This window comes from Bradyrhizobium elkanii USDA 76 (assembly GCF_023278185.1).
Taxonomy (GTDB): domain Bacteria; phylum Pseudomonadota; class Alphaproteobacteria; order Rhizobiales; family Xanthobacteraceae; genus Bradyrhizobium; species Bradyrhizobium elkanii.
In genome coordinates this window covers 7404304-7861724 of record NZ_CP066356.1, presented here as the reverse complement: position 1 = coordinate 7861724, position 457421 = coordinate 7404304, and the positions used below count along the sequence as shown (strand labels likewise).

General features: G+C 61.7%; 409 protein-coding genes, 2 tRNA genes, 10 pseudogenes and 2 riboswitches (2 of these 423 only partly in view). Of the genes and pseudogenes, 234 read left to right on the top strand and 187 right to left on the bottom strand.

The window, feature by feature from the left end; genetic code table 11:
- Window positions 1-227 carry the 5' portion of a cytochrome c-550 CycA gene (cycA, locus tag JEY66_RS37220; RefSeq protein ID WP_018269764.1) on the bottom strand. Its footprint begins 166 nt before the window's first position, so only the first 227 of its 393 coding nucleotides appear in the window; its start codon is at window positions 225-227; its stop codon lies beyond the left edge, outside the window.
- 235 nt (window positions 228-462) lie between these two features.
- On the opposite strand from cycA, the gene JEY66_RS37215 reads away from it, so the two are divergent.
- Window positions 463-1956, top strand: a complete 1494-nt coding sequence (locus JEY66_RS37215; protein ID WP_018269765.1) for an FAD-linked oxidase C-terminal domain-containing protein — start codon at window positions 463-465, stop codon at window positions 1954-1956.
- Here the strand turns inward: JEY66_RS37215 and JEY66_RS37210 are convergent.
- The gene (locus JEY66_RS37210) at window positions 1953-2366 is read right to left on the bottom strand and encodes a hypothetical protein (RefSeq protein WP_018269766.1); all 414 of its coding nucleotides are present in this window, start codon (window positions 2364-2366) and stop codon (window positions 1953-1955) included. The two genes, JEY66_RS37215 and JEY66_RS37210, sit on opposite strands and share 4 nt — an antisense overlap.
- A 319-nt stretch (window positions 2367-2685) precedes the next feature.
- On the opposite strand from JEY66_RS37210, the gene JEY66_RS37205 reads away from it, so the two are divergent.
- Entirely contained in the window at window positions 2686-3858 is a 1173-nt protein-coding gene (locus JEY66_RS37205; RefSeq protein WP_240537200.1) for an acyltransferase family protein, read from the top strand.
- A gap of 145 nt (window positions 3859-4003) precedes the next feature.
- Window positions 4004-5146, top strand: a complete 1143-nt coding sequence (locus JEY66_RS37200; RefSeq protein WP_016844921.1) for an acyltransferase family protein — start codon at window positions 4004-4006, stop codon at window positions 5144-5146.
- Between the two features lie 52 nt (window positions 5147-5198).
- Here JEY66_RS37200 and JEY66_RS37195 read toward each other — a convergent pair whose 3' ends face one another.
- Window positions 5199-5684: a putative quinol monooxygenase gene (locus JEY66_RS37195; RefSeq protein WP_240537198.1), complete on the bottom strand. Its 486-nt coding sequence runs from the start codon at window positions 5682-5684 to the stop codon at window positions 5199-5201.
- Window positions 5685-5848: 164 nt separating this feature from the next.
- Here JEY66_RS37195 and JEY66_RS37190 point away from each other — a divergent pair, with 164 nt between their 5' ends.
- The 5 genes from JEY66_RS37190 (at window position 5849) to JEY66_RS37170 (ending at window position 11178) form a co-directional block, all read left to right on the top strand.
- A complete protein-coding gene (locus tag JEY66_RS37190; protein WP_370143845.1) occupies window positions 5849-6565 on the top strand; it encodes an ArsR/SmtB family transcription factor in 717 nt (238 codons plus the stop codon).
- Window positions 6566-6597: 32 nt separating this feature from the next.
- The gene (locus JEY66_RS37185) at window positions 6598-7833 is read left to right on the top strand and encodes an FAD-binding protein (RefSeq protein WP_018269767.1); all 1236 of its coding nucleotides are present in this window, start codon (window positions 6598-6600) and stop codon (window positions 7831-7833) included.
- A complete protein-coding gene (glcF, locus tag JEY66_RS37180; protein WP_018269768.1) occupies window positions 7830-9146 on the top strand; it encodes a glycolate oxidase subunit GlcF in 1317 nt (438 codons plus the stop codon). Before JEY66_RS37185 ends, glcF begins: the two co-directional genes overlap by 4 nt.
- A 214-nt stretch (window positions 9147-9360) precedes the next feature.
- Complete coding sequence (locus JEY66_RS37175; RefSeq protein WP_016844927.1) at window positions 9361-9789, top strand: hypothetical protein; 429 nt, start codon at window positions 9361-9363, stop codon at window positions 9787-9789.
- Window positions 9790-10182: 393 nt separating this feature from the next.
- Entirely contained in the window at window positions 10183-11178 is a 996-nt protein-coding gene (locus JEY66_RS37170; RefSeq protein ID WP_026192245.1) for a TorF family putative porin, read from the top strand.
- Between the two features lie 198 nt (window positions 11179-11376).
- Here the strand turns inward: JEY66_RS37170 and JEY66_RS37165 are convergent, their stop codons facing one another.
- Window positions 11377-13122 carry an ABC transporter ATP-binding protein/permease gene (locus JEY66_RS37165; RefSeq protein ID WP_016844929.1) on the bottom strand — a complete coding sequence of 582 codons (1746 nt, stop codon included), beginning with the start codon at window positions 13120-13122 and terminating at the stop codon, window positions 11377-11379.
- Between the two features lie 311 nt (window positions 13123-13433).
- Here JEY66_RS37165 and JEY66_RS37160 point away from each other — a divergent pair, with 311 nt between their 5' ends.
- Window positions 13434-15104 (top strand): L-lactate permease, encoded by a 1671-nt coding sequence (locus JEY66_RS37160; RefSeq protein WP_018269770.1) that lies wholly within the window; start codon window positions 13434-13436, stop codon window positions 15102-15104.
- A gap of 156 nt (window positions 15105-15260) precedes the next feature.
- On the top strand, window positions 15261-15677 hold the full coding sequence (locus JEY66_RS37155; protein WP_026192246.1) for an META domain-containing protein: 417 nt from the start codon (window positions 15261-15263) through the stop codon (window positions 15675-15677).
- A gap of 64 nt (window positions 15678-15741) precedes the next feature.
- Here the strand turns inward: JEY66_RS37155 and JEY66_RS37150 are convergent, their stop codons facing one another.
- On the bottom strand, window positions 15742-16419 hold the full coding sequence (locus JEY66_RS37150; protein ID WP_018269772.1) for a hypothetical protein: 678 nt from the start codon (window positions 16417-16419) through the stop codon (window positions 15742-15744).
- 206 nt (window positions 16420-16625) lie between these two features.
- Between JEY66_RS37150 and JEY66_RS37145 the strand changes: the two genes are divergently transcribed.
- Both JEY66_RS37145 and JEY66_RS37140 read left to right on the top strand, forming a co-directional pair.
- Entirely contained in the window at window positions 16626-17264 is a 639-nt protein-coding gene (locus tag JEY66_RS37145; RefSeq protein ID WP_080650421.1) for a bifunctional transcriptional activator/DNA repair enzyme AdaA, read from the top strand.
- On the top strand, window positions 17221-17688 hold the full coding sequence (locus JEY66_RS37140) for a PaaI family thioesterase (protein ID WP_018269774.1): 468 nt from the start codon (window positions 17221-17223) through the stop codon (window positions 17686-17688). Before JEY66_RS37145 ends, JEY66_RS37140 begins: the two co-directional genes overlap by 44 nt.
- Before the next feature lie 202 nt (window positions 17689-17890).
- On the opposite strand, the gene JEY66_RS37135 is transcribed toward JEY66_RS37140, so the two are convergent.
- On the bottom strand, window positions 17891-18424 hold the full coding sequence (locus tag JEY66_RS37135; protein WP_018269775.1) for an ester cyclase: 534 nt from the start codon (window positions 18422-18424) through the stop codon (window positions 17891-17893).
- A gap of 248 nt (window positions 18425-18672) precedes the next feature.
- Here JEY66_RS37135 and JEY66_RS37130 point away from each other — a divergent pair, with 248 nt between their 5' ends.
- On the top strand, window positions 18673-18870 hold the full coding sequence (locus JEY66_RS37130) for a hypothetical protein (RefSeq protein WP_018269777.1): 198 nt from the start codon (window positions 18673-18675) through the stop codon (window positions 18868-18870).
- Between the two features lie 18 nt (window positions 18871-18888).
- Here JEY66_RS37130 and JEY66_RS37125 read toward each other — a convergent pair whose 3' ends face one another.
- Entirely contained in the window at window positions 18889-20088 is a 1200-nt protein-coding gene (locus tag JEY66_RS37125) for a hypothetical protein (RefSeq protein WP_018269778.1), read from the bottom strand.
- 108 nt (window positions 20089-20196) lie between these two features.
- Window positions 20197-20673, bottom strand: a complete 477-nt coding sequence (locus JEY66_RS37120; RefSeq protein WP_016844938.1) for a MarR family winged helix-turn-helix transcriptional regulator — start codon at window positions 20671-20673, stop codon at window positions 20197-20199.
- 98 nt (window positions 20674-20771) lie between these two features.
- On the opposite strand from JEY66_RS37120, the gene JEY66_RS37115 reads away from it, so the two are divergent.
- Complete coding sequence (locus JEY66_RS37115) at window positions 20772-21140, top strand: antibiotic biosynthesis monooxygenase family protein (RefSeq protein WP_016844939.1); 369 nt, start codon at window positions 20772-20774, stop codon at window positions 21138-21140.
- A 31-nt stretch (window positions 21141-21171) separates the two neighbouring features.
- Here JEY66_RS37115 and JEY66_RS37110 read toward each other — a convergent pair whose 3' ends face one another.
- From JEY66_RS37110 to JEY66_RS37100, 3 genes are all read right to left on the bottom strand, one after another.
- Window positions 21172-21462: a hypothetical protein gene (locus tag JEY66_RS37110; RefSeq protein WP_016844940.1), complete on the bottom strand. Its 291-nt coding sequence runs from the start codon at window positions 21460-21462 to the stop codon at window positions 21172-21174.
- Window positions 21463-21555: 93 nt separating this feature from the next.
- Window positions 21556-23202 carry a chaperonin GroEL gene (gene groL, locus JEY66_RS37105; protein ID WP_018269779.1) on the bottom strand — a complete coding sequence of 549 codons (1647 nt, stop codon included), beginning with the start codon at window positions 23200-23202 and terminating at the stop codon, window positions 21556-21558.
- A 181-nt stretch (window positions 23203-23383) separates the two neighbouring features.
- Entirely contained in the window at window positions 23384-23680 is a 297-nt protein-coding gene (locus JEY66_RS37100; protein ID WP_018269780.1) for a co-chaperone GroES, read from the bottom strand.
- A 317-nt stretch (window positions 23681-23997) separates the two neighbouring features.
- Here JEY66_RS37100 and JEY66_RS37095 point away from each other — a divergent pair, with 317 nt between their 5' ends.
- Window positions 23998-24516, top strand: a complete 519-nt coding sequence (locus JEY66_RS37095) for a hypothetical protein (RefSeq protein ID WP_026192247.1) — start codon at window positions 23998-24000, stop codon at window positions 24514-24516.
- Window positions 24517-24773: 257 nt separating this feature from the next.
- Here JEY66_RS37095 and JEY66_RS37090 read toward each other — a convergent pair whose 3' ends face one another.
- Window positions 24774-25037 (bottom strand): hypothetical protein, encoded by a 264-nt coding sequence (locus tag JEY66_RS37090; protein WP_026192248.1) that lies wholly within the window; start codon window positions 25035-25037, stop codon window positions 24774-24776.
- Window positions 25038-25288: 251 nt separating this feature from the next.
- Entirely contained in the window at window positions 25289-26065 is a 777-nt protein-coding gene (locus tag JEY66_RS37085; RefSeq protein WP_016844946.1) for a protein phosphatase CheZ, read from the bottom strand.
- Window positions 26066-26374: 309 nt separating this feature from the next.
- On the opposite strand from JEY66_RS37085, the gene JEY66_RS37080 reads away from it, so the two are divergent.
- A complete protein-coding gene (locus tag JEY66_RS37080; protein WP_026192249.1) occupies window positions 26375-27181 on the top strand; it encodes a L,D-transpeptidase in 807 nt (268 codons plus the stop codon).
- A gap of 213 nt (window positions 27182-27394) precedes the next feature.
- Here the strand turns inward: JEY66_RS37080 and JEY66_RS37075 are convergent, their stop codons facing one another.
- The 6 genes from JEY66_RS37075 to JEY66_RS37050 all read right to left on the bottom strand — a co-directional run bounded on the left by JEY66_RS37075 (window position 27395) and on the right by JEY66_RS37050 (window position 33764).
- Window positions 27395-28243, bottom strand: a complete 849-nt coding sequence (locus tag JEY66_RS37075) for a DUF2076 domain-containing protein (protein ID WP_026192250.1) — start codon at window positions 28241-28243, stop codon at window positions 27395-27397.
- Between the two features lie 187 nt (window positions 28244-28430).
- Window positions 28431-29273: a ChbG/HpnK family deacetylase gene (locus tag JEY66_RS37070; RefSeq protein ID WP_018269782.1), complete on the bottom strand. Its 843-nt coding sequence runs from the start codon at window positions 29271-29273 to the stop codon at window positions 28431-28433.
- On the bottom strand, window positions 29270-30316 hold the full coding sequence (locus JEY66_RS37065; protein WP_018269783.1) for a glycosyltransferase family 2 protein: 1047 nt from the start codon (window positions 30314-30316) through the stop codon (window positions 29270-29272). Before JEY66_RS37065 ends, JEY66_RS37070 begins: the two co-directional genes overlap by 4 nt.
- A 141-nt stretch (window positions 30317-30457) precedes the next feature.
- Window positions 30458-31435 carry an ATP phosphoribosyltransferase gene (hisG, locus tag JEY66_RS37060; protein WP_016848035.1) on the bottom strand — a complete coding sequence of 326 codons (978 nt, stop codon included), beginning with the start codon at window positions 31433-31435 and terminating at the stop codon, window positions 30458-30460.
- A complete protein-coding gene (locus tag JEY66_RS37055) occupies window positions 31432-32601 on the bottom strand; it encodes an ATP phosphoribosyltransferase regulatory subunit (protein WP_026192251.1) in 1170 nt (389 codons plus the stop codon). The genes hisG and JEY66_RS37055 overlap by 4 nt, the downstream gene beginning before the upstream one ends.
- Window positions 32602-32966: 365 nt before the next feature.
- Window positions 32967-33764: a 16S rRNA (uracil(1498)-N(3))-methyltransferase gene (locus tag JEY66_RS37050; RefSeq protein ID WP_018269784.1), complete on the bottom strand. Its 798-nt coding sequence runs from the start codon at window positions 33762-33764 to the stop codon at window positions 32967-32969.
- Between the two features lie 455 nt (window positions 33765-34219).
- Here JEY66_RS37050 and JEY66_RS37045 point away from each other — a divergent pair, with 455 nt between their 5' ends.
- On the top strand, window positions 34220-34951 hold the full coding sequence (locus tag JEY66_RS37045; protein WP_016848031.1) for a hypothetical protein: 732 nt from the start codon (window positions 34220-34222) through the stop codon (window positions 34949-34951).
- 10 nt (window positions 34952-34961) lie between these two features.
- Window positions 34962-35894, top strand: coding sequence for a 4-hydroxybenzoate octaprenyltransferase (gene ubiA / locus JEY66_RS37040; RefSeq protein ID WP_018269785.1), 933 nt, complete (start codon window positions 34962-34964; stop codon window positions 35892-35894).
- Window positions 35895-36132: 238 nt separating this feature from the next.
- On the opposite strand, the gene JEY66_RS37035 is transcribed toward ubiA, so the two are convergent.
- Complete coding sequence (locus JEY66_RS37035; RefSeq protein ID WP_026192252.1) at window positions 36133-36657, bottom strand: DUF6101 family protein; 525 nt, start codon at window positions 36655-36657, stop codon at window positions 36133-36135.
- Between the two features lie 275 nt (window positions 36658-36932).
- On the opposite strand from JEY66_RS37035, the gene JEY66_RS37030 reads away from it, so the two are divergent.
- From JEY66_RS37030 to lpxK, 6 genes are all read left to right on the top strand, one after another.
- Entirely contained in the window at window positions 36933-38321 is a 1389-nt protein-coding gene (locus tag JEY66_RS37030; protein WP_018269786.1) for a TldD/PmbA family protein, read from the top strand.
- Entirely contained in the window at window positions 38308-39117 is an 810-nt protein-coding gene (locus tag JEY66_RS37025; RefSeq protein WP_016848024.1) for a 3'(2'),5'-bisphosphate nucleotidase CysQ, read from the top strand. The genes JEY66_RS37030 and JEY66_RS37025 overlap by 14 nt, the downstream gene beginning before the upstream one ends.
- A 130-nt stretch (window positions 39118-39247) precedes the next feature.
- Entirely contained in the window at window positions 39248-39496 is a 249-nt protein-coding gene (locus JEY66_RS37020; protein WP_016848023.1) for a DUF4170 domain-containing protein, read from the top strand.
- Window positions 39493-40206 carry a lysophospholipid acyltransferase family protein gene (locus JEY66_RS37015; protein WP_016848022.1) on the top strand — a complete coding sequence of 238 codons (714 nt, stop codon included), beginning with the start codon at window positions 39493-39495 and terminating at the stop codon, window positions 40204-40206. Before JEY66_RS37020 ends, JEY66_RS37015 begins: the two co-directional genes overlap by 4 nt.
- Window positions 40169-41503, top strand: a complete 1335-nt coding sequence (locus JEY66_RS37010) for a 3-deoxy-D-manno-octulosonic acid transferase (protein WP_041482614.1) — start codon at window positions 40169-40171, stop codon at window positions 41501-41503. The genes JEY66_RS37015 and JEY66_RS37010 overlap by 38 nt, the downstream gene beginning before the upstream one ends.
- Entirely contained in the window at window positions 41496-42518 is a 1023-nt protein-coding gene (gene lpxK, locus JEY66_RS37005; RefSeq protein WP_018269788.1) for a tetraacyldisaccharide 4'-kinase, read from the top strand. Before JEY66_RS37010 ends, lpxK begins: the two co-directional genes overlap by 8 nt.
- Window positions 42519-42532: 14 nt before the next feature.
- Here lpxK and JEY66_RS37000 read toward each other — a convergent pair whose 3' ends face one another.
- Window positions 42533-42760 carry a DUF2093 domain-containing protein gene (locus JEY66_RS37000; protein ID WP_016848019.1) on the bottom strand — a complete coding sequence of 76 codons (228 nt, stop codon included), beginning with the start codon at window positions 42758-42760 and terminating at the stop codon, window positions 42533-42535.
- A 186-nt stretch (window positions 42761-42946) separates the two neighbouring features.
- On the opposite strand from JEY66_RS37000, the gene JEY66_RS36995 reads away from it, so the two are divergent.
- The gene (locus JEY66_RS36995) at window positions 42947-43777 is read left to right on the top strand and encodes a dienelactone hydrolase family protein (protein ID WP_018269789.1); all 831 of its coding nucleotides are present in this window, start codon (window positions 42947-42949) and stop codon (window positions 43775-43777) included.
- 57 nt (window positions 43778-43834) lie between these two features.
- Here the strand turns inward: JEY66_RS36995 and xseA are convergent, their stop codons facing one another.
- Window positions 43835-45457 (bottom strand): exodeoxyribonuclease VII large subunit, encoded by a 1623-nt coding sequence (gene xseA / locus JEY66_RS36990; protein ID WP_018269790.1) that lies wholly within the window; start codon window positions 45455-45457, stop codon window positions 43835-43837.
- A gap of 165 nt (window positions 45458-45622) precedes the next feature.
- On the opposite strand from xseA, the gene purD reads away from it, so the two are divergent.
- A complete protein-coding gene (purD, locus tag JEY66_RS36985; protein ID WP_016848017.1) occupies window positions 45623-46900 on the top strand; it encodes a phosphoribosylamine--glycine ligase in 1278 nt (425 codons plus the stop codon).
- Window positions 46901-46946: 46 nt separating this feature from the next.
- Window positions 46947-48272, top strand: coding sequence for an adenylate/guanylate cyclase domain-containing protein (locus JEY66_RS36980; protein WP_016848016.1), 1326 nt, complete (start codon window positions 46947-46949; stop codon window positions 48270-48272).
- A 138-nt stretch (window positions 48273-48410) separates the two neighbouring features.
- Here the strand turns inward: JEY66_RS36980 and JEY66_RS36975 are convergent, their stop codons facing one another.
- A complete protein-coding gene (locus JEY66_RS36975) occupies window positions 48411-49643 on the bottom strand; it encodes an acyl-CoA dehydrogenase family protein (protein WP_016848015.1) in 1233 nt (410 codons plus the stop codon).
- Window positions 49644-49765: 122 nt separating this feature from the next.
- Here JEY66_RS36975 and JEY66_RS36970 point away from each other — a divergent pair, with 122 nt between their 5' ends.
- Window positions 49766-50671, top strand: coding sequence for an alpha/beta fold hydrolase (locus JEY66_RS36970; RefSeq protein ID WP_016848014.1), 906 nt, complete (start codon window positions 49766-49768; stop codon window positions 50669-50671).
- Between the two features lie 229 nt (window positions 50672-50900).
- Here the strand turns inward: JEY66_RS36970 and JEY66_RS36965 are convergent, their stop codons facing one another.
- The gene (locus JEY66_RS36965) at window positions 50901-51359 is read right to left on the bottom strand and encodes a nucleoside deaminase (RefSeq protein WP_038376809.1); all 459 of its coding nucleotides are present in this window, start codon (window positions 51357-51359) and stop codon (window positions 50901-50903) included.
- Between the two features lie 128 nt (window positions 51360-51487).
- Here JEY66_RS36965 and JEY66_RS36960 point away from each other — a divergent pair, with 128 nt between their 5' ends.
- The 3 genes from JEY66_RS36960 (at window position 51488) to JEY66_RS36950 (ending at window position 55342) form a co-directional block, all read left to right on the top strand.
- On the top strand, window positions 51488-53563 hold the full coding sequence (locus tag JEY66_RS36960; protein WP_018269791.1) for a pseudouridine synthase: 2076 nt from the start codon (window positions 51488-51490) through the stop codon (window positions 53561-53563).
- A 6-nt stretch (window positions 53564-53569) separates the two neighbouring features.
- On the top strand, window positions 53570-54133 hold the full coding sequence (rsmD, locus tag JEY66_RS36955; RefSeq protein WP_016848010.1) for a 16S rRNA (guanine(966)-N(2))-methyltransferase RsmD: 564 nt from the start codon (window positions 53570-53572) through the stop codon (window positions 54131-54133).
- 174 nt (window positions 54134-54307) lie between these two features.
- On the top strand, window positions 54308-55342 hold the full coding sequence (locus JEY66_RS36950) for an IS110 family RNA-guided transposase (RefSeq protein WP_026192254.1): 1035 nt from the start codon (window positions 54308-54310) through the stop codon (window positions 55340-55342).
- Between the two features lie 340 nt (window positions 55343-55682).
- Here JEY66_RS36950 and mutL read toward each other — a convergent pair whose 3' ends face one another.
- Window positions 55683-57494 carry a DNA mismatch repair endonuclease MutL gene (mutL, locus tag JEY66_RS36945; RefSeq protein WP_018269793.1) on the bottom strand — a complete coding sequence of 604 codons (1812 nt, stop codon included), beginning with the start codon at window positions 57492-57494 and terminating at the stop codon, window positions 55683-55685.
- A 232-nt stretch (window positions 57495-57726) separates the two neighbouring features.
- On the opposite strand from mutL, the gene JEY66_RS36940 reads away from it, so the two are divergent.
- Window positions 57727-58047, top strand: coding sequence for a ribbon-helix-helix domain-containing protein (locus JEY66_RS36940; protein ID WP_016848007.1), 321 nt, complete (start codon window positions 57727-57729; stop codon window positions 58045-58047).
- 102 nt (window positions 58048-58149) lie between these two features.
- Here the strand turns inward: JEY66_RS36940 and JEY66_RS36935 are convergent, their stop codons facing one another.
- The 4 genes from JEY66_RS36935 to JEY66_RS36920 form a co-directional block, all read right to left on the bottom strand.
- The gene (locus tag JEY66_RS36935) at window positions 58150-59718 is read right to left on the bottom strand and encodes a GMC family oxidoreductase (protein WP_016848006.1); all 1569 of its coding nucleotides are present in this window, start codon (window positions 59716-59718) and stop codon (window positions 58150-58152) included.
- Between the two features lie 18 nt (window positions 59719-59736).
- The gene (locus JEY66_RS36930) at window positions 59737-60285 is read right to left on the bottom strand and encodes a hypothetical protein (RefSeq protein WP_018269794.1); all 549 of its coding nucleotides are present in this window, start codon (window positions 60283-60285) and stop codon (window positions 59737-59739) included.
- A gap of 111 nt (window positions 60286-60396) precedes the next feature.
- Window positions 60397-60792, bottom strand: coding sequence for a VOC family protein (locus tag JEY66_RS36925; RefSeq protein ID WP_016844454.1), 396 nt, complete (start codon window positions 60790-60792; stop codon window positions 60397-60399).
- Window positions 60793-61113 carry a c-type cytochrome gene (locus JEY66_RS36920; RefSeq protein ID WP_026192255.1) on the bottom strand — a complete coding sequence of 107 codons (321 nt, stop codon included), beginning with the start codon at window positions 61111-61113 and terminating at the stop codon, window positions 60793-60795.
- Window positions 61114-61502: 389 nt separating this feature from the next.
- Between JEY66_RS36920 and JEY66_RS36915 the strand changes: the two genes are divergently transcribed.
- Entirely contained in the window at window positions 61503-61811 is a 309-nt protein-coding gene (locus tag JEY66_RS36915) for a hypothetical protein (RefSeq protein ID WP_016844456.1), read from the top strand.
- A gap of 180 nt (window positions 61812-61991) precedes the next feature.
- On the opposite strand, the gene arfB is transcribed toward JEY66_RS36915, so the two are convergent.
- The 8 genes from arfB to JEY66_RS36875 form a co-directional block, all read right to left on the bottom strand.
- On the bottom strand, window positions 61992-62411 hold the full coding sequence (gene arfB / locus JEY66_RS36910) for an alternative ribosome rescue aminoacyl-tRNA hydrolase ArfB (protein ID WP_026192256.1): 420 nt from the start codon (window positions 62409-62411) through the stop codon (window positions 61992-61994).
- 330 nt (window positions 62412-62741) lie between these two features.
- Window positions 62742-64106: a M16 family metallopeptidase gene (locus JEY66_RS36905; protein WP_016844459.1), complete on the bottom strand. Its 1365-nt coding sequence runs from the start codon at window positions 64104-64106 to the stop codon at window positions 62742-62744.
- On the bottom strand, window positions 64103-65494 hold the full coding sequence (locus JEY66_RS36900) for a M16 family metallopeptidase (protein ID WP_016844460.1): 1392 nt from the start codon (window positions 65492-65494) through the stop codon (window positions 64103-64105). The genes JEY66_RS36905 and JEY66_RS36900 overlap by 4 nt, the downstream gene beginning before the upstream one ends.
- 151 nt (window positions 65495-65645) lie before the next feature.
- Window positions 65646-66377, bottom strand: a complete 732-nt coding sequence (locus tag JEY66_RS36895) for a hypothetical protein (RefSeq protein ID WP_018269796.1) — start codon at window positions 66375-66377, stop codon at window positions 65646-65648.
- A 101-nt stretch (window positions 66378-66478) separates the two neighbouring features.
- Window positions 66479-66976 carry a signal peptidase II gene (lspA, locus tag JEY66_RS36890; protein WP_026192258.1) on the bottom strand — a complete coding sequence of 166 codons (498 nt, stop codon included), beginning with the start codon at window positions 66974-66976 and terminating at the stop codon, window positions 66479-66481.
- Window positions 66977-67123: 147 nt separating this feature from the next.
- A complete protein-coding gene (gene ileS, locus JEY66_RS36885; protein ID WP_016844464.1) occupies window positions 67124-70138 on the bottom strand; it encodes an isoleucine--tRNA ligase in 3015 nt (1004 codons plus the stop codon).
- A 209-nt stretch (window positions 70139-70347) separates the two neighbouring features.
- Window positions 70348-70899, bottom strand: a complete 552-nt coding sequence (locus JEY66_RS36880; RefSeq protein WP_026192259.1) for a sugar O-acetyltransferase — start codon at window positions 70897-70899, stop codon at window positions 70348-70350.
- Window positions 70896-71867, bottom strand: coding sequence for a bifunctional riboflavin kinase/FAD synthetase (locus JEY66_RS36875; protein WP_016844466.1), 972 nt, complete (start codon window positions 71865-71867; stop codon window positions 70896-70898). The genes JEY66_RS36880 and JEY66_RS36875 overlap by 4 nt, the downstream gene beginning before the upstream one ends.
- A 211-nt stretch (window positions 71868-72078) precedes the next feature.
- On the opposite strand from JEY66_RS36875, the gene JEY66_RS36870 reads away from it, so the two are divergent.
- Window positions 72079-72474, top strand: coding sequence for a response regulator (locus tag JEY66_RS36870; RefSeq protein WP_016844467.1), 396 nt, complete (start codon window positions 72079-72081; stop codon window positions 72472-72474).
- 348 nt (window positions 72475-72822) lie between these two features.
- Here the strand turns inward: JEY66_RS36870 and JEY66_RS36865 are convergent, their stop codons facing one another.
- The 7 genes from JEY66_RS36865 to uvrC all read right to left on the bottom strand — a co-directional run bounded on the left by JEY66_RS36865 (window position 72823) and on the right by uvrC (window position 79942).
- Entirely contained in the window at window positions 72823-73677 is an 855-nt protein-coding gene (locus JEY66_RS36865; RefSeq protein ID WP_016844468.1) for a TIGR01459 family HAD-type hydrolase, read from the bottom strand.
- A gap of 15 nt (window positions 73678-73692) precedes the next feature.
- Window positions 73693-75105 carry an EAL domain-containing protein gene (locus JEY66_RS36860; RefSeq protein WP_018269799.1) on the bottom strand — a complete coding sequence of 471 codons (1413 nt, stop codon included), beginning with the start codon at window positions 75103-75105 and terminating at the stop codon, window positions 73693-73695.
- A 164-nt stretch (window positions 75106-75269) separates the two neighbouring features.
- Window positions 75270-76253 (bottom strand): 50S ribosomal protein L3 N(5)-glutamine methyltransferase, encoded by a 984-nt coding sequence (gene prmB, locus JEY66_RS36855; RefSeq protein WP_016844471.1) that lies wholly within the window; start codon window positions 76251-76253, stop codon window positions 75270-75272.
- Window positions 76253-76720 (bottom strand): molybdenum cofactor biosynthesis protein MoaE, encoded by a 468-nt coding sequence (locus tag JEY66_RS36850; protein WP_016844472.1) that lies wholly within the window; start codon window positions 76718-76720, stop codon window positions 76253-76255. The genes prmB and JEY66_RS36850 overlap by 1 nt, the downstream gene beginning before the upstream one ends.
- 66 nt (window positions 76721-76786) lie before the next feature.
- Window positions 76787-77038 (bottom strand): molybdopterin converting factor subunit 1, encoded by a 252-nt coding sequence (gene moaD, locus JEY66_RS36845; protein ID WP_016844473.1) that lies wholly within the window; start codon window positions 77036-77038, stop codon window positions 76787-76789.
- On the bottom strand, window positions 77035-77649 hold the full coding sequence (gene pgsA, locus JEY66_RS36840) for a CDP-diacylglycerol--glycerol-3-phosphate 3-phosphatidyltransferase (RefSeq protein ID WP_016844474.1): 615 nt from the start codon (window positions 77647-77649) through the stop codon (window positions 77035-77037). Before pgsA ends, moaD begins: the two co-directional genes overlap by 4 nt.
- A gap of 193 nt (window positions 77650-77842) precedes the next feature.
- Window positions 77843-79942, bottom strand: a complete 2100-nt coding sequence (gene uvrC, locus JEY66_RS36835; protein WP_016844475.1) for an excinuclease ABC subunit UvrC — start codon at window positions 79940-79942, stop codon at window positions 77843-77845.
- A gap of 265 nt (window positions 79943-80207) precedes the next feature.
- On the opposite strand from uvrC, the gene JEY66_RS36830 reads away from it, so the two are divergent.
- Window positions 80208-80831, top strand: a complete 624-nt coding sequence (locus JEY66_RS36830) for an outer membrane protein (protein ID WP_016844476.1) — start codon at window positions 80208-80210, stop codon at window positions 80829-80831.
- A gap of 21 nt (window positions 80832-80852) precedes the next feature.
- Here JEY66_RS36830 and JEY66_RS36825 read toward each other — a convergent pair whose 3' ends face one another.
- From JEY66_RS36825 to JEY66_RS36805, 5 genes are all read right to left on the bottom strand, one after another.
- Window positions 80853-81050, bottom strand: a complete 198-nt coding sequence (locus JEY66_RS36825; protein WP_018269800.1) for a hypothetical protein — start codon at window positions 81048-81050, stop codon at window positions 80853-80855.
- 53 nt (window positions 81051-81103) lie between these two features.
- Window positions 81104-81316, bottom strand: a complete 213-nt coding sequence (locus tag JEY66_RS36820) for a cold-shock protein (RefSeq protein WP_016844477.1) — start codon at window positions 81314-81316, stop codon at window positions 81104-81106.
- Window positions 81317-81578: 262 nt separating this feature from the next.
- Window positions 81579-82439, bottom strand: a complete 861-nt coding sequence (locus JEY66_RS36815; RefSeq protein ID WP_016844478.1) for a 23S rRNA (adenine(2030)-N(6))-methyltransferase RlmJ — start codon at window positions 82437-82439, stop codon at window positions 81579-81581.
- A 234-nt stretch (window positions 82440-82673) separates the two neighbouring features.
- On the bottom strand, window positions 82674-83360 hold the full coding sequence (locus JEY66_RS36810; RefSeq protein ID WP_050994216.1) for a ribonuclease T2 family protein: 687 nt from the start codon (window positions 83358-83360) through the stop codon (window positions 82674-82676).
- A 113-nt stretch (window positions 83361-83473) separates the two neighbouring features.
- A complete protein-coding gene (locus JEY66_RS36805; protein ID WP_016844480.1) occupies window positions 83474-83950 on the bottom strand; it encodes a hypothetical protein in 477 nt (158 codons plus the stop codon).
- 165 nt (window positions 83951-84115) lie between these two features.
- On the opposite strand from JEY66_RS36805, the gene JEY66_RS36800 reads away from it, so the two are divergent.
- From JEY66_RS36800 to JEY66_RS36790, 3 genes are all read left to right on the top strand, one after another.
- On the top strand, window positions 84116-84415 hold the full coding sequence (locus JEY66_RS36800; RefSeq protein ID WP_026192261.1) for a hypothetical protein: 300 nt from the start codon (window positions 84116-84118) through the stop codon (window positions 84413-84415).
- Window positions 84416-84458: 43 nt separating this feature from the next.
- Window positions 84459-84989: a DUF3617 domain-containing protein gene (locus JEY66_RS36795; RefSeq protein WP_018269802.1), complete on the top strand. Its 531-nt coding sequence runs from the start codon at window positions 84459-84461 to the stop codon at window positions 84987-84989.
- A gap of 718 nt (window positions 84990-85707) precedes the next feature.
- Complete coding sequence (locus tag JEY66_RS36790) at window positions 85708-88008, top strand: TonB-dependent siderophore receptor (protein ID WP_016844483.1); 2301 nt, start codon at window positions 85708-85710, stop codon at window positions 88006-88008.
- Window position 88009: 1 nt separating this feature from the next.
- On the opposite strand, the gene JEY66_RS36785 is transcribed toward JEY66_RS36790, so the two are convergent.
- The 3 genes from JEY66_RS36785 to JEY66_RS36775 all read right to left on the bottom strand — a co-directional run bounded on the left by JEY66_RS36785 (window position 88010) and on the right by JEY66_RS36775 (window position 90778).
- The gene (locus JEY66_RS36785) at window positions 88010-89395 is read right to left on the bottom strand and encodes an ATP-binding protein (RefSeq protein ID WP_016844484.1); all 1386 of its coding nucleotides are present in this window, start codon (window positions 89393-89395) and stop codon (window positions 88010-88012) included.
- 110 nt (window positions 89396-89505) lie between these two features.
- The gene (locus tag JEY66_RS36780) at window positions 89506-90210 is read right to left on the bottom strand and encodes a response regulator (protein WP_038377300.1); all 705 of its coding nucleotides are present in this window, start codon (window positions 90208-90210) and stop codon (window positions 89506-89508) included.
- A 19-nt stretch (window positions 90211-90229) separates the two neighbouring features.
- A complete protein-coding gene (locus JEY66_RS36775) occupies window positions 90230-90778 on the bottom strand; it encodes a MarR family winged helix-turn-helix transcriptional regulator (RefSeq protein WP_038375766.1) in 549 nt (182 codons plus the stop codon).
- 330 nt (window positions 90779-91108) lie between these two features.
- On the opposite strand from JEY66_RS36775, the gene JEY66_RS36770 reads away from it, so the two are divergent.
- The 4 genes from JEY66_RS36770 to JEY66_RS36755 all read left to right on the top strand — a co-directional run bounded on the left by JEY66_RS36770 (window position 91109) and on the right by JEY66_RS36755 (window position 94734).
- On the top strand, window positions 91109-92188 hold the full coding sequence (locus JEY66_RS36770; RefSeq protein WP_018269805.1) for a branched-chain amino acid aminotransferase: 1080 nt from the start codon (window positions 91109-91111) through the stop codon (window positions 92186-92188).
- Between the two features lie 143 nt (window positions 92189-92331).
- Window positions 92332-93825, top strand: coding sequence for a histidine--tRNA ligase (gene hisS / locus JEY66_RS36765; RefSeq protein WP_016844488.1), 1494 nt, complete (start codon window positions 92332-92334; stop codon window positions 93823-93825).
- A 119-nt stretch (window positions 93826-93944) separates the two neighbouring features.
- Window positions 93945-94148: a tautomerase family protein gene (locus tag JEY66_RS36760; protein ID WP_018269806.1), complete on the top strand. Its 204-nt coding sequence runs from the start codon at window positions 93945-93947 to the stop codon at window positions 94146-94148.
- 175 nt (window positions 94149-94323) lie between these two features.
- On the top strand, window positions 94324-94734 hold the full coding sequence (locus JEY66_RS36755) for a thioesterase family protein (RefSeq protein ID WP_016844490.1): 411 nt from the start codon (window positions 94324-94326) through the stop codon (window positions 94732-94734).
- A 95-nt stretch (window positions 94735-94829) separates the two neighbouring features.
- Here JEY66_RS36755 and proC read toward each other — a convergent pair whose 3' ends face one another.
- Window positions 94830-95705 carry a pyrroline-5-carboxylate reductase gene (proC, locus tag JEY66_RS36750; protein WP_018269807.1) on the bottom strand — a complete coding sequence of 292 codons (876 nt, stop codon included), beginning with the start codon at window positions 95703-95705 and terminating at the stop codon, window positions 94830-94832.
- 131 nt (window positions 95706-95836) lie between these two features.
- Window positions 95837-96337, bottom strand: coding sequence for a type III secretion system chaperone family protein (locus JEY66_RS36745; RefSeq protein ID WP_016844492.1), 501 nt, complete (start codon window positions 96335-96337; stop codon window positions 95837-95839).
- A 440-nt stretch (window positions 96338-96777) separates the two neighbouring features.
- Window positions 96778-96932, top strand: a riboswitch (FMN riboswitch).
- Window positions 96933-97010: 78 nt separating this feature from the next.
- On the opposite strand from JEY66_RS36745, the gene JEY66_RS36740 reads away from it, so the two are divergent.
- Both JEY66_RS36740 and JEY66_RS36735 read left to right on the top strand, forming a co-directional pair.
- Window positions 97011-97592, top strand: coding sequence for a 6,7-dimethyl-8-ribityllumazine synthase (locus JEY66_RS36740; RefSeq protein WP_016844493.1), 582 nt, complete (start codon window positions 97011-97013; stop codon window positions 97590-97592).
- A 103-nt stretch (window positions 97593-97695) separates the two neighbouring features.
- Window positions 97696-98502 (top strand): SDR family NAD(P)-dependent oxidoreductase, encoded by an 807-nt coding sequence (locus JEY66_RS36735; protein ID WP_016844494.1) that lies wholly within the window; start codon window positions 97696-97698, stop codon window positions 98500-98502.
- Window positions 98503-98770: 268 nt separating this feature from the next.
- Here JEY66_RS36735 and JEY66_RS36730 read toward each other — a convergent pair whose 3' ends face one another.
- The 7 genes from JEY66_RS36730 to JEY66_RS36700 form a co-directional block, all read right to left on the bottom strand.
- Window positions 98771-99724: a ribose-phosphate pyrophosphokinase gene (locus tag JEY66_RS36730; protein ID WP_026192263.1), complete on the bottom strand. Its 954-nt coding sequence runs from the start codon at window positions 99722-99724 to the stop codon at window positions 98771-98773.
- Window positions 99725-99904: 180 nt separating this feature from the next.
- A complete protein-coding gene (locus JEY66_RS36725; RefSeq protein WP_016844496.1) occupies window positions 99905-100513 on the bottom strand; it encodes a hypothetical protein in 609 nt (202 codons plus the stop codon).
- A gap of 102 nt (window positions 100514-100615) precedes the next feature.
- Window positions 100616-101548, bottom strand: a complete 933-nt coding sequence (locus JEY66_RS36720) for a MerR family transcriptional regulator (RefSeq protein WP_016844497.1) — start codon at window positions 101546-101548, stop codon at window positions 100616-100618.
- Window positions 101549-101683: 135 nt separating this feature from the next.
- Window positions 101684-102451 carry a peptidoglycan editing factor PgeF gene (gene pgeF, locus JEY66_RS36715; protein WP_016844498.1) on the bottom strand — a complete coding sequence of 256 codons (768 nt, stop codon included), beginning with the start codon at window positions 102449-102451 and terminating at the stop codon, window positions 101684-101686.
- Window positions 102448-103506 carry a class I SAM-dependent methyltransferase gene (locus tag JEY66_RS36710; protein ID WP_050999499.1) on the bottom strand — a complete coding sequence of 353 codons (1059 nt, stop codon included), beginning with the start codon at window positions 103504-103506 and terminating at the stop codon, window positions 102448-102450. Before JEY66_RS36710 ends, pgeF begins: the two co-directional genes overlap by 4 nt.
- A 99-nt stretch (window positions 103507-103605) precedes the next feature.
- Window positions 103606-104448, bottom strand: coding sequence for a prolipoprotein diacylglyceryl transferase (lgt, locus tag JEY66_RS36705; protein WP_018269810.1), 843 nt, complete (start codon window positions 104446-104448; stop codon window positions 103606-103608).
- Window positions 104449-104463: 15 nt separating this feature from the next.
- Complete coding sequence (locus tag JEY66_RS36700; RefSeq protein WP_018269811.1) at window positions 104464-105198, bottom strand: dienelactone hydrolase family protein; 735 nt, start codon at window positions 105196-105198, stop codon at window positions 104464-104466.
- 178 nt (window positions 105199-105376) lie between these two features.
- On the opposite strand from JEY66_RS36700, the gene JEY66_RS36695 reads away from it, so the two are divergent.
- The 4 genes from JEY66_RS36695 (at window position 105377) to ychF (ending at window position 108512) form a co-directional block, all read left to right on the top strand.
- Window positions 105377-105637, top strand: a complete 261-nt coding sequence (locus JEY66_RS36695; RefSeq protein ID WP_016844503.1) for an accessory factor UbiK family protein — start codon at window positions 105377-105379, stop codon at window positions 105635-105637.
- A gap of 262 nt (window positions 105638-105899) precedes the next feature.
- Window positions 105900-106622: a 50S ribosomal protein L25/general stress protein Ctc gene (locus JEY66_RS36690; RefSeq protein ID WP_018269812.1), complete on the top strand. Its 723-nt coding sequence runs from the start codon at window positions 105900-105902 to the stop codon at window positions 106620-106622.
- A gap of 55 nt (window positions 106623-106677) precedes the next feature.
- Complete coding sequence (pth, locus tag JEY66_RS36685) at window positions 106678-107292, top strand: aminoacyl-tRNA hydrolase (protein ID WP_018269813.1); 615 nt, start codon at window positions 106678-106680, stop codon at window positions 107290-107292.
- A gap of 122 nt (window positions 107293-107414) precedes the next feature.
- Window positions 107415-108512, top strand: a complete 1098-nt coding sequence (ychF, locus tag JEY66_RS36680) for a redox-regulated ATPase YchF (RefSeq protein ID WP_018269814.1) — start codon at window positions 107415-107417, stop codon at window positions 108510-108512.
- A gap of 204 nt (window positions 108513-108716) precedes the next feature.
- Here the strand turns inward: ychF and JEY66_RS36675 are convergent, their stop codons facing one another.
- Window positions 108717-108992 (bottom strand): metal-sensitive transcriptional regulator, encoded by a 276-nt coding sequence (locus JEY66_RS36675; RefSeq protein ID WP_018269815.1) that lies wholly within the window; start codon window positions 108990-108992, stop codon window positions 108717-108719.
- A gap of 65 nt (window positions 108993-109057) precedes the next feature.
- On the opposite strand from JEY66_RS36675, the gene JEY66_RS36670 reads away from it, so the two are divergent.
- On the top strand, window positions 109058-111451 hold the full coding sequence (locus tag JEY66_RS36670; protein WP_016845091.1) for a heavy metal translocating P-type ATPase: 2394 nt from the start codon (window positions 109058-109060) through the stop codon (window positions 111449-111451).
- Between the two features lie 224 nt (window positions 111452-111675).
- Here JEY66_RS36670 and dapA read toward each other — a convergent pair whose 3' ends face one another.
- The 3 genes from dapA to trxB all read right to left on the bottom strand — a co-directional run bounded on the left by dapA (window position 111676) and on the right by trxB (window position 115008).
- Entirely contained in the window at window positions 111676-112590 is a 915-nt protein-coding gene (gene dapA, locus JEY66_RS36665) for a 4-hydroxy-tetrahydrodipicolinate synthase (RefSeq protein WP_016845092.1), read from the bottom strand.
- 529 nt (window positions 112591-113119) lie between these two features.
- Window positions 113120-114040, bottom strand: coding sequence for a LysR family transcriptional regulator (locus JEY66_RS36660; RefSeq protein WP_026192264.1), 921 nt, complete (start codon window positions 114038-114040; stop codon window positions 113120-113122).
- Window positions 114041-114042: 2 nt separating this feature from the next.
- Entirely contained in the window at window positions 114043-115008 is a 966-nt protein-coding gene (gene trxB, locus JEY66_RS36655; protein WP_016845094.1) for a thioredoxin-disulfide reductase, read from the bottom strand.
- 283 nt (window positions 115009-115291) lie between these two features.
- On the opposite strand from trxB, the gene JEY66_RS36650 reads away from it, so the two are divergent.
- Complete coding sequence (locus JEY66_RS36650) at window positions 115292-115771, top strand: Lrp/AsnC family transcriptional regulator (protein ID WP_016845095.1); 480 nt, start codon at window positions 115292-115294, stop codon at window positions 115769-115771.
- Window positions 115772-115909: 138 nt separating this feature from the next.
- Here the strand turns inward: JEY66_RS36650 and JEY66_RS36645 are convergent, their stop codons facing one another.
- From JEY66_RS36645 to JEY66_RS36625, 5 genes are all read right to left on the bottom strand, one after another.
- Window positions 115910-116305, bottom strand: a complete 396-nt coding sequence (locus tag JEY66_RS36645; protein WP_016845096.1) for a DoxX family protein — start codon at window positions 116303-116305, stop codon at window positions 115910-115912.
- A 353-nt stretch (window positions 116306-116658) separates the two neighbouring features.
- Window positions 116659-117132: a transcription elongation factor GreA gene (gene greA, locus JEY66_RS36640; RefSeq protein ID WP_018269816.1), complete on the bottom strand. Its 474-nt coding sequence runs from the start codon at window positions 117130-117132 to the stop codon at window positions 116659-116661.
- A gap of 197 nt (window positions 117133-117329) precedes the next feature.
- Window positions 117330-120794: a carbamoyl-phosphate synthase large subunit gene (gene carB, locus JEY66_RS36635; RefSeq protein ID WP_018269817.1), complete on the bottom strand. Its 3465-nt coding sequence runs from the start codon at window positions 120792-120794 to the stop codon at window positions 117330-117332.
- Window positions 120795-121117: 323 nt separating this feature from the next.
- Window positions 121118-121193: transfer RNA gene (locus tag JEY66_RS36630), tRNA-OTHER, on the bottom strand.
- Window positions 121194-121270: 77 nt separating this feature from the next.
- Window positions 121271-121960 carry a class I SAM-dependent methyltransferase gene (locus tag JEY66_RS36625; protein WP_016840682.1) on the bottom strand — a complete coding sequence of 230 codons (690 nt, stop codon included), beginning with the start codon at window positions 121958-121960 and terminating at the stop codon, window positions 121271-121273.
- 123 nt (window positions 121961-122083) lie between these two features.
- On the opposite strand from JEY66_RS36625, the gene JEY66_RS36620 reads away from it, so the two are divergent.
- A complete protein-coding gene (locus tag JEY66_RS36620; protein ID WP_018269818.1) occupies window positions 122084-122611 on the top strand; it encodes a Dps family protein in 528 nt (175 codons plus the stop codon).
- A 73-nt stretch (window positions 122612-122684) separates the two neighbouring features.
- On the opposite strand, the gene JEY66_RS36615 is transcribed toward JEY66_RS36620, so the two are convergent.
- From JEY66_RS36615 to JEY66_RS36605, 3 genes are all read right to left on the bottom strand, one after another.
- Entirely contained in the window at window positions 122685-125900 is a 3216-nt protein-coding gene (locus JEY66_RS36615) for an efflux RND transporter permease subunit (protein WP_018269819.1), read from the bottom strand.
- On the bottom strand, window positions 125897-126886 hold the full coding sequence (locus tag JEY66_RS36610) for an efflux RND transporter periplasmic adaptor subunit (protein ID WP_026192265.1): 990 nt from the start codon (window positions 126884-126886) through the stop codon (window positions 125897-125899). The genes JEY66_RS36615 and JEY66_RS36610 overlap by 4 nt, the downstream gene beginning before the upstream one ends.
- Before the next feature lie 121 nt (window positions 126887-127007).
- Entirely contained in the window at window positions 127008-127328 is a 321-nt protein-coding gene (locus JEY66_RS36605; protein WP_016840685.1) for an ArsR/SmtB family transcription factor, read from the bottom strand.
- An 88-nt stretch (window positions 127329-127416) separates the two neighbouring features.
- Here JEY66_RS36605 and JEY66_RS36600 point away from each other — a divergent pair, with 88 nt between their 5' ends.
- Genes JEY66_RS36600 through JEY66_RS36580 form a run of 5 tightly spaced genes read left to right on the top strand, consistent with a single transcriptional unit; the run spans window position 127417 to window position 129223 of the window.
- On the top strand, window positions 127417-127611 hold the full coding sequence (locus JEY66_RS36600; protein ID WP_016840686.1) for a hypothetical protein: 195 nt from the start codon (window positions 127417-127419) through the stop codon (window positions 127609-127611).
- Window positions 127608-128051 (top strand): thioredoxin family protein, encoded by a 444-nt coding sequence (locus JEY66_RS36595; protein ID WP_026192266.1) that lies wholly within the window; start codon window positions 127608-127610, stop codon window positions 128049-128051. Before JEY66_RS36600 ends, JEY66_RS36595 begins: the two co-directional genes overlap by 4 nt.
- Window positions 128052-128076: 25 nt before the next feature.
- A complete protein-coding gene (locus tag JEY66_RS36590) occupies window positions 128077-128280 on the top strand; it encodes a YgaP family membrane protein (protein WP_016840688.1) in 204 nt (67 codons plus the stop codon).
- Between the two features lie 55 nt (window positions 128281-128335).
- A complete protein-coding gene (locus tag JEY66_RS36585) occupies window positions 128336-128725 on the top strand; it encodes a DUF302 domain-containing protein (RefSeq protein WP_016840689.1) in 390 nt (129 codons plus the stop codon).
- A 27-nt stretch (window positions 128726-128752) separates the two neighbouring features.
- Complete coding sequence (locus JEY66_RS36580; protein ID WP_016840690.1) at window positions 128753-129223, top strand: DUF6789 family protein; 471 nt, start codon at window positions 128753-128755, stop codon at window positions 129221-129223.
- Between the two features lie 10 nt (window positions 129224-129233).
- Here JEY66_RS36580 and JEY66_RS36575 read toward each other — a convergent pair whose 3' ends face one another.
- The 3 genes from JEY66_RS36575 to carA form a co-directional block, all read right to left on the bottom strand.
- A complete protein-coding gene (locus tag JEY66_RS36575; protein WP_016840691.1) occupies window positions 129234-129758 on the bottom strand; it encodes a cupin domain-containing protein in 525 nt (174 codons plus the stop codon).
- Window positions 129759-129856: 98 nt separating this feature from the next.
- Window positions 129857-130354 carry a PaaI family thioesterase gene (locus JEY66_RS36570; protein ID WP_016840692.1) on the bottom strand — a complete coding sequence of 166 codons (498 nt, stop codon included), beginning with the start codon at window positions 130352-130354 and terminating at the stop codon, window positions 129857-129859.
- Window positions 130355-130500: 146 nt separating this feature from the next.
- Complete coding sequence (gene carA, locus JEY66_RS36565; RefSeq protein WP_018269820.1) at window positions 130501-131694, bottom strand: glutamine-hydrolyzing carbamoyl-phosphate synthase small subunit; 1194 nt, start codon at window positions 131692-131694, stop codon at window positions 130501-130503.
- Between the two features lie 160 nt (window positions 131695-131854).
- On the opposite strand from carA, the gene JEY66_RS36560 reads away from it, so the two are divergent.
- The 5 genes from JEY66_RS36560 (at window position 131855) to JEY66_RS36540 (ending at window position 137117) form a co-directional block, all read left to right on the top strand.
- Window positions 131855-132556 carry an alpha/beta fold hydrolase gene (locus JEY66_RS36560; RefSeq protein ID WP_016840695.1) on the top strand — a complete coding sequence of 234 codons (702 nt, stop codon included), beginning with the start codon at window positions 131855-131857 and terminating at the stop codon, window positions 132554-132556.
- Window positions 132557-132614: 58 nt separating this feature from the next.
- Entirely contained in the window at window positions 132615-133070 is a 456-nt protein-coding gene (locus JEY66_RS36555) for a GatB/YqeY domain-containing protein (RefSeq protein WP_018269821.1), read from the top strand.
- Between the two features lie 119 nt (window positions 133071-133189).
- A complete protein-coding gene (gene folE / locus JEY66_RS36550; RefSeq protein WP_016840697.1) occupies window positions 133190-133807 on the top strand; it encodes a GTP cyclohydrolase I FolE in 618 nt (205 codons plus the stop codon).
- Between the two features lie 27 nt (window positions 133808-133834).
- Window positions 133835-135355, top strand: a complete 1521-nt coding sequence (locus JEY66_RS36545; RefSeq protein ID WP_018269822.1) for an FAD-dependent oxidoreductase — start codon at window positions 133835-133837, stop codon at window positions 135353-135355.
- A 151-nt stretch (window positions 135356-135506) separates the two neighbouring features.
- Window positions 135507-137117, top strand: coding sequence for an acyl-CoA synthetase (locus JEY66_RS36540; RefSeq protein ID WP_016840700.1), 1611 nt, complete (start codon window positions 135507-135509; stop codon window positions 137115-137117).
- Between the two features lie 161 nt (window positions 137118-137278).
- Here JEY66_RS36540 and JEY66_RS36535 read toward each other — a convergent pair whose 3' ends face one another.
- Genes JEY66_RS36535 through JEY66_RS36520 form a run of 4 tightly spaced genes read right to left on the bottom strand, consistent with a single transcriptional unit; the run spans window position 137279 to window position 139058 of the window.
- Entirely contained in the window at window positions 137279-137794 is a 516-nt protein-coding gene (locus JEY66_RS36535) for an SRPBCC family protein (RefSeq protein ID WP_016843327.1), read from the bottom strand.
- A 32-nt stretch (window positions 137795-137826) separates the two neighbouring features.
- Window positions 137827-138294, bottom strand: a complete 468-nt coding sequence (locus JEY66_RS36530) for an SRPBCC family protein (RefSeq protein WP_016843328.1) — start codon at window positions 138292-138294, stop codon at window positions 137827-137829.
- Window positions 138287-138751, bottom strand: coding sequence for an SRPBCC family protein (locus tag JEY66_RS36525; RefSeq protein ID WP_016843329.1), 465 nt, complete (start codon window positions 138749-138751; stop codon window positions 138287-138289). Before JEY66_RS36525 ends, JEY66_RS36530 begins: the two co-directional genes overlap by 8 nt.
- Window positions 138744-139058 carry an ArsR/SmtB family transcription factor gene (locus JEY66_RS36520; protein ID WP_016843330.1) on the bottom strand — a complete coding sequence of 105 codons (315 nt, stop codon included), beginning with the start codon at window positions 139056-139058 and terminating at the stop codon, window positions 138744-138746. Before JEY66_RS36520 ends, JEY66_RS36525 begins: the two co-directional genes overlap by 8 nt.
- 120 nt (window positions 139059-139178) lie before the next feature.
- Between JEY66_RS36520 and JEY66_RS36515 the strand changes: the two genes are divergently transcribed.
- From JEY66_RS36515 to JEY66_RS36495, 5 genes and pseudogenes are all read left to right on the top strand, one after another.
- A complete protein-coding gene (locus JEY66_RS36515; protein WP_026192267.1) occupies window positions 139179-140618 on the top strand; it encodes an LVIVD repeat-containing protein in 1440 nt (479 codons plus the stop codon).
- Between the two features lie 7 nt (window positions 140619-140625).
- Window positions 140626-141159 (top strand): hypothetical protein, encoded by a 534-nt coding sequence (locus JEY66_RS36510; RefSeq protein ID WP_018269824.1) that lies wholly within the window; start codon window positions 140626-140628, stop codon window positions 141157-141159.
- Window positions 141160-141379: 220 nt separating this feature from the next.
- Complete coding sequence (locus JEY66_RS36505; protein WP_018269825.1) at window positions 141380-141997, top strand: LysE family translocator; 618 nt, start codon at window positions 141380-141382, stop codon at window positions 141995-141997.
- Window positions 141998-142210: 213 nt separating this feature from the next.
- Window positions 142211-142561: pseudogene (locus JEY66_RS36500) on the top strand (adenylate/guanylate cyclase domain-containing protein); the annotation flags it as partial.
- Between the two features lie 135 nt (window positions 142562-142696).
- A complete protein-coding gene (locus JEY66_RS36495) occupies window positions 142697-143932 on the top strand; it encodes a tetratricopeptide repeat protein (RefSeq protein WP_240537193.1) in 1236 nt (411 codons plus the stop codon).
- Window positions 143933-143997: 65 nt separating this feature from the next.
- On the opposite strand, the gene JEY66_RS36490 is transcribed toward JEY66_RS36495, so the two are convergent.
- From JEY66_RS36490 to JEY66_RS36480, 3 genes are read right to left on the bottom strand one after another with little or no spacing between them, the layout of a single operon-like run.
- Complete coding sequence (locus JEY66_RS36490) at window positions 143998-144921, bottom strand: FAD binding domain-containing protein (protein ID WP_018269826.1); 924 nt, start codon at window positions 144919-144921, stop codon at window positions 143998-144000.
- Entirely contained in the window at window positions 144918-147599 is a 2682-nt protein-coding gene (locus JEY66_RS36485) for a molybdopterin-dependent oxidoreductase (RefSeq protein WP_018269827.1), read from the bottom strand. The genes JEY66_RS36490 and JEY66_RS36485 overlap by 4 nt, the downstream gene beginning before the upstream one ends.
- A complete protein-coding gene (locus JEY66_RS36480; protein WP_016839695.1) occupies window positions 147596-148270 on the bottom strand; it encodes a TetR/AcrR family transcriptional regulator in 675 nt (224 codons plus the stop codon). Before JEY66_RS36480 ends, JEY66_RS36485 begins: the two co-directional genes overlap by 4 nt.
- A gap of 194 nt (window positions 148271-148464) precedes the next feature.
- On the opposite strand from JEY66_RS36480, the gene JEY66_RS36475 reads away from it, so the two are divergent.
- Together JEY66_RS36475 and JEY66_RS36470 are read left to right on the top strand one after the other, a co-directional pair.
- Window positions 148465-148698 (top strand): DUF6894 family protein, encoded by a 234-nt coding sequence (locus JEY66_RS36475; protein ID WP_026192268.1) that lies wholly within the window; start codon window positions 148465-148467, stop codon window positions 148696-148698.
- Between the two features lie 9 nt (window positions 148699-148707).
- Complete coding sequence (locus tag JEY66_RS36470) at window positions 148708-148887, top strand: hypothetical protein (protein WP_016839693.1); 180 nt, start codon at window positions 148708-148710, stop codon at window positions 148885-148887.
- Window positions 148888-148899: 12 nt separating this feature from the next.
- On the opposite strand, the gene JEY66_RS36465 is transcribed toward JEY66_RS36470, so the two are convergent.
- Window positions 148900-149832: a helix-turn-helix domain-containing protein gene (locus JEY66_RS36465; protein ID WP_016839692.1), complete on the bottom strand. Its 933-nt coding sequence runs from the start codon at window positions 149830-149832 to the stop codon at window positions 148900-148902.
- Window positions 149833-150200: 368 nt separating this feature from the next.
- Here JEY66_RS36465 and JEY66_RS36460 point away from each other — a divergent pair, with 368 nt between their 5' ends.
- The 6 genes from JEY66_RS36460 to JEY66_RS36435 all read left to right on the top strand — a co-directional run bounded on the left by JEY66_RS36460 (window position 150201) and on the right by JEY66_RS36435 (window position 156835).
- Complete coding sequence (locus JEY66_RS36460; protein ID WP_018269829.1) at window positions 150201-151151, top strand: helix-turn-helix transcriptional regulator; 951 nt, start codon at window positions 150201-150203, stop codon at window positions 151149-151151.
- Between the two features lie 129 nt (window positions 151152-151280).
- Window positions 151281-151562 (top strand): hypothetical protein, encoded by a 282-nt coding sequence (locus JEY66_RS36455; protein WP_016839690.1) that lies wholly within the window; start codon window positions 151281-151283, stop codon window positions 151560-151562.
- Window positions 151563-151665: 103 nt separating this feature from the next.
- On the top strand, window positions 151666-152871 hold the full coding sequence (locus JEY66_RS36450; protein WP_016839689.1) for an NAD(P)/FAD-dependent oxidoreductase: 1206 nt from the start codon (window positions 151666-151668) through the stop codon (window positions 152869-152871).
- Between the two features lie 336 nt (window positions 152872-153207).
- Complete coding sequence (locus JEY66_RS36445; RefSeq protein ID WP_016839688.1) at window positions 153208-155472, top strand: TonB-dependent siderophore receptor; 2265 nt, start codon at window positions 153208-153210, stop codon at window positions 155470-155472.
- Between the two features lie 48 nt (window positions 155473-155520).
- Complete coding sequence (locus tag JEY66_RS36440) at window positions 155521-156645, top strand: PepSY-associated TM helix domain-containing protein (RefSeq protein WP_050994010.1); 1125 nt, start codon at window positions 155521-155523, stop codon at window positions 156643-156645.
- A 7-nt stretch (window positions 156646-156652) separates the two neighbouring features.
- Complete coding sequence (locus tag JEY66_RS36435) at window positions 156653-156835, top strand: hypothetical protein (protein ID WP_016839685.1); 183 nt, start codon at window positions 156653-156655, stop codon at window positions 156833-156835.
- A 184-nt stretch (window positions 156836-157019) separates the two neighbouring features.
- Here JEY66_RS36435 and JEY66_RS36430 read toward each other — a convergent pair whose 3' ends face one another.
- Window positions 157020-158759, bottom strand: a complete 1740-nt coding sequence (locus tag JEY66_RS36430) for an adenylate/guanylate cyclase domain-containing protein (RefSeq protein WP_240537190.1) — start codon at window positions 158757-158759, stop codon at window positions 157020-157022.
- A 128-nt stretch (window positions 158760-158887) separates the two neighbouring features.
- Window positions 158888-159685, bottom strand: a complete 798-nt coding sequence (locus tag JEY66_RS36425) for an N-formylglutamate amidohydrolase (RefSeq protein WP_016839683.1) — start codon at window positions 159683-159685, stop codon at window positions 158888-158890.
- A 104-nt stretch (window positions 159686-159789) separates the two neighbouring features.
- Between JEY66_RS36425 and JEY66_RS36420 the strand changes: the two genes are divergently transcribed.
- The 3 genes from JEY66_RS36420 to JEY66_RS36410 all read left to right on the top strand — a co-directional run bounded on the left by JEY66_RS36420 (window position 159790) and on the right by JEY66_RS36410 (window position 162086).
- Window positions 159790-160689: a transglutaminase family protein gene (locus JEY66_RS36420; RefSeq protein ID WP_016839682.1), complete on the top strand. Its 900-nt coding sequence runs from the start codon at window positions 159790-159792 to the stop codon at window positions 160687-160689.
- A gap of 2 nt (window positions 160690-160691) precedes the next feature.
- The gene (locus tag JEY66_RS36415; RefSeq protein ID WP_016839681.1) at window positions 160692-161504 is read left to right on the top strand and encodes a transglutaminase-like domain-containing protein; all 813 of its coding nucleotides are present in this window, start codon (window positions 160692-160694) and stop codon (window positions 161502-161504) included.
- Between the two features lie 183 nt (window positions 161505-161687).
- On the top strand, window positions 161688-162086 hold the full coding sequence (locus tag JEY66_RS36410) for a gamma-glutamylcyclotransferase family protein (RefSeq protein WP_016839680.1): 399 nt from the start codon (window positions 161688-161690) through the stop codon (window positions 162084-162086).
- Window positions 162087-162091: 5 nt separating this feature from the next.
- On the opposite strand, the gene JEY66_RS36405 is transcribed toward JEY66_RS36410, so the two are convergent.
- Entirely contained in the window at window positions 162092-162646 is a 555-nt protein-coding gene (locus tag JEY66_RS36405) for a chlorite dismutase family protein (RefSeq protein ID WP_016839679.1), read from the bottom strand.
- A 210-nt stretch (window positions 162647-162856) separates the two neighbouring features.
- Here JEY66_RS36405 and dnaG point away from each other — a divergent pair, with 210 nt between their 5' ends.
- Both dnaG and rpoD read left to right on the top strand, forming a co-directional pair.
- On the top strand, window positions 162857-164890 hold the full coding sequence (dnaG, locus tag JEY66_RS36400; RefSeq protein WP_016839678.1) for a DNA primase: 2034 nt from the start codon (window positions 162857-162859) through the stop codon (window positions 164888-164890).
- A gap of 253 nt (window positions 164891-165143) precedes the next feature.
- Window positions 165144-167276 (top strand): RNA polymerase sigma factor RpoD, encoded by a 2133-nt coding sequence (rpoD, locus tag JEY66_RS36395; RefSeq protein WP_018269832.1) that lies wholly within the window; start codon window positions 165144-165146, stop codon window positions 167274-167276.
- 311 nt (window positions 167277-167587) lie between these two features.
- Here rpoD and JEY66_RS36390 read toward each other — a convergent pair whose 3' ends face one another.
- Together JEY66_RS36390 and JEY66_RS36385 are read right to left on the bottom strand one after the other, a co-directional pair.
- The gene (locus JEY66_RS36390) at window positions 167588-167824 is read right to left on the bottom strand and encodes a hypothetical protein (RefSeq protein ID WP_026192271.1); all 237 of its coding nucleotides are present in this window, start codon (window positions 167822-167824) and stop codon (window positions 167588-167590) included.
- A 170-nt stretch (window positions 167825-167994) separates the two neighbouring features.
- A pseudogene (locus JEY66_RS36385) lies at window positions 167995-170315 on the bottom strand (CHAT domain-containing protein).
- A 988-nt stretch (window positions 170316-171303) separates the two neighbouring features.
- On the opposite strand from JEY66_RS36385, the gene JEY66_RS36380 reads away from it, so the two are divergent.
- From JEY66_RS36380 to JEY66_RS36370, 3 genes are all read left to right on the top strand, one after another.
- Window positions 171304-171714, top strand: a complete 411-nt coding sequence (locus JEY66_RS36380) for an ester cyclase (RefSeq protein WP_018269836.1) — start codon at window positions 171304-171306, stop codon at window positions 171712-171714.
- Window positions 171715-171875: 161 nt separating this feature from the next.
- Window positions 171876-172682: a lytic murein transglycosylase gene (locus tag JEY66_RS36375; protein ID WP_026192272.1), complete on the top strand. Its 807-nt coding sequence runs from the start codon at window positions 171876-171878 to the stop codon at window positions 172680-172682.
- Window positions 172683-172798: 116 nt separating this feature from the next.
- Entirely contained in the window at window positions 172799-173647 is an 849-nt protein-coding gene (locus JEY66_RS36370; RefSeq protein ID WP_018269838.1) for an FRG domain-containing protein, read from the top strand.
- A 101-nt stretch (window positions 173648-173748) separates the two neighbouring features.
- Here JEY66_RS36370 and JEY66_RS36365 read toward each other — a convergent pair whose 3' ends face one another.
- Window positions 173749-174690, bottom strand: coding sequence for an IS110 family transposase (locus JEY66_RS36365; RefSeq protein ID WP_018269839.1), 942 nt, complete (start codon window positions 174688-174690; stop codon window positions 173749-173751).
- Between the two features lie 500 nt (window positions 174691-175190).
- Window positions 175191-176060: an SDR family NAD(P)-dependent oxidoreductase gene (locus tag JEY66_RS36360; RefSeq protein ID WP_018269840.1), complete on the bottom strand. Its 870-nt coding sequence runs from the start codon at window positions 176058-176060 to the stop codon at window positions 175191-175193.
- Between the two features lie 161 nt (window positions 176061-176221).
- Here JEY66_RS36360 and JEY66_RS36355 point away from each other — a divergent pair, with 161 nt between their 5' ends.
- The 7 genes from JEY66_RS36355 to JEY66_RS36325 all read left to right on the top strand — a co-directional run bounded on the left by JEY66_RS36355 (window position 176222) and on the right by JEY66_RS36325 (window position 183852).
- The gene (locus tag JEY66_RS36355; protein ID WP_018269841.1) at window positions 176222-176626 is read left to right on the top strand and encodes a response regulator; all 405 of its coding nucleotides are present in this window, start codon (window positions 176222-176224) and stop codon (window positions 176624-176626) included.
- Between the two features lie 116 nt (window positions 176627-176742).
- Window positions 176743-177354: a LysE family translocator gene (locus JEY66_RS36350; RefSeq protein ID WP_018269842.1), complete on the top strand. Its 612-nt coding sequence runs from the start codon at window positions 176743-176745 to the stop codon at window positions 177352-177354.
- A gap of 687 nt (window positions 177355-178041) precedes the next feature.
- Complete coding sequence (locus JEY66_RS36345) at window positions 178042-179253, top strand: GGDEF domain-containing protein (RefSeq protein ID WP_018269844.1); 1212 nt, start codon at window positions 178042-178044, stop codon at window positions 179251-179253.
- Between the two features lie 40 nt (window positions 179254-179293).
- Window positions 179294-179914, top strand: coding sequence for a peptidoglycan recognition protein family protein (locus JEY66_RS36340; protein ID WP_018269845.1), 621 nt, complete (start codon window positions 179294-179296; stop codon window positions 179912-179914).
- Window positions 179915-180397: 483 nt separating this feature from the next.
- A complete protein-coding gene (locus tag JEY66_RS36335; protein WP_085964781.1) occupies window positions 180398-181156 on the top strand; it encodes a L,D-transpeptidase in 759 nt (252 codons plus the stop codon).
- 328 nt (window positions 181157-181484) lie between these two features.
- Window positions 181485-182819, top strand: coding sequence for an arylsulfatase (locus JEY66_RS36330; RefSeq protein ID WP_018269847.1), 1335 nt, complete (start codon window positions 181485-181487; stop codon window positions 182817-182819).
- Between the two features lie 31 nt (window positions 182820-182850).
- Window positions 182851-183852, top strand: coding sequence for a SphA family protein (locus tag JEY66_RS36325; protein WP_018269848.1), 1002 nt, complete (start codon window positions 182851-182853; stop codon window positions 183850-183852).
- A gap of 368 nt (window positions 183853-184220) precedes the next feature.
- Here the strand turns inward: JEY66_RS36325 and JEY66_RS36320 are convergent, their stop codons facing one another.
- Window positions 184221-184628 (bottom strand): hypothetical protein, encoded by a 408-nt coding sequence (locus JEY66_RS36320; protein WP_026192274.1) that lies wholly within the window; start codon window positions 184626-184628, stop codon window positions 184221-184223.
- 645 nt (window positions 184629-185273) lie between these two features.
- Here JEY66_RS36320 and JEY66_RS36315 point away from each other — a divergent pair.
- Entirely contained in the window at window positions 185274-186200 is a 927-nt protein-coding gene (locus JEY66_RS36315) for a formylglycine-generating enzyme family protein (protein ID WP_026192275.1), read from the top strand.
- A 124-nt stretch (window positions 186201-186324) separates the two neighbouring features.
- Window positions 186325-188001 (top strand): arylsulfatase, encoded by a 1677-nt coding sequence (locus JEY66_RS36310; protein WP_370146002.1) that lies wholly within the window; start codon window positions 186325-186327, stop codon window positions 187999-188001.
- A 377-nt stretch (window positions 188002-188378) separates the two neighbouring features.
- Here JEY66_RS36310 and rpoH read toward each other — a convergent pair whose 3' ends face one another.
- A complete protein-coding gene (gene rpoH, locus JEY66_RS36305) occupies window positions 188379-189275 on the bottom strand; it encodes an RNA polymerase sigma factor RpoH (RefSeq protein WP_024581019.1) in 897 nt (298 codons plus the stop codon).
- Window positions 189276-189491: 216 nt separating this feature from the next.
- Complete coding sequence (locus JEY66_RS36300) at window positions 189492-190511, bottom strand: RluA family pseudouridine synthase (protein ID WP_018269853.1); 1020 nt, start codon at window positions 190509-190511, stop codon at window positions 189492-189494.
- A gap of 21 nt (window positions 190512-190532) precedes the next feature.
- Here JEY66_RS36300 and JEY66_RS36295 point away from each other — a divergent pair, with 21 nt between their 5' ends.
- From JEY66_RS36295 to JEY66_RS36285, 3 genes are all read left to right on the top strand, one after another.
- On the top strand, window positions 190533-190868 hold the full coding sequence (locus tag JEY66_RS36295; RefSeq protein WP_018269854.1) for a hypothetical protein: 336 nt from the start codon (window positions 190533-190535) through the stop codon (window positions 190866-190868).
- A gap of 138 nt (window positions 190869-191006) precedes the next feature.
- Complete coding sequence (locus JEY66_RS36290) at window positions 191007-191654, top strand: QcrA and Rieske domain-containing protein (protein ID WP_016844868.1); 648 nt, start codon at window positions 191007-191009, stop codon at window positions 191652-191654.
- Window positions 191655-191721: 67 nt separating this feature from the next.
- Window positions 191722-193452: a methanol/ethanol family PQQ-dependent dehydrogenase gene (locus JEY66_RS36285; RefSeq protein WP_016844869.1), complete on the top strand. Its 1731-nt coding sequence runs from the start codon at window positions 191722-191724 to the stop codon at window positions 193450-193452.
- A gap of 131 nt (window positions 193453-193583) precedes the next feature.
- Here JEY66_RS36285 and JEY66_RS36280 read toward each other — a convergent pair whose 3' ends face one another.
- Genes JEY66_RS36280 through JEY66_RS36270 form a run of 3 tightly spaced genes read right to left on the bottom strand, consistent with a single transcriptional unit; the run spans window position 193584 to window position 196692 of the window.
- Window positions 193584-193856: a hypothetical protein gene (locus JEY66_RS36280; protein WP_016844870.1), complete on the bottom strand. Its 273-nt coding sequence runs from the start codon at window positions 193854-193856 to the stop codon at window positions 193584-193586.
- A gap of 54 nt (window positions 193857-193910) precedes the next feature.
- The gene (locus JEY66_RS36275; protein WP_018269855.1) at window positions 193911-196238 is read right to left on the bottom strand and encodes a xanthine dehydrogenase family protein molybdopterin-binding subunit; all 2328 of its coding nucleotides are present in this window, start codon (window positions 196236-196238) and stop codon (window positions 193911-193913) included.
- 1 nt (window position 196239) lies between these two features.
- Window positions 196240-196692, bottom strand: coding sequence for a (2Fe-2S)-binding protein (locus tag JEY66_RS36270; protein ID WP_016844872.1), 453 nt, complete (start codon window positions 196690-196692; stop codon window positions 196240-196242).
- Between the two features lie 587 nt (window positions 196693-197279).
- Between JEY66_RS36270 and JEY66_RS36265 the strand changes: the two genes are divergently transcribed.
- A tRNA-Glu gene (locus JEY66_RS36265) sits at window positions 197280-197354 on the top strand.
- 530 nt (window positions 197355-197884) lie between these two features.
- Here JEY66_RS36265 and JEY66_RS36260 read toward each other — a convergent pair.
- From JEY66_RS36260 to JEY66_RS36245, 4 genes are all read right to left on the bottom strand, one after another.
- Window positions 197885-199309, bottom strand: a complete 1425-nt coding sequence (locus JEY66_RS36260; RefSeq protein WP_018269856.1) for an amidohydrolase family protein — start codon at window positions 199307-199309, stop codon at window positions 197885-197887.
- A gap of 144 nt (window positions 199310-199453) precedes the next feature.
- Window positions 199454-201208 (bottom strand): phospholipase D-like domain-containing protein, encoded by a 1755-nt coding sequence (locus JEY66_RS36255; RefSeq protein ID WP_018269857.1) that lies wholly within the window; start codon window positions 201206-201208, stop codon window positions 199454-199456.
- Entirely contained in the window at window positions 201205-201957 is a 753-nt protein-coding gene (locus JEY66_RS36250) for a C-terminal helicase domain-containing protein (RefSeq protein ID WP_041482615.1), read from the bottom strand. The genes JEY66_RS36255 and JEY66_RS36250 overlap by 4 nt, the downstream gene beginning before the upstream one ends.
- A complete protein-coding gene (locus JEY66_RS36245; RefSeq protein ID WP_026192280.1) occupies window positions 201903-204740 on the bottom strand; it encodes an AAA domain-containing protein in 2838 nt (945 codons plus the stop codon). Before JEY66_RS36245 ends, JEY66_RS36250 begins: the two co-directional genes overlap by 55 nt.
- A gap of 188 nt (window positions 204741-204928) precedes the next feature.
- Here JEY66_RS36245 and JEY66_RS36240 point away from each other — a divergent pair, with 188 nt between their 5' ends.
- The 3 genes from JEY66_RS36240 to JEY66_RS36230 all read left to right on the top strand — a co-directional run bounded on the left by JEY66_RS36240 (window position 204929) and on the right by JEY66_RS36230 (window position 208038).
- A complete protein-coding gene (locus JEY66_RS36240) occupies window positions 204929-206554 on the top strand; it encodes a hypothetical protein (protein ID WP_018269858.1) in 1626 nt (541 codons plus the stop codon).
- A 114-nt stretch (window positions 206555-206668) separates the two neighbouring features.
- On the top strand, window positions 206669-207337 hold the full coding sequence (locus JEY66_RS36235) for a hypothetical protein (RefSeq protein ID WP_018269859.1): 669 nt from the start codon (window positions 206669-206671) through the stop codon (window positions 207335-207337).
- 5 nt (window positions 207338-207342) lie between these two features.
- Window positions 207343-208038 (top strand): hypothetical protein, encoded by a 696-nt coding sequence (locus JEY66_RS36230; protein ID WP_018269860.1) that lies wholly within the window; start codon window positions 207343-207345, stop codon window positions 208036-208038.
- Between the two features lie 200 nt (window positions 208039-208238).
- Here the strand turns inward: JEY66_RS36230 and JEY66_RS36225 are convergent, their stop codons facing one another.
- Genes JEY66_RS36225 through JEY66_RS36210 form a run of 4 tightly spaced genes read right to left on the bottom strand, consistent with a single transcriptional unit; the run spans window position 208239 to window position 210508 of the window.
- Window positions 208239-209174, bottom strand: a complete 936-nt coding sequence (locus JEY66_RS36225; RefSeq protein WP_018269861.1) for an ImmA/IrrE family metallo-endopeptidase — start codon at window positions 209172-209174, stop codon at window positions 208239-208241.
- Window positions 209171-209674 (bottom strand): helix-turn-helix domain-containing protein, encoded by a 504-nt coding sequence (locus tag JEY66_RS36220; protein ID WP_141381990.1) that lies wholly within the window; start codon window positions 209672-209674, stop codon window positions 209171-209173. Before JEY66_RS36220 ends, JEY66_RS36225 begins: the two co-directional genes overlap by 4 nt.
- Window positions 209664-210299: a GNAT family protein gene (locus JEY66_RS36215; protein ID WP_018269863.1), complete on the bottom strand. Its 636-nt coding sequence runs from the start codon at window positions 210297-210299 to the stop codon at window positions 209664-209666. The genes JEY66_RS36220 and JEY66_RS36215 overlap by 11 nt, the downstream gene beginning before the upstream one ends.
- Entirely contained in the window at window positions 210296-210508 is a 213-nt protein-coding gene (locus tag JEY66_RS36210; protein ID WP_026192281.1) for a ribbon-helix-helix protein, CopG family, read from the bottom strand. Before JEY66_RS36210 ends, JEY66_RS36215 begins: the two co-directional genes overlap by 4 nt.
- A 155-nt stretch (window positions 210509-210663) precedes the next feature.
- Between JEY66_RS36210 and JEY66_RS36205 the strand changes: the two genes are divergently transcribed.
- Genes JEY66_RS36205 through JEY66_RS36190 form a run of 4 tightly spaced genes read left to right on the top strand, consistent with a single transcriptional unit; the run spans window position 210664 to window position 214637 of the window.
- Window positions 210664-211629 carry a CBASS oligonucleotide cyclase gene (locus JEY66_RS36205; protein WP_026192282.1) on the top strand — a complete coding sequence of 322 codons (966 nt, stop codon included), beginning with the start codon at window positions 210664-210666 and terminating at the stop codon, window positions 211627-211629.
- An 8-nt stretch (window positions 211630-211637) separates the two neighbouring features.
- Window positions 211638-212153 carry an HORMA-1 domain-containing protein gene (locus JEY66_RS36200; protein WP_018269866.1) on the top strand — a complete coding sequence of 172 codons (516 nt, stop codon included), beginning with the start codon at window positions 211638-211640 and terminating at the stop codon, window positions 212151-212153.
- A complete protein-coding gene (locus JEY66_RS36195) occupies window positions 212153-213100 on the top strand; it encodes an AAA family ATPase (RefSeq protein ID WP_018269867.1) in 948 nt (315 codons plus the stop codon). The genes JEY66_RS36200 and JEY66_RS36195 overlap by 1 nt, the downstream gene beginning before the upstream one ends.
- 7 nt (window positions 213101-213107) lie before the next feature.
- Window positions 213108-214637 carry an SAVED domain-containing protein gene (locus JEY66_RS36190; protein ID WP_018269868.1) on the top strand — a complete coding sequence of 510 codons (1530 nt, stop codon included), beginning with the start codon at window positions 213108-213110 and terminating at the stop codon, window positions 214635-214637.
- Window positions 214638-215027: 390 nt separating this feature from the next.
- On the opposite strand, the gene JEY66_RS36185 is transcribed toward JEY66_RS36190, so the two are convergent.
- The 3 genes from JEY66_RS36185 to JEY66_RS36175 are packed head-to-tail and all read right to left on the bottom strand — an operon-like array spanning window position 215028 to window position 216648.
- Window positions 215028-215753, bottom strand: coding sequence for an SOS response-associated peptidase (locus JEY66_RS36185; RefSeq protein WP_018269869.1), 726 nt, complete (start codon window positions 215751-215753; stop codon window positions 215028-215030).
- A 3-nt stretch (window positions 215754-215756) separates the two neighbouring features.
- Window positions 215757-216206, bottom strand: a complete 450-nt coding sequence (locus JEY66_RS36180) for a hypothetical protein (protein ID WP_018269870.1) — start codon at window positions 216204-216206, stop codon at window positions 215757-215759.
- A gap of 46 nt (window positions 216207-216252) precedes the next feature.
- Entirely contained in the window at window positions 216253-216648 is a 396-nt protein-coding gene (locus tag JEY66_RS36175) for a hypothetical protein (RefSeq protein ID WP_174771015.1), read from the bottom strand.
- Between the two features lie 145 nt (window positions 216649-216793).
- On the opposite strand from JEY66_RS36175, the gene ku reads away from it, so the two are divergent.
- The 3 genes from ku to JEY66_RS36160 all read left to right on the top strand — a co-directional run bounded on the left by ku (window position 216794) and on the right by JEY66_RS36160 (window position 218755).
- Window positions 216794-217726, top strand: a complete 933-nt coding sequence (gene ku, locus JEY66_RS36170) for a non-homologous end joining protein Ku (protein ID WP_026192284.1) — start codon at window positions 216794-216796, stop codon at window positions 217724-217726.
- A gap of 64 nt (window positions 217727-217790) precedes the next feature.
- Window positions 217791-218294: an NUDIX hydrolase gene (locus JEY66_RS36165; protein WP_026192285.1), complete on the top strand. Its 504-nt coding sequence runs from the start codon at window positions 217791-217793 to the stop codon at window positions 218292-218294.
- Window positions 218291-218755, top strand: a complete 465-nt coding sequence (locus JEY66_RS36160) for a metallophosphoesterase family protein (protein ID WP_018269875.1) — start codon at window positions 218291-218293, stop codon at window positions 218753-218755. The genes JEY66_RS36165 and JEY66_RS36160 overlap by 4 nt, the downstream gene beginning before the upstream one ends.
- 84 nt (window positions 218756-218839) lie before the next feature.
- On the opposite strand, the gene ligD (JEY66_RS36155) is transcribed toward JEY66_RS36160, so the two are convergent.
- Window positions 218840-219787 (bottom strand): non-homologous end-joining DNA ligase, encoded by a 948-nt coding sequence (gene ligD, locus JEY66_RS36155; RefSeq protein ID WP_018269876.1) that lies wholly within the window; start codon window positions 219785-219787, stop codon window positions 218840-218842.
- Window positions 219788-219929: 142 nt separating this feature from the next.
- Between ligD (JEY66_RS36155) and JEY66_RS36150 the strand changes: the two genes are divergently transcribed.
- A complete protein-coding gene (locus JEY66_RS36150) occupies window positions 219930-220547 on the top strand; it encodes a hypothetical protein (protein WP_018269877.1) in 618 nt (205 codons plus the stop codon).
- Between the two features lie 226 nt (window positions 220548-220773).
- Here JEY66_RS36150 and ligD (JEY66_RS36145) read toward each other — a convergent pair whose 3' ends face one another.
- On the bottom strand, window positions 220774-221694 hold the full coding sequence (ligD, locus tag JEY66_RS36145) for a non-homologous end-joining DNA ligase (RefSeq protein ID WP_026192286.1): 921 nt from the start codon (window positions 221692-221694) through the stop codon (window positions 220774-220776).
- Window positions 221695-221799: 105 nt separating this feature from the next.
- Between ligD (JEY66_RS36145) and JEY66_RS36140 the strand changes: the two genes are divergently transcribed.
- Window positions 221800-221988, top strand: a complete 189-nt coding sequence (locus JEY66_RS36140; RefSeq protein WP_026192287.1) for a DUF3606 domain-containing protein — start codon at window positions 221800-221802, stop codon at window positions 221986-221988.
- A 26-nt stretch (window positions 221989-222014) separates the two neighbouring features.
- Here the strand turns inward: JEY66_RS36140 and JEY66_RS36135 are convergent, their stop codons facing one another.
- The 4 genes from JEY66_RS36135 to JEY66_RS36120 all read right to left on the bottom strand — a co-directional run bounded on the left by JEY66_RS36135 (window position 222015) and on the right by JEY66_RS36120 (window position 226051).
- Complete coding sequence (locus tag JEY66_RS36135) at window positions 222015-222293, bottom strand: hypothetical protein (protein ID WP_018269880.1); 279 nt, start codon at window positions 222291-222293, stop codon at window positions 222015-222017.
- A 649-nt stretch (window positions 222294-222942) separates the two neighbouring features.
- Window positions 222943-223320 (bottom strand): NUDIX hydrolase, encoded by a 378-nt coding sequence (locus JEY66_RS36130; RefSeq protein ID WP_016848005.1) that lies wholly within the window; start codon window positions 223318-223320, stop codon window positions 222943-222945.
- A gap of 1030 nt (window positions 223321-224350) precedes the next feature.
- A complete protein-coding gene (locus JEY66_RS36125) occupies window positions 224351-224905 on the bottom strand; it encodes a hypothetical protein (RefSeq protein WP_018269882.1) in 555 nt (184 codons plus the stop codon).
- A 924-nt stretch (window positions 224906-225829) separates the two neighbouring features.
- Window positions 225830-226051 (bottom strand): ATP dependent DNA ligase, encoded by a 222-nt coding sequence (locus JEY66_RS36120; protein WP_018269883.1) that lies wholly within the window; start codon window positions 226049-226051, stop codon window positions 225830-225832.
- Window positions 226052-226810: 759 nt separating this feature from the next.
- Between JEY66_RS36120 and JEY66_RS36115 the strand changes: the two genes are divergently transcribed.
- The 3 genes from JEY66_RS36115 (at window position 226811) to JEY66_RS36105 (ending at window position 233255) form a co-directional block, all read left to right on the top strand.
- On the top strand, window positions 226811-229912 hold the full coding sequence (locus JEY66_RS36115) for an efflux RND transporter permease subunit (protein WP_026192289.1): 3102 nt from the start codon (window positions 226811-226813) through the stop codon (window positions 229910-229912).
- Between the two features lie 576 nt (window positions 229913-230488).
- Window positions 230489-231379 carry a sulfite exporter TauE/SafE family protein gene (locus tag JEY66_RS36110; protein WP_016848000.1) on the top strand — a complete coding sequence of 297 codons (891 nt, stop codon included), beginning with the start codon at window positions 230489-230491 and terminating at the stop codon, window positions 231377-231379.
- Window positions 231380-232115: 736 nt separating this feature from the next.
- Window positions 232116-233255: an MFS transporter gene (locus JEY66_RS36105; RefSeq protein ID WP_026192290.1), complete on the top strand. Its 1140-nt coding sequence runs from the start codon at window positions 232116-232118 to the stop codon at window positions 233253-233255.
- 250 nt (window positions 233256-233505) lie between these two features.
- On the opposite strand, the gene fcl is transcribed toward JEY66_RS36105, so the two are convergent.
- Both fcl and gmd read right to left on the bottom strand, forming a co-directional pair.
- On the bottom strand, window positions 233506-234549 hold the full coding sequence (gene fcl, locus JEY66_RS36100) for a GDP-L-fucose synthase (RefSeq protein ID WP_018269886.1): 1044 nt from the start codon (window positions 234547-234549) through the stop codon (window positions 233506-233508).
- Window positions 234530-235615 (bottom strand): GDP-mannose 4,6-dehydratase, encoded by a 1086-nt coding sequence (gmd, locus tag JEY66_RS36095; RefSeq protein ID WP_018269887.1) that lies wholly within the window; start codon window positions 235613-235615, stop codon window positions 234530-234532. The genes fcl and gmd overlap by 20 nt, the downstream gene beginning before the upstream one ends.
- Window positions 235616-237091: 1476 nt before the next feature.
- On the opposite strand from gmd, the gene glmS reads away from it, so the two are divergent.
- The 4 genes from glmS to JEY66_RS36075 all read left to right on the top strand — a co-directional run bounded on the left by glmS (window position 237092) and on the right by JEY66_RS36075 (window position 242708).
- Window positions 237092-238918: a glutamine--fructose-6-phosphate transaminase (isomerizing) gene (gene glmS / locus JEY66_RS36090; protein ID WP_026192291.1), complete on the top strand. Its 1827-nt coding sequence runs from the start codon at window positions 237092-237094 to the stop codon at window positions 238916-238918.
- 402 nt (window positions 238919-239320) lie between these two features.
- Complete coding sequence (locus tag JEY66_RS36085; RefSeq protein WP_141381996.1) at window positions 239321-239581, top strand: hypothetical protein; 261 nt, start codon at window positions 239321-239323, stop codon at window positions 239579-239581.
- Window positions 239582-239785: 204 nt separating this feature from the next.
- Window positions 239786-240115: a transposase gene (locus JEY66_RS36080; RefSeq protein WP_018269890.1), complete on the top strand. Its 330-nt coding sequence runs from the start codon at window positions 239786-239788 to the stop codon at window positions 240113-240115.
- A 403-nt stretch (window positions 240116-240518) separates the two neighbouring features.
- Window positions 240519-242708 carry a hypothetical protein gene (locus JEY66_RS36075; RefSeq protein WP_018269891.1) on the top strand — a complete coding sequence of 730 codons (2190 nt, stop codon included), beginning with the start codon at window positions 240519-240521 and terminating at the stop codon, window positions 242706-242708.
- 325 nt (window positions 242709-243033) lie between these two features.
- Here JEY66_RS36075 and JEY66_RS36070 read toward each other — a convergent pair whose 3' ends face one another.
- The 4 genes from JEY66_RS36070 to JEY66_RS36055 all read right to left on the bottom strand — a co-directional run bounded on the left by JEY66_RS36070 (window position 243034) and on the right by JEY66_RS36055 (window position 248965).
- On the bottom strand, window positions 243034-243468 hold the full coding sequence (locus tag JEY66_RS36070; RefSeq protein WP_018269893.1) for a response regulator transcription factor: 435 nt from the start codon (window positions 243466-243468) through the stop codon (window positions 243034-243036).
- Window positions 243469-243514: 46 nt separating this feature from the next.
- Entirely contained in the window at window positions 243515-244192 is a 678-nt protein-coding gene (locus tag JEY66_RS36065; RefSeq protein WP_018269894.1) for a response regulator transcription factor, read from the bottom strand.
- On the bottom strand, window positions 244189-246861 hold the full coding sequence (locus JEY66_RS36060; RefSeq protein ID WP_018269895.1) for a PAS domain S-box protein: 2673 nt from the start codon (window positions 246859-246861) through the stop codon (window positions 244189-244191). Before JEY66_RS36060 ends, JEY66_RS36065 begins: the two co-directional genes overlap by 4 nt.
- A gap of 787 nt (window positions 246862-247648) precedes the next feature.
- Window positions 247649-248965 carry a dicarboxylate/amino acid:cation symporter gene (locus JEY66_RS36055; RefSeq protein WP_016839801.1) on the bottom strand — a complete coding sequence of 439 codons (1317 nt, stop codon included), beginning with the start codon at window positions 248963-248965 and terminating at the stop codon, window positions 247649-247651.
- Between the two features lie 954 nt (window positions 248966-249919).
- Here JEY66_RS36055 and JEY66_RS36050 point away from each other — a divergent pair.
- From JEY66_RS36050 to JEY66_RS35870, 37 genes and pseudogenes are all read left to right on the top strand, one after another.
- A pseudogene (locus tag JEY66_RS36050) lies at window positions 249920-250197 on the top strand (helix-turn-helix transcriptional regulator).
- 238 nt (window positions 250198-250435) lie between these two features.
- A complete protein-coding gene (locus JEY66_RS36045) occupies window positions 250436-251485 on the top strand; it encodes an aromatic ring-hydroxylating dioxygenase subunit alpha (protein WP_018269897.1) in 1050 nt (349 codons plus the stop codon).
- Window positions 251486-251488: 3 nt separating this feature from the next.
- Window positions 251489-252241 (top strand): GntR family transcriptional regulator, encoded by a 753-nt coding sequence (locus tag JEY66_RS36040; RefSeq protein WP_016839803.1) that lies wholly within the window; start codon window positions 251489-251491, stop codon window positions 252239-252241.
- Between the two features lie 11 nt (window positions 252242-252252).
- A pseudogene (locus tag JEY66_RS36035) lies at window positions 252253-253235 on the top strand (PDR/VanB family oxidoreductase).
- Between the two features lie 646 nt (window positions 253236-253881).
- Window positions 253882-254568: a molybdate ABC transporter permease subunit gene (locus JEY66_RS36030; protein ID WP_016846835.1), complete on the top strand. Its 687-nt coding sequence runs from the start codon at window positions 253882-253884 to the stop codon at window positions 254566-254568.
- 114 nt (window positions 254569-254682) lie between these two features.
- Window positions 254683-255946: pseudogene (locus tag JEY66_RS36025) on the top strand (serine hydrolase domain-containing protein).
- An 846-nt stretch (window positions 255947-256792) separates the two neighbouring features.
- Window positions 256793-257884, top strand: coding sequence for a hydrogenase small subunit (locus JEY66_RS36020; RefSeq protein WP_026192293.1), 1092 nt, complete (start codon window positions 256793-256795; stop codon window positions 257882-257884).
- A gap of 20 nt (window positions 257885-257904) precedes the next feature.
- Complete coding sequence (locus tag JEY66_RS36015; protein ID WP_026192294.1) at window positions 257905-259695, top strand: nickel-dependent hydrogenase large subunit; 1791 nt, start codon at window positions 257905-257907, stop codon at window positions 259693-259695.
- A gap of 4 nt (window positions 259696-259699) precedes the next feature.
- Window positions 259700-260419: a Ni/Fe-hydrogenase, b-type cytochrome subunit gene (gene cybH, locus JEY66_RS36010; protein WP_016846839.1), complete on the top strand. Its 720-nt coding sequence runs from the start codon at window positions 259700-259702 to the stop codon at window positions 260417-260419.
- An 11-nt stretch (window positions 260420-260430) separates the two neighbouring features.
- Window positions 260431-261012: a HyaD/HybD family hydrogenase maturation endopeptidase gene (locus JEY66_RS36005; protein WP_016846840.1), complete on the top strand. Its 582-nt coding sequence runs from the start codon at window positions 260431-260433 to the stop codon at window positions 261010-261012.
- A 16-nt stretch (window positions 261013-261028) separates the two neighbouring features.
- Window positions 261029-261319: a HypC/HybG/HupF family hydrogenase formation chaperone gene (locus JEY66_RS36000; protein ID WP_026192295.1), complete on the top strand. Its 291-nt coding sequence runs from the start codon at window positions 261029-261031 to the stop codon at window positions 261317-261319.
- Window positions 261320-261518: 199 nt separating this feature from the next.
- Window positions 261519-261965, top strand: coding sequence for a hypothetical protein (locus JEY66_RS35995; protein ID WP_016846842.1), 447 nt, complete (start codon window positions 261519-261521; stop codon window positions 261963-261965).
- Entirely contained in the window at window positions 261962-262825 is an 864-nt protein-coding gene (locus JEY66_RS35990) for a hydrogenase expression/formation protein (RefSeq protein ID WP_018269900.1), read from the top strand. Before JEY66_RS35995 ends, JEY66_RS35990 begins: the two co-directional genes overlap by 4 nt.
- A 322-nt stretch (window positions 262826-263147) precedes the next feature.
- Entirely contained in the window at window positions 263148-263543 is a 396-nt protein-coding gene (hybE, locus tag JEY66_RS35985) for a [NiFe]-hydrogenase assembly chaperone HybE (protein WP_157183413.1), read from the top strand.
- On the top strand, window positions 263540-264631 hold the full coding sequence (locus JEY66_RS35980) for a hypothetical protein (RefSeq protein WP_018269902.1): 1092 nt from the start codon (window positions 263540-263542) through the stop codon (window positions 264629-264631). The genes hybE and JEY66_RS35980 overlap by 4 nt, the downstream gene beginning before the upstream one ends.
- Window positions 264624-264965, top strand: a complete 342-nt coding sequence (gene hypA, locus JEY66_RS35975; protein ID WP_016846846.1) for a hydrogenase maturation nickel metallochaperone HypA — start codon at window positions 264624-264626, stop codon at window positions 264963-264965. Before JEY66_RS35980 ends, hypA begins: the two co-directional genes overlap by 8 nt.
- Complete coding sequence (gene hypB / locus JEY66_RS35970; protein WP_026192296.1) at window positions 264965-265924, top strand: hydrogenase nickel incorporation protein HypB; 960 nt, start codon at window positions 264965-264967, stop codon at window positions 265922-265924. The genes hypA and hypB overlap by 1 nt, the downstream gene beginning before the upstream one ends.
- Entirely contained in the window at window positions 265921-268179 is a 2259-nt protein-coding gene (gene hypF / locus JEY66_RS35965; RefSeq protein ID WP_016846850.1) for a carbamoyltransferase HypF, read from the top strand. Before hypB ends, hypF begins: the two co-directional genes overlap by 4 nt.
- 1 nt (window position 268180) lies before the next feature.
- On the top strand, window positions 268181-268417 hold the full coding sequence (locus tag JEY66_RS35960) for a HypC/HybG/HupF family hydrogenase formation chaperone (protein ID WP_075968855.1): 237 nt from the start codon (window positions 268181-268183) through the stop codon (window positions 268415-268417).
- The gene (gene hypD / locus JEY66_RS35955) at window positions 268414-269556 is read left to right on the top strand and encodes a hydrogenase formation protein HypD (protein WP_016846852.1); all 1143 of its coding nucleotides are present in this window, start codon (window positions 268414-268416) and stop codon (window positions 269554-269556) included. The genes JEY66_RS35960 and hypD overlap by 4 nt, the downstream gene beginning before the upstream one ends.
- Window positions 269553-270599: a hydrogenase expression/formation protein HypE gene (gene hypE, locus JEY66_RS35950; protein WP_016846853.1), complete on the top strand. Its 1047-nt coding sequence runs from the start codon at window positions 269553-269555 to the stop codon at window positions 270597-270599. Before hypD ends, hypE begins: the two co-directional genes overlap by 4 nt.
- Window positions 270600-270804: 205 nt before the next feature.
- Window positions 270805-271917 carry an alanine dehydrogenase gene (gene ald / locus JEY66_RS35945; protein ID WP_018269904.1) on the top strand — a complete coding sequence of 371 codons (1113 nt, stop codon included), beginning with the start codon at window positions 270805-270807 and terminating at the stop codon, window positions 271915-271917.
- A gap of 559 nt (window positions 271918-272476) precedes the next feature.
- Entirely contained in the window at window positions 272477-272671 is a 195-nt protein-coding gene (locus JEY66_RS35940; protein WP_075968854.1) for a 4Fe-4S binding protein, read from the top strand.
- Window positions 272672-272858: 187 nt separating this feature from the next.
- The gene (gene sufB, locus JEY66_RS35935; protein ID WP_018269905.1) at window positions 272859-274355 is read left to right on the top strand and encodes a Fe-S cluster assembly protein SufB; all 1497 of its coding nucleotides are present in this window, start codon (window positions 272859-272861) and stop codon (window positions 274353-274355) included.
- A gap of 70 nt (window positions 274356-274425) precedes the next feature.
- Window positions 274426-275178, top strand: coding sequence for a Fe-S cluster assembly ATPase SufC (sufC, locus tag JEY66_RS35930; protein ID WP_026192297.1), 753 nt, complete (start codon window positions 274426-274428; stop codon window positions 275176-275178).
- Window positions 275179-275197: 19 nt separating this feature from the next.
- Window positions 275198-276520: a Fe-S cluster assembly protein SufD gene (gene sufD / locus JEY66_RS35925; RefSeq protein ID WP_018269907.1), complete on the top strand. Its 1323-nt coding sequence runs from the start codon at window positions 275198-275200 to the stop codon at window positions 276518-276520.
- On the top strand, window positions 276517-277764 hold the full coding sequence (locus JEY66_RS35920) for a cysteine desulfurase (protein WP_018269908.1): 1248 nt from the start codon (window positions 276517-276519) through the stop codon (window positions 277762-277764). The genes sufD and JEY66_RS35920 overlap by 4 nt, the downstream gene beginning before the upstream one ends.
- Before the next feature lie 475 nt (window positions 277765-278239).
- Window positions 278240-279742 (top strand): nitrogenase molybdenum-iron protein alpha chain, encoded by a 1503-nt coding sequence (gene nifD / locus JEY66_RS35915; RefSeq protein ID WP_026192298.1) that lies wholly within the window; start codon window positions 278240-278242, stop codon window positions 279740-279742.
- An 87-nt stretch (window positions 279743-279829) separates the two neighbouring features.
- On the top strand, window positions 279830-281386 hold the full coding sequence (gene nifK / locus JEY66_RS35910; protein ID WP_018269909.1) for a nitrogenase molybdenum-iron protein subunit beta: 1557 nt from the start codon (window positions 279830-279832) through the stop codon (window positions 281384-281386).
- A 96-nt stretch (window positions 281387-281482) separates the two neighbouring features.
- The gene (gene nifE / locus JEY66_RS35905; RefSeq protein ID WP_018269910.1) at window positions 281483-283129 is read left to right on the top strand and encodes a nitrogenase iron-molybdenum cofactor biosynthesis protein NifE; all 1647 of its coding nucleotides are present in this window, start codon (window positions 281483-281485) and stop codon (window positions 283127-283129) included.
- A gap of 9 nt (window positions 283130-283138) precedes the next feature.
- Entirely contained in the window at window positions 283139-284539 is a 1401-nt protein-coding gene (gene nifN, locus JEY66_RS35900; RefSeq protein WP_026192299.1) for a nitrogenase iron-molybdenum cofactor biosynthesis protein NifN, read from the top strand.
- Window positions 284536-284931, top strand: a complete 396-nt coding sequence (gene nifX / locus JEY66_RS35895) for a nitrogen fixation protein NifX (protein WP_018269911.1) — start codon at window positions 284536-284538, stop codon at window positions 284929-284931. The genes nifN and nifX overlap by 4 nt, the downstream gene beginning before the upstream one ends.
- A gap of 6 nt (window positions 284932-284937) precedes the next feature.
- Window positions 284938-285408: a NifX-associated nitrogen fixation protein gene (locus JEY66_RS35890; RefSeq protein WP_018269912.1), complete on the top strand. Its 471-nt coding sequence runs from the start codon at window positions 284938-284940 to the stop codon at window positions 285406-285408.
- Window positions 285409-285416: 8 nt separating this feature from the next.
- Window positions 285417-285617 carry a CCE_0567 family metalloprotein gene (locus JEY66_RS35885; protein ID WP_016848159.1) on the top strand — a complete coding sequence of 67 codons (201 nt, stop codon included), beginning with the start codon at window positions 285417-285419 and terminating at the stop codon, window positions 285615-285617.
- A gap of 13 nt (window positions 285618-285630) precedes the next feature.
- The gene (gene fdxB / locus JEY66_RS35880) at window positions 285631-285930 is read left to right on the top strand and encodes a ferredoxin III, nif-specific (protein ID WP_018269913.1); all 300 of its coding nucleotides are present in this window, start codon (window positions 285631-285633) and stop codon (window positions 285928-285930) included.
- A 598-nt stretch (window positions 285931-286528) separates the two neighbouring features.
- Window positions 286529-287380 carry a hypothetical protein gene (locus JEY66_RS35875; protein ID WP_018269914.1) on the top strand — a complete coding sequence of 284 codons (852 nt, stop codon included), beginning with the start codon at window positions 286529-286531 and terminating at the stop codon, window positions 287378-287380.
- A 649-nt stretch (window positions 287381-288029) separates the two neighbouring features.
- Window positions 288030-288425 carry a Rieske (2Fe-2S) protein gene (locus JEY66_RS35870; protein ID WP_026192300.1) on the top strand — a complete coding sequence of 132 codons (396 nt, stop codon included), beginning with the start codon at window positions 288030-288032 and terminating at the stop codon, window positions 288423-288425.
- Between the two features lie 9 nt (window positions 288426-288434).
- On the opposite strand, the gene JEY66_RS35865 is transcribed toward JEY66_RS35870, so the two are convergent.
- Window positions 288435-289025, bottom strand: a complete 591-nt coding sequence (locus JEY66_RS35865; protein WP_016848163.1) for a hypothetical protein — start codon at window positions 289023-289025, stop codon at window positions 288435-288437.
- Window positions 289026-289301: 276 nt separating this feature from the next.
- On the opposite strand from JEY66_RS35865, the gene JEY66_RS35860 reads away from it, so the two are divergent.
- From JEY66_RS35860 to JEY66_RS35790, 14 genes are all read left to right on the top strand, one after another.
- Window positions 289302-289622 (top strand): HesB/IscA family protein, encoded by a 321-nt coding sequence (locus tag JEY66_RS35860; protein ID WP_018269916.1) that lies wholly within the window; start codon window positions 289302-289304, stop codon window positions 289620-289622.
- 19 nt (window positions 289623-289641) lie between these two features.
- Entirely contained in the window at window positions 289642-289920 is a 279-nt protein-coding gene (locus tag JEY66_RS35855) for a hypothetical protein (protein ID WP_026192301.1), read from the top strand.
- Window positions 289921-289938: 18 nt separating this feature from the next.
- Complete coding sequence (gene nifS / locus JEY66_RS35850) at window positions 289939-291132, top strand: cysteine desulfurase NifS (RefSeq protein WP_018269918.1); 1194 nt, start codon at window positions 289939-289941, stop codon at window positions 291130-291132.
- Window positions 291129-291353, top strand: a complete 225-nt coding sequence (nifT, locus tag JEY66_RS35845) for a putative nitrogen fixation protein NifT (protein ID WP_018269919.1) — start codon at window positions 291129-291131, stop codon at window positions 291351-291353. The genes nifS and nifT overlap by 4 nt, the downstream gene beginning before the upstream one ends.
- Entirely contained in the window at window positions 291350-292213 is an 864-nt protein-coding gene (locus JEY66_RS35840; RefSeq protein ID WP_018269920.1) for an SIR2 family NAD-dependent protein deacylase, read from the top strand. The genes nifT and JEY66_RS35840 overlap by 4 nt, the downstream gene beginning before the upstream one ends.
- Before the next feature lie 334 nt (window positions 292214-292547).
- Complete coding sequence (nifB, locus tag JEY66_RS35835; protein WP_018269921.1) at window positions 292548-294104, top strand: nitrogenase cofactor biosynthesis protein NifB; 1557 nt, start codon at window positions 292548-292550, stop codon at window positions 294102-294104.
- A gap of 8 nt (window positions 294105-294112) precedes the next feature.
- On the top strand, window positions 294113-294337 hold the full coding sequence (locus JEY66_RS35830) for a 4Fe-4S binding protein (protein ID WP_075968411.1): 225 nt from the start codon (window positions 294113-294115) through the stop codon (window positions 294335-294337).
- A gap of 517 nt (window positions 294338-294854) precedes the next feature.
- Window positions 294855-295175: a nitrogen fixation protein NifZ gene (locus tag JEY66_RS35825; RefSeq protein WP_026192302.1), complete on the top strand. Its 321-nt coding sequence runs from the start codon at window positions 294855-294857 to the stop codon at window positions 295173-295175.
- On the top strand, window positions 295172-295411 hold the full coding sequence (locus JEY66_RS35820) for a nitrogen fixation protein NifZ (RefSeq protein WP_016848172.1): 240 nt from the start codon (window positions 295172-295174) through the stop codon (window positions 295409-295411). Before JEY66_RS35825 ends, JEY66_RS35820 begins: the two co-directional genes overlap by 4 nt.
- A gap of 15 nt (window positions 295412-295426) precedes the next feature.
- Window positions 295427-295786 (top strand): DUF3024 domain-containing protein, encoded by a 360-nt coding sequence (locus JEY66_RS35815; protein ID WP_016848173.1) that lies wholly within the window; start codon window positions 295427-295429, stop codon window positions 295784-295786.
- A gap of 32 nt (window positions 295787-295818) precedes the next feature.
- Window positions 295819-296088, top strand: coding sequence for a hypothetical protein (locus JEY66_RS35810; RefSeq protein ID WP_016848174.1), 270 nt, complete (start codon window positions 295819-295821; stop codon window positions 296086-296088).
- A 44-nt stretch (window positions 296089-296132) separates the two neighbouring features.
- On the top strand, window positions 296133-297287 hold the full coding sequence (locus JEY66_RS35805; protein WP_018269923.1) for a DegT/DnrJ/EryC1/StrS family aminotransferase: 1155 nt from the start codon (window positions 296133-296135) through the stop codon (window positions 297285-297287).
- A gap of 475 nt (window positions 297288-297762) precedes the next feature.
- Window positions 297763-298221, top strand: a complete 459-nt coding sequence (locus JEY66_RS35795; RefSeq protein ID WP_016848177.1) for a Rieske (2Fe-2S) protein — start codon at window positions 297763-297765, stop codon at window positions 298219-298221.
- A gap of 961 nt (window positions 298222-299182) precedes the next feature.
- Complete coding sequence (locus JEY66_RS35790; protein WP_035632565.1) at window positions 299183-299530, top strand: (2Fe-2S) ferredoxin domain-containing protein; 348 nt, start codon at window positions 299183-299185, stop codon at window positions 299528-299530.
- A gap of 549 nt (window positions 299531-300079) precedes the next feature.
- Here the strand turns inward: JEY66_RS35790 and JEY66_RS35785 are convergent.
- Together JEY66_RS35785 and JEY66_RS35780 are read right to left on the bottom strand one after the other, a co-directional pair.
- The gene (locus tag JEY66_RS35785; protein ID WP_016848180.1) at window positions 300080-300823 is read right to left on the bottom strand and encodes an OmpW/AlkL family protein; all 744 of its coding nucleotides are present in this window, start codon (window positions 300821-300823) and stop codon (window positions 300080-300082) included.
- A 453-nt stretch (window positions 300824-301276) separates the two neighbouring features.
- Window positions 301277-301780, bottom strand: coding sequence for an ArsC/Spx/MgsR family protein (locus JEY66_RS35780; RefSeq protein ID WP_338075584.1), 504 nt, complete (start codon window positions 301778-301780; stop codon window positions 301277-301279).
- 709 nt (window positions 301781-302489) lie between these two features.
- On the opposite strand from JEY66_RS35780, the gene nifH reads away from it, so the two are divergent.
- The 7 genes from nifH to JEY66_RS35745 all read left to right on the top strand — a co-directional run bounded on the left by nifH (window position 302490) and on the right by JEY66_RS35745 (window position 310073).
- Window positions 302490-303374, top strand: coding sequence for a nitrogenase iron protein (gene nifH / locus JEY66_RS35775; RefSeq protein WP_026192307.1), 885 nt, complete (start codon window positions 302490-302492; stop codon window positions 303372-303374).
- Window positions 303375-303510: 136 nt separating this feature from the next.
- The gene (locus JEY66_RS35770; RefSeq protein ID WP_210291207.1) at window positions 303511-304224 is read left to right on the top strand and encodes a nitrogen fixation protein NifQ; all 714 of its coding nucleotides are present in this window, start codon (window positions 303511-303513) and stop codon (window positions 304222-304224) included.
- A 378-nt stretch (window positions 304225-304602) separates the two neighbouring features.
- Window positions 304603-305790 carry a homocitrate synthase gene (gene nifV, locus JEY66_RS35765; RefSeq protein WP_016848184.1) on the top strand — a complete coding sequence of 396 codons (1188 nt, stop codon included), beginning with the start codon at window positions 304603-304605 and terminating at the stop codon, window positions 305788-305790.
- Between the two features lie 191 nt (window positions 305791-305981).
- Window positions 305982-306323: a nitrogenase stabilizing/protective protein NifW gene (gene nifW / locus JEY66_RS35760; RefSeq protein WP_016848185.1), complete on the top strand. Its 342-nt coding sequence runs from the start codon at window positions 305982-305984 to the stop codon at window positions 306321-306323.
- Between the two features lie 986 nt (window positions 306324-307309).
- A complete protein-coding gene (locus JEY66_RS35755) occupies window positions 307310-308416 on the top strand; it encodes an electron transfer flavoprotein subunit alpha/FixB family protein (protein ID WP_016848186.1) in 1107 nt (368 codons plus the stop codon).
- Window positions 308417-308429: 13 nt separating this feature from the next.
- Complete coding sequence (locus JEY66_RS35750) at window positions 308430-309737, top strand: FAD-dependent oxidoreductase (protein ID WP_018269930.1); 1308 nt, start codon at window positions 308430-308432, stop codon at window positions 309735-309737.
- 39 nt (window positions 309738-309776) lie between these two features.
- On the top strand, window positions 309777-310073 hold the full coding sequence (locus JEY66_RS35745; RefSeq protein WP_016848188.1) for a ferredoxin family protein: 297 nt from the start codon (window positions 309777-309779) through the stop codon (window positions 310071-310073).
- A 233-nt stretch (window positions 310074-310306) separates the two neighbouring features.
- Here the strand turns inward: JEY66_RS35745 and ahpD are convergent, their stop codons facing one another.
- From ahpD to JEY66_RS35720, 5 genes are all read right to left on the bottom strand, one after another.
- Entirely contained in the window at window positions 310307-310855 is a 549-nt protein-coding gene (gene ahpD / locus JEY66_RS35740; protein WP_016848189.1) for an alkylhydroperoxidase, AhpD family, read from the bottom strand.
- 6 nt (window positions 310856-310861) lie between these two features.
- Window positions 310862-311416: a peroxiredoxin gene (locus JEY66_RS35735; protein ID WP_026192308.1), complete on the bottom strand. Its 555-nt coding sequence runs from the start codon at window positions 311414-311416 to the stop codon at window positions 310862-310864.
- A gap of 355 nt (window positions 311417-311771) precedes the next feature.
- Entirely contained in the window at window positions 311772-312449 is a 678-nt protein-coding gene (locus tag JEY66_RS35730; protein ID WP_018269931.1) for a DUF2478 domain-containing protein, read from the bottom strand.
- Window positions 312433-313629, bottom strand: a complete 1197-nt coding sequence (modC, locus tag JEY66_RS35725; RefSeq protein ID WP_080650312.1) for a molybdenum ABC transporter ATP-binding protein — start codon at window positions 313627-313629, stop codon at window positions 312433-312435. Before modC ends, JEY66_RS35730 begins: the two co-directional genes overlap by 17 nt.
- A 28-nt stretch (window positions 313630-313657) precedes the next feature.
- Window positions 313658-314140 carry a hypothetical protein gene (locus JEY66_RS35720; RefSeq protein ID WP_225161258.1) on the bottom strand — a complete coding sequence of 161 codons (483 nt, stop codon included), beginning with the start codon at window positions 314138-314140 and terminating at the stop codon, window positions 313658-313660.
- A gap of 1813 nt (window positions 314141-315953) precedes the next feature.
- Between JEY66_RS35720 and JEY66_RS35715 the strand changes: the two genes are divergently transcribed.
- The gene (locus JEY66_RS35715; protein ID WP_026192309.1) at window positions 315954-318281 is read left to right on the top strand and encodes a S9 family peptidase; all 2328 of its coding nucleotides are present in this window, start codon (window positions 315954-315956) and stop codon (window positions 318279-318281) included.
- 432 nt (window positions 318282-318713) lie between these two features.
- Here JEY66_RS35715 and JEY66_RS35710 read toward each other — a convergent pair whose 3' ends face one another.
- The 3 genes from JEY66_RS35710 to JEY66_RS35700 all read right to left on the bottom strand — a co-directional run bounded on the left by JEY66_RS35710 (window position 318714) and on the right by JEY66_RS35700 (window position 321603).
- Window positions 318714-319856 (bottom strand): cytochrome-c peroxidase, encoded by a 1143-nt coding sequence (locus tag JEY66_RS35710; protein WP_016848196.1) that lies wholly within the window; start codon window positions 319854-319856, stop codon window positions 318714-318716.
- Window positions 319857-320170: 314 nt separating this feature from the next.
- Window positions 320171-320515, bottom strand: coding sequence for a hypothetical protein (locus JEY66_RS35705; RefSeq protein ID WP_016848197.1), 345 nt, complete (start codon window positions 320513-320515; stop codon window positions 320171-320173).
- Window positions 320515-321603, bottom strand: coding sequence for an IS5 family transposase (locus JEY66_RS35700; RefSeq protein WP_026192311.1), 1089 nt, complete (start codon window positions 321601-321603; stop codon window positions 320515-320517). The genes JEY66_RS35705 and JEY66_RS35700 overlap by 1 nt, the downstream gene beginning before the upstream one ends.
- A gap of 1101 nt (window positions 321604-322704) precedes the next feature.
- On the opposite strand from JEY66_RS35700, the gene JEY66_RS35695 reads away from it, so the two are divergent.
- From JEY66_RS35695 to JEY66_RS35680, 4 genes are all read left to right on the top strand, one after another.
- The gene (locus JEY66_RS35695) at window positions 322705-323127 is read left to right on the top strand and encodes a hypothetical protein (RefSeq protein WP_155258682.1); all 423 of its coding nucleotides are present in this window, start codon (window positions 322705-322707) and stop codon (window positions 323125-323127) included.
- Between the two features lie 867 nt (window positions 323128-323994).
- Window positions 323995-325656, top strand: a complete 1662-nt coding sequence (locus JEY66_RS35690) for a hypothetical protein (protein ID WP_018269934.1) — start codon at window positions 323995-323997, stop codon at window positions 325654-325656.
- A 124-nt stretch (window positions 325657-325780) separates the two neighbouring features.
- A complete protein-coding gene (locus JEY66_RS35685; RefSeq protein ID WP_225161260.1) occupies window positions 325781-326026 on the top strand; it encodes a hypothetical protein in 246 nt (81 codons plus the stop codon).
- An 830-nt stretch (window positions 326027-326856) separates the two neighbouring features.
- Entirely contained in the window at window positions 326857-328689 is a 1833-nt protein-coding gene (locus tag JEY66_RS35680; RefSeq protein ID WP_016848203.1) for an NEL-type E3 ubiquitin ligase domain-containing protein, read from the top strand.
- Window positions 328690-328892: 203 nt separating this feature from the next.
- On the opposite strand, the gene JEY66_RS35675 is transcribed toward JEY66_RS35680, so the two are convergent.
- The 6 genes from JEY66_RS35675 to JEY66_RS35650 form a co-directional block, all read right to left on the bottom strand.
- The gene (locus JEY66_RS35675; protein WP_018269935.1) at window positions 328893-329648 is read right to left on the bottom strand and encodes a hypothetical protein; all 756 of its coding nucleotides are present in this window, start codon (window positions 329646-329648) and stop codon (window positions 328893-328895) included.
- Window positions 329649-329708: 60 nt separating this feature from the next.
- Window positions 329709-330458, bottom strand: coding sequence for a P-loop NTPase family protein (locus JEY66_RS35670; RefSeq protein WP_018269936.1), 750 nt, complete (start codon window positions 330456-330458; stop codon window positions 329709-329711).
- A 711-nt stretch (window positions 330459-331169) separates the two neighbouring features.
- A complete protein-coding gene (gene istB / locus JEY66_RS35665; RefSeq protein WP_018269937.1) occupies window positions 331170-331982 on the bottom strand; it encodes an IS21-like element helper ATPase IstB in 813 nt (270 codons plus the stop codon).
- A complete protein-coding gene (gene istA, locus JEY66_RS35660; RefSeq protein WP_026192312.1) occupies window positions 331979-333493 on the bottom strand; it encodes an IS21 family transposase in 1515 nt (504 codons plus the stop codon). The genes istB (JEY66_RS35665) and istA (JEY66_RS35660) overlap by 4 nt, the downstream gene beginning before the upstream one ends.
- Window positions 333494-334471: 978 nt before the next feature.
- Complete coding sequence (locus tag JEY66_RS35655; RefSeq protein WP_050994307.1) at window positions 334472-335917, bottom strand: M16 family metallopeptidase; 1446 nt, start codon at window positions 335915-335917, stop codon at window positions 334472-334474.
- Complete coding sequence (locus JEY66_RS35650) at window positions 335914-337182, bottom strand: M16 family metallopeptidase (protein WP_018269939.1); 1269 nt, start codon at window positions 337180-337182, stop codon at window positions 335914-335916. Before JEY66_RS35650 ends, JEY66_RS35655 begins: the two co-directional genes overlap by 4 nt.
- A 288-nt stretch (window positions 337183-337470) precedes the next feature.
- On the opposite strand from JEY66_RS35650, the gene JEY66_RS35645 reads away from it, so the two are divergent.
- Complete coding sequence (locus JEY66_RS35645; RefSeq protein ID WP_016847912.1) at window positions 337471-337635, top strand: hypothetical protein; 165 nt, start codon at window positions 337471-337473, stop codon at window positions 337633-337635.
- 59 nt (window positions 337636-337694) lie between these two features.
- Here the strand turns inward: JEY66_RS35645 and JEY66_RS35640 are convergent, their stop codons facing one another.
- On the bottom strand, window positions 337695-338405 hold the full coding sequence (locus JEY66_RS35640; RefSeq protein WP_240537185.1) for a hypothetical protein: 711 nt from the start codon (window positions 338403-338405) through the stop codon (window positions 337695-337697).
- A 746-nt stretch (window positions 338406-339151) separates the two neighbouring features.
- Between JEY66_RS35640 and JEY66_RS35635 the strand changes: the two genes are divergently transcribed.
- Window positions 339152-339472 carry a hypothetical protein gene (locus JEY66_RS35635; protein WP_018269940.1) on the top strand — a complete coding sequence of 107 codons (321 nt, stop codon included), beginning with the start codon at window positions 339152-339154 and terminating at the stop codon, window positions 339470-339472.
- Window positions 339473-339672: 200 nt separating this feature from the next.
- On the opposite strand, the gene JEY66_RS35630 is transcribed toward JEY66_RS35635, so the two are convergent.
- From JEY66_RS35630 to JEY66_RS35605, 6 genes are all read right to left on the bottom strand, one after another.
- The gene (locus JEY66_RS35630) at window positions 339673-340074 is read right to left on the bottom strand and encodes a tetratricopeptide repeat protein (RefSeq protein WP_225161263.1); all 402 of its coding nucleotides are present in this window, start codon (window positions 340072-340074) and stop codon (window positions 339673-339675) included.
- Between the two features lie 208 nt (window positions 340075-340282).
- Window positions 340283-342406 (bottom strand): type III secretion system export apparatus subunit SctV, encoded by a 2124-nt coding sequence (gene sctV / locus JEY66_RS35625; RefSeq protein ID WP_026192314.1) that lies wholly within the window; start codon window positions 342404-342406, stop codon window positions 340283-340285.
- 8 nt (window positions 342407-342414) lie between these two features.
- Window positions 342415-342840 carry a type III secretion apparatus assembly chaperone SctY gene (gene sctY / locus JEY66_RS35620; RefSeq protein WP_050994308.1) on the bottom strand — a complete coding sequence of 142 codons (426 nt, stop codon included), beginning with the start codon at window positions 342838-342840 and terminating at the stop codon, window positions 342415-342417.
- Window positions 342841-342842: 2 nt separating this feature from the next.
- Window positions 342843-343379 (bottom strand): hypothetical protein, encoded by a 537-nt coding sequence (locus JEY66_RS35615; protein ID WP_016847917.1) that lies wholly within the window; start codon window positions 343377-343379, stop codon window positions 342843-342845.
- A 33-nt stretch (window positions 343380-343412) separates the two neighbouring features.
- Window positions 343413-344303, bottom strand: a complete 891-nt coding sequence (locus JEY66_RS35610) for a SctD/MshK family protein (protein ID WP_026192316.1) — start codon at window positions 344301-344303, stop codon at window positions 343413-343415.
- A gap of 116 nt (window positions 344304-344419) precedes the next feature.
- Window positions 344420-344653: a hypothetical protein gene (locus JEY66_RS35605; RefSeq protein ID WP_075968406.1), complete on the bottom strand. Its 234-nt coding sequence runs from the start codon at window positions 344651-344653 to the stop codon at window positions 344420-344422.
- Between the two features lie 862 nt (window positions 344654-345515).
- On the opposite strand from JEY66_RS35605, the gene JEY66_RS35600 reads away from it, so the two are divergent.
- Complete coding sequence (locus JEY66_RS35600) at window positions 345516-345716, top strand: hypothetical protein (protein ID WP_125459153.1); 201 nt, start codon at window positions 345516-345518, stop codon at window positions 345714-345716.
- Window positions 345717-345880: 164 nt separating this feature from the next.
- On the opposite strand, the gene JEY66_RS35595 is transcribed toward JEY66_RS35600, so the two are convergent.
- Together JEY66_RS35595 and JEY66_RS45225 are read right to left on the bottom strand one after the other, a co-directional pair.
- A complete protein-coding gene (locus tag JEY66_RS35595) occupies window positions 345881-347569 on the bottom strand; it encodes an HrpF/NolX family T3SS translocon protein (RefSeq protein ID WP_026192317.1) in 1689 nt (562 codons plus the stop codon).
- A 1268-nt stretch (window positions 347570-348837) separates the two neighbouring features.
- Window positions 348838-349086, bottom strand: coding sequence for a hypothetical protein (locus JEY66_RS45225; protein ID WP_016847924.1), 249 nt, complete (start codon window positions 349084-349086; stop codon window positions 348838-348840).
- A 701-nt stretch (window positions 349087-349787) separates the two neighbouring features.
- On the opposite strand from JEY66_RS45225, the gene JEY66_RS35585 reads away from it, so the two are divergent.
- From JEY66_RS35585 to JEY66_RS35565, 5 genes are all read left to right on the top strand, one after another.
- A complete protein-coding gene (locus JEY66_RS35585) occupies window positions 349788-350720 on the top strand; it encodes a hypothetical protein (RefSeq protein WP_026192318.1) in 933 nt (310 codons plus the stop codon).
- Between the two features lie 401 nt (window positions 350721-351121).
- Window positions 351122-351337: riboswitch (cobalamin riboswitch) on the top strand.
- A 211-nt stretch (window positions 351338-351548) separates the two neighbouring features.
- Window positions 351549-353378, top strand: a complete 1830-nt coding sequence (locus JEY66_RS35580; RefSeq protein WP_225161267.1) for a ribonucleoside-diphosphate reductase subunit alpha — start codon at window positions 351549-351551, stop codon at window positions 353376-353378.
- Complete coding sequence (locus JEY66_RS35575) at window positions 353369-354442, top strand: ribonucleotide-diphosphate reductase subunit beta (protein ID WP_162136766.1); 1074 nt, start codon at window positions 353369-353371, stop codon at window positions 354440-354442. The genes JEY66_RS35580 and JEY66_RS35575 overlap by 10 nt, the downstream gene beginning before the upstream one ends.
- Before the next feature lie 96 nt (window positions 354443-354538).
- A complete protein-coding gene (locus JEY66_RS35570; RefSeq protein ID WP_155258801.1) occupies window positions 354539-354709 on the top strand; it encodes a hypothetical protein in 171 nt (56 codons plus the stop codon).
- Window positions 354710-356009: 1300 nt separating this feature from the next.
- On the top strand, window positions 356010-356765 hold the full coding sequence (locus JEY66_RS35565; protein ID WP_233475198.1) for a hypothetical protein: 756 nt from the start codon (window positions 356010-356012) through the stop codon (window positions 356763-356765).
- 613 nt (window positions 356766-357378) lie between these two features.
- On the opposite strand, the gene JEY66_RS35560 is transcribed toward JEY66_RS35565, so the two are convergent.
- Window positions 357379-358074 carry a hypothetical protein gene (locus JEY66_RS35560; RefSeq protein WP_026192322.1) on the bottom strand — a complete coding sequence of 232 codons (696 nt, stop codon included), beginning with the start codon at window positions 358072-358074 and terminating at the stop codon, window positions 357379-357381.
- Window positions 358075-358245: 171 nt separating this feature from the next.
- Here JEY66_RS35560 and JEY66_RS35555 point away from each other — a divergent pair, with 171 nt between their 5' ends.
- The 11 genes from JEY66_RS35555 to JEY66_RS35505 all read left to right on the top strand — a co-directional run bounded on the left by JEY66_RS35555 (window position 358246) and on the right by JEY66_RS35505 (window position 366685).
- The gene (locus JEY66_RS35555) at window positions 358246-358764 is read left to right on the top strand and encodes a nodulation protein NolB (RefSeq protein ID WP_233475196.1); all 519 of its coding nucleotides are present in this window, start codon (window positions 358246-358248) and stop codon (window positions 358762-358764) included.
- Window positions 358765-359640, top strand: a complete 876-nt coding sequence (gene sctJ / locus JEY66_RS35550) for a type III secretion system inner membrane ring lipoprotein SctJ (protein ID WP_016844756.1) — start codon at window positions 358765-358767, stop codon at window positions 359638-359640.
- Between the two features lie 23 nt (window positions 359641-359663).
- Window positions 359664-360284 (top strand): nodulation protein NolU, encoded by a 621-nt coding sequence (locus JEY66_RS35545; protein ID WP_276325804.1) that lies wholly within the window; start codon window positions 359664-359666, stop codon window positions 360282-360284.
- On the top strand, window positions 360281-360904 hold the full coding sequence (gene sctL / locus JEY66_RS35540) for a type III secretion system stator protein SctL (RefSeq protein WP_016844754.1): 624 nt from the start codon (window positions 360281-360283) through the stop codon (window positions 360902-360904). The genes JEY66_RS35545 and sctL overlap by 4 nt, the downstream gene beginning before the upstream one ends.
- On the top strand, window positions 360901-362256 hold the full coding sequence (gene sctN, locus JEY66_RS35535) for a type III secretion system ATPase SctN (RefSeq protein ID WP_026192326.1): 1356 nt from the start codon (window positions 360901-360903) through the stop codon (window positions 362254-362256). The genes sctL and sctN overlap by 4 nt, the downstream gene beginning before the upstream one ends.
- On the top strand, window positions 362232-362768 hold the full coding sequence (locus JEY66_RS35530; RefSeq protein ID WP_018269951.1) for a YscO family type III secretion system apparatus protein: 537 nt from the start codon (window positions 362232-362234) through the stop codon (window positions 362766-362768). Before sctN ends, JEY66_RS35530 begins: the two co-directional genes overlap by 25 nt.
- Window positions 362769-362881: 113 nt before the next feature.
- Complete coding sequence (sctQ, locus tag JEY66_RS35525) at window positions 362882-363883, top strand: type III secretion system cytoplasmic ring protein SctQ (protein ID WP_016844751.1); 1002 nt, start codon at window positions 362882-362884, stop codon at window positions 363881-363883.
- On the top strand, window positions 363876-364541 hold the full coding sequence (sctR, locus tag JEY66_RS35520) for a type III secretion system export apparatus subunit SctR (RefSeq protein WP_016844750.1): 666 nt from the start codon (window positions 363876-363878) through the stop codon (window positions 364539-364541). The genes sctQ and sctR overlap by 8 nt, the downstream gene beginning before the upstream one ends.
- A gap of 2 nt (window positions 364542-364543) precedes the next feature.
- Window positions 364544-364819, top strand: a complete 276-nt coding sequence (locus JEY66_RS35515; RefSeq protein WP_016844749.1) for an EscS/YscS/HrcS family type III secretion system export apparatus protein — start codon at window positions 364544-364546, stop codon at window positions 364817-364819.
- A 10-nt stretch (window positions 364820-364829) separates the two neighbouring features.
- Entirely contained in the window at window positions 364830-365651 is an 822-nt protein-coding gene (gene sctT / locus JEY66_RS35510) for a type III secretion system export apparatus subunit SctT (RefSeq protein ID WP_016844748.1), read from the top strand.
- Complete coding sequence (locus JEY66_RS35505; RefSeq protein WP_018269952.1) at window positions 365648-366685, top strand: EscU/YscU/HrcU family type III secretion system export apparatus switch protein; 1038 nt, start codon at window positions 365648-365650, stop codon at window positions 366683-366685. The genes sctT and JEY66_RS35505 overlap by 4 nt, the downstream gene beginning before the upstream one ends.
- Before the next feature lie 128 nt (window positions 366686-366813).
- On the opposite strand, the gene JEY66_RS35500 is transcribed toward JEY66_RS35505, so the two are convergent.
- The 4 genes from JEY66_RS35500 to JEY66_RS35485 are packed head-to-tail and all read right to left on the bottom strand — an operon-like array spanning window position 366814 to window position 370093.
- Window positions 366814-367479, bottom strand: a complete 666-nt coding sequence (locus JEY66_RS35500) for a CpaD family pilus assembly lipoprotein (RefSeq protein ID WP_016844747.1) — start codon at window positions 367477-367479, stop codon at window positions 366814-366816.
- Between the two features lie 10 nt (window positions 367480-367489).
- On the bottom strand, window positions 367490-368944 hold the full coding sequence (locus tag JEY66_RS35495) for a type II and III secretion system protein family protein (protein ID WP_016844746.1): 1455 nt from the start codon (window positions 368942-368944) through the stop codon (window positions 367490-367492).
- Between the two features lie 28 nt (window positions 368945-368972).
- Window positions 368973-369662: a response regulator gene (locus JEY66_RS35490; RefSeq protein ID WP_026192327.1), complete on the bottom strand. Its 690-nt coding sequence runs from the start codon at window positions 369660-369662 to the stop codon at window positions 368973-368975.
- Between the two features lie 41 nt (window positions 369663-369703).
- Window positions 369704-370093 carry a hypothetical protein gene (locus JEY66_RS35485; RefSeq protein ID WP_125459152.1) on the bottom strand — a complete coding sequence of 130 codons (390 nt, stop codon included), beginning with the start codon at window positions 370091-370093 and terminating at the stop codon, window positions 369704-369706.
- A gap of 895 nt (window positions 370094-370988) precedes the next feature.
- On the opposite strand from JEY66_RS35485, the gene JEY66_RS35480 reads away from it, so the two are divergent.
- Window positions 370989-371471 (top strand): hypothetical protein, encoded by a 483-nt coding sequence (locus tag JEY66_RS35480; protein WP_155258733.1) that lies wholly within the window; start codon window positions 370989-370991, stop codon window positions 371469-371471.
- 961 nt (window positions 371472-372432) lie between these two features.
- Window positions 372433-372816 carry a VirK family protein gene (locus JEY66_RS35475; RefSeq protein ID WP_225161277.1) on the top strand — a complete coding sequence of 128 codons (384 nt, stop codon included), beginning with the start codon at window positions 372433-372435 and terminating at the stop codon, window positions 372814-372816.
- Between the two features lie 360 nt (window positions 372817-373176).
- Here JEY66_RS35475 and JEY66_RS35470 read toward each other — a convergent pair whose 3' ends face one another.
- The 3 genes from JEY66_RS35470 to JEY66_RS35460 are packed head-to-tail and all read right to left on the bottom strand — an operon-like array spanning window position 373177 to window position 375195.
- Entirely contained in the window at window positions 373177-373935 is a 759-nt protein-coding gene (locus JEY66_RS35470; RefSeq protein ID WP_016844741.1) for a hypothetical protein, read from the bottom strand.
- Between the two features lie 40 nt (window positions 373936-373975).
- The gene (locus tag JEY66_RS35465) at window positions 373976-374629 is read right to left on the bottom strand and encodes a hypothetical protein (RefSeq protein WP_016844740.1); all 654 of its coding nucleotides are present in this window, start codon (window positions 374627-374629) and stop codon (window positions 373976-373978) included.
- Window positions 374620-375195, bottom strand: a complete 576-nt coding sequence (locus JEY66_RS35460) for a hypothetical protein (RefSeq protein ID WP_016844739.1) — start codon at window positions 375193-375195, stop codon at window positions 374620-374622. The genes JEY66_RS35465 and JEY66_RS35460 overlap by 10 nt, the downstream gene beginning before the upstream one ends.
- 810 nt (window positions 375196-376005) lie before the next feature.
- Here JEY66_RS35460 and JEY66_RS35455 point away from each other — a divergent pair.
- Window positions 376006-376695 carry a methyltransferase gene (locus JEY66_RS35455; RefSeq protein WP_016844738.1) on the top strand — a complete coding sequence of 230 codons (690 nt, stop codon included), beginning with the start codon at window positions 376006-376008 and terminating at the stop codon, window positions 376693-376695.
- A 139-nt stretch (window positions 376696-376834) separates the two neighbouring features.
- Window positions 376835-378118: an NAD(P)/FAD-dependent oxidoreductase gene (locus JEY66_RS35450; protein ID WP_016844737.1), complete on the top strand. Its 1284-nt coding sequence runs from the start codon at window positions 376835-376837 to the stop codon at window positions 378116-378118.
- A 135-nt stretch (window positions 378119-378253) separates the two neighbouring features.
- Here the strand turns inward: JEY66_RS35450 and JEY66_RS35445 are convergent, their stop codons facing one another.
- Window positions 378254-378784 (bottom strand): SPASM domain-containing protein, encoded by a 531-nt coding sequence (locus tag JEY66_RS35445; RefSeq protein WP_225161279.1) that lies wholly within the window; start codon window positions 378782-378784, stop codon window positions 378254-378256.
- A 1366-nt stretch (window positions 378785-380150) separates the two neighbouring features.
- Between JEY66_RS35445 and JEY66_RS35440 the strand changes: the two genes are divergently transcribed.
- The 3 genes from JEY66_RS35440 to JEY66_RS35430 all read left to right on the top strand — a co-directional run bounded on the left by JEY66_RS35440 (window position 380151) and on the right by JEY66_RS35430 (window position 384817).
- A complete protein-coding gene (locus tag JEY66_RS35440) occupies window positions 380151-381389 on the top strand; it encodes a cytochrome P450 (protein ID WP_026192328.1) in 1239 nt (412 codons plus the stop codon).
- Between the two features lie 237 nt (window positions 381390-381626).
- A complete protein-coding gene (locus tag JEY66_RS35435; RefSeq protein ID WP_240537172.1) occupies window positions 381627-381968 on the top strand; it encodes a hypothetical protein in 342 nt (113 codons plus the stop codon).
- A 629-nt stretch (window positions 381969-382597) separates the two neighbouring features.
- Window positions 382598-384817, top strand: coding sequence for a hypothetical protein (locus JEY66_RS35430; protein WP_026192329.1), 2220 nt, complete (start codon window positions 382598-382600; stop codon window positions 384815-384817).
- A 1178-nt stretch (window positions 384818-385995) separates the two neighbouring features.
- On the opposite strand, the pseudogene JEY66_RS45325 reads toward JEY66_RS35430, so the two are convergent.
- Window positions 385996-386109, bottom strand: a pseudogene (locus tag JEY66_RS45325) (hypothetical protein); the annotation flags it as partial.
- An 844-nt stretch (window positions 386110-386953) separates the two neighbouring features.
- Between JEY66_RS45325 and JEY66_RS35425 the strand changes: the two are divergent.
- Window positions 386954-387160, top strand: coding sequence for a hypothetical protein (locus JEY66_RS35425; protein ID WP_018269959.1), 207 nt, complete (start codon window positions 386954-386956; stop codon window positions 387158-387160).
- Between the two features lie 723 nt (window positions 387161-387883).
- Here the strand turns inward: JEY66_RS35425 and JEY66_RS35420 are convergent.
- The 4 genes and pseudogenes from JEY66_RS35420 to istA (JEY66_RS35405) all read right to left on the bottom strand — a co-directional run bounded on the left by JEY66_RS35420 (window position 387884) and on the right by istA (JEY66_RS35405) (window position 392187).
- Entirely contained in the window at window positions 387884-388765 is an 882-nt protein-coding gene (locus tag JEY66_RS35420) for a hypothetical protein (protein ID WP_125459151.1), read from the bottom strand.
- Window positions 388766-388883: 118 nt separating this feature from the next.
- Window positions 388884-389647, bottom strand: a pseudogene (locus JEY66_RS35415) (IS5 family transposase).
- 219 nt (window positions 389648-389866) lie between these two features.
- Entirely contained in the window at window positions 389867-390676 is an 810-nt protein-coding gene (gene istB, locus JEY66_RS35410) for an IS21-like element ISBj11 family helper ATPase IstB (RefSeq protein WP_016842034.1), read from the bottom strand.
- Window positions 390673-392187: an IS21-like element ISBj11 family transposase gene (gene istA / locus JEY66_RS35405; RefSeq protein ID WP_026191872.1), complete on the bottom strand. Its 1515-nt coding sequence runs from the start codon at window positions 392185-392187 to the stop codon at window positions 390673-390675. Before istA (JEY66_RS35405) ends, istB (JEY66_RS35410) begins: the two co-directional genes overlap by 4 nt.
- 448 nt (window positions 392188-392635) lie before the next feature.
- Between istA (JEY66_RS35405) and JEY66_RS35400 the strand changes: the two genes are divergently transcribed.
- The 3 genes from JEY66_RS35400 (at window position 392636) to JEY66_RS35390 (ending at window position 395241) form a co-directional block, all read left to right on the top strand.
- On the top strand, window positions 392636-394090 hold the full coding sequence (locus tag JEY66_RS35400) for an amidase family protein (RefSeq protein ID WP_018269962.1): 1455 nt from the start codon (window positions 392636-392638) through the stop codon (window positions 394088-394090).
- Between the two features lie 66 nt (window positions 394091-394156).
- Window positions 394157-394648, top strand: coding sequence for a DUF302 domain-containing protein (locus JEY66_RS35395; protein WP_016842784.1), 492 nt, complete (start codon window positions 394157-394159; stop codon window positions 394646-394648).
- Between the two features lie 20 nt (window positions 394649-394668).
- Window positions 394669-395241 carry a TetR/AcrR family transcriptional regulator gene (locus tag JEY66_RS35390; protein ID WP_026192331.1) on the top strand — a complete coding sequence of 191 codons (573 nt, stop codon included), beginning with the start codon at window positions 394669-394671 and terminating at the stop codon, window positions 395239-395241.
- 179 nt (window positions 395242-395420) lie between these two features.
- Here JEY66_RS35390 and JEY66_RS35385 read toward each other — a convergent pair whose 3' ends face one another.
- A complete protein-coding gene (locus tag JEY66_RS35385) occupies window positions 395421-396038 on the bottom strand; it encodes a hypothetical protein (protein ID WP_016846311.1) in 618 nt (205 codons plus the stop codon).
- A 542-nt stretch (window positions 396039-396580) separates the two neighbouring features.
- On the opposite strand from JEY66_RS35385, the gene JEY66_RS35380 reads away from it, so the two are divergent.
- The 3 genes from JEY66_RS35380 to tnpB all read left to right on the top strand — a co-directional run bounded on the left by JEY66_RS35380 (window position 396581) and on the right by tnpB (window position 399424).
- Window positions 396581-398245, top strand: a complete 1665-nt coding sequence (locus tag JEY66_RS35380; RefSeq protein ID WP_018269964.1) for an ABC transporter ATP-binding protein — start codon at window positions 396581-396583, stop codon at window positions 398243-398245.
- A 403-nt stretch (window positions 398246-398648) separates the two neighbouring features.
- Complete coding sequence (gene tnpA, locus JEY66_RS35375; protein WP_026192332.1) at window positions 398649-399122, top strand: IS66-like element accessory protein TnpA; 474 nt, start codon at window positions 398649-398651, stop codon at window positions 399120-399122.
- Window positions 399119-399424, top strand: coding sequence for an IS66 family insertion sequence element accessory protein TnpB (tnpB, locus tag JEY66_RS35370; protein ID WP_050999495.1), 306 nt, complete (start codon window positions 399119-399121; stop codon window positions 399422-399424). Before tnpA ends, tnpB begins: the two co-directional genes overlap by 4 nt.
- Here tnpB and JEY66_RS35365 read toward each other — a convergent pair.
- The 3 genes from JEY66_RS35365 to JEY66_RS35355 are packed head-to-tail and all read right to left on the bottom strand — an operon-like array spanning window position 399412 to window position 401829.
- Window positions 399412-399822 (bottom strand): hypothetical protein, encoded by a 411-nt coding sequence (locus JEY66_RS35365; RefSeq protein WP_233475739.1) that lies wholly within the window; start codon window positions 399820-399822, stop codon window positions 399412-399414. The genes tnpB and JEY66_RS35365 overlap by 13 nt on opposite strands.
- Window positions 399815-401503, bottom strand: coding sequence for a recombinase family protein (locus tag JEY66_RS35360; RefSeq protein WP_063710720.1), 1689 nt, complete (start codon window positions 401501-401503; stop codon window positions 399815-399817). The genes JEY66_RS35365 and JEY66_RS35360 overlap by 8 nt, the downstream gene beginning before the upstream one ends.
- Window positions 401500-401829, bottom strand: a complete 330-nt coding sequence (locus tag JEY66_RS35355; RefSeq protein ID WP_157183414.1) for a hypothetical protein — start codon at window positions 401827-401829, stop codon at window positions 401500-401502. The genes JEY66_RS35360 and JEY66_RS35355 overlap by 4 nt, the downstream gene beginning before the upstream one ends.
- Before the next feature lie 178 nt (window positions 401830-402007).
- On the opposite strand from JEY66_RS35355, the gene tnpC reads away from it, so the two are divergent.
- The 4 genes and pseudogenes from tnpC to JEY66_RS35335 all read left to right on the top strand — a co-directional run.
- Window positions 402008-403564 carry an IS66 family transposase gene (gene tnpC, locus JEY66_RS35350; RefSeq protein WP_018269968.1) on the top strand — a complete coding sequence of 519 codons (1557 nt, stop codon included), beginning with the start codon at window positions 402008-402010 and terminating at the stop codon, window positions 403562-403564.
- Complete coding sequence (locus JEY66_RS35345; protein ID WP_233475738.1) at window positions 403561-404190, top strand: UPF0149 family protein; 630 nt, start codon at window positions 403561-403563, stop codon at window positions 404188-404190. Before tnpC ends, JEY66_RS35345 begins: the two co-directional genes overlap by 4 nt.
- A 279-nt stretch (window positions 404191-404469) precedes the next feature.
- Entirely contained in the window at window positions 404470-406005 is a 1536-nt protein-coding gene (locus JEY66_RS35340; protein WP_026192333.1) for a S10 family peptidase, read from the top strand.
- 336 nt (window positions 406006-406341) lie between these two features.
- Window positions 406342-406530: pseudogene (locus JEY66_RS35335) on the top strand (carotenoid biosynthesis protein); the annotation flags it as partial.
- A gap of 778 nt (window positions 406531-407308) precedes the next feature.
- On the opposite strand, the gene JEY66_RS35330 reads toward JEY66_RS35335, so the two are convergent.
- A complete protein-coding gene (locus JEY66_RS35330) occupies window positions 407309-407569 on the bottom strand; it encodes a hypothetical protein (RefSeq protein ID WP_125459168.1) in 261 nt (86 codons plus the stop codon).
- A 1219-nt stretch (window positions 407570-408788) separates the two neighbouring features.
- Entirely contained in the window at window positions 408789-410096 is a 1308-nt protein-coding gene (locus JEY66_RS35325; protein WP_016846328.1) for an MFS transporter, read from the bottom strand.
- A 249-nt stretch (window positions 410097-410345) separates the two neighbouring features.
- Between JEY66_RS35325 and JEY66_RS35320 the strand changes: the two genes are divergently transcribed.
- Complete coding sequence (locus JEY66_RS35320; RefSeq protein WP_157183415.1) at window positions 410346-410732, top strand: hypothetical protein; 387 nt, start codon at window positions 410346-410348, stop codon at window positions 410730-410732.
- A 276-nt stretch (window positions 410733-411008) separates the two neighbouring features.
- The gene (locus JEY66_RS35315; protein ID WP_233475736.1) at window positions 411009-414422 is read left to right on the top strand and encodes an autotransporter outer membrane beta-barrel domain-containing protein; all 3414 of its coding nucleotides are present in this window, start codon (window positions 411009-411011) and stop codon (window positions 414420-414422) included.
- Here JEY66_RS35315 and JEY66_RS35310 read toward each other — a convergent pair.
- The 3 genes from JEY66_RS35310 to JEY66_RS35300 all read right to left on the bottom strand — a co-directional run bounded on the left by JEY66_RS35310 (window position 414406) and on the right by JEY66_RS35300 (window position 416263).
- On the bottom strand, window positions 414406-414738 hold the full coding sequence (locus JEY66_RS35310; RefSeq protein WP_016846332.1) for a hypothetical protein: 333 nt from the start codon (window positions 414736-414738) through the stop codon (window positions 414406-414408). The two genes, JEY66_RS35315 and JEY66_RS35310, sit on opposite strands and share 17 nt — an antisense overlap.
- An 851-nt stretch (window positions 414739-415589) precedes the next feature.
- Entirely contained in the window at window positions 415590-416012 is a 423-nt protein-coding gene (locus JEY66_RS35305; RefSeq protein WP_016846333.1) for a type II toxin-antitoxin system VapC family toxin, read from the bottom strand.
- Window positions 416009-416263, bottom strand: a complete 255-nt coding sequence (locus JEY66_RS35300; protein WP_016846334.1) for a FitA-like ribbon-helix-helix domain-containing protein — start codon at window positions 416261-416263, stop codon at window positions 416009-416011. Before JEY66_RS35300 ends, JEY66_RS35305 begins: the two co-directional genes overlap by 4 nt.
- A 609-nt stretch (window positions 416264-416872) precedes the next feature.
- Here JEY66_RS35300 and JEY66_RS35295 point away from each other — a divergent pair.
- Together JEY66_RS35295 and JEY66_RS35290 are read left to right on the top strand one after the other, a co-directional pair.
- Window positions 416873-417196, top strand: coding sequence for a protein NO VEIN domain-containing protein (locus tag JEY66_RS35295; RefSeq protein WP_240537168.1), 324 nt, complete (start codon window positions 416873-416875; stop codon window positions 417194-417196).
- Window positions 417197-417300: 104 nt separating this feature from the next.
- Window positions 417301-420264 (top strand): hypothetical protein, encoded by a 2964-nt coding sequence (locus tag JEY66_RS35290; RefSeq protein ID WP_129964842.1) that lies wholly within the window; start codon window positions 417301-417303, stop codon window positions 420262-420264.
- 26 nt (window positions 420265-420290) lie between these two features.
- Here the strand turns inward: JEY66_RS35290 and JEY66_RS35285 are convergent, their stop codons facing one another.
- The 5 genes and pseudogenes from JEY66_RS35285 to JEY66_RS35270 form a co-directional block, all read right to left on the bottom strand.
- Complete coding sequence (locus JEY66_RS35285; protein ID WP_018269974.1) at window positions 420291-422210, bottom strand: DUF7380 domain-containing protein; 1920 nt, start codon at window positions 422208-422210, stop codon at window positions 420291-420293.
- 142 nt (window positions 422211-422352) lie between these two features.
- Window positions 422353-422658, bottom strand: a pseudogene (locus JEY66_RS45580) (DUF4145 domain-containing protein); the annotation flags it as partial.
- A 66-nt stretch (window positions 422659-422724) separates the two neighbouring features.
- The gene (locus JEY66_RS35280; protein WP_197971330.1) at window positions 422725-423150 is read right to left on the bottom strand and encodes a DUF2130 domain-containing protein; all 426 of its coding nucleotides are present in this window, start codon (window positions 423148-423150) and stop codon (window positions 422725-422727) included.
- 103 nt (window positions 423151-423253) lie between these two features.
- Complete coding sequence (gene nodU / locus JEY66_RS35275) at window positions 423254-424912, bottom strand: nodulation protein NodU (RefSeq protein WP_080586240.1); 1659 nt, start codon at window positions 424910-424912, stop codon at window positions 423254-423256.
- A 298-nt stretch (window positions 424913-425210) separates the two neighbouring features.
- Window positions 425211-426665 carry a M20/M25/M40 family metallo-hydrolase gene (locus JEY66_RS35270; RefSeq protein ID WP_018269979.1) on the bottom strand — a complete coding sequence of 485 codons (1455 nt, stop codon included), beginning with the start codon at window positions 426663-426665 and terminating at the stop codon, window positions 425211-425213.
- Between the two features lie 477 nt (window positions 426666-427142).
- Here JEY66_RS35270 and JEY66_RS35265 point away from each other — a divergent pair, with 477 nt between their 5' ends.
- Genes JEY66_RS35265 through JEY66_RS35255 form a run of 3 tightly spaced genes read left to right on the top strand, consistent with a single transcriptional unit; the run spans window position 427143 to window position 430602 of the window.
- On the top strand, window positions 427143-427970 hold the full coding sequence (locus tag JEY66_RS35265) for an aspartate/glutamate racemase family protein (RefSeq protein WP_157183416.1): 828 nt from the start codon (window positions 427143-427145) through the stop codon (window positions 427968-427970).
- A complete protein-coding gene (locus JEY66_RS35260; protein WP_338028901.1) occupies window positions 427967-429310 on the top strand; it encodes a preATP grasp domain-containing protein in 1344 nt (447 codons plus the stop codon). The genes JEY66_RS35265 and JEY66_RS35260 overlap by 4 nt, the downstream gene beginning before the upstream one ends.
- A gap of 35 nt (window positions 429311-429345) precedes the next feature.
- A complete protein-coding gene (locus JEY66_RS35255) occupies window positions 429346-430602 on the top strand; it encodes a serine hydroxymethyltransferase (RefSeq protein WP_018269983.1) in 1257 nt (418 codons plus the stop codon).
- A gap of 80 nt (window positions 430603-430682) precedes the next feature.
- On the opposite strand, the gene JEY66_RS35250 is transcribed toward JEY66_RS35255, so the two are convergent.
- A complete protein-coding gene (locus tag JEY66_RS35250; protein WP_018269984.1) occupies window positions 430683-431540 on the bottom strand; it encodes a DMT family transporter in 858 nt (285 codons plus the stop codon).
- Between the two features lie 614 nt (window positions 431541-432154).
- Entirely contained in the window at window positions 432155-432952 is a 798-nt protein-coding gene (locus tag JEY66_RS35245; protein ID WP_026192335.1) for an IclR family transcriptional regulator, read from the bottom strand.
- A gap of 207 nt (window positions 432953-433159) precedes the next feature.
- Between JEY66_RS35245 and JEY66_RS35240 the strand changes: the two genes are divergently transcribed.
- From JEY66_RS35240 to JEY66_RS35195, 10 genes are all read left to right on the top strand, one after another.
- Window positions 433160-434320: an aminotransferase class V-fold PLP-dependent enzyme gene (locus JEY66_RS35240; RefSeq protein ID WP_080583579.1), complete on the top strand. Its 1161-nt coding sequence runs from the start codon at window positions 433160-433162 to the stop codon at window positions 434318-434320.
- 209 nt (window positions 434321-434529) lie between these two features.
- Window positions 434530-435321 carry an amino acid ABC transporter permease gene (locus JEY66_RS35235; protein WP_018269987.1) on the top strand — a complete coding sequence of 264 codons (792 nt, stop codon included), beginning with the start codon at window positions 434530-434532 and terminating at the stop codon, window positions 435319-435321.
- Window positions 435318-436013 (top strand): amino acid ABC transporter permease, encoded by a 696-nt coding sequence (locus JEY66_RS35230; protein WP_018269988.1) that lies wholly within the window; start codon window positions 435318-435320, stop codon window positions 436011-436013. The genes JEY66_RS35235 and JEY66_RS35230 overlap by 4 nt, the downstream gene beginning before the upstream one ends.
- A gap of 55 nt (window positions 436014-436068) precedes the next feature.
- Window positions 436069-436836 carry an amino acid ABC transporter ATP-binding protein gene (locus JEY66_RS35225; protein ID WP_018269989.1) on the top strand — a complete coding sequence of 256 codons (768 nt, stop codon included), beginning with the start codon at window positions 436069-436071 and terminating at the stop codon, window positions 436834-436836.
- 55 nt (window positions 436837-436891) lie between these two features.
- Window positions 436892-438316, top strand: coding sequence for an aspartate ammonia-lyase (locus JEY66_RS35220; protein ID WP_026192337.1), 1425 nt, complete (start codon window positions 436892-436894; stop codon window positions 438314-438316).
- A gap of 1092 nt (window positions 438317-439408) precedes the next feature.
- Entirely contained in the window at window positions 439409-440302 is an 894-nt protein-coding gene (locus JEY66_RS35215; protein WP_018269991.1) for an amino acid ABC transporter substrate-binding protein, read from the top strand.
- A gap of 158 nt (window positions 440303-440460) precedes the next feature.
- Window positions 440461-441783 carry an amidohydrolase family protein gene (locus tag JEY66_RS35210; protein ID WP_157183417.1) on the top strand — a complete coding sequence of 441 codons (1323 nt, stop codon included), beginning with the start codon at window positions 440461-440463 and terminating at the stop codon, window positions 441781-441783.
- Between the two features lie 265 nt (window positions 441784-442048).
- Window positions 442049-442540 carry an Lrp/AsnC family transcriptional regulator gene (locus JEY66_RS35205; protein WP_026192338.1) on the top strand — a complete coding sequence of 164 codons (492 nt, stop codon included), beginning with the start codon at window positions 442049-442051 and terminating at the stop codon, window positions 442538-442540.
- A 615-nt stretch (window positions 442541-443155) separates the two neighbouring features.
- Window positions 443156-443383 (top strand): hypothetical protein, encoded by a 228-nt coding sequence (locus JEY66_RS35200; RefSeq protein ID WP_141382073.1) that lies wholly within the window; start codon window positions 443156-443158, stop codon window positions 443381-443383.
- Between the two features lie 109 nt (window positions 443384-443492).
- Window positions 443493-444131: a hypothetical protein gene (locus JEY66_RS35195; RefSeq protein ID WP_018269995.1), complete on the top strand. Its 639-nt coding sequence runs from the start codon at window positions 443493-443495 to the stop codon at window positions 444129-444131.
- A gap of 6 nt (window positions 444132-444137) precedes the next feature.
- On the opposite strand, the gene JEY66_RS35190 is transcribed toward JEY66_RS35195, so the two are convergent.
- The 11 genes and pseudogenes from JEY66_RS35190 to JEY66_RS35140 form a co-directional block, all read right to left on the bottom strand.
- Window positions 444138-444317 (bottom strand): hypothetical protein, encoded by a 180-nt coding sequence (locus JEY66_RS35190; protein WP_141382075.1) that lies wholly within the window; start codon window positions 444315-444317, stop codon window positions 444138-444140.
- Window positions 444318-444442: 125 nt separating this feature from the next.
- Window positions 444443-444748, bottom strand: a complete 306-nt coding sequence (locus JEY66_RS35185; protein WP_129964851.1) for a hypothetical protein — start codon at window positions 444746-444748, stop codon at window positions 444443-444445.
- 33 nt (window positions 444749-444781) lie between these two features.
- Window positions 444782-446047 (bottom strand): IS256 family transposase, encoded by a 1266-nt coding sequence (locus tag JEY66_RS35180; protein WP_026191841.1) that lies wholly within the window; start codon window positions 446045-446047, stop codon window positions 444782-444784.
- A 931-nt stretch (window positions 446048-446978) separates the two neighbouring features.
- The gene (locus JEY66_RS35175; RefSeq protein WP_245287101.1) at window positions 446979-447596 is read right to left on the bottom strand and encodes a UPF0149 family protein; all 618 of its coding nucleotides are present in this window, start codon (window positions 447594-447596) and stop codon (window positions 446979-446981) included.
- Window positions 447593-447745 (bottom strand): annotated as a pseudogene (locus JEY66_RS35170) (transposase domain-containing protein); the annotation flags it as partial. The pseudogene JEY66_RS35170 and the gene JEY66_RS35175, both read right to left, overlap by 4 nt.
- 114 nt (window positions 447746-447859) lie before the next feature.
- Window positions 447860-448861 carry a tyrosine-type recombinase/integrase gene (locus JEY66_RS35165; RefSeq protein ID WP_018269999.1) on the bottom strand — a complete coding sequence of 334 codons (1002 nt, stop codon included), beginning with the start codon at window positions 448859-448861 and terminating at the stop codon, window positions 447860-447862.
- A complete protein-coding gene (locus JEY66_RS35160) occupies window positions 448858-449784 on the bottom strand; it encodes a tyrosine-type recombinase/integrase (RefSeq protein WP_018270000.1) in 927 nt (308 codons plus the stop codon). Before JEY66_RS35160 ends, JEY66_RS35165 begins: the two co-directional genes overlap by 4 nt.
- The gene (locus JEY66_RS35155; RefSeq protein ID WP_018270001.1) at window positions 449781-450815 is read right to left on the bottom strand and encodes a tyrosine-type recombinase/integrase; all 1035 of its coding nucleotides are present in this window, start codon (window positions 450813-450815) and stop codon (window positions 449781-449783) included. Before JEY66_RS35155 ends, JEY66_RS35160 begins: the two co-directional genes overlap by 4 nt.
- A gap of 1726 nt (window positions 450816-452541) precedes the next feature.
- A complete protein-coding gene (locus JEY66_RS35150) occupies window positions 452542-452907 on the bottom strand; it encodes a transposase (RefSeq protein ID WP_162136764.1) in 366 nt (121 codons plus the stop codon).
- Window positions 452904-453218: a helix-turn-helix domain-containing protein gene (locus JEY66_RS35145; protein ID WP_080586236.1), complete on the bottom strand. Its 315-nt coding sequence runs from the start codon at window positions 453216-453218 to the stop codon at window positions 452904-452906. Before JEY66_RS35145 ends, JEY66_RS35150 begins: the two co-directional genes overlap by 4 nt.
- Window positions 453219-453233: 15 nt before the next feature.
- Window positions 453234-453449 carry a hypothetical protein gene (locus tag JEY66_RS35140; protein WP_141382095.1) on the bottom strand — a complete coding sequence of 72 codons (216 nt, stop codon included), beginning with the start codon at window positions 453447-453449 and terminating at the stop codon, window positions 453234-453236.
- A 239-nt stretch (window positions 453450-453688) separates the two neighbouring features.
- On the opposite strand from JEY66_RS35140, the gene JEY66_RS35135 reads away from it, so the two are divergent.
- From JEY66_RS35135 to JEY66_RS35125, 3 genes are all read left to right on the top strand, one after another.
- A complete protein-coding gene (locus JEY66_RS35135; protein ID WP_050999493.1) occupies window positions 453689-454249 on the top strand; it encodes a GNAT family N-acetyltransferase in 561 nt (186 codons plus the stop codon).
- Between the two features lie 1374 nt (window positions 454250-455623).
- Window positions 455624-455791: a hypothetical protein gene (locus JEY66_RS35130; RefSeq protein WP_157183418.1), complete on the top strand. Its 168-nt coding sequence runs from the start codon at window positions 455624-455626 to the stop codon at window positions 455789-455791.
- A 591-nt stretch (window positions 455792-456382) separates the two neighbouring features.
- A protein-coding gene (locus JEY66_RS35125; RefSeq protein WP_016846346.1) for an NtaA/DmoA family FMN-dependent monooxygenase crosses the window boundary here: on the top strand, window positions 456383-457421 show its 5' portion. The gene runs 302 nt beyond the window's last position; only the first 1039 of its 1341 coding nucleotides appear in the window; its start codon is at window positions 456383-456385; the stop codon falls past the right edge of the window.

The following is a 457421-nucleotide window of genomic DNA, read 5'->3' as shown; positions in this document are numbered from 1 at the left end:
TTCTTGTTGGCATCGGAATAATTGTAGTCCGGCGCGGAGCCGGAATGGCGGCCGTCGAGGCCGTTGAGCTCGGGGCCGACCTTGTTCTTGGCGCCTTCGCCGATTGCGTGGCAGGCGAGGCATTTATTGAACGAGGTCTTGCCGGCGGCGGCATCCTGCGCCAGCGCGGAGGATGCAGAAGCCAGCGATGTGACGACCGCCAGCGCGCTCAAGGTCTTTAGGTTCATGGGGTTCTCTTCGTTTCGTCCCGGGAGGTAGTGATCGTTTGTGGCATGTCCGGCTTGGACAGGACAAGCCACGAAACTTTGACAGGTTTCGAGGCCGCCCGCTTGTCCGAGAGAGAACTCGCCATTGCGGGGTGGGGCAATCCGACCTTCGGCCGGTGCACTGAAACAGGTGCAGACGTGATTGATTTGTCGTAACAAATCGGCGAAGGGCAAAAGCCCAGCCGAGGGAACAACGATGTCCATCATGATGCCGGCGGCCGACCAGGCCGTCCTCGCTCGCCGTGCCGAAATCGCGGCCGCCTTGCGCGCAATCGTCCCGGGCGAGGGCGTGATCGACAGCGCCGCCGAGATGCTGGCCTATGAATCCGACGGCCTGACCGCCTATCGGCAGCCGCCGATGGTCGTGGTGCTGCCCGATACCACCGAGCAGGTGTCGAAGGTCCTCAAATATTGCCAGGGCCAGGGCATCAAGGTGGTGCCGCGCGGCTCCGGCACCTCGCTGTCCGGCGGCGCGCTGCCGCTTGCCGACGGCGTGCTGCTCGGGCTCGGCAAGTTCAAGCGGATTCGCGAGATCGACTTCGACAACCGCGTCGTGGTCACCGAGCCCGGCGTCACCAACCTCGCGATCAGCCAGGCGGTCGCGCATGCCGGCTTTTATTACGCGCCCGATCCGTCGTCGCAGATCGCCTGCTCGATCGGCGGCAATGTCGCGGAAAATTCCGGCGGCGTGCACTGCCTGAAATACGGCATGACCACCAACAACGTGCTCGGCTGCGAGATCGTGCTGATGAGTGGCGAGATCCTGCGCATCGGCGGCAAGTCGGCCGAGAATGCCGGCTATGATTTGATGGGAATCATCACCGGCTCGGAAGGGTTGCTCGGCGTCATCACCGAGATCACCGTGCGCATCCTGCAGAAGCCGGAGACGGCGCGTGCGCTGATGGTCGGCTTCGCCGAGGTCGAGGCGGCCGGCGAATGCGTCGCGCGGATCATCGGCGCCGGCATCATCCCGGGCGGCATGGAGATGATGGACAAGCCCGCGATCCACGCCGCGGAGGCGTTCGTTCACGCCGGCTATCCGCTCGACGTCGAGGCGCTGTTGATCATCGAGCTCGACGGCCCTCAGGTCGAGGTCGACGAGCTGATCAAGCGGGTCGAGGCGATCGCGCAAGGCTGCGGCTCGACCTCCTGCCAGATCTCGACCTCGGAGGCCGAGCGCAATCTGTTCTGGGCCGGCCGCAAGGCGGCGTTCCCGGCGGTCGGGCGGATCTCGCCGGACTACCTCTGCATGGACGGCACCATCCCGCGCGGCGCCTTGCCGAAGGCCCTGGCGCGGATCCGCGACCTCTCGGAGAAATACGGCCTCGGCGTCGCCAACGTGTTCCACGCCGGCGACGGCAATCTGCACCCCTTGATCCTCTACGATGCCAACAAGCCGGGCGAGATCGAGAAGGCGGAGGCGTTCGGCGCCGACATCCTGCGCTGCTGCGTCGAGCTCGGCGGCGTGCTCACCGGCGAGCACGGCGTCGGCATCGAGAAGCGCGACCTGATGCCGGACATGTTCACCGAGATCGACCTCAACCAGCAGCAGCGGCTGAAATGCGCTTTCGATGCCGAGGGCCTGCTCAACCCCGGCAAGGTGTTTCCGACCCTGCACCGCTGCGCCGAGCTCGGCCGTGTCCATGTCCACGCCGGCAAGCTGGCTTTCCCGGATATTCCGCGGTTCTAGTACCGTCTGAGCAGCCCCGACGCCGCGCCGCTCTCGCCATAGGCGGCGCAGGCCCCTTCCGGGTCTGTGATCAACGCCGCCCGGACCAGCTTGAAGGTCTTGCCGGCTGCTTCGGACACCTCGGGGCGGAATTTGCGCGGATCGTAGTCATTGCCGTCGTGAGCCTTGATGGCCGCGTCGAACGCATTGATCATGGCCATCGCGGCGTCGGGGCTGCCGAGAAGTCTGGCGCCCGTTTGAACGCCGCCGGCACCATTGGCCTCATAGCCGGTGCAGCGTTGTTCGAGCACCGCGGCTGCGGTTGCGAGCTGGTCGAGGAACGTCGCCTCGGCGTCGCTGAGCATGGCGGCGCGCGCCTGTCCTGACGCGATCATCGCGAGCAGCGCGATGGCTATCGGTTTGATGTGCATCGTGGTGGTTTCTCCTGGCGGAGCCGCGATCAAATCCACGGTTGCCGAATGACGATAACAAGTCTGCTTCCAGGGCATCAGGAGCCACGTCAGCTGTTGGCCCCGAGGCCAACATGCGTGAGCGTGCGCCCAGGGCCACCAACGCGCGAGGGCCGGTCGATACAATTCGACGGATCGCCCTAGCCAGCCGATAACCTTAACCGATCCTTGCGCGGTGGCCGCCATCGCGCGTCGCTGCAATTACAGCGCGGACCCATTTACACGGCCTTAGACTGTTGCTCGGTATTTTCCGCAGATGCATGTCTTCGGGAGCACATCGATGCCCAGCCTGGCCGATCAGCTGGCGCTTTCGCGCAATCGGCCCGCGGGTTTCGATTACATGCGGATCGCGCTGGCGGCGTCGATCATTGGCCTGCACAGCACGAACGTGACGCTCGGGCTCGGCCGCGCGCTGGAAATCCAGAGCACGCTGCGCATCGGCGTCGCGATGATCCTTGCGCTGTTCTTTGCCCTGAGCGGCTTCCTGGTGACCGCAAGCCTGCTCCGGTGCAAGAGCCTGATTTCCTTCCTCGGCCTGCGCGTGCTGCGGATCGGGCCGGCGCTCGCGGTCGAAACCACGCTGTCGGCAATCATCATCGGCTCGGTCTTCACCGAGCTGCCGTTGGCGCAATATGTCGCCGATCCGAAGTTCCACGCCTATTTCCTCAATATCGTCGGCGACATCCATTACGAGCTGCCGGGCGTATTCCTGCACAATCCGCTGCCGGACCTGGTGAACGCCCAGCTCTGGACCGTGCCGTACGAGCTGTGGTGCTACGTCATCCTGGCGTTGCTCGCCGTGCTCACGATTTGCTTCAACCGGGTGGCGTTCCTGGGGGTCATGGTGATCGCCCAGATCGGGCTCATCGGCTACGACATCTACCGCTGGGACGAGGTGCCGATCCAGCTTCGCCCGCACCTTCTGGTGTTCTGCTTCCTTGCCGGCGTCGGCTTCTACCTCTGGCGCGACAAGGTGCCGTTCAACCGCACCGTGTGCCTGCTGGCGCTGGTGCTGTGCGCCGCCGGCATGGCGACCGGGCGCGGCGACGCGCTGGCTCCCGTGCCCGCCGCCTATGTCGCGTGCTATCTCGGCCTGATGAACCCGCCGCGGAGCTGGATCGTCTCGTCAGGCGATTACTCCTACGGGCTCTATCTCTACGGCTTCGTCATCCAGCAATGCGTCGCCGCCTTCGGCCCGCCGGTCCAGCATTGGTATCTGAACCTCCTGATCAGCCTGCCGCTCGCCTTCGGCGTCGCTGTCGCGTCCTGGCATCTTGTCGAGAAACGCGCGCTCCGGCTCCGAGCCCAGGTCGAGAGCCTCGAGGCCGCGGTGTTGTCGCGGATCTCGATCGTCGGCTTCTGGCGCAAATCGCCCGAACAGGCCGAACGAGAGGCTGTCGTCCAGCCGGGGCCGATCAATCCAGTTCGACCGATTGTCCTTTCCGGCCGGTAACCCCTAACCATTGCTTGCAGCGAATCCGGTGGCGCGTCGCCTAGATTGCGTCCGTTCGCACATGCACGTCTTGCGTTTATATCTTGTTAGTTTGTTGCTGGATAGTTTCCGATGACGTAGTTGTCTCGAAATCGCAATGCAACCTATGTTCAGCCTGGCCGATCAGTTGGCTCTTTCTCGCTATCGGCCCACAGGCTTCGACTATCTGCGGATCGCGCTGGCCGCCACCATCATCTGCCTGCACAGTGCGAACGTCGTCTTTGGGCTCGACCGGGCGATGGAGATCTTGGGCCATATCCGCATCGGGTGCGCGATGGTCCTTGCGCTCTTCTTCGCCTTGAGCGGGTTTCTGGTGACGGCGAGTTTGCTGAGGTGCAAGAGCCTGATTTCATTTCTCGGCCTGCGCGTGCTTCGCATTGTGCCCGCGCTTGCGGTCGAGACGACACTCTCGGCCATCATCATCGGCCCGATCTTCACTGCGCTTCCCCTCGCGCAGTATTTCGCGGACCCGAAATTCTATGCCTATTTTCACAACATCGTCGGCGACATCCACTATGAGCTTCCGGGCGTGTTTCTGCACAATCCGGTACCTTTTGCGGTGAATGCGCAGCTTTGGACGGTCCCATATGAGCTGTGGTGCTACGTGATCCTGGCGCTGCTCGCCGTGACCACGATCTGCTTCAACAGGGTGCTGTACCTGGCGTTTCTGGTGTTCGCCCAGATCGGTTTCGCCTGCCACGATATCTACCATTCGGACCTACAATATCTTCACCTTCGTCCGCCGCTGCTGGTGTTCTGCTTCCTTGCAGGTGTCGGTTTCTTTCTCTGGCGCGACAAGGTGCCGTTCAACCGCACCGCGTTCCTGCTCGCGCTGACGCTTTGCGCGGCCGGGATGGCCACTGGATACACCGATGCGTTTATTGTTGGACCCGCCGCGTATGTCGCGTGCTATCTGGGGCTGATGAACCCGCGACGAAGCTGGATCGTGTCATCCGGCGACTACTCGTACGGGATGTATCTCTACGGAGTCGTCGTCCAGCAGTGCGTTGCGACGTTGGGCCCCCCGGTTCAGCATTGGTATCTGAACATCCTGATCAGCCTGCCGATCGCCTTCGGCGTCGCATTCGTGTCCTGGCATCTCGTCGAGAAGCATGCGCTTCGGTTCAGGACGCAGGTCGAACAGATCGAGGCGGCGGTGCTCTCCCGGATTTCGATCGCAGCCTTCCGGCGCAAATCGCCCGAGCGGATCGAGTTGGGACCGGCGCTCGGCAGCCGTGCGTCGGTTTGATATTGCACTGGGGGGAGGGCCTGCATCGCAAGCCCTCCCGTGGCGCCGTCACCTACAGCAGCGCGTATTGCGTCCGTTCGCGCTTGGCCAGTAGCGGCAGCGCCTGCTCCGCGATGTAGGTCTTGAAGTAGGCGCTCTCCGCATGCGCCTTGAACGCCGCTTCGTCCTGGAACAATTCGTAGAACAGGAATTGCGCCGGATTGTCCTTGCCGCGGCCGATCAGGAACAGCTTGGTGCCGGGGTCCTTCTGCGCCTCGGGCAGGAAGCCGTCGAGGATTTCCGCAACCTTGTCGGCCTGTCCCTCCTTGGCTTCCCATTGCGCCACAACCAGAAGGCCAGCGGTGTTGATTGCATCGCTGATGGTTCTCGTGCTCATCGCATAGTGCTTCATTGGCAGTCCTCCGTTGCTGTGCTCCGATCGAGCTTGCGATCCGGCCCAGGGCGATACGCCGGCGATCGCCATGATCGCTGCGAACCAGCCGACGGCCGATCGCCGGGTGAGCATCATCGTCGTGGTCGACACTTCCGAACGTTTCATGATCGCCTCCAGATGATTCGCGCCAACCGTCCTGCCGGCCGAACCGCAACGCGAGAGATAGTCGATCGTTCGGCGAACCCGGTTCGGTGATGGTCGAATTGTCGATGTCGTGAACATTTCGATCATGATCGAAGCGTTGCGGCGGCATGACGTGCGACAAACAGATGACTTCGATCGATGCGGAGCCGGCCATGCAGACCATCGCACCAGAGCTTGCCGAACTCGCCGGGCTGATCGCCGATCCCGGCCGCGCCAGCATCCTGTCGCGGCTGATGGACGGGCGCCCGCAGACTGCGAGCGAGCTGGCGCTGGTCGCGGGCGTGACGCCCCAGACCGCGAGCTGGCACCTTTCGCGGCTGGTCGAGCGCGCGCTGCTCAAGGTCGAGCGGCGTGGTCCGCGCCGCTTCTACCGGCTGGCCACGCCGCTGGTTGCGCAGATGCTCGAGGGCATGATGACGGTTGCCGCGATCGATCCGCATCCGTCCCGGCCACCGCCGCGCATCGATCCCGAGATGCGCCGGGCCCGGACCTGCTACGACCACCTTGCCGGCGAGCTCGGCGTCGCCGTCACCGATGCGATGCGGGACCGCGGCCACCTCAATCTGGACCAGGAGGCCGGCGAGCTGACTGCTTCCGGACGAGCATTTCTCGGCGATTTCGGCATCGACCTGCATGCGCCGGCGCGGGGGCGGCGGATCTTGTGCCGGCCCTGTCTCGACTGGAGCGAGCGGCGTCCGCATCTGGCCGGGCGGGCAGGGGCTGCGGTTGCCGACCTTGCGTTGCAACGGGACTGGATCCGGCGCCGGCCGCAGGGCCGCTCCGTCGAAATCACCGACGCCGGACTCCTCGCATTCAGAAATTTGTTCGGCGCGCGCATTTGATTTCGGAGCCGAATTTGGCTACCGGCTAGTCCGTGGATACGCTCAAGGTCAGAGACGCAAAAGACGTCGAGGAAGTGGTGCGCGCGGCGGTTGCCAGCGAGCAGCCGCTTGAGGTCATTGGACATGGCTCGAAGCGCGCCATCGGCCATCCGATGCCGACCAATGCGCTGCTCGACGTCTCGGCGCTGAATGCGGTCACCTCCTATGAGCCGAACGAACTGATCATCACCGTGCAGGTCGGCGCGCCGCTCGCCGACGTGCAATCCCTGATCGATGCCAAGAACCAGCAATTCGCCTTCGAGCCGATGGACATTTCGGTGCTGCTCGGCACCGCGGGCGCCGGCACGATCGGCGGCATGATCGGCGCCGGACTGGCCGGTCCCCGCCGCATCAAGGCCGGTGGTATCAGGGATCATCTGCTCGGGGCGCACGCGGTGTCGGGGTTCGGCGACAGCTTCAAGACCGGCGGGCGGGTGGTGAAGAACGTCACCGGCTACGACCTCTGCAAGCTGCTGACCGGCTCCTGGGGCACGCTCGCGGTCATGACCGAGGTGACGCTTAAGGTGATGCCGAAGCCGGAAGCCGAGCGGACGCTGGTGCTGCGCGGGCTCGACGACATCACCGCCAACAAGGCGATGACGGCGGCGCTGGGCTCGCCTTTCGACGTTTCCGGCGCGGCGCATCTGCCGGGTTCGGCGTTGCGGTCCGCGGGCGGTGCGCTCGCTGGCCTCGCCTCCGGCCAGCCGGTCACGCTGGTGCGTCTCGAGGGGATTTCGGCGTCGGCGGCACATCGGGCGGCCTCGCTGAGCCAGACGCTCTCGTCTTTTGGAGTGGTCGACAGCCTCGCCGACGATGCGTCGGCCGCAATCTGGAGCGCGCTGCGCGACGTGGTGCCGTTTGCGGCGAACGGCGCGCTCGGGGCCTGGCCGGTGTGGCGCATCGTTTGCCCGCCGGCCTCTGGCGGCGCGCTGGGCCAGGCGTTGTCGCGCGCCACCGGCGGCGACGTGGTCTACGACTGGGGCGGCGGGCTGATCTGGGCCGCGGTGCCGCCGGGCGCCGACGCCCAGGCCATGCTGGTCCGCGGCCAGGTCGAGGCGATCGGCGGACACGCCACTCTGATCCGCGCCACCGAGGATGTGCGCCGGGCGGTCGATGTGTTCCAGCCGCAGGCGGCCGGGCTTGCCGCGCTCGGTGAACGGGTCCGGGCGAGCTTCGATCCGAGGTCCGTCCTCAACCGCGGCCGGATGATGCGAGGCGGGGCTGCATGAAAACCGAGTTTTCCCTGGCGCAGCTCGCCGATCCCGACATCAAGGAAGCCGACAAGATCCTGCGCGCCTGCGTGCATTGCGGCTTCTGCACCGCGACCTGTCCGACCTATGTGCTGCTCGGCGACGAGCTCGATAGCCCGCGCGGGCGCATCTACCTGATCAAGGAGATGCTGGAGAAGGACAAGCCGCCGACGGCCGACGTGGTCAAGCATATCGACCGCTGCCTGTCGTGCCTCGCCTGCATGACCACCTGTCCGTCGGGCGTGAACTACATGCACCTCGTCGACCAGGCCCGGGTCCGGATCGAGCGGGATTACCAGAGACCGCTGACCGAGCGGCTGCTGCGGTCGGTGCTCGCCCTCGTGCTGCCGCGGCCGGGCCTGTTCCGGATCAGCATGATCCTGACCGGGCTCGTCCGTCCGTTCGCCGCATTGCTGCCGACGCCATCGGTCGGTGCGTCGAGCCCGGGTCTGCTGCGGCGGATCAAGGCGATGCTGGCGCTCGCGCCACGCGGCCTGCCGCAGCCGGGTCCGGCTGCCGGAACCGTGTTTGCGCCGATCGGCCGGCGGCGCGGCCGGGTCGCGCTGCTGCAGGGCTGCGCCCAGCAGGTGCTGGCGCCACGCATCAATCAGGCCGCGATCAATGTCCTGACCCGGCACGGCGTCGAGGTGGTGCTGGTCAAGGACGAGCAATGCTGCGGCGCGTTGACCCATCACATGGGACAGGACGGCGACGCGCTGGCGCGCGCGCGGGCCAACATCACAGTGTGGCAAAGGGAAGCGGACCAGAACGGGCTCGACGCCATCCTGGTGACGACTTCGGGCTGTGGGACAGTTGTCAAGGACTACGGCTACCTGCTGCGCGAGGACAAAACATTCGCGGAGCCGGCCAAGCGAATCTCGGCGCTGGCAAAAGATATCACCGAGTATCTCGCTGGCCTCGAACTCGCGCCTTCAACGCAGAAAGGCGACATCACCGTCGCCTATCACTCCGCTTGTTCGTTGCAGCATGGACAGAAAATCACTCAACTTCCGAAAGAATTGCTTTCCAAGAATGGATTCGTGGTGAAAGATGTGCCCGAGAGCCATTTGTGTTGCGGTTCGGCGGGGACCTACAACATTCTCCAGCCCGACATTGCGAGCAGATTGCGCGATCGCAAGGTCGCCAATATTGCGCTTGTCAAACCGGACATGATCGCTGCGGGCAATATTGGCTGCATGGTTCAGATTGCCGGCGGTACGTCAGTTCCTGTGGTGCACACGATTGAGCTTCTCGATTGGGCGACAGGAGGTCCCCGGCCAGGATTGAATTGATCGACTGCCACTCGAGCATGATCCGGACCTCAGCCTTGCCCTGACGCAACGTGAAGGACCGGCGCTTCCTTGCCACAGACGCGAAGCGATCGCGCGGCCATCATGCCCGACAAGCGAAGTGGAGAGTGCCTCTCCTCGAGGTGCAGCCAACGTCCGGCAAGCGATCACTTCAATACGCCCGGTGGACTCAGATAGCGGCAACAGGAGGACCACGATGGCGAAGTCGAAGAAGGCGAAGAAAAGCAAGAAGGCCAAAAAGGCCAAGAAGGTGGTAGCGGCGAAGAAGAGGTCCGCGAAGAAGTCGGCCAAGAAGGCTGCGAAGAAATCCGCCAGGAAGACTGCAAAGAAATCGGCGAAGAAGTCGGCCAAGAAAGCTGCAAAGAAAACGGCAAAGAAAGCTGCCAAGAAGGCTGCGCCGAAGAAGGCCGCCAAGAAAGCCGCGAAGAAAGCCGCTGCCAAGAAGAGCGCGCCGAAGAAGGCCGCTGCTCCGAAGAAGGCTGCCGCGCCGAAGCCGGCCGCCCCGGTCGCGGCATCCCCGGCGCCCGAGCCCGAGCCGCAGCCGGCTCCGAGCTGGGCCACACCGAGCCACGAACCGGCGCCGGGCTGGATTGCCGGGTCGGCCGACGGCGGCGAGCACCACTAAGCCGCCGCCGCATTGCCGAGGTTCAACTGACCGAAGCCGCAGCGCGCCACGCTGCGGCTTCTTCCGTAGGTACGGTGACGATCCGTGTTTTTGCGGGCACGGCGATTCGCCCCGATGCTCTCGCGCCGGGCCGATTGTTGCCGTTTCCCCGTCCGGATGACCCGTTCAACCGCTGCGGGAGCAGCAGTTTTGTGGTGCAAATGCAACACCCGCAAGTCAACATGCGGCAAGATGGCTAGAACGCCTAAAAAGGCGGCACATGCATGTCTTTTTGGCTTCACGGTACCGTGCACGAGCCTCAGATTGGCCACACGCGATTTAGTTGCAGTCCGTTATCGCGCGCCCTGGGGGCCACCGGAGCCGGGCTGTCTGGACAGGTAGATGGGGATCGTCATGAAGAAACTGGCTTTGTTAGCAACGGCGCTAGCAATGATTTCGAGCTCGGCAATGGCAGCTGACATGGCGGTGAAGGCCGTCAAGGCGCCGCCGCCGGCTCCGTTCGACCCGTGGGACATCGCCTTTGGTGCTGGCATCATGAGCGATTACATCTTCCGCGGCGTCACCCAGTCCAACCACAATCCGTCGGTCACCGCCTATTTCGAGCCGCGCTACAACGTCAGCAAGGACCTGCAGCTCTACGTCGGTACGTCGACCGAAAGCATCTCCTTCGCCAACCGCGCCGCGGCTGAAGTCGACGTCTACGGCGGTATCCGCCCGACCTTCGGCGCGTTTGCCTTCGACATCGGTGTCTGGGGTTACCTGTATCCGGGTGGAACCTGCTATTACGGCGGCGGTGCCGTGGCCGACTTCGCGGGCAATCCGCTGAGCGCAGAATGCCAGGCGAACACTCTGACCAATTTCAACGTGATGAAGAAGGACGTCTCGTTCTTCGAAGTCTACGGCAAGGCGACCTGGACCATCAACGACAACTGGGCGTTCACCATCAACGAGTACTACTCGCCGAATTTCCTCAACACCGGCGCCTGGGGCAACTACTCGTCGATCATCGGCAAGTACACCGCGCCCAGCACCGTGTTCGGTTCCAGCGGCGTCGGCATGTATGTGTCGGGTGAGTTCGGTCGGCAGTGGCTCGGCACCTCGGACAGCTTCTACGGCGTTCCGGCCTTCCCGAACGGAATCAAGTATGCCGACTACAACACCTGGAACATCGGCATCGGCTTCACCTACAAGGTGTTCACGCTCGATCTGCGCTACTCCGACACCGACATGTCGAAGGGTGATTGCAGCGCCTTCACCAGCGACTTTACCGCGGGCGGCAATACCAACGTGACCCCGATCAATCCGGGCGGCACGGGCTCCAACTGGTGCGGCGCGGCCGGTATCGCCAAGCTCTCGGTCGACCTGACCGCGATGTCCAACCTGAAGTAATCTCTCCTTCCGAGGATCGAGGGGCGGCAGAGCAATCTGCCGCCCCTTTTGTTTTGCGCGGCCTGCGGTGGCCGCGTCGCCGTCGAGCCGCTAAGGCATGAATGAACTTAGCTCGAGCCGCCGGAGTTCACCTCTCCCCGACGGGGGGAGAGGTGAACCGAGCCCACGGCCGGACCGCTTCAATCCAAATTCGCGCGCCTACGACGCGGCGACCTTGACCGCGTCGCGCAGGGTGAAGCGGTCGCCGTCGCGGACCAGCGTGACATTGCGCTGATGGAAGGCGTCGAGCGTCGAGCGGTGGCCGATCGAAACCACCGTGGTGCCGGGCAGCCTTTCGGCGATCAGCCTGTACAGCGCGGCTTCCGCCGGCTCATCGAGCGAGGCCGTCGCCTCGTCCAGGAACAGGAATTGCGGCGCATGCAGCAGCGCCCGCGCGATGCCGAGCCGCTGCTGCTCGCCGAGCGACAGCATCCGGTTCCAGTGCGCGTGTTCCTCGAGCCGCGCCGCAAGCTGCGGCAGTCCGACGGCGGTGAGGACGTCGCGGACCCGTCCGGCATCGAATTGCGCGGCCTCGCCGGGATAGACGACGGCGTCATGCAGCGAGCCGATCGGCAGATAGGGGCGTTGTGGCAGCATCATCAGGCTGGCATTGGCCGGGATCTCGACCGCGCCATCGCCGAACGGCCAGATGCCGGCGATTGCGCGGAACAGCGTCGACTTGCCGGCGCCGGAGGGGCCGGTCATCAGCGTGCCCTCGCCCTTGCGGAAGCCGAACCGGTCCGCGTTCAGCAGCGGCGTTCCGTCGGGCAGCCGCAGCACCAGATCCTGCAGGCTGACGGCGCCGCCGCCCGGCGTCGCGGTGACCTGAATTCGGTCGTCGCGCTTGGTGAGGTTTGACGCCGCCGCGATCCCTGCCTCGAATCCGTCGAGCCGGTTCACCACGGCCTGCCATTCGGCCAGTTGACGATAGATGGTGACGAAGTACGAGAACGCGCCCTGGACGTTCGAAAACGCCGATGCGGTCTGCATCATGCCGCCGAGCTGGATCTTTTGCGCAAAGTAGGCCGGCGCCACCAGCACATAGGGGAAGATCACCGAGGCCTGATTATAGCTCGCCGTGAACGCGGTGATCTTCTTGGTCCGGTTCATCAGGGCGATCCAGTTCTCCACCACGCGTCCGAAGCGAACGCGCAGGCGCTCGCGCTCGGCCTGTTCGCCCTGCAGCAGCGCGATCTGCTCGGAGTTCTCCCGCACGCGCACCAGGTTGAAGCGGAAATCGGCTTCATATTGCTGCTGCTTGAAATCGATGCCGACCAGCGGCCAGCCGATCAGATGGGTCAGCACGGTGCCGAGCGCCGAGTAGATCAGCGCGCACCAGACAAGGTAGCCGGGAATTGAATATTCCGTACCGAACAGATGCAGCGGCGCCTCATTGGAAAGGCCCCACAGGAGTGTGAGAAAGGACGCCAGCGTGACGACCGAGCTCAACAGGCCGAGGCCGAGCGTGAGCGTGCGATCGACGAACAGTTTGACGTCGTCGGTCATGCGCTGGTCGGGGTTGTCGGCAGCGTCGCCCTGGAGCTGCATCCGGTAGTGATTGGCCTGGCGGAGCCAGTCCCCCAGATAGTGCGTCGTCATCCATTGCCGCCAGCGGATCTGCAGCCATTGATTGAGGTAGAGCTGGTAGACCGCCAGCAGGATGAAGAAGGCGACCAGGACGGAGAAATAGATGATCTCGCTGACGAAGGAGTCCCAATTGCGTTCCTGCAGCGCGTTGTAGAAGCGGTTGTTCCACTGCGTGAGCAGGACGTTGATGCCGACGATCGCCAGTTCGATCGCGATGACCGCCGCAAGCAGCCCGCGGCCCGCCCATTTGTCCTCGGAGTTGAAATAAGGCGAGGCGATCCGCCACACCGTCGCGAGCGTCGAGCGAATGTTGTTCACAGATTATCGTCTCCGGGGAAGCGGCCGCAACGGCCTGAAGAATCGGGACAATCGCAGTGCACCTCGACTAAAGTCGTAGGTCTGGCATGCAAGCGTTGGCTTGTCCCGGCGATCGAGTCAACCCTAGCATGACGACAACGGCGAGGGGCGGGGGACCTTCGATTTTTCGCGAGGATGTGAGCGATCCTTACCGATCGTTCATTCGCGAGCCGGGGCTGCAGCTTTTCCGACGGACTCCCGCAATCGCACCAGTCGCGCCTGCCCCGCATGCAGGCCGGCGCGCTGCACAAAAATGTGGGAAGGATCCCGAGATGAACACCTGGAATCAAATCTACAACCCGCTGGGCAATGCGGCGCTGTCGACGGTCGCGGCCGCCATTCCCGTGGTCACGCTGCTGGTCCTGATCGCCAGCGGCAAGGTGAAGGCGCACATTGCCGCCATCATCGCCGTGATCGTGACCAACCTGATCACGATCTTCGTCTTCACCATGCCGGCCAACATGTCGATCCGCGCCACGCTGCTCGGCGTGATCACCGGGTTCTTCCCGATCGGCTGGATCGTGCTCAACGTCATCTTCCTCTACCAGGTCACGGTGAGGTGCGGGAAGTTCGAGCTGCTCAAGCGCGCGGTCGGCGGCGTCACCGAGGACCGGCGGTTGCAGCTGCTGTTGATCGCGTACTCGTTCGGCGCCTTCTTCGAGGGCGCGTCCGGATTCGGCACGCCGGTCGCGATCACCGGCGCGGTGCTGATCGGGCTCGGCTTCTCGCCGCTCGCCGCGTCCGGCCTGTCGCTGATCGCCAACACGGCACCCGTTGCCTACGGCGCGCTCGGCACGCCGATCCAGGGCCTCGCCTCGGTTACCGGGCTCGACCCCTACATCCTCGGCGCGATGGTCGGCCGGCAGCTGCCGCTGTTCTCGCTGATCGTGCCGTTCTGGGTGGTGTGGGCGTTTGCCGGCTGGCGCGGCATGAAGGAGGTGTGGCCGGCGATCCTGGTCACCGGCGTGTCGTTTGCAGTCCCGCAATTCGTGATCTCGAACTACATCAACCCCTGGATTGTCGACATCGGCGCCTCGCTGATCTCGATGGGCGCGCTGATCCTGTTCCTGAAGGTCTGGCAGCCGCGGCAGCTGTGGCTGTCGCCGGCGCTGCGCGGCCGCGATGAATCGGCGGCGACGATGGCCGCCGCACCGCCGCTCGACAAGACGCCGCTGACCCAGGGCGAAATGTGGAGTGCGCTGCTGCCGTGGATCATCGTCTGCATCCTGATGCTGATCTGGGGCAACGGTGCCTTCAAGGCTTGGGCGAACGCCAACTTCGTCTGGAACTATCCGGTCCCCGAGCTCGACAAGCTGATCTTCAAGGTGCCGCCGGTGGCCGCCAAGCCGACGCCGGAAGGCGCCGTGTTCGGCTTCACCTATCTGTCGTTCACCGGCACCGGCATGCTGATCGCCGCGATCATCTCGGGTCTGTTGATGGGCTTCTCGCCGCTCAAGCTGATCGCCGAGTATGGCCGCACCATCCGCATCTGTGCGATCTCGTTGATCACGATCTCGGCGATGCTGGCGATCGGCACGCTGACCCGGCTGTCCGGCGTCGACGCCACGCTCGGCCTCGCCTTCGCGGCGACCGGCGTGCTCTATCCCTTCTTCGGCACCTTGCTCGGCTGGCTGGGCGTGGCGCTGACCGGATCGGATACCGCATCGAACGTGCTGTTCGGCAACCTGCAGAAGATCACCTCCGAGCAGCTCGGCCTGTCGCCGATCCTGATGGCGGCGGCGAACTCCTCGGGCGGCGTGATGGGCAAGATGATCGACGCGCAATCGATCGTGGTCGCCTCGACCGCGACCAACTGGTACGGCCACGAGGGCTCGATCCTGCGCTATGTGTTCCTGCACTCGATCGTGCTGGCGTGTCTGGTCGGTCTGTTCGTGACCCTGCAGGCCTATGTCTATCCGTTCACGATGCTGGTGCTGAAATAGCGCCACGACGCGTCTGGCGAACCAGGAATCCCCGCGAGCGGACAGCTCGCGGGGATTTGCTTTTCAAGCACATTTTCCGGCGTTGCCAATCTGGCCAATCGCGTTCTGCTCCCATAGAAGGGGCCCGCAGTTACGCGTCGCATTTCGAGGATTGGCATGATTTCGATGAGGCGAGGTTTGAACGGCGGCATCGCTGCGTTGGCGCTGGTTGCCGCGGCTCTCGACGCGGGTCCGGCGCGGGCCCAGGAGGAGTTCCCGTTCGGCTTCGTGATGACGCTCGATGCCGCGCGCATGCCGGGCTCCAAGCGGATTCCCTCGATCGAGGTCGGCGACAATGGCGAGGTGATCCTCGAGCTGTGGTGCGACGGCGGCAAGGGCCAGTTTTCGGTGGCCGGCAACACCATCGTCTTCGTTCCCGGCGCGATGGAGAATCGCACCTGCACGCCGGAGCGGGCGCAAGCGGACAAGGATCTGCTGGCCGCGCTCGGCGACATGACGGGCTGGCGGCGGCACGGTGACGAGGTGACCTTCACCGGCAGCAAGTCGCTGCGTTTCGTGATCAACAGCAACTGACCAAAGCGTTTTCGAGCGAAGTGGACGCCGGTTCGCGTCAAGCAAGCGCGTCAAGACAAGACGCTCAGGGCGTTGCGATCAGTCCGCTTGCGGTGGCGACGATCCAGCGATTGCCCCAGCGCACGATGGAATCGACCCTTCCAAGGCCGGGGACGACGTCGCCGCGCGCGGCCATCTTGACGCCCTCGGGCCCCTCGAGCACGGCGGTGCCGTCGCGGACTTCGACCACCGACCATCCGGGGATCGTGCTCGGCCGCGTCTCCGGCGCCGCCGCCTGCGGCTGCTTCGGTCCCAATGCGGCGGCCTGTGCATTCAAGGTCGTCGGCGCGGCGCCCAAGGCGAGCGGACGCGGGCTTGCCGGCGCGGTCCTCGGAATGCTGCCGGTGACGACGGGGTCGGCGTTGGACGCGGCCCGGCGCGGGCCCTCGTTCTTTCGGCTCGGCGCCACCTCCGCAATGTGCGGGGCCGGCGCTTCCTTCTGGGCCACAGGCACCGGGGCGGGAGCCGCAAGGTCGTGCCAGTTGGCTCCGCCGGTCCATCCCAGCACGAAGCTTGCGGCCAGTGCCGTCGCCGCCAGTAGCGCGGTGCCGATGCGGTCGGCAAACGGCTCCCGCAGCAGCAGGGCGGCGTCGTGGTTCTCGCCGGTGACATCCCAGAGGTCCGCCGTCTGTGCCGGCGAATGACCCTCCGTCACATCTGTCGGCCAGATGCTCGCAGCGCTGATCGGCTCGCGGTCTTGCATGGCGTGACCTGTGTTCGATGGCGCGAAGCATGATCCTCGAAACTAAATCGAGCCTTAATTTTCGGTGACCGAACTGCGGCAGCACGAAGTCTTTTGGTCGCAGCCCCCGTAGATGCCCGGGTTTCTTCCGCATGCAGCGGTCGTTTCCGGACGTCGTCTCCGCAAAGCGGGTCGTCGCGGCGCGCGGGCGGGGCTATAGCGGTCGCATGCTCGATTTCGCCGCACAATATGCAGCCTTTCAGCGCCGCGACCCGGCGTGGGACGGCGTCGTGTTCGTCGCGGTCAAGACCACCGGCGTGTATTGCCGCCCGGTCTGCCGGGCGCGCACGCCGCTCGCCCGCAATGTGCGGTTCTATGGCAGTGCCGCGTCGGCCGAGCGTGCCGGCTTCCGGCCCTGCCTGCGCTGCCGTCCTGAGGCGGCGCCGTTCTGTCCGGCGTGGAAGGGCACCAGGACCACCGTCGAGCGCGCCCTGGCGCTGATCGAGGAAGGCGCGCTCGACCGCGGCAATGTCGAAACGTTGGCGGTGCGGCTCGGCGTCGGCGCGCGGCATCTGTCGCGTCTGTTCGCCGAGCATCTCGATGCCTCGCCGCTCCAGGTCGCGCTGTCGCTGCGCGTGCAGCGTGCCAAGCGCCTGATCGACGGCAGCGAGCTGCCGCTTGCGTTGGTGGCGCAGCGCGCCGGCTTCTCCAGCGCGCGGCGCATGAATGCCGCATTCGCAAAACTCTATGGCCGCTCTGCCGCGTCGTTGCGGCGCAAGCGGCCAGCCGTCACGATGCAACGAACCCCGATGGAGATCGGCAATGGCCAAGAGCTACGGCACCGTCAGTGCGGAACAGAAACTTGAAATGAGCGGCCTCGCATTCGTGCAGGGCCTCGCCAGCGGCGCATTGCCGCTCAATACCATCGCGCGGACACTCGGTTATGACGTCACTGAAGCCGAGCGCGGTCGCGTCGTCGTCACGCTGGTGCCGACCGACGCGCATCTCAATCCGGCGGGCACCGTGCATGGCGGCCTCACCGCGACGCTGCTCGACAGCTGCATGGGGCTTGCGGTGCAGTCGACGCTGGATGCCGGCACCAGCCAGACCACGCTCGAGTTCAAGATCTCGCTGGTGCGTCCGATCACGCCCGACACCGGCCTGATCAGAGCGGAAGGCAATGTGCTCAATTGCGGCCGCCGCATCGGTACCGCCGAAGGCAGGGTCACCGACGAGCAGGGCCGGCTGCTGGCCCACGGCACGACGACGTGCCTGATCTTCCCTTCTTGACGCGTACTGCCGTCGAGAGTGCCGGCATTGCGTCAGGAGATCCGATGCCGGCGCAGTAACATTGGAATGCCTCCAGCAAGCTTACGGCTTGGAGACTTTCAAGTTCACCGCACCGATCGATTGCGTTACCTGAACGCGCGCATCAAGCGCGTTCAGGTCGTGATGATGCGATCGTCGATGGAGCCACGCACTCCGGCCGTGCTCAGCGCGGCCCTTCCGGATATCCCGGCATGTTGTTCCAGCTGGCAGGCAACTCGCCGCCCGGCCGTCCCGCGCCGCGTTCGTGTTCGCGTTCGGGCAGGCGAATGAGGCCGAGCTGAAGCATGGCGGTGATCGCATCTTCCTGTCCGAGCTCCTCGGCGATCCGTCCGTCCTGCACGCGGAGCACGGTGGTGCCGGCGAACGTCATCTTGCGGCCGGAGGCCGCTGGCAGCGAGCCGAGCCGGAAGTCGCTGAAGGCAGGTCCGGTGTGCGTGCCGCCGCCTTCCCAGCGGCCGACGACGAGGTCGCCCTCCGCGATGAGATCGCCGACGCCCCAGAAATTGAGGTCCGGAAACGCTTCGCGAAATTCGGTCATGAACTTCATGACCGCGGCGCGGCCGCGCTTCGGCTCGTGCATCGGGTAGTGCACGACAATGTCTGCCGTGGCGAGCTCGTTGATGATGCGCGGATTCCAGGGGTTGCCCCAGAACTCCTTGAACCAGCGGCCGACGACGTTCTTGTTTTCCTCTGACATCTCTTCGTCTCCATTTGCGCGTTGCCGGTATCGCTTCCGGCGTTCTGTCGATGCGCGCAGTGAACATTTGGAGGCGTGTGTCGTGCCACCCGATTTCGGATCGGGCGCTCGGTCGGCGTGCGAGCGAGATTCCGCTGTGTCGATATGGCGCTTAGCACCGCTTCTCGATTGTCGTCGCGGAATCGGGAAGCGGGTGGTTCGCGGAACGCGAACGCGAGACCGTCTTCGCGATCACACGGGAGAACATCATGCGCAACTTCGATGCGATCGCCGCGCTGCGCGGCGACGGACTTCGTCCCGAACTGCGGGCGCTGCTCGATCGCGCTGCGGTCGAGCCTCGGTCTGAATTGTTCGTCAGAAGCGACGGGATGCTTCAGTCCGGTCCGGACGCCACCCCGAAGACGGTGCACGACAACGTCGTGCCGCTGAAGACGCGGGCGGCCTGAATCAGGAGAGCGGCGGCCTTACCGCCACACCGACTTGTCGGCGTCCCAGCGCTGGCCCTTGAGCTCCTTGATCAGCGCATCGATCGCGCCGTTGTCGTCCCTGGTCTCGCTGCCTTCCTCGTCGCTGCTGGAATCATCGGACAGATTGAGCCTGGGGCCGGCGCTGTCGTCCGATGTCGAGACGGTGGGGCTCGAGACCCACAGCATCAGCCGGTCAGAGCTTCCAGGCTTGTCGGGCGAGACCAGGGCAGTGACCTCGTAATTCTGGGTGAGGCCGAGTACCGGGTAAACCGTGCTGGGCCGCTTCAGCACCAGCTTGAGCTTGCCGGTGTTCGCGTTCCACGTCGCCGAGGCCGGCTTTGCGGCGAGCGTCTTCGCCAGCACGCCCGCGATCGCGGTTGCCAGCTTGTCACGGTTGAGCTTGTCGCCGTCGCGCCAGTCGGCGGCGGCAAAGCGGATGGTGCGGTCCATCTCGACGACGCCGCTGGTCCAGCCGGCAGCGGTCACGCCGGGCGCCGATTTTGCCTTGGCGAGCAGCGCGCCGGCGTGCTCGGGATCGACGGTGAGGTTGATGGTCTGCTCGCCGGAGCGCATCGCATCGCAGGTCACCGCGAGGCTGGAGGTGCCGACCTCGACGGCCTCGCCCTTCAGGCTCTTGAGGAAATCCGCCGCCGCATCGAGCTTCACCCGCACACCGATCGATTCCGGCGAAACGTCGGTGAAATCCTTCGGCTGCGGCGTGATGCCGTCCTCGGTGGCCTGGTTGTCCTGGAATTCCTTCTCGCTGAGATCGGAATTGTCCGTCGAGGCGACCTCGGTCACGGTCTGGCCGATCGTGATCTGGCCGCGAAACTCAAAACCGTCGCCGGTCTGCTTGCGGTTCAGCTTGACGGTGACCGGCTGCTTGTCGGCGACGCTCTGGGCGGTGCCGGAAAGCGTCTGGCCGCTGACGGTCAGGTTGGCGACGAAGCGGTCCTTGCGGTCGGAGCTCTTGTCGGCGGGATAGCAGACGTCGAGCACGGCCGCGGTCACGGTCTTGCCCTGGCGGGTTTCCTTCAGGACGACGTCGGCATTGCCGTCCATCAGGCCGTCGATCGAGGTGAAATAGCGCGTCTCGGGGCCACTGGCTGGCGCCGCTTTCGATTGCAGCTTCATCTGGGCGAGAGCAGGCGCCGATGTGACGGCAAGACCGAGCAGCAGGAGTGGGAGCGCGCGCATACGATAAGTCCTCGAAGGGCAGAATCGGTTCCGTCGTAACTAGCAAACCTCCATGTCATTGGCCAAAAAAGAAGGCCGCCTAACGGCGGCCTCGCGCCGCGATCGCGGTCATGTGCGTTCGTCAGGTTCCTCGCCGCTCTCCAGCCGGCCGCGCAGCACCGTCACGACCCGGCTCACGGTTTCGAGGTCCTTCATCGAGAGCCCGTCGGCGAGGCCGTTCACCCAGGGCAGCTGCAGGCGCATCGCCGCGTCGAAGCTTTGCCGCCCCTTGGCGGTCAGCACGACGAGTTGGGCGCGGCGGTGATGCGGGTTGGTCTCGAAGGCCACCAGCCCGTCCCGTTCGAGGTCGTTGACGATCCGCTGCACGTTCTGTCTGGCGGCGCCGAGGTCGCGCGCCAGCCACGCGACCGGTTGCGGGCGCTCGGCGGCGACGATGGCACCGAGGATCTGCCAGCGTGCGCTGGTCAGCCCGAGCCCGGCCACCAGCCGGTCGCCTGATGTGAACAGCAGGCTGTTGAGCCTGAACAGGTCGGGAATCAGGGTGCTCAGCGCTTCGCCCGCCGGCGTTCGTTTTGCATTCGGCATTTGTCACCATATGAACGTATTGACATTATGTTGTCAATTTTTGTACGTATCCATCATAACGGAATGACATCATAACACCATATCGAACGGAGCCAACCATGCCGCAGATGCGCCCCCTGGACCCCGCTTTCCCGATCGACCGCCAGCTCGCGGTCGATGCCACGAACGTCGTGCTCGTCAACCTCTTCACGCTCGATGCGGCCGACGAGGACGCGTTTCTCAAGGCCTGGCAGGACGACGCCGCCATCATGAAGCGGCAGCCGGGTTTCATCTCGACCCAGCTGCACCGCGCGATCGGCGAGAGCCCGGCCTATCTGAACTACGCGGTCTGGGAATCCACCGCCGCCTTCCGCGCCGCCTTCATGAACCCTGAGTTCAGGGCCAAGCTTTCGGCCTATCCGGCCTCGGCAGTGGCCTCGCCGCACCTGTTCCAGAAGGTGGCTATCCCGGGCGTGTGCGTCGCGTAACGGACTGTCAGGCCGTCGCGTCAAGGATCGGTCAGCTGTGCACCAGCATGCCAACCCCGAGTGTGGCAGCAGCGGCCAGAAACGATATGTCCAGAAATCGCAGCGGCGCTTTTGGACGATGGCCGGCAGAACCGGAAATGACGTAATAGAGCCCATAGCCCGCGGCGAGGACGACGAACGTCAGCGTTTGCCTGAGCCAGAACGTCAGAACGATCGCAAGATCGTCGATACTGTCCAGGGCATAGGCGCCGACCGCGAGCAACGCGCCGATCGCGTAGAACAGCGCGAGCGTTGACGTCAGCGATTTGGCGTCGCGGGACATGAAATGATCCTTGCATCCCGATCGTAATCAAACGGCAAAAAAGAAGGCCGCCCGGAGGCGGCCTTCGATTGCGATACGGATCGAGCGACGGGCTCAGAAGCCGCCCATGCCGCCCATTCCACCCATGCCGCCGCCGCCCGGCATCGCCGGCGCCGCATCCTTCGGCACTTCGGCGACCATCGCCTCGGTGGTCACCAAGAGGCCGGCGACCGACGAGGCGTCCTGCAAGGCGGTGCGCACCACCTTGGCGGGGTCGATGATGCCCTTGTCGACCATGTCGACATAGTCCTCGGTCTGGGCGTCGAAGCCGAAGGTCTCCGACTTGTTCTCGAGGATCTTGCCGACCACGATCGAGCCCTCGACACCGGCATTCTCCGAGATCTGGCGAACCGGAGCTTCGAGCGCCTTGAGCACGATGTTGATGCCGGCCTGGACGTCGGCATTGGGGTTGGTGAGACGGCCGACCGCCTTCTTGGCGCGCAGCAGCGCGACGCCGCCGCCCGGCACGATACCTTCCTGCACCGCGGCGCGGGTCGCGTTCAGCGCGTCCTCGACACGGTCCTTCTTCTCCTTGACCTCGACCTCGGTCGCGCCGCCGACCTTGATCACCGCAACGCCGCCGGCGAGCTTGGCGAGACGCTCCTGCAGCTTCTCACGGTCGTAGTCCGAGGTGGTCTCCTCGATCTGCGCCTTGATCTGGCCAACGCGGGCGTCGATGTCCTTCTTCTTGCCGGCGCCCTTGACGATCGTGGTGTTCTCCTTGTCGATCACGATCTTGCCGGCGCGGCCGAGCATGTTGATCGTGACGCTCTCGAGCTTCATGCCGAGGTCGTCGGAGATCAGCTGACCGCCGGTCAGGATCGCGATGTCCTCCAGCATCGCCTTGCGGCGATCGCCGAAGCCCGGCGCCTTGACGGCGGCGACCTTGAGCCCGCCGCGCAGGCGGTTGACCACCAGGGTCGCCAGCGCCTCGCCCTCGACGTCCTCGGCGAGGATCAAGAGCGGACGGCCCGACTGCACCACGGCTTCCAGCACCGGCAGCATGGACTGCAGGCCGGACAGCTTCTTCTCGTGCAGCAGGATGTAGGCATCCTCGAGCTCGGCGGTCATCTTCTCGGCGTTGGTGATGAAGTAGGGGCTGAGGTAGCCACGGTCGAACTTCATGCCCTCGACGATATCGACCTCGGTCTCGAGCGACTTGTTCTCCTCGACGGTGATCACGCCCTCGTTGCCGACCTTCTGCATCGCCTGCGCGATCATCTTGCCGATCGCGGCATCGCCATTGGCCGAGATGGTGCCGACCTGAGCGACTTCGGACGAGGAGGCGACCGGCTTGGCCCGCTTCTCGATGTCCTTGATCACGGCCGCGACCGCGGTGTCGATGCCGCGCTTCAGGTCCATCGGGTTCATGCCGGCGGCGACCGACTTGGCGCCCTCGCGGACGATGGCCTGCGCCAGCACGGTCGCGGTGGTGGTGCCGTCACCGGCGGTGTCGTTGGTCTTGGAAGCGACCTCGCGCAGCATCTGCGCGCCCATGTTCTCGAACTTGTCGTCGAGCTCGATCTCCTTGGCGACGGTGACGCCGTCCTTGGTGATGCGGGGAGCGCCGAAGCTCTTCTCGATGACGACGTTGCGGCCCTTCGGGCCGAGCGTCACCTTCACGGCGTTGGCGAGCACGTCGACACCGCGCAGCATGCGGTCGCGGGCCTCTCCGGCGAATTTTACGTCCTTGGCAGCCATTGATTTGAACTCCTGGAATGTCTGTGGATTGCTTGTCGCTCGTTTTTCTCGTCATTGCCGGGTTTGACCCGGCAATCCACCGCTTCAGAAGATTGATGGATGCCCGGGTCATCTAGCGCGAAGACGCGCTTCTGCCCGGGCATGACAGCGGAGGGCGCGGCGGCCCTCGGAGTCCAAGGCGTTACGCCAGCACGCCCATGATGTCGGACTCCTTCATGATCAGGAGTTCCTGGTTGTCGAGCTTGACCTCGGTGCCCGACCATTTGCCGAACAGCACGCGGTCGCCGACCTTGAGGTCGATCGGGATCAGCTTGCCGGCCTCGTCGCGGCCACCCGGGCCGACGGCGACGATCTCGCCCTGGGACGGCTTCTCCTTGGCCGAGTCCGGAATGATGATGCCGCCCTTGGACTTCTCCTCGGCATCGATACGCTTGACCACGACGCGGTCGTGCAGGGGGCGGAAGGTGGATTTAGCCATGACGTTCCCTCTTGGAGGCTCGGTTTCAGGTCCGGTTCATCGGGACCGGCGTTGGATGCCGGCCGGTCGGCGCTGGGCAGGACGCCCGGCGCTCTTAGCAATCGTGGTGCGAGAGTGCTAATTGTGGGCCGGGAAATATGGCTTGGCGCAGTTTCTGTCAAGCAAACGGGTTAAGGCCTTGGTGAGGCCAATATAGGATGGTGGACCAGAAACCAAATCGTAGCGATGACGTAATTTTGTCAGACGTCATTGCTCCGCCTTAAGTTTTACGCTTGGCTGCAGGACGGGTGCGGCCGGGACATAGTCGGGGGATGCATATGATCAGGTCATTCAACGCGCGATTGGTCGCACGGTTCGCGGCTGTTTCGGCGCTGACGACACTCTTGGGGGCGTGTGGCAGCATGAGCCTGCCGTCGTTGTCGTCGAACCCTGAGCCGGCGCCGGCCGAGCCGGGCGTAGCCCCTGAAATGCCCGCAAGCATTCGCGCCGACGAGATCGTCGGCCGCTGGGGTCTCGCCTCGTTCCAGAATCCCGCCGACCGCGCCCGCACCGAGGCCGCCGCGCGCGGCCAGTGCAAGCAGCCTTACGTGATCGGCGCCGGCCAGAACGGCGGCGTCATCATGCATCTGGCCGACCAGGCCACCCCGCAGGAACTGCGGCTGAAGGGTTCCCCGAGCGGCAAGAACTATATCGGCCCGCCAGGACCGACGCCCGGCGAGCAGGACCGCGAGATCGTCTCGTTCGACGGCCGCGTCATGATCACCCGCTTCGTCGACAAGGACGCCGGGGTCCGCTACGGCAACATGGTCTACGTCCGCTGCGCCCCGAGGGCGTAACGGCGGGACTTCGAGCCATCTGCCGACATAGCGCCGCACAGTCGGCAACCTCTCCCCCTGTGGGAGAGGTCGGATTGCATCGCCAGATGCAATCCGGGTGAGGGGTCTCTCTTCGCGAGTGATCCTCTCGCGATCCGCGTGTGCGGCGACGCCCATTCATCCGGCGCGCCATAGCGGATGCGAAGCATCGGCCCTCGACAGGACGGCGGCCGCGAGGTCGTCTCCCGTTTAAAAATGGTGACCCGCAAACAACTGTCTTACCGCCGCACGCCAACCCGATTGACGCCGCCATTCAAATTGCCGCCCGCATTGTGACGGACCGCGGCGCGCGCCACCGGACGAGGCCTGAGCACGACGCCCGCCCTCGCCACGCAACCCTGCGGGTAACCGACATACGTGCAGTAAACCACGGCCTTGGCCGGCGCTGGCGTGAGAGCGACAGCTGCAAACCCCAACATGAGGCTGGTCGCAATTCCCGCAGCCGTCACGGACTTGATCGAAAGAATGTTCGTCCGATGCATGGTGATCCTCCTCATCGCGGGCGAGACAAAAGATGGTGCGCCGCTTCGGGCGCGGCCCAAGGTATGAGCGGCAAGGCATGGATCGGATTGACGTAGATCAACGCCCGCGCGCGGCCGTACGTCTGTGAGTGAGGTCGGCGCAACGACAGCACGAGCATGGCGCTGTGTCTGGTGACCTCTACTGGGTGGGCTCGCTCAAACAAGAACGCCGGCCCGAAGGCCGGCGTTCTTTCGTCTCAATTCCAAAAACCTCAGTTGAACATCGCGTCGATGTCGTCCTGCGAGGCGTGGCCGGCGTCGCCGTCGAGCTTCGGGCCGTTGAGCAGGCGGGCATCGCCCTCGCGGGTGTCGACGATCGCCGGGACGTGCGACTTGATCGCGTCCACGCCGCCCCAGATGTTCATCATCTCGTTGATGTGCTGTTCGATGAACTTCATGGTCTGCATCACCTTGCTGATGCGCTGGCCGGTGAGGTCCTGGAAGTTGCAGGCCTCGAAGATCGAGACCACGCGCTCCTGAATATCTTCGCTGAGCCGCTTCTGCTGGTCGGGCGTGACGTTGTTCGCAAGCGCGGTCGCAGCCTGGTCGATCGCCTCCACCGCCTCGAGGATCTGCTGCGTGGCCTGTTCGGTGCCGCCGACCACGGCGCCGAGCTCGCCATTGACCTTGGCCATCTCCTCGCCGTTGAAGCTCTTGCCGTGCAGCACGGCGATCTCGCGCTTGGTGCGGCTGATCGCGTCGTGGATCAGGTCGAGCTCGACCTTGAGCTTCTCGCACTGTTCGACCTGCGCGCGGTAGGTCTCGAGCAGCGCGTGGGTCTCGGCGACTTCGCGGGCGACCGCGGCATCGACGCTGTCGCCGCTGCGCTGTGCCGGTGCCGCGGCCATCTGCGCGCGGATCGAGCGAAGCTCGGCCATGATCTCGCGATGCATCGGATTGAGATCGGCGCCGCCGGAAACCTCCGGCTCCGGCATCACAACCTCGCCCATCGCCTGCTCGACACGAAAACGCTTGCGCTTCACTGACATGATTTCATTCCCGCCCCTTCACTGAAGTCCGTTCTAGACAGAGCGGATTTAACGTCAGGTTCACGCCGGAACCGTTTGCGCGGATAGCGCGCAAGCGCGGCGATACCGGCGATTAACCATGTCGCCGCGCCGTTCACGCAAAATAAACGCTGTCAGGGAAAACCGCCCTGCATTGCCGACGTGGTGAATCGAAACGGCCGCTCCGTTTACCAAACCGATGCGGTTTTCATTGCTTATTGACCACGTGCAATGGCGCAAATTCGGCGCCTCGCGCATCACGTCACGACGAAACCAGTACAGAGTACGTCGATGTTCAGGAAAACCACGCTTGCGCTGCTCGCCGGCGCGTCTTCTCTTATTGCCGTTCCCCATCACGCCATGGCGATCGACGCGGCAGCGCCCGCCGGGCCCGCCGTCATCTATGCCAATCAGGGCGCTCCACAGCCGCCGATGCGCACCGCCTATGCGCAGCCGCAGCGCTCCAACATGGGCGGCGGCTTCATCGAATTCCTGTTCGGCGATGCGCCGTCGTCGCAGGGTTATTCGCCGCAGCCGATGTATCAGCAGCAGCCCGGCTATTACGGCAACCGTCAGCTGCCGCCGATGGATCCGCAGCAGCAGATGCTCCGGCAGCAGGAAGAGGCCGCGGGCGACCCGGCGCAGCGTCCGTTCGATCCGAGATACGAAAAGCAGCTGGTCGACTATTCCGGGAAGGAAGGCGCCGGCACCATCGTCGTCGATACGCCGAACAAGTTTCTCTATCTGGTGCAGGGCGACGGCCGTGCGCTGCGCTACGGAATCGGCGTCGGCCGGCCCGGCTTCACCTGGGCCGGCGTGAAGACGATCTCCGCCAAGAAGGAGTGGCCGGCCTGGACGCCGCCGCCGGAAATGCTGGCGCGCCGTCCCGACCTGCCGCGGCACATGGAAGGCGGCCCGGAAAATCCGCTCGGCGCCCGCGCGATGTATCTCGGCTCCTCGCTCTACCGCATCCACGGCTCCAACGAGCCCTGGACGATCGGCACCAACGTCTCGTCCGGCTGTATCCGGATGCGCAACGAGGACGTCATCGACCTCTACGGCCGCGTCAATGTCGGGGCCAGGGTCGTCGTGATGTGAGGTTGGTTTTGAAGCAGCTGCCCCAAAGATGGTGTCGTCCCGGCGAAAGCCGGGATCCATAACCACAGGCGGTTGTTACTGAGAGAAGCTGTAGCCCCAGCCGTGTCAAATCTTGCACGGTTGTGGTGATGGGTCCCGGCTTTCGCCGGGACGACAGAATCAAAACGGCCGCTCGATGGAGCGGCCGTTCGTGTTCAGGCGAAACGCATACGTTTACGCGTAGTTGCTGTCGTCGCCGTCGCCACCGCCATCGAAGCCGTCGTCGTCATTGTCGAAGTCGTCGGCGTCTTGATCATCGTCACTGTCCCGGTCGGCCTGCGCCTGGTCGAACGCGCCGGCGCGCGAGCCGCTGTCGCGGTTGGAGCCGACATCGTTGATCCCGGCGTCACGCGCCAAGTCGCTCGACGACTGGTCGCCGCCCCAAGGACGCGAATCGGAGCGCGACCCGCCGCCGAGGCTGCCGGAATCGGCCAGCGACTGGTGGCTGCCGCCACCCATCATGCCGCGGATGCTGGAGAGCAACAGTCCGCCGCCGACCACGCCGGCCGCCGCCGCAGCAGCAGTCCCGAGGAACGAGCCGCCACCGCCACCCGGCGCGCCGCCGAACGCCGGCGGTTGCGGGCCGCCATAGCCCTGGCCATAGGGTTGCGCCGGCTGGCCATAGCCGCCCGCCTGCTGCATCGCCTGGCCCGAGTTCCAGACCGGGCGGCCGCCCGGATCGCGGCCGCCCATGTCGGGCGCCCGCACCGGCGGCACCGAGCCATGCTGCTGGCCCTGTCCGCCGAAGATCGCGTCGCGCATCGAATCGAGGAAACCGCCGCCCTGCTGCTGGGCTCCCGGCTGCTGGCCGACCGCGGCCTCGAGTTCCTGGATCCGGTCATGGGCGCGCTTCAGCGCCTCGTCCTGAACCAGCGCGGTCTGCACCAGTGCGTAGACCGCATTCGGCGCGCTGCGCAGGCCCTGCATGATCGCGGACATGGCCTCGCCGTCGCGCGGGGCATTCTCCAGCTTGGCGAGCCGGTCGAAGAGATCGTCGATCAGTTGGCGTTCTTGCGGTGTCATGGCGTTCTCCATCGCGCCGATCGAATCGGCGCGTCCGGGATGTAGGACTGGGTTTGTGGCGCAAGGAGTGGGGGCCAGAATTAAATTTATGTATGCGACAATACGACCGGCGGTTTTTCGTGAACCTTAAAGCGTTTTCGAGCGAAGCCTGCCCCGCACTTGATGCGGGGGCGGGGTGGGGACCGGTTCAGGCCAGTGTAACTTTATTCAGGGCCAGCAGCGCGGGGAAATCGTCGCCTGCCAGATAGGCATGCTCGGTCTCGCGCTGCGTCGTCAGCGGATCGAGGCTCTTCAGCGTTTCGTCGACGAAACCGGGATGGCACATCACGAGCCCGTCCTCCGGCAGGCCGTCGAGGAAGCCCTGCATCAGCGCCGCGAAATCATTGCCGCGTGTAAAATCATAGGCGCCGGCGAAGGCCGGATTGAACCGCAGGCCCGCTCGCTGTGCCTTGATCCGGAATTGCGTGCTGAGCACGTTCAGCACCAGCGCCTTCGGCGCCGCCAGCTGGCGCGCCAGCGGGCCTTCGCGTCCGCACTGCCGCACCCAGGCATCGGGCGCGCGCTCCTTCACGGCGCGCAGGAAGCCGTCGCGCACCTGCGGGAACAGCTGCGCGTGCTGATGACCGTCGACGAAGTCGGGTGCGCGGCCGAACAGATCATGGAAGGCGTCGAGCTGCGCCAGCACCTCGGCATGGACCAGTTCGGCATCGAGCCGGTGCATCAGCCCGGCGCGCAGCAGCCGCGGGAAGGGCAGGAACATGTCGCCGTCGAGCGGGCGGAAATGCATCGTCAGCGGCCGGAACGGCGCGGTCAGCGTCACATGCAATCCGATCGCGCAGCGCGGGCTGTTCGCCACCGACGCCGTGAGCGCGGCAGCTGCATCGCGGCCGATCGCCGGCGTCACCGTCATCACCGACGTCGCATTGAGGCGGCCGCGCTCGATCAGATCGCGGATCGCGCGGTTGACGCCGTCGCTCAAGCCATAGTCGTCAGCACACAGCCAGATCCGGCGCGGCGTATCGGTGTTCATTCCGCGGCGGTCCGCTCGGAGGCATTTTGCGCCGCGCCGCCGTCGGCGTGCTTCTCGGTGTGCTCGGCGACGAAGTAGATCGGCCGCGCCTTCAGCTCGGAGAGGATCTTGCCGATATATTCGCCGACGATGCCGATCATGATCAGCTGCACGCCGCCGATCGTCATCATGCCGATCATCAGCGACGGATAGCCGGGAACCTGCTTGCCGGTCGTCAGCACTTCCCAGAGAATCGAGAGGCCGAACAGGAACGCCGCGCCGGCGAGCAGCGCGCCGAGCAGGCTGGCAAAGCGCAGCGGCGCCACCGAGAACGAGGTCAGGCCCTCGATCGACAGGCCGATCAGCCGGCCGGCATTGAAGGTGGTGACGCCGTGCGCGCGCGGCGCCGGCTCGTAGTCGACGCGGATCTGCCGGAAGCCGATCCAGCTGGCTAGGCCCTTGAAGAAGCGGTTGCGCTCCGGCAATTGCCGCAGGGCCGCGGCCGCGCGCGGCGACAGCAGGCGGAAGTCGCCGGCATCCTCCGGGATCTGCTGCCGGGCGCCCCAGTTGATCAGCGCGTAGAAGCCGCGCACGGCCAGCCGCCGCGCGGCCGATTCATTGTCGCGATGCGCCTTCGCCGTGTAGACCACGTCGTAGCCGTCATCGATCCAGTGTGCGACCAATTGCTCCACGAGCGTCGGCGGATGCTGGCCGTCGCCGTCCATGAACAGCACCGCGCCGCGGCGGGCGTGGTCGAGGCCGGCCATCAGCGCCGCCTCCTTGCCGAAATTGCGCGACAGCGACACCACCTGCAGGTCGAGCCCGTCGGCGGGCAGGCCGCGCGCGATCATCAACGTGTTGTCGGCGCTGCCGTCATCGACATAGATCACCTCGCAGGCGAGGCCATAGCGGGCGCGCAGCGTCCTGGCGAGGTTGATCAGCCGCTCATGCAACGCCGCAAGCCCGGCCGCCTCGTTATAGACGGGCACGACGATCGACAGACCCTGCCCGGCGGCGGTCTTGGCGGTCGTGGTCAGGCTGGAAACGTCAGAGCCCAGCATCATCGGTCAGGTTCCAGAACTAGAGCGTTTTCGAGCGAAATGGCCTTCCGCCTCGCACGAAGACACCGCGTCAAAACGAGAGATCCCTCGAACACAATATGGTACCGCAGGGTAGCTGTCGCCAACATGAACGGCGTGGCCGCCTCATTGTCGCAGGAACGCCTCGAGCCTGGCGAACAGCGGGTTCTCGCGGTCGAACACATAGTCCAGCGACACCACCGACACGGTTTCGGCGCCGTGCTCGCGCAGGAAGCTGCCGAGCGCGTAAAGCTTGCCCGGTGGGCAGTGCAGCGTAAGCATGCCCGACGATGTCGGGCCGCCGAACGGGGCGACCACGCCGAAACGGTTATGCGCCTCGGACAGCAGCGCATCGTTGCAGCCGGCGAAGCGGGTGCGGACCTCGCGATACTTGCTGGCGCGGGCGCGCGCCGCGATGTGGTCGAGGATGACGCGCGCGGTCTCGCGGGCTCCGGTCGACCAGTCGGCATCCCGCGACGCAACGAGGTTGGCCTGGCTGCGCAGCATCACGCCGTCGTCGAGCACCTTGAGCCCGTTGGCGGTGAGCGTCGCCCCTGTCGTCGTGATGTCGACGATCAGCTCGGCGGTGCCGGCGGCGGGCGCGCCCTCGGTGGCGCCGGCGCTTTCGACGATGCGGTAGTCGCCGACGCCGTGCCTGGCAAAGAAGCCGCGCGTCAGATTGATGTATTTGGTCGCCACCCGCATGCGGTGATTGTGCTGCTCGCGGAAGCCGCTTGCGACGTCGTCGAGATCGGCCATCGTGCGGACGTCGATCCAGGCCTGCGGCACCGCGACCACGACATTGGCATAGCCGAAGCCGAGGCCTTCGATCATCAGCACGCGCTTGTCGGCATCGGGAATGCTCTCGCGCACCAGGTCCTCGCCGGTGACGCCGAGATGCACCGAGCCGCGCGCCAGATTGGCCGCGATCTCGCTCGCCGAGAGATAGGCGATCTCGACATTGTCGACGCCGGCGATGGTGCCGCGATAGTCGCGGGCGCCGCCGGCCTTCGACAAGGTCAGCCCGGCGCGGGCGAAGAAGCTTTCGGCGTTTTCCTGCAGCCGCCCCTTGGAGGGCACGGCGACGACGAAGGGCGTGCTCATTGGGCGGCTCCGAAGGAGGAGGTGGCCTGGCCATGCCGGGTCATCGCCTCGATCCAGACCGAGAAGCCGACCGCGGGGATCGGGCTCGCCGAGCCGAGCTGCGTCATCAGTCCGTCATAGCGCCCGCCGGCGACCAGCGGCTCGGCGCCGTTGCCCTTGGCGTGCAGCTCGAATTCGAAGCCGGTGTAGTAGTCGAGGCCGCGGCCGAACGCAGTGGAGAACCGGGTCTTTCGGATGTCGATGCCGCGCGCGGCCATGAAGCCGATCCGGCTCTCGAGCTGGTCGATCGCGGCGGCAAGGTTGAGCTTGGCGTCGGAGGCCAGCGCGCGCAATTGCGCGACCGCGTCGTCGGGATCGCCTGCGATCGCCAGGAAGCGCTTGATGGTCGCGACCGCGTCACGCGGCAGCGCGCCGCCCTTCAGCGTCGATTGCTCGAGGAAACGGTCGGCGATCTCCGCCACCGTGCGGCCGCCGACATTGGTGGTGCCGGCGATCGACATCAGATCGGTGACCAGCGCCAGCGCCGCCTTGCGGTCGGAGCCGGCCAGCGCAGCGAGCACGCCCTCATATTCGTTGCGGCCCGGCGCGGTCTTGAGCGTCAGCTGCTCGATGTCGTCGGTCAGCGAGACCTTGCGGTTGAAGTCCTTGATCAGCCGGCGCCGCCACACCGGATAGAGGTCGAGCGCATCGATCAGCGCGTTGAACAGCGCGACGTCGCCGGTGCGGATCTCGACGTCCTTCAAGCCGAACGCGGTGGTCGCCTCCAGCGCCAGCGCCAGCATCTCGGCATCGGCCGCGGCGCGGTCCTGCCGCCCGAACGATTCGATGCCGGCCTGCAGGAACTGGCTCGGCGCACCGCCGCGATAGCGGAACACCGGACCGAGATAGCTGAAGCCGGCGGGCTGGCCCGCGCGCGGCGAGGCGAGGTAATCGCGCGCCACCGGGATCGTGAGGTCCGGGCGCAGGCAGAGCTCCTCGCCGCTCGGGTCCGTCGTCAGGTACAGGCTCTTGCGGATGTCCTCGCCGGAGAGGTCGAGGAACGGCTCGGCCGGCTGCAGGATCGCGGGCTCGGACCTCTGATAGCCGGCCTGCGCGAACGAGGCCAGCAGCGCATCCGCCCAGACGGCGGATCCGGCGGCGGATCGTGGTGCGGCAGCTTCGGTCATCTCGACGTCCAATTCGCTCCGAAATCGCGTTCCAGAGCGGGTTCCATGGGTGGTGTTTGTGGAGCCCTTAGCACGGTCGGCCCATGCTTTCGACAGGGATCGGCCAAGTGGCTTAATGATTGGGTTCGTTAACGATTTTGCGACGCCTTGGCTAGGGGCAGGGTACGCCGAAATCGCGCGTGATGCGAGCACGCCTCTCAGGCTCCCTCCCCCCTTGCGGGGGAGGGTTGGGGAGAGGGGTAAGCCCCGGGCTCCAGCGGTCGAGAGATCTACAGCTCCACGCAATCCAGCTCTTGTCACGCGAGCGTCGCAAGTGTGAATCGGTGCGAACCCGTCATGCGGCGGAGCAAGCGGCACCCCTCTCCCTAACCCTCCCCCGCAAGGGGGGAGGGAACCCTTCCGCCGGTGCGTCCATCACTATCTCCCCAATCCCCCAGTGCGGCCTGCACCAGCGCCAGCGCCGCGACGGCGGCGGTGTCGGCGCGCAGGATGCGCGGGCCGAGCGCGAGGCGGAGGATGGCGGGCTGGCGCAGCAGCAGCGTCCGCTCCTCCTCGGCGAAGCCGCCTTCCGGGCCGATCAGGACATCGATCCCGGCGTTCGCAGCCTGTGCGGTTTGCAGCGCCTGGATCGGATTGGCGACCTCGGCGGCCTCGTCGCAGAACACCAGCAGCCGCGCCGGATCGCGCCCCGCCAGGAAATTTTCGAGGGGGAGGGGATCGGCGACCTCGGCGAGCGAGATGATGCCGCATTGCTCGGCGGCCTCGACCACATTGGCGCGCATCCGCTCGCTATTGACCCGCGACACCTGGGTGAAGCGTGTCAGCACCGGCACGAGCCGCGCGGCGCCCATCTCGACGGCTTTCTGCACCATGTAATCGAGCCGCGCATGCTTCAGCGGCGCGAACACGCAAGCGACATCGGGCAAGCGGTCCTGCGCGCGGGTCTGCGCTGATACCGTCAGCATGTCGGCCCGCTTGCGGCCGGAAATCTCGGCGCGCCATTCGCCGTCGCGGCCGTTGAACACCAGCACGCTGTCGCCGGCGTTAAGCCGCAGCACGTTGCCGAGATAGTTGCTCTGGTCGCGTTCGAGCGGAACGGTTGCGCCGGCATCAAGCGGAGCATCGACAAACAGGCGGGGGCTGCGGAAATCGTGTTCAGGCATATCCGAGGCGGCTTCATTGCGGTGTGGCAGGTTTACCAAACTATGCGACACCGTAGTCCCGCGGGCTCGTCAGGAACTCGCCGGCCGGGTAGTAAGGAAGCGTCGATATATTGCTTCTGTCACCAAGTCATTTCTTCAGTCCAAGGGGCCGCTTGCACGCAGCCCCTTTTGCTTTTCGGTCGCCCGTGCGCGGCATCCGGCCGCTAATCCAAACCGAGGCCTTGCCGAAAATCGCGTTCAGGCAAATTTGATGGTCCGGTTTTACCGCCGTTCGTAGCCTAAAGGCTTAGAATCGGGGAACAATTTAATGTGGCCGGTGTGGCCCTACGCCGCGCTGTCGCCCAAATCGACGGGTTGTTAAGGCCTCGCAGGAATCGTAAAACGCCCCCAAAATTCGTTGCTTCGTTTTTGTTGCGCTGGGGTTGCCTGGACCTTTTGCCGGAGAAACACCCTCGATGATCCGCCGACTGATCGTGCTGACCGTTGCCGCGACCGCCCTGTCCATGGGGCAAGCCGCCGCGCAGAGCGCCTTTCCGGCCCCGTTGCCCAATCAGGCCGGTAAGGCCGGCACCGCGTCCGACCCCGCGTTTCCGCCGGTCAATGGTATGCGTCCAAGCCAGGCCGGAACCGCCTCGGATTCCGCATTCCCGCCGGTCAACGGCGCGCCGGCGGCCAGGGTCGGTGCCACGCCGTCGGCATTTCCGAGCAGTGGCGCGGCCCCCATCGCCGGTGGCGGGCTGTCGTCGCCGCCCCCGCCGGGTGCGGGTGGTGGTGCCGCCGACGCCTGCATGAAGAATTTCACTCCGCTGCGTGAGGATGCGGAGAAGCGCGGCAAGGCGATCAAGGCGGCGAGCGATCGCCACGCCAGCCCCCAGGAGGCCTGCAAGCTGATCGGCAATTACAGCCAGGCCGAGATCAAGATGATCAAATATGTCGACACCAACGCGCAGAAGTGCGGAATTCCGCCGCAGATCGCCGACCAGCTCAAGGCCGGACACAAGAATACCGAAGCGCTGCTGAAGAAGGTCTGCAATGTCGCGGAGCAGGCGGCGGCGCAGCCGCGTGGGCCTGCGGGGCCGACGTTGAGCGACGTGCTCGGCTCGTCCGCCTCGCTGCCGGAAGCGACGCCGACCAAGAAGGGCGGCAGCACCTTCGATACGCTGAACGGCAACGTCCTCACCCGTTGATGGATCACCCATGAGCGATGTCTCCACCCGCGTTGCCGACTCCACAGGCAACTGGGTGGATACCCATGCGCCGGTCTGGTCGCGGCCCTATCTGCGGCTTGCGCGCTACGACCGGCCGATCGGCTCCTGGCTGCTGTTGATGCCGTGCTGGTGGTCGGCGGCGCTTGCTGCCGGCGTCGCGCATGATGTGCGCTCGCTGCCGCTCGTGGTCCTGCTGTTCTTCATCGGCGCCTTCGTGATGCGCGGCGCCGGCTGCACCTGGAACGACATCACCGATCGCGATCTCGACGCCAAGGTCGAACGCACGCGGTCGCGGCCGATCCCCGCCGGGCAGGTCACGGTGACGCAGGCGGCGGTCTTCATGGTCCTGCAGGCGCTGATCGGCTTGCTCGTGCTGCTGCAGTTCAACCGCTTCGCTGTCATGACCGGCATCGCCTCGCTTCTGATCGTCGCGATCTACCCGTTCATGAAGCGGATCACCTGGTGGCCGCAGGTCGTGCTCGGCCTCGCCTTCTCCTACGGCGCGCTGATGGGATTTGCGGTGACGCTCGCGCGCATCGATCTGACCGCGATTGCGCTCTACGCCGGATCGATCGCCTGGGTGATCGCCTACGACACCATCTACGCCCATCAGGACGCCGAGGATGATGCGCTGATCGGCGTCAAATCCACCGCGCGCCTGTTCGGTGCCCGCACCCATCGTGCGCTCGTGATCTTCTATGGTCTCGCCGTGCTCCTGATCGGCGTGGCGTTCGCGCTCGCGGGCGCGCGCTGGCCGGCCTGGATCGGGCTAGCGGCGTTCGCGCTGCATCTCGCCTGGCAGGTCCGGCGGCTCGACATCAGCGATGGCGCGCTCTGCCTGCGCATCTTCAAGTCCAACCGCGACGCCGGCTTCATCCTGTTCGCGAGCCTGGTCGTCGACGCGGTGCTGCGCGCGGCGTGATTTCCACTCCTCGCGTAGTGACAGCGCGTGATGTGAATCGTGCCCGATCCTCACCGTCGTCCCGGCGCAGGCCGGGACCCATCACCACAAATGTCGATTGTTGTGCAACGCTGGAACGACGAGTCCCGCCAGCTACAGCTGCTGCGGCGTATGGGTCCCGGCCTGCGCCGGGACGACGATGGGGCGAGAGCCGTGCGCGAAGCTCCGTAGCTGCCGCGCCGAAGCGTGATTGGCAAGCTCAATCCCGCGCGATGATCTCGCGTTCGCCGCGATGCACGCTGGTGCCGTGCAGCCGGAAGCCGGCGCGGCGGCGGACCAGGAATTTCGGTCGCCGCGCGCGGATCGCGTTGCGGCGACGGCGGCGCGGGGAGGGCGTCCGCGGTGCCGGCTCGGTCAGTTGCGGGAGACGGAAGATGTCGCTCCACATCTGCCAGGCGGAGCTGATCTCCTCGGCATCCGAGCTGGAGCCGAGCGGAATGCTGAGCGCGGGATCGCGGTGAACCAGCACCAGCATCTGCGCGTCGTCGATCCCGCGCACCGCGACGCCGAGAAAGTCGCTGACGCGAACATTGACCGCCATCCGCATGCCGAGAACGGCACGGCGCAGCACGACGTGTTCGCGATGAAGCTCGACCTGCCGCATGCCGCCATCCGCGCGCGCATCCTGCGCGTGGAAGCTGAGCGGAAGGGAAAGAGGGTCGAGCCGCAATGCGCGGCTCGACCCGGCGGAATTGATTCCGCTTGTTGGTGTTTGACGCCTCAAAGCCTTGTCTCCCCGCCGGGATTATGTTCCCGGTCGATGGGTGAGAGCCTAGCCGAGCGATGTCCGTTCCCCCTTAAAAAGCCTGGTTAACCCCTCCTCACCTCGCGCCATGATTGACAAGAGGTTGGCCCGCATGATTGACGAAGCCTTGCCCCGATCACTCAAATCTTTGTTGCCTGCCGGCGCAAAGTGCTTGAAATCCCTGTGAAACCGGCACATCTGGTGGATCTGTCGACCTCGTTCCGGGCCCCCCCTCAATCCGCAGGAATTCGTTCGTGAACTCTTCACCATCTGCATCGCGACACGGCGATAGCTCCGATCTGTTCGACCAATCGGGCCTGAGCGACCTCGCGCAGCGCCTGGTCGATGCCGCAAAGCGCGCGGGCGCCGATGCGGCCGATGCCATTGCGGTGCGCGGCGTCTCGCAGGGCGTCGAGGTGCGCGACGGCCGCGTCGAGGAAACCGAACGCTCCGAAGGCGATGACGTCGGCCTGCGGGTGTTCGTCGGCCAGCGCCAGGCGGTGGTGTCGACCAATGACGTCAGCGGCGACGGGGTCGCCAAGCTTGCCGAGCGCGCGGTCGCGATGGCGCGCGTGGCGCCGGACGACAAATATGTCGGTCTGGCCGATCCGGCGCTCCACGCACACGATTTCCCCGATCTCGATCTGCTCGATCGCAAGGTTCCGAGCACGGCCGAACTGGAGCAGCGCGCGATCGAAGCGGAGGCTGCGGCGCTCGCGGTCAAGGGTGTCACCAAGTCCGGCGGCGCGTCGGCCTCGACCGGGATCGGCGGCATGGTGCTGGTGACGTCGACCGGCTTCCACGGTTCTTATCTGCGCTCCAGCCACGGCATCTCGACGACGGCGATTTCCGGTGAGGGCACCGGCATGGAGCGCGACTACGATTTCACCAGCGCGCCGCATGCCTCCGATCTCGATTCACCTGCTGCCGTTGGTCGCAAGGCCGGAGAGCGCGCGGTGGCGCGGGCCAATCCGCGCAAGGTCGAGACCTGCAAGGTGCCGGTGGTGTTCGATCCCAGGGTGGCCGGCTCGATCGTCGGCCATCTGGTCGGCGCCATCAACGGCGCCTCGATCGCGCGCAAGACCAGCTTCCTGAAGGACAAGCTCGGCGAGCAGCTGTTCTCCAAAGACATCCGCATCATCGACGATCCGTTGCGCGTGCGTGGGCTGCGCTCGCAGACCTTCGATGCCGAGGGCGTCAGGGTGAAGAAGACGGCGCTGATCGATGCGGGCGTGCTCACCACCTGGGTGCTGGATTCGGCGACCGCGCGCGAGCTCGGCCTCGTGACGACCGGGCATGCGCATCGCGGCGTATCGTCCTCGCCCTCGCCCGGAACGTATAATCTGCATCTCGAGCCGGGTGCGGTGACGCCGAGGGAGCTGATCTCCGACATCAAGCAGGGCTTCTATGTCACCGACCTGATCGGTTCCGGCGTCAACGGCGTGACCGGCGATTACAGCCGCGGCGCGTCCGGCTTCTGGATCGAGAACGGCGAGATCACCTATCCGGTCAGCGAAGTGACCATCGCCGGCCATCTGCTGCCGATGTTCAAGTCGCTGGTCGCCGCCGACGACCTGGAATTCCGCTACGGCGTCAACTCGCCGACGCTGCGCATCGAGGGCCTGACGCTTGGCGGACGCTGATACGGACGACTGGACCAAGGCGCGCGATGCCGCCTTGCTGACCAGATCGGTGCAGGAAGCGGGCCGGCTCGCATCGTCGCTGTTCCGCACCGAATTGAAGAACTGGATCAAGGGCGCCTCCTCGCCGGTCTCCGAGGCCGACATCGCGGTCAACGACCTGCTGGAGCAGCAGCTGCGTTCGGCAACGCCCGGCTACGGCTGGCTGTCGGAAGAGAGCGCCGACAACGACTCCCGGCTCGGCAAGCGCTTCACCTGGATCGTCGATCCGATCGACGGCACCCGCGCCTATCTCGCCGGCCGCGAGGACTGGTGCGTCAGTGTGGCGCTGGTTGAAAATGCATCTCCGGTGCTCGCGGCGGTGTATGCGCCGGTCAGCGAGGAATTCTTCTTCGCCGCCCGCGGACAGGGCGCCACCCTGAACGACGGCGCGGTGCATGCAACCGCAGGCACCGATTTCAATTTTCCGCGGATGGCGGGACCGAAGCCGCTGGTGCAGCGGCTCAGCCCGACGCCGGACGAGATCACGCTCTATCCGCGGATCGGATCGCTGGCGCTGCGCCTGTGCCGTGTAGCACAAGGTCGACTTGACGCGGCCTTTGCCGGCGGGCAAAGCCGCGACTGGGATCTTGCCGCCGCGAATTTGATCGTGCAGGAAGCGGGTGGTAAGATGACTGCGCTCTCGGGGGACGCGATTGAGTACAATCGCCGGGAGGTGACGCATGGGGTGCTGGTGGCAGCAGGACGCGAACGTCATGTACGCATTGTCGAGCATTTCCGCAGCCGTCCTTTGCCGTGAGGCCCCGCCGATCCGCGCCGCGTTTCCGATTGTGACGACCAGAGCTGCTGCGACAGCCTTGTGACGACCAGACTTGTGACGACCACGACTTCATTTGTTTGCCGGGCATCTCGTTAGGAAAACCACCATCATGTCAGACAATGCCCAGCCCCAGCTGCTTCACCTCGTGATCGGCGGCGAGTTGACCGATCTCGAGCACAACACCTTCAAGAACCTGGACGAAGTCGAGATCGTCGGCGTCTACCCGAACTATGCGACCGCCTATGCGGCCTGGAAGGCGAAGGCGCAGCAGACCGTGGACAACGCCCAGATGCGCTATTTCGTCGTTCATCTCCACCGGTTGCTCGATCCTGAGCAGGACACAAAGCACTCCCATTGAAACGACTTTTTCGCGATCTGCTGCGCAGCGGCTTCGTGCAGCGCGCGCTGGGTGTGCTTGCGGCCGAGTATCTGCGGCTGGTGTGGTACACCAACCGCTTCAGCTACCAGCCGCATGACGTGTACGGGATCGTCGAGCCCCTGATGCCGGCGATCTTCGTGTTCTGGCACGGCCAGCACTTCATGACGCCGTTCATCAAGACCAAGGAGAGCTACCGCGCCAAGGTGCTGATCTCCCGCCACCGCGATGGTGAATTCAACGCCCTCGCGGTGGAGCGGCTCGGCATCGGCACCATCAGAGGTTCCGGCGATCATTCCGGCGCGTTCCATCGCAAGGGCGGCGTCGGCGCCTTCCTGGAGATGGTTCGGGCGCTGGAAGACGGCTGCAACATGGCGACCACCGCCGACGTGCCGAAGCGGGCGCGGGTGGCGGGCCTCGGGGCCATCATGCTGGCGCGGGAGACCGGCCGGCCGATCGTCCCCTTTGCGATGGTCACCAGCCGATTCATCCGGTTGAAAAACTGGGATTCGACCACCATCAATTTGCCATTCGGGCGCGGCGCAGTGGTAGGTATTGAGCCGGTCTATGTGCCGCCCGACGCCGACGCCGCGACGATGGAAAAGCTTCGGCAGCACGTGGAGGAACTTCTCAACGAAGCGACCCGACGTGCCTATGCAGCAGTCGGGCGGCCGGAGGCAGCGCTTGGCTAGCTCGCTACCGATGACGTTGCGTGTGTACCGCAAGCTGTCGTCCGCGATGGTGCCGCTCGCGCCTGCCCTGATCAAGCGGCGGCTCAAGCTCGGCAAGGAAGATCCCGAACGCGTCGGCGAGCGGCGCGGCGTGAGCGCCGATACCAGGCCGCAGGGCCCGCTGGTGTGGATTCACGGCGCCAGCGTCGGCGAGGTGCTGGCGGCGGCCGGGCTGATCGAGCGGCTACGCGCGCTCAATCTGCGCATCCTGCTCACCTCGGGCACGGTGACCTCGGCCGCGATCGTCGCCAAGCGCTTTCCGCCCGACGTGATCCATCAATACGTGCCGTATGACTCGCCGCGTTATGTGACGCGTTTCCTTGATCACTGGCATCCGTCGCTGGCGCTGTTCATCGAATCCGATTTGTGGCCGAACCTGATCCTGTCGAGCGCCGCGCGGCGGCTTCCGATGGTGCTGATCAACGGGCGGATGTCGCAGCGCTCGTTCCCGCGCTGGCGCCGGGTCTCCAACACCATCGGCGCGCTGCTCGGCCGGTTCGACATCTGCCTCGCGCAGTCGAACACCGACGCCGAACGCTTTGCCGCGCTCGGCAGCCACAACGTCGTCGTCACCGGCAACCTCAAGCTCGACGTCGCGGCGCCGCCGGCCGATCCGGCCAAGCTGGAGCGGCTGATGTCGGTGACGCGCGGCCGCGCCATCGTGGTCGCCGCCTCGACCCATCCCGGCGAGGAAGAGATCCTGATCGAGGCGCACAAGTCGCTCGCCGGATTCTTCCCCGGCCTGCTCACAGTGATCGTGCCGCGGCACGCCGCGCGCGGCGAGGCGGTGGCGCGGCTGGTGACGGAGGCCGGCCTGCGCCCCGGCCTGCGCTCGCATGAGGACCTTCCGGTCGCGACGACGGATATCTATGTCGCCGACACGATGGGCGAACTCGGCCTGTTCTATCGCCTCGCGCCGATCGTGTTCATGGGCGGCTCGCTGGTCGCGCATGGTGGCCAGAATCCGATCGAGGCGATCAAGCTTGGCGCGGCGATCGTGCACGGCCCGCACGTGTTCAACTTCACCGATGTCTATGAGGCGCTCGATCGCGCCGGCGGCGCGCGCCGCGCCGATGATCGGGAAGCGCTGGTCAAGCAGCTCGGCCAGTTCCTTGCCGATTCCGCGGCCCGCGACACGTCGCTGGCGGCCTCCGAGCGCGTCGTCGAACAGCTCGGTGGCGCGCTGGAGCGCACGGTGACCGCTCTCGAGCCCTATCTGTTGCAGTTGCGGCTCGAGATGGGAGCCGCCAATGCGTGAGCCGGCCTTCTGGCACCGGCCGTCGTCTTGGACATCGCAACTGCTCCAACCGCTCGCCGCGCTTTACGGCGCGGTCGCCGCACGGCGGATGCGGCAATCCGGCGTCGATGCCGGCATTCCCGTGATCTGCGTCGGCAATTACCATGTCGGCGGCGCCGGCAAGACGCCGACGGTGCTGGCGCTGGCAAAATTGCTGCGCGAAATCGACGAGCGGCCGGTGGTGCTGAGCCGCGGCTATGGCGGCAGGCTCGGCGGCCCGGTCAAGGTCGATCGGGGCAGCCACACGGCGGCCGATGTCGGCGACGAGCCGCTGATGATGGCGGCGAGCTTGCCAGTCGTGGTGTCGCGCGACCGCGCCGCAGGCCTGGCGCTGGCGCGCGCGCAGGACGCCAGCGTGATCCTGATGGATGACGGCTTCCAGAATCCCTCGGTGGCGAAGGATGTCTGCCTGATCGTGATCGACGGCACGCGCGGCATTGGCAATGGCCGCGTGATTCCGGCCGGACCGTTGCGCGCGCCGCTGGTGCCGCAGCTGGAACGGACCGACGCGCTGATCGTGGTCGGCGAGGGGAGCGCGGCGCAAAGCATCGCGGCCGATCTGGCGTCCCGCGGCAAGCCGGTGCTGTCGGCGCATCTGAAGCCGGACCAGGCTTCGCTGGCGGCGCTGAGCGGAACGCGTGCGCTCGCCTTTGCCGGCATCGGCGATCCCGCGCGCTTCTTCAACACGTTGCGCGCAAGCGGCGTCGACGTCGTGCGCAGCAAGGCTTTCGCCGATCATCATGCCTTCACGAAGGAGGAGATCGAAGCGCTCGTTGCCGACGCGCGTGGCGACGCCCTGACGCCGGTGACGACGGAAAAGGATCTCGCGCGGTTGCGTGGTCCGGACGGGATGCCGGCCTGGGCACAGGCGATCGTGCCGTTCGCGGTGACGCTGCAATTCGATGATGGCGACGCGCTGCGGCGCCTGGTGGCCGATCAGCTGTTCAGGGCGCGGGACAGGAGGCTCTCCAAATGAACCCGGCCTTGAGCCTAGGCCTGCGGCTTGAGGACGCCGGGATGGTGGCGCTGCAGCACGGCGGTCGGGGTGGCGTAGGCTTCCTGCAGATCGACGCTCCAATACTTCAGCTCGTCGAGCGGAATCCGGACGTCGGTGATGGCACAGCGCACAAAGGTGCCGGGCGAGATCACGCGGAAATCGCCGTCGAGATATTGCACCTGCGCTTCGCCATGGCCCGAGGGACCGAACTTGTTCAGCACGATTGAACTCTCCGCCTTGCCTCCAACGAGGCCATCTGGATGTCGATGAAACCGTCTATCACAGATAGGGTGTCATGTCCGCCCGTTAAACCACCGACTTGTGATGATTTGGCGGCGGAGGCGCATGGTAGCCTTGCGGCCGTGGTCCGCTGTGTTTGCGACGCCATAACGAGCCGGCCGGATCGGATGCGCCTCAAGCCAGTTTTCATGCTCCTCGCCATGCTTGCCGCACCGGCCGCGGCCGCGGCGCCACTCCCGGCCCCGCATCAGGTCGAGATCCCCGAAGGCAACGTCACGCTGCACGCGCAGCTCTACCGGCCCGATGGCGACGGCCCGTTCCCGACCGTGATCGCGCTGCATGGCTGCGGCGGTCTCGCCGGCCGGTCCGAGCCGGTCCTGCCGCGCTATCGCGACTGGGCCGAGCAATTGCTGACGAGCGGCCATGCGGTGCTGCTGCCGGACAGCTACGGCTCGCGCGAGCTCGGTCCGCAGTGCCGCATCAGGGAGCATCAGGTCCAGACCCGCCGCGCGCGGGTCGCTGACATCAACGCGGCGCGGCAGTGGCTGGTGCAGCAGAAATGGGTGGCGAAGCGCCGCATCAGCCTGATCGGCTGGGGCAACGGCGCCGCCGCCCTGCTGTGGGCGGTGCGGCCGCAGTTGTGGTCGCGCAGCGTCGAGCCGGATTTTCGCTCGGCGGTCGCGTTCTATCCGGATTGCCGCGCCTCGTTCGGCCTCGGCTGGAGCGCGCGGGTGCCGACGCTGGTCCTGATCGGCGCGCGCGACGACGTGACATCGTCATCGGCCTGCCACCAGATGGTCGACGGCGCCCGCGGCCGCAGCGCGCTGGCGCGGATCGTGGTGTATCCCGAGGCCTACCACGACTTCGACCGACCCAACCTGCCGCTGCACGCGGTCGCGACCTCCGATGCCGAGATCGCCGAGCGCGGTCACATCGGCACCGATACCGGCGCGCGCAAGGACGCGCAGAAGCAAGTCGCGGAGTGGCTGTCGCGCTAAAGCATGATCCGGAAAAGTGCGCAGCGGTTTTCCGGAGAGATCATGCTCCAGAGAAAATCAGAACAAGCTGCCCTGATCGACCGGCTTGGTGACGCGCTTCGGCGCCGCGGGTTTCGCCTCACGGGGCTGAGGCTTCGGCTGGCTGTCGGGCGCTACCGTTGCCGGGGGCTGATCGGCATTCGCGGTGGCGGCGACGCGGCCATCGGCGAACTCGATCGACAGGCCGGCGTTCGGGCCGACCGCTGCCGCGGAATGCAGGGCGTGGCCGTGCGCATCGCGCACCAGCGCAAAGCCGCGCGCCAGCACGCCGCGATAGGACAGCGCCGACAGCAGTTGTCCGCTATGGGCGACACGTGCCTCGAGCCGTTGCATCGTCGTCACCAGCGCGCGCCGGGCGCGCTCGGCGAGGCGGTGGGTGCGCTCGAGATCGCGGGCGATGGCGTTGCGCTGGGCCTTGGCATTGGCAAGCTTCGAGGCCTTGAGCCGGATCTCGAGCCCGCTGAAGCGCTCGCGGCGGCGATGCAGCAGCGCGCGCGCCGACAGCGTGATGCGCTCGCCGGATGCGGTGAGCCGCTGCCGCGCATGCGCGACCTGGCCGCGCAGCACGCCGATGGTGAGGCGCGAACTGCTGGCGGCAAAGCGGCGGAAATGCGCGTGCGTATTGGCCTTCAGCCCGCGCGGCAAGCCTGCTGCGAGATGATCGAGCCGCTGCCGCGGGATCGCCAGCAGTTCATGCGCCGCGGGCAGCGCCCGCGCCGCGGCGCGCAGCTCGGTGCGGCGGGCCTCCTGGGCGCGCTGCCAGCACACCATGGTGCGGCGGGCGAGCGCCTGGACCTCGACGAACAGCTCGCTGCGCACCGGCACCGCCATTTCGGCGGCGGCGGTCGGCGTCGGCACGCGCTTGTCGGCGACGAAGTCGATCAGCGTGATGTCGGTCTCGTGGCCGACCGCCGAGATCAGCGGGATATGGCTCTCGGCCGCGGCGCGGACCACGATCTCCTCGTTGAACGACCAGAGGTCCTCCAGCGAGCCGCCGCCGCGCGCGACGATGAGCAGATCAGGCCGTGGAATCCGGCCGCCCTCCGGCAGCGCGTTGAAGCCGCGGATCGCGGCCGCGACCTGTTCGGCCGAGCCGTCGCCCTGCACCTTGACCGGCCAGACCAGGACGCGGCGGGGGAAGCGGTCCTCCAGCCGGTGCAGGATGTCGCGGATCACGGCGCCGGTGGGCGAGGTGACGACGCCGATCACCTCGGGCAGCCAGGGCAAAAGCTGCTTGCGGGCCTCGTCGAACAGGCCTTCGGCGGCGAGCTTCTTCTTGCGCTCCTCCATCAGCGCCATCAGCGCGCCGACGCCGGCCGGCTCCAGCGAATCGATGACGATCTGGTACTTCGAGGAGTTCGGGTAGGTGGTCAGCTTGCCGGTGGCGATGACCTCGAGCCCTTCCTGCGGCTTGAAGCGCATCCGGGCATGGGCGAACTTCCAGATCACGGCCTCGATCTTGGCGCTCTCGTCCTTCAGCGCGAAATAGCAGTGGCCGGAGGAATGCGGGCCGCGAAAGCCGGAAATCTCGCCGCGGACACGGACATGGCCGAAGCGGTCCTCCACCGTCCGCTTCAGGGCGGAGGAGAGTTCCGAGACGGTGAATTCAGGCGCGTTGACGAGATTCGGAGCAGCGGTCATCTGATCTATAGAATCGGGGTTTTCGACCCCGTGTGCAAGGTCCGGGCGCCGCGTTTCAGGCGTCGAATCACATATCCACATCTGATCGAACCGCGTGTTGCTGCGGTTCGGGAGCGTGCTAAACCGGACGAAATGGCGTTACAACCCCTCTGATCGGCGACACAGATGAACATCCTCCTGCTCGGTTCCGGTGGCCGCGAACATGCGCTGGCGTGGAAGATCGCCGCATCCCCGCTGGTGGCGAAACTCTGGTGCGCGCCGGGCAATGCCGGGATCGCGCGCGAGGCCGAATGCGTCGCGCTCGACGTCGCCGACCATGCTGCGGTGATCGAATTCTGCCGGGGCCATGCGGTCGATCTGGTGGTGGTCGGACCGGAGACGCCGCTCGCCGCCGGGATCGTCGACGACCTCGCCGCTGAAGGCATCAAGGCGTTCGGGCCGAGCCGGCAGGCCGCCCAGCTCGAGGGCTCGAAGGGTTTCACCAAGGACCTCTGCAGCGAGTTCGACATTCCGACCGGCGCCTATCGCCGCTTCGACAACGCGAAGGACGCGGTGGCCTATGTCCGCGCCCAGGGCGCGCCGATCGTGGTCAAGGCCGACGGGCTTGCCGCCGGCAAGGGCGTCGTGGTGGCACAGACGCTGCCCGAGGCCGAGGCCGCGATCGCGATGATGTTCGAGGGCGCGTTCGGCTCGGCCGGCGCCGAGGTCGTGATCGAGGAATTCCTCTCGGGCCGCGAGATCAGCTTCTTCGCGCTGTGCGACGGCGAGACCGCAATCCCGCTGGCCTCGGCGCAGGACCACAAGCGGGTGTTCGATCACGACAAGGGGCCGAACACCGGCGGCATGGGCGCCTATTCGCCGACGCCGTTCGTGACGGGCGAGGTGCACGACCAGATCATGGCGCGGATCATCCTGCCGACGGTTGCCGGGATGAAGAGCCGCGGCACGCCGTTCAAGGGCGTGCTCTATGCCGGCGTGATGCTGACCGCGCAGGGCCCAAAACTGTTCGAATACAATGTCCGCTTCGGCGATCCCGAGTGCCAGGTGCTGATGCTGCGGATGATGTCGGACATCGTGCCGGCGCTGCTCGCTTCCATCGACGGGCAACTGAAGAACTTCGATCTGCGCTGGTATCCGGACCCGGCGCTGACGGTGGTGATGGCGGCGAAGGGCTATCCCGGCGACTACATCAAGGGCGCGCGGATCGATGGCCTCGATGACGCCGCCAAGGTCGAGGGCGTCGAGATCTTCCACGCCGGCACGGTGGCCAAGGATGGCGCAATCATCGCCAATGGCGGGCGGGTGCTGAACGTCTGCGCGATGGGCAAGACGGTCACCGAGGCGCGCGACCGCGCCTATCAGGCTGTCGATCGGATCAAATGGCCGGACGGATTCTGCCGCCGCGACATCGCCTGGCAGGCGGTGGAGGCGGAGAAGGGTTGATCGATCCGGCCGCAGCGGCGACAATGGCGCGCCCGGGGGCCTTCGAATGACCGATTTCAGACTGCCCGAGACGCACTACGCGCAAAGCGCCGACGCGAGCATCGCCTATCAGGTGATGGGCGACGGTCCTGTCGACATCATCCTTGTCCCCGGCTTGTTCACGCATATCGAGTTCATGCACGAGATGCCCGGCTACACCGCCGTGCTGCGCCGCCTGTCGCGCTTCGCCCGGGTCGTGACCTTCGACAAACGCGGACAGGGATTGTCGGATCGGATGACCGGCGCGCCCTCGCTCGAGCAGCGCATGGACGACGTCCGGGCCATCATGGACGCCATCGGCTCCACGAAGGCAGTGTTGTTCGGCTTCTCCGAGGGCTGTCCGATGAGTGTGCTGTTTGCAGCGACCTACCCGGACCGCGTTTCGCATCTCGTTCTGCTTGGCAGTTTTGCCCGCTCGAAGGATCGCCTGCCGGACGATTTGTGGCAGCTGCGCTGCGACGAGATCGTGCAGAACTGGGGTTCTGGCGACACGGTCAAGACTGTCGCGCCGAGCCAGGCAGCGAATGCAGAAGTGATCGCGCAGATCGCGAAATTCGAGCGGCTGTCGAGCAGTCCGGGAGCGTTGCGGACGCTGCTGGTTCTCAATCGCGCGATCGACGTCACGACGATCCTGCCGATGCTCCAGACTCCGACGCTGGTCCTGCATCGGACCGGCGATGCCCGCGTTCCCGTGGCGCTCGGCCGTGCCGTCGCGGGCTCGATCCCCGGCGCGAAATACGTGGAATATCCGGGCTGCGATCACTACTATTGGGTCGGCGAGACCGAGGCGATGCTCGGCGATGTCGAGGAATTCGTCACCGGCCATCGCGATGGTGGTGATGCCGAGCTCGACCGTGTGCTTGCGACCGTGCTGTTCACTGACATCGTGGATTCCACTCGCAGTGCCGCGGCGATGGGTGACCATCGTTGGCGACGTCTGCTCGACGATCACGATCAACTCGCGCAGCAGATGGTCGGCCGCCATCGCGGCCATCTGGTGAAGAGCACTGGCGACGGCATTCTGGCGACCTTCGACGGTCCCGGCCGCGCCGTGCGCTGTGCGCTGGCGTTCGGCTCGGCCGCGCGGCAGATCGGCCTGCCGGTGCGAGCAGGCCTGCACACCGGCGAGATCGAGGTGAGGGGGGCGGATATCGGCGGCATAGCGGTACACGCCGCGGCGCGCGTGATGTCGCAATGCGGCTCGAACGAGGTGCTGGTGTCACGCGTGGTGACCGATCTGGTCGCGGGCGCCGGGTTGAAATTCGCCGAGCGCGGCGCGTTCGAGCTGAAGGGACTGCCCGGGACTTGGGAGCTGTTTGCGGCGAGCGGCTAGGTTCGGCCGCTGATCTCCGCTCGTCATGCGCGGGCTTGACCCGCGCATCCATCACCTTCGAGAGAATCTCTTTGCGCGATGGATTGCCGGGTCAAGCCCGGCAATGACCGAGTTGTGGGCGCTGCGCGCTGCCGCCGGTTACAGCAGATCCCCGCCCGCCGCTGACGCCGTGGTGCCGTGCTCGCGGAACGCCTTGATGACGTTCTTGCCGATCTTCCACTTGTGCACCTCGTCGGGGCCGTCGACCAGCCGCTGCGAGCGCACCTGGGTGTACCATTTCGCCAGCGGCGTATCCTGGCTGAAGCCGAGCGCGCCGTGGAGCTGGATCGCGGTGTCGATCACCTTGTGCACCATATGGGCGTGGAAGATCTTGGCGATCGAGTTCTCCTGGCGGATGTCGAGGCCCTTCTCGGCCTTGTAGGCGATGTGCAGCAGCATCAGCCGGCCGATATAGAGCTCGCTCGCGCAGTCGGCGAGCATGAACTGCACCGCCTGGCGGTCGGCCAGCAGCTGGCCGAAGGTCGAACGCTTGGTGACATGGGCTGCCGCCATGTCGAGCGCGCGCTGCGCCTTGGCAACGTTGTGCATGCCGTGGCGCAGCCGGCCATAGGCGAGGCGATGCTGCCCCATGTTGAAGCCGTTGCCTTCGCCGCCGAGCAGATTGTCGGCGGGCACCTTCAGATCCTTGATCTCGATCTCGGAGTGGCCGCCATGGATCACGTCGTCATGCGGTCCCTCGATCGCCATGTTGGCGACGTTGCGCTTGATGCGGTAGCCGGGGTTGGGCAGCTCGACGATGAAGGTCGAATACTGCTTGTGGCGCGGCGCGTTCGGATCGGTCTTCGCCATGACCAGCGCGAGATCGGCGACGCTCGCCGACGAGGAGAACCATTTCTCGCCGTTGAGGATGTAGTTCTCGTTGCCGTCCTTCACCGCCGTGGTCTGCATGCCGGTGGCGTCGGCGCCGGCGGCCTTTTCCGTCATCGAGAAGCAGATGCGTTTGTCGCCGTTCAGCAGGGGCTTGAGGAATTTTTCCTTCTGGTACTCGGTGCCGTGCGCCAGGATCGTCATCATCGAGGCGTCGTCCGGTCCCTGCGTGTTCATCGAGAGCGCGCCGAGCATGCTTTCGCCGAGCTCCATCTGCACCAGCGCGTTGGCGAGCGGGCCGAGCCCCATACCGCCATACTCCTTGGGCACGAACGGGCACCACAGACCCTGCGCGCGGGCCTTCTTCCGCAGCGGTCCCAGCACCTCGGCGAGCGGCTTGGTGTCGAGTTCCTTTTCCGCCGGAATGCACTCGTCGTGCACGAATTTGCGAACCTTCTCGCGGATCGCCTTGGCCTCGGCGGGGATTTCGAAGTCGATCGACATGGCACTTCCTCGTTTCATGTTGTTGTTGGCAGGACTTGAGGATGGCATAAACCTCGCCAAAGCCAGCGGCAACGCCGAACAAAGTTTGAAGCAGCGCGGCCGCGACAGGGAAGGAGCTACCGATGCCCGATCTCGCTGATCTTTTTCCCGGCTATGCGTCCAAATGGATCAACACCTCGCAGGGCCGCATCTTCGCCCGCGTCGGCGGCAAGGGCCCGCCCTTGCTGCTGCTGCACGGCTTCTCCTCGACGCACGTGATGTGGCACACGGTCGCGCCGAAGCTCGACGATGCATTCACGCTGATCATCGCCGACCTGCCGGGCTATGGCTGGTCCGATATGCCCGACAGCGACAAGGACCATACCCCCTACACCAAGCGGGCCTGGGCGAAGACCATGGTCGAGGTGATGGAGCAGCTTGGGCATGTGCATTTCGCGCTCGCCGGTCACGACCGCGGCGGCCGGGTGTCGTACCGCCTCGCGCTCGATCATCCCGGCCGGCTCTCGAAGCTTGCGGTGCTCGATATCGCGCCGACCTATGATTACTGGCAGAAGCTCAATCGCCTGTCGGCGCTGAAGATCTACCACTGGGCGTTCCTGGCGCAGCCCTATCCGCTGCCGGAGACGCTGATCTCCAACAATGGCGAATTCTTCCTCAAGGAGAAGATGGCGAGCCAGACCAGGAGCAAGACGCTGGAGGCGATCGATCCGCGCGCGCTCGCGCACTACCTTGCGCCATTCCGCGATCCCGCGCGCATCCATGCGATGTGCGAGGACTATCGCGCCGGCGCCTATGCCGACTACGAGATCGACAAGGCCGATGTTGACGCTGGCAGGAAGATCACGGTCCCGATGCTCGCATTGTGGGGCGATGCCGGCGTTGCCAGCGCGGCAACGACACCGCTCGACACCTGGAAGACCTGGGCCACCAATGTCAGCGGCGCGCCGGTGGCGTCGGGGCACTTCCTGCCCGAGGAAGCTCCGGACGCGACCGCGAAGCTGCTGCGGGAGTTTTTCCTGGCGGGGTGATGCGGCGCGCGCACCGTCATCCGAAGAGACCGTGAATGTATGACTCTCGATGACGCCATACACTCGATGTCGTCCCGGCGAACGCCGGGACCCAACCACCGAAGATCATTGTTGCACGACGCTGGGGCCGCAGCCTTCTGACAACTCAACCCTGTGGTTATGGGTCCCGGCTTTCGCCGGGACGACGAGGGGAGAGATTGCGCTTCGCTTCATCCGCGCTACTGATTCGTCACCGCCGCTCCCTGAAGAACTCGCGCAGCAGGCGCGCGGACTCGCTCTCGCCGACCGCGCCATAGACTTCCGGCACGTGGTGGCAGGTCGGCTGCGCGAAGAACCTCACGCCTGACTCGACCGCGCCGCCCTTGGGGTCGGCGGCGCCGTAATAGAGCCGGCGGACGCGGGCAAAGGAGATTGCGCCGGCGCACATGGTGCAGGGCTCCAGCGTCACGTAGAGGTCGCAATCGACCAGCCGCTCGGTGCCGATGGCCTCGGCGGCTTGCCGGATCGCGAGGATTTCCGCATGGGCCGTCGGATCGCGGTCGGTCAGGGTGCGGTTGCCGGCGGTGGCGATCACCTCGTAGCCCCGCACGATCACGCATCCGATCGGAACCTCGCCGGCTTTTCCGGCATTTTCCGCGGTTTTTAGCGCCAAATCCATGAAAGAAGGGGCAGACATGCCTCGTATCATCGGAAGAAACCTGCTAGTAGCGTCGCCTTCAGCAGAAGTGGATGCCGGTTTTGCGCCAGTCGCGCCCAGATGGCGCGCGTATCGCCGGTTGCCCTGCGCCCCAATTGAACCTCCAGGCGAGAACATTCATGCCCCGCGACAGCGACAAAAACAACGATTCCCCGCGCGGCCGGCGGGACCGGGGGGCGCCCGGGAAGGGGCGGCCCAGTGGCTCCCGCGGATCTGACAAGCCGTTCGGCAAGCGCAGCTTCGGCGGCAAGCCCGATCGCGGCAAGGGTGATCGCGACAAGCGCGCGTTCGGCGACAAGGGCGAGGGCCGCTCGTTCCGCCGCCGCGAGGACGGCGATGCGCCGCGCCGCGATTACGGCGACCGGCCGCACTTCAAGCGCGACGACCGCGGCGGCGAGGGTGGCGGAAAGCGCCCGTTCAAACCGCGCGGCGAGCGCCGCGACTTTGATGCGGGCGATCGTCCTCAGCGCGGTGGCGCGCGTTCGGAAGGTCGGTCATCCGACCGCAAGTTCGGCGAGAAGCGGTCCTATGGCGATCGCGAAAAGCGTCCCTACACGCCGCGTGGCGAGCGTGACGGCGAGAAGCGGACCTTTGCGCCGCGCGGCGAGCGCGCCGAGCGCAAATTCGACGACCGCAAGTTTTCGCGCGGCGATCGCGACAAGGGTTCATTCCGCGACAAGGGCGAAGGCCGCCCGTTCCGCCGCCGCGAGGACGGCGATGCGCCGCGCCGCGATTTCGGCGATCGGCCGCGCTTCAAGCGCGACCGCGACTTCGAGGGCCGCGACCGCAGCGACGAGAAGCCCTGGCAAAAGCGGGATCGCACGCCCCGCGAGGACTACAAGTCGCGCGACGATCGCGGCGGCGACGAGCGCCCGCGCTTTTCGCGGTCGCGCGACGATCGCAGTGGCGGCGACCGTCCGCGATTTTCCAGGTCCCGCGACGATCGTGAGCAGGGTGATCGTCCGAAGTTCGGTCGGCCGCGCTGGAGTCGCGACGAAGACGCCGGCGATCGCCGCGACAATCGCCGGCGCGAGCGGCCCGAAGGCCGCACCGACTGGCAGGAGCACCCGCGCAGCGAGGGCCGCTTCTCCGACCGGCCGCGCCGCGACAATGAGGACGACAGTAGGATCTTTGCGAAGCGCCCGGCCTTCGGCGGTCGCGGCGCCTATCGCGAACGCGCCTCCGACGACCGCCGCGAGCGTCCCGAGCCGAAGCCGAAGAAATCCGGCGAGCGCATTGCGAAGGTATTGGCGCGCGCCGGTCTTGCCTCGCGCCGCGATGCGGAGGAGATCGTCACCCAGGGCCGGGTCACGGTCAACGGACGCGTGATCAACTCGCCGGCGCTCGATATCACCGAGAACGATGTCGTGGCGGTCGACGGCAAGCCGTTGCCGCCGCGCGAGCGGACGCGGCTGTTCATGTATCACAAGCCGCGCGGGCTGATGACGACGCATGCCGATCCCGAGGGGCGGCCGACCGTGTTCGACAATCTGCCCGAGGGCTTGCCGCGGCTGATCTCGATCGGCCGGCTCGACTTCAACACCGAAGGCCTGTTGCTGCTGACCAATGACGGCGGCCTGGCGCGGACGCTGGAGCATCCGGACACCGGATGGCTGCGCCGTTACCGCGTGCGCGCGCATGGCGAAGTGACGCAGGGCCAGCTCGACCAGCTCAAGGGTGGCGTCGAGGTCGACGGCGTCAAATACGGGCCGATCGACGCGACGCTGGAACGCGACCAGAGCGCCAATGTGTGGGTGGTGTTCGCGATCCGCGAGGGCAAGAACCGCGAGGTCCGCAACGTGATGGCGCATCTCGGACTCGAGGTGAACCGCCTGATCCGGATTTCCTACGGCCCGTTCCAGCTCGGCGAGCTCGAAGAGGGCAAGGTCGAGGAGGTCAAGACGCGGGTGCTGCGCGAGCAGCTCGGCGAGAAGATCGCCAAGATCGCGGGTGCCGACTTCACGCGGCCGGAGCAGCGTCACGCCGCCGACGGCGACGATGTACCGGCGAGGAAGCCGAAGCCCAGCAAGCGCGAAACCATCAACGATCGCAAGGGCCGCCGCGTGCTGGTGCAGCGCACCGGCAGCGAGGAAGCCCGTGCCCGCAATGAGGATGAGGCCAGCGGCTACGGCCCGCCGCGCCGTCCCAAGCGCGGCTATCACGGCAAGCGCGACCTCAAGCCGCGGGACGAGTAACGGTCAATGCGCGTCGTCGGGGGCAGGCTGAAGGGCCGCAATCTCGCTTCGCCTGCGGGCCGCGAGATTCGTCCGACCGCGGACCGGCTGCGCGAGTCCGTGTTCAACATTCTGATCCACGCCTACGACAATCCGATTGAGGACGCGCGCGTGCTCGACCTGTTTGCCGGCACCGGTGCACTTGGCATCGAGGCGGTCTCGCGCGGCGCCAGGTTCACGCTGTTCGTCGACAATGGCGCCGAGGCGCGGGCGCTGCTGCGCAACAATGTCGAGTCGCTCGGCCTCGGCGGGACGACCAAGGTCTATCGGCGCGATGCGACCGATCTTGGACCGGCGCATCCGGTCGAGCCGTTCTCGCTGGTATTTCTCGATCCGCCCTATGGCAAGGGGCTCGCTGAGAAGGCGCTCGCCTCGCTGCGCGACGGCGGCTGGCTCGTGCCGGGCGCGCTGCTCGTGGTGGAAGAGGCAAAGGCCGCGGCGTTCGCGCCACCCGAGGGCTTCGAGGAGCTTGAGCGGCGGGCGTATGACGACACCGAGTTCGTGTTTTTGCGAGCTGTCGCCGCAATCTAGTGTGCCGTCCCTGCGAAAGCAGGGACCCATAACCACGAAACTGTGTTGTGAAGGCACGCTGGGGCCCCAGCCTCTCTCAAACGGGAGATCGGTGGTTGATGGGGTGGACGGCCCCCTACGGCATCAGTTGTGCCAGAATGAGGTTGTTGCAAATCTCAGACAAGGGAGCCGTCCGTGAGAGAGATTATCCGCATCGGTATGGATACGTCGAAGCATATTTTTGTGCTGCATGGGGTTGATGCAGCCGAGCAGGTTGTGTTGCGCAAGAAGCTGTCGCGGAAGCAGGTGCTGGACTTCTTCGCCAAGTTGCCGCCGACGGTGATCGGGATGGAGGCCTGCGGAGGCTCGCAGCATTGGGCGCGAGAGCTTGGCAAGCTCGGCCATGAGGTCAAGCTGATGGCCCCGCAACTGGTGAAGCCCTACGTGATGCGGAACAAGAACGACGGGCGGGATGCGGAAGGGCTGTGTGAAGCGATGGGCCGGCCGAGCATGCGCTTTGTGCCGGTCAAGACGGCCGAGCAACAGGCCGCGCTGATGCTGACGGGTATCCGCGATGGATTGATCGCCCGGCGCACCCAGCTTGGCAATACGATCCGTGGCCATGCGGCGGAGTTCGGCCTGATCGCAGCCAAAGGGGTCGACAAGGTCGAGCCGCTGCTGGCACGGATTGCGCAGGACGAGACGCTTCCCGCCCTGGCGCGCGAGTTGTTTGTCGTGCTGGGCCGCGAGTACGCCAGGCTCGAGGGCGAGCTTGGGGAGATCGAAGCCAAGCTGATGGCCTGGCACCGATCCGATGCCACGGGTCGGCGTCTGGCGCAGATCCCCTCGATCGGTCCAATCATTGCGACGATGCTGGTGATGAAGACGCCGGATCCGCTTGCCTTCCGTTCCGGCCGGCACTTTGCGGCTTGGCTCGGCCTCACACCTCAAGACCATTCCACCGGCGGCAAGACCAGGCTCGGCAAGATTACGCGGGCGGGCGACGAGGACTTGCGACGGCTGCTGGTGATCGGGGCCACGGCGGTGATCCAGCAGGCCAGGCGCGGGCGCGGTCATCACTCGCGCTGGCTGCTGGCCCTGATCCAGCGCAAGCCGCCGAAGCTTGCGGCCGTGGCGCTCGCCAACAAGGTGGCCCGCATCGCCTGGAAGCTGATGGCAACAGGTGAGAGCTACGATGTGGCACGGATGAATCCCATTCCGGCCACCTAACAGATTGGCCGGCCGGCGGGCTCGCTCGCCGGTCGACCCGGAGCTGCAGGAGCAGATGGAGCGATCGATCGAGCAACGATGCGAGACAATCCGTGGGACCCATCGGCCGTCAACAGGTCGCCTGGTTGTTTGGAACTCGCATCGCGCAACCCATCTTGGCCAGCGATCGACCCGATCGCACTCAACAGGCCGGACATATGGATGCAAGCGATCCGATCTCACCAAAAAGCTCTTGTGCCACGGGGGCCGTCCACATATGGGTCCCGGGTCGCGCGGAGCCTGTCATCGGGCGGCGCTTTGCGCCGACCCGTTGGCTTGCCCGGGACGACGGCGATAGAGACTACCTCCGCCCGAACAGCTTCTCGATATCGCTCAGCTTCAATTCGACATAGGTCGGGCGGCCGTGATTGCACTGGCCGGAGTTCGGCGTGTCTTCCATCTCGCGGAGCAGCGCGTTCATCTCTTCGGGCTTGAGGCGGCGGCCGGCGCGGACCGAGCCGTGGCAGGCCATGGTGGCGGCGACGTGCATCAGCCGGCGCTCCAGCGGCAGCGCCTCGTCCCACTCGGCCATGTGCTCGGCGAGGTCGCGCAACAGCCCAGCTGCGTTGGCCTTGCCGAGCAGCGAAGGCGTCTCGCGCACCGCGACGGCGCCGGGACCGAAGGATTCGATCGCAAGCCCGAACGACGCCAGCTCCTCGGCGCGGTCGAGCAGCTTCTCGACGGTCGCTTCATCGAGCTCGACGATCTCGGGGATCAAGAGGATCTGCCGCTGCACGCCGTTCTTCGCCAGCGAGGCCTTCAGCTTCTCATAGACGATGCGCTCATGGGCCGCGTGCTGGTCGACCACGATGAGGCCGTCGCGGGTCTGCGAGACGATGTAGGTCTCGTGGATCTGGGTGCGCGCGGCGCCGAGCGGCCGGTCGAGCAGGTCGGGCGCGGCCTCGAAGCGCACATCGGCGGTCGGTGCGCCGACGTCGAAGGCGGCCTGTCCGGGCTCGGCGAAGGCGGGCGCCGCCGCGCCGTCGAACGCGCGCATCGGACCAGCCGGATAGGACGGCGAGCCGCGCCAGTCCCAATTGCCCGGTCGCGGCGGCGTGAAGGCTGGCCGAAAGGCCGAGAGCGCGGCGCCGTCGGCGGTGTTGGCCGCGGTGCGCCTGCCTTCGCGCGCAAGGCCTTCCTTCAAGGCGTGCACGATCAGCGCGCGCACCAGGCCGGAATTGCGGAAACGCACCTCGGTCTTGGCCGGATGCACATTGGCATCGACCTCTTGCGGGTCGCAGGTCACGAACAGCGCCACGACAGGATGGCGGTCGCGCGGCAGGTAGTCCGAATAGGCCGCGCGCACCGCGCCGAGGATCAGCTTGTCGCGCACCGGGCGGCCGTTGACGAACAGATATTGCCCGAGCGCATTGGCGCGGGTTAGCGACGGCGCGGCGGCAAAGCCCTCGACCACGACGCCCTCGCGCTCGGCGCGCACCTCGATCGCACTGGCGCGAAAATCCGCGCCGAGGATATCGCCGAGCCGGGTCAGCCGGCCGGCGGCGCCGGGCAGCGCCGCGGCCCAGGTGACCGGCGCGCGCTCTTCGCCAGCCAGCGTGAAGGCGATGTCCGGGCGCGCCATGCCGAGGCGACGCACCACCTCGCGGATCGCCTCCGCCTCGGTGCGGTCGGTCTTGAGGAACTTCAGCCGCGCCGGCGTGGCATAGAAGAGCTCGTTGACCTCGACGCGGGTGCCCTGGCCGAGCGCGGCCGGCATGACCTCGGACTTCTCGCCGCCTTCGACCGACAACGACCAGGCATGCGGCTCGCTGGCATGACGCGTCGTGATGCCGAGCTTTGCGACCGCGCCGATCGAGGGCAGCGCCTCGCCGCGGAAGCCGAGCGTGCGGATGCGGAGCAGGTCTTCGTCGTCGAGCTTGGAGGTGGCGTGACGGTCGACCGCAAGCGCGAGGTCGGCGCGGGTCATGCCGCCGCCATCGTCGGTGATGCCGATTCGGCGCCGCCCGCCGCCATCGGTGAAAACGTCGATCCGGCTGGCGCCGGCGTCGATCGCGTTCTCGACCAGTTCCTTGACCACGCTCGCGGGGCGTTCCACCACTTCGCCGGCGGCGATGCGGTTGACGAGCTGTTCGGGAAGCTGGCGGACGGGCATGGATTGGACGTTCGGAGAGCGATTCGAGACTGGCCGTTACTATAAGTCGCCGCGCCGGCAAATGCATGGGACCGATATGGCGACCGGATGCGGGTTGGGGATGAGTCCGGCCTATCGCCTTGAAGACGCTTGGCTTCGGCGGCCGGCGCGTTACGCCCTACGTCCCGATTGTGGGGCCGCGCGCACAGGTATATCGTTTAGAAAAATTATAAGTTCTCGCCGGAGGAACGCCATGTGCCATCTTTTCGCGCATCAGCCGCAACGCGACTATGAATCGCAGACCCGATCGTTGCGGATCGACGGCCATTGCACCTCGATCCGGCTGGAAATGTCGTTCTGGGATACGCTGGAGGAGATCGCGGCCAAGGAAGGCATGACGCTGGCCAAGTTCCTCACCACCCTGCACAACGAGGTGCTCGATCATCACGGCGAGGTGAACAATTTCGCGTCGCTGCTGCGCTGCTCCTGCCTGATCTACCGCGCCAAGGCGAATGCGCCGGCGGTCGTTCCGGACTATCGCGGGGCGGCGGCGATCATGGATGCCGCGGAATAGCGTCAGCCGCAATCCATCGCGCAAAGAGAAAAGCGGCCTTGTCCTGTTGGGCAAGGCCGCTCCAGTGAGAGGGGAATTGTATTTTCTTGCTGGATCTCCTCGCTAAATCTCCTTGCGCTGCATCGCGCTGGCGATGTGGTCGGCCTGGCGGATCGCCAGCGACACGATCGTCAGCGTCGGGTTGCAGGCAGCACCGCTCGTGAACTGGCTGCCGTCGGAGACGAACAGGTTCTTGATGTCGTGGGTCTGGCCGAACTTGTTGACCACGCCGTCGCGCGGCTTCTCGCTCATCCGGTTGGTGCCCATGTTGTGGGTCGAGGGATAGGGCGGCGTCGGATAGGTGACGGTGGCGCCGACCGCCTCATAGACCGCGGAGCCCTGCTTGTAGGCGTGATCGCGCATCGCGACGTCGTTCGGATGATCGTCGAAATGCACGCTGGCGACCGGCATGCCGAACTTGTCCTTGATCTTCGGATCCAGCGTGACGCGGTTGGTCTCCTGCGGCATGTCCTCGCCGACCAGCCACATGCCGGCCATCCGCGGATAGCCCTCGATCGCGCTGGTGAAGCTGCGGCCCCAGGCGCCGGGATTGAGGAACGCGGCCATGAACGGCAGGCCGAGCGACAGGGTCTCCATCTCGTAGCCGCCGACGAAGCCGCGCTTCGGATCGTTCTTCGCCTCGTCGCGGATGATGCCGGCCATCGTGGTGCCGCGATACATGTGCACCGATTTCTCGAAGCTCGCATACACGCTGCCGGTCATGTGCCGCATGTAGTTGCGGCCGACCTGGCCGGATGAATTGGCGAGCCCGTCCGGGAACATGCTGGAGGCGCTGTTGAGCAGCAGTCGCGGGCTCTCGATCGAGTTGCCGGCGACCGCGACGACGCGGGCCTTCTGGCGCTGCGTGGCGCCGGTCGAATCGGCATAGACCACGCCGGTGACCTTGCCGGACGGGTCGTGCTCGATCTTGATCACCATGCTGCCGGGGCGCACTTCGAGATTGCCGGTGGCTTCGCCCTTCGGGATCTCGGTGTAGAGCGTCGACCATTTGGCGCCCGACTTGCAGCCCTGGAAGCAGAAGCCGATCTGCTGGCAGGAGCCGCGGCCGTCGCGCGGCTCGCTGTTGATCGCCATCCGCCCGGTGTGCACCTCCTTGTAGCCGAGCTTCCTGGCGCCGGCCTCCATCACCTTGAAATTGTTGTTGCCGGGCAATCCCGGGATGCCGTTGGTGCGGGTGACGCCCATCTTGTCCTCGGCCTTGGCGTACCACGGCTCCATCTCGGCGAGCGTGATCGGCCAGTCGATCAGGTTGGCGCCGGGAATGCCGCCATAGGCCGATTTGATCTTGAACTCGTGCTCGTCGAAGCGCAGCGAGGCGCCGGCCCAGTGCGTGGTCGAGCCGCCGACCGCCTTCACGATCCAGGCCGGCAGGCCCGGAAAGTCCTGATGGACGCGCCAGCTGCCCGATGTCGAGCGCGCGTCGGACCAGGCCAGCTGGGTAAAACTGTCCCATTCATCGTTGATGAAGTCCTGGTTCTCGATGCGCGGGCCGGCTTCCAGGATCACGACCTTGACGCCCTTCTGCGCCAGTTCATTGCCGAGCGTTCCGCCGCCGGCACCGGAGCCGACGATCACCACAACGCCGCTGTCATTCAGATCGAATTTTGCCATTGTTTCCTCCCGACCCGTTCAGACCTTCGGCAGCCAGTCGATATCGGCAAAGCCGCGCTTGATGTAGCCGCCATGCTCGGCGGAGGAGCCCTCGTAGCCGAACCGCGGCCACACCTCCTTGTTGTTGTAGATGGAGACGATGAGGTCGCCGCGGATCTTCTGGAAGAACGCGCTTTGCTCGATCTGTTGCAGCAGCGCGACGCGGTCGTTTTCCCAGGCGACCTGGACATAGGGCATCTTGTGGCGGTCGTTGGCCGCCTGATCGAGCCTCGTGACGCCGTCATTGATCAGCGACTTGACCGCCGGATCCTTCGCGGCCTTCTCATCATACGGCTTGACCGCTGCGATGTAGTAGCTGTCGCCGAGGAAATCGTGCGGATAGATGTCGCGCGCCATCTTCAGCAGCGTCTTCAGCGTGGCCGGCGTCAGCGTCGTGGCGCCTTCAGCCCACGCATCGGTGATGCCGAGCCCCGTCGAGGTCGCAATCGCGACTGCGGGTGCGGTAACGGCCGCGCCTTTGAGAAAGACACGCCGGTCATATTTGCTGCGTCGATCGATTTCTCTCATGGGTTCCTCCGTCAATTTTTATTTGTGCAATTGCCTTGTTGTCTGAGCATGCTCTTTTTGCTTGAGCATGATCCTGTCGGAAAGCCGGTCTCCACTTTTCCGGATCATGCTCTAGCCGAAGCGCCCGCCGCGCTGGATCACCTCGATCTTGTAGCCGTCGGGATCGGAGACGAAGAAGAAGCGCGCCAGCGTCTTGCCGTCATGCTTGAAGTCGCGCAGCGGCCCGGGCGACAGTTTCTCCTTTTCGAAGCGCGCGTGCTCGGCATCGACGTCATCGACGATGACGGCGAGATGGCCGTAGCCGTCGCCGAGCGTGTAGGGCTCCTTGCGATCGAAATTGACCGTGAGCTCGACCTCGAAGGGCGAGGAGGGATGGCGCAGATAGATCAGCGCGAAATCGGGAAATCTCAGATTGTCGGCGATCTCGAGGCCGAATGCGCGCTGGTAGAAGTCGAGCGCCTTTGCTTCGTCGAGCACGCGGATCATCGAATGCACGGGTTTCGCCATTCAGTTCAGCTCCTTCAGATAGGCGATGATCATGGCGCGGGTTTCCGGCTTGGCCTGCCGGTAGGCCATCACGGCGCCCGGGATCACCTCCTGCGGATTGCTCAGCCAGGCATCGAGCCTGGCGTCGTCCCAGACGAAATCGGCCTTGCTGAAGCCCGCGGAATACTTGAAGCCGTCGGCCTTGCCGGCGTGGCGGCCGACGATCCTGTAGAGCGACGGTCCCTGCCGGACGGCATCCGACATGTTGGTGGTGTGGCAGGTCGCGCATTGCTGCTTGAACAGCGTCGCCCCATCGGGCGGCTTGACGGCGGGCAAGGGCATCTGCGCGCCGGTCATTTGCACTGCAAGCATTGCGCTGCAAAATCCCAGCCCCAACGTCCACCTTGCGCGCAGCTTTGTCATCTACACCACCGCCTCTGTGCCGTGACTGTAGGAGGCTGAAATCCGCCGTTGGTAGTAGCGGGCTGTTTCACAGCAGAACAAAGCTGGGCGGCGATCTGGCGCGGAACCGGTGGTTGCCGCATATGCGGACGACAATTTCGCAAAATGACCGCGAAATCCCTGCACGATCACCACACGACGCAGCTTGCATCTCGCGTGCGCCGTTTGCGGAAAATGCAGTCTCGCGCGATGGGGTTCAGGGTCGGCGCTGCAAACGGCGCATGCCTGCGCCGCTCCTCCATCGTCAATTAAAATCCCAGGAGAAATGGATGACGTTTGCAAAAACCAGCGTGCTCGCCCTTGCCATCTCGGCCGCGATGGCCGGCCCGGTCCTGGCACAGGGGACGACTGCACCGGATACCCAGCTTCGCGGCGGTGCACAGGGCAGAGGTACCATGCAGCAGGGCGGCGGCATGTCCGGCAGCGGCGATGAGGAAATGACGGCGCAACCAGGCGCGCCGACGCAGAAGAGCGGTGCCACCGCCAAGTCGGGCAGCAGCAAGGGAACGGTCGGCAGCGGACGCACGGCACCGAAGTCGGGCGGTTCCGAGATGGCGCCTGCAACCAAGAAGTACTGAAGTACGAGAGCCTTCGCGGTTCTGATCAGTCAGAACCGAAGCTCAAGCTTCTTGTTCTGACGCGTTCCTTCGCGCGAACCGGCATCCGCTTCGCGCGAAAACGCGTCTGGTTACGCTGACCGGATCCCGGATGCAGCGCCGCGTGCGCTGCGTCCGGCGTTCCCTAAACGTCGACGTTCCCTAGTCGTCGAAACGGCGCGTGCCGCGTCCCGCCTTGATGTCGCTGCGGCGTTTCTTGCCCTCGAGCCGGCGCTGCTTGGAGCCGAGCGTCGGCTTGGTCGGCCGCCGCGGGGTCGGCCGCACCATCGCCTCCCTCAACATCTCGAGCAGCCGCTCGATCGCATCAGCGCGATTGCGTTCCTGGGTGCGAAAGCGGAAAGCGTGGATCACGATCACGCCGTCCTTGGTCATGCGGCTGCCGGCGAGCCGCGCCAGCCGCTGCGCGGCGTCCGCCGGCAATGCAATCTTGTTGGTATCGAAGCGAAGCTGCGCTGCGGTCGAGACCTTGTTGACATTCTGCCCGCCCGGACCGGAGGCGCGGACAAAGACGATCTCAATGTCGTTCTCGTCGATCGTAAGGTCGCGGGACACCCGCAGCATGACATCACCCATGGAGGGAAGAATCGGCAGGCCGCAGGATAGCGGGTTTGGCTTCGCTTGGGTGTGTTGATGCAGTGTTCGTTACGTCAGCGGTCCGAGCCCGCCGCTCACCCCTCTCCCCAACCCTCCCCCGCAAGGGGGGAGGGAGCCCTCACGCTTGCGCGTCCCTGACGATCGATGCAACAGCGCCAATCAAGCCTTAGCGTCAGTTGTGACTCGCTGTGAGGTGAGCACGCCTCTCCGGCTCCCTCCCCCCTTGCGGGGGAGGGTGGGGAGAGGGGTGGCCGCAGCGGTGGTGCGTGTCAAGCGGCGGACGCCCGCCGAAACGTGTCAGTTGGCCTTCGGCGGCGCCGACACCGGCTGCGCCGCGGCTTGCGGAGCGCGGCCGACGATTGCGGTGAGCAGGCCGTTGCCCCAGAGCCGCTTGGCGACCCGCTTGGCATCGTCGAGCGTCACCGCGTCGACGATGGCGTTGCGCTTCTCGATGTAATCGATCGGCAGCTTGTCGAGCTGGTATTGCAGCATCGCCTGCGCGAGCTTGGAGGAGGTGTCGAGCGCCAGCATCTGCGAGCCCTTCAGGTAGGACTTCGCCTCGTCGAGCTCCTGCTGCGTCGGACCTTCCTCAGCGATGCGGCGGACTTCCGCTTCGATCGCATCGACGGTCTCGCCGGCGCGGTCGGCGCGGGTGCCGGTGTTGCCGATGAACAGCGCGGAGTGATCCATCCAGACCAGCGCTTCATAGATCGAGTAGGCCAGCCCGCGCTTCTCGCGCACTTCCTTGTAGAGCCGCGACGACAGCCCGCCGCCGCCGAGAATGTGGTTCACCACATAGGCCGCCATGAAATCCGGGTCGTGCCTGGCGATGCCGGGGCCGCCGAAGGTGACGACGGTCTGCGGCACGTCGAGCGGGACGAAGGCGCGCTGCGGCGGCCTGGTCGCCACGACGTCGGGAACGGGCGTCAATTCGGCCTTCGCCGGCAGGCCGCCAAAGGTCTTGTCCAGCAGCTTGCCGAGCGTATCGGGATCGACGTCACCGACCACGGCAACGCGCAGCGTATCCTTGGCGATGATGCGGCGGGTGTAGTCCTTGAGATCCGGGATCTGGATGGTCGGCACGCTGTCGAGCGTGCCGGTGGCCGTTCTGGCATAGGGATGATCGCCGAATGCGAGCTCGAGGAACTTGCGGCCGGCGAGCGAGGACGGATTGGTCGATTCGCGGCGCAGATTGGCGATCACCTGGGCGCGGATGCGTTCGACGTCCTTCGGCTCGAAATGCGGCGAGGTCAGCGCCATCCGCAACAGGTCGTAGGCTTCGTCCTTGTTGTCCTTGAGCATGCGCAGTGAGCCGCGGAATTGATCGCGGTTCGACTGGAAGCCGAGCTCGATGGCGCGGCGCTCGAGCCGCTCATGATAGGTCTTGGAATCGAGATCGCCGGAGCCCTCGTCGAGCAGGTCGGCGACCAGATTGCCGACGCCGGGCTTGCCGGGCGGATCCTGGCTGGCGCCGCCGCTGAAGGAGTATTCCATTGCGATCAGCGGCACGGTCGCGTCCTGCACGAACCACGCCTCGATGCCGCCGGGCGATACCAGCCGCTGGATCTTGGCCGCGGCCTGCGAGGGCGCCGACGTCAGCGTCAGCAGCGCGGCGCAGGCGCCGCCGATCAGCGCCGCACGGCGGGTGAGGGAATAGATCACGAGCGCTTCTCCTCGCGTTTCGGCGCAGTATCCTTGATCAGATAGCCGGTCACCGACCGCTTCTTGTCGAGCCAGCTGGCGGCGGCAGTGCGCACCTGCTCGGCGGTGACGGCGCGAATGCGATCCGGCCAGCTGCGGATGTCCTCGATGCTGAGCCCGGTGGTCAGCGCGCCGCCATACCAGCGTGCCAGCGTCGCCTGGTTGTCCTGGGCGTAGATCGCCTCCGCGATGAGCTGGGTCTTGACCCGTTCGAGATCCTCGGCGCGCGCCGGGTTCTGCGCGAGGTCGGCGATCACCTTGTCGATCGCGTCCTCGATCTGCGCGAACTCGACGCCGGGTTTCGGCGTCACCGAGATCGAGAATTGCGACGGATCGAGCGAGGTGCCCTGGTAGCTGGCACCGGCCGAGATCGCGAGGCCCTTGTCGATCACCAGCGAGCGATAGAGATAGGAGTTGGCGCCGCCGCCCATCAACTGTGCGAGCACATCGAGCGCCTGGCTCTCGCCCGCCGCCGCCGTCGTCGCCGACGGCACCAGGTAATAGCGGCGCAGGCTCGGCTGTTCGACGCGCGGATCCGACAGCGTCACGGTGCGCGGCGCGGCAGGCGTCGGCTCTTGCGGCCGGACCCGCTTCTCGGGGATCGCATGCTGCGCCGGGATCGGGCCGAAATTCTTCTCGACCAGCGGGCGGACATCCTTGACGTCAACGTCGCCGGCGATGACCAGGATCGCGTTGTTCGGCGCGTAGAAGCGCCGGTAGAAGGCGAGCGCATCCTCGCGGTCGAGCTTCTCGATCTCCTGGTGCCAGCCGATCACCGGCCGGCCATAGGGATGGTTGAGATAGAGCGCGGCCATGATCTGCTCGGCCAGCCTTGCATCCGGGTTGTTGGCAACCCGCATGTTGAACTCCTCCAGCACGACGTCGCGCTCGGGCAGCACGTTCTCGTCCTTGAGGATCAGGCCGGTCATGCGGTCGGCCTCGAACTCCATCATGGTCGGCAGCTGCTCGCGCGGCACGCGCTGGAAGTAGCCGGTGTAGTCGACCGAGGTGAACGCGTTCTCATTGCCGCCGACGCGCAGCACGGTCTGCGAGAACTCGCCGGCCGGATGCTTGGCGGTGCCCTTGAACATCAGATGCTCGAGGAAATGCGCGAGGCCCGACTTGCCGGGCGTCTCGTCGGCCGAGCCGACCTTGTACCAGATCATCTGCGTGACCACCGGCGTGCGGTGGTCGGGGATCACCACGATCTGCAGGCCGTTATCGAGCGTGAAACTGGCGGGGCGTTCCGAGGTGACGGTGGTCTGGGCGCGGAGGCTGGCACCCGGCAGCGGGATGGTGGAAACAAATGCGGCAGCGAACAGGGTGATCGATCGGCGAGAGCGCATCATGGTCCTTATGAAAGCCCGGACCCACGGCCGGGGCGCGAAAGCAAGCCATCGTACACGGTCGTTGCCGTGCCCAAGGTCACGAAGCGGAGAGACACCCGCCGCCCCGCATTAAGCTTTGCTCATGTCAGCCTTCGCCCGCGGAGGCCAAGCGTCACTGCACCGGTTTTCCGGTCATGACGTCGTACTGGCCTTCCTTCGCCATCGGCGCCTGCGGGCCGGTGCCGTAGGCATAGCCCCCGGACGGTGTCTGGTAGCCCGGCGGCGGCTCGGTCAGGGATTCGCGCGTCGGCTCGCCCTTGAAGGGTTTGGACTCGCTGCTGTTCCCCTTGAACATGCCGAGCAGGCCGCCGGTGTAACCGAGCTGGCTCGGCATCAGCGATGGATTGGTGCTCACGCCGGGCTCCAGCGGCTCCTTGCGGCCATCGGTGGCGGTCTGCTGCTTGCGGCCGGCCTCGATCTCGGCCGGCGTCAACGCCACTGCCGACTGCCACGGCTCCTTCTTGACTTCCTTCTTGCGCGCCGCAATCGCAGCCTTGCGCGCCGCGATATCAGGGTCCTTCGGCCAGTTCGGCGCGTTGACCTGGGCGGTCGATGCCGGCGGGGGCAAATCGAGCTTCGGCGGCACCACCAGCGGCGAGCGCTCGCGGTAGTCGATGCCCTTGCTGGCCGCGCTCTTGGCGCCGAGCCCGGTCATCAGATTGTCGACGATCCGCTCTTCGAAGGTCAGGCCGTCGTCGCCGTCATCCTCATCGTCGCCGGCGCGCACCGGGCCGGCCGTCATGACAAGGCCGATCCCGGCTGCGACGAACGCCAGGCGCAGGCCGCGCATCAGCGGCAGCCGGGACGTCTCGATCAGGTAACCGCGGGCTTTGGTGTTGCGCATCGCGCCATTCCCATCTCAAATTTCGTCAAAGCGATCACTGGCTTAGGCACAGTTCCGCTTGACACAGGTGTCGACCGCTGACCGGCTCGTATCGGCCGGGATCAGGGCGCTTTTACGGCGGGGGTCCCCACCACAGAATCATACAATAGGGCTGCCACGCCAGCAACGATGGCTACGTCGGCGAGGTTGAAGATGTACCAATTGAAGGTTTTTCCCCCGATCTCGGCATGAAGCAGGGCAAAATCGACCACCGCGCCATAGGCGAAGCGGTCGATGCCGTTCCCGATGGCACCGCCGATGATCAGGCCGAGCGACACCGTCGCGAGCCAGGTCCGCGACCGCGCCATCCAGATCGCCAGCGCGATCACGGCCGCGGCCTTGATCACCATCAGCAGGATCTGGGCCGCCGGGGTCTCGCTCTGGAACCAGCCGAAACTGATCCCGGGATTCCAGGCGAGCACCAGGTCGAAGAACGGCGTCACGGTCACCGGGGCGTGGTGCGCGATGTCGAGGACGTGGAGCAGCCAGAGCTTGGAGGCCTGGTCGGCGATCAGGGTGATGATCGCCGTGATCACGCCGGTGCGGAGGGGAGGGGTCATCGGCTTGCCGCCAATGGCGTCGTCCCGGCGAAGGCCGGGACCCATACGCCGTGCCGGGTATTGTTTGAATGACTCGGGGTCATCAACCTTCGTCCATTCGAGACAGCAGTGGTTATGGGTCCCGGCTTTCGCCGGGACGACGGACAATTAGGAGATGCCCCCCAGCGCCTTCCATTCGCGCAGCGCTTGCGCATCGCGCGGCGAGACGTCGGGATATTCGCCGTCCTCGCCCACCGTCGGCAGGATCTTCCACGAACGGGCGCATTTGGTGCCGACCGCCTTCTCGACCACGACCGCAACGCCAGGCACGGTATCCAGGCGAAAGGCGTTCGCCGGCGCCTCGCCCTCGCGCACCTCGTAGTTCGAGGTGATGCAGACTTCGGCGAGATCGATGTCGAACAATGTGGCCAGCATCTGCCGGTCGGCGACGTAGATCACCGGCGATGCCTCGAGCGAGGAGCCGATGCGCTTGGCGGCGCGTTCGAGTTCGAGCGCACCGGTGACGACGCGGCGAACGTTGCGGATCGTCTCCCACTTCGCGGCAAGCGCGTCGTCGCGGAACTGCTCGAGACCTTCGGGGAACAACGTCAGATGCACCGAAGGCTCGGCGTTCGGCCGATACATCCGCCAGGCCTCGTCGGTGGTGAAGCTGAGGATCGGCGCCAGCCATTTCAGGATCGCGTCGCAGAGCAGATCGATCGTGGTCAGCGCCGCCTTGCGCGCCACCGAGGACGGCGGATCGCAATACAGCGTGTCCTTGCGGATGTCGAAGTAGAACGCCGACAGCTCGGAGTTCATGAACGCCGCGAGGCTTGCGACCACGGTCTTGTAGTCGAAGTCGGCATAGGCCTTGCGGATGGTCTCGGCGTGGCCGGCGAGCTCGTGCAGCATCAGCCGCTCGAGCTCGGGCATCTCGGCAAAGGCGACTTTCTCGCTCGGCTTGAAATGATGCAGCGTGCCGAGCATCCAGCGGATCGAGTTGCGCAGCTTGCGATAGGTCTCGATAGTGTTCTTGAGGATCTCCGGGCCGATGCGCTGGTCGTCGGCATAGTCGGTGGCGCACACCCAAAGGCGCAGGATATCCGCGCCGGAATCCTTGATCACCTTCTGCGGCTCGACCGTGTTGCCGAGCGACTTCGACATCTTGCGGCCGTTCTCGTCGAGCGTGAAGCCGTGGGTCAGCACGATGTCATACGGCGCGCGTCCGCGCGTGCCGGCGCTTTCCAGCAGCGACGAGTGGAACCAGCCGCGATGCTGGTCGCTGCCTTCGAGATACATCACGGTGTCGTTGCCGCCATCGACCTTGCGGACGATGTTGCCGAGCTGCGGGAAGTTCTGGCGGTCTTCCAGCACGAAGGCGTGCGTGGAGCCGGAATCGAACCAGACGTCGCAGATGTCGTCGACCTTCTTCCAGTTCTCGGACGCGCGTGACCCGAGGAAACGCTCGCGGGCGCCGTCCATGTACCAGGCGTCGGCGCCTTCCTCCATGAACGCCTCGGTGATGCGCTGGTTGACGACCTCGTCCTGCAGGATCTCGGCCGAACCGTCGCTGTTCTCGCGCACGAACACGGCGATCGGCACGCCCCAGGCGCGCTGGCGCGAGATCACCCAGTCGGGACGGTTGGCGATCATGCCGTTGATGCGGTTTTCGCCGGCCGGCGGCACCCATTGCGTGACCGAGATCGCGTGCAGCGCGCGGGCGCGCAGCGTGTCGCCCTTTTTCGCATGGCCGTTCTCGGCGATGGGCTTGTCCATCGCGATGAACCATTGCGGCGTGTTGCGGAAGATCACCGGCTTCTTGGAGCGCCAGGAGTGCGGATACTGGTGCTTGAGGCGGCCGCGCGCGAGCAGCTTGCCGGCCTCGATCAGCGCCTTGATCACGGCCTCGTTGGCGTCGCCCTTCTCGCCCTTGTCGTTGAGCACGCGTTTGCCGGTGAAGCCCGGCGCCTGCGCCGTGTAGGCGCCGTTCTCGTCGACCGTATACGGGATCGCCGTCGGGATGCCGCGCGCATCGAGCTCGCGGGTGTTGGCCGTCCAGACGTCGAAGTCCTCGCGGCCGTGGCTCGGCGCGGTGTGCACGAAGCCGGTGCCGGTGTCGTCGGTGACATGCTCGCCTTCGAGCAGCGGCACGATGAATTCGTAGCCGCCACCGAAGCCGCGCAGCGGATGAGCGCATTCGACCGCGTCCAGCGTGTCGCCGGGAATATCGCGGACCTTCTCATAGGACGTGACGCGCGCCTGCTTGAACACCTCGGCGGCAAGCGCGTCGGCCAGGATCAGGAGATCGCCGGTCTTCGCCCAATTGTCCGCCGGCGCATCCGTCACCTTGTAGAGGCCATAGGCGATCTTCGGCGAGAACGAGATGGCGCGGTTGCCGGGCAGCGTCCACGGCGTGGTGGTCCAGATCACGACCGAGGCATTGGCCAGCGCGCCATGCGCCGGCGAGGTGACCGGGAATTTCACCCACACCATGTCCGAGGTGTGGTCCTCGTATTCGACCTCGGCTTCGGCAAGCGCGGTCTTCTCGACCACGCTCCACATCACCGGCTTCGAGCCGCGATAGAGCGTGCCGTTGGCCGCGAACTTCATCAGCTCGCGGGCGATCTGGGCTTCGGCCGGATAGCTCATCGTCTGGTAGGGATGATCCCAGTCGCCGATGATGCCGAGCCGCTTGAACTCCTCGCGCTGCACGTTGATCCAGTGCGTCGCATAGGCACGGCATTCCCTACGGAACGCGACCATCGCCGCGGAGTGGCGGAAATCGGGCTTCTGCTTGCCCTTGGAGCGGTAGTTCTCCTCCTCGATCTTCCATTCGATCGGCAGGCCGTGGCAGTCCCAGCCCGGCACGTAGTTGGAGTCGAAGCCGAGCATCTGCTGGCTCTTGGTCACGACGTCCTTGAGGATCTTGTTCAGCGCGTGCCCGATATGGATGTTGCCGTTGGCGTAGGGCGGGCCGTCATGCAGCACGAATTTGGCACGGCCTTCGGCTGCCTGGCGGAGCTTGTCGTAGAGGCCGATCTCGTTCCAGTATTTCAGGATTTCCGGCTCGCGCTGGGGCAGGCCGGCGCGCATCGGGAATTCCGTCTGCGGCAGGTAAAGGGTCTTGGAATAGTCCCTAACGTCAGTCTTTTGGGCGTCGGTCTTTTGCGGCTTGTCGGACATGAAAGCTCTGATTTGGCAGGTGCGGGCGCGGATACGCGATCAATCGCGGGTGAAACGGCGAAGTCCCGGTCTTGCGCCGAGCCTTCAGGCTCAGGCGGAAGCCGGGCAGCTAATCCGTATGATGCGCCGCGAAAACATGGGGTTTCCATAGCAGCCGGACGGGGAAATCGCAAAGCCCCCGGTGGCCGGCGGCCCGCGCATGGCGCGGCTCAGGCCGGCCGTGCCCGGGCCGGATTTCCCGCCACGATCGCGCCGGGGGCGACGTTCCGTGTGACCACGCTGCCGGCCCCGACCAGGGCGCCGTCGCCGATCGTGACGCCGGGCAGGATGATGGCACCCCCGCCGATCCAGACGTCGCTGCCGATCCGGATCGGGCGGCCGAATTCCAGCCCGGCGCGGCGGGTTTCGGCATCGCGCGGGTGGTCGGCGGTATAGATCTGCACCGCGGGTCCGATCTGGGTCCGATCGCCGATCACGACCTCGACGACGTCGAGGATCACGCAATTGAAGTTGAGGAACACGCCGTCGCCGAGGCGGATATTGCTGCCGTAGTCGCAGAAGAACGGCGGGCGGATCACGGCATCCCTGCCGACCGTGCGGAAGCGCTCGCCGAGCAGCGCGTGCAACTCGGCCGCGGACGATGCACCCGAGGCGTTGTAGCGCGTCATCCAGTGTTCCGCCGCGGTATGGTCGGCGGCGAGCTCTGCATCGGGGCGATACAGTTCGCCCGCCAGCATTTTTTGCTTTTCAGTCCTGTTCAACCAATCACTCCGAGCTGCGGGAACGCGTCGGGCGCTGCGGCCAGCACCGCGCGCGCCTTGGCGCTGTCGTCATCCATCTGGCGTATCAACGCCTCGATGGTGTCGAATTTCAGCTCTTCGCGAATGAAACCGATGAATGCGACATCAAGGACCGCGTCATACAGATCGCCCTTGAAGTCGAACAGGAACGCCTCGAGCAGCGGCGCGCCGTTGTCGAAGGTCGGTCGGCGCCCGAAGCTTGCGACACCGTCGAACCGTTGCGAGCCCTTGCCGACCCGTACCGCGTAGATGCCGTGCTTCAGGCCGCAATGCTTGTCGAGGCGGATATTGGCGGTGGGGTAGCCGAGGTCGCGGCCGCGCTTCTCGCCGTGGATCACCTTGCCGGTGACGAACCACGGTCCGCCCAGCATCGTGGTCGCATCCGCGATCTCACCCTCGGCGAGCGCCATGCGGATGGCGCTGGAGGAAACCGGGCGTTCCTCGATGTCGACATGGGCCTGCACATCGACCTCGATGCCGAGCCGCGGCGCTTCGCTGACCAGGAGGCTCGGCGAGCCGACCCGGCCCTTGCCGAAATGGAAGTCGTAACCGACCGCGATCCCGCTGATGCCGAGCCGGCCGATCAGGTCGTGGTGAATGAAATCCTGTGCCGAGGTGCCGGCGCGCGCCTTGTCGAAGGTCATCACGACGGCACCGGCGAGCCCGGTGGCCGCGAGCAGCCGCAGCTTGTTGGTCTCGTCCGTGAGACGGAATTGCGGGGTGTTGGGGCTGAAGAAGCTGCGCGGATGCGGCTCGAAGGTCACGGCGAGCGCGGGCACGCCGTGTGCTCGGCCCATCGCAAGCGCCGCGCCGATCACGGCGCGGTGACCGAGATGGACGCCATCGAAATTGCCCATCGCGACCACGGCGCCTTTCGGAATGGCGCTTGCGGGGGTGTTGTCGCGGATAACGGTAAAGCCGGTGCTCATGAGTGTATTCTTCAAGGATTCTTAAGCATGATTGGTGCGGGCCGGACCGTGACGCGGCGGCGGTGTGGAAGTCAAGGTAGCGAAAATCGCGTCAAATCCGTAACAATCCGGATTCAGCCGGTTAACGCGCTGTTTAACGGCTGCTGTTAGTCGTTGGCGGAAAGCTGCGTTCGTGCAGAAGCCAAGTTGCGTTTGTGTTTTGGGGGGAAAGATGGCGGTTGATTTGTCCATGCCGGTTCTGGTGGTTGATGATTACAGCACCATGATCCGCATCATCCGGAATCTTCTCAAGCAGCTTGGATTCGAGAATATCGACGATGCCTCCGACGGCTCCGCAGCGCTGAACAAGATGCGCGGCAAGAAGTACGGCCTGGTGATTTCCGACTGGAACATGGAGCCGATGACCGGCTACGACCTGCTCAAGGAAGTCCGCGCCGATCCCAACCTCGCGACCACGCCCTTCATCATGATCACGGCGGAATCCAAGACCGAGAACGTGATCGCGGCCAAGAAGGCCGGCGTGAACAACTACATCGTCAAGCCGTTCAATGCGGCCACGCTGAAGACCAAGATCGAGGCGGTCTTCCCGGACATGGCGACGGCGTAACCGCCCGACATCGATTGCATCGACTGAATATCTTGTCATGCCCGGGCAGAAGTCGCGTCTTCGCGCTGGCTAGCTGCGTCCTCATCCTCACCTGTCATCGCCCGGTTCAACCGGGCGATCCAGTACGCCGCGGCCCCTCGGCTCAAGCACGACCGCCTCTGGAATACTGGATCACCCGCATGCGCGGGTGATGACACTGGATGGCGCTCGCACCATTTCGGAATATTAGAAATATATCCCTGAGTTGCCCGACGTGTCAAGTCCGCTGGTCGAACGTCGGCCGCCGCCGACTCCTTTGCATGGGGTTGTTTTCGATATTTTGGCGGCGCGCCGCTGCGGAGTTGCCCGCTACCACTTCAGCTCGCGCATCAGCGCGCGTGGCGGATGGCCGAACAATTCCTTGATCGAGGCCGCATCGAGCTGCTCGATGCCCTCGAACTGTTCGGAATGGATGCCGCGGGTGACGAACAAAAGATCGATGCCGAAGCCGTGGGCGCCGGTGAGATCGGTGCGCACGGAATCGCCGATCGCGAGCACGCGGCTGAGCTCGGTCGGACGCCCGCGGCGCTCGGTCGCCAGCGCCATGGCGCGCTCATAGACCGGCCGGTGCGGCTTGCCGTAGAAGATCACCTCGCCGCCGAGCTCGCGATAGAGTTCGGCGACCGCGCCGGCGCAATAGATCAGCCGGTCGCCGCGCTCGACCACGATATCGGGATTGGCGCAGACCAGCGTGAGCTTGCGCTCGAGCGCCTTCAGCAGCGTGTCGCGATAATCTTCGGCCGACTCGGTCTCGTCGTCGAACAGGCCGGTGCAGATGATGTAGTCGGCCTGCTCCAGCGGCACCAAGGTGGCGTCGAGGCCGCGGTGGATCGAGCTGTCGCGCTCCGGGCCGATCCAGAAGATCTTCTGGCCGGGATGATCAGAAACGAAATGGCGCGTCAGGTCGCCCGAGGAGACGATCGCATCATAGGTCTCGTCGGCGACGCCGAGCTTGCGCAGCTGTCGCTGCACGGAATCGGCCGGCCGCGGCGCGTTGGTGATCAGGATGACCGTGCCGCCCTGCTGGCGGAACGTATGCAGTGCCTCGCAGGCCTCGGGAAAGGACTCGAGCCCGTTGTGCACGACGCCCCAGATATCCGACAGCACCACATCGACGCCGCCGACGAGGTCGCGCAGCTGCTCCACGAAACGCAGTGAGGTCATGATGCGACTTGCCGGCTAATTTGGACCGAGGGCGCGGCGCGCCAGCGCGGCGCTGCCGGTTGCGCGCGGCGGAGCTGCGGGGCTGGAGACAGGGGCTGAAGTGCTGGCGCCATTAAGATCCTGGGGGTTGGGCTGCGGAGCCTCGGCGGTAGCAGATGCCCCCTCGGGCCGCAACGGCCGCGGCGGCGCGAACAGGAACCCCTGGCCGAACCGGACATCGTAGTCGAGCAGGTCGACCACCGAGCGTTCGCCCTCGATCCGTTCGGCGATCAGGTCGATGCCGTAGCGGCCGAGCAGGTCGGACAGATCGGAAGGATGGATATCGGTGGTCGCGATCTGCTTGGCGTCAAGCAGCAGCGCCGCCGGCACCTTGATGAAGCGGACGCCGCGGTCGGCGAGCTCGCGCGGCTCGAGGCGAAGGTCGCTGACATGGTCGATCGAGAACCGGTAGCCGCGCTGTGCCAGCGCCGCGAGATTCTCGCTCTCGGCCGGGCCGAGATTGCGGAAGGTCGCCTGCTTGAACTCGAGCACGAAGGACGGCGCCAGCGCGCGGTTGGCCTCGAGGAAGTCGAGACACTGGGTGAAATGCGCCGGGCTGGCGAGCGTTGCCGCCGAGACGTTGCAGAACACGCCGACATCCTTGCTGCGGATCATCAGGCGGCGCAGCACCTGGACGCAGCGAAGCATCACCATGTGATCGATGCGGCCGATCAGGCCGCCGGCCTCGGCCGCCTCGATGAAATCCTCGGCGGCCAGCACCTGGTCGCGCTCGTCGCGCAGCCGCGTCACCGCCTCGTAGTAGCGCACCTTGCGCTGCGGCAGCGTCACCATCGGCTGCAGGTAGATGTCGAGGCGGTTCTCGTCGACGGCCTGCTTGATCGCGCCGATCAGCTGGATCTGGCTGCGCGAGACCTCCGGCGGAGCTGCAGGTGTCGGCGGAGGCGCCACCACGACGGTCGGCGCCGGCGCAACGCGTTGCAGCACATCGTCGCGCGGGGAGGCGACCGGCTGCACCGCCGGAGCCGCCGCCAGCATATCCTCATGATGGGCGACGGATGCCGCAAGCTGCCGCACCAGTCCGCCGAGCTCGCTGATCTCGCCGGCCATGCCCTGCATCCGGTCGGCGCCGGTGGAGTTGGCCGAGGCGACGCGGCCTTCGACTGCGGCCAGCCGGCGGCCGAATTCGGCGACCTGGCGGGCAAGGTCGGCGGTGCCGCGCGACAGATCCGCGATCTGGCCGCCGACGTCGCTGCGGTCGCGCAGCCGCATCGAGACCGCGTTGTAGAGGATCAGGCAGGTGAGGGCGGTGAGCGCCACGATCGCCGATTCCGACCCGCTGATGCCCGCCACCGAATACAGCACGAAGCCGAGCGAGGCTGCGAGCAGCACCATGCAGATGGCGATGAAGATCGTCGAAATGCGAATCATGTCGCGCGCCCGCGCCCTCTGTCCGAACGTCCCCGGACCGCGACCTTAGCACCATTGTTGATTCGACGGGCCAGCGATCTTCGGAACCGGCTGGAACTGCACACGATTTTCGTTTCGCCCGGATCGGGCTCCGTAAATCGCCGGAGCCGGCGGCGGCACGCCGGTCAGAGGTCCGCGGCAGCGATCCAGAACACCTCGCCCTCGGAGTCCTCGGTGTCGAGCCAGAGCAGCGGCAGGTTCGGATAGGCGGCCTCCAGATTGTCGCGGCCGCGGCCGATCTCGCAGAGCAGCCCGCCCTGCGGGGTCAGATGTTGCTTCGCCTCATCGAGCAGGCGACGGACGATGTCGAGCCCGTCAGCGCCGCCGTCGAAGGCGATCTTCGGCTCGGCGCGGCACTCGCGCGGCAGCGCCGCCATGCCTTCGGCGTCGACATAGGGCGGGTTCGAGATGATGAGATCGTATCTGTTGCCGCCGAGCGGCTTGAACAGGTCGCCGCGATGCAGCGTCAGGCGATCGTCGAGGCCGTGGTCGGCGACGTTGCGCGCGGCGACCTCGAGCGCGTCCTTTGAAATATCGACGGCGTCGACCGCGGCATTGGGAAAATGCCGCGCCGCCAGGATCGCAAGGCAGCCGGAGCCGGTGCAGAGATCGAGCACGCGTTCGACCTCTTCGGGATCGCCGATCAGCGAGGTGCCATCCTCGTCGCCGCCGAAATGCGAATCCAGCAATTCGCCGATGAAGGAGCGCGGAACGATGGTGCGCTCGTCGACATAGAACGGCAGGCCGCGCATATAGACTTTGTTGACGAGATAGGCGGCCGGCTTCCGCGTCGCGATCCGGCGCTCGATCAGCTCGAGAATCTGCCGGCCTTCGGCCACGGTGACGCGTGCGGTGGCAAAATTCTCGAACTGGTCGGGATGAAGGTGCAGCGTCTCGCAGATCAGGAACGCGGCCTCGGCCACCGGATCGGTGGTGCCGTGCGCGAACACGAGCTTGGCCGCGTTGAAGCGGCTCACGGCATAGCGCAGGAAATCGAACAGGGTGTGCAGCTCGCCGGCGCCGACTTTCGGCGCCTTCTCAGCCGCTTTCCTGGGCGCTCTCGGCACGGCGGAGCCGCGCCTGGCCGGCACTTTGCTGTGCTTGGCCATCAGGATTTGGTCCAGCGCGCGGCGGCCGCGTCGTCGTGGTCCTGCGCCTCGATCCAGCTCGTGCCGCGCGCGCTTTCCTCGCGCTTCCAGAACGGTGCGTTGGTCTTCAGATAGTCCATCAGGAACTCGGCGGCCTCGAACGCGGCCTGGCGGTGCGCCGAGGCGGTCACGACCAGCACGATGTTCTCGCCCGGCGCGATGCGGCCGAAGCGATGGATGATGGTGAGGCCCTGCAACGGCCAGCGCGACAGCGCCTCTTCGGCGTGGCGTCCAATCTCTGCTTCCGCCATTTCAGGATAATGTTCGAGCGTCAGCGCGGCGATCGGCTCGCCCTGTTCGCTGCCGCGGCAGATGCCGCTGAAGCTGACGACCGCGCCGACATCGGTGCGGCCCTTGCTCAGGGCGGCGATCTCCTGCGCGACGTCGAAGTCGGCTTGCTGGATACGGATGGTCGCTGCGACGGTCATGATTACTTCTTTGTTTGACGCGTTTTCTTCACGCGAACCGGTATCCACTTCGCTCGAAACGCTATCTTAGCCGCCGGTCATCGGCGGAAAGAACGCGATCTCGCGGGCGCCGGAGATCGCCGCGTCCGATTTGACATGGGCGTGGTCGATCGCGGCGCGGATCACCGTCGGCTTCTCGAACGCATAAGCGTATGCATCGTCGCGCGCGGCAAGCCAGCCGATCAGGTCGCCGACGGTGCGCACGTCGGCCGGCGGCTCGACGATCTCTTCAGCCTTGCCGATGCGTTCACGCACCCAGGCGAAATATTTCAGCTTCATCCCTCATCCTCCTTGATGAGGTGATGGATGCCGGCACGGAAATAATCCCAGCCGGTGTAGATCGTGAAGATCGCCGACATCCACAGCAGCACGATGCCGATCAGGGTGGTGGCCGGGAAGACCTGCTCACCCGCCTCGCCGGCGATCAGGAAGCCGATCGCCACCAGCTGGATCGTCGTCTTCCATTTCGCCAGCTTGGTGACGGGAACGCTGACCCTGAGCCCTGCGAGATATTCGCGCAGGCCCGAGACCAGGATCTCGCGGCACAGAATCACGATCGCCGCCCACAGCGTCCAGCCATGGATCGAATTGTCGGCGGCCAGCATCAGAAGGCTGGAGGCGACCAGCAGCTTGTCGGCGATCGGATCGAGCATCCGGCCGAAGGCGGATTGCTGGTCCCACATCCGGGCATAATAGCCGTCGAGATAGTCGGTGATTCCCGCCGCAATGAACACGGCCAGCGCCACCCAGCGCAGCCACAACGGGCCGTCCAGGATCGATTGCCAGTAAACGCAGCCAATCACCACCGGGATCGCGGCGATCCGGGCGTAGGTCAGGATATTCGGGAGGGACATGGTCTTGGTCTGTCCCCGGGTCGTGGCGATGTTCATCCGTTCTACCAATACCGCTGAAGCGAGAAGGTCAACCGTGCGGACGCGTCAGGCGCGACCAGATTGCGCTGGATCGTCATAGCGCCTTAGCTCGTTGTTTAAGCATGATCTTTTCGGATAACTGCCTCACACTTTTCCGCATCATGCCCTAGATGCCCCGTCGCAGGCGACGCCCTGATGACTCGGCTTTGGTTTAACCCGGCTGGGCGTGGAAAAACTCGAAAATCTTGCGGGCGCTCTCGGCGCTGACGCCGGGAACCTTGCCGAGGTCGGCGATCGAGGCCCGCTCGATCTCCTTGAGCGTTCCGAAGTGGTGCAGCAAGGCACGCTTGCGGGACGGGCCGATGCCCGGGATCTCCTGCAGGCCGGCCTCGCGGATGTCCTTCTTGCGCAGCTTGCGGTGCGAGCCGATCACGAAGCGGTGGGCCTCGTCGCGCAGCCGCTGGATGAAATAGAGCACCGGGTCCCGCGGCTCCAGCTTGATGGCCTCGCGGTCGGGCATGAACAGGGTTTCGCGCCCTGCATCGCGCTCCGGACCCTTGGCCACCGCCATCAGCGAGACCTCGGTCAGCCCGAGATTCTGGAAAATCTCCCGGACCGCGTTGAGCTGGCCGCGGCCGCCGTCGATGATGACGAGGTCGGGCCATTGCGGGAACGAATCGTCATCCGCTTTCGTCCTGGCAGCGGCCTCGCCCTCCGGCGGTTTCAGCAATCGCTTGAAGCGGCGTTCCAGCACCTCGCGCATCATTCCGTAATCGTCGCCGGGCGTCAGCCCTTCCGACTTGATGTTGAACTTGCGGTACTGGTTCTTCATGAACCCGTCGGGGCCCGCCACGATCATCGCGCCGACCGCATTGGTGCCCTGGATATGGCTGTTGTCGTAGACCTCGATCCGCTTCGGTGTGTGCGGCAGGCCGAGCGTCGAGACCATGCCCTCCAGCAGCCGGCTTTGCGTCGCGGTATCGGCCAGCTTGCGGCCGAGCGCCTCGCGCGCGTTGGTGAGTGCGTGGCCGATCAGCTCCTTCTTCTCGCCGCGCTTCGGCACGGAGACCTCGACCTTGGATCCGGCCTTGACCGACAGCGCGTCGGCGAGCAGCGCGCTTTCCTCGATCTCGTGCGACAGCAGGATCAGCTTCGGCGGCGGCTTGTCGTCGTAGAATTGCGCGAGGAACGAGGACAGCACCTCCTCGGGCGTGAAGCTCTTCTCGGCCTTCGGGAAATAGGCGCGGTTGCCCCAGTTCTGGCCGGTGCGGAAGAAGAACACCTCGACGCAGGAATAGCCGCCCTCCTGGTGGATCGCGAACACATCGGCCTCTTCGACCGTGCGCGGATTGATGCCCTGCTGCGACTGGATCGCCGACAGCGCCGCGAGACGGTCGCGGTACAGCGCCGCGGTTTCGAACTCGAGCTCGCCGGAGGCCTTCTCCATCTCGGCCGCGAGCAGCTCCTTCACGGCGTGGCTGCGGCCGGAGAGGAATTCGGTGGCCTCGCGCACCAGTTCGCTATAGCCGGGGAAGTCGATCTCGCGCGTGCAGGGGCCGGCGCAGCGCTTGATCTGATAGAGCAGGCAGGGCCGGCTGCGGCTTTCGAAGAAGCCGTCGGTGCAGGAGCGGATCAGGAACGCGCGCTGCAGCGCCGTGATGGTGCGGTTGACCGCGCCGGCGTTGGCGAACGGGCCGAAATAGCGCCCGGGCCGCGACTGCGCGCCGCGATGCTTGAGGATCTGCGGCGCCCAATGGTCGCCGGTGATCAGAATGTAGGGAAACGACTTGTCGTCGCGCAGCTGCACATTGAAGCGCGGACGGAGCTGCTTGATCAGATTGGCTTCGAGCAGCAGCGCCTCGGTCTCGGTCATGGTCGAGACGATCTCGACCTGCGTGGTCGCCGCGATCATGCGCAGGATGCGCGCCGGCAGCGGCGCGTTGGCCCGCGCATAGGACGACAGCCGCTTTTTGACGTTCTTCGCCTTGCCGACATAGAGCACGTCGTTGGCGGCGTTGAGCATGCGGTAGACGCCGGGCGAGGTCGGGGCGAGGCGGACCGCGTTCTCGATCGCGGCATGCCCGATCGAGAGCGTGCCCTCGGCGACCGCCTCGGCGGCGTCCTCCGAAGCCTCGGGCAGGCGTGCCTCGTCCTCCTCCTCGGCGGCGGAGATTTCGGGATCGACGTCGCTGGTATCGAGCGCCAGATCGTCCTGCGGCAGGTCGGACTTTGAACCGCGCCGTGGCTTGGGGTCAGCCTTGGAGTCAACCTTGGGGGCCGGCGTCGGACGCTCGGGAGAATCGTGAACCATGGGCCGTAAACTAAGTGCTTGGGCGACCGGTCGCCAGCGCTGACGGCACCAACAAAAAGCACCTCGATTGCAGGAGGTTACCGGCCCCGGGCGGGCGCCGGGAGGGGTGCGTAACACCTTGTTAAGACTGATGAGCGGGCCGGTAACCGGGCTTAACAGCCCTTTAACTTAAAACTCTCGATAAACCTTAGCGAAAAAAGTGGAATTCCGTAACCACGCCGGCCCTGGCCGGCGGGCTGCGGCAGTTGCGTTCTGGAGAGTACCAATGACCCGGTTTGTTGCGCGTGCGCTGGCACTGATCGTCGCAGGCTGGACGACCTCGGCGGCGTCGGCCGACCTCAACTATGGATCGCCCTATACCGTCTATCAGCCGCTCAATGCCTATAGCTGGGCCGGCCCCTATCTTGGCGGCAATGTCGGCTATGGCTGGGGCTCGGTCGAGAACAACCCGACCAAGCCGTCCGGTTTCGTCGGCGGTGTGCAGGCCGGCTACAACTTCCAGAACGGCTCCCCCTGGGTGTTCGGTATCGAGGCCGATATCCAGGGCACCACGGCCGACGACCGGTTCGCGCCGTGGAAGTTCTCCAACCCGTGGTTCGGTACGGTGCGCGGCCGCGCCGGCTATGCGGTCAACAATGTGCTGTTCTACGCGACCGGCGGTCTCGCCTTCGGCGAACTGCGCGGCGAGACGTTCGGCATCACGGAGAGCCACACCAATGCGGGCTTCACCGTCGGTGCCGGCGCCGAAATGGGCTTTGCCCCGCACTGGAGCGCCAAGATCGAGTATCTCTACGTCGACCTTGCCAACAGCAACTTCACGATCACCGGTGGCGTGTCGAACGGCTACAGCTTCAGCCTGGTTCGCGCCGGCATCAACTATCACTTTTGAGAACAAGAAAAACGTCGACCATCAACTCCCGGCCGCGCCTTGCGCGGCCGGGTTTTTCTTTGTGTTGATGATCCCAACGTCGCGCATGGCGGCATGCACGCCGCGGCGTCCGCGAATCCAATCGGTGGGCCGCACGTGTGGGATATGCGGCACCGCCAGTCGCGTCCGCATCATGCAGGTGGTCATCCAGAGCACGCCAGCCGCGCGCTCGGCGGTCAACTCACACGCAACGCCTCATTCGGCGTTCATCACGAGCCGCGCAGCGCGAGCGCTCATGAGACCACCAGGTTGACCGCCTTCGGGCCCTTGCCCTTCTTGTCGGGCTCAACCTCGAACGTAATGCGTTGTCCTTCAGTCAGGTCCTTCAATCCTGCACGCTCGACAGCAGTGATGTGAACGAACACATCGCGGCCGCCATCATCAGGCTTGATGAAGCCGTAGCCACGCTCTCCGTTGAAGAACTTGACTGTCCCAGTCATGGCCATCGGGAAAACTCCTCCCCCGTATTGCTCCACCGCTACGCGCACGCCGCGTAGCGGTTGACCGACATTCGCTTGTCGGAAGCTTGGCCACCTGAACAGGCCGGCGTCACGCCGCCGGTCTGCCTGGATTTTATTTCGGCCTTGTCACTCCGCCGCAACCATTCGCGGAAGCGGAACGTAAAGCCAGTCGTAACAGGATGAGCATAATACGGTTCCGCGCAAATTGCCTATGCTCAAAATTGAACTTTTCAGTAGGAGCTGTCGATCAAGGTTTAGGCGTCTCGAGTCTGAAGCGCCCCGCACCGCCTTGACCGAGCGGCTTCTCGAGTTCGGGCAGGATGATCTTCAACTCATTCGCCAGCGTCCACGGCGGATTCACCAGCAAAAGCCCTGTGGAAACGAGGCCTGCGCCTGCTTCTTGCGGTGCCACACTGAATTCCAGACGCAGGCATTTGCCGGCGGGCCGACTCGCTGCTGCTGCGGCGGCCACGCTGCGCGCTAGCTCGTCGGTGGCTCTCCGGGTTTTTACGGGGTACCACAAAAGATACGTGCCGGTCGGCCACTTCACGAATGCTTCCGCGAAAGCACTGGCCAGCCGCTCGAACTCGTCCTTCGCTTCGAACGGCGGATCGATCAGCACGAGGCCGCGCCGCTCGTTCGGCGGCACGAATGCGGGCAGCGCCATCCAGCCGTCGAGATCGACGACGCGCGCTTGCGCGTCGCGTCGCAAGGCGTCGATCAGTTGTTTGCGCGCCGTCGGTTCGATCTCGCAGGCGGTGATGCGATCTTGCGGACGCAGCAGCGCCCGCGCGATCAGCGGCGAACCAGGATAGGCCTTAAGCTCGCCTTTCGGATTGAAGGCTCTGACGATGTCGAGATAGGGCGCGATCAGCGGCAATGCCTTGTCGGAGAGCCGCGCCTGCATCAGCCGCGCGATGCCGGTGAGCCATTCGCCGCCGCGCTGCGCTTCGCTCGACGTCAAATCATAAAGGCCGGCGCCGGCGTGGGTGTCGATGACGCGGAATGGCGCCGGCTTGTCCTGCAGATAGGTGAGCATGCGCACCAGCACGATGTGCTTGATGACGTCGGCAAAGCTGCCGGCATGAAAGGCGTGACGGTAGTTCATGTGATGATCGTGCTGCGCTCCCAAGGGGTGCGCATGTTGTACTCGTCATACCCGGGCTTGTCCCGGCCTTCGCTGAAGCTTCGGCGGGGTCAACATCCGAGCTCGGCGAAGCCTTGGCGTAGCCGGCTCCCGGGCGTCTGCGCCTTATCTGCTTGTTTCGCGATGGCGCAGGTGGCCGGGACGTTCTGCGCGACGACGCGCGGCACGGGCCTGCCGGCCATGACGCAGGGAGTTTCAGCCGCCGCGAACCGGTGGCATCAGCACCTGATCGCGGCGGCAGGCGCGGCGATCGATTTCCTCACAGGAGTGGAATTGCAGATCCTTGCTGAGGCAGATCCGCACCTCGCTGAGCCGCTTGCTGTCGCAGGTCACCGAGATCGCGGAGTTGCTGAGGCCCGGATTGACCTTGATGAACGCTGTCTCCAGCTCGTCGGGCGCGACCGTCTTCGGCTCCGACAATTGCAGGAATTCCTCGGGAATCTTGACCGTGGCGCGGGCCTTGCGGATGGCTTCGAAATAGGCGCGCTCGCCGAGACCGGAGCAGGTGCCGTGCTTGTCCCACTCGTTGTAGATCAGCCCGGGCGCCGGCATCAGGTCGAGCATCGAGCTCATGATGCTGCGGGCGAGTCGCGGCGAGGGCCGCTGGCAATATTCCGGGAAGCCCCGCTCATATTGCGGCCACAGGCCGTGCACCACGAAGGAGTAGGGCCGTCCGCCGCACTGCGCCTGCGTGCCGCGGCCGTTGTTGCCGCGCTCGCTCGCCGCCTCGCAGAACGAGGGCGACCACGACAGCGACAGCACATAGAAATCGAACTCACCGGGCGCATTCTGGCGGCGATCCTGGGCCGAGGCCCCAACCGCACTGCACAGAATAATGCCAACCGAAATCAAGAATCGGGAAATTGTGTCCAACCGAGGCATCAAACGCTCCCCTCACTGACCGCCCAGAGCCTAGCAGGCCGTGAGAACATTTCAAGAACAAAAAGCCGCCGTCCAAATGGCGGCGGCTCCTGCTTTGGCAGTCTGGTCGGAGATCAGGGCCGGGCGGCCTTGCAGGACGGGTTATAGGCCCAGTTGCGGTCGAGCCCCGCGACGCACCATTCGACGCCCTGATTGATGCTGGCAAAGCCGCCGTCCTCGATGATCGAATAGTGCACCTTGCGCACCTTGCCATCGCTCAGCATCGCCTCGCCGCTGCAATAGCGGCGCGGAATATTGTCGGACTGCCAGGGACGGAAGGCGGTTTCGTGAATCCCGTTGAAGCCGGTGATCACGAGCGGCGAATTCCAGAAGGTGGCTTCCTTCTCCTGGAATTGCGTGCTGATGACCGTCAGGGCCTTCTCGCACGGGGCCACATTGCCGTCATAGCGCGGGCCGGACAGCCAAAAGTTCATTTCGAGCGGATTGGCGGCCTGGGCCGTGCCCCCGAACGCCAGCGTGCCGACCACGAGTGCGGCGCCGAGGCCGAGCTTGCGGCCGAGTTTATTGCGGGAGCTGAACAGGTTGCGCATGGGAATCCACCCGATTATCCGATGCCGCGGACGGTGCCGCGAAGCCCCGGCAAGGTCAAGTGCAGCGCGGCAACACCTGCGGAGAAGTCCACTTTGGGGACCCGGCTCGTTCTTTTCACGGTCGCCGGCGCACTCTATGTTGGCCTCAGCGAAATGGAGTCTGCGATGCGAAGGAAATTGGCCGCGTGCCTGGTTGCCGTTTGCGGGATGCTGGCCGTTGTGCCGGCGCGGGCGGATTGGATGCAGCCGGTGCCGCCGTTCAAGGGCAACGATACCGGCGGTATCATCGCCTATACGCTGGCGACCCAGGCCGACGCCCGGCAGCTTGCCGTCGATCACTGCGCCTCCTACGGCAAGGTGGTCAAGTTCCTTGCGATGCAGAACTATCCGGGCGGCTACATCTCTTTCGCCTGTCGCTGGGTGCCCTATGGCGCAGCCCAGAGGCCGCTGCGCACGCTCTACTGAGCGCGCACCAGATCTTTCGATCGTTCAGCCGGGAGCCGACCGCATGACCCGACAGCTTGCCTTGCTTGGTTCGGCTGTGTGCCTTGTCCTGTCCGCTGGCGCCGCAAGCGCGGTCGACCTGCCGATCCGCAAGGCCGGTCTGTGGGAGATGAAGATGGTGCGCACCGGCGGGCCGATGCCGGAAATCACCATGCAGCACTGCACCGACGAGACCACCGACAAGGAGATGAGCGCGGCGGCCTCGCCGATGGCCAAGGAAGTCTGCTCCAAGCAGGATATCCAGAAGACCGCGACCGGCTATGTCAGCGACAGCGTCTGCAGCGTCGCCGGCATGACGATGCAGAGCCATGCCGAGATCGTCGGCGATTTCAATTCCGCCTACACGGTGAAGAGCACCTCGCATGCCGAGGGCGGCGCGGCCGGCTCGCGTGACACCACGATGACCATCGAGGCGAAATGGCTCGGCGCCTGCAAGAGCGACCAGAAGGCCGGTGACATCATCATGCCCGGCGGCATGAAGATGAACGTCAAGGACATGGAAAAGCTGAAGGGCCTCCTGCCCAAGCAGAAGTAGCGCGCAGCGCATTTCGGCCGTTGCCGCGCGAATGCATCGCCTCGCAGGCTGAGAGGCTGCGCCGCTTGCACCACCACTTCGAGTAACTCGCGACAAAATTGCAAAGCAATCTTGCGCTGAGGCGATGTGCAATCCATCCGATCCCTCCCGTCACCCCCAGGGCCATCGCATATGCCCCTTGGCGACCGCGCAAGTGCTTGGCCTCGTGGTTCGAGACGCGCCGCAAGCGGCGCTCCTCACCATGAGGGTCTACTATTGTGCCGCAGAACAAGACCTCATCCTGAGGAGCCCGCCGAAGGCGGGCGTCTCGAAGGATGGCCACGAGCACACCGCCACGAAATGCGATAGCCTTTGCCCGGGGATGACGGTTCACCGCGTTCGTGCGCTCCTTGGCGCGCGATGACGTCGACGGGATGCAACATCATTGAATGATCGCCGCCTGCGTCGTGTTCGAAACTCTCTGCGAGAGATAACGCGCATCGCATTCGTGGTGTCGAAAGCCTGACGCACCAACATGTCGTTTTGAACCGTTCCAGCGTTGCGCAACTTGAATCGTTCCAGTGTTTCGCATCGTGTGCGTTTCAATGGATTCTATTTTGCACGTGTGGAATTTCGTTCATCCCGCCGATAGTAGTCCGCCCCAATCGCTGCCCGCTTGGTGACAAACGCGCGGCTCGATCAAGATCAGTCTGGGCGCGTGGGGATTTGTTCGGTGGGAATGGCTTCGTTGCGGAGCAAGGGCGGCTTGCTTGCATCAACGGCTGCGATCAATGCAGCGTTTCTCGGTTCAGTCGTGCTTGTGCCAGTGGATGCAGACGTCGCCACCGCTCAGGTGCAGACCATTCCTCCGCAGAACAATGTCAGCGAGCTTCCCGCAGTGACGGTGGATGAGCCTGGCGCCGCAAAGAAGCGCGGTGCCGTCGTTTCGAGCCAGAACACCAGGGCTTCGCGCGCGGTCGCGGCGAACCGGCGCCGCAGTGCCGCGGCGCCCGCCCAGAGCCAGGCTCCGCGGTCGCAAGGCGCAGGTGGCGCGATCGGGACGACGACGGGTTACGTCGCGACCGCCAGCACTGCCGGCACCAAGACCAGCACAGCGCTGATCGAAACGCCGCAGTCGCTTTCGGTCGTCACGCAAAAGGAGCTAAGGGATCGCAACGTTCAGACGCTCAAGGACGCCGTCAGCTACACGCCCGGCGTGACGACGACGGCGTTCGGCTATGATCCAAGGTTCGACAGTTTCTACATCCGCGGCTTCGACGCGACCTATACGGGGATCTATCGCGACGGCCTGCGCCAGGGCGGCGGCAACTTCGCCATTCCCAAGATCGAGCCTTACGGTCTCGACAGCGTGTCGATCCTCCGTGGTCCCGCCTCGGGCCTCTATGGCCTCGGCTCTCCGGGAGGCATCGTGGATGTCACGACCAAGCGGCCGCCGTTGACGGCATTCGGTGAGGTGCAGCTGCAGGGCGGCACCTACGACCGTTACCAGGGCAGTTTCGATGTCGGTGGTCCGGTGCCCGGCAGCGATCAGCTGTACTACCGGCTGACCGGTCTGCTGCGCGACGCAAAGACCTGGTACCCGGGCAACGACGACGATCGCGCCTATATCGCGCCTGCCTTGACCTGGCGGCCGGACGCCGACACGTCCTTCACCATCCTGAGCGAATATCAAAAGAGCCGAACCGCCGCGAGCATCGGCGACTTCCGCACGCCTGACGGACAATTGACCAACATCTATTCGAATGATCCGGCGTTCAGCGCGATGGATCAGAAGCAATACCGCATCGGCTACGCGTTCGAGCATAATGTCGACGATGTGTGGACGGTGCGGCAGAACTTCCGCTTCTATCGGGTGGACGTCGACGCGAAATACACCCAGATCGATTCCATCGACGGCAGCACCAATCTCGCGTCGCGGTCGGCCTGGCGGATCCTGGACAGCTTCAACACGGTGACGCTCGACAATCAGGCCGAGGCCAAGTTCATGCTCGGCGCGATCAGGAACACGGCGCTGTTCGGCGTCGACTACGGCCACTCCTACTACAACGACAAGATCGGCTACGGGCCGGCGCCCGATCTCAATCTCCTGACCATGAACTACGGCGCCCAGGCGATCGCGACGCCGGCATTCTCGATCTTCAACAAGCAGTCGACCGACGAGGTCGGTGTCTATGCGCAGGAGCAGGCCAAGCTCGGCGGCTTCATTCTGACGCTCAACGGCCGCCAGAGCTGGGTGTCGCAGACGACGACCGCGGGTCTGGACGGCGTGCCGTCAACGCAGAAAGCGACCGCCTTCACCGGCCGTGCGGGCCTGAGTTACGTCTTCGACAACGGCATTGCGCCCTATGTCAGCTACGCGACGGCATTCGCCCCGCAGGTCGGCGTCGATGCATCCGGATTGCCGTTCAGGCCGACCACCGGCGAGCAGAAGGAAGTGGGCATCAAGTACCAGATGCGGCAGATTCCGGTGCTGTTGACCGCCGCGGTGTTCGACATCACGCAGGACAATGTGCTGCGCACCGATCCGAACAACATGGCGTTCCAGGCAGCCACCGGGCAGGTCGAATCCAAGGGCGTGGAACTCGAGGCGAAGCTGGCGCTCAAGCCGGGATTTGATCTCACCGCGGCCTACACCCATCTCAACGTCGTGATCACGCAGGGCAATCCCGATACGACCGGCAATGAGCTCTCCGGCATTCCGAGGAATTCCTTCGCCGCCTTCGGCAAGTACACGTTCCAGTCCGGCGTGCCCGTCGAAGGGCTCGGGCTTGGCCTCGGGGTCCGTTACATCGGCACGAACTTCGGCAACGACCAGAACACGTTCCAGAACGCAGCGACGACGTTGTTCGATGCGGTGATCGACTACGATCTCGGCAAGCTGGACCGGCGCTTCCTCGGCGCCACCATGCGCGTCAACGCGACCAATCTGTTCGACACGCACTACCAGACCTGCCAGTCCGGCTACTGTTATGCCGGCGAGCGGCGGCAGGTCATCGGCACCTTGTCCTACCGCTGGTAGGTTACACCGGCACCCGCACGACGGCGCGCAGGCCGCCCATCGGGCTTTCGCTGAGCATGATGTCGCCGCCATGCGAGCGGGCGATGTCGCGGGCGATCGCAAGCCCGAGCCCGGTGCCGCCTTCGTCCTGGTTGCGGGCGTCGTCGAGCCGCAGGAACGGCTTGAACACTTCCTCGCGCATGTCGGCGGGGATGCCCGGTCCGTCGTCGTCGACCGTGACGTTGAGATAGCGATGGTCGCGATGGCCGGTGATCGAGATCGTGTTGGCGTGGCGCGCCGCGTTGGAGACGAGGTTGGCGAGACAGCGCTTGAACGAGGCCGGCTTCACCGTGACAACGGGCAGGCCGTGGAACGCGACGGTTGCGGTGTGGCCGTGGCGTTCGGCGTCGCTGCGCAGTTCCTCCAGCGCCAACGCCATGTCGGTCGGCTGCGCGACCTCGCCGGAATCGCCGCGCGCGAAGGCGAGATAATCCTCCAGCATCATCGACATCTCGTCGACGTCCTTGCGCATCGCGTCGATCTCGGGGCCTTCGCCGATCAGGGCAAGCTCGAGCTTGAACCGGGTCAGGATGGTGCGCAGATCGTGCGACACGCCGGCGAGCATTGCGGTGCGCTGCTCGATCGAACGTTCGACGCGCGCCTTCATCTCGATGAAGGCCTGCGCCGCGCGCCGCACCTCGCGGGCACCGCGCGGCCGGAAGTTCGGCGCCTCGCGGCCCTTGCCGAAACTTTCGGCGGCGTCGGCGAGCCGCAGGATCGGCTTGATCTGGTTGCGCAGGAACAGCACGGCGACGATCAGGAGGATCGTCGAGGTGCCGAGCATCCAGAAGATGAAGATCTCCGAATTGGAGGCGTAGGCCGCGCTGCGCTGGGCGAAGATCCGCATCACCGAATCGTCGAGCTGCACCCGGATCTCGACCAAATTGGATTTGCCCACGGTGTCGATCCAGAACGGACGGCTGATCTGGCGGCCGAGCTGCACCGAAAGCGTCTGGTCGAGCAGCGAGAAGAACGGCTTCGGCCCCGGCGGCGGCATGTCGCCGGCGGGCAGGAAGTCGACCACCAGCTGCAGCTTCTGGGCGATGCGGCGAAGCTGCGCGCGGTCCTTGTCCTGCGGGTAGCTCTTGTAGACGTCGATCAGCGCGGCGATATCGGACACCACCGCGGCCGACAGCCGCCGCGTCACCGTGTTCCAGTGCCGCTCCATGAACACGAACGCCACCACGGTCTGCAGGATCACCATCGGCACGATCATGATCAGCAGCGCGCGGGCATAGAGGCCGGTCGGCATCCAGCTCTTGAACGCATTGCCCATCCAGCCGTTCGCCTTCGAGACGCGCTGCGAGGCGTTCTTGATCAGGGTCAGGCCGGAGTCGAGCGTGCTCATGCGGATGCTCTACAGCATGATCCGGAAAAGTGCGCAGCGGTTTTCCGGCAAGATCATGCTCAAATGAGGATCTGAAGCGCGATGACGATTCATCCCGGTCTCATCGCGCTTCAGGGCGAGGCCACCAGGCGATAGCCGATGCCGCGCACCGCCTGCAGGAACAGCGGATTGGCGGGATCGTGCTCGATCTTGCGGCGCAGGCGGTTGATCTGCACGTCGACCGCGCGTTCGTTGACGGTGCCGCCAGAGGTCAGCTCGGCGCGCGGCACGGTCTCGCCGGGCGCGCTGGCGAGGATGCGCAGCATCTCGCGCTCGCGATCGGTAAGATGGATGATCTCCTCGCCCTGACGCAGTTCGCTGCGCTCGATATGGAAAATGTAGGGGCCGAACGCGATCTGCTCGACGACTGCGACCTGCGGCGGCGCGGTGCGCTTGAGGATATTGCCGATCCGGAGCACCAGCTCGCGCGGCTCGAACGGCTTGGCGACATAATCGTCGGCGCCGATCTGCAGGCCCTCGATGCGGGCTTCCGCCTCGTGACGGGCGGTCAGCATGATGATCGGCACCGTCGAGGAGCTGCGGATGAAGCGGGCGAGGTCGAAGCCGTTCTCGCCGGGCATCATCACGTCGAGGATCAGCAGGTCGAAATGCAGCCCGAGCAGCTTGGCGCGCGCATCGGTGGCGCTCATCGCCGTCGTAACGCGATAGCCCTCGCCGGAAAGAAAGCGCGACAGCAGGTCGCGAATGCGGCGATCGTCGTCGACCAGGAGAAGATGCGGCGCGTCGTCGGCCGGCTCGACCGGCGCGCGCATCATGGTTGCAGCCTGCACCGCTTCACTCCCTCGTTTTTCTGCCGCCGCCGAAGATCGCTTCGAGCACCTTGTCGGGATCGTCGCGGTCGATCATCGCGCGGAGGAATTGGCGAACCGTCTCGACGCCGGCCGGATCGATGCCGGCGACCGCGCGGTTGATGCGGTCGGTCTGCAGCCCGGCGAGCTTGGCGACCAGCGCCTCGCCCTTCGGGGTGGCGTAGAGCAGGCGCTGCCGGCGGTCGTTGTTGCCGGTCTTCTGCACGATGTAGCCCTCGTCCAAGAGCTGCTTGAGCACGCGCCCGAGCGACTGCTTGGTGATGCGCAGGACGTCGAGCAGGTCGGCGACCTTCAGCCCTGGATAGCGGGTGACGAAGTGGATGACGCGGTGGTGGGCGCGGCCGAAGCCGAACGCCTCCAGCTCCTGGTCGGCATCGCCGACGAAGTCGCGGTAGGCGAAGAACAACAGCTCGATGATGTCCCAGCGCAGGTCGCGCGCCCCCGCCGCCGGAGCGTTGTCGTCTCCCTGCGAATCGGGCTTGGCAGCCATGCCTGAGAAATTTATGTCAGTCATATTGACGTATCTTGGGTTCAATGTTACAAAACTGCCTGTCATGACGAAACATTAGGTCGTTTTGTCCTCGACAGCGTTTAAGGCGGCCTGAACGAGCCTGTGAGGCGGTTTGGGCCGCAAATTGGACTACCGTGCGATTGTCGAGCGGCATTTCGGCAAACATACTGGACTTCAGCATTCCGCAAAAGCATGTCTAAACGGCATGTTGGCGATGGAAGCCGGCGGCGCGGCCGGCGGTGGTGAAGTTCGGGCCAGCCGAGCCTGATGGCTCCGGGGGAAACAGGCCGGCGCCGGGTATCGCGCCGGTTCCGACAGCGGAAAGCAAGAAAAATGACTTTGAAATTTGACATCCAGCCTTCGCCGAATCCGACGTCCGACAAGGATCGCGCGGCGAAGCTCGTGGACCCCGGCTTCGGCCGGGTCTTTACCGATCACATGGCGATCGTCCGCTACAGCCAGGGCAAGGGCTGGCACAGCGCCCGCGTCGAGGCCCGCGCGAGTTTTCCGCTCGATCCGGCCGGTGCGGTGCTGCACTACGCCCAGGAAATTTTCGAAGGCCTCAAGGCCTACAAGCGCGACGATGGCGGCGTGAACCTGTTTCGCCCCGACGCCAATGCCCGCCGCTTCCATGATTCGGCCGAGCGCATGGCGATGGCGCCGTTGCCCGAGGATCTGTTCATCGATGCGGTCGAGCAGCTGGTGCGGATCGATCGCGCCTGGATTCCGGGCGGCGAGGGCAGTCTCTATCTGCGGCCCTTCATGATCGCGAGCGAGATCTTCCTCGGCGTGAAGCCGTCGGCCGAATACATCTTCTCGGTCATCGCCTCGCCGGTCGGCTCCTATTTCAAGGGCGGCCCGGCGCCGGTGTCGATCTGGGTGTCGGAGAATTACACGCGCGCCGCCATCGGCGGCACCGGCGCCGTCAAGTGCGGCGGCAATTACGCCGCCAGCCTGCGCGCGCAGGCCGAGGCGATCGAACGGGGCTGCGACCAGGTCGTGTTCCTCGATGCGGTCGAGCGCCGCTACATCGAGGAGCTCGGCGGCATGAACGTGTTCTTCGCGTTCGACGACGGCTCGCTGCTGACGCCGCCGCTCGGCACCATCCTGCCCGGCATCACCCGCGACTCGATCATCGCGCTTGCCAAGGATGCCGGCACGCGTGTGCGCGAGGAGCCCTATACGATCCAGCAATGGCGCGCTGACGCCGCCAGCGGCAAGCTGAAAGAGGCGTTCGCCTGCGGCACCGCGGCCGTCATCTCGCCGATCGGCAAGGTGTGCTCGGCGAGCGGCGATTTCCAGATCAGCGGTGGCGTGGCCGGCCCGGTCGCCATGGGCCTGCGCAAGAAGCTGGTCGACATCCAGTACGGTCGCACCAACGACCCGCATAATTGGATCAGGAACGTCCAGTGACGGACGCAACGTCATTTCGGGGCGAGGCGCAGCATCGAACCCGGAATCTCGAGATTCCGGGTTCGCGTCGTTCGACGCGCCCCGGAATGACAGCGTAGCGGCACCGGTTGCCGCCTTGCGCGCCGGCTGGTAAACGGCCGCTCATGGCCGAGAAACCCAAAAAACCTCAGAAGCTGAAGGCGCGCCTGCCGCGCGGGCTGGAAGATCGTGGCCCGGCCGCGATTAATGCCACGCGGGCGATGGTCGAGAAGATCCGCGCCGTCTACGAGCTCTACGGCTTCGAGCCGGTGGAGACGCCGGCGATGGAATACACCGACGCGCTCGGCAAGTTCCTGCCCGACCAGGACCGGCCCAACGAGGGCGTGTTCTCGTTCCAGGACGATGACGAGCAGTGGATCTCGCTGCGCTACGACCTGACCGCGCCGCTGGCGCGCTATGTCGCGGAAAACTTCGACGCGTTGCCGAAGCCTTATCGGTCCTATCGGTTCGGCTACGTCTTCCGCAACGAGAAGCCCGGTCCCGGTCGCTTCCGCCAGTTCATGCAGTTCGACGCCGACACGGTCGGATCGGCGACGCCGGCGGCCGACGCCGAGATCTGCATGATGGCAGCCGACACGATGGAAGCGCTCGGCATTCCGCGCGGCTCCTATGTCGTGAAGGTGAACAACCGCAAGGTGCTCGACGGCGTGCTCGAGAGCATCGGACTGCGTGACGATTTCAGCCGGAAGCTGATTGTGCTGCGGGCGATCGACAAATTTGATCGATTGGGACCCGAAGGTGTCCGCGCCCTGCTTGGAGAGGGGCGCAAAGACGAGAGCGGTGACTTCACTAAAGGCGCGGGTTTGACGGCGGACGCAGCTGAGCGCGTTCTCAACTCAACGTGTCCACAGGAGGGCACGAATGCTGAGGTTATTGCCAATCTTAGGAAGCTGTCGGACACGGCGATAGGTGGCGAGGGGATCTCTGAACTAGAAGCGATCTCAAATCTTGTAACTACATCTGGTTACGAAGGTCGCATCCGCATCGATCCCACCGTCGTTCGCGGCCTCGAATATTACACCGGCCCCGTCTACGAGGTCGAGCTGCTGCTTGACACCAAGGACGAGAAGGGCCGCCCGGTGCGGTTCGGCTCGGTCGGCGGCGGCGGCCGCTATGACGGCTTGGTCTCGCGCTTCCGCGGCGAGCCGGTGCCGGCGACCGGCTTCTCGATCGGCGTATCGCGCCTGCAGGCCGCGCTGACGATGCTCGGCCAGCTCGATACGCAGGCGGAGTTCGGCCCCGTCGTCGTCACCGTGTTCGACCGTGACCGCGTCGCCGACTACCAGAAGATGGTCGCGCAGCTGCGCCAGGCCGGCATCCGCGCCGAGCTCTATCTCGGCAATCCGAAGAACATGGGCAATCAGCTCAAATATGCCGATCGCCGCAACTCGCCCTGCGTGATCATCCAGGGCTCGGACGAGAAGGCGCGCGGCGAGGTGCAGATCAAGGATCTGATCGAGGGCGCCAAGGCCGCCGCCGCGATCGCCTCCAACCAGGAATGGCGCGAAACGCGTCCGGCGCAGTTCTCCTGCGCAGAAGCCGATCTGGTCGCCAGGGTCCGCGAGGTCCTGGCGCGGCATGACGTGGCGTGGGGATAGCCATTCGCTTGTGACGTCATGCCCGGCCTTGTGCCGGGCATCCACCTCTTGTTTGATGCGCGGCGACGTGAATGGCCGGGACGAGCCCGGCCATGGCGATAACAAGAGGGAGAGCAACAATGCCTGAGATCACCGTGAGCATGGCCGCCGGCCGCACCGACGAGCAGAAGCTCGGCATGATGCGCGACATCACCCAAGCGCTGGTGAAGAATCTCGGCGTCGATGCCGACGCGGTCGTGATCCAGATCAACGAAGCGCCGCTGCATCACAAGATGAAGGGCGGCAAGTCGTTCGTCGAGCGCGCGGCTGCGGCGAAGAAGTAATTCACCTCTGTCGTCCCTGCCGAGTGCGCAATTGCGCACGGGAGCAGGGACCCACAACCACCGATGCCGGTGATTGGCGAAGGCTGTAGCCACAGCCTTCGACCAATTGATATTCGTGGTTATGGGTCCCGGGTCGCGCTTCGCTTGCCCGGGACGACATCTGTTTTGAGGCCACATGGACGCACGCGACTTCATCAGGATCGGCATGAGCGCCGAGCGCATGCTCGTGGTGCCGCCGGAGCGCACCGTCGGGCATTTCGTGGCGGGCATGCCGATGGTCTATGCGACGCCGATGATGATCCTCGAAATGGAGATGGCGTCGGGCGACGCCATCCGCGCCGCGCTGCGTCCTGGCTGGGTCACGGTCGGGACCGAGGTCGATATCCGTCATCTCGCCGCTGCCCTGGTCGGCGCCACCGTGCGGACCACCGCGAAGGTGGTCGCGGTCGAGCGCCGCGTGATCCGCTTCGAGGTCGAGGCTTTTGAGGGCACGCGCAAGCTCGGCGAAGGCCGCCACGCTCGCGGTTTGATCAATGTCGAGAGTTTTAACAAGCGGCTTGCCGGGATATCGGGCCAAGCGCAGTAGGCGGCCTGTGTTGTCGCGCGTCAATCCACTTGTTCGAACGTCATCCCGGCGCAAAGGCAAAGCCTTTGCGCGGGGGTGACGGGCTTGTCAGTGTGTTACTTCGCCAATTCCTTCGAGCGACGCGTTGCCGCGGCGATGGCGCGGGTCATCAGCGGCTGCATGCCGTCATTCGCCATCAGCACCTCGAGCGCCGCAGCGGTGGTGCCGCCGGGCGAGGTGACGTTCTGCCGCAGGGTCGCGGAGGGCAGATCCGAGCGATGCAGCAATTCGCCGGAGCCGGCGACGGTCGCGCGCGCCAGCGTGGTCGCGAGCTGCTCGGGCAGGCCGGCCGCAACGCCGGCACGCGCCAGCTCCTCGGCGAGCAGGAACACATAGGCCGGGCCCGAGCCGGAGACCGCGGTCACCGCGTCCATCAGGCTCTCATCGTCGACCCATTCGACGAGCCCGGTCGCTTTCAGCAGCGCATCGGTCATCGCGCGCTGCGCGGCGGTGACGCGCTTCGACGGTACCGCAACCGTGATGCCGCGGCCGATCGCTGCCGGCGTGTTCGGCATCGCGCGCACCACGGCGCCGCCGACAACCTCTTCCAGCGCTGACATGGTCGTGCCGGCCATGATCGAGACGACGAGCGTCGAGGGGCCGACGAAGGATTTCAGCGCGGCGCCGGCGTCGCGGAATGATTGCGGCTTCACCGCGACGACAAGGGTGTCGACCGTGCCGAGATCCTTCGCTTGCGGATTGAGCCGCACGCCCTTTGCGGCAAGCGCGGAAATCTCCGGTGAGAGATGCGGGTCGATCACCGCGACACGCGCGGGCGCGAGACCCTGCGCGAGCCAGCCGGTCAGCATGGCGCCGCCCATCTTGCCCGCGCCCGCAAGCGCGATGGTGCCGGTCGAATTTTTCAGTGCGCTGCTCGTGCTCACAGGCGTCTCCACAAACCCGGTGTCGTCCCGGCGAAGGCCGGGACCCATAACCACAGGCGGTTCTATTGAGACGAGCGATCAGCCACAAGCAGTTTTGCGTAAGCTCCATGGCCGCGGAGTATGGGTCCCGGCCTTCGCCGGGATGACACCGAACGAGTGGAAGCGCTGGAGCGAAACCGTTACGCCTCGCCCTCGGTGTCGAACATCGCCGCGGCCATCGCCTCGGCGGTCGACTTGCCGGCCCACACCACGAACTGGAACGCCGGATAGTAGCGCTCGCAGGCGTGGATCGCGTTGACCACCATGGCCTCGCACTGCGCGGTGGAGGCGGTGAGGCCGCCCGGCAGCACCAGCGCCTGACGGTGCATCACCATGCCGGTGTGGGTCCACAGGTCGAAATGGCCGACCCACAATTGTTCGTTGATCGCGGCGACCAGCCGCTGCACCTCGGCGCGGCGCGCCTGCGGCATCTTCATGTCGAAGGCGCAGGCGAGATGCAGCGCCTCGATCTCGCCCATCCAGGTGAACGAGAGCTGATAATCGATCCAGTCTCCCTTGGAGACGATCGTCACCTCGTCTTCGCCGGAACGCTCGAACGCCCAGTTGTTGTCGGTGGCGATATCCTCGACCACCGCAAGCGGGTTGTTCCGGGAATCGATAATGCTTTCGAGGAGGGACATGCCGTCTCGGACCTTGTTCTTATGATCGCTTGATACGCACACGGAAGCCGGCACTTGCGACATACTGCGTCGTGGCCGAGTGCAGTTCCTGATGCGGGCTTCCGGATGCCCCTGGACCTGACGCCGATGAAGTGATGTGATTTGCGGAATCCGCGCAACCGCACGCCGAGTCCGTCCACAGCCAAAGCGCGCATCGTCCACAGCTGATCTCCGCCACATCTGTGATTTTGAGAACAAATCGGAATCTAGGCGTTCGCGTAACGCTTTGTTAACCATTTGCCGGCGCTTCGCCGCGCCTGTGAATCAGTCGTCGGCCCTCACATCAACCTCGCAGAGCCGCAACGCGCTCATGGGGACATGCCGTTTCCCCATGCCAAAGGCCTTGCCCGGCTGTCGCGCTTTGGTCATATTTCGTCTCAGGCACGTCCATCCCGGGCGCGCCGAGTTCTCAGGGCGGGGTGAAAATCCCCACCGGCGGTAAGGGTGATGAGCCCAAGCCCGCGAGCGCCTTCCTTCCGCGAAGCCGGGGGAAGGGTCAGCAGATTCGGTGCAATTCCGAAGCCGACGGTTACAGTCCGGATGAAAGAGAACGGTTGCGGCAGCCAACGCGATTTTCGCGTGGGCTCGTGTCGTTGTCCGTGTGCCCTGATTCTGGTCCTGAAAGAGGAAAGCCATGAATCAGATGTTGCAAGACCAAGACGTTCAAGCTTCTCAAGTCCAAACCCCCCAGGCAGAAAACGCTCCCGATACGCCGGCAAATCCGCCGGCGCCGCAGCATCCGCACTTCGCAAAGCCGCAGCGCGTTGCCTTCGTGCAGTCGTCCTGGCATCGCGAGGTGGTGGAAGAGTGCCGCATCTCGTTCCTGAAGGAGATCGAGGCGCGTCACATCACCAATGTCGACGTGTTCGAGGTGCCGGGCTCGTTCGAGATCCCGCTGCACGCACAGCTGCTGGCAAAGACGCGCCGCTACACCGCGATCGTCGCGGCCGGGCTGGTCGTCGATGGCGGCATCTACCGCCACGAATTCGTCGCCGATACCGTGATCAAGGCGCTGATGGATGTGCAGTTGCGCACCGAGGTGCCGGTGTTCTCGGCGGTGCTGACGCCGCAGCAATTCCACGAGACCGAGGTGCATTACGAGTTCTTCCGCAAGCACTTCGTGATCAAGGGGATCGAGGTCGCGGAAGCCTGTGCCAACACGCTGCTCAGCCTCGAACGTCTGCGCGGCCAGGTCGCGGCGGGAATCCCTGGTTAGCATCGGCGGAAAAGCGATTCCGGCATGCGTGCCGGGATCGCTCTCGCCTGCGGCGCGTTCGGTTATGCTTGCGGCATAAAACCAAAACGCGCGGGAGGCGCCCATGACCGAACAACATTCCTCCGACTGGCTCGGCCTGTCGGGCCGCGTTGCCGTCGTCACCGGTGGAGGCGGCGGCATCGGCCGCGCCACCGCCGTCAGTTTCGCGCGGGCCGGCGCCAGGGTCGCCGCGCTCGATCACGACGAGCGCTCCCTTACGGAGACCAAGGCAACGCTTCGCGAGTTCGGCGACGGTCATCTCGTCGCGAGCTGCGATACGACCAGCGAGGACAATGTCGCGGCAGCCGCCGATGCCGTCGCGCGCACGCTTGGTTCATGCGACATTCTCGTCAACACCGCGGCGGTGCTGCGCCCGGGCGGGCTCGATACGCTCGCGCTCGCGGAATGGAATGCGGTGCTGGCGGTCAATCTCACCGGCTACTTCATCTGCGCGCAGGCGTTCGGCCGCCAGATGCGCAAGGCCGGACGCGGCAGCCTTATCCACGTCGCCTCGATCGCCGCCAGCAATGCGCAAGGGCAGAGCGGCGCCTACAGCGTCAGCAAGGCTGGCGTCGTGATGCTCTCGCAGCAACTCGCCGCGGAATGGGGGCCGCATGGCATCCGCAGCAATGTGGTGAGCCCCGGCCTTGTCGTGACGCCGATGAGCCAGGCCTTCTACGACACACCTGGCGTCACCGAGCGGCGCACCGCCGTGGTGCCGATGCGCCGGATCGGCGCACCGCAGGACATGGCGGACGCGACCCTGTTCCTGGCAAGCGATCGCTCGTCGTACGTCAATGGCGAGGAAATCATCGTCGATGGCGGCTACGCGCGGACCCTGATGAGCCACGTGCCGCGGCCGGGGTTCTAGAGCGTTTTCGAGCGAAGTGGATACCGGTTCGCGTGAAGAAAACGCGTCAAAACAAGAATCTGGAGCCCCGTTCCGATTCCATCGGAACGGGAAAAGCTCTAGCGGGTGGCTGCCGCAAACTCGGTGTCGTCCCGGCCTTGAGCCGGGACCCATAACCACCACACCAATGCGAATTGATTTACAACGCTGGAGCCACAGCCTTCGCAACAACAACAACGGCCTGTGGTTATGGATCCCCGCTTGCGCAGGGACGACGGCAAATATCGATTTAATCGAACAGGCTGGAGACCGACTCTTCCGCCGCGGTGCGGCCGATCGCTTCGGCGATCAGGCCGGCGATCGATATCTGGCGGATGTTCGGCGCCTTGTTGACGGCCTCGGTCGGCAGGATCGAGTCGGTGATGACCAGTTCCTTCAGCCGCGACGAGGCGATGCGCGCGGCGGCGCCGCCGGACAGCACGCCGTGGGTGATGTAGGCCGAGACCTCCTTGGCGCCGTGCGCGATCAGCGCCTCGGCGGCGTTCACCAGCGTGCCGCCGGAATCGACGATGTCGTCGACCAGGATGCAATTGTAGCCGGCGACGTCGCCGATCACGTTCATCACCTCGGATTCGCCCGGGCGCTCGCGGCGCTTGTCGACGATGGCGAGCGGGGTGTTGATGCGCTTGGCGAGCCCGCGTGCACGCGCCACACCGCCGACGTCGGGCGACACCACCATCACCTTGGCGAGGTCGAACTTCTCTCTGATGTCGCGCACCATCAGGGGCGCCGCGAAGAGATTGTCGGTCGGGATGTCGAAGAAGCCCTGGATCTGGCCGGCGTGCAGGTCGAGCGTCATGACGCGGTCGACGCCGGCGCGCGAGATCAGGTTGGCGACGAGCTTGGCCGAGATCGGCGTGCGCGAACCGGATTTCCGGTCCTGGCGGGCATAGCCGAAATAGGGCACCACCGCGGTGATGCGGCGCGCCGAGGCACGGCGCAGCGCGTCGGTGATGATCAGCAGTTCCATCAGATTGTCGTTGGCCGGATACGACGTCGACTGCAGGATGAACATGTCCGAGCCGCGGATGTTCTCCTGGATCTCGACGAAGATCTCCATGTCGGCGAAGCGCCGGACCACGGCCTTGGTCAGTTCGATGCCGAGTCCCTTGGCGATGTCCTGCGCCAGCGCAGGATTGGAGTTGCCGGCGACGAGTTTGATTGATCCGTTCTTTGCCGACATCGATGCTTCCCCCCGCGCCTTGCTGGATACGACGTTCAGCATCTCAAGTCCTTACAGAACCGGCGGGTTTTCGGTGCGCGAGGGAATATCAGGCAGGCGCCTCCGATGGCAACCCATTAGCCGGCTTTGGCCGCCGTTTTCCTGGGCAAAAAACGCATTTCCCCGGGAGATACCGGGGTTTTAGTCGGCGGAATAGCCGAGCGCCACGGTCTCGGGCGCGGCAGGGGCCGGGGCGCTTGCCACCGTGGGACCGCGCAGATCCGGTGCCGGGCTGTCCGCCGGGCCGCCATTGAGCATGCTGGAGAGGCCGCTGAAGCCGGCCTGGGCGATCTTGCGCAGCACCAGGTCGTCGGCGGCGGCCCAGGCGTCGCGGCCGGCCTTGCCGGCGGGCTCCTCGCCGGAGAGCCGCAGCGCGCGTTGCTGGTTGCTGTCGTAGACGTCCCACACCCACGAGATCATGGTGCGGCCGCGCACCACCTGCGCCGACAAATAGCTGCGCACGCGATAGGCGGCAGCGCCCTGGCGCGACACGATCGACAGGCTGCGCAGCTTGGACTCGCTGTCGAGCACGCCCACCATGCGGTCGAACACCTGGGGCGGCGGGCCGTCGATCGATTCGAACGCAACGGTCGCGCCGCTGCTTGCCGGCGTGGCCATGGCGTAGGAGTCGGCCACGTTGCCGCCGGCCGCGCAGCCGCCAAGCGCGCACGCGATCGCGAGCCACGTGCCTGCGATCGCGGCACGCGCGGCTGTCCCAGTTTGAAACTGGCGGTTCGACGCTTCCCTCATTGCGTCCTGCGATATCGTTAAAACGGCTTAACGTCTAGGGCAGGACGGCCACAGCACTTAACCGATCCGGGCGGCGCGCCACGAGGTTTCGGATTTCCCTGCTCAGTCAGAGAGATGGTGCCGCATGGCTGCGGTGATCCAGGCCCATTCGCGGTTCGGGCTCGCGTCCGGCGATTGCCCGCGCATGATGGCGACGAGCTCCCAGTAGCGCGCGGCCCGGGCGTCGTGCAGCGCATATTTGCCGCGAATCCAGTTGCGGAATTCCAGATCAGGTTTTCGCTTCAGCAATCGCGCCGATGTTTCCAGCCAGTCGCGCGCCAGCGCCTGGCCGGCCTCCGACGTTGGGCCGAGGTCGCGCGCGATAATCTCCCTGGCTCTCGCCAGCACGATTTCGTTGGCCGCTTGCCAGGCGGCGAGATCCAGCACGTGGTGATTCCAGACGTCCTCCGCGTTGGCGCGGATGTTGGCGACGAGGGAAGGGTCGCTGAGCATCTCCGAAAGCTCGATCCAGGCATCGCACTGCTCGGGCGTCGGCTCGTCGGGCAATTCGGGCACGCTGGTCTCGATCATCTGCCGGATCCATTTCCGGTCGATGTTGACGCCGTCGGACACTTTCTCGAAAAAGCGTTCGACGACGTTGCGGCGCTCGGTGCGGGATAGCTGCGTCATGGTCAAGAATCTCCTCAAGTCTGCTTCGGTGAGTTGCGGTGAACGCAACGCAGCCCGCAGGGCCGAGGCGACGCGGCGCTGGGCCGCGATCTCCGCTTCGAGCGTCTCGAGGCGAAGCCGCAGCGCCTCGACCAGCGAGAGCTGCTTGGTCAGGACCTCACGGATGGCGTCGAGACCGAGCCCCGCATCGCGCAGGCAGCGGATCAGGTCGAGGCGTACCAGTTCGCCGTCGGTGAAGACGCGATAGCCGCTCGCGGTGCGGCCGGCCGGCGGCAGCAACCCCTGGTCCGAATAGAAGCGGAGCTTGCGGACGGAAATTCCGCTGAGCCGCGCCGCCTCGCCGATGCTGTAGGTGCGTTGGGTCATGTGCCGCTTGTCCGGTCTCCAGCAGGTGGAGAGTCAAGCCGCTTGTCGCACAAAAATCGCCCGATTTTATTCTGACGCGTTTCCTCACCGCGAACCGGTATCCAATTCGCGGGAAAACGCCCTGGATGCCCGGCGTCAGCTTTCCAGCGCGATGGCGTGAACGAGCCGGCCGTAATCGGCTTCCTTGCGGTGCACGGAGCGGCGGTAGCTGAAGCAGCGCTCGTCGGAATAGGTGTCGATGCCGAGATCGTCGATCATCAGCACGCCGGCATTTTCCAGCCGCATGCGGATGAAGCCGGCAAGATCGAACATCGCGTGTCCGTCGCGTTCGGCGGGCATGAAGAACATGCCGTTCTCCGCATCGGCCTCGATGAAGCGTTCGACGAATTCGTTGCCGACCTCGTAGGACTCCTTGCGGATCAGCGGGCCGATGGCGGCGACGATGCCGCCGCGCTCGGCGCCGAGCTTCTCCATCGCGTCGATGGTCGATTCCAGCACGCCGGTCAGCGCGCCCTTCCAGCCGGCATGCGCCGCGCCGATCACCCGCGCATTGGGATCGACGAACAGGATCGGGCCGCAGTCGGCCGTCGTGACCGAAATCGCAAGGCCCTCGCTGCGGGTGACGAGCGCGTCCGCCTTCGGGCGCGCGGCGCCGTTCCATGGACCGGTCACGACCACGACGTCAGGCGAGTGAACCTGATGCACGCTGACGAGGTGATCGAGCGGCACGCCGAGCTGCTCCGCCATCCGCCGCCGGTTTTCCGCGACCTTGGCCGGATCGTCGCGCGAGCCGAGCCCGCCATTCAGCGCGGCATAGATGCCCTCCGACACGCCGCCCTCGCGCGAGAAGAAGGCATGGCGCAGGCCCGGAATGGCCGACAGCAGCGGTGATCCCAATGTCATTGTTCGGTCTCGTCAGGCTGATCGCTCAATCCGGCGATCGAGGTGAGGCGCGGGTCGGAGATGGCCATGACCTTGAACATCGAGCCCATCCCGCCGCGCCCGGAATCGGTCAGCCGCTTCAGCGCGCCGGCAATGTCGGCGGAGACTTCGGGGCTTGCTTTCGCCATCAGCCCGGCCGCACGGGCCTCGACGCCGAGGCGCTTGAGGAAGTCGCCCTGCGTCGCCGGTCCGTGGACGCGCGCGCCGACATCCTCGGCGGCCCGCCCCAGGGCCTGGAAATCGACATGCGCGGTCACATCGGCCTGTCCCGGGTTCTTCAGCGGGTCGGCGAAGCTGTGGCGCGCGATCGCCTGGAAGGTGTCGCCGGCGTCGCTGCGCAGATGGCCGTAATCGATGATCAGCGCGGCGCCGTCCTGGTCGCGCAGCCGCGTCGCCAGCTTCATGATCTCGTTGTCGGGCCGCCATTCGAACACTGCGCCGAGCGGGGCGGCGCGCACCAGCGGCGGCAGCAGCACCTCGAAATGTGGCACGGGCTCGGGGGCGGGAGCGAAATACAGGTTGCCGTTGGCATCCATCCCGACCGTGCGCTCGTGCCAGCCGGTCTCGCGGTGGACCATCTGGTGGATCGGCAGCACGTCGAAATATTCGTTGGCGAGGATCACCGCCGGTCCCTCCGGCACGTCGTCGATGTTGTCGTGCCAGGTGATGTTGCGCACGCCCGCCAGCGTCGCGTACTGCTTCTCGCGCAGCACCGGATTGACCTCGACGAGGTGGATGCTGAGCGACTGGTACAGCGGCGGCAGCACGCGCAGCGCGCGCAGCGCGTCCGCCATCATGGTGCCGCGGCCGGGGCCGAGCTCGATCAGGCGGAGCGTCTCCGGCGAGCCGATCGCGCGCCAGATCGAGGCGCTCCACAGCCCGAGCAGTTCGCCGAACATCTGGCTGACCTCGGGCGACGTGGTGAAGTCGCCCTCGCGGCCGAGCGGATCGCGCGACAAATAGTAGCCGTACCGCGGATGCATCAGACACAATTCCATGTAGCGCCAGACCGGCATCGGCCCGGACAGCTTGATCAGCTTCCTGATCTCATCCAGCAGCGGGGAGGGTTCGCTCACGGCCTTCCTTGGATTGCACTTGCTTTGGATTGAACTTGTTCAGGTTGAACTCGGCGCCGGACCGCTCGCCCTGCGGCGGACGGCGGCCGTGATAAGGATAACGCCCACGATGATCATTGGCACCGACAGCAGCATGCCCATGGTTAATCCGCCCCACAGGAAGCCGAGCTGCGGGTCGGGCTCCCTGAAGTGCTCGCCGATGATTCGGGCAACGCCGTAGATCGCAATGAAGCTGCCGAGGATCAGGCCGGGACGCTTGAGCGCGCCCATCCGGATCATGACGGCCAACGCCGCAAACAGCACGATGCCTTCAAGCCCGGCCTCGTAGAGCTGGCTCGGATGCCGCGGCAGCGGCCCGCCATTGGGGAAGATCATGGCCCAGGGCAGGCTCGGATCGGCGTGACGGCCCCACAATTCGCTGTTGATGAAATTGGCGAGCCGGCCGAGGAACAGCCCGATCGGCGCGACCGCGGTGGTGATATCGCCGAGCGACAGGATCGGGATGTTGTTGCGGCGGGCAAACAGCATCACCGCTGCGACGCAGCCGAGGAAGCCGCCGTGGAACGACATGCCGCCCTTCCACAATTCCAGGATTTCGGCCGGATGCGCGATGAAGAAGGGCAAATTGTAGAACAGCACATAGCCGGTGCGGCCGCCGACGATGATGCCGATGGTGACCCAGAGGATGAAATCGTCGAGCTGCGGCAGCGTGATCGGCGCCGGGCCGCCCCACAGCCGTTCCTTCTTGATCAGCGAGCGGGCGTAGATCCAGCCCAGCACGATGCCGACGATGTAGGCCAGCGCATACCAGCGGATCACGATCGGGCCGAGCGAGAGCGCGACGGGATTGAACACCGGAAAGTCGATCAGCAGGAACGGCATCGTGCGTCTTGAGACTCAGCTCACGAGGTTGCGGCGGTAAAGCGCCAGCAGCCGCTCCCAGTGACGTTCGGCGGCGTCGCGGTCATAGACCGGACGCTTGGGGAACGCAAAGCCGTGATGCGTGCCGGGATAGATCTCCACCTCGTTGTTCGATCCCTTCATGCCGGCCTTCACCTGCTCGATGATTTCCTGTGGCGCGTAGATATCGGTCTCGGCGCAGGCGAAATAGAGTTCGGCCTTGGTCTTTTGCGCGGCAAGATGCGGACTGTCGGGCTGGTCGGTCGCCAGATGGGTGCCGTAGACCGAGGCGGCGGCCTTGACGCGATCGCCGAAATGCGTCGCCGCGTTCACCGCATAGCGGCCGCTCATGCAATAGCCGACAGTGCCGATGATGCTGGTGTTCGCGGCCTTCTGCGTCTCGGCATAGGCGAGCAGGCCTTTGGTGTCTTCCATGACCAGCGGAATGTTGAGCGAGTGCATCAGCTCGAACATGCGCTTGCGCTCGGGCGATTCCGGATCGGGATTGATCGGGCCGAGCTCCATCACGCCGGCGCGGTAATACATATTGGGCAGCATCACATAATAGCCCGACGTGCCGAGCCGGCGCGCCATGTCGCGCAGCTCCTCGCGGATCGCCGGCGCGTCCATGTAGAAGATGACGACAGGGAAAGGGCCGCCGCGCTCGGGATGGGTGATGAAGGTGGTGGTCTTGCCGTCCTTGGTCGGGATCTCGACGGTCTCTTCGATCATGGCGTTTCTGCTCGCGTTATGTGTGCGATTTCTGTTGTGAGTTCATACGATTGCAAGGAAACCGGAGCATGACAAGGCAAGCCTCGGGAGGCCTGCCATTCGCGGCGGACTTGAACCGGATGGCTGAGATCGCCATTGTCTTGGGCGCGAGGCCAGTGAACGCGGAGAGTTTTGCGAGATGACCCAGACCAGCAACCGGTTTTTCGATGAGATCGGCCGTCTGATGAACGATGCCGCGGGCGCTGCCCAGGGCGTCAAGCGCGAGGTCGACACGGTCATGCGCAACCAGGCGGAACGGATCCTGCGCGACCTCGACGTGGTCAAGCGCGAGGAGTTCGACGCGGTCAAGGACATGGCCCGCCTGGCGCGCGAGGAGAACGAGGCGCTGAAGGCGAGGGTCGCCGCGCTGGAGGCCAAGCTCGGCGGTTCGGCCGGCTGAAACGGCATGTAGCCCGGATGGAGCAAAGCGAAATCCGGGACCACTGCCTCCGCGGGGCCGGCCCCGGATTGCGCTTCGCTCCATCCGGGCTACGCCCCGTCTTGGGGCATCAAGAAAAATCCCTTCATTTCCTTGTCATTTCGGCCCTTTGGGGCTAAAAGCCCGCCACGTCCGCGGCCCCCGCACCCCTGGAGGCTTGCTGTGGACCTGAGCATGGGCCGCGCTGCGGCCTTTAACTTTTTAAATACAAGGACTTAACGCTATGGCGACCGTCAAGGAATTGAAGGCGACCGCGCGTCCGAAGAGCGGCAAGGGGGCCGCCCGGGCAGAGCGTCGCGCCGGGAGAGTTCCCGGAGTGATCTACGGAGACAACCAGCCCCCGGTGACCATCTCGGTCGACGATCGTGAACTGCGCCAGCGCATCCTGGCGGGCCGGTTCCTCACCACGCTGTTCGACATCGATCTCGAGGGCAAGAAGCATCGCGTGATTCCGCGCGACTACCACCTCGATCCGGTGAAGGACTTCCCGCTCCATGTCGACTTCATGCGGCTCGGCGAAGGAGCCACCATCCGCGTCAGCGTGCCGCTTCACATCGTGAACGGTGAAAGTTCGCCGGGCGTCAAGCGCGGCGGCACCGTGAACATCGTCACCCACGCGCTCGATCTCGAGTGCTCGGTCGACAACATTCCGCAATACATCGAGGCCGACGTCGGCGCGCTGGAGATCAGCTACTCGCTGCATCTCTCCGACGTCAAGCTGCCCACGGGCGTGAAGTCGCTGACCCGCGAGGACGCAACCCTGGTCACCATCGTGCCGCCGTCCGGCTACGCCGAAGAGCAGAAGGCCGCGGCTGCGGCGGCTGCCGGTGGCGCTGCTCCGGCCGCGGGTGCTGCAGCTCCGGCCGCTGCGGCGGCTCCGGCTGCGGGTGCTGCGGCTCCGGCCGCGGGTGCCAAGGCTCCCGCCGGTGGCGACAAGAAGAAGTAATCGATCAGGTCGGCGCGCGATCGTCTGATGGCGCGCCGACGCGGGATGCCGCGCCATGCGCCTTTTTGTCGGTCTCGGTAATCCCGGCGCGAAATACGCCAGCAACCGGCACAATATCGGTTTCCTGGCGGTCGATGAGATTGCACGGCGTCATGGTTTCGCACCATGGCGCCGTCGCTTTCAGGGTGAGACCTCCGAGGGCGTCGTCGATCGTGAGAAGGTCGTGCTGCTGAAGCCGACCACCTACATGAACGAGTCCGGGCGCGCGGTGCAGGAAGCGGCGAACTTCTTCAAGCTCGCGCCCTCCGACATCACCGTGTTCCAGGACGAGCTCGAACTGCCGCCCGCCAAGGTGCGGGTCAAGATCGGCGGCGGGATCGCCGGCCATAACGGGCTGCGCTCGATCTCCGCGCATATCGGCAACGAGTATCGGCGGGTGCGGCTCGGGATCGGTCATCCCGGCGTCAAGGAGCTCGTGCACAGCCACGTGCTGTCGGACTTCGCCAAGAGCGACCGGGCGTGGGTGGAGGCCTTGTGCCAGGCCGTCGCCGACAATGCCGGCCTGCTGGCGACCGGGCACGACGCGTCGTTCGCCAACAAGGTGCATCTGACGATGCAGGCCAAGGGGTTTTTCGACAAGGGTGAGGACGGCGGCGAGAAGCCGTCTTGATTCCCTTGTCGTCATGCCCGGCCTTGTGCCGGGCATCCACGTCTTACTTGCCGCGTGCACGGTAAGACGTGGATGGCCGGGACGAGCCCGGCCATGCCGGATCAGAGAATGTTGAGGAAGACATGGGATTCAAATGCGGGATCGTCGGGCTGCCTAACGTCGGCAAGTCGACGCTGTTCAATGCGCTGACCGAGACGGCGGCCGCCCAGGCGGCGAACTATCCGTTCTGCACCATCGAGCCGAATGTCGGCGAGGTCGCGGTACCGGATCCGCGGCTGGAGAAGCTCGCGGCGGTCGCGAAGTCGGCGCAGATCATTCCGACGCGGCTGACCTTCGTCGACATCGCGGGCCTCGTCCGCGGCGCGTCGCAGGGCGAAGGTCTCGGCAACCAGTTCCTCGCCAACATCCGCGAGGTCGACGCCATCGCCCATGTGGTGCGCTGCTTCGAGGATTCCGACATCACCCATGTCGAGGGCAAGATCGCGCCGCTCGCCGACATCGAGACCATCGAGACCGAGCTGATGCTGTCCGACCTCGACAGCCTGGAGAAGCGCGTCGACAACCTCTCGAAGAAGGCCAAGGGCAACGACAAGGAAGCCAAGGAGCAGCTCGAGCTCGTCAACCGCGCCCTGGTGCTGCTGCGCGACGGCAAGCCGGCGCGCGCGCTCGAGCGCAAGCCGGAGGAGGAGCGAGCGTTCCGCATGCTCGGGCTCCTGACCTCGAAGCCCGTGCTCTATGTCTGCAACGTCGAGGAAGGCTCGGCCAAGGACGGCAACAACTTCTCCAAGGCGGTGTTCGAGCGCGCCAAGGAGGAGGGCGCGGTCGCGGTCGTGATCTCGGCCAAGATCGAATCCGAAATCGCGACGCTGTCGCGTGAAGAGCGCACCGACTTCCTGGAGACGCTGGGTCTGGAAGAGGCCGGGCTCGATCGGCTGATCCGCGCCGGCTACCGGTTGCTCGATCTCATCACCTATTTCACCGTCGGCCCGAAGGAAGCGCGCGCCTGGACCATCGACCGCGGCACCAAGGCGCCTGCCGCCGCCGGCGTGATCCATACCGATTTCGAGAAGGGCTTCATCCGCGCCGAGACCATCGCCTATGCCGATTACATCGCCGGCAACGGCGAAGCCGGCGCGCGCGACGCCGGCAAGCTGCGGCTTGAAGGCAAGGAGTATGTCGTCGCCGACGGCGACGTCATGCATTTCAGATTCAATACCTGAGCGCGATCTCTCCCCAACGTCGTCCCGGCGAAGGCCGGGACCCATAACCACCGGCTGCGGTTATGAAGCACGCCGGGGCCCCAGCTCGCACAAACAACCACTCCCTGTGGTTGGGTCCCGGCCTTCGCCGGGACGACACCGAATGTGCGGTGCTGCTCTCGACTCCGTCGAAAGCAGTGAGCGCGCCGTGGCAACGGCTACACCTCATCTATCCGCACGCCCGATCACGTCCATCAGCTCGGCGATCTTGCGCCGCTGGTCGGCCTTGTCGCCGGACGAGATCGCATGCTCGACGCAATGCGCCACATGATCGCGCAGGACCTCTTCCTCGACGCGGCGCAGTGCCGCGCGCGCGGCCGCGATCTGCGTCACCACGTCGATGCAATAGCGGTCGTCCTCGACCATGGCGGCCAACCCGCGGATCTGACCTTCGATCCGTTTGAGCCGTTTTAAGCAGGATGTCTTGACCTCGTCTCTCATAGGCCTCATATACCCCCCTAGGGTATACAAATCAAGAGGCCGGGTTAGCGGCCGGGAAGAGTTTCGTGGCACACGCAAAGCACGACCATTCGCACGCGAATCATCACCACAACGGCGCGGCCGCGCATTCCTGCTGCGGCGGCAAGCATGATCACGACACGACGCCGGCCGAGGCGGCGTTCGCGATCGATCCGGTCTGCGGCATGAAGGTCAACCCGACGACCGCCAAGCATCGCTTCAGCTACAAGGGCGAGGAGTACCTGTTCTGCAGCGGCCGCTGCCGCGAGCGCTTCGAGGCCGAGCCGGAGAAATTCCTCAAGCCGCGTGAACCCGAACCGCCGGCGCCCGCGGGCACCATCTACACCTGCCCGATGCATCCCGAGGTGCGTCAGGTCGGCCCCGGCAGCTGCCCGATCTGCGGCATGGCGCTGGAGCCCGAGCAGGTCTCGCTCGACGACGGACCGGATCCTGAACTGATCGACATGACGCGGCGATTCTGGATCGGCCTCGCGCTGACCTTGCCGGTGTTCGTGCTCGAGATGGGCAGCCATCTCGGGCTGATGCATCTGGTGCCACAGGGCTGGTCGAACTGGATCTCACTCGTGCTGGCGACGCCGGTCGTGCTGTGGGCCGGTGCGCCGTTCTTCGTGCGCGGCTGGCAGTCGCTGGTCACCCGCAATCTCAACATGTTCACGCTGATCGCGATGGGCACGGGCGTCGCCTATGTCTACAGCGTGGTCGCGACGCTGGCGCCGCAGCTGTTCCCGCCTGCGTTCCGCGACATGCACGGCGCGGTCGCGGTGTATTTCGAGGCGGCGGCCGTGATCACGGTGCTGGTGCTGCTCGGCCAGGTGCTGGAATTGCGCGCCCGCGCGCAGACCTCGGGCGCGATCCGCGCGCTGCTCGGCCTCGCGCCCAAGACCGCGCGGCGTGTCACCGAGCATGGCGACGAGGACATCGACATCGACGCGATCAAGGTCGGCGACCGCCTGCGCGTGCGGCCGGGCGAGAAGGTTCCGGTCGACGGCGTCGTCGTCGAGGGCAGTGCGGTCATTGACGAGTCCATGGTTACCGGCGAGTCGATGCCGGTCGCGAAGGCCGAAGGCGAGAGGGTGATCGGCGGCACGGTCAACCAGAGCGGCGGCCTCGTGATGCGCGCCGAGAAGATCGGCCGCGACACCATGCTGTCGCGGATCGTCGACATGGTGGCGAAGGCGCAGCGCTCACGCGCGCCGATCCAGCGGCTGGCCGATCGTGTCGCCGGCTGGTTCGTGCCGGCGGTGATCGCCGCCGCCGTGCTCGCCTTCATCGCCTGGACGCTGTTCGGCCCCGAGCCGCGCCTGACCTTCGCGCTGGTCGCCGCCGTCACGGTGCTGATCATCGCCTGCCCGTGCGCGCTGGGATTGGCGACGCCGATGTCGATCATGGTCGGTGTCGGCCGCGGCGCGCATTCCGGCATCCTGATCCGCGACGCGCAGGCGCTCGAGCGGATGGAGGCGATCGATACGCTCGTCATCGACAAGACCGGCACGCTCACCGAGGGCAAGCCGAAGGTCGTGCGCGTCATTGCCGCCGCAGGGTTCGACGAGAGCGATCTGCTGCGCATTGCCGCCAGTGTCGAGCAGGGCAGCGAGCATCCGCTGGCGCAGGCGATCATCGCCGCTGCCAGGGAGCGCAAGCTTGCATCCGCCGTCGTCAGCAATTTTGCCTCGCCCTCCGGCAAGGGTGCGACCGGCACGGTCGAAGGCAGGCAGGTTGCGCTCGGCAACGCGGTGCTGATGGCCGAACTGAAGATCGCGACGGCAGCGCTCGACGAGGCGGCCGAGGCCGCGCGGCGGGACGGCGCGACGGCGATCTATGTCGCGGTCGATGGCCGCATCGCCGGGGTGATCGCGATTGCCGATCCGGTCAAGCCGTCCGCGACGAGCGCGCTGCAGGCGCTGCGTGCCGAGGGCCTGCGCATCGTGATGTTGACCGGCGACAATGAGACCACCGCGCGGGCGGTGGCAAAGACGCTCGGCATCGACGAGGTCGAGGCCGGCGTTCTGCCGGAGCGCAAGAGCGAGGTCGTGCAGCGGCTGCGCGGCGAGGGGCGCACCGTCGCAATGGCAGGCGACGGCGTCAATGACGCGCCGGCGCTCGCCGCTGCCGATGTCGGCATCGCGATGGGCGGCGGCACCGACGTCGCGATCGAGAGCGCCGGCATCACGCTTTTGACCGGCGACCTGATGGGCCTCGTGCGCGCGCGGCGGCTGTCGGTCGCGACCATGCGCAACATCCGCCAGAACCTGGCGTTCGCGTTCGTCTACAATGCGGCCGGCGTGCCGATCGCGGCCGGCGTGCTGTATCCGCTGTTCGGCATCCTGCTGTCGCCGATGGTCGGCGCCGCCGCGATGGCGCTGTCCTCGGTGAGCGTGATCGGTAATGCGCTCAGGCTCTCGCGGGTGAAGCTGGATTGAGCTTTCTTACCTCGCCCCGCTTGCGGGGAGAGGCATAGGCCGCCTCCGGCGGCCGTGGCTAAGGACGCCGAAGCAGAGCTTCGGCTATGTCCCATCGCAAGATGCGATCCGGGTGAGGGGGACTCTCCACGAGTCTATCTCTCGCCGTTTGCGCGGAAGCAGCCCCTCACCCCAACCCTCTCCCCGCAAGACCGGGGCGAGGGAGCAGAGTATGGCCGGGGCATTCACGCCGGCAGCAGCAACTGCGCGCGGCGTTCCATCTCGGCGTCGAGCCAGGTTGCGAGATCTTCGCTCACCGCGACCATCGGCAGCCGCACCTCGGGGCTGTCGATCAACCCCTGCCGCCACAGCCAGTGCTTGGCCGGCGCAGGGCTCGGTTCGGCGAACAACAGCCGCGTCAGGCCGACGACGCTCTGCCAGGCGGCCAGCGCCGCGTCGCGCTGGCCCTGCTGCAGCAGCGTGCGGATCGCAGCGAAGGTGTTTGTTTCCAGATGTGCGGACAGCAGGATTGCGCCGTCGGCGCCGTCCGAGAGCGCATCGAAGGTCTGTGCATCCTCGCCGGTCAGCACGCGGAAGCCGGCCGGCCGGCGGTTGAGGAAGTCGATCGACTGCGCGCGGTCGGCGCAGCAATCCTTCATGCCGACGATGTTCGGATGGTCCGCGAGCGCCAGCAGCGTTTCGTTGGTCAGGTTTACCGCCGTGCGATAGGGAATGTTGTAAAGCACGATCGGCCACGACGCGTGATCGGCGAGCGCGTTGAAGTGCTGCACGAGCCCGCGCTGCGAGGGCCTGATATAATAGGGGCTGGCGATCAAATAGCCGTTGATCGGCCAGTCGGCCGTGTCGTCCAGCGCTTCCTTCATCCGGGCGGTCGAGGCGCCGGAGAGCCCGAGACAGACCGGCAAATGGCGGGAGCTGGCACTGAGCTCGTCGAGCACGACGCTCACCAGCCCCTCCAGCTCGTCCATGCTGAGCGCCATGCCCTCGCCGGAGGTTGCGCCGAGAATGAACCCGTCGACGGGGCCATTGGCGTAGTGCCGTACGAGACGCCGCAGCGACGTGACGTCGAGCTCGCCGTTACGGAATGGCGTGATCAGGGGCAGCCAGAGGCCCTGCAATTGCTGGTGTAGATCGGTCATGTTCCATCTCCTCAAGAAGGCAAGGCCGGAGACGGGACCAACAAAAAACCCCGTCCAGGCGGCGGGGTTTCGGGATCGGTTGAATGCGAAGGTGATCTTATCGCGCGCGATCTCGTGTCCCCGGGAGGGGAGCTTTTTTCGACGACAGAACGGCGCACGAAGTCGTGATCATGGGACAATGATGTTGCGCTGCGAGGTTGTTGTCAATGCGCATGCTGATCGGCGCGTGCGGCGCGTTTTGCGCATGACACGGAGGTGAAGAGGCACAGCGATGAAAAAAAGCCGGGCTCGAGTGAGCCCGGCTTAAGGTATTGGCCACGTGAGGCCGACACAATCACCTTCCAAGAGGGATTACTGAACTTCCGCGCCACTGGAGGAGGGGGACATATGCGCGACGCGAACGCTCAGCGTGTAAACACTATGATCCCCATCTGTGCCATGCAGCAACTATCCAGGTCGCATGTCAGTCATGCGGAGACCGGGGGCAGCACCGATAGCCCTATAAACTAGTCCTATAAGGCGGGCTTAATCAGGACGGCCAGCGCTGCGCTTTGCTGACCACGAAGTCGCGAAACACTTGCACTCGGGCCACCGTCTTCAGCTCTTCCGGATAGACGAAGTAGGTGTCGAGCGCGATCGAGTCGGACTCGCCGAACAGCTGCACGAGGTTGTTCTGTTCGACCAGATAGTCCGGCAGCGCGGCGATGCCGAGGCCCTGCTGGCAGGCGCGCACAAGGCCAAGGATGTTGTTGACCTTGAAGTAGGGCTCGCGCGGACCGGAGCCGTTGCGGCCGGCATCGATCAGCCAGCTGCGGTTCTGCAGATGTGCCGGCACCTGTGAGTCGCCGAGCATGATGATGCGATGCGAGTCAAGATCATCGAGCGTGCGCGGCGTGCCGAAGCGCTTGATATATTCCGGCGAGCAATAGGCATGGAAGCCGATCGAGAACAGCTTGCGCTGGATCAGGTCCGGCTGGGTCGGCTTGCGGGTGCGGATCGCGACGTCGGCCTCGCGCATCGAGAGGTCGAGATCCTCGTCAGTGACGATCAGCGAGATCCGGATGTCGGGATAGAGCGCGGTGAACTCGTCGAGCCGCGGGATCAGCCAGTTGATGCCGAGCGCCGGCGGCGTCGTGATCTTGAGGTCGCCGCTCGGCCGCTCGCGGCTGTCGGTGAGCTTTGCGCGGGCCGCCTGCAGCTGCATGAACACGTCATGCGCGGTGCGGAACAGGAGGTCGCCCTGTTCGGTGAGGATCAGGCCGCGGGCGTGGCGGTGAAACAGCGACACCGAGAGCTCCTGCTCCAGCGCGCTGACCTGGCGGGAGACCGCCGATTGCGACAGGCCAAGCTGTTCGCCGGCATGTGTGAAGCTGCCTGCCTCCGCCGCTGCGTGAAAGACCTTCAGCTTGTCCCAATCCATATCCGTAAATCCGTCGCGAGATCGTGCCATGATTATTCCGCCGCTGCGCGATCGCTCGCGCGAAGAGCCAGGAAGCGTTCCGCCTCGAGCGCAGCCATGCAGCCGAGGCCGGCGGCGGTGACCGCCTGCCGGAAGGTTTCATCCGCCACGTCGCCCGCGGCGAACAGGCCGGGCATCGAGGTCGCGGTGGAGTTCGGCGCCACCTCGACATAGCCCGACGGTTTCAGCTTGATCTGGCCTTTGACGAGCTCCGTCGCCGGCGCATGGCCGATCGCGATGAAGACGCCGTCGGTTTTGAGGTTCGTGAGCGCGCCGGTCTTGACGTTCCTCAGCCGCACATGGGTGACCTTGTTCGGGTTCTCCGATCCGCAGATCTCGTCGATCGCCGAATCCCACACCACCTTGATCTTGGGATTCTTGAACAGCCGCTCCTGCAGGATGCGCTCGGCGCGAAAATGATCGCGGCGATGCACGATGGTGACCTGGGAGGCGTGATTGGTCAGGTACAGCGCTTCCTCGACGGCGGTGTTGCCGCCGCCGACCACCACAACGTCCTTGCCGCGGTAGAAAAAGCCATCGCAGGTCGCGCAGGCCGACACGCCGCCGCCCTGGAACTTTGCTTCCGAGGGCAGCCCGAGCCAGCGCGCCTGGGCACCGGTGGCGAGGATCACGGTCTCGGCGAGATAGACGTCGCCGGAATCGCAGGTCAGGCGAAACGGGCGCTGGCCGAGTTCCAGCTTGTTGACGAGATCGGTGACGATCTTGGTGCCGACATGGGCCGCCTGCTTCTCCATCTGCTCCATCAGCCAGGGGCCCTGGATCACATCGGCGAAGCCGGGATAGTTCTCGACGTCGGTGGTGATGGTGAGTTGCCCGCCCGGCTGGATGCCCTGGATCAGCACCGGCTCGAGCATCGCGCGTGCCGCGTAGATCGCTGCGGTGTAGCCGGCGGGGCCGGACCCGATGATGACGACCTTGGCGTGGACAGGCGCGGGCATTAGCTGATCCCTCTCTTCTGGGGACTTTGACGGGGACTTGTGTGGGAAGCACCCCGGAGGCGGGTCACGGCGGTGCTAAAAGTGTCAAATCCAAGTCTAGGATATCTGGCAAGCTATGCAAGATTTGCAATCCATGGCAGCGATTTTTCCCCGGAACTGAAGGTCACATTCGCGAAATCGTGCGCTGCACGCGCAATAAAATTGCGCAGTGCCGGCTGGCTGCGCTATGAGAGTTGCCGGCGGACCTGCCAAGCCATCCAAACCCCTAGGGAACTGTAGTCGCGTGTCGAAGAACCTTGACGAGATCGACCTCAAAATCCTCGCCGAGATCCAGGCCGATGGCCGAATCACCAATGTGGAACTGGCCAAACGCGTCGGTATCTCGCCGCCGCCCTGCCTGCGCAGGGTCCGGGCGCTGGAGGAGGAAGGCTACATCCAGGGATACCGCGGCCTGCTCGATCCGCGCCGCCTCGGCTACGACGTCACGGTGTTCGCCTCGGTGCATCTGTCGAGCCAAGCCGACGCCGACCTCCGCGCCTTCGAGAATTTCGTGCGCGCCGAGCCGCTGGTGCGGGAATGCTGGATGCTGTCGGGTGAAGTCGATTTCATCCTCAAATGCGTCGCGCCCGACATGGCGACATTCCAGGATTTCGTCACCCACCTGACGGCCGCGCCGCATGTGCGCAACGTCAGGACGTCGCTGGTGCTGCACAATTCGAAATACGAGGCCGCGGTGCCGCTGGGATTGAAGGCGGTCGGCTGAGTCCGCATTCAATCGTCATTGCGAGGAGCTCGCGACAAAATTGCGAAGCAATTTTGCGCTGAAGCGACGAAGCAATCCATGCTCCCGCTTGCAGTGAGGTGGATTGCTTCGCTTCGCTCGCAATGACGATGTTGTCCGTTACCTCTTCCCCATCGCAGCGTCGACGCTGATCGGACCTGGACCCGAGGTCGCAAGGTAGAGGCAGGCAAAGCAGAACGCGATCGCCAGACTGCCGTTGTTGAGCAGCGGATAGAAGCCTTTCGGGAAGTGGCCGATGAAGTAGGCGAAAGCCATTTCACCCGCCAGGATGAAGGCCACGATCCGTGAAAACAGGCCGATCATCAGCAGCCCGCCCAGGACCAACTCGAGCGCGCCGGCGGCTCCGATCAACGAGAACAGTTCGACCTTCTCGAACATTGTCCCGGGCGGGAACTTCAAAAGCTTGGCGACGCCGAACTGAAACAGCAGCAGTCCGGTGATGAACCGGAACAGGCTGAGTGCCACCGGCTGAAACTTGGATAGCATCTGGTCCATTGTCATTTACCCCCTGTTTGACACACTGGAACGTTGCACGAAGCAGAAACACACGGTGTCCGCCACCGGAGTGTGATGTCAACACCTCGCGCCTGGAATCATTCCTCGCACGACGGCAGTTGCGAGAGAACGCGGCAGCGGCACGGTGACGCGCAGTGATGCGTGTTGCGACGCCATCGTCAGCCGGAACTCCTTCTCCCGACATGATTATGCTGCATAAACATGTCACGGCCTCACTGGCATGGCGTGCAGCGGCTCTCCATTCACATTGCTGTCAGACCGGGGAGAAACGCGGGGCATAAAAAAAGCCGCGTGCGAGACGCGGCTTTTTTGCACCAGTCACGTGAAGGTAACTACCGCCACTCGACCTTGGTGATCTCGTAGGCCTTGGCTCCGCCCGGCGCCATCACCTCGACGGTGGTCCCCTTCTTCTTGCCGATCAGCGCGCGCGCAAGTGGCGAGGTGATGGAGATGCGGCCTTTCTTGGCGTCGGCCTCGACTTCGCCGACGATCTGCCACACCGCCTTCTTCTCGGTGTCCTCATCGATCAGCGTCACGGTCGCGCCGAACTTGATGGTGTCGCCTGACAGTTTCGAAATGTCGATGATGTCGGCGCGCGCGAGCTTGTCCTCGAGCTCGGCGATGCGGCCCTCGTTGTGCGACTGCTCTTCCTTGGCGGCGTGATACTCGGCGTTCTCCGAGAGATCGCCGTGCGAGCGCGCTTCCGCGATGTGTTCGATGATGCGCGGACGATCCACCGATTGGCGATGCTTCAACTCGTCCGTCAGCGCGGCGTATCCGCCCGCGGTCATCGGAACCTTATCCATCATCTTCGTCCTTCATCGCGCGCGCCCGGCGGCCGTGCACGAATATCCAGTTCAGCTAACGCAGGAATCAGGGCGCCAACGCGCCCGGAAGCCCAGTGATTTTCGGCCCCGCTAAGGGCCGTGACAACATCCAATCGCGCGGTGAGTTCCAGCCATTCGGCTAATTGACCGCTTCGGGCCTTCAGCCCAGGCAGCGGTCAGCTTTCGGAAAAGTAACTCTGAAGCGTGCGGACCTCAAGGTCCCCGGCCCGATAGGCCCGGATTCCCCGTGCGGCCGCCACCGCGCCCGAAAGAGTGGTGTAATATGGTACTTTATGCAAGAGGGCAGCCCGCCGCAGCGAGCGGCTGTCGGCCAGCGCCTGCGGACCTTCGGTGGTATTGAAGACCAGCTGGACGTCGCCATTGGTGATGGCGTCGACGATGTGCGGACGGCCTTCGAGCACCTTGTTCACCTTTTCAGTCGGCACGCCGTTGTCGCTGAGGTACCGTTGCGTGCCCGAGGTTGCCATCACCTTGAAGCCGAGCGAGTGCAACAGCCGCACCGCATCCGCGATGCGCATCTTGTCGTCGCCGCGCACCGAGACGAACACCGTACCCTGTCGCGGCACGCGCGTGCCGCCGCCGAGCTGGCTCTTCGCGAACGCGACCTCGAAGGAGCGGTCGATGCCCATCACTTCGCCGGTCGAACGCATCTCCGGTCCGAGCACGGTATCGACGCCGGGGAAGCGCGCAAACGGGAACACCGATTCCTTCACGCCGACATGGCCGAGCTTCTTCTTCTTCAGCTTGAAGTCGGCGAGCTTCTCGCCGGCCATGATCCGCGCCGCGATCTTGGCGACCGGCGTGCCGATCACCTTGGCGACGAACGGCACGGTGCGGGATGCGCGCGGGTTGACCTCGAGCACGTAGATCTCGCCGTCCTTGATGGCGTATTGCACGTTCATCAGGCCGACCACGTCGAGCCCGAGCGCGAGTTCGCGGGTCTGCCGCTCCAGCTCCTCGATGGTCTTGGCGTCGAGCGAATGCGGCGGCAGCGAGCAGGCGGAGTCGCCGGAATGGATGCCGGCTTCCTCGATGTGCTCCATGATGCCGACGATGAAGGTGTCCTTGCCGTCGCAGAGGCAGTCGACGTCGACTTCGGTCGCGTCGGACAGATAGCGGTCGAACAGCAGCGGGTTCTTGCCGAGCACGGTGTTGATCTGCCCGGTCTTGTCGTTCGGGTAGCGCGCCTTGATGTCGGCGGGCACCAGCTCGGGCAGCGTTCCCAGCAGGTAATCGTTGAGCTGGTTCTCCTCGCGGATGATCTGCATCGCGCGGCCGCCGAGCACGTAGGACGGACGCACCACCAGCGGCAGGTCGAGATCGGCGGCGACGAGGCGGGCCTGCTCGACCGAATAGGCAATGCCGTTCTTCGGCTGCTTGAGACGCAGCTTGTCGAGCACGCGCTTGAAGCGGTCGCGGTCCTCGGCGAGGTCGATCGCGTCGGGCGAGGTGCCGAGGATCGGCACTTCGGCGGCTTCGAGCGCGCGGGCAAGCTTCAGCGGGGTCTGGCCGCCGAACTGCACGATCACGCCGTGCAGCGTGCCGTTCTTGCGCTCGGTCGCGATGATCTCCAGCACGTCTTCGGCGGTGAGCGGCTCGAAATACAGCCGGTCGGCGGTGTCGTAGTCGGTCGATACCGTTTCCGGGTTGCAGTTGACCATGATGGTCTCGTAGCCGGCGTCCTCGAGCGCGAAGCAGGCGTGGCAGCAGCAATAGTCGAATTCGATACCCTGGCCGATGCGGTTCGGGCCGCCGCCGAGGATGATCACCTTCTTGCGGTCCGACGGCGCGCTTTCGTCGGCGAGTTCGCCGGCGAACGGCCGCTCATAGGTCGAATACATGTAGGCGGTCGGCGACGCGAACTCCGCCGCGCAGGTGTCGATGCGCTTGAACACCGGGCGCACCCCGAGCGCGTGGCGCTTGGCGGTGACGTCGGCCTCGGAGGTCTCCGTGAGCACGGCGAGCCGCGCGTCCGAGAAGCCCATCGCCTTCAGCATCCGCATCGCGAACGCGTTGGTCGGCAGGCCGCTGCTGCGGACCTTGCCTTCCATCTCGACGATGGCGCGCAGCTCGGCGAGGAACCAGGGATCGATCTTGCAGGAATTGAAGATATCCTCGTTCGACCAGCCGAGCCGCATCGCCTGCGCGACCTGCAGCAGGCGGTTCGGCGTCGGCGTGCCGAGCGCCGCGCGGATCGCGTTCTTGTCGTCGCTGCGGCCGAGGCCCTCGATGTCGATCTCGTCGAGGCCGGTCAGCCCGGTCTCGAGCCCGCGCAGGGCCTTCTGCAGGCTCTCCTGGAAGGTGCGGCCGATCGCCATCACCTCGCCGACCGACTTCATCGAGGTGGTCAGCGTGGAGGAGGCGCCGGGGAATTTCTCGAACGCAAAGCGCGGGATCTTGGTGACGACGTAGTCGATCGTCGGCTCGAACGAGGCCGGCGTCGCGCCGCCGGTGATGTCGTTGGCGATCTCGTCGAGCGTGTAGCCGATCGCAAGCTTGGCGGCGACCTTGGCGATCGGGAAGCCGGTGGCCTTGGAGGCCAGCGCCGACGAGCGCGACACGCGGGGATTCATCTCGATCACGACCATGCGGCCGTCGTCCGGATTGATGCCGAACTGCACGTTGGAGCCGCCGGTCTCGACCCCGATCTCGCGCAGCACCGCAATCGATGCGTCGCGCATGATCTGGTATTCCTTGTCGGTGAGCGTCAGCGCCGGCGCCACCGTGATCGAATCGCCGGTGTGCACGCCCATCGGATCGACGTTCTCGATCGAGCAGATGATGATGCAGTTGTCCTTCTTGTCGCGCACCACCTCCATCTCGAACTCTTTCCAGCCGAGAACGGATTCCTCGATCAGCACCTCGTTGGTCGGCGAGGCGTCGAGGCCGCGCTCGATGATGTCGAGATATTCTTCCTTGTTGTAGGCGATGCCGCCGCCGGTGCCGCCGAGCGTGAAGGAGGGGCGGATGATCGCGGGCAGGCCGATGTCGGACAGCGCCATCAGCGCTTCGGCGAGGGCCTGCTGCTGGTAGCGCTTGCGCCGTTCGTTTTCGCCGCCTTCCCACTGCCGTTTGAAGGCTTCGAGCTCAGGGCCGGACAACTTGGCCTGATCGGCGAGGTACTTGTCGCGGTCGGACTTCTTCAGCGCCGACGCATTGGCAAGCCGCGACCTCGGCGTCTGCAGCCCGATCTTCTCCATGGCGTCGCGGAACAACTGGCGGTCTTCCGCCTTGTCGATGGCGTCGGCGGTGGCGCCGATCATCTCGACGTCGAACTTCTCCAGCGTGCCCTGCTTGCGCAGCGACAGCGCGCAGTTAAGCGCGGTCTGGCCGCCCATGGTCGGCAGCAGCGCGAAGCCGCCGGGCGCGACGTGGCGTTCCTTTTCGATGATCTTGGCGACGATTTCGGGCGTGATCGGCTCGATATAGGTCGCGTCCGCCAGCTCCGGGTCGGTCATGATCGTGGCCGGGTTGGAATTGACCAGGACGATCCGATAGCCCTCTTCCTTGAGCGTCTTGCAGGCCTGCGTGCCGGAATAGTCGAACTCGCAGGCCTGGCCGATCACGATGGGACCGGCGCCGATGATCAGGATGGTGGAGATGTCGGTTCTTTTGGGCATCAGCTCTCGCGGACTGGAATTTGGGCACAAAAAAAGGGCGCGCTTCCCGCGCGTCCCTCGAGCCATGCGCTACGTGTTGTAGCGCCGGAAGCGCGATCCTTCGCGCGCGGGTGGTCTTTAGACCAGTTTCCGCACCCGCGAAACCCCCAAAAGCGCCCAATCAACCGTGATTCTGGGGGAAATTCCGCATTCGGCGTATGGCCGGGTGGGGTGCTCGGGATGTGGGAGGGGGCTACCGGCCCGGCTTCGCCCTGCGGGCTACGCCGCGGCAGCCTTCGCCGCGAGAAGGCTTGCCGAGCCGAAGCTGCGTCAGCAGCGAAGGCTGGAGGCCCGGCCTGGATTTGAACCAGGATAAACAGTGTTGCACCACTGCCGCGTCGACGCTTCCGCCACCGGGCCGAGTGGATCATTGCTGATTATTTCAGCGACCGCCACGTTTACTGGTGGGTAACGTTAATAGCTGGCGCAACCCAGGATCAGTGGTGCGCCACGAACGTCATCCGCCACGGATTGTGCCCGATGTTGCGCGGCGCGCGCCGGGCGCTGAACCCCGCGGCGCCGAGCTTCGCGATCATCTCGTCCTCGCGATAGCGCTGCAGTCCGATCCTGGTGCGCAGCTGGCGGTAGTCGGACAGTGCGGTTGAAGCCAGCCCGACCAGCGCATCGCGCAGGAAGCCGTGGGTCGCCGCAAAGCGCAGCAGCGCCACGACGTCCCTCGCCATGCCGACTTCGGGCCGCAGGATATCGCCGAGCACGAACCGGCCCGAGGGCTTCAGCAGGCGGTGGATCACGTCGAACGCGGAATCGAGCTCCTGCGGCGTCATGTACTGCGCCACCGAGTTCATCACCACGAGGTCGATCGAGTCCGCGTCCATGTGCTTCAGGTCATCGAGCGAGCGGACACGGATGCGGGTGTCGGGCGCAAAGCGCGCGACCAGTCGGCCGCGTACGCCGGGCGCCGGCTCCGCCAGATAGAGCTGGGCGCAGGCATTGGCGACCTTCGCCGCCGACAGCGCCTCGCCGCAGGCATAATCGAGCACCACGGCATCCGGCGAAGCGATGTAGCCGATGATGTCGTTCGCGATGATCTGGAAATGCAGGTCACGGTGCAGTCGGCTCGCATAGATCGTATGCGTGGAATCGTAATAATCGATCCATTCATCCATCGCGTTTGGTATCCGGCAGAACGGGTTCCTAGCCTCAGGAACGGGTGGGCTGATGTTGCGTTAGCGGTCCGGCGGCCAATGTTCAATGCACCGAAATACGGGTTCCTAACAGGAAGGTCCAACGTGAGCAAAGCCAAGACTGACAAGGTCTCGCCCGATCTCGACACGCCGAGCGACCTGCCGCAGGCTGCGGTGGACACAATCTCGGCCTCGCTCAACACGCTTCTGGCTGACGCCTTCGCGCTCTACCTGAAGACCAAGAATTTCCATTGGCACGTCAGCGGCCGGCATTTCCATGATTACCATTTGTTGCTGGACGAGCAGTCGGAGGCGATCTTCGCGACCACCGACCAGCTCGCCGAGCGGGTGCGCAAGCTTGGCGGCGCGACGCTGAAGTCGATCGGCGATATCGTCAAGCATCAGACCATCAAGGACAATGACGACGATTATGTGCCGCCGCGCGAAATGCTGCGCGAATTAATGGAAGACAACAAGCACATGGCGGCTGCGATGCGCAAGGCGCACAAGCTGGCTGACGACCAGGAGGACTCCGGCACCGCAGGCCTGCTCGAAACCTTCATCGACGAAACCGAGCGCCGCACCTGGTTCCTGTTCGAGGCCAGCCGCCAGGAAGGCAGCAACGCGGCCTGACGGCGTCGCTGCCGCGGCGCCTGCCGTGTCCTGCGAGGCTGCGGTCGGCGGTGGCGGCCCTCGTCAGCGCCTCCTAACCGGCTTTCGCGGGCGCTCCGGCTGAAGAGCGCAACGCGATGTAGATCGCCGGGATGACGAGCACCGTGAGCAGGGTCGATGATGCCAAGCCAAACAGCAGCGAGATCGCGAGCCCCTGGAAGATGGGGTCGAGCAGGATCGTTGCGGCTCCGATCATGGCGGCAAGCGCCGTGAGCAGGATCGGCTTGAAGCGAACCGCACCGGCCTCGAGCACCACCTCGCGCAGCGACGCGCCATGGCCGCCGCTATGGCGAATGAAGTCGACGAGGAGGATCGAGTTGCGCACGATGATCCCTGCCAGCGCGATGAAGCCGATCATCGACGTCGCCGTGAACGGCGCGCCCAGCAGCCAATGCCCGATCAGGATGCCGATCAGCGTGAGCGGGATCGGCGTCAGGATGACGAGCGGCAGCCGGAAGCTCCCGAACTGCGCGACGACCAGCACATAGATGCCGAGAATGGCCGCACCGAAGGCGGCGCCCATGTCGCGGAAAGTCACGTAGGTGATTTCCCATTCGCCATCCCACAGCAAGGTGGGGCGCGATTCGTCCGTCGGCTGCCCGTGCAGGCTGATCGCGGGCTTCGGCAGGTCACCCCAATCATGGGCGGCGACGCGGCTTGCCACTTCCATCATGCCGTAGAGCGGCGCCTCGAAGCGGCCGGCGAGTTCGGCCATCACCATGTCGGCGAAACGGCCATCCCTGCGGAAGATCACCGGCGTCCCCTGTTCGACCGTCGCCTTCACCACCTGTCCAAGCTCGACGACCGTCTTGCTGCCAGGCAGCGTGTTGGCCGGCACCGGTGTCGATGCCAGGGCCTCGTCCCAGGCGAGACCGCGTTTGGGCAACCGCACCGCGATCTCGATCGGGTTGCGGCCTTCGCCGCGGTGCGAATAGCCGATCGAGATGCCGCCGAACAGCGCCTGGATCGTGTCGTAGACGTCGCGCTGCTCCACGGCGAAGAATTCCAGCCGATCCTGGTCGATCGACAGCCGCAACCGGGGCCGCTTCTCGCCGATCGAATCGTCGATGTCGACGATGAATGGCACATCGGCGAAGATCTTCTTCAACTCGGCCGTGACTGCGCGGCGCGTCGCGGCATCCGGACCGTAGATCTCGGCGAGCAGCGTGGCCAGCACCGGCGGCCCCGGCGGGACTTCGACCACCTTGACGCTGGTGCCGTTGGGGACATCGAGCGCCTTGAGCCGCTGCCGCAGTTCGAGCGCGATATCGTGGCTCGCGCGCTTGCGATCGCCGCGCGCGGTCAGGTTGACCTGAAGCTCACCCAGCTCGGGCTTTTCGCGCAGATAATAATGTCGCACCAAACCGTTGAAATTGAACGGTGCCGCGGTGCCGGCGTAGGATTGCAACGAGGTCGTTTCCGGCAACTGCCTTGCAATCTCGGACGCGGCGAACAGCGTCCGCTCCGTGGCCTCCAGGCTTGCGCCCTCGGGCAGATCGACCATCACCGCGATCTCCGACTTGTTGTCGAAGGGCAGCAGCTTGACGGTCACCGACTTGGTCGCGAACAGCGCCATCGACAGCAGCGTCGCTACTCCGACGCCGAGCAGGAAGATCCAGGCCGCACGCTTGCTCCGAACCACCGGCGTCGCGAAGCGCCGGTACAGGCGGCCGAGCGGGCCTTCGCGATGCAGGACATGCTCGCCCGCCGCATCGTCCCTGGGCGCGAGCTTCAGCATCAACCAGGGTGCGATCACCACCGCGACGAAGAACGAGAACAGCATGGCCGCCGACGCGTTGGCCGGAATCGGCGCCATGTAGGGCCCCATCAGGCCGGACACGAACAGCATCGGCAACAGGGCGGCGACGACGGTGAGGGTCGCGATGATGGTGGGATTTCCGACCTCGGCAACCGCCTCGACCGTGGCCTGCAATCGCGAGCGCCCATCGTGCATCGCCCAGTGGCGGGCGATGTTCTCGACGATCACGATCGCATCATCGACCAGAATGCCGATCGAGAAGATCAGCGCGAACAGGCTGACGCGATTGATGGTGTAGCCCATCAAATTGGCTGCGAACAACGTCAGCAGGATCGTCGTTGGTATGACGACGAGAGTCACGACGGCTTCGCGCCAGCCGATCGCGATCGCGATGAGCACGACGATCGAGACGGTGGCGAGGGCGAGGTGGAACAGCAGCTCGTTGGCCTTTTCGTTGGCGGTCTCGCCGTAGTCCCGCGTCACCGTGATCTGAATGTCGTCGGGCACGAGGTGCGCCTTCAGCTCGTCGAGCCGGGGGGCGATGTCGGCCGACACCACCACGGCATTGGCGCCGGCGCGCTTGGCGAGTGCGAGGCTGACCGCGGGTGCGCGCCGCCATTGCCCGGCGGCATCGCGCGCGTCGTTCCAGACGCGGTGCTCGACCGTGTTCGGACCGATCGCCACGGACGCGACATCCTTGACGTAGATCGGCCGGCCGTCCCGGGTCGCGATCAGGAGTAATCCGATGTCGGGAATCCCCGTGAGCGTCTGTCCGGCGGCCACGTTGCGCACGAGGCCGGCATCGCGGACCTGGCCTGCGACAAACGAGCGATTGGCTTCCTTGACCTTGGCGACCAGTTGCTGAAGCGTGACGCCGAACAGCGACAGCTTCTCCGGATCGGGCTCCACGCGGATTTGCTGTGCGGAGCCGCCGGAGACATAGGTCAGTCCGACATTGTCGACCTTGATGAGCTCGGAGCGCAGCTTGTCGGCAAGTTCGAACAGATCCTTGTCGCTCCAACGCTCGGCCGCCTCCGGCTTCGGCGATAGCGTCAGCACCGTCACCGCCACGTCGTTGATGCCCCGGCCGACGATCAGCGGCTCGGGAATGCCGACGGGGATATGGTCGAGATTTGCACGCACCTTCTCGTGCACGCGGAGAATCGCGTCCTCGAACTTGGTGCCGACCAGAAATCGCGCGGTGACCATCACGCGGTCATCCTCGGTCTGGCTGTAGACATGCTCGACACCGTCGATGGCCTTGACGATGGCCTCCAGCGGCTTGCTGACGAGTTCAACCGCGTCGGGCCCGCGCAGGCCGTCCGCGTTGACGCGGATGTCGACCATCGGCACGCTGATCTGCGGTTCCTCCTCGCGCGGGATCACCATGACGGCGATCAGGCCGACGGCGAGCGATGCAAGCAGGAATAATGAGGTCAGCGGCGACGTCAGGGTCACCCTGGTCAGCCGGCCGGAGAGCCCGAGCTTCATGGCTGCACCAGTTGATCGCCGTCGCGCAGGCCTGACAGGATTTCGAGTCCGTCCGGAAGGGCGGGCGTCGGTACGTTACGGCCGCGCTGCACCGGGATTTCGACGGTCCGGTCGGCCTGACGAAGCTGAATGTAGTCGATCCCGAACCTGGTCCTGACATAGCTTGCCGGGATCACAAAGGCCGGCCGCGTGCCGGCGGAGATCCACACCCTCAGGCGGTCGCCGACGAAATATTCGCCGAGACCTTCGACGGTGGCGTCTGCAATCACGCGGCCTTCCTCGATCTGCGGGTAGACGAGATCGATGACGCCGGTCCTCGGGGCTTCCTCGCCGAGTTCTGCGGCATCGACACGGATCTTGTCGCCCGGCTGCAGGAACCGGGCGTGCCGTTCCGGCACGCGCAGCCGCAGCTTGAAGTGCTGTTGCGCAACAGTGACGATGGCATCGCCGGGCAGCACGACCGAACCCACGGTCACGAGCTTCTTCAACACGCGGCCGTCGGAGGGGGCCAGCACACGACCTTCGCTGAGCTGCTGGCTGATCACGGCCCGCTCCGCCGTCCTTGCCCGCAGGCCATTGTCGGCAACGTTCAATGCGGTCCGCGCCTCGTCAAGCTTGACGCGCGGCAACGTGCCGCGCTCGACCAGTCCCTCGATACGCGTGAAATCGATCTGCGCCTGGTTGGCCTGCGCCTGCAGCGCCTCGATCTGTGCGTCGAGCGACTTCATCTGCAACACGAGCTTTTCGTCGCCGACCGTCGCGATGACCTGGCCGGCCGCGACGCGATCGCCCTCCCGGACATTGAGTTGGGCCACCGTGCCGCTGATGCGTCCGCGGGCGGGAGCCACGCTGATGCTCTCCACCGTTGCGAAGACGGCCTTCTCGTCGGCCACCTGATGCTGCGCAACCGTAAGCATCTCTGCGCGGGCTGGCGCAAGGGAGAGAACGAAGGCGGCGAGGGCCGCCGGCAGGATCGAAAGTCGCATCGAGCTTATCCGTCTCGTTTTGAAAATCGTGACGTCGCGCGCGGTTCGTCTCTTATCTTTCGCTGCCGGCGCGGCGGTGTTGATCTTGCTCAACGGATGACCGTTGCAGGGATCATAAAATTTATTTTCGTTTGACGTCCTTCGGAGCGCAGTAGACTTCATAGAGTGCCTCCAGGACTTTCCGCGCGGGATCGCTGGCGATCGAATAGAAGATCGACTGCCCGTCGCGGCGAGCGGACACCAGGCCATCCTTGCGAAGGAGGGCAAGATGCTGAGAGACCGTGGAGTCCCGCAGATCGAGAAATTCGGCGAGCTCGCCGACCGATCGCTCGCCGTCGACCAGCTGGCAGATGATCAGCAGCCTGTGGCGGTTGGAGAGGGCCTTCAGGAGATCGCTCGCCCGGTCGGCCGCGCTTTGCATGATGTCGATATTTATATTCATACTTGCGTATATACGAACTTAAAAATATATAGTCAATCATCATCAACGGCCGGGACCACCGGCGGACGTTCAACCAACGGAGGTGCGCATGGCGGAAGTTGTCGTGATCGGGGCCGGTCTGAGCGGCACGCTGATGGCCTACGAACTGTTGCCGCAGCTCGGTCGCATTCGAAAAATGCTTTCTCCGCAAGATGCGCGCGGCGAGAGCGAGCCGTTCTATGAGCGGTTCATGCCCGACAAGCTCAACATCGCCAAGATCAGGGAGGTCCGTACCGGAACATGAGCGAGACGTGTCAGATCGTATGTGGACATTGCGGGCGGACCAACCGCCTGCCGCCCGGGCGTGCCCCGGATGGCGCGCGTTGCGGTTCCTGCCATCAGCAGATGTTCACCGGCCATCCGATCGAGGTCGACGAGGAAGGATTCGCGCGTCAGCTGGCGAACAGCGACGTTCCTCTGCTGGTCGATGTCTGGGCTCCGTGGTGCGGACCGTGTCGCGCCATGGCGCCGATGTTCGAGCGTGCGGCTCAACAGCTCGAACCGAGGGTCCGGCCGCTCAAGCTCAACTCCGATCGTGCGGCCGCCACGTCGTCCCGGCTCAACATCACCGGAATTCCGACGCTGTTGTTGATGCGTCGCGGGCGCGAGATCGCCCGTCATTCCGGGGTGATGGATGCGCGCAGCATCGTTGCCTGGACCGAGGCTGGCCTTACCCATTCCTGATGTCACTTAAAGTGAGGAGTCTGCCATGAATATCGACAAGGCCGTTGTTGCCTTCGCGGGGAGCGTCGTCTTGCTCGGCCTCGCGCTCGGCACCTACATCAACGCCTACTGGTACCTGTTGACGGCCTTTGCCGGGCTGAACATGGTCCAGGCATCGTTTACCGGATTCTGCCCTGCGGCGATGGTGTTCAAGAGGCTCGGACTGCGCGGCGGATGCGCGTTCAGCTAGCCCTTGCAGTTATTGGCTTCGCAGCGCGAACGCCTGCGCCACTCCGGAGAGACTTATGACATATCATTTCTCGAAAACGGTCGACATGCCGTTCTACGCGGCCGTCAGTGCCACGACGGCGGCGCTGAAGAGCCACGGCTTCGGTGTGCTCACGCAGATCGACGTCAAGGACACCCTCAACAAGAAGATCGGAGCTAAATTCCGCCCGTATCTGATCCTCGGGGCGTGCAACCCGAAACTCGCCTACGAGGCGCTCATGCTGGAGGACAAGATCGGCACCATGCTGCCCTGCAATGTGGTGGTGCAGCAGCACGAAGGCGGCAGAGTGGAGATTTCGGCGGTCGATCCCGTTGCTTCGATGAGTGCGATCGAGAACCAGAAGCTCGGCGCCGTCGCCGGCAAGGTTCGCGACCTGCTCCGGCAGGTTGTCGCCGAGATCGCCTGAGACGGCGCAGCGGATCGCCAAGCAGCGATGTATCTCACCGTCGGTGACAAGATATGGAGGTCGCTTGCTGCCGGACTGTGCGGCAACGCCGCGCATTCCGGTGTGATGTATCTCAAGCGGTGGATGGGCTGGCTTCCGACCTTCCATCCCTACCGCGACCTGCAGCACGGCCTGAGCGAATGGCTCGGTGGAGCGGTTCATCCGTCGGTGCCGTGGGCGATGTCTTTTGTCAACGGCACGCTGATTCTCGGGATATTGTTTCGGGTCAGCTACCATTTATTGCCGGGCCACAGCGGGATCGCCAAGGGCTTCGTGTTCGGCATTCTGGGCTGGATCGCCATGGGGCTGCTCTACTTTCCGGTGCTCGGCCGTGGCCTGTTTGCGTCCCAGCTCGGCCTCGGCAGCCTTCCAGCGGGATTTTCGCTCGTCATGGTGCTTGCGTACAGCGTGTTCCTCGGCGCCGCCTATTCGGCGTTGCATGTGAGCGACCTGCGTTGATCCGTGGGGGTCAGGTGCGCCTCCACAGCCGCATCAGCGGCCCATCCGTGCCCATCACCGGATCGCTGGCGGGGATAGCGACCAGCGGGATCGTCTTCAGCGCCCTGGCGTGGTTCTCCGGTGTCGGCCGCTGCAGATCCATCGGCGGGCCCGGCGGATAGGCGCCGATGACGCAGAAATCGTCGCTCGCCGACAGGCATTGATGCCCGGTGCCGGCGGGCAGGATCGCAACGTCGCCTGCTGCGATCTCCAGCGCCTGCCCATGGTCGCCGCCGAACTGCACGCGCGCGCGGCCGCGGGCGACGCCCAGCACCTCGTGCACGGTGGCGTGGTAATGTGCGAAGTCGTAGACGCCGTTGCGCCACATCGCGCCCCAGCCGTTCTTGCCGAACAGCTGCTCGATGCTGGCCTCGGGATTGCTTCTGACGTCGACCGCGGCCTTGTAGACCAGGAACGGCATCGGGTTGTTCGGCACCAGGCCGTCGTCGTTGAAAACGACGGCGAGCGGCTCGGCCCCGGCTTTGACTGCGGACATCGCGATCCTCCGGCACGTGTGAGTGAGACTATCCGCGAAACAACCCGCTGTCAGTGCCTGGTGTTCCTGCGAGACCGGCCGGGCTCGGCCCGTGTTGATCAGCTCGTCTTGGGCAGCTCGAACACCAGGCAGGTCGTGGTGGCATGCGCGAGCAGCTTGCCCTTGTCGTCGGTGATGCATGCTTCCGCGGTCGCAACCCGGCGCCCGGCGTTGAGCACGTGGCCCTCGGTGCGGATTTTGCCGGTGTCCTGGCTCATGCCGCGGACGAAGGAGATCTTGAACTCCAGCGTAGTGTAGCCAAAGCCCTGCGGCAGCGTGGTCTGCACCGCAAGTCCCATCGCGGAATCCAACAGGATCGCGGCGTAGCCGCCATGCACCGAGCCGATCGGATTGTAGTGGCGCAGGCCCGGAACGCTGTGGATCACCACATGGCCGGTCTCGGCGGTGCAGTCGAACGGCTCGACATTCTCCATGATCGGCGGCTCCGGCAGGGTTCGGGCGAAGATGCCGCGCACGAAGTCGAGCCCGGACATCGAGGCCATCACCGCCATCGAGGAGACGCCGTAGACGGGCTTCGGGGTGGCGGGGGCGGTCATGTCGGGCAATCCTGCTGCGTGATGATCGTCGTCATATGACGAATAGCTTGGCAGCGTTCGCTGATGCAAGGCGTGACAAAAGATCATGCCCGGATCAGGTGATCCGGGCATGCGGTATTCCGTGACGGGCTGCGCTACGCCGCGGTCTACGCGGCCTGCTTCTTCTTCCGCATCAGGTCGGCGAAGCGCTGGAACAGGTAGTGCGAGTCGCGCGGGCCGGGCGAGGCTTCCGGGTGGTACTGCACCGAGAACACCGGCTTGCCCTCGAGCGCGATGCCGCAATTGGAGCCGTCGAACAGCGAGATATGGGTCTGGGTCGCGCCTTTCGGCAGCGTCGCCTGATCCACCGCAAAGCCGTGATTCATCGAGGTGATCTCGACCTTGCCGGTGGTCTCGTCCTTGACCGGATGATTGGCGCCGTGATGGCCCTGATGCATCTTCATGGTCTTGGCCCCGACGGCAAGGCCAAGCATCTGGTGGCCGAGGCAGATGCCGAAGGTCGGCGTCCCCGAAGCGATCACCTTCTGGATGACGGGCACGGCATATTTGCCGGTCGCGGCGGGATCGCCGGGGCCGTTCGACAGGAACACGCCGTCCGGCTTCATCGCCAGGATGTCCTCGGCCGCGGTCGTCGCCGGCACCACGGTCACCTTGGCGCCGACGCCGGCGAGCAGGCGCAGGATGTTGCGCTTGATGCCGTAGTCGATCGCGACCACGTTGAATTCCGGCGCGGTCTGCTGGCCGAAACCCTTGCCCCACACCCAGGGCGTCTCATCCCAGGTGAAGCGCTGGCCGGAGGTGACCATCGGCACCAGGTCCATGCCCTCGAGGCCGGGCCATTCGCGGGCTTCTTCCTTCAGGCCGTGGAGGTCGAACTCGCCGTTTCTGGCGTGCGCGATCACCGCATTGGGCATGCCCTTGGAGCGGATCAGCGCGGTCAGCGCGCGGGTGTCGATGCCGGAAAGGCCGATGATGCCGCGCGCCTTCAACCACTGGTCGAGGTGGCGGCTGGCGCGGTAATTCGAGGGATCCGTGATCGCCGAGCGCAGGATCACGCCGCGCGCGCCGGGCGTCGCGGCCATGTTCACCGTCTCGATGTCTTCCTCGTTGGTACCGACATTGCCGATATGCGGGAAGGTGAAGGTGATGATCTGGCCGGCATAGGACGGATCGGTGAGGATCTCCTCATAGCCGGTCATCGCGGTGTTGAAGCAGACCTCGCCGACGGCGTGGCCTTCCGCGCCGAGACCGAAGCCTTCCAGCACGGTACCATCGGCGAGCACAAGGAGCGCGGTCGGTTTATGGTCCGGCCAGGCGGGGGCGTTTTCGGATGTTGTCATGAGCCCTTTAAATAGACGCCGCACCCTGCGGCGTCAAAGCGAAAGGGTACGGATTCACACGGCAATACCGACCGATTTGACAGGCCCGAACGGCCTTTTAATCTAAAGTTCCCTGAAGCGGCCGTTTGCTTGCCGAAAATGACCCGTCCGGAGCTCCCGCATGGATAATACGATGCCGATCCTGCTCGTCCCGGGCCTCATCTGCTCGCCGCGGATTTTCGCCCCCGTCATCCCGGCGCTGTGGCGATGCGGGCCGGTGACGATCGCCAACCATGTCAGGGACGACAATATGGGGGCGATCGCCCGCCGGATCCTGGCCGAGGCGCCGCCGCGCTTTGCGCTCGCCGGGCACTCGATGGGCGGCTACATCGCCTTCGAGATCATGCGGCAGGCGCCGGAGCGCGTTGCGAAGCTGGCGCTGATGAGCACCCAGGCGCGGGCCGACACGCCGGAAGCGACCGCACGCCGCCGTGGCATGATCGAGCGTGCCAGAAGCGGCCAATATCGCAGCGTGGTCGACGAGCTGTTTCCGGGCTTCGTGCACCCGTCGCGGCAGGGCGATGCAAACCTGCGCCAGATTGTCGACGACATGAGCGAGGACGTCGGCGCCGAGGCCTTCGTCCGCCAGCAGAACGCGGTGCTCAGCCGGCCGGATTCGCGGCCGAGCATGGCCTGGATCAAGTGCCCGACCTTGGTGCTCACGTCGGATACCGACAACACCGTTCCGAATTCGCTGTCGGACGAGATGGCCAACGGCATTCCCGGCGCCAGGCTCGTGGTGCTCGCCAATTGCGGTCACCTGCCGCAGCTGGAACAGCCGCAGGCCTGCGCCGCTGCGCTGGTCGAATGGCTGAGGAACTAGGTTGTTCTGCCGGTGCAAACTGCCTAGATGAGAGGATTGCTGGTTCAAGGACAACGAAATGCTGCGCGACGACATCAATACTGCGGTCAAGGAAGCGATGAAGGCGAAGGACGAGCGCAAGCTCTCCACGCTGCGCATGGTCAATTCGACCATCAAGAACGCCGACATCGACGCGCGCGGGCAGGGCAAGCCGCCGCTCTCCGATGCCGACCTGCTCGGCCTGCTGCAGAAGATGATCAAGCAGCGCCAGGAGTCGGTCGAGCTCTACGACAAGGGCGGCCGCGCCGAGCTCGCCGCCCAGGAGCGCGAGGAGATCGCGGTGATCTCCGCCTATCTGCCGAAGCAGATGTCCGACGACGACGTGAAGGCCGCGATCTCGGCCGTCATCGCCGAGACGGGTGCCGCCGGCATCAAGGACATGGGCAAGGTGATCGGCGCACTGAAGGCGAAATACGCCGGCCAGATGGATTTCGGCAAGGCCAGCGGCCTCGTCAAGGCGGCGCTGACGGGCTAGCCGTTCGTGCCGGGTGGCTTGCGGCGCAAAGTGCCGCGGGCCGAATTGCGGGAACCTTTCTGCTGACGGAGCATCTGACGGGCATGACCTCGCGATGACGCCGCAAAGGAAAGGCCCCGATGAACCCGATTGTGCATACGCTGGATCGTGCAAGAGCTGCTCAAACCGAATCCGACAAGCCGACCCGGGCCGAGGTCGAAGCCGCGGTCCGCACCATCATCCGCTGGACCGGCGACGATCCCGAGCGGGATGGTCTGCTTGAAACTCCGGCGCGTGTGACGCGTTCGTTCGAGGAATTCTTTGCGGGGTACGACCAGCGTCCCGCGGAGATCCTGGAAAAGACCTTCGAGGAGATCGAAGGCTACGACGAAATGATTGCCCTGCGGGGCATCCGTTTCGAGAGCCATTGCGAGCATCATATGGCGCCGATCATCGGTCAGGCGTGGGTTGCCTACATCCCGAACGGACGCGTGGTCGGCATCAGCAAGCTCGCACGGGTGGTCGATATCTATGCCAGGCGTTTGCAGATTCAGGAGAAGATGACGGCGCAGATCGCCAACACCATCAACGAAGTCTTGAAGCCTCAGGGCGTGGGCGTCATCATCAAGGCGTCGCATCACTGCATGACGACCCGCGGCGTGCACAAGCCGGACACCGATCTCGTGACCAGCCGGATGCTGGGTTGCTTTCGCGACAATGCGCTAACCCGCCAGGAATTCCTCGGGATAGCGGTCTAGAGCGTCACAGGGCAATGGAGGAACGATATGGCCGATCAGCAGGCTCCTTCCGGTCCGGATCTGACACAGGGCGTGGCACTCTCCGACTTCTCGGGCGCGATGCTGCTCGGCCATGTCGGCGACGAGGACGTGCTGCTGGTGCGTTCGGGCGCGGATATCTTCGCCATCGACGCGCATTGCAGCCATTACCACGGCCCGCTCGCCGAAGGCCTTCTTGAGGGCGAGACCGTTCATTGCCCCTGGCATCACGCCTGTTTCGATATTCGCACCGGTGAAGCGACCGCCGCGCCCGCCTTCAACGCGCTCGCCGTCTGGAAGGTTGAGCGCGAGGGCGATCGCATCGTCGTGCGCGAGAAGCGCGCGCAACCGAAATTCCGCGTCAAGGGCCCGGTCGATGCGCCCGGCAGCATCGTGATTGTCGGCGGCAGCGGGGCCGGGTTTGCCGCCGCCGAGATGCTGCGGCGGCAGGACTATCGCGGCAGCATCGTCATGCTGAGCGGCGAGGCCACGCCGCCGGTGGATCGGCCGAACCTGTCGAAGGATTTCCTCGCCGGCAGTGCGCCGGAAGACTGGCTGCCGCTGAAGCCGGACGATTTCTATCGTGACGCGGCGATCGATCTGAGACTCAGGACCGAGGTCAAGTCGATCGATACCGGCCGCCGCAATGTCGTGCTCGCCGGCGGCGAAACGATTCCGTATGACCGGCTGCTGCTGGCGACCGGCGCTGAGCCGGTGCGGCTGCCGATCCCGGGCGCGGACCTGCCCCACGTTCATGTGTTGCGCACCGTCGACGATTGCCGGGCGATCATCGCCGCGGCCAGCGGAGCGCGCCGCGCGGTGGTGATCGGTGCAAGCTTCATCGGGCTCGAGGTGGCGGCCTCGCTGCGCGTGCGCCAGATCGAGGTGCACGTGGTCGGGCTGGAACAGCGGCCGATGGAACGCGTGCTCGGGCCCGAGATGGGCGATTTCGTCCGCGCGCTGCACGAAGAGCATGGCGTCGTCTTCCACCTCGGTGACACGGTGACCGCGATCGAGGGCAAGCGCGCGCACCTGAAGAGTGGGCCCGTGCTCGATGCCGATCTCGTCGTGGTCGGTGTCGGCGTGAAGCCGCGGCTGGCGCTGGCGGAAGCGGCCGGGCTCGCGATCGATCGCGGCGTGACAGTCGACGCCTATCTCGAGACCAGCGCTCCCGGTATCTACGCGGCCGGCGATATCGCGCGCTGGCCCGATCCGCACAGCGGCGAGAACGTCCGGGTCGAGCATTGGGTGGTGGCGGAACGCCAGGGTCAGACCGCCGCGCGGAATATGCTTGGGCTGCGCGAGGTGTTCGACGCGGTGCCGTTCTTCTGGAGCCAGCATTACGACGTGCCGATCAACTATGTCGGCCATGCCGAGCAGTGGGACGAGATCGCCGTGGATGGCAGCATTTCCGGCAGGGATTGCGTGCTGCGCTACAAGCGCGGCGGGCGCGTGCTCGCGGTCGCATCGATCTATCGCGACCTCGATAGCCTCAAGGCCGAGGTCGCAATGGAGCGGGCGGCCGCCTGACCGCTTTCTCCTCAAGGAGGGTTTGTGGTCTGACGGCTCCAGAGCGTTTCGAGCGAAGCGGATACCGGTTGGCGTGAAGAAAACCCGTCAAAACGAGAATCTGGCGCCCGTGCCGATTCCATCGGAACGGAAAAGGCTCTAATCTGCCGCCATGCTTCAGGAAGCCAAAACCTACGACGAGCTCTATCGCAACTTCCGCTGGGACGTTCCCGCGCGCTTCAACATGGCGACCGCGTGCTGCGACCGCCATGCCGACGGTACCGGGCGGCTCGCGCTGGTCTATGTCGACGAGGATGGCGGCACCACGCGCACCTCGTTTGACGAGGTGGCGGACGCCTCGCGCCGCTTCGCCAATGTGCTGACAGCCGACGGGCTGGTGCGCGGCGACCGTGTCGCGGTGTTCCTGTCGCAATCGCTCGAACTGCCGGTCGCGCATCTCGCGGCGTTTCGCGCCGCGATGATCTCGATCCCGCTGTTCGCGCTGTTCGGCGAGGACGCGCTCGAATTCCGGTTATCGAATTCTGCGGCCAAGGCCGTGATCACCGATGAAGCAGGCTGGGAGAAGATCGCGAAAATCCGCGATCGCCTGCCCGAGTTGAAGAGCGTCTATATCGTCGGCGAAAAGACGCCGGCGGGGACGAAGCCGTTCTGGAGCGCGATCAAGTCGGCGTCGCCGGAGTTCGCGACCGTCGACACCTCGGCCGACGATCCCGCGCTGATCATCTACACGTCGGGCACCACGGGCAATCCGAAGGGCGCGCTGCATGCGCATCGCGTCGTGCTCGGCCATCTGCCCAATGTCGAGATGTGCCACAACTTCCTGCCACGGCCAGGTGACCTGATGTGGACGCCGGCCGACTGGGCCTGGATCGGCGGCCTGATCAACGGCCTGTTCGCGTTCTGGTACCACGGCATTCCGATGGTCGGGCACCGCGCCCGCAAGTTCGAGCCGCAGGCGGCGATGCAAATGATGGCCGAGCTCGGCATCCGCAACGTGTTCCTGCCGCCGACCGCGCTGAAGCTGATGCGGCAGGCCAATGTGAAAAATTCCGGCGTCAGGCTGCGCAGCATCTTCACCGGCGGCGAGTCGCTCGGCGGCGAATTGCTCGACTGGGTGCGCGACACCTTCGGCATCGACGCCCATGAGGTGTTCGGCCAGACCGAATGCAATCTCGTGATCGGCAGCAATTCCAACCTGTTTCCGATCCGTCCGGGCTCGATGGGCCGCGCCACGCCCGGCTTCGACGTCCGCATCGTCAACGAGAAGGGCGAGGAGCTGCCGCGGGGCCAGCGCGGCATCATCGGCGTGCGCCAGCCGTGCCCCTGCACCATGATCGAGTACTGGCGCAATCCGGAAGCGACCGCGAAGAAATATGCCGGCGAATTCCTGCTGACCGGCGATCTCGGCGTGCAGGATGAGGACGGCTATTTCTGGTACGTCAGCCGCGAGGACGACGTCATCACCACGGCCGGCTATCGCGTCGGCCCGTCCGAGATCGAGCACACGCTGATGAAGCATCCGGCGGTCGCGATGTCGGCGGTGGTCGGCATTCCCGACCCGATCCGCACCGAATCGATCAAGGCCTGGATCGTGCTGCGGCCGGGCTACGCGCCGGGCGATGCCCTGGCGCGCGAGATCCAGGAGTTCGTCAAGGTCCAGCTCGCCGCCCACGAATATCCCCGCTTCGTGCAGTTCGCCGACAGCCTGCCGATGACGGCGACGGGCAAGGTGCTGCGGCGGGAGCTGAGGGCGCTGGGGTAGTTTTCTCCGCCGTCGTCCCGGCGAAAGCCGGGACCCAACCACAAATGCTTGTGTTTTGCGACGCTGTGGTCCCAGCGAACTCCAACCGCCTGGAGCGGTGGTAATGGGTCCCGGCCTTCGCCGGGACGACGGCGGAGTATGGGATGGCTGTATCGCCATCCTCACGACGGCATCGCAATGCCCAATTGCTTCAGCGCGGCCATCATGCGCGCTGGCGGCTGCATCGGGATCACCATGGCCTTGCCGGTCTCCACGAGGCTCTTCAGGCTGGAGAGGATCGCCGGCCAGCCGGTGCGGCCGCCCGACAGGATGTCGTCGCTGATCGGACGGTCATGCGATTGCAGCAGCGTCAGCTTCACGCCGTCGCCGGCCGGCTCGATCTCGTAAGTGACGAGCGTCGGCCCGAGCTTTTCGACCAGCTGCGGCCAGTTGACGTTGAAGGTGACGGTCAGCCGCTTCAGGGGATCGCACTCGATCACCTCGCCGGAGATGTGCAGCGCGCCGTCCGGCGTCCGCACGATGTAGGCGCCGCCGATCCGCAGATCGACCTCGACCGCGTTGCCGGAGAAGTACTGCCGGCTGAGTTCGGCAGTCGTCAAAGCCTGCCACACCTTCTCGGGCGCGGCGGCGATGTAGATCGCATAGACGATCGCCGGTTTGAATTTCTCGATGTTCATGTCCGTTCGTACCCGTCGATAGATTTTCATTGTCATTCGAAGCCGTCGATCCCGAGCGCGGCCGGCGGGATGGTGACCGCCTTGCCGGTCTCGAGCAGGCTCTTGAGCCCCGACAGGATCGCCGGCCAGCCCTTGGAAATGCCGTCGAGCAGCTTGCTGCCCGCGCCGAAGCCCTCATGGGTCACGGTCAGCTTCACGATCTTGCCATGGGCTTCGAGCGTGAAGACCACCTTGGTTGCCGGCTCCTTGCGCATGTCCTCGTCGAGCACGTGCTTGAAGGTGTAGGCGAGGCGCCGCGGCCTATCGGCCTCGAGGATCTCGCCGGTGTCGGTGGTCTTGCCGCCCATCACCAGCGCGAGCGGCGAGCCGACCTTCCAGTCCGATTGCAGCTCGGTGTCGAACCAGTATTGCCGCGTGAACGTGCTCCTGGTCAGTGCGTCCCACAGCTTCTCCGGCGTGGTCTCGATGTAGGTGACGTAGGCGAACTCGGGCTTAGGCATGGTAGGCCTCCCTGGCGGAGCTCGTGAGCAGGTCGGTCGGCAATTCGTGTCCCGTTTCCAGGAAGCTCTTCAGGCTTGCAATCACCATCGGCCAGCCGCCGGAGATGTCGCGCAGCGTCTTCGGACCGAGGTTGTTGTGCGTCACGATCAGCTTGACGACCCCGCCGTGCGGTTCGATGTCGAAGGTCACGCGCGAGACCCCCTCGCGCTCTACGCCTTCCTTCACCACGTCCCAGCTATAGGCGAGCCGGTTCGGCGGATCGGCGATCAGCACCTCGCCCTGCACGGCGCGGCGGCCGTCCTTGGCGAGATGGTAAGGCGAGCCGACCTTCCAGTCGGAGCTGGCGCGATAGCCGAACCAGAACCGTTCGGTGAATTCGCTCGACGTCAGCGCGTGCCACAGCTTGTCGGCCGTGGTCTCGATATAGGTGACGTAGACGTAGTCCGGTTTACTCATCACGCTTCTCCAATTGTCTTTTCAACTCGCTCAGCGCGGCGAGTTTCCCGCGCTCGAACTTCCTGATCCACCGCTCGCCGATCTGATGGATCGGAACCGGGTTGAGATAGTGCAGCTTCTCGCGGCCGTGCTTGATCGTGGTGACGAGGTTGGCCTCCTCGAGAATCACAAGGTGCTTGGTGACGGCCTGACGCGTCATCTCGAGACCGTCGCAGAGCTCACCGAGCGACTGCCCGTTCTGATCGTGAAGCCGGTCAAGCAGCGTTCGCCGTGAGGCATCCGCGAGGGCTTTGAAGACTTCATCCATGGGTCGGATAATAGGCAACCAAATGGTTGCATGTCAAGAGCGTGTGTTTGGAGGCCGGCAGCGCCGTGCTAGCCTCACCGGCAGCCAACGCAGATTGGTGTGGAACATTGGGTGGTGCGCATGGGCGGTCGCGTTACGGCAGTTTGCTGCACGTTGGTTCTTGTCCTGCTCGCGAATGGTGCGAGCGCCCAGCAGAAGATCGGCGACCCGCCCGAAGCCTCCAACATGAGGCTGGTTGGAACGAACGATTTGCAGGCGCGCAGCGCCTATCAGCCGACCATCCATCATCAGGGCGACAAATGGATCGCCTATATCGGCCATCACGGCGGCACCGACGACATTCCCGATCCCGTCAACCCGATGACCGGCAAGGCCGAGCCGAACGGCACCTCGATCGTCGACGTCACCGATCCCGCGCATCCGAAATATCTGCGGCACATTCCCGGACAGGAAGGCAGGTATGAATCCGGCGGCGCGCAGATGGTGCGGATCTGCGACGGCAAGGATCTGCCGAAGGGCGACCGCAACGCGGTCTACATGCTGCGCACCTTCGGCAGCGAGGCGCATGAAATCTGGAACGTGGCCGATCCCGCCAATCCGGTGCTCGTCACCCGGATCGGCGGGTTGAAGGACACGCACAAGAGTTTTTGGGAATGCGGCACCGGCATCGCCTTCCTGGTGTCGGGCGCGCCGGACTGGCGCACGCGGCGCATGACGCAGGTCTATGATCTCTCCGATCCCGCGCAGCCAACGAAGATCCGGGACTTCGGCCTGCCCGGGCAGGAGCCGGGCGCGACCGGCGCGGTGCCGACCGAACTGCACGGGCCGATCTCGACCGGGCCGCAAGGCAACCGCGTCTATTTCGGCTACGGCACCAACAAGGGCGGCTTCCTGCAGATCGTCGACCGCGACAAGCTGTTGAACGGACCGAAGCAGCCGACGCCGGACAATCTGAAATACCCGGAGATCGCGCGGATGCCGCTGTCCGCCATGAACGGCGCGCACACGGTGTTTCCGATGCCCGGCATGCCGATCGCCGAATTCGCCCATGACAAGGACGGCAAGACCAGGGACATCGTGATGATCGTCGACGAAGCGATCCAGAACGAATGCGGCGAGGCGCGGCAGATGGTGTGGTTCGCCGACGTCACCACCGAGGCGCGGCCGATGCTGATCTCGAGCTACACGGTGCCCGAGGCCTCCGGCGCGTTCTGCGAGCGCGGCGGCCGGTTCGGCTCGCATTCGTCGAACGAGAGCATGGCGCCGGTCTACTACAAGAAGCTGGCCTTCATCGCCTTCTTCAACGCCGGCGTCCGCGCGCTCGACATCCGCGATCCCTATCATCCGAAGGAAGTGGGGTACTTCATTCCCTCCATCACGGCTGTGACCGACAAGCGCTGTGTCACCATCGACGGCAAGGACCGCTGCAAGATCGCGATCCAGACCAACAATGTCGAGACCGACGAGCGCGGCCACATCTATGCGGTCGATCGCGCCAACACCGGACTGCATATTCTCGAACTGACCGGCGCGGCGCGCGCCATTGCCGGTCTGCCGTGAGCGCGCGATGATGCGCTCATGGCCGGTCATCGCGGCGATGGTCCTGGTGCTCGGCGGGCTCTCCGTCGTTGCCGGCTACGAGATGGCGCCGCCGGGCGCGGCTGCGTGGCGTGAAATCGCCTGGCCGTTCCCGCGCGACGGCTGGCCTGCCGGCCGCGCCTTCCGCTGCGGCTCGGCGGAGTGCGGCGGCGACGTCGAGGTTTATCTCCGGCCGAAACTCGGCTTCTGCAACTGCGACAGCGGCGTCGCCGATGACGACGAGGTCGACCGCGTTGCCGATGTCGACATGATCAGCCCGCGCTTCGTGCCGCTGAACGCGGGCGATATCGTCCGGGTGGCCGACATGCCGGGGCGGATCAGGGTCTATGACCTTGATGGACATCGCACTGCGATCGGGATCGCCGTGTCGCATCGCTGCGATCTGATGGCGGTGGCGGCGCAGGGCAGGGGCGATGTTGGGCGCGTGCAAGCCGCGACGTTGAAATTTCTGGAGGGGCGCGAAGTCAGCGCATGGATGATCGCGGCAATGGAAGGCCGTTGAGCGTGATCTCTCTTCACCTCGCCCCGCTTGCGGGGAGAGGTCGGATCGCATCGCTAGATGCGATCCGGGTGAGGGGGTACAGGTCTAACGACTCGCACCGCCTGGCGGACAGAGCCCCTCACCCCAAGCCTCTCCCCGCAAGAGCGGGGCGAGGGAGCCGACGCGCTTCCATGTCTGCCACTCTCGTGCATAATGACGATAAGAAACAAACGAGCTCCCCATGTCCCTGCAAGCCTATTTCGCCTTCGTCGCCGCCTGCATCGCGCTGGCGCTGCTGCCCGGTCCGATCGTCACGATGGTGATCGCCAACGGGCTGCGCTACGGCACGCGCGCGGCGCTCACCAACGTGCTGGGCGCGCAGGTCGGACTTGCGATCGTGATCGGCACGGTCGCGGTCGGGCTGACCTCGCTGATGGCGACGATGGGCTACTGGTTCGACTGGGTGCGCTTTGCCGGCGCCGCCTATCTGGTCTGGCTCGGCTTCAAGCTGATCCGCTCGCCGGTCGAGGGCGTCAGCACCGACGACACGCCGCCGCCGCCGCGCGGCGGCTTCTTCCTGCAGGGCTTTCTGGTGCTGCTTTCGAACCCGAAGGTGCTGGTGTTCTTCGGCGCCTTCATCCCGCAGTTCATGGATATGGACAAGCCGCACGTTCCGCAGGTGGCGCTGCTCGGCCTCACCTTCATGGCGACCGCTGTGCTGACCGACGCCGCCTACGCCTTAGCGGCCGGCCGCGCCCGCAAGTTCTTCTCCAGGGAGCGGACCCGGCTGATGTCGCGCATCTCAGGCGGCTTCATGATCGGCGGCGGCATCTGGCTGGCGCTGACCCGGGCGCGCTGAAGCCGCCGGGCGATAGGCTCAAAATCGTCGCCGACAAGGCCACGATTCCCGGCGTCGGCAAACTTCGCAGACGTTTGCTCTAGCCCGGAGGCCGTCGGCCATGCTTTGATCCGCGACGAACGCTAACCCATCGTCTGGGGGCAGGCCTTGACTACCGTGGATCGGCGTCTGGCAGCGGTTCTGGCGGCGGATGTCGCCGGCTACAGCCGGCTGATGGGAATCGACGAGGAAGGCACCCTGGCCAGGCTGAAGTCGGTCAGGCGGATGCTGCTCGATCCGACGCTGGCTGCGCATCGCGGCCGCGTCGTCAAAACGACCGGCGACGGAATACTCGTTGAATTCGCCAGCGCCGTCGATGCGGTGCGCAGCGCCGTAGAAGTTCAGCGTCGAATGGCCGATCAGAATGCTGCCGTACCAACGGAGCAGCGGCTCGAATTCCGAATCGGAATCCACATCGGCGACATCATTTTTGATGACAACGATATCTTTGGCGATGGCGTCAACATCGCAGCGCGCCTGGAGGGGATTGCCGAACCGGGCGGGGTCTGCATCTCCGACGACGCGCAACGGCAAGTTCGCGGCAAGGTCGATGCGACCTTCGAGGACTTGGGGCCGCAGCTCCTGAAGAATATTGCGGAGCCAATTCGTGCTTGGAGGCTTCTCATCGGCGGCGCCTCTCCAGCGGCTGCGACTACGGTCGTGAACCATGCCTTCACCGTTCCGGCTTCCTCACCAGCGCTTGCCGAGAAGGCTTCCATCGCGGTGCTGCCGTTCCAGAATATGAGCGGCGATCCGGAGCAGGAATACTTTGCCGACGGCGTCGTCGAGGACATCATCACGGCGCTGTCGCGCTTCAGATCGCTGTTCGTGATCGCGCGCAATTCAAGCTTCACCTACAAGGGAAAGCCCGTCGACATCAAGCAGGTCGGGCGCGAACTCGGTGTGCGATACGTGCTCGAAGGTTCGGTGCGCAAGTCGAGCGGCCGCGTTCGGATCACCGCGCAACTGATCGAGGCCGGCAGCGGTACGCATCTCTGGGCGGACAGGTTCGACGGTGAGCTGAAGGACGTGTTCGACCTGCAGGACCAGGTCACCGCAAATGTTGTCAGCGTGATAGCGCCAAAAATCCAGCAGAGCGAGATCGAACGAACCCGAAGCAAGCCGACCGATCGTCTCGACAGCTACGATCTCTTCCTGAGAGGCATTGCGGCATATGCGGACCGCTCCAAGTGGGGCGTCACCGAACTCGGCGAGTGGTTCAACAAGGCCTGCGCGCTTGATCCCAATTATGCGGCTGCTCAGATCATGCTGGCCTATTCGTCATTGCTGAAGCAGACCACGCGCGGCACGCCCCCCGGCGCGGAGGAGTTGGCAGAGGCGCTGCGGATCGCTGAGTTCGCCTGCGCGCTGGCCAGCGACGATCCGTTCGTGCTGGCGCGCGCGGCTCACATGTTTGCCTATCTCGGCCACGACTACGATCGCGCTGAGACCATGATCGAAGAGGCGATCTCGCTCAATTCGAACGATGCTGCGGCATGGGGATATCGCGGCTGGATTTCGCTCATGTGCGTCCAGCCGGCACGCGCGATCGAAAGTTTTGAGCGTAGGCTGCAGCTCAGCCCGATCGATCCCGGGCGGGCGTCGATGTGGAATGGAATCAGCTTCGCGCATTTCATGCTCGGTCAGTATGAGCAGGGCCGTGCGGCCGCCGCCAAGGCGCTGGTGATCGGCGAAGATGCGCACACGCTCAGCGCATTGATCATGAATGAAGTCGGCTCGGGGCGTCTCGACGAGGCGCGCGCTATCGCCGGCCGCCTGCTCAAGCTGCGGCCTGATCTCCGCGCTTCCTACGCGCGGCAGAATTTTCCGACCAAGTCCGTCGAATGGGGCGACCGCATGGTCGCCGTGCTGTGTGAGGCGGGCATTCCGGCATAACAATTCCGGGATCAGCGCGCTTCCATAGCAGACGTCGCCTCAGGAGTGCGAAAAGGCGCTCGATCCTACGCCACGATCCGCTCGATGACGTCGCGCACGAGGCCCGTCAGCAGCTCGAGCTTGTATCCCGTCATCGGCAGCGGCCTGGCTCCCGAGGTCGCCAGTTCGGCGGCCTGCGCGATGGTCGCCGCGCTGATCTGCTTGTCCTGCAGCGCCGCCGCGGATGCGGCAAGCCGCAGCGGGACCGGGGCGATGCCGCCGGCGGCGATGTGGACCTGCTGGAACGCGCCGCCGGAGATCACCGCCCGCACGCAGATCTCGACCAGCGGCCATTCCGCATGCGTCCGGCTGATGGCGCGCTTGTACAGCGCGCGCTCACCGGCCAGCGGAACGGGGAGTTCGATCCGCTCGATCCGTTCACCTGACGCAAGCAGATTGTCCGCCGCGCCGTTGCTGCCGTCGCCGAGCAGGTCGGAGATCGACAAGCCGCTGCGCCGGTCCGTGGTGACCTTCGCATCATAGGCGAGCAGCGCCATCGCCATCGTCGATGGATGCGGCGCGACGCATGGGCCGAGATCGAACGTGACGTGATAGAGATGGTTGCCGGATCGCGCCGGACAGTCGGCGCCGCCCTTCTTGAGGCAGGCGATCTGCGGATTGCGGAAATACCAGCAGCGCGAGCGCTGCGCGAGGTTGCCGCCGAGCGTCGCCATGTGCCGGATCTGCGGCGTGGCGAGGCCCAGCGCGGCGGCGGCGATGCCGGGGTAAGCCTGGGCAAGTCGCGGATCGGATGCGATCGCAGCGATCGTGGTCAGGGCGCCGATGCGGGCGGAGCCGTCCGCATTCCACGCCACACCGATCGTGTCGGGACTGGCGGCGAGATCGATGATCGCGCCGCACGACAGGCCGCTGCGGCGGCGCTCCGACAGATCGGTGCCGGCGGCGCGGAATTCGGGCGCGGATATGACGTCAGCAGTCGCGACACTCATGCGGCATTCCTCCCTTTCAGCGCGGCGACGATGCGGTCGGGCCGGATCGGAATCTCGGTGAGGCGGACGCCGATCGCGTTGTGAATCGCGTTGGCGACGGCGGCCGAAGTCGGCACCGTCGACGCCTCGCCGATGCCGACGCTGTTGCCGAGCACATGGTCGAAGCCGGCTTCGTCGAAATGGACATCGATCTCGGGCGTGTCGGCGATCCCGGGGATGCGGTAATCCTCCATTCCCGCGGTCAGGACGTCGCCGCTGGTCGGATCAAGCTCGCGCGCCTCGTAGAGTGCGTAGCCGAGGCCCTGGATCACCGCGCCACAGGCCTGGCTGCGCGCCAGCGCGGGGGAGGCGATCCTGCCGACCGCGATGCCGGTATGCACGTTGAGTACGCGGACATGGCCGAGCCAGGTGTCGACCTCCACCTCGATCACCTGCACCGAGCTCGGCACGCCGGCGCCGACCGCGATGTTCGAGAAGCGGCGCATCATCCAGCCGAACACCATGCCCATCAAACCGACTTCGCGCAGCGGCGAGCGGATGCCGGGCGCGGTGTTCTTGCCGTCCTCGCCGCGCGTCTCCACGACAGCGATGTCGGGCGAGCGTGCGATCAACTCGCGCCAGGGCGCGTTCGAGCCGGGCGCCGGCTTTCGCGTGGCCTGTTCGAGCATCGCGGCCTTCAGCTTCCGCACTGCCTGCAGCGTCGGCGGCATCACCGAGGCGGTGACGCGGCTGCCGCCGGAGCCGGGGCCTTCGGGCAGCGAGGAATCGCCGATCCGCACATCGATCTCGCCGGGTTCGAGATCGAACTCGCGCGCGATCGTGTCGGCAAGCACGCTGCGGGTGCCAGTGCCGATGTCCTGCGTCGCCGTGCTGGCGACGATGCGGCCGCCCTTGACCGCGACCTCGACCTTCACCTTGGGCTGCCAGAGATAGAGCCAGTAGCCCGTCGCGACCCCGATGCCGCGGCGATAGCGTCCGTCCTGCGCCGGTTTGCGATTGCTCCAGATCTCGAGCCCGGATGCCCAATCGTAGAGTCGCTGACGGTTGGGATCGGGATCCCACTTCTTGCGCAAGGCGATCGGATCGACGTTGAGCCGCAGCGCGGCCTCGTCGATCGCCTGCTCCACGGCGAATGCCATCGGCGGACCGCCGGGGCCACGGAAGGCAGCGCCGGGCGGCAGATTGCTGATGACGTCGAAATCCGAAAGATCCTTCGCCTCGGCCGGATAGATCAGCCGCGCCAGGCCCGCGATCGTCGAGTTGGTCGCGGCCCCGGTATCGGCGTGCGCGGTGACGGAGAGCGCTTTCAGGCCGCCCTGGTCGGAGGGCAGCAGCGCGACCTTCAACTCCGCAGCCGGCCGGTAGCCGGCGACGGAGAGTTCTTCCTGGCGGTCGTAGGCGACTCTCACAGGCGCCTTCGCCGCGCGCGCGAGCTCGATCGCGGCGATCGTCTCGGTGCCGAGGCTCGCCTTCGATCCAAAGCCGCCGCCGACGTGGTCGGCGATCACGCGGACCTTGTCGTGATCGAGCTTGTAGCGCTTGGCGATCTGCTCCTTGAGGTGAAACACCTGCTGGGTCGAGGCATGCAGGGTCAGCCGGTCGCCGTCGAAGCGTGCCACCGCGGCGTGCGGCTCGAGACAGGCATGCTGCTGCGTGGCGGTGCGGAAGGTCGCTTCGACGAGCAGCTTGCTGTTGGCCTGCCGCGCCTCATCCACCCAGTTGCGGGCCTTTTTCGCGCGGGTCGAGAACACCGCGGTCGGCCCGCGGATATTCTGCTTCCAGGGCGCCGGCCCGCCGGCCGCTTCCGAGACGTTGCCGGCCCGCTTGCGGCTCGCCTTGTCGAACACGACCGGCGCATCGTCCTTGCGTCCGGCGTCGAGCCCGACCACGGCGGGCAGGCGCTCGCTGGTCAGCTTGATCGCGGCCAGCGCGGCAAGCGCGCTCTTGCGGTCCTTTGCGGCGACCGCCGCAATCGGCTCGCCGACATAGCGCACGATCCGGTCGTCGCCGAGCAGCGACACCGCAGCAACGCCGGGGAGCGCGCGCGCCGGCGCGAGATCGAGCGTGGTGATGCGCGCATGCGCCTCGCGCGAGCGCAGGATCAGGCCTTCGAGCTGGTCGTCATGATGGATATCGACGGTGTATTTCGCCGCGCCCGTCACCTTGTCGCGCGCCTCGATGCGGGGCGCCGTGACATGATCCCCGTCGAAGCGGCCGGCGCAGGCATCCGCCACCGCGCGGAAGATCCCGTCATAGGCGCCGCAGCGGCAGAGATGGCCCGACAGCGCCGCGCCGATCTCCTCGCGCGACGGCACCGCCGTTCCCCTGGTCGCGCGCCAATTGTCGCAGAACGCGGTCGCTTCCACGATGAAGCCGGGCGTGCAGAAGCCGCATTGCAAGGCGTCATGCGCCATGAATGCCTTCTGCACCGGATGCAGCCCGGACGCGCCGATGGCTTCCACCGTCGTCACCGATTTGCCGGCGGCGGCGTGCGCCGGCATCAGGCAGCTTGCGACCGGCGCGCCATCGACCAGCACGGTGCAGGCGCCGCAAACGCCGGCGCCGCACACCAGCTTGGTGCCGGTGAGCTCGAGCCGGTCGCGCACGATGTCGATCAAGAGCGCATCGGGATCGTCGGGCAGGGATTCGACGCGGCCATTGACGGTCGTCGTGCTCATGGATGTCCTCCGCTTGTCCTGCGTGTCGGCCTTTTGGGGATTGCCGCCTTCTTGACGGGCGGTTTCTGCGATTTCGGATTGGATTTCGGTGTGGCGCCGGCGCAGAGCGTCCGCACCATGATCGCCATGTCCTTCAGGAATGCGTCCGCCGGCTGCATTGCCGGATATTGCGACTTCGCTGCGTACATCGCCATCTCGACCAGCCGCGCGAATTCAGCCGGCGACAGGTCCTGCGGCAGCGCGAGCTGTTGCTTGCGCACGACCCGCGTGATCGTCGCGACCATGCGCTCCGCATAGCGCGCGGCGTAGGTCTGGTAGAGGTCGCGCGCGTGCACGAGGTGCTCGGAATACAATTCCTCGAGATGCGGCGAGCCGTCCAGCGAGCCGATCATGGTCGACATCCGCGCGGTCATGCCGGCGGCGAGGATGTTGCCGAGATCGTCGCCCGCGGTCTCGGCCGCGGCAACGGCGGTCTCCTCGGCCGCGATCGCGGATTCATGCACGCGCTCAATCACGGCGCGGAACAGCGCTTCCTTGGATTCGAAATGGTGATAGAGCGCCTGCCGCGTCAGGCCGGCCGCCTCGGCGACCTGCTCGATCGAGGAGCGGCGAAAGCCGTGCCGGCGGAACACCAGCATGGTGGCATCGAGAATGCGGGTTTTCGGTCCCATTTGACGATTTTGACAAATATAGAAAAACTGTCAAATCGCGATTTGGTGAGGAGGCGATGCTGGAGCTTGATCACCATTTCGCGAGGCCGCCGCGCCGCCGGCGCCGGTGTGAACCGCCTTCCGGATGGTCGCGTCCAAGAAACGTAGAGCTCCAAAGGCGAGCCTTCTCGTCCGGAGCTTGCGAGGATACGCACATGACCCAGGTCTTCTTCCATTGCTCGACCACGCACGGGGTATTGATGGATCGCCGCGGCACCTCGGTGACCAGCCTCTCGGAGGCCTGCGAGGCGGCGACGTGCATGATGCGATCGCTGATCGCAACGGTCAGCCTGGAAGACTGGCGCGACTGGGTCGTGCATGTCAGCGACGAGTCCGGCGAGGAGATCGTGATTCTGTCCTTCGCATCCGTTCTCGGCAAGCCGCACTGAGAGGGTGCCATGCTGTCACCGCACGCATCATTGCTCCCTCTGCGCGACGGCTGGAACGCGATCACGACAGGCTTGCAGAATCTGATCGCGCGAATTCGCGATCCCTACCGGCCCGAGCTGCACTACATGCGCGGACCGGGCCCCAAATGGCATGCCAAGCATGCCGTGCAAGCCGCGGCGGCCGGTTGAACGTGGCGCTGTTCAGCTCTCGCTTTTCGCAGGGCGATGCATCTCGCGCCGCCACGCCGCCGGGCTGACGCCGACCACGGCGGAAAACACCCGCGTGAAATGGCTTTGATTGGCGAAGCCGGCCGAAATCGCGATTTCGGACAGCGACAGGTCGCGCGCCGCCATCAGCTGCTTGGCCACCTTCAGGCGCTGCTGAAGCAGCCATTGGTGCGGCGGCAGGCCGGTGGAGATGCGGAAGGCGCGCGAAAAATGGCCGACCGATAGATCGAGCTCGGCCGCGATCTGCTTCAGCGAAATCTTCCCGCTGAGGTCGCACTCGAGCTTTTCGCAGGCGCGGTTGATCTGCCAGGCGGCGAGGCCGCCACGGGTCGGTCTGGTCGGGTGTTGTAGTCCGCCATAGGTCCGGGTGACGTGCGCGGTCAACGCCAGCATCATGTGATCGATGAACAGCTGGTTGGTCTCCTCCGGCCGGCGCAATCCCTCGCGCAGCAGCGCCCCGACATGGCGAATGACGCCGTCGTCGTGACCGTTGCCGATTTCGCAGGCCAGTTCGCCGATGTGCGGCGAACCGGTCTGTTCGGCGAAATCGGTGAGCGCCGAGCGCGGCAGATAGAAGAACAGCGAGTGGAACGGCTTGTCGATCACGTAGCGCGGATCGCGCTTGAGATCGTAGAGATACGTCGCGCCCGCCGGGATATCCCGCTTCATGAGGCACTTGCCGCCCTCCCACAATTCGCAGTCCAGATAATCGTGCAGCTTCAGGCTGACGAGAAAGGCATCCTCGGCGGTGAGCGATCCGGACAGGCCGGGCACCGGGTTGTCGTCCCGGGTTTCGGTGACCGCGAGTTCGGCGCTGCGCAGCGTGCGCGTGATCAGCGCCGGCGGCGTGTCCTTCAGGCGGAGGAATTGCCCGAGCCGCTGCCCGTAGGCGCCCGCCTGTGTCATGCGCGTTGAGTCCATCATTGATGTGCAACCGGGCAGGGACCTGTCAGTCATCCTGCGAAGCCGTCACTCATTATCCGGGATGGCTGCGGCGCAGTCCAGTTCGCTCACGCAATCATGAACGACCTGCCGGCCAATCGCGGCCAAGCGATTCCAGAGCGATTTCAATTGCCTTGGTTCGATCGGCCGTGCCCGACACAGAAATGTCGCAGCGCTGCGCTTGGCGCAGAATTGGGCAAAGCATGGCCGTTTCAGGAAAGACATTCGAACTGCACGGCGCTTAGGTCCGGCGGGCAGTTCCGCGCCTCACCGGTCCCACAGACCGGCCCGCAAGGAGGGAGCGCATGAGCCTTCAAACGCGAGCACAGGTGATGAGTAAGCCGATCCTGCACGATCCTTTGCGGGATTCGTCCGCCGCATCTGATCCGCGGCAGGCCGAGGCGCCGGCCGGTCCGCGCTGCCCGGCCGGCCAGGAGATGGCCCGCGTGCTCAAGACGCAGCCGCTTCGCTTGGCGGCCGACCCGTCGAGCGGCGCGATCGCCTATTGGAAGCATGACGCCCTGCACGACGTGGTCAGGCCGATGGTCGACCATGTCGTCATGAGCTATCCCGCCGGCTCGCAGCGGCTGGAGCGGCGCACCGGCAAGGTGGCTTCGATCGGAACGGCGCGGTCCGGGGTCGTGACGATCATTCCGGCCGGCTCGACCTCGCGCTGGGATATTCACCAGTCCTTGCATGTCGTTCAGCTCTATCTTCCGCATGCGACGCTGGCGCGCGTCGCCGGCGAAGCCGACACCGCGGCTCCCGGCGATCTGCTGGAGCGCACCGGGCACCCCGATCCGATTACATCGCGGTTGCTGCTGAGCGCCGCTGATGCGCTCGAGGGCAGCGCCGCGCTGGATGCGCTGTTCCGGCAGCAACTGACGGATCTTTTGGCCACGCGCCTGCTGTCGGCGCATGCCGGCGTGCCTGCCACGGTTCAGGCGACCGTGGGCGGTCTGGCGCCGACGGCGCTGCGCCGCGTCATCGAGCGGCTGCGCTCGGACAGCGATGCGGACGTCTCGCTCGGGGCGCTGGCGGCGGAGGCCGGCCTGTCGCGCTTTCACTTCTGCCGGGCCTTCAAGGAAAGCACCGGGCTCTCGCCGCACGCCTGGCTGCGCCAGCACCGGCTCGAGCAGGCCATGAACATGCTGCGCGACACCGACGCATCCGTGGTCTCGATCGCGGCGGCGCTCGGCTACAGTTCGCAGACCGCGTTCGCGGCTGCGTTCAGGAAGCTGACCGGCGAAACCCCGAGCGATTGGCGGCGCCGTCTGCGGTAGAGCGCTTTCGAGAAGAACCGAAAATGCTCTAGCCGCAATCGCTCTTCAGGTCGGGCAATCGCTCTGGGGCACTCATACGGCCAATTCGCTAGATCACCGTGGCGCCCATGCCAACAACGGAGACAAGCGATGGCCTGGAAGGATTTCGGTAGCTCCCTTGCGGTCACGCGGCGACGCCGGGTTCTCGCGACTGCCCTGATGTATGGACTTACGCTTACCGTCCGCTTCACGTCGGCAACCGGCGAGGATGCCGATGCGCTGGCGCAGGCGCTGCGCTACCGGGACTGGCTCCCGGGGGCCGCGCTGCCGATCGGCCTTCAGCATGGATCGCTGTCGGGCGCGAGAGCCTGCCGCGCAGCGTGCATGCCCGGGGCGCGCACGCCGTTCCTGTCGAACTGCGCCCGGCAATAGGCGCTCGCCTTTTCACCTCTTCGCGTCGCCGGTCGCGACAGGCTTCGCCGCACGCGGCGGCAACGCGCGGACATCAGAGACTGTCAACCCAGAGGAGATACCCATGCGAATTGTCATCATTGGCGCCGGCTTTGCCGGCATGTACGCCGCGCTCTCCGCAGCCCGCCTGCGCGACATCAAGGGCGTCTCGCCCGAGGAGCTCGAGATCGCGCTGGTCGCGCCGGAGCCGACCCTGGTGGTGCGACCGCGGCTCTACGAGCCGAAGCCGGAGACGCTGACCGCGCCGCTGCTCGACGTCTTCAACGCGATCGACGTCGTCTATGTGCAGGGCAGCGCCGAGGCCGTCGACACCAAGGCCCGCACCGTGCAGATCGTCACCGCCAAGGACGCGCGCAAGACGCTGCCTTACGATCGCCTTGTGGTGGCGACCGGCAGCCGGCTGTTCCGTCCGAACGTACCCGGCCTCGCCGAGCATGGCTTCAGCGTCGACAATCTTGCGGACGCGATGGCGCTCGACCGCCATCTCCATGGCCTCGCCAAACAGCCGGCTTCGGTGACCCGCGACACCGTGGTCGTTGCCGGCGGCGGCTTCACCGGCATCGAGGCCGCGACCGAGATGCCGGCGCGGCTGCGCGAGATCCTCGGCAAGGACGCCACGCCGCGCGTGGTCATCGTCGATCGCAATGCCGCGATCGCGCCCGACATGGGCGAGGGCCCGCGCCCGATCATCGAGGACGCGATGCGCAAGCTCGGCGTCGAGGGCCGCTTCGGCGCCGGCGTCGCCGAGGTCAGCAAGTCCGGCGTCACGCTGTCTAACGGCGAGCATATCGAGGCTGCGACCGTGGTCTGGGCAGCGGGCATTCGCGCCGCGCCGCTGACCACGCAGATCCCGGCGGAACGCGACAATTTCGGCCGGCTGCTGGTCGACCGCGATCTGCGCGTGCCGTCGGTCGCGGGCGTGTTCGCCACCGGCGATGCGGCGCGCGCCGCATGCGACGATGTCGGCAATTACGCGCTGATGTCGTGCCAGCACGCGACGCGGATGGGCGCGTTTGCCGGCAACAACGCCGCGGCCGAGCTGCTCGGTGTCCCGACCAAGCCGTATCACCAGAAGGCCTATGTCACCTGCCTCGACCTCGGCGAAGTCGGTGCGCTGTTCACCCGCGGCTGGGAGCGCAAGGTCGAGATGGTCGGCGACGTCGCCAAGAAGACCAAGCGGGAGATCAACACCGTCTGGATCTATCCGCCGCGCGCCGAGCGTGCCGCGGCGCTCGCATCCGCCGATCCGGAGCACGTCACCGAAGTCTGAGGCTGAGCTCGGCGAGAGCACCGCAACTGCGATCATCGCTTCCGCGCACGGCATCGTTCGATCGCTGTGCGCGGAACTGACTCGAAGTATCGCGGAGCGAAACGCAGTTTAGAATCGTCCTTAGAAGCGCTCGAAAAATCTGAGGCGCATTGACGCAGTTTCGCTGCGTTCACGTTGCGAGCTCGCAACACCATCAGCGATAAGCCCAACACTGGACGTGTTCTAATCACCGATCGGCTGCGTACGTCTTTCATCGTGTTAGTGACGGCGAGGATGAAGGCGATGTGAGTTGATGGGGGTCGGATGTTTCGTCGCACTGCGCTGGCGGCCGGGTACATGGCCGGCAGCGGTTTGTTCGTGCTGAGTGTGGTGATGCCGCGTGAAAGCGTTGCGCAATCGGCGCTGCCGCCGGTGACGGTCGAGGCGCCGAAACAACAGCAGGCGCGGCGAACGCAGCCGGCGCGACGCGCGGCGCGTCCTGCGCGCACGACGCCGCGATCGATCGCGAACCGGGCGCCCGCGCAAGCGCAGAGCGTTCCATCATCGGGGGCGGGTGGCGGCGGCGAGCGCGGCAACGGGCCGGTCACCGGCTATCTCGCCAGCCAGAGCGTCACCGCAACCAAGACCGACACCCCGGTGCTGACGACGCCGCAGTCGATCTCGATCGTCACCCAGGATCAGATCCAGGCGCAGGGTGCGCAGAACATCACCGAAGCGCTGCGTTACACGCCCGGCGTGACGATCGAAAGTTTTGGCGCCAACGCGTTCTTCGACGAGTTCAAGCTGCGGGGCTTCACCGCGCCGCGCTATCTCGACGGGCTGCGGCTGCCGACCGACACCACGACCTTCGCGGTGCCGCGCATCGAGACCTATGGTCTCGAGCGCATCGAGGTCCTGAAGGGGCCGTCATCCGGCCTCTATGGACAATCCGATCCGGGCGGCCTGTTGAACCTGGTCAGCAAGCGGCCGACCGAGACGCCGCATTACGAGATCGAGGGGTCGTTCGGCTCGTTCGATCGCTTCCAGGGCGCCTTCGATATCGGTGGTCCCGCCGACAAGGACGGCCGGTTTCTTTACCGCATCATCGGCCTTGGCCGCGACAGCAACAGCCAGACCGACTTCGTTCAGGACAACAAGCTGTTCATCGCGCCGAGCTTTACCTGGCGCCCGACCTACGACACCAGCTTCACCGTGCTCTCGCAGTACCAGAAGGTCGACAACAAGGGTTACCAGCAATACGTCCCGGGACAGGTGTCCTTCCTGCCCAACCCCAACGGACATATTCCCTACAGTCGTTACCTCGGCGAGCCCGGGCTCGACGGCTATCATCTCGAGCAGTTCGCGGTCGGCTACGCGTTCGAGCATCGCTTCGACAACATCTTCCAGTTCCGGCAAAACCTCCGTTACACCCAGGTCAGCAACGACCTCGCTTCGGTGCGAACCGAAGGCATGGTGACGGATCGTCTGGTCGCGCGCAGCTACAACTACGTCAAGGCCAATGCCGCCAATGTCGCGCTCGACAACCAGCTGCAGGCGGATTTCGCGACCGGGCCGCTGGTCCACAAGGTGCTGGCCGGTGTCGACTACTTCGATCTGTGGGCGAATACCGACTATCGCACGACGCCGATTGCGCCGATCGATGCCTATAGTCCGGTCTACGGTACCGCCGTTCCGTCGGCCAGCTCGCTGGCGCCGTTCATTCTGCGCGACGACAGGCAGTCGCAGCTCGGCGCCTATCTGCAGGATCAGATCAAGCTCGATCGCTGGACGCTGACCATGAGCGGCCGCCAGGACTGGGTCAGCTCCGGCTTCACCAGCAAGGCGTTCTATCCGCCGGCCGGCCATTATTCGCGCGATGACTCGGCGCAAACCGGGCGGATCGGCCTGAGCTACCTGTTCGATATCGGCCTGGCGCCCTATGCCAGCTACGCGACCTCGTTCACGCCGAACCTCGGCGCCGACAGCGCCGGCCGGTCGTTCAGGCCGACGACGGGCGAGGGCGCGGAAGTCGGCGTCAAGTTCAAGCCGAATGGCTCGAACTTCATGGTGACGGCGGCGGCGTTCGATATCCGTCAGCAGGACGTGCTGACCGCCGATCCGTTGAACCCGCTCTTCAACGTGCAGACCGATGCCGTGCGCGTCCGCGGCCTCGAGCTCGAGCTGAAGGGCAGTCTGACGCGCGAGTTCGAGATCACGGCGGGATACACCCATCTCGATCCGCGGGTGACGACGAGCATCGCCGGCTATGCCGGCAAGTACATGATGAACACGGCGCAGGACCAGGGCGCGGTCTGGGGCAAGTATACCTGGTATGACGGCGCGCTCGCGGGCCTTGGGCTCGGCCTCGGCGTGCGCTATGTCGGCGAGACCTACGGCGACAACTTCAATACCTTTGTCATTCCCTCCTATGCCTTGCTCGATGCGTCGGTCAGCTACGACTTCGCCTATCTGCGGCCGGACCTGAAGGGATGGAAGGCACAGGTCAACGTGACCAACCTGACCGACCACTTCTACGTTGCATCCTGCCTCACCGGACTTCCCTATTGCGGCCTCGGCAATGGCCGCACGGTGCTGGGCACGATGAAGTACACCTGGAACTAGGTAACGAAATTGACTGCGACGACCAGATCCTTGCGGCGATGGGGCGCTATCCATAAATGGACCAGCCTCATCTGCACGTTGTTCATGCTGCTGCTCTGCATCACCGGCCTGCCGCTGATCTTCCACGAGCAGATCGACGATCTCCTGCACAGTCAGGTCAAGCCGGCCGACGTGCCGCCGGGCACGCCGCCGGCCAATCTGGACCGTCTGCTCGGCAACGCGCTGGCGCAGGCGCCCGGAAAGGTGCCTCACTTCCTGATCTGGGATCGCGACGATCCGAGCGCGATGTTCGTCAGCGTCGGTCCGACCATCGATGCCGATCCGACCAACAATCTGCTGATCCGGATGGACACCCATAGCGGCGCCTATCTCGATGCGCCCGATGTGACCGGCCGCTTCACCTACATCATGCTGAAGCTGCACACCGACATGTTCGCAGGACTGCCTGGCAAGCTGTTCCTCGGATTGATGGGGATCCTGTTCTGCGTCGCGATCATCTCCGGAATCGTCGTCTACGCGCCGTCGATGCGGAAGCTGCGCTTCGGCGCCTATCGCGCGCGGCGGACCCGCGTCGTGCGCTGGCTCGACGTCCATAATCTCGCGGGCATCCTGCTGGTCGCCTGGACGCTGGTCGTCGGCTTCACCGGGGTCATCAACACCTGGGCCGATCTCGTGCTCAAGATGTGGCAGTTCGGCCAGCTCGCCGAAATGACCGCGCAGTACAAGGACCGGCCGGTGCCGTCGAAGCTGACCTCGCTGAATGCGGCGGTCGAAGTGGCCACCCATGCGGTGCCCGGCATGACGCCGAGCTTCGTCGCCTTCCCGGGAACCCTGTTCAGCAGCAAGAGCCACTACGCGGTGTTCCTGCACGGCGATACGCCGCTGACCTCGCGGCTGCTGAAGCCGGCGCTGATCGACGCGGAAACCGGCAAGCTGACCGACACGAGGGACATGCCCTGGTATGTGACGACCCTGTTCGTCTCGCAGCCGCTGCATTTCGGCGACTATGGCGGCATGCCGCTCAAGATCGTCTGGGCGCTGCTCGACATCCTGACCATCTTCATCCTGGTGACCGGCGTGTATCTGTGGATGCGCCGCCGCAAGGCCGGCGTGAGCCAGGAACGCGCGATCGCCAACGCCGCCTCCATCGACAACCCCGCATTATCGTCGTGACGTCAGCATGGTCTCGCATCGTTCATTGACCCAGATCTTTGCCGCCCCGCTCGTCATCGCGATCGTGAGCACGGTCGGATTGATCAGCGCGCTGGTCGGCGACGGCTGGTGGGATGCGGTCTCCTGGGCCGGGCTCGGCTTGCCGGTGCTGCTCTATCTGGTGTTCATCTGGCGGCGCCAGCCGAATTGATCGGGTTCGCCTGATCGCGCCTCGAACCGGCCGCGCAATCAGAAAGCCGATCCGATCGGAATATGCCGATCCCTGCGGTGCCTCATCCGCGGAGATGCGCCCGAACCGGCAATCGAACAAGCAGTCGCGGCCGCGCAGGTGTCTGGCGTGTGGCGTCGCGACGGCATTGTAAGATGACAGGTTTTCACTCCGGGAGCCCCGCCATGCGTAGCGGGTTGACCAGTGCGTCCAGGTCGCCTTGTCGGCGATACGGCAGCAGCCTGGCCCAGCGGGCCAGGCTGAAATTGGGGTGGCCCGCCAGCAAGTCGGTTGAGATCATGCGCGCGTCATCTTGCCGGCCGAGATTCCAGAGCGCCGCTATGAGTGTCGACTGCGCGGTCAGCCAGAGCGGCCGCTGCTTCAGCACGCGGGCGGCTATATCGTGCGCCGCCGCGAAATCTCCGAGATGAAATCTTGCGCGCGCTTCGTCCACCATGGATTCGTTGCGCTCAATCGGACTGAGTCGTTGGGCGTGTTCCTCGTAGAGGACGGCTTTTCGGAAATTGCCGGCGTAGCCGTGGTACATGCCCGCCATGTGATGGGCGTCGGAGCTGCTGGGAGCGAGGCTGATCGCCGTTTCTCCTGCCGCCACAGCCTCATCATGACGGCGTTGATAGGTACGAACATAGCCGATCACCAGGTATGCTTCCCCGAAGCTCGGGTCGGCGGCGAGAGCCCGATCAGCGCAGCCCAGTGCGGCTTGATACGCTTCATTTTCATCCTTGATCCAACCGAAGCGCGCCTGGTCAGTCAGGGTAAGACCCAATAAGTAGAGCGCCGGCATAAACGAGGCATTGATCTCCAGCGCCTGTTCAAAAAGCTTCCGGGCCTGTGCGTGGGTTTGCCTTGCGAAATTAACGTACAGGGCGCGTCCCTTTAAGACATACTCATAAGCCAGCGGACTGCCCGAGCGTTTTCGCCACACCCTTGCGCGTTCGCCGACCGTCAACTGCACTTCAAGCGCTTCGACGATCTCTTGCGTAATTCGGTCCTGGAGATCGAACACGTCGTCCAGGTCTCCGTCAAAGCGATCCGCCCAGAGATGGCCGCCGTCTCGACCATCAATCAACTGCGCCGTCAACCTGATGCGATTGCCGATCTTTCGAACGCTCCCCTCCAGCAGATAACGAGCGCCCAGGATCTGCCCGATTTCGCGAATGTCCCTGTTCTGCCCCTTGAACGCGAAGCTCGAATTGCGAGCGATCACCATCAATTCCTGAATCTTTGACAGGGTCGTAAGGACGTCTTCCGCGATCCCGTCCGCGAAATACTCCTGCTCGTTGTCGCCGCTCATGTTCTGAAACGGCAGCACCGCGATGGAAGGCTTTCCCGAAAACGGGCGCACGTGGCGCGATCCGGCGGGAGTTGGATGGCGCTCAGGCGAAGTTCTGGCGCCAGTCTTCATTCGCCAGGCGCGGATCGGTTCAGTGATGTTTTTCAGGTTCTGTTGGCCCATGTCTTCGAAGGCTGCATCGACCTTGCTCCGGATCTGCCGGTAGGCGTCGTCAGACAGGCATATGCCGCCCGGGTCCGCGATGTTCTCCAGCCGCGCGGCGATGTTGACGCCGTCGCCGAAGATGTCGTCGTTGTCGATGATGATGTCGCCGACGTGAATGCCGATGCGAAATTCGATCCGCTGCTGCTGCGGTGCGGATGCGTTGAGCTCCGCCATCCTGCTCTGAACCTCTACGGAGCTGCGCACGGCATCGACGGCGCTGCCGAATTCGACAAGCATGCCGTCGCCGGTTGTTTTGACGATGCGGCCGCGATGAGCGGCGATCGTTGGATCAATGAGATTCTTTCTGGCCGCCTTGAGCCGCGCGAGCGTGCCTTCCTCGTCGGTTCCCATCAGGCGACTGTAGCCGGCGACATCTGCCGCCAGCACTGCTGCCAGTCGTCTTTCCACTCGCTCGGGCGCCACGGACTACCCTAACTTGGAAGTTCAACCCGGCCAATTAAAGCACGTCGAGCTGGCTTCGGGCTAGAGGCCACGCCCTGGCTGACCGTTAGTCGCTAGACCAACGCTTCCGCGCGCAGCGTGGCGTCGATCTCGCCGAGGATGCGCGCCAGCCGTTCGGCCCATGCGGTCTCGCCGGCCTGGTCGGAGATCAGGTCCTGGCGGATCTCGATGCCCGAGTTCATCAGGCCGCGCGTCTCGCCATGCGCGGGGATCGTGTAGTCGGTCTCGTCGCTGACCGCATAGGGCTCGTTGTCGCCGACCACGAGATCGCCCTCGGCGCGCAGACGTTTCAGCAGCAGCGGCGGCAGCACCGTGTCGCGATGATAGAGCGTGCCGATGTGCCAGGGGCGTGCGATGCCGGCGTAGACCGGCGTGAAGCTGTGCAGCGACACCAGCACCGTCGGCAGGCCCTGGCGCGTACGCGCGTCGATGATCTCGTCGATGCGTTTGTGATAGGGATCGAAGATCTGCGCGCGGCGCATCTCGGCGGCCTCGCGCGACAGGCCTTCATTGCCCGGCACCGTGGTGGCCTCGCTGATCAGCGGGATCGAGCTTGCGACATGCGGCGGACGGTTGCAGTCGATCACGAGCCGCGAATAGCGCTGCGCGATCAAATGCGCGTCGAGCCGCTCCGAGAGCCGGGTTGCGACGCCGGCGATGCCGATGTCCCAGGCGATGTGCCGCACCAGCTCATCCTCGGGCAGGCCGAGGTCGCCGAGCGGAGAGGGAATCAGCCTGCCGTAGTGGTCGCAGGTGAACAGGAACGGTGAGCGGCCGCCGGCATTGTGTTCAAGAACCGGTGAAGCGTCGGTGCTCGCGAGCAGGAACGATGGACCGCCTCCGTAATTCAAGGGCTTTTTTCCTCAACTTTGCCTATTCGGGCGGCATGCTGATCTGGAATCGGGCAGCTTTCTCTATAGATTATGCGGTCCGAAATCACGATGATTGTTTGAAGATGCCGCTGCTGACCATTCATCACAAGACCGTTTATCGCTACGCGCGCCCGGTGGCGTTCGGCGAACATCGCATCATGCTGCGCCCCCGTGACGGCCATGATCTGCGCGTGCTCGACAGCGCACTTGTGATCGATCCACAGCCGATGTCGCTGCGCTGGATTCACGACGTGTTCGGCAACAGCATGGCGATCGCCGCCTTCGACGAGCGCGCCGACACGCTGTCCTTTGTCTCGACCGCGACGGTGGAGCACAATCCGGCCGATACGTTCGCGCTGACGCCGGACGATCCCGCCTATTTCTATCCGTTCCTCTACGACGACGAGGAATTCCCCGATCTGCAGCAGTTCATCACGCCGCAATATGGCGACCCGAACGGCGAGCTGTCGGCCTGGGCGCGGCGCTTTCTCGATGTCGAGGCGCCGACGCCGACGTTCAAGATCCTGAGCGGCATGACGCATGGCATCCGCGAGGCGTTCAGCTATCGCAAGCGCTATGAGCAGGGCACCCAGCATCCGCTCGATACGCTGCGCACGCAGTCCGGCACCTGCCGCGACTATGCGCTGTTCATGATCGAGGCGCTGCGCCGGCTCGGCATCGCCGCGCGCTTCGTCTCCGGCTATCTCGCCATGCCGCCCGGCAGCGCGCACGGCTATGTCGGCGGCGGCTCGACCCATGCCTGGGTGCAGGTCTATCTGCCGAGCGCGGGCTGGATCGAGTTCGATCCGACCAATGGCATCGTCGGCACGCGCGATCTGATCCGCGTCGCGGTGGCGCGCGACCCGCGTCAGGCGATCCCGCTGCACGGCGTCTATCTCGGCGCGGCGGACGCCTTTCTCGGCATGGATGTCGACATCAAGGTGGTCTCGGTCGGCGAGAATGCGGAGCAGGAGACGGCCTGACGATGCAGATCAAGGTCGGCTTCGAGATCACCTACACGGCGGCGCAGCCGACCCCGATGGTGATCATGCTGTCGATCCATCCGTCGCGCTACGCCGACATCGTCGGCGCCGAGCGCCTTTCGACCGAACCGGACGTGCCGATCGGCCTCTATCGCGACGGCTTCGGCAATGTCTGCGGGCGGCTCGTTGCCCCCAGCGGTGGCGTCACCTTCCGCGGCAGCGCGCTGGTGCGCGATTCCGGATTGCCTGATGTGGTCAACCCGGCGGCGCAACAGATTCCGATCGAGCAGCTGCCCGACGACATGCTGCTCTACCTGATGCCGAGCCGCTATTGCGAGACCGACAAGCTGACCGATGTCGCCTGGTCGCTGTTCGGCAGCACATCGCAGGGCTGGGCGCGGGTGCAGGCGATCACCGATTTCGTGCACAACCACGTGACGTTCGGCTATCAGCACGCCCATCACATGAAGTCGGCGCACGATGTCTATGAGAGCCGCGCCGGCGTCTGTCGCGACTTCGCGCATCTGGCGCTCACCTTCTGCCGCTGCATGGGCATTCCGGCGCGCTACTGCACCGGCTATCTCGGCGACATCGGCGTGCCGCCGGACCCCGCGCCGATGGATTTCTCCGGCTGGTTCGAGGTCTATCTGTCGGGCCAGTGGTACACCTTCGACGCCCGGCATAACGCGCCGCGGATCGGCCGCATCCTGATGGCAACCGGCCGCGACGCCGCCGACGTCGCCCTCACCACGAGCTTCGGCCGCATGACGCTGACGAGGTTCGTCGTCGTGACCGATGAGGTGGCGGCGGCTTGATGTAGAGCCGTCACCCTGAGGAGCGCGAAGCGCGTCTCGAAGGGGCGACCGCCACCAGCCGGGCCGTGCATCCTTCGAGACGCGCGTTCCGCGCTCCTCAGGATGACGGGAGATCGCCAGCGAGCAATCCATCTTTGCGGTGCCATGGATTGCTTCGCTTCGCTCGCAATGACATAGAGGGCCATGACCTCCGACCTTCTCTTCGTCTACGGCACGCTGATGCGCGGCTTCGACCATCCGATGGCGAAGCTGCTCGCGGGCAATGCCGAATTCCTCGGGCCGGCGCAGTGTCGCGGCCGGCTCTATCTGGTGAAGCATTATCCGGGCCTCGTCGTGTCGGACGATCCGGCCGACATCGTGCATGGCGAACTGTTCTGCCTGCGTGAGCGTGAGGCCATGCTGCGTGAATTCGACATGTACGAAGCCTGCGGCGAAGGCTTTCCGCCGCCGACCGAATATGTCCGCGAACTGCTCGAGGTCACGCTCGCCGACGGCAGCACGCGCGAGGCGTGGACCTATCTCTACAACTGGCCGGTCACCGAGCGGCCGCGGATCGCATCAGGAAAGTTCCTGGAGCAGTAGCTGCGTCAGATTTCCCGCTCGACGCGGATATCGACCTCGCGCTCGACAAAATTCCATTCCTCGGTCGCGCGCAGCATGCCGACCAGTTCGTCGAACAGGGTGACATGGTCGGGTGCGAACTCGAACCAGGTCAGGAAGTCGAAGGGCATGCCGAGGTCGCGCGAATGAAACAGCTGGCGGGCGATCGCGGGGAGGAATTTCAGGGTGCCTTCGATGTGATGCGACTTGTCCTCGAAGATCTTGCGGCGCTCCTCCTGCGTCAGCTCCCACCACGCCGCGGATTTCCTGATCGGGATCAGCGCCGCGTGGCTTGCCTCGCTGCGGCCGAGCCCGGCCTGCACGGCCAAGAGCTTCTCCCGCTCCTCCTTCTCGGTGTAGCGCAGATGGCTGGCGACGCCGGCGAGCCGCCATGCGTTCTGCGACGGCAGCAGCGGCAGCGCGATCGACTCGCTCGCAACGATCGACAGCGCCGCGACCTTCGGCAGCGTCTCACCCTTCACCCGCGTGATGGAGGTGACCTGCCAGCCGCCGCTCTGTCCGCCTCTGAATGTCGTGAACATGGCCTATCCAATCCCGGAAGCGGGGAGGGGGCAAGCTTGCCGCACGGGCTCTCCACCGTGGATTTGGGGGTAGCCCGCTCGACGGAGCCGTGACGGGCCAGACCTGTGAATAGCCCGGAAAAGCCCCACATTGTTCGGCATGGCGGGTCGTGCCGCTATATGGCTAACCGGTTGTCCGCGATTCGCCGCCCGAGCCCAAAATCCTGACTGATGCGTTTCACGCCCGAATTCCTCGATGAGCTGCGCGCCCGGCTTCCGGTCTCGGAAGTCGTGGGCAGGCGCGTCAAGCTCAAGAAGGCCGGGCGGGAGTGGAAGGGGCTGTCGCCGTTCCAGCAGGAGAAGACGCCGTCCTTCTTCGTCAATGACCAGAAGCAGGCCTGGTTCGACTTCTCGTCCGGGCTGAATGGCAACATCTTCGACTTCCTGATGAAGACCGAGGGCGTGACCTTCCCCGAGGCGGTGGAACGCCTCGCCGCGATGGCGGGTGTTCCGCTGCCGGCCGTGACGCCCGATGCCGCGCGGCACGAGCAGCACCGTCGCACGCTGCACGACGTGATGGAACTGGCGACCAAGTTCTTTGCCGACACGCTGGCTTCGCGGGGCGGCGCCAAGGCGCGCGGCTATCTTGCCGACCGCGCCATCTCGCCGGCGACCCAACTCCAGTTCCGGATGGGCTATGCGCCGCCGGATCGCTTCGCGCTGAAGGAGCACCTCGGCGGGCAGGGCATCTCTACCGACGACATGGTGGAGGCGGGGCTTCTGATCGGCGGCGAAGATATCCCGGTGCCGTATGATCGCTTCCGCGACCGCGTGATGTTTCCGATCACGGATGCCCGCGGCCGCGTCATCGCGTTCGGCGGCCGTGCGCTGGAGAAGGACGTTCCGGCAAAGTACCTGAACTCGCCGGAAACCACGCTGTTTCACAAGGGCGACAATCTCTACAATCTGTTCACCGCGCGGCAGGCCGCGCATGACGGCGCGCAGCTGATCGTCGTCGAGGGCTATGTCGACGTCATCGCCATGGTCACGTCGGGCTTTCCCGGCGCCGTCGCGCCGCTCGGCACTGCGCTGACCGAAAACCAGCTCGGCCTGCTCTGGAAGATGGTCGACGAGCCGATCCTTTGTTTTGACGGCGACCGCGCCGGACAGAAGGCGGCGTACCGCGCGGCCGACATCGCCTTGCCGCAGCTCAAGCCCGGCAAGAGCCTGCGGATTGCGCTGCTGCCGGAAGGGCAGGACCCCGACGATCTCGCCCGCTCCGGCGGCCGCGGCGCGATCGAGGACGTGATCTCGGCCGCGCGTCCGCTCGCCGACATGATCTGGTCGCGCGAGATCGAGGGCGGCAATTTCGCTACGCCCGAGCGCCGGGCCGCGCTGGAGGCGCGGATCGGCGAGCTCACCAATGGCATCCGCGACGAGGTGGTGCGCCGCTATTACCGGCAGGACCTGCAGGAGCGGCTGCAGCGCAATTTTGCGCCCGAGGGCGGCCGCGGCGGTTATGGCCGCGGCGGCTACGGACGGGGCAATTTCGGCGGCGGCCGCAGCGGCGAATCACCCCGCCAGTTTGCCCCCCGGGGACCTGCGCAGAACGGCCGACAAGGAGGCCTGCAAGGCGGCCGGTTCGGTGCCAAGGCCGGCGCCACCCCCGGGATTTCACGGGGTCCCTACCAGGCCGCCAGCCCCCAATTGGCCAACAGCCCGATCATGCGCGGCCAGCGCAGCGCGATCTCCCGCCGCGAGGCCCTGATCCTGCAATCCCTGATCAACCACCCCTGGCTGCTGCACGACCATCTCGAGGAGGTGGCGGCGCTGGAGCTCGTCCATCCCGAGGCCCACAAGCTCAGGGCCGCCATCATCGCCGCCTTTGCCCACGACCATCACCATTCCCCTGACGCCGAGGAGCAGGCCGAGAAGATGCGGGCCGACCTAGAAGCGGGCGGATTATCACAGATTCTTCAAAGGGTTGAGCGGGCGATCACAACTCAGGCGGTGTGGGGCGCGCAGATCGGCGCGGCGCGCGAGGATGTTTTATCAACCTGGCGTCAACTCGTTGCCTTGCATCAGAAAACCCACGCCTTACTTAGGGAAAGAAAAGATGCGGAAGCGGCTTTGGCTGAAGACTCCAGCGAGGCCAATCTGGCATGGTTGCAGGATATCCAGGCCCGGATGGCAGAAGCCGACGGGACCGAAGCCCTGATTGAAGGGTTCGGCGAATTATCGGGCCGGTTCCAGCGTAATGTCTGATAACAAAAATGCTGCGGATGGCGCTGGCCGCACCCGCAAAAAGACTCGCCAAATCCATGGTTTGGCTGCAAAAACAGGGTTAAGCGAAACTTAATAGCCTCGCGGCTATTGCAGATTGGAAACCGTCGAGACGGATCACAGGGGTGGCGAGATATTGCGCCGCCCTTTGTGCGTCGAGAGAGTAAATCTAGATTTCGTGCGGATGCGCGTGCGTGGCGCCATTTTGCATGACCGCGTTTCGGGAGCTTAGTGAATGGCCACCAAGGCAAAGACGCTGCAGGTTAAGGACAAGGAAAAAGACGACAAGGCAGCGGATGCTCCTGAGAAGGATGCCGCTGACGCGCCGTCGCCGTTGCTCGACCTGTCGGATGCCGCGGTGAAGAAGATGATCAAGCAGGCCAAGAAGCGCGGCTTCGTGACCTTCGATCAGCTCAACGAAGTGCTGCCTTCCGACACGACCTCGCCCGAACAGATCGAAGACATCATGTCGATGCTGTCCGACATGGGCATCAACGTCACCGAGGCCGACGACAGCGAAGGCGAGGACGAGAAGGACGACGGCGACGACGAGACCGACAACGAGCTCGTCGAGGTCACGCAGAAGGCCGTCACCGAGGTCAAGAAGTCGGAGCCCGGCGAGCGCACCGACGATCCCGTGCGCATGTATCTGCGCGAGATGGGCACCGTGGAATTGCTCTCCCGCGAAGGCGAAATCGCGATTGCAAAACGCATCGAGGCCGGCCGCGAGGCGATGATCGCGGGCCTCTGCGAAAGCCCGCTGACCTTCCAGGCCATCATCATCTGGCGCGACGAGCTCAACGAAGGAAAGATCTTCCTCCGCGACATCATCGATCTCGAAGCCACCTATGCCGGCCCCGAGTCGAAGGGCGGCATCAATCCGAACCTGATCGGCAACAACGGCGCCGAGGGCGCCGCCGCTGAAGGCAATGGCGGCGATGCGCAAGGCAGCGCGCCGGCCCATGTCGCGCCGCCGGCCGCGCCGCCGTCGCCGACCCCGTTCCGCGCCGCGCCCGCCGGCGGCGAAGCCGCCACCGAGGAGAAGGATCCCGCCGAGGCCGCCGCCGAAGGCGACATGGACGACGACGAGTTCGAGAACCAGATGTCGCTCGCCGCCATCGAGGCCGAGCTGAAGCCGAAGGTGGTCGAGACCTTCGACAAGATCGCGTCCGAGTACAAGAAGCTGCGCCGCCTGCAGGAGCAGGACATCGCCAACCAGCTGCAGAGCGAGTCGCTGTCGCCCTCGCAGGAGCGCAAGTACAAGAAGCTGAAGGACGAGATCATCGTCGAGGTGAAGTCGCTGCGCCTCAACCAGGCCCGCATCGATTCGCTGGTCGAGCAGCTCTACGACATCAACAAGAAGCTGGTCTCGTTCGAGGGCCGCCTGCTGCGCCTCGGCGACAGCCACGGCGTCGCGCGCGAGGACTTCCTGCGCAACTACCAGGGGTCCGAGCTCGACCCGCGCTGGCTCAACCGCGTCTCCAAGCTGTCGGCCAAGGGCTGGAAGAACTTCGTCCATCACGAGAAGGACCGCATCAAGGACCTGCGCCACGAGATCCAGTCGCTGGCGGCGCTCACCGGGCTCGAGATCGGCGAATTCCGCAAGATCGTGCACGGCGTGCAGAAGGGCGAGCGCGAGGCCCGTCAGGCCAAGAAGGAGATGGTGGAAGCCAACCTCCGTCTCGTGATCTCGATCGCCAAGAAGTACACCAACCGCGGCCTGCAGTTCCTCGACCTGATCCAGGAAGGCAATATCGGCCTGATGAAGGCGGTCGATAAGTTCGAATATCGCCGCGGCTACAAGTTCTCGACCTACGCCACCTGGTGGATCCGGCAGGCGATCACCCGTTCGATCGCCGACCAGGCCCGCACCATCCGCATCCCCGTGCACATGATCGAGACGATCAACAAGATCGTCCGTACCTCGCGGCAGATGCTGAACGAGATCGGCCGCGAGCCGACCCCGGAAGAGCTCGCCGAGAAGCTCGGCATGCCCTTGGAGAAGGTCCGCAAGGTCCTCAAGATCGCCAAGGAGCCGCTGTCGCTCGAAACGCCTGTGGGCGATGAAGAGGATTCGCATCTCGGCGATTTCATCGAGGACAAGAACGCGATCCTGCCGATTGATGCTGCGATCCAGTCCAACCTGCGCGAGACCACGACGCGCGTCCTGGCCTCGCTCACCCCGCGCGAGGAGCGCGTGCTGCGCATGCGCTTCGGCATCGGCATGAACACCGACCATACGCTGGAAGAAGTCGGCCAGCAGTTCTCGGTCACCCGCGAGCGCATCCGCCAGATCGAAGCCAAGGCGCTGCGCAAGCTGAAGCACCCGTCGCGGTCGCGGAAGCTGCGGTCGTTCCTCGACAACTAATTCGATCGGTATTCATCGAAACAAGAACGGCGGGCTGAGGCCCGCCGTTTTTGTTTGGCTCGTCCGCTTCATACTTCAGGCATCAGTGCCCGCGGCCACCCCTCTCCCCACCCTCCCCCGCAAGGGGGGAGGGTGCCTGAAGAGCGTGCTCATATTACGTCGCATGATGCTTCGTGTCTTGCGAAGGGTGCAGATTGATCGCGAGTGAGGGAGGCACCGGCGGAAGGGCTCCCTCCCCCCTTGCGGGGGAGGGGCGGGGAGAGGGGGCCGCTTGCTCCGATGTTGATGAGGCGCGAGAGCTTCGCTCGCCGCTACTTCTTCTTCGCGCCGACGCGCTCGATGGACTTGATCTCGAGCGGCGGGCGGCCGCCCTTTTCGGCGATCTCGCGGTCCTGCTCGCGCAGGAAGGCGCGCACCGGCTCGTCGCCGTCGAGCCCGCCAATGAGCTCCGACGGCACGCGGCGGTTGGAGCGCTGCGAGCCGTCTTCATAGAAGACGTTGAAGAAGGCGAATTCGCCTTTGGGATTGGTCCCGGGTTTTTTCGGCATGCGCGGCTTGTCCTCGATCGGGGCGCCGCTGTCAAAGCAAATCGCCCGCGCCCGTGCGCCGGTCTGCCCTGCGCGATGGGGTTGCGTGCGGCCCTTGCGCAACGTCGTGCGCAGTACGGCCCGGCATGCGCCCGCGGCGCCCGTCCGGTCACATCAACGACATATACGCCTCAGCCCTCGAACAGCACGAACGCCGCCCACACGCTCGCATCGGCCGCGCCCGCGACCTTGCCGTCGCGCGCATCGCGCCTCGTCTGACGCAGCGCATCCGAATAGGTCAGGCCCTCCGCCAGGTGCTCGTAGAACCGCACGGTGAAGTTCGCGGTGCCCTCGTCGGCGACCGGCCACAGCGTCAGCAGCGCGCGCCGCGCGCCGGCGATGCCGAGCGCGGTCGGCAGGCCGCGCAGGCCGCTGACGAAGCTCTCGTCGCCGCGGCCGGTTTCGCAGGCCGACAGCACCAGCAAGTCGAGCCCGGACAGGTCCCAGTCCATCAATTCGAAGGCATAGAGATAGCCGTCGTTCTCGTCGCGCAGCGGAAATCGGCTGTCGCCGGCGCCCGACAGCACGATGCCGCTCTGCCACAGCGTGTCGAGGCCGGATGCCGTGCCGTCGCGATAGAAGCCGTGCGTCGCCAGATGCGCGCCTTGCCGATCGCCGCGCGCAGCGTGCCCTCGCTGACGCCGCGCCCGGTCAGCATCTCGACCGGCGCGCCGCGCGCGCGGGCGAGCTTTGCGATCGCGTCGATCTCGGTCCGGGTCGCGGGCAGGGGCATCGGCCCCGGCTCGCCATATTCGATGCCGCCGGCGAGCAGCATCGCGCCCCGCTGATCGAGCGTCTCGCGCGCATGGATCGCGATCAGCGCATCGGGGCTGGTCAGCATCCGGATCGTGAACTTGTCCTCCAGCAGGCCGCCGCCACTGCCGGGCAGCAGCGCGAACGGCACGGCAGACAGGAAGCCGTCGGGCACGACATAGAGCGTGGTCTTGTCCTTCAGCAGCGGCTCGAGCGGCGCGAACAGCCGCGCCCGGAGATTCTGGAAGCGGCCCTTGACGTCGGGCGCGTGCGCGTCGGGATCAGGCATGGTGGCCCGCGTCGCGCGCAGCCGGGCGATCTCGGTGCGCACGCCGGTGTCGATCATCCGGCCGGGATCGCCGAGATCGACCACCCGCGGCTCGCTCGTTGCGGTCTCGACGATGGCGTAGAGCACGGTTGCCGCCAGCGGGTCCTTCGCCTGGCGATCCGCCTTCCATTGCCGGGTGATGAAATAGTTGACGACGGCTTCCTGCGACGCGAGCAGCTGCGAGGGGCGGATCGGATCTTGCGGCAGCTTTGCACCGATCGCATCGAGCCGCTTCTGCAGCGCCTTCTCGGCCGCGTCCTGCCGCCCCCACACCGACCTCGCCCAGTCGTCGATATTGCCCGACGAGAACAGCTCCTGCTTCTCGCCGTTGAGCCGGAGCGCGGTGCGCAGCAGCGTCGCGGTCTCCTCGTCCTTGCCGCCGACCTCCGTCTCGAGCCGGCGCAGCGCCGTGGCGTCGGCGCCGCCGAGCGTCTTCCAGCGCAGCACGGCGGCAAAGGCCGGCTGCGCCACGGCGGAGCCGGCGCCGGTGGCGAAGCGGCCGAACGCGAACAAGAGATGATCGGCATGGGCGCGGATCGCTTCGGCGACGGCGCGATCGCCCGATGTGCCGACCTCGCGCTTCATCCAGTCGAACATCTCGCGGTCGAGCGCGGCGAAGGCCTGCACCGCGCGGGCCGGATCATCAGCGATCAGCGCGGTCGCGATGCCGAGCTTGATCTCGAAGCTGATCGGATGCTGCGCCGTGAAGGCGCGGCTCGAAATCGCCAGCGCGGTCTCGCGCAGCCGCATCCCCTTGTCCCGCTCGCCGCGCTGCTCGCGTTGGCCGGCAGCCAGCACCGCGGATTTGATGCGCAGGAAATCCGCAAAATTCGCCTCATTGGCGACGATCGCCTCCAGCCGCCCCAGATCTGCCGGCGCGATCGCGGCGTCGCCGGCGGCGAGCATGTCGGTGTAGAACAGCCAGGCATCGGCCTGTCCGGCAAAGCTCGGATCCTTCGGCGCCATCGCCGCCGCGATCGCGCGGTGGCGGCGGAAGTAGCGGCGGGCGTCGTCGAAGCGGCCGAGATTGAGGAGATCCTGGCCGGCATTATTGACCGTCACCAGCGTGTTGAGATGGTTCTCGCCATAATGTTTGGCGCGCTTCTCGATCGCGAACAGATCGAGCTCGAGCGCCTTTGCGGGCGCGCCGATCTCGCGCAGCATGTCGGCATAATTATTGGCGAGCTTCCAGGTGGTGCGATGGTCGGGCCCCAGCGCCTTCTCCGCGCGCTCGAAATTGTGCCGGCCCAGATTCGTCGCCGACGCCGCCGAGCCGTTGGCGGACAGCGCGACCGCGAGCTTGTCGCTCGCGATCAGCGATTCCTCGGAGCCTTCGCCCCAATAGGCGTTGAACGCCGCGATCGCCTTCATGTAGAGCGGAACCGCTTCGGCGATCCTGGCGTGGTCGGACAGCAGGATCGCGTACATCAGCAGCACGTCGGCATTGCCGGGCGGCCTCTGCGCGGCCGCCTTGCTCTGGAATGCGCGCACGAACAGTTTTTCGGCGAGGTCGTCGCGCTTGACCGCGCGCAGCGTCGCGGTCGCGTCGAAATACTGCTCCATGACAAACTGGGCGTCGTCGAGCTTGTCTGCGGCATCCAGTGCCGCAAGCAGCTGTGCATAGCCGGCGTCGATCTTGCCGCTGCGCGTCAGCGCGATGGCGTTCTTGATCTGCGCAGTGATCGTCTGTGTACCGCCGGCACCTTGCGCCGGAGTACGCCTGGTGGGGCCGCTCTGCGCGGCGGCGGTGTCGATCGTTGCGGTCAAAACAGCGCCGAGCGCGAGCACGACACCGATCGATGCGGCAGCCCTGCACGCGCGTGCGAAGCCCAAGGCGATCGTCATCAACGGCACATCCTCATCCCCAAACGCGTCATCGGATGGCGTCCCCAAATGACGGCGGCGTTGCAGCCGGCGTGGCTGGCTTTAGCGGCGCGGCTTTGCATGAACAAGACAGCGCGGCCGGCCGCGTGGCGGAAGCGGCTTGCCCAGCCCGCGCTTCTTGGTCGCGGCCGGCGGCTTCGGCGTTCATGCGTCGCGTCCGCAAATGCTGGCCTGTAGTGCGTCGCTCGCCGCCGCCGACCGCCGCTTGCAGGCCATCGGCAGCCAAGCCATCGGATGATGTTACCGCCGGCAGGCCGGCCGCCTGCCGTTCGCGCCGAGGCGGGGGAATCGCTGGCGGCGGAGCCGCGCACGGCGGCGCACTTTCCCGGCAGCCGTCTTTCGCATCGGCGCGCAAACGAACGACGGCCGAAAGCCGAGCTTTTTCTGACCATCGTCACTTGCGCCACCCCGTCCGATTCGCGTATGAGGCGCATCCTTCTCTTTCTACAACCTTTCCTTCGAGAACCGATCGCCGATGTCCAACGCCACAATCGACGCCAACAAGGCGCTCGTGCTCGCGCATTACGACGCCGTGACCAACCGCCACGATCCCGAGGCGATCCGCGCGCAGCTGGCGCCCGACTTCTTCGACCATGCGGCGGGCAAGCGGCTGAGCGCCGAGGACGTGATCGCGCATTCGGCCGCGATGCACGAGACCTTCGCCGACCTGTCGGCGGTGGCGGAATGCCTGGTGGCCGAGCGCGACATCGTCGCCGGCCGCTTCGTCTGGCGCGGCCGGCACCGCAGCCCGTGGCGCGGCATTCAGCCAACCGGCCGCCACGTCGAATTCCGCGGCATGACGTTCTGGCGGATTCAGGACGGCAGGATTTCCGAGCGCTGGGCCGAGATCGATTTTGTCGGGTTGGAGCGGCAGCTTAGGGATTGATCGTCAGCTACACCTTCGTCAGTTGATCAACGCAGGGAGATTTTGGCAGCGCGGCTGATGAAGGCGTAACTGCCCGCCGAGGATGGAGTGTGGTGCCGACACTTTGACTGCCTCGTTTGCTCCATGGCATGATCGGCCATTCGAAGCGGGGGGATTTTTGCATGCTCAGGTGTCGTTTGGCGGTTGTGTTCGGCGCCTTGCTGCTTGCCACCCCTTCATATGCCGCGCGCTGCGGCGGCAGTTTTCCCAGCTTCGTCCAGTCGTTCTCGCAGGAGGCGGCGAGCGCCGGCATTCAGCAGGACGTGATCTCGGCGGCGCTCGGCGGCGTGCAGCAGGATGGCGGGGTGCTGGCCTTCGACCGGCGGCAGCGCTACACCTTCAACAAGACCTTCGAGCAGTATGTCGCAACCCGGGTCGGGCCCGGGCGCATCAATGGCGGCCGCGCGATGCTGCAGCGGCACGCCGCGCTGCTCTCGAAGATCGAGCAGCAATACGGCGTGCCGCGCCAGATCCTGGTCGCGATCTGGGGGCTCGAGACCGATTTCGGCAAGGGCGACATGGGCAAGCTGCCGGTGTTCCGCGTGCTCGCGACGCTGGCGCATGATTGCCGCCGCACCGACCTGTTCCAGGGCGAACTGCTCGCCGCGCTCAAGATCGTGCAGCGCGGCGATCTCCGTCTGAATGACATGATCGGCGCCTATGCCGGCGAGATCGGCCAGACCCAGTTCCTGCCGTCGTCCTACATCAAGTACGGCGTCGATTTCGACGGCGACGGCCATGTCGATCTGCGCCACTCGGTGGCCGATGTGCTGGCCTCGACCGCGAACCTCCTGCACACCAGCGGCTTCAAGATGGGCGCGCCCTATGGCGAGGGCACCGCGAATTTCGAGGCGATGCGCGAGTGGAACAGGGCGGTGATCTATCGCAAGACCATCGGGTATTTTGCCGATCAGCTCGTGGGGCGGTGAGGAACATCCCGCTGGTTCATTCCGGGGCTCGCAAGGCGAGAACCCGGAATCTCGAGATTCCGGGTTCAGCCCTGCGGGCTGCCCCGGAATGACGAGTTGAGAGTGCGGGGCGTCCCATGGAAACCATCGGCAGCCAAAAGATCTGGTCGTTCTTCGACCGCCGCGGATGCCAGGTCGCGAAGAACGCGGCGGTGCGGGAGGGACCGGGCCATCGCGTCGGCTCTTATCTCGAGCTCGCCACCAAGATCGCCGAGCTGCAATTCCTCAACCGCGATCATGTGCTGCTGTTTCGCGGCCAGGGTGCCGACTACAGGAACATCAAGCGCAACTCGTCGCTGAAGCCGACGCTGTTTCGCGGCGGCCGCGGCAATCCTGATCAGGCGACGCTGGCCGGGCGGTTCGATGCGCTGCAACGCGCCGAGCGGATCCTGATCGCCGAATACGCCAGGGAAAAGCTGCTCGGGCTGGAGCGGTTGAAGCGGCATCGCATCCTGCGCTGGTCGATCCTGCAGCATTACGAGGTCTGCACCACGCCGCTGCTCGACGTCACCCATTCGATCCGGATCGCCGCCTCCTTTGCCTCGCTGGCGAAGACCGGCACCGCCTTCCTCTATGTGCTCGGCGTGCCGAATCTGAGCGGCGCGATCACCGCGAGCGCCGAGGCCGGCCTGCAGATCGTGCGGCTCGCCAGCGTCTGCCCGCCGTCGGCGGTGCGCCCGCATATCCAGGAGGGCTATCTGCTCGGCGAGTATCCGGAGATGTCCGGTACCGAGCAGAAGGAGAACTATTTTCCCTACGAGATGGATTTCGGCCGACGGCTGGTCGCAAAATTCTCGTTCGCGCCGGCGACGTTCTGGAAGAACGACAATTTTCCGCAGGTGGCGAAGAGCGCGCTCTATCCGTCGGAGAAAAGCGATCCGCTGTTCCGGCTGGCGCTCGGGGTGAAGAGGCAGCTGGGCGGGTAATCGCGTGTCGCGATGCCGCGCAGGTGTAACGCGCAGGCATATGTATGACCCGCGGGCCGCGCAGCATCCTCAGTGTCGTCCCGGGCTTGACCCGGCAACTGTTATGTTGGTTTGGTCTGCAGGTACGGCTTTCGGTCTCGCATCATGGCATTGAGGACCGTGAGCAGCTTCCTGGCGACGGCGACGAGGGCGAGTTTGGCTGGTTTTCCGGCCTGTCGCAGTCGTGCATAGAAGGCCTTGAACGGATCAGCTCTGCGAACTGCGTTGAGGGCCGCCATATAAAGGGCGTCACGAACGCGCTTTCGGCCGCCCGCAATCTTGCGCTTGCCGCGGAAGGTGCCGCTGTCGACGTTGAAGGGAGCAAGGCCAGCGAGCGCTGCGAGTTGTTTCGGTCCGACCCGCCCGAGTTCCGGCATCTGCGCGATGAGCTGCATGCAGGCCACGGGACCCACGCCGGGCAGCGAACGCATTAACTTCGCATCGTCCGCGATCTGCGCTTCGGCTTTAATCAATGCGCTGATGTCGGCCTCGATCTCGGCGATCTCGCTGTCGAGGACCTCGATGAGGCGGCCGATGCGTTCGGCCATGGCGCGATCGTCGGCCTCGCTGCGCCGGTTCTTCTCCTGGGCGCGCATGAGGACCAGCTGATCCCGCCGTTTTGCAAGCCTCGCCAAGGCGCCCCGTGCAGGATCGGCGACCTGCTCGGGGGCGGGCTGCATGGCCCGCGCAAAGGCCGCCAGCATCCGCGCATCGATCGGATCGGTCTTGGCGAGTAGGCCGCTGGCCCGTGCAAAGTCGCGGGCACGGGCCGGGTTGATCCGTGCGAACTGGATCCCGGCCTGACGCAGCGCCTCGCGAAGCGCGAGGTCATAGATACCCGTCGCCTCGAAGACCACCAGCGCATCGCATTGCCAACGCGACACCTGCTGTGTGATGGCCTGTGCCGCGTTGGCAATGCGCCTCGGCACGCCGTCAGCCTCATCAAAGATATCGAGGTGTTTCTTGGAGATGTCGATTCCGACGTAACGAAGAGCTATGATCACGGTGCCTGTCCCTGTGATGCGAGGTCTGTTGGTGCAGCCTCGTGCAACTGTTCAGGTTGATAGATGGAACGGGCGGGAGACCGAGCCGGCTCACGGCGTCAAGCGCCAAGGACCCAACGGCTTCCCGCCCACCCTCATCCTGACACACTTCCAAGACACAGGGACCCATAACCACAAATGTCCGTGTTGCACGACGCTGTGGCCCCAGCGTGCTCAACAACTCAATCCTGTGGTTATGGGTCCCGGCTTTCGCCGGGACGACGGGTGTATGTGTGTCTGCGCCACAAGGCCTCACGTCGCGGCGTCGTGCATTCGCTCACTGCTCGTGCAACATCCTCGGTGTCGTCCCGGGCTTGACCCGGGACCCATAACCACAAATGTCCGTTTTGCACGACGCGGCGACCCCGGCGTGTCGCACCAACTCGATCCTGTGGTTATGAGTCCCGGCTTTCGCCGGGACGACGCCGGTTGTGATGCGCGGGTTACGCCGCGCCATCGCGCTACTGGCTCGCCCTCGCGGCATCGCGGGCGATCCGCCGAGCCGCCGTCTTCTCCATCATCCGTTGCATCGTCTTCCAGTATCTCGCCGGACGGAAGCGTTGCAGCAGGTCCATGAAGTATGCGTCCTTGCCGATCAGGATGCGCGGCTGGTTCTTCTCGATGCCGGCGATGATGCGCTGCGCGGCCGCGGTCGGCGTGGTCCTGGCCAGCGCGTCGAAGCGCTCGATCGATTCGGCGCGGCGGGCATTGTCGGTGACGCCGGCGCCGGCGCGCGAGTTGCGCGCGATGCTGGTGGCGACGCCGCCGGGATGCACGACGGACAGACGCACCGGGCTGTTCGCCACCGCAAGCTCGTGGCGCAGGCTTTCCGAGAAGCCGCGCACCGCGAACTTGGCCGCGCAATAGGCGCTCTGGCCGGGCGGGGCGATGATGCCGAAGATCGAGGAGATGTTGACGATATGCGCCTCGCGCTGCCGCGAAAGCTGCGGCAGGAAGGCGCGGGTGCCGTGCACCACGCCCCAGAAATTGATGTTGAACAGCCACTCCATCTGCGCCTGATCGATCTCGCCGAACTCGCCGAGCAGCGCGACACCGGCATTGTTGACGACGATGTTGAGCGAGGGATGCGCGGTAACGGCGGCCTGCGCGAACGCCGTGATCTGGTCCGGCTCGCTGACGTCGAGGCGGTGCACGGTGACCTTGCGCGGGCTCGCTTTCGCGATCTCAGCGGCGGCGGCCTGCAGGCCGGCCTCGTCGCGGTCGGCGATCGCCAGATCGCAGCCGCGCAGCGCCAGTTCATGCGCGAGCGCGCGGCCGATGCCGCTGGCTGCTCCGGTCACGGCGGCGGCGGATCCAGAGATCGCGGTCATGTCGGGTGAGCTCCATCTCAACGGGGGGTGGTGGTTGCCAAGCGGGGAACACGGCGTTTCCACGCTTTTCTCAAATTGGAACTGAACCATCCAGTGATTTTGAGCATTTAATCTATGTTACGCGCTCGAACCAAAGCATTCAAACCAAGGGAGCCACACCCATGGGACAGTCAAAGCCCTATCGTGCGAAGGCCCTGGTGGTTGAGGACGACCCGATGCAGCGCGAGATGATCGGGCTGCTGCTGGAGGAAAGCGAGTTCGACGTCATCGCCTGCGAGAGCGCCGAAGCCGCCGAACTGGTGTTGCAGGGCAACGGCGACAACGTCGTGCTGATGATGACCGACGTCGAATTGGCCGGACACATGACCGGCGTCGAGCTCGCTTATGCCGCGAAGAAGTACAGACCCGATCTCGACGTGATCGTCACGTCGGGCAAGCCGCTGCGGCAGCGCCTGCCCGACGGAGCCTTGTTCTGGGCCAAGCCCTGGGCGCCGCTGGACGTGATCCGAGTCGCCGAGATGAAGGCGTCGGAGCTTTCGCATCGCGGATGGCGCAGGTCGTCATAACGGGGTGTCGGCGCGGGCGCCGGACGGAGGCCCGGCGGCCGCTTCCACCGTCCCCGTCGCCGTGATATTGGCGGACGATGTCCCGCCCGCCGAGGGCTTGAAGTGACGGATTTGAAGTGACCTGGTCCTTTCTGCTGACGTCGCTGATCGTGGTGGCCTCGCCCGGCACCGGCGTGCTCTATACGCTGGCGGTGGCGCTGACCCGGGGGGCGCGGGCGAGCGTCGCGGCGGCGTTCGGCTGCACGCTCGGGATCGTGCCGCAGATGATCGCGGCGATGCTCGGGCTCGCCGCCATCCTGCACACCAGCGCCGTGGCGTTCGCGGCGCTGAAATGGGGCGGCGTCGTCTATCTGCTCTACATGGCCTGGCAGGCGCTGCGCGAGCGCGGCGCGCTCGCCGTCGACACCGAGATCAGGCCGCGCTCGCGCCGGCGGGTGATCGTGACCGCGATCCTGATCAACGTCCTCAATCCAAAACTGTCGATCTTCTTCCTGGCTTTCCTGCCGCAGTTCATCGCGGTCGACGAGCCGCATCCGCTGGCGCGGATGGTCGAGCTCAGCTGTGTGTTCATGGCGATGACCTTCGCGGTGTTCGCGGTTTACGGGCTGTTCGCCGCCTCGGTGCGCGACCGCGTCATCACCCGGCCGAAGGTGATGGCCTGGCTGCGGCGGAGCTTCGCCGCGGGCTTTGCCCTGCTCGGCGCCAGGCTCGCCTTCGCGGAGCGCTGACGTCGCGGCCGCTACGCCCTGACGCAGGCAATAAAAAAGCAGGCGTTGCGCCTGCTGCCTTGCGCCCCGTCCGTCGGGGCCGATCGATGTAGGGCCGGTGAATTCGAGGTTGACGTCGCTGCGACCGGTTATCCTGGTCCGGGTGCCCGGGCAGGGCAAGCGCCGCTACCCGGGCTGGAATTCGTTACTTCTTGGCGGCCTTCTTCTTGGTGGCCTTTTTCGCCTTCGCCTTCTTCGCCTTCTTCGCTTTCTTAGCCATAGTATCCTCTCAGGGTTTCATGGATTGAACGCGACTCCGAGGCATGCTTGGCGGAGGGCCAGCCTCGCAACATCCTCGATATCAAACTCAGCAGATTCGGAGGCTGCTGCCGCGTGCTGTCACGGCGCCGTCATCGTGTTATCCACAGCTGTTACGTGTTTTCGCCAGTTTTTCGCAAAGCGCGGGCATGTCGCGCGTCGCCGCGTCGTCGCATCCGTCATGCTTAACGATGCGCAAACGGCGGATGCGCAGATCTTCATCAATTCAAAACCACGGCACGGATTGCCACGTTGCGGGTGACGCTCCGTTAAGCGGCGCGGCCGCATGCTCTGCCGCAAGACAACGGGGATTGTCATTGGAGGAAGCGCCCGGGGGGCGGACGGTCATTTCAGGAGAGGCGAGACCGATACGGGTCTCGAACAGGGGCGATGTTGAGCGTTCCGACGCTTTGGACGGTATTCATTATCAATTTTCTCGCGCTCGGGCTGATCTGGGCCTATGTCGCGCGCAGCTATCCTGCTTTCGGCGCGGCGCGGTTCTGGACCGCATCCGCCTTGGTCGCCTCCGCCGGCGCCAGCTGCGCGATGCTTCGCGTGATGCTGACGGACTCGCTGCTGCCGCTGCTTGCGGCGGGGACCTTGATGGTGTTCGCCGCCGGCCTTGCCGCGATGGGCATCGAGCGGTTCTACGACAAGCCCGCGACCTGGCGCGCCACCCTGCTGACCACGGCGCTGGCCTTCGCCGGTCTCGGCACCTTCATCTTCGCCTATGACAGCATGCCGATGCGCATCCTAGTCTACACCGTTGCCCAGGTCACGCCGTTCGCGCTGACGCTGAAGCTGTTGCTGTCGTCCGAGAACGGCCGCGTCAGCCCCGGTGCCCGGCTCGCCGGCATCGTCGCCTCCGTGCTGATCGGCATCTACGCGCTACGCGCCGTCGGCGCGCTGCTGCAGCCCGGCGAGTTCTCCTTCGTCCGCTTCTCTGCGGGCCAGTCGCTGGTGATCCTGCTGATGGTGTTCCTGTCGATGGCGCTCAATTTCGGCTTCCTGCTGATGGCGATCGACCGGCTGCGCAACGAGGTCGCCGACCTCGCGCTGCTCGACGATCTCACCGGCGTCGGCAACCGCCGCCATCTCCTGCAGCGGCTGACCGAGGAATGCGCGCGCTCCGACCGCAACGGCGAGGCGTTCGCGCTGCTGGTGATCGACCTCGACGGCTTCAAGGGCATCAACGACACCCATGGCCACGCCGCCGGCGACGCCTGCCTGCAGCATTTCACGCTGATGGCGCAGACGCGGCTGCGGCCTGGCGACATGCTGGCCCGCACCGGCGGTGACGAGTTCTGCATCGTGCTGCCGTCCTCGACGCTGCGTGAGGGCGCGATGATCGCGCGCCGCGTGCTGGAGGTCTGCCGCGCCGATGCCGAGCAGTGCACCGGCAAGGACATCCCGATCGCGGTCTCGATCGGCGTCGCGCAATGGACCCGCGAGATCGGCCTGCATCCCGATCGCTTGGTCGCCGCCGCCGACCACGCGCTTTACGACGCCAAGAAGGGCGGCAAGAACGGCTATGCGACCTGCGAGCCGAAGGCGCCGGAGTTGGCCGATCCGCTGGAGGCGACCCTGCGCAAGCGCGCCTGAGCGTGCTAACGGGGGACCGAACGACGCCGGGATTTCCGCAATGACGCCTCGCCTGCTCGCCGCGCTCCTTGCGCTGGTGCTGTCCTCCGCCGTATCAGCCGAAACGCCCGATCTCGCGGCCATCGCGCGATCGCAAGGCACGCCCGAGATTCCCGGCTTGAAGATGGTCTGGCTGGTGCCCTGGGGCGACGTCGCCAAATCGCATCCGTGGCGCAACATCATCGTGCACCAGACCGAGGGGCCGCAGGGCTCGGCGCGATATGGCGCCGAGGCGCAGCACAAGAACCCGACCCGGCGCGGCGTCATGGTCTGGGTCGAAACCGACGGCACGGTCTATTGGGCGGTCGCCGACAACCTCGTTCCGACCCACACAGACGGCGCCGATCGCAACGACAACAAATACATCGACAACAGCAAGACCTATCACCTGGTGAACAAGGACACATCGATCGGCGTCGAGTTCGCCGGCAATTACCCGGACGTCACGACCGGCCCGACCGACGCGCAGATCGCGGCCTGGCGAGTGCTGGTGAAGCTGCTGCGCGCGCGTTACGGCATTCCGGCGGAGCGCGTCTACGCGCACAACTGGATCGACTTCAAGGACGCCCGCTACTGCGAAGGCTGCGCGCTCGCGACCATGGCGCGGCAGTGGGGCGAGTAGGGCGGGTACTCATCATGCTTGGACGAGGACGCTCGGCCCAGCAAGCAGCTGTCATCGCCCGGCTTCGACCGGGCGATCCAGTATTCCAGAGACGCCAGTGCTTGAGCCGAGAGGCCGCGGCTTCTCCCGGCGTCGTCCCTGCGAAAGCAGGGACCCATACTCCGAGCAATCTGCCGTGAACGGGACCCGTCATTCCAGCATTGCGCAACAATGAACTTCGGTGGTTATGGGTCCCTGCTTTCGCAGGGACGACGATGAGGATGGTTCTCGCACGATACCACGCGCCGTCATTGCGTACGTCGTCTCGGTGTCATTGTCCGGCTTGACACTGCGGCGTACCGGATTCCCCGCTTTCGCTGAGCCTTTCCAGAACACGAGCCGCCGTTAACGACGCTTGGCGATTTCCAGCCTGAGCGAAATCGTTTCGAGGCTTGTTAAAATTTGCCGGGTACCCCTTCCGGGCATAGCGAGCAGGGGAGAGGTATGGGCAAGCGGGCCAAACGCGGAAAGATCGAAACGCTCACCCTGCCGGTCGCCGGAAGAGTTGTAGTTGGCGTCGTGGCCGCTGCCGCATTGGGGTACGGCTTGCTGTGGCGGCCGGCGAGCGTTCAACCGATACGGAAGCAAGCCGCGCACCAGGTGCCGGCGCCATCTAGTCCGACGACTCCCATTCACGTCGCGGCGCCGGTTCAGGCTCCAGCGCCAACTCCGGTTCCAATCCCGGTCCCCGCACCGCGGATCGAAACACCAAAAGCCGCTGACGCTCCCGGAAGATTTGTTCGGCAGGTGGTTGACTACGTCAGTCACCAGCCGCCGGGCACCGTCGTCATCGATACCGGAAACACATTTCTCTATCTCGTTCTGAACGGCGGGCAAGCGATGCGCTACGGCATCGGTGTCGGCCGCGAAGGTTTCACATGGTCCGGTGAACAGGTCGTGGCCCGCAAGACGGAGTGGCCGGATTGGCGTCCGCCTGCAGAGATGCTTTCGCGCCAGCCTTATCTGCCGCGGTTCATGGCAGGCGGTCCCGGCAATCCGCTCGGCGCCCGGGCGATGTATCTGGGCGAAACCGAGTACAGAATTCACGGCACCAACAAGCCCGATACGATCGGGAAGCGGGTTTCGTCCGGCTGCATCCGGCTGACCAATGACGACGTCATGGACCTTTATGATCGGGTGAAAGTCGGAGCGAAAGTGATCGTGCTTCCGGCACAAGCTGCCCCTCTGTTGGCCGAAAAATGATAGCTGGGACGATACGTCACTTTTTCAAAGTACGGGTCGTCAAAGCAATACAAGGTGTCCCTGCGCGCTGGGATGGCCCCGTAACAGACATCGCCGGACTGGCTCGGCAGCAAGAATGGGTGCAGTATTCCGTTCCGGCAACTTCTTGGCTTGAAACTCGGGGGTGCGTGTGGACAGTCAATCGAAAGCGAGCGCTCATCACGCTCTGAATCGGCGCGACGTTTTACTTGCGACGACCGCATTGGCGGCAGCGTCCACAATCGCGGCGACATCAAATGATCCTGCTCGCGCTCAAATGGGACCTGCGCCGAGTGGCCCTCCAAATATTGTGTACTTTCTGGTCGACAATCTCGGCTATGGCGAGCTCGGATGCTATGGCGGCGGCATCCTGCGCGGCGCGGATACTCGTCGCATCGATGCATTCGCCGGCGAGGGCATGAAGCTGCTCAACTTCGCCCCCGAAGCGCAGTGCACCCCATCGCGATCTGCCCTATTGACCGGTCGGTATGCCGTCCGCTCGGGCAACCACACCGTTGCCCTACCTGGTGACGATGGTGGCCTGGTCGCCTGGGAACGAACGATCGGAGACGTTTTGTCCGCGAAGGGCTACGCAACTGCCTGCTTCGGCAAATGGCACGTTGGCGCAGCAGCCGGCCGCTGGCCCACCGATCACGGCTTCGACGAATGGTACGGGCCCCCGCGCACGTGGGACGAGTCTTACTGGCCCGATGATCCCTGGTATGACCCCAAGCGCGACGGCGTCAGCAGCATGATGGAAGCGCAGCGGGGCCAGACGCCTCGGGACGTCAAGCAACTCACGCTCGACGTTCGGCGCGACGTCGACGCCGAGTTTCTCGACCGCGCCAAGGGCTTCATGCGCCGCAGCGTCCAGGCCGGCAAGCCGTTCTTCCTGTACTTCAACCACTCGCTGATGCACATGCCGACGATCCCGCGAGCCTCGTTCAAGGGCAAGTCGGGCCAAGGCGACTGGGCGGATTGCCTGCTCGAGCTCGACTCCGACTTCGGCGAAGTCCTCGACACGCTGAAGGAACTGAAGATTGACGACAACACCATCGTGGTATTCTCCGGCGATAACGGCCCGGAGGAGCTCGAACCGTGGCGCGGGCATTCCGGCTTCTTCGACGGCTCCTACTTCACCGGCATGGAAGGATCGCTGCGAACGCCTTGTCTGGTGCGCTATCCCGGTCGGGTACCGGCCGGCAGGCAGAGCAACGACGTCGTCCACATCACCGACATGTTCACGACGCTGTTGCGGTGGGCCGGAGCCGAGCCGCCGCCGGACCGCGTCATCGATGGCGTCGACCAGCGCGCATTCCTCGAAGGAAAGCAGGACGGTTCGGCCCGTGACGGTTTTCCATACTGGATGGGAAGCACGCTCTACGGCGTCAAGTGGCGCAATTTCAAGATGGTCATGTACCTGCAACGGACCAGCCTGGAGCCGTCGCAGAAACTGGCCAGCCCGCACATCGTCAACCTGACCGTCGATCCCAAGGAGCGCAAGGCGATCGATCTGCCGTACATGCACACCTGGACGGCAGTACACTTCGGGAAGATCCTGAAGGATTTTGAGCAAAGCGTCCGGCGCGAGCCGCTGATCCCGGCCGGCGCGCCGCTGGATCATGTCCCCGTTCGGAAGACTTAATCGGGACGTCTCTCGGCATGGAGTCAAACCGATGCAAAGAACATCGACCCTTTGTCTGGCGATTGCCGCGCTGACCGCATCGGCGAGCCTCACGCCGACCCTCGCCGACGAGGGGGGCGTCAGCTTCTGGCTTCCCGGCAATTTCGGCAGCCTGGCAGCCGTGCCCGGAACGCCCGGATGGTCATGGGCGACGATCTACTACCATGGCGAAGCTGCGGCAGCAGCCAACGCCCCATTCCCCCGTGGCGGACGGACCGACGTCGGCATCAGCGGCCGCGGCGATCTCGCTTTCTTCGGGCCGACCTACACGTTCGCCACCCCGGTGCTAGGCGGCCAAGCCGCCATCAGCATCCTCGGCGCTGCCGGCCGCAACGAGGCCTCCGCAGCGTTGTCGCTGACCGGACCGCTCGGCAACACCATCGCGCTCGCTCGCACGCAGGAACTCACCTCCTTTGGTGACGTGATCCCGAGCGCTACCCTGAAGTGGAATTTCGGGACCAACAACCTGATGGTCTACGGCATGGGCGACATCCCGATCGGGGACTACGATCCTGCCCGCCTGGCTAATCTCGGCATTGGTCACGCCGCCGTCGATTTCGGCGGCGGCTACACCTACTTCGACCCGAAGTCCGGCAACGAGTTCTCCTGGGTCGCCGGACTCACCTACAACTTCAAGAACCCCGACACGCAGTACCGAAACGGAGCGGACTTTCACATCGATTGGGGTGCCTCCCATTTCTTCGACAGCAAGCTCCAGCTCGGCTTGGTTGGCTACTACTTCCAGCAGGTCACCGACGACGTCGGCGCGCCGGCGTCGCTTGGCGGCTTCCGCTCCCGCGTCGCCGGGGTCGGTCCGCAGGCCGGCTACATCTTTCCGATGGGCGACAAGCTGCAGGGATACGTGAACCTGAAGGGCTACTGGGAATTCGCCGACCAGAATCGCGCGGCGGGCTGGAACACGTGGCTGACCTTCGCGATCTCGCCTGCCGCGCCGGAGCCGACATCCGCCAAACCGATCATGCGGAGATACTGAGAACCGGTCACGTTCAGGTAGCGCAACGGCGAGACGCCTGCTTCTGGCCAACCACGGATGTCGCGGCGGCGCAGAGCGATGTCGCCTTTTTGGCCCTCAGCCTACGTGGCAAGAGCGCCTCCGCTCCCGAGGCTGATGCGGACATTCATCGGCAGGCGGATCCATGGGCATACGTCCTGGATCGAGGTACATGCCGAAGCATCAGACCAAAAACCAGCCGCTTAGGATGGGTGGAGCGGAAGCGATACCCATCGACCCTTGTGGTGCGCGCGTTACGCCTTCTGACCGAAGCGGTCCTGCACGCGGATGGCGCGCCGTCGCGTGCGCCATCCGCTCCTGCAATCGATCTCTTGCGAAGAAAAAGAGCCTCAGGCCTTCAGGTCCGTGATCCGCATGATCGCGACCACATTCCCGTCGTTGTACGCCTGCTCTTTTGTTTCCTTGTTGCAGGTCCAGACAAAATTCTTCTTGCCCGTAAAGGTCTTTCCGTCCTGCTCAAGCCGAAGCTCCCCTTCGGTGATATGGCAGATCATGGCATTCATCATCGGGGGACCCATGGTCTTCGATCCCGGCTGCATAATGACATCGCGCATCGAGACCGTCTTGAATCCTGGGATCAGGGATGGTGTCTCGCCTTCATATTCGCGCAACACGACGCCTGGCCAAGGTGCACTATCCTTGTAGCCCGTGGCTTGAGCCTCGGCGGGCTTGATCATGGCAGTCGAAACCGCTGCCAACGCGATTCCCAGTGCGGACCTTCGATCGACCTTTCTCATCGCTTTTCTCCCGACGTTACCGAACGAGCCGCCGCAAATGCAGCGCGCAAGGTTCGTGGTGAACGGTGGTGTGAAACCGAAAAAAGAACGGCCTCTAAGAGAGCGTGCCTGCCGATAGCACCAGTGCTGCTCGTTTGCCCGGACGGTGATTTCGGCACGTCCCGTTTCAAGGGCCGTGACACTATACGTCACCTGACGCATCCGGGGAACAGGTGGCGTTGCACGAAGACACAGCGGCCTGTCGGGAAGGTCCGAAATTGGCCCCTTAGCCGATATGGACCAAGTGCGCCTAACTTGTACCGAGGCTGATGCGGACATTCGTAGACAGGCGGATTGATGGGCGTACGTCCAGTGCTTCCCGGAATGCTGCCCCCGAAGGCAGTCCCGCCTTGATCTAGATCAAGATCGCCTTAATCGAGTGAGTGTCACCTGTATCAACTTCAGGGCGGCCATTGCGGCGCCGCGGCATCCGCGGGTCGAACAGAGGCCGCGCGCGCAGATTGGGATGTTGGGCCACGGTCCGATATCACGCGAGGGTTTTGCCTCGTAGCGGGAAAAGATCGGCTGGGAGGTGACGCCTTGCGAGCGAAGTCCAGGCGCGCGCGCCATATCGCCATTTGCGATGGTCCGTCAGATATCGACCAGATGATCTGCATACCCGGCGGGACATTCCGCATGGGATCGGACAAGCATTATCCGGAGGAGGCGCCGGCACATCGGGTGAGTGTCGATGGCTTCTGGATGGATCGCCATCCTGTCACAAACAAGCAGTTCAGAAAGTTCGTCAAGGCTACAGGTCACGTTACCGTGGCCGAGATTGCGCCCGACCCGAGAGACTATCCCGGGATCCTACCGCACATGATTTATGCGGGCTCCCTGATGTTCTTGCCGCCACGGCACCCGGTCGGCCTGCGCGACTTCAGCCAGTGGTGGACCTTCGCGAAGGGTGCTGACTGGCGCCATCCGTACGGACCGAATAGCAACATCGATGCGCTCGACCATCATCCCGTCGTGCACGTGGCCTTCAACGACGCGCTTGCGTACGCGCAATGGGCTGGCAAGGAACTGCCGACCGAAGCGGAGTGGGAGATTGCGGCACGCGGCGGGCTCGATGACGCCGAGTATGCGTGGGGTGACGAATTCATGCCGCGCGGCCGTCACATGGCTAACACCTGGCAAGGTGATTTTCCGCACCAAAACACCAATGCCGACGGTTTCGAACGCACCTCGCCAGTCACCGCATTCCCGCCGAACGGCTACGGCCTTTACGACATGATCGGCAACGTCTGGGAATGGACAGCCGACTGGTATTCCCCCAGGCATGAGGCGGATGTGGCGAAGGCCTGCTGCATCCCGGAGAATCCGCGCGGCGGACGTGAGGCCGACAGCTACGACCCAAGAACAACCAACGTGAAGATTCCACGGAAGGTCATCAAAGGCGGCTCGCATTTGTGCGCGCCGAATTACTGCCGACGCTACCGGCCGGCAGCGCGTCACGCGGAGCCGGTTGATACTTCCACGAGTCATCTTGGCTTTCGATGCATCAGTCGAGGAGTTCTCAATGCATCATAAACAGGAGAGCGTAGCCATGTTGAGTTCTGTATTGCCCGACGAGCCGTCGCCCCCTACTGGAACGCCGCCCCGCAAGACATCTGGCTGGCTCAAGGGGGCCTGCGCCTCGTTGCTCAGCACGACGATGCTGATGGCCTTGTCCGGTCCGGTCAGCACACCGGCGTTGGCGCAAAACCAGCAAAAGCCAAACATTCTCTTCATCATGGGTGACGACATCGGCTGGATGCAGCCGAGCATCTACCATCGCGGATTGATGGTCGGGGAGACGCCCAACATCGATCGCATCGGCAACGAAGGCGCGATGTTCACGCACTACTACGCCGAGCAGAGCTGCACGGCCGGGCGTACGGCCTTCATCACCGGCATGCAGCCGGTTCGCGTCGGCATGGTCTTGCCGGAAATTCCCGGTAGCCCATCCTATCTGCGGACGGGGACGCCGACGCTTGCCAAGTTCCTGCTCGATCTCGGCTACACCACCGGCGAGTTCGGCAAGAACCATCTCGGCGACCACACCGAGTCGCTGCCGGCTGCGCAAGGCTTCCAGGAATACTGGGGCTATCTCTATCACCTCGACGCCATGCAAGGGGTGAGCTTCCCCGACCTCAACAAAACCGCGACCCAGCAGACCCTTGCGCCGCCATGCAAGAACACGCCGATCCCCGGCGTGGCTGAGGTCCCCGGCGCTGTAGATCCCAGGACCACGGTTTGCCTGACGCCGCCGCGTCCGATGCTCGCCTGCAAGTCCTCGGACGGCACCGCAAAGAACATGACCTGCAAGGATGAGGGTCCGCTGACTCTCGAGCGATCCAAGACCGTGGACGAAGAAATCTCGGCCAAGGTCGTCGACTTCCTCGATCGCAACGACCCGAAGAAGACCAGCAAGCCGTTCTTCGTCTGGTACAACCCGGCACGCATGCACATCACGACCGTGCTGCCGGACAAGTATCTGAACATGGTGGGCGAGCCTGGCGGCAAGGATTGGGGCGTCAACGAAGCCGGCATGAAGCAGATGGATGACAACATCGGCGTGGTACTGAAGAAGCTCGAAGACATGGGCCAACTCGACAACACGATCGTCGTCTTCACCACCGACAACGGCGCCGAGACCATCACCTTCCCGGACGGCGGCGTCACACCGTTCAAGGGCGGCAAGCTGAGCACCTGGGAGGGCGGCATGCGCGCTCCGATGGTGATTCGCTGGCCCGGCGTCATCAAGCCCGGCACGGTCAAGAACGAAATGTTTTCCGCCCTCGACTGGCTCCCGACCTTCGTCGAGATCGCCGGCGGGCCCAAGGGCGACGCACTGAAGCAACAGGTCGAGGCCGGCTATCCTAATATGGTCAAGACCACCCTCGACGGTGTTAATCAGATCGACTATCTGAGCGGCAAGTCCGACAAGTCGGCCCGCGACCACTTCCTGTATTACTCCGGCAAGGAGCCGTCGGCGGTCCGCTACAAGAACTGGAAGATGTACTTCGCGATGGTGTCGGACTCGCCAGCTGGCTTCATTGCCGGTGTGCAGCCCTACTCCTGGACCCAGGTCGTCAACATCAAGCGCGATCCTTTCGAAACCTCCGTTGGTACACAGCTGAAGACGTTGTTCGGCATGGCCGGGGCTATTGCTTCTCCGTCTACTGCCTACGTCTATGATTGGAACATGCTGCCGATCGGCCAGCAGCTGTGGCTGAGGCACCTGGAGACCTTCATCAAATTCCCGCCGCTGCAGGACCCGGCCAGCTACAACCTGGAACAGGTCATGCAGCGAGTGAAGGACATGAAGACGGCCGGCCGCAGCGACTAGTGGCAACATCTGGCCGCGATTGAGAACAACAGAAGCGGCCGGCGCGAAAGCGCCGGCCGCCTGTCCCCGGGCATCCAGAAACTCCACGAGAAGCGCAAGATGAGGCTTTCAACGAAGAAGGATTGGAAGCGGATTATCTTTGCATTCGAATAGGTGAGATGGAGCGCTCCCGAAGCGTGCCCAAAGAACTAGCGATGTCAGCTTGTGGCCCCGAAACCGACATGACCAAGTGCGCCTCGCGCCTCCGCTCCCGAGGCTGATGCGGACATTTGTCGGCAGGCGGACTGATCGAGGCGCGTGCCGAGCCCCACTTTGCAAACAACAAAAAAGCCGGCGTTGCCGCCGGCTTTCGTGTCTCTTGGTTCGTCGCAGCGCGATCAGTGCGCGGCTTCGAGCGCGGCTTCCTGCCGGGCAATCGTGCCCTTGACGGCCGACTGCACCTTCTCGAACGCGCGGACCTCGATCTGACGCACGCGCTCGCGCGACACGCCGAACTCGGCGGCGAGGTCTTCCAGCGTCATCGGCTCGTCCGCCAGACGCCGCGCCTCGAAGATGCGGCGTTCGCGCGGGTTGAGCACGCCGATCGCACCGTTCAGGGCCTGGCGGCGATGATCGAACTCCTCGCTCTCGGCCATCAGGGCTTCGGCGTTGGGCGAGTTGTCGACCAGCCAATCCTGCCATTCGCCGGCTTCGCCGTCGTCGCGGATCGGGGCGTTGAGCGACGCGTCACCGCCGAGGCGGCGGTTCATGTCGATCACGTCCTGATCGGTCACGCCGAGGCGCTTGGCAATCAGCTTCACCTGGTCGGGGTGGAGATCACCCTCTTCCAGGGCGGAGATCTTGCTCTTCGCCTTGCGCAGGTTGAAGAAGAGCTTCTTCTGGTTCGCGGTGGTGCCCATCTTCACGAGCGACCAGGAACGCAGAATGTACTCTTGTATTGACGCCTTGATCCACCACATGGCGTAAGTGGCGAGACGGAAGCCCTTCTCGGGCTCGAATCGCTTCACCGCCTGCATCAGGCCGACATTGCCTTCCGAGACGACCTCGGAGATCGGCAAGCCGTAGCCGCGATAGCCCATGGCGATCTTGGCCACGAGCCTGAGATGGCTGGTGACGAGCTTATGCGCCGCGTCGCGATCGTCATGCTCGCGCCAACGCTTGGCGAGCATGTACTCCTGCTGGGGTTCCAGCATCGGGAACTTGCGGATCTCGGCGAGGTATCGAGAGAGGCCGGATTCTCCATTGAGGACCGGCAACGTAGCTGTACGGGCCATTTGAGCGCCCTCCAGTGGTTCAGGCCCCCGATAGCGGCGGGCCCGGCAGGTGGCCGCTGGGTTAAAGCCGGCCATGCTGCGATGTTCCGCGCTGGATATTCAGCGCAGGTGCAACATACACCAAACTGTCCGTGATAGGGAAGGATTGCTGACGTCACGTCCCCGTGTGGCAGGTATAACCTGTTGTCATAACGCGGCTTTTCCGGAAGGGGTGCGTCATACCGCCGCTTCCAGCGCCCGTTGCAGAAGAAGCAAATCCTCCGGCAAAGGCGCCTCCCAGTGCAAAAGTTCTCCGGTCCGGGGGTGCTCCAATGCCAGCAGATAGGCGTGCAGGGCCTGCCGGTCGAGGGCGGTGAGTGCGTCCTTACCTTCCGCGCCGAGCTGCCCGGCCTTGGTCTTGAAGTGAGCGCCGTAGACGCTGTCGCCGAGCAGCGGATGGCCGAGATGGGCGAGGTGCACCCGGATCTGATGGGTCCGCCCGGTCTCGAGCCGGCACGCCAGCAGCGAGGCGACCGGCTTGCCGTCGCGGCCGGCAAAACTCGCGAGCACCTCGAAATGGGTGATCGCCTCGCGGCCGCCCTGGCGCACCGCCATCTTCTCGCGGGCGTGCGGGTGGCGGTCGATCGGCGCGTCGATCGTGCCGTGGGGCCGGTTCGGCACGCCCCAGACGAACGCCATGTAGCCGCGCTCCATCGGGCCGGTGCGGCCATGGTCGGCGAACTGCGCGGTCAGCGACTGGTGGGCGTGGTCGTTCTTGGCGACCACCATCAGCCCCGTGGTGTCCTTGTCGAGGCGGTGCACGATGCCCGGCCGCTTGACCCCGCCGATGCCGGACAGGCTCGCGCCGCAATGCGCGATCAGCGCGTTGACCAGCGTTCCGCTGGCGTGGCCGGCGGCGGGATGCACGACGAGGCCCCTCGGCTTGTCGATGACGATGATGTCGTCGTCCTCGAACACGATATCGAGCGCGATGTCCTCGCCCTGCGGTTCGGCGGGCGCGGCCTCCGGCACGTCGATTATGATCGTATCGCCCTTGGCGACATGATAAGCGGGGTCGCGGACGACGGCGTCCTTGACGGTCACGGAACCGGCGAGGATCAGCGCCTTCAGCCGGGACCGCGACAGTTCGGGACTGCGCTGCGCGAGCACGCGGTCGAGCCGGGCCGAGCCCTCGTCGCCGGCGACGACGACCTCCAGCTTCCGACCGCCATTCGAAGAGACTTGTTGCGAAGACACTTGCAAAGATAGAGCCTTGTGATGACCGACACCGCTGTGACCGAACCGACCCCCGACCAGGCCGCGCTGATCGCGCGGGTGCGGCGCATGATGCTGATCGCGGGCCTGACCTCGGCACTGGCCGTGGCCGTCGTCTTGATTGCCATCGGCTACCGCCTTTATCGCAGCGAGGGAAGCCCCGTTTCCGTTTCCGACGTCACTGCTGCGCTGCCGAAGGGCGCCCGCATCGTCGCCACCGGCGTCGCCGGCGAGCGATTGATCCTCACGCTTGATGTGGGCGGTGCAACAGAGATTCGCACATTTGATGCAAAGACGCTGAAACCTGTCGGCAGGCTGAGCTTCGTCAACGAACCCTGATCGCAGCAATCGCGAAGCAGCGCCGGCAATCAACCAAATCCGCAACCGAAAGCTGCAGCGTATTTTTTGCGCATGCGTTCGCGCATCGAGAAGGTGTGTCGCCATCTTTTCGGCCGAGTTGCACGTTCAGCTTGCGCCATGTCGCGATCCAACTCCAACGCTTCCATCGAACAGTCCGGTGAATCCGATGCGGCAGGGTCGTGCACCGACCCGACGCGCCGCGCGGTGTTGACCGCGCTCGCGAGCTGCGCCTGCCTCGCCGCGATCGAGCCCGCGGCCGCCGATGACGACGAACAGCCCGGCGCCAATGAGCGGCCGCAAAAAGCCGATCGGCTCGTGCGCGCCGAAGGCGACAAGGCGGGCCAGGTCATCAAGTCGGAAGATCTGACCTTGGGCGGCCCGCCCATTCGCGCCTGGCCGCAGGACCCGAACACCTCGGTGGTCCGCAAGGGCTCGCGGCTGAACGAGGTCGTGCTGGTCAAGCTCGATCCGAGCGAGCTCGACGATGCCACGCGCGCCCGCGCCCCTGACGGCATCGTCTGCTACTCGGTCGTCTGCACGCATGCCGGATGTCCGATCACCGCCTGGTTGAAGGAAGAGCAGGGCGACAAGAACGTCCTGAAATGCCTCTGTCACAACTCCGAATACGATCCGCGGCAGAATGCGCAGGTCGTGTTCGGGCCGGCGCCACGTCGCCTCGCGGCATTGCCGCTGACGGTTGCCGACGGCGCGATCACCGTCGCAGCGCCATTCGTCGGAAAGGTGGGTGCTCAGCAGGGAGGATGAGGCCACATCGGGATTTCTGCATGACCTAAATTGAAAAAATCAAAACAGAGCAGGGAGGTAGCATCTCATGACAAGCAAGCAGTGGTTACTGTCGAGTTGTGTCGCATTCACGTGCCTCATTTCGACCTATGCCGTCGCGGGGCCGATCGAAAACTACAGTTCGGTGACCTCGGCGCGTCTCGAAAATCCCGAACCCGGCAACTGGATGCTGTATCGCCGGACCTATGACGGACAGGGGTATAGTCCGCTCAACCAGATCAACACCTCCAACGTCAAGGACCTCAAGCCGGTCTGGACTTTCTCGACCGGCGTCATCGAGGGCCATGAGGCGCCGCCGATCGTCAACAACGGCGTGATGTTCGCCGCGACCCCGATGGGACAGGTGATCGCGCTCAACGCCAAGACCGGCGAGGAGTATTGGCGCTACAAGCGGCAGCTTCCCGACGATCTGTTCCAGCTGCATCCGACCAGCCGCGGCGTCGGCCTGTGGCAGGACAAGGTCTACTTCGCCACCACCGACGACCATGTCGTCGCGCTCGACGCCAAGACCGGCAAGGTGGTCTGGGACACCAAGGTCCAGGACTACAAGAAGGGTCAATACCTGACGCTGATGCCGCTGGTGATCGACGGCAAGGTGATCGTCGGCGGCTCCGGCGGCGAGTTCGGCGTGCGCGGCTATGTCGTCGCCTACGATGCCGAGAGCGGCAAGGAGCTCTGGCGCACCTTCACCATCCCCGGCGAAGGCGAGCCCGGGCACGAGACCTGGAGCGGCGACGACTGGAAGTCGGGCGGTGGATCGGCCTGGATGACCGGCACCTACGACAAGGACAACAAGACGATCCTCTGGGGCGTCGGCAACGCTGCGCCCTGGCCGGGCTCGGCACACGCCGGCGACAACCTCTACACCAGCTCGGTGATCGGTCTCGATCCCGAGACGGGCAAGATCAAGAAGCACTTCCAGTATCACCAGAACGATTCCTGGGACTGGGACGAGGTCGATGCGCCGATGCTGGTCGACCTGCAGCGTGACGGACGGTCGTTCAAGAGCCTGATCCACCCGGGACGCGACGCGATCTTCTGGATACTCGAGAACAAGCCCGACAAGATCAACTACGTGTCCGGCTGGCCGTTCGTGAAGACCAATGTCTGGAAGGGCATCGAGGCCGAGACCGGCCGGCCGATCGTCGATCCCGAGCACAAGCCGGTGCTCGGCAAGCGGGTCGAGTTCTGCCCGTCGCTATGGGGCGGCAAGGATTGGCCGTCGGCGGCGTACAGCCAGAGCACCAAGCTCGTCTACGTTCCCGCCAACGAGAACTTCTGCGGCGGCTTCACGGGCGAGAAGCAGCCGCTGGTGCCCGGCCAGCTCTGGCTCGGCACCAAGCCGGAGGACATCGGACTGACGCCGGCGCCGAACGCCGATCATTTCGGCGAGTTGCAGGCGTGGGATCCGGCCACCGGCAAGAAGGTCTGGCAGCACGACTTCAAGACCTCGCAGCTGTTCGGATCGGTGACGGCGACCGCGGGCGACCTGGTTCTCGCCGGCGGCACCAATGACCGGATGTTCCGCATCTTCAACGCCAAGACCGGCGAGCTGTTGTGGGAGCAGAAGACCAACTCCGGCATCATGGCGATGCCGATGTCCTATGAGGTCGACGGAACGCAATACATCGCGGTCCAGTCGGGCTGGGGCGTCGACGCGCAGCGCATCCAGGACGCTCTGGCCGGCAAGGTCAAGGGCTTCGAGAACAACGTCCCGCAAGGCGGCGTGATCTGGGTGTTCGCGCTCGACAAGAAGTAAGCGCGCGATCTGGAGCGTGATCCGATTGAATCGGATCATGCTCCCAAGCCTTTGTTGGACTCAGCGACAGGGGGCGATGCGATCGGGAAGCGGCGGATGGGGAGACCGCCGCTTCCCGGTCTGCGCTTGCGTTACTTGCCCTTGGTATCGACCTTCCGCTTCTCGTCGTCGTTCATCTGCTTGATCGTGGGATCGCGGCTCGCTTCCCCGGTGGTCTGGCCTGTGGTCGACGGCGGGCCGCTGCTGGGAACCGACGTCTGGTCGGGCAGCACCTTGGCCGGGCGCGTTGCGGTCGCTTTCGGCGGCGAGTCCGACTGTGCGAGCGCAGCCTGCGTCGCAAAAAGAAAGACGCCCGCGGACAGGGCTGCCGCGAGCGTCCCGAATGTTTGAGGTGAGGTTCTCATCGATCTGCTCCAGTGGACCGATGAGAACGACCTATCTCGCCTGACGTTCCAGCTTCACGTCTCCAGCTGCTTGCCGATCGGCAGGGCGCGGATGCGCTTTCCGGTCGCGGCAAAGATCGCGTTGATCAATGCCGGCGCGAACGGCGGCACACCGGGCTCGCCGACGCCGCTCGGCGGGGTGTCGGCGCCGGGCGGCACGATGTGGACGTTGGTGATCACAGGCGACTCGTCCATCCGGATCACCGGGAAGTCGTCGAAATTGCCCTGCTGCACCTTGCCGTCCTTGAAGCTGATCTCGCCGTATTTGGCCAGACTCAGCCCCATGATCGCAGCGCCTTCGATCTGCGAGTGGATCCGTTCCGGATTGACATAGGTGCCGCAATCGATCGCGGTGTCGACCCGCGGCACCGAGAACTTGCCCTTGTCGTCGACCGCCACCTCGACGATGGTCGCGATGTAGCTGACGAAGGAGCGGTGCACCGCGATGCCGAGGCCGTGGCCCTTCGGCACCTTGCGGCCCCACTCGCCCTTTTCGGCGACCAGCTCGACCACCTTGCGTAAGCGCGCGGTGTCGATCGGGTAGCTGTCATAGGGCTCGCCGTAGTTCCAGGGATCCTTCACCGAGGACAGGTTGACGATCCGCGGGCTTCCGATCAGCTCCAGCAGCATCTCCTTCTGGTCGCGGCCTGTCGCATGCGCGATTTCCCCGACCATGGATTGCACCGCGAAGGCGCGCGGGATGTTGGAGACCGAGCGGAACCAGCCGATCCGCGTGAACGCGGCCGCTTCCGGATTCTCGCACTGCAGATTGGCGATCTCGAACGGGTTGTCGATCAGGCCCATGCCGAGCTCGAACGGCGCCTCGTGATTGGCGCCGGCGGCGAAGGTCGAGGCGATGGTCGGCGCCACGCTGCGGTGCCGCCACGCGATCACCTTGCCGCTCTTGTCGAGACCGGCCTCGATCCGTTCCACCGAGACCGTGTGCAGGAAGTCGTGATGGACGTCGTCCTCACGCGTCCACTGCACCTTGACCGGCGCGCCGAGCTCCTTCGACAGCAATGCCGCCTCGAGCGCGAAGTCGCATTTCGACTTGCGGCCGAAGCCGCCGCCGAGCAGCGTCACGTTGACGGTGACATTGTCCTCGGGGATGCCGAGCGTCTTGGCGACATCCTCGCGGGTGCCGCCGGGGCTTTGCACCGGCGCCCAGATCGTGGCCTTGTCGCCCTTGACGTCGGCGACCGCGACCGGCGGCTCCATGCTGACATGGGCGAGATGCGGCAAATAGTATTCGCCGGTTATCACCTTGTCGGCGCTCTTCAGCGCCGCATCGGCATCGCCTTCCTTGCGCACCACGAGGCCGGGCTTGCGCGCGGCTTCCTCGAGCGAGGCACGGTAGGTGACGGAGTCGTATTTGGCGTTGGCGCCGTCGTCCCAGACGATCTTCAGCGCGTCGCGGCCCTTGATCGCAGCCCCGGTGTTGCGCGCGATCACGGCCACGCCGCCGAGCGGCTGGAACTTGGACGGCCAGGGCCAGCCCTTGACCTCCATCACCTTCTCGACGCCCGGCACCTTCTTGGCCGCGCTGTCGTCGAACGACTTGAGCTTGCCGCCGGTGACCGGCGGACGGGCGATCACGGCATATTTCAGGCCGGGCAGGCGGACATCGGCGCCGTAATGCGCCTTGCCGGTGGTGATGTCGTGCAGGTCGACGATCGAGACCTGGCCCTTGCCGAGATAGCGGAAGTCCTTGGGGTCCTTCAGCTTGAGGCCCTCGACGCTCGGCACCGACTCTTTCGCGGCGTCGGCCGCGAGCTCGCCGAAGCCGGCCTTGCGGCCGCTCGCGCTGTGCACCACCTCGTGGTTCTGCGCCTTCACCTCGGTGACCGGCACGCCCCATTTCTTGGCGGCGGCGGCTTCCAGCATCGAGCGCGCCGAGGCGCCGATCTGGCGCATCGGGATCAGATAGTGCCGCGTGCTGCGCGAGCCGTCGGTGTCCTGGTTGCCGAACTTGACCTCGTCGCCATGCGCCTGCTGGACATGGACGCGCGACCAGTCGGCCTCCATTTCCTCGGCGACGATCAAGGGGAGGCTGGTGCGCACGCCGGTGCCCATCTCGGAGCGGTGCGCCAGGATGGTGACGATGCCGTCGGGCGCGATCGCGACGAACACGCGCGGATCGACCACGACGCCGTGCGGCATCTTGCCGGCGCCGGTCTCATAGGCGAACGCCTGGCGCGTCATCACGGGCGCGGCGAGCACGAAAGAGCCGGCGATGCCGAGCCCCTTGAGGATGCTGCGGCGCGAAACGTTCTCGACCTTCACGTGCTTCTCGAAGCCGCGAAGCTTGCCAGAACCTGTTGGGATATTGGTGCGGATATTCATGTCACACCCCCGTCGATGCGAGATGGACGGCATTCTCGATCCGCTGGTAGCAGCCGCAGCGGCAGATATTGCCCGCCATGGCTTCGCGGATCTGGTCGTGGCTGGGCTTCGGGTTCTGGTCGAGCAGCGCCGCGGCCTGCATGATCTGGCCGGCCTGGCAGTAGCCGCACTGCGGCACGTTGACCTGGCGCCAGGCCTTCTGCACCGGATGGTCGCCGGTCGGATGCAGCCCCTCGATGGTGGTGACCTCGCGGCCGACGACGTCGGACACCGAGGTGATGCAGGCGCGGACCGCCTCCTTGTCGATGATCACGGTGCAGGCACCGCACAGCGCCTGGCCGCAGCCGAACTTGGTGCCCGTGAGGCCTGCTTCGTCACGGAGATACCAGAGCAGCGAAAGATCCGGGTCGCCGTCCCAATTCTGTTCCTGGCCGTTGATTTTTAGTTTGATCATGGTCTGTCCTCGCTCTGCCTAAGCTATTGACCTGTGCGGCGCGAGGTGTGGAACGTCTTCCATCGCCTGCGACCGCGCTGATGTTTGTTGTGCCAAGATATTCGTGAGCCAAATCTGCCGTGCGCCAAGGCCGTCAAGCGCTTGCGCTTTGTTCCAAGCACTCCTCTTGCTTGTCCGGCGCCGTGCGGGGCGCAGCATGGTGAAGGGCTGCGATGTTAGCAGAGGTCGGCGTCGGGTGACTTCACAGACAGGTGTTTTGCATTGCCATTTGGCGAAAGCAGGGCCGTGCACGATCAAGACATGACATCTCAAGGTGGCCATCATGCAATCGGTGGGGGCGGTGCCACTGTAGCGTGCAGGTGCGACGCGCTCGGGCAAGCCACACGCGGCATCTCGCCCGGCACCGTCTTCCCCGGTGCGCAATTGCGCACCTTGAGGGCATCGCGCGGCGATGAACCCGGAATCCAGCGGGATGGCACCGGATGCCCCCGGGGGCGTTCGTAAAGCATGGCCGACAAAATCCCCGCCGCAATGCACAAGGCATCTTGCGGCGGCCGGATTTCGAGGCTATTGCCTTGCCTCTCAACGCTCCCTTCGTCTAGCGGTTAGGACGCGGCCCTCTCAAGGCTGAAACAGGGGTTCGATTCCCCTAGGGAGCGCCAGATATTTCAATCACTTAGACCAGATTTGAAAAAGTCGTTGAATATCCGTCGAATAAGCGATGGCGGACATTGGCGAACGCTGCCAGGCAAACAGTAGACGCAATCTCATTCTAGTTTTCATCGCACGCCCAGCGTTGCTTCCGACGTACGACCGGAGACGATCGACAAGCAAAAGCCTGACCTGCGCTTCAAGGCGCGCCCCGATCTACCAGCCAAAGCGACACGCATCCTCGGGATGTGGGCAAGGCGCCCGCTCCACGTTTTCCTAGTGTGCGCGGCGTACCTGCAGCACGCAGAGATTGCAGCGGGACAAGCACACCAAATCCAAAACCATCCAATAGAGCGGCCTCTTTTTCCTGCATCGCTCGGCTGCGCAACACGTAGCCGTTGGGACCGACGGAGGAGACGAGGGCACACTTGCGACGGAAACGCAGTGGACGCTTGCGCAGCGCGTTAGCTGCCTATCGGTGCGATCGCGACGCACGCGAGTGGTGCAGCATGGAAAAGGACTAGTGTCTCCGTTCGGCCAGTTAATTGCATTCCGCGATGGGACCAAGGGAGGTGTTTTGTCCCGTGAGTGCGTTGCCGAGTTGCGTGGTAGCAGCGGCAAATGCGCCACTAACTGTCAAGGCTTGGCTGTTGAGACTTCGCTTTTCACCGCAGACTGAAACATCTTCGGTGGTGGACACGCCGGCCTGCGCCATATGATCCGGCGTTCCGTATACGGGCACGCCGTTCACGATCGTCAAGCTCACATCCGATGGGGATGCCGTCACGAGGTTGGAGTAAGCATCGGGTGAATGACCACTCATCATAAAGATATCGGCATGTCTGCCGGCTTCGATCGTACCAATCAACTGATCAACATGCGCCATGCGAGCCGGGATAGAGGTTGCCATTTCAAAGAGCTGCTTTGCTGAAAATAGCCCATTAAGCTTTGTAGTCGAGTAATCACTGGCGAACTTAAGCTCGGCCAGCATGTTGCTACTTCCGGTCGGGGACCAGTCCGGCGCTATCGCAATTGTCACGCCCTGTTGAGCCGCAGTCTCGACATCGGTTGTTTCGCCGTAAAGAACCAAATTGCTACGTGGCGACCAGACAAGCGATGCGCCGGCTTTGCTCATGTCTGCAAAATCGGATGCAACGAGGCCAACGCCGTGGATGATCACGGTGCTGGCTGTGAGCAATTTGTCATCCTTGAGGAGGCCAAATTCACTCTGTGCTTCCGCATCGGTGCGCTTGCCTTCCGCAAGATGGATGAAGAACGCCTTAATGGAGCCGTCCCTTAGACCGCTCTGATATTTTAGAAGATCGGCAGGCTTCATGTCACCCGGCCAATCCTGAGCGATAAGCGAATAGTTCGGTGGCGTGACACCGAGCGGGTTCGCCACCGGCTCGTGCCCGATGTTCGTTCCGTAAAATCCGCTGTACCAGTCGAGATTGCGCGCAAGGCCCTTGATGCAATCGTACATTGGCTTGCCGAAAGCCGGCGGAGATATACCAAGAAGCGTTGTCGTGCCGCCAATGAGTTGCTTGATCTCAGCGAACTCGTCCATGTCGCAAAACTCGGCGGCAACAATGTTTCTTTCGGGTACCTGAACCTCATTCTGATAAACTGGATCCCTGCGCCACTCATACCGATTGTTGTAGAGATGCGGCGGCGTCCAGCGCGGCAGCGTGTCGTAGATCGGGTGATTGTGCAGATCCACAAGGCCTGGATAAATGTAGTCACTCGACCGAACGATCTGGCCCTGCACGTTGGGTTGGGTCGCTGTCACCGAGACGATTTTGTCGTTTTTGATAAAGACCCAGCCATCTTGCACGACGCCTGACGGCGTCACGACATTTCCATTGAGCAAAAAATTTTGCGCGGCAGCTGATTGGCTGAACGCCGTGATTATGACTGCGAAGCTAAGAGCGCGAAATTCTGCACTCAGGGTCTGTTGCGTTTGCATATTTGCCCCCGACGGTTTGAAACCCACTCGGCCATTGGTACAATCGTCAGTTGCAGAAGGCGAGACCCAAAGCCGAAAAAAGTCGGCCTTTTGAGCGCTTTTATTCGAAGAGAGTTCAGGTGCGCGGCGTTCCCAAGTCGTCTCTTACAGCTGGGGCCATTCGAGCGAGAGCTTGTGTGCAAGCGAACGAGCTAACCCCGTTCGATGAATGTGGACGCCGATTTCGCCTAGCGGGAAATGGGGCGGAGACGTCCATGAGCACCAGTTGATGCTTGTGATGACGACATCGTCATCTCCCCAGAGCAGAAATTTCGCATGAAATCCTTCGGAGATCCGCAGCAATCGAACTCCGCGTTCTCTTACGTCGGCTGTGAGTCCCGCCGCGCCGATCCCGCTCACCTGACCTGTTGTGCTGCCATAAATAACGACCGGCTCGGTTCGGGCTGTCGCTGCGGCAACCTCGGCGGGGATGATCGCCCCAGGGAAAGCAGAGTTCCCGAACTTGTCGCTGGCCACCAGGAAACGACTTGGCTGACTTCCGCTGGCCTCCCTGAGAACCGCGTCGTGCGATGAGCCGAACACGAATCTCGCGAGGTGGGGACCGCCAATCGGCGGTCGCCGCGCAAGAGTGGATGCCCGTGTGTGCAGCTCCACCGCAGTCTCGGCACGCATACCCGGACGAGAGACGAGCGACGCAAGGCTTTCCAGCGTCTGCGCAACCAAAGCCGGTTCACGAAGAACCACGGACATCTCGAACCTGTTGAAATTCGTGTAGAGCCAGTTGCACGATCCGACGACGGCGAGAAAGTTTTCCTGGCCGTCGTCGGCGACGAGCAGTTTGGCGTGCGAACCGGTAGACCTCAGATGGATGCGAACGCGGTCGCGCAACAATTCGTCGGCCGCGATTTGTTGCGCCAACGCTGTCGCATGTTTCATGGTCTTCTCGCCCGGATCATCGGGGGTCCCGGATCCCCAAAAGATGTCGATCTTCGCCCCTTTGCGCACGGCATCCTTGAATTCGCGAGACCACGCGTTGAACCCATCGGCGCGAAGAAAGGTCGAGTGAATAAATATGCGACGCGTTGCCTGGCCTATGATTTTCCTAAAGATCGCGCGGTGCTCCTCACCGCCGAAAACCACATCGTCGTCCTCGATCCTGAGCGGTGTAGGCGGAAGGAGCCCGTGCCCTTCGTCCTCATCATGGATCATGGAGTCGACGAGGATCGGCCGAGCCTTCTCGGAGTACTTCGAAACACGCGCGATCTCCGCCACGAGCGCCTGCGGCGCTGTGTCGGGAAGTCCTCGCATGTCATCGCCGTCCACGATGACCATCATGAATTCGTCCTGCCGTTCGAAGAACGTGTCCCCGTCAAAAAACAGCAAATTCTCGTCTTCGCGAAGAACCTTCTGAATGCGGGAAAAATTTTCACGTGGCGTTGTTTTCGGAAGCGTTCCCCGCACGCGAATATCGCGTACGTCGACGCCGTTCTCGCGTAACTTCTGGATCATGATGTCCGACTTGGTCTGGACGTCGCGGCGCCTGTAGACCGTTCCTGAGATGGTGTCGTAGACGAACGCCACGTTCCGCGTTGCCCGCTGCTTGGCCGTCGGAATCTCCGAGCCGCTCGCAACGACCGCTCTTCCGTAATCGGTGGTTCGGAATGCGGGAAGACCGTCGATGATCGTGGATTCGACCAGGCGGAAACGCATCATGCGCAGGATCATGACCAGGACCACGCGTCGCGGCAGGCCGAGATCGTCCGCGAGCTTGCTCGCGGATTGATCTTCACGCGACAGGGCCCACAGCACGAGTTCGTCGAGGGCGCTCCATCCACGGCCCTTTTCGATCACCGCGCGGGCCGAGGCCCGCCTGATCGGCACTGCGACAAGCACACTCATCGCCCCGCGCCCTCTATTTGGGTCGGCTTGACGATCTTGGCGGCCGGTTCTCCGCGCGCGCTTGGCGCCTTGGTGAGTTGATCCAATGTCTTGAGGAAACGTACCACGAAGGATAGCTCGTCTTTCGGATCGGCGGTTGCATGCCGCGTGGCCTCCTTGAGAAACTCGAGGGAGCCGACGATGACGAGCTGCTGCCGCGCCCGGCTGAGGAGCACGTTCATCCGCCGGGGATCCCGCAAGAACCCGAGAGCCGGAACCCCGGTTCGAGGATTGTTCCTGACAAGCGAAACAATGACGAGATCGGCTTCGCTCCCCTGAGAGGAGTCGACCGTTCCCCAAAACCTGTCGTCGCTGTTGAAGCTATCAAATCCGGAGAGGCCGTCACCTTTTGCCTTTACGACGTCGATCTCGTGCGTGAGGTGACGCACCTGGGCGCGATAGGGGGTCAGGACGGCGAGCGAGGGTTTCATTCCGTCTTGCTCGCTCGAGAGCCGTAGATTCCGTAGCATGGCTCCGATCACTCTCGCTTCCGCGCGGTTGTTCCAGCGTGGCCGATCAGACTCGACAGGTTGAGCCTTGCCGGTTCGACTGACATACGGCATGTCGACGATAACGATCGGCGAAGAGGGGAAGTCGGAGCCAAACGAAAATGGAAGTGGCTTGGCGGCGTCGGCGATCCGCTCGTCACTTGTGGTCAGGCGATCGTTGTAGAAACAGGCCGATACCAGCCGGGCAATGTTCGGGTCCATTCGGTGCTGAACGAGCAACTCGCTCGACGCGCGCCCCCCACGATCGCCCGGCGAGATTCGTCCTCCACCACGAGAGCTCGGAACGGTTCAAAGACCCGGATGGCCATGGTGCGGACACGGTTGAGCTGACTGTCGTCTGCGGCCACTGCAGTCAGCTCCTCCAGGCCCGTATCATAGAACGCCGATCCGATGATCCGATCTGCGCCTTTGAGAAGCGATCGAACGACCGAGCCATCGGCCAGGATGGCATTTATCCGCTCGCTATCGAAGGGCGGCAGCTGCTTGTGATCCCCAATGAAGAGCCGGCGCCCCGACAGCGACAGCGGTGCAAGCAAGTCCGGACCTGCAGCTTTCGCGGCTTCCTCTATGATCGCCCAGTCGAACTGCGAGCCCTCGTCGACCAGTCTTTCCACATCCGAGGATGTGGACGTCGAAAAGACCAGGTTCGCGGAGTCGAGCACAAGGGCCGTGTGAGCACGCATCCCTTCATTCTCGCGCTGCTCCGTATTGACAGCGTCGGGCCTTGCAGCCTGCTTGAAAGCATCCAACAGCTCCCGCAAACCGGACTGAAGGCCGGCCGGTGAGTTTGCTGCCAATGTCGATGCCGATGCCTTTTCGAGATATTCGATCGCCCGGAGCCTGATATCGGCGTCCGTCGAGATACTTCCTTCTGCTCCTGGTGATCTTACGACGATAGCGTCTGTGCCGTATTTATTGAGTACTCGATCGGTAGCCCGAAGGACGTGATCGAGAGCCTGATGGCTCTGGGAGCTGATGAGGATGCTTGCGGCTGGCTCATTGGCAAGTTTCCGCCGAATAATCTCGCTCACGAGCTTGGTCTTGCCGACCCCTGGAGGGCCCACAACCAGATGAGTTGGAGACGTGGACCACAGTGCCTCGAGCGCTTCACGCTTGGCGGGGTCAAGCTCTGTAAAGTGACCGTCCTTTTCGAGAAGGTCGCTGGATGGCTTTAGATTCCGACGCGGATCGACAAACATGGTCACGAGATCGCGCTGTTCGCCGATTACGCGGGAAGTCCGCAGCCTTCTTTTGATCAAGCTCTCCGTGCCATGATCTCCCTTCTTGCGAAGGAACAGCGAGTCCTCGCGCCTCGGTAAGTCGAACGCCGAAAATTCGTAGATGCGTTCTCCGGCGTCGCCCCTTGTCGCCGTTTCAAAGCGGGCCGGTACGTCACCCGATCCGGTTCCCCCGAGCCCGCCAGAGGTGCTGATCCGCCAGTCGACGTCGACGCCCTGATCGTCCTTGTCGAACAGCTTTTCCATGACATCGGCGGTCGCGCGATCTCCGATGCTTGCCGCAATTTCGTCGCGCTCCGTGCTGCGGGGCATTAGCTGAACGATGATCTTCCCCGATTCTCGGCGTGTGCCGACAATCTCGATTGGAAGAATTTCGAGCGCCCTCAATATCGCCTCGACTGATTGCACGAGAAGGAACGCTTGACGCAGAGTTCGCGTCTCGGGATCTTCTTCAGTAGTCGCCTCCTTCACGAGCGGGAGTGTCCACTCCAGAATGTCGTCACTCGCCTTGGAAAGGGTTCTGACGACGACCTCCTTGTTCGGAAGAACTTCGATGCTGTGCCTCACCGGAAAGACGTCGCACTCTCGAAGCGCAAAATCTTCGTCGCGAGCCTTGATTGCCGTCACCACGCCGACCTGCCAGGTCTCGGTCCCGAGTTCCGTAAAGCGCTGTACCCGATAAGAAGTCGTGTCCGTCAGGACGAAAAGGTGATCCGGGTCGTCCTCACCGGAGGCGGCCGCTATCCGCGCGCCGGTCGCGAGATCGCTTTCCACGAACAATCGCTGCGAAGGGACGTCGGCCGAATCGATCGTCTGCTCGCTGAGATCGTAGATCGTCTCCGACATCTTCTGATTGGGCCGAAACAAAAGAAGAAACTTTCCCGATCGAGAGTTGCCGTGTCCGGATAGTTCCCGGCCTAACGCCGCGACGGCTTTGACGACGGCGGACGCCTCGACCACTTCATCGCGATCCGGGTCGATCATCATACGAAGAAAATCGATCTCACCTTCGATCAGTTCGATGGCCGTGCCGGCCGTAAAAGGATCCTCCTCTCGCACCTTGGCGGGATCGACTCCGACCAGGCTCGCGAAAAGACATCCTAAGGCCTTCCAGTCATGTGCATAGGAGTATGTCAGGCTTTCAAGCCGGCCTCTTGCCGCCTGAAGGGTCTGTGGCGCGGCGGCCCGCTCGCCGAGAACGAGACTCCATTCGAAGCCTCCGAGCCGGAAGTCAGGATCGGAAGTTCCCTCGGTGAAAACGGCGTATTCATCGATCCTGCCGTGCAGAAGGCCTCGTGAATGCAGGATGCTGAGCGCTCGCGACAGCCGCGCCAAATTTCGCCAGAGAACGATTCGATTTGCGGGAATATCGAGCGCTCTCATCCAGGAGCGGCGTGGCGCCGTGCGGAGCTTACCCGCCAACGGCATCGGCCCCGGCTCGTGTACGATGCAAAAGGTGTCCGACGTCTCGATCATAGCCACGACGCCGGCGAAGAGGTCCTCCGCACCGGGGTAGCTCATGATCCGATCGACTTGCAGCCGCTCGTGACGCCAGATTTCCCGCAACTCATTGTCAGCTTCTGTCCCGGTCTTGGGCCAGTACTTCAGCAGGCGATCTTGGCGGCTCTCCCGCTCGGTCCCCTCGATGAGGGCGGGGCGGAGACTCTTGCTCTGGGGTCCTTTTAGGTAATCGTCAGGAAGATCGAACAGGTCCTCCAACGAAGGCAGATGCGATTTTCGGGCCATGGGCAATCCTAGACGCGGCCGCGATTCGGTGACAGCGCGAAAGGCATTGCTTCAACGGACTAGGGACTTCCCCGCCCAGGACCAATGGAAGCGGGGAAGAAACGAAGTTTGGGTTGACTCTTCAGAGACGCTGGAGCGCCATTCGAATGGCGAATCATCGAATCTTCCGGATAGATGGATTTAAGCGTATGCGGTTTCGTAACCTTGAAAAATACCAGCGGGGCAAGTCCGGCAACACGATGGAATTAGGCATCCCCTTGCCGCAAACGCCCGATGGGCGGGTTTACCGATACTCGCCGAACGAGAACGCGCACCCGCGACATTTTGTACTCGGCAGCCGCGTTCCGGAATTCGCCCTGCCGGAAGCCATGACCCCGCGCATGTCGCACCGACCGGGCATTCCAGAAACGGTTTGTCCCTATAGCGGAGTTGTCGCGGCCGATAACGACTTCACCCATCCTGACGATCTCGCCGCGGCGAAGAAAATCGTCGAACATGCCGCGCATGCAGACATGCAGGAGGCGATCCACGGGATGTTTGAAGATCTCGGGCGAAAGCTTTCGGGAAGCAAGTTTATCAAGGTCAAGACGGGCGGCCGGTCTGCACCCAAACCGGTGCCGCGCTTCCTCCGCAGTGACCTGCTGCGTGAACTGGTCTGCGACGAATGCGGCCGTGACTATGGCGTCTTCGCCATCTCGTTGTTCTGTCCCGACTGCGGCGCCCCGAACATTCATCTCCATTTCGCTCGCGAAGTGGCGCTGGTCCGGGATCAGGTCAAGCTCGCGGACGGTCTCGGGGAGGACCAGAGCGAGCTCGCCTATCGGCTCATGGGAAACGCGCACGAGGACGTGCTGACCGCCTTCGAGGCGACGCTCAAAACGGTGTATCTCTACAAGGTCGCAATGCGCCCACCAGAGTCGCCAGAAGTAAAGGCTGTCGGTAACGCATTTCAGAACATTGGGCGTGGCCGGCAACGCTTTGCGGAATTCGGCTTCGATCCCTATGCCACGCTATCAGCGGAAGCGCTTGCGGTTTTGACACTGAACATCCAGAAGCGTCACGTCATCGGTCATAATCTCGGCGTCGCGGACGCCGCTTTCGCCGAGCATGCGGCCGATGCCCGTCTCGGCGAGACCGTGCCGCTGGTCGGCGACGACATCCTGCAATTCGCGGAGATCGGGCAGATGGTCGTGAACGGCATTGACGCGTGGTTGGCAAACGGTTCGCCACCGCCAGTCGGAAATGCGACGACCAACCCGATCGTAGCACCTCGGGCGAGGGAGCCCGCCGCTGTGAAGATCGGAGAATTGGGGCCGCTCGCTATCAAGATTGGGCTATGGATCGCCAGAGAATCGACTCACGGTTACAGTGATTTCATACCTGAGGAAGAGCTCCTCGCTGCCTTCCCGGAGGCCTCGGTTGACGAAGTGGCTTTTGCCGTCGCTGAGCTGTCGACGGACGATTTTATCAACACGACCTCATTCATAGCCAAGCGACTTCCGCGCATGACGAGCAATCCCAGCCTCTACATCACGTTCGACCCGTATGCCCTGAAGACAGATCCCGCTGTCGACGTCGTTACGCTCGTGGACATGGTCTTGGCGAAGAAGGAAACAGCCCAGGTCGAGGAATTGCATAAGGAAACAGGCTGGCCGCTTCGGCGCTTTAACCCGGCTTTCGCCTATCTTATTTCACAAATCGATGAGCGTCGCGTCCTAAAAGGCGGCACGAATGAATATCCGGCGCGTGGCTTCTATCTCGTGGACCAGGATCGGGTGGAGTTGCATCGTTTCGGTTCTCGTCTGCGTCGATAACCGATCGTCCATCACTCCGGCGTCGAGGGAAGACAGAAAGCCGTCCTTCCGGCGCTTTGCCCGCACGCGGGCATAGCTATATTAATCGAGCCCCATCGACTAGTGAGCGCGCCTATGAGCGAACCTAACGCTATCGAAGTATTTCAGGATCTCATACTCCGTGCGCCGGCCGGAGATATCTCTGTTATCCGGTCTGCCTTGGTCGGACATGTCTCCGGGCCCTGGCAGCATGCGCCTGAGGCCGAGAAATCGTTGAAAAGAAACACCTCACTCGATGGCGATGTGATCGCTTTCCAGCGCGCGTCGGATGCGGTGCTGCCGGCGGCAGGCTTGACCTTGTGGTCCCGCCCGGACGGCTATGAGGTCTCAAACATCGTTCCGCGCGAGACGGGTAAACTTGGCTACGGGACGTACAATGCGCTTCTGCGGGAGTTTGCCGATTTAATCGCTCGGCCCGCCGCCATCGGTGGTGGATTTTTAGTCGAGGTTACATCTGACAGCCAATCCCTCCAGGACGTGTCCTCTCCCGATGTCGCCGCCGCCCTGAGGCGCTTCTCTGGTGCCGCGAACAAATCGACAGGGGCGACACATCCGGCAGATCGCAAGCGATGGATGCACTTTCTTATCCTCGCACATCAAAGCGGAGGCGCGCTTAGTGCCGATTTTCTTACCCGCTGGCTGGTCGAGGCCGAGGGCTGGGACGACGAGTCGGCGCACGATCTGGCTATCCAATATGAGTTTGCGCAGGATCTGCTGCAGGCCTATGACGACGAGCGGACCTAAACCTCATGACGCCGCAAGAAGTTGCGCGCATTGCGGGGCTGGGTTTGCCGGTGCTTTGTACTGACACGTGCTCCGTTCTCGATATCATGCGCGATCCAACACGAGATACAGCCCGCGCGCATGAGCGAGTTGCCGCGCAGGCGCTGCTGGCGGCGATGACGACGGGGCCTCAGCTCGTCGGCCTCGTCGCAGACCAGGTGCGGCGAGAGTTTGCTGAAAATGTACCAAAGGTCGAACAAGAAGCGATCCAAGCGCTGACGAAGCTACGTGAGCGCATCATCCGCGCGAACGAAATCGACAAGGTTTTCGGCGGAACGGGCGTCGTCGATCTCTCCCATTTGGATGATCATGTCCAGCGCGCGCATGCCGTTGCTGATCATTGGATGGCAGCTTCGGAGACGGTAAGGCCATCACCCGCCATCGCGGATCGGGCCTTTGCTAGGCTGATGGCGCCGCATACCCCGGGGAGGCGCGGGCAGTCGATGAAGGACTGCGTCGTGATCGAAACTTATTTGGAAGTCATCGCCGTGCTTCGCGCAGCCGGGCTTACCTCACCGATCGTGTTCGCGTCTTCCAATACCGCGGATTACGCTAACGAGCAGCGAGGCATATTGAACGCCGATCTACAGGCCGAATTTAGCCCGATCAACGTACAATATGCGCCAAATCTTTCAGCCGCAAAACATTTGCTTGGGGTGTAATCGAACGAGAGAGCATCCGTTCTGCCCGGTGACTGTGGGGCGGCGGTCAGACCGCGCGCCCAAGTTTGATTACGAGCCTGGATCCTCTAATCATGCCATGTTATTGGGCCGGACCCGATGGGGATGTTCATCTCTGGCTGCTGATAATGTCAGGTCAGCAGTGTCTAATATTCGAGACAGCGGATGACTATCGGGCCGGTTCAAAATGTTTGCATCGGCACGGCCGAGCTGTGCGAGCGCAACCAATAGCCAAGCGTCAAAGCCTCGTGACGATTGAAGAACGTCTCGAAGTCGAAGACATGCCGATCGCCATTTAGGTCCGCGAGCAGCACCTCGCTGCGGCCAAGACTACCGCCGCGCTGCGAACCACAATAGCCAACGATCGTCGCGAACAGATCGGTCTCGCGCACAATACCGAACCGCTCACGGAATGGAGGAGATTCCACGCAATACCGGCACGGGTTGGCAGGATCGAAATCAGCCTTGCGCCGCGTGCGATGCGGATGGCCGGTGACCAGCGCTACGATTGGCCGGCCGCCATGGCCTTGTTCGACAAAGCGCCAGAGCGTGGATGTCATGGTGTTGCCGAACCCTCTGCTCAGGCTCTTGACGAAGGCAAGGCTCGGAACCGAAGAGGTGGCCTCTTCCACAAAACGGCCAGCGAGAAAAAGCAGCTGGCCGGCGGCGTAGTTTGCCTCGGCCTCCATGATCTGGTGACACGCGGGTGTGAGCGTCTGCTCTGTGTCACCCAACATCATGCCAATGTGCCAGGGGATGATGTCGTGGCCGATCTCGTGGGCCTCGTTCCAGCGGTGCTTAAGGATGGGCAGATCCTGGTCGAGCAGGATCCGCTTCTGGTCGGGCAAATAGAGGGCCTTCAGACTAAGACTTTGGACCGCATCGCGCAGGATCGTCGGGCGCAAGAGAACTTGAAGGCCCGCGACCTTCAGGCGCGAGAAAGTCTCCCGCAAAAGGCTGTCGTCCGTGGTCGAGTAGTAGCCGCGGTCGAGCTTCAACAGGTCCCGAACCAAGCGCAGGTCGACCGGCGGCTCGGGATTGCCAAGGCCCCGCAAGACCTTGTCAACCTGTCCGTCAATGTCGGCGATCGTCCGATCTTTGAGGCTGACGTTTTTCACTTCACTCGCTTGGGATCCTGCTCGCTCAAGACAGCTACGAACGCTTCAAGAGCGGAATTTTCTTCCGGAGTGAGCTTCTGCACAGCCTCGGAGCGTGCGGCAAATCGTACGGCTTCCTGCCGCAAGCCGGTGTCATTTGCCGCGGCTAGGCCTGCGAGCTGCATCAAGCGCCGCTGCGACACCTCAAAGGTCTGCGCCAGTTTGAAGACCGTTCGTGGCTCTGGAACATAATGGACGTCGTCCTCGATCACGAGGAGTTCGCTGGCGTCGAGGTCGGCAACCTCAGCCAGCCTCTCCATCGAAAAGCCGCGGCGACGGCGCATCAGGTTCACGAATTTGCCAAACGCGATCCGCGTTTCCTCGACGACGGTAGTCTGCCCGGTCGCAGTAGGCCGCTCCTCCGACACCGGATCGAACGCAAGCAAGCCGGCGCCGATGACGGCGTCGCCTTCACGACGTGCCCGAGCCATCCACCACTCTTTGCTTCGTTCAAGTTTCATCGTTCTCCTCCTTTTCGAAGAACGCGCGAGCCTGCTCGCTGGTCATCTCAAAGTATCTTAAATTCTGGTACGCCGCGTCCTGACCCAGATCGGTCATCCCGATCTTGCGGTAGAAGTTATCGGCCTGAGGCAGCGAATGCAGCCCCAGACGTCCCTTGAATCCCTCGTCTTCGCTGAGCGCGACGGCAGCCGTGATGAGAGCCGTACCGACGCCGCGCAGGCGCGGAGCGTTCCCGAGGTCTGGCCGGTTCCAGGGAGCGACCTCAAGGTAGTCCAGATAGACGAGCGGCTTGCCGCGCTGGTTGGCTTCCCGGCCCATTTTCGTGAGGTCGATTTGTGCGAGTCCTTGCGTCTCACCGAGGGCGACGACGCTGAAGCCGCGGAAGGCCAGCAGCCCTTGGACACGGGCTGTCTTCTTGTTCCAATCCCAGTGCCAGCTTTGCGGCCACTGGTCCATCGGCACGCCCTTGCGCGCGAGCTCCTGAAGTATGCTCAGCAGGGCAGGCCGCCACTTCGTCTGCCAGTCGTTGAGTTGCACCTGCTCGATCGCATCGCGCAGCTCGGCTTCGACGCTTCCACCGCTCGCGACGTCGAGAAGATAGATTTTCGAGACGTCGACCGTCATAGAAGCATCAACTCCGCCTTTTCCTTCGTCGCGTCGTTCTCGAACAAGAGCTTTTCGCCCTTTTCGACCCGAGCATCGATCGTCTGATAGAGGCGCAAGGCCTGCCGGAGCACGGCAGTCTTGGTGATCTCCTTCCGGGCCGACAATTCGTCCAGAACCCGCATCTCGGCGTCGGTGAGGTTCAGCGTCATGGTTCGCTTCGCCGTCATCTCATCCTCCGTCGTTGTCCGCAGCATATAGAGAATCAACGGATTTTGTCAACGTGAAATAGCTGTTTTACATAGCTTGAATAGCCAAAATTTAGCTATTATATCCTGATCTCAACGCCGCCGCCCCCGGGCTGCCGGCCAAAATGGAGCAGGATATGGGACGGCAACACGTCGGCCATGACGAGATCGCCGCCTTTGCGCAGGACAAGGTGAACCTGCCCAAAGAGACGGCGGATGAGTACCGGGCTCAGGCCCGGCGGCTTCGCGAGAAGCTCGAGGGTTATCTGTCCGAGCATCCGGACTTCACCCTGAAGAAGATGCTGCTCTCGGGCAGCCTGGCGAAGGGCACGGCGCTTCGCTCCCTCAACGACATCGATGTCGCCTGCTACATCAGCGGCGCCGATGCGCCGAAGGATGTGCGGGCGCTGCTCGACTATCTCGCCGAGCGGCTGCGCAAGGCTTTCCCCAACTTCAACCCCGACCAAGTCAAGCCGCAGACCTATTCCGTCACCGTCTCTTTCCGGGGGACGGGCCTCGATGTCGATGTCGTGCCGATCCTCTATGACGGCGATCCCAAGTGGTACGGCAACCTCGTCAGCCAGGACGACGGCTCGTTCCTGAAGACGAGCATTCCGCTGCATCTGGACTTCGCCGCCAAGCGCAAGCGCGCGCAGGAGAAGCATTTCGCCCAGGTCGTCCGGCTGGTGAAGTTCTGGGCGAGGCGCGCGAAGCAGGAGCGGGACGGCTTCCGCTTCAAATCCTTCATGATCGAGATGATTCTGGCAAAGCTCTGCGATGATGGCCTCGATTTCGCCGACTATCCGGATGCGCTCCAGCACTTCTTCACCTACGTCGCCCGTACCGACATGCGGTCGAAAATCGTCTTCGGCGACTACTATCCGGCGTCCTCGGTCGGCACCTTCACCGACACGGTGCAGATCATCGATCCCGTGAACGCCACCAACAACGTCGCCCGGCTCTACACGACGGCGAATGCGGATGCGATCGTCGATGCCGCGCTCGACGCCGGCGACGCTATCGATGCGGCGCTTGCGGCTCCCAATAGACAACTGACCGTCGCCTATTGGCAGAAGGTCTTCGGCTCCTCCTTCCAGGCGTGAGGTCGACAATGTCCTATAGCTACAGCTTTACCGAAAGCACGACTTTCACGGTCACCCACGCGCGCCACATGGCAGCCAAGGTCGCGACCGACCTGAAGCGCATGCAGCGCTTCTATGGCAAGCCGTCCGACGAAAGCATCGCGGACTACGAGACCGAAGCGACCGAGATGCTGCGGGCCGGCTATCTCGACACGGTGACCTACGGCTTCAAGAAGGACGGTAAGTGGATCGAGCCGACCCTGCGTTACACCTCCCGCGACCTCGCTGGCGCCTCGGCTAACGACGACGACCCCGGGAAGATCCGGCCGGGCGCCGACGTCGGCGGCGCCTCCTTCTACAGCTACATGACCTACACGGCGGCCTGGGACCGCCTCAGCCAGACCGAGCGCGACGCCTTCAAGGCCAGCCTGCCGTTTTCGCGAGGCGGTGCCCCGGAGCCCGGAATATCTGGCTATCTGTCGAACGACCGCACCTATTCGTCCGGGGGCAGAGCCCTCGACCGCGCCACCGTCAGGAGCTTCTAATGAACACCAAGCCGACCCTCGACGAGCTGTTCGAGCGCCGCATCACCTATCCCGACATCGATCCGCAGGCGCGGTTTGCTCGGCTGGTCGGGCTCGACGAGCAGAAGAACCGCCTTGCGAAAATCCTCGGCCTGCTCGTCAATCCGGGCGGCCTTGCCGATTGGGCGAAGAAGTACCATCCGGGCGCACAGGCGCTGCTCGACACGGTGCTGCGACGCCCTCCGCTGATCGTGCTCGCTGGTGACGTCGGCTCGGGCAAGACGGAGCTGGCCGAGACGATCGGCGATGCGGTGGCGCGACAGGAGAAGATCGACATCACCCTGCTGCCGCTCAGCCTGTCCACCCGAGGCCAGGGCCGGGTTGGCGAGATGACGCAGCTGCTTTCGGCGGCGTTCGACTATACCCTGGCGGAGGCGACCAAGCTCAAGTCGGCGTCTGGCCGCTCGCGCGGGGCCGTGATCTTGCTGGTCGACGAGGCCGACGCGCTGGCGCAGTCGCGCGAAGCGGCTCAGATGCACCACGAGGACCGCGCCGGCGTGAACGCCTTCATCCGCGGCATCGACCGGATCGCCAATGCGAAGCTGCCGGCGGCCGTCCTGATGTGCACCAACCGCCTCAATGCGCTCGATCCTGCGGTGCGCCGCCGCGCGGCCGACGTGGTGAGCTTCGCACGGCCCAGCGACGAGCAGCGCCGCTTCGTGCTGTCCAGCCGGCTGGAACCCATCGGTCTCGGGCGTCATCATATCGATGGCCTGGTCTCGGCGACCGGGCCGCAGCGGGGCGGACGCGATTACGGCTTCACCTTCTCCGACCTGACGCAGCGGCTGCTGCCGACGATCGTGCTGGACGCCTATCCGACCAGCGCGGTCGATGGCGCGCGCGCGGTCGAGATTGCCCGGTCGATTGTTCCAACGCCGCCCTTCAAGGACGGCGAGATGCCGAGGTAAGATCTCCATGACCCAGGCCGTAACCGTCCGGCGCGACGGAGACACCTTCCAGGCGCGACTGTTTTGGCATCACGCGGCGCGCCTGCTCGATCCCGATAGCCCCGTCGTGCGCGTGGGCTTCGAGATAGGACCGAAGAGCTTCGACGACATCTGGGTCGAATACGATGCTGCGCGCAGCGCGGTCGACCACTATGGCGACCCACTGCGGCGCGAGCACATGCAGTGCAAATGGCATGTCACGCCCGGCACCTATGGCTACTCCCATCTCGTGGACCCGGAGTTCATCAACGCCAATGCCCGATCATTGCTGCAGCGGGCGCGAGAGGCGCAGCTTGCCCATGCCCCCCAGGGCTGCGGCGTGCGGTTCAAGCTGGTGACCAACTGGCGCCTCGACCGCGACGACCCGCTGCGCGAAATGGTCGGCACCCGTTCCGGCGCGATGCGGCTCGAGCGGCTATATGGCTCGGTGACCGACAACAGCAAGGCTGGCGCCGTGCGCAAGGCTTGGCGCGAGCATCTCGGCATCGATGAAGCCGAGCTTCGGCTGCTGGCACGCACGCTCGCCTTTGGCGAGGCGACCGACACTCTCGATGGGCTGCGCGATCAGCTTGACCTGTTGTTTGCCTATGTCGGCCTGCAGCGCATTTCCGCCAACCAGAGCGCGTTCCCCTATGACGATGTTGTCTTCCAGTGGATGGCGCAGGGTCGGCTCGAATTCGACCGCGCCGGCTTCCGCGCCGTCTGCGCTCGGGAAGATCTGCTGGGCGCTGCGCGAGGCGGACCGCGGGTCTTTGGCGTCAAATCCTTCGAGCACGCCTTCGATCGGCTCGAGGAGCGTTGTCATGCCGTGCTGGACATGATCCCGTCCTTTGACGAGCGTTATATCCGCAGCGACGGGGACTGGGAAACAAAGCTCTATCCCGCGCTGCGAGGCTTTCTGCTCGCTGCTGCCAAGGACCAGCCGCGCCTGCGGCTTGCGCTTGACGCCCACGTCACGCTGGCCTTCGTCGCCGGCTCCATCATCAACATCAAGTCGGGCCGCCAGGTCGAGCTCGAGCAGCGCAGTACCGGCCGTCGGCTCTGGTCGGCCGGTGACGCAATTTCCGATCCGAGCTGGCCGGCCCTCGTCGCGGAAACAGTGGAGCTTCGGAGTGACCAGCCGGATCTCGCTGTCGCGCTCGGCCTGACTCATGACGTTTCGGCCGATGCGCGCCGATACTGCGAAACCGCGCTTCCGAGTGTCGGCCGGCTTTTGATCCTGAAGCCGAGTTCTGGCTCAGGTGCGCAGTCGGTCACCTGCGGGCGCCACGCTTTCGAGCTCGCGGACGCTGCGACCAGCGCGGTTCGGGCGGTTAAAGCCGATGTGATCGGCATCACCCATCTATTCATCGCTGCGCCCAATGCCTTCACGTTCTTTCTTGGCCAGCGCCAGACGGCGCTTGGCTCTGTTCGGCTCTATGAGTTTGATTTCGACGGCGGACGTGGCCGTTCCTACATGGCCGCTTTGACGCTTCCGTTCTCCAAGGCAAACGCATGAGGCAAACCCCAAGAGCGGCGCTGACCTATGATCCGCTAGGATCCAGCGCCACGCGACCGCTTCCGTTGCGGGGGCCCGGCCGCTTTCGTCTTCAGCTGCGCGATCTCGCCCATCATCTCTTCTATCCGCTTGCGTCCGCGCGATCCCGCAACATTTCTGTCAAAAAGCGCACACTCGCTTGCGCGTCGCAGTGAGAAGGCAAGAATCTTGGAGCAGGGAACTCGATCCGATGCATGAGCGAAAGTAGCGTCACCTCTGCCGGCGGGATCACGATCACGGAACGCAGCCTGGTGGTCTTGTTAATTAAGCGCGCTGCTCCACGGATGCGTCCATATCGACATGATTTTGCGCCGATGCGGTGCGGCCCCGTTTGGTAGTCAGTCTCGTCGGTCACGCAGTTGGCCCTGTTAGGTCTTCCTTGACGCCGCGAGCGACGATCCGGAGCGTGCCGTCCGGAAGTGGCCGCTGCAGCTTCAGGGCCTCGTCCAGAGGGGCCGTCATCCAGGTCTCGACTTCGTCCGGCGTCGTCAGGACCACCGGCATCGCCTTGGGGTGAATGGCGCCGACCTCTGCGTTCGGCAGCGTTGTGAGGAACGCGAAGAGGTCGTTGGTCGTCTCTCCTTCCTTGACCTTCCGGACAGACGTCCAGTTGGTCCAGATGCCGGCGAAGCAGACGAGGGGGCGTGTCTCACCGAGCGCGAACCAGATATCACCGCCCTCAGCCTTGTTGAACTCGCTGAAGGAGTTGAAGGGCACCACGCAGCGGTTTTCGGCTCCCAGCCATCGCGTCCAGTGCTTGCTCTTCACGTTTCGGATGTTAGTTGTGCCGCCGTCCGGCTCCATCCGTAGCAGTTCCTTAAAATCGACGGTCTTGCCCTTGGCCTGCAGCTTTTCGGCCCGTTTCTTCGTGGCGTCCATCAGCGCCTTTGACGACGACGGCATTCCCCACCGCGCACTGGTGAGTTCGCGGCCTTCGGCCCCGTTGCGCACGATCGGTGCCGTGTAGTCCGGGAAAACTCCCGGCATGGGCGCCAGATTGCCGACATACCGGTTCACAACGCGAAACAGCGCGCTGATCGCGGCCTGGTTTGTCGTGATCGAATAAAGATTGCACATCGGTCAGGGTTCGGTTCGAGGATGGCGCGGCTGCCACGTCAACTGTAGCAGAGTCGCGGATGGACGCCGGCCCGCCTTGGCGCATTGGCGGCAGCGCAGCCGGCTGGCGAGATCGTGCACGAAGGTGGTCGGCGGGTGCTTCATCGCCGCGAGGTCCACGTCGCTCGGCGTCTTGCAACGCGCGCACCTGATCTCGAGCCAAGGGAAGCCTCCATTCACGGCCTGATCGATGGTTGGCGACGGATCGATCGGTTCGCCATCACTCCACATCCGCTCGTTCCAGCTTTCGCAAAGCAGCCTATCGGCTTGCTGGATCATCGCCTCGCCTTTGGCCCGCATCTCCGCCGATTGGGTAGCCAGGATGTTGGCCATCGCGCGTGCCTTGCCGAGCTCTTTTGCCAGAGCCTTGCGATCGCCGCCCGACAGGGGCGTAGGGTGATACTTCGGGGCCATCCGGGCATCCAGACGCAAAGAGATCGGATCGGCAAATCCTGAGCGACTACGGCGTCTCGAATGCCGGCCAGCACCCGTCTTCTTCATGCCTGCCGGTGCGCTGCTGGCAGGTGTTGTCGAGCAGCCGCTGCGCGACGTCCTTCCAGAGCGCGTTGGCGCCATACAGTCGAACGGCATCGGCGGTCTGGATTTCCACGGTCCGTTGGCAACGGCGGCAGGAGGTGCGGAGTACGTGGCGCTGAATTTCGGAAAGACGCCGCTGCCGCATTTGGACCTCGGTCGTACCGACGCGAGGGTCTTTGAGGACGGAGGCCCAATATTCAGCCGGGAGCGGCGCATCTGAACCAGCAGCGGAGGGGCTCGGCCTACGGGCGGCTTCAGCGGCCAGTTTTTCCATCTGCTTTGGGGTCGGCATGCGCCAGCTCGCGGGTCGGTCGGTCATGCCTGAATTAGAACATAACAAGAACAAAAGTCGAGTCCGTTCAGGGGCCTGGATGAGAAAAATCGGCCTGCTGGACGGGTCGCGGTGTCGGAACCAAGGCGGTTCGTTCGTCTTGAATCCGGCATCAGTAATGGAGTTCCCCGCGATGGCCCCCCGCGCCAACTGGAAAGGCTTCCTTCGTCTTTCCCTCGTCACCTGTCCGGTTGCGCTCTATCCGGCCACCTCGGAATCCGAAAAGGTCTCGTTCAACCAGCTGAACCGGAAGACCGGCCATCGGATCAAGTACGCCAAGGTCGACGCCGACACCGGCGAGGAGGTCGACAACGAGGACATCGTCAAGGGCTACAAGGTTGATACCGATACCTTCATCGAGGTGACCAAGGAGGAGCTCGAGAACGTCGCGCTAGAATCGACACGAACCATCGAGATCGACGAGTTCGTCGACCGCAGCGAGATCGATCCGCGATATCTCATTCGCCCCTATTACCTGCGTCCCGACGGTAAAGTCGGGCACGATGCCTTCGCGGTCATTCGGGAAACCATCCGCGAGATGAACAAGGTCGCAATCGGCCGTGTGGTGCTGACCAATCGCGAGCACATCATTGCCCTCGAGCCGCTCGACAAAGGCCTGATGGGAACGCTGCTGCGCTATCCCTACGAAGTGCGTGCCGCTGATGAGTATTTCGACGACATCCAGGATGTCAAAGTCACCAAGGACATGCTTGATCTCGCCAAGCACATCGTCAATCAGAAGGCGGGCCATTTCGAGCCGGACAAGTTTGAAGACCAGTACGAAACCGCCCTCATTGATCTCATAAACGCGAAGCGCGCAGGCAAGCCGATCAGAGCGAAAGAGCGTCCTCGAGGTGAGAACGTCGTGGACCTGATGGACGCGCTGCGCAAGAGCATCGGACGAGACGCGACGGGCCCGACAGAGGCGCCCAAGAAGCCAACCAAGAAGGCGCGCAAGGCGGCGGCCGGGCAGAAGGAAATGCTGATGCCGATTGCCGGCAAGAAGCCAGCGAAGGAAGCCGCGGCAAAGAAGCCGGCGGCCAGACCGCAGCGGAAGTCAGCCTAGCGTGTCGTGAAGCGTCCCGTGACGCCAGACGGCCGTTAGTTCGTCGTCCGCGGCAGGGAGCGATATGGCTGCGCTGAAAAAGACTTCCAGGAGATCGATGTTGAGTGCGGGCATTCTGGCCTACCGGAAAGGCGCTCGCGGGCTCGAGGTTCTGCTCGTTCATCCCGGCGGTCCGTTCTGGCGCAAGAAGGATAATGGCGCTTGGTCCATTCCGAAGGGCGAAATCGATGGCGCGGATGCTCCGGAGCAGGTCGCGCGGCGCGAGTTTGCCGAAGAACTCGGCCGGAGTGCTTCGATTGGTCCACTCCGGGCGCTGGGGGAGGTCCGACAGCGAGGAGGGAAGCGCGTTATCGCATTCGCCGGCGAAGGCCATTTTGACCCGGCGGCGCTGACCAGCAATACCTTCGATATCGAATGGCCGCCACGAAGCGGTCGACGGCAGAACTTTCCCGAAGTCGACCGCGCGGAATGGTTCAATATCGAGTTTGCGCGGACCAAGATGCTGTCCGGGCAGGTAGAGCTTCTGGATCGTCTTTTGGCGGTCGCGGTTGAGAGCGCCGGGAAATGACGTTCAGGATTGGAATCATTTCGGACACGCACGGCCTGTTGAGGCCCGAGGCGGAACGAGGCCTGACGGGCGTCGATCACATCATTCATGCCGGCGATATCGGGCGGCCCGAGATCGTCGACGCGCTTCGCCAGATCGCGCCTGTCACCGCCATCCGTGGAAACGTGGACAATGGCGAGTGGGCTCGCGAATATCCCGACACGAGCCTTGTGCGCCTGGCGGGAAAGTCGATCTACGTTCTGCACGACCTGAAGACGCTGCAGGCCGATGCCCGCGCCGGCATCGACGTCATCGTCTCCGGGCATTCCCACGTTCCGAAGATCGACACGGTCGATGGCGTTCTCTACCTGAATCCCGGCAGCGCGGGACGGCGGCGCTTCCAGCTGCCAATCACCATTGCGACGCTCGAAATCGCGCCTGGGGGCATGCGACCGGAGATCCACGACCTCGGAGGTGACTGAACACACGACCGCGGAGGGAATTCACAGCGAAGGAGGCGAATGCATTACCTCGTTCCGTTGGCCGGTTACGCCAGAACGGAAGCGCTATCTGCGCGAACGTTCTCGCTCGCGCACGACATCCTTGGCCCGCTTGTCGGACCTGAGCCCGAGATAGACCGGCTGGCGTAGTTCGCCCTTGCTTGTCCACTCCGCGAATTTGACCTCGGCAACCAGCGAAGGCCTGACCCAGGTCGTGGCGGCCTCGTCCTTCACTTTGGCAGGAAAGGGTGACTTAGAGGCCCTCAGCTTCAAGAGCTTGGCATGGAGGTCTTCCAGGGCCTTGTGGCTGAAGCCAGTGCCGACATGCCCGATGTACCGCCATGCGTCGTCTTCCCGCACGGCGAGGACCAGCGCGCCGAAGAACGGCCTGGTGCGCTTGGGCGCTGTGAAGCCGGCGATCACCACTTCCTGTCGCTTTGCCGTCTTGATTTTCAGCCAATCCGGGGTCCGGCTTCCGGACGCATACGAACTGTCGGCGCGCTTTGCCATGATGCCTTCGAGACCCTTCCGCTCGGCCTCGGTGAAGAATTTCGTACCGTCCCCTTTGCGGTGAGGGCTGAAGGCGATCAGCTTGTCGCGCGGCAGAATTGCCTTCAGCCGCTTCTTGCGCTCGAGAAGAGGCCGGTTGCGCAAGTCTGCTGCGTTCTCAAACATGAGATCGAAGGCACAATACAGGAGCTTCGCCTCATGGCGCAGCGCGTTTTGAAGCAACTGGAAATGCGAGACGCCGTCCTTTCCGATCGCGACGAGCTCTCCGTCGATCACGGCATCGCCCTTCACGCCCTCCAGCGCTTTGGCGACCTCGATATAGCTGCGGCTGATGATCTTGCCGTTGCGGCTGTAGAGCGCAACCTTGCCCCGCCGGATTTCCGCGATCATCCGGAAGCCGTCATACTTGTCCTCGAAAACCCAGCCCGGATCGTCGAACGGCGCGTCGGTGAGCGTAGCGAGCATCGGCTGCAGGCGCTTGGGCAGGGTCGACGTCCGGCTCATTCGAGGCCAATCCTTAAGAGCACGTTGCGAAATGCGTGGACGTCCTTCAAGGATTAGGGAACGCTTCGGGGCCGCGTCGTGTTCCGCGGGCTCCGTGGCGTGCGTGACGTTGACGCTCGATTGAGGAGGGCGGACCGGACCGATGGCGAGAAAACTCAAGACCTACCAGACTTCGCTGGGCTTCTTCGATCTGGCGATTGCCACTCCCTCCATGAAAGCGGCCCTCGAAGCCTGGGGCGCCAACAGTAATCTCTTCCACCAGGGCGCAGCGAGGGAAAGCGACGATCCGGACATCATCGCTGCGGCCATGAAGAAGCCTGGCGTCGTTCTCAGGCGCCCGGTCGGATCCGACGGATCCTTCAGCGAGCAAGCCGAACTGCCCTCCGATCTCGGTGGGGATAGGAGATCGACGAACGCCCCGCGCAAATCGAAGGGGCAAATTGCGAAGGAGCCTTCCTCACGTCCCGTCGACAAGACGGCCGAGCGGAAGGCTGCGCTTGCCTACGAACGGGAGGAGAGGCGCCGGGAGAGTGAACGGGCGAGGGAGGAGGCCGCCAGGCAGAGAGAACGTGAGCGCCGTCAGCAGGCGGTCGACAAGGCGCAGGCTGCGCTGGACAAGGCGGAGCAGGAGCACGCGAAGCGGGCTGCCGCCATCCAGGCCGAGGTTGAGGCTCTCGCGAAGAGATCGCAAACCGAAGACGATCGCTGGAATAAGGAAAAGGAGCGATTGGAAGCTGCGCTGCAGCGTGCGCGGAGTTAGTTTCTTGGCAGTTCTTGCTCGGCGGCACCGAGGGAAGGCAAAGGGTTGCCGTCAAGCGATCATCGTTCGGGGTCTGGTGCGCGCGCTGCGGCTCGGTTCACCGTGGTGCGGTCCCCTCGGTGCTCGGGAGCGAGCTCCATGACCGCTTGATGCAGCTCGCCGAAATCGTCAGCGGACTTTCGGGGGGCTTGTTCGCCCACTGCCAGAAGCGATCGAACCGCATCCATCACAGGTCCTCCCGCAGGCCCCGGAAAAACGGGTGCCGAACCTTTCCCTCGGCCGACTTCGCGCGATACTCGATCTCGGCCAGAAGCTTGGGTTCGACCCAGATGCCCTTGTGACCGATGCGCTTGGTATAAGGCTGGGTCTTTCGGATGAGGGGTTTAAGCCGTTTCTGGAGATTGGCGGCGGAGGCCTTGTCGAAGCCGTGGTCGACTTTGCCGGCGTAGACCAGATCGTCGCCCTTGCGCCGGCCGACGTAGATGCCGTCCCACTTCGTCCCATCGAGTGCGAAACCGGCAATGGTCAGCGTCTCACGCTGTACGCAGGTCTTCTTGACCCAATCATTCGTCCGTCCCGTCGGATAGGCGCTGCCCCGGACCTTTGAGACGACACCCTCAAGGCCGAGCTTGCAGGCGTGCGCGAACATCTCGCGGCCGTCTATCTCGAAGCTTTCGCTGAACTGGATGTCGGTGCCGCCAAGGATCTTCTTGAGTTCGGCTTTGCGCTGAGAGAGCGGTAGCTTCCGGATATCCCGGCCGTTCAGATAGAGCAGATCGAACGCGACGAACACGATGCTCTTCGATTTGCCCTTGAGCTCGTTCTGCAGGACCGAGAAGTCGGTCGTGCCGTCGGCGGCAGGTACCACGATCTCGCCGTCCACCACCGCCGAGTTCGCCTTGATCCGCCAGGCATCATGAGCGACCTTCTTGAAGCGATGCGTCCAATCGTGGCCGCGCCGGGTGAAGATCTTCGCCGTCTCGTTGGCCAGATGGACCTGAACACGGTAGCCGTCGAACTTGATTTCGTGAATCCAGCGCTCTCCGGATGGCACCTTCTCGATCGAGGTGGCCAGGGCCGGTTCGATGAAGCCGGGGAAGGGCGCCTTGACGCCGATGGCCGCCGGCATTTTACGCTGAAACGCCACTGAAGAACTCCACGCTACAGGCGATTCAAATTGGCACAGTTCGAATCGTTCCGGAACCTGCGAATCCTTGTCGCGTTGCCTCGACGCCACGAACAGGAGGTATCCATGGCGGCAGCGAAGAAGTCGAAGACGGCGCGCGGGCGAAAGCAGGACCGGGCACGGGTGGCCGGCGGGCAGGACTATGAAGTGCAGTACGAGGCGAAGAAGAGGCGAAAGTCGGCGTCGGCGGTGAAGAAGGCTGTCAAAAAGGTCGGCAATACGCGGAAGCGGGTGGAAAGGCGGCTAGGCCGCTGAGGTCGAGGAGGGGTGGGCGTCGGTGTTTAGCGCCGGCCCTCCTCGTCAGGGGAGCATTCTGGGCAGGTATCACCAATCGAGTCCAGCACATCGCGAACCGCGGCCTCCGCTGCGTGAGGGGAGACGTCTGCTGGCGGGTCCTGGCGGGCGATATCGAAGGCGCGCTCTCGTGCATGCGGATCGGCGCGGTCCTGCATCCAACCGTGCTCCTCGCACTCGCGGATGGCGCCCGCTTCCTGGAGCACTTGGATCGCCCATCCGCGCAGGGTCCGTGTTGTCGGCTTTCGCTCAATGGTCATCAGCATTGAAATAGACTCCGAATACGACGAATCCTGTGGCCCGTCGTTTGTTCCGGCTGCTAGCACAAGGCTGGGATTCCCAGTCAACAGAGGACAAGGTTTCCCCTATTTTGCGACTACCGTGAAAATGCCAGGCGTTCTCGCAAGGTTGCCTGCATCACGTGCACACTCAGGTCTCTCACTGTGTCGGCGCGTGCGGCCGGAGCCGCACCGGGCTCTCGTGAACCGAGCCGCTTTGCGTATCGGCCGCCGTGCGGCTTCGATCCCTCGCGCAAAGAGATGCGGAGCTCCTCGCCGGGGGCACTCGGGAAAGGGGCCCGCCGTCATGAAGTATGCCGGCGTCGCTATCACTGCCCCGTTCCCGGGTGACCTTTTAACCGGTCTCGTCGCTGCACTCGGTCCCGCGTGCCGCCTTCGGCGTCGCTATGCTCACGCTCCTGCGGGAGCCATTTCTCTTTAAGGCGATGCGCCCTGGCGCACGCCTGGTCGGGCCTGCGGCCCTATGACCGAGCTCTAAGAGCGAGTCTCGTCGCGCATCGAGATCAAGTTCACAAAGAGATAGAAGGTAATCCCGTCCGATGGTAAGAGCCAATATGCGATGCGGCGAAGTTTGTTGCCTTGAGCGGAAATCAACGTGCAAGTAACCGGCTATTGTTCACTTGGGAAACAGCTTGTCCCGAATGTAGCGGGACGTCGGCGTTAGCCTGATCCGTCGCGGCTTGCGCCAGACCGCCTTGTCGATCTCCTTTGTGTCACCAATCTTCAATTGGCCGGACGCTTTCTTAGCCACGAAAACAGCATCGCTCATCTTGCGCCCAGATCGGCGGTTCGTGCCCTTCACTTCCTTCCAGAGCTTCAACGGTCCGAGTTTGATTTTCGGAAGTTCTTCCGCAACCTCTCGACGAAGGCACGCCCTGTCACTCTCACCGGCACGCTTGCGGCCGCCCGGAAACATCCAGAGCCCGTCGCGACGGCGTCTGACAAGAAGCGCACGCCCGTTCTTCGCAACGACAAGCTTTGAGGATTTCGCCATAACCCCTCAAATCGGTTTCACAATCCGAGATCTGTTTAGGCCGCTTGGGCCGCTAAGAGCAGTGACGCGGACCGCGTTCCTTCTCTTCACAAAAGGACTATCACGATGTGGGGCCGAGCTTGCATGATCCTGAGCGATCTATCGCGCAAACGTTCGTATGTCTTGGAGAAAGATCATTGAGCAGTTAAGTTTTGAACTGCTTTAAGGAACAGCAAGCTGGCATCGGCCAGGCGTTCTCGGTTGGGCAAGCCGCTCGCCTCTCATTCGGCGACGGCGATAGATTTTCTCTACCTCTCGTATCGGACATGGTCTTCAGGTACTCTCGATGAGCAATTTGATCCGACTCCGCTACAACACAATGGCAGACGAAAGCCCGGGCGGGGAGTGGAAATGGCGCGTGATCTTGGAGAGAGATGGTGGATACGAGGAAGTTCTCGTAAAGAAGCTCTCGATTAACGTGCCTTCATTCTCTCAAGCGGACGAGATGCCTATTGTGGGACGCAAGTATCACATTGCTTGCTACGGCGAATTAACGATAAAAGACGGACACGGAACCATATGCAAACCCAGGTAAGGTCGCCTTGGTTCGGGCTGCTCTCCTTATCACTTATGTTTTCCGGTTTGGCTCCGGTACAGCGAAGGTCGCCGCGGTTACGCGGATCTGCTTACCGCACAGCCGCGCGGCGATGCTGTTCATGGTGGTCATCACGGCATATATCGGATTTGTGAAAACGTCTCATTTCGAGCCCCAGCCGGTGCCGTAATGGGCCCTGCTCCGAACAAGGTCTGATGACGGTAACTGTCCCTCATGGACGATGAGACAAAGACACGACTTTGAGTCGAACACATGGACTTCGATGCTCAAGGGACTTTCTGGCTAAGATGCAGGTCGGTCCAACAATGCGGAGATCACCCGCAATTAAACTGAATGACTGCCCAGGAACACCTTCACTCAAGCAAATTCAACTGCACACAGGTTCAGGCTGGCACGTATGACGTCGTCGGATAGGCTGAGGACGATAAGGATCGTTCAATTATTTGTGCAATCCGTCTGCTCTAAATAGAACGGCCCGCGGACACCCGCGCTGAACGTCTCGGCGGCGCCCAAAGCTTCAAGGAGGCGTGCTTTGGGGTCATTCCAGTCGCGTGTTGATCTCAGCGAGCCGAGCGCTATCGCATTACCGCATCCGCACGCATCGAACCCATGGACCGATTCTCCAACCTGGTAATCGTCCGAGATATGGAACAGCCGGGCGGCGTAGCCGACAAGGAACGTCCCGCCGTATTCAGCAGAATCCCTCGTCCTAGCAAAGCCGCCATACTTCATTCGAGCTCTCACGGCGTCGATGAAGTCGGTGACCATGTAAGTCATCACATCGACACCCACGCGCGGCCTGTTAGGATGGAAGCCAAACGCCAAAAGCTGTCCCATCCGGAATGAGCTGGTAAAGCCCATGACGAAATCACCGCTCCGGAATACCTTCCTGTCGTTGCGGACGACGAGAGAGTAGTTCGAGTCCAAACCGGCGCTATCGCCACCGATGTAAACAGTGCCTTTATTAACCAGTCCAACAATACACGTCATTGCGCCCCAATCTCCTCAGCTACGCTCCGGAAGCAAACTACGGTTCATCGTGAGAACGAATCAGGTCCCTTCTGACGCACTAAAGAACGACCTGATTTCATTTCAGTGGCTGGTCGACCACCGCGCCACGCCTTTGCATGTTCTACCTCATCATTCTAGATCAGAATCAGACGTGAAGTTTAATGAGGTCGTGCGCGTGAAATGACGGGGTCAATGGCGTTATCGTGTACAACGATGGACTTACCAGAAGTCACGACGGCCTTTGCAACGGCTCCCCTCGACTGGCAGTTCAGCATCGCCACCTTTGCGCTGCAGTCTGCTATTTAGACCGACACCCCGGTCTACATCGGTTCCATAGTTTCGCCGCACGGCGATCTCCGGGCTGACTTTGCATTTGCAGCGACGCAGGTCCGCTCAGAAGATAATCGTGGATGATGAGGTCCTGAACAAAGCAAGCAACGTACCAATCTGAATACGCATGTTTAAAGAAATTCGTAGAAGTTCGTCGCGTCAAAATCAAAAATAGCTCGCGATGTCGCCTCATCGCCCATCACCGACATGCCCTGATCGCCCGGCGATGACTGGTTTTAGTGGTAAAGCGAACACGGCGAATTATGAGTAGGCGCGCTAGCGCCGATACAGATCCGGCTTGAATTCTTGCGGTGAGGGCGGGACAAAGCCGTGATCGTCGGGTTTGCAACAGACCGGACGCGGCATCCTGACAGTGCGAAGCGCATGCAGGCGTGTGGTCTTTGTATGGCTGAGCCGGATTCACCTCCCGGAGCCAGCGGGTATCATTGCAGAAGCTGCAGCGCGGTGAGGTAATGATGGATCCTCCCCGACACCATGAAAGAGCTGAATGTCGCCCCTTACCTTCGGCAGTTGACAAGATTACTCGATTTCGACGAACAGCTTCGGCGCAACCTAGATCGCCTCATGCTCGATGCGTTTGGTGTGGGCCTGGGTCTTGCGGATCAGCGGCGTCAGTAGTTTGTGGAGATCGGTGGCCGAGGCCTTGTCGAAGCCGTGGTCGACCTTGCCGGCGTAGAACATCTCGTCACCCGCACGCCGGCCAACATAAATGTCGCCACATTCATTGCCGTCCAGCGCAAAGCTCTCAATGATGCGTGAGCATATCGCCTGCACGCGGACTCTCTGAGTCAATTCTGTGCATGTCGGCTTTTACAACCCGATCGTGTGGGCGGATTAGGTCCTTCGAGATGAGATTTGCATCACGCCTCGAGCAAAACGAGTGGCGCAGTCGATCGCTTCCGAGCCGACCTAAGGATGATGAGAAAGCCCAAGAGGAAGCTTGAGTGGCACGAGGCCGCGTACAAGACGGGACCGTCGCCCGACCCGCCTGGGGGAATACTGTGGAAGTTTGAGTCGGACCGAGAACAAACCTTGGTATAGGCTTTGCAGCCCATGCGATATCACCCGCTTACCTTTGTAGAGTTGAGCATCTGCCAGGTTTTCCATACTTTCGATTTCAAAGCTGAATCATTCGATCGAACGGGTCGAAGCCTTGAACTGACGCGATTCACCTAGACGGTTTTGCGCTCCATTCAGACTTGAGCACGAGAGTAAATGGAAGCACGTGAGCCCACCTCCACATCCTGAGGCGGACCTCAGGCTGATTACGCGCAAAAAGGACTTGGGTCTTATCTTGCGAAGGCGCTCCCTATTCGAGATCGCACTCAGCCAAGCGGGGTCGGCGTTCATCATAAGCAGCGAGAATGGAAGAAGCGGAAGGCTGAGCCTCTGCTTGGGAACATACGAGTCTTTAGAGCGGCCACTTCAGTTTCGCTTATAGCAGGGGCCTGGCCGCAGTTGCCGCTTTAATAACGATGGCTGTCGCGCGACTCGCTAGCGAGTTTGCGTCACCCTCTTTGAATGCGAGTCGAGATGACATTTACAGAGCTTTTCATCAAGCGTCCGGTTTTATCTATCGTCGTCAGTCTACTGATCTTGCTGATCGGCCTTCGCGCGGCCGCTGTTCTGCCAATCCGGCAGTATCCCAAACTGTCTAACACGGTCGTCAATATCACGACCTCCTATCCTGGCGCCTCCGCCGACATGATCCAGGGGTTCATCACCACTCCTCTGGAGCAGGCGGTCGCTTCCGCAGAGGGCGTCGACTATGTCACTTCCTCATCTGTGCTCGGTGCGTCGACGATCCAAGTCTACATCAAGCTCAATTTCGATCCCAACGAGGCACTCACCGAGGTGCTGTCTAAGGTCAATTCAGTCAAATCGTTAATCCCGAAAGAATCGAACGATCCGGTCGTCACTAAGTCAAGCGGTCAGGCTACCGCTGTCATGTACATCGCCTTCTCCAGCGAGGAACTGACGGCCAGCGCGATCTCGGACTATCTCTCGCGCGTCGTGCAACCGGTTATGTCGACCGTCGACGGCGTTGCGGCGGCTGACATCCTGGGCAGCCAAAGTTTTGCGATGCGGCTATGGCTCGATGCTGCGAAAATGGCGGGGCACGGCGTGTCGCCGGCAGATGTTTCGGCCGCAATCGCCGCCAACAACTTCCAGGCCGCGTCCGGTCAGACCAAGGGCTATTTCACCATCTCCGACGTCACGACAAACACCGACCTGCGGAGTGTCGATGACTTCAAGCGCATGGTCGTCAAAGCGAATGACGGCGGCTTTGTACGCATGGAGGACATTGCGGCAGTCGAGCTTGCCGCGCAGACCACAGACGTCAGCGTCTCCATGAACGGCGAGCACGCGGTCTTCATCGGTGTCCAGGCGAGCCCGCAGGGCAATCCGCTAAACATAGTGCGAGGTGTTCGGGCGCTGTTTCCAGAAATGGAACGTAACCTGCCGCCGGCACTGAAGATGAAAGTGGCCTACGATTCCACCAAATTCATTCAATCGTCGATCGATGAAGTGGAGAAGACGCTCATTGAGGCCGTCGTGATAGTGGTGGTGGTCATCTTTCTATTCCTGGCCTCGCTGCGGTCGGTAATCATTCCCGTCGTTACCATTCCGTTGTCGCTCGTCGGTGTCTGCAGCATGATGCTGGCGCTGGGATTTTCATTCAATCTCCTTACCCTCCTTGCGATGGTACTCGCGATCGGTCTCGTGGTCGACGACGCGATCGTCGTGGTGGAGAACGTTCATCGCCATCTGGAAGAAGGTGCGCCGCCCCTCCAGGCTGCTGCGAGAGGCGCGCGCGAGATCGTGGGCCCCGTCGTCTCCATGACGATTACGTTGGCCGCCGTATACGCGCCCATCGGTTTTCTCGGGGGCGTCACCGGCGCGCTGTTCCGCGAGTTCGCGTTTACGCTGGCGGGGGCGGTGATCGTGTCGGGCGTGATCGCTTTGACGCTGTCGCCGATGATGTGCTCGGTCTGCCTGAAGAGCGCTGAGAAGGGGCGGTTTGCAAGAGTTGTGAACCGCGTGTTTGGCGCCACGACACGCTGGTACGGACGCAAGCTCGACCGCTCGCTCGACTATCGTCCGATTACCGGGCTGTTCGCCCTGACCATGCTGGGTCTCGTCGGTTTTCTCTATATGCACACTTCCAAGGAACTCGCGCCGGAGGAAGATCAAGGGATTGTATTCGCGCTAACCAAAGCGCCGAAATACGCCAACATCGACTACCTCAACTATTACGGCGCCAAGCTCGAAAAGGCGTTTCAGAAGTTTCCCGAGACCGATTTGAGCTTCGTGCTCAACGGCACTAGCGGCTCGCGGGGAGGGATGGCCGGCATGTTGCTCAAGCCTTGGGATGAGCGCAAGCGGTCATCGATCGCGCTAAAGTCCCTTGTCCAGGTCGAGCTGTCCAAAATCGAAGGTATTAACGCATTTGCGTTTAGCCTGCCGTCGCTTCCGGGAGGCACGGACGGGCTACCAGTGCAGATGGTGATCAATTCGACGCTAGGTTTCCAATCCGTCTATGAGCAGATGTCGAACCTGAAGGATGCCGCGCGCAAAAGCGGTCTGTTCATGGTCAGCGATTCTGACCTCGAGTTCAATCAGCCCGTGGTACGAATCAAGGTCGATCGATCGAAGGCCAACGATCTTGGCATCACCATGCAGAATATTGGTAACGCGCTCGCCACCCTACTTGGCGGAAACTACGTCAATCACTTCAATCTGCAAGGCCGTTCGTACCAAGTGATTCCGCAGGTGCCCCGCGAGCAACGCCTGGCCCCGGAAGCGATCGGAAACTATTATGTGAAGACCGCGAAAGGTTCGATGCTTCCGCTGTCTACCGTAGTCTCGGTGGAGACTGCGACTGATCCGAACGCACTCACGCACTACAACCAGCTCAACTGCGCGACCTTTCAAGCCGTGCCGATGCCCGGCGTTACGATCGGTCAGGCCGTGGACTTCCTGGAAGCGCAGGCAAAGAAACTGCCCGCAGGCTTCAGCCACGACTTCCTTGCCGACGCCCGGCAATATGTGCACGAGGGTAACCAACTGGCCATTACCTTCGCGTTTGCCCTTATCGTCATATTCTTGGCGCTTGCGGCGCAGTTCGAAAGTCTGCGCGATCCCCTCGTTATTATGATCAGCGTGCCGATGGCAATCGTCGGCGCCCTGATACCGCTATTTTTGGGCTGGGCGACGATCAACATCTACACCCAGGTCGGACTGCTAACGCTGGTCGGGTTGATTTCCAAGCATGGCATCTTGATGGTTGAGTTCGCCAATGAACTGCAGCTCAAGGAGCGACTTGACCGTCGCTCGGCTATAGAGATGGCGGCGCGCGTCCGGTTGCGTCCAATCTTGATGACGACGGCGGCGATGGTCACGGGCCTCATACCCTTGTTGACCGCAACGGGAGCTGGCGCCGCGAGTCGCTTTTCGATCGGGCTGGTGCTCGTCGCTGGCATGTCTATCGGCACGCTCTTCACTCTCTTCGTGCTGCCGGCGGTCTATGTCGCAATCGCGTCCGATCACCGAGCCGACGCGAGCGCCGGTCACGGGAAGAACGGCACAGAGGTTGAACTCACCGGCGCTGCTGATGTCCAGCTGGCCAAATAGTAACGATTAATCAATCCGCGTTCGCTCGATTGCTGCTCCGGATAGGGCGTTGTTCGCCGACCGCTGCGTCAGGCGGCCGGCGAAGAACTTGTCAACGCTGAAAAGGTGATGTTGCTATTATCCCAACGTCTCTGGAGCGAATTGCTTTACTCCCGTCTGAGCGCCTCGCATTGCTAGTTGAAAACGACGACCTCTGGGTTGCAACGACCTTAGGGTTTAGTTGCCGACAGTTCAAGTCCACTGGGGACCGTTCGGAACTGGTCGTCAGGGGCCCCTCGCATCTACGACCGCCGCAGTCATGGCTTCGATACGAAAACCAGCGATCGACAGCCGAAAAATAGACTGACACGTATTAGCTGAGTGATCGCGGTCGGGTAGGGGAAGTACAACGCAGCTTCATACAACCGAAGTCGATAATAAGAGAAACTAGCGCGCTTGGCCACGGCCAAAAGCCAATGTGAAGGTCGCCGGAGCTGCGAAGCGAGGGCGGAATCTGCCGCAATCCTGATGACCAATGTCCACGTCTGATTCGCTGACGTGTGATCGGACGCGCTCCGGACTAGGAAGGTTAAGTAAATGCCTGAGTTTGATGGTGCTATGCTATTTTTGGCCGCAACAACTTGTTTTGCGGCCTTTGTAAATGGAGCCATTGGCTACGGTTTTTCGTCGCTCACTGTACCCCTTGCGCTGGTTTTCTACCCCAATCGCATTCTCAACCCGGCCATTGTTATCATCGAAGTCTTCGTCAACGTTTACGTTCTCTTCATCAATCTGAAGGGTGTGCCGGCGGTTTGGAGACGAGTGTTTCCCATCTTGCTTGGGCTCTTGCCAGGCATTGCGCTCGGGGGCTATGCGTTGGCCTCACTGCAGCCGGGCTGGATCAAATTCGCCACGTACACGATCATTTTGCCCCTGATCTTGTTGCAAGCCGCGGGCTGGCGCCGCCCTATCGAAGCGAGCTGGCTGATCGGTCTGCCATTCGGGTCGATGCTGGGCATCCTCTATTCGGTGACGACTATCTCTGGCCCGCCTTTGGCCATGCTGTTTAACAACCAGGGCCTCGTCAAAAACGAATTTCGCGCCGGTCTTGCCCTGGTTCGCGTAGTGGAATCGAGCGCGACTGCCTTTGTCTACTACAAGCTCGGCCTTTTCATTTCCGAAAGCGGCAGCCTGCTTTATGCCTTTATACCCAGTGTTTTGCTCGGCATCCCGCTGGGATCCTACGTCATTCGGCGGCTTGATCCGGAGATGTTTCGACGCATTTGCATGAGCTTTGATGCTTGGATCGTGGGATTCGGTCTGTCACGGGTGTTGATCGAGCTCGATCTCGTGCAGAACGGCTGGGCTTACAGCGTGATGACGGCGACAATACTGATCGATTTTTGCTTGCTATACTCATTCGTTACCACGCACAGTCCGACCTGGTCAGAACGACAGTCGCGGCGCTCCGCGGATATAAGCGCTTGAGGGATGCCGGCGACCAGCTCGCTATCGAACGCACGCTTCCTGGACCTAACCAGATAGCAAAGGTAATTGATGACTGCACGCGACGCCGATGCTGCCCTTCTGGCGCCAACATAAATGGCAGGGAGGATTTGGTTGATTGCTCCATCACAACCCAGCGCTCCGACACCGGGAATTTGGAATCGCAGCTCTGATTTTCCGTCACGTTCGGATGATCTGCCGCGATCCGATGCCCCGGTATAGCGTAGAAGTTCCCCGCGGTCAGCTCCGGTCCTCCATGAATGTTCGTGTATTGAGCTCAGGCGTAGCGCAGCGCCTTTGCGTTTTGTGAGAGCTTCCAGATTGACAGCAAATGCTGCCGGGGAGCTGACGGCCGTGTTCACGCGAGCTGTGGTGTTCTTCTCGAAGTAAACGCAAGGTCCGGGTGCCGTCGGCTTTGTGCGCTTTGCGACAAAGGCAACTCGAGCTGTTGCGCCTCTAACCGTCGGAAACAAGCAAAGACTAGTGTCCTTCGTACGGCTAGCTATCCGAGAAAGATAGGCCAAACCGGTGTCCGGGGCTTGACGATCATTCCGCGTTGACGCTTGCCACTCCGGGAGTGGCTCGAGCTTTTGCGATGGCATCGCATTTGCAGGGATGAAAAATGTCAACGTGAGGCCATCATCGGACCGCTTGCAGGCGGCGCACACAGGATGAGGGGCGCCGCGCTCACCAGCCCGTTCTCTCAGGAGTGCCTGTGATACCATCTGCCAATTGGGCAGCCGGAAAGCTTGGGACGCGGCTTGCGTTTTTTGTTGCCGGATTTGGCCTCGCGGCGTGGGCGCCTTTGGTGCCGCTCGCCAAGGAGCGGCTCGCGGTAGATGACCGCATGCTCGGTCTTCTGCTGCTCTGTCTCGGAATGGGATCCGTTCTCGCTATGCTTTTGACCAGCGTGTCGAATGCGCGGTACGGCAGCAAGCCCATTATCTTCGTCGGTGGACTCGGCCTCGCGCTTATCCTGCCGTGGCTTGCTATCGCCGGAACACCTCTTGCGCTCGGTGCCACGCTGTTTGCGTTCGGCGTTTCACTGGGGGCGATCGATGTAGCCATGAACATCTATGCGATTGAACTGGAGCGCGCCACCGGCCGTCCATTGATGTCCGGCTTCCATGCCCATTACAGCATCGGCGAATTCACCGGCTCTGCCGCCGTGACTTTGTTCCTTTCGCTTCAGCTTGGTCCGCTTTTTTCGACGTTAGTCTGTTCGATGTTTATGATGATCGCGATTGGGTCGGCCTGGCCGCGGTTGACCGCGACGAGTGTAAGGCAGCAGGGGCCAGTGTTTGTCTTGCCCCATCGCAGCGTGGTGCTAATAGCTGCGCTCGCGGCTATTACGTTTCTTGTCGAAGGTGCAATGCTTGATTGGAGCGCTTTGCTTCTCGTTGGGCAAGATCTTCTCGCTGAGGCGCATGGAGGTCTTGGCTGTATGCTCTTCGCCATCGCGATGACTGCGGGACGTCTCGGCGGAGATGCCGTAGTGGAGCGAATCGGCGACCGTGCCACATTGATGCTCGGAACTCTACCAATCATGATAGGCTTCCTGGCTGTGGTCGCCGCGCCGGTTGCGGTGATTGCCATGGCGGGGTTCCTGCTTATTGGATTGGGTATTTCAAATGTTGTACCTGTGCTGTGTCGCCGCGCCGGCAAACAGAAGGTGATGCCGGTGGGCGTTGCAATCGCGGTCATCACGACAGCTGGCTACGCCGGTATACTGATGGGTCCCGCCAGCATCGGGCTCGTCGCACACATGACCGGCTTGCCTTTTGCGTTCGGCATGTTAGGCGCGCTCATGTGCATCGTCACGCTGTCGGCGCGGATGGTTATGGCCGAACCTCGCTAGGCCGCCGATCGAGAGGAAAAGGACACCGGCACGTTTCGAGCCAATGATCGGCTGCGGCGCCGGCGTTCAAGGCTGAGAGTCGATCAGATCTCAACCTGATAGCAGCAAAACGGCACTCTCGATCACAACCATTCCTCTGTTCCTGCGAGTTGGCTCGCTGAACCGTAGCTAGGATGTGCGTGTCACTTGGATGAATCGAACGTCCAACCGAGCGCTGCTGACGAAGAGCGTTGGGCAACGCGGGGCAAAGTTAATCGTTACGCGAGCGACGGGGCCAGCTAGGTGATACCCGTGCACGGATCCTCGGATGGGCCTGCTTACGCCACTTGTCGGGGACAAGCAGTGCCGTCCATTTGCTGTCGGCGAGATATGCCCGATACGCTAGCTGAATGCCATCTTCCAGCGAGGTCTGGGCATGCCAGCCGAGCCTGGCCAGACGACTGATGTCGAGCAGCTTGCGCGGCGTGCCGTCCGGGCGCGACGTGTCGAAGCTGATCTCACCGCGAAAACCGACGGCGGCCGCGACCATGAGTGCGAACTCGGCGATGGTGATGTCCTCGCCGGTGCCGATATTGACCAGTTCGGGCGATGAATAGGTCTTCATCAGATGGACGCAGGCGTCGGCGAGATCGTCGACATAGAGGAATTCGCGGCGCGGCGTGCCGGTGCCCCACACCACGACGTTGCCGGCGCCCGAAACCTTGGCCTCGTGGAAGCGGCGGATCAGCGCGGCGACGACGTGGCTGTATTCGGGGTGATAATTGTCGCCGGGACCGTAGAGATTGGTCGGCATCACGCTGATGAAATCGGCGCCGTACTGGCTGCGATAGGCCTCGGCCATCTTGATGCCGGCGATCTTGGCGATGGCATAGGGCTCGTTGGTCGGCTCCAGCGGGCCGGTCAACATCGAATCCTCGCGCAGCGGCTGCGGCGCCAGGCGCGGATAGATGCAGGACGAGCCGAAGAACATCAGCTTCTCGCAGCCATTGGCGTGAGCCGCCTCGATCACGTTGCTCGAGATCGCCAGATTGTCGTAGAGGAACTCGGCCCGCAGCGTGTTGTTGGCGACGATGCCGCCGACCTTGGCGGCGGCGAGGAATACAGCCTGAGGCCGCTTCGCGGCAAACCAGGCGTTGACCGCGGTTTGGTCGCGCAAATCGACCTCGCTGCGCGACACCGTCAGGAGATCGGCCTCCTCGCGCGCCAGCCGGCGCATCAGCGCCGAGCCGACCATGCCGCGATGGCCGGCGACGAAGACCGTCTTGCCCTTCAGCTCAAACGCCGTGCTTGCCATTGGCCGCGTCCTGCCTGGCCTCGACGAGATCGCTGGCGACCATTTCCTTCACCAGCTGCGCGAACGGCGTCTTCGGCGTCCAGCCGAGCTTGGCGCGCGCCTTGCTGGCGTCGCCGATCAGAAGATCGACCTCGGTCGGGCGGAAATAGGTCGGATCGATCTGCACCAGGGTGTTGCCGGACGCCTTGTCGATACCGACCTCCTCGACGCCCTTGCCACGCCATTCGATGCTGCGGCCGACCTCGGCAAACGCCAGCTCGACGAACTCGCGGACCGACCGCGTTTCGCCGGTCGCGAGCACGAAGTCGCCGGGCTCGTCGACCTGCAGGATCCTGTGCATGCCCTCGACATAGTCGCGGGCGTGGCCCCAGTCGCGCTTGGCGTCGAGATTGCCGAGATAGAGCTTGTTCTCGAGGCCGACCTCGATGCGGGCGACGGCGCGGGTGATCTTGCGCGTCACGAAGGTCTCGCCGCGGATCGGGCTTTCATGGTTGAACAGGATGCCGTTGCTGGCGAACATGCCATAGGCCTCGCGGTAGTTCACCGTGATCCAGTAGCCGTAGAGCTTGGCGACGCCATAGGGCGAGCGCGGATAGAACGGCGTGGTTTCCTTCTGCGGCACCTCCTGCACGAGGCCGTAAAGCTCCGAGGTCGAGGCCTGGTAGAACCGCGCCTCCTTCTCCATGCCGAGGATGCGGATCGCTTCCAAAAGGCGCAATACGCCGATCGCGTCGGCATTGGCGGTGTATTCCGGGCTCTCGAAACTGACCTGGACGTGGCTCTGGGCGGCGAGGTTGTAGATCTCGGTCGGCCGGATCTGCTGCACCAGGCGGATCAGATTGGTCGAATCGGTCATGTCGCCATAGTGCATCAGGAACGGCACGTTGCCGGCATGCGGGTCCTGGTAGAGATGGTCGACGCGCGCGGTGTTGAACGAGGACGACCGCCGCTTGATCCCGTGCACGGTGTAGCCGAGACCGAGCAGATATTCGGCGAGATACGCGCCGTCCTGCCCGGTGACGCCGGTGATCAGCGCAACGCGCCGCTTTGAGTCCTGAGCCGCCATTGTTTCTCTTAGTTCCGCCGGAACGAGGGCGCCCTTTCGAAACGCGATTTGCGGAGCCCCTTCTCGATCTAGATGCGCAAGCGCGCACCACCCGCAATAAGAGGAAAGCGATCGCAACTCTAGTCATACACCTCACGTAGAAATGCGCACTATATACATTGATTTATTCTCGACCGTACCATTCAGCGCGTTTGGAATGTCAACTGGTAGCATGACTGCTGCGCAGGTCACGACGATTGACATCGTCGGTCCGGCGAAGTCGCGCCATAGTCAAAAAGAACGTCAGCTAACACACGCGACCCACTTGACACCCGCGCAAACGAGCTGGACGAAAACGCCGTGCACGCAAACCAAGTTAGACGCGCTGCTCCAGCGATGTTTCCTATGAGGCGGATGCCGACGGTCTGTGTTCCTTATCCATCTCCAGGTACATGCTGTATCCATTTGCATGGTTCGGTTATGGCCGAATAGAGCGATGTGCTGAAGCGCGGTTGTCGACGCATTTATAGAGAATGACGGCATGCAAGCCAGCACACAGTGAAGCTACACACCAATATCGTATTCTACAAAGCGGCCCCGCCTCCGAATAGAGCACGCGATCTGGTCGCTAGGGGCATCGACCTCTGCGCTTCTGCCAATAGTGCAGCTCGCGTAGGAAGTGCACGGGAGACGCAAGACGAAATGAGGAAGAGTAGCAAACGTCGGTATAGTTCTTCGAACGTTTCGATATCGAAAGCTTACGTTCGTACAATAGAGTGTTCGATGCCAATCGTATAGCTTACATCCAAGTATGATGAGCGTCTTAAGCCGGCCTAGAGCGGATGCGTAAATACGTCGACACCCGGCCATGTGAAGAGTGTTGTGAGGCTGCATCCTTCTGTCCAATGGAGCGCGGCCGGTGCAAGCCTCTCGTGGAGACCCTCGGTGAGGTGAGGGGACTCAGTGCCCCCACACCAGCTGCTAACCGGATCGGCCGCGTCGCCGCGCGTTTCTCGGGAGTTTGAGCTGAAGAGCCGTGAATGGCTCATTAGTGACGATGAGCCAAATAAGACATGACGTTTTACTGTGAGACAACGGGTCTGTCGATCTGGTTCAAATGTCCTCAATCTATGAAGTCTGACGCCCTGCGCGATATATCCTCGCACTGGGCTTGTTGCGACGCCGGTTGTTATCGTCGCCATCGAGCAACGGATCTGTTTGTGCCGGGGTTAGATGCCGCACCAAGCCGCGCAAGCGCGCCTGCATATAGAGCCCACCTCGAAGCAGTCACGCCATTCGCGGCCGCATCGCAGCTTGCACTCGATAGCGGACAACCAAAGACGGAGTGTGGCTGGGCGAGGCGATGATGGTTGAAAGACATAGAACTCACGCCTGTGAATGCGACGGTGACAGGCAACTCAACCGGGCGCGCGAATTTCGTGAAAATGCTCCTTTAGGGGACATTTGGCTTCTTGAACGTGGGCTGCATTGATCGATATGTGTGGAATAGTCGGCATCTTGGGACGTGGTCCGGTCGCTGGGCAATTGGTCGCTTCGCTCAGACGATTGGAATATCGTGGCTATGACTCCGCGGGCGTCGCGACGCTCGAAGGTCTCCGTATCGAGCGCCGGCGCGCTGAAGGTAAGCTGAGAAACCTTGAGGAGCGGCTGCGCGATTATCCGCCGTCGGGTCATAGCGGTATTGGTCACACTCGCTGGGCGACGCATGGAAAACCGACCGAAAGCAATGCTCACCCGCACGCAACGGAAAATGTCGCGGTCGTTCATAACGGGATCATTGAGAATTTCCGCGAACTGCGGGCCGAACTGGAGCGGAATGGAGCTCATTTCAGCTCAGAGACCGACACCGAGGTGGTGGCGCATCTCGTCGAATCGTATCTCAAGAATGGTTACTCGCCGCGGGATGCGGTACAAGCCTCGCTGCCACGACTGCGCGGAGCTTTCGCTCTGGCATTCCTGTTCAAAGGCCATGAGGATCTTTTGATCGGGGCGCGCAAGGGGTCGCCCCTTGCGATCGGACATGGTACCGGCGAAGTTTATCTGGGATCGGACGCGATCGCACTCGCGCCCTTGACTGATGCCATCACCTATCTTGAAGACGGCGACTGGGCCGTGCTTACCCGTACGATCTGCATGATCTATGGCGAAGACGGGGCTGTCGTGCATCGGGAAACATCAAAGTCTGGCGTGTCGTCACTCCTGGTGGACAAGGCGAACTATCGCCACTTCATGGCCAAGGAAATCCACGAGCAGCCGACAGCGGTCGGGCAGACATTGGCGCATTATCTCGATATGGCAGCCGAGCGCATAGCCCTGCCGCTCACACTACCGTTCGACTTTAATTTCATTCAGCGCATCTCAATTACGGCATGCGGCACGGCAAGTTATGCCGGTTATATCGCCAAATACTGGTTCGAGCGGCTGGCGCGCCTGCCTGTCGAAATCGATGTTGCCTCCGAGTTCCGCTACAGGGAGGCGCCTCTGCGCCACGGCGATCTCGCGATCGTCATCTCGCAGTCGGGGGAAACCGCCGACACGCTGGCTGCGTTGCGCTATGCCAAGAGCCACGGTCTGCACACGATATCCGTGGTCAACGTCCCGACGTCGACGATCGCGCGCGAGAGCGAATCCGTGCTGCCGACACTGGCGGGTCCAGAAATCGGCGTCGCCTCCACCAAGGCATTCGTCTGCCAGCTGGCGGTGATGGCGGCGCTTGCCGTCGCAGCAGGCAGGGAGCGCGGCATACTGTCCGAGATCGATGAATCTAAGCTCGTACGCGAGCTTATCGAAGTGCCGCGGCTGATTGCTGCGGCGCTGTTGGTCGAGCCACAGATCGAGAAGCTCGCGCGTGATATCGCAAAGTCGAGCGACGTGCTCTATCTCGGCCGGGGCACATCGGCGCCCCTGGCGTTAGAAGGCGCGCTTAAGTTGAAGGAAATCTCTTATATCCACTCGGAAGGTTATGCCGCCGGCGAGCTCAAGCACGGACCAATCGCATTAGTCGACGAGACCATGCCCGTGGTGGTGATAGCGCCTTACGACGACGTCTTCGAGAAAACAGTCTCGAACATGCAGGAAGTGGCCGCTCGAGGCGGCAGCATTATTTTGATCACCGATGCGAAGGGCGCCTCGGACGCGACGGTGGATACGCTCATGACCATAGTGTTGCCAAACATGGCAGCAAGCTTTACGCCCATGGTTTATGCCATCGCGGTGCAACTGCTGGCCTATCATACCGCCGTGGTTATGGGGACGGACGTGGATCAGCCGCGTAATCTTGCAAAATCGGTCACTGTTGAATAGACACCGCAGCAACGTCGACGTGCTCTCCAGCGGCAGTTCTGCGATACAAGAACATGACAGATAATAGTCTGGCTCGCCACCGCGTCCTGGCGGAGATTATGGAGACTACGATCTGGGTAGGCTCTGTCCGGCGCCAACTGACCCTCGGAAGGAGGGCGATCCGATGGCCCGAAAAGGCGAACTTTCGGCCGCCTTCATTCGTGATGGACGTCTAGCATGACAGTTGCACTTTTCGTTTGAGGTGAGCGGGCCGTGCGTCGGCCTGGTGAGCTCGCCGCCAGAGCGACCATGCGAGAACACGGTCGATCGAGATGCGCCGTTGAGCGAGCTTGATAGCGATGCGACGGATTTCCTGGATCGACCAGCGATGCCGCGCACGATCGAAGAGCCCGGATCGAGGCAGTGATCGTCCGCACCCTTGAGACGAAACCGCCCGACGCCACTCACTGGAGCTCGCGCAGAATGGCGAGGGCCAGTGGACTGTCGGTCTCGACGGTACAGTGGATATGGCGCACCTTCAGCCTGCAACCGCGTCGGTTGGAGACCTTTAAGCTTTCAAACAATCTTGACTTCGTCGCCAAGGTTCGCGGCGTCGTCGGCCTCTACGTGGCCCCGCCCGAGCGAGCCATCGTGCTGTGTGTCGACGAAAAGCCGCAGATCTAGGCGCTGGATCGGAGCCAACCCTCGTTCCGCGTGCGGCCTGGTCAGGTGGAACGCCGCAGTCACGACTACAAGCGCCATGGCACGACATCGCTATTTGCCGCTCTCGACATCGCAACCGGCCGGGTCATCGGCAAGCGTTACGGGCACCACGCGCCACAGAATTCAGCAAGTTTCTGATGAGATCAAAGTCGCCGTGCGGACGATATGGATGTTCATCTCGTCATAGACAATAACGCAACCCATAAGAGGCCGCTGATCCCAAACTGGCTGGCCAAGAGACCGCGCTGGCACGTCCATCTGACGGCAATCAGCTCATCCCTGGTCAATCAGGTCGAACGTTTCGTTGCCCGCATCACCGAGCACAAAATCAGGCGCGGCATCTACCGCAGCGTGGCGGAGCTACGTGCTGAGATCACGTCCTTCATCGAACAGCACAACGCCGACCCCAGCCCATTCCGATGGACCAAATCAGCCGACGACATTCTCAGCTCCATCGAACGCTTCTGCGCTTACAATGCGTCAGCCAAGGCCTAAAACGCCATGAACTTCTGGTTTAGGACACTAGATTATGCGCGATGTCCCGCATACGGGTTTTCGCCCGAAACGTCCGCGCGCGCATTGCTGCGCCGATCGCGGGCAATTTCCAGAGGAAAATGCCCCCCCAATGCAAGGCTATCGAGTGGCGGGGTGCTGCCCCCAGCGCGCTCGCGAAAAATTCGCGCTTCAGGCTGCGGTCATGTACTGCAGGTGATGATCCCGCAGCTGAGGGGGTCATCCCGGCATCGCTGTCTTCAGCAACACAGCGGCTGCGACGGAAGCGGACCCGAGGCGACATGGGCTTGCGCATCGGGAAAAACGCTCTTGGTCAGCTACTCGTCAGCGAAGCGGTCTAACCAGGAAGGCTGCGCATTCTCGACTCTTCTATCGGAGATAAAATATGACGGGCATCGGCCGAGCTGGCAAATCGCACGTTGGAGCAGGAGCCGACAGCACTGGGGTATCGAGCAGTTCGAGCCTGGAGTTCGGCCTCGTCCCTGGGGAACGCAGTCAATCTTTCGACGCCGTCGTGGAGCGGATGCGCTCCGGGCCTCAAGATAGAACCGCGCCGATCGTGAACCGGCAACCAACTTCGGATGTCGCGGCGCCAACACGAGATGAGGTTAAGGCAGCAAAGCGAACGTTGGGCAGCCTGCTTGAGGACCTTAATACTTGTCGTAGGGCAGCCACGCGCGGCCGGACCTTGTCCGAGAGGCAAGAGCTGATCGATCAAGTCGTCAAGGCAGGCTTAGCAGTTCTGGACTACTACGCTGCTCTGCCCCCAGGTTTGGCGGGGCGCATTCTGCCCGACGATCGGGCTCGCCAGCTCCGCGATGAGACGCTGGGCGCGGCCGACGAATGTAACGCCGTGGCTGCTGCGATTTTCGATGACCTGGAGAAGAGCAGACATAAAGCAGCAGCCCTGCTCGGCAGGATCATCCGCACCGCTTCGCCTGACCAGCTGAACCGCGTGCTTTCAGGCGTGGAGCCCTACTATGAGCACTGCATGGAGTGGTGGAGAAAGAGGGCATTGCGCTCGGAGCGGATGCAGTCCGTCTGCGCGGCTACTGCCGACCTACCAAGCAGCACGCCCGAGTTGCGGAAGTCCGAAGAGGCCGCGCTACGACTGCATACCGGCTATGCACTCAATACGAAGTACAAGTATCTGGAATCGCAGATCACTCTCGCGCAGCTCTCCCTAGCGAGCAGGTTGGGACCAGCCGTGCGAGACGCCCTTATCGATGGAGACGGGCGGGTGCGTCTGCTCGGGACCTTCATCGAGGATGTTGTTCCGGCATTCGCCTCGACGGCCGAGGCCGTGATGAACCGCAACGGAGCGCCGCTTGACGCTGAGCACCGCGACGTTCTGGAAGGAGTCATGGAGCGGCTTTCGGAATTTGCGTCAGGAGTGAGCGGCATGGTTGCCAGCCTGACGGACGCCGGAGCGGGAGCCGATCTTCGGTTAGAATTGCTGGATCAGATAGTGGAAGGTGCGTGGCTTACAGCGGACGAAGTCATGCGGCTGCTGGCACTTCAGCCAAAGACGCCAGCCACGATTGAACCGCCGGCTTGGGCTGTGCTGCCGGAACATACTGCCGGGGTGGGCGAAGGCACTGCAGCGCGCAGGAAGGGCAAAGGCAGGCGCGCAGCGGCCGCAGGCGAGGGGAGTTCGACAGCTGGGGGCGCTGAGCCGCAGCTCGCCGGGTCCGACGCTGGCACGGGCTCAACACGCAAGGTTATCGTACTCTCGGATCTGGGTACAAAGAAACTCACGAGCGCGGAGGAGGCCCGCGCGCGGGCGTCATCGTCGGAGAGCGGAAACCTGACGATGTGGCAGGCTCCGCCCTCCAGAGAAGCGCTGACGGGACTGCTCAAGCGATTGGACGAACTTTTGCAGTTCGATCTGCCCGCTCAGCAAAGCGCCGTCTCGCAAGCGCGTCAGATGAAACCCGAGGACGCCGACCACGTCCTAAATATCGTCGTCGAGCGCCTCCATAGACAGGCCGCCGAGATCGAAGCCTGTGCAGCCGCGGTGGAGGAGCCTCGTCGAAGTGGCTTGCTCACGCCCGCGCAAGTGCCCGAAGTGCACGACAAGATAGTCCGGCTCAAGGCGATGTATTCCGAGGTGCAGGGACAGGCAAACTCATTGAAGAGGCAAAGAGCCGCGATCATGATCGATTGCATGAAGAGCTACGGCTTTCCCTCGCAGAAATACCTTGAACGGTTGCGGGCGGCCGGGGAGTTGGAGCCTCCGGATCCACCGCGCGCGTTGAGCGGCGATCCGGGGACGCTGTTCGAGATTAAGCTGCGGCCCAAGGCACTGCGCAACGGTGCGGCGGCGAATCCGATGTGGGTGCACATCCATACGAAGCGGCCGGTACATGCGTGGCAGTTGGCGACGGCGGCTGACGCCGACTTCGCCGCTTGCCATGTAAAATCCAATGAACAGCGCGGCTACAATCGGCACTGGCAGAGCGCGCGAGCCGCGATGGGGCACGAAAACGTCGTGATCCACCGCGGCAAGCTCACGCCTGCATTCTGTAGGTCCTTGTTGAACAACGCAGTTGGTGGCCTGTCCGACGTCAGATAATTTGAGACTGATTAGGCTTTTCGCGAAGAGTGGCTCTGGCTCATCTAGGTCAGCATTACAGTTGCATGTTCCTGAGAACTCTGAATCCATGGCGACCATGATTCGGGATCTGATGATTGCTGGCACGTCGGTTGAAGATACGCTGACGCTGTGGGCTTCGTCGTTGGCGACGTGACGGGTCCAATGAGCCCTATTGGAAAGCGCCAACCCGACTTCATGGAATTTAACGACAGGGCAGCGCGCTTAGCTTCCAAGAAGTTGATCGGGATCGTGTCTCGCGCGAAGCGCTCAGATCAGACATAAGGTTGGCGGCCGGTCGATCGCTTCAAGTGTTTCCGCCGCCGCCGTTCTCCTCCAGTGCGGCATCGAGGTACTCGATCAGCGTATGTCCGGCGAAGGGCTTGGCCAAAAAGCCAGCCGCTCCCGCGCTCAGGGCTGAGGCGCGCACGCGGTCGTTGGGGAAGGCAGTAATGAAAATGAATGGCACACCGTAGCCACGGGTCCGCATTTCCGCGAGCAAGTCCAAGCCGCTCATAACCGGCATCTGCACATCCGTGATTACACAAGAGGTTTCGTTCAACCGCGGCGACCTCAAGAACTCCTCGGCGGACACAAACGTTTGAACGACGTAGCCACGCGATTTCAAAAGGTTCTCTGTCGCCGCACGGACCGATGCGTCGTCATCAACGACAGAAATCAAAGGCGTGGACAAGACAGGCCCTCCTGACGCGGGACTAGCGACTGCCGAGGCATTAGCCATCCCTGGGCGAAAAGTGGGCTTGCGCGGTTAAATTGTAAAATCATACTTAGGTTTGTTCGGGACGGTTAGCACGGAGTCCCAGCGTCTCAGTCATCCTGATCAAATCCGCCAGCGACCGGGCCCGCATCTTTTTCATCACGTGTCCCCGATAGATCTTGACCGTAATCTCGGCGAGCCCCAGCTCGGCAGCTATCTGCTTGTTCATCAAGCCGGTAGCGACTAGTTTCATAACCGCCTGCTCGCGCGGGCTTAGGGTCTCAAATAGGGACTTGAGATTCACGACGGTCTGCTCGGCTGCCCGTCTTTTGCGATCGCGTTCGGTCGCCGCGATCACAGCGTCCAGTAGTTCCTGATCGCGAAACGGTTTTGTGAGAAAATCGACCGCTCCACCCTTCATGGCCCTGACGCTCATGGGAATGTCGCCATGGCCTGTAATGAAGATGATGGGAATATGAATGTTCGACTTGGCTAGCTCAGTCTGGAACTCAAGGCCGCTCAAGCCGGGCAGTCGGACATCAAGAACCAGGCAGCTAACGACGTCCGGAAGTTTGCTCTGCAGCATTTCTCGGGCCGATCCGAATGCAACGACGTCCAGGCCGACGGATTGAAAAAGGTTTGTAAGCGACCGACGCATCGAGACATCATCTTCGACAATGAAGACGATCGCATTTGCCGATGCCTCGGCTCTGCTGCCTTCGCGCTGGGAGTTTGAGCGTTCGTTCACGACACCACCTCCTTGTGCAACGGCAGGTCAAACCGAAAGCTCGCTCCGGGTCCCTGCCTGTAGACGATTGAAAGACGCCCTCCGTGAGCTTCCACAATCGAGCGGCAGATCGAAAGGCCCATGCCAAGGCCGCTCGATTTTGTCGTGAAGAAGGGGTCTAACACCCGATCGGCGTCATTCTCCGAGATGCCGACGCCATTATCAGTCACCGCAAGCCGCACGTGTTCCATATCGTCCCTAGATGACTGGATCACCAGTTCGCGCGTCCTGTCCGTAACTGCGTCCATAGCTTCGATCCCGTTCATCACCAGATTGATCATCACCTGCTGCAGCTGAATCCGGTCGCCCAGAACCGCCGGCAGCGCTGCCGTCAGCTCGGTTTTCAGTGTCACTTGGTGGCTAACCAGCTCACGATTCACCAGCGCAATGACATCCTTAACGACGTCATTGATGTCGAGCGGAAGCATTTCGATCTCGCCCTTCTTCGCAAGCGCGCGAACGCGACGGATCACCTCGCTTGCCCGGATTGCGTCTTCGATTATCCACTCAACGGATGAGCGCGCGGCGGAAAGATCAGGAGTTTTGCGGCCCATCCAACCTAGGCACGCGTCGGCGTTGCTGATAATCGCGGCGAGTGGCTGGTTGATTTCGTGGGCGATGGAGGTGGTCAGCTCTCCTAACGTCGTCACGCGCGTCACATGCGCGAGCTCCGCCTGTGCCTTCCGCAGCTCTTGTTCGGCCTGGTCTGCGCGGATAATAGCGGTGATGTCGGTGCTGACGCCACGGTAGCCAAGAAAATTGCCGCTTACGTCAAAAAATGGTTTACCGCTCGTCCGGACGTAGATCGGACATCCCATCCGGTTGACGGTGCGATAGACCAAATCACGAAATGGCAGATGTGCCTCTAGCCTTGCACGATGTTGCCGCCATTTCTCAGGTTCGTCTTCCAAGTCGCAAGCAATGTCCCAACGCGGCAGACCCAGGAGGCCTGTGGCCAGGATTCCCGCAGTGCTGGTATGTTCCGATAAGTGAGTGACTTTATGGTCTGGCCCGGTCTCCCAGAGCCAGTCGGAAGCTGTTTCAGCGTAGTCGCGAAAGCGCTGCTCGCTTTCGCGCAGCGCAGCAAGTGTGCTTTCCAGGCGTTCTCTGGCCGCGTATTGCTCAGTGACATCCATATGTGTCCCAATGAGCTCGCCGATATTGCCGTCGCTGCCAACCACGACATGGGCCACAGAATGTATGTGCCTCATCGAGCCATCCGGGAGCAAAATTCGAAAATCATATTCGAAGCGGTTTTGCTTGCCGTCTCTCGCAAGTCGCTGCACGTCCTGAAGCCGCGGCAGGTCGTCCGGATGGATCCGCGAACGAATAGTCTCTATGGACACGGTCTCTTGCGGGTCGAAGCCGAAGAGACGATTCACTTCGGCGGAGCGATACACAAAATCGACTCCGTGGACGTCCCATGACCAACTGCCAGTATGACTGAGATGCTGGGCTTCGGCCAGATAGGCCTCGCTGCGGCGTAGCTGCTGCTCTACTTGCTTTGTAACTGTGATATCCGTCGCTGCCCCGACAAACTCGATTTCGCCAGAGGCGGTTGTCGTCGCTCGCGCCCGCGCGCGGATGTGCTTCACCGAGCCGTCCGGTAGCAGCAATCGGTATTCATGCTCGAACTCCTGCGGGTCTTGCATCGCTCGATCGATCGTCTGTTGGACGGAAGCTCGATCTTCCGGGTGCGTGCGCTCGACGACGAGTTGCGGGCTCGGTATCGTCTTCGGATCCAACTGGAAAATTCGAAAAAGCTCTTTTGACCAAAAAACCTCGCCAGTGGCGAAGTTCCAGCCGAAGCTGCCTGTGTGGCTCAACTCCTGCGCTTGAGCCAAATGGGCTTCGCTGCGCTGTAGGGCAAGCTCCGTCTGCCGTTTTTCGGTGATATCTTCGCAGGATATCAGGACAACCGGCTTGTCATCGGCCCAAAGCATGGCTTTGGCATTTTCTCGCACCCACAGGACCACGCCGTCTTTTCTGACTTTTTGGGCGTCCCAGGTTTGCGATTGACCGATATCTTCAAGGCATCTGCGAATGCATGTGCGTGCGAATTCGCGATCCTCCTCCAGAAAGAGCCTCAGAACGGATTGACCGATGAGTTCGGAGCGCGCATAGCCGAGGTGTGTCGCGCCGAACGTATTGACGTTGAGGATGGTACCGGCTTCGTCGACCATGACGTACATGGCCGGATTGTGCTCAAAGATTGCGCGCCACCGCTTTTCACGGTCCTTCAAATCGGCCGCGCTGCGCCGGAGTTCGGCCGCAGTCTCATGCGCAGCCTCTCTTTCCTGGCGGATTTTTCCAATCAGGTGCGTTCCGACAATCGAGACGGTAAAGAATGCGACAACCACCAGAAGAACTTGAGGGTCATCGATCCGCAGACTAAACGCCGGCGGTGCAAAGTAGTACGCCAAAGCAGCGATAGCTAAGACCGAAAGCGCGGATGAGGCGATAAAGCTGCCGATCAATGAAAACAGCAATATAACCAGCAAATAGCCGAACGCCGTCGCAGCGAAATGTGTTTGAAGGTACAAGGAAGCTAGCGTCACCACCGCCAGCGTTATGCTGCCGAAAGTAAACTGCGTGGCAGAACGTTTGAAGTTATTGATCTGGTTATACATTCTTGGACCGTCCGGCCTTTCTCCGGCGGGAGAGTTATAACATTTTAGGCAAAAATGGGGCAATCCTTTCCGCTCCACGCTCAAGAGCGGTTCCGGGTAAATTGCTTACAGCTGAACTCAGCACGTGCCGAAGAAACGCGCATTACAAACGTAGGTATAGTTGTTCTAAACCTTTCCAAATGGCGCGCCGACGTGCGTACAATCGAGGCTCAGATGTCTGTTTTCTTTCACTGCGATAGCCCTTTGGCAGGCGCGCGCGGCTGTGGAGGCCGCGGCCGAGCACAACTGTATGCGGCCAAGGCACGTCCAGCGGCGGGGTAGCTGCGAGCCGCGGGTCTGCCAGGACGTGACGCTGAACAATGAGACGCCCGTCGTTGAATATCTAAAGAGCGCCGACAAGCAGTGGAGCGCCGTGAGTTTGCTCAATGCGATCCATCTCGACCTGGTGAAGGTGCCGATCTGGTTCACGAGTCATCACTGCCGCAGCATCGGTGGACGAGGCCAGTTCGCTGGCCACGCGCCAAGCCGTTTCATGGATAGATCCAGTAACTTTGCCCGTCAGGCCCGGCCAGGTTCGGTCGGAATCGTATGGTCTGCCCCGGCCGACCTTACGCCGTCATCTGGATCGCGTTGGGGCACGACACCGAGTCGTGGTACGACCCGCAGATTCCGCGAGAAGAACTCCGGCTCGCAGTTCATTCGGCTGTGCCGATTTGAACTGCGAAAAATTCGGAGTTGGCTACGCTCAGTTCGAGCGTGCCTTGAAATCACGGACAGGACCTGGAGCCTATATCCTTGAGCTTCGTGTATCGGCACCGGCGGTGGGCTGCTCGAGCCGGGCATGTAGGGTCGCGTCGTCGAGCTCGCCTTCCCACCAGGACACGAACACAGCGGCGATGCCATTGCCAGTGATGTTGGTAAGGGCTCGCACCTCGCTCATGAACTTGTCGATCGAAAATACGATCGCCATGCCCGGCACCAATGCCGGGTTGACCACCGACAATGTCGCGGCGAGTGTAATGAAGCCTGCGCCGGTGACGCCGCTTGCTCCCTTCGAGGTCAGCATTGCCACGAGCAAGATCGTGAGCTGCTGGCCAAAGGTCAGATCGACCCCGAGTGCCTGGGCAATGAACAATGTCGCAAGCGTCATATAAATGTTGGTGCCGTCGAGGTTGAAGGAGTAGCCGGTTGGCACCACGAGGCCGACCACGGGCTTTGAGCAGCCCAGCCGCTCGAGCTTCTCCATCAATTGCGGCAGCGCGCTTTCCGAGGACGAGGTGCCAAGCACGATCAGAAGCTCATCCTTAATATAGATAATGAACTTGAAGATCGAAAAGCCGACGATCCGCGCGATCAGGCCGAGCACGACGACCACAAATATCGCGGCCGTCGCATAGAACAGTACGATCAGTCCGATCAGATTACCGAGCGCCGCCGGCCCGAACTTGCCAATTGTGAAGGCCATCGCGCCGAACGCGCCGATCGGGGCGGCTTTCATGATGATGGCAATCACGCCGAACACTGCGTGCGCGACGTCGTCAATCATGCCGCGCAGTCGTTCTCCACGCTCGCCCAGCGCCATCAGCGAAAAGCCAAACAGAATCGCGAACAGGAGCACTTGCAGAACATCGCCGCGGGCGAGGGCGCCGACCACCGTATCGGGAATGATATTGAGAAAAAAATCGACGGTCTTCGAGGCTTCCGCCTGCTTGACGTAGTTGGCGACCGCCGCAGCGTCCGGTTTGACCGCAAGACCATGGCCGATTTGGACCAGATTGCCCATGACAAGGCCCAACACCAAGGCAAAGCTCGATACGATCTCGAAATAGACCAGCGCTTTAACGCCGACGCGCCCGACTTTCTTTGCATCCTGGATATGTGCGATCCCGGATGCGACGGTGCAGAAGATGATCGGTGCGATCACCATCTTGATCAGCTTGATGAAGCCATCACCAAGCGCCTTGACCCAGTCGTTGGTCGCGACCGACGGCCATAGCCAGCCGACGATGGCGCCAATCACGATCGCGATCAACACCTGAACGTAGAGAATTTTATACCAAGTCTGCGACGCGCGCGCGGGCGCCGCAGTTGCCATGGTGGTCATGACGCTTCCTTCCCGAATACACTCGAATGCGAGCCGCTGCGTCGTTAGAGGCGACGGCATCATACGAGGCTGTCATTTTAGCCGTGTCCAATTGAAGACGATTCCGGGAGCCGGCGCGTCATTCCAAAGGCAGGCGTTCAGTTACGTTATCTTTTTTCGTCAAGCAAGATCCGCACCAGAGCCAACCTGCAGTCGATCGAGTCGCGATCGGATAAGTACCTGTCTTCTGACAAGGTCTTTGAATCTTCGAACGGCATTTGTGAGGTCGATCGAGAAGGCGTTGCTCAGCGTCATGCCGCATTTTGCTGGCAAGTGTCCCGAGGCACCTCTTGGCATAGAAATCCTAGAGTGATCAGTACCCTTCAAGTGCGCGACTTGATGCAACAGTACGTTACATTGGTAAAATTGATTGTTTGGATCGTAGGCATCCAGGCGATGGAAGCGTGCGACATCTAGAGGGCCGGTCGATGTGAGGTCGTATCGGCATCGGCGCTCGCCGAGCCGATAGCGTTACGATGGGGTTCTCGACTCGATCATTCTGCTCTGAACTCTTTGCCAGGCAGCACGAGACCAACTTATTCTTGCTGCAGATATACGGGCGAGCTCGAATCGAGTTACGACAATCGGATGGCGGTGAATGTGCTCCAGTATGGTCCGGTAAGACCGATGGTTCGGCAGAATTTCTGCGCATCATCCGCATTGTGAAGGTCGCCCGATCAGCTTGCCATGTCCATGATTGTCCAAGGTCGTAGGCTGGACGGTCGCTAGATAATGGACGAGCGCTAGATAGGAGTGAGCTTTGCCACCACGAATAGCGCTTTCTACTTGGGGTGCCGAAAGTCGCTTCATCGATATTCGGTATCCCTCCAGGGAGCGCGCTTCTCCATGATGATGGCGCGATAGTGCCGCCGTTCGCGGCCGGCCTCTCACCTGGAGCTCTCAAATGCCTATTTGATGTCAGATCCATCCACCCGGTTCCTGTGTACGCCGGAGGCTGCGCGTTATCTTAGCCTATCCGGCCGCACGCTCGAAAAGCACCGCACGTATGGCACGGGGCCAGCGTATCGAAAGATCGGCGGTCGCGGTCGCGTCATCTACGCACTGGATGGTTTGAGAGCATGGGCCGATCTCGGCACCAAGACGTCGACGTCTGATCCCGGCAAGGGAACTGTGCTGCCGGCCAAGAAGCCCCAATCCGGCGTCCCTTCGCAGGCCAGGAATCTCGCCGATAGCCGAGGCTGCGACAGTGCAGGGACTAGATGCAGCGGGTGTGCACGATGGCGAGCTTGGATTCATCCGCTAGCAGTTTTGGTGCGTCGCAAAAAATCTTCACCGAAGCGGAGCCCGACCGAGCCGCTTGGGGCCATTGCTGTATACAGAAATTCCATTGTAAGCCCGCATATTCGTCACTTTTTTGGCCCCTTTCAAATTTATGTATACAGTCGGTGTCCCTAAGCGAGGAATCGGCACATGAGCCATTGCTTTCCGACGAATGTCTGGTACGCGGCCGCTTGGGATGCAGAGGTGAAGCAGGCGCTGTTGCCGCGCACGATCTGCGGCAAGCACGTTGTGATGTATCGGCGCGCCAACGGGGAGGTGGCGGCACTGGAGGACGCCTGTTGGCATCGGTTGGTGCCGCTCTCAAAAGGGCGTCTTGAGGGCGACAGCGTTGTCTGCGGCTATCATGGGCTGAAATTCAACGCGCAGGGCCGCTGCACCTTCATGCCCTCGCAAGAGACGATCAACCCCTCCGCCTGTGTGCGTGCCTATCCTGTGGTCGAGCGCGATCGCTTCGTCTGGCTGTGGATGGGTGATCCGGCGCTGGCCGACCCGCGCTTGGTGCCGGATATGCACTGGAACGATGATTCCGCTTGGGCCGGTGACGGTGACACCATTCACCTGAAATGCGATTATCGTCTGGTTGTCGACAACCTCATGGACCTGACGCATGAAACGTTTGTGCACGGTGCCAGCATCGGCAATAACGCCATCGCGGAAGCGCCGTTTGACGTCACCCATGGTGAGAAGACCGCTACCGTAACGCGCTGGATGAAGGGGATTAGCGCCCCGCCGTTCTGGGCCAAGCAATTGCAAAAACCTGGTCCGGTGGACCGCTGGCAAATCATTCGTTTCGAGGCGCCGTGCACCATCAATATCGACGTCGGAGTGGCGCCCGCCGGAACAGGCGCGCCGGAAGGCAACCGATCGGCCGGCGTCAATGGTATTGTCCTCAACACCATTACGCCCGAAACGGAAACGAGCTGCCATTATTTCTGGGCCTTCGTGCGCAATTATCGCCTGAACGAGCAGCGCCTGACCACCGAACTCCGTCAAGGCGTTTCTGGCATCTTCCGCGAGGACGAGGTCATTCTCGAGGCGCAGCAGCGCGCAATCGACGAAAATCCAGACCGGGTCTTCTATAATCTCAACATCGATGCTGGCGCGATGTGGGCTCGCCGCTTGATAGATCGCATGATCGAGGCCGAGAATCCCTCGCAAGGTCAGCAGGCCGCGGAGTAGAGCATGGTCGAGCGCGACAGCGATCGTTCAGTCTCGCAAACAGTACGCGCCCAGCTCAGCTTGCGCGACCTGATCCTTTCGGGTGACTTGCGGCCAGGCGAGCGGATCTCCGAGTTGCAGGCTGTGGAGACGACCGGCGCATCGCGCACCCCGGTGCGAATGGCATTGGTTCGGCTGGAGGAGGAAGGACTTCTGGAAGCGATCCCTTCTGGCGGTTTCATGGTGAAGGCATTCTCCGAGCGAGATGTCCTGGATTCAATCGAACTGCGTGGTACGGTGGAGGGGCTGGCCGCGCGCTTTGCCGCCGAGCGCGGCGTTCCGTCGCGCGATCTTGAGCCTCTAAAAGGATGTCTTGACGAGATCGACGGCTTGGTGCGGCAGGATCCAATCTCCGTCGAGGCATTTTCCTCCTACGTCGCGCTCAATGCGCGTTTTCACGCGCTATTGACCGAATTGTCGCGCAGTCCTCCCTTGATCCGGCAGGTCGATCGCGCGTCGGCGCTCCCATTCGCCTCGCCCAGCGGCTTTGTGATGACTCAATCGACACTGCCGGATGCGCGCCACACACTCTTGATTGCACAAGATCAACATCGCGTCGTGATCGATGCAATCGAAAATCGCGAAGGCGCACGGGCCGAGGCAATCATGCGCGAGCACGCCCGAGTGGCGGCGCGCAATCTGCGCCTGGTGCTCAGGAACAAGACGCATTCTGACCTGCTGCCAGGACTGGCGCTCATCAGGATGGCAGGCGATTAAAGGAAATCTCCATGCGGTTCATTGAAAGCTGGACACCCGCAACGCTCGTCGCGACGCGCGATCTGACACCTTCGATCCGCGAGTTCCTGATCAAACCGGAAAACTTTGATGGCGCGGCTTATCCGGTCGGCAGCCATATCAATATCGCCGTCACTATCGATGGGCGCCCGGATACGCGATCCTATTCCTTGGTCGGCGAACCCGAGCGAACCGGCTATCGTATCGCCGTGCGGCGCGCGGAGGACACTCCCGCGGCGGCTCGCAGTACATGTGGTCGCTCGCGCCGGGCGCCCGACTGACCATTACATTGCCGGCCTCTTTGCTGCCGATTGACTGGGCGCGCCGGCACTACTGCCTAATCGCGGGCGGCATCGGCATTACGCCACTGATCGGGGCAGCTTTGGCGTTGGCGCGCCGCGATGCCGACTTCACTCTGCATTATGCCGTTACTTCTCGTGAGCAAGCCATCTATTTGGATGTTCTCGCTCCCCTGCTGAACAAGCGGCTTATTGTCCATGCGGGCAACGAAGGGCGCAGGCTCAATTTGGATGACTTGTTCGCTTCGCTGCCGCGCGACGCCTTGACCCTCTTGTGCGGTCCGATCCGGATGCTCGATGCCGCGCGCCGGGCCTGGACTGGTGCAGGACGCGCACTATCCGACCTACGTTACGAGACCTTCGGTTCGAGCGGCTCACTGCCGACCGAGGGGTTTCGGGTGCGCCTTGCAGATCAGGCCATTGAGATCGAGATTCCGCGCGATCGCTCGTTGCTGGACGTGCTCAATGGGGCCGGTTACGAGGTGATTTCGGATTGCCGGCGCGGCGAGTGCGGCGTCTGCGCCATCGATCTCGTCAAAATCGACGGTGAGCTTGACCACCGCGACGTTTTCTTCAGCGAGCAGCAAAAGCACGCGAACGAAAAGATCTGTGCATGTGTTTCTCGCGCCCGCGGCATGATCACCGTCGATATACTGCACCGACCGGACGCGCTATAGGTTCACTGCGACTCCTTGTTTTAGGTAGCAGATCGTTGCCTCAGAACTCGGCAACTAACGTATGCTTATGGTTTGTTACGTTCACAGAACAGTGGCGCATGATTGCCGGATGGCGGTCCGCGGCCCGTCTTTCTCCTCGACAAGGCGAAAGTTGAGGACGGAATGAACTCCGAGAGCCGGTCTCGTCCATTCTCGCAATGGGGCTGTGACGGGAGTTCTGCGCTTATACACGCCGGCCCTTGAGCGACACCAACAAACAACCAACATGTCGAAGCAGCATCCACGTCAGGATTTGCATCGAGACATTGCGGATGCGCATCTCGGGCGGCCGCTCTGCCGTCTCATTCTGCCGTCGCTGTCTGCTTGAGAACAAAGATGCCGGAAACTTGACAGCGCGTTAGGTTCACCCCGCAGTATCTCTGGCAGTTATGCGCGTTTTTCTCACGCTGGACACAGAGCCCACCACATTTCGCAAGCGGCACGGGGATTGCTGGATGGCGAGCTGAGAAGCGGCCGCCGTCAGGCCGGTCGAAGCTGCCCTGTCACAGGAGTTTCCGATGAGCCTTGCGATTCTGCATTTGCTCGCAGAAACGACGCGATCGCTGCGCCGGTATGGCGACGTGCTCTCGCCGGTGGGCTGACGCACATGGATGCCCTTTCGCCAGAAATCTGGCAATCCGTTGCGCTCACGGTCGAGCTCGCCAGCGTGACGACAATGATCCTGCTGGTGATTGGCGCGCCGCTCGCGTGGTGGTTGGCACGGTCAAAAACGGTTTTGAGCGAGGCGGTGGCGACAATGGTCGCGCTGCCGCTTGTGCTGCCACCCACGGCGCTCGGTTTCTGCGTACTCGTCCTGCTCGGCCCGAACGGACCAGGTGGGCTTCTCGCCTCTTTCTGGGGCGAGCACACGCTCGCCTTTACCTTTGCGGGAATCGTGGTCGGATCGGTCCTCTCGGCGCTCCCTTTGGTGGTGCAGCCTATCCGTAGCGCCTTTGTTGCGATGGGTAACCACCCGCAGGAAGTTGTGGCGAGTCAGCGCGTTTCTGCGTTGTTCGCCTTCATTACCGTCGGCCTGCCGCTGGCACGGCTGGAGTTCCTCAAGGCTGGTTTGGTTGGCTTTGCTCATACGATCGGCACATTCGGTGTCGTGATGATGATCGGAGGCAACATTCCCGGGCGCACCAAAGTGTTGTCAGCTTATGTCATTGACTACGTCCAAGCATCGCGCTGGCGCGAGGCAGGTTGGGTTGCCGGCGGTATGGTAATGTTCGCCTTTGCGGTCATGTTCACTTTGACTCTCATCGACAAACGATGTGCCAGGAGAGGCACGTGAGGGGCAGGCGCACTAAGCCGGATCGAAGCATCTTCGGCGTACTGGCCAAGCTGGCCGGTCATAACCGAGCAGCAGTATTGCAAGTCAGATCCGTCCATTCTTAACGAGGACACAATGAATAAGCTCGTTGCAGCCGCGGCGGCCGCTGGTATCAGCTTCAATTCAGCACACTCCGCGCCTTTGCCCGAGGCGAGGGCCGATGACGTCGGAGTTTCCAAGCAGCGCCTTGCCAAACTGGACGAGTTCTTTGCTAGCGAGATCGCAGCCAAGCGCGTGCCGGGCGCAGTGGTTGCAATCGCCAGAGACGGCAAGCTCATTCACTACAAGGCGTACGGGCAACTCGATCCTGAAAAAGGAACCTCGATGAGGCTCGATGCGATGTTCGCGCTCGCGTCTATGACCAAACCGATGGTGGCGGTTGCTGGGCTTACCCTCATGGAACAAGGTCGCCTGCCTCTGAGGGCCAGACTTACGGATTACTATCCCGAATTTGCAAACATGAAAGTGGGAGTATCGCAGCCTGACGGTTCGTTAAAATTCGAAGCGCAGAGTTCCCCGATCTACGTCCACGACCTTTATCGCCACACATCAGGTCTCACCTATGGCGCGCCGCCGGACAGCTCAGACCAAGTGGCGCGTCTCTATCCGGATTTCGCAGCGCCACCGGTCAAGGGCGATAAGAAGGCTTTCATCGAAGGCATTACCAAGCTGCCGTTGGCGCACCAACCGGGAACGGAATTCGAATACGGCTTCTCGGACCGACGTGCTTGGCGCTGTCGTGGAACAGGTTAGCGAGCAGCCACTAGGCGAGTATCTTTCCAGCAACCTGTGGAAGCCGATCGGAATGCTGGATGCCACTTTCCATTTGTCGGGATCGCAACGCGAGCGGCTCGCGCGTCCATTTAAAGACGACCCACTGACGGGAAAGCCACAGGGCATCGAGCTCCTCGAAAGTCCGACGAAGTTTGACTGCGGGGGATCCTGTGCATTCGCGACAGTTGGTGATTATGTTCGCTTTGGGCAAATGCTGCTAAACGGCGGGGAACTCGATGGCCAGCGCATTCTCGGTCCCAGGACGGTGCATCACATGATCTCCAACCACCTTGGGCCAGAGATCAAAAACAAGGTCGCTAATGTGGAGCCGCACCGTGCCGGCTTTGGGTTCGGGCTCGGAGTGGCTGTACGCATAAGCGAGGGTCTCTCGGCCGTTCCAGGCAATCCAGGTGAGTTCACCTGGACCGGCGCTTACGGAACACAATTTTTCTGTGATCCAAAGGAGCGCCTGGTCGTGGTGGTTGGAACGGCTGCGCCCGGAGAGATCCGCAAGTACTACCGCGAGCAAGTCCAGAATATCGTCTATGCCGGCATAGTTCGCTAGCTCGCTTGCCGCCGGCAAAGCGCGATGAACAGATTGGATGATCAGCAAGTGATGTTTGCTGCTGCGGATCGACGTCAAACTAAAAATACCACACCGTCGTCTGCTATCCGCGTTGCGCGAATCGGACCCAGTACATGGAAACGGCGAGATCGCCTCTGCCATCGCTGCGAAGCTCACCGGAGAAAGGTGTGGTTTCGTGATGCGCCAAGCCATCGCCTCGCTAGCGCTTGGCTCGCGCGATGAACGATGAACGTTTCTGGATGAAAGCTCTCAAACGCGCCCAGCCTTGCGCCCGCAATCCCGGCGGGCTTGGTACCGCGCGTCATTGACCCAAGGCAGATTGGATCGATCCGCCCTGAAAGGTGAAGGCGGTGTACTGCGGCGCGGAGGGCTCGCTATCGCGCCGTTCTTGGTCGCCGGTTCGGGTTGTTGGTGACTGCCACTTTGGTGTCGTTGCGCAGTTGCGACGATGGCGGCCTCCATTGCATCTGAGAATGGCGAACAAGTCCCATTGAAATCGGTGAGCAGTGCGGTGCCGCGTGAACTGCGGCAATTGCCGTGTCGGCCGGTGTCGGGACCGTGCTTAAAGAGCGAGTATAACGCATTGGCCGCGAGGGACGAGCCATTGTGCTGCATTGTTGGAGTTCTGACATCGACGGTCAAAACCGGACACCATTGGCACGGTGAGCGCGCTCAGTTGCGCAGCTTGCGCTTAGCTCGCCGATCCCACTGCAAATCACGGAGTGGCGGCTTGGTAACCGTCAGATGTTTGCCGGGCGGTGGCCCATTTTTTGCTGCTGAATGTGAGCAATTCGTCAGGGCCGACGAGAAACTTGGAAGGGGTTCATGAGTGGGGCAACGGAAACTTTCTACAGCGTGATCAGACGCCAAGGTATCACGCGTCGCAGTTTCCACAAGTTTTGCAGTTTGACGGCCTCGAGCTTCGGACTAGGCCCGCTCGCCGCAAGCAGGATTGCCAATGCCCTAGAGACCAAACCGCGTATGCCCGTCATCTGGCTGCACGGGCTCGAGTGTACCTGCTGCTCGGAAAGCTTTATCCGCTCGGCCCATCCGCTAATTAAAGACGTCCTGTTGTCGATGATTTCGCTCGACTACGACGATATGATCATGGCCGCGGCAGGTCACCAGGCTGAAGCCATCCTCGAGGAAGCCCGTCTCAGGTACAAAGGCAGATATGTGCTTGCCGTCGAAGGCAACCCGCCGCTGAATGAGGGGGGCATGTTCTGCATTGACGGCGGCAAGCCGTTCGTCGAGAGGCTCAGGTGGATGGCGGAATCATCCATGGCGGTCATTGCCTGGGGGACCTGCGCATCCTGGGGCTGCGTGCAAGCGGCCAAGCCCAATCCGACCGGCGCTGTACCGATCGATAAGGTGATCACCGACAAGCCGATCGTCAAGGTTCCCGGGTGTCCCCCCATCGCAGAGGTCATGACCGGCCTAGTGACCTTCATCACCACGTTTGGAAGGCCTCCTGAGCTCGATCGCCAAGGACGCCCAAAGATGTTTTATTCCGAGCGCATCCACGACAAGTGCTATCGACGTTCGCATTTCGACGCCGGCCAATTTGTCGAGGCGTGGGACGATGAGTGCGCCCGCAAGGGCTACTGCCTGTACAAGATGGGATGCAAAGGGCCGACCACCTACAATGCCTGTTCTGCCCTTCGCTGGAACGGCGGCGTTTCATTCCCCATTCAATCAGGCCACGGCTGCTTCGGCTGCTCCGAAGACGGCTTTTGGGACAAAGGTTCGTTTTACGATCGGCTCACGACCATCCAGCAGTTCGGCATCGAGAAGAACGCCGATCAGATCGGCATGGCCGCTGCCGGCGCGGTTGGGCTGACCGTCGCCGCACATGCGGCGATCACGGCCGTGAAGCGATTGACCCACAAGCCGGATCGCGCAGTTCGCAAAGATTAGCCGACTTAAAGGGAGCGACGGTGGTGGTCCAGACACCGAATGGGTTCAACCTCGATCGTTCCGGCAAGCGAATTGTGATCGATCCGCTGACCAGGATCGAGGGCCACCTGCGCGTCGAAGCCAACCTCGATGCGGACAACGTGGTCCGCAATGCGGTCTCGAGCGGGACGATGTGGCGTGGAATCGAAGTCATTCTGCGCGGGCGGGATCCGCGCGACGCCTGGGCGTTCACCGAGCGGATTTGCGGTGTCTGCACCGGCACCCATGCGCTCACCTCGGTGCGTGCCGTTGAAAACGCGCTAGGGATCACCATTCCGGAAAATGCGAACTCGATCCGCAACATCATGCAGCTTTGCCTGCTTGTGCATGATCATCTCGTGCATTTTTATCATCTGCACGCGCTGGATTGGGTCGACGTCATCTCTGCGCTCAAGGCCGATCCCAAGTCCACTTCGGCGCTGGCGCAGTCTATCTCGCCCTGGCCGCTTTCGTCCCCTGGTTATTTCAAGGACCTGCAGATCAGGCTCACCAAATTCTTCGGATCAGGGCAGCCCGGTCCGTTCAAGAACGGCTATTGGGGTCATCCGGCATACAAGCTGCCACCTGAGGTGAACTTGATCACCGTGGCGCATTATTTGGAGGCGCTCGACTTCCAGAAGGAGATCGTCAAGATCCAAGCAGTCTATGGCGGCAAGAACCCGCATCCGAACTGGCTGGTCGGCGGCGTGGCCTGCGCGATCAATATCGATGGAACTGGTGCGGCCGGTGCGATCAATATGGAGCGGCTTAACCTGGTGTCCTCGGTCATCGACCGTTCAATCGAGTTTGTCGAGCAAGTCTACCTGCCCGACATTGCGGCGATCGGCTCGTTCTATAAAGACTGGCTGCATGGCGGCGGACTTTCCAGCAAAAGCGTGATGTCCTACGGCGACATCCCTGAAAACGCTAACGACTGTTCCGCGAAAAGTCTCAAGCTGCCGCGCGGTGTCATTCTTGGCGGAAATCTTGAGGAGATTTTGCCGATCGACCATGGCGATCCCGAGCAGATCCAGGAATTCGTCGCGCATTCATGGTATAAATACCCGAGCGAGTTCAGCGGACTGCATCCCTGGGAGGGCATCACCGAGCCGAACTTTGAGCTGGGGGCAAAGGTCAAAGGCAGCAGAACAGATATCAAGGAGCTCGACGAAGGCGGCAAGTATTCCTGGATCAAAGCGCCGCGCTGGCGCGGCCACGCCGTCGAGGTCGGACCATTGGCGCGATACATCATCGGTTATGCGCAAGGCAAAGCCGAATTCAAGGAGCCGACCAACAGACTGCTCAAGGGGCTCAATCTTCCCCTGAGCGCGCTGTTTTCGACATTTGGCCGTACTGCGACGCGGGCACTCGAATGCCAGTGGGCGGCACATCAGATGCGTTATTTTCAGGACAAGCTGGTCGTCCACATCAAGGCCGGCAATAGCGCGACCGCCAACGTCAGCAAGTGGAAGCCGGAAAGCTGGCCTAACGAGGCCAAGGGCTACGGTTTCACTGAGGCGCCGCGCGGCGCGCTCGGGCACTGGATCAAGATCAAGGACACCAAGATCGACAATTACCAATGTGTCGTGCCGACCACGTGGAACGGGTCTCCTCGCGATTCCAAGGGCAATATTGGCGCCTTTGAAGCTTCGCTGATCGGTACCCCGATCGCGGACCCGCAGCGGCCCCTGGAGATCTTGCGTACGATCCGTTCCTTTGATCCGTGCTTGGCCTGCTCAACCCATGTGATCAGTCCTGACGGCCAAGAAATGGCTTCAGTCAATGTTCGGTAGGGACATGGCCGACAAGGCTCCGCAAAACCCTACCGCCGTCGATGCGCCGCCAACTGTTAGCGGCGGCGGCGGTGGCGCCGCTTACGTCTATGAAGCGCCGGTGCGACTGTGGCATTGGGTCAATGCGGCGGCCATTCTGGTGCTGGGCGTAACCGGCTATCTCATTGGAACCGGGACACCGGCGACGCCGGGAGAGGCTAGCGGCAATTTCTTGTTCGGCTATATCCGCTTTGCGCATTTCTCTGCGGGATATGTGCTTGGCGTCGGCTTCCTGCTGCGCATCTACTGGGCCCTGATGGGAAACCCGCATGCCATGCAAATATTTCGCGTGCCGCTCTGGCGCAGCTGCATTTGGCGCGAAGTGTACGATGAGATGCGCTGGTACGCGTTTCTCGCAGTTGAGCCCGACAGGCGCGTCGGGCACAATCGGCTGGCTCAACTTGCGATGTTCTTTATGTTCACGCAGACGATCACGTTCATGATCGTCACAGGCTTTGCACTTTATGGACAGGGTGCGGGCCGTGACAGCTGGCAGTACAAGCTGTTCGGCTGGGTATTTGCAATCTGGCCTAACAGTCAGGACGTCCATACGTGGCATCATCTCGGGCTGTGGATCGTCGTGACCTTCGCGCTGGTTCACATCTACGCGGTGATCCGGGAAGACATCATGTCGGGGCGGAGCATCTCCTCGATGATTTCGGGTCAGCGTCAGTTCCGCGATTGACTGGGAAGCGGATGCTGACTCCGGAGAGCAAGAAAAGGATCCTGGTGCTCGGCATCGGCAATATCCTATGGGCCGACGAGGGATTCGGCGTGCGAGTGGTAGAGGAGTTTCATCGTCGCTACACCATCGATGACAACGTCTCCATCCTCGATGGTGGCACGCAGGGGCTCTACCTTGTCAGCTTCCTTGAGCAGGCCGATTGCCTGATCGTGTTCGATGCCATCGACTATGGACTTTCGCCCGGGAAGTTGATGCTTGTGCGGAATGACGAGGTGCCGAAATTTACCGCTGCCAAGAAGCTGAGTCTGCATCAGACCGGCTTTCAAGAGGTCTTGAGTGCAGCCGACCTGCTTGACCGCTGCCCGCGAGAGCTCGCTCTGATCGGCTGTCAGCCGCTGGACCTGGAGCGTTGGGGCGGTCCGCTGACTGCACCGGTGCGCTTTCAGATCGCGCCCGCGATTGAACTGGCTTGCAAACTGCTGGCCCAGTGGGGCTCGCCGGCGAAACTGCGGGCTTCGCCGCTGCCTGTATCAGAACGGCTGTTGGGGAACAATATCGACCATGTCAATTATGAAAGGGAGCGGCCGATCTAGCGGCCCGCGGCTATTCATGTGCCTTGGCTTACCAATGACGATTGTTGAGACCGACGGCATCACGGCGCTATGCGAGTATGGCGATGAACAGCGGCGTGTCTCAGTCATGCTGCTCTCCGGCGCGTCGGTCGGCGCCAAGGTCCTCGTCCATATCGACACAGCGGTGCGGCTCTTGGAGGAGGACGAAGCAAGGCGGATCTCGGAAGCACTCGACGGGCTCGAGGCCGGCCTCAGTGGCGAGGACTGCGATCGCTTCTTTGCGGATTTGATCGGTCGTGAGCCGCAATTGCCCGACCACCTGCGGTAGCGGCGCCGCGCACAGACATCGCGCTACCGCGCCTTGCTCGCAAATCGAATCTGCATCGTAGGCAACCTATGCACAGCAGATGTCAAGCGCTTACACCTGCTGATCCGGGCGCGCACGCGATTGCAGCGAGACGATGGATTGGCATGTGCCTTGCTAATAGCTCGCCGAGCAGAACCAAAGATTATCGGAAAGGCGTCTGATGAAATTCCAGCCGGCGCAGCATGATTTGGCGCGGCCCGCTCTGTCCGAGGTAGCGAGAGCGAACGCCGGTGCACATCTGACCGCGCAGGATCCCGGGAGTTGGGGCGTGGAGCTGCTGTCGGCAGCGGGTCCCGTAAATTCGCTGTGGGCCAACCACGTCGCAAACGCGCTTTCTGAACAGATCAAGGCGCACCGGCGGCCCATGCAAGGGGGCGCAACCGCGCGCGGCGCCGGTAGCGAGCTGGGTGGGCGGCTCGGCCTGCGTGGCCCGCCGACGCAGATCGAGTGCCATCAGCGCGGCACACTGCGCCGGGTCGGCAAGAGCCAGATCCGTTTGGTCAAGGTCGACCGCATCTCAGCACCGATCGTCGGACCACACGCCGGCGGCGACTGCACCGCCGATAGCATTGCCTCTCGGCGAGCCCCACGGAACTTCGCATCATGAAAACGGCGGCGCGTATTCGATACGAAGCCGCCGCTGCGGCGGTGGGCGGGTTTCCCGTGAATGCGGATAGTCGCGACATCGTCCATAGCGAGCCAACGGCTGTGGCGACGCTGGCCAGGCGCGCTTGGCGCGATGCCGACGAGCTTGCAAAAAACTGTCCGAATGCCATCACGCTGCTATCGAACACAGCTGCCGCCGCTCGTGGCCAGAAGAGTAGCGCACGCACGCAACTGTACAGGCTTTCGAATCTCAGTGATCTCGAGCGCAACCTGATTGCCGAAGTGCTTGGGGAAGGCGAGGTCGCCGGCGTCGTTGCGCTGCCAGATGGCTCTCAGGCGGGAATCCAGGAGTCCGTACTTGCGGGAATCTGGCGCGTGCGCATCGGGACGGATCCGGCACACGAATATGTTGAAGTCGGGGCGATCCCGCAGATCGTGCAGCGCGCCGCAACGGACCTGGCGTCGACCGATCTGGCGATCGGCACCGCGCCGGATGGGGCGATGAACGTGCTGCCGGTGCTCGCCGAAACACGCGAGCGGGCCCGCACCTGGCGGCCTGGCATGCGCACGCATGTCATCAATCTCACGCTTTTGCCGATGAACGACATCGACCTGGCGTTTCTCCAGCAGAGCGTGGGCAATGGTCCGGTCCAGCTCATCTTTCGCGGCTACGGCGCATGCCGAGTGCAGGCGACTGCGACACGGAATGTGTGGTCGGTGCAGTTCTTCAATTCTATCGACAACATCATCCTGGATACGCTTGAGATCGGCGGCGTGCCTATTGTTGCGTTGGCTGCCGACGAGGATTTCGAGGATTCCGCCGAACGCCTGCAGGAAATCATGAAGGCTTACGTCACGTGAAGAACTTGGAGAATATTTGGCATTCGGCCGGTTCTCACGGACGGCGCCCGACGTGGCGTTGGCTGGATCGTGCACAATCGACCAGAGAGCGATGGCGACACAGACTGCTGCGCGAGTGCGTTGCGTCCCAAAAATTGAAAGCGTCTTCGGCTTTCGCACGTCGATGTCCGGCTTCGGGTCGGTTGAAAATGATGCTTGAGCGCGAACAGGACCTTCGCAGGAGCAAGAACCCCGATGTGTCGGCACCTGAGGAGATGCTCGTAGCAGCCGACTGCGATATCGCCGGTCGAGCCGTGCGCACGCGACCGACCTTGAACGATCCGTGTTCAGGGTCCAAGCGATCGGGGTTTCGCACGTGCAGAGGGCAGGGCCCGTTAGCATGATGGGCGCGCCTTGGGCCATGAAGTTGGTCGCCTTCTTGCGCAAGAGCAACCGCCAACGGCATGCTGGACCGAAATCGAACCTGCGCTTGCGAGTTCGATTCCGCAACGTTGAGCTTGGTGGCAGCGAAATCGCATCATTGGGCTCGATTGCCTGTTGCTCCCTGCTTTCGGCGATCTCACGCAACGACATGGGTGGCGCCCGCGCCGAAGCAGCGGTCCTTGCCACGATGTGGCCGCCCAACCGCCGAGCGCTAAATCATACCGAAGCGCCACGTCTCTGTCCGATCGACCGCCGGCATTTCTTGCGCGAGATGATGACGGAGCGGTGCGCATGAGCCTCGTCGCTCGCAACAAAATCGATGTCACCATATCGCTTGCTGCCGATGTCATCGCCGCGGTCGAGATCCTGCCGCGAGCCCGGCCGCCACTGGCACGGCTGTTCGCCGGCAAACCGGCCTCGGCGTTGCTCAAGGCGCTGCCGCATCTCTTCCCAGTATGTGCCGCTGCGCAACAAACCGCATTGCTGTCCGCGATCGAGGCGGCACGTGACGAAAAGATCATCCTCGCGACGACACAGCGTCGTATGCTCTTGGTCGTTGCCGAGCGCATCTCAGAATTGCTGCGGGGCCTCTTGGTCGGGTTTCCTACGCCGAATGTCAGTGCGGCGGCGATCCGGTCCCTCATACGAGGACTGTCAATGCTTGTGGGCGGCGCACGGCCAGCACGCGGCTCTATTCGGCGTGAGGCTATAGCGCAGATTGTGGCTTCGCTCGCGGCACTCGGCATGCCGGATGAAGATGGCGCGCCGAGGCCCGGTAGCCCGTTCGCGCTTTGCATTGCAGCGCTTGACGAAGTCGACCTGAGGTCCATCTCGATCGCGCACTCGTTCCTGTCCGTTGCCGACGACCGCAACATCACTGAACGGCTGCTCGGCGATGACCCGACATTTTGCCATTGTCCCGATCTTGGTGGGCATGCGCCCGAGACGGGTCCATGGGCGCGCCAAATGACGCGTGATCGGCTCTGGCTGGGTCGGTCGGGTGCGGTCGCGCGGCTGAAGGCCAGAATTGCAGAAATCCGGCAGCTATGCGATTGGCTCAAGTCCGGTGCTCATATCGAATCGGCCGAGCCTGGGATCATCGAAAGCTACAGGTTAGGTCCTGGACGAGGAGCGGCCGCGATCGAATGCGCCAGGGGCCGGCTCTATCAGGCGGTCGAGCTTGATCCTCAGGGCCAGATATCCCGCTTCGAATGTCTTGCGCCGACGGAATGGAATTTCCATTGGCGCGGACCACTTGTCCGGAATCTGCAGGGCGCGGGGCTGACGACGAGACGACATCAGAAAGCGGTTCGTGCGGTGATTGAATCGCTTGATCCCTGCGTCGGATTCACACTCAAGTTTCGCAAAGTTGACGATGCATGAAATGGCGCTTTGTCAAAGCATCGTCGAAATCGTCGAGGAGGAGGCGCATCGCCGATCGTTTTCCCAGGTGCGGAGCGTCTGTCTGGAGATCGGGGCGTTGAGCCATGTTGCGCCTGAAGCGATCAGGTTCTGCTTTGCTGTCGTTGCAACGCGGACCATTGCCGAGGGCGCGGCTGTTAGAATCATCGAATGTCCCGGCGTGGCCTGGTGCATGACCTGTTCGAAGAGCATCGAGATTGCACGGCGCGATGAGTGCTGTCCATGCTGCGGCAGCTATCAGTTGCAGGTAACAGCAGGCGAGGAGATGCGAGTGAAAGAGCTGGAGATCGATTGATGTGTAGCGTATGCGGCTGCAGCGGACAGGCGTCTTCAACTGAACGCGCCGAAGTGCATGATGCGCAAGGTCGCGTTCGCGGCCGTCCCGATGTGCAGGACAATTGCGATCGCCATGAGGTGCATCTGCATGGCGACCAGGGCCTGCAGCATTCACACCATGCCGGCCATGGCCATGATCACCCTCATCATCTTGGCCATCATCAGGCGCATGATGGGCAGGCGTTTGTGAGCCGCGGCGCCGACCCGGCTGCATTGAAGGTCGCGGGTAAGAGCTGCGAGCATATCATTCAGGTCGGGCGCGACATCCTTGGCAAGAATAACAGGATCGCGGCGGAAAACCGCGCCCTCTTCATGGCCCACGAACTGCTCGTATTTAATCTTATGTCCAGTCCTGGTGCAGGCAAGACCTCGCTGTTGGTCCGCGCCGTGTCCGAGCTCAAGCGCAGCTGGACGATCGGGGTCATCGAGGGCGATCAGCAGACCTCGAACGATGCCGAACGCATTCGCTCGGCCGGCGTGCCAGCTATTCAAGTCAATACCGGCAAGTGTTGTCATCTCGATGCTGCCATGATTGGTGAGGCCTATCGCCGCTTGCCGCCGCTCACGCGCGGTATTCTCTTCATCGAGAACGTCGGCAATCTGGTCTGTCCCGCTGCCTTCGATCTAGGCGAGGCCTGCAAGATCGTGGTGTTGTCGACCACCGAAGGCGAAGACAAGCCGCTCAAATATCCGGATATGTTTGCCGCTTCTTCGCTCATGCTGATCAACAAGATTGATCTGGCATCGCTGCTTGAGTTCGATTTGGGCAGGACCGTCGAATACGCAAGACGCGTCAATCCCAAGATCGAAGTGCTCACGGTCTCGGCGCGGACCGGCGAGGGTTTTGGCTCACTCTACGGTTGGATCGATGAGCAGGCAGCGCATCAAAGGCGCGCCTTGGAGGACACCAGGCGATGAGCGCCGCCGCCATCTGCGACCGAACACGGCTGCGCGTGCGCGTGAGCGGGGCCGTGCAAGGAGTCGGCTTTCGCCCCTACGTCTATGGCCTTGCTAGGCGATACGGATTGGCGGGATTCGTCGTCAATGGCCCCGAGGGCGTCACAATCGAAGTCGAGGGTAACCGGGCGTCCGAGTTTGTCGCTGCTTTGCCGCTCGAGCCGCCTCCACTTGCACGTATCGACCACATCTGCGTTCAGCGGACCGGGGCGCTCGCGGCACAAGATTTTTCGATTCACACGAGCGAAGGCGGCAGGTTGTCAACTCGGATCGTTGCCGATGCCGCGACCTGCCGGCAATGCCTGGGCGAGCTATTCGATCCAGAAAATCGCCATTACCTTTATCCCTTCGTCAGCTGCTCCCATTGCGGCCCGCGCTACACGATCGCCGAACAGCTTCCGTATGATCGCCGCAACACGGTCATGAAGGCGTTCAGGCTGTGTGCCGCCTGCGCGGCCGAATATGCCGATCCAGCGAGCCGCAGGTTTCGCGCGGAGGCGATCGCGTGTCCGATATGCGGTCCTCGGCTTAGCCATGGGGTCAACGCCATTGCTGCGGCGATTGCCGGCGGCCAAATCGTGGCAATAAAGGGGCTCGGCGGGTATCAGCTGCTTTGCGATGCGCGCAACCAGGACGCCGTGCAGCGTTTGCGCAGCAGAAAGCAGCGCCCCCAGAAGCCGTTCGCGGTCATGGTCGGTTCCATAGAGCGTGTCAACGAAATCGCGGAAGCGAACGCGGCAGAGCTTGCGCTGCTCGAATCCGTAGCACGTCCCATCGTGCTTTTAACTTCGCGCAATGATTTGGCGCCCGCGACGGCTCCTGGCTTATCGCGCGTAGGTGTCATGTTGCCGGTAGCGCCACTGCATCACCTCATCTTTCATGCGCTTCACTCGACAGGAACATGGCTTGCGGGGGCAGCCCCGGTCATCGTCGCAACCAGCGCCAATTCTTGCGGCGAACCGCTCGTGATCGACAACGCGCAGGCGCTGCGGCGGCTCAAGGGGATTGCCGACCTTGTCGTGACCCATGATCGAGATATCCTGACGCGCGCCGATGACACCGTGCTGTCGGTGGTGGCCAGCCGGCCTCAGTTCGTTCGCCGGGCACGTGGCTATGTTCCCGAACCGATCCGGCTTGCGAGGTCTGTGCCGGTCGTGCTCGCCGTCGGCGGCGCCCTGAAGTCAACCGTCACCATCACGCGGGGCAACGAAGCCTTCGTCTCCCAGCATATTGGCGATCTTGATACGGCCGAAGGGATCTGTGTGTTCGAGCAGACGATCCACCACCTCACATCGACCCTTGATGTGGAGCCTGTCGTCATTGCCCATGATATGCATCCCGATATGGCGTCGACCCGGTTTGCGCAAGCAAGCGGCCGGGCGCTTGTCGCCGTCCAGCATCACCACGCCCACGCTGCCGCTGTCATCGCTGAGCACGGGCACGCCGGACCTGCGCTTGCCTTGGTGCTCGACGGCCATGGCTTCGGTTCCGACGGCGGTAACTGGGGTGGCGAGCTATTGTTGTGCGAAGGAACGAGGTTTCGACGCATCGGGCATCTCGCGCCCCTGCAAATGCCTGGCGGCGATCGCGCAGCCCGCGAGCCGTGGCGTATGGCAAGCGCAGTATTGCAGGCGCTCGGCCGGGGTCATGAAATCGCGCCTCGCTTTGCTGCGCAGCGGCAGGCTGGGCGTGTGTCAGCATTGCTCGATCAAGCGGGCGGAGCCACGACGACCAGCGCGGGCCGGTTATTCGATGCCGCGGCGGCGCTGCTGGGGGTTGCAAGTTTGCAGAGTTATGAGGGCGAGGCCGCGATGAAGCTCGAGGCGTTGGTACGGCGGACTGCAATTCTCGAAGCGGGCTGGACCATCGACCGCGACGTGCTGTCGCTTCGCCCGCTGTTTTCGCGGTTGATTGCAGACAACATCGACACCGCGGACGGAGCCGGGCTGTTTCATGGCACCTTTGCCGTCGCCTGCATCGACTGGGTCAGGCGCGCTGCGCGGAGAACCGGCGTCAATACCATCGTTCTAAGCGGCGGCTGTTTTCTGAACGCGGTGCTGGCGGATGAAATTGAGCGCGGTTGCTGCAGCGCAGGCCTCAACCCGCTGGTGCCACGGAAACTGCCGCCCAACGATGGTGGTTTGAGCCTTGGTCAGGCCTGGGTTGCCGCTCTGCAGACTGCCGAACAGTCGTCAGCCCTGGAAGGAGCAACCTGATATGTGTCTTTCGGTCCCGGCAAAGATTTCGAAAATTCTTCCCGACGATATGGCGATCGTGTCCATCGATGGGGTCAGCTTGGAAATATCGATCGCTCTCGTCGAGGAGCTCGATGTCGGCGACAACGTTCTTGTCCATGTCGGCTACGCGCTATCCAAGATCGACCCGACAGAAGCCAAGCGCACGTTGGAGCTCCTGCAGGAACTAGGCAGTGCAGGGCGGGAACCCCGATCATGAAATATGCCGATGAATTTCGTGACAAGACCATCGCACAGGGGCTCGCGCGGGCGATTGGCGCCGAAGCCGGTCCGCGACGGGCTTACCGGTTCATGGAATTCTGCGGCGGGCACACTCATGCGATCTCCCGCTACGGCCTCGAGGATTTGTTGCCTGCGAATGTTCGCATGATCCACGGGCCCGGTTGTCCAGTCTGCGTTCTGCCCGCGAGCCGGATCGACATGGCGGTCCGGCTCGCCGAGCGTCCGGAGGTCACTCTGTGCGTGTATGGCGACCTGATGCGCGCGCCCGGGTCGCAGGGGCAGTCCCTGATGCGCGCCAAAGCGCTCGGCGCAGACATTCGGATGGTCTATTCGACGCTCGACGCTATCCGGCTCGCCGAACAGGTGCCAACCAGGGAGGTGGTCTTCTTTGCCATCGGATTTGAGACCACGACGCCCCCGACGGCGGTGATGGTCCGGATTGCCGAAAAGAAGCGGCTGAGGGGCCTCAGCGTGTTCTGCAACCACGTGCTTACGCCCTCTGCGATGCACAGCATTCTCGAGAACCCGAAGATGCGCAACATCGGTGGGGTCGCAATCGATGGCTTCGTCGGTCCTGCACATGTCAGTACGATCATCGGTACGCAGCCTTACGAGCCCCTAGTGGAACAATTCGGTAAGCCGATCGTCATCGCGGGATTTGAACCGCTCGACGTGATGCAGGCAATCCTGATGCTGGTGCGGCAGGTGAACGAAGGCCGCTACGAGGTGGAGAACCAATACAGCCGTGCGGTGACGCGCCAAGGCAATCGTCGCGCCAAGGACGAGGTCTCGCAGGTATTCGAACTGCGTGAACAGTTCGAGTGGCGAGGGCTTGGTCTCGTCCCCAACAGCGGACTGAAGCTGAAGCGGGCTTATGCCGGATTTGATGCCGAGGCGCGCTTTGCGATGCACGAACTGCGTGTCGCCGACAATCCGGCATGCGAGTGCTGCGCGATCCTGCGCGGCGCCAAGCGGCCGGTTGACTGCAAGCTGTTTGGAACCGTCTGCACGCCGGAAACACCCGTTGGGTCCTGCATGGTTTCCTCGGAAGGCGCCTGTGCTGCGTATTGGACCTACGGCCGAGTTCGCGATGATCAGGTGAGGCGGTTGTCATGAGCGTCAAGGATTATCATGGCAAGCTCGACGTCGAGAACGGACGCGTTGATCTTTCCCACGGATCTGGGGGGCGCGCCATGGCACAATTGATCTCCGGCCTTTTTCACCAAGCCTTCGGTAATGAATGGCTCGCCCGCTGCAATGATCAGTCGGCGTTTGAGGTTGCGGCAGGCAGGATGGTGATGACGACCGACGGCTATGTGGTCTCGCCACTGTTTTTTCCTGGCGGCAATATCGGGTCATTGGCTGTGCACGGCACGATCAATGATGTCGTGATGGCCGGCGCGCGTCCGCTCTATCTGTCAGCTAGCTTCATCATCGAGGAGGGTTTTCGGTTTTCGGATCTAAGGACGATTGCGCAGTCGATGGGCGCGGCGGCGCGCGGTGCCGGCGTTTACATCATCACTGGGGATACCAAGGTCGTCGAGCGCGGCAAGGCGGATGGGTTGTTCATCTCTACGACCGGGATCGGGGTTCTGGCCGATGGGCTCGATCTGTCCGCCGACAAAGCAAGGATCGGGGACCGTGTGCTGGTGTCGGGCAGCCTTGGCGATCATGGGGTGGCGATCATGTCAACGCGCCAGAACGCCGCTCTTCAAGTTGAGATCGTCTCGGATTCCGCATCGCTGCATGACTTGGTGGCCGTCATGGTGGCGGCTGGCGGGCGCGGCATCCACGTGATGCGTGACCCCACGCGCGGCGGTCTTGCCGCCACCCTCAACGAGATTGCGCATCAATCTGGCCTCGGGTTCCGTCTGCAGGAAGCGGCCATTCCGGTAAAGCCCGCTGTTGCGGCAACCTGCGAACTCCTTGGGCTTGATCCGATCCATGTCGCTAATGAGGGCAAGCTCGTTGCGATCGTCGCGCCTGGTGTGGCTGATGCCGTGCTTGCGGCCATGAAGGGGCATCCGCTCGGATGCGATGCAGCCGATATTGGCGAGGCCGTAGCTGACGATCACAAATTTGTGCAAGTGGCGACCAGTTTTGGCGGCGGAAGAATTGTCGATTGGTTGTCAGGCGAACAATTGCCTCGGATCTGTTGAACACGCCACGCGCATTTGCGGGGAGCATGAGGGAACGATGATTAGCTCAGCGAGCATGCTCGTCTCAATACGCTTCGCATCTGCTTGTTTGAAATCCTGCGTAGCTAGTCCAAGATCGCTGAATTCCTGCGCCATTTAGGCGCCAGCCTCGCAATATCGTTGCGCTCTTGCGATTAAAAAACCCCTCTAGGCAGGGAGTTTTCAAATGAAGGTCGGAGTCCCCAAGGAAATCAAGGCGCACGAATATCGCGTGGGCCTTACCCCTGGAGCCGTCCGCGAATATGTGGCAGCGGGCCACCGCGTGATGATCGAGGCCAATGCCGGCGCCGGCATTGGTGCAACCGATGACGATTATCGCGCCGCCGGCGCAACGATTCTCGATTCCGCAGGCGAGGTATTTGCATCGAGCGAGATGATCGTAAAGGTTAAGGAGCCTCAACCGTCCGAATGGAGCCAGCTGCGGGAGAGCCAGATCCTCTTCACTTACCTGCATCTGGCGCCGGACCCGGAGCAGGCCAAGGGGCTCCTGAAATCTGGGTGCACCGCGATCGCTTATGAGACCGTAACTGATGCCCATGGTGGTCTTCCACTGCTGGCGCCGATGAGCGAGGTCGCAGGTAGGCTTGCGATCGAAGCTGCGGGTAGTGCGCTGAAGCGCAGTGCAGGCGGACGAGGGCTGTTGATCGGTGGAGTGCCCGGTGTTCAGCCGGCTCGGATCGTGGTGATCGGAGGCGGCGTCGTCGGCACGCACGCCGCACGCATGGCGGTCGGTTTGGGCGCGGAGGTCACCATCATCGACCGTTCGATACCCCGGCTCCGCGAGTTGGACGAGCTATTCGAAGGGCGCGTTCGTACCAGATTTTCCACCATCGAATCCGTGGAGGAGGAGGTATTTGCGGCCGATGTGGTCATTGGTGCGGTGCTCGTTCCAGGAGCGAGCGCGCCGAAGCTGGTCCGCCGGAGCATGCTGAGCTCAATGCGCAAAAGGGCGGTCATCGTCGATGTCGCTATCGATCAAGGCGGCTGCTTTGAGACATCGCACCCAACCACTCACGCTGATCCAACTTACGAAGTGGATGGCATCATTCACTACTGCGTCGCGAATATGCCCGGCGCTGTGCCGCTAACCTCGAGCCAGGCACTGAACAACGCCACGCTGCCGTTTGGTTTGGCTCTGGCCAACAAGGGCTTTTCCGCCGTGCTCGATAATCCGCACCTACGCGCGGGCCTCAATGTCCATCGGGGCCGGCTGACTTACAAGGCGGTTGCCGAGAGTCTCGGGCTCCCCTTCTCTCCGATCGAACAGGCTGCGGCCTGATTCCCAGAGGCCCACACGGGCGTTTCCTCCCTGACTTGGGCCACCCTTCGGGGTGGCTTTTTTTTCGGCAATTTCGATCTGCCGAGCCCCGCTGGCGTCTCTTCGGAGTACGGACCGAAGCCGAGGGGGCATCAGACGATCGCGCTTGGCTTTCGGTCGTCCCCGTGATGCCAGCCGAAGTAGTTCCGTCCTCTACAGGGAAAGCAGATTTTCCGGTAATCCGCGGGGATTAACATTGCCTGCCGCGGCTCGCCCAGAAGGACCGCGATCATCGAAGCGACCTTTATCTGCGCGATCGGGCACGACGTTTTTTGGCTGTGCTGTGGAGAGGCGAGCCGGGCTGACGAACGTGGCCTGATCGGCCGACCGCCGCCGGATCGACCCTGCGCTCCAACTATGCGTCGCGATCAAGCTGCCGTGAGGCCGATTGTAGCATTTGCGACAATCGTTGAGGCGGCGACATGCCTTGGAAAATAGCCGAGACAAATCAAGCCCAAGCTCTTTGGCATAAGACTTGAAAGCAAGAAGCGGTCCGCACTTTGCTTATGGAATCGCAGTAATGGCCTACAAGATAATCGCGTCCCAGTGCACCGTCTGTGGCGCGTGTGAGTTCGAATGTCCCAACGCGGCGATCAGCCTGAAGAACGATATATATGTGATCAATCCAGCCAAGTGCACTCAATGTGAGGGTCATTTTGACGCGCCGCAATGCGCTGTCGTTTGCCCAGTGCCCGACACCTGCGTGCCGGCATAAGAGGTCGCCGATGAGGGGAACTCCGGCGCAAAGCAGGATGAAGACTCTAGCGACGGCTCTCTGGGTTGGGGACCTGATTCTCTCACCCGCTGATCCCGCGTTGGCCATGACTTGCACGATCAGCTTGGAGGGTCGCGTTGGGCAATCGTCGTCGGCTAGAGTTTTCCGTGTGGGAGCGGAGTAGACAATGGTAGCTGTACAAGAGACGGTCGAGCGCGTCCGGCGCATCGACGTCGACCAGTATCGATATGGGTTTGAGACGCTGATCGAGTCCGACAAGGCCCCGAAGGGGCTGTCGGAAGACACCGTCCGCTTCATCTCCGCAAAGAAGAATGAACCGGCCTGGATGCTGGAATGGCGCCTGGAGGCGTATCGCCGCTGGCTGACCATGACCGAGCCGACCTGGGCGCGCGTCGACTATCCGAAGATCGACTACCAGGACATCTACTACTACGCGGCGCCGAAGCCGAAGAAGACGCTGTCCTCGATCGACGAAATCGATCCGGAAATCCTCAAGACCTACGAGAAGCTCGGCATCCCCCTGCGCGAGGTCGCGATCCTCGAGGGCGTCGAGCCGCCGCCTGGTGGTGAGCAGACGCCGAACCGCAAGATCGCGGTCGACGCCGTGTTCGATTCGGTCTCGGTTGCGACCACCTTCCAGAAGGAGCTGAAGGCGGCCGGCGTGATCTTCATGCCGATCTCGGAGGCGATCCGCGAGCATCCCGAGCTGGTGCAGAAATATCTCGGCACCGTGGTGCCGACCTCTGACAACTACTTCGCGACATTGAATTCGGCGGTGTTCTCCGACGGCTCGTTCGCCTACGTGCCGCCGGGCGTGCGCTGCCCGATGGAGCTGTCGACCTATTTCCGCATCAACGAGCGCAACACCGGCCAGTTCGAGCGCACGCTAATCATCGCCGACAAGGGCTCCTACGTCTCCTATCTCGAGGGCTGCACCGCGCCGCAGCGCGACGAGAACCAGCTGCACGCCGCCGTGGTCGAGCTCGTTACACTCGACGATGCCGAGATCAAGTATTCGACGGTGCAGAACTGGTACCCGGGCAATTCGGAAGGCAAGGGCGGCATCTACAATTTCGTCACCAAGCGTGGCGACTGCCGCGGTCGCAATTCGAAGATCTCCTGGACCCAGGTCGAGACCGGTTCGGCGATCACCTGGAAATATCCGAGCTGCATCCTGCGCGGCGACAATTCGAGCGGCGAATTCTACTCGATCGCGATCTCGAACGGCTTCCAGCAGGTCGATAGCGGCACCAAGATGATCCATCTCGGCAAGAACACGTCGAGCCGGATCATCTCCAAGGGCATCGCGGCCGGCAAGTCGCAGAACACCTATCGCGGTCTCGTCAGCGCCCATCGCAAGGCCACCGGCGCACGCAACTACACCGCCTGCGACTCGCTTCTGATCGGCGACAAATGCGGCGCGCACACCGTGCCCTATGTCGAGGCCAAGAATTCCTCGGCGACGTTCGAGCATGAAGCGACGACGTCGAAGATTTCCGAGGACGTGCTGTTCTACTGCGTGCAGAGAGGCTTGAGCGAGCAACAGGCCACTGGCCTCGTCGTCAACGGTTTCGCGAAAGACGTGCTGCAAAAGTTGCCGATGGAGTTCGCAGTGGAAGCGCAGAAGTTGATCTCTATCTCGCTCGAGGGATCCGTCGGGTAACTAAACGCTTCCGCGAGCCCTTGCGATTGCGGCTTGCGTTCTGGATGACGCATTTCAGGGGCAGGTTAAAATGGCGCTACTCGAAGTCCGAGATTTGCATGTTGGTATCGAGGGCTGCGAAATTCTTCGCGGCCTCGATCTTGCGGTCAATGCGGGTGAGGTGCATGCAATCATGGGGCCGAACGGCTCCGGAAAGTCCACACTCAGTCACGTTATCTCCGGCAAGCCCGGCTATCAAGTGAACGCTGGCCAAATCCTATTCAACGGTGAGGACCTGCTCGCGATGGAAGCAAGCGAGCGCGCGACTAGGGGCGTATTTCTTGCCTTCCAATATCCGGTGGAAATTCCCGGGGCGACCACCATGAACTTCCTGCGCGCAGCGCTGAACGCCCAGCGCAAGGCGCGAACACAAACGGAATTCTCCACCCCCGATTTTATAAAACGCGTTCGCGAGGTTGCTAATTCGCTCAATATACCGCAAAGCATGCTCAAGCGCGGCCTCAATGTCGGATTTTCCGGCGGCGAGAAGAAACGCAACGAGATTTTGCAGATGGCGCTGCTCGAACCGAGCCTGTGCATCCTGGACGAGATAGATTCCGGCCTCGACATTGACGCGCTGCGGATTGTCGCGGGTGGCATCAACTCTCTGCGTTCGTCGGAGCGCGCGATGATTGTAATCAGCCACTATCGGCGGCTTCTCGACTACATCGTGCCGGACGTTGTCCACGTGATGTCGAAAGGGCAGATAAGAAAGAGCGGCGGAAAAGAACTCGCGCTGGAGCTTGAGGCTTGTGGCTACGCACAATTCGAAGACGCGGCGTGACCGCGCACGAGATTTCCCGATGAAGCAGGTCATGACCAAAACCGTCGCCGGGCGCGCAACGGACGATGTCTTTGCCGCGGCGCATGGACGGTTGCCTGGCTCCGGGCTCGTCGCACATATCCGTGCGAGGGCGTTCGAAGCCTACCAGCGTGCCGGCCTCCCGCATCGGCGCATCGAGGCCTGGAAATACACCGATCTGCGCACCCTGATTGGCGCGGTCCTGCCACTCGCTCCGCGACCCGATGCGGCTGCGCTGATGCGCGCAGCGGTGTCGGTTAAGCAAACAGCAGTCGATCGGGCGGTCAAACTCGTCTTGGTGGATGGCATATTCGCACCGGAGCTTTCCGATGTGGACAGTCTGGAAGACGGGGTCGATGTGTGGTCGCTCCGAGAGGTTCTGGAAGATACGACCGACAGCGCGATGGCCGGCCTGGTGCTGTCGACGACGACTGATGCGGTGATCTCGCTCAATGCGGCAATGGCGACCGATGGCTTCGTGATTACGATCGCTGAGGGCGAAGCGGTGAAGCGTCCGATTCAGATCGTTCACGTCGCGACCGGATCATTGGTGTCCAACTTCACGCGCTCCTATCTGCAGCTCGGTCAAGGCGCGCATGCGGCCGTAGTGGAGAGTTTCGTCTCGGCTGAAGGCGCGAGCGGCTATCAGACCAACGATGCGACAATCGCCTTGGTTGGTGACGAGGCAAGCCTTTCGCATATCCGACTGGCGTCCGACGCCGCTGACGCGGTGAATATCTCATCAAGCATCATCGCGGTCGGCGCAAAAGCGAAGCTCGATTTCTTCAGCATGACCTGTAGCGGCTCCGTCAGTCGCTACCAGGGATTCGTCACGCTGACTGGCGAGGGATCCAAGCTCTCGGCGAACGCCGTCAATCTCATCAGGCACAAGCAGCATGTCGACACGACAATGGTCGTCGATCACGCCGTGCCACATTGCACCAGTCGGGAGAAGTTCCGTGCGGTGATCGACGAATGCGGCCGTTCGGTGCTCCAAGGCCGGATTGTCGTTCGTCCTGGCGCGCAGAAGACGGACGCCACGCTGACGACGCGGGCGCTGCTTCTGTCCGACGAGGCCCGGGCCGACAACAAGCCCGAACTCGAAATCTTGGCCGACGACGTGACTTGCGGCCACGGATCGACGTCAGGTGCGCTGGACGGTGCACTCGTATTTTATCTGCGTGCTCGCGGTCTATCCGAAAAGGACGCGCAGGCGTTGCTGATTGGAGCATTCCTGGGCGAGGCGATTGAGGAAATCGTCCCCGAGAGCCTGCGCGATTTCGTGACCGCGCAAACTGAACACTGGATGCAGGCGCGGAGATGAGCGTGCATCCCGCGATGAGCAATGGCAGGTACGAGGTCAACCGTCTACGTGCGGACTTTCCTGCGCTGAGCATGACGGTTTATGGCAGGCCGCTGGTCTATCTCGACAATGCCGCCTCGGCTCAGAAGCCGAAGGCGGTACTTGACCGCATGATGCAGGTCTACTCAAGCGAATATGCCAACGTTCATCGCGGTTTGCACTACCTCGCTAACGCTGCGACCGAGGCGTATGAAGGCGCGCGTGCCAAGCTGGCGCGATTTGTGAACGCCCGTCTAAACGAGGAGATCATCTTCACCCGCAGCGCCACCGAGGCAATCAATCTGGTCGCCCAGACCTTCGGTCGTGAACGCGTCACCCCGGGGGATGAGATCGTTCTCTCGATGATGGAACATCATTCCAACATCGTGCCGTGGCATTTTCTCAGAGAGCGCCACGGTGCGGTGATCAAATGGGCACCAGTGGATGATGACGGCAACTTCCTGCTGGATGCCTTTGAGCAACTCCTGACCCGGCGCACCAAGATAGTTGCGATCACACAAATGTCGAATGCTCTGGGGACCGTCTTGCCAGTAAAGGAGGTGGTGAGGATCGCTCATGCTCGCGGTATCCCGGTGCTGATCGATGGTTCGCAAGGATGCGTCCATCTGAACGTCGACGTCTGCGACATCGATTGCGATTTCTACGTGATGACGGGCCACAAACTCTATGGTCCGACCGGCATCGGCATGCTCTACGGCAAATCTGAGCATCTGGCGTTGATGCCACCCTTCAATGGCGGGGGCGAAATGATCCGTGAGGTCTCACGTACCGGCGTCATCTATGGTGATCCGCCGCACCGCTTCGAGGCGGGTACGCCACCGATCGTCGAGGCGGTCGGTCTGGGGGCGGCTGTGGACTACATCAATTCAATAGGCAAGAAGCAGATCCGCGAGCACGAAAGCGCACTGCTTGCTTACGCTCAGCAGCAGCTGGCGGACATCAACTCCGTGCGCTTGATCGGCACACCAGCCGAGAAGGGGCCGATCATCTCCTTTGATATGAAGGGTGCGCATGCGCATGATATTGCCACCGTCATCGACCGCGCAGGTGTGGCGGTGCGGGCAGGGGCCCATTGCGCGATGCCGCTGCTCAAGCGGTTCGGTGTTCTGGCGACGTGCCGTGCGTCCTTCGGGCTCTACAACACACGTGAAGAGATTGATACGCTCGTCGGTGCGCTCATCAAGGCGCGGCAGCTGTTCTCTTAGACGGCGAGTGTGCCACGTCTAAGTGGCTAGGGAGCTTGTATCGACCTCGGCGGGCGATGACGTCATCCACAAGACCATCATCGTCTTCGCTGAAGGTAAGCATCCGTCGTGCCCGGCAGCATAGATGGTATCGGCAAGCCGGAGCCGCCAGCCACCCGCTCGTCCATGTTAGCGGCCGTCCCGCCGAGCGCGATCGCAAAATCTTGCAATCGGCGGCAACTTCGCCTCTTCGAGAACTGCGCGGCCCAACTTCGCGCATAGCCGGCACTTGTTCCATTTCGAACAGGGTCAACGAAGAAGTCTCCGCGCAAAGCGCGATGTCGCGTTCGCAACAACAACCAGCCTCATCGGACGGGCCGCGCTAACTGTGTCTATTTGTTCTGGTTTTTGCGCTCCCGACGGACTGGCATGCTCGTTGCAAAAGTCTTTATCAGCAAGAAGCACTTCCAACCGCTAACCCTTGAAGGACATCAGCATGAGTCTCGCCACGACCCAGAGCATTGCAGAAATCAGGGCTCGTAACAAACAGCTGATCGACGAGGTGCTGAAGGTCTATCCAGAGAAGACCGCGAAGCGGCGTGCCAAGCATCTCAACGTTCACCAGTCCGGGAAGTCCGATTGCGGAGTCAAGTCCAACATAAAATCCATACCTGGTGTGATGACAATCAGAGGCTGCGCCTATGCAGGATCCAAGGGGGTGGTCTGGGGGCCGATCAAGGACATGGTCCATATCAGCCACGGCCCGGTTGGCTGCGGCCAGTATTCGTGGGGCTCGCGTCGTAACTATTACGTTGGCACAACGGGCATCGATAGTTTTGTAACCCTGCAATTCACCTCCGATTTCCAGGAGAAGGACATCGTATTCGGTGGCGACAAGAAGCTGGTCAAAGTCCTTGACGAAATCCAGGAGCTTTTCCCGCTCAACCACGGCATCACCATCCAATCGGAATGCCCGATCGGATTGATCGGGGACGACATCGAGGCCGTGTCAAGGTCGAAATCCAAGGAATATGGTGGCAAGACCATCGTGCCTGTCCGCTGTGAGGGCTTTCGCGGCGTGTCGCAGTCGCTTGGCCACCACATCGCCAACGACGCGGTGCGCGATTGGATTTTCGACAAGCTCGACCCCGACGGCAAACCAAAGTTCGAGCCGACGCCCTACGATGTTGCGATCATTGGTGACTACAATATCGGCGGCGACGCCTGGTCATCGCGAATTCTGCTGGAGGAAATGGGCCTGCGGGTGATTGCACAGTGGTCCGGCGACGGTTCACTCGCCGAGCTCGAAGCAACGCCGAAGGCGAAGCTCAACATTCTGCATTGCTACCGTTCGATGAACTACATCTCGCGTCATATGGAGGAGAAATTCGGTATCCCCTGGTGCGAGTACAACTTCTTCGGACCTTCAAAGATCGCAGAATCTCTGCGCAAGATTGCCGGCTATTTCGACGACAAGATCAAGGAGGGTGCCGAGCGGGTGATCGAAAAGTACCAGCCGCTGGTGAACGCCGTGATCGCAAAATATCGCCCGCGCCTGCAGGGCAAGACGGTGATGCTGTACGTCGGCGGGCTTCGTCCGCGTCATGTGATTGGCGCCTACGAGGACCTCGGCATGGAAGTCGTGGGAACCGGATACGAGTTCGGTCATAACGACGACTATCAGCGCACTGCCCAGCATTATGTAAAGGACAGCACGCTCATCTACGACGATGTCAACGGCTATGAGTTCGAGCGCTTCGTCGAAAAGCTCCAGCCTGATCTGGTCGGCTCGGGCATCAAGGAAAAGTACGTTTTCCAAAAGATGGGTGTGCCGTTCCGGCAGATGCATTCCTGGGACTATTCGGGCCCATATCACGGCTATGACGGCTTTGCGATCTTTGCGCGCGACATGGACATGGCTGTCAACTCGCCGATCTGGAAGAAGATGAAGGCACCTTGGAAGGAAGCCTCGAAAGCCAAGCTCTTGGCTGCAGAGTAACAAGCACTTGGTTTCACAATAGAGCAACCGATCCCGCTCTCTGCGGAGAGTTGGGCGATATCAATTTCGATAGTGAAGGATCCTAACATGGCGCAGAGTGCAGAACATGTGCTCGATCATCTCGAACTGTTCCGCGGTCCAGAATACCAACAAATGCTGGCCGACAAGAAGTTGTTCGAAAATCCCCGCGATCCTGCCGAGGTCGAACGTATCAAGGAATGGACGAAAACCCCCGAATATCGCGAAAAGAATTTCGCGCGGGAGGCGCTTGCGGTAAATCCGGCCAAAGCCTGCCAGCCGCTTGGCGCCGTTTTCGTCTCAGTCGGTTTTGAGGGCACGCTGCCCTTCGTCCATGGCTCGCAAGGCTGCGTGGCCTATTACCGCAGCCATCTGTCGCGGCACTTTAAGGAGCCGAGCTCCTGCGTGTCTTCGTCGATGACGGAAGACGCCGCTGTGTTCGGGGGGCTGAACAATATGATCGACGGCCTCGCCAACAGCTATAACATGTACAAACCCAAGATGATTGCGGTCTCGACGACCTGCATGGCTGAGGTAATCGGCGATGACCTCAACGCCTTCATCAAGACGTCGAAGGAAAAAGGCTCGGTTCCGGCAGAGTTCGACGTGCCGTTCGCACATACGCCGGCGTTCGTCGGCAGCCACGTCACGGGCTACGACAACGCACTCAAGGGCATTCTCGAGCATTTTTGGGACGGCAAGGCCGGAACGGCGCCGAAGCTGGAGCGCAAGCCAAATGAGGCAATCAACATCATCGGCGGCTTTGATGGCAATACCGTTGGAAATCTTCGCGAGATCAAGCGAATCTTGGCATTGATGGGCATCGAACATACGATTCTCGCCGATAACTCTGAAGTCTTCGATACCCCGACCGACGGCGAGTTCCGGATGTATGACGGCGGCACCACGCTGGAAGACGCGGCGAACGCGATTCACGCCAAGGCGACAATCTCCATGCAGCAATGGTGTACGGAAAAAACGCTGCCGTTCGTGTCCGAGCATGGCCAGGACGTCGTGTCTTTCAATTACCCGGTCGGTGTGTCCGCAACAGATGATTTTCTCGTGGCGTTATCACGCATCAGCGGCAAGGAGATTCCGGAGGAGCTCGCGCGAGAGCGTGGCCGCTTGGTTGATGCCATCGCGGACTCCAGCGCGCATATCCATGGCAAGAAGTTCGCGATCTATGGCGATCCTGATCTCTGCTATGGGTTGGCTGCCTTTCTGCTCGAACTCGGCGCCGAACCGACCCATGTGCTGTCCACCAATGGCAACAAGGCGTGGCAGGAAAAAATGCAGGCGCTGTTTGCAAGCTCGCCATTTGGTCAGGCCTGCCAAGCCTATCCGGGGCGGGACCTCTGGCACATGCGCTCGCTCTTGTTCACGGAGCCGGTTGACTTTCTGATTGGCAATACACACGGCAAGTACCTGGAACGGGACACGGGAACGCCACTAATCCGCATCGGGTTTCCAATTTTTGATCGGCATCACCATCACCGCTCCCCCGTGTGGGGCTATCAGGGCGGCCTGAATGTACTGGTGAAGATCCTCGACAAGATCTTCGACGAAATCGACAAGAAGACCAATGTTCTTGGCAAGACTGACTATAGCTTCGACATCATTCGTTGATGGCGGAGAGTGCGCGTGCCATCGCCGGAACACTCGCCGATGGCGCGCGTGCAAGATGGTCGGCAGAGAGTTGCTTTCGCAGAGAGGAAAAAGCTGATGAGTTCGCTAGCGGCCACGGTCCAGGATATCTTCAGCGAGCCGGGCTGCGCCAAGAATGGCAATAAGTCGGAGGCTGAGCGCAAGAAGGGTTGCACCAAGCAACTGCAGCCGGGCGGCGCTGCGGGCGGGTGTGCCTTCGACGGCGCCAAGATTGCGCTGCAGCCCTTTACCGACGTCGCTCACCTCGTGCATGGTCCGATCGCATGCGAAGGCAATTCTTGGGACAATCGCGGCGCGGCGTCCTCCGGCTCTAGTCTGTGGCGCACGGCATTCACAACCGATATGAGCGAAACCGATATCGTATTTGGGGGCGAGAAGCGGCTCTGCAAAGCGATCAAAGAGATCATCGACAAGCGCGACCCGCCCGCAATCTTCGTCTATCAGACCTGCATCCCGGCCATGATCGGCGACGATATCAACGCGGTCTGCAAGGCGGCGTCTCAAAGGTTCGGCAAGCCGGTGATTCCGATCAATTCCCCGGGGTTCGTTGGTTCCAAGAACCTCGGTAACAAGCTCGCCGGCGAGGCCTTGCTCGACTATGTAATCGGAACGCAGGAGCCGGACTACGCCACGCCGTACGATGTAAACCTGATCGGAGAATTTAATCTCTCGGGAGAGCTCTGGCAGGTAAAGCCGTTGTTCGAAGAGCTTGGCATCCGGATTCTGTCTTGCATCTCGGGCGATGGCAAATATCGCGAAGTCGCTTCATCCCATCGCGCACGGGCAGCGATGCTGGTGTGCTCGAAGGCCATGGTCAACGTCGCACGCAAGATGGAGGAACGCTACGGGATCCCGTTCTTCGAAGGGTCATTCTACGGTATTCAGGATTCGAGCTATTCGCTGCGCCAGATTGCCCGCTTATTGGTTGAACGTGGCGCGCCGCAAGAGCTGCTCGGGCGCACCGAAGCGGTGATCGCACGCGAGGAGGCGAGAGCGTGGGCTGCGATCGAGCCGTACAAGCCACGATTCAAAGGCAAGAAGGCTTTATTGATTACCGGCGGCGTCAAGTCATGGTCGGTCGTTGCGGCGCTACAGGAAGCCGGCCTTGAAATGGTCGGAACCAGTGTGAAGAAGTCGACGAGGGAGGACAAGGAACGCATCAAGCTGCTCATGGGGCAAGATGCCCACATGATCGAGGATATGACGCCGCGCGAAATGTACAGAATGCTGAAGGACGCCAAGGCGGACATCATGCTCTCGGGCGGCAAATCGCAGTTCGTTGCATTGAAGGCGGCGATGCCTTGGCTCGATGTCAACCAGGAGCGTTGCCACGCCTATATGGGTTATGTCGGAATGGTCAAGCTGGTGGAGGAGATCGCTAAGTCGCTCTCTAACCCGATGTGGGACCAGCTACGTCGACCGGCGCCATGGGAGGCTTTGGCCAACGCGATGTTGCAGATGCAATCGCCGGTGGCGGCGATCGCGCGCGATCCGGCGCTCGCCGAAGCGGCGCGGCGAGCGAGAAAGATCTGCTCCTGTAACACGGTCGATCTCGGCACGATCGAAGATGCGATCTACGCGCATGGCCTGAGGAGCGTCGAGGCAGTCAGAAATCACACCAATGCCGTCGGTGGCTGCTGCAAGCGACGCATCGAGGACGTCCTGGCGTCCGCGCCGCGCGCCGGGCTGCAGGCCGCCGAATAGGAAGGTGTCATGGCCATCGCGACGTTGCCGACAAAAGCATGCGCGGTTAACCCGTTGAAGATGAGCCAGCCGATCGGCGGCGCATTTGCGTTCATGGGGCTAAGCGGGGCGATGCCGCTTTTGCACGGCTCACAAGGTTGCACCTCCTTCGGGCTCACCCTCTTTGTGCGGCATTTCAAGGAGGCTGTACCGCTGCAGACCACTGCGATGAGCGAGGTCGCGACCGTGCTCGGCGGCTATGAGAATCTCGAGCAGGCGATACTCAATATCTACAATCGTACCAAGCCAAAGATCATCGGAATCTGCTCGACCGGTGTCACCGAGACCAATGGAGACGATGTCGATGCCTACCTCAAGCTGATCCGGGACAAGCATCCGCAGCTTGCGAAATTACCGCTGGTTTATGTCTCGACGCCTGATTTCAAGGGGGCGTTCCAGGACGGCTGGGAGAAGGCCGTGGCGAGCATTGTGGAGTTGCTGGTGGAAGGGCCAAACGTCAATGGCCTGCGCGATCCATCGAGGGTGAATGTTCTTCCAGGATGCCACCTCACGCCGGGTGATCTTGATGAACTTCGTGCCATCCTGGAGGATTTTGGGTTGCGGCCGTCCTTCCTGCCTGATCTGGCGGGGTCGCTCGACGGGCATATCCCTGATGACTTTACCCCAACGACCATCGGCGGCATCGGCGTGGACGAAATCGCGAGCATGGGCCGCGCAGGGTGGACTATCGCGATAGGCGGGCAGATGCGGCGAGCAGCAGAGGTCATGCAGGCCAGGACCGGCGTGCCATTTCGCCTGTTCGAACGGTTATGCGGTCTCGGTCCGAACGACGAATTCGTGACTTTTCTGAGCGAGATCAGCGGCCGCCCCGTGCCATCGAAATATCGGCGCCAGCGCGGCCAGCTCACCGACGCAATGCTGGACGCGCACTTCCATATTGGTGGTCGCAAACTTGCAATCGCGGCCGAGCCAGACCTGCTGTTCGACCTGTCCAGTATGCTGCACGAGATGGGCGCGCAGGTGAGCGCGGCGGTGACGACCACGCAGTCGGCGGTGATCGAGCGGATCAAGACCAAGGAGGTGCTGATCGGCGATCTTGAGGATCTGGAAGAGCTAGCCAGAACAAAGCATTGCGACCTGCTGATCACGCATTCGCATGGCAGGCAAGCGGCGGCTCGGCTGAAAATCCCGTTCTATCGAGCCGGTTTTCCGATGTTCGATCGGCTTGGTGCAGGGCACCAGCTATCCGTCGGTTATCGTGGTACGCGCGCTCTGATCTTTGATATCGCCAATCTTGTGATCGCGGACCGCGAGGAGAATCATCAGCCGACGCCCGATAGATGGAGGCCTTTGGCGGCACTGCCGCTAACGTCGGGCCACCGCAGCGCAGCTGAGAGGTCGACTGCATGAAGGTCGCATTCGCCACGCAAGACCTAAGACGCGTCGATGCCCATTTTGGGTGGGCAAAGAATATCGCTATCTACGATGTCGCGCCAAACGGGCACGTGTTTCTCAAAGCGGTTGAGTTCGAGGGAGATCTCAAGGAAGACGGTGACGACGATAAGCTGGCGCCGAAGATCGAGGCAATCAAGGATTGTGCAATCCTGTATGTTGCCGCCATCGGCGGTGCCGGTGCTGCGCGGGTGGTGGCCAACAACATCCATCCTATCAAGGTGAATAAGCCAGAGAACATCCTGGCGCTGCTCGAAAAGCTCGAGCGCGTATTGAAGGGCACGCCGCCGCCGTGGCTACGCAAGGCCTTGGCGAAGGACCAACGGCGCACATTCGAGTTCGACGAATGAGGTGAGATGACCGAGGCCACAGAAATGGCGCAGCAGGGCGACGCCCTCGATTCCCCGTTCCTCAAGGAACTGGTCAAGATATGGCGTGCTCAGGATACCAACGGAGCCTGGGAGGCCAAGAGCGATTTCGAGCTGCTTGAACCCTATATCTTGGACAAGGAGAAGCGACGGGCACTGCCGATTGTCGGCGATCCTGATCCCGACACGCTGTGGCGGCTGGAGCTGTTCTTCAATGCAGTCGCACTCTCGATCGAGAGAGCTACCGGCGTGATGATCCAGCCGATGCTGAAGATGCACCATGAAGGTTTTGGCCGCATGGTGCTGATCGGGGGGCGGCTGATCGCCGTGAACAGGCAGCTGCGCGATATGCATCGCTTCGGCTTCGATAACCTCGCAAAGCTCGCGCAGGAGGGTGACAAATATGTCGGGGCCGGAATTGACTTGATTCGGAAATTTCCGGACGTGGCAAACTATTGAGGGCATTCATGAGCGATCGTGAACTACTGAAGGCGGAGCTAAAGAAACTTTCGGCCAAAGCGCTCCAAGCCAAAATGGATCTGCACGACCTCTCGGAAGAACTTCCCATCAACTGGACATCGATCATGGTGGTGGCGCAGAAGGCGCATGATGCCTATGCCGAACTCGAACGCAAGAGCCATGATTTGAAGGCGCTGGAAGTTAATTAGAGGAGGCCGATTCATGTCATTTGCAACGCGTGATGGCCGCGACTGGACGCCGGACTACTTGATTTCGATAGATGCCAACAAGTGCATCGGCTGTGGCCGGTGTTTCAAGGTGTGCGGTCGAGATGTCATGACGTTGAGGGGGATCAACGAAAGTGGCGAACTTGTCGACCTCGACAATGACGATGACGATGAAATTGAAAAGAAGATCATGGTTTTGAATGATCAGGGCGCCTGCATCGGCTGCGGAGCCTGCGCCAGAGTTTGCCCGGCCAGTTGTCAGACCCACGGATCAGCCGCAACCGAAGCTGCGTAAGCCGAAGGCCGGGTCTGTCCCTACGGCAGGCGTGCGGCATGTAGCGGGCGAGAGCCATTGCTGGTCGCGTGCAACACGGGCGTGAAGATCAGGCCGGCCTGCGCTGATAGTCTCGATGGTCTAGACGACCTGCCGCGGCCCGACGATGCCGCTGCACCGAACGGCGGGGACAGCGCAACAGCGCGTCACGAAATGGTCGATATCGGCAGCACACGACTAAAACGCACAGAACTGGAAAACGAGAGCGTAAGGGCGGGCCGGTCCTCGATAGACGTGTGCATTTGTTCAAGTATCTGATCAAACCCCCAGCCTGCAAGTGCTCTAATGAAAGGCGATCGTGCGTGTGGCGATGAGTGGCCAGTCCTTGAGGGATGGACCATCGTCAATGTGACGTAATGTGCACTCACCGAATGCAATTCGATGAGTAGCGCGTGCGGCGCGAATGCGCGCGGAGCGCCTGGTCGTAGCGTGCGAGGCGGACAGAGGCTTTGCGCTATCTGGGTCAGCTTGCGGTAAGCTAGGCTGTGTATTCTAGTCGGCAGAGCTTGCGCGGCACGAGCTCAACAGCGTGCAAATTTGCCGATAGGAGAGCGATCTGATGTATGGCAGAATCGTTGGCTCATCGAGCCCGTCCACAGGCGCCAGCCAAGCTGATGAAGCGGGAGAGGCGGGGGACAGCTCGCATTTTGCGGAAATGGTTGCAGGCGTCGGTTCAAGTGGGGCGTCGCCGGCGCGATACTCTCTGGAATCCAATCCGCCCATTTCCGAGATCGATCGCTCTTCCTTCAATGACGGACTGTGGAGATTTCTGGGTTCTGATATCCAGAGCATCGCAAGTAGCCGGGAAGAGTACTCGGATTTCGTATCCAAGAAAGCTGAGCGCGCAGCAACGGTCGCTGGAAGCTATCTCCACACCTACGATGATCTGTCCAGGCCAGCGAAATTTTTCAGCTATAAATTGGGTGACGAAACGGTCGGCCTCTTAAGAGTGGGAGGTCCGGTTCGGATCAAAGGAGACGCCTTCCGGAACCAGTTTGGCCGCAACGATCTGACGTCTGTGGTAGACCTTCGGGTGACACATCCCCTGGTCGAGAATGCGGGCGATATTCTGCTGGAACATCAACTGAGAATTGATGCGCGCAACGGCGCTGAGCCGCTGATCTTGTCAAAACCAGCCTTAGGCGGGATGGAACCCCGCCTGGTGGAAATGGGTTTTGTTCACGTGGGGCGAAACCACTGGGTGCTTGATCCTCACCAGCATCCGGAAGTGTGGACCAAGAATGAGAACGACGAGTGGCAGCGAGTAGGCAGGCCTACAAAGTACCTCGCCAAGGCAGGGGATGGTGATAGCGCTACCCAAGCGCCTCGCCAGTGTGACTCTTCTGACGAAGATGAATCGACAGCATACTACTACTTGGAGCGCGCCCTTGCGGGGATGCACACAGAGTAGAGCAGCTGTAAGTCGCGGGAGCCGGCAGGAAATGGCTGGCGTTTCGTGGATTGCGCGCGCCAGCGAAGGCTATGGCCTGATGAGGCGCACGCTCCCGGTGTGCGCCCAAGGATGATTTTGGCGGTGACCGCGGTTACCGCCAACAGCGGGCACGCCGACTTTAAGGCGTGCCTCGCTGCGAGCTATTAGATCGACTGCAGCAACGACGCGTGCGGCGTTGTTAGCTGGCGGTCAATGCGGCGTCTGCGGAGCATTCAGCAGTCCCTGCATTTTCGCCAGTCTTGGTTGAAATGCATCATTCTCATCAGTCAAGCTGCGCAGGCCCGCAAACGCAAGCACATCTATGCACATGCGAAGATCGAGAATACAAAGAGACGGTGTGCTTCGTCACATACCGTAGACAGCCACACCATTCCGCAGTGCGATGCGACTCGCCTGACTGTGGACGAAAGCGGAACCTTCGAAAGGCTAGAAGATCAATGCTTGCGCGGGATTCGTCTCATCATGCACCAACGCGAGTGAGTTGTTGTACAGGCGAGCTTTTACGTCTCGAGTGCTACAATGCGGAGCCAATCTGGCGAGCTCCTACGGTTGTCGCATTGTTGACACAGGTGATATGAAGCGTGTCGTCGTATTCGACGAGCAATGAATGCAGTCAGACGCCATTTACGCGATTTGCGGTCTTAGCGACATTCCAAGCCGCCGGGCCATGGGATTCCGTCTTATGATCGTCGATCACGACGGCAATCAGCGGCCGTGGTCTATCGTTGTGGTGCGCTGGGGCAAGACGGTGCTCGGTTATCTCAATAGATGCCCGCACAACGGCGTTAATTTGGACTGGGAGCGGAACGAGTTCCTCGATCCATACGGCGTCCGGCTGATGTGCGGTAAACACGGATCGACCTTCGAACTTGGCACTGGCCGGTGCGTCGAAGGTCCGTGCAAGGGCAGAGCGCTCACGCCGATCGCCTTGACAGTTCTGGATGGTGATATCTGTGTCGTCGGCGTGCGTCTTGTCGAAGACGATACGCCTTTTGATGAATGAAGCCAGCGCTCAGACCGGCCGATTTTCGTTTCGATTCTTCACGGGTTCCATCCTCTTCAGCCCATCTTCGTACGAGATCTCATCACAGGACAGATCCAGATTCTTTGCCGCATCGAGCAGGTAATCCAGCTTGCCACCTGAATCGAGCTTCTTGATGTCGTCCTTGTTGATTCCGACCAGGTCCATCATCTCCTTCCAAACTGTGGACTCGTCGCACGGAAGGACGTGGAAAGTGGCATCGCCAAGCCTGACTCGGTATTTCGCCAGCAGATCTATGTTGTTGCAGAACATGAAGTAGCTGCCGTCGGGGCTTAACGCGCCGTCCAGCACGCCTGCAACGTCGGCAAGATAGGCGAAGGAATGCAGATAGCCGGCTAGCACCGGAATGGTTCGCTCTCCATCATGGGCGATGGTCAAAACTTGTTCGATCGAATAGTCCGGCGGCCGCTTCTCGTCCGCGACCTGGGTTTGGAATTTCAGTGCGACGTCACCGCGAAAGCCGAACCGCCCAGGCTTAATGGTCCCGCCTTTGAATACGGCATTGAGCAGGCGACCCTCCTTCTCAAGTCTGCCGAGTGCGGTGTTCTCGATTGCAGTCATTAGAACGTTCCTCGATCTAAGCGTTTCACCAACGCTTCGGCGTCGGTGCGAGATGCAATGCAAATTGCTTGCCGCCCATGTGCAGCGGTCTGCGGCATAGCCGGGAAGGAAAAGGCGTGAAATGGGCACCGACAGCCTGAAGCAGCCTTGTCCGAAATTCGACACGAGTACCAAAGTCAACAGGCGTGGCCCGAAAAGGCAAGCATCATCAAATGTCTGCGCGCTGGCACATGACTTGCCAAGAGCACGCAGTCCTAAGCAGATGAAGGATAAGCCATGATCAACCTGACGGATAGCGCGGTGAATGCGGTCAAGAGTGCGATTTCATCATCGACACAGCCAGCTGGCGGCCTGCGCATTATGGTCGAGGCAGGCGGCTGCAACGGGTTCAAATACACGATGGGTCTGGTTGAGGAACCGAAGCCCGACGACAAAGTGATTGAGTGCGGTGACCTGAAGGTGTTTGTCGACGACAAGAGCCATCAACATCTGGTCGGAACAACCATCGACTTCGTGATGGCGCTGGAGAGCGCAGGCTTCACCTTTCACAACCCGAACGCCACCTCGAGCTGCTCCTGCGGAAAATCGTTCAGCTGATATGGAAGAGACATCGAGCATGTCGGCCGAATCAGAGCAACTCAGGCAATTGCAGGCCGCCGTGAACGGCCGAAGACCGCGCATTCGCGCCGTACTCGAGAAGATCCGATCCATTCTGCAACGGGGTGACAGCAGTCGAGTGATCCGGATCGGTGGCAGCAGGAACATGGTCTGCGTTGGTGGCAGCGCGTTTTGCGAGCTTTTGAGCGGATCGTTGGAAGGCGTTCAGGCGCGGCTTGTCGAGAGACTCGGCGAATTCGTCCGTTTCATCCCGGTTGCTGCAGCAGCCAAGGCGTGAGATTGAGTGGGGGATCAGGTGCCGATTTATCTCGATAACAACGCGACGACGCGGACTGATCCGTCCGTCGTGCAAGCCATGTTGCCTTACTTCACCGAGCGATTCGGCAATGCCTCATCCAGCCACGCCTTTGGCGGCGAGGCCGCAACCGCGCTGAAGCAGGCGCGCCGTAGCTTGCAGGATCTGTTGGGGAATGCCGACGATCATGAGATCATTTTTACCTCAGGTGGGACCGAGGCAAATAATGCTGCCATCCTCTCGGCGCTTGCGAGCCAGGAAGGCCGTGACGAGATCGTTACCACCTCGGTTGAGCACTCCGCCATCCTTTCCCTGGTCGAGCAATTGGCGCCGAAAGGCGTCAAGACACATATCATACCGGTAGATTCCCGCGGCCGGCTCGACATCGAGGCGTTTCGCTGCGCGCTCGGGCCCCGCACGGCGATCGTCTCGACCATGTGGGCCAATAACGAGACCGGTACGATTTTTCCCGTGGAGTTTCTGGCCGGGTTGACCCGTGAGGCAGGCGCGCTGTTTCACACCGATGCGGTCCAGGCCGTCGGTAAGGAACGCGTCGACCTGAAGGACAGTGCGATCGACATGCTGTCGCTTTCGGCGCACAAGCTGCATGGCCCAAAAGGGATTGGCGCGCTCTATCTGCGCAAAGGGACAAAATTCCGGCCGCTGATTTGGGGCGGATCACAGGAACGTCGACGCCGCGGCGGTACTGAGAATATCCCTGGCATCGTTGGTCTTGGAAAAGCTGCGGAGCTGGCGGTGGAGCGGCTCGAGCCGGAGCGTGTTCGCATTGGTGCGTTGCGCGACCGCCTGGAGCAGGGGATTTTGCGCAGCGGCGAGTGCGCGGTGCTCGGCGATACTAGCAACCGGCTAACCAACACGGCCAACATCGCGTTCGATGATCTTGAAAGCGAAGCAATCGTCCATCATCTCGATCGTGCGGGCATTGCAGTGTCGCTGGGGGCAGCCTGCAAGTCCGGCTCAATGGAGCCATCGCATGTTCTGCGCGCCATGCGGGTGCCGGAGCGGAGTATGCGCGGCGCGGTGCGCTTTTCTCTGTCGCGTGAAACCTCTGTTGCGGAGGTCGATGAGGTCGTGTGCGTACTATGCGACATCGTGGCTCGCCTGCGCGCCAATTTGCGGGGATCGGCCAGTCTGGCCAGCTATGCGCGGCAGTCGAGGGAGTTGAGCTCGTGAAGATCATGATTCGCCGCGCTCCGGACTCGGGCCTGTCGATCTACGTGCCGAAAAAGGATCTCGAACAGTCGATCGTGGAATCCGAGCACGAGACGCTATGGGGCGGCTGGATCAAAATAGCCAATGGCTGGGTGCTCGATTTGCCGCAGATGGCGACCGATACGCGCTTACCGGTGACAATCAATGCCAAGAAACGAGGCGAAAACGGTGACGATCCGTGAATGCGCCCGTGCAAATCGATTTTGTCAACGCAACCGATGCTAAGGCCATTCTCGCGGACGTTGCTGCCGGGCTGAGGGCCGCGAGCATCGTTCCCTATATCGGTCCTGGCCTTGCTGAACTGTCCAGACCCGATGTGCCGACGACGCCTGAGGCGTTATCTGCTTTCTTCGCCAGCAAGGTCGCGCTGCCGCGACGGGCCAAGAGCAATGCATGGGCCGCGGCGCAGCACATCGAAATCAGCAAACATCGCTCCACCGTGACGGCATTGATGGCGCAGGCCTTCGCTCGGCCGGTCGAGCCGACCGCCTTGCACGATCATCTTGCGTCTCTGTCGCTGCCCATCATAGTCGATACATGGTATGATGGCGCGATGCGCGGGGCGTTGGATAAGCGCGATGGATGGGGCGAAGTGCAGGGTATCACCCGCGCCAGCATTGGCGAGAATCGCTGGTATCGCTTTTATGACTCGATTGGCCAAGCGGTCGACGGTGTCGTGGCGGATGGCTGGGCGACGGTGCTGTACAAGCCGCATGGCGGTGTGCAGCCGGCAAAGAACTTCCTGATCTCCGACGCGGACTATGTCGAGGTGCTGACCGAAATCGACATCCAGACACCGATTCCGGACATCATCAAAGAAAGGCGGATCGGACAGAGCTTTCTCTTCATCGGCTGTCGGTTCAACGACCAGCTGTTGCGTAGCTATGCCCGGCAAATCATCAAGCGTACAGCCAAAACCCACTATGCGATCGTTGATCTAGATGCGCTCTCACGCAATGAGCTCCGCTTTCTGCGCGAGCAGGGCCTGACGCCGCTTGCGATTGGATTGCCTCGCGCAGTCGAGATACTGCTCACCCATTAGGGCGTTGCGAAGCCAGACCACCAGGTCGCATCGGCCTATTGTCAGATGCCGCATCGCATCAAGGTCAACGGGGAAGGAGCCGGGATCGCGCATGCGTGGCGTTTGAATGAATGCACCCGCCGTGGAGCTCGGCGGCAGGAACACGACGTGCTTGTTGGCTTTCAAACACGCGCATGGTTGCTGTTCTTGCATTCGGTTGCGTTGCTGTTCCAGCTAACTGTTTGGCGCATGGCTACAATCGCATCGACTCTACCATGGCATATGAGTTGCTACTGCTCTTGCTGAGGCTCTCGGGGCTGGTCCTGAGATCATTGCCTGCAGGGAGACATGGGAAATGAACGCGGTCGTCGGGCGCGGAAAATGTGCCAAAGCTGCGGTAGGTGCCAGCAAGATGGTGCAGGCCGCCGAGCATAAGGGCTGCCGCACCTCGTCCAACTCCGGGCAGGCGAGTTGCGGCTCGCGGGCAGGGCAAGCCGATCTGCCGACCGAGATCTGGGAAAAAGTGAAGAGCCATCCCTGCTACAGCGAAGAGGCGCATCATCATTACGCGCGCATGCACGTCGCAGTAGCGCCAGCCTGCAACATCCAGTGCAACTACTGCAACCGCAAATACGACTGCGCCAACGAATCACGTCCGGGCGTGGTGAGCGAGAAGCTCACGCCGGAGCAGGCGGTAAAGAAAGCGCTTGCGGTCGCGGCCACTATTCCCCAGATGACCGTGCTTGGCATCGCCGGTCCCGGCGATCCGCTGGCCAATCCAGAAAAGACGTTCAAGACGTTCGAACTCGTCGCCAAAGCGGCTCCGGACATCAAGCTGTGTCTATCAACCAATGGGCTGAGCCTGCCAGATTATGTTGACGTCATCGCCAAGTCCAAGGTTGACCATGTCACGATCACCATCAACATGATCGACCCCGAAATCGGCGCCAAGATCTATCCTTGGATCTTCTTCAACCACAGGCGCTACACCGGCCTCGACGCGGCAAGGGTACTTGCCGATCGCCAGCTGCTAGGCTTGGAGATGCTTAGCGAACGGGGGATCCTGTGTAAGGTCAACTCTGTGATGATCCCGCATATCAACGACGGTCACTTGGTCGAAGTGAACAAGGCGGTGAAGTCGCGCGGCGCCTTCCTCCACAATATCATGCCGCTGATCTCCGCACCCGAGTACGGCACGGTGTTTGGCCTCAACGGTCAACGCGGGCCGACAGCGCAGGAATTGAAGGCGCTGCAAGATGCTTGCGAAGGGGAGATGAACATGATGCGTCACTGCCGTCAGTGCCGTGCCGATGCTGTGGGTCTACTCGGAGAAGATCGCAGCGCAGAGTTTACGACCGACCGAGTCATGAAGATGGACGTCAAATACGATCTCGAGATGCGCAAGGCTTACCAAGACCGGGTAGAGGATGAGCGTGCTGCCAAGGCCGCGGCCAGCAAAGAAGAGCTCGGGGAATTGGCCGGAGCGGCGAGCGAGATCTCGCTTCTGGTGGCAGTCGCAACCAAAGGCTCCGGCCTGATCAACGAGCACTTTGGACATGCGAGGGAATTCCAAGTCTACGAACTTTCCACATCCGGCACTAAATTCGTCGGCCACCGCCGCGTAGACGTCTACTGCCAAGGCGGTGATGGGGAGAAGGATAGGCTTTCGACTATCATTCGCGGCATCAATGACTGCCACGCGGTGTTCGTGGCCAAAATCGGCGGCAGCCCGAAAAGCAACCTGATCAAGGCCGGAATCGAGCCGGTTGATCAATACGCGCATGAGTTGTTTGAGAAGTCGGTGATCTCCTGGTTCCGATCTTATCTCGACCGGGTGAAAAGCGGTGAGATCCAGCACGTGAAGCGCGGCGACGCGTCGATTCGGCAGAAAGCCGTGATCTCTGCGGCGTAGGGGGGGATGTGCCATTCAAGATCATTGCTTCGCAGTGTACGAGCTGCTCAGCCTGCGAACCCTTGTGCCCGAACGTTGCAATCTCTGAGAAGGCGGGGAGCTTCGTCATTGAACCGGCAAAATGTACCGAATGCATTGGCTATTTCGACGAGCCGCAATGCGTCGCCGCCTGTCCAGTCGACAATACCTGCGTTGTTGACACATCCTTGGCGCGATACCAGGCGCCAGCCTAAAGGTGAGCCCAGTGAACGGATTGCCGCCGCTTGATGATGCGAACCGTGCCCAGGAATGAGCCCATGCGCCTGCTCCTGCGAAGCGAGCCCCATCGCAGCCTCGCCGTCTGGCCCGGATCTTCGCTTGATGTGCGAGGAATGGCGCCGATGCTGGCCGGCCAGCACAATGAAGTTGATCGCGCCGTTGCGCGCCGCATCGCTGCAGCTGTTCTACCGATTGATGAGTCATGCGGAGGTCGAGTGCCGCCACTCTCTGGCATGGGTTGTCCGCGATGAGTGGCCGTTAGCCATGGCGAACGACCCGAACGCCTCCGTGCGATTCGAGAATATGCAGGGACTGTTGCCGAGGGTGCGAACTGCACCGCAGCACGGTCCTGACCGGTATCTCCGCCTTGAAATGGCGTGCGGCATTGCCGCTGGTGAATCGCGGGATGTCTTCGAGAATGAGGACAAATCGATGCAGGACCTCGCTTGCGCTGGTATGGCGGCGGCCCTGCGTGTCCATGAGGAGCGCTGCATGAATAAAATCGTTCGCGATAGCGACGTCGTCGAGCTCAGCGGGCCGCCTTTCTTCAGCTTTAGCGAAAAGGTACGGGCCAATCGCACCATCCGTAATGATGGCACCTTTCGCGGCAAAGAGATTGGCGAGGTGTTGGTCAAGAAGGGAGAGGTGGGTTACGTCGTTTCGATCGGAACGTTCCTGCAGCAATTCTACATCTACGGCGTCGAGTTTCTCGAACGTGGCTACCGCGTTGGCATGAAGCGCAAGGAGCTTGAGTCGGTGGACGCGTGCGAGGAGATCGATGATTTGCCATTGCCGGAAGAGGCTGTGTCATGACTGAGGACCGCTTTCCGAAATATCGGCGGGGCCAACGCGTTAAAGCGGCGGTCGACCTCATCAACGATGGCTCTTTTCCCAATACGGAACCCGACGGGATCGTGCTCGGCGCCGGAGCAACCGGCGAGATCGTCAGAGTCGCTATCCATACCGAAGCCGACGTGCCGATCTATACTGTCGATTTTGGTGTGCAACGGCTCATTGGCTGTTTTGAAGAAGAAATCACGGTGCTCTGAAGGGGGGCTTTCGCGATGACTGCCGCGCTGATGAGGAAGGTAAAAACCGGGTTGGTTCCTCACCCAAACGAGCTCGATCGCATGCGGATCGAGCGCGGCTTGAGCTCGCGCAAGCGCTATCTGTATGTCTCGCCGAACGTGACGCCAGTGAGGGGTGGTTATCTGATCGAGAGTCCCTGTTGCTCGCGCAATATCGACCAGGATGGTGGTCTCATTGATGTCGCGCTGATTCTTTACGACACCGTCAGTGGGATCTGGAAGCTGTTTTGCAAGAACCACGCGCAAGGGATCTGGGAATTTTACAGCCTTTACCACCACTTGACTTCAGCAATCGATGAGTTGAACGCGGATCCGGAGCGCCTGTTCTGGCAATGACGACCACCTTAGGGAGTCCTAGAGGAGCCACGATGGCGCTTACTGCGGAGGAATTGATTGAAATCGAAGGGCTGCTTGCTGTCGACGGCGCGGACATGGGCCCCCTTGTCGAGCTGCGGCGCCGCTTTCCGCAGCTTGCATGCGTTCGCTGCGATGCGTCGGATGTGACGGATCAGCCGTTCCGGCGGTTCCCTCGTTTCGACCTGCATTTGCTCGACGGGTCGGATCACTGCGTGCAGATTACGGCCGATCCGAAGCGGGCGACCGGCATCGTGTTGGCAAGAAGGAATGTTGCGCGGTGAGCGGGATTGAACTGGCAGCGCATCGGCCTGATGGTGCGGACAGGATGGAGGCAAATACGTCCTTCATTCCATTGTCCGATCCCGATATCACCTTCGCCGAGCTCTCCGCCGTGGAAACGATTCTGTGCTCGCCGCAGATCTCCAATGGGTCGGTCACTGAGGCGTTCGAGCACGCTTTTGCAGCCTATCTTGGCCGCAAATATGCCGTTGCGGTCTCGAGCGGCACCATTGGGCTCGTGCTTGCGCTCAAGGCGGTCGGCATCGGGCCAGGGCAGGAAGTCATCGCTTCGCCCTATTCCCTCCGCGAGACCGTCCATGCGATCGGTCTTGCAGGCGCGCGGGCGGTATTTGCCGACATCGACTATTGGTCGGGAACATTGGTCCCAGATAAAGCCGAAGAGCGCATCACGGCCCACACGCGGGCGATTGTCGCCGGCAATCCCAACGGCCATCCCGCGCCGTGGTCGGAATTGCGGGCGATCGCGCAGCGCCACCATCTGGCGCTTCTAGAGGATTCCACCGAAGCAATCGGATCGCGCTACAAGGGCGAACTCGTCGGCCGGTTTGGCGACCTGGCGGTCTTCGACTTTGCCCAGCCCTTGGCCCTAAGTTGTGGCGAAGGCGCAATGGTGGTAACGGACGATATCGACATCGCGGTTGGCTTGCGTCGCTATCGCGCCCACCGCCTGGACGAACGCTCCTCCGTGATCGTCGGTGCCGCAGCACCATACCAAGCCGGCATGAGCGATGTCACGGCAGCCTTGGGTCTGGCGCAGCTTAAGCGTCTCGATGAAATCCTGGAGCGTCGTCGGCTGGTGGAGCAGCTCTACAACGCGCATATGCAATCATTTGAGGGCATCAAGCCGCCTTACGTTGGTCCCCATGTGACCGAGGTGAATTGGTTGCTCTATCTCGTCCATCTTGGAACACGCTTCACGCGATCCGGTCGCGATGCCATCGTCGATGATCTGCGAGTCGCCCAAATTGAAGCCGTCGCTTATAGCCATCCGCTGCACTTGCAACGCCACTACTTCGAACTCGGCTATCGACGTGGCGATTTCCTTGTTGCCGAAAAGATCGCCGATCGCGCCCTGGCGCTGCCGTTTCACACCCATCTCACGAACGACAGGATCGAGTTCATTGTCGAAGCCGTAAAGGATGCCTCGATCAACGTGGGCGCAGGGGCAGCGATCTACTGAGATGCGCGTCATCCACTACATCGACGGACCACGATCGAATGCGATGATCCCACTTGCGACGTCGCGCGAGATGAGCGGGGCGACCGAGGGGGGCCGTGGGCACGAAGAAGACCTGCTCGAAAGTAGCGAGGCGCGGTCTCCAAGCCGCGGCTGGAGGCCACGCAAGCTTCCGGAAACGGAGCACGTCGCAACAGAGATCCTCAGTTTCGGCTCGGGTCTTTAAAGTCGGCCAAATAGGGGTTGCCATGACTTCTCAACAGGTCATCATTCACGTCCGCTTCGCTCCAAACGGGAGAGTGATCCAAATCAGCGAGCGCCCGGCGAAGCTCACGCCGAACCAATGGTTTGATGTCCTCAATACCCGTGCCGGCTCGACCTATCGGCCGCTCGCTCGTGGCCGCGGCGTTTTTCGGCTGGCCCGGGCTGCAGTCGAAGCTTTCAAGCAGGAAACTGCGAGGCCTGGATAAGCAAAGGGATGATCGGCCCGATGTGTGATCAGATCGAGGTGTTTGCCGTCTGTCCGGTCGATGCCATCGAGCGGTGTGGCGCCAAGGCCTTTAGCTTGTCGCAGGTAGACGACAGCGGCGAGAGCCGGCCGTTTCCAATTGTTGTGGTTCGCACTTTTGACGATGACTATCTAGGCTACGTCAATCGTTGTCCGCATGACAGCTTATGGCTCAACATCGGCTCCGGCGAGTTCTTCTCCTCCGATCGCTCCTTTCTCAGATGCGCACGGCACGGTGCGAAATTTGAGATCGACACCGGGCTGTGCATCGATGGTCCCTGCACTGGACAAACACTTGAGCCGATCGCACTCGCCGTCATCGAAGGTGACGTCTGCCTGTGTGGCATCAAGCTACTTGAGGATGATCGGTTTTCCGAGCCGTTCGAGGACAGCGACGAAACCATGGATATAACGATCCATCCCGATTAGCAGGCGTCACTTGGCTGTTGCTCAACACGTCTCCGGCGCGTTGTCGCCGAATAATGCCATCGTACCAGCGAGTGCTGGGCGCGGACGCGCGTCAATGCTTTGGCGTTGAGAGGCGAACAGCCGAACCTCGTGCGACCGCGACCTTCGCGGCACCTAGGAGGTGCTTTGGCGCTAGCGCACCAAATCGAGCCAGCAGGCCATTGCCGCCGCTGGATACGATGTCTTTGAGAAGGAAATGCCCTCGGCGGTTACGCCGAGGGCACCGTCTGGGCTGGTTGAAATGGGGGGACCCAGACTGACAGGACCGTTTGGTCTGGAGGAATGACGATCCTGTGTCACAATTCTTGGACGACCGCCGAAGCGGGCGTAGCAATTGCAATGCCAAGCTTTCGTTCATGCGATGCCCTTAGCGAGTGCCGCACCATAGTCAGCCGGTGGCGGCCGCCAAGGTCGAATGCACGAACGGGCGCGTTGGCGTGGTCCGGCTATTGTGCGTGCGAACGGTGCGCAACGCGAAATGCTGAAGCGGGAGCGTACCAAACGCGATGTGCCATATGTCACGCATGGAACAAGGGAGGGTGACAATGTTGCAACCTCGGCATAATTGTCAGTCGCGCCGGATAATCGTCAATCGCGCCGGAGCATAGAATGAGATCGCTGAAGAAATGATCGCTACGCATCTGGTGCGGAACTTGCTTGGAAAAGTTGGATGGTTGCGTAAGTAATGCGGAGGGAGACACCGCGAGGTTGAAGCTGATCAAGGAGGATATTCTAGATGTCGAGTATCGCTGATCGTCAGCGATCATCATCGGCATGTCGCCCGCTTTCGCAAGCTGGAGTGGGAATTAGTAGGATCAATTGGTCGATGCGGCGTTCGACTGAGGAGCAGGTTGTTCGGGCGGATGCGCTCGGATCTTGTCTCTTTTCAGATGACGGAGGCCGTTGATTTCAGGATAGGCGCATGAACGCAGAAACCGAATTCGAGCTTCCTCAACTTTATAGGCATCACGTCTTTGCCTGCAACACGCAGCGACCGCCGAATCATCCGCACGGCAGTTGCGGCGCTTCTGGGGCGCAGGCCCTCTGGGATCGGATGGGCAAGGCGATCGAAGCGCAAGACCTCACTGATGTCGGTTTCACGGTGACGGGCTGCCTTGGCTTTTGTAACTCCGGTCCTTTGATGGTCGTCTATCCAGACGGAATCTGGTATCGCGCCACCACGCCTGAGGACGTTGATGAAATCGTAGACTCTCATCTCAAGCAGGGCAAACGTGTCGATCGCCTCGTGATGGTGCTGAGGCGAAGCTAAAGGCGTCGCTTGAGCGCCGCTCGCCCTTTGTATCGAACATCGCAGGCCTATCCGCCCAGTAGCTAGCATCTTGGAACGTTCGACAATGATCGGGTGCCCTAACGCTTCCAGTACGTGCCCAACACGGGACTGCTTACTTGTCGCTATGGCGTTGGTTTCAAGAACATGCGCTACAAGGTAAGCCTTGATCGGATTCTACTCATGATCGGGGCCGAAGAGCCCTGAGCTCATGTCCTTGCAAGTGCGGTCGTTCTCTCGCAGGGGGCGACCGCCTTGAATTCTTGGCGCCGATAGGCAGGCGGCCGCTTCTGCTAATGCCGGGAAGCACGAGCAGGAGCCTATCACTAGTGGCTCGATTTGATTGTTTTCCACCACTTACCGACACATCCGTGACGCACAGCGCGAGCAATGCTGGGAGTGGCTCCTGGTCACCGGCGAGACGACGCGTCTTTACGCATCATCTCGCTGGCGTTTGTACTGTATTATAACGGAGAGACGCGTCCGGCGACCCGGCGCGTCCGGGAAGTTCACTGAAGCGTGTTTCCAGCCTCAGAACTTGTAGGTGATGCCACCGCTGACGAGCCATGGGTCGATATTGGCGCGACCAGTGACGGCAATCGCATTGTTCACGGTCGCCGAATAATCCGGCCGCAACCACAACTTCTTCACGTCGAAGTTGAGGCCCCAATGGCGGTCAAGCATATAATCGAAGCCGAATTGGACCGCGGCGCCGAACTGGTTGGCGATGTGCAAATCCGTCACGGCAAGGCCGGCGAGCGACGTATTGGCAGCCGATTGGTTGAAGAATACGGTGTAGTTGATGCCCGCGCCGATGTAAGGCTTGAGCGGGCCGAAATCGGTGAAGTGATATTGCAGAGTCAGCGTTGGCGGCAACAGCCAAGCCTTGCCGATATCTAGTCCATTTAGCTTACCTGTGCCGCTGATGTGATGGCGGCTCACACCGAGAATGAGTTCGGCGGCAACGTTTCTTGTGAAGAAATAGGTGATATCGAGCTCCGGTACCGCTTGGTCGCTGATCGATAGCCCGGAGGCTGGCGAGGATAGCGGCGACGCCCCGGCGACATTGACGGAGCTGCCTGCGGTATCCGGTAAAACGCCGAGAACGCGCAGGCGGATCATCCACGGATTGAAGGGTTCGATTGGGGGGGCTTTGTAGTAGATAGGGGCCTGCGCCAGATCGGCGGCCTGAACCGACATGCTGGCCAACGAGCTCGCGAGCGCGAGCAGCGATGTCGTCGTCAGAATTGCTTTGATCCTCATCGAATTCTCCATTCCAAAGTTCGCGCGAAGAGTCGCGCGAGACCTCTGTCACACATGGGAGACGGCGATTGATTTGATGCTGATCAAAATGGCGGCGCACGTAGCGCAATTATGCAGCCACGTTGCATAAGGATCACGACCACGAAGCTCCGTGGTTCTGTCCGTATCGTTTATTCAGTTTAACATTCCGTCTGAGCCGAATCTATTCAATAACCGTGTCTCGGCTCAAAGCTCTGATCAAATCCCGGCTGCAGGAATCTTGTGCGCGATAGAACTGCGGTGGTTTCCCACACCGCAGGCGACGACATGTCTTATTCAAACCGAGCAATCTGAGCGCCGCTGGTTACGAAGAGCCACGCACGTCGGCCGTCTCGCCGAACATGCCGTCGGCCATCCTGACAAAGCGATAAGGCAGGATCGTTGTTCGCATTGGTTGGCGGCGCAGTCGTATGATCGATCGTATCCTCACATCTGCGGGCAGTGCGTGCCCTGTTGTTCGTGGGAGCATCCCTCAAGGTCACCTTGCGCGTCCCGGCCAAGCAACGACAGCACGGCTTCATGATCGAATCCGGCGCATCTTGCACCATCGACGTCGATCAGCGGACGTCTGATCAGGAGCGGATCTGCCAGCATTAACGTCAGTGCGCTCGCTGCGTCGATTGCGTCAGGATTAACTTCGCCTGACCTGATACGAGGCGCGGCTCGGTTGAACCAGGATGCAATCGGCGTCCTGCCGAAGAAGTGTCGCAATTCCTCCGCAGCCCACGGCTCCTTCAATATATCCTTGGCTATCACGTCATGGCCAGCGGCCTTCAGCGCCAGCATCTGACGTGCATTGGTGACGCAGCCGGGTTTTTGATAAAAGACGATTGTCGCCATGGTCTGCTTATGTGGGTTCGCTGAGCTGAACGATCGGCGACGGGTTCCGCTATGTCGGAGAGCGCAGTTGACGCTCGTGCAAATGATCACACATAAGCGGCTTGAGCACCGTACCGTGCTTGCGCCCCTTCTTAACGTCTTCGTTGGACGATTAACTCATCAACGAGAATTGGCCTTTCATGTCTCGCAAACGAAGCGCGGGGCAGAACCGCAGCTAGTTTCGATCCGAGGCACCCTTGTAAGTCGCTTCTTGCTGCCTTCAGGCTCAGGCGCGTCGTTCTGATCAGTTGGATCAATTGGTCGGTGAGCCGCACAATTTACCTCGCATCATCGACCACGAACCCCATCGCCGGTCACATGCCTTAGAGATGCCAACCTCGACTGCATCTCGCTCTGCCAAAATTGCCGACCACTGGCTTGCAAGAAGAGGAGCAAGTCCCGTTCCATTTGAGAGCATTGGATCTGGTCATGCCAAGCTGCCGTTTTCCAGCCTGATTGGTTGGCCGGTGTTCGTTTTCTGACAGCCGAGCGGATCCTGTCCGGTGCAAAACACTCCGGGGTTGTTCAACGGCTCGTTGGCTTTTTAGAATGCAATCAGAAGCTTAATGAGCGCGGACAGTGTTGGCATGACGGTTGCTATTAAGCGGCAGCAACACTGAGTGAGGGCTGAGTGCACGCCGACGCATAAGGCGAGCGATGCGCTCCTTCCCTTGAACCCGTGTGCCCCGTTTCTGAGAGAGAAACAAGCTCGCGTGTAGGAAGCGCGCAACTTTTGGCAAATCGGTTGATGGAGAACAACATGTCTTCACTGAGACAAATCGCGTTCTACGGAAAGGGCGGCATCGGCAAGTCGACCACTTCCCAGAATACGTTGGCGGCACTGGCCGAGATGGGTCAGAAAATCCTGATCGTGGGATGCGATCCTAAGGCGGACTCGACCCGCCTGATCCTGCATGCCAAGGCGCAGGACACGATTTTGAGCCTTGCAGCGAGCGCCGGCAGCGTGGAGGACCTCGAACTCGAGGACGTGATGAAGGTCGGCTACAAGGACATCCGCTGCGTGGAGTCCGGCGGTCCTGAGCCGGGTGTCGGCTGCGCCGGCCGCGGCGTCATCACCTCGATCAATTTCCTGGAGGAAAACGGCGCCTATGAGGACATTGACTATGTGTCCTACGACGTGCTCGGCGACGTGGTTTGTGGTGGCTTTGCGATGCCGATCCGGGAAAACAAGGCGCAGGAGATCTATATCGTCATGTCCGGAGAAATGATGGCAATGTATGCCGCAAACAATATCTCCAAAGGCATCCTGAAATACGCCAACTCTGGCGGCGTGCGGCTGGGCGGCCTGATCTGCAACGAGCGGCAGACCGACAAAGAGCTGGAACTGGCGGAGGCGCTGGCCAAGAAGTTGGGCACTCAGCTGATCTACTTTGTGCCGCGCGACAATGTGGTGCAACATGCCGAGTTGCGCCGCATGACGGTGCTGGAGTATGCGCCCGAGTCGAAGCAGGCCGATCACTATCGCAATCTTGCGACCAAGGTTCACAACAATGGCGGCAAGGGCATCATTCCGACCCCGATCTCCATGGACGAGCTCGAGGACATGCTGATGGAGCATGGCATAATGAAGCCCGTCGACGAATCCATCGTCGGCAAGACCGCCGCCGAGCTCGCGGCCTCGTAAGGTCGCGGGTCGCGGCCTTGTGAAGGCGCGCGACGGATGCCGGTCTCCCTCACCCCCCATCCGGGGAGACCGGCATTCTGACGATCACCCGGCCAGCTAGAATGGGACGGGGCAAACGTGACGCTGTAAAAGATTCATGCCCAAAGCGAACTTCCATCCGTTTGCAGCTGTTTGCGCCGACGCGGGCAGCGAGGTGCAAAGAGGAATTGCGACCTATCGAGCGCTCACTGGTGTGCCTCCCGAAGAGGCCGACATTACGACCGACAGCAATTTCGATTGCCATGTCCTGGCGTCAATTCTGGCGGCCGCCTCGATGGATGGTGGCCCGCTTCCCGAGAAGGCCGGCCTGTCCGGCCACGAGCTGGCGGCCCTGCTGGACCACCATTTTCCATCGATCGGGGTCAAGGTGTCGGAGCAGCTCCTGGCTTTCAAGTGCGATGAGAACGACGAAATCGCAATGGTGCGCGATCTCTTGCTCAAGCAACGCTCAACGGAAGGACGTATCGGGGGTTGGCTGGCCGCGATGATCGCACGCCGCGCCATAGAGCCAAACCACTTGTGGGAAGATCTCGGATTACGCAATCGTGGCGAACTCTCTCGGCTGCTAAGTCGCCACTTCGCGCCGCTCGCCGCGCGCAATAACAACAATATGCGCTGGAAGCGCTTCTTCTACCGCTCGCTGTGCGAGGATGAAGGCCTCGTCATGTGTACAACGCCCGTTTGCACGCAATGTAGCGATTTCAATCTCTGCTTCGGCGAAGAAAGCGGCGAGAGCCGGATGGCAGAACGTCGGCGTGACGTTCTGTTGCAGACGGCTCGCCCGGTCATCGGCGTCGACTGGCCCATTTAAGCCGTTGCAAGGCTCGATCGCTCAAGTCAGCTAGAACCCGCGCGCGCTTTGGCGAGTTCAGCAGGAACTGGAGGGCGCGGCCTAACGCCGTTTCGATGCGCGCGCGACCATGGGTCTAAGGCGGGCGGGCCACAAATACTCCGCGACATTCGTGCCTGCCGGCGTGTCGCAATCGCGTTAACATTCGAGCTCGGTGTTGCGAGTGGCAGGATGAGCCGTCCGCTTCATAAGCCTGTCGCGTTTGCGACAATCAATTAGCGAAGGCAAGCTAGCCGCTGAAGTAAGCATATTGTTTTCAACGGGTTAAAAAGCGTGGCGGGCTGGCATGGGGGTTGCTGAAGCGCCTGTGGGTCAAAAGCAATGAGGAGCCCTTTCGTGATGGCCGCTACCAAGACCGCCAAGCCGGCTTGGCCCGAGCAGGCGAGCGCCAAGCCGACCGTGCTCAACGACACGACATTACGCGACGGCGAGCAGGCGCCTGGCGTTGCGTTCACCACAGAGGAAAAGCTGGCGATCGCGCAGGCGCTGGCGCGGGCCGGCGTGACGGAGATCGAGGCGGGAACGCCCGCGATGGGCAACGAGGAGATCACCGCCATCCACGCAATCGTCGAAGCAGAGCTTCCGCTGACCACCATAGGCTGGTGCCGGATGCGCGAAGCCGACATCGACGCGGCGATCGAAGCGAAGGTGTCCATGGTCAATGTGTCGATCCCGAGTTCCGATATCCAGATCGCGGCCAAGCTTGGCGGTCGTCGCGACCTGGCGCTGGAACAAGTGAAGCGAGTGGTAGGTTATGCACGTGAGCGGGGACTTGAGGTTGCCGTCGGCGGCGAGGACTCCTCCCGCGCCGACATCGACTTTCTCATCAGACTGATAGCCGCGGCAAAATCGGCGGGAGCGCGTCGCTTTCGTATTGCCGATACGCTCAGTGTGCTCGACCCGGACACAACCTCCGCTCTGGTCGGAAATTTGCGGGCGACCACCGATCTCGAACTTGAGTTTCATGGTCACGACGATCTCGGCCTCGCAACCGCCAACACGCTCTCCGCCATCAAGGCCGGCGCGAGCCACGCCTCGGTAACCGTTATCGGCCTCGGCGAACGGGCTGGAAATGCACCGCTCGAGGAAGTCGCGGTCGCGCTCAAGCAGCTCTACAGGCGCGAGACCGGCATCATACTTCCGGAACTCGAGAAGGTCGCCGCAGTGGTTGCAGCGGCAGCCGCACGTGCGATTCCTCTGAACAAAGCCATCGTCGGAGAGCATATTTTTACGCATGAATCGGGCATTCACGTGGATGGCCTTTTAAAAGATCAACGTACCTACCAGTCGCTTGATCCGGTTCTGCTTGGGCGCCGCAACAGTTTTGTGATCGGTAAGCATTCCGGGCTGTCGGCGATCACCGCGTTGCTCAATGAATTACAGCTCGTCGCCAGCGCCGACCAAGCCAGACAGATCCTGACGCAAGTCCGCAAGCATGCCATAAAGCACAAGGTGCCGGTCGAGCGCGAAACAGTAGCAGCGATCTGGCGCGATGTGTGCGGATACTTGTCGCCCCACCCGGCCTGAAGAGGCGTACCCAGCAAGATCTGGACAGGCTATTCGAAAACCAAGCGCCGCGAGGACGGTATCGGGCATCGTTAATCGACGGCCACGACGGCCTGCCTCAGCATGGTCGCGCGAGGTTGGCTGCAGCAGGATCACCAGGCGGTGCCGCGCTGTCGCCGATCGTCCACGTGCCAATTCAAAGGGAGTTTTCGATGAGTAACTCGCACCCATCAGCCGGTATCCTGGATCGGCTCAACAAAGCCTCGTCCGCGGAAGAGTTTTTTTCACTGCTAGGCGTCGAATACGACCCCGGAATCGTCAATGTCGCGCGCCTTCACATCCTAAAGCGCATGGGACAATATCTTGCCAAGGAGCAATTCGCTGGTGCCGCAGAACCGGATATCAGAGCTCGTTGCAAAGCGATGCTGGAACAGGCCTATGCCGACTTCGTGGCATCGTCGCCAATCGACCAGCGGGTGTTCAAGGTTTTGAAGGATGCTGTTGCAGACCATGACAAGCCGATGGCCTTTGTCCCATTGAGCGAGCTGAAGTGATCTCGCGCTTTCAAGGTTTGTCACCAAGTGTGGCGTGGTGATGATCCCTCGTGCAACCTTCGTCTTCTTCCGGATCGACTCTCCGCAGCCATGGCTCGCGCGGCGCTGTCGTATTCCCGACCCATGTTCGGAGTGGTCGTGTCCTGGGGATTAGCAGCCCTTCCAAGTGTCCCCTAAGTCATTGCGTTCGCCTAATCTTCCCCGAGTTTTGCAACTGGTACGACACTTGCTGTTGTCGGGTCGATCCGGTCATCGATGCAGACAAATGGTAGCCGTTCGAGATGAGATTTGAAGGAAGACCTTTCACGCTACGTCTACTGCCGGCCGAGTTGTGCGGCATCATCTCGTGGTTCACGCTCGCGCAGTGGCACCCCAAATTGCTTTTGACGCAATTGAAACTGCCATCGAGCCCGCGATGGGAGGCAATGGGTAACTCGCCCGTCAGCGCCACACCTCGGAAACGTATGCATATCATCGTCCAAATCAGGCGGGTGCCCACTTGCGCGCAGATCCACAGCTACCTCAGAGCCGATAGCAACATGCGCCAGGAAAAGAGCCAAACCTCCCCTGCGAGTCGGCGGCGCTGGCGGCCGAGCACTCATCGCATGAAAGTGCGGTGGCATCGACCGAGTCGTCATGGCCGATGCGGAGCGCTAGGCCGAAAGCAAGGTGCAGCTATTGCGCAGCAAGCGGACCGGCGTAATCAGCCATGGAGAGAGTCAATTAGAGTGACCGCAGTGGCCAGGCCGCCTTGCTGGCGCTTGTCGAATAGAGCGCGCAATGAACCTGTCTTGGGGCCATCTCGGAACTTGGCCAGCCAGATACGTTCACCCCGTGCGACGCCTCTCGTTGCGCGGTCGGGCCGCGCCGAGCAAGCGGAAACAACGAGCAGCAAGCCATCTGCTGATCAAAAGTGATCTCCAGCCAGCCGAAGTAGAAACCAATCCTGTGGCGCGGGCGCGCGCATTTTGAGGGGAATTTAAAGCATGAGCAATGTCACCAAAACGGCCGCGCCGGCGGCCGGCCGCGCGGCGGCCAAAAAGGAACTTCCGGAGCACTTCAAGGCCTACAAGCATGTCTGGGTTTTTGTCGAGCAGGAGCGTGGCCAGGTGCATCCGGTTTCCTGGGAGCTCATGGGAGCGGGGCGCAGGCTTGCCGACAGGCTGAAGGTGAATCTCGCCGCGGTCGTTATCGGTCCGGAGGGGCAGCCGACGCGCAACGCCGCGCTGGAGTCATTTTGCTATGGCGCCGATCTGGCCTATCTCGTGAGCGACAATGTATTGTCGGATTACCGCAACGAATCATACACTAAAGCGCTAACCGAACTCGTCAACACCTACAAGCCTGAGATCCTGTTGTTAGGCGCGACGACACTCGGTCGCGATCTTGCAGGTTCGGTGGCGACCACCTTGTCGACGGGACTCACAGCCGACTGTACTGCGCTCGACGTCGACGCCGACGGTTCGCTTGCGGCGACGCGTCCGACCTTTGGCGGCTCGCTGCTGTGCACGATTTATACCTTGAACTATCGTCCACAGATGGCAACCGTCCGCCCGCGCGTCATGCCGATGCCGGAGCGCGTCGTACGCGATGCCGCTCGTATCATCATCCATCCGCTTGGCCTTGTTGAAGACGATATCGTCACGAAGGTGCTGACGTTCATTCCCGACCGGGATTCCGAAACGTCAAATCTAGCCTATGCCGATGTTGTCGTCGCCGGCGGCCTAGGACTGGGATCGCTCGAGAATTTTCGGCTGGTGCGCGAGCTAGCAACTCTGCTTGGCGCCGAGTATGGCTGCTCGCGTCCTCTGGTGCAGAAGGGATGGGTGACGTCTGACCGGCAGATCGGCCAGACCGGCAAGACCATTCGGCCAAAGCTCTATATTGCGGCCGGCATTTCCGGCGCGATCCAGCACAGGGTCGGCGTGGAGGGGGCGGACCTGATCGTCGCCATCAATACCGACAAAAACGCGCCGATCTTCGACTTCGCCCATGTCGCGATCATCAGCGACGCCATGCAGTTGCTCCCGTCGCTGACGGCCGCATTTCGCGCCAGGCTTTTGCCGGATTCGCGCGCCCGGCTCGCGGTCTAGAGGAGATGCCGTGATGATCGAAGAGAGGTTTGATGCGATCGTGGTCGGAGCCGGTATGGCTGGAAACGCAGCGGCGTTGACCATGGCCAAGCGCGGCATGAAGGTGCTGCAGCTCGAGCGAGGCGAATATCCGGGATCGAAGAATGTGCAGGGCGCAATTCTCTATGCCGACATGATGGAAAAGCTGATCCCCGAGTTTCGCGGGGAGGCGCCGCTCGAGCGCCATCTGGTCGAACAGCGGTTCTGGATGATGGACGATCGCTCGCATGTTGGCATGCACTACCGCTCGGATGACTTCAACGAGGAGCGGCCGAACAGATACACGATCATACGCGCGCAGTTTGACAAATGGTTCTCCTCGAAGGTGCGGGAGGCCGGCGCGACCGTGCTGTGCGAGACGACAGTCACCGAGCTCGTACGGGACGACCGCGAGAGGATCGTCGGGGTTCGTACTGATCGCCGCGACGGCGAAATACACGCCGACGTCGTCGTGCTGGCCGAGGGTGTCAATGGCCTGCTCGGGACGCGCGCGGGCCTGCGGTCGCGGCCGAAACCCGATAATGTGGCACTCGCGGTGAAGGAAATGCACTTTTTGCCTCGCGAGACTATCGAGGCCCGTTTCAATCTCAAGGGCGACGAAGGCGTTGTGATCGAGGCGGCCGGTACCATTTCTCGCGGCATGACCGGAATGGCTTTCATCTATGCCAACAAGGAGTGCATTTCGCTCGGCATCGGCTGTCTCGTCGCTGATTTCCAGCGCACCGCCCAGACGCCCTACGGCATGCTCGATCATTTCAAGCAGCATCCGTCCGTGGCGCCGCTCATCGCAGGTTCCGAAGTCAAGGAATACGCGGCGCATCTCATTCCTGAAGGCGGCTACAAGGCAATCCCGCAGCTCTACGGCGAGGGCTGGGTGGTGGTCGGGGACGCGGCACAGCTCAACAATGCCATTCATCGCGAAGGTTCCAATCTTGCGATGACTTCAGGCCGCATCGCGGCCGAAGCGATCGCCCAGGTAAAATCGCGCCGCGAGCCGATGACCGCGACAAATCTGTCGCTCTACAAGAAGATGCTCGACGAGTCCTTTGTCATCAAAGATCTAAAGAAGTACAAGGATATGCCGATGCTGATGCACACCCATTCGCAAAACTTCTTCCTTACCTATCCGCAGCTTATTTCCAAGGCGCTGCAGAACTTTGTACGTGTCGATGGCACGCCGAAGGTTGAGAAGGAGAAGGCGACCTTGAAATCCTTCGTCAAGGCGCGGTCATGGACAGGTCTGTTCGGCGATGCGTGTCGTTTTACCCGGGCCTGGCGCTGACCGGCAACAGTGTGAAGTCCAGCAATGGAAGATCAAAGCATGAATGTCGAGCCTACAGTACGCGTCGAAGACAAGCTGTACTACAACCGCTATCTTGTCGACGTCGGTCGCCCTCACGTCACGGTGCGCGCGCACACGACGCCGTCGCCACAGCTACTTGCGCTTTTGAGCGCCTGTCCCGCGCGATGCTACGAACTCAACGACAACGGCCAAGTTGAGATAACCGTCGACGGCTGCATTGAGTGCGGCACCTGCCGTGTGATCGCCGAACCCACCGGTGACATCAAGTGGAGTTATCCGCGCGGCGGTTACGGCGTGCTGTTCAAGTTTGGGTGAAGTGCAACAAAGGGCCGCGATGTGATCGCCATGAGACGGGGGATTTCACCGCCTTTGCGGGCATTCTGGCTCATCTGCACTGCAGGTGGATTCGAACGAGGCGCGCAGCCGTGGGGGACGCCCGGCGAGGCACAGCTTGAGGATATTACACCCGCTCTGGACCGGCGAAGGATTGGTTGTGGCACCATTGAGTGGTGCCACAAACGGAGTCGATTCGACGGCGCAAAGGATATTTAGCCCATCGCCGTGGAAGGAGCCGGGCCGGCGGCCTCGATCGCAACCGCCACTGATTGCACAATCGCAGCAAAGCGCACGGCAGTCTGGATCACTCCGGAACTGACGCCCTCAGCCCGCAGCGTCTTCTCGTGAGCGTCGACACAGGCACCGCAGCCGTTTATGGCCGAGACTGCTAGCGACCACAGCTCGAAATCGGACTTATCCACGCCGGGATTGCCGATCACGTTCATGCGCAGCCGTGGCGGCATGGTCTTGTATTCCGGGTTGGATACGAGATGAACGAATCGGTAGTAGACGTTGTTCATCGCCATCACAGAGGCTGCAGATTTCGCTGCGGCGATCGCCGCAGGCGTCATCACGGCGGTGGCTGCCGCTTCAATCGCGGTAATCAGGGCTGCATTGCGAGTGGCAATGGCGCTCGCCAGCAGCAGGCCGTATTGTCGCTGCGGCGACAGCGTATCATCGGCCAGCAATGACGCAAGGTTAAGCCTGACGTCCTTGGCGAAATTGGGAATCGTCTCATTCAACTGCTCAATCGACGACATGCCGCCTCACGCAACCTTCAGTGTTTCGCCGCCGACTTCGCGGTTACAGGGACAAAGTTCGTCGGTTTGTAGCGCGTCCAGAACGCGGAGCGTGTCCTTGGGGCTACGCCCGACATTGAGATTGGTCGCATAGATGTGTTGGATTGTGTTCTCGGGATCGACGATAAAGGTGTAGCGATAGGCGACGCCCTCGGGCGAACGCACGCCAAGGCCATCGACTAAGGTCCCTTTTGTGTCGGCAAACTGCCAAATCGGTAAATTGTGCAGGTCTGCATGCGAGCGCCGCCAGGCAAGCTTGCAGAACTCATTGTCAGTCGAACCACCCATTACGACAGCATCGCGATCGGCGAATTCCTTGGATAGCCGGCCGAACTCGGCGATCTCGGTCGGACAGACGAACGTGAAATCTTTGGGATAGAAAAAGATGATCTTCCATTTTTCGGGGAAGCTCGTTTCGGTCAGCGTCTCGAACGCGCTGTGTCCTTCTTCTTCATGCGCCTGAAAGCCGGGCTTCACGCCAGTGATTTCGAACGGCGGCAACTGACTTCCAATTCCGAGCATGCTGACCTCACAAGTTTGCTTTGCGTTTGTGCCATCACTGGTGAAGCAAGCTATATGCCATCCGTTCTCAAGATCGGATTGTCAGCGGCCCGGGCGCAGGCATCTGATCGTGAGGTCCGATGGCTCTCACATCCGCCTCCATTGCGCCGCGTGGAAACGCGATGCTCGATCGCTTGGAACCGTCGGTGAGCGCGTGCGTATATCACGAGTGGGGTACCGCAGTTAAAAAGTCGCAGCCAGATTCCTCGACCAGCGATTGAACCGCTGGTCGAAACGGCTACTTGCCTACCGAGAATGGACCTCGGCGCTGGCGGCACAGCATCCGGATATCTCACGGTGTGAAACGGCTGCGAAGCTAGGGTTGTTTTTGTAGGCCGTGAAGGAGCGCAACCGGCGATTCCGGAGCCGACCTTGGCATTATTCTCGCAACCGTCATCAAGCTGTCCGGTATCATAGTCCCCAAATAGCTCCAGCTGGGATTGAAAGCGCGGCGTCGCGCCGGGCGCGTGGCGACGTCGCGCCACCATTCCTCTACGGCTTGACGATCGCAAGGGAGCAGCATGCCACCATCACCCGTAAAAGCGCTCCAATCGACAAGGGAATTTCTTGGAACAGCTGTCAGGAGCGGCACACCCCGAGTGATCGCGTCAACAAATTCAGCTCGCAGGCCGCGGCCAACCGCTTCTTGTTTGGCGAATTTGCTGATCACGAGGAGATCGACTTTGTCGCGAAGCGCTTGGGAAACGACAACTGCGGCCTCAGCTAGTCCGTTTGTATCGAGCGTACAGGACGCTGCCCCGCTGCCGAGTAGCTGGGAAATCGAGATCTCTCGCCCTGTCGCAACGTCGACGGCGAGCATAACGTGCGTGCCGTTTGTATTTATAAAGTGTCGCTGGACGATGCCGCCGACGCGTACGTCATGCCGCGCGAGATCCTGGACGAAATCGGCAATCAGCCTATCGGCATCGTCCTTTGGCTGGTAGAGAATCGCCGCCAAAGCTGTCAGATCGACGTTGTCAAAATTGTCGATCATGGCCGTGATCCGAGTTCTGTTCGTTTCGGGTGTCGGCGCGCCGCTGTAGAGCATCTCCGAGTGGTATCGCAGGCGTTATGAGCAACCGCTCGGGGGTTGAGACCGGCAAGGCTCGCGCGACCTCGGCGAATACGTCCATTCCGTTGCTGAGCCCTAGCGTATCATAGGAGCGGCGTGTGATGCGGGACAAAAGCGGCACGCCCGAACGGCCAGTTTCGAGCGCTAGAACCAACGTGATCTCCGATTCGTCGAACGGAAGGGAGGCTTTGATGCGTGCCGGAAAGACATTCAGGAAGGAGCTTGCGCGTGGAGCCTCGCGCACGATGCTGACATCGGCGGCTGCAATGCGCAGCCGTAGCTGCGCGCCAGGTCTGAGCGGCGGCCCAGGTATTAGCAGACGCGCGCCTCTGAGGCGGACGATGATGAGTCCATAGCGCCCGTCGTAGCCGCCGACCACGGTATCAACGCAAACCGCCGCTTCGCCACGCGCGGCAAGCGCTGGATGACTCTGAACGACTTGAAGCGGTCCGGCCGCAGTCACGATGCCATCTTTCATCATGACGAGATGATCGGCAAAGCGCTCGATGTCAGCCATGTCATGGCAGACATAGATCATCGGCAACCTGAGCTCTTCACGCATGCGCTCGATAAATGGCAGAATCTCGCGCTTGGCGGGACGGTCGAGCACAATGAGCGGGTCATCCAGCAAAAGTAGCCGCGGTTGGGCTAGTAGCGCGCTGCCTAGGGCAACTCGCTGTCGCTCGGCGCCAGAAAGATGTGACGGAGAACAGTCAAGCAGTGACGCTAAGTCGAGCAACTTGACCACACCTTCAAAGTCGATCAGTGTCACCCTCGATTTCGATGCATTGTACAGAAGGGTGCGCTTGACAGACAAATGAGAAAAAAGAATGGGTCGCTGAAATACATATGCGACAGGGCGCAGATGAGGCGGTCGAAACGTCGTCTCGTTCTGCCAAATTTCACCATCAACGCCGCAGAATCCACTCGGTAGAGGCTGGATGCCGGCGATGCAACGCGCGAGTGTGGTCTTGCCGCACCCCGGAGGACCGAAAATCGCCGTGACACCTTTGGCCGGTACGATGAATTGCGCATCCAGCGGGATGCCTGCGGGAGCACCGTTGAAGGCGACTTCGATATAACCCGGCCTTGCTTCTCTCACCTGCCCGCGCCTATGCTGTATCTTTCCATCAAATCACGAGGAGAATGGCCGCAAAGGCGATGATCACCATGCCGCCGACAATCCATTCTGCTTGGCTCCAGCGCGGCGTCGCCGCCCCGAGGAAGCCAAAAGGCGCGGGGGCAGCATTGCAGATCGACGGTGTTACGACAGCCGGCATCTTGAGCGTCTCCGCGCCATTGAGGATCGTGGCAATCGAACGCTGCCGGGCGCGCATACCAATCACACACGCAAGGCGGGAATCCAATACCGCGGAATCCTCAGGCGGCTTGGCTGGACGCCGATTGTCCGCTGGCTGAACTGGCAAGGCTTGCGTCGTTTGGCTGTAGAGGTGTCGGCTACCGCCAGAGCTTGATGCCGCCTCGGGGCCAGCAATCGGCTTGAAAGTCGCCAGAGCTTTGGTGACCAATATGAAGTGTGCGCCGGTGCCCTCATTCATGGCTTCCGCAACGTCAGGCGCAAGCAGCATCAAAGCCAGATCGAATAGGATCAACCGGATAAACCTTATTGGGGCCCTGAAGATGGATCGCCACGACTGCTTTCGTCGCGGTAGCTCCTTGCTGCTCACCCAGCAATCTGCGTGCCGGTTCGAAAAAATGGCGCACGGCCCGCTTGGCTCATGTGAAACTCTTATATGTCCCACCCAGCGTGTGGAATGGCCTCATCGTCTCGTCCGGTTTCGGACGTTTGCGTCGCCAATCGGCCACGCAGGACGCATGAGATAGATACCTGAAGATGATGCCGTCGGCTCTTGCATCGAGAACGATGTTGGAGGCGTCGCTACAATCTGTCGTCCGTCGGATCTGCGTCGACAAAAGGGGCGCTCTTCGGCTGCATTGGACCATTTAGCAAGATCTCTTGGAGGACATTCGAAAATCCGCCTTACCCTGAGCTTATCAGCATCACGATCTAGCTCTCGTCCACCCCCTAGCGCGATCTCCCTTGCGACCCTCAGGACGACGCCTCACGCGCGAACTCACGAATAATCTCCTGATCTCATCACCAGCACGCAGGTGGTTTCGCCTGCGAACAATCGCGTGCGCCCGCTGCCTGGACCGCTCTCGCGTCCTGCTGCGGACGCATAGGAGAACGAAAGAAGCCATGACTATCGCCCGACTTCGCATTCGCGCTCCGCAGTCACCGTATCGAGTGTGCGACATCGCAGTCCTGGAGGCGGACCCGACGACACCCATTAGGGTCATCTGTACTGATGCCGCCACTGAGTTGATCGTTGGAAGCCCGTCAATTGCGGCGGGCCGCCGCGATAGTCAACGAAGTGTCAGCGGAGGTGAAATGATCCATCTGATCGGCGACACCTACCGCCTGGTCTCGATAGCCGTTGAGATGGGAGCACGCGATCTGGCGAGGCAGAGCCGCTCGGATATCTAATGAATTACGGCCACACCGGCGCTTGTGGAGGAAGCGGCGAGCGTCGCGTTGTTAGGTCGTACGGCACATTCATTTTGACATGCGGTACTCGCTGGCGGACTGGCCGCGCGAGCAGCGGCACGGTTAGAGGCGTTCAGAAAAGTCCTCACGCTTGACGCCGATAAGCGCCCGATTTGCTTCGGGCTGTTCCAAGTGCGCGCGTTAGTTCGTCAGAATTCGCCTCGAAAGCCTGCAATATATACTACGATATCACCACATGCCAGAAGCTCTCAGCGCGTTCATTTCGTTGGCGACCGGCGGCCAAGGTGTCGAGGATGATCTGCGATGGATTGCCGCGAATGTCTCCACGGCTCATCGCGTGAGTTTTCGTCGCATTGACCCCGCGTCGATCTATAGCCCGGTGCGGTCCGTGTTGCCCGAAGTCCCAGGGGCTACTTATTCGAGTGGTTGCCGAGGCGGGACAAATAGCTCCCCACAAAATGGCGTTCCTTGGAGTCATTCGCCACAGGTGACCACGCGCAGCATGCGTGTTTTGTTTGGCCTCAAACGCCCACCTCGTTTCGGCATAATCGGCAAACTTGTGCGCAGAGGAAGCCGCAGCGATATACATCAGTTGGCATAGATTCTGCTCAGCATAAGGAGCACGGAAGTAATGCGACAATGTCGGCGCTGCAGCGCTCGTTGCAAAATGGCGCGCGGCGTTTGCTCATGTTGCTGTGTGAGGATTGTTGGCGGCACTTGCGGCTGCTGGCGAGCCGCCGAGCCGAATGTTCGTCAGGTACGAATCCACCCGAGGCTGAGCCGAAGGGGCATGTCGCCTAAAGTAGCAAGAAGGCCAGCCGCACCGAAGAGCCGCGCATCAATCGCGAAGTGACCTCGCATCGGGGTCCGCGCACTAAGAGGGGACGCGAATCATAATGTACAGATTGGTTGCCTTAATGCTTGCGCTGTTGGCTTGCAAAGCAGCGCAGGCGCACGCGGCGGAGGATGTCGTGAATGCGCCCCTCGCGCGGTCGGATTACGAGCGTGCACTGACGACCGCAGACCGATATGGCCGGCTTACCGTCAATGTCCCCGACGTGCCGTTTTGGCTCGGCGAGCGCGAGGCGTTCATCTATCGGCGGACGACCCATGGCAAGCACCAGTTTATCCTGGTTGATGCCGAAAAAGGCGTAAAGGAGCCCGCTTTTGATCAAGCCGGACTCGCGGCTGCTCTGAACAGAGCGAGCCACAAGAACTATCAGCCCGAGAATCTTCCCTTCGACCATTTCGAGCTGACCGACAAGGGTGGCAGGATGAGCTTCGACCTCGAGCATACGCATTGGAGCTGCGAGCTTGCAAGCTATGCCTGCACCGGCAATGCAATGCACTCGGGCGCCAATCAGCAGAGCCCCTACGACGACACGCCACCGGCAGAGAACGATCCAAACAAGACAAGCGCATCACCTGATGGCAAATGGCTGGCCTATATTCGAAACTACAATCTCTTCCTGCGCAGCCAAGACGGTTTGCAGGACATCCAGTCGACCTGGGACGGAGCTGAGAGTGACTATTATGCTCTCTCGACACTAAGATGGTCTCCAGCCTCAACTCACCTGGCCGTCTACCGAATCCGTCCAGCCCAACAACGGGAAGTCCATTACCTCGAATCGTCGCCGGCGCACCAGCGTCAACCCAGACATCTGACCATGGTGTATCCAAAACCCGGTGATGCCTTGGCATTGCTCCAACCCGTGCTGTTTGATGTCAGCAGCCGACGCGCGGTCACAATCGATAATGCCGCGTTTCAGAATCCTTACGGTCTTTCGGCGATCCGATGGTGGAAGGACGGACGGGGCTTTACCTTCGAATACAATCAGCGTGGCCATCAGCTCTATCGCCTGGTGGAGGTCGACGCCGCCACGGGCAAAGCGCGCGCGTTGATTGATGAGGCAAGCAAGACCTTCGTCGACTACCAGGCACTGGTGATGAAGCAGCTGAATAGTGGAAAAACGTTTCGCTATGACGTCGATGATGGAAAGGAGATCATCTGGGCCTCGGAGCGCGATGGTTACGAGCACCTCTATTTGTTCGACGGCCGAACAGGCGAGCTCAAGAACCAGATCACCAAAGGAGATTGGGTGGTCCGTGCGGTGTATTGTGTCGATCCAGTGAAGCGTGAGATTTGGTTTGGCGCCAGCGGAATGAACCCTGATGAGGATCCCTATTTCGTCCATGCCTATCGCATTGGCTTTGATGGAAAAGGACTCACGCCGCTGACGCCCGAGCCAGCCAATCATCACATCGAGTTCTCGCCTAGCGGTCGCTACTATGTCGACCTGTGGTCACGCATCGGCGTTCCGCCTCGCATGGTGCTGTATCGCGCCAGTGATAATGCCGAACGGATGCAGGTTGAGAGCGCGGAGATCTCCGAGCTCATAGCCGCTGGCTGGCAGCCGCCGCTCAGCTTCAACGCCAAGGGACGCGACGGCAAGACGGACATATGGGGCGTTATTCACTTGCCGACCAATTTCGATCAGCGCAAGAGATATCCGGTGGTGGAGCACATCTATGCAGGCCCCACCGGTTCCTTCGTTCCCAAGTCCTTCTCAGCTTCAATCGAGCCGCTCACACAACTCGGCTTTATCGTTGTTCAGATTGATGGAATGGGTACCAACCATCGCTCGCGCGCGTTCCACGACGTTGCCTGGAAAAATCTGAAGGACGCTGGCTTTGCGGACCGGATCCTATGGCACAAGGCGGCGAGTGCGAAGTATTCCTGGTATGATATATCCAACGTCGGCATTTTTGGCGCTTCCGCCGGTGGGCAAAACGCGGTGAGCGCGTTACTTTTCCATCCCGATTTCTATAAGGTCGCGGTCGCGAACAGTGGCTGCTACGACAACCGGCTGGACAAGATCTGGTGGAACGAACAGTGGATGGGGTGGCCCGTCGGCATCGAATATTCGCAATCCTCCGCCATCGACAATGCCGCCAAACTGCAAGGTAGATTGCTTCTCATAGTCGGCGAAATGGACCGCAACGTCGATCCTTCCGCCACGTTCCAGCTTGCCGATCGGCTTATCAAGGCGGGAAAATACTTCGACATGCTGTATGTGCCAGGCGCAGACCACGGAACGCCGGGCAGTTATGCCCAGCTCAAACTCCTGGAGTTCTTGGTCCGTAACATTCTCGAGCAAACAGCGCCAAACTGGAACACGGGCTCGATTGAACTGCCGAAGAGCAAATCAGGCCATGATGGCTGACCATCCATCGAGGATCCAGGCCTCGATGCGTGGGGCGCCACGATCGCGTTCTCGAAATTGAGAAACGCTCGTTGCGATCTACTACGAGGTCTCTCGCACATGCTGTCATGCGTACCTCCATCCTGATCGGCGCACGCAGCTGCTGATGCCTACAACGGCCTCATCAATTCGCCGCAAATCAGGGCGCGAACGCTGCGCGCGGCGGTCGGCTGCGAACCCCGCGACGTCGCGCCCGGTCCTCGCTCCAAATGAGAGTCGAGAAGCCGGGGGCGCTCAGGCAAGCCGGAAGAACTCAGCGCCGAATTCGTTTGATTGTGAGCTCCGGCTCGACACGGTGCTCTTTGACGTCGCTGCGGGAAGCTTGGGTGCCCGCACCTTCCTCCCTTGGCAAGTTTGACGAGCCTGGCTCTGTAAGCCGACAGCCTATTTGCCCTATTGTTCCATAGAGGGCTTTGGCGTTGTGTCGGTGCGCGCGGGTAATATCGGATAATCGATCTTAGGCAACTGCCCGGTAAGTGAATTTAGAAACGCGACGATGTCGTCTGTTTCTCTATCGTTGAGCTTCGCGCCGAGTTGTATTTCACTCATCACGCCAACAGCTTGCTTGAGGCTCCAAACTTGGCCCGAATGGAAGTAGGGAGGACGCAATGCGACATTGCGCAACGGCGCGGAGCGAAAAACATACTCGTCGCTGGGGACCTTGGTGACGGCGAAACGGCCCTTGTCGTCCCTCGGCAGCAGGCTTGCGGTTGGCCGTTCCGTCACGCCGAACGGGAAGTAGTCCTGGCCGCCGACGTTGATACCATTGTGGCATGACGAGCATCCCTTTTCTATGAACAGCTTTAATCCTGCTTTCTGCTGAGTACTGAGAGCATACGCATCGCCCTCGAGGTATTGATCGAAGGGAGCGGCGGGCGTGATCAAGGTCGCCTCGAATGCCTCGATGGCCTTGGCGAAATTGTCAAAGGTAATGGGCGTCGCGTCGTTCGGGAACGCCTTGCTGAACATGACAATATAATCAGTCATTGAATTCAACGTATTAAGAAGGCGAGCAGGCGTTGCATTCATTTCCGCACTGGCCTGGACAGGGCCTACGGCTTGTGCCTTGAGGTCAGCCGCGCGTCCGTCCCAGAACTGTGCCACATTGAAGACCGCGTTATAGACCGTTGGCGCTCGACGTGAACCTAGCTGCCAGCGATGACCAAGCGACCTCGGGCCGGCATCTGCTCCGCCGGTCCCAAGATTGTGACATGTATTGCAGCTGATGACCCCGCTCGCCGATAGCCTCGGATCGAAGAACAGGATCTTGCCGAGTGCAACCTTTTCGTGGGTAATAGGGTTGTTCTTGACCGCAGGAACAATAGAGGGGATCGGCTTGAAAATCTGCCTCGCCGCACTCATCAAATCATCATCGGCGCCTGCCGTTGACGATGCCAGAATCCCAGCGGCCAGAACGCACAGCTTGGCTGCGATGTAAAGCGTTCGTGCCGCTGATTTCCTCATCCCAAGCCTGCCTTTGTCGTAATTCGTGGAAGTCGCGAGCAGGGTGCGGGTCGCAGCTAGCCTGCCTATCATCGAAATGACTCCCAGCGATCAAAGACGAGCGACATCCATTGGGGTACTCATCCAAGTCTGATCCGCTGTTGCTGCGTAGTAGCAACCGCCGTGCCAATGGAGGTCAAGGGGGGCCGTTGATTTGGTCTTGAACAATTGCAGGAATGCCAGCAGTCGGCTCGAACCTTTGGGATCAACCGGCGTTCCACACGCGACGATGGCCATGCTGACGAAGTATATTTCGGCCTACTATCTCAACCGATAGGCAAGCCATAAAGCTGTCGGTTGCGCGATTTTAGACGCGTAGGCTTACAACTAGCAGGCTGTTGAAGAACTCAGCCGCGTTCGCAAACGAAGGCTGAATCGTCGCCGTTGTGGATGTAGAAGTGGCCGACGAGCCTGTCTGCAGTGCCGACCATAGCCCATCCGCGACCGCAGGACGGATCGTTCTCATCGTGCCCTTCCCATGAGAACTCCGCGCACGCCGATCCGTCGCGGGTGCCGTAGCGCACGTCCAGGAACCCCTTGAGAGCCCCAAAGGCGATTTCGCCATCGGACTTGCCCTGGAAGGTGAGATGCGCCTCCTCGACAAGATCGAGGAAGTCGCTATCCCAGACGTCCATCTCGACGATGCGCCAGCGGCCTGCAAAGGCCTTGGCGAGACCGGGCACCTTGGCCATCAGCCGGTCTCCGCGATCAGCTTGGGCAGCCGCACCAGATTGTAGGCGGTGGCAGCGAAGGTAAAGGCCCATGCGACCCGATCACGGCCACGGAAGCGGGTCTTCTCTTGCCCCGCGATCGTCTTGATCCAGCCGAATGCCTCCTCGATCCGCTTGCGGATGCGCTGGCTGACCGCATAGCCGCCGTGCCGGGTTGTTCGCCCGTCAATCGTAGAGCGGCGGCCGCTGGTGTTCTGTGTCACATGCGGCGTCACGTTCATCGAGCGCAGTTCGTTGACGAAGTCTTCCACGTCGTAGGCTTTGTCGGCGCCAAGCGTGATCGCTGTCGGCCGGTCAGCACGAGGCTCGATCATGTGCAGCGCGGCCACCCGCTCGGCATGCCCATCGGCCTGCGTCAGGCAGGCATCGACCAGCAGACCGTGGCGGTTCTCCATCAGCCCGTGCCCGATGAAGCACAGCTTCGTCTCCTTGCCTTTGCCCTTGCGATACAGCCTGGCGTCTGGATCGGTGGTCGAAGCATGGGTGTCATTCGAGCGTTTCTGGCCGTGGAAGTCCGCATCAGCATTGCGGCCGCCTTGCGCCGGCGGCTCGCCGGAGCCGTCCTTCGGCTTGACACTCTTCATCGAGGCCCAGGCCTCGATCAGCGTGCCATCGACCGAGAAGTGATCACTCGACAGCAGCTTCTTCACCCTGGGCTGCGCCAGCACCGCCGCCAGGAACTTCGCCGCGATGTCGCCTTCCAGCAGCCGGTCGCGGTTCTTCGAGAACACCGAATGGTCCCAGGCTGCGTCATCGACGCCGATGCCGACGAACCAGCGGAACAGCAGGTCGTATTCCAGCCGCTCCATCAGAAGCCGCTCCGAGCGGATCGAATAAAACGCCTGCAACAGCATCGCCCGCAGCAGCTTCTCCGGCGGGATCGACGGCCTCCCAATCGGCGAATAGAGCGCGGCAAACTCGCGCTCCAGCTCTGACAGCGCCTCGTTCACAATCCTCCGGATCGCTCGCAGCGGATGATCACGCCGTACCCGTGCCTCCAGGTCGACGTAGCTGAACAACTCGCCCGTTCGATTATCGCCACCGCGCACGCCCCGTCTCCGAATCTCGTCGGAGCCAATGAATCACGCTCGCCGGTTGGCGGCGAGTACCTTTTTCAACAGCCTGCTAGATCGGACGCTGAGCAAAAACGCGGAGCATCGACGCAATTCGTCGCGTCATTTGACGCGACGAAATCGTGTGACCTTGCGAATCCATCAACTATGCGTTGCGTTCCAGCGTGGCCGAGCAGTTATCGGCCGTCGTTGGATAAGGCTTCGTATACGCTGCGTCCAGTGAAGCGTGCAATTGCCGAGGAACTCTCCTTGCGAGCTCCCGCCAAGATATGGATGTGCTGTTTTGCTGCGTATTGACACTTGTTCGACGATCAAAGTGCTTGAATCGACCGTAGCGTCAGGTTGTAGGCAGTGCCAAGCAGGATCTGCCGCCTTTGCAGAAATGTCATGTTGGGGACTACGTCGCGAATGTCACAAGCTTAAACACAATACCTAAATTGGGCTCCGTCCGCTGCAAATGCAGCCAGCCTGCGTTGCGTTTTGATCGTGGCAGCAAGGCCTGACACCCGATGCAACGATGAGTCGGAAGTCCCGCAAATGACGCCGGCCGCTCGTGTCGATGCGGGCGACCTACTTTCCTAAACAGACAATACTTGCGAGGCAAAGAACAATACTGAAGGTTATGCAGCTTAAGAGAGTTCTGTTGAGCCAAAAGCGACGAACGGGTTGGGCTTACCGCGCGCCTCGCCATGCCACCGCCCTTGTTGCGATCGCAGCCACGTGGGTCACGGGATACGCTAGCGCGCGAGAACGAAGATTGGAAGAGATCTTGACGTCTTGCAGACCAGACGTGATGCGATTCTGTGACCGTTTTACGGGGCGTAGCGATATGGACGCGGCCATGTTTTGTCTTAGGGACAATTTCAAAGGCTTGCGTGTCGAATGTCGCCGCGTGATGCCAACCGCGGCGGAGAGAAACGTTGGGCCGAAAAAACGAGGCGTCAACAACGTTCCGATCCTGCATCGAGAGTGAGGCATCGGAGCGGGGGTGTTTCTCCAAAATGCTCGCATTAACTGCCGATCGAGATCCGGAAGGAATCGGTTGATGCCGTTGCGGCGTTCTCAACGAGCGTTTCAGTGGATTCACTTGAACTGATGGGACTGCTTTTGGTTGAGTTCACTGAAGGGCTCAAGACCAGAGGAAATGCGGTCGTCAAGAGCCGTTCAAAGGCGGAAAGCTGCTCAAGCAGACGCTTCTCAACGGCAGCACTCTCCTCGCGAGGCAGTTCCGTCTTAAGCAATCTACGACAGCGCCAGATCTCGTTTCGTACCCATCTGATTTCACTTAATCTATCATCAATCGAAGTCATCACAGATGCAGTTCACTTGGGCATTGAAGGTACAACGCGTACGCGTCAGCACTGCGTAGTCGCTCCGTCGGCATTCATGCCGACGGAGTTGTACCTGTGCGATTCGTCGCCATTGCTTGGCGGATGTGGCGAGCGGTTCGATGTATTCAAGACTGTTATCAACCGATATCACCTTACGCTGGGGGCGTGACCGGAATTTGCTGCGGATTGCTGCGGGTTTTCGGCGCTACGATCGTCCGGGTTGAGGAATTCCTGCGTTCCAGGGGCGATCGATGTTGCCCCCCAGCGGCGTGTGCAGCGTCATTGCACTCTCGCGGTTTCCTTGACTGGTCAGTGTCGTTGGCCGTCGCACCATTACAAGCGTTTCCCAACGAGCATGTCTATGGGTAAGGTGCGCGCGCTCACCAACATCCCGGAAAGGGCATGGCGGCAATGTTTTCTTCCATAGATAAAACGAGCGTTACCGCGATATCCGGGGCGCGCCCCGATAGAACGAAGCGCGGGAGCGAGCGCAGGACCTCACTGGGTGAATGTCACTCGAAATCGTGTCGAACTGAATGGACGCCCCATTGCTAGCCGCTGCGATAGTCGGCTGGGCAACGCCACGCTTCGATACCAATTTAGTAGCTTGAACCCCACGCTGCGTCAGGTTGTAGTCTCGCAAAGACAAACGCAGGCAGGACGGGCGTCGAATGGTTCAGCATGATCGGACAGGGATGGCTTCCTAATTGCCGACATTGTCGCTTGCGGGCCATGGGCAGGACCTTGGGTCCATCGGCGGGGAGGGGGCTGCTGTGCTGGCCGTTGTCAATCGCGCTGCAACAACCGGAGCCGTGATATGTCATGAGGTGATGGAGTGATGCGCGCAGCAGGATGTCTCTGACAACTGCTTTAATCACGTTTCCTCGCTGTGCAGTGAGGGCCCGCCGAGTGAACAGCCGGCCCTCGCAAGAGATGCTTCAACTGCGTAGGCGGTAAACATTCAGCCATAAGCGGTGACTAGTCGCATTGAGCTTGTGGCTGGACAAGGCGCCGCGGTGAAAGCTCGGAAGATCCCATGTCTACTCAAGCCAATCTGACGACGGCGCTAAGCGAGATCGATTGTGCTCGCGACATCGTTGAATTCTCAACTGTGGTGGTTGCGCGCGACAAGCAGCTGCGCAAGGCGGACCATCCGGTCTTTCTGCAAAAGGCTGCGCTTGAGTTTCAGTCTAGATTCCTGCCGAATTTCGAGGAAAGCATCCGTGCCGGGAGATCGTGGGGATATGCCACGACATGCAATGCGGTGAGCCGGAAGGCCGGAGGTCAGGTCGGCCGGGACGTTTGCGAAAGAATAGCTTCTCGCGTGTCGCTGCTTGACCATGCGCTGATTGGAAAAATCGGGATAAGAGCCCTTTCCATATTCGCCGCATCATTCGGTCGGCATTCCAACAGAGCAGAATGTCGCAAAGGGGCGATCAGAATAGCGAAGTTTTGTCGCGAGGAAAGCAGGCCGCTTCAAGAGTTGAACAATCTGAGCCTGGCGGCGCTGATAAACGGCTTCAGCAAATGGCCGGAAGAAGCAGACTTTCGCCAGGCGGCGGTTGCAATTGCGGGCGATGTCATTCGGCGCGCAGGCCGCCATCACCAACTCTCCGACTTTACACAGCAAGGATTGGTGAGCCTGGTCAACGGATTCAGCAAGTGGCCGGATGAGGCGGCTTCGCGCCAAGCAGCAGCCACGCTTGCACTCGAAATTCTGCATCGTTCCGGCAGGCTCTGCGAGTTTCCTCAGCAGGGATTGGCCATCCTGGTGAACGGTTTCAGCAAGTGGCCGGAAGAGCTGGCGTGTGGTCAAGTCACGATTGCGATCGCAGGCGAAGTTCTTCGTCGGGTCGCCCGGTTTCATGAGTTTGGCGAGCAGGATCTGGCAAATTTGGTGAATGGCTTTAGTAAATGGCCGGATGAGGCAGTCTCTCGTCAAGCCACAATCGCGATCGCAAGTGAGCTCCTGCACCGTGCTGACCAACTTCCTCACTATAGCCAACAAGGACTGGCAAACTTGGTGAACGGGTTTTGCAAATGGCCTGAAGATGCGACCTGTCGTAAAGCTGCAATTGCGATCGCTGGTGAGGTACTTTGGCGTGCTGTCCAGCTCCCCGATCTTACCCAACAGGGCCTGGCGAACCTGGTGAACGGCTTCAGCAAGTGGCCGGAAGAGCCGGCGTTTCGCCGAGCAGCCGTCGCACTCGCTCGTGAGGTTCTGCGCCGCGCCACTCAGCTCTACGATTTTTCACAGCAGGGGCTCGCGAACCTAGTGAACGGCTTCAGCAATTGGCCGGAGGAGCTGCCGTGTGGTCAAGTGACCGTTGTGCTCGCGGACGAGGTCCTTCGCCGTGCCGGCCGCAGGACGGGACTCTCAGACTTCACTGCCCAGGATCTCAGGGGCCTGGTGATCGGTTTCAATAGATGGCCGCTGCAGAGCGCCGCTCGCCAAGCCACGATCGCGATCGTCAATGAGGTCCTAGGCCGCGGTATCCGGTTCTTTGACTTTACCAAACCGGAATCGGAGAGTCTGATGGATGGCTTCAATAGGTGGCCGCAAGGCGAAGCAGGGCATGAGGCGATAGCGAAGATCATCGAGGAGCTGCAACTGATACAAAGTGAAGCCACTCAGCTCCGGTCAGGGGAGAAGTGGTCCCACCAAACAAGGCAATCGGCCAAAGAAGCCTCTTCCTAGCGGTGTTCATGCGTAGTATGCGGCGAGGTCACAACACGACAATCCCACGCAGCGACCCTCTTGGGATGCAGTCGGAGGCGTGCACAGCCACAGAATTGAGTAAACAATCGGAAGGACGTAGTTGTTGATCCAGGCTGAGAAGGATGTCGTCGAGCAGATGCTCTCATCATTGGCGATCAGCTTGTTGCAGAATCGTGTTGCGCCCTCCTACGAACAGGTGATGCATCATTTCGGATTAGCCTGCGAAAGAGCGGGGCTGATCGCGACGGAAGAGGTGGCAGTTCGGATATTGAAGCGCGTTTCAAGCGAAATCAACGAGGCGCAGTCGGTGCTCGAGTTTATCGGACGCGGGGCGGATCTAATGCATTGATCTCGAAGTTAAGAAACTTCCATCGAATCAGTGTCAGATGCAGCCGGGCGCGCGTTGTTCGACTGAGAAAGCGCCCCGGCAAGGGCCGAGTCGTCCGCTTTTGCTGGCCGAAACCTGCGGCAGTCTGAACCGATCTGGCAAGATCGATCCTTGCCGCCGATGTCAGAATAGGTGGGGACTCGCCATCTAGGAGGTTATCAGCCAGCCTTTGCCGATTGCGCCGGGGCGTACCGCCTCGCAGTGAAGCGTGAGCGGTGCTACATGGGATCGCGGGCTTTCAAGCTAGCGTCCCAACGTGGCCATCTGAATGAGCAGGGGGCGGTTTGTTGCCTCGGGAGTAGGAGCCGCAACTCGCCGGCTATCAGCGCCGCGCCGCCGAGGCGCCGTAAACAGCGAGCATTTTGCCAAGCTTAAAACTCGGTTGATCCTCGTCTGCTTTTCGTCGGTCCGCTATCTACGCCTAAGCTTCGGGAGAGGCTGATGGCCAGCCGTCCGCCCATTGTTCGTCGCTCTGAAGCCCGTCAGCTTATCGACAGCTACGTCTCGTAGCAGGAACATCTTTACTGGCTGGTCCGGCTTGACGTTCTCAGATCTGGCAAGAGAATTGGATGGTATCCATCAAGGGATTTACCGCCGAGGCTTTGGCTGTGCTGCGGTGAGCTGCAGTTGCTCGCCTGCAGGCCGGCAGGTGTGCGCGCCAGCCGTGGGCGGTGATTGCGCCGTATGACCGCCAGCTTTGTCATCAGCCGATCAGCGCGCCAACCCTGGTGAGGCTGACGGCTTAAAGGTGCGGCTGCGGACGCGCTTGGTTTGGATACGGAGAGACGGCGATGAATACAGAGCAGCTTGGCTCAGGCACTCCTTCGGGAACTTCCGATTCGGAAACCTCCGAGCCGGCATCTCCGGCTGCCACGCAGTGGGGCGAAGCCCTGACGGATGCGCTGGCGTCCGCTGGCGAGGCGTCCAGCTCGCAGCTCGAGGTCTTGTCGACCTGGGCCGCCGAAGGCGGGCAGGGGCAACACGAGGACCGTCGAGAAGCGGTAAGTCGTACGAGGGCTTGGCAGGACAGAGGCGATGTTAATGAGGCCCTAGATTTGTCGTCCCTGTCCCTGACCGGCTTGCCTGCGTCGACCCTGGCCGGGCTGCGTCGCCTGAATGTCGACGACAATCAGCTGAACAGCCTTCCTGGGAACCTTCCGGTCAGTCTCCAGTGGCTCTCTGCCAGCAATAATCGGCTGACCGGCCTGCCCGAGCTTCCAAATGGCCTGCTGCAGCTCGATGTCATCAGCAACGGGCTCACCAACCTGCCCGCACAGCTACCGCCCGGGTTGCTGCGGCTGAGGGTCGATAACAATCAGCTAACCAGTCTGCCTGATCGCCTTCCGGCGACGCTTGAGGAACTGGACGCCAGCGGCAACCGCTTGACCAATCTGCCCGACCTTCCATCCCGGCTCCAGCGCCTCAACGTCGACCACAATCAGCTGACGGACTTGCCCGAGCCTCTTCCGGGCGGGCTCCAATGGCTCAGCGCTAGCCACAACGAACTGACCAGTCTGCCCGAAACGGCGCTTCCCGACCTAATTTGGCTCGGCGCCAGCAACAACCAGCTGACCAGCGTACCCGAGACCCTGCTGACACAGCTAAGCGGTTATTCTAGCGTTAATCTGGAGAATAATCCGCTCCCCGATTTGGTGCAGGCTGGCCTGACGGCAACGATACATGCAGCGGGCTATGCAGGCCCGCAGGTCTTTTTATCGACGGCCGAAGGCGCGCTGGAAGTCCAGCCGCGCTCGCTGCAAGAGGTTGTGGCGCACTGGCTCGAGGCCGAGCCGTCGGTAATGGCCACTTGGCAGCGCTTCGCCCAAGAACCGGGTGCGCAAGACTATGCACGCTTCCTCGACCGGCTCGGGGGTACCGTGAACTATGGCAACGAAGCGTTCCGGCAGGCGGTCGTCGAGGATCTGCGGCAAGCAGCCGTCAGGCCGCGTTTGCGTGAACAGTTTTTCCAACTGGCCTCGGGAGCGAGCGAGCGCTGCGAAGATCGGGTTACCTTGACCTGGAACGGCATGCAGAGCGCACGGCTGAACGCTGACGTTGAAGACGGCGTCTATGACGGCCGGTTAACCGAGCTGCTCCAGCAGGGCCGGGTCCTGTTTCGTCTGGAGGCGCTGGACAGGATCGCACGCGAGACGGTCAATTCCCTTCGTCGTGCCGATCCTGACGCCGACGTCGACGAGATCGAGGTCTACCTTGCCTACCAGACCCAGCTGCGCAACCCGCTGCAGCTGCTGCACATCGCTCCGGATATGCGCTTCTTGAATGTCTCTAACGTGACCGAGGACGATATTGTCAGAGCCGAGGCGTCGGTGCGCAATCAGGAGGCAGCGGAATTTCCGGACTACCTGGCAACGCGCTGGCACCCATGGGAAAGCGTGTTGAGGCGCATCGCACCCGAAGACCATGTTGCAATGGAGAGGCGGCTCGTCGACGCGATGGGCGATGAATTCCAAGCCCGCTTGGATCGGCGACTGGCCGAGAATGGTCTGACGGGCGATGCCGATGCAGAGCGAGTGCTTGGCGCCCAGATTCGCAAAGAGATCGCCCTCGAGATCAAAGGCCCGGTCATGCATCAGGTCCTCGAGAGATTCGGACTTGAGCTTTGAAGCGCCCTCGAGCGGGAGCCGTCGATCCGGCCAGCTGCGCGCAATCTCAGGCGGCTATCGATCCTTATCGAGGAACGAATGGAGAAGTTTCGTCGAGCGAATGAGTTGCCGGCAGGTCTCGGTCGCTAGGTTGTGCGGACGATCAAGAGAAATCGTTCTATCGACTACTCGACCAGGCGAGCACTCTGTCGAATATCACTCGTTCATCTCTGATAGCGAAATGGATAGTGAACCGGTCCCACAGTCGCCCTTGTGCCTCGTAGGCTCTCGATATTCGTTGCGCGAGATCGATAGGACCCTCGCTGCATCACGCTCGACTCCAAATCACGAAGCATGGTGTAGTTTCGCCGGATCCACTGATGCAGTTCGGTGGTCCAGTCCTTTTCGTCGCGCAGATACCCGGTGAAGGAAAAACTCAGCCGATCGATATATCTCTTTAGAAACAACGGGAGCGCGGAAATCCGGAGCACTCGCTCACAATCCATCGCGTCAGGTAGTCCTTCGCGCAGCACGAATTCATTGTGGACGGTGACCAGCGCCGCCGGTGGAATCTGCCGCCGCAGCATTTGATAACCACGGAAGGAATGGCGGTCAGCGCCCGCGACGAAGAGGATGACAGGCGCGACACAGCAGCGTGCTGTTTCCTTGATGAAGCCGATCTCCTCGCACATCTTGAAGAACTCGTCGAAGGCGTGGAAGCCGAGGTCGATCACCTTGGCTACCCGATCGTGTATGATCAGTGGGTCCATCAGTTGCATCTTACCGTAAGTGTCAATTACATCTGCGGTCTCCGTGATGTTGGGGAGATAATCGAGCAATGACGGTTCCTTGAGATTTACATCGAAGGAGAGCGCCGTACCATTTTTCAGCAGCAAGTACTCGCTCACGAGGCGAGCGACGAGAGTTTTGCCGACCTGCGGGCTAGGAGAGCAGATGATGTAGATAGGAGTCGCTAACATAGCCAGCAGATCAATCTCACTTCGTCCCTGGGCTCAACCCGTCGCTCGCCGATAATGCGACTACTTATCGTCGCTCCGAGTCGCTGACTTGGCGCCGGCCAATTCCGTCAAGTTGATGCGATCAAACTCGCTCCAGACATTTGCCAGCCAGTGCCGTACATAGCCGCGCAGAACGAAGGAATTGTTCGCCGGCTCATCGTTCCGGCCCTTGTTTGCGACAAAATCGACGAATGGGACAGAAGCGACTTCGACCTGCTCGTAGGCCATCTCGTTGAGCTTCGGGATGGTCAACTCGGTCGCATGCTTGATGCGGTGAAAATAAGAATTATAGGTCGACTGGTCCCACTGGAAGAATTGAGTATCGTTGATGAAGTTCTTCACCAGATAGTACTTTGCGCCGGCCATGTAGGTCGCGGTCTCGGCGATCTCGTCCAGCGAAGCGATGGATGATCCCAGAATATGGAATACGGCAAAAGTGATCTGGCCGGATCGCGCCGAATCCAAAAAGCCGATGTCGCGCAAGGAGGCCAGTGCTGTGGATAGTAAGCCGGCGCGAGCATCGATAACGGTGACGGATAGCCCTGAGTTCAGGGTATCGAAGATCTTCATCTGGTCCGCCGTCGTCGCCATATCGACGATCTCGGTGATTGCGGGATAGAATCGCTTCAACGTTCCCCGCGGCGACTCCGTGTCGAATGCGCGTGTTTGCACGTTATTGACGTTGAAGTAGTCCAGAAGCGTTCGTGATACGGTCGTCTTGCCGACGCCTCCTTTGTCCGCGCCCACCACAATCACAACCGGCTTCACCATGGAATTCTCCTGAGACACTCGCTATTGCCGCGCGCGACGTGCGCAATCGGCGTGTCTTTGCTTTGGATGCGAACATGGCAGAAAGAAGGGGCTATTGAATCTTCGACGCGGGTGCGGCCCGATTGATGAGGTTTTCCAGTGCCGAGCCATCGGAGCTCTTTGATTGCGACGACGATGCAATTCGATGACAATAACTAATCTCTCGTGATCGCGTTTCACGTGAGGTTTGTGGTGAGCTGAAAGGACAAATTATTCGAGCAGTCGACCATGCGCGCTGATGATCGCGATCACCATCATGCTAATTCAATTTGATCGTTGATCAGCGCAAACAATTCGAGAGTCTCACGTACGTCAGGAAAGTTGGGCTTTGGCGTGGGCATGACCGGGGTGTTCCGCCCCGGTGCTTAAGACGCTTTCGGCGCGTTGGGTCGCACGGCCGTGCTGATCCGGTTGATCGTCAGACATCTAACTCGACAATCATGGCGGCCGTCTCATCCGGCAGGCAACGTGACGAGCGAACACAACAAGAAAACTATCGAGCAGCGGCCTGTTTAAAGCCTCGTTGCACATTCGAATGTCAGAGTATAGCGCGACAATCTGGGTGGGAAGCGCACGACAATCAGGATGGCGAGTCGGTGTCGCGGCGAGGTGATGATTGCCGCGTTGATTGTCGCGCGCAAGAGTTTTTTGAACTCTGATTGTCGCGGAGCGTCAATCAGAGACGGTTTTGGGTGTCGCGTGTGACGGCGGGCGTCCAGGTCCGCGTTTTCGTTCGAGCGCGGTCCGCCTGCGATAGCTTTCGACGTTCATCTCGACGATGGTAGCGTGGTGGACAAGCCGATCGATGGCGGCGAGGGTCATAGCGGGGTCCGGGAAGACCCTGTTCCATTCGCCGAATGGCTGATTGGCTGTGATCAGCATCGAGCGTCGCTCGTAGCGTGCGCTGATGAGTTCGAACAGCACGCTGGTCTCGGCCTGGTCCTTGGTGACGTAGGCCAGGTCATCGAGGATCAGGAGATCGAAGCGATCAAGGCGGTTGATGGCGGCCTCGAGGTTGAGCTCGCGCCGCGCCACCTGGAGCTTTTGCACGAGATCGGTGGTTCTGGTGAAGAGAACGCGCCATCCGTTCTCGATCAGAGCGAGGCCGAGAGCACTTGCGAGATGGCTCTTTCCGCCACCGGGCGGGCCAAACAGCAGCAAATTGGCGCCCTTGCCCAGCCAGCCGTCGCCGGCGGCGAGCGCGGTGACCTGCGCCTTGGAGATCATCGGCACGGCCTCGAAGTCGAAGTTGTCGAAGGTCTTTCCGGCTGGCAGCCGTGCGTCGACGAGGTGCCGCTCGATGCGACGGCGGCCGCGTTCGGCGATCTCGTGCTCGGCAATGGTGGCGAGGAAGCGGGCCGCCGGCCAGCCTTCCTTGTCGGACTGCTCAGCAAATTGCGGCCACAGCACCTTGATGGCGGGCAGCCGCAGCTCGTTGAGCAACAGATTGAGGCGCGCGGTGTCGACGGTGTTGGCCGTGTTCATGCGGCACCTCCGATCTCGGCGGTGCCGATAAGGCACTCATAGGCGGCCAGTGGCGCGAGATGCACCACGACCTGCGGCACACGGGCAGGATCGGGCGCGAAGTGCGTGCGCAGCTGTCCGAGATCGGGCAGTTGGCCGGCGTCCAGGTCGGCGGCGAGCTGACCGGCGAGTTCGGCCTCGCAGCCGCGCTCGTGCGCCAGCGCAAGCAGATCGACCATGAGCCGGCAGGCTTTCTTGTCCGGCAGCCGTTCGCGCAAACGATCGAAGGTCTTCCGATAGGCATCGCGCGGGAACAGCCGATCACGGTAGACGAGATTGAGCAGCGCCATTGGCTTGCGCCGCAAGGAATGGATCACGTGCCGATAATCGACGACCTGGTCGTGCTTGCCGTTGGGATGCGGCCGCCCACGCGGCAGGGTGACGAGATGGGTGCCGCCGACGAACGTGTCGAGACGATCATCGTAAAGGCGCACCCGCAGCTGGTGGCCGATCAGGCGTGACGGCACGGTGTAGAACACCTTGCGCAAGGTGAAGCCGCCGCTTGACGTCACGCGGACAATCACCTCCTCGTAGTCCGAGGTGCGGCGATCTGGCAATGCCTGCAGGGTGGCGCGCTCGTGGTCGATGCGCTTGGCGTTGCGGGCATTGCGGCGGCTGACGATCTCGTCGATGAAGCCGCGGTAGGCCGCGAGATCATCGAAGTCGGCAGTGCCGCGCAATAGCAGCGCATCGGCGATCGTCCGCTTGAGATGGCCATGCGAGCTCTCGATCGCCCCATTCTCATGGGCGATGCCGCGATTGTTGCGGGAAGGCCGCATGCCGTAATGGGCGCAGAGGTCCTCGTACCGCCGGGTCAGATCGTCCTGAGCATTCCGGTCCAGATTGCAGAAGGCGGCCGACAGACTGTCGGTCCGATGCTCCCGCGGCGCGCCGCCGAGCGACCACAGAGCATTCTGCAGTCCTTCCGCCAAGGCGACGAAGCTCTCGCCACCGAGCACGACATGGGCGTGCTCAAAGCCGGAATAGGCCAGCCGGAAGTGATAGAGGCGATGATCGAGCGGCACGCCCGCGATGGTGACCCCGAGCTCGCCCATGTCGGTGAAGTCGGACAGGCCGACCTGACCCACTTCGTGGGTCTGACGGAAGATGACTTCCTGCTCCTCGCCGTGGATTGCCCGCCAGGCGCGGATCCGGCGCTCCAGCGTGCGGCGGATTCCAGCCCCGAGCTCAGGGTGGCGGCGTAACATCTCCTCGAAGATCGCGACAGCCCGCACGCCGGGGGCCGCCTTCAACATCGGCACGACCTCGGTCTCAAAAACACTGGCCAACGGGTCCGGTCGGCGCCGGCCGCGGGCTCCCTTCTTCTGCAATGGGAGCCTTCGATCCTTCTCAAAGCGATACGCGGTCGAGGTACTGAACGACGCCTTGGCGGCGGCCACTGGCGGGGTATCGGTCTGACGGTACTTCATGTAGAGCCTCATCTGGTGATCGGTAACGTGTCGGCCTGGCAAGCGAGTGATTCCTCTTGGCGGAAGAACCACTTGCACAACCAGCCGGCCGCGATCACCAGTCGGCGCGGTCCCCTGTGGATCGCGCCGACGCCGGGCTCGTAACTCCGGTCGGGCTACGCCCTCCCTGCGTCACGAGCCCGGCGAAGCTCTCTCATCCTGATTGACGCTCCACTGTCACCCTGATTGCCGCGCGGCAGTCAGAGCGCCGAGCTGAGAGCTCGGCCCGGGACCTCGGCTCTGTGGACCTGTTCGACGGCGGGAAGCGGTATCCGACGGGCCCTTCTGCAGTTGCTTGATCGGCGAGCCTGATGACCATCTCAATTAGGGATCTTCACTTTGGGCATGAGCGTCACCGACCATCCCCCATACTTGCATCTAGCGACACGGAGGTTGGTCGCTCGGAGAGTCGCCCGTTCCGCGACATGTCGAAAGCGATAATTTTCTCGTGCATATAATCAGGTCCGCCACAATGCGGCCGATCAGGTGGCATCCCAGGCGGCGCCGTCGAGGGAACCCGCCGTTATTGTGGGGCTGCCGCTGCCACGATGGGCCGCTGCTGATCATCGTCACAGGTATTCAGGATCGGGCCGCGTGACACCACAGAACATAACGCCAGTTCGCCAGGGTCGCAGTAACTGAGCACACCTGTAAAGCGCAAGGCAGCTAAAAGCACATATTTGCTAGCAAATCGGGTAAGGAGCGGAAACAAGAAGCGTCGACTTCATAGCTCCTGCTTCTCTGCCCCGGAGTCCGCCGACAGGAGCAAACTCTAGCTCTGCGAAGGCCCCAGGGCCAAGAATTCCGCTTGGGCCAGCAGTGAGAGATTAGCAACGATCGGCAAGCGGTTAATGTGTGATTACGCCGCTAGTGCGAGAATTTGAGCGCAATTTTTTTGCTCCGCCGCAGCAAACTGCCGGTTCTTTACCGGAGGACGTGGAGAGCGAGTCTCGTGCCTGCGGCGCTGAGGTTGCCTGAGAGTTAATTGGGTTTCCTCGGTAAAGCGGGTGATGGTGTGGCGCCTAGCTGCTCGGCGTGTGACGGGGTCGTCGTGGCGGAGGGAACAGGTGCCGACTCGGCCGCGACCGGTGGGGAGCGGCCGACGATAACGGTGAGCAGACCCTGGCCCCACAGCCGCTGCGCGACCTTCCTGGCGTCTTCCAACGTCACCGCATCGACGATGGTATTGTAGTTTTCGATATAGTCGATAGGTAGCTTGTCAAGCTGATGCTGCAGCAGCGTTCGCGCTAGCTTTGATGAAGAATTGAGAGCCAGCATCTTCGAGCCCTTCAGGTAAGATTTTGCATCGTCGAGTTCTTGTCGGGTCGGGCCCTCGTCGGCGATACGGCGGACCTGCTTCTCAATCTCTTCAAGCGTCTCGCCGGCACGATTGGCGCGGGTGCCGCTGTTGCCTACGAACACGGCGGAATGATTCATCCAGACCAGCTGCTGACGGACGGAATAGGCCAGCCCGCGCTTTTCGCGAACTTCGCGAAACAGCCGTGACGACAGACCGTCGCCGCCGAGAACGTGGTTGACGATATTGGCGGCCATGAAATCGGGCTTACTGCGGCGGACGCCGGGACCACCGAAAGTCACAGCCGTCTGGGCCACATCGAGCGGAATGAAGACGCGCTGCGGCGGCTTTGCTGCGACGACGTCGCGAATCGGCACCGAGTCCGCCTTGGCCGGCAGGCCGCCAAACGCCTTGTCGAGCAGTCCGCAGAGGACGTCTGGCTGAATGTCACCGACCACAGCGATCTTGAGGGTGTCTTTTGCGATCACGCGCCGGACATAGCCCTTGAGATCGGTGACGCCAATCTTCGGGACGCTCTCGAGCGTGCCTCCGGCTGGCCGAGCATAGGGATGATCGTTAAAGGCGACTTCGAGGAACTTGCGATTGGCGAGCGATGAAGGATTGTTTGAATCATTCCTAAGATTCGCGAGCAGGCTGGCACGGATCCGTTCGACATCGGCCGCGTCGAAACGGGGTAAGGTTAGTGCCATCCGTAAAAGGTCGAAGGCCTCATCCGCGTTTTCCTCGAGCGTGCGTAAGGCACCGCGGAACTGATCGCGCGTCGATCCAAAACTCAGCTCAATGGCGCGACGGTCGAGCCGCTCGTGAAAGCTCTTGGAGTCGAGATCGCCGGAGCCTTCATCGAGCAAGTCAGCGACCATGTGGCCGACGCCGGCTTTGTCGGCGGGGTCCTGTGTCGCGCCGCCGTTGAAAGCGAATTCCATCGCAATAAACGGGACAGTTGCGTCTTTGACGAACCAGGCTTCTACCCCACAGGGCGAGACCAGGCGCTGGATCTTGGCCGCGGCAACGCTCTTGGCGGCGCCGAGCGAATCTGGCGAAACAAGCATTCCAATTGACAATGAAGCTCCGCCGATGAGGACGGAACGCCGTGTAAAGGAACAGGTCATGATCGTTTCTCCGTGTGCTTTGACGTCGCTTTGGTGAGATAGCCGGTCACCGAGCGCTTCTTGTCGAGCCATTTGCGCGAGGCCTCGAGTACCTGCTCCGCCCGTACGGCGCGGATGCTGTCCGACCAGCCTCGGACGTCGTCGATGCTCAATCCGGTCGTCAGTCCGCCGCCATACCAGGTCGCGAGCTCTTCCAAGTTGTCGTGGGCATAGATTGCTTGCGCGATCAGCTGTGTCTTGACCCGCTCGAAATCCTCTGCCTGCGGGGAATTGTGCGCAATATCGGCGACCGTCTCGTCAATGGCGCAGTCGAGCTGCCCGAGCTCGACGCCCGGTTTCGGCGTGGCAGAAATCTCGAATTGCGAGAGATCGATCGCAGTAGCGCTGTAGCGCGTCCAGGCGCTGATCGCGAGCCGCCTGTCGATTACCAGCGCGCGATAGAGATATGAGTTGATGCCACCACCCATCAATTTGCAGAGCACCTCAAGCGCTGGACTCTCCCCGGCGGTCGCGGTGCGAGCCGAGGGTACGAGATAGAGACGGCGCAAGGCTGGCTGCTCGACGCGGGGATCTGCCAACGTCACGGTGCGCGGCGCGGCCGGCGTTGGCTCCTGCGGTCGCAGGCGTTCCGCAGGAATCGATGGCTGCGGGGGAATGCCGCCAAAATTCCTTTCCACCATCGGGCGGACCTCGCTGACCTTGACGTCACCCGCGATGATCAGGATGGCGTTGTTCGGCGCGTAGAAACGCTTGTAGAAAGCGAGCGCGTCTTCGCGGTCGAGATTTTCGATCTCCTGCCGCCAGCCGATCACAGGGTGACCGTAGGGATGGTTGAGGTAGAGCGCCGCCATCATCTGCTCGACAAGCCGCGCATCCGGCCTGTTGGCGACGCGCATATTATATTCCTCCAGCACGACGTCGCGCTCTGACAATACGTCCCGGTCCTTGAGAATAAGACCGGTCATGCGGTCGGCTTCAAATTCCATCATCTTGCCGAGCTGTTCGCGCGGCACGTGCTGGAAATAACTGGTATAGTCCCTTCCCGTGAAGGCGTTCTGATTGCCGCCGACGCGCAGCACGGTCTGGGAGAATTCGTCCGCCTGATGTTTGGTTGTGCCCTTGAACATCAGGTGTTCAAGGAAATGCGCTAGCCCCGATTTGCCCGCCGGCTCATCGGCGGAGCCAACCTTATACCAGATCATCTGAGTCACAACGGGTGCGCGATGATCCGGAATCATCACCACTTGCAGGCCGTTTGGAAGCATGAGGGTAGCCGGTCGATCCGATCTGGCCTTGTCCTCAGCAAAGATGCTCTCCTCCGCAGAAGAGTATAGGTTACGATTGGTGCTATCAGCCGTCCTGTGCTCGACCGCCGGGGAGGTGGGTGTCACTGAATCGATAGCGCCAGTAGCGATGCTCGACGCCATGGCGTTGACGGTACTCCGGTTCTTCATGGCCTTGCCTTCGCTCCATAGAGATCCATGTTTTGTGGCAGATAGACCGACAAAACAGGAGGCTGTACACGGTTTGGCAAGGAGCAAAGGTCGGGCCAAATGCCCGATGTGCGGCACGGGCCGCACGGCGCGCCAACCGGACGCAAGACCGATCCGGCGCGCGTGTTCTGGTCAAAGGTCAACGGCCGGCAGGTCGTGAACACGACATTGCGCAAGAAAGCACACGACAATCTGGCGCAAACCGTAGAATGGCAGCGGGGATAGACAAATTGAACCGCGATATGACTCCGGATCAAATCCCTGTCGCCTGTTGCTGTCTCGTTCTACGCCGGGAGTGGCTTGACGATGTTTCTCATGGTGGCGAGGCGAGAGTTGGCGAGAAGCTCCTTGGAGTACGCTGTGCCGAAGTAGTCGAGGACGAAGGTGCCAGAATAGCGTAGATTATCGCACGCGCGGATGAGGCTATCGAGTATTGCGCCGACTTGCCCAATGCGGTCGCGATAGCGCGCGCGAATGACATTAACAGCGTTCATCGAATGAACCGCCTCGTCGGCAATTATCTCTCGCAGCCAATGATGAAACGTGTTGTTCCCAAGAGCGTCGTAAAACGGCTTTTCTGCCGCGTAGGCGCGGCAAGTGCACATTTCGTCAAACGCAATCATAACTAACAAGGAGAATTCGTCCTTCAGGTAATCGGTAATCGGACCAAAATCATGCGATCGAGCGCCCAACCTCTCGCGAAGATGCTTTTCGGATCCGTTCGCGACAAGTTCAATGATCCGGATGAAGCCATTGGTGTGGCGCTCTTCATCAATCACCCAGGCGCTGAGAAATGCTGCAGCTTCATCGGTCGCGATGAGATTTCTGGCGGCAAGTTCTTGTTTCAAATGCCGGGCGTCATATTCCGTGTATAAATCAGGCCACAATTTATCCCAACGTGCGCGTATGGCTGATGGTTCGGCGCTGAACATCGCAGGTGTAAGAGCGCTGAACAATTCGCTTGGATTCCAGTCCCGTCGAACCGGCGTGATCATCCCTGTCCCCTAGCCGCGAGCGCTTAAGCGAACGTTTTTGTCTTTCCGAACCCTGGCAAATATTAGCTGCATACGAAACGGCCGTCGCCTCTCAGTTTTGGTGGGGCAAGTCCGGGTCGTACTGTTCTCGGCCCATCCAAGGTTGCGGTCAATGGCCAGCGAAAGTTCATCGCGGTGAGAAGCAAGCCAAGAAGAAGTGGAATACGCGCGTTTACCAGCCGACTGGTTTCGTCGTACTGATCGACACGCATAGCATCGTCAGTCTACCATCGGCCGGTTGCTCGGACTGCACGACGCCTTTGCCGTCACTATATGCTGGCGCGGAGTTCGAGCGATGGGACATGCACCAAGCAACGGTCTGTGCGAGAATGCGCGCTGAGCAGGCTCGGAGCATTGAAGCGTTGGCAATGCTCCCCGATCCACCTTCGTCGCTGTTTAGTACGAACTGCCATTGCCCTTATTCCTGTCGCACTCTGCCCTGTCCGGTGTGATACTTATTATGTCCAGAGTCCGACGCTGCGGATCAGGGCTGCGGGAGCGCTGTATCAAGTACATGTTTTTCCTGTTCGTGGACGGCAAGCCCTCACGATCGTTTGTGGCACGTCGCTTGCTCGGTCGAGAAGTGACAATAGTGGCCTCACAATCATGAGATGGTGTGTGGGCGCGTCAATTAGTGATCATGGGAGACATGCGGGAGCGCTGCTCAGGCGTCGTCTCGTCCATATACAACCATACAGGAGATGGCGATGACGAAAGAAACCGGGATCAACGATGACATCGGCATTGCAGCCGGCGCATTTCAGGACTTCACGAAGCGAGCCATCGGAGCGCAAAGCGAGTTTGTGAAAAAGTACTCAGAGGCCTATTGGCACTGGCAGGAGCGCATTCAAATCGAAGCGACGCAGTTGACAGAGTTCTTCAAGCATGTCTCCTCGACGTCTTCAGCGCCCGACCAGATCGGCATTCTTCAGGGGTGGATGAAAGGCGCCAAGCAGCGGTTCACGGAGGATGTTGTCTATTCTATCGAAGCCGCGAAAGCTCTCACGAATGTCGGACTGCAGGCTTAATTTGGTCTCTGCCGGCGCAAGGTGGCGGTGTCATATGCAAGGTAAGTAACGGATGAATTGCAATGTTACTACACGTGGCGATACAATTATCGATCGCATCTCTAATTACTTTTGAGGTTTTGCGGCGGCGTATAGTGCGGCCGATTAAGGGGAGCCTAGTTATCGGCAAGCCGGCCACTCAAGCGTCAAGCTTTTGCACGCTATTGTTCGCTGCGCGCCAAGGCGTCATCCATCCGCGGTTGTGACCCGGCATCCTCGGTCTCCGTCTTACTTTCTAGCGCAAGCGACAGTTTGAGATTGTTGTGCAACATCGCATTTGAGGGTTCTCTTTCGAGAGCTTTGCGGTATAGCCCTTGCGCCTCTTGATGGCGGCCCTTCTGATCGAGGACAACGCCCTTGGCGTTCAGTGTGCGCAGATCGCCGGGAGCCGCCAAGAGGACATTATCGAGAACCTCAAGGGCTTGATCGGGCGATTTGCGGGCCAGCAGGACCCGCGCAAGAGAGATCGCCGCATCGACATTGTTTGGTTGTTGCTTCAACGTATCGCGCAGAGTTTGCTCATCAGCATCCCGACCGAGGCTGTATGGAATTCGTTCGCGCACGCCAGGATCGATCGCCTTGGCGTCAGCTAGGTCTGACGAGGGCGTCTGCCGCGATGAAAGGGCCGACCTATCCGGGTTAGCGCAGCCTGCGAGCAGAACGATAGCGAGCGAGCTTGAGCACAAGGCTGAGCGAAGGAAGCATGCGCGTCGCCAGAGGCTTATCTCATAGGAATTCATAGGCTATCTCACGACGAGCTGCTGTGCTCTGTTAACTTGCGGCTGGAAGCAGCCCGCCACGCTCCGAGGAAGGAACCCTTTCCTTGGTAGCCGGAAGTTTCACGGACCCAATCGGCTGGACTGTGAACTCCGAGGCGAGATCCTGATAAGACAGAACGGGCAGATCGAGCCCGTTGCGGGTGAGAAAGCCGCGTACGAAGCGCCGGATATCCATCGAGCCGAGAATGACGGGCTGGCTTTGGCTTTGTGCGATGGTCGAATGGATCTGACGGAATTGTGAAAGCAGCTTCTCGCTCTGCCAATCGTCCAGAACGAGATATGGTCCGACAGCGGTTTCGCGCACCGAAACGCGCACTATCTCTTCAGTCTCACGCTCGATGATAAAGGCGGCCACAACGCGGTGGGCATTGGCATAGCGAAAGCAGATCTGCCGCTTCAGGGCGGCACGAACATATTCAGTGAGCAGGACGGCGTTCTGCTCGCGTTCACTCCATTCTGCAAGGGCCTCCAGGAGGAGGCGAGTGTTGCGAATGGGTATCCCCTCGTCGAGCAGACGGCGCAGGACCTCTGCGATCCGAGGAATGGTCGCCGTACGAAGCACTTCCTTCACCAGATCGGCGTACTCCTGCTCCATTCGGGCAAGCAGTTGACGTGTCTCTTGAATGCCTACCAGGCGCTGTGCGTAGCGTGTCAATGTGGAATGGAGACGTAAAGCAAGAATTTCGACCGGACGGTGGTGTCCGATCCCGGCGGCTTTGAGCGCAGCTGCATGGCGTTCTTCGATCCATACGCGAGCCGTCTCCGGATCTTGCCGAAATGGGATGCCGCTTAGTTCAATGTTCGCAATATCATCGTTGAGAACGAGTTGCGTCGGATCGATCACATCCCGTTCAACCGGCACGCTATCGACATCTATCCTGAACTGCGACTTGGACAGGTTCTGGTCAATCCGGGCCGGGATACGCGGAACCGTGATTCCAAGGTCTGCCGATACCGACGTGGAAACGCGCGCGATGCTTTGTTCCAACTCGTCTTTGTCGATTGAATGTGTCAGGTTCGGCGCAAGGAATAACGCAATCGGAAGTGCTTCCGCATGAGCGGCTTGCTTCTGTGCCTGTGCCTGTGCTGGAGCCGGTGCCGAAGCAGTGACGTTTGCGCCTGTCTTCGCGGCAGGCTCGTCGCCTTTCGCGCCGACCTTGACATAGCTTGCGGCAGCGAAGAGCACGGCCAAGATGACGAACGGGGGCAAGGGGAAGCCAGGAACGAATCCCATTAACAATAAGACGCAGGCCGCCAGCCGAAGCGCTTGTGTGCTCGCCGTAAGTTGGCTGACAATATCGGCCCCAAGCTTGAGCTTGGAAGGCCCGTTGACCCGTGTGACGATGGTCGCGGCCGTAATCGACAGCAACAGTGCGGGAATCTGTGAAATGAGCGCATCACCTATCGTCAGCAGCGTATAGTGATGCATCGCGGCATCGAGCGACATATCCTTGGAGAGCAGGCCGATGCTGATTCCGCCCAGCATATTGATGCAGATGACGATCAACCCGGCGATCGCGTCGCCTTTCACGAATTTCATGGCGCCATCCATTGCACCATGAAGTTGGCTTTCTTGCTCAAGTGCCGCGCGCCGGCGACGTGCTTCGTGTTGATCGATATGGTTGTTGCGCAGCTCCGCATCGATCGCCATCTGCTTGCCCGGAAGTGCATCGAGCGTGAATCGCGCTGACACCTCTGCGACGCGCTCGGCGCCTTTGGCAAGGACCATGAACTGCACCATGGTCACGATCAGGAATATGACGATTCCGACAGCGATATTCCCCGAAATGACGAAGTCGCCAAAGGTGTGGATGATGCTGCCGGCGTCGCCCTCCGCAAGAATCAGGCGTGTTGTTGCGATGGTCAGCGCCAGACGAAAAACCGTCGAAATCAGAATGACGCCCGGCAGCGACGAAAAATCAAGCGGCGTGCTGAGATAGAGGGCAACCATCAGCAGCAATATGGCAAAGCCGAGGTTGAAGCCGATAAGCATGTCAATCACGATGATCGGGATCGGCATGATCATCATGCCGATCGCCAGAAGCAGCATCAGTGCGACCATGATATCCGGATGGGCCGGTGCGCGGGCGACGAGATTTCGTAGGTGACTGGCCATGCAAAGCCTTATTGTTTGACCGGAGCCGGGTTGCCCCGCAAGGAAACATAGCGCTTGAAGGTGGCCTGCGCCTCGGCCATGCGGCCAGCCTGACGCAGAGCATGGCTGCGCAGCAGCAGCAATGGCAGACGCGACGATGGCTGATCATCAAGCATGTCCAGCCTGTCCAATACCGATAGCGCTTCCTCGCCGAGGCGCTCCGAGATGAGGGCATAGGCGAGGATGCGAAGCAGCTCGACGTCTTGAGAATGTTCGTGAACGACGAGCCGCAAGAGCGCCAGACTGTGTGCGCTCTGCCCGCACGCAAGGTGGACATAGGAAAGCGTGCAGAGCAAATCGCGCTCGGGCCCAGAGATCGGAACTGCCCGATCGGCTTTGGAAACATTCGACGACCGGGTAGGTGTGAAGTGCTGCACTTCGTGCGGATCTGGCATTGCTAGCCTTGGATCAAGCTGTTGTGATTCTGCCGGAGCAGGATTAAACGCCGCAGCTCCAGCCGCAGAAGCGCAGCCCCTTCGCCTGCCACCGAGCCCTCTGGCGCGGCTGACAGCGCATCGGCCAGACGCTCGAGGAGAAGGCCGTGTTGCTCCGGACGTACTACATGCGAATGACGCAGGCGGGGCGTGACGAAGGAGAGCAGGCTATGCGCGAGATTGGGGCCCTTCAGGCAGGCAAGTTCCGAACTCGTTTCGATCTTACCTGCGTGCTCGGTGGCATCGGTGGGATTGATCCGCGAGATTGGATCGATTGACTTGAGTTCGAGCGCGTTATCGATCGTGCTGGCAGCCAACCGCTCCTGCGCTTCGCGCTGTTGGACAACTGACGTGTGACCCTTGCCGTTTCCATGGACCTTGTCGATGCCGACGCTGCTGGCCTGAGGTGTGGCCGGGGCGATAACAGGTGCATGATGCTCGTTGTTAATTCCCTGAAAGGCGATGCCAGGCTCTACGGACCGCTGCGGCAGCCTAGTCATGAAACGTTCCTTCGTTGGCCGCGGGCTAAAACTCTAATAAGACAAAGCAGCAAGCTGGCCATTGCGTGTCAGCAGCACACGTCCGTCCTCGATCTCCTTTACGGTCCATCCATTGCTCAGGAGTGCACCCGCGAAGTACTTTTGACCAGCAATGACCAGATAAGGGGCGCTTCCGCGCCAAACTGCCTGGACGGCAATTGCGGGGGGCGCCTTCTCCTCCTTGATGGCGACCGCACTGACGAGCGTATAAGCACCATTGCTTTGGACATCGAACCGCTGCTGGACTTCCCGCCATTTAGCGAGCGAGGCAGGCGTAATAGTGCCATCGGCGGTCACAACGCCCGGCCCGGAACTGACTTTGATGCCGAGCAGGCCCGCCGCGTCAACTTCCCCTTGCAGCCGTTGAGCCGCTGCGTCGGTGGCCGGAACATCAGGGGTCGCGAGCGCGATTTTGGGGGCAATGTCCGTGGCGGAGGACGAGGTGCTCAGCGCTGCGGCGCTGTCGAACTGGACAAATCTCGTTGAAAGGGTGCCAACTGCGGCAGAGCTGATGAGGACCAAGGCAAGCGGGATAATCGGTACATGCCAGCGCCCGGTAGAGCCGGCTTGCTGAGTGCCTTCGGTCGAGCAGCGAATGGACATCGCGCCCATATGGATGACGGCAGGAAGAGGGACAACAACGGTCTCATTTGGCGAAATAGGGCCGCGACCCTCGATCGCGACGTCCGCGGCAAGGGCCTCGATCTCGATCGAGCTGATATGCCAGCTGACGCGAAGATGGTGCGGTTCGAGGCCTTGCTCGATGAAGACCAAATCAGCATCGAGGCTGCTGCCAATCAAGCAGGAGCCGCTCCCCGCTTTGCCGGTCAACCCGGAATAACACCCCGACAACACTTCGAATAGCGGGGAAGCTGGTTCATTCACGATCGTCTCCTGAATGAAGAACGAGACCGTACGGCAAAGCCGTACGGTCTGTTGCGACTTCACAGATCATGCGGCCGGCAAAAGCGGGAGGATATAATTTCGTCCCGCTTCATCCGTTACTGCACCCGCTCGTCGGCCACTTTCTTGACGGTCGAGAGTTCTGTCGAGACGACGCGAAGTTCTACATCCCTTTCAGCAGCCTTCGTGCTGCTGGCAGTCAGGGCGGCGAGCTGCCTGTTGAATGCCGCTTCTCCCGCAGCTTCAGCTGCGGCGGAACCCGCGGCTGCAGTAGCAGTACCAGCTGCGCCACCCGCCGTCGAGGAATGAGAAGCACCAACCTTATCAGCCATATTGTCTCTCCTGTTTATTTGAAGATTGCCGCGCCTTGCGGCTCCGATTTTCCTGACGCCGCAACATGCGAGGTCAGGAATCCTCCTCTGTCTCGGCCATGGCGTCGTCGAAACGACCCATTGCACTACTTACAAACTGCATAGCGACGGCGCCGAGAGCGACGTTGAACGCTTGCTGCATAGCAGCGGCTTGCGAGTCAGCGTCTGGACCAGACGCGCCGCCATTTAAGGGAGCGCCTGCACCATGCGATTGGCCATGATCATCGTGCTCGCCAGGCGCCCGAGATCCTTTTTTGCCGCCGCCAGTCGCGTGGAGGTCGGAATCAAGGTGCCCAGCGGCGCTAGAGCTGGAAATGCGCATCGGGTTCTCCTACTTCAAAACTTCGTTCGTGCGGAGGGAGCGGTCGCCGTCACGGCTACTATGGAAGCATTAGCTTTCGACAAGCTGACGAGCCTCAGAAATTCTGTGAGCCGATCTCTTTGATGTTGCCTCTGGACAGGCCGCCTCATATTTCGGCAGTGTGTCGGCGTAAGCTGCAGATCACAGGGTTGGTACAAGACCTCGCCTATGTGGCACTTGATCAGGCAAGCCGTTGTTCATCAAAGCGCAGCGTTGACAAGCGGAATGTAAGCGCCGGACGGATAAAACGGGCTTAAGCTTTGACGTGGCCCATCTCGGGACTCGCCCGGCTTTGGACCCCTCGCAGCTCGTTCGGCAGTTTAGGTACCTCGAACCACGCAGCGATTTGTCTAGATCCTGTCCCGGGCTGCTGCGCCAGGATAAAGTTGCTCATGCGAGTCAGCGATGAAGAGCGATCTTCCATTCCCGCTCGGAGCAGGCCCATAAAAATGGATCACTTTCGTGGACAGCGATCAGGAGGCGCTGGAGACAAGGACCTTGAGCGTCACCTCCATTAATGTGCTCTCGATCCGACGACGTAAACCGGTCAGGCACGCCACTCCACCGGTTCCGTCGCGGCGTGAAGGCATCAACAAGTTTACCGTCCGCGATGGGTGGCGCAATCGGCCCGACGAAATCTTCGCGGTGGCGCACGCGATGTGAGAACGCCCGTCGGGTGCTCGAGTGCAGCCGACAAATGCGCCGGTTTAGCTAGCGACAAGCACGCTCGTCGGTGTAAGCATCGAATATGCTTGCGCGACCTGCGCGGCGGGGACGACCCTACCGCGCAGGCCGCGCAAGCTGGCCTTTCGTTAGCGCCGCTACGACTAGGCGTAGGCACCTGCAGCTTGCGTGCGCTCGGATTCAATCCGTGCCTTGAGGTTATTCAGATAGTCCTCCGCGTAGGACTGGGCCATCGACACCGGCAGATTGATGCCGGCCGTCGCCGCTTCTTGAATTGCCTGCTTCACCAAGCCTTCTCGAATCGCTATCTTGACCTCGGGGCCGGCGATGCAGCCCACGGCCTGCGCCGCAAGACTCAGCCCGGCTTCCTCCAGCGCCTTCTTCATGTTGCCGCCGCTGATCGCGGTGTGCAGAAGATTTGCAGCTTGCGCTTCGGCCTCGATCACCATTGAAGCAAGATCGGCCAGTTCGCCCAGCCCTGGAATGAAGCCGAGTACACCAACGGCCGTCGCTGTCCAGTCGAGTACCTTCGAGCCTACCTTGAGCACGTCATTAATTGCGTGCATGAGGGCGCCACCGTTCTTCTTGGGAGACTTGATGTCGGGCTGATCTGCCGCGCCAATCATCATGTCTGCGGTAGCCTCCTGTTCGGCCGGCGTTTGAGCGGCATGCGTTTTCAATTGCGGAGCGGCGCGGTTCGCACCAGACATGTTGTTGAAGAACTGGTTGAAATCGTTTCTGCTGATGTTTCCGGAATCGACCGTATGGCCGCCGCCGAAGTCGAAAAACTTGTGGTGGGTTTTGTAACCAGTAATCGCGTTGTTCATCAATCCGAACAGCACAGGATCCGAGAGCAGCTGGGAAGCCGCGCTTCGCACCTCAGGGGAAAGGCTCTTGTCGTCCACCATACTCACGAGCTTTTCCCGGGTCAGATCGCCATTTCCAAAGAAAGCGTCCTGGTTCTTGTTGATCGTGTTTAGTGTGCTCAGCTCGGGTCGAGTGAGACTCATCGATGACGAAGCGACCTGCAGGAAGTCCTCCTTGTGGACCTTATCTATCGAGCCGCCGTACAACTGCTTCCATTGATCCGGGTGGTCGAGAAAATATTGAGCCGCGGCGAGGACCTGTGGGGGGCATTTGCCAATGTCGGCGTTGCCGTCCACGATGCGCCTGAAATCCGCAAGGCTCAAGTTCTTGGGCAGGTTATCGGAATAGCGGTAGAGTTCGCGCAAGGCATCGGTCAGTGTCATGACCGATGGCTCACCGTTCCCGGTACCGTCGGATGGCATGTAGTTCTGCTCGTAGATCCGCGCCCGCTGCTCCTGGAACGCGGCAACTTGAGGGTGATGGTCGGAAAAGCCGCTGAGATCGCCCGCTTTGATCTTGCCGCCACAGCGGCCGTCGCCTTGCGAACCGATCGCATAGAAGAGCTCCGGGTCCTGTTGCAGTGCCTCGATCGCCGCCTTTAGATCCGGCGGTGTCGAGGGATCGTTGGCCAAATCTCCCAGAGACTTCCAATCAAGCGGGCATTTGTCCTTGTGGCGGTTCAGCACAGAGACAATCTGCAGTTCCGCATTAGTCAGCGTGCCACCGTTCCAGGTGATCCTTGAGCTTTGTACGGGCGCTTCCGCAATGATTGGGCTGCCGGCAGCACAGGACGGCTGTGGGTCATCCTGATATGCATCCAATGCTGCCCTTATCTCTGGTGGCAGGATACTCCGCGCCTCCTGCGTGAGTTCCTCAGTCAGTTGCTTGGTTGATTCTGTGGAGGCCGTCACTTGCGATGCTGAATGATCGTTGGTCGTGTCTTTCGAGGAGAGGCTGGCCAGCATCGCCTGAAAGCTGGAAAAGTCCTGCGCCGACGAGGGAGGGGCGGGCATTCCGGAGAAAGCCACAGTTGAGTTGGCGGTTGGCGATAGGTCGACTGACATTACACGTCCTCCGATGTAAGTGTGCACCACAAGACGGTCACCGGCGCGGCCCGAGATCGCGACGAACAGGGAGTGTTGATCGGCAGAGTTCAACAGGTCCTACCACTTGCATCCTGTTGCTCAGTGCGCCTTCAGCGCTCAGTTTCGCGACTATCCATGGGAACGCCGCCGTCTAAATATTCGCCCGTATGGTAAAACGGACAACCTTTCGAGAAGCTGACGGCGCTCAGACGATTTCAGGGTGATTGATGAAGTAGTCTTGCCCGCAAGGGACCTGGACGTATTTCAATGCCGGTGCCAGCTTCGCTTAGTTGCGTTCGCCTGGCCTGGTGCCATGTCAGCGAGTTAAAGCTTTACGTCTGCCTATCGGGAGCATTCGTTGATTTGGTCCAACAATCTCGCAAGAGCTCCGGAACACCTTAAGGTGGGCGCTGATTTCGCAGTAGCCACCCCCGCGCCTGCGCCAGAAAAAGTGCTCGCTCTTCTGAGCTGCTGGCTCTTCTGAGCTGCGCATCCAGCATGGTCGGCTCAGATACCGGTCGTCGACCAAGTCCTCGAAAAACTCCATCGTCAGACGCGTTGAGCGGACCCAACTTGCACTGACAAACATCAAAGCTCGGACGCCCGGCCTAAGTCCTTTTGTTCGTCCTTGGCCGCTGCGCTCTTCGACCCTGCATCGAATCCACGTCGCGGGCTCAATACGAGATAACAGTTGGGTCACGCGGTTACGAAGGGCGGACGCAAACTAGCCGCAAGAGCAGGTTTAACGACTTGGGAGACGAATAAGTTTTCTCCTCGCGGTTCGGCCATGTGCGGCACACCCGCGATGGCGAAAGTTGTTGTCCGCGGGTGCCTGCCTGACATCACATTGCAGTTTCTCAGCATGTCGATCTAAGGAATGTGGCGGCTTGGCGAGTGAGGACCAGTGGTGGCGGCACGTCCGCCGTCGAATGATGGCTCGGCGCGTGACGGCGCGGCTCCAAGCTTCGGCCAAATCCGATGCTAGTTAGTTAGATTCGTCCGCTTCATGCGGTCCCGTCAGTTTCTGCTCAAAGCTCCTTGGATTGACCGCGCATGTCTGCTTATTGCCGGTTGAGGCCCGTGTTACTCCTCACAGCGGGAACGTCTCTCATCCTTAAACGTCGAATTTCATCCGTATGACGAGTCTTTTAGAGCAGTTCAAAGGTTCGCATCAAAAAAAATCGCAAGCTGCGATGTAGGATGCCGCTACCTCCTAGCTCGGACAGCTGTTGCTCGAAGCCTGTGGCGTCGTTGCGATACGCGACGGCTTTGCCGTCTCTGAATGCATCAAAGCTGATCGGATTCAAGATCAGTAGTCGGCTTTGCGCCTTGTGCGCGTCGGATACGTAAAGCACCCGCCCATCGTAGTACCATTGAAAATTATAGAGCTTGATCAAGCGGTCGAGAAATTCTCGCGGTGGGAGTTCCGGTAGCCGCCCGCGAATCCGCCCCTTCACCCCAGTACTTACATTGACCCGGATATTCCGATTGTGACCGAATTCCTGTAGTGCGGTCGCGAGGTCCTGATCCAGAACATGTAACTGTAAGGCGTCGATGGCAGCGTCAGCGGCGCGCCGAGCGTCCTGGCGACGTCAGGCAGGTGAAAACAGGAACACATAGCACTTTCTTCAAGATGCAGCCTCCGAGATCGGATGAGTATACCTGCTATTTTCACGACAGGATCGACACCAAAATTCGTCCCAAGTTGGAGGCCGATGCTTCTTCCTAAATGGAAACCTGCCGCGGTCATCGGGTAACGAACGCTCGTCAGCTTTCGGTCAGCTCGCTTCTCTAAGGTGCTGGCCGATTCGCGCTCACGAATGCTGCCAATCTTATCACGCGACAGAAACGGTTCTTCTCATGTTGCCTGCCGTTGCCTCGACCCGCTCTCAACTCGGCCGAATGTATCTCCAGCGGCTGTTCATCGGTGCGGGACCAGTTTCATGAAAATCTTACGCAGGCGGATGCTCTTGTCCGCTTGCCGCTTCTGCTGTCGCATCGGCGGGTGTAAGACCGACCTGTATACCAAAGTGCGGGCGAGTACGAAGGCACTGTCGTCGACTCGCTTGCAAATGAGATGGGAGGAACTGTGTTGCGGATGGATTTTTCGCGTATTAATCGGTCTAAAGCTATATTCCATAATATTTATGCTTCTGATGATCCGAGGGCATATTTCTCGATCCTCGGAGACCTAGATTATATGATTCCGGACGTGGCTGAGCCGGTTGTGCGCCAAATCCTGGCAGCGAAAGCTTCGGCAACCGGCCTTAAGCCCGTCGTGCTCGACGTTGGATGTTCATACGGCATCAACGCAGCAGTGCATCGCTTTCCGCTGACCTTCGGGGGCTTGCGTCACCGCTACGCCCGGCGTGAGATGAGGGCGATCAGTTCTGAAACACTGGTGAGTCTCGATCGCAATTTTTATGCAGCCTGGCCTGATGTCGGGTTGGCGCGCTTTATCGGCCTCGACGTGTCGGTACAGGCGATCAGCTATGCAAAGAGTGTTGGCCTCTTGGAGCAGGGCATCGTCGCTGACCTTGAAAAGGAGGCGCTATCGACGGATAGCGCGCGCATTCTCCGCTCCGTGGATGTTATCATGTCAACCGGATGCATCGGCTACGTTACCGAGAAGACGTTCAGCGAGATTCTCGATGCGACAGAGAAGCAACCATGGATCATCTCCTTTGTGCTACGAATGTTCCCATTTGAATCGTTGGCCGAAGCGTTTGCAAAGCGTGGTCTTGTGACAGAACGTCTTACCGGCGCGACGTTTATCCAGCGTCGCTTTCGCGATGCTGAAGAGTTTGAAAGTTGTTTGGCCAGCTTGGCGGCCCTTGGCGTGGATGCGACCGGCCTCGAATCAGAAGGGCTGTTGCATGCGGATCTGATCTTGTCTCGCCCAGAGGCGGATGCGCGGGCCACGCCTCTGGAAGACGTTGTCACCGTCGCCAGCGGCAGGGGACGGCCGATTGGACCCCGTTACGTTCATGTTGAAAGCAACGAGGGCTTGCACGTTGCGCTGGAGCCCTGACAGTTAAGGACCACTGTGCAGCGCGCGAGTCTCTTCGGCGCTGGATCAAGACGTCGAAAAACAAGGCCATTCTGGTCGAAGGCGCGCCAGGGCCAATGTTGTTCGCCGACGATGGATAACGATTCGTCCAGATGCCATTTGTCGCGGCGAGCGCTGCGATTCAGATCGGAGAGCGCCTTGCCGAATTCCCTCTCTGCTGACGCGCGGTTTCATAGATCGCATCAATGCGACACGTGGGTCAGAATTTCCTCGACTATGCGCAAGCTTAACGGAAACTGAAAGGCAGCCCAAGGCATCTCTGCAGCAAGAAGTGACAGCGGCGATAGAGTGGTCCGGGCGGTCGGTATGTTTTTGCCTTCTAAATCTTGATCTCTCCAATTGACGAATCCCGGCGCGTAGACCTATCTATAGTCAGTCACGGTCTTCCGTTCCCCACATCTTGTAGGGTGGAAGCTAAGAGGGAACCCGGTGCGCCAAAACGGCAACTCCGGGGCTGCCCCCGCAACTGTAAGCGGCGAGCGGTTGTCATCATGGTCACTGGCGCGACACAGCGCCGGGAAGGCCGATGGCCGCAGTGACCCGCGAGCCAGGAGACCTGCCGCGACCGAATGAAAGTCCTCGGGCGGGGTGTCCCGGTGGGTCGCTTGCAGCCGGGGACATTTGCCCGGATTCCTCGCAAGTCGTCCGCGCCGGCCCGCGCCCAACATCGCGGGGTTGCCGATGTCGCCGTCTTACAATTTCGATCAGCAGGGTCATCTCATTGAGCCGCCGCATGTGCAGCCGCGCCCAGCGCAGGCAAGGCCTACCCCGCCTGAGTCGGGTCTTGTCTTGCCATCGCCGGCTCCGCTGCCGCGCCCCCTTGCTCCATCGCCAAGGCGGGCCGATCTCAAGCTCGATCGGACGCGCGACGACCTGTTGACGCCGTTCGGCAAGCTGACGGTGACCGACCGTTACCTGCTCGCCGGCGAATTGCTCCAGGACATGTTCGCGCGGGTGTCTTGCGCCTTCGCGGATGATGTTGCGCATGCCCAACGTCTCTATGATGCGATGTCTCGGCTGTGGTTCATGCCGGCCACACCGGTGCTGTCCAACGGCGGCACCACGCGCGGTCTGCCGATCTCATGCTTCCTTAACTCGGTGTCGGACTCGCTCGAAGGCATCGTCGGCACCTGGAACGAGAATGTCTGGCTTGCCTCTAACGGCGGCGGCATCGGCACCTACTGGGGCAACGTTCGCTCGATCGGCGAGAAGGTGAAGGGCGGCGTTACCTCGGGTATCATCCCGTTCATCCACGTCATGGACGGCCTGACATTGGCGATCAGCCAGGGCTCGTTGCGGCGCGGCTCTGCGGCGGTCTATCTCGATATCCACCATCCCGAGATCGAGGAGTTCCTCGAGATTCGCAAGGCGTCCGGCGACTTCAACCGCAAGAGTCTCAACCTGCACCACGGGATCAACGTTACCGACGCGTTCATGCGTGCCGTGGGCGCCGGCACCGCGTTCGCTCTGCGCAGCCCGAGGACCAACGATGTCATCCGCGAGATCGACGCCCGCCAACTGTGGCAACGCATCCTGGAGAACCGGCTGCAGACCGGCGAGCCTTACTTGTTGTTTATTGACACCGTGAACCGGTCGCTCCCCAAGCACCAGCGCGAGCTCGGCCTCAAGGTCTCTACCTCCAACCTGTGCAGCGAAATTACCCTGCCGACCGGCATCGATCATCGCGGCGAGGAGCGCACCGCGGTGTGCTGCCTGTCGTCGCTCAACCTCGAGACCTGGGATCAGTGGAATGAGAAGCCAGGCTTCATCGAGGACGTCATGCGCTTCCTCGACAACGTGCTGACCCACTTCATCACGGTGGCGCCGGACGGCATGAAGCGTGCCCGCTACGCCGCCTTGCGTGAGCGCTCCGTCGGCCTCGGCGTCATGGGCTTCCATTCGTTCCTGCAGGCCAAGGGCATTCCGATGGAAAGTGTCGTGGCCAAGTCGTTCAATCTGAACATGTTCCGGAAAATCCGTCGCGATGCCGACGCGGCATCCGTGACGCTCGCGCGCGAGCGTGGGCCGTGCCCGGATGCACTGGAACGCGGTGTGATGGCGCGCTTCAGCCATAAGATCGCGATCGCGCCAACCGCCTCGATCAGCATCATCTGCGGCGGGACTAGCGCTTGCGTCGAGCCGATCCCGGCCAACATCTACACCCATAAGACCTTGTCCGGTGCCATCTCGGTGCGTAATCCGCATCTCGCCAAGCTGCTGGCCGCCAAGGGCGCAGATACTTCGGCGACCTGGCAGTCGATCATCGCGCACGAGGGTTCAGTCGCCCATCTCGACACCCTGTCGGAACACGAAAAAGCGGTCTTTCGCACCGCCTTCGAAATCGACCAGCGCTGGATCGTCGAGCTTGCCGCCGACCGCGCCGCGTTCATTTGCCAGAGCCAGTCGATTAACCTCTATCTGCCGGCCGACGTCGATAAGTGGGACCTTCACATGCTGCATTGGACGGCATGGAAGCGCGGGGTGAAGAGCCTCTACTACTGCCGTTCAAAATCGATCTCGCGCGCGGCGTTCGCCGGCAACATCGCTGACGGCGACAACGCGGCGCCGCCGCAGCCGCAGCGGCACACTGACTATGAGGAGTGCCTCGCATGTCAGTGATCGATCTCTCATCCGTCGATCCGCGCACACTGATCGGCAAACGGTGCGTCGGCCTCCTCGACTCGACCGGCAGCTATGACGTCGATCGCTACGCCTGGGCTTACGAGTTCTGGAAGCGCCAGCAGCAGACCCATTGGATGGGCGAGGAGGTGCCGCTTGGTGCCGACCTCAAGGATTGGGCATCGGACCGCGTTACCGACAGTGAGCGCGCGCTGCTCACTCAGATCTTCCGTTTCTTCACCCAATCGGACATCGAAGTCGGCGATAACTATCTTAAGCGCTACATCCCGATCTTCCAGCCGCTCACCGTCCAGATGATGATGGCGGCCTTCACTAATATGGAGACGGTCCACATCGACGCCTATGCGCTGCTGCTCAAAACGCTCGGCATGCCCAAGACCGAGTTCGAGGCATTTCGCGGCTATTCCGAGATGCGTGCCAAGGCGGACTACATGCACGAGTTCGGCGTCGACACAGTAGCCGATGTCGCCAGGACCTTGGCGATGTTCGGCGCCTTCACCGAAGGCATGGCGTTGTTCGCGAGCTTCGCGATGCTGCTCAATTTCCCCCGCCACAACAAGATGAACGGCATGGGACAGATCGTAAGCTGGTCGGTTCGCGACGAGAGCCTGCATTGTGAGGGCATTATCAAGCTGTTTCACGAATGGAACCGAGAAACCGGCGCGGTGACGCGCTCCGTCCGTGACGATATCGTCGACGTCGCCAAAACCATGGTGAAGCTGGAGGAGAATTTCGTCGACCTCGCCTTCGGCCTCGGCAAGATCGAGGGCATGAGGCCTGAGCAGATCCACACTTACGTCCGCTATGTCGCCGACTGGCGACTGACCCAGTTGCGGATTGCCCCGGTCTTCGGCTTCTTCGAAGCCAAGGAGGGCGGGTTCACCCAGCTCAAGGCGCATCCGCTGCCTTGGCTCGTCGAGATTCTCAATGGCGTCGAGCACGCTAATTTCTTCGAGCAGCGCGCCACCGAGTACTCCAAGGCGGCGAGCCGCGGCAGCTGGGACGGCGAAGACGGGGTGTGGGCAGCTTTCGGCCGGACGTAGCCAGACGGAACGGCGCTTTGGAGCGCCCCCGCATTTTCGGACGTTTGCGAAAGTCGGCTCTGCCGCTGCTTGCGGGGCCGCAGCGGACCTTGATCTATGCCGCTCGAAATCATGGTCGCGGGCCTTTGGGATGGACGTGCCAAAGTGGAGGTGTTGAGCACACCTAAGGTGTCCGCCAGTATCGGAGTTCATCAAAAACGCTCCGGCTGGGATGAGCAGAGGCAGCGCGGTATCGGGCAACCGATCGAAGAAAACTGCGCCCGTTGATGTGCCGATGCGCAAATGAACTCAATCCCGGTTTCACGAGGCGCGCGACGTAACCGATGTCCACGCGGTTTGCGCTAAGGCCGCCTGCAATGCGGCTTAAGAAGAATTGGTTGCACGCTAGCCGTCCTTTTGGGAAGGGCGGACGGAAACTGTTTTACGCACCTTAGCCAAAGGGACGCGGAAAAACCTGACTTGAATGCTGCGGGCCGGCGGCTGTGTACGTGACAATCACGCGTGATGGTCAAGGTGGCCGACTCCGCGGCGTCGGTTCATATAAAGTGCAGGGCGGAGAAGGCAAAAGTGAGAAGAGGGCGCACTGGTGATCGTTTGTCTCTCGCCGTGCATCTATCTTGACGTGACCAGGTCTCTGCACTGATCGATTGGGCCTTAAAGTGGGAGCTTGGCAATTTTTCGCCGGCCGGGGGCCGTCACCGACTGCCGTTGCCGTCCGCAATTTCAATCTGTCGGCGCCAGAGACATGGCCCTGCCGAGGCGCGAGCCATGGTTGCTAGTGGGGAGGCCGATCTTCCCCAGAGTCCGCAGGCCGATCTTCAGCCGGCTTCGGGCCAAGGGATCGAGTCCAGCGATGGCGTGAGACGAATGAAGCCCTCTGCTCTGCGTTCGGCTGTGTGGGCACCCCGAGAAGAGTGAAAACCTTTGTGGCGGTCCTTGCTCGGTCTCACTCCGCTGCACTCCAGCATATCGATCTGAGCGCCTGTGGCTGTTTGGCCAATGAAAACCCAGTAATCCTTGGCGAGACGTCCGTCCAACATATGGAACTCGGACAGTTCTGGTGGTGCGGCTTCGGAAGGACCTGGCTGAGACGGTCCGGCTGCAAGGGTCGAGCGTGGGGTCCGGCCTGCAATGGCCCTGCAAGCGATAGCCCGGCATGCGACGGCTAGGCATGCCACGGTCCAGCGAAGGGCCGGCATCCTCATCCTGGCATATCAGATCCTGATCGACACCAGGATGAGCCTCGACCGCCTGCTGGAGAGATACTGCAGGGGACGCGCCGCGTCAGGACAGCATCGTGCGCAAGTCTGCGCCAAGCAGAGATGAATTGAAAATGCGAAGCAGCTTGTGGCGAAGGTCAATGCCTTCTCCATTGGCTCATTGCGAATCCTCTTGACGCTCGTCAGCTTCTCGAAAGCTAACTCTCTTAGCATGAGAGAGCGGATGTCTAGAGGGCGATGCCGCCTATCCATCTTAATGGAGATGCACATCGAACACCCGATGCTCTGCCGGCGGCTCGGAGGGTGCACTCCACACGAGCCTTCGAAACAGTTCTCTGGAGGTCGCAATGCAAATGGCCTTCGTCGAACTATGGCTCGAGCCAAACTTTCAAAGGAGGAGCAGGATGGATTTCAACTCAATCAGCCCAACGAACACAAGCCCGCAGCCCGATTCACCATCAGCGCCCGCGGGTCCAGCGGGCTTTGAGCACCAGCTGCGCGAGGTCGAAGATAGTGCTCTGCCACCTGCTGCGGGATCTCCCGTGCAGCAGGGCAAAGCCTACTCGCCATATCTGGACGCCCGGCATCCCTATTCGCAATATTTGGAGTCGGGGCATCCCTATTCATCACTGTTGGATCGGGAGGATGATCTATATGCGCCGGCTGCGCCCTCCCCCGGGCCATTGGTGGCCGCCAGAGAAAGCTCTCCACAGCCAGGCTCGCAGCAGCCGATCGCTCAAGCCATCGCGGAACTCCCAGAGTTTGATCCTGATCTAATTTGGCAGAATGTGGAAGCCGGGTCATCGCAGGCTGGACCGTCTCAGGCCGGACCTTCGCAAGCCGGGCCATCCTCGTCCGCCGGGGCTGCGCTGTCGGAGCTCACAAATTTCATTCCCGAGGACGAGCGTTTCATAGCCGACCACTGGGTCTTCTGTCCCCATACGGCCTCGGATGCCCAGATCAACATACTAAGGAGGGCCGGCCTCTTGCCTAGCAATAACTCCCGGACCACAAGTTTCACCATGCTGGGTATGCCCCACACAGCCGAATTTCGACAAGAGGGGTTCGTTCGTATCAAACCGTCGATGGACGCGGGCCTCTGATCTGGACAATTACACGGCGAGCGCCCACTGGGTAAGCATTCCATAGCAGCCCGCGGAGCGCGGACATAGTCCGCCGCCAGCAGACCTTCGCGACGTCGCCAACGGCAGGAGCACCTGGCAACGTCCTTTCTGGCAGGCTGTCGACTATCTTGGCCATCTTGGCCTCCCGCCAAGATGAATATACTAAATCATTAGTTACGCGTCCTTTCAGAAAATTGGTCAGGCATTGGCGGCTCAGCGAAATACCAAGAGTCCACACGGCCTGGCATGCGCGCCACTGAGCCGCTGCTGAAAGCCGATCGCGTCCGTAGGCGGTTCTGGTGAGTCGGGCTCTCGGCTCGTATTCATGCCTGCGGCTCCGACGCAGTTGGTTCGGAAGCTCGTGTCGACCTTTAAGCCCTCGAGCCCCCGTCAAAACTGGCGCTTACCAACTTCCGCTCGCGCCTAGCGTGGCTGGTTGCCCACGTCCGTTGCGGTCGGGAGCAGGCGCCGCCGTCCAGACATCCGCACGCTCATGCTGGGCGCATTAGCGTTCGAAAAGCTGACGATCGGACGGATTTGAGCCAATACAGATCGGATCGACTTCGGCTGAAGGTGTTTTCGCATCGGTTAGTCACTTCTGGCCCGTGCCAGCCTCCCGCACGGTGCCGTCCTGATGCGGCGCGTCGGGCGAATAATGCCCTTCCGGGCGTCCGTCCCGAATAACCACGCTCGAGGAGCCGCGAAACAACATCAAAACCGAATCCCGCGGCGGCCCTTCGGCGGCGGCAGGATTGCGCCGCGCCTGCGCCTCCGCCACAAGGCCCTTCAACGTCTGGTCCACCAGCGCGATGAAGCGTGGCGGGCCCGAAGCCAGGACGAGGCCATCGCCGGGGGCCGGTTTCACGATATAGCGTTCATCGGAGATGTTGAGCGCATCGAGCGCGGTCTTGAACGCATCGAAGCTGATCGGGCTCAACACCATCAGTCGGCTTTGCGCCTCGTGGGCCGCGGATATGTAAAGAACGAGGCCGTCGTAATACCATTGAAGATTGTAAAGGTTGGTCAAACGCTCGAGGAATTCGCGCGGTGGCAGGTCCGGCATTCGTCCGCGAATCCGGCCCTTCACTTCAGTGCTGACATTGACCCTGATATTGAGATTGTTGCCAAACTCCTGCAGCGCGGCAGAAAGGTCCTGGTCCAAAACCGTGTAGCTATAAGGGGCCGACGGCAGCGAGAGGGGGGCGCCAAGCGCGCTGACCATTCCAAGACAGATGAAACCTCCGGCGTAAAGAATTCTCTTCAATACCATCGTGGATCGGACAAACATTCCTGAAGGCCTTCTGAGAATTAAACTTGGAATTTCGGTCCAGCCTGGACGCCAAACGTGATCTTTAGATGACGCAAGGCGGCGCATCCTCGTCAGGTTTTCGTCAGCTCACCGTACTACGATCTTGATCCGTTCAGTGTCAGACAACGCCTGGTTTCATCAACGAGCGCAATGACTCCTTATATGATGTTAGGCGCAACGCCGATCTCACCCAATTCAGCCGACTGTCTTGCCAATGCCTGCTCGCCGGCAGCCGCCGGCGAGCAGGCGCACTTTGAGCAGTCTCTTGCGCAAGCGGCCTCCGACCAGAGTGCCACCTCATCGGTCGCAGATAGAGCCGCAGTCGTTCCGCCGGTATCGGAAGTGCAGCGCACGAACACGCTAGCGAATCCGCCGGGCGATCGCATCCTTCAAGCGCTTTCTACCATGTACCACAGTCATGTCGGTGCTCCGGCGGTCGGTAGTGTGTCGTCTGCGCCGAGCGTCATCCAGCCCGGACCTGCCGCGCAGCCGCTATTGCAGCCGCTCGACATCGGCGCGCATGAGACAGTTAAACCGGTAGCGGCAGATTTCGATTCGATGGTGGTGAATCTGCGGGATGTCTACCGGGACGTCGTTCAGGTTTCCCTTGTCTCTAAGAGCACCAGCGCCGTGAGTTCGTCGCTGAACAAGCTGCTTTCGGCGGGCTGAATGAAGCTGATGCGTGGTGTGATGTGCAGTGCGGGCAACGGCAGCCGTCAATCGTGGCGACGGCTTCGCGTTTGCCTTGCTCTGCCCCTTCTTGTTCCGTTGCTCGGCTGCAAAGCTGATCTCTACAGTAAGATTCAGGAGCGTGAAGCCAATGAGATGCTTGCGCTTCTCCTTGGCAAGGGTGTCGATGCAGCTCGTGTTGTCGCCAAAGATGGGACCAGCACGATCCAGGTCGAGGAAAGGCAGCTCGCCTATTCGATTGACTTGCTGAATGTTGAGGGGCTGCCGCGCCAATCTTTCAAGAATCTTGGCGAGGTATTCAAGGGATCGGGCCTCGTTGCGTCGCCGATCGAGGAGCGGGCCCGTTACGTTTATGCCCTCAGCGAGGAATTGTCGCGCACCATTAGCGATATCGATGGCGTCCTTTCCGCCCGGGTCCATGTGGTCCTTCCTAAAAACGATCTGTTGCGGCAAGATGCGACCCCGTCCTCAGCGTCGGTTTTCATCCGACATGGCTCCAACGCAAAGCTCTCGGCGCTGTTGCCTCAGATCAAGATGCTCGTAGCCAACAGCATCGAAGGGCTGTCCTACGACAAGGTGGCTGTGGTCTTCGTGCCGGTTGAGCGAACTCCGCTTGAGCAGCCAGCGTCGCCGACAGCCGCTTCAGCTCAAAGCGCAAAATCTGCTTCAACGCCGTGGCTTGCGCTTGGGGTTGGAGGCGCCGGCGCCATATTCGTCATTGCATCTTATGTGTTGCTCGGTGCGCGTCTTCGTCAGTTCGGGCAATCATCGCGCAACCTGATCATGTTCAACAGGCGTTCGAATGTGCCCGCCGTTCAGGCTGCTGGTAAAAAGATCATGTCTGATTCGACATAGCCAGGACGCTCATGTCGGTATCAATGTCTTCCACCGAACCCAATCGTTCGTTCACGCTGGCTTCCGATCGATTGCGCGAGCTTGTTGTCTCGATCCACCCAAGCCGTTTTGCTGCCTGTCTTGATCCGCTGCTGTCGCCTGCCACGTTGCTCCGACTACAGCAGAGTTTTAGGCTGCAGCCAAGACTGGCCGCACTGTTGGTCGGCCACGAAGTCGATGTAAGCGGAGCGGGCTGGAACGAGGATCCTTTGCTCGGGCATGATCCGCGGCGGGCTGCCCTGTTCGCCGGCAGTATCTGGCATGCACGCTCCGTCCTGAAGCTGGTTTCAAAGCACGATCTGTCAATTTTGGTCGAAATGATCGGTGCTGAAGCGCATGCTTTCGCCATCCGGCATTTATCCAGTGCGGTCGCAACAACGCCTATTGCCGATCCCGAACGCCTGTCGCGACAGATTGAACACGACGGGCATGCCTGTCTTGGCGCCTGGCTCGACAAGGCTCCAGCGCTCGACCGTATCCGCGTGCTTCTACGCCTGCCCGTTGGGACCGCCGTGGACAATCCGGCGGCTGAGCACCGTTGTGCCGCGGGCCCGCTGCTCTCCTTGGTTATGACCCATTTGCGGGCGGAGGCCACCACGGTATGACAGTCGACGTCCCAGCATTGCCTGTGACCCCGCAGTTCCGCCCGCTTGGACCCCTGATCCCGGCAGCCGAGCTCAAGATCTGGCATGAAGCCGTGGACGCGCGGGCCGCTGCCGAACGGCACCTGCAGCGTGTTCGCAGCTGGGGACGCAAAGCTTATGAGCGGGAACGGTGGCGCGGTCATGCCGAGGGCGTCAAGGCGGGCGCAGAGGAAATGACGCGACTGATTGCGCAGACTGCGTGTGAACTCGCGCAGCGAAAAGCCGTTCTGGAGCAGCAGTTGCCCGAATTGGTCATTGAGATCGTGCGCGATTTGCTTGGCGCCTTTGATCCGGGAGAGATGCTGGTGCGCAGTATTCGTCACGCGATCGAGCAAAAGTACAAGAACACGGAAGTTTGCCTTCACGTATCGCCCTTAAAGGCCGATCTGCTTGCCAGCGAATTCGCAGTTTACAATGGACAGGAGGGCCGGCCCAAGGTCAGGATCGAGCTGGATCCGGCGCTCGCGGCGGACCAATGCGTTTTGTGGAGCGAGTTTGGCAATGTCGACCTCGGACTTGCCGCGCAGCTCCGCGCGCTTCGTTTGGGGTTTGGCTTGCCTTCGCACGAAGGTGAGCCATGACCACGCAACGACCGACCCATAATGCTGCGGCTGAAGAAGGGGCAGTCCACTCCGCACTGTCATCCTTGAGATCTTCCGCTAAGCATATCGACACGCGTGCCGTCCGCGGTCGGATCACGCGGGCGATCGGTACACTGCTCCATGCCGTCCTGCCGGAGGCCCGGGTTGGGGAACTATGCCTCTTGCAGGATCCCCGCAGCGGATGGTCGCTCGAGGCCGAAGTGATCGGTTTGTTGCCGGACGGGGTGTTACTCACGCCGATCGGTGACATGGTCGGCTTGTCCAACCGTGCGGAAGTCGTCACGACCGGGCGAATGCAGGTAGTGTCGGTCGGCCCCGATTTGCTCGGCCGCGTGATCGACAGTTTCGGTCGTCCGCTCGATGGTAAGGGCCCCATAAAGGCTGGCGAAGTGCGCCCGCTGCGTGGTAAGGCGCCTAACCCCATGAAACGACGCGGTATCGAACAGTCTTTTCCGCTCGGCGTTCGTGTCCTGGATGGGCTCCTGACATGTGGAGAAGGCCAGCGGATCGGAATCTATGGAGACGCCGGTTGTGGCAAGTCGACACTGATGTCGCAGATCGTCAAGGGTGCAGCCGCCGACGTCACGATTGTCGCGTTGATCGGCGAACGCGGCCGAGAGGTGCGTGAATTCATCGAGCGCCATCTTGGCGAAGCGCTCCGCCGCTCGGTCGTCGTTGTTGAGACCTCCGACCGTTCGGCCATGGAGCGGGCTCAGTGCGCCCATATGGCGACGGCGCTGGCCGAATATTTTCGTGATCAGGGGCTGCGCGTCGTTCTTATGATGGATTCCTTAACGCGCTTTAGCCGCGCGATGCGCGAAATCGGCCTTGCCGCAGGAGAGCCTCCGACCCGGCGCGGATTTCCGCCGTCCGTCTTTGCACTGCTGCCGGGCCTGTTGGAGCGCGCCGGCATGGGCGAGCATGGCTCCATCACGGCCTTCTATACCGTGCTTGTCGAAGGTGACGGCACGGGCGACCCAATCGCCGAAGAATCTCGCGGCATTCTTGACGGGCACATCATTCTCTCGCGCGCGTTAGCCTCGCGAGAGCATTTTCCGGCAATCGATGTGCTGTCGAGCCGAAGCCGCGTCATGGATGCCATCGTGTCTGTTCAGCATCGCAAGGCCGCTTCCTTGTTCCGTGATCTGCTTTCGCGCTACGCCGAGGCCGAGTTCTTGATCAAGGTCGGCGAATACAAGCAAGGCTCCGATCCGCTGACCGACCGGGCGATCGCCTCGATCGAGGAGTTGCGCACGTTCCTGCGTCAGGGCCAGGACGAAGCATGCAATTTTGGGGAGACGGTGGCATGGATGTCGCGTCTGACCGCATGAACTGTGTTCATGCGTCGAAATTGCGGCTGGTGAAGGACATGAGGGAGCGGAGTGCCCTTCGTGAGCTGTCCAACATGGAAGCCAAGCGCCGCGTCGCAGATGAAGCTGTCGCACAGGCTTGCGAGCGGCTTGCAAATGCCGAAAGACACCGCGCAAGGGTCGAAGCCGAACTCTATCGGCAGATGTTATCGGAGAACGCGATATCCGTCAGCGAACTCGAGCGCCGCCACCATCTTATCATCGGCCGACTCGCAGAGGACATCGCGGCAGCCCAGCGGGTTCTTGACGAGGCGCGCTCCGCTCAAGATCAGGCCGAGACTGCAGTCCGTGAGGCGCGGACGCTTTGGGCCAAACGTTCGGCGGCGTCCCACAAATGGCAAGAGATCGAGCGTGACGTTGAGCGAAGCACCAATGCTCATGTTGAAGCCGCGACGGAAATCGAAGCCGATGATGAGGTGTTGCTTCGCTACCGCAGAGGCGCGTCCGCCCAAAGGGGAGACGAGCCGAGCTGATGGTCGATACTTCTACCTTAACGCCAGCATGCCGTGAGGAGCAGGCGTCGCCTGCGACCCAGAGGCCGGACGGATCGGTGCCATTCAGAGCGCAGCCGATCCTCTCGCATGCTGTGGTCTCGTGGCTCAATGAGATCGCGGTTTTCCGCGGACCTCTGCAAAGCCGTCTCGGCGACAAGCCGCTATCGCTGCGTATAAATCGGCTTGTCTGGCAGGTCGAGCCGACTGAGACATCGATGCTTGATTGTGTCTTTGACGCAGGCGGCGAAATGCTCGTCCTGTCCTTGCCCGTCCCGCTTGCTGAAGCGCTGGTTGCAACCGTACAGAACGGCCTGAGCTTACCTTCCGAGCCGACGCGTTCGCTGGTCCTTGAACTGGCGCTAGAGCCGTTGCTCGCTCCACTGGAGCGACTGATGCAGCGGAATTTGCAGCTTCTGCGCACCGATGAAGCGGCGAAATCAGGTCCATACCTGGAATTCGACGTCGCCTATGGTCAGCTCGCGAGTAAGGTTCGCCTGCTTTTATTCTCGTCTCTTGACGCTCTGGTTCCGCCAGCGTTCAGCGTCCTGGGCGAACTGCTTGGCCGATTGCCGCGACAGACGCCCAAGCTTCATTCTGAACTGCCTGTCATTGTCGCAGGCCAGGTTGGTTCGCTCCGCATCACGATCGGCCTTGTTCGTCAGGCACAGCGAGGCGATGCGCTGCTGCCGGACGCTATTCCGCTTGCTCGAGGCCAGGTCATCCTCACTGCGAGCGCATTGTGGGCTCCTGCCAAGATCGCCGGCGAAAGGCTGGTTCTGCGGGGGCCATTCCGCTCGCAATCCCACCCCCTGAAAAGTGGACACATGACGACACAACCCCAAGCACAACAGCTCCCCTCCGAGGCCGATATCGACAGTCTCGAGATCACGCTCGTATTCGAATGTGGCCGCTGGCCGATGTCGATTGGAACCTTGCGGAGCATCAACGAAGGCCATGTGTTCGAACTCGGCCGTTCGCTTGACGGCCCCGTCGATATTCTTGCCAACGGGCAGCGTATCGGCCGCGGCGATATCGTGCGGATCGGCGAGGAACTTGCCGTCAGGTTACGCGGCAGGCTGACGGTCAATGACTGAGATTCAACCCAGCATCCTGGCGCTTCTTGCGATCACGGTCGGCCTCGGCCTGCTCGCCTTCGCAGTCGTTACAACGACCGCTTTCATAAAGGTCTCCGTTGTGCTTTTCCTGGTGCGCAACGCGCTCGGAACCCAATCGATACCGCCCAACATTGTCCTGTATGGGGCGGCACTGATCCTAACGGTCTTCATCAGCGCGCCGGTGTTTGAGCAGACCTACAACCGCCTGACGGATCCGCAACTCCGCTACCAAACGTTCGATGACTGGGTGACGGCCGCCAAGGAGGGGCAGGAGCCGCTGCGCGCCCATCTGAAGAAGTTCACCAATGAAGAGCAGCGCCGGTTCTTCCTATCGTCGGCCGAACATGTCTGGTCGGAGGAGATGCGCGGCAGTGCCACGGCTGATGATTTTGTGATTCTTGTGCCGTCGTTCCTGATCTCGGAGCTCAAGCGCGGCTTCGAAATCGGCTTTCTTCTCTATCTTCCCTTTATCACCATCGATCTGATCGTCACGACGATTTTAATGGCCATGGGGATGTCGATGGTATCACCGACAGTAATATCTGTTCCATTCAAGCTCTTTCTATTCGTCACCATCGACGGCTGGTCACGTCTCATGCACGGGCTGGTGCTAAGCTACACGACGCCCGGAGGTTGACAATGAACGAAGCCAGCATCCTCATGCACCTGAGCCAATCGCTCGTGCTTTTCATGATCTGGGTTCTGCCGCCGCTCCTCGCAGCCCTGATTTCGGGATTGATCATTGGCCTCATCCAGGCGGCAACCCAGCTCCAGGATCAAACCTTGCCCCTGACGGTGAAGCTTCTGGTCGTCGTCGCCGTGCTCGCCGGCTTCTCTCCTGTGCTCAGTGCTCCGCTCATCGAACAGGCCGAGCGCATTTTCAGCGAGTTTCCTGCACTCACCGCAAGATACTAGCGGGACCTGGATGGCTGGCCTTTCACCCACCGATGCGCACGCTCTCGTCCAGGGCGGCATCGAACTTGCCGCGGCAACCGGCCTAAGCGCGGCCCGCGCCTTAGGCATCATGCTTGTGCTTCCCGTTTTTACGCGGCCGCGTATCAGCGGCCTGATTCGGGGCAGTCTGACGATTGCGATCGGACTACCGTGCCTCCCGCAGATCAAGCTCGGCCTGGAGGCGCTCGACCCGAACACGCGTCTGGTCAGCGTCGCCATGCTCGGCTTGAAGGAGGTCTTCGTCGGCCTTCTGCTCGGCATCCTGCTCAGTATTCCCCTATGGAGCATCCAGGCGGTCGGCGACATCATCGATACCCAGCGAGGAATCTCGAGCCAGGTTGCGGCAGAAGATCCTGCAACGCACAGCCAGGCGTCGGGAACCGGGCTTTTTCTCGGTGTCACTGCGGTCACGATCTTCGTTCTGGTCGGCGGCCTTCAGACCATGGTGAGCAGCCTTTATGGCAGCTATCTGATCTGGCCCGTGTATCGGTTCCTGCCTGCGGTCACGGCACAAGGGGCAATGGAATGCCTCGCCCTTCTCGATCATATCATGCTGACGACGCTATTGGTCGCCGGGCCCGTGCTGGCCCTGCTGCTGCTGATCGACGTGTCGGTCATGATGCTCGGCCGCTTTGCATCCCAGCTAAAGCTGAACGATCTTTCGCCTACGATCAAGAATGTCGCCTTCGGCGTCATCATGGTCAGCTACACCGTCTATCTCCTCGAATATGCGGGAGCTGAAATCCTGACGTCGAACAACGTACTCGAGCATTTCAAGAAGCTCTTGAAATGAGCGGCACGAGCGAGGAGAAAAAGCTTCCTCCGACACCCAAGAAGCTGCGCGATGCACGCAAGAAGGGGCAGAGCGCGCGCAGTGCGGATTTGGTGAGCGGGGTCAGCGCCTGCGCCGGTCTTTCCTGTCTGTGGTGGAGAGCGGGAGCGATCGAAGACAAGTGGCATGAAACGGTCCGGCTGATCGACAAACTGCAGGAGCAGCCTTTCACGAGCGCCGTTCCGCAGGCGCTCAGCGGCTTACTGGAACTTTCGATCGCAACGGTCGGGCCTTTACTCGCGGCGGCCGTGGCAGCTGCCCTTCTGGCTAATGTTCTGGCCAATGGCGGCTTCATGATTGCTTTGGAGCCACTCAAACCGAAACTTGAGAAACTGGATCCCATCAAGGGCTTGACGCGGATCGCATCGAAACGATCGGCCATCGAGCTTGGCAAGACTCTGGTTAAGGTGGTGCTCCTCGGGACGTGCTTTTTCTTCACCGTGACCGCTAGCTGGAAAGCGTTGGTGTATTTGCCGGTCTGTGGCATGGGCTGTTTCGGATTGGTCTTCACCGAGGTCAAGCTGCTGGCCGGGATTGCGGGCGGGGCGTTTCTCGTCGGCGGATTGACTGATCTTCTGATCCAGCGCTGGTTGTTCCTGCAGGAGATGCGCATGACCGAAACCGAGGCCAAGCGCGAGAACAAGGAACAGCAAGGCAATCCGCAAGTGAAACGCGAACATCGGCGTCTGCGCCAGGAGTCCGCGAACGAGGCTCCCCTTGGCGTTCATCGCGCCAACCTGATCCTAACGGGATCCACAACCCTGGTTGGGCTGCGCTATGTTCGCGGCGAAACCGGCGTGCCGATCCTGGTCTGCCGTGGCGAGAGCGAAACTGCTTCCAAACTGCTTGGCGAGGCGCGCGCGCTGGGCCTCAAGGTTGTGGATGACGACGTCCTGGCGCGACAGCTGCTCGGCACAGCAAAGCTCGGCAACCCGGTTCCTTCGCAATATTTCGAGGCGGTCGCAAAAGCGCTTTACGCTGGCGGCCTGGTCTAGAGTGCTTCCGGGCGAAGCGGGTCCCGGTTCGCGTGAAGAAACGCGCCAGAGCGAAAATCTATAGAGACCCGTTCTAATTCAATCGGAACGAAAAAACCCTGGATCATCTTGACGGTGGCGCCAGCCCCTCATCGAGGGGGCTGTACGTCCCTCGTCGTCGCCGCGGGGGCTTCCGGTGTTGCCCTGTTGCTCCCTCCATCTTCCTCTTTGCTCTTGTTGGGCGGGGCAAAGGTGCCGTAGCTGGCAAGAGGACTAGCGGCGCGATCGCCACTACTTGTCATGACAGATCGATTGTCCAGCAAGTCGATCGGATCGTTGACCATGACTGCCAGATTGTTTCTGGTCGAGCAGCCAAGGGTCGGATCGAATGAATTGTCGTTTACCGCAGGTCCGACGATGGAAAGAGATGGACAAACGGGAGGATGGGCCTCAAAGGTGATGGCCTCGATCCGCACCCCGAAGCGGGCGGGCAGATCGATCGGGGAGGCGGCCAGGCGGATGTTATAGGGGGCGATGCCCATGGCACGGGCCTCGTGGGCCACTTGTGCAATGAGCCGGGGTGAGCCGGTGACATCAATATGGAGTGCATCCCGGCGACCGCCACTGGCATGCGCAATGAAATTCCGCAGCCGATGCCTTTCAGAGCCACGAAGGCTCTGCAAGAACAAGACGCTGCTCTTCTGTTCCACCTGGATCGCCTGCTCAGCCGGCTCGGAACGGACCGAAGCACTATTTGCGCATCCACCCAACGTTGCCGCCATAACGATCAAATGGCACAGATGTCGCAGAGTCATTTGACGATCCTCATTCGATGATAAAGCCGGCGCTGCCGGTCAATCCTGGTGCGCTGGTGCGGGGCGCATCGCGGTCTTTTGGCGGTCGCGCCAGCGTATTCGTCAAAATGCGGCCCGCGTCCGACGGCGGTGCGATGCGATCGCTCGGCGCACTCATCCGGCTCGGGTTCGATCCGGGCCGCACGATGTAAGGCGTGACGATAATGACAAGTTCGGTTTCTCGCTTTTGAAACGATGAGGAGCGAAACAGCGCGCCGAGGATCGGCACGTCGCCGAGCCAGGGAAATTCACCGATGTCGTTGTTGAAGTTGCGCCTAATCAGTCCGCCGATTGCAAAGCTCTGACCGCTGGCGAGCTCGACCACGGTGCTGGCCCGCCGCGTCGAGAGGGCAGGGACTTCCATGCCATTGATCTTGACTTGGCCTTCGCTCGACAGTTCGCTGACTTCGGGCTTCACACGGACATTGATCTGATTATTGTTGAGAACCGTCGGAACGAATTCGAGGCTCACGCCGAACTGGCGGAATTGAACCGAAACCTGGCGATTATCCTGCATCACAGGAATGGGGAATTCGCCGCCGGCCAGGAAGCTTGCGGACTCGCCGGACATCGCCGTCAGATTCGGCTCAGCCAGGATCGAGGCGAGGTGTTCGCTGGCGAGCGCGTCGAGAACAGCGCTGAGATTGGTATTGCCGGCGCTGAACCCGATACCGATCGTGCCGCCGCCGCCGGCGGCGCCAGACCCGCCATCTTTGCCGCTGATCAGAAAAGCGCCGTTCGGGCTGGATGCGGTGAAATGGATATTGAGATCCTTGACGGCGCTGCGGGAGACTTCTGCGACCCGTACGCTGAGATTCACCTGCAACGACCCGGCGACCTGGATCTTGTTGACGACCAGTGACCCGGCCCCAAGAAACTGCTCGGTAACTTTCTTGGCGGTCTCGACGACTTCGGCATTGGGCGCCGTACCGCTTAGGATAGCGCCGCGTGGGGTATAGCTCACGTGGATCGGATAGTCGCCAACCTCGGCTCGAAGCGTTGCTCGCAGGTCCTCGATCGGCTGTGTAACGACCACGCGCAGCTCGGCGAGAGCCTCGCCGTTTTCGTTCAGGGCAAAGAGGCTGGTCCGTCCGGATTTCTTGCCAAACACGAAGATCGTCGTGTTCGACGGTGCCTGATAATCCGCAATCGTCGGGTCAGCAACAAAGATGCTGGTCGCCGCAGCGGTCAGATGAACTGTCTTGCCCTGTGAAGAAGTCAGGTTCAGCGTGCCGGAGGTGCCGCCCGGCGCCGCGCGTGGCGGTTCTCCTTTGCCATCCCGCTTGATCTCGGCTGCCGCAGCAGATGAAAACAGCATAGCAAATCCGCACAGGACGTAGCAGAGGCGAGATAAACCGGCAGAGCGCGACGCGCTGGCGACCATCGACGGCTCATCGGTGCCGGCAGCATTGTAAATGACCTTCAAGGGATTGTTGCTTTCGAGTTCGATTTAATCAGGCAGCCGAGGCTGCCTCAATGAGTTCAAGGGTGTAACCGACGCCGCGCGCGGTCTTGATCCTGAGCGTCGCACCCGACTGGCTCAAATGCGTGCGCAGGCGATAGATCCCGACTTCCAGCGCATTGGTCGAGACCTCATCGTCGAACGCGTACAGGCTGTCCTCCAGTGATGCGCGCGGCACGGTGCGGCCGGCACGGTTGAGCAAATGTTCAAGAATGCACACTTCGCGGCGGGCAATCTTCAGTATCCGACCACCGACCGCGACTTGCCTCGCAATGGGGTCGAAGTGCAGATTGCCGAATGTCACGAGCGGCGCCGTCATTTGCGTCGACCGCCGCAGAATGGCCCGCATGCGTGCGATGAGTTCCTCGGTCGATACGGGTTTGGGGAGGAAATCGTCCGCGCCCGCATTGAAGATCGCAATCCGCCGGCCGAGATCGTTGAGACTGCTCATCATAATGGCCGGCATCGAGCGTCCCTCGCGCCGCAGCTGCTTCAGCCAATCCAAGCCGTCTCCATCGGGCAGAACCAATTCGAGCAAAAGAATGTGATAGTTGGCGCAATCCAGCGCGGCCGCCGCCTCATCCAGCGTGCGTGTCACGTCAACTGCGAACCCGCAATAGGGGAGCGCTTCCTTCACAGCACGGGCAAAGTCCGCATGATGATCAACCAGGAGAATTCGCATTTCATCGCCTCTCGTCCATACACGCCAAGACCTTAAGCGCGTCACGGTTGACCAAGAGGTTCGACGAAACTGACAGACGTCCGCCTTGGCGTGAGCGCCAAAGTGCGGCAGCGACGAAGCGGAGCGTGGTGGCGGGCGATCAATCCCGGTGACATACTTATCATGAGATTGAAAAATGCGATGACCCGACGGTGACTGCATACGTCGCCGGCGATGCCGAGCGGGCCCTTTATGCCGGGAAGAGATGCAAAATCATTCACGAGGCCGCAAGCGGTTGCAGCAGATTGGCGGATCTGAGCATTGATCGCAGAGATGTCTGCACGCACTGAGTAGCCGTCTTCGATCGTGATGGCGTTAGAGCGCGCAATCGAAGCCAATACCCAGGAGCGAGCCGATGGATTTGTGGCTGAACAGCCTGGCGAAACCGACATTGTTGGAACTCCCCACCACTTCCACCTTGCCCCGGCCCCGCGGTCAATCTTGCTATGCTGTCGAGCCTGTGGCGTCGCCAAGTCCCGATGAGGCAAGGTGTTCCGCGTGAATGACAATTTCAGGCCACGCATCTGGACGATGCCTCCGGCGCAGCGATGTACGACGAACAGATCGATGTGCCTTCCGACTACTGAGAAAACCGCTCCCTAGCCGGTGATAGACATGCAGGGCGCCAACGATCCCGATGTTTTGCCGCGTCCAATGCTGCGCCCCATCGACAAGTCGTGAATGAGGGGCAGATAGGGGCGCTGCTTGTCGGGGTTAGGACGCCTCTGATCGAGGTCATTGCGCCAGCTGCATCTCATCTTGGATGAGCGGCGGCGGAATGATCGAAGCTCGAGTTTTTGGTTGCGTGGTGCACGGACAGTGCGAGGTAAACAGAGCCTGCTTTCGGCCCGAATGCTAGATCCTGATCCGGCTGCAACAGGGGTCGCACTGATTCCTTCGCGCTGCACGTAAGCGGTGTTGAGAACACGCCGTCGACAGGAGTGATCGATCCGTGTGACCGAGCGAAGTGGTGTGGCGTTGAGTTTGAGAGACGTTCGCAATTCTTGCTACCTGTCGGGAAGTGTTCGCGCGAGCGCGGTTGTGTGTCGCGAGGTTGTCGGAAATCCTACAATCTGACGTTGGGTGAGATTCAAGTGTCTTTAACAATTGGTTACAACGTACCCTCAAACTTGTGCGCGTCTTGAGGCGACAGCGAGGCAGTCTGGACACGGTCACAGCTTTGAGGATCTCTGTCGGTCTTACTTTCTCCAACGTCGTGAGCATCTCGTCTCTCCAAATTCTATGACGCGCAGTCTGACCTGCAACGATGGCATGAGGCAGCCATACTTGCTGCGCGTTAAGGGCGAAGCCGTTGCGCGCGTAAGCGTGCGATTGCCGGATCGCCTCACACGTGGCGATTGGCAGGCTGACTTTGGCTGGCCGCAAGAAGCGTTGATCTGGCGCGTGATCTTCTGGATGCAGACGCGCGATTGCCGAAGTGGAATTGACCGGCAAGGGATTGGACAGAGAATCGATTGTCACACCACATTCCTGAATGCTGCCTCCAAAGATCGCAACCGACTATGGGGGCTTCATGCAGGATCGGCAAAATCAATTGTTTTGATGGAACGCATTCAAAAGGCGGATAGGCGTAGAGCGGCTGCGCGGCTTGCCGTGTTTGATGCGGCGTTTACTGCGCTTGACGGTCTTCAAAACGCGCGTCCCGTATTTCGCCGAAGGCGTTCTCCGGCTCACGACACGGGTTCGGTCTCGGGCACGAACGCGGCGACCGGATCGATGTCAGGCAATAGCCGAAGCCCGCCCGAATGAGTGACGTCAAAGATCAATTTGGAAGGGCAGGTCGAAATGGGCACCACGCGTCGGACCTCAAGTCATCTAGCTGCTGCTCAAAGCTTGCTTGATGCTAGGACCTGTGTGCCGGCGCGTCGGTGTGTGCGCTCAGCTCGTCTGGCTGCCGGTCCACGCGGTGAGGCTGCTTCAGGACGCCGTGAGCCTCAAAGGGAGTATCTGCGGGATTCCGTGGATCAACATTCATTCTTCTTCCATCTCCCCTCGAGTGCCGGCCGTTGGCATGGAGTTTTGCAGGTGCAGCTTTCGAGAAGCTGACGGACCAGGAAGGAAGCCAGTATCCGTTTGAGGGGTGCCGGATGAATTCAGTTCAGTGAGGTGAGCGGTCAGCCAGACAGAAGCCACGCAAAGCGATATATTTGAAGTCGACACTGCTTTGTGCCATCTGGCGTTCCTGTTTTCGACGAGGGCGAGATCGGGTGTCTTGACTGAGCTTGTTCGCCCAGCCACCCATTGTCGGCCATCCCCGCGGGCAGAGAGTCCTACCAGGTCTCAACGTGGACAAGCTGGCAGATGCGGTTGGTCGAAGTCTTCTTTCGGAAATCGCCCGCTTAGGCGCATTTGGGGCCGCTCGGTCATATCGGCCTCCGTTGGATTGGCGCGACCGGTTGCCGTTTGTAGTTCTAGGCGGCCGGCGGTCGATCGAATCGTTCCAGCGATGTCGTACGAGCTCAGGCCACTTTAGTAAACCTGACCTACGAGGTTGTGACGTCGGAATGGCCGTCACAACCACTTGTGCTTGGTCGCGACAGGTTGTTTTTGTCGCAGGGCGCGGCGTGCTTGATGTCTGGAATCCGCCAAACGGCTTGCGAGGACGACGTCTTGCAGCGTGCGATCTTTGGTACTTATCGAGGGAGATGAGCATATGAAGTGTACTGGCAAAGGGCTGACGATCCTGTTGTCCCTGCTTTCGGCCGCAAGCATGAGCACGATGGCGAGAGCCGACGAGCCTTCGCCAAAATACACGGAGGTGCTCAATGCCCTGCAGACCGGAAAGAACGTGAAGCTCATCCTGGACATGAGCCGCTGTGCCAACGCGGAGGGTAGCAAGCCTGCGTCGGCGACGCAGGCCGGTCTGGTCATCAATGCCTTCAGGGTGACGCCCCAGAACGGCATCAGCTTCGCCAATGCGCACCAAACGGTGGACAGCGCGGGACATGCCGTCACCGAGTACATCCGCCATAGCCTCAGCCGCGAAGGCAAGCTCACGGTGCGGGCCTCGAAGCTTGTCGTCGGGACCACCGAACTTGTGCACCAGGGCGAATTCATCTGCGACCTGCCTGATGGCGCGAAGTTCATCTGGTAAGAAGAGCACGGCGCAGGACCCCACTTCGAAGCTGTTTCCTTAACCGCGTGGATGCTTCACCGAGCATGGCACGATAATATAGATCGTGAAGACGGCCGGATTGTCTCTGACCGTCTTTCGTCTGGGCGTCCGAGTTGCACGAAGGTGCGCCAGTTCGCTCAAAGGCGCCATATGAGGGCTGACGATCCTCATCGGATCTTTGTGATCGGAGGATCGCCAGTGCCGGCTATGCTGGTATGATCAGGAGCCAAGGGCCCTCATCAAACCAAAAACCGGGTCGCCAAAGTACGTTCGCATCCTTGTCCGCGACCCTAGTGAGACATTCTTTCCAATCCGAATGGTCCACCGGCCGGTGATGATTCACGTTTGATCGTCGGCCAAGCCATGGTCTTGTAGCGCGTTCGCATCTTGTATCCCGATGGTTCTCGGGTCTGCTCGGCTGAAAGTGCCGTCGCTGCCGAATGCGACGACAACGTGATAGATACATCGCCGACGAGCCCCTTGTTTAGCCAAATAGCGGCCGATGGAAGAGAAGAACGCGGCCTCCAGGTAGGCTTTCGGCTGTGTACGGTTTGGCGCCAGCGCCGAAGGGGCGTCCTCGCGCCATTCGAAAGGTGCGGGTGCATCAAACCCTGGCGCAGGACCGACGTCGATACCCGGGGAAGCCCTCCCCACCGCACGCGTCGCTTCGCCCAGCAAAGCGGGCCGAGGGTGGTGAATGAGTTGAACGTCGTTGGGTCCTCCCGGTCCCAACATGGCCGTGTAGCGTTCGCCGCCGATCTCGTAGTTCATGACCGGATATTCCGCAACAGGCAAGAAGTCCCACTTGCCCAACGTGGATAGCATCATGTCAGGAGCCAGCTGGGTGCGATGCGAGAAGTCCTTGGGAACGGCAAACGACACATCGAACGTATCGCCGACAGCGGGAGACCGCAGATGGATGAGCTGAACATCATTGGGCCCTCGCGGTCCCAACACGCCCGTATAGCCTTCACCGCGAATATCGTAGGTCTTTACCCACTGTGCTGCATCGGGCAACAGACCCCATCGACCCAGCTTGGAGCGCATCATATCCGGCGCAGGCTGGGTGCCGTGGGAGAAGTCCTCGGGAACGGCCAAAGAAGCATCAAAGCTGTCGCTGGCTGGAAAGGACGTCCGCTCAAGTGGTCTGGGCCGCAGCGCCTTGGTCCATCATCCGTCCAAAATAGTTTTCAGGGACGAAATTCGGCCGCGGGCTGGGTCGCCAGGTCACGGCATCGAAAAGCTCCTCCTGGAGGAAACTTTGCACGGGCGATGAAGTCGCCGAGTGCATTCGTTGCCAACCGGTCACGGCATCGAAAAGTTCTTCCTGAGTGAAACTTGGCGCGGGCGATGAAGTCGCTGAACGCATTTGCTGCGAAAGCAATGGTGCATCGAAGCCAGGAGCTGAAAGCTCGCTGCTCTGCTCCGCGGTATCGAAAAGCTCATCCTGGGCCACACTATGTATCGGAGAATGAGGGGCTAAACTTGGCTCGTGCCAAACCTGCAGAGTATTGAAACCATCAGCCGGTAGTGAGGCGTCGCGATCCGCAGCGCTCCCCAAGCGCTGTTCATCGACCGGCCGCATGGGCAAAGGAGAGGGCGGTTGAATGACCTGCCGCGAACTGCCTCCTTCTGCGCCCAAATTACCCCGCCCGACGATCGCGCGATAGTCGCGGAGAGCGTTCAAGGCGGCGATGAGCGTCTTGTCATTTCGAAACAAACGGACTGCGTGGCCGAGCAGTTTGTCATCGCTGAGCTTGGCAATGGACGACGGGCGGAGCGCTACCGCCAACTTCCGCAGCCCGCTCGCATAGCCCCCGGCCTTTTTCTCGCCGATCTGTCGACCAAAACGTGCCTCGGCAGCCTCCCTGATGAGACGCTCATCTTCCCTGGAAGGACGATAATGTGTTCTGAGGGGGAGAGCGTCTGCGTCAGGCTCGCGGTACCGACTGACCATTGACAATGCGGGGCGATCACCTTGTCGTTCGGCAGCAGCTTTCTAGCGTGTCCGAGCAACGCATTGTCATCGAGGCCAGAAATTGATTTGCCATCCTGCTTCAGCGCTTCAGCCAATTTGCGAAGCCGACGATCATAAATACTGACGGTGGTAGGCCTCGGCGGTAAATCTCGCTTGAGAGCAGCGCCGGATGCCGCCTGGATGAGGCGATCGTCCTCCTCGGTGACATCATAAAGCTCTCTATGGGAATATATGGGGTCGGCCCCTGGCGCGTCCAGCAGGTGCTGCTCGAACTCCGCTTGCGGCTGTTGCGGTTGTTCCGCGGCCGCATTGGATGCAGCCGAATCATGATCAGCTTGGTTGATAGTGCTCAATCGGTCCATGATCTCGTCCGCCAGCATAGCTCTGTGGTTCCTCGCTACTGATGTTAACTTTCCAAAACCTGACGTGACTTCCCGTCAGGTAGAGTGAACGAGGTCCGGAAAGTGTCTGCTCCGAGGCGCTGCAGCGCGGATCGCAGACACAAAGAGGGGATTGTGATAAAAGTGGGCGCGGGTTGAGGAGTTGAGCTGCAACAAGGGTATGCCGCTCCATTGATGATCGCCTCCTTATCTCGATTCAGGCGATCGGCGCTATGATGGCGAAGGCCGGTATGGCGTCGGCGAGTTTTCGATCGTCGGAGGCAAGCGCAGGGTGAAATATCGCTTTTTCTTAAATCAGCTAGATAGCCATTGGGGCGGCATCAAATCGTGAATTGTGCGAAATCTTGTCTATTCCTGACGAGCTCTCGTCGAAGTTTCCAGGTCGCAACTTCTGATTTCCGGTCAACCTGCCGTGAGAATAGCTGCGAGAATAGCCGCAACACGAAGCCATTCGTACGCCAACTTGGTCATACGTGTTCGGAGTCCGACACCGCCGGAGACAATCGTCGGGGCGGCAGAACATCAGAGCTGCCGGCAGTCGTTCTCCAAGGAAAATCAGAAGCCGAGCGCTTTGAATTCCGATGGCACGGCCGTTGCTTATTGAGAGGCAATGACAGTCGGCGAAGGCGCAAAGCGCATTCAGACACGTTGGGACAAACCTGCCCGAAACTCTTTAAACCGGTAGGCCCTGTACAGTGCAACAGCAGGCGCACTTGCTCAATAGGGCGTTCCATCGATTGGATGGCAGGACGATGAGGCAAAGCGCGCGCCAGGGAACTGGAGATTTGAATGACTGCCCCCAAAGCCATATCGGCGCGGCGCCAAACGACCGATGTAGACGCTATGATCGCGGATCTGCGGTCATGCGAACACCCGCACGACGTGGAAGTGTGCGGTATGCTCTTGCACATTCTCCCCGGCGTTCTGTCGCCACGCCTAAGTCACGCTCCCGACGCCTTGATATCGAAGTGGCACATCCAATCTGGAGCAACAGTATGGGATTTGGGATGCGGATCAGGCGTCCTGGGGCTGGCGGCACTTCGCGCTGGGGCAGAACACCTGGTGGCTCTCGATATCAATCCGCAAGCCGTTCTCACCACAAAGTTAAACATCGAGCGGTTAGGTCATTCCAAGCAGGCAGAAGCGCGCCTCAGTGACATCTATTCTGCGCTGCAGCCTGAAGAAAAGTTCGACCGTATTTTGTTTGCCGCCCCGTACTGGAACCGAAAAGCAAGGGACGATTTGGAGCGCTCCTGCTTTGACGAAGATCACAGCGCCATGGCCTCAGCTCTCGGCGGAGCGCATAATTGGCTCAACGCCAACGGCCTGATGTATGTCGTCTTTTCTGATCAGGGAGATATTGGGCGCGTCTTGAACTTGATCGATAATAGTAACCTGCGTGTTAGAAATATGCATATTTTCCGACCATCGATTCATGGCGGGCATATCCGGATCATCTGGGAGCTCACGATTCGATGAAGCCTCTTCGGCTCCTGGATCCGCCAAGCGCTGCTGCTGGTCAAACTGCTAAAGTACCGGTTCACGACTCGTTCGGATCGGTAGTTCGATAGCGAAGACCGCCGGCCGAGTTTGATGCGTTGCAGAACGAGTTCGTCGGATGCAAGGCAATCGCAAGTCGCACGGCTTATGGGAGCTCACGGCGCCGGCGCCGCCGTATACCGGTCCTCTCGTGGGTGATTTGCAAGCCGATGTCGTTGTGATTGGCGGTGGATATACTGGACTCTCTGCGGCTATCCGCCTCGCGGAGGGCGGCGTGCGCGTCATTCTGCTGGAGGCATCCGAAATTGGATTCGGTGGTTCCGGGCGCAACGTCGGGCTCGTCAATGCGGGTATGTGGGTCATGCCCGACACGCTCTCAGACACGCTCGGCTCCCCGTTTGGAGAGCGGCTCATCGAATTACTGGGTGGAGGACCGCAGGAGGTTTTTGCACTGATCGAGAGATATGGGATCGACTGTGAAGTTGAGCGCGCGGGGACCCTGCATTGCGCGGTCGGCCGCAGGGGCTTGGAGGAAATCCAGATTCGTGCCGAACAGTGGCAGAAACGCGGCGCTCCGGTCGCGGTGCTTGATGCGAAGGAGACGCGCAGAAAGATTGGCGGTGGCAACTATACCGGCGCGCTGCTCGATACGCGCGCCGGTACAATACAGCCACTGGCCTATGCGCGCGGCTTGGCGCGCGTTGCGCTTGCGGCGGGCGCGAGGATATTCGCGCAGACTGAAGTCCTCACAGTCCACGAAATGGGGTTGCGCTGGAGGGTCGGCACGGCAATGGGATCTGTGTGTGCTGAGTGGGTAATCGTCGCTACCGACGCCTACGGCAAAAGACCTTGGTTGCGGATTCAGCGAGAGCAGATCCGTCTACCTTACTTCAATTTGGCAACGCGGCCCTTACCAGATCGTCTCAGGACCTCAATCTTGCCCGAACGACAAGGGGCATGGGACACCCACGAGGTCCTTTCCTCGTTTCGCTTCGATCAGTCCGGCCGTCTGGTGTTCGGCAGCGTTGGCGCTCTAGAGGGTATCGGCACCTTGGTTCACCGAGCCTGGGCGGTCAGGTCGCTACGTAGGCTGTTTCCGCAGCTCGGCGACGTCGAGTTCGAAGCCGGCTGGTTCGGGATGATCGGGATGACTTCCGACCACCTGCCGCGCTTTCACAAGCTCGACCGTAACCTCGTGTCCTTCGGCGGTTACAACGGGCGCGGGATTGCACCTGGGACCGTCCTCGGCCGGGTGTTGGCGTCCTACGTTCTCGGCCGCCTTGCGGAAGAGGACCTACCACTTCCAGCTGCGCCGGTTGAATATCGGCGGTTTCGTGCCGCCCGTGAGGCCCTCTACAGCGCAGGCTCTCAACTGGTTCACCTCACTGAGGCGCGGCTCTGATCCGCCTCGTGTCAATCGCATATCCGATCCGGCGGTTTCCATCGGTTTGGCCGTTCCCGGCACGTGGCGAGCGAATTGGCATCGGTCGCGTTCTTCAGAGAGAATCTTGACATCCACACTCGTGCAGGCCGGCCGTCACGTCTGTTGGTCGGCATCCATATAACATCCCGACGTCTGCGGGTGAGCAAACTCGCACATCCTGCAGAGCAGAAAGCCATCCATTCCGTTCATGCGATCGGCGATTTCGTGAAAAATTGGGCTTTCGAAGAGATATGCGTATTCGTCGCGCAAAAGATTGCCCAGGACATGACGCCGCTCAAAATCCATCCCGCACAGAGTAACGTCGCCGTTTGGTAGAAGGACATTCCGATGTTGTTGTTTGCCAATACACGTCAAGGGTCCGACGACGGGCTGTCGCGGTTTGATGATATTCGACTCTAGACGTCCTCGGCTGTTACTCAGCGGACGCAAGCGCTGCAGCGCTTTTGCGGGAATGGTGTCGGCGAGGTCCGGATGGACTTTGCCCAGGACAACGAATCGAATCGAGGGAATGTTCGCCTCGACGAGTCGGCGCATGACATTGAGATAGGACTTTCCGACGAGCCGGCTGTTCATATAAGTGCCGTCATCAGGAACGTGGACGATGAAAGCCCTGAACTGCAGCATTTGCAAGCGCCGAATGTCACTCCCGTTCATTCCGACGAGGGTCGTGAAAATTCGGATCTGATGCCCACGTGCGTAAGCATGCTCAACCATCCTGGTGCATTTCGGATGGAGCCAAGGCTCCGAGTAGCCGGCAAAACTGATCTCGGTAGTCCTCGGCACGCGTGCAAGACACCGCTCGAAATCCTGAAGACCTAGGTACTTCGCTTGAGACACGGGTCTTTGCCGATCAGCGAACTTGTCTTGGTGGCAATAAGTACACCGGACGATGCATCCTGCGGTCGTCGTTATCTCCAATACCCGGCGACCAGGATTGGCAGCGCGTAAGTTTTGTAACACCATGGGATATGCCGTCATTCTGTCTGGTCCTTTCAGGCGCCGGAGCAAGAAATTGCGAGAGGGAGCGCAGCGTTCGATGAGCAGCCGCTTGCTTTGCTCCTCACGGATTGCAAATACAGGATATGCAGGTTGGCGAAATGACCTAGACCAAGCTCCTATCTCGTCGCTAACAATGCTCCGAGCTCGGCCACGCCTACCGAAGCCTGGATAGGCCTGGCGTGCCAACTCGGCTCTCTATGCGTTGGCCGTCGCGTAGCACCGCTGGCTGTTACTTACATCTTCGTTCCGAGTCAGCGCCACGCCAGATGCTGGGCTCGGTGTTCTCGCTAGAATGGTCTGCGGAGATGCTTCCGCAGCCGTAGCGATGCGGAACCGGCGCCGGATCCGCCCAAGCGGCACATCCTAAGGCTTTCCGATGGCAGCGCAGGTTCTGAAACATCTTTCTATTTGTCGCGCAAGCGATTGCGCTCGCGAACTGTTTGGGCGCCATCAATGCGATGGACAAGCGGTCGAGCATCGCAAGCTCTTGGCGGCGATAGTTCCTATTCCCGTTAGATGGCAAGTTGCTGGTCAGGATGATGAATGAAGCACGCTTGTTGCCATGTTGAGAACCAAATTGGCCTTTCTCGGCGGAGCGGTGCTAACTGATTTCGTCGACGACGATCAGCGTGGGTCGTGGTCACCGCACGATCCCGCGGCCAATATGCGGCCGCGGGGAGCCGAAAACGTCGTATCTGGCACCTAGTGGCTCACATTGCGCTGTTCGGTGGCGCGAGCAGCGATCTAGCTGGCATTGGGCGACGCCTGTGTAGCGAGGATTGTTCTCATCAATCCACTGGGGCAAATCGAGTTAGAAAGTCAACGCCATCCTTACCTGCCGGAACTGGTAGGGGTGACTGCCCGCGCTTTAGGATACTCTGTTGGGGCGACGATCCGCTCGCAACAAAACGTCACGGCAGCTCGAAACGATGGATCGCGACCTGTGGATCCGCAAGCTCTCAAGAGAGCAAAATCTGCGGAGGCGATCGTGATAACGCAATTGGTAGACTACAGAACCGACGGCGCGTTTAAGATCCCGCTGAGCAATCTGGACGTAAGCGAAGCCAAGCGCTTTCAAGATGATAGCATATGGGGTTATTTCGAGCGGCTGCGAAGGGAAGATCCCGTTCACTACTGCCAGGATAGCCCCTATGGTCCATATTGGTCCATAACGAAATACCGCGATATCGTAGAGGTAGATACTAATCACAAGATATTCTCGTCGGAGCAAGGCGTCACTATTGTCGACGTGCCTGACAGGCACTGGACGCAGAGTTTCATCAAGATGGGTCCGCCTAAGCATCGCGAGCAGCGTGATACTGTAAGTCCGATAGTCGCGCCGGAAAACTTGACGAAACTCGAGAGCTTGATCCGTCGTCGCGTCAGGACGATTCTGGACGGCTTGCCGCGCAACAATGACTTCAATTGGGTGGATAGGGTCTCCATCGAATTGACGACGCAGATGCTTGCCACGCTATTCGACTTTCCATTTGAGGATCGGCGTCTGCTGACCTATTGGTCGGACGTAGCTGTTGCAATGCCCAGAACTGGCCAGCCGATCGATAGCTGGGACAAGCGAAGTGCGATCTTGTCCGAGTGCCTGGATTATTTCACAGGCCTTTGGAACGAGCGCATCAATGCCGAGCCACGGATGGACCTGATTTCCATGATGGCGCACTCGCCTGCAACTCGACACGTGGAGCCGAGTGAGTTTCTTGGAAATCTGATTCTGCTGATCGTCGGTGGGAATGACACCACGCGCAATTCGATTACCGGCGGCCTCCTGTTCATGAACCAGCACCCCTCCGAGCTGCGAAAGCTACGCGATAATCCGAAACTTGTCTCGAGCGCCGTGTCCGAGATTATTCGTTATCAAACGCCCATCGCACATATGCGCCGCAACGCCGCGGCCGATAGCATCGTCGGTGGGAAACAAGTCAGGAAGGGCGACAAGGTCGTCATGTGGTACATCTCAGGAAACCGCGACGATGAAGTCATCGAGAACGCCGAGCGCTTCGTCATCGACCGCAGGAACGTGCGGCAACATCTTTCGTTCGGATTTGGGATCCATCGCTGCGTTGGTCGACATCTTGCGGAGCTGCAGCTGAAAATCCTCTGGGAGGAGATTTTGAAGGCACGACTGGAAGTCGAGGTTGTCGGCGAACCCGAGCGAATTGCGTCGAACTTTGTGCACGGTTATTCCGCTCTTCCTGTGCGGATTGCAGCCTAGGCTTCGATCCCTCGAATCTGGCGACCGGCCCCGGGGTGCGGCTTGGTCGGCGCGAAACAATCGCTGCATGTTGAGATCCGGTCTGCAATTGGGCAGGCTTTGAGACGCCTGCGAGCAGCGATAAGTAGCGACGCATAATCCACTGGCACCTCCAAGAGGCAAGATCACCGATACCTCCGAGTGTTCATCTGCGGCGCTGACTTGGATAGTTGGAATCAAGGGCCGATGAGCTTGACAGTGAAGATTGTAGCAGTGGCCGCGATTTTCGTTGGAGAAGCGCTTTCGATAATCGCGGAGTTGATTGCCTCAAGGCAGTTTGGCAAGGCCGGCGGGGATGTCACAATGCTCCTGCCGATGTTTGTGCTGATATCCGTCGGTGGCGTCCTGCTCGTCTTCGGATACGCGCTGGGCTACATGCATCTCAAGAATATCTGGATCATTGTCGCGATTTCAGTCGGAGCTATTCTGGTCGTGGAGCCAGTTCTCGCCTTTATACTTTTTCGTGATGTGCCGACGGCCGGTTCGCTGGTCGGGTTGACGCTCGGTGCGCTTGGCACGGTCGTTGCCATTTTTTTATGAGCGTTGCTCAACGGGCTCGGATGGGCGGGAGCTGCGAAGGAGTCCCTCAATATGGGTTCTGCTCGATCCGAAGGTGAATACAGATAATGCGATTTTGATCGAAGATTTAGACCTATTTAAATTGTGTGCGACCGTGGGTGTGCAGGTTCTTGGATTTAAGACTCGTATCTCCTCCTCGATGATGGGACGTACGGCGGCCGAAGGTCTCTCCCCCTCGACAAAGTCGGGGGATGCACCTCGCCGCAATGATCAAGCCGTTTCAAGATGCTGGCATTCTCGTGGCGGCTCTCCGCTATTCGAGATAGCCCGCCAAGTCCGTGCAGACGAACGCGACGCTGGATAGTGTCTTGCCCCGTCGCATCTGCCGCGGCTTGTCAGTATGGATTTTGGCGGGATCACGCCGAAGCAACGTTACGGTGCGGTCATGCACTGCAGCGGATGATCCCCGATTTGATGCGCTCATCCGCTGCATCGCTGCCTGTTGCAGCACTGGCAGCCTCGATGAACCGGAGCCCACGGTGATCCGGCCATTTTCTGTGTAGCCCGGAAAGAGCTGTTCGTCAGCTGCCCGTCAGCCAAGCTGTCTAATCAGACAGGCTGCGCATTCTCGATTCGATCGGAGATTGGATATGACGGGCATTGGCCGAGCTGGCAAATCGCACGTTGAGCCTGCAGAAGCTGATAGCATGTGGGGATCGGGCGGGGAGCCTGGACCGGTCTCCGGAGAAGCCAGGCAATCGTTCGATTCCGTCGTGGAGCGGATGCACTCCAGGTCTCAAGATGGAATGGCGCCGCTCGTCGGCGAGCCGCCGGCTTCGGATGTGGCTGTCCCGACGAGAGACGAGGTCAGAGCAGCGCAGAAAAAAATGCGCGGCCTACTTGTGGCCTTTGTTGGTGCTTCTAAAACGGCGGCCGGCCAAGCGCGGAACCGGTCGGAGGCGCAGGACCTGATTGATCAAGTCGTCAAGGCGGGCTCGGAAGTTCTGGACTATTATGCGAGCTTCCCTCCCGACGTGGCACGCAGCCTTCTTTCCGACGATCAGGCTTGCGGAGTCAGAGTCGAGACTCTTGCTGCGGGGGACCAATGCAACGCCGTGGCTACCTCGATTGTCTACGACCTGGAGGCCGGTAGAGAGAAAGCCGCAGCCGTGCTCGAGCAGCTGCGCAAAGCCAACGCTGCGCCCGCCCAGCTAAGCCGAGCGGTGTCGACCGTGGCGAAGCACTACATGGCCTGCATGGAGTGGTGGGGAAAGAAGGCATTGCGCTCGGAACGGATGCAGTCCGTCTGCGTGGCCACCGCCAGCTTGCCGGGGTCCACGCCCGAGATGCTACGCCTGCATACCGGCTGGGCACTTTTTACGAAGTGCACGTATCTGCAATCGCGGATCGCTCTCGCGCGGCTCCTGATCGAATCGCGGGCGAGCACGCTCGAACCAGCGCTGAGTAACGCCCTCATCGGTGAGGACGGGCGGATGCGTCTGCTCGGGACCTTCATCAACGATGTTGTTCCGGCATTCGCGTCGACGGGCGAAGCCGTTCTGTACAACCGCGGAGCGGCGCTCGACGCGGAGCACAGCACCGTTTTGGAAGGGGTCATGGAACGGCTTTCTGAATTTGCGTCGGGGGTGCACGGCATCGTCGCTGGGCTGAGGGATGCTGGAATGGGGGCGGACACTCCATTGGACCTGTTGGACCAGATCGAGGAAGCTGCCTGGGTCACCGCAAACGACGTCACGCGGTTTTTGGCGGTGCAGCCAAAGACACCCGCCGTGATCGAGCCGCCCGCCAACTGGATACCGGAAAATACCGGCGCAGTGTCTGAGGGCCAGGCTGCGCGCAAGAAGGGAAAAAGCAAGCGCACACCGGCGGCAGGTGAGGGGAGTTCGGCGGCCGGTCTACGCGAGGCGCAGGTCGCCAGGCCCGACGCTGCTTCGGCTCCGACAGGTAAGGTCATCGTTCTCTCGGATCTGGGCACCAAGAAGCTTGCGACCCCGGAAGAGGCGGCACGCGCAAAGGAATCATCGTCAACGGCCGGCCAGGAAATGTGGCGTGCTCCGCCCTCCAGGAAAGCGCTGAACGGATTGCTCAATAGATTGGACGAGCTGCTGCAGTTCGATCTTCCAGCGCAGCAAAGCGCCGTCTCGCAAACGCGCCAAATGAAGCCCGAGGATGCCGGCCACATCGTGGATCTCGTCGTTAAGCGCCTTCAGACGCAAGCCGCCGAGATCGAGGCCTGTGTAGCGGCGCTAGAGGAACCTCGCCGACGTGGCCTGCTTACGCCTGCGCAGGTGCCTGAAGTGCACGAAAAAATAGTCCGGCTCAAGGCGATGTGGTCCGAGGTGCAGGGACAGGCAAATTCTTTGAACGCGCGGAAGGCTGCGATCACGATGGATTGCATGAAGACGTACGCCTTTCCGTCGCAGAAGTACCTTGAATACCTGCGGGCGGCCGATGAGTTGACGTCTGCCGATCCGCCGCGTGCGTTGAAGGGGGAGCCAGGCACGCTGTTCGAGATCAAGCTGCAGCCCAGGGCACTGAGCAATGGTGCGATGCCGGATCCGGTGTGGGTGCACATCCATACGAAGAGGCCGGTATATGTCTCGCAATTGGCGACGCTGGATGGCGCCGAGTTCGCTGCTTGCCACGTGAAGTCCAATGAACAGCGCGGCTACAATCGGCTCTGGCAGAATGCTCGAGCTGCAATGGGACACGAAGACGTGTTGATCCACCGCGGCAGGCTTGCGCCGGCGTTCTGCAAGTCCTTGTTCAGCAGAGGTGGCGGCCAGCCATGGTATCCCCGTCTTGAGGCGGAGTTCGGCTCGATGCAACTCGCTCGACACGGGATGTAGTGCGCGTATCTGGCGAGGAAGTGCCGCTTGGGCTGCGCTGAGTAGTGGTTCGGCTGGCTGAAGCCGGTGAATCTCAAGCGATTTCCGAGTGATCGGCGTTCCGCGAGAACGCACACCGTGGGCCGGTTTGACGAATCGAATTGACGATGCACAATAAGGTGGGCCTGTCCGTTTGCTACCCCCGGATGTGGCCACGACGGTCCCAGCATCGGCCTCCATGGCCCCCAGAAGGTGCTGGGACCTGTTCGTTCTGCACTCTCGATCGGGTGAATAGTTCGTTTCTCGCTTGCCGGATTCTCACGTAGGCCGCGCTCTCGTTTGTTCTTTGTCGCGCTGGCCGGGCTATCCCGCTCATTCTGGTTGGTAACCCGTCGAAGTTGAGGCAGAAACGACGGATCGCGCGCAGAGATTGACATGCAGATCTGCGCTGCAAGATCTGTACTCGGCGTCTGCCGCATCGCCTGGACCCGCTCCTCAAAGATTTTCCCACGGTTCGCAAATCGCACCTGATTCAATGGTCGAACGGCTGTTCCATCGTGGTCTCCTGCCGGATTCGGACCAGCCGACGATGACCTGTGAATCCAAGGTCACCGCTACACGGCCGGTTTCGATGGTTCCAATTGCGTTCGTCTTGTTCATAACCCTGCGGAGGACCAAGTGGGGTTGGGGCAGGCCGGGCGAGACTTCGGAGCCTTATTCACGGAGAACCGGCGCTTCGGAACGCCGCTACCACGCCAATGGGCGACACCTGCTCTCATGGATAAGTTGCGCGAAGAAGGTTTCATGCCGACCGCAAACACCCCCAAAACAATCCAGCTTAACGGAAGAACCTACCAAGCCGAGTTGGCCGAAGGAGGGTTCGTTAAGCTTACGCGGGTATGAGACGCAACCCGACTGTGACCGATCGCGCGCTGGGCTAGAACCCTGCGATCGCTTCGGTTGTTGTTGCCGACATAGGCAATTCATCGCTCTGCAGCGAGTTGCTCGCGCCGCCAGTGGGTACGCATCGTCGGACCCCTGGCAGGCAGCGAGACGCCGATCGAGGCGATTGCGGTAAGCTGCGTCGTTGCGCAAGGCCGGCGTCGAGCATCCCTCGACAATGCTTCAACATTGCTCTCAGCTGACGGCAAGACAGTCGCAACCGCGTCGCTCCCTAGGCGATGTGCGAATGACCAGCGCTATCGCCGAGCGAGCGGAATGCAGCACCAGTCTTGCCGATGCGCTCGATCAAGCTCATTTAGCTGGCGGGTGCTGCGGCCGAGCCGGTCCAGCCTCGTCACCAGCACCACGTCGCCGGGGTGGAGGCGCTACCATCAACGTGGTGAGTTGTGGCCGATCGGCGCGGCACCGCTGATCATCTCGCGGTAGATCGCGGTCGCCGGCTGCCTTTAGGAGTTGAACTAGCGGATGAGATGTCGATCCTGGATGCTAACGCGGCATATCCGAGAATGGTCATTTGGTGCTTCTACGTCTGCAGAAGCTATCGCCTCGGTGATAATTCGTTTGGGCCATGATTCTTCTCGTTGGCAGTGAGTACCGTGTGGATTTTGTAAGGGCAGCCGCGATCGGGACCTTCGAGCAAGTCTGAGGTGATGGTTGCAGTCAGTGCCGCCGTCGCTGCGCGACGAAGTCGGCCGCGCGCTCAGCAACAATATCGCCCTCGGTGGCAAGTTCTGGTCAGGAATGCAGTCTCGCTGAATTAGCAGTATGCCGCCGTACTTGAACGGGCCGAAGCCATGCGGTGTAGCCTCTAGCGCAGCCGAACAAACGAATGGAATTTCAGCGATCGCGCAGTCGTCGCATCCGTCATAATGAGTTCGCTTGTGCACTCATCAGGAATGTGACTCACCGCCTCGGGCAGCACGCGTCCAGCCTCCAAGCCGTGCAAGTCATTGGGCCGAGACGATGCAGTTACCGCGTTGTCCGATTGCTCAGATCAATGCGGACCGCTTAGAGGCCGGCGAGAAGCCGACCATAAACGGCTTCTCCGAGCAACTCATAACCGAGCCCGCAAAGATGTCCGAACTCATCCATCCCGTAGATAGGCCTGATCAAGAAAATCAATTTTACCACTTGTGGCAACGTCATATATCCATGAGGACGGCTTGGGGCCGATCTTAAGGGAGCGACTCTGGAATGAAAAAATTGCTGTTTGTGACTGCGAGCGCCGCCGCGCTTGCAACGGCGGCAGTGCCGGCCTGTGTTGCTGAAGCCGCCGCTCAACCCGTCGCTGCCAAGGTGCAGGTCGCCGACACGTCATATCCTCAATGCGCGGACGACCCGTTGAATGGTATCTGCGATCTGTTTTTTTGTTTGACCGATCCGGCGTGCGTACAGCACTAACCACCGGATACAAACCAAGCAGAAAATGAGGATCGAGGCCTCGCGGCGCGGCCGCTCGTGGGAACAGCGGCCGCGTCCTCTTGCGTAAAGAAATTTGCGCGCCGCCTCTGAAGCCGTTCCGGTTCCGCCGCTGGAGCATGATCGCAAGGAACGGATGAGGATGTTCCAGCACAGAGTGGCCATCAATGATCATGCAAAAGCACTCCGCGGAGCTGCACGTTATCATCCGAGCGCGGGACGAGAATCTAAAACGATAGCAATCGTTGATTAAATTGAGATCTCGGCTCTCGATATGGAAAGGCCTAGCGACCGCGCGGGGTATCGCAGCTCCGTCAACCGTTAGTAGTCATAGGTCCGACGAAAGCCATTCCAATGCGTTCACCAGGAGAGTTCTTCTGGTGATCTAACGGTAAGTGCAGGCCGAAGAGCCCTGTCCATATCCTTATGGCTTGCCGGGATGCGTGACAGAGTGCGCGCCAGACGGCGCCTCCCTTCGCGAGCGACCCGCCTCCAAAAGACGAATCTATCTAACGGAAAAAGGGCTAAACGGCATGCAACGACAGGGGTAAACGATAACGTCCAGTGTCGCGTTCTCTGCCGATAGCCCCGCGATACACGCCGACACAGTCTAGCTCCATCGTGCCGATGGGCGAGAACGTCCAATTCTCAACCTTTCTTTGATGTAGCAGGTGTTCTAACCGGTGGTTGTTGATGGTGAAGCTCTCAACATAGTTGCCGAACGAAGCGTTCCGCCCACAGGAAGCGAACCAAGGCGCTGGTTGCAGCAACTTGCGTTGTTAATACCCTATTCAAGAGCGCCATAACGGACTCTCGCGAAACCAAGCCGAAGTCGGCCAGGGCGCAAGAGGAAAGCTGCGATGAAATCGTGTCTGCACGAGCCGCAATCGCCTTTGGTAACACAAGCGCGAAAGTCTCCTTTGCATAACCGTGCGGAAACACATCGCAGCGCAGCCGATTACGCAGGTAGGAACGGAATATTTCCTTGCCCGCGCGAAGTGCAAGCGGAAGCTTCGCTGCAGTATTAATCAATCTCGGATCGCCTAGCGGGCGAACGGGCCAAAGTCCTCGCCTTGCGAGTGGACGAGCATGACAAAGGCTTGCGAGCAGAAATGTGGATACGGTCGCGCTAAGCGGCGCGCTGAAAAGGAAGGATGAATGAGCGGCGTCGAGCGCGCGATTTGTCAACAGGCCGTCTGCAAGTTCAACGGCGATCTCCAGGTGACGTGAAGACGAAGATCTTGAGCCGCCCTCCTCGGCGGTGGAGCAAGCGCAAAGCTTGTCGCCGCCTATGCCGGACCAGACGATTTCGTAGCCGTCCGCGCGAAAGCTGTCGCAGAGCGCCTCAAATGCCTCCAGGCAATACTCTGAAGTGAGTGGCAGGCGTCGTTCTGGGGCAAGATCCAGATCAATCGCCGGCATGTGGGTATGCATTTCAAGGGGGTGATCGCGGCAATTCAGTGCGCTCAGAATGCGCGCTCGCCGATCAGACTGCCTGGGGCTGCTCCCGTCGCCCAACAGGATGCCGCCACACCTTACGGTTTTCACGCTTTTGCCAACAGCAATCGCGACCGAAGCCGAATCCATACTTCCGCTCAGCTCCACAGCGCTTGCACAAATGCCCGTTGGCCGCGAGAGCACAACGTCCTGCAAAGTATCCGCAAACTCAAGGAGACCATTGCTCTGCTCCGGCCCAGAGAGCTCGTTAGGGCGTGCACTCATAACGCGCAGCCAGCCATAGGCGGATAGAGGCGAGTTGGACGAAGGCAAGGTAGTTTCCCGCAAGCCTGTCGTAACGCGTCGCCACACGACGACATTGGTTGATCCTGTTGAAGAGCCGTTCGACCTAGTCGCGAGCGCGGTAGAGATAGGAGCTGAAGCAGATCGGATCGCTGCGATTGCGTTTCGGCGGGATGTTGGCCCACGACCCCTTTTTCATGGCAAGCTCTCTTATCCAGTCGGCGTCATAGCCACGGTCGGCAAGCAACATTGACCCGAACTTCAGATGAGAGAGCAGTTGTCCTGCAAGTCGAACGTCGTGGGCCTCGCCGGGGCTCAACGTCAACCGTACCGGCAAACCATTGCTATCGACCACCGCGTGGATTTTGCTCGTCAAGCCGCCGCGCGACCTTCCCATCGATAGGCGCTCGTTCCTTGTGATGCAGGCCCCATGTTGATGCCGCGGACAATCGAGTTGTCGATCATTTGGACAGCGGCATCATGGGCAGCCGCAAGTGCGTCCATGATGCGGCTCCAGACGTCAGCTCGCCGCCACCTAACGAAGCGGTTGTAGCAAGTGGTGTAAGGACCGAACGCCGCCGGCAAATCGCGCCAAGGTGCTCCGGAACGCAAGACCCAGAAGATGCCATTGAGGACACGACGGTCGTTAACCCGAGGAACGCCGCGCGGCTTGTTCGGCAGCATCGGCTTGATGGCAATCCATTCATGATCGGCGAGTTCGTAGCGCATGATTCCAGCCCCCAGTTTGGGAGTTTGAATCACAGGGGGTCTGGCCTGACGCGACGCTTCCGGGCAGGCCCCGGTTGGACGCTTACGTATAGCGCGACGATCTGGGTCGGAAGAGCGCGGCGATCAGGATGGCGAGTCAGTGTCGCGGCGCGATGATGATCGCCGCGATGATTGTCGCGCGCAAGAGTTTTGTTTGCTTTGATTGTCGCGGAGCGTCAATCAAGCGAGCGTTTTTTGTGTCGCGTGCTCCGGTGGCCGCCCTGGACCACGCTTTCGCTCGAGGGCAGTCCGCCTGCGATAGCTCTCGACGTTCATCTCGACGATGGTGGCGTGGTGAACAAGGCGATCGATCGCCGCGAGGGTCATAGCTGGGTCCGGAAAGACCTTGTTCCATTCTCCAAAGGGCTGATTGGCGGTGATCAGCAAAGAGCGTCGCTCGTAGCGTGCGCTGATGAGCTCGAACAGCACACTGGTCTCGGCCTGGTCCTTGGTGACATAGGCAAGATCGTCAAGGATAACGAGATCGAAGCGATCGAGGCGGTTGATGGCACCCTCGAGGTTGAGTTCGCGGCGCGCCACCTGGAGCTTCTGCACGAGATCGGTGGTGCGGGTGAAGAGGACGCGCCATCCGTTCTCGATGAGAGCCAAGCCGATTGCTGCTGCCAAGTGACTCTTGCCGCCACCGGGCGGACCAAACAGCAGCAGATTGGCGCCCTTGTTCAACCAGCCGTCGCCGGCGGCGAGCGCGGTCATTTGCGCCTTGGAGATCATCGGTACGGCTTCGAAGTCGAAGCTGTCAAAGGTCTTTCCGGTGGGCAGCCGCGCCTCGACGAGATGGCGCTCGATGCGGCGACGGCTGCGTTCAGCGATCTCGTGCTCTGCAATGGTGGCGAGGAAGCGCGCCGCCGGCCAGCCTTCCTTATCGGACTGCTCGGCAAATTGCGGCCACAGCACCTTGATGGCGGGCAGCCGCAGCTCGTTGAGCAACAGATTGAGGCGCGCGGTGTCGACTACGTTGGTTGTGCTCATGCGGCACCTCCGATCTCGGCAGTACCGATGAGGCATTCATAGGTGGCGAGCGGTGCGAGGCGCACCACGACGTTCGGCATCTGGGCGGGATCCGGGGCGAAGTGAGTACGTAGCCGGTTGAGGTCGGGCAGCCGGCCGTCGTTCAGGTCGGCCGTGAGCTGATCGGCGAGTTCGGCCTCGCAACCGCGCTCATGGGCGAGTGCGAGGAGATCGACCATGATCCGGCAGGCCTTCTTGTCCGGTAAGCGTTTGCGCAAGACGTCGAAGGCTCGGCGGTAAGCTTCCCGGGGGAACAGCTGGTCGCGGTAGACCAGGTTGAGGAGCGCCATCGGCTTGCGCCGCAAGGAATGGATCACGTGCCGATAATCGACGACCTGATCGTGCTTGCCATTGGGATGCGGCCGCCCGCGCGGCAAGGTGAGGAGATGCGTGCCGCCGACAAACACGTCGAGGTGATCGTCATACAGGCGCACCCGCAGCCGATGGCCGATCAAGCGCGACGGCACCGTGTAGAACACCTTGCGCAAGGTGAAGCCGCCGGACGATGTCACGTGGACGATCACCTCTTCATAGTCCGACGTGCGGCGGTCCGGCAGATCCTGAAGTGCGGTACGTTCGCTGTCGATCCGCTTGGCGTTGCGGGCATTGCGGCGGCTGACGATCTCATCGATGAAGCCACGATAGGCAGCGAGATCGTCGAAGTCGGCGGTGCCACGCAGCAACAGCGCGTCGCCGACCGCCCGCTTGAGATGGCCATGCGAACTCTCGATCGCCCCGTTCTCGTGGGCGATGCCACGATTGTTGCGGGAGGGGCGCATGCCGTAATGGGCACAGAGGTCTTCGTATCGCCGCGTCAGATCGTCTTTGGCGTCGCGGTCGAGATTGCAAAAGGCGGCCGACAGGCTGTCGGTGCGATGCTCCCGTGGCGCTCCACCGAGTGACCACAAGGCATTCTGCAGGCCTTCGGCCAGAGCGATGAAGCTCTCACCGCCGAGCACGACATGGGCGTGCTCAAACCCGGAATAGGCCAGCCGGAAGTGATAGAGACGATGGTCGAGCGGCACGCCCGCGATCGTGACACCCAATTCGCCCATGTCGGTGAAGTCGGACAGGCCGCGCTGACCGGGTTCGTGGGTCTGCCGGAAGATGACCTCCTGCTCCTCGCCGTGGATCGCCCGCCAGGCCCGGATCCGGCGCTCCAGCGTGCGACGGATGCCGGCGCCGAGCTCAGGATGGCGTCGGAGCAACTCCTCGAAGATCGTGACCGGCCGCACACCGGGGGCGGCCTTCAGCATCGGCACGATCTCTGTCTCAAATACGCGGGCCAAGGGATCTGGCCGGCGACGGCCGCGAGGAGCCTTCTTCTGCGACGGAAGGCGTCGATCCTGCTCGATCCGGTAAGCGGTCGAGGTGCTGAACGACGCCTTGGCGGCGGCCACGGGCGGGCTATCGGTCTGACGGTACTTCATGTAGAGCCTCATTTGGTGATCGGTAATGTGTCGGCCTGGCACGCGAGTGATTCCTCTTGGCGGAAGAACCACTTGCATAACCAGCCGGCCGCGATCACCAGTCGGCGCGGTCCGCTGTGGATCGCGCCGACGCCGGGCTCGTAACTCCGGTCGGGCTACGCCCTCCCTGCGTCACGAGCCCGGCGTAGCCCTCTCATCATGGTCGACGCTCCACTTCCATCCTGTTCGCCGCGCGGCACGCTTACGGGGAAGCGGACGTCAGCCAGCCGACTATCTCCGCAGAAACCGTCGAAAATGACCCATTGCAGAAGTCGCTGAACCAATCATTGCTCGCAACCGTCCATCGGCACTTCACGCGCATGTGTCCCCAGCAGGTCGCCACCCCGATTGAATTACGATTGTAATTTAATATTATGACCGTAATGGCATTGAGCTGGACCACCGTTAGGTGGCGGCCGGGTGCCGCCAAACAGCTCCTGGCGAGGATTTCGTGGACGACAAGACAACTGCCTCATCGCGACAAACCGCAGATGTCAGCTCGTTTGGGCTCGCAACCGCTGCAGCAGCGGTTCGCAACGGCGACATCACCTCCGAGGCCTACACGGCGGCTCTTTTACAGCGCGCCCGAGCGCTTGCCGAACTGAACGCCTTCATCACCATCGATGAGGCGGAGGTGCTGGCGGCCGCGAGGGCCGCAGACAAGTTGCGTGCGGCCGGATCGGCGGCCCCGCTCCTTGGCATGCCGCTTGGGGTGAAGGACAGTTATTTGACGAAAGGGCTACCCACCAGTCTGGGAATCGAAGGTCTGGCTCATTTTGTGCCGCGCGAAGATGCCGACGCTGTCCGGGCAATTAAGAAGGCGGGCGCGTTGATTTTCGGCAAGAACAACCTTGTCGAGATGTCTTACGGCTTGACCGGTCACAACGCACGTTATGGTCAGGTGAAGAATCCGCACGCGCGGGATCACATGTCAGGCGGCTCCTCAAGCGGCTCCGCCGCATCCGTGGCTGCTGGACTGGTTCCCGCGTCCTTGGGCGGTGACACCGTTGGGTCCATCCGGGTACCCGCATCGTTCTGTGGAGTCGTGGGCTTCAAGCCAACCACCGGGCGTTGGCCGCGCAACGGCGTTGCTCCGATCTCCCATACACTCGACACGACGGGCGTGTTTGCCCGAAGCGTTGAGGACTGCATTCTGGTTGACCACGTCGTGACTGGCGAACAGGCTGCGGAGTCCTCCGACGGCGACTACGGCTTAAAGGGAGCCCGGCTCGCCTTCGCCCCGCGACAGTTCCTGGATCTGGTTGACCCCGAAGTCGAGTCCCGATTCCGTGCGGTGGTGCGGCAACTGCAGGACGCCGGCGCCGAGGTCGTGGAAATGGACCTTGGCCGCGACTTCAATTCCCTCGTCCAAACGGCAACATGGGGCATCTTCGCTCATGAGACGATGGGCGCGATTTCGGAGTTTCTTCGGCGCCACGCGATTCCGACCGCGTTTGAGGCCATTTACGAAAGCCTTAAGCCTCAGCTTCGGCAGGCGTGGGAGCACATCGTATTGCCAGGTGGTGCAGGTGCTACCTCGGCAGAGGCCTATCAGATGGCGCTCAACGTGAGCCGGCCGGAAATCCAGCGTCGCCTCAACACGGCGTTCGTCGCTCATGGGGCGTGGGTCATTCTGCAACCGACCACGCCCTGCACGGCGCCTTCGATCGGGGAGCAGGCGACCGTCCACATCGCGGGGCAGGACGTCAGCTACCTCGCTCTGGCGAACCACACGGTGTCGGCAAGCAGCGTGGGACTGCCCGGTATCAGCCTTCCTGTCGGCCTGTCTCGCGCGGGGTTGCCGATCGGGCTCGAACTGGATGGCCCTCTAGGAAGTGATCAGCGGCTTCTAAACCTTGCCCGCGGTATCGAAGGCATCTTGGGTGCCAAGTCCGGTTCAACCTAGTGTCGTGGTTGCTTCGCGTCGCGAAGGGGGCCTGCAGACAGCGACAAAAGATTAGAGGATCACCAGATGTCCAATGCACTGCACTCAACGCGTGCCATTCCGGTCGAGTACGTTACCATCCGCTCAACACAGCCCTTCGAGGACGTTCGAGCCAAGCTCGCGACCTTGGCGCGGCGCATCGATGACGGGATATTCACTCTCCTGCGATACGGCGAAAGTGAGCGCGCCCTTCGAGAGTTGGAGGCATCTTCGCCGCTCACCATTTTCGGGCAGGGTGACCACGGCGCGCTCCTAGCTGTTGCTCAGCTGACACGACGATCCATCCAGTTTGATATCGGAAATCCGCTCACCGCGTCCAAGATGACCCGCCATCGATTGTCGGCGGGGCTGTACGCACCCATCCGCGTCCTTCTGCGCGAGGATGAAGATGGCGGTGTCGCGTGTGGATATGATCGGCCGGCATCCCTGTTCAGTCAGTTTGGCAGCGAACATGTGAATGCAGTTGCCCAGCAACGTGATCGCGACCTCCAGGCCCTATTGGAAGCGGCCGCAGCTTAACGGATATCGAAGGAGTGGAGATGCGTTTCGAGAAAGGACACAAGGCCGCGACGCGACGACACATCATCGATGTAGCCTCGAAGTGCATACGCCAAGACGGTATCTCCGCCGCCGGGATCGCCGGGATCATGGGCGAGGCCGGTCTGACTAAGGGCGCATTCTCTCCGCACTTCGGGTCCAAAAACGCACTCGTTCGCGAGGCGCTGGCGAGCGCGCTTAGCGACCAACAACATCGCCTCGATGAGGAACAGCGGCCGGGCCTGTCCCTCGAGGGGGCGATCCGGAGATACCTCAACCGCGCTCACCTCGAAGACCCGGCGGACGGGTGCCCTTCGGCGGCGTTGCTCCCGGAAATCGCACGCCAGCCCCTGTCCACTCGGCAGGACTACGAGAAAGCGCTGCGAAGCTACGTTTCGTCGCTGGCTGCACTACTTCCGGGTGCCGACTCTGCAGCGAGCCGCCGCCGTGCGACCGCCATCTTCGGTCTCATGGTGGGCACTCTCCAGTTCGCGCGGGCCGTCCCCGACACCATCCAGGCAGAGCAGATCCTGGAAGGCGGCGTTGAGGCCGCGCTCCAGTTGGCGAGAGTTTGATCTTGCTAAGTTAGGAACAATGGAGCGGTGCGGGAAGATTTGTCACACAGCCGGAACGAGCCAACACTCCGGACGCCCACTAGTCTGACCGCCGGCAATGTCTCCTTCTGGCCATCGCGACATATTGTGCTGCCGCACGAACTTGGTCGCTATTGGAGCAAAGCGGACGTAGTCACCAGTCACATGAGCCGCCAAGTTTTATAGGTACACGGCCTAGTGAACGGATCTAATGAGCCGTACTCAAAAGAAGTTTCCGACCTGTCGACGTACAAGGTTGCGCCGGCAGTCGGTAAGTTAATCCCCGCGCAGGGCTGCCGCGCAGAGTAAAACGTTCTCATCGACAGGTGATGAGCTATGATCTCTGCATCAATCGCTCGCGATGTACCCAAAAAATCGACGAAATCCCAGGATAGTGTAACCGTACGGGTGCGTTCCTCCACGTGGAAGTAGATCGGCAGGCTGCCGATATGGCCAGCTCGTACCTGCAGGCGCGGACCTCGGCGGGCGGCCTCGATCACGACAAAATCGAGCGGCCAGTGCATGCATTGTTGGTAGCTCTGACGAAGCTGATCCGCAGAAGCGTTAGCTGTGGCGATGGGGTTGGTGCCGAACTCGTCTGCTACTCGTTGACGCTCCCGTATGACGAAGAACCATTGGTCGGAGTTCTTTAGCAACAAGCTCTCAAGGCTCTTATGCTGGAATGGCCGGATGTAGCTTTCACCAATTGCTATTGAGCAGTCTCTGACGGCAGGATCGAAGGTTTTCAGATCACCTATTCTCAGAGTAGCCTTGAGCATTGTTCTTGATACAAACTCGAGCCGCCCCTCGCGTGAGGGGCGGCAACAGAGCGTGAAGAATGATGCAATCAATCTTAAAGCCAGCCCTCCGTGGCACTATCGTTAGGTAGAGGTTCCTTTGGTGTCTTAAATAGTAGGGGGCGGCAGAACCGGTAGAGGAAGTTCAGTTGCATCGGACGCGGGCCGTTTGCGTGTGTCTGCAGTTGCACACTTCATGTCGTGTTCCTTACGGAGCGGGTTCTTGTCGTCTCGGCATCCTATGCTTCAGTAAGAAGCCGGGTAGTGTGGCGCGTCAGTTGTCGGCCACAACACGACGTATTTCATGTGAGACGCCGGGCGACAACCTACCAAGACTGGCGGGGTTGCATGACAGCGCTGGACAGAGCTCATTTGAAGTCCACTGGCGGTTAGCGATAGCAAATTTCGGTGAGCCAGCCATCGAGCATCTTTACGCGAGTTCGTTTGAAATCTAGACCGTGCGACAAGGCCATGCCGCTCTCTGCGCAAAGCAAAGCGCGCCGTTCCCTCGATGTGTCGCAGATATGTCAAAGTACACAGCGTTGTCGCCGATTTCCGAAATCTTGCATGCGTACTGGCGGTCCGATCGGTGCCTGCTTCTCGTCGTTGCCACGGTGGTGCTGATCTCAAGCGCGAGCAGCGTCGTAGCCCCCTATGTATTTTCGTCTCTGATTGATCGTCTGCCGCGCAGTGAAGGCGCGTCGGTGCTCGCCTGGGGACTCGCTGGCTATGCGGTCCTGCTTGGCATTGCTTCCGCATTTCAGCGTATGCTGCAGTATCTTTCCTTTATGACAGCAGAAAACCTAGGCTTCATCGCTGCAACTCGCTTTTTCGATCGAATCCTGAGAAAAACCGCAGCCTTTTTCCTTGAGCACAATCCCGTGGAAATACAGAGTGCGGCCGCGCGCGGCCGCAGCGCGTTGATCACGATGGTCCAGCTTGGAACTACGATCTTCTTCCCTGCTGCAACGCAGCTTTTGCTTACGATCGCTACTCTAGGTGCGCTCGTCAATATTCAGATCGCCGCAATCGTCGTCGCCTATGGGGCTGCCGCGATTACATTGACCTGGAGTTCGACGCGTCGGGCGCGCGTATTTCTGGACCGGGCCGTCGACGCCGGACAAGAGAATGCGCGTTTCGTCGGCAACGTCATGAATGCCATGGACACGTTGCGCCATTTTGGCAGTCATGCCTGGATGAGCCAGCGCTTTACGGTGAAAGCGCGGGAGGTGCGGGATAACTGTCGAGCCTACGTGCTTCAACGACTGCCCTACATCGCCGTGCTCGGCTTAGCCGTCGCGTTACAATTTGCCGTCACTCTTCTCCTTCTGGTTCCCGACTACCAGGCTGGCATGGTCACGATCGGCGACATTGTGCTGTTCAACACGCTTATACTCCAACTCAGTATGCCCTTCGAGATGGTCGCGCGCGCGATCTCGGACGCATCGAGGTCGCGCGCCGACCTCATTCCTCTCACCAGACTGTGGGGCGCACCAGAAGAGCGGCGAACGTCCCATACTCATGATTTCACGCCCTCCGCCGGCCAACTATCTTTCGAGGACGTTGGTTATGCCTACGAAAACGGTCGTGGCGTTACGAACGTCTCGTTTTTGGCTGGACGCGGCGGGATTACTTTTTTGGTCGGCGAAACGGGATCGGGGAAGTCGACAATCTTTAGGCTCGTCCTGAAATCAATCGAGCCGGACTGCGGCCGTATTCTGGTCGATGGAACCGATATAACGGGTATCGATCGCACGGATTGGTATGCTGCAGTTGCTGTCGTGCCGCAGGACGTGACGTTGCTCAATGTGTCGCTGGCCGACAACATTCTGCTAGGTCGGCCCCGCGATGAGGGACGCCTTCGCACCGCGTCGGAAAAAGCCGCTATTCTCCCGTTCATCGAGGCGCAGCCGGAAGGATTTGAAACAACCGTTGGAGAACGCGGTTTGAAGCTTTCAGGCGGGGAGCGCCAGCGTATTGCTATTGCCCGTGCGCTCTATGGCGAGCCGGCGATCCTTCTTCTCGACGAGGCCAGCTCCGCCCTTGACGAGCGAACCGAGCGGGACATCATGGACCATATTCGCAGCCTAGCGGAAGATGTGACCGTGCTGGCGATTACGCATCGCAGAGGCGTCATCTCTACAACCGACGTCGTGGTCGATCTGACCCCCTGCGCTTGTCAGACATAGGCAAGGCGGATGCTCAGCCCGCGCGTCTGCCGGTCTAAGAATGCCGGTTGCGGAATGTCTGCAAGTGAGACGAACCAAGCCATTGCCAACCCGGCCAGCGAATCTGGTGGCCAAAGCTGGACAGAACGGGACGTTCGAGCCGTCACGTCGTCTCGGGAATTCCCTGCCAAGGCTCATGTCAGCCGACCTGCGATTCAAACGCCGCGACACCCGGCCTGGAATAGGCAACAGCCGAACAGCCGGTCCAGTCGAGCTCAATTCGATCTGAGTCAGCCGAGTGATGCATCTGACCCAATATTACCCCACGCTCGTTTGAAAGTAATCGGCATGAGCCCCCCACCTGGGCATCGCGCGAATGAGCTGCGATACAGCCTGGTATGACCTGTTTTTTTGGAGGTGGGCTATGGCAGATGCCATGCATGAAGCCATGCTTGATGCCAGGCAGGAAGGCGGCTCCTATCGTCGGATCGAGGTGATCACGGGGCAGCGTCGGCGACGGCACTGGACGGCGGAAGAGAAGGCCCAGATCGTGGCGGAGAGCTTCGAGGAAGGGGCCAATATTTCCGAGGTCGCTCGGCGCCATGGCGTTGTCCGTGGGCTGCTGACGGTGTGGCGGCGCAAGTTCGCGACGGCAGCGAGCTTTCAGGCGCCAGGCTTCGTGCCGGTCCGGATCGCTTCCGAGAGCGGTCCGGCGACGGCAGACGAACCGGACCGGTTCGCGTCCGCGCATAAGGTGCTGCCGCAGATGGCATCGCCCCCAGGCAAGCTTGGCGGGATGATTGAGATCGAGGTGGGCGGGGCACGCATCCGGGTCGAGCCCGGAGTGGAGCTGGCGACGCTTTCGACAGTGCTATCGGCGCTTCGGGGCATCCGTTGATTGCATTACGGTCTGACCTCAAGGTGGTGCTGGCGGCACAGCCGGTCGACTTTCGCAAGTCGGTGCACACGCTGTCGGCGCTGGTTAGCGAAGCGCTGCGTGCGAACCCGTATTGCGGCGACGTCTTTGTGTTCCGCAGCAAGCGCGTGGACCGAGTGAAGCTTCTGGCGTGGGACGGCAGCGGCATGGTGCTGGTGACGAAGTGGCTGCACCAGGGGCGCTTCACCTGGCCGCCGATCCGCGATGGCGTGGTGCATCTCAGTGCGACGCAGCTCGCGATGCTGCTCGATTACGCATGTTGATGCCCCTCCTCGTGAGGCTCAGTGATTCTGAGATCGAGATGATTGAGCTCATGATTGCGTAGTTTTCGAACAGCCTCAATCACGCGCGACGTGTTGGAGAACAGATGTGCGCCGGAAGGATGACGATCGATCAAAAGGCGCCCTTGCCTGATCTGAACGTAGAGCCAATTCACGGGAATGTTCAATACGCCGGCAAGTTGCTGTGCGCTGAGCAAGTCGGTTGAATGGCGCCATCGTGTACGTTGCTCGGTAAGCCCCTTGAGGCCGGCGTGCAAGCGAATGCGCTGGACGGTGATAGGCAGCACCTTGTCGGGGCAACTTGGTGACCGTTGTCCTTCGCTCGTCAATATGGCAGCGATCTCGTCGTCGTGCATCTTGGCGCGGGCGAGCTCAAGCACGCGTTCTCGCATCTCCGCGCCTTGGGCGAGATCCGCTACTGAGTTGACGCGCATCTTTACCTCGATGTCGGTGACGGCTCCGCCGCGCCAAGACGATCCTCATCCTGACGGCGTCGTGCTCGCCGCGGTCGAGGATCACCTTGTCAATGAGACAGCGCAGCAGCGCCTTGCGTTTCCCGTCGGTCGTGCTCGGGGCCGTCCAGATCTCAGGCAGACGGCCGGAGAGGCGGACGACTTTGTCGTTCAGCGCCTTGTTGCCGACGGTGATCTGAGCGATAGCCTGGGGAGACTTCAAACGGGCCAGGGCCTCCTCTGCCGCTCGAGCATCCTTCAGAGCCGCCTCCCAACGGCGCTCGAGCTCGGCGGCGACGAGCCGGTTGTCGGGATCGACGCGGTTGAACTGACGTTCGGCGAGTGCTGCTTCGTAGCGTCGCCGCTCGAGCTGCTGCTCGGCATTGCTTCGTATTGCTTTGTACGTCTGTTGCTGAGCGCGACGAGCGCACGACAACGCGTCGATCTCGGCCGGCGCCAGCGCTGTAAGGAAGGCTTGCGCCACGGCGGCGTCGACGCGGGGAGCACGGATGTATTGGCACGTCGGCAACCCCTGATGTGAACGCAGGTGATTGCAGACGTACTCGGCGCGTCTCTTGTAGCGCGCGTACATCTTGTGACCGCATCTTCCGCACCTTGCGATGCCTTGCAGCAGTAGTTCGCCCTCACGTGGAGCCCCCCTGGTCTTGTTGCGCATGTATTCTGCTCGGTTGTCGATGACGATGCCCCTGATCTTCTCGTAGCTTTGCCAAGCAATATAGGGAGGATAGCGGTCCTTGACGATGATCCGCCACTGCTCGATCGGCTTCGGCACCTTCGTCGGTAATCTTCCGTCCGACGGTTTGCGCAGTCGTGTCCGTCCGTAAACGAAGGCGCCCGCATAGGCAGGATTCTTCAGAATCGCCGCGACCGCGGATGTCGTCGCCCGCGCCCAATGCAGATCCCCGTGGCGATTGCGGCGCGGCAGCTCCAGACCACGGTGGTTGAACTCACGCATGACCTTGGCAACGGTGCGCAGTTTCAGGAAGGTCTCGAACAGCAGCTCGAGCCGTTCCTGCACCTCCAGGTTCGGGTCCTTGACGACGACGCCAGAGGGATCGCGGACAAGGCCGATCGGTAAGGTGAGCGCAAGCTCACCGCGCTCCGCCTTGGCAAGAAGACCAGCCGTCAATCGACTACGTATCGTATGGAGCTCGAGCTCCGATATCGTCCCCTTTAGGCCGAGCAGCAGTCGGCCATTGGCGCTGCCAGGGTCATAGACGCCATCACGGTCGGCGATGAGGCAGCCGTGCAGCCCGCAGATATCGAGCAGCGGATACCAATCCGAGCAGTTGCGGGCGAGACGCGTCACGTCGATCGACAGGATCAGACCAACCTCGTTAAGACCAACACGTCCGACCAACTCCTTGAAGCCGCTGCGCTGAGCCGCCGACGCCCCACTGATGCCAAGATCAGCGTCGATGACGTCGATGCCAGCTTCGTGCCAGCCGAGCTCGATGGCGCGTTGGCGAAGCGCGTATTGCAATCGTAGGCTCTCTTGGTTGGTCACAACCTGGTGGGTCGTCGACTGCCGGATGTACACGACCGCGCGTCGCGCCAGGTGTATCGGCTTGACCAGCTCGGATTTCATGACTTGCCTCCGCCAGCACTGCGGCGACCTCGTTGACGATTTGGCGCTGCAGTGCCGTTGACAGCGTGGCCCAAAGGTCTTTCGGATCGATCGGCATCGTGTTCGAGCTGCTCAACCAGAGAGATCAGATCGTGTAGTGCCTCGACGCTCAGCTTCGTTCGATTCTCCATCGACATCTGTGGTTCGGTCGCCACGACCGGAATCAAAAGGCTGGCACCGTCTCGATATTCGACCTCGTACGAAAGCGGGAAGCCCCCGCCACGATGAACCGAGCGGCGAATGACGCGGAACGTGCGGCCGAACAGCGGATGCGTCGGTTCGCACACTGTAACTTCGATGGCAGGTGATTCGTCAGACTCCCCAGAGGGGATATTTCGATGTGCCCTCGCTCGACGGGCTGGAGTGGACGCGTGTCTCACCCAAGCCTGTGAAGCAGCCGGCCGTTGTCGGCTGAGAGGCGAAGATTTTGCTGGAGCCTGTGATGCGCGGATATATCGTTCGATCATGGCGATTCGCCCCGAAGCTCTTCCGACCGACGCAGCGGCTCTGACCGAGATGGTGCTCGCGCTTGACGCCGAGAACGAGAAGCTGCGTGTGGCGATGCAGACGCTGAAGGAGATGATCTTCGGCAAGCGCTCGGAGCGGCTGGTGGCGATCGTGGCCGAGCAGCTCGCGCTCGAACTGGACGATCTCGCGACCGGCGTCACACCACCTGCGTCAGCCAACGACGATCTACCTGCGACGAAGCCGGCTGGGAAGCCGCGCAAGAAGGCGAGGCGCAACATCGGTGCGTTGCCCAAGCATTTGCCGCGCTGCGAGCAGGTGCTCGAGCCGGACACGACAGCGTGCCCGTGCTGTCAGGGCGCTCTGCACAGGATCGGCGAGGATGTGAGCGAGGTGCTGGACGTGATCCCGGCGATCCTGCGGGTACTACGCACGGTTCGTCCCAAATACGCCTGCCGCGGTTGCACCGACGGCGTGGTCCAGGCGAAGGTGCTGCCGCGTTTGGTTGAAGGCGGAATGGCATCGACGGCACTCGTGGCTCACGTGGTGGTCTCGAAGTTCGCCTGGTATCTGCCGCTGTACCGCCAAGTGCAGATCCTGGCTGGCCAGGGCATTCATCTCGACCGCGCAACGCTCGCCGGCTGGGTGAAGCGTGCGGCATGGTGGCTCAAGAGCCTTTATGAGCTTCAGCTGCGGACGATCCAGGCTTCGCCGCGGCTGTTCTGCGACGAGACGCCGATGCCGGTGCTCGATCCCGGACGACATCGCACTCGTATCTGCCAGTTCTGGGCGCATGCGATGGATGATCGCCCATGGGGCGGCCCATCGCCGCCGGCGGTCGCCTATGTGTTTGCCGATGGCCGCGGCACCGAGGAGATCGCCGGGCAATTGACCGGCTTCTCCGGCATTCTGCAGGTGGATGGCTATGCCGCCTACAAAGCGCTTGCCCGCGGTCATGGCGGCGCGATCCAGCTCGCTTTTTGTCTCGCCCATGCCCGACGCAAATTCGTCGAAGTGTACAAGACGATGCAGTCGCCGTTCGCTCACGAAGTGATCGAGCGCCTGCAAGCGGTCTACGCCATCGAGGCCGAGATCCGCGGCTCGAGCGCCGAACAGCGGCTTGCCGCCCGCCGCACCAGGGCCGCACCGCTGATGGAGGTGCTGAAGGCGCGACTGAGCTCGATGCTCGACCAGCTGTTCTCCCAGTCGAAGCTGGCGGAGGCTATCAACTATACGCTCAATCACTGGGATGGGCTGACGCTGTTTCTCCGCGACGGCCGCGTTGAGGTCGACAGCAACACTGTCGAGCGTTCAATGCGCCCGATTGCGATGGGAAGGCGGAACTCATTATTCAGCGGCAGCGAGAGCGGTGCTGAGAGCTGGGCAATCCTCGCATCGCTGGTCAATACGGCAAAGCTCCATGAACTCGATCCGCAGGTCTATCTGGCCGATGTGCTGGAGCGCATCATCTCCGGCCAGACCAAGAGCCACCAGTTGCGCGAACTTCTCGCCTGGAACTGGAAGGCCCGCGAGCTCAGCGCACGGGAGGCTGCATGAGCCGGCGCCGCCATTCATCATCATCTTCATCATCGATGGCGGCAGCCGCGATGCCGCTCGACGAACTTGAGCCTTGGCTGCAGGCTCGCGCCGCGCAGCATCCCATCGCCACGAGTCTTCCTATGCTCGACGGCTATGTCGCCGCGATCGTGGCCGGGCCGGTGTCGATAAGTCCGCCCGACTGGATCTGTCCGTTACTCGCCATCGACGCCGATGCGTTCAACCATGGCGGCACGCCTGAGTTCGCTGCGATTTCGGCCGTCGCGCTGCGCCACAACGACATTAGTAACGTTCTTTCCACCGCGCCACATCGGTTCGCGCCCACCCATGCCCGCAAGCCGAATGGCGACGTTGATGCGCGGCCGTGGTGCCAGGGATTCCATGCCGCCATGCGGCTGAGACTATCGGCATGGACCCCGCTGCTCGACATCCGCAACATAAACCACGGCTTGCTCCTGCCCATCCTGCTGCATTGCGTCGACGATCAGGGGCGTCCACTGCTTGGACCACCAAGGAAAGGCCGCGAGACCGAGGAATTCCTGCGCAACGCCCATACCGACATTCCGGACGTCGTCGAGGCCATGCGCCAGTACTGGATGCCGACCCGCTACGCTCGCGCGCGCTGATCACTGCAGACGTGGGAGTTCATGCCGGTTACGTTTGAAAAGCCGCTCAAGAGGGGAAAATGAGGGATTAGTACAAGTGGAAAGAGATCGACTTCAATGGACTGCGGATGCTGTTAGGCCGCCCAGCTTCCGGAAGAGGAAATCCCATTCCAGTTCGCGGCACGGTGGTCGTCCCTACTGGATCTAGTGGGTTTGTAGTTGCCCGGCATGAGCTACTGGTAAGGCCGTTTTGACGGCATGTCTCGCGTACCAAGGTGCGCGCCGGACCAGGAAAACCCGATGCAGCTGATCGCACTGTACCGTACTTCTCTTGCACTGATCCTGTTTGCCTGCGGGGTAATTGGGAGCGCGCAAGCCGACGATCCACAGCGGCCCGCCCAGGTCACGATGCGGTCCGGCCAAAAGAGTGGCGCTGGCCAAACGAGTATGCCGTCTGCTGCTGAGCCGCATCGCCTGCCGCCGGACTCCAGCACCGGACACACGCTTGAGCTCCCTGGACGGACGCTTGCCTTCGTCGCGACCGCCGGCTCCATCCGGTTGTTCGACGACAAGGGCGAGCCGCAGGCTGACATCGTCTATACCTCCTATCAGCTCGACGGCACCGATCGCGGCATGCGCCCGGTAACATTCTTTTTCAACGGCGGACCGGGCTCATCATCGGCCTGGCTGCAGCTCGGCAATGCGGGACCGTGGCGGCTGCCGATCAATGCTGACGAGGTCACGCCATCGACATTTCCGGAGGCGAGGCCAAACGCGGAAACGTGGCTCGATTTCACCGATCTGGTGTTTCTCGACCCGGTCGGCACCGGCTACAGCCGTTTCGTGGGGACCAGCGATGACGCGCGCAAGCGGTTCTTCTCCGTTGAGGGCGACGTCAACTCGCTCGCGCTGGTGGTCCGCCGTTGGCTCGAAAAGCATGACCGGCTGTTGTCGCCGAAATACATCGTAGGTGAAAGCTATGGGGGCATTCGCGGGCCAAAGGTTGTGCACCAGTTGCAGATGCGGCAGGGCATAGGTGTCAAGGGGCTGATCATGGTCTCGCCAAGATTCGACTCCAGCCAGTTTGCCCACACGAGCCTGCTGCAGTACGTCGCAAGACTGCCGAGCTATGTCGCTACCCTGCGTGAAGCAGAAGGTCCGGTAAAGCGAGCCGATCTCGCCGACGTGGAAGCTTATGCACGCGGGGAGTATCTGGTCGACCTCATCAAGGGCCAGGCGGACAAGGAAGCAACCATGCGTCTGGCCGATAAGGCTGCGGCGCTGACCGGCATCGACCAAGCGGTGAGTCGCCGGCTCGCGGGCCGCCTCGACCTAGCCGAATTCCGCCGTGAATTCGATCGTAAGAACGGCAAGCTCATCGGCAATTATGACGCCTCGGTGCATGGCATAGATCCATATCCGGAGTCGGATCTTCACCTTTCCGGGGATCCCTCGAGCGATACACTACTGGCGCCTCTGACCAGCGCCACTGTCGATCTCCTGACGCGCAAGCTTAACTGGCGGCCCGACGGCTCCTATGAGCTATTGAACGGCACCGTCGTCCAATCTTGGGACTTCGGCCGCACCCCACCCGAGTCGCTCTCGGAGCTACGCCAAATCCTGGCAACGGATCGGAGCATGAAATTGCTGGTCGGGCACGGCCTGTTTGACCTCGTCACGCCGTATTTCGAATCACAAATCCTGCTCGATCAATTGCCGCCATTTGCCTCGGCTCCGCGCGTCAAACTTGTCGTTTTTCCCGGCGGCCACATGTTCTATTCGCGGGACAGTTCGCGTCAAGCGTTTCGTACAGAGGTCGAAGCGATGATGAAGTAGTGCCGGCGACGAACTTGATCACAAGCAAGCTCGTGTTCCGGCGCGCGCAGTCACATTCTCTCAGCGAGTGCAGAAGAAGTCCTAGCGCCCGCTTCGAGGCGCGAGACGCCGGCTACGATTCGTCGTGTGCGCCGTCACTTACGATGGGGCAAACACAACGAGACGAGACGGTATTTCGGACAACAGGCTCTGGACAGGAGATTGCACTTTGGGCTTCTATCGCCAGCATTCTCGCAGCCGCAATCGGTTTTTCCTGGAATGCAAATCCGCTCGCGCAAGCGTTCGCGGCGATCTTCATCGCCTGCGCGCTGATCCGCCGCTCTTGCCTATGGTCCGCGCCGAGCCTCAATCCTGTTTGCATCGTGCAGCTCGATTGCGCTCACGATGGAAAGCCTTGGCATCGCTACGGGCTTTCCCTTCGGCAGCTATCATTTCGAGCTGGGCGCGGATTTCCCCCATATCGGCCTCGTTCCACTCATCATCGGACCGTTCTGGTTCGGGCTGGCTATTTTTCGTGGACAGTGACGCCGATCCTACTTGATGGCGCCGATCGTCAGCTCGATCGGCCTTTCAACTGATCGCTCTGGCCAGTCGTCGCTGGGTTCGTCGTGAGCCAATTGGACAAATTGACCATCGCGCTCGCGGAAAAGTTCGGGCCCGGGGTTTTGTTTTGGCGCCGTCAAGCGACGGGATGGCTAACGGGATCCCCCCGGGGCCGGGACTCGGGCGGACACGGCCTGCGAGCTTGTTCCAAGCAGGATTGGACATGAGGCGCACTTCTGTCCCTGCAGGTTTTTGGAAGACACCCAGATCGATATTCTCGGCAAATGCCTTCCTTGAAGAAAATGCGGCTGCTGTGCGAGCAATGCGAAATGGCCCAGTTCAGGCGGCGGCCCTATTGGCTTGTCGGATGCGGTGCAAGCTGGCTTCAACGCTTCCGCGTCGCGAGGATTCGAGCCATGAAGAAAATTCTCGATCTGGCGTCCATTCACCCAGCATCGCTCCAGAGCGAGATGAGAACCGTCTTGCACAGCACTTTCTTACATCACGGCGGCTCCGTGTCGTAAATGACACCTACTAGGCGTCGCCATTGATATCAGGTCAGCTTGAGTCGCGCGGTTCGCAGGATGCGGCCAATGCGGATTTTACGACTCCTCCCTGCCTTCAGGCGTCCTGGCGAATCCTGCTGTGTGCGAATACGAACTCGTCCGTGCATCGAGCGAGCGTCGTAAGCATTGCGGCGATAGCGGCTGTGAAGATCCTGTCTCTTCGGGCTGGGTGCAGAGCTAGATGTTTGTGCCAGTCAGTTTTCTTCTTCATTGGCTGGCCGGGCCTCCAGGTCCTTCGCGGGAGAGTCTTCAGCAGGCCGCGCTTTCTTGTGCCGCTTTTTGGCGCTCGGGGATTTTGGCGGCTCGCTGGATCCGGACACATCTTCTTTTGCTTGCACTGCGTGGCGTCGCTCGGGACCTCGGCGCCGGACTATGCCGATGAGGCCGACAAGCACCAGCGCGAGGCCGGCAGCGATCACGAGAACCGGGACTGCGTTTGCCCAATCGAGGCTCAAGGATTTGACCCTTACTGGATTGCGGGCGCCAACCGAGCACCATGGACGAAGGACTAAGTTTGGTCGTTGCCCTGAGTATTCGTCAGGCTCTCTTTTATGTGTTCAGCCTGTTCCCTTGTCAGTTTCTCGGCCAGGTGGCTGTCCTTTATCAGCGCTGGTCCCTTGCGTTCTCGATCATAAACCATCCAGCCAGAGGTCCCCATTCGAACGATAAATCTGGCCTGCGCAGGCGTTCCAAAATTCACTGGTTCTCTCTGTAAGCCTTGCAACCCATCAATTAGGCTCGCCATCGGCATGCAAGTCAATTGTACTATGTGAATCTGCGCATTCGGATTGAGCGAGCAGTCTCCAGACGTTCGTTGCATCCGTCATTCCTTGAAATTCCGCGCCGGCTTGGAACGTCCTGCCGATCGATCCAATGAACGAGAATGGTCAAAGGACTTAGATTGCACGTGGCGTTCGCGGTCGATGCGGCAAGAGCCGCGCGGGTTACCCATGAATTCACCAGCCATAGTGCCATAGTGACGAAGAGGCCAAGAAGCGGGCCGAGGGGTATTTAGATGCCCACGATGTCCTCGAGACTAGGATCGACCATAGGTTGGTCGGCAGCCTGAAGTGTGGCTAGGTGGCCGGTCAATCGCCCTGCTACCGTCACGCCTTACCCCGTCTGGACTTGAAAAGCGGCCGCCCTCGCGAATTCCCTCGAGCTCCTTTTGCTGGAAGCTGTTGGAAGGCCATGCAAGCCGAGTATGAGGTGAGCTGGAAACCGAGTTTCTGGCTAGCTGCCGTGGCTAAGCTGCGGGCCGGAACTTCTGATGACACGATCCTGTCAATGAACCAGGCACAGGGCAGGCGTCGCGACATGTAACCGGAGCTCCTTGGTGAAATCGACCTTGCCAGGACCGTCTTTGAGCACGCTGAGAACCGCGGCGCGAACCTAGGCTTGGTGCTTCGGACAAGCCGGGCGTCCTCGCTTCTCAGCTCCGGGCGCTTCGTCGATCGCGTCGTGTTCAGCGCTGCGAGCGCCCGACAGTCTGATGAAGCCGGTGACCATCGACGCGATCCCGGGCGCTGTCGGAGCCATCCGTTCTGTCGGTGCTGTCGATGGCCGCGCGAACGACCACGTCGAACGCGGGGCCCTACATTCTTGCTGACCGGCGCGAGCGCGATATCAGGCGGCAGAGAGCCGCGACCAAATTGTCCAGTGCTAGGACGGACGTTACCTGAGCGCAGCGCTCCGAATCTTGAGCGGCGCAGTCTCAGGAATCAAGAGCATGGCACAGAGCCCGGCCGCGCTCGCGACAAGCATGTACCAGGCCGGCGCCAGCGCGCTCCCGGTCAGGTGGATCAGCCAGGTGACGATGGGTTGGGCTGTACCTCCGAAGATCGCAATGGCGAAGGCGTAGGTCGTCGCGAAGGCGCCGCCACGAATGTTCTTGGGCAAACCTTCGGCCATGCTCACATAGAAGGCGCTATACGGAATCGTTCCGATCATGGTGAGCGCGCCGAGGCCTCCGAGAAGTGCGAGAGCACTGCGGCTCTCCGAGATCCAGAAGAACACTGGATAGGTCATCAGCAACGCCGCGATCTGCGGCCAAATCATGATGTGCCGGCGGCCCGCGCGGTCTGCGAGCCAGCCGCCCAGCAGTGCGGCGGCAATTCCTACCGTATTGCAGATGAGTGTGGCGCCAAAGGCGAGAGGCGCGGAAACCTGCAAGGTGTTCAGCGCATAGGTGGTCATATATCCCGTGACGTAAGTGATGATCGTGCAGCTGGCCAAAATGACAAATCCCAGACTCATGATGCGGCGAGCGGCAGGCTGCCTGCTTACAGGCTGAACGCCGGGAGCCGGCGTGTCGGGGCGATGCAACGTTTCGGGCAGGGCGCTCCGCAACCAGAGTCCGAACGGCAGCGTAGCGGCGCCGAGCAAAAGCGCGATCCGCCATCCGTAAGCACTGAGCGCCTCGCTTGTCATGGTCAGGGAGAGTATTTCTCCCACAAGCGCTCCGGCCGTCGCGGCAATCTGTTGGCTGGCAGGCTGGAACGAAACAGCAAGACCGCGCCGTTCGGCCGGGGCCGTTTCCATCAAATAGGCAGTCGTCGGACCAACTTCACCGCCCAGTGCGAAGCCCTGCACCAAACGTGCGAAAATCACCAGTAGCGGCGCGGCAATTCCTATTGTCTCGTACGAAGGCGTCACCGCCAACAAAAGGACTGCGGCGCTCATCATTGCAAAGCTCGCGGTCATGGCGGGTCGGCGGCCGGCTCGATCCGAGTACGAGCCGAGCACGATGGCCCCGATCGGTCTGGTCACAAAACCAGCGCCGAAGGTTGCGAGCGACAGCATGAGGCTGGCGAACGGGTCGCTTGCCGGGAAGAACGTCTGACCGATCTGGATAGCGAAAAAGCTATAGGTCCCAAAGTCGTAGAATTCGAGAATATTGCCGATGGTTGCGCCCAACACGGCGCGGCCGGTCAAGCGTTCGTCTGCCGGAACAAGGACCGCCTCCGGCTTCTTTCGAGTCATTTGTCCGGCCAATCTCGGTCCGTCTGAAGCGCGATGGCTGGCCTGAGCATTTCGATCGGTGAGGTCGCGCCACATTGCACTTCACCTACTCTATACGCCGTCTGGTTGAGGTGGTCGGCTCCGCGTCTTGGTGCTCTGCATGTGCCTGACGCATGCCGGACCGAAGCTCACGACGGTGAGTGCAATAAAAATGCCCGCCCCTCGCAACCCCATTCAAAACTTGAACTGATCGCGGCAATCGCAGCAAGCATGAATGAACGAACATTCCAACTGCCGGGGGGCGCTCCAGTGCAGTGGCGAGTTTGCGACAACAATGGCCGTCGCCGAACATTGCAGTGCCTGTTTTTCACGCGAAGGGCCGTCGTGCATGTTGCTGCGTTCAACTGGTTGCGCACGGCGGACGCATCAGGCGATTTGGCCCAACTTTTGCTCCGCTGCTTGTTGGTTGCGCGCAGCCGCCGCCTCGTCGGATTGGGTCTGCTGCAGAATGCAGGACCTTCGTGCGATCAAAAGGCAATAGGAGTTCGCATTGCTAACGGCACCATGAAATCGATCGACATAGGCGCGGCACCGCAGGCGGGCGGTCATATTCGGTCTGACGAGCAGCGCTCGGCGGGTCGCAAATGGCAAGCGTGATGTGCCAGAGTCTGAGCTCCAGGAATTTGAAATCAAAGTCACCAGCAATGGGGACACACCTCCTTGAGCGGACTTGGTTTCAATCAAAGCCGATCCAGGGAAATGGCTTTCCTTTCGTATTGAAGTGCTGCCGTCAGGTATCGCGCGCGAACTACGCACGCCGATGTCTGACCAATGACGGCCGCGCTTCGCTCGCCCATCTGCGTGCACCCGCGCTCGAGTTAGATGGCAAAACACACCTGTAATCAATGCATCGAAGAGAATGTGTAGTGTAGTATGAAGACGAAGACGAAGACGAAGACAGTTACGGCCATCGTACTTGCGGCTAGTGCGTCGCTGGGTTCGCCCAGTAGGGCCCTTGAAACTTTCGATGTCACGGATACGAACGGCGTGACCTTCATGCGAGCGCAGATATTCGGACCCGGCGATGGTCCTTATTGGGAAGGTGACGGGGTTTCAACGAGGAATTTGCCGAAATCGGAAATAGATCATTCATTGGCGGCGATTCGGTATTGGGCGGAAATCATCAAGCTTATGCCGGGTCACGCGCCGGCCATTGTCAACTTCGGGGGAAATAGCGAGAAAAACGCATCTGCCTATAGTGGTATGTCCCCCGGTGGCGGCACCAAGGTGCAGGCGTCGCTCATGGGCCAGGATCCAGGCGAGCTGCACTACGGTGCGCATGGCATGGTTACAATTGGCCTGATGGGGTTTTCGTCCGAAGCATACATCCCTTCGCAATTGCCGACGACTCCAGAGATTGGTCTTACGCCCGTAGTGATCCATGAGCTCGGCCATGCACACGGTATGCTCAGCACTATCAACTATGAACCATCTCCGTATTTCCCTGGGCCGATATCAACGTATTTCCCGGAAAAGATAAATGCGTGGACCGAGCATTTGCGCGACGACAATGGCAAACAAGCCAAGCCTGGGCAGACGATCTATTGCTCCGTCTGCACGAACCTACCAGCTGACGACGTTTTCGATCTGCGCCGCGATCGGGGCTATTTCGCCGGGAAGCATGTGAGTGAAGTGCTGGCCGGTGCCATGCCTGGTATTCCGGTGCGCGTAATGGACGAGCATGGTCGACGGGATGCGCCCTTCGCCTCGCATAGCGAGCTTAAGAACAGCCTGATGAGCCACCAGGGATACCGGAACTACACCGCCCTGATGGAGGCGGAGATCGCCGCGTTTCAGGATATGGGCTACAGCATCGATCGGCGCAACCACTTCGGTTACTCCATCTACGCCAATGGCCAGACTCTGGTAAACGACAATCCCTTCTTCGCTCGTAATGCTGACGGCACCGCCTATCTGCCGAATACGTACAATACGGCTACGCTCGGACTTGGGCTGCACGTCTATGGCAGCGGCAATATTGTGGTCCAACGTGCCGACCTGCTTTCGAAGGGAGCAGGGGGCGCCGGCATCCGCGTCGACGGCGAAAACAACCAGATCATAATCCCGCCCGGAACCCGCGTGTACGCCGATGGCGCCTATGGGCGCGGCGTCATGTTCGCCTATGGCAAGGATCACACGTTTACTCAGCGCGGGGACGTGCAGGCTCTCGGCGAGCATGGCATCGCAGCAAGTTTCGACTTTGGCAACAATGCGATGGGCAACGACCTTGAATATCGTGGCTCGTATATTCGCACGATCGGCAATGACGCGGCCCCGATGCTGAACGAAATCGACGGCCCCCTCGTCAGCAAGTTCGATCTGACCGGGCGCCTGGCTGGCGGTCATGCAGCGATGTACATGTCGAACAATGGCTACGTCAGCGAGATCAATGTGATGCGTGGCGCAATGCTGTCAGGGGACATACTGTCCGATTACGCCCAGCTTGACGAAAACGGTGCTCCGCGCCTGACCAAGTTAACGTTCGGAATGACGCCTGATGCGAACGGTCACTCAACGCAGGAGCCCGACGGAAGCTTTGCGACCCGCTATGACGGGAATATCGTTGGACGCAACCTGTCGCTGCAGCTGTGGGGTGGCGTCACGTTGTTGACCGGCAATCACGAAGTGTATGACGCAACTGTTGCGCAAGGCGCAACGTTGTCCGGCAATGGCAGTTATCTGCTCAGTACTGACGGCCGCTTCACCAATAGCGGTGCTGTCGCGCCGCTTATCGGTCGCCTTGATAACAGCATAACGGTGAATGGCGACTATCTGCAGACCTCGACCGGTCGCTTGCAGGTCGCGGTGAATGATAGCGGTGCGTTCAGTCGTCTGGTGGTGAACGGCAATGCGACGCTCGACGGCACGCTCACGATCACCCCACAGCGCGGCTGGTATGGCAGCGGGTTCAGCTTTTTCTCCAATCGGTGGCTGAATGCAACAAATCTCTCGGGCTCGTTTACGAACGTGACGACATCGCTGCAATCACCGACCTTGCTGGCGAGTGCTACAGCCGAGGGCGGCAACACCTATGCGTTGACGCTTTCCCGCCCATCCGATGCTTACTCGCGATATGGGACCGATGCCAACAGCCGCGAGGTGGGCGCGGCGCTCGATCAAGTCGCCGGCAACGCTGCGTCGGGGCTGCACCCGCTCGTCGCGGCACTCGACTTCTCCTCGCCTGACGGCACGGCGGTGACATCTGCGCTGCGACAGCTCTCGCCCTCCATCTATGCGTCCGAACAGGGCACACGTATCAATGACAGCTTCTATGCGCGATCGGCGGTCTACGACCGCCTGGAACAGGCGTTTGGCGGGGCGCCATCATCAGCGATGGCGGCAATCGGTTATGGTCCTGAGCAGAAAAGGCCGGGTAGCGAGTCTGCCTCTGCCATCGGTGCGATCTCCGCGGCGTCTTCTGATCCGCCATCCTATGACCTGCAGGGCTACGCCGCGTGGGCTTCTGCCTTTGGCGGATGGACGACCCAATCAGGTGACGGCAATGCCGCAAGCACCAGATCCAGCATCAGCGGCTTCATGACCGGGATCGACAGGCCGGTATTTGAGGACTGGCGCTTCGGTGTTCTTGCGGGCTATAGCCGCTCCACTTTCAAGGCTGGCGCTGCTTCGTCGTCAGGTCGCAGTGACAGTTACACGTTCGGGACCTATGCAGGCACCGAGTGGATCCTGCCGGAAGGAGCTCTCGCCTTCCGCTCAGGCATTGCCTATACGTGGCACGATCTTGAGATGAGCCGCAACGTTCGGTTCCCCGGGTTCAACGACAACTTGATCTCGGATCACGGTGCAGGCACTTCCCAGATCTTTGCAGAACTGGGTTACAAAGTCCATCTCGGCAGGTCTTCTGTGATCGAACCCTATGCCAATCTCGCCCATGTTCGCGTCGCGACGGATGCTTTCTACGAGAGGGGATTGAACGGGGCGGCGCTTGGTATTCGCGCTGACACGATGGATACGACGCTCTCCACGCTCGGCGTCTACGCGACCACCCGATTTCAACTTGGCCACATTGCCACGACGGCGCGCGCTGATGTTGGCTGGCGTCATGCCCTAGGTGACATTATTCCGCTGTCGACAGCCAGCTTTGCTGCAGGTTCGAGCGCTTTTGCAGCTTCAGGCGTATCCATCGGCAAGGATGTGGCACTCGTGGAATCCGGTCTGGACTTCCAACTTTCGAGCAACAGCACCCTTGGCATCGCCTATCAAGGCCAATTCGGTTCTGGCCTCACACAGAACGGACTGAATGCCACCTTCAACGTGAAGTTTTGATACGCATGCTCAATCCAACGTGGCCCGGCGCGCGGCGCGCAATGGACACGTTGGCTTCGATCTGGATCCCGTGGCCAGAAACCTGGCCGGCGAGGATGGCCTGCTTGAACGCCGCGCTGGTGAGCGCGATGTCTTTGCCGGCGCATTCGCCATCGCTCCCGATCTTCAACTGATTGACTTGATGTCGGGTCCCGTTCAGATCGGCCTTAGCGAGCCTCCAAAGGGCATAGCCCAAGGTCACCAGCTCATTGGTCGCAAGAGCGTGCTTGCTTGGCCTGCCATAGCGATGGCACAGGGTTTCTGTCGCCCTGTTCAAGCCAACGCAATCCGAACCGGTCGGCGACGGCCTCCAGGTAGCTGTTGAGCTCGTCCTTTTCGGCCGGATCTTGGGTGAGAACATTCTGCGTTTGGGAAAGCTAGTCAGGCACTCCGGGGTCTCCATTGTCAATTGTGGTCCTGCCGGGGCCCCGGTCGCCCCCGGGAATGTCCTCCGCTTGAACACATAGGTGAACTTGATCTTCAGGGCTGTGGAGTGGGCCCGACTGGACCTCGTCGGCGAAAGCGGGAGAGCAGGAGCGCCAGACGTGAACGGGGCGCACCGGAGGGGTTCGGACGCCTCCAGCCGGCATTCCCGCCGACGGAGTGCCTAGTTTCAGGGCCAGTTACCGGGAGGCGCGGTGGGCCGGACAGGTGCCGCGTCGGTCCAAAGCAGCGTGCACTTCATCGAGCTTGATGGAGGCCCGCTTCGCGACGAGCTGCTTAGGAACTCCTCATGATCGTCGATCTGTGACTGGACGCCGAACTTGCGCGGCGCGACGGCACCAGTCTTCCGGCAGTCCTCGGCCCACGGATGGCCTAGCGGTAGGGTAGGTCCATAGCAGGGTGGATAACGTCAGGAAGGCGAGTGCCCGTCTTACGTTTTGCGGATCTGCCGGGGCCTGGTTTGTTTCCCGCCGGGACAGGGGAAGCAATCGTGGACGCCGAGGGCGCAGTGCCAGGAGCCAAGGGGGACTGACTGGACGGCCGAGCAGGTCGCCATCGTGGTCGCCAATTATTTCCTGATGCTCGAGCGGGAGCGGGCCGGCGAGAAAATCAGGCTATTCGGATTACGGTGTGGAGCACGTCCAATTCTTCGTTTAATCCGCAGCCGATGCATCCGGATGCCTGTTAGCTGGTTGCAGTCCAGGGATCGATTATCGTCAGACCGGCAGCATTGAACGCACTCGTGTCGCGCGATGCCACCGCGAAGCCGTGTGCGGCGGCGATCGCGGCGATGTAGCCATCGGGCGTGGGGAAGCCTTTTCCGGCCGCGCGCGCCTTAACGGCGAGTTCGGCATAGCGCCGCGCCGCGGCGGTATCGAAGGGCAGGATGCGGGCCGTGAAAAGGTCCAGCACGCCGTCGAGCGCAACTGCCAGCCTGTCCTTGCGCCTGCCGCGCGGCAGCGCGCCGATACCGAACAAAAGTTCGGCGACGGTAACGCTGGAAAGAAACACCGTCTCGGCCGCTTGGGCGTCGAGCCAGTGGCGGACCGATGGATGCGGTTCGGGCTTCATCGCCTCGGAGACCACATTGGTATCAAGCAGGATCACTCGAGGTGCATCGGCTCAGCGGGACGCACGTCGCGCCCATGTTCAAGTGCCTCGACATCGGCATTGGTGAGGCCAATCTTGCGGCTCATCTCCGAAAGGGCGGTGCCTAGCCGCAGCCGGCCCTGGGGACGCACGGCGGCCTCCAGAATGGCGCGCATTTCCGCTTCCGCGCTGCGATTGTGCTGCGCCGCACGGACTTTCAGGGCGCGATGCGCCTCCTCAGAGAGGTTGCGGATGGTGACAGCGGCCATGATAGCGTCCTCCGGAGATTGATTGCGATGATATCAAAGTAGAGCTCTTGATGGCATTTTTCAAGGGTGATCGCGGTGCTCACGCGCCGGGCCCCGGGAAACCTAAGGATGAGCGCGGCTGGCGCGGCGCCTCCATTCCTCCCTCTGCGGATAATCCGATTTTTTCCAACATCCCCACACCGTAATCCGGATAGCCGAAAATCAACATGGCCGATCTGTACCGGCGGCTATCGCCGGAGGTGGGGCGATCCGAAAAGGCGATCGAAATGGAAGCTCGGCAACGTGTCGGCCGTCCTGGAGGAGCCCGGGATCGCCCGGATCCCCGGGGCTGCTCCGGCCAACTACCAGGATTCCCTGGTGGAGGCCGTTGAGGCCCAGTTAGGGCAGCATCCGAAGTGATCGACTGTGTCGGTGAAGCCGCCTTTCACGTCGGCTGGAGGGCCGGTTCTGGTCCCGCCACCGGCGTTTTCCGAATTCGGACGCGCAGGATGACCGGCCGGCGCTGCAGCGCCTAGTTGGCAAGTACGATCCGGCAGCCAGAGACGAACACAACCGCTCCCTGAGGCGCGCTGGCGAGGAGATGGTGTTCAAGTTCGAGTACGACCGGCTGTGTCAAGCCGGCCGGCGCGACCTGGCCAAGAAGATGGATTGGCCCGCGGATCGCGGCGAGACCATCGGGGTTACGACATCAGATCCTTTGCGCCAGACAACGGCGAGGAGCGGCTGTTCGAAATCAAGACCACCAACAGGCACGCTCGCACGCGCGTCTGGCTGTCCCGTAACCAGGTTGAGACGGCTGCGCATAACCCAGCGGCCTACCGCGTCCGGAGAATCTTCGACTTCAGTAACGGAGCGGAGATGTTCGACATCAAACCGCCGCTTGATGTCTGCTTGTGTTCGACGCCGGACAAGTACGTGGCCGTGCCGAGGTGAGGCTCCAAGCAATTCCGAATACATCATCGGCGGCTCTGTCATTAAGACGTCCAATGGTCGACTGATCTCCACGACAGCTCGGTGGAAATATGGTTAGCCTTCCCTTGGCGCTCGGCCTGGCTTTGACGAGCGTTCTTCGCAAGGAGCTGCGGGCCAATCGAGACCCCGAGGCCAAACTAGCCGAGGTGATGGAGCCCATCAGTGCCCTTTCGGAGACCTCCGATGTGGTCTTCGCAGCGTTGCAGATTTCCTTTCTTCAGGAAGGTTGCCCCATCGAGGTGCAGGCGGCGTTGGCAAAATATTTCGTCGGCTTGCAGAATGTATCCGATGATCTTTATCCGGCGTTCGAGGCGATGGCGAAGCGATCTCCAGAGCCATTCTTGAGGGCGACGCACGACGCCGCGTTTTCTCTGGTTATGCTGCCAAACTCCAGATGGCTCATAGTAGCGCTGCTTTCGGCATCGGCAGATCCAAAGCATGCCGCGGAGATAGCCCGCCAGGCGCTGGAGTGGCTAGCCCGCCATTCTCTAGCGCCCGAGGTAGGCACGTTCCGTCATTCGAGTGGCGATCCGGCAAAGGACGCCGCGGAATCGGAACGGCTGAAGCAGGAGCTCGAGACTCGCCGCTCGGCCTTGTCGGAGGCTGAACGCGAATTTATCGGCAAGCAACTGAAGGAAGACTCCCGAAAAGGTCTGCCGCAGCTCCATTCGTATGCCCTCGAGCTCATGGCGGGAAAGCCACTAGCGCCCGCCATCCCCGCGCTTATGGGATGGGCCGTCGCCAGCGCCTTGAATCCGGACTTCGACCGACCGGATAAGCATTTCCGACATCTCATGCGTTTCAATGCCGTTGATTGGTTGCCGATGCGGGATGCCGTCCGAACCGCTTGCGAGCCGTTTCTGGCGACGGAGGCGTCGAATACGGGCAAGCGCGCGGCGGCCACCATGTTGAGTGCGACCGGAGATCCGGACGATGCGGCGCAAGCGCATGCCATTTTCGGGACTATCACCCCCGACCGACCGCGCTTTTCCTTGAATGACCCGCTCTACAGTGCGGTCGATCCTTGCGATCCGACCGCAACACAAGCGCCGGAGAATATCGGTGCAATCGTTACGGCCAGCAGGAACGCCAACGTTGCGGAGCTGAGCACAGGCCTTGGCATGACCCCTCAGGATCACCAGGTCACCAGGTCCATGCCCGCTCTTGCCCGCTTCGAGCCAGCCACGGCCGTCGAACTTCGCCATAAGTTCGCCCGGCAGGCGCTCGATCGGGCGAACGTGCTGTCGTTGAGGCAGGCCATGATGGCGCTATTGAAGGACAGTGCGATCCTGGAGCCGGAAATCGTAACCCGACTGGTTTCGATCGGCTCTTCGCCGCCGGCGTCCGAATTCTTGACGGACAAGGGCGGGGTTCGAGACGAATGGCTCGTGCAGCAGTATGCCCTTCGCGCAGCCTTTCCGCACCGGAGCGGCGATGAGCAGCTCCGGGCGCTGGAGGCCGGAGGAGGCAACGAGGCATTGCTAGATCTGCTGGAGGCTACGTCACCCGCCAGCGAGACGGAGATTGACGCTGCTCTGGATCGCGCACTCACATCCCGCGACAACAACAGATTGGCGATGGTCGTAAACTTCGCTCAGTTCAGCAAAAGCTCCCTGTCGAATGCGGCGAAATCCCGACTCATTCCCTTGCTCTCGTCCCCCGATGGTGGAATGAGAATGAGAGCATTGGCGCTCGCCGCGCGGTCTCGAGACCCAGTTCTGTTGAAGCAGTTTCTGGCGACGGGCTGGGACGCCGCGAATTGCGACGCGAAGAACGGCCATCGTGAGATCTGGTATGGCTCGCGGTGCCTGCTGGTAGCCGCCGAGTTGGGCTTGATCGGCGCCGCCGAGGCCGTTGGTCGCATGGGGCCGAACTTCTATGGCTTCGCGGCGCAGTTGAGCGATGAGGGCGCCAAATCGGTCGCCGATAGGGTCGATGTCGCATTCCACCGTGCGATCGGTGTGAACGACATCCCTGAATTTCCCCTGGTGCAGCAGCCAGTCACCGCGATCGAGGGGCAGGAGCCGCCGCTTCTGTCCTTGGTGGATCAGCCGGCCCGCGACATGCAGCAGGCATTCGAGAGACTGGGAGAAGATGATGACGCGTTTCAGCAACGGCAGAAGCGCTCTTGGAAGGCCTTCGACCGCTTCGTCGATCACGTTACTCTCGCCGACGCCCGGATCATCCTGGACGATTTCTCCTGGGGAGGATTCGATGCGATTGTAGCCCGGATGCCTTCTCTCGCGGAGAGTTGGAAGCAAGCGTTGCTGGTCGCCGGCGAGGGAGTGTTCCGCGCCATGCATGCATTCGCAACGGGGCTCGCGAGGGCAATCGCGCCAAGCGATCCCGCGGGTGCTGCAGAGCTGTTCGCTCGAACGGCCTCGCTTCGACCTTTCGTAAACCGTGTCATCGGCGTATCGAGCATTCCCGCGGAGGCCGTTGCGGCCTGGTCCCGTGCTTCGATCACGGAGGTGCGTAAATTGTGCTTCGCCCGACTCGACGCGGCCGCGAACGACTCCTTGATAGCTTCGGAGGTTCTCGCCGCGCATGAGGCCGGAGCGCAAGCGTTCATTCAGCAATACGTCGACGAAAGGTTGGCGATCCAGGAGCCGGCAAAGACGGCGCGGGCTCTTCTTGTCTGTGGATTTTCAGACCTGAATGAACATGCCACCCGTACGCTGCAGCGGTTCGAGGCTTGCGAAGGATTTGTCGGGCAAGCCTACGGGGCGGCAACTTATGCCTATCATAGGAACGCATGGGCACGGCATTGGTACGGGATGATGAAGTCTGCCACGAGCCCTGAGGAATTCTGGAGCTGCGCCGTCCTATTCGCGAAGATCGTCGACGGTCGCTTCGATTTGTGGCACGCGGAGTGCGGATCGCCGGGTGAAGTCTTCGCGCGCTTCATGACCACCATCGATGATAGCGTCAATTCACGCATCAAGAAGTGGCAGTCCGAGCGGCAATCCAAGCTCTTTGGCGGAGACATTCCCGATCCGATCTTCACGTTCGGGCAAAGCGGGTCCTAGTTGCCGGGAGCCTTCGCGCCACGGCACTATCCCTTCTCATCAATCGCTTCGGAAGGGCTGTCGAATGGCAAGCGGATGTGTCGCCGATGTTCGTACAGCGGGATCATACAAAGTTGGAAGATCAGCCAGCACGCATACAGCGAGTCGTCCGAGTATGGCTCTCCGTCGTGTAGCAGTCCATGGGCTATCGAGTGACGGATATAGGGCCCCGGCTTCTTGAGGAAGACGTTCTCGATGTCGGTCGTGATGGGGCTGCCGAAGATCGAATCCAGCTCCGGTCGCATCTGCTCGAACAGTGCGGATATCGTTCGGTCCTCCTGAATCTTCGTGGCATCGTCCAATTTTGTGACGTCGTGGCTGTGCGCTCTGAGTACGTGCCGAAGCGAAGCTTCCAGCAAAGGCGTCAGGATGTAGAGAGCGCTAATGAAGTCGCCGCGGAAGAAGCATGTAAAACCGTGGCTGTAGGTCATGACGAGCCCCCGCGGTACGAAGGGGCTGAATTCCAATAGCGCTGCGAAGATCTCCTCGGACAAGTAGTGGTTCGAAACGATGGATTGCCTAGCTACTTCGATCTCGGCAGAAGCCGTAATATGGCGGCGTAGCCCCTCATCGCGCGCGATTTGTTGACGCAGCGTCGAGTCATCCTGCGTTTCGCCAAAGTTGCCCCCTTCGCTGCGATAGATGACCTTGCCATCGCGGTCGTGGTGACTGCCGCCAAATAGGGACGAGAACGGATGCTCTCGGATGGCCTTCTCCGCCTCGGCTATAAGTTGATCCGGATCCGGAGAATGACTGAGGCCCGCGAACGTGAAGAGTTTGTCGAGCAAAGTAGGTTTTTGCATCCTCTTCTCGACCTCTTTGGCGATATCTTCGAGGTCCATCGGAATTGCAAAAGGCGACATTTCGTCGGCGATGCCCGCCTGAATATCCACCAGGAGATGCCGCAACTCCTTCCGGCGATCCTTGCTGCCTGGCAAGCCGTGCAGCTCTTGGATGGCTTCCGTAAGCGTATGAGCAGCCAACATGGCCGAAGGCTGGCGCTTGGCCATCGCGACCAGCAGCTCGCCTGCCGTTGACCGGCAACGGTTCGCGTCGTCGTCGTGTTTGGCCTTATGGTAAGCTCGGGCGGAAAGGCGCCAAAGCTCCACTAAGGTGTGGTCGTCAGCGCCGGCGGGGAGGCCGGCGATCAAGTTTTCGACCTCCTTGCCGACTTCGGCTGCATCCGAGATCCCGAAGTGAAGGTCGAGACGCCCGAACATCAGGGTGGGACTAGTCAGTCGCTTCGCGATCGCTCGCTTCCGCAACGCCACGACGAGCTTCTGCGCGTCCGAAGGGCCATTCTTGTCCATTTTGGTGGCGCGACCGATGAAAAGGGCCCGCTTGAGCAGATCGCGCGCCTCGTGCCGTAGGGCGCCGGTCTCGTTCTCGTCGAAACGCAATTTGAGGATGCCGGCATCGACCTTGGAGACAACTTCGACGTAGGCGGTCGCGGCACATACTCCGATCCGTCGTCGTTTAAGATCGAGCAGCCAGCACAGGTCCGCGAGCCGGGCTCGCAACACAGGGTGCTGTGCCCGCTCGGCCATCGCGGCCAGGGAATCAATCGCGCCACGAAAATCGGCCGGTGTCGCCGAGCGCCGACCGTCTGCCCAGACGATCATTGCAGCGAAAGGGTCGTTTGGCTCGTTGGCCTTGAAATGCATTCCCATGGCCCCAGCGAGCATGGAGTAAACACGGAACGTTGGGGTCTCGGGTTCGGGCTGCGTGTCGGGGAGAGCGCGTCGGTATAGGTCTCCCAGCTCGGCCGCATCGGCGCTGTCCAATGACCGAACCAGCTCTTCGAAGTCGACCTGCGTGACGTCATTCAAGGTCGCCCTGGCCCACGGAGGGGGCGGTGGCGCGGTGTTCTCGGGGCTATCGTCGATCGTAGGGCTCTCGTCGCTCAAGTCGTCTCCTGGACGTTTATGCAATGAGGGTTTGCCGCTCCGTGCAATTGCGCCCGGCGGCAGCACTAAAGGTTGTTCCCCATATGCTCACTCGTCGAGCGATTTCAATGTGGCGGGAGCTTTGTCACGGATGCCTTCCCGACTATTTTGCCTTGGGGCGCCGCGGTGTCGAATTCCGGACTTCATCGGCCGCGCGAGAAAGGACAAACGCACGCTGCAGAAAGTTTTCTATGATGTCGACGATGTGTCCGAGTCGCTCGGCAGTGGGTGTGTATCCTCGGTGAGCAGACGCGTTGCCTGCGTCTGCAACGGCCTCGAGAGTTGTCTTTTCGCGAGGGCTGATGAATCCGCGATCGACCAAGCCGGATAGCTTGCCCTCGAAGCCGCCTTTAGGATCCTGCTCCAGCAGCAGATGGCCGGCCCTGTCCAATAGCGTACGTGCGCCGACGGACGCTAAGACCTCATCCCGGCATTCAGCGGCAGATAGAGTTCATCCATAACGTTTCTCAGCACTTCATCGCTGATCATGTCCGACCAGGCGGGCTTCGGACGAAGGGATGGCGCACCGCGGGTGGGTGACCCAGATCCCGTCGACCATGTCGAAATGCTCGACGTTTCGCGGGCGCGCCTGCGAGACGATCACGGCGATATCGGCGCCGCTGAGCGACCGAAGGCGCCGGCCTGCCCGATATGATCCGTAGGCAAGCGACCATGATACAGAGAAAGGCCGACTTGCACGTGAAGGAGCTGCAGTTCGAGCGGCGGCAAAAGCTTTCGGATCTGGCGACAACCCTGGAAGAGCAGCAAGGCGCCCGACATCGCCATGAGCGGAATGGCAGATCTTCTCAAATTTCAAAATCCGTTGCCGGAACGCTTCGACGCCTACCTTTCGACTACCGTGCGAAGCTTGCCGCAGCTTCGCGAGATCGGTAGCCCTCATCGTAGGCACTCCTGCTACCCAAGATTCTAAGATCGCATGCTGCAAGACGCGAGGGAGCAAGGCCCCGTTGCAAAGATCACGTTGCTCATCATCACAACCATGCCTATGCGGCTTTTGTCCACAACATGCCATCGCACCATACGTGGTCAACTCGTCCCCATTCACAAGCTCCCGCAGCATCCGGAAAGAACCCACGTCCATTGAGATTGGCACTCGTATTGCAAAGCAGCGGGATGCCGGTAAGTTCTTCGTAGACCACGAGGAGTTCGGCGATCTTGTGTTCAGAGGTTCTAGAAACAGTCTGCAATCGCGCAGATCCATCAAGATGTACAACAGCTGGTACTCTATCGAGCCATTCCGCTCGCGTCTGATGATCGAACAGCATGTAAGGATCCGGGGTTCCGGGGAAGAAGATTTCTGGCGCACGATCTTCAATGCATATGGGCGCCACTGGCCGAAAGCATTCACGACGTTTGATCTGATTGAGATGATCCTTCATCCCCGCTGATGTGGCAGCCGCTAGGATGCTTCGTCCGCCTAATGCTCGCGGTCCGAGCTCAGCGCTGCCGGCGAGAAAGACGACGGGCTTGTTACTCGCAAGGATCTTAGCAAGCTCGCGCATATTGCACGGTGCGGCTTCCCATCCTGGTGGCGCCTCGTTCCGCAGAAGTCGCGGACCACCGTAGACCGACCATTCGAGTGGCACGAAGCCCTTCCGCTCTGCTAATGCGGCACAAGCCGCACCTATAGCCGCGCCGCTGTCATTCGGAAAGGGGGGCACCCAAACAGCATCGAACAGTCCGGCGGACCGCATTGCGCTATTCCACTTTATGTTAAGACCACAGCCGCCCGCTATGCACAGATTGTGTCGCCCTGGGAGCCGTGAATGACGTTGTACAGCAGCTGCCAATCGCTCAACCAGGAGATGCTCGAGAAAAGAGTGAAATGATGCGAGTATATCTTCATCTCGCTTGTGATCCAATCGCGAGGCGCTGGCTGCAAAGAAAGCGTGCATGGCAGGAAACCAATCCCCGCTCTCGATCTCCGTACGGTAGCCACGAGCACGCTGCGTGTCGCCGGCAAAGCATTCCTCGTAGAGCTCCCGAAAGACACTCACGATCGCATCATCGACACAACCCAGCGCGATATAGGCCATTAGCTTGCCAGCGACACCTAAATCCCAGGGTTTGCGGTCCAGATCTTTGTAAGGCCCAAAGTGATCGCCGGCCACAGCATAGGCATGACCAACAATTGGAAACAGACATTCAACGAATCGGGCGCCCTGACGTTCAACGTGGTAGAGACGTGGAAGGATGGAGCCGTCCCACACAAGACAGAAAGCCGATTGTCCGGACTGAGCAAACGGGCTTGTGCAGTACGCGGAAGCCACATGGCCCGAGACGTGTGAATAACTTTTATAGGGAAATGCTCTGCCTTCTAGAATCAAGCCAGAGCCGTTGTACGAAGTGAGAAGCCCTTCCGCATGGGGCTCTACGTACGGTCCCCATTTGAGAGTGACAGAGTCAGTACCACTGAGCACTTGGGATTGACCGTCCCCCCCGCCGTCGATCACAAACTGATCAACATCGCACGAATCCAGTCCGTGCTCGGCCAAGGCGGCGACGACATCGTCAAGGTTTTCGATGGCTTGATAGCGGAGATTGTTGTCCCGCTTCTCTTGCTCAACACAAAAAGCCAGTCTTCCGTTCTCGATGAGCGCGATCGCTCCATCATGCCTCAATTTGATGCCGCAGATGCGCATAGCTTCTCCATGTCTAACGTCGGACATCTAGTGTCCGCCGTATCACGATGCAGAAAGCGGGCCAACCAGCGGCAGTGCTTGACGTTTTAGATCCGGAATGTCGTTCCGCCAGCAGTTTAAGCTGCATACTCGGCGTGTGTTCGATCTGGTGCAACTGTATGCGCGCCATGTGCGCACCGGATCATTGGTACCCGGCGGTCGGCGCGTTCCCGTGTCACATTGAGCGGCGTGAAATGGTATTGAAAGCAAGCGCGCGAAAATGGCGTCGAGGCGTCAGCGGATTGTTGCAGGCGCGGCTTCATTGACGGTTCATATATTGTCCGCCGCCTAATTGTTCCGGTTGGGACACGATCCGATCGTTTGTGCATCGTGAAAGCTCCGCAAGGATTCGAATCCACGAACGAATTCCCTTTTGAAAAGTGTAGAGATCGTACTTTTCGTTTGGGCTGTGGTGACGATTATCAGCTCGCGCGAAACCGATGGGTAGGGACTGCAGCCCTAGCCGGCGCTTAACAGTGTTCACGATGGGGATCGACCCTCCGCTTCCTATCAGCACCGAATCGCAACCCCACTCCTGTTTCAGAGCGGCGCGCGCGCAGTCCAGATACGGGCTCCTTGGCTGGATAAAAGATGCGGGGTGGCCTGTGAGCCCGGCAAACTGCACTTTGCAGTCGCGCGGTGTTCGAGCGCGAATGTGATTGCGAAACGTCGATCGTATCCTTTCGGGATCTTGACCATCTACCAACCTGAAAGAGACCTTGGCGACGGCACTGGACGGAATGATCGTTTTCAGGCCAACTCCGCAATGCCCGCCTGCTATTCCATTGATTTCGCACGAAGGGCGAGTCCAGAGTTGCTCCATTACCGAGTAAGAAATGTCCCCAGCCGACTGAGAGAGGCCAACAGCTCCAAGGAATTGCTCGGTGTCGAAATTCAGCTTCAGCAACTCGTCTCTGACAGTGCTGTCCAACTCCGATATGTTGTCGTAGAAGCCCTCAATCGCGACTTCTCCGTTCCTGCCTCTCAGGCTGGCGATGAGTTCAGCGAGAACCTGGATTGGATTGCGTGCAGCATTCCCATAAGCACCCGAATGCAGGTCCCGGTCGGCGCACGTTACTCGGACCTCCTCTTCTAATAGGCCGCGAAACATAACGGTAATCGCGGGTACCGCGTCGTTCCACAATGAGGTGTCGCAAAGCAACATGACATCAGCAAGCAATTCATGTTCGAATTCGTCCAAGAATGCCTCCATGCTTGGACTGCCGCTTTCTTCCTCTCCCTCGAACAACATAGATACGCCAACTGGCAGACTTCCTGTTGTCGCGTTCCAGGCACGGCACGCCTCAATGAAAGTCAAGAGCTGGCCTTTGTCGTCAGATGCGCCTCGGGCAACAATGTGGGTCTCCCCGTTAGGCTGGACCCTAAGCGTCGGCTCGAAGGGTTGAGACTCCCATTCCTGCAGAGGCTCTACGGGTTGGACATCGTAATGGCCATAGAATAGGACGTGTGGACCGGTGGCTTGCTTGCTGTGTCCGACCACTACAGGGTTTCCAATCGTAGCTCTGACGGATGCATCGAAGCCAATGTCAGATAGCTCATGGGCGAGCCAGGAAGCGGCCTCGCGGCATTGCCGTGCATAATGCGGTTCGCACGAGATGGACGGAATTCGCAGCAGTTGGAAGAGCCGGTCAAGGCTAGCATTCAGGTTCGTGTCCGCATGCTGCAGGGCCCTTTCAATGGTTTGCTTGGGCATGTGATGGCTATCTTCACAGGATATTTTCGAAGACATGCCTCTTTGTCCTTTCTTCGGAAGCCGTTGTTTGAATGGTCTGGCTCGCCTCCGACAGTAATTTCTCCAGCAAATAAGCAATGTGCGCTCTATTAGCTCCTCGGTGGACGATCTTTACATTTTCTATGGCCGTCAGGGCAATGTCCGAATTCGTCTCAATGGCGCCGATCCCCTTTGTCGCTCTGCACACACACATAACGTCCGCCGGCGTGTCTCATTCGTGACACAGGCAATGTGTCGACAACTATAAATATCGCAATCTCCATCAGGTCTCTGAAGACCACTTTTCCTGTCGAGTTGGCATACCCTTTGCTGTTCGCACGGCTCATTACCTAATGTTGCAACCGGCGCCATACGTTGTCACAACAGAGGAGCGCGAATTGTTTTGGCTACCACGCGAGCATGTCCTCTTGAATGAGTGGTTGCGGAACGGAAGTGCTGTTGCAGTCAAAGAAGCGCGAAAGGCAGGGTCGTCATACTATGAACTTTGTATCGAGGCTCGATATGCCGTTTGCAGGACCGCTTGGGCAACGGAGGCCCCTTGGGGTAGTGGGCGGAATGGGAAGCTTCGCAACTGCCAAATTCTTGGAATCTCTCGCGCGAAAACGCCGAGCGGAGAAAGATCAGGATCACATTCCGTATGTTGCTTTATCGCTTCCCGATATCACTGATCGATCACAAGCAATCTCAGAGGGGAGTGACGCGCCATTGCAGCAGATATTGGAGCGGGCTCATTGGTTAGAGCAAGCGGGATGTGGAGCGATAGCCATCCCCTGCAACACCGCGCACTTCTGGGTTGGTGAGATCAAGCAGGCGCTGTCGGTGGCTTTGATTGACGTAACCGAGATCACAGCCAAGGTGATTTGCGGCAGGAGGGACGCCGCAGCTCGCGAACTTCGTTTGATCCTGCTGGGAACGAATGCGACTATGCAGCACTCTCTATACCCGCAAACGAATGAGAAGTGTTTCGGCGAGAAATTCGCATGTTGTCGTGCAGAGTTTCAACGAGAAGCCGTTCAGATCATCGCGGATGTCAAGTCTGGAAATGCCGTGGAAGCACGACCAAAGCTGAAGCAGCTTGTTGATCAGATCAGACCCTTCGCGCCTGACGCAATTATTCTTGGTTGCAGTGAATTGTCGGCCATTTCCGACGGTCTGGTAGACGACGATGACATCGTTGATCCAATCAGCATTCTTGCTGACTCCTGTATTGCCTGGTGGGAAAAGGAAAACGAGCTCGTAAACCAGGCGCGCGACGGGGGAGAATGATGAGCCGGGTCATACTCGCGAACACTGGCTCCGCTGCAATGACGCCCTCGGCTCATACGCTATCAGATGAATTCCTGAGAGCAAATGCAGCCTCGGCCAAGAGGCTGCTCTGGCTTGCTAGGGACGACGATATGCTTATTACCCCAACTCCGGTCACGAAGGAGTTCTTGAACTACGTCAATTCCCTAAAAGGTGGAGGTAACATCAAATTGCTGTCGACCTCATCGACATCCACCAAGCGTCCCCTGCCGATCTCGGAACAGGACATCGCGCCCGGTAGCGCCTTTTCTAGATCGCTACGTCTGATGACTATGGGTGCTCAATTTTCATGTCTGGAGCCGTATATCGCTGACGAGGTATCAATTTCCATCGCGAGAGCTTTGGGGAATCTTCCTGTAAGGTTTTCAGATGAGAACGTTGGAGCAAGCCCGGTCGCAACGCGACTTCTTAACGACAAGGAGAAATTCCGCCAGTTTGCCTCCGATCTTGGCGTGCCGATCGCTAATGGCAGCAATTGTGCAAGCATGCAACAATTGGTCGAAGCCGTATGTGCAGTCCTGTCAGAGTCTGAGAGTGCCATTCTGAAGATGGCGCGTCATGCAGGTGGTGACGGCAATATCGTCATTTCGAAAAGCGCGGCGGGATCGTCGCAAGGCGCGACGCGGGCCGTGGCGACACCAAAAATTGATGCGGCTACCTTGCGCGAGGCCGTTCATGAACTTGGGCTGTCTCCGACAGTAAAAGAGCCCGTGATTGTCGAGGTATATAGTGAAAATGAGTCTTCGATGGGCGTCCATTTTGATGTCAGGAGAGACAGGGTTGAGCTTGTAGGTGTAGCTTCGATCCTCTTCAATCCAGGATACGGCGGGGCATATTGGAGTAGCGCTCTGCTCGATCATTTGCCCAACGATGTTCTCTCGTGGTGCAAAAGTCTTGGCAACTACGCCCAACAAATCGGGTATTTCGGACCACTTAGTGTCGACATCGTTAGAGCCAAAGAGGTTGGGTTCTTTGCATGTGAGGTAAACGGGCGCCACGGAGGCTTCTCTTCAATCAGGGCCGTATCAAGCGCGCTAGGATTGGAATGCGCTATCAAAAATGGAGCGCGTGTTGCTCTTTCCCGAAATTGCGTCTCCATTGCGCTTCGATTTCCCGACCTCATTGATCTGCTGCGGCGAAAGCAGCTTCACTATAGGCCTGCCGATAGACGGGGCGCAATTGTGATGGTGGAGGGCCATCAAGATGCCGGACCCTACGACTTTGTAATTTTCGGAAGAGATCTGGAAGAGCTTCAAGGTATCGAGCGTGAACTCGCTCAACTGTCGCATGCGAAAAACTGACGACGACGGCAGCATCACTGTGGGCAGGGGCGGTCATGGATAATCGATGCGAAAGCTTTGACGAAGAAGTGGGAGAGCTGCTGTACTTGGAGGAGCAACGCCAATTAAGCCAGCTGAGCTTAGTCGCTTCTGAAAACTATTCCTCTCCCAGAGTCAGGGAGTTCGAAGGCAGCATATTTGCCGACAAGAATGCGGAGGGGTATCCGGGAAGCCGTTGTGTGTCAGGCTGCGAGTATGCTGACAAACTAGAGCGGCTGGCAATCGAGAGAGCAAAATCCGCGTTCGCATGCGAACACGCGAATGTGCAAGCGATGAGCGCTACCATCGCAAATTTCGCAGTAATGAACGGCCTTTTTCAGCCTCAAGACAGGCTGATGGCGATGCGGCTTCAAGATGGCGGCCATTTGAGTCACGGTGCTTCATTCCATGCGAGCGGTCAAAACTTTCGGTGGTGCTTCTATGGAGTGTCAAAGAGCGACGAGCAACTGAACTATGATGCGGTGCGTTCGATCGCGCTCGAGAATCGACCCGTAGCAATCATCTGTGGCGGTTCTTCATATCCACGCTTGTTTGATTATGGGAAGATGCATGAGATCGCACGTGAGATTGACGCGCTTCTTTGGGTGGATCTAGCGCATACCGCGGGTCTCGTTGCTGGCCGCGCCGTTCCGTCTCCCTTCCCTCACGCCGACATTGTAACAACTTCGACACATAAGACACTCCGAGGCCCGCGGGGCGGCGGACTTATTTTGTGCAAAAAGCGTTTAGGCAAGGCGATCGACCGTGCCATATTTCCCGGACTGCAAGGGGCGCCTAAAATGGACCTGATTGCGGCAAGAGCCGCATTGTTAGCTGAGGTGCAAACGTCCTCTTTTCAGAGGTATGCCGGAAAGGTGTTGAGAAACGCCAAGGCGTTGGAGGCTGGCTTGCTTGAGACGGGCGCTACACTCGTTTCCGGAGGTACTTCGTCGCACTTATTGCTTCTCAGTCTGATGAGTTGGGATATGAGCGGTCGTCAACTTGAAGCGGCGTTATCGGCAGCCCAGGTCATCGCCAATAGGAATCCGATTCCCTTCGACAACCGTCCGCCATCAGAAGCAAGTGGACTGAGAATCGGTAGCGCCGCTCTCACGACGAGAGGCTTTGATGAAGCGCAGTTCGTTCGGCTCGGGAAGTTGATTGGAAATGTGATTACTTCGACCAATAAGCATAACGGTATTGCTAACTTGAGCGCTTTCGTTAAGGAAAACACAAAGGGGCTGCCTTTGTTCAATGAGAAGTGGTTGGCGTAGATAGACTCAATTCACGTTGAAGTGTCTATCTTGCCGGTGTCTTCCGCGACAGCGACTTTCAACCTGATCAGAGGTCAGTGTCATTTCCGTATCACTCTTTCTGCCAGACAGGCCGAAGACCCGACCAGGATAAGTCCGGTACCAAGCCACATCATAGGAGTTGGAGTGATGCCAAAGCAGACCAGATCGACCAGTAAACTTGCTGGCAGACGGACGAAGTCGAGTGGAGCGGCGCGCGCGAGGCGGACGAGAGCATAACCGCGCCCCAGCGCGATCTGTAACAGTGCGGCCAACCCCGCAATAAGCAACAGTAACGGCCAATCAGCGGGTGCCGGCCAAACCCACACAGGGATTGCAAAAGGCAGGCCGATCACAGAGCTCCAAAGCATAAAGTATAGGGCCATCTGTTCGGGAGCATCGACGCTGGCTATGCGCCGTATCATCATGACAGCGAGACTGTCGAGGGCTGCGCCAATCAAGCCAATGACAATCCATGTGTCTGCGCTGCTGATGGTCGGTTGAACTATGGCAAGCATGCCGAAGAGCCCGAGAATCAGTCCAAAGGCCGTCGCGATGTTCTGCCGCTCCTTCAGTACCAGCGCCGACAAGAGCAAGGACCAGATGGGTGACGTGTAGAGTATTGAGGCAGCTACCGTTAGGGGAAGCTTCGATGCACAAGCGACGAATGCCAGAAATCCCGTATAGCCAAATACAGATCTGAAAAAATGTTCTTTCGAAAAAAGGAGGCGGGAGTCGAAGCGGACGTGTTTAGGGAGAATAAGGAAGATGATTGGGATCGACAGGACGCTACGCAGAACAGTCACCTGCAAGGGGGAAATCGTCTGCGTTACAACCTTGATAGCCGAAGACATAGTAACGAAGATCAGGCTGGCGAAAGCAACATGGGCCATGCCGCTTAGTTCGGCATCGCGGTTCATCCGCGCTCTCCTTAGGGATCTGGAAGGTGAACACCTGATGGGTCTTATGGCAGGGCTCTCTGACCCAGGCAGGAATCTGTAGGTCGCGGTCGCTCATAGAGAGGGGGGCAGGACGAGATTGTCCGAAGACACTTCGTGCAGTCACCGATGGTCAATTTGTATGCGTCAAATGGCGGCCCGCGCCTTGAACCGGTCCGCGCGAGAAGCGGATGCTGGATTATATCAGCTAAGTGTGCCGTCCGGCACGACTGTGCATGATAGCGAGCAGCAACATGCGAGCGGTGCGTGCCAAGGATCGGGCCTGAGTCGGATTGGCAAAGATGCGCCAAGCGGATCTGTCGTTTCAGGGGGAGTGGTGCCGTGATCGTGCATGAAGGTCGGCGCACTGCAACTATTATCCCGTTTGAGCTCTGGCCTGGCATCTACCTTGCCAGATGCCCTCCATCTCGATCAACCACTAGGCATGCTAGTTGACGATGGCGCTGCGGCACAGTCCGTAACGGCGATGGATCAGGCTTGTGGACGCTCGAAGATCTTGCCGCCACGACTTGCCGAAGGAGAAATCCATTCTCTTTCTCCCGGCCAGAAGGAGCGGAGCCGAGGGATCCGTCTCCTCAAGTATCCTCAAGGGTTTCGTCCTCGCTATCCGTCTGAAGGATGGTTTGCGACAGGAGCTCGGCGGCTCTTTGAAGTGGAGGAATGAAGCGCTCAAGCTCTGCAAAGCTGACTCGGGCCGCGGGCACGGACACGCCGAGACAGGCGATCAGCTCTCGGTCCGGAGAAACGATAGGAACCGCACAGCCGACGACGCCCTTCACGTATTCCTCATTGGTCTTTGCCCACCCTCGATGGCGCGTCTCCTCGAGAAGCTTCAGGAGGGTCTCGCAATCCACGATGGTCTTATCAGTGTATTGCGTCAAAGCGAGTGAGCGGCATAGCTTTTCACGCGCTCTTTCGGGTAATCGGCTCATGTAGATCTTTCCGGTCGAGGTGCAGTGAAGCGGAGCTGCCTCGCCGGGATTGAATTGAAGCCCCTGTGGTTGGGACACGCGTACGCTGTCGACGTAAGTGACGAGATTGTCGCGCACGACACCGATCTCGCACTGTTCGCCGATCTCGCCGGCAACCGCGCGCAGCACCGCGTGCCGCCGCGCCGTGCGAAAAGCCGCGCCGATGACCTTGGCGGACAGCATAACCAACTGATTGCCTACCACGTAGCGCTTCGATCCAAGCGCTTTCTGAAGGAGGCCGCGTTCTTCCAGATTTCCGACAAGCCGATGCGCGGTTGGAACGGGTAACGAAAGGGCGTTCGCGATCTCTGCGACCGAGACGGCCTTTGTCTGATTAGCGACATGGCCAACTATGGCGAGCGCCCGGTCGAGGGGTCCTGCAGTGTTTTTCTGTTCCGCCATTGTGACCTCCATCTAAGAGAATTATCAGATTTCGGAATTATTGCTACTGAAATATGAAAAAACGGCTTGGACCCTACGCGGGTTTGCTCATAACGTTGGCGTTGTCGGTCGTTGATCGGTTTTTGTGCATTGCACGAGCCCGGTTTGGATGACGACCAAGCCCGGGAATCGGCGGTGCGGGCGGCTATTTTGAAAGGGAGATTGGGAATGTCTCGTCATTACGACGTGGAAGCTGTGCGCAAGGAGTTTCCTGCAGCCGAAAGGATGGTCTACCTCGACTCCGGTTTTCAGGCGCCGCTCGCGCGTCCCGTAATGGCCGCCATCGAAACCTTTCTTCGTGAAGGCTTGGAGACCGCCGGACCGAAAGGTGTGTGGCTCGATCGGGTTGAGCAAACGCGTGCCAAAGTAGCCCGTTTCCTTGGGGTGTCGGCCGACGAAATTGCCTTTACGAAGAATACCTCGGAAAGCATGAACATCGCGGCGAACGCGTTGCCTCTGCGAGCCGGCGATAGCGTTTTGATGATCCATGGGGATCATCCAAACAACACCTATGCCTTTCTCAACTTGAAGAAGAAAGGGGTCGAGATCGACTTCCTTCCGATGACGGACGTCGTAAACGCCGACACGTTCCTTCCGCGCATCGACGAAAAGACCCGTGCGATCTCGCTGTCGCACGTCACCTTCCACGCCGGGCATCGCTTCGATATCAAGAGCATCGGCGCGCTTTGCGCGGACAAGAAGCTCTACTTCGTCGTCGACGTCATGCAAGCAATCGGAATCGTTCCAATCGATGCGAAGGCCACCCAGGCAACCTTCGTCGGCTCCGGGAGTCACAAGGGATTGCTCGTCCCCCAAGGTCTCGGGTTGCTTTATTGGAATAAGGCGTTGAAGGAACTGGAGCCTGCCTATCTTGCCGCTGCCAGTTTGGCGGAGATTCCTCACGACCTTATCGCTCGTCCCGACTGCCTGACGCCATCTCCCAGCGCGCGACGCTTCGAGCTGGGAAACTTCAATCTTCCCGCAGTTCACGCGCTCGGGGCTTCGCTTGACTTGATCGAGCAGATCGGCGTTGAGAACATTCAGAACCATTGCTTCGATCTGGGTGATCATCTCATCGCTCAACTGGACGAACTCGACGTTAGTCTCGTGGGTCCGCGTCAGCGGGAACATCGCTCGCCTCATATCTACGTCGTTGGTCTTCCCGCGGCAGAATGGCTCAGCTACTTCGAAGAGAACGGCGTGCGTGTTTCCCCCGAGCGCGACGGCATTCGCGTATCGTTCGGCATGTTCAACACCGCCGCCGATGTGGATCGTCTGGTGCATCTCATCCGCGGACGCCAGCTAAAAAAGTCATTCAGGGCCGCTTAGGATTTGGCATAGTTGGAGAAAACGCACGCGAAGCGGACGGCGGTCTTATCCCGTCCAAGGGTGAGTATTACGCCTTTCCGCTTACTGGCGTGCTGAAGGAGAAGGCCGCGTAATCAAGTGACGCGGTCGACTGGCACCGGCGCAACGCGCACGACGACCAGCCATGCGGAGCATGGTCGTTATGCGCACCTGCAATCGTGAGGCTCGCGATGTTCGGAGTTCTTCTTGAAAGGACCATGGATGGCCAGCGTTACATCGACTGGCTTCTTTCCGGTCTTGGTTGGACGTTGGCGCTTGCCTTCTTCGGCTGGTGGATTGCGTTCGCAATCGGAATCGCCGTCGGCATAGGGCGAACTGTACATAACCCCTTCTTCCGGGCTTTAGCACGATTGTACGTGGAGGTCTTTCGAAACATCCCCGTTCTCGTACAGATGTTTCTCTGGTACTTCGTCCTGCCCGAGCTTCTTCCAACTACCATGGGAGACTGGATAAAGCAGATACCGCCGCCTTGGGGATCTTTCTTTCCGGCCCTGTGGTGCCTCGGCCTCTACACCGCCGCGCGCATCGCAGAACAGGTTCGCGCTGGCATCGAAGCCTTGCCAAACGGGCAACACGAAGCGGCTGCCGCACTCGGCCTAAGCGGATATCTGATGTATCGTCATATCATCTTGCCGCAGGCACTTCGGCTCATTGTGCCAAGTCTGACAAGTGAGGTGATGGGCGTCTACAAAAATACGTCCGTTGCTCTAACCATCGGCTTGATGGAGCTGACCGCTCAGGCGCGCCAAATCAGCGATGCTACGTTCCAAACCTTCACGGCATTCGGCGCCGCCACTCTCATCTATCTTGCTTTGGCTCTGATCGCCTACCAGACGATGATGCTCATCGACAAAGCCGTGCGCATTCCCGGTACCGCACCGGGCAGGGAAGCCGTCGGATCAGATTTTGACGACATGAAGCTGGAGAGCCCCCTGCCTGGCAATATGGAGGTCGTGAAATGAACAGCCTCGATTTTTCGATTGTCGTGCAGGCGTGGCCCTATCTATGGTCAGGATTGTTGTTCTCGCTTTCCTTGACGGCGGCCGCCTTCCTGGTCGGGATGTTTCTTGGAACGCTCTTCGCCCTCGTGCAGCACTTTGAGCTCCGCATTCTGAGCCAGCTCGTGCGTAGCTATGTCGCCCTGATGCGATCGATTCCGCTCATTCTTGTCCTGTTTTGGTTCTTCTTCCTGGTACCCATCGTTCTGGGGTACCTCTCAGGCGGTGGCCGTCCGATTCCAGTCGGTGCCACCTATACGGCGTTCATCACGTTTGGCTTGTTCGAAGCCGCCTACTATTCGGAAATCATCCGCGTCGGGTTGCGTGCTGTGAACAAAGGACAATTCGAGGCTTGCCAGGCTCTCGCCCTGTCGACATTCGATACGTATCGTCATGTCGTCCTTCCGCAGGTGTTTCGGGTCGCCAGCCCGATCATACTGAGCCAGACTATTATTCTGTTTCAGGATACGTCCCTCGTTTACGTACTATCGCTCACTGATCTTCTTGGTGCGGCTTCGAAGCTGGCACAGCTCAATGGCCGCCTCGTCGAGATGTACCTCGCAGTGGCCGTTGTTTATCTCATCATAAGCTCCGCCGCGTCCCAATTTGTCGCCTGGCTCCGCAAGAACTCCGCAATTGCGGGCGCCCACCGATAGTCAATCGATTATCTGATGACCCGTTGTTCCTAGGGACTACAACCTGGAGATCAGTATGCAACAAGAGCGCACAGTTAGCCTGGGCGACCAGGCGTCGATGGTTGTCGTCGAGCACCTCGTCAAGCGGTTCGGCAGCTTCAATGCCCTGAGCGACATCAACCTCAACGTCGCCAAAGGAGAAAAGATCGTACTCTGCGGGCCATCGGGTTCGGGGAAGTCAACTCTCATCCGTTGCATCAATCATATCGAAAAGCCCGACGCCGGCCGTATAGTGGTCGATGGGATAGAGCTGACGGACCGAATTCGCGATATCAACAACGTTCGCTGTGAAGTCGGCATGGTCTTTCAGAGCTTCAACCTGTTTCCGCATCTCTCGGTGATCGAAAATTGCATGCTCGCTCCGATGAAGGTCAGGGGCCTTACTCAGGCTGAGGCGAATGACCGGGCGATGATGCTGCTGGGAAAAGTCCGGATCCACGATCAGGCCAAGAAATATCCCGCGCAATTGTCGGGCGGCCAGCAGCAACGTGTCGCTATAGCCCGTGCCTTGTGCATGCAGCCCAAGATCATGCTCTTCGACGAGCCGACTTCTGCCCTCGATCCGGAAATGGTCAAAGAGGTGCTCGAAACCATGGTTGAGCTCGCGCAGGACGGGATGACAATGGTCTGCGTCACGCACGAAATGGGTTTTGCGCGCGAAGTTGCGGATCGTGTGGTCTTCATGGATCGCGGTTCAATTGTGGAAGAGGGCGATCCGAGCACCTTCTTTCGCGCGCCGAACACGGAACGCGCGAAGGCCTTCCTCAATCAGATCATCCACTGAGGTCGCGGCCCGCACGGTCTTCCCCGAAAAGCCATGACAGAAATGAGAGTTTGATATGACTAGCGCATCGCCAACAGAGCGCATTGAAAGCGATTCCCTTGGGCCGGTGACGATCCCCCTCAAAGCTTACTATGGGCCGCAGACCGCGCGCGCGATCGAAAATTTCCCGATCTCTGGCATTCCGATCAACCACTTTCCCATATTCCTAAAGGCCTTGGCATTCGTGAAGATGGCCGCAGCCAGGGCAAATGCGAGCCTCGGAGATCTTGAGCAGAATAAGGCCGATGTAATCTGCGAGGTTTGCGGCGAAATAGCACGGGGAGTGCTGTGGAGAGAATTTCCGCTCGACGTCTTCCAGGGAGGAGCGGGAACGTCGACCAACATGAACATGAACGAGGTGATAGCAAACCGTGCCCTGGAAATCATGGGACTTCCGCGGGGACGATACGACGTCGTCCACCCCAACAATGACGTCAACCTGTCGCAGTCCACGAATGACATCTATCCGACCGCAATCCGGCTTGCGATATTGCTGTCCCACGGGCAGCTCCAGGCTGCACTTGAGCGCCTCGCGATTGCCTTTGAGGAGAAGGCAACTTGCTTCAGCGAAGTGATAAAGCTCGGCCGAACGCAATTGCAGGATGCCGTCCCAATGACTTTGGGGCAGGAATTCCAAGCCTTCGCGACGACCCTTCGCGAGGATGTCTCTCGACTCGGAGAGATCGCCTCATTCTTCCAGGAGATCAATCTTGGAGGCACAGCGATCGGTACCGGCATCAATAGCAATCCCGACTATCAGGCACTTGCCATTTCGGAACTTTGCGAGATATCGGGTCTCCCGCTCGTTGCGGCCGGCAACCTGATCGAAGCTTGTTGGGATACCGGAGCCTTCGTTTTGTTTTCCGGTATGCTCAAACGAACGGCGACTAAGCTGTCGAAGATCTGCAACGACCTAAGGCTACTTTCTAGTGGACCACGCGGAGGGCTAAACGAAATTAATCTGCCGCCGCTTCAGCCCGGCTCGTCCATCATGCCTGGCAAGGTCAATCCGGTGGTGCCGGAAGTCGTCAATCAGGTCGCATTCCAAATCATCGGCTACGATCTAACTATCACACTTGCTGCGGAAGCCGGGCAGCTCCAATTGAACGTCATGGAGCCTGTGATTGCGTACAATGTTCTCCATTCTCTCGAGCTGCTGATCAATGCGATCGAGGTGCTACGCACGAAGTGCGTCACCGGGATCACGCCAAACGAGCAAGTATGTCTTAGACACCTCGAGGCCAGCGCTGCGGTTGCGACAGCCCTCAGCCCAGCGATCGGTTATGAGCGTGCGGCCGAGCTGGCGAAGAAGGTGCTGATCTCGGGCAAGACAATCCGCGAAGTACTTGACGAGGAGCCGGGTCTTTCCCCGGATTTGATTGCCCAAACGACCGATCCGCGTCGACTTACCAGGCCGACGCGAGCGCGATTGGCATCATAGATCCCGAGCATGGATCAAAAGGAAGTACGAGTTAACGAATGCAGATCGTCGTCTTCCGAAGTCGGTCAAAAGAGCCGAGCCGCAGTCGGTTCGATCCATGGAATCGATCGAACTCGGATGTCCTCGCCAGATCATTCTGATCGGGAGCCGGAAGGAATGCTTAACGCCGCGCGTACCGGCGGCGTTTTCCGCCGAAACGTAGCCAAGATGAAAATTGGTGGCGGGCAATTCAAGAACCTCGCCGATGTACGAGGGAAATTTCGATACGCCAGCCGCGTGACACGTGTCGCGGGCTGCCCATCAAGCTCGGTGATCAGGGTGTCCGCTTCCACTTCTCCCTGACTTGGTCACCGTGCCGGCGGCGATCGCTCTCTTCTTGAGTCGTGTGACTTGGAGTCTAGCTAGGGATTGACTTGCGAAAGTGGCTGTATCCCCAACACACCTCGGGGTGTGATGCCGTGTGATCAGTGGGTCCCGAAACGCCGACGACACCACGAAAGCATCGCCAGTTCGACTCCCGGTTCGACCAGGACTTGCGTCCCATTCGGCTCGGTCTCGACCATCCCAGCCTTGGTCGGCGCCGCAGTGCTCTAAACGTGCACCCTTTGTGCTGCGGGAAAGAGCCTCGATGCGAGTGCCGCCCGCGCGAAGGAGCCGAGTGCGAACTATGACAAGCGCGGATTTCCAAGTGTCGAAAATGCACATTGCATGGATTTCGTGTTTCCCGATTGGACATGATCGCCGGCGAGCGGGAAGCATCTCACGAGTGGGGCGGGTGGACCTGTCGGATTTGCGACGTTCCCGCCGGCATATTATCAAAATTCGAAATAAAAAAGCTCGCAAACTGGAATTTATATGGTGCTAAACGGATCGTGAGGCCTATCATTTAGACACGGCTGAGTGCTGCCCGGTTTATGTGCGGTGCGGAAAATGAGCGGATGTTTTGCTTCCAGGTTCGGGCAGTAGGCGACTGCCGGCTGTTGGAAGGGTCAATCCTAGCGAGGCCTGATCGTGCGTGGGTCGCGTGGCACCGCACGCGTTGCCCAGGACAGAAGGCAGCAAAGCGCGGCTCATATGAATCAGAGGAATCCCATGGCTAAAATGTTTGGACTGCTTTCAGCGACTTTGATTACCGGAATAGCGATCTCCACGGCCCAGGCGGGGCCAACGCTTGACAACATCAAATCGAAAAGGGTGATTACCATTGGTTATCGCGAGGCTTCGATACCCTTTTCCTATCTCGGCGCTGACCAGAAGCCTGTTGGTTTTTCGCTCGACCTTTGCGCGCACGTCGTCGATCGCCTGAAAGTTGATCTTGGCACTCCGGACATTCAGACGAAGCTTACGCCGGTCAACTCGTCCAACCGGATCCCTCTTATCCAGAATGGCACGATCGACATCGAGTGCGGTGGCACTGCCAGCAATAAGCAGCGTCTGGAACAGGTCTCATTCAGCGTTGCGACCTTCGCCAGTCAAACGGCTTGGCTCGCAAAGGCGTCAAGCGGACTCAAGACACCGAAAGACCTGAAGGGAAAGACTGTTGTCGTAACTCAGGGGTCCGATGCTCTCGGCATTGCCAAAGGCATTTCGCAGGAGGACGATCTCAATCTTACTATCGCGCAAGCCAAAGATCATGCGGAATCATTGCTGCTGCTTACGACCGGCCGTGTGGCGGCGTGGGTGGAGGCTGACATTCTCTTGGCCGGTATGAAGGCGGATTATTCGAAACCAGCCGACCTCCTCTTTCTAAAAGCTAACTACGGTACGGTCTATTATTATGGCCTGATGTTCTCGAAGGATGATCCCGACTTCAAAAAGATAGTTGACGACGTTCTCTCCAAGCTTATGGCCTCCGGCGAGTTCACGAAAATCTACGACAAATGGTTCGTGGCTGCGATCCCGCCGAAAAACATCAATCTGAATTTTCCAATGACCGACGCGCTTAAAGAGCGCGTTGCCCACCCTAGTGATGTCGTCAATTACTGAGCTTGCCCGCGACGACGCGAAGTCGCCACGGGGTACGACGTCAACACCGGATCTACAGAATGGTCCATTGCTTGTTGTGATCGTGAATGCGGACGCAAGCAAATGTCGTCACCTAAAAGGAGCGCGAAATGAGAGGCGGAGCGGTTGGTTGGGAGTCGATGACAGACGCGGATCGACAAATCGCGCAATGGGTCGAGGAGACGCCATTTGTGGATACCCACGAACATCTGATCGAGGAAAGTCAGCGCCTTTCCGGAGCAATCCATCCACGAACCTTGCCATGCAACGACTGGGCCTATCTATTCAGATCCTATGCTGCCGAGGATCTCGCGGTTGCAGGCCTACCAGCTTCCGACCTACGAGCGTTTCTCGGGCCGGACCTTACGAGCCAGGAAAAATATCGGCTGATCGCCCCCTATTGGGAACGCATCCGCCACACCGGCTATGCCCAGGCGCTGCGCCATACGTTTCGTGGCGTTTACGGTGAAGAGGACCTGACCGCCGAAAGCCTGCCCCGCATCGCCGAGAAATACCGTGAAACCGTTCAGCCGGGTTTTTACGCACGCATTCTGGACCTGGCAAACATCAAAGGCTGCCACGTCAATTCGCTACAGCGCATCTTTATGGAGACCGAGCAGCCGGATTTGCTCGACCACGACATAAGCATCCTTCAATTGTGCCGGTGTAGTGCTGCTGACTTTGCGTGGGTGGAAGCCGAAACGGGTAGACGCCCGACGACGCTCGATGAATGGCTCGAGGTTGTCGACTTCTATTTCGCAACATACGGCCGCAAAGCCGTGGCTGTGAAATCGCAAATTGCCTACTCGCGCGCCCTCGATTTCGAGCCGGTCACCAAGGCGCATGCCGCAAGACTATTCCCCCACCATGCCGACAGAGTAGGCGCATTGCACGCCCTTGGTCCTGGGGACCTCAAGGCGCTGCAAGACTATCTATTTCGCTATTGCGTCGGCAAAGCTGGCGAGTACGGCTTGCCGGTCAAACTGCACACAGGCGTGTTGGCTGGCTACGGCGTGATGCAACTCGCCCGCACTCGCAGCAATGCCGCAGACGTTTGCCGTCTGCTGCAGGATTTTCCCGAAACCCGATTCGTACTCATGCACATCGGCTACCCATACGAGCACGAGTTTATCGCGCTGGCCAAACATTATCCTAACGCTGCGATCGACATGTGCTGGGCATGGATCATTAATCCGGTGGCGGGCGTTCGCTTTTTGAAGGAGTTCTTGATGGCGGTTCCGTCCAACAAGATCTTCACCTTCGGCGGTGACTATGTTGCTGTCGAGCCCATTTATGGCCATGCGTGCGTAGCGCGCCGTGGAATCGCACGAGCTGTCTCGCAATTGGTCGCCGAAGGCTGGATCGAGCTTGAGGACACCCGTGACCTGATTGACCGGATCATGCGCGGCAACGCACTTCAGTTCTTTCGGAAAGCGCATCGGGAGGATACGACGCAGCCGTGAACGCGGACAACCGCCTTGAGGTTTGTCGACGTCCAAGACCGTCAATGATACGAAGGCGGTCGGCGCGCCCACGGCATCGAGCATGCTTAAGCGGCCGGTGCCGCTTTCCCGTGATTGGCGCCTCGATGCCCGGAGAGTTAAGCGAGTAAAGAAGACCGGAGCCGACACCTATCGAATCTTCCATGCCTTCATGCCGTTGGACAATTCTCTTCGCCCGCGCCTGGATCTGGTGGTGAATTCGCCTCAGGGTTGGAGCTATTATGCAATGCCATACGATCGGATAGACGCTCGCATCCTCGAAATGGTGCAAAAGAACAATCGTCTGACCTCCGAGGTGATCGGCGAAATAGCGGGGCTTTCTGCAACCGCGTGCCAACGCCGGTTGAAGAGGCTGCGCTCGGAAGGCATCATCGAGGCAGATATCTCGATCGTTTCGCCGAAGGCCGTTGGAAGACCCATCCAGATGCTTGTACTTGTGACTATGGAGCGGGAGCGTTGTGATATCATTGATAGGTTTAAGAAGGCCATCAAATCGTCAGCTGAAGTCGTCAATGGCTTCTACGTTACCGGTGATGCTGACTTTATTCTATACGTGACCGCGCGTACCATGGAGGACTACGAGCAATTCACCAGAAGCTTCTTCTACAAGAATCCGGACATCAAATGCTTCAAGACGCTGGTCGTTATGGATCGGGTAAAGGCTGGCTTTGCTGTTCCCGTTGAGGTGCCTGCCTGTGATAGACCAACCAATCGTTGATTGGGTGTTTCGATCCAGCAGATCCACTAACAATTGCGCACAGCCGGCGTCTCACTCAGAGGAGGTCCGAGCCATCTTTGCTATCTCCGAATTCCATGCGTTTCCAGTCAGTGTAACTATTGGCTCCTGACCAATGATGGACGGGCTTCCCGCAACGCATGCAGACAAAAAGGCCCGAGCTCTTCAAAGGAGCGGATGCCGGCTCCTGAACCGCAGAATAACTGGTGCCGCAGCCCTGGCATGAAAAATAGACGATCATCGGTCTTCCTGGGTGGATCCACGCGCCCTAGGCTGCGTGGTCGGCATGATGCCAGAGCTCGATGCCTTGAGGCTCAGATCACCATAGAACCGCTTCGATGCCCGACGGAAGCAGTTCCTAGCGGCCTCCAGATCAGTTGCACCCCGCCGCTATATGGTGGGAGACGGGTAGCGCCACTGACGGCATAGGTCCAGAACGCCGGACTGCGCTCAGTCGCCAACCTGATCCGGCGGCCCTCCGGTCTTCGTGGATCACCACGAACTCATCTTCGATCGGGCGCCGGCCATTCGGTGAGAGGGAGCAAAGCACATACGATCGATGATCGCGGCAGTGGCACGCGGAGAGAAGCTGTAGAGATGGGTCTAGGTTATCAAGTGGACTGCCATGAACGAGTCAATTCGCCAAACGCTATCCTGGCCGGCCTTGGTGGCGTCGGTGGTTTTGCCGAACTCACCACCGTTTCGCGCGACGGCGTCACTCAGCGCATCATCGATCGCTGGCCAGAGGACGAAATCGGCGGACCGCTGCATCCTGTTCCGATCGACTGGACCGCTTGGCGTCGGCTGAATCCTGCGCCTAGATAGAGTCGATTGAAACGCAAAATAGCTGAGCGCAGGGCGCATAAGATGGCGCTTTCATTCTGACGTCAGCTCTCTGATTGCGTCTCGGCCTTAATCGCGCTACGTTTTGCGAATGACGAAAGAAGCCGTCGAACTAGCGCTGAATCAGTCGTGGTCGACGTTGCTCTTGGTCGCTTGTGGTTACGTCGCATACTATATTGCGAACGTTGGAATTAGAGATCACCACAAGCCGGCCGACGTCACCTTTTCGATCTTAGTTTTTGCTTTCGTCTCCGCTTTTGCATTCTATTCTGGCCGGTGGGTTCTCAATCTTTCCCTGGTAGTCTCATCAGGCATCACGTTCCTTTTTGCGCTGGCTGCTGGCGCCTCGTGGAGAGTGCTCGGGCGGCCTCGCTTTGAACGCATGCTGCGAGCAACGCGCATCAGTCATTCGGACGATCTACCAAGCGCTTGGATGGCACTTCATGGAGAACGATGTGTGGCGACTCAACTAGTCGTTCAGTTGAAGGATGGGACTTGGCTGATGTGCGACAACCTTTCGAGATTTCAGGCGAGCCCGAATGGTCCCTGCGTATTGGGCGCAAAAGGCGATATCTTAATGTATGTCACCGACAAACTTACCGACAAACAAAGCAAACGCGGCGTAGGGTTCGTTCCAGTAGCAGATCCCATTGACGCAAGTTGGGGGCACGAGATTACGTATATTCCCGCCGATCAAATCGCGAGAGTAGATCTCCGTCGCCGGATTTAAATCGAATTACTTCTTTGGCTTCGGCGGTGGTGAACTAGGAATCGTATCGGTCGTCGGAATATAATTTCCGTCTACCCCATGACCCGGATGCTGCTGGTTTGGCAGCGTCGCGGGTCTGTAGTTTTTGATGACTTCGGGAGTATAATTTTGGTTGACGGGCTGCGAACCGTCTTTTTCGTCGGACATGGTAATGGCTCCATTCAATACACGTTACTTTATGAGCTGTCTCTCGAGGTTGCAAGCCAATCTTAGCTAGCGCTATGCGATAGTCCCTATGGCCCTGAGGCGGAACGGTTGCTCCAATAGCTGAGTCACACATTCTGTCTTTGATCCGAATTAAAGCTCGATGCTCCGTAGTCGACAATGATCCATTTGTTCATCGTTACGGTCCGTCCCATCTCCCTTTCGGTGGCGGCGCGAGTTGCTTCCAATGCTGCTTTCGCCGCCTCGATATTCGCGAAGGTGCCTTCAAGAGTGGTGTTCGGTAGGCGATACCAGATGTTGTTGGTGGCGAGTATCCAAAGTTTCCAATTGTGGGCCGCGGCTTGCTTGAGAAACGTGGAATGTGGATCTGGGCTAGTTTCTTTTATATCGTAAGATGCCAGGTATGTTGGCACGGAGCTATGCCTGAATCTGGGTGACGGAGCCGATCAGGCGGCGTGGCTTTGCTGGGTCGGAATGACCTCGATGCCGTCGGCGAATCTGACACCAGCGATGATCTTGGGCAACTGATTTGTTCCTTTCAATCGGCGCCAGGTTTTGGACGCAGCATCGATGAGCTTGAACACCATCAGCTTCGCGGTCTGCGGCGACAGCGATCCTTTGGTCCGAACCGTCCGGTGCCGCACCGTGGCGAACACGCTTTCGATTGGATTGGTGGTTCGCAAGTGGATCCAATGCTCCGCAGGGAAGTCATAGAACGCCAGCAGATCGTCGCGATCCTTGGCCAGGCAATCAACTGCGCGCGCATATTTTGCACCGTATTTCTCGGCGAAGGCTTCGAGTGCAAGCTCCGCGGCAGCTCGGCTCGGCGCCATGCAGATGTCCTGCAAAGCCTTCTTCATGCCGCTCTGCACGGAGCTCGGAACCTTGTTGAGCACGTTGACGGTCTTGTGCTGCCAGCAGCGCTGCCGCCGCGTGCCGGGGAAGACTTCGTCCAGCGCCTTCCAGAAGCCGAGTGCGCCGTCGCCGACCGCCAGTTCTGGCGCGACCTGCAGTCCGCGCCGACGAATGTCGATCAGAAGCTCGCGCCAGCTCTGGGCGCTCTCGCGCACGCCGACCTGGAAGCCGATCAACTCCTTCTTGCCCTCGGGCGTCGCGCCGATCAAAACCAGCATGCATTCGCTGTGGTCCTCCATCCGGGCCTGCAGGAAGACGCCGTCGGCCCAGACGTAGACATAGCGCCGGGCCGACAGATCGCGGTTCTGCCAGCGCTCGTACTCGCCCTGCCATTGCGCCTTCAGGCCCGAGATCACCGATGGCGACAGGTTCGGTGCATCCTTGCCGAGCAGCGCCGAAAGCGCTTCCTGGAAATCGCCGGTCGAGATGCCGCGCAAATAGAGGATCGGCAGCAGGGCATCCAGGCTCTTCGTCCGCCGCGCCCACAGCGGCAGGATCGCCGAGGTGAAGCGGATCCGATCAGCTCCGGCCGCACCGCGGTCTCTGACCTTGGGCCGGGCGACCTCGATCGCGCCGATCCCCGTGGCAATCTTACGCGCAGGGCCAAAGCCGTGCCGCACCACCCTGGCACGGCCATCCGGCAGCTTCAGCTCCGCCGTCGTCTCCAGAAATGCCTGCAGTTCGATCTCGACGGCCCGGGCGAGCAACTCACGGGCTCCGTTCCGCAGAATTTCTGTCAGTGGATCGTCAACCGCAGACGGCTGACGAAAGGGCAGGATGTTGGTAGTCTCGTTCATGGCGTATCGCTCTCCTCGAGAGGTTCTGGCAGGCTCGACACCCGCCTCGATACGCCGCCTCTCTCAACCCGTCATCACCCACTTTCCCGCATAGCTCGTTGGCACGCAATGCCCCCTTAGTTAGCTAGCGGTCCGTGTCTAAAATGAAAATTCGTTATCATCGGTGGATGTGCACTGATAGATTAGCAGGTGGCGGAATGGCGGAATCCGCGCCCACGGCTTCGCCCCAATAGCATTTGGAACAGGAGCGCAGCTCTATATCAACTCACATGTTCCGTGCCGCGATTCAATTCACGATTGATGCGATCCTTGACCCGACGAACCGCAAGAAGCTCCAACCTCGTTCGGGTTCGGCCACTGATCGTCTTGCCATCGAGTTGGAAACTGTAGCGCCACTCGCCCGGCAATACTTCTCGAATGCTGAATTGCACACCTCTATGCTGCATAAATAGTTTCAATCCCGATACACCATGGCCCCCCAGCGCCGTCGTCGTCGAGCTCCAGATTTGATCTATGGTTCCCTCAATCCTGAAAGCGTTGACCCGATACCGAAATGAGCCGCCGATCCATAGGACCGGCGGCCAAGTCAAGGGAGGAAACGCCCGTTAGGGCAGCGGTAGGAGAGTATACCGCTTAGGCACCACCAATCTCTTGGCGGATCTCGCAAAACAAATTTGCAATTTGGCTAAAAGATGATCCCGATTCACCGAATGAAGGTGATGCGAAGAGGTCTACGCGTGCTGGCTTCAAGTAATTCAATTCAGCTTGTAGCAAAAGCAAAAGTTGCGTACGCGGCGTACCAACTGAGCTCTTTCCGCTCTTCGGTTACATCTTCAACAAGTCGAAGCTGTTTCGTCGTTTTACAGGGCTAGATTCGAAAGGCGCGCAGCCTGCCATTCGTAACCGGTATGAGCTCCCACGTCGGCGGTGATTAGCGTGCGTAGCGGATCGGCATCCAGTATTGGCGCATGGCCTCGACGGCTGCGGGAATATCGAGGTGGGCGTTGCGCAGAGAGTCTCGGGTCTCGCGGCCGGTCCGTGGCGGTCCGAGCAGCGGACCGGCCTGATCGTCGCGACAGTGAAGCAGAATAGGCAGCAGCAGGCGGTGATTGACGTTGTTGGCGTCCAGCAATGGCGCCCACGCCGACAGCCTGAGCCGCATCGCGGCGTAGAATCCCTGGCACCATGGTCGCGGATCGACGACGCCGTTGGGTTGACGCCGGTGCATCGGGGCGAACTGGTTAGGCGTGGTGGAAAGGATCTGGCTGATCTCGTTATGACGCAGCGCGACGGCGGAGATCGCAGCGAACTCCGGGGTGCCGCCGTGGTTGAAGGCATCGGCATCGATGGCAAGCAGTGGGCATATCCAATCGAGCGGGCTCATCGACACCGGTCCGGCCACGATCGCGGCGACGTAGCCGTCGAGCATGGGGAGACCGGTGGCGGCAGGATGCTGATCGACGCGAGCCTGGAGCCATTGCTCGAGCTCCGCAAGCGGCATGGCGGCGGCCGCCATCGACGATGAAGCTTTAGGGCGACGTGGGCTCATGCTGCAGCCTGTGCGATGCGCTCACGGGCCGCCTTCCAGTTCCAGACGAGCAGCTCGTGGAGCTGGTGGCTCTTGGTTCGCCCGGAGACAATCCGCTCCAGCACGTCCGTCAGATAGATCTGAGGATCGAGTTCATGGAGTTTTGCCGTTTATGCCGACCGCCGAACTATGCCGAATGGTTTTGGGAAGAGCCCGTCGTTCGCGCGGATTTGCCGCTGGTCGAGCGATCGTCGTCCTGCTTCCATTCGGCATAGTCTGGCATCTTACAGCGCCTCAAGGAAGGCGAGCAGGCGGTCGCTCGGCTGGAAGCGGGTTCGCTTGCGGTGTGCGTACGGCTTGAGCTTAGCGAGGGCCGCTTCTTTGAGTGCGAGATGGGCATGCAGGTAGGTCTGCGTTGTTTCGATCGACTCATGACCGAGCCACAGCGCAATTACCGAGCAATCGACGCCCGCTTCCAGCAGCTCCATCGCAGCGCTGTGCCTGAGCACGTGCGGCGATACCCGCTTGGACGCCAGTGACGGACAGCTCTCGCTGGCGACACGCACATGCTTGGCCAGGAGCGATTGGACGCTGTCGGCGCTGAGCCGACCACCGTGCATGTTGGGGAACAGCGCGTTTGCGCCGTGGCGCGCCGGTTCCTTGAGCCATGCCTGGAGGGCGCCGCGCGCGTGCGCGGTTAGTGGCGTGCATCGCTCCTTTCGACCCTTTCCGACGCATCGCACATGCGCGCCGGTGCCGAGGTGGACGGCACCCCTGTCGAGGCTGATCAGCTCGGACGGGCGCAAGCCGGTCTGGGCCGCAAGCAGCAGCAAGGTATAATCGCGACGTCCGAGCCAAGTCGTGCGATTAGGAGCGGCAAGAATCGCCTTGATCTCGGACCGTGCCAGGAAATGCACCTGGCGCTTGTCGTGACGCTTGCTTGGAATCGCCAAGATGCGCTGGATCAGGGCGCTGTGAGCCGGCTCCTCGAAAGACACGAACCGGAAAAAGGAGCGAATCGCGGTCAGGCGCAGGTTGCGCGTCCTGACGCTGGCGTCCCGCTTCGTCTCGAGATCAGCGAGAAACGCGCTGATAAAGGGCATGTTTAGATCGTCGAGGGCCAAGGCCGACGGCGGCTTGCGGAGCTGCGCCTGTGCGAACGTGAACAGCAGCCGGAACGTGTCTCGATAGGATGCGATCGTGTTGGCGCTGACATTGCGCTCGTGCATGAGCCGCACGGTGAAGTAACGCTCGATGAGCGCGGCGAGGTTGCTGCTTGGCTTCATGGCTTGACCTCCCAGCGCCGGTCGAGACGGCGGGCGGCCCCTTCCATCAGCTCCGGACAGGCCGAAAGATACCAATAGGTGTCGCGCACGCAGGTGTGGCCGAGATAGGTGGAAAGCGCCGGAAGCTGCTGCTCGACATCGGTCCCGTCGCGATACCAGCCGAGAAGTGTGCGGACGGCGAAGCGATGCCGGAAATCGTGTATGCGTGGCCCGCTATGGTCGCCCGGGCGCCGTAGGCCGATCTCGCGGGACAAGCACAAGAAAACACGGTGAACATACTGGTGCCGCAATCGGCCACCGCGCTCGGCCAAGAAGAAGTGCGTACCGCAGCACGACCCGAGGTGAGCATCTCGCCGTTTGGCGTAGCTGCGGAGAGCTGCACGGGTCGTCGGATGCAAGGGCACGAGGCGTGATTTGCCGAACTTGCTCTCTCGAACTGTGAGCAAGCCTTCCTTGAGATCGACATCGGCACGCTCAAGCCCGATCGCCTCGGACAGACGTATGCCGGTCACTGCGATCAGCCCGAACAGGTAATGATAAGTCCAGCGCCGCAGTCCGTTTGCGGGAGGCAGGGCACGTGCCGCCTTCAATAACGCCTCGATCTCCGCATCGCTGTAGACGTAGGGCTTGGCACGCTTCAGGGGTGGCAAGATCCCGGCGCGTGGCACCTCCGTCCCGGGATCGATGTTCGCGACATGGCGCGCGAAACCGCGTACATCGGTCAATCGCAAGACCCAGGATGCGTGACGATCGGGTGGCAGAGTCGCCCAGGCGACGGCGAGCTTCGTGGTGATGGTCACGGCCTTGCGCTCCTCCATGAAGGAGACGAAATTGGCGAGCCGCCGGGCCTGCTGCTGATACTTGTATCCAAGCCCTTGGCGCATGCTCACATATTGCTCGAGTGCGGATCGCAGAGTGGTCATTGCGCGCCTCCCGGCCACGGCAGGCTCAATGTGCGGAGTCTCTGGATATCCACCTTCGCATAGATGCGCGTGGTGTCATGGCTCTCGTGTCGCGGCAACTGGCCGATCTCTGACAAGGTGGCGCCGGATCGGAGAAGCTCGGTAGCAAGGCTGTGTCGGAAGATGTGGGCGCCGTGGTGGGCGTAGCCACGGACGCCGGCGCGCTCCAGGGCGGTCTTGGCGATCACCGTAATCACGCAACCGGATGCAAAGCCGACGTGAGGCGCCGGCGTGCGCAGAAACAGCCGGCGACACGACGACGTCGAACGGCGATCCCGCAGGTAGGCAACGATGGCCGCACCGACGTCTGGAGGCATCGGCATTCGCGCTCGCTGCCGACCCTTGGCGCGAATCAGCATCTCGCCGGATCGCCAGTCGATATCATCCAGGGTGAGGGTCGCGACCTCGCCAGCCCGTAAACCGAGCTTCGCCAGCAGCATCAGGATGGCATAATCCCGCCGTCCCATCGTGGTGGCCCGATCGCAACCATCGAGGACCTTCTGGACCTGCGCGGCGGACAGATAGGTCGGCAGGCTTGCGAGCTTCCATTGCCTGACCGACGGTACGCAATCCGCCAGTGCAAGCCGAGTCACCCCCTTATGATGGAGGTATCGGAGAAATGCGCGCAGCGACCAGCACATCCGCTTCCCGGATTCCGCGCTCCCATCCCGGGCGTGGCGCTCGATGTAGCGGGTGACGCCCTCCCGGCTGATGTTGCCGAGATCGCGGGCACCAGCAGGGCATACCTCACGCAGGAAGCGGCGAATGGATGGCAGGTGGCAGATGATGGACCTCGGCGCCAGCCCGCGTTCCTGTCGCAGATAATCACTAAACCCCTCGAATATCTGGTGCTCCGGGGTGGTCGGCGGCAGTGGCGCAGGTGCAATCATGCCCGCCTCGCGCAACACCGATAGCAACCGCTTCAGCGCCGCCCGGTCGCCCGCCTGGATGCACAGCTTCCGCGCTCGGTACTTAAGGTACCGTTCGGTCACACGCTCATCGAGATCAGTCAGCTTCAGACCTGACCGGCAGCGCCGTGTTGGGCGCAACGATCGGCAATATACTCGAATTCTACGACTCGGGACTTATAGCTTTTTCGCTATCCAGATCGGTCCACTCGCCGCACGTCCATCTTGATGCGGCCGGTCTGCGCGCCGGTTTTTCACATTGACATGAAGCATGCACGATGAGCCTCATGACAACGTGTGCAATAAAAATGCCCGCCTCTTGCAGCCCCATTCAGGCATTGAACTGATCGCGGCAATCGTCAGCGAAAGATAGAGAAAGACGCCCAATGCGGCAGCGGGGGCGGACGGTCGTTGCACCTTCGCGTGCAATGTCGCGCTTGTGGCAACATTGGCGGGGGCGGAACAGGTTGCGCCTTCTTTCACACAGAAGTGCCGCCGCGCGGGCGGCTTTGTTTTTTATTCGACCTTATCGCGTCTCGGGCTTTCTGCGCCGTGACCATGTTAGCGAACGCCTGTTAATTGGCCACGCTGGCGTCTGGCTTCTGACAACTGCTGTTGGTCAAGGCTTCGCAATCTGCATGCGATTTGTCGTCAGGAGCACTATCAAATGAAGGTATTGTAGATCGCCTTTCTGAAAGCCGCGATGATGCGAGTGTTCGGACACTGGGTTAGGCGAAGCCCTTCAACTCGCCTGATAGTCGTTTTGCCCTGCATTCCTTGATCGCAGTGGCGAACGCATCTGCTGGCGCTTGCAGTGGGTTGGCTTATGCGGGGATGGCTTGTCGATCGGGTTGCGGCCCGGGTCTCACTGCGACAGGCGGCGGCGCGGCCGCGACGTTGCTGGCCCATCAGTAGAGCAGCACAGTGGGCCGGTGATAACGGGGCAGAATTCTCTTGGATCAAGATGTCCACGAAGCTATCGGGGAAGACAAGCTATCTGCCTGCGAACCAGTTTCGCGAAGCGCTCCGCACGGAGACAGCGTACCGTGATGCATATAGATTGCACCCGAAGCCAACTTCGCGACGACGCCCGGCGTCTTTATGTTGTCCCGCTGATCGCTTGCCCCGCAGGATGCTGTCGAACTCCCACATCAGCGATCAATGATCCCGCGCTCAGCGGCCATCCGGCGAGCGCCAGCTTTCAGATACAGACGCGCGGCGCGAATGCGCTTGGTCCTGTCCGGATCACTCTTGCTGAGCAGTCGCTCTAGCCGCACTCTCCGCCACGCTTCGACGCGGCGCAGTCGAAGCACCGTTGATGGCGGCTCAATGTGCCGGCCTACTGTCCTTGCGGCAACGTCTCACTCCCTCATTGGTTGGAAGGCTAGCCAAATTCATGCGCTCCGCCTAGCCGGTCACGATACGGTCTACGTCTCGCGACTGCCACTTCCAGACGTCCGCTTTTCAAGCACGGCCGCGAGAATGGTTTCTGCCCCCTGAAGGCGCGTTCAGGGTGGCCCAGGAACCCTCAAGCCACGGCGTGACGTCCGAGGTCGGTGGTCTCCAGCACGTTGTAGTCGGTCTTTCCCTCACGTCATATCTGAACGGACATGCTGTAGAAGCGCTGCGGAATTCCTTCCGGAGCCGCAAGCGACATGTCGGCAATGGCGCGCGCGATACGTTATTGCCGTCTTCACAGGGATCGATCGTCACGAACCACAGACGCGCGATTGCGGCCTTGATGAGCGGATCGATTTTCCCTTCGGTGTTGTACCAATCGAGAAAGGCAGTTATGTCGGTGTCGATCTTTTCAGCGATCGATGCTTCGTAGTGACGAGTTCTCGCCCGTGGTCGCCGTAGACGACCTGCATCGGTCCTGCTGAGGCATCGCGCGCACACCGCCGAAGGTCGTGAATGTGCTCTCGAGACCGGCAAACCAATGCTCCTGCCTCACGGCCCGGAACGCACGCACATGAAGCCGTCGCGAGTGGCCGAGCGCCACGAACACGAATGCCTTGACTTTCGCTCCTCCGAGCTCGACCAGGCGCTCCCCGAAGTCAATCTGCAGCTGTCGGCCCGGCGGCGTCTCAAACCGCGTCGTCGCCAGCGCCTCCGCCTTCAGCGCCTGGCGATAGGGCTGCACGGCACGTTGCAGCGTCCGCCGACTGACTGTCACGCCTTTCTCGGCCAAGGGTCCTGGCGCACCACGTCGCCATTGCCGCGATGCCGAATGAGCCTCTCGCGCAGCCAACCCTCAAGGCCGTGGAGACGCTTCGGCCGCTCAGGCGACTTGAACGGCTTCACCCCGCCCGCCGCCACGTAATCCTTCGCCGTGTGATGGCTGCAGCCAAGCTGCCGCGCAATCCGCTTCAGATCCCACCCGCACGCTCTCAGGCGCAACATCTCCGCCACGTCATCCGGCGTCTTCATCGCTTGCCCCCGTGGATCACTCCACGGCAAGTCTTCAGTGATTTGTTCCTGCTTCATTCACTCTCTCCTCAGCTATCCGAGGAGGGGCAATTCCTCGTGACGCTGAGGGGGCAATTTTCCATGGCGCGCGACAACGATGGCGCTGCGGCGCAGTCCGTAGTGCTGATGGATCAGGGCTTGTGGACGCTGGAAGATCTTGCCGCCACGACTTGCCGAAGGAGAGAAATCCATTGCCTTTCTTCTGGCCGGGAGGAGCAAAGCCGAGAGATCCTTTTCCTCAAGTATCATCAAGCGTTTCGTACTTGATCAATTGCCGCCACTTACCTCCGTACCGCGCTTCATACTTGTAGTCTTTCCGGACGAGTCAACGACTCCCGCCGTAACGCGAGCGGGAAACGGTATCTGAACCGGATCACGATTCGGGAGCCGAGCGGCGTGTTGTCCTGCGACGATGGCAGCGATATTCTTCGCTGCGCCCATGGTAGCGACCGAATCGATTGGACGAATGAGAGGGGATGAGGATAGACGTGAGCAAGCCTCGTTGGCGTCCGGCCAGCACGACCGACATTGCTGCGATCATCGCGATCGCAGAGCGCATCCATCCCGATCTTTTTGAGCGGCCTGACGTGTTTGCGGAGAAGATGCGGCTTTGTCCCGACGGCTGCCGCGTGCTCGTCGGGGATGAAGGGATAGTCGGCTACGGCCTTGCCCACCCCTGGAAGCAGTATCAGATTCCGCCGCTCGATTGCTTCCTAGCAAGCTTGCCCGACGATGCGGACTGCCTCTACGTGCACGACGTGGCCGTGTTGCCCTTCGCCCGCGGTGGTGTAGCGGCGGCCTATATCCGGACGCTCGAGCAACTCGCACGCTCGTCGGGTGCAGTTCTAGCGTTGGTCTCGGTCTATGCCACGCGGCCGCTATGGGAACAGTTCGGCTTTCGGTCAGTCACGACGAATGCGGAATTGCGCGCAAAGTTAGCGTGCTACGGCGAAGCTGCGACCTATATGCTCTGGGATCTTGCTGCAGCGCAGTCTTCTCGCCCTCCCACGCCATCGCCATCAGAATCAGCTGATCAGGCACAGACCTAATCGTGTCGCGAGCAATCTCTTCGCGGACGGATTGTTCGAGTCTTCGAGGGTGGAAGATTTGTTCCTGTATTATGGCAGATAATCTTACGTTGTAAGCGTGCTGAGAAAGCCGCAACGCGTATGTGGGCCCACAAGGTAGAGTTGAATAACTTCGACCGCTGGCTCCAGGAAATCGACAGGATCACCGATAAGCAACGCGTTCTCTACGTTCACACGAAGTAGATAATATCCGACCCGCTGGGCCTGAACCTGGTCATCAGTGTACTGGCTCGGCAAAATTTTTCCGATGCGTCTGCCATCACCAAGGATTTAAGCATTATGGTGATCCAGGCAACGATACCTTGGCGGGCAGTGACCGCGGCGATTTGTGAGATTGTTTTGGCCCTACGCATTTCGTGAGTCCCTGTCGTTCAAGGACAATCAAGCAGCCGCCGCGGCCCTTCTTCGCAAATACCTGATCGAAGGCCGAAGCCAACGAAGCTACCGGGATTGGGGATCCCCGCGGCCGGGAATTCGTGGCAGACCCACTCGGTCGCGGAGGCGTGCATCCATCTTCGAGCCGTCCATCAGGATGAACTGGGTAAACTGGCCACGGCCGGCCAGCTTCAGAACGTCTCTACAGCCGCCATTAGGTTCGCGACGACGTCCAGCGCCTGCTCGCCGTCTTTGTCGTCGGCGACTCCGAAGGTCCACCTCCATTATCCTGTTGAGCGTCAGCAAGGCGTCGGCTTCGTCGCGGTCAGGGCCGCTTGTCCGCCAAGTAAACGATTTGCATGTGCCCTTCGTCCCACCATGCCGGCGGGGATGCTGCGATGCGAACGGGTGGACGCCCGGCCGGGAGCTGAGGCGAAAATGGGAGAAATACCGCTCGTTGTCTGATGGCGATGTCCAATCGCGAATTGCGCCCAGTGCGGCGCGTGCGCATCAAGTTCGATATGCGGGTTAACTGGCATCCCTGATCCCAAGACGGCAGAGATTGAGCCGCGCAGCCGACAGAAGCATCCACGGCAATATCAACTCTGACTTTCTGCACGGCGATGCAGCTCGCGATTAATGCTATCGTTGACCCGACGGACTGCACGAAGCTGCAATCTCGTTCGGGCTTTGCCGCTGGACGTCTTGCCGCCCATCTCAAACTGTAGCGCCATTCGCCTGCCGACGCTTCGTGCTGAATTGCAACGCCTCTGTGTTGCATAATTTCTTTCGACCTCACCACCGGCGTTTGCGCCGGTTCAGCACCGCGTCAGCCGAGTGCAGATTGAGGCTGATTCCTGAGGCAGCTGATCCAGCCCGCCAAGGAATGCGGCCTTCGGGGCGCGCGTGACCAAGTAGCAATCTCAGCTGCCAGGATTGTGTCACCGAGGAATCGAGAATTTGGAATATTTCATCGCATTATTGAATGATGGGCTCGGCTTCACCTCATTGGCTGGCCTTAACTTTCAACCGCGGCAGAAGCGGTTGATCAAAACTGTCGCGCCAAATGTCTTATGTGTCGTCGAACGCATCGATTTATTAGCTGCGAGCCGGGCGGTTGCCGCTTGAAGTCGCGGTAATCATGCATTGACGTTTCGGTGAACATGACCAGAGAGCAGTCTGGTTTAGCGATGGGAAGATCGACATCGAATAGAAGAGGATGCCAACCGAGGATGTAAGATTGAAATACTCAACTATTGCGTTTGGCTGCTCTCGACCTCTAGAGATCGAATAGCTTGAGCTCGCTCGGTCGGTCCAAGCGTTACGATCGCGAATGGGCGCGTCGACAGCACCTTCCTGAGAACGAAGCGAGCCTTTAGATGAATAGTGGAGAGCCGGTGTGAGTGCACTCGTGTGGAATCAAATCGGGAATGCAAACGAGCTGCACATAGTTGGGCGTCATTTGGCAACTATCGTGGTCGTAGGTCTTCTGGGGCGCGCCGGCTCGGAGAACATCGCAGGGCCTAGCCAAGGCCTCTTTGGTGATACCCGCCTGGCATCAATCGGCGCCCTATTATCAGCGCTCTCAAATAGGTTGCTCGGGGGCATTCAGGGCGGCCCTGCGCGAAAGGGCTGGGTGGCCGCCGAAATCGCAGGCGGAGATCGGCTTGTTTACAAAACCCTGCGAGCGGCTCAGAGGCCGTCGCATTCGGAGGTGTGATGTCTTCGGTCAACTCCATGCTTCACCTGGGTTTGAATCTTCATGGCGCTGGTGGGCACTCTGCCGCGTGGCGCTGGCCGGGCACAGATCCAGGCGCCTTTTTCGATATCGAGCACTACGTCCGGGCCGCGAAGCTTGCGGAGCACGGTCTGCTGGATGCCGTATTCCTCGCCGACACGCCCGCGATAAGTTCCGACATTACGCACGAGCCGCCGCTGAACGGGCTCGAGCCTACGTTGGTTCTCTCTGTGATTGCCCGCGAAACGGAGCGGATTGGGCTGATCGCGACCGCGTCGACAACCTACAATGAGCCATACAATCTCGCCCGGCGTTTTCAATCTCTCGATGTCATCAGCGGCGGCCGCGTCGCCTGGAACGCCGTCACGACCTCGAACTCGGCGACGGCTGCGAACTTTGGCGGTCATGAGATCGCACGAGCGGATCGGTACAGACGCGCCGAGGACTTCGTTGAAACCGTCCGTGCTCTCTGGCTGAGCTGGGGCGACGAGATGATCATCGCCGATCAGGCTGCGGGAGTTTACGCAGATCAAAGGCAATTCCGGCTACTCGACCCGGCTACGAATAGCTTCGGTATCCGAGGTCCACTTACGCATCCCGCTTCGTCGCAAGGTCATCCCGTCATCGTTCAGGCAGGCGGTTCGGAGCCCGGATTACGGCTTGGTGCCCGCAGTGCAGATGTCGTGTTTGCGGCAGCCGGGGACTTGGCAACGGCGCTGCAGGAGGCCGCGCGCCTGCGCGCGCTCTCTCGGCAATTCGGACGCTCCGCGGCTCCGCTCATCCTGCCAGGCCTGGTCACCTGCATCGGCGGAACCGAGGAAGAGGCGGCTCGTCGCAAAGAGCAGCTGGACGAGTTGCTCGATCTAGAGCGCGCCGTGGCCGCTCTTGCACGAAGCATGGGCGTGGCAGTCGAGAAGCTTAGCCTCGAAAGGACCATCCCGCAGGAGATTTTGCCCGATGCAGATAAGGTTCCGTTTTCTGTCGGCCACCATCGCACGATTGAAGTCCTCGCACGTCAAG

What these genes read in the sequence shown, in the direction of transcription:
- JEY66_RS35395 (WP_016842784.1), top strand. Translation starts at nt 394,157, where the DNA reads ATGTCCAATGCACTGCACTCAACGCGTGCCATTCCGGTCGAGTACGTT.
- JEY66_RS36915 (WP_016844456.1), top strand. Translation starts at nt 61,503, where the DNA reads ATGACGTTTGCAAAAACCAGCGTGCTCGCCCTTGCCATCTCGGCCGCG.
- JEY66_RS36310 (WP_370146002.1), top strand. Translation starts at nt 186,325, where the DNA reads ATGCTGATGGCCTTGTCCGGTCCGGTCAGCACACCGGCGTTGGCGCAA.
- folE (WP_016840697.1), top strand. Translation starts at nt 133,190, where the DNA reads ATGAACCCGATTGTGCATACGCTGGATCGTGCAAGAGCTGCTCAAACC.
- JEY66_RS36210 (WP_026192281.1), bottom strand. Translation starts at nt 210,508, where the DNA reads ATGACGGCGAAGCGAACCATGACGCTGAACCTCACCGACGCCGAGATG.
- JEY66_RS36005 (WP_016846840.1), top strand. Translation starts at nt 260,431, where the DNA reads ATGCTGACTCCGGAGAGCAAGAAAAGGATCCTGGTGCTCGGCATCGGC.
- JEY66_RS35430 (WP_026192329.1), top strand. Translation starts at nt 382,598, where the DNA reads ATGACGGGCATTGGCCGAGCTGGCAAATCGCACGTTGAGCCTGCAGAA.
- JEY66_RS35325 (WP_016846328.1), bottom strand. Translation starts at nt 410,096, where the DNA reads ATGACTCGAAAGAAGCCGGAGGCGGTCCTTGTTCCGGCAGACGAACGC.
- JEY66_RS36590 (WP_016840688.1), top strand. Translation starts at nt 128,077, where the DNA reads ATGAATATCGACAAGGCCGTTGTTGCCTTCGCGGGGAGCGTCGTCTTG.
- JEY66_RS36520 (WP_016843330.1), bottom strand. Translation starts at nt 139,058, where the DNA reads ATGGATGAAGTCTTCAAAGCCCTCGCGGATGCCTCACGGCGAACGCTG.
- carB (WP_018269817.1), bottom strand. Translation starts at nt 120,794, where the DNA reads ATGCCCAAAAGAACCGACATCTCCACCATCCTGATCATCGGCGCCGGT.
- JEY66_RS35565 (WP_233475198.1), top strand. Translation starts at nt 356,010, where the DNA reads ATGCAAATGGCCTTCGTCGAACTATGGCTCGAGCCAAACTTTCAAAGG.
- JEY66_RS36175 (WP_174771015.1), bottom strand. Translation starts at nt 216,648, where the DNA reads ATGACCGACCGACCCGCGAGCTGGCGCATGCCGACCCCAAAGCAGATG.
- JEY66_RS35585 (WP_026192318.1), top strand. Translation starts at nt 349,788, where the DNA reads ATGGATTTTTCGCGTATTAATCGGTCTAAAGCTATATTCCATAATATT.
- nifN (WP_026192299.1), top strand. Translation starts at nt 283,139, where the DNA reads ATGGCCATCGCGACGTTGCCGACAAAAGCATGCGCGGTTAACCCGTTG.
- JEY66_RS35320 (WP_157183415.1), top strand. Translation starts at nt 410,346, where the DNA reads ATGAATGAACGAACATTCCAACTGCCGGGGGGCGCTCCAGTGCAGTGG.
- JEY66_RS36645 (WP_016845096.1), bottom strand. Translation starts at nt 116,305, where the DNA reads ATGGACCAGATGCTATCCAAGTTTCAGCCGGTGGCACTCAGCCTGTTC.
- JEY66_RS36785 (WP_016844484.1), bottom strand. Translation starts at nt 89,395, where the DNA reads ATGAGCACGCTCGACTCCGGCCTGACCCTGATCAAGAACGCCTCGCAG.
- JEY66_RS36075 (WP_018269891.1), top strand. Translation starts at nt 240,519, where the DNA reads ATGACGGGCATCGGCCGAGCTGGCAAATCGCACGTTGGAGCAGGAGCC.
- JEY66_RS35490 (WP_026192327.1), bottom strand. Translation starts at nt 369,662, where the DNA reads ATGCGAATTCTCCTGGTTGATCATCATGCGGACTTTGCCCGTGCTGTG.
- ubiA (WP_018269785.1), top strand. Translation starts at nt 34,962, where the DNA reads ATGAGCGATGTCTCCACCCGCGTTGCCGACTCCACAGGCAACTGGGTG.
- JEY66_RS35795 (WP_016848177.1), top strand. Translation starts at nt 297,763, where the DNA reads ATGATCGGCCCGATGTGTGATCAGATCGAGGTGTTTGCCGTCTGTCCG.
- JEY66_RS35300 (WP_016846334.1), bottom strand. Translation starts at nt 416,263, where the DNA reads ATGGCCGCTGTCACCATCCGCAACCTCTCTGAGGAGGCGCATCGCGCC.
- JEY66_RS36940 (WP_016848007.1), top strand. Translation starts at nt 57,727, where the DNA reads ATGTGCCATCTTTTCGCGCATCAGCCGCAACGCGACTATGAATCGCAG.
- JEY66_RS36410 (WP_016839680.1), top strand. Translation starts at nt 161,688, where the DNA reads ATGACCTCCGACCTTCTCTTCGTCTACGGCACGCTGATGCGCGGCTTC.
- JEY66_RS37200 (WP_016844921.1), top strand. Translation starts at nt 4,004, where the DNA reads ATGTTCAGCCTGGCCGATCAGTTGGCTCTTTCTCGCTATCGGCCCACA.
- ahpD (WP_016848189.1), bottom strand. Translation starts at nt 310,855, where the DNA reads ATGTCGTCGATTGAGCAGTTGAATGAGACGATTCCCAATTTCGCCAAG.
- JEY66_RS36545 (WP_018269822.1), top strand. Translation starts at nt 133,835, where the DNA reads ATGGCCGATCAGCAGGCTCCTTCCGGTCCGGATCTGACACAGGGCGTG.
- JEY66_RS35920 (WP_018269908.1), top strand. Translation starts at nt 276,517, where the DNA reads ATGAGCGTGCATCCCGCGATGAGCAATGGCAGGTACGAGGTCAACCGT.
- cybH (WP_016846839.1), top strand. Translation starts at nt 259,700, where the DNA reads ATGGCCGACAAGGCTCCGCAAAACCCTACCGCCGTCGATGCGCCGCCA.
- nifX (WP_018269911.1), top strand. Translation starts at nt 284,536, where the DNA reads ATGAAGGTCGCATTCGCCACGCAAGACCTAAGACGCGTCGATGCCCAT.
- JEY66_RS35980 (WP_018269902.1), top strand. Translation starts at nt 263,540, where the DNA reads ATGAGCCTCGTCGCTCGCAACAAAATCGATGTCACCATATCGCTTGCT.
- JEY66_RS35645 (WP_016847912.1), top strand. Translation starts at nt 337,471, where the DNA reads ATGCCCGATGTGCGGCACGGGCCGCACGGCGCGCCAACCGGACGCAAG.
- JEY66_RS36525 (WP_016843329.1), bottom strand. Translation starts at nt 138,751, where the DNA reads ATGAGTAAACCGGACTACGTCTACGTCACCTATATCGAGACCACGGCC.
- sufC (WP_026192297.1), top strand. Translation starts at nt 274,426, where the DNA reads ATGGCGCTACTCGAAGTCCGAGATTTGCATGTTGGTATCGAGGGCTGC.
- lpxK (WP_018269788.1), top strand. Translation starts at nt 41,496, where the DNA reads ATGCGTGAGCCGGCCTTCTGGCACCGGCCGTCGTCTTGGACATCGCAA.
- JEY66_RS35145 (WP_080586236.1), bottom strand. Translation starts at nt 453,218, where the DNA reads ATGAAGCAGGAACAAATCACTGAAGACTTGCCGTGGAGTGATCCACGG.
- JEY66_RS37075 (WP_026192250.1), bottom strand. Translation starts at nt 28,243, where the DNA reads ATGACACCGCAAGAACGCCAACTGATCGACGATCTCTTCGACCGGCTC.
- JEY66_RS35605 (WP_075968406.1), bottom strand. Translation starts at nt 344,653, where the DNA reads ATGGCTGATAAGGTTGGTGCTTCTCATTCCTCGACGGCGGGTGGCGCA.
- uvrC (WP_016844475.1), bottom strand. Translation starts at nt 79,942, where the DNA reads ATGGTTCACGATTCTCCCGAGCGTCCGACGCCGGCCCCCAAGGTTGAC.
- JEY66_RS36610 (WP_026192265.1), bottom strand. Translation starts at nt 126,886, where the DNA reads ATGCGACTTTCGATCCTGCCGGCGGCCCTCGCCGCCTTCGTTCTCTCC.
- JEY66_RS36920 (WP_026192255.1), bottom strand. Translation starts at nt 61,113, where the DNA reads ATGCCCTTGCCCGCCGTCAAGCCGCCCGATGGGGCGACGCTGTTCAAG.
- fdxB (WP_018269913.1), top strand. Translation starts at nt 285,631, where the DNA reads ATGTCATTTGCAACGCGTGATGGCCGCGACTGGACGCCGGACTACTTG.
- JEY66_RS36710 (WP_050999499.1), bottom strand. Translation starts at nt 103,506, where the DNA reads ATGCCGGTCTGGCGCTACATGGAATTGTGTCTGATGCATCCGCGGTAC.
- JEY66_RS35705 (WP_016848197.1), bottom strand. Translation starts at nt 320,515, where the DNA reads ATGGCCAAGGTGCCCGGTCTCGCCAAGGCCTTTGCAGGCCGCTGGCGC.
- istB (WP_016842034.1), bottom strand. Translation starts at nt 390,676, where the DNA reads ATGAGCACAACCAACGTAGTCGACACCGCGCGCCTCAATCTGTTGCTC.
- JEY66_RS35280 (WP_197971330.1), bottom strand. Translation starts at nt 423,150, where the DNA reads ATGAGGGCTACCGATCTCGCGAAGCTGCGGCAAGCTTCGCACGGTAGT.
- JEY66_RS35860 (WP_018269916.1), top strand. Translation starts at nt 289,302, where the DNA reads ATGATCAACCTGACGGATAGCGCGGTGAATGCGGTCAAGAGTGCGATT.
- JEY66_RS36830 (WP_016844476.1), top strand. Translation starts at nt 80,208, where the DNA reads ATGACCCGGTTTGTTGCGCGTGCGCTGGCACTGATCGTCGCAGGCTGG.
- JEY66_RS35515 (WP_016844749.1), top strand. Translation starts at nt 364,544, where the DNA reads ATGAACGAAGCCAGCATCCTCATGCACCTGAGCCAATCGCTCGTGCTT.
- JEY66_RS35315 (WP_233475736.1), top strand. Translation starts at nt 411,009, where the DNA reads ATGAAGACGAAGACGAAGACGAAGACAGTTACGGCCATCGTACTTGCG.
- JEY66_RS36315 (WP_026192275.1), top strand. Translation starts at nt 185,274, where the DNA reads ATGATCTGCATACCCGGCGGGACATTCCGCATGGGATCGGACAAGCAT.
- JEY66_RS35455 (WP_016844738.1), top strand. Translation starts at nt 376,006, where the DNA reads ATGACTGCCCCCAAAGCCATATCGGCGCGGCGCCAAACGACCGATGTA.
- JEY66_RS35670 (WP_018269936.1), bottom strand. Translation starts at nt 330,458, where the DNA reads ATGGTGAAGCCGGTTGTGATTGTGGTGGGCGCGGACAAAGGAGGCGTC.
- JEY66_RS36195 (WP_018269867.1), top strand. Translation starts at nt 212,153, where the DNA reads ATGAACACCAAGCCGACCCTCGACGAGCTGTTCGAGCGCCGCATCACC.
- JEY66_RS36275 (WP_018269855.1), bottom strand. Translation starts at nt 196,238, where the DNA reads ATGAATATCCGCACCAATATCCCAACAGGTTCTGGCAAGCTTCGCGGC.
- tnpA (WP_026192332.1), top strand. Translation starts at nt 398,649, where the DNA reads ATGGCAGATGCCATGCATGAAGCCATGCTTGATGCCAGGCAGGAAGGC.
- JEY66_RS35360 (WP_063710720.1), bottom strand. Translation starts at nt 401,503, where the DNA reads ATGAAATCCGAGCTGGTCAAGCCGATACACCTGGCGCGACGCGCGGTC.
- JEY66_RS37195 (WP_240537198.1), bottom strand. Translation starts at nt 5,684, where the DNA reads ATGAAACGTTCGGAAGTGTCGACCACGACGATGATGCTCACCCGGCGA.
- JEY66_RS35555 (WP_233475196.1), top strand. Translation starts at nt 358,246, where the DNA reads ATGACTCCTTATATGATGTTAGGCGCAACGCCGATCTCACCCAATTCA.
- JEY66_RS36700 (WP_018269811.1), bottom strand. Translation starts at nt 105,198, where the DNA reads ATGATCGAAGAGACCGTCGAGATCCCGACCAAGGACGGCAAGACCACC.
- sctR (WP_016844750.1), top strand. Translation starts at nt 363,876, where the DNA reads ATGACTGAGATTCAACCCAGCATCCTGGCGCTTCTTGCGATCACGGTC.
- JEY66_RS36320 (WP_026192274.1), bottom strand. Translation starts at nt 184,628, where the DNA reads ATGAGAAAGGTCGATCGAAGGTCCGCACTGGGAATCGCGTTGGCAGCG.
- JEY66_RS36555 (WP_018269821.1), top strand. Translation starts at nt 132,615, where the DNA reads ATGCTGCGCGACGACATCAATACTGCGGTCAAGGAAGCGATGAAGGCG.
- nifH (WP_026192307.1), top strand. Translation starts at nt 302,490, where the DNA reads ATGTCTTCACTGAGACAAATCGCGTTCTACGGAAAGGGCGGCATCGGC.
- JEY66_RS36850 (WP_016844472.1), bottom strand. Translation starts at nt 76,720, where the DNA reads ATGACCGTCGCAGCGACCATCCGTATCCAGCAAGCCGACTTCGACGTC.
- dapA (WP_016845092.1), bottom strand. Translation starts at nt 112,590, where the DNA reads ATGACCGATCTACACCAGCAATTGCAGGGCCTCTGGCTGCCCCTGATC.
- JEY66_RS36165 (WP_026192285.1), top strand. Translation starts at nt 217,791, where the DNA reads ATGGCTGCGCTGAAAAAGACTTCCAGGAGATCGATGTTGAGTGCGGGC.
- JEY66_RS35995 (WP_016846842.1), top strand. Translation starts at nt 261,519, where the DNA reads ATGAAATTCCAGCCGGCGCAGCATGATTTGGCGCGGCCCGCTCTGTCC.
- JEY66_RS36820 (WP_016844477.1), bottom strand. Translation starts at nt 81,316, where the DNA reads ATGGCCATGACTGGGACAGTCAAGTTCTTCAACGGAGAGCGTGGCTAC.
- sctV (WP_026192314.1), bottom strand. Translation starts at nt 342,406, where the DNA reads ATGGCCAGTCACCTACGAAATCTCGTCGCCCGCGCACCGGCCCATCCG.
- JEY66_RS36615 (WP_018269819.1), bottom strand. Translation starts at nt 125,900, where the DNA reads ATGAAGCTCGGGCTCTCCGGCCGGCTGACCAGGGTGACCCTGACGTCG.
- JEY66_RS37140 (WP_018269774.1), top strand. Translation starts at nt 17,221, where the DNA reads ATGGCCAAGAGCTACGGCACCGTCAGTGCGGAACAGAAACTTGAAATG.
- JEY66_RS36200 (WP_018269866.1), top strand. Translation starts at nt 211,638, where the DNA reads ATGTCCTATAGCTACAGCTTTACCGAAAGCACGACTTTCACGGTCACC.
- JEY66_RS35790 (WP_035632565.1), top strand. Translation starts at nt 299,183, where the DNA reads ATGAACGCAGAAACCGAATTCGAGCTTCCTCAACTTTATAGGCATCAC.
- JEY66_RS36870 (WP_016844467.1), top strand. Translation starts at nt 72,079, where the DNA reads ATGGCGGTTGATTTGTCCATGCCGGTTCTGGTGGTTGATGATTACAGC.
- JEY66_RS35505 (WP_018269952.1), top strand. Translation starts at nt 365,648, where the DNA reads ATGAGCGGCACGAGCGAGGAGAAAAAGCTTCCTCCGACACCCAAGAAG.
- JEY66_RS35235 (WP_018269987.1), top strand. Translation starts at nt 434,530, where the DNA reads ATGTTCGGAGTTCTTCTTGAAAGGACCATGGATGGCCAGCGTTACATC.
- JEY66_RS35240 (WP_080583579.1), top strand. Translation starts at nt 433,160, where the DNA reads ATGTCTCGTCATTACGACGTGGAAGCTGTGCGCAAGGAGTTTCCTGCA.
- JEY66_RS37135 (WP_018269775.1), bottom strand. Translation starts at nt 18,424, where the DNA reads ATGTCAGAGGAAAACAAGAACGTCGTCGGCCGCTGGTTCAAGGAGTTC.
- JEY66_RS36505 (WP_018269825.1), top strand. Translation starts at nt 141,380, where the DNA reads ATGTCCCTGCAAGCCTATTTCGCCTTCGTCGCCGCCTGCATCGCGCTG.
- JEY66_RS35380 (WP_018269964.1), top strand. Translation starts at nt 396,581, where the DNA reads ATGTCAAAGTACACAGCGTTGTCGCCGATTTCCGAAATCTTGCATGCG.
- JEY66_RS37085 (WP_016844946.1), bottom strand. Translation starts at nt 26,065, where the DNA reads ATGTCAGTGAAGCGCAAGCGTTTTCGTGTCGAGCAGGCGATGGGCGAG.
- greA (WP_018269816.1), bottom strand. Translation starts at nt 117,132, where the DNA reads ATGGATAAGGTTCCGATGACCGCGGGCGGATACGCCGCGCTGACGGAC.
- JEY66_RS35475 (WP_225161277.1), top strand. Translation starts at nt 372,433, where the DNA reads ATGAGCACGATGGCGAGAGCCGACGAGCCTTCGCCAAAATACACGGAG.
- JEY66_RS35570 (WP_155258801.1), top strand. Translation starts at nt 354,539, where the DNA reads ATGCCGCTCGAAATCATGGTCGCGGGCCTTTGGGATGGACGTGCCAAA.
- JEY66_RS35220 (WP_026192337.1), top strand. Translation starts at nt 436,892, where the DNA reads ATGACTAGCGCATCGCCAACAGAGCGCATTGAAAGCGATTCCCTTGGG.
- JEY66_RS35530 (WP_018269951.1), top strand. Translation starts at nt 362,232, where the DNA reads ATGGATGTCGCGTCTGACCGCATGAACTGTGTTCATGCGTCGAAATTG.
- JEY66_RS36790 (WP_016844483.1), top strand. Translation starts at nt 85,708, where the DNA reads ATGGCTTCGTTGCGGAGCAAGGGCGGCTTGCTTGCATCAACGGCTGCG.
- JEY66_RS35385 (WP_016846311.1), bottom strand. Translation starts at nt 396,038, where the DNA reads ATGCTCAAGGCTACTCTGAGAATAGGTGATCTGAAAACCTTCGATCCT.
- JEY66_RS35650 (WP_018269939.1), bottom strand. Translation starts at nt 337,182, where the DNA reads ATGCTTCCAAACGGCCTGCAAGTGGTGATGATTCCGGATCATCGCGCA.
- JEY66_RS36755 (WP_016844490.1), top strand. Translation starts at nt 94,324, where the DNA reads ATGGACGCACGCGACTTCATCAGGATCGGCATGAGCGCCGAGCGCATG.
- JEY66_RS37095 (WP_026192247.1), top strand. Translation starts at nt 23,998, where the DNA reads ATGATCAGGTCATTCAACGCGCGATTGGTCGCACGGTTCGCGGCTGTT.
- JEY66_RS36325 (WP_018269848.1), top strand. Translation starts at nt 182,851, where the DNA reads ATGCAAAGAACATCGACCCTTTGTCTGGCGATTGCCGCGCTGACCGCA.
- JEY66_RS36475 (WP_026192268.1), top strand. Translation starts at nt 148,465, where the DNA reads ATGACCCAGGTCTTCTTCCATTGCTCGACCACGCACGGGGTATTGATG.
- ku (WP_026192284.1), top strand. Translation starts at nt 216,794, where the DNA reads ATGGCCCCCCGCGCCAACTGGAAAGGCTTCCTTCGTCTTTCCCTCGTC.
- JEY66_RS37155 (WP_026192246.1), top strand. Translation starts at nt 15,261, where the DNA reads ATGATTTCGATGAGGCGAGGTTTGAACGGCGGCATCGCTGCGTTGGCG.
- rpoH (WP_024581019.1), bottom strand. Translation starts at nt 189,275, where the DNA reads ATGGCCCGTACAGCTACGTTGCCGGTCCTCAATGGAGAATCCGGCCTC.
- sctT (WP_016844748.1), top strand. Translation starts at nt 364,830, where the DNA reads ATGGCTGGCCTTTCACCCACCGATGCGCACGCTCTCGTCCAGGGCGGC.
- hypE (WP_016846853.1), top strand. Translation starts at nt 269,553, where the DNA reads ATGAGCGTCAAGGATTATCATGGCAAGCTCGACGTCGAGAACGGACGC.
- JEY66_RS35160 (WP_018270000.1), bottom strand. Translation starts at nt 449,784, where the DNA reads ATGACCACTCTGCGATCCGCACTCGAGCAATATGTGAGCATGCGCCAA.
- JEY66_RS35545 (WP_276325804.1), top strand. Translation starts at nt 359,664, where the DNA reads ATGTCTTCCACCGAACCCAATCGTTCGTTCACGCTGGCTTCCGATCGA.
- JEY66_RS36925 (WP_016844454.1), bottom strand. Translation starts at nt 60,792, where the DNA reads ATGGCGAAACCCGTGCATTCGATGATCCGCGTGCTCGACGAAGCAAAG.
- JEY66_RS36435 (WP_016839685.1), top strand. Translation starts at nt 156,653, where the DNA reads ATGGTCTCGCATCGTTCATTGACCCAGATCTTTGCCGCCCCGCTCGTC.
- JEY66_RS36220 (WP_141381990.1), bottom strand. Translation starts at nt 209,674, where the DNA reads ATGAAACTTGAACGAAGCAAAGAGTGGTGGATGGCTCGGGCACGTCGT.
- JEY66_RS36970 (WP_016848014.1), top strand. Translation starts at nt 49,766, where the DNA reads ATGCCCGATCTCGCTGATCTTTTTCCCGGCTATGCGTCCAAATGGATC.
- JEY66_RS35190 (WP_141382075.1), bottom strand. Translation starts at nt 444,317, where the DNA reads ATGTCCGACGAAAAAGACGGTTCGCAGCCCGTCAACCAAAATTATACT.
- JEY66_RS36600 (WP_016840686.1), top strand. Translation starts at nt 127,417, where the DNA reads ATGGCGGAAGTTGTCGTGATCGGGGCCGGTCTGAGCGGCACGCTGATG.
- JEY66_RS36800 (WP_026192261.1), top strand. Translation starts at nt 84,116, where the DNA reads ATGCGAAGGAAATTGGCCGCGTGCCTGGTTGCCGTTTGCGGGATGCTG.
- JEY66_RS35750 (WP_018269930.1), top strand. Translation starts at nt 308,430, where the DNA reads ATGATCGAAGAGAGGTTTGATGCGATCGTGGTCGGAGCCGGTATGGCT.
- JEY66_RS35785 (WP_016848180.1), bottom strand. Translation starts at nt 300,823, where the DNA reads ATGGAGAATTCGATGAGGATCAAAGCAATTCTGACGACGACATCGCTG.
- JEY66_RS36690 (WP_018269812.1), top strand. Translation starts at nt 105,900, where the DNA reads ATGGCGACCGTCAAGGAATTGAAGGCGACCGCGCGTCCGAAGAGCGGC.
- JEY66_RS35270 (WP_018269979.1), bottom strand. Translation starts at nt 426,665, where the DNA reads ATGCCCAAGCAAACCATTGAAAGGGCCCTGCAGCATGCGGACACGAAC.
- JEY66_RS35485 (WP_125459152.1), bottom strand. Translation starts at nt 370,093, where the DNA reads ATGTCGGTTTCGCCAGGCTGTTCAGCCACAAATCCATCGGCTCGCTCC.
- JEY66_RS36895 (WP_018269796.1), bottom strand. Translation starts at nt 66,377, where the DNA reads ATGCGCAACACCAAAGCCCGCGGTTACCTGATCGAGACGTCCCGGCTG.
- hypF (WP_016846850.1), top strand. Translation starts at nt 265,921, where the DNA reads ATGAGCGCCGCCGCCATCTGCGACCGAACACGGCTGCGCGTGCGCGTG.
- JEY66_RS36460 (WP_018269829.1), top strand. Translation starts at nt 150,201, where the DNA reads ATGAGTAAGCCGATCCTGCACGATCCTTTGCGGGATTCGTCCGCCGCA.
- JEY66_RS37090 (WP_026192248.1), bottom strand. Translation starts at nt 25,037, where the DNA reads ATGCATCGGACGAACATTCTTTCGATCAAGTCCGTGACGGCTGCGGGA.
- JEY66_RS37120 (WP_016844938.1), bottom strand. Translation starts at nt 20,673, where the DNA reads ATGCCGAATGCAAAACGAACGCCGGCGGGCGAAGCGCTGAGCACCCTG.
- JEY66_RS35195 (WP_018269995.1), top strand. Translation starts at nt 443,493, where the DNA reads ATGACGAAAGAAGCCGTCGAACTAGCGCTGAATCAGTCGTGGTCGACG.
- JEY66_RS36295 (WP_018269854.1), top strand. Translation starts at nt 190,533, where the DNA reads ATGACCGACACCGCTGTGACCGAACCGACCCCCGACCAGGCCGCGCTG.
- JEY66_RS35640 (WP_240537185.1), bottom strand. Translation starts at nt 338,405, where the DNA reads ATGATCACGCCGGTTCGACGGGACTGGAATCCAAGCGAATTGTTCAGC.
- JEY66_RS36040 (WP_016839803.1), top strand. Translation starts at nt 251,489, where the DNA reads ATGGTCGAGCGCGACAGCGATCGTTCAGTCTCGCAAACAGTACGCGCC.
- JEY66_RS35990 (WP_018269900.1), top strand. Translation starts at nt 261,962, where the DNA reads ATGAAAACGGCGGCGCGTATTCGATACGAAGCCGCCGCTGCGGCGGTG.
- JEY66_RS36745 (WP_016844492.1), bottom strand. Translation starts at nt 96,337, where the DNA reads ATGTCCCTCCTCGAAAGCATTATCGATTCCCGGAACAACCCGCTTGCG.
- JEY66_RS37050 (WP_018269784.1), bottom strand. Translation starts at nt 33,764, where the DNA reads ATGCCTGAACACGATTTCCGCAGCCCCCGCCTGTTTGTCGATGCTCCG.
- JEY66_RS36255 (WP_018269857.1), bottom strand. Translation starts at nt 201,208, where the DNA reads ATGAGTGTGCTTGTCGCAGTGCCGATCAGGCGGGCCTCGGCCCGCGCG.
- lgt (WP_018269810.1), bottom strand. Translation starts at nt 104,448, where the DNA reads ATGCCGTTCCTGCTGATCGACTTTCCGGTGTTCAATCCCGTCGCGCTC.
- JEY66_RS36355 (WP_018269841.1), top strand. Translation starts at nt 176,222, where the DNA reads ATGGGACAGTCAAAGCCCTATCGTGCGAAGGCCCTGGTGGTTGAGGAC.
- JEY66_RS36130 (WP_016848005.1), bottom strand. Translation starts at nt 223,320, where the DNA reads ATGGCGAAATCCTCAAAGCTTGTCGTTGCGAAGAACGGGCGTGCGCTT.
- JEY66_RS36535 (WP_016843327.1), bottom strand. Translation starts at nt 137,794, where the DNA reads ATGAACATCGAGAAATTCAAACCGGCGATCGTCTATGCGATCTACATC.
- JEY66_RS36420 (WP_016839682.1), top strand. Translation starts at nt 159,790, where the DNA reads ATGCCGCTGCTGACCATTCATCACAAGACCGTTTATCGCTACGCGCGC.
- JEY66_RS36560 (WP_016840695.1), top strand. Translation starts at nt 131,855, where the DNA reads ATGGATAATACGATGCCGATCCTGCTCGTCCCGGGCCTCATCTGCTCG.
- JEY66_RS36760 (WP_018269806.1), top strand. Translation starts at nt 93,945, where the DNA reads ATGCCTGAGATCACCGTGAGCATGGCCGCCGGCCGCACCGACGAGCAG.
- JEY66_RS35635 (WP_018269940.1), top strand. Translation starts at nt 339,152, where the DNA reads ATGACGAAAGAAACCGGGATCAACGATGACATCGGCATTGCAGCCGGC.
- JEY66_RS35875 (WP_018269914.1), top strand. Translation starts at nt 286,529, where the DNA reads ATGTATGGCAGAATCGTTGGCTCATCGAGCCCGTCCACAGGCGCCAGC.
- JEY66_RS36030 (WP_016846835.1), top strand. Translation starts at nt 253,882, where the DNA reads ATGGATGCCCTTTCGCCAGAAATCTGGCAATCCGTTGCGCTCACGGTC.
- JEY66_RS36380 (WP_018269836.1), top strand. Translation starts at nt 171,304, where the DNA reads ATGTCCAACGCCACAATCGACGCCAACAAGGCGCTCGTGCTCGCGCAT.
- JEY66_RS36810 (WP_050994216.1), bottom strand. Translation starts at nt 83,360, where the DNA reads ATGCCTCGGTTGGACACAATTTCCCGATTCTTGATTTCGGTTGGCATT.
- JEY66_RS35820 (WP_016848172.1), top strand. Translation starts at nt 295,172, where the DNA reads ATGACTGAGGACCGCTTTCCGAAATATCGGCGGGGCCAACGCGTTAAA.
- xseA (WP_018269790.1), bottom strand. Translation starts at nt 45,457, where the DNA reads ATGACCGCTGCTCCGAATCTCGTCAACGCGCCTGAATTCACCGTCTCG.
- JEY66_RS36730 (WP_026192263.1), bottom strand. Translation starts at nt 99,724, where the DNA reads ATGTCGGCAAAGAACGGATCAATCAAACTCGTCGCCGGCAACTCCAAT.
- JEY66_RS35445 (WP_225161279.1), bottom strand. Translation starts at nt 378,784, where the DNA reads ATGCTGCAGTTCAGGGCTTTCATCGTCCACGTTCCTGATGACGGCACT.
- JEY66_RS36575 (WP_016840691.1), bottom strand. Translation starts at nt 129,758, where the DNA reads ATGTCCGCAGTCAAAGCCGGGGCCGAGCCGCTCGCCGTCGTTTTCAAC.
- JEY66_RS37205 (WP_240537200.1), top strand. Translation starts at nt 2,686, where the DNA reads ATGCCCAGCCTGGCCGATCAGCTGGCGCTTTCGCGCAATCGGCCCGCG.
- JEY66_RS36625 (WP_016840682.1), bottom strand. Translation starts at nt 121,960, where the DNA reads ATGGATGAATGGATCGATTATTACGATTCCACGCATACGATCTATGCG.
- JEY66_RS36740 (WP_016844493.1), top strand. Translation starts at nt 97,011, where the DNA reads ATGAATCAGATGTTGCAAGACCAAGACGTTCAAGCTTCTCAAGTCCAA.
- JEY66_RS36515 (WP_026192267.1), top strand. Translation starts at nt 139,179, where the DNA reads ATGGGCGGTCGCGTTACGGCAGTTTGCTGCACGTTGGTTCTTGTCCTG.
- JEY66_RS37160 (WP_018269770.1), top strand. Translation starts at nt 13,434, where the DNA reads ATGAACACCTGGAATCAAATCTACAACCCGCTGGGCAATGCGGCGCTG.
- lspA (WP_026192258.1), bottom strand. Translation starts at nt 66,976, where the DNA reads ATGACCCCTCCCCTCCGCACCGGCGTGATCACGGCGATCATCACCCTG.
- trxB (WP_016845094.1), bottom strand. Translation starts at nt 115,008, where the DNA reads ATGCCCGCGCCTGTCCACGCCAAGGTCGTCATCATCGGGTCCGGCCCC.
- JEY66_RS35215 (WP_018269991.1), top strand. Translation starts at nt 439,409, where the DNA reads ATGGCTAAAATGTTTGGACTGCTTTCAGCGACTTTGATTACCGGAATA.
- JEY66_RS35450 (WP_016844737.1), top strand. Translation starts at nt 376,835, where the DNA reads ATGCAAGGCAATCGCAAGTCGCACGGCTTATGGGAGCTCACGGCGCCG.
- pgeF (WP_016844498.1), bottom strand. Translation starts at nt 102,451, where the DNA reads ATGACATTGGGATCACCGCTGCTGTCGGCCATTCCGGGCCTGCGCCAT.
- JEY66_RS37175 (WP_016844927.1), top strand. Translation starts at nt 9,361, where the DNA reads ATGGCGAAGTCGAAGAAGGCGAAGAAAAGCAAGAAGGCCAAAAAGGCC.
- JEY66_RS36455 (WP_016839690.1), top strand. Translation starts at nt 151,281, where the DNA reads ATGGCCTGGAAGGATTTCGGTAGCTCCCTTGCGGTCACGCGGCGACGC.
- nifV (WP_016848184.1), top strand. Translation starts at nt 304,603, where the DNA reads ATGGCCGCTACCAAGACCGCCAAGCCGGCTTGGCCCGAGCAGGCGAGC.
- JEY66_RS35575 (WP_162136766.1), top strand. Translation starts at nt 353,369, where the DNA reads ATGTCAGTGATCGATCTCTCATCCGTCGATCCGCGCACACTGATCGGC.
- JEY66_RS36215 (WP_018269863.1), bottom strand. Translation starts at nt 210,299, where the DNA reads ATGACGGTCGACGTCTCGAAAATCTATCTTCTCGACGTCGCGAGCGGT.
- JEY66_RS37100 (WP_018269780.1), bottom strand. Translation starts at nt 23,680, where the DNA reads ATGGCTAAATCCACCTTCCGCCCCCTGCACGACCGCGTCGTGGTCAAG.
- JEY66_RS35710 (WP_016848196.1), bottom strand. Translation starts at nt 319,856, where the DNA reads ATGATAGGCAGGCTAGCTGCGACCCGCACCCTGCTCGCGACTTCCACG.
- JEY66_RS36570 (WP_016840692.1), bottom strand. Translation starts at nt 130,354, where the DNA reads ATGACCGCCCCCGCCACCCCGAAGCCCGTCTACGGCGTCTCCTCGATG.
- rsmD (WP_016848010.1), top strand. Translation starts at nt 53,570, where the DNA reads ATGCGCGTCGTCGGGGGCAGGCTGAAGGGCCGCAATCTCGCTTCGCCT.
- JEY66_RS35230 (WP_018269988.1), top strand. Translation starts at nt 435,318, where the DNA reads ATGAACAGCCTCGATTTTTCGATTGTCGTGCAGGCGTGGCCCTATCTA.
- JEY66_RS36110 (WP_016848000.1), top strand. Translation starts at nt 230,489, where the DNA reads ATGCCTGAGTTTGATGGTGCTATGCTATTTTTGGCCGCAACAACTTGT.
- JEY66_RS35890 (WP_018269912.1), top strand. Translation starts at nt 284,938, where the DNA reads ATGACCGAGGCCACAGAAATGGCGCAGCAGGGCGACGCCCTCGATTCC.
- JEY66_RS36180 (WP_018269870.1), bottom strand. Translation starts at nt 216,206, where the DNA reads ATGGCCCCGAAGTATCACCCTACGCCCCTGTCGGGCGGCGATCGCAAG.
- JEY66_RS35715 (WP_026192309.1), top strand. Translation starts at nt 315,954, where the DNA reads ATGTACAGATTGGTTGCCTTAATGCTTGCGCTGTTGGCTTGCAAAGCA.
- hypA (WP_016846846.1), top strand. Translation starts at nt 264,624, where the DNA reads ATGCATGAAATGGCGCTTTGTCAAAGCATCGTCGAAATCGTCGAGGAG.
- JEY66_RS35855 (WP_026192301.1), top strand. Translation starts at nt 289,642, where the DNA reads ATGTCGGCCGAATCAGAGCAACTCAGGCAATTGCAGGCCGCCGTGAAC.
- JEY66_RS36605 (WP_016840685.1), bottom strand. Translation starts at nt 127,328, where the DNA reads ATGAATATAAATATCGACATCATGCAAAGCGCGGCCGACCGGGCGAGC.
- glmS (WP_026192291.1), top strand. Translation starts at nt 237,092, where the DNA reads ATGTGTGGAATAGTCGGCATCTTGGGACGTGGTCCGGTCGCTGGGCAA.
- JEY66_RS37080 (WP_026192249.1), top strand. Translation starts at nt 26,375, where the DNA reads ATGTTCAGGAAAACCACGCTTGCGCTGCTCGCCGGCGCGTCTTCTCTT.
- JEY66_RS35770 (WP_210291207.1), top strand. Translation starts at nt 303,511, where the DNA reads ATGCCCAAAGCGAACTTCCATCCGTTTGCAGCTGTTTGCGCCGACGCG.
- JEY66_RS36250 (WP_041482615.1), bottom strand. Translation starts at nt 201,957, where the DNA reads ATGGACCCGAACATTGCCCGGCTGGTATCGGCCTGTTTCTACAACGAT.
- JEY66_RS35180 (WP_026191841.1), bottom strand. Translation starts at nt 446,047, where the DNA reads ATGAACGAGACTACCAACATCCTGCCCTTTCGTCAGCCGTCTGCGGTT.
- JEY66_RS35245 (WP_026192335.1), bottom strand. Translation starts at nt 432,952, where the DNA reads ATGGCGGAACAGAAAAACACTGCAGGACCCCTCGACCGGGCGCTCGCC.
- moaD (WP_016844473.1), bottom strand. Translation starts at nt 77,038, where the DNA reads ATGAAGCTGAAATATTTCGCCTGGGTGCGTGAACGCATCGGCAAGGCT.
- nifD (WP_026192298.1), top strand. Translation starts at nt 278,240, where the DNA reads ATGAGTCTCGCCACGACCCAGAGCATTGCAGAAATCAGGGCTCGTAAC.
- JEY66_RS36370 (WP_018269838.1), top strand. Translation starts at nt 172,799, where the DNA reads ATGGAAACCATCGGCAGCCAAAAGATCTGGTCGTTCTTCGACCGCCGC.
- JEY66_RS36490 (WP_018269826.1), bottom strand. Translation starts at nt 144,921, where the DNA reads ATGAGTGTCGCGACTGCTGACGTCATATCCGCGCCCGAATTCCGCGCC.
- JEY66_RS36290 (WP_016844868.1), top strand. Translation starts at nt 191,007, where the DNA reads ATGTCGCGATCCAACTCCAACGCTTCCATCGAACAGTCCGGTGAATCC.
- JEY66_RS36450 (WP_016839689.1), top strand. Translation starts at nt 151,666, where the DNA reads ATGCGAATTGTCATCATTGGCGCCGGCTTTGCCGGCATGTACGCCGCG.
- JEY66_RS36270 (WP_016844872.1), bottom strand. Translation starts at nt 196,692, where the DNA reads ATGATCAAACTAAAAATCAACGGCCAGGAACAGAATTGGGACGGCGAC.
- JEY66_RS36160 (WP_018269875.1), top strand. Translation starts at nt 218,291, where the DNA reads ATGACGTTCAGGATTGGAATCATTTCGGACACGCACGGCCTGTTGAGG.
- JEY66_RS36135 (WP_018269880.1), bottom strand. Translation starts at nt 222,293, where the DNA reads ATGCTGATGACCATTGAGCGAAAGCCGACAACACGGACCCTGCGCGGA.
- prmB (WP_016844471.1), bottom strand. Translation starts at nt 76,253, where the DNA reads ATGGCCAAGCACAGCAAAGTGCCGGCCAGGCGCGGCTCCGCCGTGCCG.
- JEY66_RS35680 (WP_016848203.1), top strand. Translation starts at nt 326,857, where the DNA reads ATGAATACAGAGCAGCTTGGCTCAGGCACTCCTTCGGGAACTTCCGAT.
- JEY66_RS36695 (WP_016844503.1), top strand. Translation starts at nt 105,377, where the DNA reads ATGACCCAGACCAGCAACCGGTTTTTCGATGAGATCGGCCGTCTGATG.
- dnaG (WP_016839678.1), top strand. Translation starts at nt 162,857, where the DNA reads ATGCGTTTCACGCCCGAATTCCTCGATGAGCTGCGCGCCCGGCTTCCG.
- JEY66_RS36115 (WP_026192289.1), top strand. Translation starts at nt 226,811, where the DNA reads ATGACATTTACAGAGCTTTTCATCAAGCGTCCGGTTTTATCTATCGTC.
- JEY66_RS35225 (WP_018269989.1), top strand. Translation starts at nt 436,069, where the DNA reads ATGCAACAAGAGCGCACAGTTAGCCTGGGCGACCAGGCGTCGATGGTT.
- JEY66_RS35175 (WP_245287101.1), bottom strand. Translation starts at nt 447,596, where the DNA reads ATGAGCCCACGTCGCCCTAAAGCTTCATCGTCGATGGCGGCCGCCGCC.
- JEY66_RS37170 (WP_026192245.1), top strand. Translation starts at nt 10,183, where the DNA reads ATGAAGAAACTGGCTTTGTTAGCAACGGCGCTAGCAATGATTTCGAGC.
- nifE (WP_018269910.1), top strand. Translation starts at nt 281,483, where the DNA reads ATGAGTTCGCTAGCGGCCACGGTCCAGGATATCTTCAGCGAGCCGGGC.
- JEY66_RS36980 (WP_016848016.1), top strand. Translation starts at nt 46,947, where the DNA reads ATGACCGATTTCAGACTGCCCGAGACGCACTACGCGCAAAGCGCCGAC.
- JEY66_RS36190 (WP_018269868.1), top strand. Translation starts at nt 213,108, where the DNA reads ATGACCCAGGCCGTAACCGTCCGGCGCGACGGAGACACCTTCCAGGCG.
- JEY66_RS36055 (WP_016839801.1), bottom strand. Translation starts at nt 248,965, where the DNA reads ATGACCACCATGGCAACTGCGGCGCCCGCGCGCGCGTCGCAGACTTGG.
- JEY66_RS36480 (WP_016839695.1), bottom strand. Translation starts at nt 148,270, where the DNA reads ATGGGACCGAAAACCCGCATTCTCGATGCCACCATGCTGGTGTTCCGC.
- hisG (WP_016848035.1), bottom strand. Translation starts at nt 31,435, where the DNA reads ATGAGCACGCCCTTCGTCGTCGCCGTGCCCTCCAAGGGGCGGCTGCAG.
- JEY66_RS36375 (WP_026192272.1), top strand. Translation starts at nt 171,876, where the DNA reads ATGCTCAGGTGTCGTTTGGCGGTTGTGTTCGGCGCCTTGCTGCTTGCC.
- JEY66_RS35745 (WP_016848188.1), top strand. Translation starts at nt 309,777, where the DNA reads ATGAATGTCGAGCCTACAGTACGCGTCGAAGACAAGCTGTACTACAAC.
- nodU (WP_080586240.1), bottom strand. Translation starts at nt 424,912, where the DNA reads ATGCGCATCTGCGGCATCAAATTGAGGCATGATGGAGCGATCGCGCTC.
- JEY66_RS37130 (WP_018269777.1), top strand. Translation starts at nt 18,673, where the DNA reads ATGCGCAACTTCGATGCGATCGCCGCGCTGCGCGGCGACGGACTTCGT.
- JEY66_RS36865 (WP_016844468.1), bottom strand. Translation starts at nt 73,677, where the DNA reads ATGACCTCACTGCGTTTCGTGGAGCAGCTGCGCGACCTCGTCGGCGGC.
- JEY66_RS35425 (WP_018269959.1), top strand. Translation starts at nt 386,954, where the DNA reads ATGAAAAAATTGCTGTTTGTGACTGCGAGCGCCGCCGCGCTTGCAACG.
- JEY66_RS36340 (WP_018269845.1), top strand. Translation starts at nt 179,294, where the DNA reads ATGACGCCTCGCCTGCTCGCCGCGCTCCTTGCGCTGGTGCTGTCCTCC.
- JEY66_RS36020 (WP_026192293.1), top strand. Translation starts at nt 256,793, where the DNA reads ATGAGTGGGGCAACGGAAACTTTCTACAGCGTGATCAGACGCCAAGGT.
- JEY66_RS36900 (WP_016844460.1), bottom strand. Translation starts at nt 65,494, where the DNA reads ATGATGCGCTCTCGCCGATCGATCACCCTGTTCGCTGCCGCATTTGTT.
- nifW (WP_016848185.1), top strand. Translation starts at nt 305,982, where the DNA reads ATGAGTAACTCGCACCCATCAGCCGGTATCCTGGATCGGCTCAACAAA.
- JEY66_RS36720 (WP_016844497.1), bottom strand. Translation starts at nt 101,548, where the DNA reads ATGACCCAACGCACCTACAGCATCGGCGAGGCGGCGCGGCTCAGCGGA.
- JEY66_RS35560 (WP_026192322.1), bottom strand. Translation starts at nt 358,074, where the DNA reads ATGTTTGTCCGATCCACGATGGTATTGAAGAGAATTCTTTACGCCGGA.
- JEY66_RS35500 (WP_016844747.1), bottom strand. Translation starts at nt 367,479, where the DNA reads ATGACTCTGCGACATCTGTGCCATTTGATCGTTATGGCGGCAACGTTG.
- JEY66_RS36675 (WP_018269815.1), bottom strand. Translation starts at nt 108,992, where the DNA reads ATGAGAGACGAGGTCAAGACATCCTGCTTAAAACGGCTCAAACGGATC.
- glcF (WP_018269768.1), top strand. Translation starts at nt 7,830, where the DNA reads ATGAAAACCGAGTTTTCCCTGGCGCAGCTCGCCGATCCCGACATCAAG.
- JEY66_RS36735 (WP_016844494.1), top strand. Translation starts at nt 97,696, where the DNA reads ATGACCGAACAACATTCCTCCGACTGGCTCGGCCTGTCGGGCCGCGTT.
- JEY66_RS37115 (WP_016844939.1), top strand. Translation starts at nt 20,772, where the DNA reads ATGCCGCAGATGCGCCCCCTGGACCCCGCTTTCCCGATCGACCGCCAG.
- JEY66_RS36150 (WP_018269877.1), top strand. Translation starts at nt 219,930, where the DNA reads ATGGCGAGAAAACTCAAGACCTACCAGACTTCGCTGGGCTTCTTCGAT.
- nifK (WP_018269909.1), top strand. Translation starts at nt 279,830, where the DNA reads ATGGCGCAGAGTGCAGAACATGTGCTCGATCATCTCGAACTGTTCCGC.
- sctN (WP_026192326.1), top strand. Translation starts at nt 360,901, where the DNA reads ATGACCACGCAACGACCGACCCATAATGCTGCGGCTGAAGAAGGGGCA.
- JEY66_RS37190 (WP_370143845.1), top strand. Translation starts at nt 5,849, where the DNA reads ATGACTTCGATCGATGCGGAGCCGGCCATGCAGACCATCGCACCAGAG.
- hisS (WP_016844488.1), top strand. Translation starts at nt 92,332, where the DNA reads ATGGCCGAGAAACCCAAAAAACCTCAGAAGCTGAAGGCGCGCCTGCCG.
- JEY66_RS35255 (WP_018269983.1), top strand. Translation starts at nt 429,346, where the DNA reads ATGGATAATCGATGCGAAAGCTTTGACGAAGAAGTGGGAGAGCTGCTG.
- JEY66_RS36770 (WP_018269805.1), top strand. Translation starts at nt 91,109, where the DNA reads ATGACTTTGAAATTTGACATCCAGCCTTCGCCGAATCCGACGTCCGAC.
- JEY66_RS35340 (WP_026192333.1), top strand. Translation starts at nt 404,470, where the DNA reads ATGCAGCTGATCGCACTGTACCGTACTTCTCTTGCACTGATCCTGTTT.
- JEY66_RS35205 (WP_026192338.1), top strand. Translation starts at nt 442,049, where the DNA reads ATGCCATACGATCGGATAGACGCTCGCATCCTCGAAATGGTGCAAAAG.
- mutL (WP_018269793.1), bottom strand. Translation starts at nt 57,494, where the DNA reads ATGCCCGTCCGCCAGCTTCCCGAACAGCTCGTCAACCGCATCGCCGCC.
- JEY66_RS36975 (WP_016848015.1), bottom strand. Translation starts at nt 49,643, where the DNA reads ATGTCGATCGACTTCGAAATCCCCGCCGAGGCCAAGGCGATCCGCGAG.
- JEY66_RS36445 (WP_016839688.1), top strand. Translation starts at nt 153,208, where the DNA reads ATGGCCGGCAGCGGTTTGTTCGTGCTGAGTGTGGTGATGCCGCGTGAA.
- JEY66_RS37150 (WP_018269772.1), bottom strand. Translation starts at nt 16,419, where the DNA reads ATGCAAGACCGCGAGCCGATCAGCGCTGCGAGCATCTGGCCGACAGAT.
- JEY66_RS36080 (WP_018269890.1), top strand. Translation starts at nt 239,786, where the DNA reads ATGGATGTTCATCTCGTCATAGACAATAACGCAACCCATAAGAGGCCG.
- sufD (WP_018269907.1), top strand. Translation starts at nt 275,198, where the DNA reads ATGAAGCAGGTCATGACCAAAACCGTCGCCGGGCGCGCAACGGACGAT.
- JEY66_RS36240 (WP_018269858.1), top strand. Translation starts at nt 204,929, where the DNA reads ATGCGGTTTCGTAACCTTGAAAAATACCAGCGGGGCAAGTCCGGCAAC.
- JEY66_RS36125 (WP_018269882.1), bottom strand. Translation starts at nt 224,905, where the DNA reads ATGACGTGTATTGTTGGACTGGTTAATAAAGGCACTGTTTACATCGGT.
- JEY66_RS35825 (WP_026192302.1), top strand. Translation starts at nt 294,855, where the DNA reads ATGAATAAAATCGTTCGCGATAGCGACGTCGTCGAGCTCAGCGGGCCG.
- JEY66_RS36140 (WP_026192287.1), top strand. Translation starts at nt 221,800, where the DNA reads ATGGCGGCAGCGAAGAAGTCGAAGACGGCGCGCGGGCGAAAGCAGGAC.
- ald (WP_018269904.1), top strand. Translation starts at nt 270,805, where the DNA reads ATGAAGGTCGGAGTCCCCAAGGAAATCAAGGCGCACGAATATCGCGTG.
- JEY66_RS36595 (WP_026192266.1), top strand. Translation starts at nt 127,608, where the DNA reads ATGAGCGAGACGTGTCAGATCGTATGTGGACATTGCGGGCGGACCAAC.
- pth (WP_018269813.1), top strand. Translation starts at nt 106,678, where the DNA reads ATGCGCCTTTTTGTCGGTCTCGGTAATCCCGGCGCGAAATACGCCAGC.
- JEY66_RS36510 (WP_018269824.1), top strand. Translation starts at nt 140,626, where the DNA reads ATGATGCGCTCATGGCCGGTCATCGCGGCGATGGTCCTGGTGCTCGGC.
- JEY66_RS36795 (WP_018269802.1), top strand. Translation starts at nt 84,459, where the DNA reads ATGACCCGACAGCTTGCCTTGCTTGGTTCGGCTGTGTGCCTTGTCCTG.
- tnpC (WP_018269968.1), top strand. Translation starts at nt 402,008, where the DNA reads ATGGCGATTCGCCCCGAAGCTCTTCCGACCGACGCAGCGGCTCTGACC.
- JEY66_RS35690 (WP_018269934.1), top strand. Translation starts at nt 323,995, where the DNA reads ATGTCTACTCAAGCCAATCTGACGACGGCGCTAAGCGAGATCGATTGT.
- JEY66_RS36775 (WP_038375766.1), bottom strand. Translation starts at nt 90,778, where the DNA reads ATGACTGACATAAATTTCTCAGGCATGGCTGCCAAGCCCGATTCGCAG.
- JEY66_RS36960 (WP_018269791.1), top strand. Translation starts at nt 51,488, where the DNA reads ATGCCCCGCGACAGCGACAAAAACAACGATTCCCCGCGCGGCCGGCGG.
- hypD (WP_016846852.1), top strand. Translation starts at nt 268,414, where the DNA reads ATGAAATATGCCGATGAATTTCGTGACAAGACCATCGCACAGGGGCTC.
- JEY66_RS35210 (WP_157183417.1), top strand. Translation starts at nt 440,461, where the DNA reads ATGACAGACGCGGATCGACAAATCGCGCAATGGGTCGAGGAGACGCCA.
- pgsA (WP_016844474.1), bottom strand. Translation starts at nt 77,649, where the DNA reads ATGAACATCGCCACGACCCGGGGACAGACCAAGACCATGTCCCTCCCG.
- JEY66_RS36965 (WP_038376809.1), bottom strand. Translation starts at nt 51,359, where the DNA reads ATGATACGAGGCATGTCTGCCCCTTCTTTCATGGATTTGGCGCTAAAA.
- nifB (WP_018269921.1), top strand. Translation starts at nt 292,548, where the DNA reads ATGAACGCGGTCGTCGGGCGCGGAAAATGTGCCAAAGCTGCGGTAGGT.
- JEY66_RS36390 (WP_026192271.1), bottom strand. Translation starts at nt 167,824, where the DNA reads ATGCCGAAAAAACCCGGGACCAATCCCAAAGGCGAATTCGCCTTCTTC.
- JEY66_RS35140 (WP_141382095.1), bottom strand. Translation starts at nt 453,449, where the DNA reads ATGATACTTGAGGAAAAGGATCTCTCGGCTTTGCTCCTCCCGGCCAGA.
- JEY66_RS37215 (WP_018269765.1), top strand. Translation starts at nt 463, where the DNA reads ATGTCCATCATGATGCCGGCGGCCGACCAGGCCGTCCTCGCTCGCCGT.
- JEY66_RS35420 (WP_125459151.1), bottom strand. Translation starts at nt 388,765, where the DNA reads ATGGATTCGGCTTCGGTCGCGATTGCTGTTGGCAAAAGCGTGAAAACC.
- JEY66_RS35735 (WP_026192308.1), bottom strand. Translation starts at nt 311,416, where the DNA reads ATGCTCGGAATTGGAAGTCAGTTGCCGCCGTTCGAAATCACTGGCGTG.
- JEY66_RS36470 (WP_016839693.1), top strand. Translation starts at nt 148,708, where the DNA reads ATGCTGTCACCGCACGCATCATTGCTCCCTCTGCGCGACGGCTGGAAC.
- JEY66_RS35940 (WP_075968854.1), top strand. Translation starts at nt 272,477, where the DNA reads ATGGCCTACAAGATAATCGCGTCCCAGTGCACCGTCTGTGGCGCGTGT.
- JEY66_RS36045 (WP_018269897.1), top strand. Translation starts at nt 250,436, where the DNA reads ATGAGCCATTGCTTTCCGACGAATGTCTGGTACGCGGCCGCTTGGGAT.
- JEY66_RS36725 (WP_016844496.1), bottom strand. Translation starts at nt 100,513, where the DNA reads ATGAGGGAAGCGTCGAACCGCCAGTTTCAAACTGGGACAGCCGCGCGT.
- JEY66_RS35595 (WP_026192317.1), bottom strand. Translation starts at nt 347,569, where the DNA reads ATGCTGGCCAGCCTCTCCTCGAAAGACACGACCAACGATCATTCAGCA.
- JEY66_RS35675 (WP_018269935.1), bottom strand. Translation starts at nt 329,648, where the DNA reads ATGTTAGCGACTCCTATCTACATCATCTGCTCTCCTAGCCCGCAGGTC.
- JEY66_RS36285 (WP_016844869.1), top strand. Translation starts at nt 191,722, where the DNA reads ATGACAAGCAAGCAGTGGTTACTGTCGAGTTGTGTCGCATTCACGTGC.
- JEY66_RS37125 (WP_018269778.1), bottom strand. Translation starts at nt 20,088, where the DNA reads ATGCGCGCGCTCCCACTCCTGCTGCTCGGTCTTGCCGTCACATCGGCG.
- ligD (WP_018269876.1), bottom strand. Translation starts at nt 219,787, where the DNA reads ATGAGCCGGACGTCGACCCTGCCCAAGCGCCTGCAGCCGATGCTCGCT.
- JEY66_RS36345 (WP_018269844.1), top strand. Translation starts at nt 178,042, where the DNA reads ATGTTGAGCGTTCCGACGCTTTGGACGGTATTCATTATCAATTTTCTC.
- proC (WP_018269807.1), bottom strand. Translation starts at nt 95,705, where the DNA reads ATGGGTCCCGGCCTTCGCCGGGACGACACCGGGTTTGTGGAGACGCCT.
- JEY66_RS36465 (WP_016839692.1), bottom strand. Translation starts at nt 149,832, where the DNA reads ATGACACAGGCGGGCGCCTACGGGCAGCGGCTCGGGCAATTCCTCCGC.
- JEY66_RS35755 (WP_016848186.1), top strand. Translation starts at nt 307,310, where the DNA reads ATGAGCAATGTCACCAAAACGGCCGCGCCGGCGGCCGGCCGCGCGGCG.
- JEY66_RS37010 (WP_041482614.1), top strand. Translation starts at nt 40,169, where the DNA reads ATGCAGCAGTCGGGCGGCCGGAGGCAGCGCTTGGCTAGCTCGCTACCG.
- JEY66_RS35870 (WP_026192300.1), top strand. Translation starts at nt 288,030, where the DNA reads ATGCAGTCAGACGCCATTTACGCGATTTGCGGTCTTAGCGACATTCCA.
- JEY66_RS36060 (WP_018269895.1), bottom strand. Translation starts at nt 246,861, where the DNA reads ATGTATAACCAGATCAATAACTTCAAACGTTCTGCCACGCAGTTTACT.
- JEY66_RS37210 (WP_018269766.1), bottom strand. Translation starts at nt 2,366, where the DNA reads ATGCACATCAAACCGATAGCCATCGCGCTGCTCGCGATGATCGCGTCA.
- JEY66_RS36930 (WP_018269794.1), bottom strand. Translation starts at nt 60,285, where the DNA reads ATGAGAGAAATCGATCGACGCAGCAAATATGACCGGCGTGTCTTTCTC.
- rpoD (WP_018269832.1), top strand. Translation starts at nt 165,144, where the DNA reads ATGGCCACCAAGGCAAAGACGCTGCAGGTTAAGGACAAGGAAAAAGAC.
- JEY66_RS36660 (WP_026192264.1), bottom strand. Translation starts at nt 114,040, where the DNA reads ATGGCACGATCTCGCGACGGATTTACGGATATGGATTGGGACAAGCTG.
- arfB (WP_026192256.1), bottom strand. Translation starts at nt 62,411, where the DNA reads ATGCTGCGGGTGTCCCGCGACCTTACGATCGACGAGAACGACATTGAG.
- JEY66_RS36230 (WP_018269860.1), top strand. Translation starts at nt 207,343, where the DNA reads ATGACGCCGCAAGAAGTTGCGCGCATTGCGGGGCTGGGTTTGCCGGTG.
- JEY66_RS35810 (WP_016848174.1), top strand. Translation starts at nt 295,819, where the DNA reads ATGGCGCTTACTGCGGAGGAATTGATTGAAATCGAAGGGCTGCTTGCT.
- JEY66_RS35200 (WP_141382073.1), top strand. Translation starts at nt 443,156, where the DNA reads ATGGGTCTAGGTTATCAAGTGGACTGCCATGAACGAGTCAATTCGCCA.
- JEY66_RS36245 (WP_026192280.1), bottom strand. Translation starts at nt 204,740, where the DNA reads ATGGCCCGAAAATCGCATCTGCCTTCGTTGGAGGACCTGTTCGATCTT.
- JEY66_RS35250 (WP_018269984.1), bottom strand. Translation starts at nt 431,540, where the DNA reads ATGAACCGCGATGCCGAACTAAGCGGCATGGCCCATGTTGCTTTCGCC.
- sctJ (WP_016844756.1), top strand. Translation starts at nt 358,765, where the DNA reads ATGAAGCTGATGCGTGGTGTGATGTGCAGTGCGGGCAACGGCAGCCGT.
- JEY66_RS35165 (WP_018269999.1), bottom strand. Translation starts at nt 448,861, where the DNA reads ATGAAGCCAAGCAGCAACCTCGCCGCGCTCATCGAGCGTTACTTCACC.
- JEY66_RS37045 (WP_016848031.1), top strand. Translation starts at nt 34,220, where the DNA reads ATGATCCGCCGACTGATCGTGCTGACCGTTGCCGCGACCGCCCTGTCC.
- JEY66_RS37020 (WP_016848023.1), top strand. Translation starts at nt 39,248, where the DNA reads ATGTCAGACAATGCCCAGCCCCAGCTGCTTCACCTCGTGATCGGCGGC.
- JEY66_RS36815 (WP_016844478.1), bottom strand. Translation starts at nt 82,439, where the DNA reads ATGAACTACCGTCACGCCTTTCATGCCGGCAGCTTTGCCGACGTCATC.
- JEY66_RS35460 (WP_016844739.1), bottom strand. Translation starts at nt 375,195, where the DNA reads ATGCTGGCGGACGAGATCATGGACCGATTGAGCACTATCAACCAAGCT.
- JEY66_RS36995 (WP_018269789.1), top strand. Translation starts at nt 42,947, where the DNA reads ATGCGCCTCAAGCCAGTTTTCATGCTCCTCGCCATGCTTGCCGCACCG.
- JEY66_RS36585 (WP_016840689.1), top strand. Translation starts at nt 128,336, where the DNA reads ATGACATATCATTTCTCGAAAACGGTCGACATGCCGTTCTACGCGGCC.
- purD (WP_016848017.1), top strand. Translation starts at nt 45,623, where the DNA reads ATGAACATCCTCCTGCTCGGTTCCGGTGGCCGCGAACATGCGCTGGCG.
- sufB (WP_018269905.1), top strand. Translation starts at nt 272,859, where the DNA reads ATGGTAGCTGTACAAGAGACGGTCGAGCGCGTCCGGCGCATCGACGTC.
- ileS (WP_016844464.1), bottom strand. Translation starts at nt 70,138, where the DNA reads ATGTCCGACAAGCCGCAAAAGACCGACGCCCAAAAGACTGACGTTAGG.
- JEY66_RS35730 (WP_018269931.1), bottom strand. Translation starts at nt 312,449, where the DNA reads ATGATCGACAATTTTGACAACGTCGATCTGACAGCTTTGGCGGCGATT.
- JEY66_RS37065 (WP_018269783.1), bottom strand. Translation starts at nt 30,316, where the DNA reads ATGATGCTGGGCTCTGACGTTTCCAGCCTGACCACGACCGCCAAGACC.
- JEY66_RS35805 (WP_018269923.1), top strand. Translation starts at nt 296,133, where the DNA reads ATGGAGGCAAATACGTCCTTCATTCCATTGTCCGATCCCGATATCACC.
- JEY66_RS36185 (WP_018269869.1), bottom strand. Translation starts at nt 215,753, where the DNA reads ATGTGCAATCTTTATTCGATCACGACAAACCAGGCCGCGATCAGCGCG.
- JEY66_RS35260 (WP_338028901.1), top strand. Translation starts at nt 427,967, where the DNA reads ATGATGAGCCGGGTCATACTCGCGAACACTGGCTCCGCTGCAATGACG.
- sctL (WP_016844754.1), top strand. Translation starts at nt 360,281, where the DNA reads ATGACAGTCGACGTCCCAGCATTGCCTGTGACCCCGCAGTTCCGCCCG.
- JEY66_RS36540 (WP_016840700.1), top strand. Translation starts at nt 135,507, where the DNA reads ATGCTTCAGGAAGCCAAAACCTACGACGAGCTCTATCGCAACTTCCGC.
- JEY66_RS35655 (WP_050994307.1), bottom strand. Translation starts at nt 335,917, where the DNA reads ATGACCTGTTCCTTTACACGGCGTTCCGTCCTCATCGGCGGAGCTTCA.
- carA (WP_018269820.1), bottom strand. Translation starts at nt 131,694, where the DNA reads ATGACAACATCCGAAAACGCCCCCGCCTGGCCGGACCATAAACCGACC.
- JEY66_RS35885 (WP_016848159.1), top strand. Translation starts at nt 285,417, where the DNA reads ATGAGCGATCGTGAACTACTGAAGGCGGAGCTAAAGAAACTTTCGGCC.
- fcl (WP_018269886.1), bottom strand. Translation starts at nt 234,549, where the DNA reads ATGGCAAGCACGGCGTTTGAGCTGAAGGGCAAGACGGTCTTCGTCGCC.
- JEY66_RS36935 (WP_016848006.1), bottom strand. Translation starts at nt 59,718, where the DNA reads ATGGCAAAATTCGATCTGAATGACAGCGGCGTTGTGGTGATCGTCGGC.
- JEY66_RS36875 (WP_016844466.1), bottom strand. Translation starts at nt 71,867, where the DNA reads ATGAGCACCGGCTTTACCGTTATCCGCGACAACACCCCCGCAAGCGCC.
- JEY66_RS36805 (WP_016844480.1), bottom strand. Translation starts at nt 83,950, where the DNA reads ATGCGCAACCTGTTCAGCTCCCGCAATAAACTCGGCCGCAAGCTCGGC.
- JEY66_RS36280 (WP_016844870.1), bottom strand. Translation starts at nt 193,856, where the DNA reads ATGAGAACCTCACCTCAAACATTCGGGACGCTCGCGGCAGCCCTGTCC.
- JEY66_RS36530 (WP_016843328.1), bottom strand. Translation starts at nt 138,294, where the DNA reads ATGCCTAAGCCCGAGTTCGCCTACGTCACCTACATCGAGACCACGCCG.
- JEY66_RS36260 (WP_018269856.1), bottom strand. Translation starts at nt 199,309, where the DNA reads ATGCAAACGCAACAGACCCTGAGTGCAGAATTTCGCGCTCTTAGCTTC.
- istB (WP_018269937.1), bottom strand. Translation starts at nt 331,982, where the DNA reads ATGAACACGGCCAACACCGTCGACACCGCGCGCCTCAATCTGTTGCTC.
- JEY66_RS36780 (WP_038377300.1), bottom strand. Translation starts at nt 90,210, where the DNA reads ATGATGCGCGCGCCGGTCGAGCCGGCCGACGACGCGCCGCATCTTCTC.
- JEY66_RS36205 (WP_026192282.1), top strand. Translation starts at nt 210,664, where the DNA reads ATGGGACGGCAACACGTCGGCCATGACGAGATCGCCGCCTTTGCGCAG.
- JEY66_RS37145 (WP_080650421.1), top strand. Translation starts at nt 16,626, where the DNA reads ATGCTCGATTTCGCCGCACAATATGCAGCCTTTCAGCGCCGCGACCCG.
- JEY66_RS36405 (WP_016839679.1), bottom strand. Translation starts at nt 162,646, where the DNA reads ATGTTCACGACATTCAGAGGCGGACAGAGCGGCGGCTGGCAGGTCACC.
- JEY66_RS36000 (WP_026192295.1), top strand. Translation starts at nt 261,029, where the DNA reads ATGTGCCTTGGCTTACCAATGACGATTGTTGAGACCGACGGCATCACG.
- JEY66_RS35815 (WP_016848173.1), top strand. Translation starts at nt 295,427, where the DNA reads ATGACTGCCGCGCTGATGAGGAAGGTAAAAACCGGGTTGGTTCCTCAC.
- JEY66_RS36360 (WP_018269840.1), bottom strand. Translation starts at nt 176,060, where the DNA reads ATGACCGCGATCTCTGGATCCGCCGCCGCCGTGACCGGAGCAGCCAGC.
- JEY66_RS35390 (WP_026192331.1), top strand. Translation starts at nt 394,669, where the DNA reads ATGCGTTTCGAGAAAGGACACAAGGCCGCGACGCGACGACACATCATC.
- JEY66_RS35865 (WP_016848163.1), bottom strand. Translation starts at nt 289,025, where the DNA reads ATGACTGCAATCGAGAACACCGCACTCGGCAGACTTGAGAAGGAGGGT.
- JEY66_RS37070 (WP_018269782.1), bottom strand. Translation starts at nt 29,273, where the DNA reads ATGAACACCGATACGCCGCGCCGGATCTGGCTGTGTGCTGACGACTAT.
- JEY66_RS36070 (WP_018269893.1), bottom strand. Translation starts at nt 243,468, where the DNA reads ATGGCTAATGCCTCGGCAGTCGCTAGTCCCGCGTCAGGAGGGCCTGTC.
- JEY66_RS36415 (WP_016839681.1), top strand. Translation starts at nt 160,692, where the DNA reads ATGCAGATCAAGGTCGGCTTCGAGATCACCTACACGGCGGCGCAGCCG.
- ychF (WP_018269814.1), top strand. Translation starts at nt 107,415, where the DNA reads ATGGGATTCAAATGCGGGATCGTCGGGCTGCCTAACGTCGGCAAGTCG.
- gmd (WP_018269887.1), bottom strand. Translation starts at nt 235,615, where the DNA reads ATGGCGGCTCAGGACTCAAAGCGGCGCGTTGCGCTGATCACCGGCGTC.
- groL (WP_018269779.1), bottom strand. Translation starts at nt 23,202, where the DNA reads ATGGCTGCCAAGGACGTAAAATTCGCCGGAGAGGCCCGCGACCGCATG.
- sctY (WP_050994308.1), bottom strand. Translation starts at nt 342,840, where the DNA reads ATGCCAGATCCGCACGAAGTGCAGCACTTCACACCTACCCGGTCGTCG.
- JEY66_RS37055 (WP_026192251.1), bottom strand. Translation starts at nt 32,601, where the DNA reads ATGACCGAAGCTGCCGCACCACGATCCGCCGCCGGATCCGCCGTCTGG.
- hypB (WP_026192296.1), top strand. Translation starts at nt 264,965, where the DNA reads ATGTGTAGCGTATGCGGCTGCAGCGGACAGGCGTCTTCAACTGAACGC.
- JEY66_RS35960 (WP_075968855.1), top strand. Translation starts at nt 268,181, where the DNA reads ATGTGTCTTTCGGTCCCGGCAAAGATTTCGAAAATTCTTCCCGACGAT.
- JEY66_RS35615 (WP_016847917.1), bottom strand. Translation starts at nt 343,379, where the DNA reads ATGACTAGGCTGCCGCAGCGGTCCGTAGAGCCTGGCATCGCCTTTCAG.
- JEY66_RS36335 (WP_085964781.1), top strand. Translation starts at nt 180,398, where the DNA reads ATGGGCAAGCGGGCCAAACGCGGAAAGATCGAAACGCTCACCCTGCCG.
- JEY66_RS35345 (WP_233475738.1), top strand. Translation starts at nt 403,561, where the DNA reads ATGAGCCGGCGCCGCCATTCATCATCATCTTCATCATCGATGGCGGCA.
- JEY66_RS36860 (WP_018269799.1), bottom strand. Translation starts at nt 75,105, where the DNA reads ATGATTCGCATTTCGACGATCTTCATCGCCATCTGCATGGTGCTGCTC.
- JEY66_RS36580 (WP_016840690.1), top strand. Translation starts at nt 128,753, where the DNA reads ATGTATCTCACCGTCGGTGACAAGATATGGAGGTCGCTTGCTGCCGGA.
- JEY66_RS37110 (WP_016844940.1), bottom strand. Translation starts at nt 21,462, where the DNA reads ATGTCCCGCGACGCCAAATCGCTGACGTCAACGCTCGCGCTGTTCTAC.
- JEY66_RS36235 (WP_018269859.1), top strand. Translation starts at nt 206,669, where the DNA reads ATGAGCGAACCTAACGCTATCGAAGTATTTCAGGATCTCATACTCCGT.
- JEY66_RS36485 (WP_018269827.1), bottom strand. Translation starts at nt 147,599, where the DNA reads ATGAGCACGACGACCGTCAATGGCCGCGTCGAATCCCTGCCCGACGAT.